At 72.0% G+C, this 448,588-nt stretch carries 389 protein-coding genes and 3 pseudogenes (2 of these 392 cut by a window edge); 166 read left to right on the top strand and 226 right to left on the bottom strand.

Annotated elements, in window-relative coordinates; genetic code table 11:
• Positions 1–1,190: the 5' portion of a beta-L-arabinofuranosidase domain-containing protein gene (locus ACFFXY_RS12290; protein ID WP_382350414.1), read on the bottom strand. 1,081 nt of this gene lie to the left of the window's left edge; only the first 1,190 of its 2,271 coding nucleotides appear in the window; it begins with the start codon at positions 1,188–1,190; its stop codon lies beyond the left edge, outside the window.
• A 121-nt stretch (positions 1,191–1,311) separates the two neighbouring features.
• Positions 1,312–1,482, bottom strand: coding sequence for a hypothetical protein (locus ACFFXY_RS12285; RefSeq protein ID WP_382350411.1), 171 nt, complete (start codon positions 1,480–1,482; stop codon positions 1,312–1,314).
• A 436-nt stretch (positions 1,483–1,918) separates the two neighbouring features.
• On the opposite strand from ACFFXY_RS12285, the gene ACFFXY_RS12280 reads away from it, so the two are divergent.
• Genes ACFFXY_RS12280 through ACFFXY_RS12270 form a run of 3 tightly spaced genes read left to right on the top strand, consistent with a single transcriptional unit; the run spans position 1,919 to position 4,973 of the window.
• Complete coding sequence (locus tag ACFFXY_RS12280; RefSeq protein ID WP_382350408.1) at positions 1,919–3,349, top strand: serine hydrolase domain-containing protein; 1,431 nt, start codon at positions 1,919–1,921, stop codon at positions 3,347–3,349.
• A complete protein-coding gene (locus ACFFXY_RS12275; protein ID WP_382350405.1) occupies positions 3,346–4,320 on the top strand; it encodes a sensor histidine kinase in 975 nt (324 codons plus the stop codon). The genes ACFFXY_RS12280 and ACFFXY_RS12275 overlap by 4 nt, the downstream gene beginning before the upstream one ends.
• Positions 4,317–4,973, top strand: coding sequence for a response regulator (locus ACFFXY_RS12270; RefSeq protein WP_382350402.1), 657 nt, complete (start codon positions 4,317–4,319; stop codon positions 4,971–4,973). The genes ACFFXY_RS12275 and ACFFXY_RS12270 overlap by 4 nt, the downstream gene beginning before the upstream one ends.
• A 76-nt stretch (positions 4,974–5,049) precedes the next feature.
• On the opposite strand, the gene ACFFXY_RS12265 is transcribed toward ACFFXY_RS12270, so the two are convergent.
• Positions 5,050–5,556, bottom strand: a complete 507-nt coding sequence (locus ACFFXY_RS12265; protein WP_382350399.1) for a glutathione peroxidase — start codon at positions 5,554–5,556, stop codon at positions 5,050–5,052.
• Positions 5,557–5,659: 103 nt separating this feature from the next.
• Positions 5,660–6,628, bottom strand: coding sequence for a glycoside hydrolase family protein (locus ACFFXY_RS12260; RefSeq protein WP_382350396.1), 969 nt, complete (start codon positions 6,626–6,628; stop codon positions 5,660–5,662).
• Between the two features lie 192 nt (positions 6,629–6,820).
• On the opposite strand from ACFFXY_RS12260, the gene ACFFXY_RS12255 reads away from it, so the two are divergent.
• The 5 genes from ACFFXY_RS12255 to ACFFXY_RS12235 are packed head-to-tail and all read left to right on the top strand — an operon-like array spanning position 6,821 to position 12,604.
• On the top strand, positions 6,821–7,897 hold the full coding sequence (locus ACFFXY_RS12255) for a LacI family DNA-binding transcriptional regulator (protein WP_382350394.1): 1,077 nt from the start codon (positions 6,821–6,823) through the stop codon (positions 7,895–7,897).
• On the top strand, positions 7,894–9,507 hold the full coding sequence (locus tag ACFFXY_RS12250; RefSeq protein WP_382350391.1) for an FAD-dependent oxidoreductase: 1,614 nt from the start codon (positions 7,894–7,896) through the stop codon (positions 9,505–9,507). Before ACFFXY_RS12255 ends, ACFFXY_RS12250 begins: the two co-directional genes overlap by 4 nt.
• Before the next feature lie 46 nt (positions 9,508–9,553).
• Positions 9,554–10,822, top strand: coding sequence for an ABC transporter substrate-binding protein (locus ACFFXY_RS12245; RefSeq protein WP_382350388.1), 1,269 nt, complete (start codon positions 9,554–9,556; stop codon positions 10,820–10,822).
• Positions 10,819–11,757, top strand: coding sequence for a carbohydrate ABC transporter permease (locus ACFFXY_RS12240; protein ID WP_382350385.1), 939 nt, complete (start codon positions 10,819–10,821; stop codon positions 11,755–11,757). Before ACFFXY_RS12245 ends, ACFFXY_RS12240 begins: the two co-directional genes overlap by 4 nt.
• Positions 11,747–12,604 (top strand): carbohydrate ABC transporter permease, encoded by an 858-nt coding sequence (locus tag ACFFXY_RS12235; protein WP_382350383.1) that lies wholly within the window; start codon positions 11,747–11,749, stop codon positions 12,602–12,604. Before ACFFXY_RS12240 ends, ACFFXY_RS12235 begins: the two co-directional genes overlap by 11 nt.
• 58 nt (positions 12,605–12,662) lie before the next feature.
• Here ACFFXY_RS12235 and ACFFXY_RS12230 read toward each other — a convergent pair whose 3' ends face one another.
• Positions 12,663–12,911 carry a hypothetical protein gene (locus tag ACFFXY_RS12230; protein ID WP_382350380.1) on the bottom strand — a complete coding sequence of 83 codons (249 nt, stop codon included), beginning with the start codon at positions 12,909–12,911 and terminating at the stop codon, positions 12,663–12,665.
• Positions 12,912–13,014: 103 nt separating this feature from the next.
• On the opposite strand from ACFFXY_RS12230, the gene ACFFXY_RS12225 reads away from it, so the two are divergent.
• Together ACFFXY_RS12225 and ACFFXY_RS12220 are read left to right on the top strand one after the other, a co-directional pair.
• The gene (locus ACFFXY_RS12225) at positions 13,015–14,568 is read left to right on the top strand and encodes a phytoene desaturase family protein (RefSeq protein ID WP_382350377.1); all 1,554 of its coding nucleotides are present in this window, start codon (positions 13,015–13,017) and stop codon (positions 14,566–14,568) included.
• A gap of 9 nt (positions 14,569–14,577) precedes the next feature.
• Complete coding sequence (locus tag ACFFXY_RS12220; protein WP_382350374.1) at positions 14,578–15,246, top strand: DNA alkylation repair protein; 669 nt, start codon at positions 14,578–14,580, stop codon at positions 15,244–15,246.
• Here ACFFXY_RS12220 and ACFFXY_RS12215 read toward each other — a convergent pair.
• The 10 genes from ACFFXY_RS12215 to ACFFXY_RS12170 all read right to left on the bottom strand — a co-directional run bounded on the left by ACFFXY_RS12215 (position 15,243) and on the right by ACFFXY_RS12170 (position 27,091).
• Positions 15,243–15,647, bottom strand: a complete 405-nt coding sequence (locus ACFFXY_RS12215) for a DUF7144 family membrane protein (RefSeq protein WP_382350371.1) — start codon at positions 15,645–15,647, stop codon at positions 15,243–15,245. The genes ACFFXY_RS12220 and ACFFXY_RS12215 overlap by 4 nt on opposite strands.
• A gap of 184 nt (positions 15,648–15,831) precedes the next feature.
• Positions 15,832–16,938, bottom strand: coding sequence for a DUF5005 domain-containing protein (locus tag ACFFXY_RS12210; RefSeq protein ID WP_382350369.1), 1,107 nt, complete (start codon positions 16,936–16,938; stop codon positions 15,832–15,834).
• Positions 16,935–18,101, bottom strand: a complete 1,167-nt coding sequence (locus tag ACFFXY_RS12205; protein ID WP_382350366.1) for a GDSL-type esterase/lipase family protein — start codon at positions 18,099–18,101, stop codon at positions 16,935–16,937. Before ACFFXY_RS12205 ends, ACFFXY_RS12210 begins: the two co-directional genes overlap by 4 nt.
• A complete protein-coding gene (locus ACFFXY_RS12200; protein ID WP_382350363.1) occupies positions 18,098–20,215 on the bottom strand; it encodes a hypothetical protein in 2,118 nt (705 codons plus the stop codon). The genes ACFFXY_RS12205 and ACFFXY_RS12200 overlap by 4 nt, the downstream gene beginning before the upstream one ends.
• A gap of 8 nt (positions 20,216–20,223) precedes the next feature.
• On the bottom strand, positions 20,224–21,036 hold the full coding sequence (locus ACFFXY_RS12195) for a carbohydrate ABC transporter permease (protein WP_382350360.1): 813 nt from the start codon (positions 21,034–21,036) through the stop codon (positions 20,224–20,226).
• Position 21,037: 1 nt separating this feature from the next.
• The gene (locus ACFFXY_RS12190) at positions 21,038–21,940 is read right to left on the bottom strand and encodes a carbohydrate ABC transporter permease (protein ID WP_382350357.1); all 903 of its coding nucleotides are present in this window, start codon (positions 21,938–21,940) and stop codon (positions 21,038–21,040) included.
• A gap of 8 nt (positions 21,941–21,948) precedes the next feature.
• Positions 21,949–23,211 (bottom strand): ABC transporter substrate-binding protein, encoded by a 1,263-nt coding sequence (locus tag ACFFXY_RS12185; RefSeq protein WP_382350354.1) that lies wholly within the window; start codon positions 23,209–23,211, stop codon positions 21,949–21,951.
• A gap of 35 nt (positions 23,212–23,246) precedes the next feature.
• The gene (locus tag ACFFXY_RS12180; protein ID WP_382350351.1) at positions 23,247–25,070 is read right to left on the bottom strand and encodes a class I mannose-6-phosphate isomerase; all 1,824 of its coding nucleotides are present in this window, start codon (positions 25,068–25,070) and stop codon (positions 23,247–23,249) included.
• A gap of 10 nt (positions 25,071–25,080) precedes the next feature.
• Complete coding sequence (locus ACFFXY_RS12175) at positions 25,081–25,962, bottom strand: ROK family protein (RefSeq protein WP_382350348.1); 882 nt, start codon at positions 25,960–25,962, stop codon at positions 25,081–25,083.
• A 115-nt stretch (positions 25,963–26,077) separates the two neighbouring features.
• Positions 26,078–27,091 (bottom strand): LacI family DNA-binding transcriptional regulator, encoded by a 1,014-nt coding sequence (locus tag ACFFXY_RS12170; protein WP_382350345.1) that lies wholly within the window; start codon positions 27,089–27,091, stop codon positions 26,078–26,080.
• A gap of 168 nt (positions 27,092–27,259) precedes the next feature.
• On the opposite strand from ACFFXY_RS12170, the gene ACFFXY_RS12165 reads away from it, so the two are divergent.
• Positions 27,260–29,005: a glycoside hydrolase family 35 protein gene (locus tag ACFFXY_RS12165; RefSeq protein WP_382350342.1), complete on the top strand. Its 1,746-nt coding sequence runs from the start codon at positions 27,260–27,262 to the stop codon at positions 29,003–29,005.
• On the opposite strand, the gene aac(3) is transcribed toward ACFFXY_RS12165, so the two are convergent.
• Entirely contained in the window at positions 29,002–29,805 is an 804-nt protein-coding gene (gene aac(3) / locus ACFFXY_RS12160; RefSeq protein WP_382350339.1) for an aminoglycoside 3-N-acetyltransferase, read from the bottom strand. The two genes, ACFFXY_RS12165 and aac(3), sit on opposite strands and share 4 nt — an antisense overlap.
• A 113-nt stretch (positions 29,806–29,918) precedes the next feature.
• Here aac(3) and ACFFXY_RS12155 point away from each other — a divergent pair, with 113 nt between their 5' ends.
• Entirely contained in the window at positions 29,919–30,755 is an 837-nt protein-coding gene (locus ACFFXY_RS12155) for a serine protease (RefSeq protein WP_382350336.1), read from the top strand.
• A gap of 47 nt (positions 30,756–30,802) precedes the next feature.
• Here the strand turns inward: ACFFXY_RS12155 and ACFFXY_RS12150 are convergent, their stop codons facing one another.
• The 8 genes from ACFFXY_RS12150 to ACFFXY_RS12115 all read right to left on the bottom strand — a co-directional run bounded on the left by ACFFXY_RS12150 (position 30,803) and on the right by ACFFXY_RS12115 (position 38,437).
• Positions 30,803–31,225, bottom strand: a complete 423-nt coding sequence (locus ACFFXY_RS12150; RefSeq protein ID WP_382350333.1) for an RNHCP domain-containing protein — start codon at positions 31,223–31,225, stop codon at positions 30,803–30,805.
• A 13-nt stretch (positions 31,226–31,238) separates the two neighbouring features.
• The gene (locus ACFFXY_RS12145) at positions 31,239–31,607 is read right to left on the bottom strand and encodes an RNHCP domain-containing protein (RefSeq protein WP_382350330.1); all 369 of its coding nucleotides are present in this window, start codon (positions 31,605–31,607) and stop codon (positions 31,239–31,241) included.
• A gap of 223 nt (positions 31,608–31,830) precedes the next feature.
• Positions 31,831–32,919: a glycoside hydrolase family 5 protein gene (locus ACFFXY_RS12140; RefSeq protein WP_382350327.1), complete on the bottom strand. Its 1,089-nt coding sequence runs from the start codon at positions 32,917–32,919 to the stop codon at positions 31,831–31,833.
• 158 nt (positions 32,920–33,077) lie between these two features.
• Positions 33,078–33,872 (bottom strand): ABC transporter ATP-binding protein, encoded by a 795-nt coding sequence (locus tag ACFFXY_RS12135; protein WP_382350324.1) that lies wholly within the window; start codon positions 33,870–33,872, stop codon positions 33,078–33,080.
• On the bottom strand, positions 33,862–34,866 hold the full coding sequence (locus ACFFXY_RS12130) for an ABC transporter ATP-binding protein (RefSeq protein ID WP_382350321.1): 1,005 nt from the start codon (positions 34,864–34,866) through the stop codon (positions 33,862–33,864). Before ACFFXY_RS12130 ends, ACFFXY_RS12135 begins: the two co-directional genes overlap by 11 nt.
• Positions 34,863–35,705 (bottom strand): ABC transporter permease, encoded by an 843-nt coding sequence (locus ACFFXY_RS12125; protein WP_382350318.1) that lies wholly within the window; start codon positions 35,703–35,705, stop codon positions 34,863–34,865. The genes ACFFXY_RS12130 and ACFFXY_RS12125 overlap by 4 nt, the downstream gene beginning before the upstream one ends.
• The gene (locus ACFFXY_RS12120; protein WP_382350315.1) at positions 35,702–36,709 is read right to left on the bottom strand and encodes an ABC transporter permease; all 1,008 of its coding nucleotides are present in this window, start codon (positions 36,707–36,709) and stop codon (positions 35,702–35,704) included. Before ACFFXY_RS12120 ends, ACFFXY_RS12125 begins: the two co-directional genes overlap by 4 nt.
• 3 nt (positions 36,710–36,712) lie before the next feature.
• Positions 36,713–38,437 carry an ABC transporter substrate-binding protein gene (locus ACFFXY_RS12115; protein ID WP_382350312.1) on the bottom strand — a complete coding sequence of 575 codons (1,725 nt, stop codon included), beginning with the start codon at positions 38,435–38,437 and terminating at the stop codon, positions 36,713–36,715.
• A 171-nt stretch (positions 38,438–38,608) separates the two neighbouring features.
• Here ACFFXY_RS12115 and ACFFXY_RS12110 point away from each other — a divergent pair, with 171 nt between their 5' ends.
• Complete coding sequence (locus ACFFXY_RS12110) at positions 38,609–39,781, top strand: ROK family transcriptional regulator (RefSeq protein ID WP_382350309.1); 1,173 nt, start codon at positions 38,609–38,611, stop codon at positions 39,779–39,781.
• On the opposite strand, the gene ACFFXY_RS12105 is transcribed toward ACFFXY_RS12110, so the two are convergent.
• From ACFFXY_RS12105 to ACFFXY_RS12085, 5 genes are all read right to left on the bottom strand, one after another.
• Positions 39,775–40,791 carry an N-acetylglucosamine kinase gene (locus ACFFXY_RS12105; RefSeq protein ID WP_382350306.1) on the bottom strand — a complete coding sequence of 339 codons (1,017 nt, stop codon included), beginning with the start codon at positions 40,789–40,791 and terminating at the stop codon, positions 39,775–39,777. The genes ACFFXY_RS12110 and ACFFXY_RS12105 overlap by 7 nt on opposite strands.
• A complete protein-coding gene (locus tag ACFFXY_RS12100; RefSeq protein WP_382350303.1) occupies positions 40,782–42,032 on the bottom strand; it encodes a family 4 glycosyl hydrolase in 1,251 nt (416 codons plus the stop codon). Before ACFFXY_RS12100 ends, ACFFXY_RS12105 begins: the two co-directional genes overlap by 10 nt.
• A gap of 150 nt (positions 42,033–42,182) precedes the next feature.
• The gene (locus ACFFXY_RS12095) at positions 42,183–42,926 is read right to left on the bottom strand and encodes an SDR family NAD(P)-dependent oxidoreductase (protein ID WP_382350300.1); all 744 of its coding nucleotides are present in this window, start codon (positions 42,924–42,926) and stop codon (positions 42,183–42,185) included.
• A gap of 57 nt (positions 42,927–42,983) precedes the next feature.
• A complete protein-coding gene (locus tag ACFFXY_RS12090) occupies positions 42,984–43,889 on the bottom strand; it encodes a hypothetical protein (protein ID WP_382350297.1) in 906 nt (301 codons plus the stop codon).
• Positions 43,886–44,887, bottom strand: a complete 1,002-nt coding sequence (locus ACFFXY_RS12085) for an SPFH domain-containing protein (RefSeq protein ID WP_382350294.1) — start codon at positions 44,885–44,887, stop codon at positions 43,886–43,888. The genes ACFFXY_RS12090 and ACFFXY_RS12085 overlap by 4 nt, the downstream gene beginning before the upstream one ends.
• Before the next feature lie 69 nt (positions 44,888–44,956).
• On the opposite strand from ACFFXY_RS12085, the gene ACFFXY_RS12080 reads away from it, so the two are divergent.
• Positions 44,957–45,637, top strand: a complete 681-nt coding sequence (locus tag ACFFXY_RS12080) for an NUDIX hydrolase (protein ID WP_382350291.1) — start codon at positions 44,957–44,959, stop codon at positions 45,635–45,637.
• Positions 45,638–45,671: 34 nt separating this feature from the next.
• Here the strand turns inward: ACFFXY_RS12080 and ACFFXY_RS12075 are convergent, their stop codons facing one another.
• On the bottom strand, positions 45,672–46,208 hold the full coding sequence (locus tag ACFFXY_RS12075; protein ID WP_382350288.1) for a hypothetical protein: 537 nt from the start codon (positions 46,206–46,208) through the stop codon (positions 45,672–45,674).
• Between the two features lie 30 nt (positions 46,209–46,238).
• The gene (locus ACFFXY_RS12070; RefSeq protein ID WP_382350286.1) at positions 46,239–47,144 is read right to left on the bottom strand and encodes a carbohydrate kinase family protein; all 906 of its coding nucleotides are present in this window, start codon (positions 47,142–47,144) and stop codon (positions 46,239–46,241) included.
• Between the two features lie 136 nt (positions 47,145–47,280).
• Here ACFFXY_RS12070 and ACFFXY_RS12065 point away from each other — a divergent pair, with 136 nt between their 5' ends.
• The 6 genes from ACFFXY_RS12065 (at position 47,281) to ACFFXY_RS12040 (ending at position 53,193) form a co-directional block, all read left to right on the top strand.
• Positions 47,281–48,321, top strand: a complete 1,041-nt coding sequence (locus tag ACFFXY_RS12065) for a LacI family DNA-binding transcriptional regulator (protein WP_382350283.1) — start codon at positions 47,281–47,283, stop codon at positions 48,319–48,321.
• 42 nt (positions 48,322–48,363) lie between these two features.
• Positions 48,364–49,716 (top strand): ABC transporter substrate-binding protein, encoded by a 1,353-nt coding sequence (locus ACFFXY_RS12060; protein WP_382350280.1) that lies wholly within the window; start codon positions 48,364–48,366, stop codon positions 49,714–49,716.
• A 5-nt stretch (positions 49,717–49,721) separates the two neighbouring features.
• Positions 49,722–50,657, top strand: a complete 936-nt coding sequence (locus tag ACFFXY_RS12055; protein ID WP_382350277.1) for a carbohydrate ABC transporter permease — start codon at positions 49,722–49,724, stop codon at positions 50,655–50,657.
• Between the two features lies 1 nt (position 50,658).
• A complete protein-coding gene (locus ACFFXY_RS12050; RefSeq protein WP_382350274.1) occupies positions 50,659–51,486 on the top strand; it encodes a carbohydrate ABC transporter permease in 828 nt (275 codons plus the stop codon).
• A complete protein-coding gene (locus ACFFXY_RS12045) occupies positions 51,486–52,487 on the top strand; it encodes a zinc-dependent alcohol dehydrogenase family protein (RefSeq protein WP_382350271.1) in 1,002 nt (333 codons plus the stop codon). The genes ACFFXY_RS12050 and ACFFXY_RS12045 overlap by 1 nt, the downstream gene beginning before the upstream one ends.
• 79 nt (positions 52,488–52,566) lie before the next feature.
• A complete protein-coding gene (locus ACFFXY_RS12040) occupies positions 52,567–53,193 on the top strand; it encodes a dihydrofolate reductase family protein (RefSeq protein WP_382350268.1) in 627 nt (208 codons plus the stop codon).
• Here the strand turns inward: ACFFXY_RS12040 and ACFFXY_RS12035 are convergent.
• Complete coding sequence (locus ACFFXY_RS12035) at positions 53,180–54,280, bottom strand: alpha/beta hydrolase (protein WP_382350265.1); 1,101 nt, start codon at positions 54,278–54,280, stop codon at positions 53,180–53,182. The genes ACFFXY_RS12040 and ACFFXY_RS12035 overlap by 14 nt on opposite strands.
• Positions 54,277–54,648 (bottom strand): DUF6069 family protein, encoded by a 372-nt coding sequence (locus ACFFXY_RS12030; RefSeq protein WP_382350263.1) that lies wholly within the window; start codon positions 54,646–54,648, stop codon positions 54,277–54,279. The genes ACFFXY_RS12035 and ACFFXY_RS12030 overlap by 4 nt, the downstream gene beginning before the upstream one ends.
• 131 nt (positions 54,649–54,779) lie before the next feature.
• Between ACFFXY_RS12030 and ACFFXY_RS12025 the strand changes: the two genes are divergently transcribed.
• From ACFFXY_RS12025 to ACFFXY_RS11980, 10 genes are all read left to right on the top strand, one after another.
• Entirely contained in the window at positions 54,780–55,892 is a 1,113-nt protein-coding gene (locus ACFFXY_RS12025; protein ID WP_382350260.1) for a sensor histidine kinase, read from the top strand.
• On the top strand, positions 55,880–56,533 hold the full coding sequence (locus ACFFXY_RS12020; RefSeq protein WP_382350257.1) for a response regulator: 654 nt from the start codon (positions 55,880–55,882) through the stop codon (positions 56,531–56,533). Before ACFFXY_RS12025 ends, ACFFXY_RS12020 begins: the two co-directional genes overlap by 13 nt.
• Before the next feature lie 226 nt (positions 56,534–56,759).
• Positions 56,760–57,176 carry a YbaB/EbfC family nucleoid-associated protein gene (locus ACFFXY_RS12015; RefSeq protein ID WP_382350254.1) on the top strand — a complete coding sequence of 139 codons (417 nt, stop codon included), beginning with the start codon at positions 56,760–56,762 and terminating at the stop codon, positions 57,174–57,176.
• A complete protein-coding gene (locus ACFFXY_RS12010; protein WP_382350251.1) occupies positions 57,176–57,505 on the top strand; it encodes a type VII secretion target in 330 nt (109 codons plus the stop codon). Before ACFFXY_RS12015 ends, ACFFXY_RS12010 begins: the two co-directional genes overlap by 1 nt.
• Entirely contained in the window at positions 57,502–58,227 is a 726-nt protein-coding gene (locus ACFFXY_RS12005) for a WXG100 family type VII secretion target (protein ID WP_382350248.1), read from the top strand. Before ACFFXY_RS12010 ends, ACFFXY_RS12005 begins: the two co-directional genes overlap by 4 nt.
• A 7-nt stretch (positions 58,228–58,234) precedes the next feature.
• Positions 58,235–59,080: a hypothetical protein gene (locus tag ACFFXY_RS12000; protein ID WP_382350245.1), complete on the top strand. Its 846-nt coding sequence runs from the start codon at positions 58,235–58,237 to the stop codon at positions 59,078–59,080.
• Between the two features lie 22 nt (positions 59,081–59,102).
• Positions 59,103–59,648 carry a hypothetical protein gene (locus ACFFXY_RS11995; RefSeq protein WP_382350242.1) on the top strand — a complete coding sequence of 182 codons (546 nt, stop codon included), beginning with the start codon at positions 59,103–59,105 and terminating at the stop codon, positions 59,646–59,648.
• A gap of 4 nt (positions 59,649–59,652) precedes the next feature.
• Positions 59,653–60,186 carry an SUKH-4 family immunity protein gene (locus ACFFXY_RS11990; RefSeq protein ID WP_382350239.1) on the top strand — a complete coding sequence of 178 codons (534 nt, stop codon included), beginning with the start codon at positions 59,653–59,655 and terminating at the stop codon, positions 60,184–60,186.
• A 146-nt stretch (positions 60,187–60,332) separates the two neighbouring features.
• Entirely contained in the window at positions 60,333–61,523 is a 1,191-nt protein-coding gene (locus ACFFXY_RS11985) for an MFS transporter (protein ID WP_382350236.1), read from the top strand.
• 80 nt (positions 61,524–61,603) lie between these two features.
• Complete coding sequence (locus ACFFXY_RS11980) at positions 61,604–62,704, top strand: PP2C family protein-serine/threonine phosphatase (protein ID WP_382350233.1); 1,101 nt, start codon at positions 61,604–61,606, stop codon at positions 62,702–62,704.
• A gap of 230 nt (positions 62,705–62,934) precedes the next feature.
• Here the strand turns inward: ACFFXY_RS11980 and ACFFXY_RS11975 are convergent, their stop codons facing one another.
• Complete coding sequence (locus ACFFXY_RS11975) at positions 62,935–64,101, bottom strand: acetyl-CoA C-acyltransferase (protein ID WP_382350230.1); 1,167 nt, start codon at positions 64,099–64,101, stop codon at positions 62,935–62,937.
• Between the two features lie 142 nt (positions 64,102–64,243).
• On the opposite strand from ACFFXY_RS11975, the gene ACFFXY_RS11970 reads away from it, so the two are divergent.
• Positions 64,244–66,148, top strand: coding sequence for an acetoacetate--CoA ligase (locus ACFFXY_RS11970; protein WP_382350227.1), 1,905 nt, complete (start codon positions 64,244–64,246; stop codon positions 66,146–66,148).
• A gap of 63 nt (positions 66,149–66,211) precedes the next feature.
• A complete protein-coding gene (locus ACFFXY_RS11965; RefSeq protein WP_382350224.1) occupies positions 66,212–69,532 on the top strand; it encodes a DUF4132 domain-containing protein in 3,321 nt (1,106 codons plus the stop codon).
• Here the strand turns inward: ACFFXY_RS11965 and ACFFXY_RS11960 are convergent.
• The 9 genes from ACFFXY_RS11960 to ACFFXY_RS11920 all read right to left on the bottom strand — a co-directional run bounded on the left by ACFFXY_RS11960 (position 69,529) and on the right by ACFFXY_RS11920 (position 81,270).
• A complete protein-coding gene (locus tag ACFFXY_RS11960) occupies positions 69,529–70,239 on the bottom strand; it encodes a carbon-nitrogen hydrolase family protein (RefSeq protein WP_382350221.1) in 711 nt (236 codons plus the stop codon). The two genes, ACFFXY_RS11965 and ACFFXY_RS11960, sit on opposite strands and share 4 nt — an antisense overlap.
• Before the next feature lie 68 nt (positions 70,240–70,307).
• On the bottom strand, positions 70,308–72,476 hold the full coding sequence (locus ACFFXY_RS11955) for an AfsR/SARP family transcriptional regulator (protein ID WP_382350218.1): 2,169 nt from the start codon (positions 72,474–72,476) through the stop codon (positions 70,308–70,310).
• A gap of 111 nt (positions 72,477–72,587) precedes the next feature.
• Complete coding sequence (locus tag ACFFXY_RS11950) at positions 72,588–74,891, bottom strand: M28 family peptidase (RefSeq protein WP_382350215.1); 2,304 nt, start codon at positions 74,889–74,891, stop codon at positions 72,588–72,590.
• A gap of 101 nt (positions 74,892–74,992) precedes the next feature.
• A complete protein-coding gene (locus tag ACFFXY_RS11945; RefSeq protein WP_382350212.1) occupies positions 74,993–75,901 on the bottom strand; it encodes a DUF6807 domain-containing protein in 909 nt (302 codons plus the stop codon).
• Positions 75,898–77,007: a Gfo/Idh/MocA family protein gene (locus ACFFXY_RS11940; protein ID WP_382350209.1), complete on the bottom strand. Its 1,110-nt coding sequence runs from the start codon at positions 77,005–77,007 to the stop codon at positions 75,898–75,900. The genes ACFFXY_RS11945 and ACFFXY_RS11940 overlap by 4 nt, the downstream gene beginning before the upstream one ends.
• Before the next feature lie 23 nt (positions 77,008–77,030).
• Positions 77,031–78,338: an ABC transporter substrate-binding protein gene (locus tag ACFFXY_RS11935; protein WP_382350206.1), complete on the bottom strand. Its 1,308-nt coding sequence runs from the start codon at positions 78,336–78,338 to the stop codon at positions 77,031–77,033.
• A gap of 23 nt (positions 78,339–78,361) precedes the next feature.
• A complete protein-coding gene (locus ACFFXY_RS11930) occupies positions 78,362–79,192 on the bottom strand; it encodes a carbohydrate ABC transporter permease (RefSeq protein ID WP_382350203.1) in 831 nt (276 codons plus the stop codon).
• On the bottom strand, positions 79,185–80,105 hold the full coding sequence (locus tag ACFFXY_RS11925) for a carbohydrate ABC transporter permease (protein ID WP_382350200.1): 921 nt from the start codon (positions 80,103–80,105) through the stop codon (positions 79,185–79,187). The genes ACFFXY_RS11930 and ACFFXY_RS11925 overlap by 8 nt, the downstream gene beginning before the upstream one ends.
• A 148-nt stretch (positions 80,106–80,253) precedes the next feature.
• Positions 80,254–81,270, bottom strand: a complete 1,017-nt coding sequence (locus ACFFXY_RS11920) for a LacI family DNA-binding transcriptional regulator (RefSeq protein ID WP_382350197.1) — start codon at positions 81,268–81,270, stop codon at positions 80,254–80,256.
• Positions 81,271–81,401: 131 nt separating this feature from the next.
• Between ACFFXY_RS11920 and ACFFXY_RS11915 the strand changes: the two genes are divergently transcribed.
• Positions 81,402–81,752: a hypothetical protein gene (locus ACFFXY_RS11915; protein ID WP_382350194.1), complete on the top strand. Its 351-nt coding sequence runs from the start codon at positions 81,402–81,404 to the stop codon at positions 81,750–81,752.
• A 36-nt stretch (positions 81,753–81,788) separates the two neighbouring features.
• On the opposite strand, the gene ACFFXY_RS11910 is transcribed toward ACFFXY_RS11915, so the two are convergent.
• Positions 81,789–82,244 (bottom strand): hypothetical protein, encoded by a 456-nt coding sequence (locus ACFFXY_RS11910; protein WP_382350191.1) that lies wholly within the window; start codon positions 82,242–82,244, stop codon positions 81,789–81,791.
• Positions 82,245–82,350: 106 nt separating this feature from the next.
• Positions 82,351–82,956 (bottom strand): hypothetical protein, encoded by a 606-nt coding sequence (locus ACFFXY_RS11905; RefSeq protein ID WP_382350188.1) that lies wholly within the window; start codon positions 82,954–82,956, stop codon positions 82,351–82,353.
• Between the two features lie 134 nt (positions 82,957–83,090).
• Between ACFFXY_RS11905 and ACFFXY_RS11900 the strand changes: the two genes are divergently transcribed.
• Complete coding sequence (locus ACFFXY_RS11900) at positions 83,091–83,738, top strand: hypothetical protein (protein ID WP_382350185.1); 648 nt, start codon at positions 83,091–83,093, stop codon at positions 83,736–83,738.
• Between the two features lies 1 nt (position 83,739).
• On the opposite strand, the gene ACFFXY_RS11895 is transcribed toward ACFFXY_RS11900, so the two are convergent.
• A complete protein-coding gene (locus ACFFXY_RS11895) occupies positions 83,740–84,621 on the bottom strand; it encodes a transketolase family protein (RefSeq protein WP_382350635.1) in 882 nt (293 codons plus the stop codon).
• Positions 84,622–84,660: 39 nt separating this feature from the next.
• Positions 84,661–85,347 carry a thiamine pyrophosphate-binding protein gene (locus ACFFXY_RS11890; RefSeq protein WP_382350182.1) on the bottom strand — a complete coding sequence of 229 codons (687 nt, stop codon included), beginning with the start codon at positions 85,345–85,347 and terminating at the stop codon, positions 84,661–84,663.
• 59 nt (positions 85,348–85,406) lie between these two features.
• Here ACFFXY_RS11890 and soxR point away from each other — a divergent pair, with 59 nt between their 5' ends.
• Positions 85,407–85,862 carry a redox-sensitive transcriptional activator SoxR gene (soxR, locus tag ACFFXY_RS11885; protein WP_382350179.1) on the top strand — a complete coding sequence of 152 codons (456 nt, stop codon included), beginning with the start codon at positions 85,407–85,409 and terminating at the stop codon, positions 85,860–85,862.
• Between the two features lie 44 nt (positions 85,863–85,906).
• On the opposite strand, the gene ACFFXY_RS11880 is transcribed toward soxR, so the two are convergent.
• Positions 85,907–86,839, bottom strand: a complete 933-nt coding sequence (locus tag ACFFXY_RS11880) for an SDR family oxidoreductase (protein WP_382350176.1) — start codon at positions 86,837–86,839, stop codon at positions 85,907–85,909.
• Positions 86,840–87,006: 167 nt separating this feature from the next.
• Here ACFFXY_RS11880 and ACFFXY_RS11875 point away from each other — a divergent pair, with 167 nt between their 5' ends.
• Positions 87,007–87,840, top strand: coding sequence for a helix-turn-helix transcriptional regulator (locus tag ACFFXY_RS11875; RefSeq protein ID WP_382350173.1), 834 nt, complete (start codon positions 87,007–87,009; stop codon positions 87,838–87,840).
• Here ACFFXY_RS11875 and ACFFXY_RS11870 read toward each other — a convergent pair whose 3' ends face one another.
• Entirely contained in the window at positions 87,841–88,653 is an 813-nt protein-coding gene (locus tag ACFFXY_RS11870; RefSeq protein ID WP_382350170.1) for an oxidoreductase, read from the bottom strand.
• 2 nt (positions 88,654–88,655) lie between these two features.
• Complete coding sequence (locus ACFFXY_RS11865) at positions 88,656–89,828, bottom strand: cytochrome P450 (protein WP_382350167.1); 1,173 nt, start codon at positions 89,826–89,828, stop codon at positions 88,656–88,658.
• A 152-nt stretch (positions 89,829–89,980) separates the two neighbouring features.
• Here ACFFXY_RS11865 and ACFFXY_RS11860 point away from each other — a divergent pair.
• A pseudogene (locus ACFFXY_RS11860) lies at positions 89,981–90,658 on the top strand (GbsR/MarR family transcriptional regulator); the annotation flags it as partial.
• A gap of 12 nt (positions 90,659–90,670) precedes the next feature.
• Here ACFFXY_RS11860 and ACFFXY_RS11855 read toward each other — a convergent pair.
• Entirely contained in the window at positions 90,671–91,204 is a 534-nt protein-coding gene (locus tag ACFFXY_RS11855) for a nucleoside/nucleotide kinase family protein (protein ID WP_382350164.1), read from the bottom strand.
• Positions 91,205–91,282: 78 nt separating this feature from the next.
• Here ACFFXY_RS11855 and ACFFXY_RS11850 point away from each other — a divergent pair, with 78 nt between their 5' ends.
• A complete protein-coding gene (locus ACFFXY_RS11850; RefSeq protein WP_382350161.1) occupies positions 91,283–91,507 on the top strand; it encodes a hypothetical protein in 225 nt (74 codons plus the stop codon).
• Positions 91,508–91,557: 50 nt separating this feature from the next.
• Here the strand turns inward: ACFFXY_RS11850 and ACFFXY_RS11845 are convergent, their stop codons facing one another.
• Complete coding sequence (locus tag ACFFXY_RS11845; RefSeq protein ID WP_382350158.1) at positions 91,558–93,648, bottom strand: MMPL family transporter; 2,091 nt, start codon at positions 93,646–93,648, stop codon at positions 91,558–91,560.
• Positions 93,649–93,798: 150 nt separating this feature from the next.
• Here ACFFXY_RS11845 and sigJ point away from each other — a divergent pair, with 150 nt between their 5' ends.
• Positions 93,799–94,659 carry an RNA polymerase sigma factor SigJ gene (gene sigJ / locus ACFFXY_RS11840; RefSeq protein WP_382350632.1) on the top strand — a complete coding sequence of 287 codons (861 nt, stop codon included), beginning with the start codon at positions 93,799–93,801 and terminating at the stop codon, positions 94,657–94,659.
• 15 nt (positions 94,660–94,674) lie between these two features.
• Here the strand turns inward: sigJ and ACFFXY_RS11835 are convergent, their stop codons facing one another.
• The 4 genes from ACFFXY_RS11835 to ACFFXY_RS11820 form a co-directional block, all read right to left on the bottom strand.
• A complete protein-coding gene (locus tag ACFFXY_RS11835) occupies positions 94,675–95,154 on the bottom strand; it encodes a hypothetical protein (protein ID WP_382350155.1) in 480 nt (159 codons plus the stop codon).
• A 73-nt stretch (positions 95,155–95,227) separates the two neighbouring features.
• Entirely contained in the window at positions 95,228–95,863 is a 636-nt protein-coding gene (locus ACFFXY_RS11830) for a DUF4333 domain-containing protein (RefSeq protein WP_382350153.1), read from the bottom strand.
• Between the two features lie 143 nt (positions 95,864–96,006).
• Positions 96,007–96,687, bottom strand: coding sequence for a response regulator (locus ACFFXY_RS11825; RefSeq protein WP_382350150.1), 681 nt, complete (start codon positions 96,685–96,687; stop codon positions 96,007–96,009).
• Complete coding sequence (locus ACFFXY_RS11820) at positions 96,684–98,261, bottom strand: ATP-binding protein (protein ID WP_382350147.1); 1,578 nt, start codon at positions 98,259–98,261, stop codon at positions 96,684–96,686. Before ACFFXY_RS11820 ends, ACFFXY_RS11825 begins: the two co-directional genes overlap by 4 nt.
• A 116-nt stretch (positions 98,262–98,377) precedes the next feature.
• Between ACFFXY_RS11820 and ACFFXY_RS11815 the strand changes: the two genes are divergently transcribed.
• Positions 98,378–99,739, top strand: a complete 1,362-nt coding sequence (locus ACFFXY_RS11815; RefSeq protein WP_382350144.1) for a cation:dicarboxylate symporter family transporter — start codon at positions 98,378–98,380, stop codon at positions 99,737–99,739.
• A 55-nt stretch (positions 99,740–99,794) separates the two neighbouring features.
• Here the strand turns inward: ACFFXY_RS11815 and ACFFXY_RS11810 are convergent, their stop codons facing one another.
• The gene (locus tag ACFFXY_RS11810; RefSeq protein WP_382350141.1) at positions 99,795–100,643 is read right to left on the bottom strand and encodes a hypothetical protein; all 849 of its coding nucleotides are present in this window, start codon (positions 100,641–100,643) and stop codon (positions 99,795–99,797) included.
• 124 nt (positions 100,644–100,767) lie between these two features.
• Complete coding sequence (locus ACFFXY_RS11805) at positions 100,768–101,739, bottom strand: NAD-dependent epimerase/dehydratase family protein (protein WP_382350138.1); 972 nt, start codon at positions 101,737–101,739, stop codon at positions 100,768–100,770.
• Positions 101,740–101,898: 159 nt separating this feature from the next.
• On the opposite strand from ACFFXY_RS11805, the gene ACFFXY_RS11800 reads away from it, so the two are divergent.
• Positions 101,899–102,501, top strand: coding sequence for a class I SAM-dependent methyltransferase (locus tag ACFFXY_RS11800; RefSeq protein ID WP_382350135.1), 603 nt, complete (start codon positions 101,899–101,901; stop codon positions 102,499–102,501).
• A 41-nt stretch (positions 102,502–102,542) separates the two neighbouring features.
• On the opposite strand, the gene ACFFXY_RS11795 is transcribed toward ACFFXY_RS11800, so the two are convergent.
• The 7 genes from ACFFXY_RS11795 to ACFFXY_RS11765 form a co-directional block, all read right to left on the bottom strand.
• Positions 102,543–104,789: a glycoside hydrolase family 43 protein gene (locus ACFFXY_RS11795; RefSeq protein ID WP_382350133.1), complete on the bottom strand. Its 2,247-nt coding sequence runs from the start codon at positions 104,787–104,789 to the stop codon at positions 102,543–102,545.
• Positions 104,790–104,814: 25 nt separating this feature from the next.
• Positions 104,815–108,441, bottom strand: coding sequence for an alpha-glucuronidase family glycosyl hydrolase (locus ACFFXY_RS11790; protein ID WP_382350130.1), 3,627 nt, complete (start codon positions 108,439–108,441; stop codon positions 104,815–104,817).
• Between the two features lie 65 nt (positions 108,442–108,506).
• Positions 108,507–109,115 (bottom strand): hypothetical protein, encoded by a 609-nt coding sequence (locus ACFFXY_RS11785; RefSeq protein ID WP_382350127.1) that lies wholly within the window; start codon positions 109,113–109,115, stop codon positions 108,507–108,509.
• Positions 109,112–109,966 (bottom strand): carbohydrate ABC transporter permease, encoded by an 855-nt coding sequence (locus tag ACFFXY_RS11780; protein ID WP_382350124.1) that lies wholly within the window; start codon positions 109,964–109,966, stop codon positions 109,112–109,114. Before ACFFXY_RS11780 ends, ACFFXY_RS11785 begins: the two co-directional genes overlap by 4 nt.
• The gene (locus tag ACFFXY_RS11775; RefSeq protein WP_382350121.1) at positions 109,963–110,877 is read right to left on the bottom strand and encodes a carbohydrate ABC transporter permease; all 915 of its coding nucleotides are present in this window, start codon (positions 110,875–110,877) and stop codon (positions 109,963–109,965) included. Before ACFFXY_RS11775 ends, ACFFXY_RS11780 begins: the two co-directional genes overlap by 4 nt.
• Positions 110,874–112,163 (bottom strand): ABC transporter substrate-binding protein, encoded by a 1,290-nt coding sequence (locus ACFFXY_RS11770; protein ID WP_382350119.1) that lies wholly within the window; start codon positions 112,161–112,163, stop codon positions 110,874–110,876. The genes ACFFXY_RS11775 and ACFFXY_RS11770 overlap by 4 nt, the downstream gene beginning before the upstream one ends.
• Before the next feature lie 141 nt (positions 112,164–112,304).
• Positions 112,305–114,137 carry a glycoside hydrolase family 2 protein gene (locus ACFFXY_RS11765; RefSeq protein ID WP_382350116.1) on the bottom strand — a complete coding sequence of 611 codons (1,833 nt, stop codon included), beginning with the start codon at positions 114,135–114,137 and terminating at the stop codon, positions 112,305–112,307.
• A gap of 102 nt (positions 114,138–114,239) precedes the next feature.
• Here ACFFXY_RS11765 and ACFFXY_RS11760 point away from each other — a divergent pair, with 102 nt between their 5' ends.
• Positions 114,240–115,238, top strand: coding sequence for a LacI family DNA-binding transcriptional regulator (locus tag ACFFXY_RS11760; RefSeq protein WP_382350113.1), 999 nt, complete (start codon positions 114,240–114,242; stop codon positions 115,236–115,238).
• Here the strand turns inward: ACFFXY_RS11760 and ACFFXY_RS11755 are convergent.
• From ACFFXY_RS11755 to ACFFXY_RS11715, 9 genes are all read right to left on the bottom strand, one after another.
• Positions 115,235–116,707: an MFS transporter gene (locus ACFFXY_RS11755; RefSeq protein ID WP_382350110.1), complete on the bottom strand. Its 1,473-nt coding sequence runs from the start codon at positions 116,705–116,707 to the stop codon at positions 115,235–115,237. The genes ACFFXY_RS11760 and ACFFXY_RS11755 overlap by 4 nt on opposite strands.
• Positions 116,708–116,832: 125 nt before the next feature.
• Positions 116,833–118,965, bottom strand: coding sequence for a putative phage tail protein (locus tag ACFFXY_RS11750; RefSeq protein WP_382350107.1), 2,133 nt, complete (start codon positions 118,963–118,965; stop codon positions 116,833–116,835).
• A gap of 47 nt (positions 118,966–119,012) precedes the next feature.
• The gene (locus tag ACFFXY_RS11745) at positions 119,013–119,930 is read right to left on the bottom strand and encodes a carbohydrate ABC transporter permease (protein ID WP_382350104.1); all 918 of its coding nucleotides are present in this window, start codon (positions 119,928–119,930) and stop codon (positions 119,013–119,015) included.
• On the bottom strand, positions 119,927–120,913 hold the full coding sequence (locus ACFFXY_RS11740; protein WP_382350101.1) for an ABC transporter permease: 987 nt from the start codon (positions 120,911–120,913) through the stop codon (positions 119,927–119,929). The genes ACFFXY_RS11745 and ACFFXY_RS11740 overlap by 4 nt, the downstream gene beginning before the upstream one ends.
• A 14-nt stretch (positions 120,914–120,927) precedes the next feature.
• Entirely contained in the window at positions 120,928–122,568 is a 1,641-nt protein-coding gene (locus tag ACFFXY_RS11735) for an extracellular solute-binding protein (RefSeq protein ID WP_382350098.1), read from the bottom strand.
• Between the two features lie 19 nt (positions 122,569–122,587).
• On the bottom strand, positions 122,588–123,796 hold the full coding sequence (locus tag ACFFXY_RS11730) for a GDSL-type esterase/lipase family protein (RefSeq protein WP_382350095.1): 1,209 nt from the start codon (positions 123,794–123,796) through the stop codon (positions 122,588–122,590).
• A complete protein-coding gene (locus ACFFXY_RS11725) occupies positions 123,793–127,221 on the bottom strand; it encodes a glycoside hydrolase family 38 N-terminal domain-containing protein (RefSeq protein WP_382350092.1) in 3,429 nt (1,142 codons plus the stop codon). Before ACFFXY_RS11725 ends, ACFFXY_RS11730 begins: the two co-directional genes overlap by 4 nt.
• Positions 127,218–128,723, bottom strand: a complete 1,506-nt coding sequence (locus tag ACFFXY_RS11720) for an FAD-dependent oxidoreductase (RefSeq protein ID WP_382350089.1) — start codon at positions 128,721–128,723, stop codon at positions 127,218–127,220. Before ACFFXY_RS11720 ends, ACFFXY_RS11725 begins: the two co-directional genes overlap by 4 nt.
• Complete coding sequence (locus tag ACFFXY_RS11715) at positions 128,716–130,383, bottom strand: FAD-dependent oxidoreductase (RefSeq protein WP_382350086.1); 1,668 nt, start codon at positions 130,381–130,383, stop codon at positions 128,716–128,718. The genes ACFFXY_RS11720 and ACFFXY_RS11715 overlap by 8 nt, the downstream gene beginning before the upstream one ends.
• A gap of 188 nt (positions 130,384–130,571) precedes the next feature.
• Here ACFFXY_RS11715 and ACFFXY_RS11710 point away from each other — a divergent pair, with 188 nt between their 5' ends.
• From ACFFXY_RS11710 to ACFFXY_RS11695, 4 genes are all read left to right on the top strand, one after another.
• A complete protein-coding gene (locus tag ACFFXY_RS11710; RefSeq protein WP_382350083.1) occupies positions 130,572–132,131 on the top strand; it encodes an FAD-dependent oxidoreductase in 1,560 nt (519 codons plus the stop codon).
• 14 nt (positions 132,132–132,145) lie between these two features.
• Positions 132,146–133,180 carry a LacI family DNA-binding transcriptional regulator gene (locus tag ACFFXY_RS11705; RefSeq protein ID WP_382350080.1) on the top strand — a complete coding sequence of 345 codons (1,035 nt, stop codon included), beginning with the start codon at positions 132,146–132,148 and terminating at the stop codon, positions 133,178–133,180.
• Positions 133,181–133,209: 29 nt separating this feature from the next.
• Entirely contained in the window at positions 133,210–133,773 is a 564-nt protein-coding gene (locus ACFFXY_RS11700) for a dihydrofolate reductase family protein (RefSeq protein WP_382350077.1), read from the top strand.
• A 70-nt stretch (positions 133,774–133,843) separates the two neighbouring features.
• Entirely contained in the window at positions 133,844–134,425 is a 582-nt protein-coding gene (locus ACFFXY_RS11695) for a dihydrofolate reductase family protein (protein ID WP_382350075.1), read from the top strand.
• Here the strand turns inward: ACFFXY_RS11695 and ACFFXY_RS11690 are convergent.
• Positions 134,411–135,661, bottom strand: coding sequence for an MFS transporter (locus tag ACFFXY_RS11690; protein ID WP_382350072.1), 1,251 nt, complete (start codon positions 135,659–135,661; stop codon positions 134,411–134,413). The genes ACFFXY_RS11695 and ACFFXY_RS11690 overlap by 15 nt on opposite strands.
• A 64-nt stretch (positions 135,662–135,725) precedes the next feature.
• On the opposite strand from ACFFXY_RS11690, the gene ACFFXY_RS11685 reads away from it, so the two are divergent.
• From ACFFXY_RS11685 to ligD (ACFFXY_RS11675), 3 genes are read left to right on the top strand one after another with little or no spacing between them, the layout of a single operon-like run.
• Positions 135,726–136,721, top strand: coding sequence for an ArsR/SmtB family transcription factor (locus ACFFXY_RS11685; protein WP_382350069.1), 996 nt, complete (start codon positions 135,726–135,728; stop codon positions 136,719–136,721).
• A gap of 26 nt (positions 136,722–136,747) precedes the next feature.
• Positions 136,748–137,686, top strand: coding sequence for a non-homologous end-joining DNA ligase (gene ligD, locus ACFFXY_RS11680; RefSeq protein ID WP_382350066.1), 939 nt, complete (start codon positions 136,748–136,750; stop codon positions 137,684–137,686).
• Positions 137,686–138,660: a non-homologous end-joining DNA ligase gene (ligD, locus tag ACFFXY_RS11675; protein ID WP_382350063.1), complete on the top strand. Its 975-nt coding sequence runs from the start codon at positions 137,686–137,688 to the stop codon at positions 138,658–138,660. Before ligD (ACFFXY_RS11680) ends, ligD (ACFFXY_RS11675) begins: the two co-directional genes overlap by 1 nt.
• A 41-nt stretch (positions 138,661–138,701) precedes the next feature.
• Here ligD (ACFFXY_RS11675) and ku read toward each other — a convergent pair whose 3' ends face one another.
• Positions 138,702–139,592: a non-homologous end joining protein Ku gene (ku, locus tag ACFFXY_RS11670; protein ID WP_382350060.1), complete on the bottom strand. Its 891-nt coding sequence runs from the start codon at positions 139,590–139,592 to the stop codon at positions 138,702–138,704.
• Between the two features lie 79 nt (positions 139,593–139,671).
• Here ku and ACFFXY_RS11665 point away from each other — a divergent pair, with 79 nt between their 5' ends.
• Positions 139,672–140,268 carry an ATP-dependent DNA ligase gene (locus tag ACFFXY_RS11665; RefSeq protein WP_382350057.1) on the top strand — a complete coding sequence of 199 codons (597 nt, stop codon included), beginning with the start codon at positions 139,672–139,674 and terminating at the stop codon, positions 140,266–140,268.
• Between the two features lie 62 nt (positions 140,269–140,330).
• On the opposite strand, the gene ACFFXY_RS11660 is transcribed toward ACFFXY_RS11665, so the two are convergent.
• Both ACFFXY_RS11660 and ACFFXY_RS11655 read right to left on the bottom strand, forming a co-directional pair.
• Entirely contained in the window at positions 140,331–141,479 is a 1,149-nt protein-coding gene (locus ACFFXY_RS11660; RefSeq protein WP_382350054.1) for a hypothetical protein, read from the bottom strand.
• Positions 141,480–141,604: 125 nt separating this feature from the next.
• Positions 141,605–142,078, bottom strand: coding sequence for a VOC family protein (locus ACFFXY_RS11655; RefSeq protein WP_382350051.1), 474 nt, complete (start codon positions 142,076–142,078; stop codon positions 141,605–141,607).
• 198 nt (positions 142,079–142,276) lie between these two features.
• Between ACFFXY_RS11655 and ACFFXY_RS11650 the strand changes: the two genes are divergently transcribed.
• The 3 genes from ACFFXY_RS11650 (at position 142,277) to ACFFXY_RS11640 (ending at position 143,966) form a co-directional block, all read left to right on the top strand.
• Positions 142,277–142,537, top strand: a complete 261-nt coding sequence (locus ACFFXY_RS11650) for a hypothetical protein (protein ID WP_359952693.1) — start codon at positions 142,277–142,279, stop codon at positions 142,535–142,537.
• 141 nt (positions 142,538–142,678) lie between these two features.
• Entirely contained in the window at positions 142,679–143,443 is a 765-nt protein-coding gene (locus tag ACFFXY_RS11645; protein WP_382350048.1) for a hypothetical protein, read from the top strand.
• Positions 143,444–143,447: 4 nt separating this feature from the next.
• Entirely contained in the window at positions 143,448–143,966 is a 519-nt protein-coding gene (locus ACFFXY_RS11640; RefSeq protein ID WP_382350045.1) for a hypothetical protein, read from the top strand.
• A gap of 211 nt (positions 143,967–144,177) precedes the next feature.
• On the opposite strand, the gene ACFFXY_RS11635 is transcribed toward ACFFXY_RS11640, so the two are convergent.
• Positions 144,178–145,644: a catalase gene (locus ACFFXY_RS11635; RefSeq protein WP_382350042.1), complete on the bottom strand. Its 1,467-nt coding sequence runs from the start codon at positions 145,642–145,644 to the stop codon at positions 144,178–144,180.
• 233 nt (positions 145,645–145,877) lie between these two features.
• Here ACFFXY_RS11635 and ACFFXY_RS11630 point away from each other — a divergent pair, with 233 nt between their 5' ends.
• The gene (locus ACFFXY_RS11630; protein WP_382350039.1) at positions 145,878–146,669 is read left to right on the top strand and encodes a MarR family winged helix-turn-helix transcriptional regulator; all 792 of its coding nucleotides are present in this window, start codon (positions 145,878–145,880) and stop codon (positions 146,667–146,669) included.
• A 79-nt stretch (positions 146,670–146,748) separates the two neighbouring features.
• On the opposite strand, the gene ACFFXY_RS11625 is transcribed toward ACFFXY_RS11630, so the two are convergent.
• The 4 genes from ACFFXY_RS11625 to ACFFXY_RS11610 form a co-directional block, all read right to left on the bottom strand.
• On the bottom strand, positions 146,749–148,755 hold the full coding sequence (locus tag ACFFXY_RS11625; RefSeq protein WP_382350036.1) for a glycosyltransferase: 2,007 nt from the start codon (positions 148,753–148,755) through the stop codon (positions 146,749–146,751).
• A 92-nt stretch (positions 148,756–148,847) separates the two neighbouring features.
• Positions 148,848–150,317, bottom strand: a complete 1,470-nt coding sequence (locus tag ACFFXY_RS11620; RefSeq protein WP_382350034.1) for a sensor histidine kinase — start codon at positions 150,315–150,317, stop codon at positions 148,848–148,850.
• 35 nt (positions 150,318–150,352) lie between these two features.
• A complete protein-coding gene (locus ACFFXY_RS11615; protein WP_382350629.1) occupies positions 150,353–151,042 on the bottom strand; it encodes a response regulator transcription factor in 690 nt (229 codons plus the stop codon).
• Between the two features lie 137 nt (positions 151,043–151,179).
• Complete coding sequence (locus ACFFXY_RS11610) at positions 151,180–151,707, bottom strand: twin-arginine translocation signal domain-containing protein (protein ID WP_382350031.1); 528 nt, start codon at positions 151,705–151,707, stop codon at positions 151,180–151,182.
• 165 nt (positions 151,708–151,872) lie between these two features.
• Between ACFFXY_RS11610 and ACFFXY_RS11605 the strand changes: the two genes are divergently transcribed.
• Positions 151,873–154,419: a helix-turn-helix domain-containing protein gene (locus ACFFXY_RS11605; RefSeq protein ID WP_382350028.1), complete on the top strand. Its 2,547-nt coding sequence runs from the start codon at positions 151,873–151,875 to the stop codon at positions 154,417–154,419.
• Positions 154,420–154,459: 40 nt separating this feature from the next.
• On the opposite strand, the gene ACFFXY_RS11600 is transcribed toward ACFFXY_RS11605, so the two are convergent.
• The 3 genes from ACFFXY_RS11600 to ACFFXY_RS11590 all read right to left on the bottom strand — a co-directional run bounded on the left by ACFFXY_RS11600 (position 154,460) and on the right by ACFFXY_RS11590 (position 162,744).
• Positions 154,460–155,413 carry a DUF389 domain-containing protein gene (locus ACFFXY_RS11600; protein WP_382350025.1) on the bottom strand — a complete coding sequence of 318 codons (954 nt, stop codon included), beginning with the start codon at positions 155,411–155,413 and terminating at the stop codon, positions 154,460–154,462.
• A 49-nt stretch (positions 155,414–155,462) separates the two neighbouring features.
• Complete coding sequence (locus ACFFXY_RS11595) at positions 155,463–155,726, bottom strand: GlsB/YeaQ/YmgE family stress response membrane protein (protein WP_382350022.1); 264 nt, start codon at positions 155,724–155,726, stop codon at positions 155,463–155,465.
• Between the two features lie 76 nt (positions 155,727–155,802).
• A complete protein-coding gene (locus tag ACFFXY_RS11590) occupies positions 155,803–162,744 on the bottom strand; it encodes a DUF5979 domain-containing protein (protein WP_382350019.1) in 6,942 nt (2,313 codons plus the stop codon).
• A gap of 178 nt (positions 162,745–162,922) precedes the next feature.
• Between ACFFXY_RS11590 and ACFFXY_RS11585 the strand changes: the two genes are divergently transcribed.
• From ACFFXY_RS11585 to ACFFXY_RS11575, 3 genes are all read left to right on the top strand, one after another.
• Positions 162,923–163,429 (top strand): MarR family winged helix-turn-helix transcriptional regulator, encoded by a 507-nt coding sequence (locus ACFFXY_RS11585; RefSeq protein ID WP_382350017.1) that lies wholly within the window; start codon positions 162,923–162,925, stop codon positions 163,427–163,429.
• Between the two features lie 77 nt (positions 163,430–163,506).
• Positions 163,507–164,550: an LLM class flavin-dependent oxidoreductase gene (locus ACFFXY_RS11580; RefSeq protein ID WP_382350014.1), complete on the top strand. Its 1,044-nt coding sequence runs from the start codon at positions 163,507–163,509 to the stop codon at positions 164,548–164,550.
• Positions 164,547–165,176 (top strand): NADPH-dependent F420 reductase, encoded by a 630-nt coding sequence (locus tag ACFFXY_RS11575; RefSeq protein WP_382350011.1) that lies wholly within the window; start codon positions 164,547–164,549, stop codon positions 165,174–165,176. Before ACFFXY_RS11580 ends, ACFFXY_RS11575 begins: the two co-directional genes overlap by 4 nt.
• Positions 165,177–165,202: 26 nt before the next feature.
• Here ACFFXY_RS11575 and ACFFXY_RS11570 read toward each other — a convergent pair whose 3' ends face one another.
• A complete protein-coding gene (locus ACFFXY_RS11570) occupies positions 165,203–165,769 on the bottom strand; it encodes a TetR/AcrR family transcriptional regulator (protein ID WP_382350008.1) in 567 nt (188 codons plus the stop codon).
• Between the two features lie 93 nt (positions 165,770–165,862).
• Here ACFFXY_RS11570 and ACFFXY_RS11565 point away from each other — a divergent pair, with 93 nt between their 5' ends.
• The gene (locus ACFFXY_RS11565) at positions 165,863–166,780 is read left to right on the top strand and encodes an NmrA/HSCARG family protein (RefSeq protein WP_382350005.1); all 918 of its coding nucleotides are present in this window, start codon (positions 165,863–165,865) and stop codon (positions 166,778–166,780) included.
• Positions 166,781–166,838: 58 nt separating this feature from the next.
• Here ACFFXY_RS11565 and ACFFXY_RS11560 read toward each other — a convergent pair whose 3' ends face one another.
• Complete coding sequence (locus tag ACFFXY_RS11560) at positions 166,839–167,750, bottom strand: peptidase inhibitor family I36 protein (RefSeq protein ID WP_382350002.1); 912 nt, start codon at positions 167,748–167,750, stop codon at positions 166,839–166,841.
• Positions 167,751–168,294: 544 nt separating this feature from the next.
• Between ACFFXY_RS11560 and ACFFXY_RS11555 the strand changes: the two genes are divergently transcribed.
• Entirely contained in the window at positions 168,295–169,221 is a 927-nt protein-coding gene (locus tag ACFFXY_RS11555; RefSeq protein WP_382349999.1) for an esterase/lipase family protein, read from the top strand.
• Complete coding sequence (locus tag ACFFXY_RS11550) at positions 169,208–171,631, top strand: tetratricopeptide repeat protein (protein WP_382349996.1); 2,424 nt, start codon at positions 169,208–169,210, stop codon at positions 171,629–171,631. Before ACFFXY_RS11555 ends, ACFFXY_RS11550 begins: the two co-directional genes overlap by 14 nt.
• Before the next feature lie 26 nt (positions 171,632–171,657).
• Here the strand turns inward: ACFFXY_RS11550 and ACFFXY_RS11545 are convergent, their stop codons facing one another.
• Positions 171,658–173,241, bottom strand: coding sequence for a Na+/H+ antiporter (locus ACFFXY_RS11545; protein ID WP_382349993.1), 1,584 nt, complete (start codon positions 173,239–173,241; stop codon positions 171,658–171,660).
• A gap of 45 nt (positions 173,242–173,286) precedes the next feature.
• Positions 173,287–174,669: a tryptophanase gene (locus tag ACFFXY_RS11540; RefSeq protein ID WP_382349990.1), complete on the bottom strand. Its 1,383-nt coding sequence runs from the start codon at positions 174,667–174,669 to the stop codon at positions 173,287–173,289.
• Positions 174,670–174,785: 116 nt separating this feature from the next.
• Here ACFFXY_RS11540 and ACFFXY_RS11535 point away from each other — a divergent pair, with 116 nt between their 5' ends.
• The 4 genes from ACFFXY_RS11535 to ACFFXY_RS11520 all read left to right on the top strand — a co-directional run bounded on the left by ACFFXY_RS11535 (position 174,786) and on the right by ACFFXY_RS11520 (position 177,490).
• Complete coding sequence (locus tag ACFFXY_RS11535; RefSeq protein ID WP_382349987.1) at positions 174,786–175,232, top strand: Lrp/AsnC family transcriptional regulator; 447 nt, start codon at positions 174,786–174,788, stop codon at positions 175,230–175,232.
• A 141-nt stretch (positions 175,233–175,373) separates the two neighbouring features.
• Complete coding sequence (locus tag ACFFXY_RS11530) at positions 175,374–175,757, top strand: group I truncated hemoglobin (protein WP_359952650.1); 384 nt, start codon at positions 175,374–175,376, stop codon at positions 175,755–175,757.
• Positions 175,758–175,761: 4 nt separating this feature from the next.
• Positions 175,762–176,868: a globin domain-containing protein gene (locus ACFFXY_RS11525; protein WP_382349984.1), complete on the top strand. Its 1,107-nt coding sequence runs from the start codon at positions 175,762–175,764 to the stop codon at positions 176,866–176,868.
• Positions 176,869–176,881: 13 nt separating this feature from the next.
• A complete protein-coding gene (locus ACFFXY_RS11520) occupies positions 176,882–177,490 on the top strand; it encodes a DivIVA domain-containing protein (protein WP_382349982.1) in 609 nt (202 codons plus the stop codon).
• Positions 177,491–177,534: 44 nt separating this feature from the next.
• Here ACFFXY_RS11520 and ACFFXY_RS11515 read toward each other — a convergent pair whose 3' ends face one another.
• A complete protein-coding gene (locus tag ACFFXY_RS11515) occupies positions 177,535–178,497 on the bottom strand; it encodes a phosphotransferase family protein (protein WP_382349979.1) in 963 nt (320 codons plus the stop codon).
• A 137-nt stretch (positions 178,498–178,634) separates the two neighbouring features.
• Between ACFFXY_RS11515 and ACFFXY_RS11510 the strand changes: the two genes are divergently transcribed.
• The 3 genes from ACFFXY_RS11510 (at position 178,635) to ACFFXY_RS11500 (ending at position 181,640) form a co-directional block, all read left to right on the top strand.
• A complete protein-coding gene (locus tag ACFFXY_RS11510; RefSeq protein WP_382349976.1) occupies positions 178,635–179,636 on the top strand; it encodes an SAM-dependent methyltransferase in 1,002 nt (333 codons plus the stop codon).
• Positions 179,637–179,723: 87 nt separating this feature from the next.
• Complete coding sequence (locus ACFFXY_RS11505) at positions 179,724–180,572, top strand: NmrA family NAD(P)-binding protein (RefSeq protein ID WP_382349973.1); 849 nt, start codon at positions 179,724–179,726, stop codon at positions 180,570–180,572.
• A 45-nt stretch (positions 180,573–180,617) separates the two neighbouring features.
• Positions 180,618–181,640, top strand: coding sequence for a CobW family GTP-binding protein (locus tag ACFFXY_RS11500; protein ID WP_382349970.1), 1,023 nt, complete (start codon positions 180,618–180,620; stop codon positions 181,638–181,640).
• Between the two features lie 9 nt (positions 181,641–181,649).
• Here the strand turns inward: ACFFXY_RS11500 and ACFFXY_RS11495 are convergent, their stop codons facing one another.
• A complete protein-coding gene (locus ACFFXY_RS11495) occupies positions 181,650–183,368 on the bottom strand; it encodes an IlvD/Edd family dehydratase (RefSeq protein WP_382349967.1) in 1,719 nt (572 codons plus the stop codon).
• A 270-nt stretch (positions 183,369–183,638) separates the two neighbouring features.
• Here ACFFXY_RS11495 and ACFFXY_RS11490 point away from each other — a divergent pair, with 270 nt between their 5' ends.
• The gene (locus ACFFXY_RS11490) at positions 183,639–184,334 is read left to right on the top strand and encodes a GTP pyrophosphokinase (protein WP_382350626.1); all 696 of its coding nucleotides are present in this window, start codon (positions 183,639–183,641) and stop codon (positions 184,332–184,334) included.
• Positions 184,335–184,339: 5 nt separating this feature from the next.
• Here the strand turns inward: ACFFXY_RS11490 and ACFFXY_RS11485 are convergent, their stop codons facing one another.
• A complete protein-coding gene (locus ACFFXY_RS11485) occupies positions 184,340–185,518 on the bottom strand; it encodes an FAD-dependent monooxygenase (RefSeq protein ID WP_382349964.1) in 1,179 nt (392 codons plus the stop codon).
• Between the two features lie 102 nt (positions 185,519–185,620).
• On the opposite strand from ACFFXY_RS11485, the gene ACFFXY_RS11480 reads away from it, so the two are divergent.
• A complete protein-coding gene (locus ACFFXY_RS11480; protein ID WP_382349961.1) occupies positions 185,621–186,211 on the top strand; it encodes a TetR/AcrR family transcriptional regulator in 591 nt (196 codons plus the stop codon).
• On the opposite strand, the gene ACFFXY_RS11475 is transcribed toward ACFFXY_RS11480, so the two are convergent.
• The 11 genes from ACFFXY_RS11475 to ACFFXY_RS11425 form a co-directional block, all read right to left on the bottom strand.
• Positions 186,208–186,765, bottom strand: coding sequence for a dihydrofolate reductase family protein (locus ACFFXY_RS11475; protein WP_382349958.1), 558 nt, complete (start codon positions 186,763–186,765; stop codon positions 186,208–186,210). The two genes, ACFFXY_RS11480 and ACFFXY_RS11475, sit on opposite strands and share 4 nt — an antisense overlap.
• Positions 186,766–186,812: 47 nt before the next feature.
• Positions 186,813–187,853: a WxL protein peptidoglycan domain-containing protein gene (locus ACFFXY_RS11470; RefSeq protein ID WP_382349955.1), complete on the bottom strand. Its 1,041-nt coding sequence runs from the start codon at positions 187,851–187,853 to the stop codon at positions 186,813–186,815.
• 49 nt (positions 187,854–187,902) lie between these two features.
• Positions 187,903–188,520: a hypothetical protein gene (locus ACFFXY_RS11465; protein ID WP_382349953.1), complete on the bottom strand. Its 618-nt coding sequence runs from the start codon at positions 188,518–188,520 to the stop codon at positions 187,903–187,905.
• A gap of 56 nt (positions 188,521–188,576) precedes the next feature.
• Positions 188,577–192,911: a family 43 glycosylhydrolase gene (locus ACFFXY_RS11460; protein WP_382349950.1), complete on the bottom strand. Its 4,335-nt coding sequence runs from the start codon at positions 192,909–192,911 to the stop codon at positions 188,577–188,579.
• 113 nt (positions 192,912–193,024) lie between these two features.
• The gene (locus ACFFXY_RS11455) at positions 193,025–195,901 is read right to left on the bottom strand and encodes an immunoglobulin-like domain-containing protein (protein WP_382349947.1); all 2,877 of its coding nucleotides are present in this window, start codon (positions 195,899–195,901) and stop codon (positions 193,025–193,027) included.
• A 103-nt stretch (positions 195,902–196,004) separates the two neighbouring features.
• Complete coding sequence (locus tag ACFFXY_RS11450; protein WP_382349944.1) at positions 196,005–197,039, bottom strand: ABC transporter permease subunit; 1,035 nt, start codon at positions 197,037–197,039, stop codon at positions 196,005–196,007.
• Positions 197,036–198,097: an ABC transporter permease gene (locus tag ACFFXY_RS11445; RefSeq protein WP_382349941.1), complete on the bottom strand. Its 1,062-nt coding sequence runs from the start codon at positions 198,095–198,097 to the stop codon at positions 197,036–197,038. The genes ACFFXY_RS11450 and ACFFXY_RS11445 overlap by 4 nt, the downstream gene beginning before the upstream one ends.
• Complete coding sequence (locus tag ACFFXY_RS11440; protein WP_382349938.1) at positions 198,094–199,659, bottom strand: sugar ABC transporter ATP-binding protein; 1,566 nt, start codon at positions 199,657–199,659, stop codon at positions 198,094–198,096. The genes ACFFXY_RS11445 and ACFFXY_RS11440 overlap by 4 nt, the downstream gene beginning before the upstream one ends.
• 97 nt (positions 199,660–199,756) lie before the next feature.
• Complete coding sequence (locus tag ACFFXY_RS11435; protein WP_382349936.1) at positions 199,757–200,743, bottom strand: ABC transporter substrate-binding protein; 987 nt, start codon at positions 200,741–200,743, stop codon at positions 199,757–199,759.
• A gap of 156 nt (positions 200,744–200,899) precedes the next feature.
• Positions 200,900–202,432 carry a sugar ABC transporter ATP-binding protein gene (locus ACFFXY_RS11430; RefSeq protein ID WP_382349933.1) on the bottom strand — a complete coding sequence of 511 codons (1,533 nt, stop codon included), beginning with the start codon at positions 202,430–202,432 and terminating at the stop codon, positions 200,900–200,902.
• Positions 202,429–203,451, bottom strand: coding sequence for a LacI family DNA-binding transcriptional regulator (locus tag ACFFXY_RS11425; protein ID WP_382349930.1), 1,023 nt, complete (start codon positions 203,449–203,451; stop codon positions 202,429–202,431). The genes ACFFXY_RS11430 and ACFFXY_RS11425 overlap by 4 nt, the downstream gene beginning before the upstream one ends.
• Positions 203,452–203,675: 224 nt before the next feature.
• Between ACFFXY_RS11425 and ACFFXY_RS11420 the strand changes: the two genes are divergently transcribed.
• Positions 203,676–204,491 carry a phosphotransferase enzyme family protein gene (locus tag ACFFXY_RS11420; protein WP_382349927.1) on the top strand — a complete coding sequence of 272 codons (816 nt, stop codon included), beginning with the start codon at positions 203,676–203,678 and terminating at the stop codon, positions 204,489–204,491.
• Here the strand turns inward: ACFFXY_RS11420 and ACFFXY_RS11415 are convergent.
• The 6 genes from ACFFXY_RS11415 to ACFFXY_RS11390 all read right to left on the bottom strand — a co-directional run bounded on the left by ACFFXY_RS11415 (position 204,481) and on the right by ACFFXY_RS11390 (position 210,791).
• On the bottom strand, positions 204,481–205,131 hold the full coding sequence (locus ACFFXY_RS11415; RefSeq protein WP_382349924.1) for a YesL family protein: 651 nt from the start codon (positions 205,129–205,131) through the stop codon (positions 204,481–204,483). The genes ACFFXY_RS11420 and ACFFXY_RS11415 overlap by 11 nt on opposite strands.
• Positions 205,128–206,042 carry a carbohydrate ABC transporter permease gene (locus tag ACFFXY_RS11410; RefSeq protein ID WP_382349922.1) on the bottom strand — a complete coding sequence of 305 codons (915 nt, stop codon included), beginning with the start codon at positions 206,040–206,042 and terminating at the stop codon, positions 205,128–205,130. The genes ACFFXY_RS11415 and ACFFXY_RS11410 overlap by 4 nt, the downstream gene beginning before the upstream one ends.
• A 5-nt stretch (positions 206,043–206,047) precedes the next feature.
• Positions 206,048–207,016 (bottom strand): ABC transporter permease, encoded by a 969-nt coding sequence (locus ACFFXY_RS11405; RefSeq protein ID WP_382349921.1) that lies wholly within the window; start codon positions 207,014–207,016, stop codon positions 206,048–206,050.
• Entirely contained in the window at positions 207,013–208,614 is a 1,602-nt protein-coding gene (locus ACFFXY_RS11400; RefSeq protein ID WP_382349918.1) for a type 2 periplasmic-binding domain-containing protein, read from the bottom strand. Before ACFFXY_RS11400 ends, ACFFXY_RS11405 begins: the two co-directional genes overlap by 4 nt.
• Positions 208,615–208,821: 207 nt before the next feature.
• Positions 208,822–209,826: a LacI family DNA-binding transcriptional regulator gene (locus ACFFXY_RS11395; RefSeq protein WP_382349915.1), complete on the bottom strand. Its 1,005-nt coding sequence runs from the start codon at positions 209,824–209,826 to the stop codon at positions 208,822–208,824.
• Positions 209,823–210,791: a LacI family DNA-binding transcriptional regulator gene (locus ACFFXY_RS11390; RefSeq protein ID WP_382349912.1), complete on the bottom strand. Its 969-nt coding sequence runs from the start codon at positions 210,789–210,791 to the stop codon at positions 209,823–209,825. Before ACFFXY_RS11390 ends, ACFFXY_RS11395 begins: the two co-directional genes overlap by 4 nt.
• A gap of 136 nt (positions 210,792–210,927) precedes the next feature.
• Between ACFFXY_RS11390 and manD the strand changes: the two genes are divergently transcribed.
• Positions 210,928–212,166, top strand: coding sequence for a D-mannonate dehydratase ManD (gene manD, locus ACFFXY_RS11385; protein WP_382349910.1), 1,239 nt, complete (start codon positions 210,928–210,930; stop codon positions 212,164–212,166).
• A 5-nt stretch (positions 212,167–212,171) separates the two neighbouring features.
• On the opposite strand, the gene ACFFXY_RS11380 is transcribed toward manD, so the two are convergent.
• From ACFFXY_RS11380 to ACFFXY_RS11370, 3 genes are all read right to left on the bottom strand, one after another.
• Positions 212,172–213,785 (bottom strand): hypothetical protein, encoded by a 1,614-nt coding sequence (locus tag ACFFXY_RS11380; RefSeq protein WP_382349907.1) that lies wholly within the window; start codon positions 213,783–213,785, stop codon positions 212,172–212,174.
• 134 nt (positions 213,786–213,919) lie between these two features.
• Positions 213,920–214,585 carry a GAP family protein gene (locus ACFFXY_RS11375; RefSeq protein WP_382349904.1) on the bottom strand — a complete coding sequence of 222 codons (666 nt, stop codon included), beginning with the start codon at positions 214,583–214,585 and terminating at the stop codon, positions 213,920–213,922.
• A 78-nt stretch (positions 214,586–214,663) separates the two neighbouring features.
• Positions 214,664–215,554 carry a LysR family transcriptional regulator gene (locus ACFFXY_RS11370; RefSeq protein WP_382349901.1) on the bottom strand — a complete coding sequence of 297 codons (891 nt, stop codon included), beginning with the start codon at positions 215,552–215,554 and terminating at the stop codon, positions 214,664–214,666.
• A gap of 100 nt (positions 215,555–215,654) precedes the next feature.
• On the opposite strand from ACFFXY_RS11370, the gene ACFFXY_RS11365 reads away from it, so the two are divergent.
• Complete coding sequence (locus ACFFXY_RS11365) at positions 215,655–216,002, top strand: DoxX family protein (protein WP_382349898.1); 348 nt, start codon at positions 215,655–215,657, stop codon at positions 216,000–216,002.
• On the opposite strand, the gene ACFFXY_RS11360 is transcribed toward ACFFXY_RS11365, so the two are convergent.
• Entirely contained in the window at positions 215,999–216,580 is a 582-nt protein-coding gene (locus ACFFXY_RS11360) for a TetR/AcrR family transcriptional regulator (protein WP_382349895.1), read from the bottom strand. The genes ACFFXY_RS11365 and ACFFXY_RS11360 overlap by 4 nt on opposite strands.
• 98 nt (positions 216,581–216,678) lie before the next feature.
• Here ACFFXY_RS11360 and ACFFXY_RS11355 point away from each other — a divergent pair, with 98 nt between their 5' ends.
• Complete coding sequence (locus tag ACFFXY_RS11355) at positions 216,679–217,656, top strand: aldo/keto reductase (RefSeq protein ID WP_382349892.1); 978 nt, start codon at positions 216,679–216,681, stop codon at positions 217,654–217,656.
• A 10-nt stretch (positions 217,657–217,666) separates the two neighbouring features.
• Here ACFFXY_RS11355 and ACFFXY_RS11350 read toward each other — a convergent pair whose 3' ends face one another.
• From ACFFXY_RS11350 to aztA, 6 genes and pseudogenes are all read right to left on the bottom strand, one after another.
• On the bottom strand, positions 217,667–218,152 hold the full coding sequence (locus ACFFXY_RS11350; RefSeq protein ID WP_382349889.1) for a MarR family winged helix-turn-helix transcriptional regulator: 486 nt from the start codon (positions 218,150–218,152) through the stop codon (positions 217,667–217,669).
• 10 nt (positions 218,153–218,162) lie between these two features.
• Positions 218,163–218,558 carry a GNAT family N-acetyltransferase gene (locus tag ACFFXY_RS11345; protein ID WP_382350624.1) on the bottom strand — a complete coding sequence of 132 codons (396 nt, stop codon included), beginning with the start codon at positions 218,556–218,558 and terminating at the stop codon, positions 218,163–218,165.
• Positions 218,535–219,503, bottom strand: a pseudogene (locus ACFFXY_RS11340) (pirin family protein); the annotation flags it as partial. The gene ACFFXY_RS11345 and the pseudogene ACFFXY_RS11340, both read right to left, overlap by 24 nt.
• A 94-nt stretch (positions 219,504–219,597) precedes the next feature.
• Complete coding sequence (locus ACFFXY_RS11335; RefSeq protein WP_382349886.1) at positions 219,598–220,479, bottom strand: pirin family protein; 882 nt, start codon at positions 220,477–220,479, stop codon at positions 219,598–219,600.
• Positions 220,480–220,531: 52 nt separating this feature from the next.
• Entirely contained in the window at positions 220,532–220,966 is a 435-nt protein-coding gene (locus ACFFXY_RS11330) for a tetratricopeptide repeat protein (protein WP_382349883.1), read from the bottom strand.
• 61 nt (positions 220,967–221,027) lie between these two features.
• The gene (gene aztA, locus ACFFXY_RS11325; RefSeq protein ID WP_382349880.1) at positions 221,028–221,675 is read right to left on the bottom strand and encodes a zinc ABC transporter ATP-binding protein AztA; all 648 of its coding nucleotides are present in this window, start codon (positions 221,673–221,675) and stop codon (positions 221,028–221,030) included.
• Between the two features lie 59 nt (positions 221,676–221,734).
• Here aztA and aztB point away from each other — a divergent pair, with 59 nt between their 5' ends.
• The 5 genes from aztB to ACFFXY_RS11300 all read left to right on the top strand — a co-directional run bounded on the left by aztB (position 221,735) and on the right by ACFFXY_RS11300 (position 226,514).
• A complete protein-coding gene (gene aztB, locus ACFFXY_RS11320; RefSeq protein ID WP_382349877.1) occupies positions 221,735–222,583 on the top strand; it encodes a zinc ABC transporter permease AztB in 849 nt (282 codons plus the stop codon).
• Positions 222,584–223,768, top strand: a complete 1,185-nt coding sequence (locus tag ACFFXY_RS11315) for a hypothetical protein (RefSeq protein WP_382349875.1) — start codon at positions 222,584–222,586, stop codon at positions 223,766–223,768.
• Positions 223,762–224,685 (top strand): zinc ABC transporter substrate-binding protein AztC, encoded by a 924-nt coding sequence (gene aztC / locus ACFFXY_RS11310; RefSeq protein WP_382349872.1) that lies wholly within the window; start codon positions 223,762–223,764, stop codon positions 224,683–224,685. The genes ACFFXY_RS11315 and aztC overlap by 7 nt, the downstream gene beginning before the upstream one ends.
• 59 nt (positions 224,686–224,744) lie before the next feature.
• Positions 224,745–225,890, top strand: a complete 1,146-nt coding sequence (gene aztD / locus ACFFXY_RS11305; protein WP_382349869.1) for a zinc metallochaperone AztD — start codon at positions 224,745–224,747, stop codon at positions 225,888–225,890.
• Positions 225,891–225,971: 81 nt separating this feature from the next.
• Positions 225,972–226,514, top strand: coding sequence for a GNAT family N-acetyltransferase (locus ACFFXY_RS11300; RefSeq protein ID WP_382349866.1), 543 nt, complete (start codon positions 225,972–225,974; stop codon positions 226,512–226,514).
• Between the two features lies 1 nt (position 226,515).
• Here ACFFXY_RS11300 and ACFFXY_RS11295 read toward each other — a convergent pair whose 3' ends face one another.
• The 8 genes from ACFFXY_RS11295 to ACFFXY_RS11260 all read right to left on the bottom strand — a co-directional run bounded on the left by ACFFXY_RS11295 (position 226,516) and on the right by ACFFXY_RS11260 (position 234,757).
• Positions 226,516–228,774 (bottom strand): alpha-L-arabinofuranosidase family protein, encoded by a 2,259-nt coding sequence (locus tag ACFFXY_RS11295; protein ID WP_382349863.1) that lies wholly within the window; start codon positions 228,772–228,774, stop codon positions 226,516–226,518.
• A gap of 128 nt (positions 228,775–228,902) precedes the next feature.
• Positions 228,903–229,355 carry an iron chaperone gene (locus tag ACFFXY_RS11290; protein ID WP_382349860.1) on the bottom strand — a complete coding sequence of 151 codons (453 nt, stop codon included), beginning with the start codon at positions 229,353–229,355 and terminating at the stop codon, positions 228,903–228,905.
• 86 nt (positions 229,356–229,441) lie between these two features.
• Positions 229,442–230,632 (bottom strand): M20 metallopeptidase family protein, encoded by a 1,191-nt coding sequence (locus ACFFXY_RS11285; RefSeq protein ID WP_382349858.1) that lies wholly within the window; start codon positions 230,630–230,632, stop codon positions 229,442–229,444.
• 59 nt (positions 230,633–230,691) lie between these two features.
• The gene (locus tag ACFFXY_RS11280; RefSeq protein WP_382349855.1) at positions 230,692–231,345 is read right to left on the bottom strand and encodes an FMN-dependent NADH-azoreductase; all 654 of its coding nucleotides are present in this window, start codon (positions 231,343–231,345) and stop codon (positions 230,692–230,694) included.
• 2 nt (positions 231,346–231,347) lie between these two features.
• Positions 231,348–231,959, bottom strand: coding sequence for a TIGR03085 family protein (locus ACFFXY_RS11275; RefSeq protein WP_382349853.1), 612 nt, complete (start codon positions 231,957–231,959; stop codon positions 231,348–231,350).
• A 46-nt stretch (positions 231,960–232,005) separates the two neighbouring features.
• Positions 232,006–232,935, bottom strand: coding sequence for a phosphotransferase family protein (locus tag ACFFXY_RS11270; RefSeq protein WP_382349851.1), 930 nt, complete (start codon positions 232,933–232,935; stop codon positions 232,006–232,008).
• A 42-nt stretch (positions 232,936–232,977) separates the two neighbouring features.
• The gene (locus ACFFXY_RS11265) at positions 232,978–233,508 is read right to left on the bottom strand and encodes an anthrone oxygenase family protein (protein ID WP_382349849.1); all 531 of its coding nucleotides are present in this window, start codon (positions 233,506–233,508) and stop codon (positions 232,978–232,980) included.
• A gap of 67 nt (positions 233,509–233,575) precedes the next feature.
• On the bottom strand, positions 233,576–234,757 hold the full coding sequence (locus tag ACFFXY_RS11260) for a DUF418 domain-containing protein (protein WP_382349846.1): 1,182 nt from the start codon (positions 234,755–234,757) through the stop codon (positions 233,576–233,578).
• A 182-nt stretch (positions 234,758–234,939) separates the two neighbouring features.
• Here ACFFXY_RS11260 and ACFFXY_RS11255 point away from each other — a divergent pair, with 182 nt between their 5' ends.
• The gene (locus tag ACFFXY_RS11255; RefSeq protein WP_382349843.1) at positions 234,940–235,854 is read left to right on the top strand and encodes an NADP-dependent oxidoreductase; all 915 of its coding nucleotides are present in this window, start codon (positions 234,940–234,942) and stop codon (positions 235,852–235,854) included.
• 15 nt (positions 235,855–235,869) lie between these two features.
• On the opposite strand, the gene ACFFXY_RS11250 is transcribed toward ACFFXY_RS11255, so the two are convergent.
• Positions 235,870–236,310, bottom strand: a complete 441-nt coding sequence (locus ACFFXY_RS11250; RefSeq protein WP_382349840.1) for a VOC family protein — start codon at positions 236,308–236,310, stop codon at positions 235,870–235,872.
• A gap of 125 nt (positions 236,311–236,435) precedes the next feature.
• A complete protein-coding gene (locus tag ACFFXY_RS11245; protein ID WP_382349837.1) occupies positions 236,436–237,149 on the bottom strand; it encodes a hypothetical protein in 714 nt (237 codons plus the stop codon).
• A 126-nt stretch (positions 237,150–237,275) separates the two neighbouring features.
• On the opposite strand from ACFFXY_RS11245, the gene ACFFXY_RS11240 reads away from it, so the two are divergent.
• Positions 237,276–240,095, top strand: a complete 2,820-nt coding sequence (locus ACFFXY_RS11240; RefSeq protein WP_382349834.1) for an AfsR/SARP family transcriptional regulator — start codon at positions 237,276–237,278, stop codon at positions 240,093–240,095.
• On the opposite strand, the gene ACFFXY_RS11235 is transcribed toward ACFFXY_RS11240, so the two are convergent.
• On the bottom strand, positions 240,069–241,211 hold the full coding sequence (locus ACFFXY_RS11235) for a sensor histidine kinase (protein ID WP_382349832.1): 1,143 nt from the start codon (positions 241,209–241,211) through the stop codon (positions 240,069–240,071). The genes ACFFXY_RS11240 and ACFFXY_RS11235 overlap by 27 nt on opposite strands.
• Positions 241,208–241,873, bottom strand: a complete 666-nt coding sequence (locus ACFFXY_RS11230; protein ID WP_382349829.1) for a response regulator transcription factor — start codon at positions 241,871–241,873, stop codon at positions 241,208–241,210. Before ACFFXY_RS11230 ends, ACFFXY_RS11235 begins: the two co-directional genes overlap by 4 nt.
• Before the next feature lie 132 nt (positions 241,874–242,005).
• Here ACFFXY_RS11230 and ACFFXY_RS11225 point away from each other — a divergent pair, with 132 nt between their 5' ends.
• From ACFFXY_RS11225 to ACFFXY_RS11210, 4 genes are read left to right on the top strand one after another with little or no spacing between them, the layout of a single operon-like run.
• Entirely contained in the window at positions 242,006–242,509 is a 504-nt protein-coding gene (locus ACFFXY_RS11225) for a hypothetical protein (RefSeq protein ID WP_382349826.1), read from the top strand.
• A complete protein-coding gene (locus tag ACFFXY_RS11220) occupies positions 242,506–243,546 on the top strand; it encodes a peptidoglycan-binding protein (RefSeq protein ID WP_382349823.1) in 1,041 nt (346 codons plus the stop codon). The genes ACFFXY_RS11225 and ACFFXY_RS11220 overlap by 4 nt, the downstream gene beginning before the upstream one ends.
• Positions 243,543–244,211, top strand: coding sequence for an ABC transporter ATP-binding protein (locus ACFFXY_RS11215; protein ID WP_382349820.1), 669 nt, complete (start codon positions 243,543–243,545; stop codon positions 244,209–244,211). Before ACFFXY_RS11220 ends, ACFFXY_RS11215 begins: the two co-directional genes overlap by 4 nt.
• Positions 244,198–245,370 (top strand): ABC transporter permease, encoded by a 1,173-nt coding sequence (locus tag ACFFXY_RS11210; RefSeq protein WP_382349817.1) that lies wholly within the window; start codon positions 244,198–244,200, stop codon positions 245,368–245,370. The genes ACFFXY_RS11215 and ACFFXY_RS11210 overlap by 14 nt, the downstream gene beginning before the upstream one ends.
• A gap of 45 nt (positions 245,371–245,415) precedes the next feature.
• Here the strand turns inward: ACFFXY_RS11210 and ACFFXY_RS11205 are convergent, their stop codons facing one another.
• The 3 genes from ACFFXY_RS11205 to ACFFXY_RS11195 all read right to left on the bottom strand — a co-directional run bounded on the left by ACFFXY_RS11205 (position 245,416) and on the right by ACFFXY_RS11195 (position 247,784).
• On the bottom strand, positions 245,416–246,240 hold the full coding sequence (locus tag ACFFXY_RS11205) for an alpha/beta fold hydrolase (RefSeq protein ID WP_382349814.1): 825 nt from the start codon (positions 246,238–246,240) through the stop codon (positions 245,416–245,418).
• Positions 246,241–246,292: 52 nt separating this feature from the next.
• The gene (locus ACFFXY_RS11200) at positions 246,293–246,652 is read right to left on the bottom strand and encodes a hypothetical protein (protein WP_382349811.1); all 360 of its coding nucleotides are present in this window, start codon (positions 246,650–246,652) and stop codon (positions 246,293–246,295) included.
• A gap of 91 nt (positions 246,653–246,743) precedes the next feature.
• On the bottom strand, positions 246,744–247,784 hold the full coding sequence (locus tag ACFFXY_RS11195) for a LacI family DNA-binding transcriptional regulator (RefSeq protein ID WP_382349808.1): 1,041 nt from the start codon (positions 247,782–247,784) through the stop codon (positions 246,744–246,746).
• A 197-nt stretch (positions 247,785–247,981) separates the two neighbouring features.
• On the opposite strand from ACFFXY_RS11195, the gene ACFFXY_RS11190 reads away from it, so the two are divergent.
• The 5 genes from ACFFXY_RS11190 to ACFFXY_RS11170 all read left to right on the top strand — a co-directional run bounded on the left by ACFFXY_RS11190 (position 247,982) and on the right by ACFFXY_RS11170 (position 256,715).
• On the top strand, positions 247,982–250,093 hold the full coding sequence (locus tag ACFFXY_RS11190) for a right-handed parallel beta-helix repeat-containing protein (protein WP_382349805.1): 2,112 nt from the start codon (positions 247,982–247,984) through the stop codon (positions 250,091–250,093).
• A gap of 119 nt (positions 250,094–250,212) precedes the next feature.
• Positions 250,213–250,479: a hypothetical protein gene (locus ACFFXY_RS11185; protein WP_382349802.1), complete on the top strand. Its 267-nt coding sequence runs from the start codon at positions 250,213–250,215 to the stop codon at positions 250,477–250,479.
• A 278-nt stretch (positions 250,480–250,757) separates the two neighbouring features.
• Positions 250,758–254,984: a glycosyl hydrolase family 28-related protein gene (locus ACFFXY_RS11180; RefSeq protein WP_382349799.1), complete on the top strand. Its 4,227-nt coding sequence runs from the start codon at positions 250,758–250,760 to the stop codon at positions 254,982–254,984.
• Positions 254,985–255,147: 163 nt separating this feature from the next.
• Positions 255,148–255,723 (top strand): hypothetical protein, encoded by a 576-nt coding sequence (locus ACFFXY_RS11175; protein WP_382349796.1) that lies wholly within the window; start codon positions 255,148–255,150, stop codon positions 255,721–255,723.
• Between the two features lie 2 nt (positions 255,724–255,725).
• Positions 255,726–256,715 (top strand): hypothetical protein, encoded by a 990-nt coding sequence (locus ACFFXY_RS11170; protein WP_382349793.1) that lies wholly within the window; start codon positions 255,726–255,728, stop codon positions 256,713–256,715.
• Positions 256,716–256,736: 21 nt separating this feature from the next.
• Here ACFFXY_RS11170 and ACFFXY_RS11165 read toward each other — a convergent pair whose 3' ends face one another.
• The 3 genes from ACFFXY_RS11165 to ACFFXY_RS11155 form a co-directional block, all read right to left on the bottom strand.
• A complete protein-coding gene (locus tag ACFFXY_RS11165) occupies positions 256,737–259,145 on the bottom strand; it encodes an ATP-binding protein (RefSeq protein WP_382349790.1) in 2,409 nt (802 codons plus the stop codon).
• Between the two features lie 152 nt (positions 259,146–259,297).
• Positions 259,298–262,330, bottom strand: a complete 3,033-nt coding sequence (locus tag ACFFXY_RS11160; protein ID WP_382349787.1) for an alpha-mannosidase — start codon at positions 262,328–262,330, stop codon at positions 259,298–259,300.
• Positions 262,323–263,540 carry a glycoside hydrolase 5 family protein gene (locus ACFFXY_RS11155; RefSeq protein ID WP_382349784.1) on the bottom strand — a complete coding sequence of 406 codons (1,218 nt, stop codon included), beginning with the start codon at positions 263,538–263,540 and terminating at the stop codon, positions 262,323–262,325. Before ACFFXY_RS11155 ends, ACFFXY_RS11160 begins: the two co-directional genes overlap by 8 nt.
• A 162-nt stretch (positions 263,541–263,702) precedes the next feature.
• Here ACFFXY_RS11155 and ACFFXY_RS11150 point away from each other — a divergent pair, with 162 nt between their 5' ends.
• From ACFFXY_RS11150 to ACFFXY_RS11130, 5 genes are all read left to right on the top strand, one after another.
• The gene (locus tag ACFFXY_RS11150) at positions 263,703–264,767 is read left to right on the top strand and encodes a LacI family DNA-binding transcriptional regulator (protein WP_382349781.1); all 1,065 of its coding nucleotides are present in this window, start codon (positions 263,703–263,705) and stop codon (positions 264,765–264,767) included.
• A gap of 100 nt (positions 264,768–264,867) precedes the next feature.
• Positions 264,868–266,172, top strand: a complete 1,305-nt coding sequence (locus ACFFXY_RS11145; RefSeq protein WP_382349778.1) for an ABC transporter substrate-binding protein — start codon at positions 264,868–264,870, stop codon at positions 266,170–266,172.
• Between the two features lie 58 nt (positions 266,173–266,230).
• On the top strand, positions 266,231–267,118 hold the full coding sequence (locus ACFFXY_RS11140; protein ID WP_382349775.1) for a carbohydrate ABC transporter permease: 888 nt from the start codon (positions 266,231–266,233) through the stop codon (positions 267,116–267,118).
• Positions 267,115–268,032: a carbohydrate ABC transporter permease gene (locus ACFFXY_RS11135; protein ID WP_382349772.1), complete on the top strand. Its 918-nt coding sequence runs from the start codon at positions 267,115–267,117 to the stop codon at positions 268,030–268,032. The genes ACFFXY_RS11140 and ACFFXY_RS11135 overlap by 4 nt, the downstream gene beginning before the upstream one ends.
• Positions 268,029–271,211 carry a glycoside hydrolase domain-containing protein gene (locus ACFFXY_RS11130; protein WP_382349769.1) on the top strand — a complete coding sequence of 1,061 codons (3,183 nt, stop codon included), beginning with the start codon at positions 268,029–268,031 and terminating at the stop codon, positions 271,209–271,211. The genes ACFFXY_RS11135 and ACFFXY_RS11130 overlap by 4 nt, the downstream gene beginning before the upstream one ends.
• Before the next feature lie 39 nt (positions 271,212–271,250).
• Here the strand turns inward: ACFFXY_RS11130 and ACFFXY_RS11125 are convergent, their stop codons facing one another.
• The 4 genes from ACFFXY_RS11125 to ACFFXY_RS11110 all read right to left on the bottom strand — a co-directional run bounded on the left by ACFFXY_RS11125 (position 271,251) and on the right by ACFFXY_RS11110 (position 274,156).
• Positions 271,251–272,183: an endo-beta-N-acetylglucosaminidase H gene (locus tag ACFFXY_RS11125; RefSeq protein ID WP_382349766.1), complete on the bottom strand. Its 933-nt coding sequence runs from the start codon at positions 272,181–272,183 to the stop codon at positions 271,251–271,253.
• A gap of 64 nt (positions 272,184–272,247) precedes the next feature.
• Positions 272,248–272,607, bottom strand: coding sequence for a hypothetical protein (locus ACFFXY_RS11120; protein WP_382349763.1), 360 nt, complete (start codon positions 272,605–272,607; stop codon positions 272,248–272,250).
• A 14-nt stretch (positions 272,608–272,621) separates the two neighbouring features.
• Positions 272,622–273,416: an ABC transporter permease gene (locus ACFFXY_RS11115; RefSeq protein ID WP_382349760.1), complete on the bottom strand. Its 795-nt coding sequence runs from the start codon at positions 273,414–273,416 to the stop codon at positions 272,622–272,624.
• Positions 273,413–274,156 carry an ABC transporter ATP-binding protein gene (locus tag ACFFXY_RS11110; protein WP_382349757.1) on the bottom strand — a complete coding sequence of 248 codons (744 nt, stop codon included), beginning with the start codon at positions 274,154–274,156 and terminating at the stop codon, positions 273,413–273,415. The genes ACFFXY_RS11115 and ACFFXY_RS11110 overlap by 4 nt, the downstream gene beginning before the upstream one ends.
• 40 nt (positions 274,157–274,196) lie before the next feature.
• On the opposite strand from ACFFXY_RS11110, the gene ACFFXY_RS11105 reads away from it, so the two are divergent.
• The 3 genes from ACFFXY_RS11105 to ACFFXY_RS11095 are packed head-to-tail and all read left to right on the top strand — an operon-like array spanning position 274,197 to position 276,323.
• Positions 274,197–274,595, top strand: coding sequence for a GntR family transcriptional regulator (locus ACFFXY_RS11105; RefSeq protein ID WP_382349754.1), 399 nt, complete (start codon positions 274,197–274,199; stop codon positions 274,593–274,595).
• Positions 274,592–275,704: a hypothetical protein gene (locus tag ACFFXY_RS11100; RefSeq protein ID WP_382349751.1), complete on the top strand. Its 1,113-nt coding sequence runs from the start codon at positions 274,592–274,594 to the stop codon at positions 275,702–275,704. The genes ACFFXY_RS11105 and ACFFXY_RS11100 overlap by 4 nt, the downstream gene beginning before the upstream one ends.
• 58 nt (positions 275,705–275,762) lie before the next feature.
• The gene (locus tag ACFFXY_RS11095) at positions 275,763–276,323 is read left to right on the top strand and encodes a DUF4291 domain-containing protein (RefSeq protein WP_382349748.1); all 561 of its coding nucleotides are present in this window, start codon (positions 275,763–275,765) and stop codon (positions 276,321–276,323) included.
• Between the two features lie 6 nt (positions 276,324–276,329).
• Here ACFFXY_RS11095 and ACFFXY_RS11090 read toward each other — a convergent pair whose 3' ends face one another.
• Positions 276,330–277,622, bottom strand: a complete 1,293-nt coding sequence (locus ACFFXY_RS11090; RefSeq protein ID WP_382349745.1) for a hemolysin family protein — start codon at positions 277,620–277,622, stop codon at positions 276,330–276,332.
• A 183-nt stretch (positions 277,623–277,805) separates the two neighbouring features.
• Between ACFFXY_RS11090 and ACFFXY_RS11085 the strand changes: the two genes are divergently transcribed.
• Positions 277,806–278,492 carry a hypothetical protein gene (locus tag ACFFXY_RS11085; RefSeq protein ID WP_382349742.1) on the top strand — a complete coding sequence of 229 codons (687 nt, stop codon included), beginning with the start codon at positions 277,806–277,808 and terminating at the stop codon, positions 278,490–278,492.
• Between the two features lie 4 nt (positions 278,493–278,496).
• Here the strand turns inward: ACFFXY_RS11085 and ACFFXY_RS11080 are convergent, their stop codons facing one another.
• A complete protein-coding gene (locus tag ACFFXY_RS11080) occupies positions 278,497–279,909 on the bottom strand; it encodes an extracellular solute-binding protein (protein ID WP_382349739.1) in 1,413 nt (470 codons plus the stop codon).
• Positions 279,906–281,792, bottom strand: coding sequence for a vWA domain-containing protein (locus ACFFXY_RS11075; protein WP_382349736.1), 1,887 nt, complete (start codon positions 281,790–281,792; stop codon positions 279,906–279,908). Before ACFFXY_RS11075 ends, ACFFXY_RS11080 begins: the two co-directional genes overlap by 4 nt.
• 346 nt (positions 281,793–282,138) lie before the next feature.
• Here ACFFXY_RS11075 and ACFFXY_RS11070 point away from each other — a divergent pair, with 346 nt between their 5' ends.
• Both ACFFXY_RS11070 and ACFFXY_RS11065 read left to right on the top strand, forming a co-directional pair.
• Positions 282,139–283,983, top strand: a complete 1,845-nt coding sequence (locus ACFFXY_RS11070) for an NUDIX hydrolase (RefSeq protein ID WP_382349733.1) — start codon at positions 282,139–282,141, stop codon at positions 283,981–283,983.
• The gene (locus ACFFXY_RS11065; protein ID WP_382349730.1) at positions 283,976–284,701 is read left to right on the top strand and encodes a hypothetical protein; all 726 of its coding nucleotides are present in this window, start codon (positions 283,976–283,978) and stop codon (positions 284,699–284,701) included. Before ACFFXY_RS11070 ends, ACFFXY_RS11065 begins: the two co-directional genes overlap by 8 nt.
• 44 nt (positions 284,702–284,745) lie before the next feature.
• Here the strand turns inward: ACFFXY_RS11065 and ACFFXY_RS11060 are convergent, their stop codons facing one another.
• From ACFFXY_RS11060 to ACFFXY_RS11020, 9 genes are all read right to left on the bottom strand, one after another.
• Positions 284,746–285,108, bottom strand: coding sequence for an iron chaperone (locus ACFFXY_RS11060; protein WP_382349727.1), 363 nt, complete (start codon positions 285,106–285,108; stop codon positions 284,746–284,748).
• A gap of 28 nt (positions 285,109–285,136) precedes the next feature.
• On the bottom strand, positions 285,137–285,460 hold the full coding sequence (locus tag ACFFXY_RS11055) for a hypothetical protein (protein WP_382349724.1): 324 nt from the start codon (positions 285,458–285,460) through the stop codon (positions 285,137–285,139).
• Positions 285,461–285,638: 178 nt separating this feature from the next.
• The gene (locus tag ACFFXY_RS11050; RefSeq protein WP_382349721.1) at positions 285,639–286,130 is read right to left on the bottom strand and encodes an aminoacyl-tRNA deacylase; all 492 of its coding nucleotides are present in this window, start codon (positions 286,128–286,130) and stop codon (positions 285,639–285,641) included.
• 37 nt (positions 286,131–286,167) lie between these two features.
• Entirely contained in the window at positions 286,168–287,823 is a 1,656-nt protein-coding gene (locus tag ACFFXY_RS11045; protein ID WP_382349718.1) for an AAA family ATPase, read from the bottom strand.
• 178 nt (positions 287,824–288,001) lie between these two features.
• On the bottom strand, positions 288,002–289,042 hold the full coding sequence (locus ACFFXY_RS11040; RefSeq protein ID WP_382349715.1) for an endo-1,4-beta-xylanase: 1,041 nt from the start codon (positions 289,040–289,042) through the stop codon (positions 288,002–288,004).
• A gap of 9 nt (positions 289,043–289,051) precedes the next feature.
• On the bottom strand, positions 289,052–290,683 hold the full coding sequence (locus ACFFXY_RS11035) for a glycoside hydrolase family 43 protein (RefSeq protein WP_382349712.1): 1,632 nt from the start codon (positions 290,681–290,683) through the stop codon (positions 289,052–289,054).
• A complete protein-coding gene (locus ACFFXY_RS11030; RefSeq protein WP_382349709.1) occupies positions 290,680–291,585 on the bottom strand; it encodes an alpha/beta hydrolase family protein in 906 nt (301 codons plus the stop codon). The genes ACFFXY_RS11035 and ACFFXY_RS11030 overlap by 4 nt, the downstream gene beginning before the upstream one ends.
• A gap of 80 nt (positions 291,586–291,665) precedes the next feature.
• Entirely contained in the window at positions 291,666–292,277 is a 612-nt protein-coding gene (locus ACFFXY_RS11025) for an RICIN domain-containing protein (protein ID WP_382349706.1), read from the bottom strand.
• A 41-nt stretch (positions 292,278–292,318) separates the two neighbouring features.
• Complete coding sequence (locus ACFFXY_RS11020; RefSeq protein ID WP_382349703.1) at positions 292,319–293,383, bottom strand: glycoside hydrolase family 62 protein; 1,065 nt, start codon at positions 293,381–293,383, stop codon at positions 292,319–292,321.
• Between the two features lie 199 nt (positions 293,384–293,582).
• On the opposite strand from ACFFXY_RS11020, the gene ACFFXY_RS11015 reads away from it, so the two are divergent.
• From ACFFXY_RS11015 to ACFFXY_RS11000, 4 genes are all read left to right on the top strand, one after another.
• Positions 293,583–294,626: a LacI family DNA-binding transcriptional regulator gene (locus ACFFXY_RS11015; RefSeq protein WP_382349700.1), complete on the top strand. Its 1,044-nt coding sequence runs from the start codon at positions 293,583–293,585 to the stop codon at positions 294,624–294,626.
• Between the two features lie 53 nt (positions 294,627–294,679).
• The gene (locus ACFFXY_RS11010; RefSeq protein ID WP_382349697.1) at positions 294,680–295,402 is read left to right on the top strand and encodes a FadR/GntR family transcriptional regulator; all 723 of its coding nucleotides are present in this window, start codon (positions 294,680–294,682) and stop codon (positions 295,400–295,402) included.
• 287 nt (positions 295,403–295,689) lie between these two features.
• Positions 295,690–297,744: a glycoside hydrolase family 36 protein gene (locus tag ACFFXY_RS11005; protein WP_382349694.1), complete on the top strand. Its 2,055-nt coding sequence runs from the start codon at positions 295,690–295,692 to the stop codon at positions 297,742–297,744.
• Between the two features lie 63 nt (positions 297,745–297,807).
• Positions 297,808–299,919, top strand: a complete 2,112-nt coding sequence (locus tag ACFFXY_RS11000) for a beta-galactosidase (RefSeq protein ID WP_382349691.1) — start codon at positions 297,808–297,810, stop codon at positions 299,917–299,919.
• Here ACFFXY_RS11000 and ACFFXY_RS10995 read toward each other — a convergent pair.
• Together ACFFXY_RS10995 and ACFFXY_RS10990 are read right to left on the bottom strand one after the other, a co-directional pair.
• Positions 299,916–300,671 (bottom strand): SDR family oxidoreductase, encoded by a 756-nt coding sequence (locus ACFFXY_RS10995; RefSeq protein ID WP_382349689.1) that lies wholly within the window; start codon positions 300,669–300,671, stop codon positions 299,916–299,918. The two genes, ACFFXY_RS11000 and ACFFXY_RS10995, sit on opposite strands and share 4 nt — an antisense overlap.
• On the bottom strand, positions 300,668–301,696 hold the full coding sequence (locus tag ACFFXY_RS10990; protein ID WP_382350621.1) for a zinc-dependent alcohol dehydrogenase: 1,029 nt from the start codon (positions 301,694–301,696) through the stop codon (positions 300,668–300,670). The genes ACFFXY_RS10995 and ACFFXY_RS10990 overlap by 4 nt, the downstream gene beginning before the upstream one ends.
• A gap of 111 nt (positions 301,697–301,807) precedes the next feature.
• On the opposite strand from ACFFXY_RS10990, the gene ACFFXY_RS10985 reads away from it, so the two are divergent.
• On the top strand, positions 301,808–302,815 hold the full coding sequence (locus tag ACFFXY_RS10985; protein WP_382349686.1) for a LacI family DNA-binding transcriptional regulator: 1,008 nt from the start codon (positions 301,808–301,810) through the stop codon (positions 302,813–302,815).
• A 126-nt stretch (positions 302,816–302,941) separates the two neighbouring features.
• The gene (locus ACFFXY_RS10980; RefSeq protein WP_382349683.1) at positions 302,942–304,243 is read left to right on the top strand and encodes an L-fuconate dehydratase; all 1,302 of its coding nucleotides are present in this window, start codon (positions 302,942–302,944) and stop codon (positions 304,241–304,243) included.
• 25 nt (positions 304,244–304,268) lie between these two features.
• Here the strand turns inward: ACFFXY_RS10980 and ACFFXY_RS10975 are convergent, their stop codons facing one another.
• The 5 genes from ACFFXY_RS10975 to ACFFXY_RS10955 all read right to left on the bottom strand — a co-directional run bounded on the left by ACFFXY_RS10975 (position 304,269) and on the right by ACFFXY_RS10955 (position 311,340).
• Positions 304,269–305,216 (bottom strand): glycoside hydrolase family 43 protein, encoded by a 948-nt coding sequence (locus tag ACFFXY_RS10975; protein WP_382349680.1) that lies wholly within the window; start codon positions 305,214–305,216, stop codon positions 304,269–304,271.
• Positions 305,206–307,629: a glycoside hydrolase family 2 protein gene (locus ACFFXY_RS10970; RefSeq protein WP_382349677.1), complete on the bottom strand. Its 2,424-nt coding sequence runs from the start codon at positions 307,627–307,629 to the stop codon at positions 305,206–305,208. Before ACFFXY_RS10970 ends, ACFFXY_RS10975 begins: the two co-directional genes overlap by 11 nt.
• Before the next feature lie 85 nt (positions 307,630–307,714).
• On the bottom strand, positions 307,715–309,373 hold the full coding sequence (locus ACFFXY_RS10965; protein WP_382349675.1) for a type 2 periplasmic-binding domain-containing protein: 1,659 nt from the start codon (positions 309,371–309,373) through the stop codon (positions 307,715–307,717).
• 54 nt (positions 309,374–309,427) lie between these two features.
• Positions 309,428–310,375 carry a carbohydrate ABC transporter permease gene (locus tag ACFFXY_RS10960; RefSeq protein ID WP_382349672.1) on the bottom strand — a complete coding sequence of 316 codons (948 nt, stop codon included), beginning with the start codon at positions 310,373–310,375 and terminating at the stop codon, positions 309,428–309,430.
• A gap of 14 nt (positions 310,376–310,389) precedes the next feature.
• Complete coding sequence (locus ACFFXY_RS10955; protein ID WP_382349670.1) at positions 310,390–311,340, bottom strand: ABC transporter permease; 951 nt, start codon at positions 311,338–311,340, stop codon at positions 310,390–310,392.
• A 415-nt stretch (positions 311,341–311,755) separates the two neighbouring features.
• Here ACFFXY_RS10955 and ACFFXY_RS10950 point away from each other — a divergent pair, with 415 nt between their 5' ends.
• A complete protein-coding gene (locus tag ACFFXY_RS10950; RefSeq protein ID WP_382349667.1) occupies positions 311,756–313,156 on the top strand; it encodes a glycoside hydrolase family 43 protein in 1,401 nt (466 codons plus the stop codon).
• A gap of 76 nt (positions 313,157–313,232) precedes the next feature.
• Here the strand turns inward: ACFFXY_RS10950 and ACFFXY_RS10945 are convergent, their stop codons facing one another.
• Positions 313,233–314,546 carry a ricin-type beta-trefoil lectin domain protein gene (locus tag ACFFXY_RS10945; protein WP_382349665.1) on the bottom strand — a complete coding sequence of 438 codons (1,314 nt, stop codon included), beginning with the start codon at positions 314,544–314,546 and terminating at the stop codon, positions 313,233–313,235.
• A gap of 234 nt (positions 314,547–314,780) precedes the next feature.
• Positions 314,781–315,545, bottom strand: a complete 765-nt coding sequence (locus ACFFXY_RS10940) for a FadR/GntR family transcriptional regulator (protein ID WP_382349662.1) — start codon at positions 315,543–315,545, stop codon at positions 314,781–314,783.
• 150 nt (positions 315,546–315,695) lie between these two features.
• Between ACFFXY_RS10940 and ACFFXY_RS10935 the strand changes: the two genes are divergently transcribed.
• From ACFFXY_RS10935 to ACFFXY_RS10915, 5 genes are all read left to right on the top strand, one after another.
• Positions 315,696–316,964: an ABC transporter substrate-binding protein gene (locus ACFFXY_RS10935; protein WP_382349660.1), complete on the top strand. Its 1,269-nt coding sequence runs from the start codon at positions 315,696–315,698 to the stop codon at positions 316,962–316,964.
• Positions 316,965–317,132: 168 nt separating this feature from the next.
• Entirely contained in the window at positions 317,133–317,963 is an 831-nt protein-coding gene (locus ACFFXY_RS10930; protein WP_382350618.1) for a carbohydrate ABC transporter permease, read from the top strand.
• Entirely contained in the window at positions 317,963–318,790 is an 828-nt protein-coding gene (locus ACFFXY_RS10925) for a carbohydrate ABC transporter permease (protein ID WP_382349657.1), read from the top strand. The genes ACFFXY_RS10930 and ACFFXY_RS10925 overlap by 1 nt, the downstream gene beginning before the upstream one ends.
• Position 318,791: 1 nt before the next feature.
• Positions 318,792–320,027 (top strand): mandelate racemase/muconate lactonizing enzyme family protein, encoded by a 1,236-nt coding sequence (locus ACFFXY_RS10920; RefSeq protein WP_382349654.1) that lies wholly within the window; start codon positions 318,792–318,794, stop codon positions 320,025–320,027.
• A gap of 31 nt (positions 320,028–320,058) precedes the next feature.
• Positions 320,059–322,470, top strand: coding sequence for an RICIN domain-containing protein (locus tag ACFFXY_RS10915; RefSeq protein WP_382349651.1), 2,412 nt, complete (start codon positions 320,059–320,061; stop codon positions 322,468–322,470).
• 65 nt (positions 322,471–322,535) lie between these two features.
• On the opposite strand, the gene ACFFXY_RS10910 is transcribed toward ACFFXY_RS10915, so the two are convergent.
• The 6 genes from ACFFXY_RS10910 to ACFFXY_RS10885 form a co-directional block, all read right to left on the bottom strand.
• Positions 322,536–323,525 (bottom strand): LacI family DNA-binding transcriptional regulator, encoded by a 990-nt coding sequence (locus ACFFXY_RS10910; protein WP_382349648.1) that lies wholly within the window; start codon positions 323,523–323,525, stop codon positions 322,536–322,538.
• A gap of 95 nt (positions 323,526–323,620) precedes the next feature.
• Positions 323,621–324,793, bottom strand: coding sequence for a fumarylacetoacetase (fahA, locus tag ACFFXY_RS10905; protein WP_382349645.1), 1,173 nt, complete (start codon positions 324,791–324,793; stop codon positions 323,621–323,623).
• Positions 324,790–325,710: a hypothetical protein gene (locus tag ACFFXY_RS10900; protein WP_382349642.1), complete on the bottom strand. Its 921-nt coding sequence runs from the start codon at positions 325,708–325,710 to the stop codon at positions 324,790–324,792. Before ACFFXY_RS10900 ends, fahA begins: the two co-directional genes overlap by 4 nt.
• On the bottom strand, positions 325,677–326,873 hold the full coding sequence (locus ACFFXY_RS10895) for a homogentisate 1,2-dioxygenase (protein WP_382349639.1): 1,197 nt from the start codon (positions 326,871–326,873) through the stop codon (positions 325,677–325,679). The genes ACFFXY_RS10900 and ACFFXY_RS10895 overlap by 34 nt, the downstream gene beginning before the upstream one ends.
• A 19-nt stretch (positions 326,874–326,892) precedes the next feature.
• Positions 326,893–328,098, bottom strand: a complete 1,206-nt coding sequence (hppD, locus tag ACFFXY_RS10890) for a 4-hydroxyphenylpyruvate dioxygenase (protein ID WP_382349636.1) — start codon at positions 328,096–328,098, stop codon at positions 326,893–326,895.
• A gap of 840 nt (positions 328,099–328,938) precedes the next feature.
• Complete coding sequence (locus ACFFXY_RS10885; protein ID WP_382349633.1) at positions 328,939–331,431, bottom strand: tetratricopeptide repeat protein; 2,493 nt, start codon at positions 331,429–331,431, stop codon at positions 328,939–328,941.
• A 147-nt stretch (positions 331,432–331,578) separates the two neighbouring features.
• Between ACFFXY_RS10885 and ACFFXY_RS10880 the strand changes: the two genes are divergently transcribed.
• Together ACFFXY_RS10880 and ACFFXY_RS10875 are read left to right on the top strand one after the other, a co-directional pair.
• Positions 331,579–332,313: a hypothetical protein gene (locus ACFFXY_RS10880; RefSeq protein ID WP_382349630.1), complete on the top strand. Its 735-nt coding sequence runs from the start codon at positions 331,579–331,581 to the stop codon at positions 332,311–332,313.
• 358 nt (positions 332,314–332,671) lie between these two features.
• Entirely contained in the window at positions 332,672–333,883 is a 1,212-nt protein-coding gene (locus ACFFXY_RS10875; RefSeq protein ID WP_382349627.1) for a cytochrome P450, read from the top strand.
• A 51-nt stretch (positions 333,884–333,934) separates the two neighbouring features.
• On the opposite strand, the gene ACFFXY_RS10870 is transcribed toward ACFFXY_RS10875, so the two are convergent.
• Complete coding sequence (locus tag ACFFXY_RS10870) at positions 333,935–334,732, bottom strand: SDR family NAD(P)-dependent oxidoreductase (RefSeq protein WP_382349624.1); 798 nt, start codon at positions 334,730–334,732, stop codon at positions 333,935–333,937.
• A 59-nt stretch (positions 334,733–334,791) separates the two neighbouring features.
• Here ACFFXY_RS10870 and ACFFXY_RS10865 point away from each other — a divergent pair, with 59 nt between their 5' ends.
• The 3 genes from ACFFXY_RS10865 (at position 334,792) to ACFFXY_RS10855 (ending at position 338,084) form a co-directional block, all read left to right on the top strand.
• Complete coding sequence (locus ACFFXY_RS10865) at positions 334,792–335,166, top strand: MerR family transcriptional regulator (RefSeq protein WP_382349621.1); 375 nt, start codon at positions 334,792–334,794, stop codon at positions 335,164–335,166.
• A gap of 161 nt (positions 335,167–335,327) precedes the next feature.
• Positions 335,328–337,157, top strand: coding sequence for a glycosyl hydrolase family 28-related protein (locus ACFFXY_RS10860; protein WP_382349618.1), 1,830 nt, complete (start codon positions 335,328–335,330; stop codon positions 337,155–337,157).
• A 153-nt stretch (positions 337,158–337,310) separates the two neighbouring features.
• Positions 337,311–338,084, top strand: a complete 774-nt coding sequence (locus ACFFXY_RS10855; protein WP_382349615.1) for an MBL fold metallo-hydrolase — start codon at positions 337,311–337,313, stop codon at positions 338,082–338,084.
• Between the two features lie 27 nt (positions 338,085–338,111).
• On the opposite strand, the gene ACFFXY_RS10850 is transcribed toward ACFFXY_RS10855, so the two are convergent.
• The 4 genes from ACFFXY_RS10850 to ACFFXY_RS10835 all read right to left on the bottom strand — a co-directional run bounded on the left by ACFFXY_RS10850 (position 338,112) and on the right by ACFFXY_RS10835 (position 341,025).
• Positions 338,112–338,933 carry a hypothetical protein gene (locus tag ACFFXY_RS10850; RefSeq protein WP_382349612.1) on the bottom strand — a complete coding sequence of 274 codons (822 nt, stop codon included), beginning with the start codon at positions 338,931–338,933 and terminating at the stop codon, positions 338,112–338,114.
• A gap of 12 nt (positions 338,934–338,945) precedes the next feature.
• On the bottom strand, positions 338,946–339,314 hold the full coding sequence (locus ACFFXY_RS10845; protein ID WP_382349609.1) for a hypothetical protein: 369 nt from the start codon (positions 339,312–339,314) through the stop codon (positions 338,946–338,948).
• A gap of 148 nt (positions 339,315–339,462) precedes the next feature.
• Positions 339,463–340,323, bottom strand: coding sequence for an ATP-grasp domain-containing protein (locus ACFFXY_RS10840; protein ID WP_382349606.1), 861 nt, complete (start codon positions 340,321–340,323; stop codon positions 339,463–339,465).
• 12 nt (positions 340,324–340,335) lie between these two features.
• On the bottom strand, positions 340,336–341,025 hold the full coding sequence (locus ACFFXY_RS10835; protein ID WP_382349603.1) for a hypothetical protein: 690 nt from the start codon (positions 341,023–341,025) through the stop codon (positions 340,336–340,338).
• A 246-nt stretch (positions 341,026–341,271) separates the two neighbouring features.
• Between ACFFXY_RS10835 and ACFFXY_RS10830 the strand changes: the two genes are divergently transcribed.
• From ACFFXY_RS10830 to ACFFXY_RS10820, 3 genes are all read left to right on the top strand, one after another.
• A complete protein-coding gene (locus ACFFXY_RS10830) occupies positions 341,272–341,982 on the top strand; it encodes a sensor domain-containing protein (protein ID WP_382349600.1) in 711 nt (236 codons plus the stop codon).
• A gap of 83 nt (positions 341,983–342,065) precedes the next feature.
• The gene (locus ACFFXY_RS10825; protein ID WP_382349598.1) at positions 342,066–343,097 is read left to right on the top strand and encodes an AF_0692 family protein; all 1,032 of its coding nucleotides are present in this window, start codon (positions 342,066–342,068) and stop codon (positions 343,095–343,097) included.
• Between the two features lie 46 nt (positions 343,098–343,143).
• Positions 343,144–343,527, top strand: a complete 384-nt coding sequence (locus ACFFXY_RS10820) for a nuclear transport factor 2 family protein (protein ID WP_382349595.1) — start codon at positions 343,144–343,146, stop codon at positions 343,525–343,527.
• A 37-nt stretch (positions 343,528–343,564) separates the two neighbouring features.
• On the opposite strand, the gene ACFFXY_RS10815 is transcribed toward ACFFXY_RS10820, so the two are convergent.
• On the bottom strand, positions 343,565–344,773 hold the full coding sequence (locus tag ACFFXY_RS10815) for a zinc-dependent alcohol dehydrogenase (protein ID WP_382349593.1): 1,209 nt from the start codon (positions 344,771–344,773) through the stop codon (positions 343,565–343,567).
• Positions 344,774–344,997: 224 nt separating this feature from the next.
• On the opposite strand from ACFFXY_RS10815, the gene ACFFXY_RS10810 reads away from it, so the two are divergent.
• Entirely contained in the window at positions 344,998–345,525 is a 528-nt protein-coding gene (locus ACFFXY_RS10810; RefSeq protein ID WP_382349590.1) for a DUF4383 domain-containing protein, read from the top strand.
• Positions 345,526–345,534: 9 nt separating this feature from the next.
• Here ACFFXY_RS10810 and ACFFXY_RS10805 read toward each other — a convergent pair whose 3' ends face one another.
• Together ACFFXY_RS10805 and ACFFXY_RS10800 are read right to left on the bottom strand one after the other, a co-directional pair.
• Positions 345,535–346,209, bottom strand: coding sequence for a DUF6766 family protein (locus tag ACFFXY_RS10805; RefSeq protein WP_382349587.1), 675 nt, complete (start codon positions 346,207–346,209; stop codon positions 345,535–345,537).
• Between the two features lie 96 nt (positions 346,210–346,305).
• A complete protein-coding gene (locus tag ACFFXY_RS10800; RefSeq protein WP_382349584.1) occupies positions 346,306–346,683 on the bottom strand; it encodes a hypothetical protein in 378 nt (125 codons plus the stop codon).
• 202 nt (positions 346,684–346,885) lie between these two features.
• Here ACFFXY_RS10800 and ACFFXY_RS10795 point away from each other — a divergent pair, with 202 nt between their 5' ends.
• From ACFFXY_RS10795 to ACFFXY_RS10765, 7 genes are all read left to right on the top strand, one after another.
• On the top strand, positions 346,886–347,224 hold the full coding sequence (locus ACFFXY_RS10795; protein WP_382349581.1) for a hypothetical protein: 339 nt from the start codon (positions 346,886–346,888) through the stop codon (positions 347,222–347,224).
• 172 nt (positions 347,225–347,396) lie between these two features.
• Positions 347,397–347,672 carry a hypothetical protein gene (locus ACFFXY_RS10790; protein ID WP_382349579.1) on the top strand — a complete coding sequence of 92 codons (276 nt, stop codon included), beginning with the start codon at positions 347,397–347,399 and terminating at the stop codon, positions 347,670–347,672.
• 553 nt (positions 347,673–348,225) lie between these two features.
• Positions 348,226–349,026, top strand: coding sequence for a SigB/SigF/SigG family RNA polymerase sigma factor (locus ACFFXY_RS10785; protein ID WP_382350616.1), 801 nt, complete (start codon positions 348,226–348,228; stop codon positions 349,024–349,026).
• Positions 349,027–349,070: 44 nt separating this feature from the next.
• Entirely contained in the window at positions 349,071–349,958 is an 888-nt protein-coding gene (locus ACFFXY_RS10780; RefSeq protein ID WP_382349577.1) for an alpha/beta fold hydrolase, read from the top strand.
• A gap of 9 nt (positions 349,959–349,967) precedes the next feature.
• Positions 349,968–350,225 carry a hypothetical protein gene (locus tag ACFFXY_RS10775; protein WP_382349574.1) on the top strand — a complete coding sequence of 86 codons (258 nt, stop codon included), beginning with the start codon at positions 349,968–349,970 and terminating at the stop codon, positions 350,223–350,225.
• A 106-nt stretch (positions 350,226–350,331) separates the two neighbouring features.
• Complete coding sequence (locus tag ACFFXY_RS10770; RefSeq protein WP_382349571.1) at positions 350,332–351,177, top strand: SDR family oxidoreductase; 846 nt, start codon at positions 350,332–350,334, stop codon at positions 351,175–351,177.
• A 224-nt stretch (positions 351,178–351,401) separates the two neighbouring features.
• Positions 351,402–352,151 (top strand): glycoside hydrolase family 12 protein, encoded by a 750-nt coding sequence (locus tag ACFFXY_RS10765; protein WP_382349568.1) that lies wholly within the window; start codon positions 351,402–351,404, stop codon positions 352,149–352,151.
• 53 nt (positions 352,152–352,204) lie between these two features.
• Here the strand turns inward: ACFFXY_RS10765 and ACFFXY_RS10760 are convergent, their stop codons facing one another.
• Both ACFFXY_RS10760 and ACFFXY_RS10755 read right to left on the bottom strand, forming a co-directional pair.
• Positions 352,205–354,406 carry an alpha-galactosidase gene (locus ACFFXY_RS10760; RefSeq protein WP_382349565.1) on the bottom strand — a complete coding sequence of 734 codons (2,202 nt, stop codon included), beginning with the start codon at positions 354,404–354,406 and terminating at the stop codon, positions 352,205–352,207.
• A 90-nt stretch (positions 354,407–354,496) separates the two neighbouring features.
• Positions 354,497–355,657 (bottom strand): ROK family protein, encoded by a 1,161-nt coding sequence (locus ACFFXY_RS10755; protein WP_382349562.1) that lies wholly within the window; start codon positions 355,655–355,657, stop codon positions 354,497–354,499.
• A 240-nt stretch (positions 355,658–355,897) separates the two neighbouring features.
• On the opposite strand from ACFFXY_RS10755, the gene ACFFXY_RS10750 reads away from it, so the two are divergent.
• The 4 genes from ACFFXY_RS10750 (at position 355,898) to ACFFXY_RS10735 (ending at position 362,085) form a co-directional block, all read left to right on the top strand.
• Entirely contained in the window at positions 355,898–357,592 is a 1,695-nt protein-coding gene (locus tag ACFFXY_RS10750; protein WP_382349559.1) for a type 2 periplasmic-binding domain-containing protein, read from the top strand.
• Positions 357,593–357,672: 80 nt separating this feature from the next.
• Positions 357,673–358,656 carry an ABC transporter permease gene (locus ACFFXY_RS10745; protein ID WP_382349557.1) on the top strand — a complete coding sequence of 328 codons (984 nt, stop codon included), beginning with the start codon at positions 357,673–357,675 and terminating at the stop codon, positions 358,654–358,656.
• Entirely contained in the window at positions 358,653–359,597 is a 945-nt protein-coding gene (locus tag ACFFXY_RS10740) for a carbohydrate ABC transporter permease (RefSeq protein ID WP_382349554.1), read from the top strand. The genes ACFFXY_RS10745 and ACFFXY_RS10740 overlap by 4 nt, the downstream gene beginning before the upstream one ends.
• Positions 359,598–359,718: 121 nt before the next feature.
• Positions 359,719–362,085, top strand: coding sequence for a xyloglucanase (locus ACFFXY_RS10735; protein ID WP_382349551.1), 2,367 nt, complete (start codon positions 359,719–359,721; stop codon positions 362,083–362,085).
• Between the two features lie 97 nt (positions 362,086–362,182).
• Here ACFFXY_RS10735 and ACFFXY_RS10730 read toward each other — a convergent pair whose 3' ends face one another.
• The 4 genes from ACFFXY_RS10730 to ACFFXY_RS10715 all read right to left on the bottom strand — a co-directional run bounded on the left by ACFFXY_RS10730 (position 362,183) and on the right by ACFFXY_RS10715 (position 367,688).
• Positions 362,183–362,887 carry a GH12 family glycosyl hydrolase domain-containing protein gene (locus ACFFXY_RS10730; RefSeq protein WP_382349549.1) on the bottom strand — a complete coding sequence of 235 codons (705 nt, stop codon included), beginning with the start codon at positions 362,885–362,887 and terminating at the stop codon, positions 362,183–362,185.
• A gap of 283 nt (positions 362,888–363,170) precedes the next feature.
• Positions 363,171–364,418 carry a glycoside hydrolase family 27 protein gene (locus tag ACFFXY_RS10725; protein WP_382349546.1) on the bottom strand — a complete coding sequence of 416 codons (1,248 nt, stop codon included), beginning with the start codon at positions 364,416–364,418 and terminating at the stop codon, positions 363,171–363,173.
• A gap of 47 nt (positions 364,419–364,465) precedes the next feature.
• Positions 364,466–366,484: a glycoside hydrolase family 31 protein gene (locus ACFFXY_RS10720; protein WP_382349543.1), complete on the bottom strand. Its 2,019-nt coding sequence runs from the start codon at positions 366,482–366,484 to the stop codon at positions 364,466–364,468.
• Between the two features lie 181 nt (positions 366,485–366,665).
• Positions 366,666–367,688 carry a LacI family DNA-binding transcriptional regulator gene (locus ACFFXY_RS10715; protein WP_382349541.1) on the bottom strand — a complete coding sequence of 341 codons (1,023 nt, stop codon included), beginning with the start codon at positions 367,686–367,688 and terminating at the stop codon, positions 366,666–366,668.
• A 335-nt stretch (positions 367,689–368,023) separates the two neighbouring features.
• Here ACFFXY_RS10715 and ACFFXY_RS10710 point away from each other — a divergent pair, with 335 nt between their 5' ends.
• From ACFFXY_RS10710 to ACFFXY_RS10700, 3 genes are all read left to right on the top strand, one after another.
• Positions 368,024–369,691, top strand: coding sequence for a type 2 periplasmic-binding domain-containing protein (locus ACFFXY_RS10710; RefSeq protein ID WP_382349538.1), 1,668 nt, complete (start codon positions 368,024–368,026; stop codon positions 369,689–369,691).
• The gene (locus tag ACFFXY_RS10705; protein ID WP_382349536.1) at positions 369,688–370,671 is read left to right on the top strand and encodes an ABC transporter permease; all 984 of its coding nucleotides are present in this window, start codon (positions 369,688–369,690) and stop codon (positions 370,669–370,671) included. Before ACFFXY_RS10710 ends, ACFFXY_RS10705 begins: the two co-directional genes overlap by 4 nt.
• 95 nt (positions 370,672–370,766) lie before the next feature.
• Positions 370,767–371,585, top strand: a complete 819-nt coding sequence (locus tag ACFFXY_RS10700) for a carbohydrate ABC transporter permease (RefSeq protein ID WP_382349534.1) — start codon at positions 370,767–370,769, stop codon at positions 371,583–371,585.
• Positions 371,586–371,644: 59 nt separating this feature from the next.
• On the opposite strand, the gene ACFFXY_RS10695 is transcribed toward ACFFXY_RS10700, so the two are convergent.
• Positions 371,645–373,306, bottom strand: a complete 1,662-nt coding sequence (locus ACFFXY_RS10695; protein ID WP_382349532.1) for an RICIN domain-containing protein — start codon at positions 373,304–373,306, stop codon at positions 371,645–371,647.
• Positions 373,307–373,582: 276 nt separating this feature from the next.
• Between ACFFXY_RS10695 and ACFFXY_RS10690 the strand changes: the two genes are divergently transcribed.
• Positions 373,583–374,587 carry a hydroxyacid dehydrogenase gene (locus tag ACFFXY_RS10690; protein ID WP_382349531.1) on the top strand — a complete coding sequence of 335 codons (1,005 nt, stop codon included), beginning with the start codon at positions 373,583–373,585 and terminating at the stop codon, positions 374,585–374,587.
• Positions 374,588–374,646: 59 nt separating this feature from the next.
• On the opposite strand, the gene ACFFXY_RS10685 is transcribed toward ACFFXY_RS10690, so the two are convergent.
• The 4 genes from ACFFXY_RS10685 to ACFFXY_RS10670 form a co-directional block, all read right to left on the bottom strand.
• Entirely contained in the window at positions 374,647–378,060 is a 3,414-nt protein-coding gene (locus ACFFXY_RS10685) for a putative Ig domain-containing protein (protein ID WP_382349529.1), read from the bottom strand.
• 298 nt (positions 378,061–378,358) lie between these two features.
• The gene (locus ACFFXY_RS10680) at positions 378,359–380,668 is read right to left on the bottom strand and encodes a glycoside hydrolase family 31 protein (RefSeq protein WP_382349527.1); all 2,310 of its coding nucleotides are present in this window, start codon (positions 380,666–380,668) and stop codon (positions 378,359–378,361) included.
• Between the two features lie 227 nt (positions 380,669–380,895).
• On the bottom strand, positions 380,896–382,953 hold the full coding sequence (locus ACFFXY_RS10675) for a cellulase family glycosylhydrolase (protein WP_382349525.1): 2,058 nt from the start codon (positions 382,951–382,953) through the stop codon (positions 380,896–380,898).
• 326 nt (positions 382,954–383,279) lie between these two features.
• Positions 383,280–384,332 carry an NAD(P)-dependent alcohol dehydrogenase gene (locus ACFFXY_RS10670; protein ID WP_382349522.1) on the bottom strand — a complete coding sequence of 351 codons (1,053 nt, stop codon included), beginning with the start codon at positions 384,330–384,332 and terminating at the stop codon, positions 383,280–383,282.
• Between the two features lie 98 nt (positions 384,333–384,430).
• On the opposite strand from ACFFXY_RS10670, the gene ACFFXY_RS10665 reads away from it, so the two are divergent.
• Positions 384,431–385,015, top strand: a complete 585-nt coding sequence (locus tag ACFFXY_RS10665; RefSeq protein ID WP_382349520.1) for a TetR/AcrR family transcriptional regulator — start codon at positions 384,431–384,433, stop codon at positions 385,013–385,015.
• A gap of 120 nt (positions 385,016–385,135) precedes the next feature.
• On the opposite strand, the gene ACFFXY_RS10660 is transcribed toward ACFFXY_RS10665, so the two are convergent.
• The 4 genes from ACFFXY_RS10660 to ACFFXY_RS10645 all read right to left on the bottom strand — a co-directional run bounded on the left by ACFFXY_RS10660 (position 385,136) and on the right by ACFFXY_RS10645 (position 388,963).
• A complete protein-coding gene (locus ACFFXY_RS10660) occupies positions 385,136–386,047 on the bottom strand; it encodes an SDR family NAD(P)-dependent oxidoreductase (protein WP_382349518.1) in 912 nt (303 codons plus the stop codon).
• A complete protein-coding gene (locus tag ACFFXY_RS10655; RefSeq protein WP_382349516.1) occupies positions 386,044–387,459 on the bottom strand; it encodes an MFS transporter in 1,416 nt (471 codons plus the stop codon). The genes ACFFXY_RS10660 and ACFFXY_RS10655 overlap by 4 nt, the downstream gene beginning before the upstream one ends.
• 93 nt (positions 387,460–387,552) lie before the next feature.
• On the bottom strand, positions 387,553–387,996 hold the full coding sequence (locus ACFFXY_RS10650) for an Rrf2 family transcriptional regulator (protein WP_382349514.1): 444 nt from the start codon (positions 387,994–387,996) through the stop codon (positions 387,553–387,555).
• A gap of 43 nt (positions 387,997–388,039) precedes the next feature.
• A complete protein-coding gene (locus ACFFXY_RS10645) occupies positions 388,040–388,963 on the bottom strand; it encodes an NmrA/HSCARG family protein (RefSeq protein WP_382349512.1) in 924 nt (307 codons plus the stop codon).
• Between the two features lie 100 nt (positions 388,964–389,063).
• Here ACFFXY_RS10645 and ACFFXY_RS10640 point away from each other — a divergent pair, with 100 nt between their 5' ends.
• Positions 389,064–389,648 (top strand): TetR/AcrR family transcriptional regulator, encoded by a 585-nt coding sequence (locus ACFFXY_RS10640; protein WP_382349509.1) that lies wholly within the window; start codon positions 389,064–389,066, stop codon positions 389,646–389,648.
• A 97-nt stretch (positions 389,649–389,745) separates the two neighbouring features.
• Here the strand turns inward: ACFFXY_RS10640 and ACFFXY_RS10635 are convergent, their stop codons facing one another.
• Positions 389,746–391,248: a cellulase family glycosylhydrolase gene (locus ACFFXY_RS10635; protein ID WP_382349506.1), complete on the bottom strand. Its 1,503-nt coding sequence runs from the start codon at positions 391,246–391,248 to the stop codon at positions 389,746–389,748.
• A gap of 156 nt (positions 391,249–391,404) precedes the next feature.
• Here ACFFXY_RS10635 and ACFFXY_RS10630 point away from each other — a divergent pair, with 156 nt between their 5' ends.
• A complete protein-coding gene (locus ACFFXY_RS10630; RefSeq protein WP_382349503.1) occupies positions 391,405–392,697 on the top strand; it encodes an ROK family transcriptional regulator in 1,293 nt (430 codons plus the stop codon).
• On the opposite strand, the gene ACFFXY_RS10625 is transcribed toward ACFFXY_RS10630, so the two are convergent.
• Positions 392,646–393,008 (bottom strand): winged helix-turn-helix transcriptional regulator, encoded by a 363-nt coding sequence (locus ACFFXY_RS10625; protein ID WP_382349500.1) that lies wholly within the window; start codon positions 393,006–393,008, stop codon positions 392,646–392,648. The two genes, ACFFXY_RS10630 and ACFFXY_RS10625, sit on opposite strands and share 52 nt — an antisense overlap.
• Positions 393,009–393,094: 86 nt before the next feature.
• Here ACFFXY_RS10625 and ACFFXY_RS10620 point away from each other — a divergent pair, with 86 nt between their 5' ends.
• Together ACFFXY_RS10620 and ACFFXY_RS10615 are read left to right on the top strand one after the other, a co-directional pair.
• Positions 393,095–393,985 (top strand): pirin family protein, encoded by an 891-nt coding sequence (locus tag ACFFXY_RS10620; RefSeq protein WP_382349497.1) that lies wholly within the window; start codon positions 393,095–393,097, stop codon positions 393,983–393,985.
• Positions 393,986–394,068: 83 nt separating this feature from the next.
• Complete coding sequence (locus ACFFXY_RS10615) at positions 394,069–395,007, top strand: NmrA family NAD(P)-binding protein (RefSeq protein ID WP_382349494.1); 939 nt, start codon at positions 394,069–394,071, stop codon at positions 395,005–395,007.
• Between the two features lie 35 nt (positions 395,008–395,042).
• On the opposite strand, the gene ACFFXY_RS10610 is transcribed toward ACFFXY_RS10615, so the two are convergent.
• Positions 395,043–395,684, bottom strand: coding sequence for a response regulator (locus ACFFXY_RS10610; protein ID WP_382349491.1), 642 nt, complete (start codon positions 395,682–395,684; stop codon positions 395,043–395,045).
• Positions 395,685–395,834: 150 nt separating this feature from the next.
• Here ACFFXY_RS10610 and ACFFXY_RS10605 point away from each other — a divergent pair, with 150 nt between their 5' ends.
• The 4 genes from ACFFXY_RS10605 to ACFFXY_RS10590 all read left to right on the top strand — a co-directional run bounded on the left by ACFFXY_RS10605 (position 395,835) and on the right by ACFFXY_RS10590 (position 401,889).
• Positions 395,835–396,275, top strand: coding sequence for a universal stress protein (locus ACFFXY_RS10605; protein ID WP_382349488.1), 441 nt, complete (start codon positions 395,835–395,837; stop codon positions 396,273–396,275).
• Between the two features lie 111 nt (positions 396,276–396,386).
• Entirely contained in the window at positions 396,387–397,637 is a 1,251-nt protein-coding gene (locus ACFFXY_RS10600) for a GAF domain-containing sensor histidine kinase (RefSeq protein ID WP_382349485.1), read from the top strand.
• Between the two features lie 158 nt (positions 397,638–397,795).
• Entirely contained in the window at positions 397,796–400,474 is a 2,679-nt protein-coding gene (locus ACFFXY_RS10595; protein ID WP_382349482.1) for a bifunctional acetate--CoA ligase family protein/GNAT family N-acetyltransferase, read from the top strand.
• A gap of 134 nt (positions 400,475–400,608) precedes the next feature.
• Complete coding sequence (locus ACFFXY_RS10590) at positions 400,609–401,889, top strand: NAD(P)/FAD-dependent oxidoreductase (RefSeq protein WP_382349480.1); 1,281 nt, start codon at positions 400,609–400,611, stop codon at positions 401,887–401,889.
• 79 nt (positions 401,890–401,968) lie between these two features.
• Here the strand turns inward: ACFFXY_RS10590 and ACFFXY_RS10585 are convergent, their stop codons facing one another.
• Both ACFFXY_RS10585 and ACFFXY_RS10580 read right to left on the bottom strand, forming a co-directional pair.
• Positions 401,969–402,502: a hypothetical protein gene (locus ACFFXY_RS10585; RefSeq protein ID WP_382349477.1), complete on the bottom strand. Its 534-nt coding sequence runs from the start codon at positions 402,500–402,502 to the stop codon at positions 401,969–401,971.
• Positions 402,503–402,720: 218 nt separating this feature from the next.
• On the bottom strand, positions 402,721–404,895 hold the full coding sequence (locus ACFFXY_RS10580) for an MMPL family transporter (protein ID WP_382349474.1): 2,175 nt from the start codon (positions 404,893–404,895) through the stop codon (positions 402,721–402,723).
• 95 nt (positions 404,896–404,990) lie between these two features.
• Between ACFFXY_RS10580 and ACFFXY_RS10575 the strand changes: the two genes are divergently transcribed.
• The 4 genes from ACFFXY_RS10575 (at position 404,991) to chrA (ending at position 408,059) form a co-directional block, all read left to right on the top strand.
• Complete coding sequence (locus tag ACFFXY_RS10575) at positions 404,991–405,629, top strand: TetR/AcrR family transcriptional regulator (protein WP_382349471.1); 639 nt, start codon at positions 404,991–404,993, stop codon at positions 405,627–405,629.
• 73 nt (positions 405,630–405,702) lie between these two features.
• The gene (locus tag ACFFXY_RS10570) at positions 405,703–406,200 is read left to right on the top strand and encodes a Chromate resistance protein ChrB (RefSeq protein ID WP_382349468.1); all 498 of its coding nucleotides are present in this window, start codon (positions 405,703–405,705) and stop codon (positions 406,198–406,200) included.
• Complete coding sequence (locus tag ACFFXY_RS10565; RefSeq protein WP_382349465.1) at positions 406,197–406,628, top strand: chromate resistance protein ChrB domain-containing protein; 432 nt, start codon at positions 406,197–406,199, stop codon at positions 406,626–406,628. Before ACFFXY_RS10570 ends, ACFFXY_RS10565 begins: the two co-directional genes overlap by 4 nt.
• A 21-nt stretch (positions 406,629–406,649) precedes the next feature.
• Positions 406,650–408,059 carry a chromate efflux transporter gene (gene chrA, locus ACFFXY_RS10560; protein ID WP_382349462.1) on the top strand — a complete coding sequence of 470 codons (1,410 nt, stop codon included), beginning with the start codon at positions 406,650–406,652 and terminating at the stop codon, positions 408,057–408,059.
• A gap of 118 nt (positions 408,060–408,177) precedes the next feature.
• Here the strand turns inward: chrA and ACFFXY_RS10555 are convergent, their stop codons facing one another.
• Entirely contained in the window at positions 408,178–408,828 is a 651-nt protein-coding gene (locus ACFFXY_RS10555; RefSeq protein ID WP_382349459.1) for a TetR/AcrR family transcriptional regulator, read from the bottom strand.
• A gap of 123 nt (positions 408,829–408,951) precedes the next feature.
• Between ACFFXY_RS10555 and ACFFXY_RS10550 the strand changes: the two genes are divergently transcribed.
• Positions 408,952–410,385, top strand: a complete 1,434-nt coding sequence (locus ACFFXY_RS10550) for a DHA2 family efflux MFS transporter permease subunit (protein ID WP_382349456.1) — start codon at positions 408,952–408,954, stop codon at positions 410,383–410,385.
• The gene (locus ACFFXY_RS10545) at positions 410,382–411,182 is read left to right on the top strand and encodes an SDR family NAD(P)-dependent oxidoreductase (protein ID WP_382349453.1); all 801 of its coding nucleotides are present in this window, start codon (positions 410,382–410,384) and stop codon (positions 411,180–411,182) included. Before ACFFXY_RS10550 ends, ACFFXY_RS10545 begins: the two co-directional genes overlap by 4 nt.
• A 67-nt stretch (positions 411,183–411,249) precedes the next feature.
• Here the strand turns inward: ACFFXY_RS10545 and ACFFXY_RS10540 are convergent, their stop codons facing one another.
• From ACFFXY_RS10540 to ACFFXY_RS10525, 4 genes are all read right to left on the bottom strand, one after another.
• Positions 411,250–412,152 carry an RNA polymerase sigma-70 factor gene (locus ACFFXY_RS10540; RefSeq protein ID WP_382349450.1) on the bottom strand — a complete coding sequence of 301 codons (903 nt, stop codon included), beginning with the start codon at positions 412,150–412,152 and terminating at the stop codon, positions 411,250–411,252.
• Positions 412,149–413,330, bottom strand: a complete 1,182-nt coding sequence (locus ACFFXY_RS10535; RefSeq protein ID WP_382349447.1) for an NAD(P)/FAD-dependent oxidoreductase — start codon at positions 413,328–413,330, stop codon at positions 412,149–412,151. Before ACFFXY_RS10535 ends, ACFFXY_RS10540 begins: the two co-directional genes overlap by 4 nt.
• 68 nt (positions 413,331–413,398) lie before the next feature.
• Entirely contained in the window at positions 413,399–414,394 is a 996-nt protein-coding gene (gene gap, locus ACFFXY_RS10530) for a type I glyceraldehyde-3-phosphate dehydrogenase (RefSeq protein WP_382349445.1), read from the bottom strand.
• 20 nt (positions 414,395–414,414) lie between these two features.
• Positions 414,415–414,993: a TetR/AcrR family transcriptional regulator gene (locus ACFFXY_RS10525; protein WP_382349442.1), complete on the bottom strand. Its 579-nt coding sequence runs from the start codon at positions 414,991–414,993 to the stop codon at positions 414,415–414,417.
• A 134-nt stretch (positions 414,994–415,127) separates the two neighbouring features.
• On the opposite strand from ACFFXY_RS10525, the pseudogene ACFFXY_RS10520 reads away from it, so the two are divergent.
• A pseudogene (locus tag ACFFXY_RS10520) lies at positions 415,128–416,054 on the top strand (MsnO8 family LLM class oxidoreductase); the annotation flags it as partial.
• A 100-nt stretch (positions 416,055–416,154) separates the two neighbouring features.
• On the opposite strand, the gene ACFFXY_RS10515 reads toward ACFFXY_RS10520, so the two are convergent.
• On the bottom strand, positions 416,155–416,691 hold the full coding sequence (locus ACFFXY_RS10515; RefSeq protein ID WP_382349440.1) for a TetR/AcrR family transcriptional regulator: 537 nt from the start codon (positions 416,689–416,691) through the stop codon (positions 416,155–416,157).
• A gap of 37 nt (positions 416,692–416,728) precedes the next feature.
• On the opposite strand from ACFFXY_RS10515, the gene ACFFXY_RS10510 reads away from it, so the two are divergent.
• The 3 genes from ACFFXY_RS10510 (at position 416,729) to ACFFXY_RS10500 (ending at position 419,210) form a co-directional block, all read left to right on the top strand.
• Entirely contained in the window at positions 416,729–417,085 is a 357-nt protein-coding gene (locus tag ACFFXY_RS10510) for a DoxX family protein (protein WP_382349437.1), read from the top strand.
• A gap of 125 nt (positions 417,086–417,210) precedes the next feature.
• Positions 417,211–418,569, top strand: a complete 1,359-nt coding sequence (gene nhaA, locus ACFFXY_RS10505; RefSeq protein ID WP_382349435.1) for a Na+/H+ antiporter NhaA — start codon at positions 417,211–417,213, stop codon at positions 418,567–418,569.
• A 104-nt stretch (positions 418,570–418,673) separates the two neighbouring features.
• Complete coding sequence (locus ACFFXY_RS10500) at positions 418,674–419,210, top strand: EF-hand domain-containing protein (RefSeq protein WP_382349433.1); 537 nt, start codon at positions 418,674–418,676, stop codon at positions 419,208–419,210.
• Positions 419,211–419,276: 66 nt separating this feature from the next.
• Here the strand turns inward: ACFFXY_RS10500 and ACFFXY_RS10495 are convergent, their stop codons facing one another.
• The 10 genes from ACFFXY_RS10495 to ACFFXY_RS10450 form a co-directional block, all read right to left on the bottom strand.
• Positions 419,277–420,071, bottom strand: coding sequence for a DUF1295 domain-containing protein (locus ACFFXY_RS10495; protein WP_382349431.1), 795 nt, complete (start codon positions 420,069–420,071; stop codon positions 419,277–419,279).
• Complete coding sequence (locus ACFFXY_RS10490; RefSeq protein WP_382349429.1) at positions 420,068–421,351, bottom strand: class I SAM-dependent methyltransferase; 1,284 nt, start codon at positions 421,349–421,351, stop codon at positions 420,068–420,070. Before ACFFXY_RS10490 ends, ACFFXY_RS10495 begins: the two co-directional genes overlap by 4 nt.
• The gene (locus tag ACFFXY_RS10485) at positions 421,348–422,580 is read right to left on the bottom strand and encodes a class I SAM-dependent methyltransferase (RefSeq protein WP_382349426.1); all 1,233 of its coding nucleotides are present in this window, start codon (positions 422,578–422,580) and stop codon (positions 421,348–421,350) included. Before ACFFXY_RS10485 ends, ACFFXY_RS10490 begins: the two co-directional genes overlap by 4 nt.
• The gene (locus ACFFXY_RS10480) at positions 422,564–423,319 is read right to left on the bottom strand and encodes a DUF1365 domain-containing protein (RefSeq protein ID WP_382349423.1); all 756 of its coding nucleotides are present in this window, start codon (positions 423,317–423,319) and stop codon (positions 422,564–422,566) included. Before ACFFXY_RS10480 ends, ACFFXY_RS10485 begins: the two co-directional genes overlap by 17 nt.
• On the bottom strand, positions 423,313–424,578 hold the full coding sequence (locus ACFFXY_RS10475; protein ID WP_382349421.1) for an NAD(P)/FAD-dependent oxidoreductase: 1,266 nt from the start codon (positions 424,576–424,578) through the stop codon (positions 423,313–423,315). The genes ACFFXY_RS10480 and ACFFXY_RS10475 overlap by 7 nt, the downstream gene beginning before the upstream one ends.
• A gap of 58 nt (positions 424,579–424,636) precedes the next feature.
• Positions 424,637–425,764, bottom strand: coding sequence for an alpha/beta hydrolase (locus ACFFXY_RS10470; RefSeq protein WP_382349418.1), 1,128 nt, complete (start codon positions 425,762–425,764; stop codon positions 424,637–424,639).
• Between the two features lie 12 nt (positions 425,765–425,776).
• Entirely contained in the window at positions 425,777–426,676 is a 900-nt protein-coding gene (locus ACFFXY_RS10465; protein ID WP_382350613.1) for an acyl-CoA desaturase, read from the bottom strand.
• A 145-nt stretch (positions 426,677–426,821) separates the two neighbouring features.
• Positions 426,822–427,607, bottom strand: coding sequence for an anti-sigma factor (locus ACFFXY_RS10460; protein ID WP_382349412.1), 786 nt, complete (start codon positions 427,605–427,607; stop codon positions 426,822–426,824).
• Positions 427,604–428,221, bottom strand: coding sequence for an ECF RNA polymerase sigma factor SigK (sigK, locus tag ACFFXY_RS10455; RefSeq protein ID WP_382349409.1), 618 nt, complete (start codon positions 428,219–428,221; stop codon positions 427,604–427,606). The genes ACFFXY_RS10460 and sigK overlap by 4 nt, the downstream gene beginning before the upstream one ends.
• A gap of 367 nt (positions 428,222–428,588) precedes the next feature.
• Complete coding sequence (locus ACFFXY_RS10450) at positions 428,589–429,236, bottom strand: fasciclin domain-containing protein (RefSeq protein ID WP_382349406.1); 648 nt, start codon at positions 429,234–429,236, stop codon at positions 428,589–428,591.
• 213 nt (positions 429,237–429,449) lie between these two features.
• On the opposite strand from ACFFXY_RS10450, the gene ACFFXY_RS10445 reads away from it, so the two are divergent.
• Positions 429,450–430,244 (top strand): TSUP family transporter, encoded by a 795-nt coding sequence (locus ACFFXY_RS10445; RefSeq protein WP_382349403.1) that lies wholly within the window; start codon positions 429,450–429,452, stop codon positions 430,242–430,244.
• Positions 430,245–430,432: 188 nt separating this feature from the next.
• Here ACFFXY_RS10445 and ACFFXY_RS10440 read toward each other — a convergent pair whose 3' ends face one another.
• Positions 430,433–431,023, bottom strand: coding sequence for a TetR/AcrR family transcriptional regulator (locus ACFFXY_RS10440; RefSeq protein ID WP_382350610.1), 591 nt, complete (start codon positions 431,021–431,023; stop codon positions 430,433–430,435).
• A gap of 108 nt (positions 431,024–431,131) precedes the next feature.
• On the opposite strand from ACFFXY_RS10440, the gene ACFFXY_RS10435 reads away from it, so the two are divergent.
• On the top strand, positions 431,132–431,347 hold the full coding sequence (locus ACFFXY_RS10435) for a hypothetical protein (protein WP_382349401.1): 216 nt from the start codon (positions 431,132–431,134) through the stop codon (positions 431,345–431,347).
• Positions 431,348–431,434: 87 nt separating this feature from the next.
• Here ACFFXY_RS10435 and ACFFXY_RS10430 read toward each other — a convergent pair whose 3' ends face one another.
• The 3 genes from ACFFXY_RS10430 to deoC form a co-directional block, all read right to left on the bottom strand.
• A complete protein-coding gene (locus tag ACFFXY_RS10430) occupies positions 431,435–432,289 on the bottom strand; it encodes an SDR family NAD(P)-dependent oxidoreductase (RefSeq protein WP_382349398.1) in 855 nt (284 codons plus the stop codon).
• A gap of 67 nt (positions 432,290–432,356) precedes the next feature.
• On the bottom strand, positions 432,357–432,797 hold the full coding sequence (locus ACFFXY_RS10425) for a MarR family winged helix-turn-helix transcriptional regulator (protein WP_382349395.1): 441 nt from the start codon (positions 432,795–432,797) through the stop codon (positions 432,357–432,359).
• A gap of 163 nt (positions 432,798–432,960) precedes the next feature.
• Positions 432,961–433,716 carry a deoxyribose-phosphate aldolase gene (gene deoC, locus ACFFXY_RS10420; protein WP_382349392.1) on the bottom strand — a complete coding sequence of 252 codons (756 nt, stop codon included), beginning with the start codon at positions 433,714–433,716 and terminating at the stop codon, positions 432,961–432,963.
• Positions 433,717–433,840: 124 nt separating this feature from the next.
• On the opposite strand from deoC, the gene ACFFXY_RS10415 reads away from it, so the two are divergent.
• Positions 433,841–434,560, top strand: coding sequence for a GntR family transcriptional regulator (locus ACFFXY_RS10415; protein WP_382349389.1), 720 nt, complete (start codon positions 433,841–433,843; stop codon positions 434,558–434,560).
• Between the two features lie 342 nt (positions 434,561–434,902).
• On the opposite strand, the gene ACFFXY_RS10410 is transcribed toward ACFFXY_RS10415, so the two are convergent.
• From ACFFXY_RS10410 to ACFFXY_RS10390, 5 genes are all read right to left on the bottom strand, one after another.
• The gene (locus tag ACFFXY_RS10410) at positions 434,903–435,682 is read right to left on the bottom strand and encodes a class I SAM-dependent methyltransferase (protein WP_382349386.1); all 780 of its coding nucleotides are present in this window, start codon (positions 435,680–435,682) and stop codon (positions 434,903–434,905) included.
• Between the two features lie 212 nt (positions 435,683–435,894).
• The gene (locus ACFFXY_RS10405; protein ID WP_382349383.1) at positions 435,895–436,515 is read right to left on the bottom strand and encodes a hypothetical protein; all 621 of its coding nucleotides are present in this window, start codon (positions 436,513–436,515) and stop codon (positions 435,895–435,897) included.
• Positions 436,516–436,965: 450 nt separating this feature from the next.
• The gene (locus ACFFXY_RS10400) at positions 436,966–437,283 is read right to left on the bottom strand and encodes a DMT family transporter (RefSeq protein WP_382349380.1); all 318 of its coding nucleotides are present in this window, start codon (positions 437,281–437,283) and stop codon (positions 436,966–436,968) included.
• On the bottom strand, positions 437,283–437,639 hold the full coding sequence (locus tag ACFFXY_RS10395) for a DMT family transporter (protein ID WP_382349378.1): 357 nt from the start codon (positions 437,637–437,639) through the stop codon (positions 437,283–437,285). The genes ACFFXY_RS10400 and ACFFXY_RS10395 overlap by 1 nt, the downstream gene beginning before the upstream one ends.
• Positions 437,636–438,166, bottom strand: coding sequence for a TetR/AcrR family transcriptional regulator (locus ACFFXY_RS10390; RefSeq protein ID WP_382349375.1), 531 nt, complete (start codon positions 438,164–438,166; stop codon positions 437,636–437,638). The genes ACFFXY_RS10395 and ACFFXY_RS10390 overlap by 4 nt, the downstream gene beginning before the upstream one ends.
• A gap of 485 nt (positions 438,167–438,651) precedes the next feature.
• Here ACFFXY_RS10390 and ACFFXY_RS10385 point away from each other — a divergent pair, with 485 nt between their 5' ends.
• Genes ACFFXY_RS10385 through ACFFXY_RS10375 form a run of 3 tightly spaced genes read left to right on the top strand, consistent with a single transcriptional unit; the run spans position 438,652 to position 440,088 of the window.
• Positions 438,652–439,020, top strand: coding sequence for an ArsR/SmtB family transcription factor (locus ACFFXY_RS10385; protein WP_382349372.1), 369 nt, complete (start codon positions 438,652–438,654; stop codon positions 439,018–439,020).
• Positions 439,017–439,499 (top strand): SRPBCC family protein, encoded by a 483-nt coding sequence (locus ACFFXY_RS10380; protein ID WP_382349369.1) that lies wholly within the window; start codon positions 439,017–439,019, stop codon positions 439,497–439,499. Before ACFFXY_RS10385 ends, ACFFXY_RS10380 begins: the two co-directional genes overlap by 4 nt.
• Positions 439,500–439,503: 4 nt before the next feature.
• Positions 439,504–440,088 carry a TIGR03086 family metal-binding protein gene (locus ACFFXY_RS10375; RefSeq protein ID WP_382349367.1) on the top strand — a complete coding sequence of 195 codons (585 nt, stop codon included), beginning with the start codon at positions 439,504–439,506 and terminating at the stop codon, positions 440,086–440,088.
• Between the two features lie 320 nt (positions 440,089–440,408).
• On the opposite strand, the gene ACFFXY_RS10370 is transcribed toward ACFFXY_RS10375, so the two are convergent.
• Both ACFFXY_RS10370 and ACFFXY_RS10365 read right to left on the bottom strand, forming a co-directional pair.
• A complete protein-coding gene (locus tag ACFFXY_RS10370; protein ID WP_382349365.1) occupies positions 440,409–440,897 on the bottom strand; it encodes a lamin tail domain-containing protein in 489 nt (162 codons plus the stop codon).
• Positions 440,898–441,680: 783 nt separating this feature from the next.
• The gene (locus ACFFXY_RS10365; protein WP_382349362.1) at positions 441,681–443,762 is read right to left on the bottom strand and encodes a catalase; all 2,082 of its coding nucleotides are present in this window, start codon (positions 443,760–443,762) and stop codon (positions 441,681–441,683) included.
• Positions 443,763–443,887: 125 nt separating this feature from the next.
• Here ACFFXY_RS10365 and ACFFXY_RS10360 point away from each other — a divergent pair, with 125 nt between their 5' ends.
• Positions 443,888–445,678 (top strand): thiamine pyrophosphate-requiring protein, encoded by a 1,791-nt coding sequence (locus ACFFXY_RS10360; RefSeq protein ID WP_382349360.1) that lies wholly within the window; start codon positions 443,888–443,890, stop codon positions 445,676–445,678.
• A 35-nt stretch (positions 445,679–445,713) separates the two neighbouring features.
• Here the strand turns inward: ACFFXY_RS10360 and ACFFXY_RS10355 are convergent, their stop codons facing one another.
• Positions 445,714–446,052 carry a cupin domain-containing protein gene (locus ACFFXY_RS10355; RefSeq protein WP_382349357.1) on the bottom strand — a complete coding sequence of 113 codons (339 nt, stop codon included), beginning with the start codon at positions 446,050–446,052 and terminating at the stop codon, positions 445,714–445,716.
• A gap of 435 nt (positions 446,053–446,487) precedes the next feature.
• Positions 446,488–446,718, bottom strand: coding sequence for a hypothetical protein (locus tag ACFFXY_RS10350; protein WP_382349355.1), 231 nt, complete (start codon positions 446,716–446,718; stop codon positions 446,488–446,490).
• Positions 446,719–446,815: 97 nt separating this feature from the next.
• On the opposite strand from ACFFXY_RS10350, the gene ACFFXY_RS10345 reads away from it, so the two are divergent.
• The 3 genes in view from ACFFXY_RS10345 to ACFFXY_RS10335 are tightly spaced (each overlapping or abutting the next) and all read left to right on the top strand, a layout consistent with a single transcriptional unit that may run on beyond the window.
• Positions 446,816–447,817, top strand: a complete 1,002-nt coding sequence (locus tag ACFFXY_RS10345; RefSeq protein ID WP_382349352.1) for an NAD(P)/FAD-dependent oxidoreductase — start codon at positions 446,816–446,818, stop codon at positions 447,815–447,817.
• Positions 447,723–448,361, top strand: coding sequence for a uracil-DNA glycosylase family protein (locus ACFFXY_RS10340; RefSeq protein WP_382349349.1), 639 nt, complete (start codon positions 447,723–447,725; stop codon positions 448,359–448,361). The genes ACFFXY_RS10345 and ACFFXY_RS10340 overlap by 95 nt, the downstream gene beginning before the upstream one ends.
• A protein-coding gene (locus ACFFXY_RS10335) for a low affinity iron permease family protein (RefSeq protein WP_382349346.1) crosses the window boundary here: on the top strand, positions 448,330–448,588 show its 5' portion. 167 nt of this gene lie beyond the right edge of the window; 259 of the gene's 426 nt are visible here — the first part of the coding sequence; the start codon lies at positions 448,330–448,332; its stop codon lies beyond the right edge, outside the window. Before ACFFXY_RS10340 ends, ACFFXY_RS10335 begins: the two co-directional genes overlap by 32 nt.

Genomic DNA, 448,588 nt, shown 5'->3' with positions numbered 1-448,588 from the left:
GCGCCGTCGTGCTCGCCGAAGACGAGTTCGCCGTACTTGGCCTGGGCTTCGATGCCGGTGCCGACGCAGCACCACATGCTGGTGTGGGGCTGGGAGTAGACGCGGTAGTGGCCTGGGCGCATGGGGGTGAAGTAGACGAGGCCGCCGTGGTCGGGGTGCTGGGAGGCGAGCTGGTGGTTGTAGGCGGCGCGCTCAGCGAAGTCGAGGTGGGCCGGTTCGAGGCGGTGCTCGGCGAGGCGGCGGGTCAGCTTGAGCATGTTGTAGGTGTTGCAGGTCTCGGGGCCCTCGCGGTCCTCGATCATGGCGGTGAAGTCGTCGGCGGCGTGGAAGTGCTCGCGGACGGAGTTGCCGCCGAGGGCGACGGAGCGGTGCTCCACGACCTGGTGCCAGAAGTGGCGGGCGGCGGCTTCGAGCGCGGTGTCCCCGGTGGCCGCGGCGGTGGCGGCGTACCCGACGGCCTTGGGGATCTGGGTGTTGGCGTGGCGGCCGGTCAGGTCGTCGCGGCCTTCCAGGAGCGGGTCGAGGATCGCGCGGTGGGAGAAGCGGCGGGCCATGTCCGCGTAGTCGGTGCGTCCGGTGAGGGCGGCGAGGTCGGCGTAGGCCTCGTTCATGCCGCCGAACTCGGTGTCGAGCATGGTCTCGAACGCGTCGTCCTCGACGGTGGCGGCGATGTCGAGCCACCAGTCCGCGAGGCGCAGGACGACGGCGAGGGCCTGCTCGTGGCCGAGGATCACGTGGGCGTCGATGAGGCCCGCGAAGGTCTTGTGCAGGTTGTACCAGGGGACCCAGTGGTCGCTGGAGCCGAGCGTGCGCACGCCCGCGCCGCCGCGGAGGCCCTCGAAGAGCGCGGCGCCGCCGGGGACGCCGCCGACGTAGCCGGTGCCGAGGTGGTCCTGGGCGCGGGCGAGCTCGGCGACCATGCGGTCCAGGCGCTCGCGCGGCTCGGCCTCGCCGGTGGCGGCGGCGAGGAGGGCCAGCGCGGAGAGGTAGTGGCCGCCGATGTGGCCGTCGAGCCCGGAGTCCTCCCAGTTGCCGTACGAGGGCGCGGCGGGTTCGAGCCCGGCTTCGCGCAGGAAGGGGGCGAGGAGGCGGTCGGGGTCCATGGCGAGGACGTAGGCGAGGTCGTTGTCCAGCGCCCGCTTGAACGGGCCGTCCAGCAGCGTGACGCGGGTGAGCGGGAAGGCGTGCATCGGACCCCTTGCTTGTGTACCGGTAAATCTGCGTTGCCAATCTACCCGAGGGGCCCGGCCGCGGCGCACAAGGAAAGGCCCCCGTCCCACCAGACGGAGGCCCAGGTTCTCGGGTCGTTCGCTATCGGGGTCGTTCGATGTGGTCGCCCGCGGTGTCCTGCGTCGCGGCCGTGGCGTGGTCGGCGACGCCCGCGGTCAGGCCGGCGACCGCCAATGCCAGGGCGGCGGCCGCGATGATCCTGCGGCGGTACGGGTGGCGCATCTTGAACGCGTGGTCGGGTCGGTGCTGCATGGGCTCTGAGTTCCCTCGTCGATGGCTGGCCCGGGGGCCGTCCGGTGGGGACGGGGCACGGGCGTCGCGTGATCGGAAATGGTGGGTCCGCGTGGGAGGCGGGGATCGGCCGGGCGGCGCTGGGCGCGCGTCCGGCTATCGCATCAGAGGTCGACAGAGGGCGCTCGCGGCGCCCATCTGGTCGATGGCGCGCCGCCGGGTGAGTCGTGCGGCGGTTCGCATGGCTCGACCATACCAGGGCCCCCATTCGGGGGGTAGGAGTTCTTGCATGGTGGGACGATTGCGGACATCCCTCGCAAAGGCTTCCAGCAGGGATGACGGGTGACCGGGCGACCCCTGACTTTCGTCAGGGGCAGATCCCGACTTTCTTCCGATGGCAGCAGGTCAGGGCCGCAATAACGTTCACCGGGTACTCGTCCAGAACGGAGCCACCCACGTGAAACCCAAGGCCCTCAAGCTCATCGGAGCCGCCCTCGCGGCCGCCGCGGTCATCGCCGCACCGGCCTCCCCGGCGCACGCCGAGACCGCCCCCGATGCCGAGGCGTACGACGCCTACCTGACCGACCTCGTGGAGACCACCGGCGTGCCGGGCCTGTCCGCGGTCGTCACGCACGGCGCGGAGACCGTCTTCGCCGCCGGGTACGGCGAGGACTCGAACGGCGACCCGGTCACCGAGCGCACGCCGATGCGCGTCGCCTCGGTCTCGAAGTCCTTCACCGCCATGGCCGTCATGATCCTCGTGGAAGAAGGCGCGGTCGAGCTCGACGGCCCGGTGGCCGAGCAGCTCCCCGAGTTCGCGATGGCCGACCCGCGGGCCGGGGAGGTGACGGTCCGCCAGCTCCTCGACCAGACCTCCGGGTTCAGCGACACCACGATCGACGTGACCGAGCTGGACGACGCGGACTCGTTGGAGGAGTACGTGTCCCGCCTCGCGGACGACTCGCTCGCCGCCGACCCGGGCACCGACTGGGCGTACTGCAACGCGAACCTCAACGTCGCGGCCCGCCTGGTCGAGGTCGCCTCCGGGCGGTCGTTCGCGGACTTCATGCGCGAGCGGGTCTTCACGCCGCTCGGCATGGAGGACAGCGCCACCCGCGACGAGGACGTCATGCCCGGCCTGGGCTACAACTCGCTGTACGGGTGGTGGATCGCCCGCGAGGAGGCACCCGGGTTCCTCGACGACTCCGGCAGCGGCGGCGTCATCGCCAGCGCCGCCGACATGGGGAAGTGGCTCGCCAGCCAGAACGGCGAGGGCGTGCAGCTCGTCAGCCCCGCGGGCCTCGAAGCGATGCACGCTCCTTCGGCGGTCGAGGACTACGGGATGGGCTGGGGCGTGGAGTCGGACGGCACGCTGTCCCACTCGGGGAACCTCATGACCTACAACTCGGTCGAGTGGATCGACCCCGCGACCGGGTACGGCATCGCGGTGATGAGCACCGGCGCCGGACTCGCGGACGTCACGTGGACCGCCATGGAGGGCCTGGCCGCGATCGCCGAGGGCGGCACGCCCGCGGAGCCCTCGCGGACCGGGCAGGTCTACGAACTGGTACTCCTCCTGGCGGCCCTCGCCGCGATCGGCCTCGGGGTCCTCGGCGTGGTCCGCTCGCGCCGCTGGGCCGAGAAGCGCGCCGGGCGCAAGCTCTGGCGGACGGCGCTGCGGATGGTGCCGGTCCTCGTCCCGGCGGTCGTGTTCGCGGCCTTCCCCGCCGCCGTCTCGTTCCTGTCGAACGGCCGCACGATCCCGTGGAACCAGATGTTCTACTTCGCGCTGCCCCTCACGCTGACGCTGATGGCGGCGGCGGTGGCGGGGGTCGCGGTCGCGGTCGCGCGGGCGGTGCGGCTCAAGTCGGTAGGCTCTGCGGCGTGATCTACGGGGCAGGGCTGGCGCTCATAGCGGCCGCGGCGATGGTGAACGGCATCGACACCGTGCAGCTTCCGGCGTGGCGGCAGGCGGCGTTCGCGGTGCTGGCCCTGCTCGCGTACCTGTACGGGCGGCGGGTCGACTTCCGCCACGGCGCGCACCTGCTGCTCGTCGCCGCGGCGCTGACGGTGCCGGTGATGGTCGCCGACCGCGGCGAGGGCGTCACGATGTTCATGGTCTTGGGCGTGTTCGTGATGCTGCCGTGGTTCGGCGGCCGGTACCGGCGCCAGCAGGTGGCGCTGCTCCAGGCCGAACAGGAGCGCATCGCGCGGCTCGAACGCGAGCAGGACCTCGTGGCCGAGCGGGCGCGGGCGAGGGAGCGGGCGCGGATCGCCGCGGACCTGCACGACTCGGTCGGCCACGACCTGGCGCTCATCGCCCTGCGGGCCGGGGCCCTGGAGCTGTCGCCGGACCTGCCCGAGCGGGGCCGGGAAGCGGCGGCCGCGCTGCGCGCCAGCGCGGTCGAGGCCACCGACCGGCTCCGGCAGTCCCTCGGGATGCTCCGCGAGGAGGCCGCGCCGGTCGCACCGGCCGACGAGCCCGTGCGGGAGCTGGTGGCGCGGGCCGCCGCGGCGGGCCTGGACGTGCGGCTCGATGAGCTGCCGCCCGGTGGCGGTGAAGTGTTCGGGCCGCTCGTGGACCGGGCCGTCTACCGGGTCGTGCAGGAGGCGCTCACCAACGCCGCCAAGCACGCCCCGGGCGCGGCGGTCGCGGTCCTGGTCGAACTGGAGGACGGAGCGGTGCTGGTGCGGGTGTCGGACACGGGGGGCGCGGCAGCGCCGCGGCTGGAGCCGGGCGGCTCGGGACTGGCGGCGCTGGCCGAGCGGGTGCGGCTGCTCGGGGGTTCGTTCAGTGCGGGCCAGCGCGGCGGCGGGTTCGCCGTGGAGGCCCGGATGCCGTTGCAGGGGGAGCGATGATCAGAGTGCTGCTGGCCGACGACGAGGCCATGATCCGGGCCGGGGTCGCCGCGATCCTGGGGAGCGACCCGGGGATCGAGGTGGTCGCGGAGGCCGGGGACGGGGCCGAGGCCGTGGAGCTGGTGCGGGCGCACCGGCCCGACGTGGCGGTCCTCGACATCCGGATGCCGCGGCTCGACGGATTGTCGGCGGCGGTCGAGATCCGCGGTCTCGCACCGGCGACCGCGGTGGTCATGCTGACGACGTTCGACGAGGACGAGTACGTGATGCGCGCGCTCGGGGAGGGCGCGAGCGGGTTCATGCTCAAGGCGGCCGACCCGCGGGAGCTGATCTTCGGCGTCAAGGCCGTCGCCGAAGGCGCCGCGTACCTCTCCCCCAGGATCGCCCAGCGCGTCATCGCGAAGATGGGCGCGGCCGGGTTCGATCGCCCCACCCCGGAGAAGGAGCGGATCGCGGGCCTGACCCCGCGGGAGCGGGAGGTGCTCGGGCTGCTCGGGGAGGGCCTGTCCAACTACGAGATCGGCAAGCGGCTCTTCATGTCCGAGGGCACCGTCAAGGGCCACATGACCGCGATCTTCACGCGCCTCGGCATCCGCAACCGGGTCCAGGCCGCGGTCCTCGCCTACGAGGCGGGCCTGGTGGCCCGCCCCTGAGACGGGAGCGGCGGCGGGGCCGGGGGCCGACCGGCGAGCGGTCGGTGCCCGGCGGTGCGGCTCGTCCGACGGGCGGCTAGCGCTGGAGTTCGGCCTCGATGGCCTTGCGGAGCGCGGGGTCGTCGGGGGTGACCGTGGGGGCGAATCGGGCGGCGACCTCGCCGTCGCGGCCGAGGAGGAACTTCTCGAAGTTCCACTGGATCTCGGGGTCGGGGTCGGTGCCGCCCTCGGTCACCGGGCGGCGGGCGATGAGCTCGGTGTAGAGCGGGTGGCGGGTCTCGCCCGCAACACTGATCTTCGCCATGAGCGGGAACGTGACCGCGTACTGCACCGAGCAGAACTCGGCGATCTCCTCGTCGGTGCCCGGCTCCTGGCCCATGAAGTCGTTCGCGGGGAAGCCCAGGACCGTGAAGCCGCGGTCGCGGTATTCCTCGTACGCGGCCTGGAGGCCCTCGTACTGCGGGGTCAGGCCGCATTTCGAGGCGGTGTTGACGATGAGGACCACCTCGCCGAGGTGGTCGGCCAGCGATGCCGCCGTGCCGTCGTTGCGGTTGAAGCCGATCGTTCCCAGGTCCTGTCCCATGGGTCCCCCTTCTCGTCGCCGTTGCTCCGGCAAACCTACCCGCCGGGCGTCCGGTGCGGGGACGCCCGGCGGGTCGGGGTCGGGGTCGGGGTCGGGGGCGAGGTCAGGTGCGGGCGATGGCGATGCCCGTGTTGCTCCTGGCACCGGCCTCGTAGAACATGTAGAGGCGGCCGCCCTCTTCGGCGAAGCTCGGCGCGGCCGCGCGGGTGGCCTGCGGCTCGGTGTACAGGACGCCGAGGTGGTCCTCGCGGTCGAAGCCCGTGCCGACGTACGCGACGCGGATGCGGCCGTCGCCGGAGTGGTAGACGACGTGGCCGCCGCCGTTGCGCCCCCAGTAGTGGGCGCCCGAGATCTGGCCCTCCTCCCCCGCTCCGGGCGAGATGAGCGGCTGCTGCTTGAACTGCCAGCCCGAGGTCAGCGAGTGCGACCAGCCGATGAAGATCTTGCGGGTCCCGGCCTGGTTCCCCATGAACAGCATGATGTTGACGCCGGACTGGGTGGGGTGCGGGAAGACCCGCGCGTAGGACGCCTCCGACACGTTCGACGGGAGCATCGAGGTGTGCAGGACCGTGCCGACGTACGTGAAGTTGCGGCCGTCGGTGGAGGTGGCGACGCGGGTGGTGCGGTTGTCGCCGTGGAAGTACAGGTGCATCTTCCCGTCGGCCCAGTGGGCGTGCGGGCTGGAGACGTGCGGGACGGAGAAGTGCCCGCCCCAGTTCCGGTCGATGATCGGGTTCGCCGAGTACTCCTTCCAGGGCCCGGCGAGGGAGTCGGCGTAGGCGAGGCAGATCCCGCCCGGGTCGTCGTGCGGCGCGTAGTACATGTACCAGTTGCCCAGGGGGTTGGCGACCTTCCCGGCGACGTGCCGGATCGAGGGGAAGATGATCTCCTTCCGGGCGGGCGCGTAGCTCAGCTTGGACCGGTCCAGCGCCGCGCCGAGGCGGGTGAAGGTCGGGAAGCCGGGGACGGCGGCCGCGGCTGGGGCGGCGCCGAGCGCGGCGGTCGTGCCGAGGGCGGCGGCCCCCAGCAGCAGGCCGCGGCGGCCGAAGGCGGGTCGCGGTTCGGAACCCATGACGGACTCTCCTGTCCGGCCCGCGCGGTCGCGCCGCAATCCGGCGGTGCAGGGGCACCACGGCGGGCCTTTGGAGGACGAGTGTCCGTTCCGGGATGAACGGCAGTCAAGATGATAATACGTATTATCATCTTGACGGTCCGAAAATCGGCGGGCAACATGATCACACGCACCTGTGGTTATACGCATTATATGCCCGTCGAGAAAGGCCCCGCCGTGACCGGACCCCGCCGCCGCGTGACGCAGCGCGACATCGCCCGCCTCTCCGGCGTCAGCCAGGCCACCGTCTCCCTGGTGCTCAACAACCGCCTCGACGGCGGCGTCAGGATCGCCGCCGACACCCGCCAGCGCGTGCTCGACGCGATCCGCGAGACCGGCTATGTCGCCGACCCGATCGCCCGCCGCCTCGCCGACCACTACAACCGGATCATCGGCGTGTTCACGTACGAGCCGGTGTTCCCTTCGGGCGCAAGGGACTTCTTCCACCCGTTCCTGCTGGGGCTGGAGGAGCAGGCCGAGCGGCTCGGCTGCGACCTGCTGCTGCTCACCAGCGCGCCCGTGGACGGGGGCCGGCGCCGCATGTTCGCCGAGGGGAGCCGCATCCGGCTCGCCGACGGGTGCGTGCTGCTGGGCCAGGAGGTCGACCGCGGGGACCTGGAACGCCTGGTGTCCGAAGGCATCCCGTTCGTGTCGGTGGGACGCCGGGACGACGCGGGCGGACCGGTGCCGTACGTGGGCGCCGACTACCCGGCCGCGACGGCCGCGCTCGTGGCGCGAGCGGCCGACCTGGGGCACGAGCGGGTCGCGTACGTGGGCCGCGGCGAAGGACCCGAGTCCTATGCGGACCGCCTGCGCGGGTTCCGCGCGGCGGCGGCGAAGGCCGGGGTCGCCTACGGCCGCATCCCCGTCGCCGCGACCGAGAAGCTCGACGCGGCCGTGGCCGAGGGCGTGACCGCGATATTCCTCGAAGAGCCCGCCGACATCCCCACCGTGACCGCGTGGGCCGCCGACCGCGGACTGGACGTCCCCGGCGACCTGTCCGTGGTGGCGCTCGGCGACCCGACCCGGCCGGTCTCGATCGACCTCGACGTCACCGGTTTCACCATCCCCCGCCGCGAGATGGGCCGCCAGGCCCTCGACGTGTTCCTCGGCCTGCTCGGCAGTACCGCCGAAGCACGCGCCGAGGCGGACGTGCAGCGGCTGCTCCCGTGCGAACTGCACGACGGCGCGACCCTCGCGCCCGCACCCATCGGAAGGAACCACTCTTGAAGCAGGCGAACGAACTCCAGGCCGACATCCTCGTCGTGGGCGGCGGGCTCGGCGGCGTCGCCGCCGCGCTGGCCGCGCTGCGCGCCGGGCGGCGCGTCGTCCTCACCGAGGAGTACGACTGGATCGGCGGGCAGCTGACGAGCCAGGCCGTGCCGCCCGACGAGTCGTCCTGGGTGGAGCAGTTCGGGGTCACCGCCTCGTACCGGCGGCTGCGCGAAGGGATCAGGGAGTACTACCGGCGGCACTACCCGCTCACGGAGGCGGCCCGCGCGAAGCCGGACCTGAACCCGGGCGGCGGGCACGTCAGCCGCCTGTGCCACGAGCCGCGCGTGGCCGTGGCGGTCCTGGAGTCGATGCTCGCGCCGTACCTGGGTTCGGGGGCGCTGCGGCTGCTCCAGCCGTACCGGCCCGTGGCGGCCGACGTGGACGGCGACCGGGTCGAGGCCGTCCAGCTCGAACACCGGGACTCCGGGGCGCGGCTGACGGTGAGCGCGCCTTACGTGCTCGACGCCACCGAGACCGGGGAGCTGCTGCCGCTCACCGGCACCGAGTACACGACGGGCTTCGAGTCCGGGAAGGACACCGGGGAGCCCAGCGCCCCCGACGAGGCGCAGCCGGACAACATGCAGGCCGTCTCGGTGTGCTTCGCCGTCGACCACGTCGCCGGCGACCACGTCATCGACAAGCCGAAGGACTACGAGTTCTGGCGCGGCTTCCGCACCGACTTCTGGGGCGGGAACCTCCTGGGGTTCCGGGCCCCGAACCCGCGCACGCTCGAACCCGCGGAGCGCACGTTCGAGCCGAACCCCGACGACGACCCGCTCGCGGTCGTCGGCGACCAGCGGCGCGGCGGCGGCGACATGAACCTGTGGACGTTCCGCCGGATCGCCGCCCGCAAGAACTTCACGCCCGGCGCGTACGAGTCCGACATCACGCTCGTGAACTGGCCGATGATCGACTACTTCCTGGCGCCGGTGATCGACAACCCCGACGCGGCAGCGCATCTGGAGCGCGCGAGGGACCTCTCCAGGTCCGTCCTGTACTGGCTCCAGACCGAGGCGCCGCGCGCCGACGGCGGCGCGGGCTGGCCGGGGCTGCGCCTGCGCGGGGACGTCACGGGCTCGGCCGACGGCCTGGCCCAGGCCCCGTACCACCGCGAGTCGCGGCGCATCAAGGCCGAGTACACCGTGGTCGAGCAGGACCTCTCGGCGGCCGTGCGCGGCGACAAGGGCGCGGTGTCCTACCACGACAGCGTGGGGATCGGCATGTACCGCATCGACCTCCACCCCTCCACCGGGGGCGACAACTACATCGACGTCGCCTCCTGCCCGTTCGAGATCCCGCTCGGCGCACTCCTGCCGGTGCGGGTCGACAACCTCCTCCCCGCCGGGAAGAACCTCGGCACGACCCACATCACCAACGGCTGCTACCGGCTGCACCCGGTCGAATGGAACATCGGCGAGGCCGCCGGGGCCCTCGCGGCCTTCAGCTTCGAGCGCGGGCTGCCGCCGCGCGCGGTCGGGAACGACCCGGCGCTGCTCGCCGAGTTCCAGGACCGGCTCACCGCGCAGGGCTTCGAGCTGCGCTGGCCCGACGTGGCCCCCTACTGACGAAACCCCTGATGACAATGCCGTCAACGGAAAGGAAGAACCCCTTATGAAGCACGGACGCCTTTTGATCGCCGCCGCGGCGGCGGCGCCGCTCGTCCTCGCCGCCTGCGGCGGCGGTGGCGACGACGGGCCGGTCACGCTGCGGATGACCACGTGGTCCGCGAGCGAGGACCACCTCGCGATGCTGAACGAGATCGCCGACGCCTACATCGCCGACCACCCGGACGTGGAGGCGATCGAGTTCGACCCGCTCCCGTTCGAGGGGTACACGAGCACGCTGACCACGCAGATCGCCGGGGACAACGCGCCGGACCTGGCGTGGATCCTGGAGAACTCCGCGCCCGACTTCGTCTCCAGCGGCGCCCTCGTGCCGCTGTCGGAGACCCTCTCGGGCACCGACGGGTACGAGTACGACGACCTCATCCCCGCGGCGACCGAGCTGTGGCGGCAGGACGACGAGCTGTACGCGTACCCGTTCAGCACCTCGCCGTTCGGGGTGTTCGTCAACAACGACCTCCTCGCCGCGGCCGGGCAGCCGACCGCCGCCGAGCTCATCGCGAGCGGCGAGTGGACTTGGGAGCGGGTCGTGGAGGCCGGCGCGGCCGTCCACGCGACGACCGGCACCGACGGGCTCGTCATCCGCGACTTCGACTACTCCGGCTGGGACAACCTGTCGACGCTGTGGACCGGCTGGGGCGCGCAGGCCTGGAGCGCCGACGGCGCCGACTGCGGCTTCGACGACCCGGAGATGACCGAGGCGCTCACGTTCATGCACGACGCCGTGTTCGAGCAGGAGGCCATGCCCGGACCGGGGACCACCGCGGACTTCTTCGCGGGCGAGGCGGCCATGACGGTCACGCAGATCTCCCGCGCCGGGCTCCTCGCGGAAGCCGAGTTCGGGTGGGACCTCGTGCCGCTCCCGGCCGGGCCCGCGGGCGAGTACTCCGTGATCGGCCAGGGCGGCCTGGGCGTCCTCACCGTCGCCCCGCACCCCGAGGAGGCCGCCGACTTCCTCGCGTACATGACGAACCCGGAGAACTCCGTGAAGCTCGCCCAGTACTTCCCGCCGCCGCGCGAGTCGCAGCTCACCGCCGAGGTCCTCGGCCAGGCCAACCCGCTGCTCACGCCCGAGCAGCTCCAGGCCGTGGTCATCGACCGGATCGACAGCGGCGTCGTCAAGCCCAGCCACACCGGTCAGGCCCAGCTCGACCAGGCCGTGCGGGCCGCGCTCGACCCGCTGTGGACCGCCGACGCGGACGTCGCGGGCGTCCTCGGCGAGCTGTGCACCGCCATCGACCCGCTGCTGGCGCAATGACGGCGGTGAAGACCGACGCGCCGCCCGGCCGGGAGCAGTCCCGGCCGGGCGGGTGGTGGACGGCGAAGCGCCGCGACCACCTCGCCGGGTTCCTGTTCACCGCCCCGCAGCTGGCCGGGACGCTCGTGTTCGTGCTGCTGCCGCTGGGCCTGATGTTCTGGTACAGCCTCCACGACTGGAACGTCCTCGCCGGGGGCTTCACGTGGACCGGCGGCGAGAACTACGAGCGCCTCGCGCAGGACCCGGCCCTGCCCGGCGTCCTCGGCGCGACCGCCGCGTTCTCGGTCGGCCTGGTCGCGCTCAACCTCAGCCTCGCGCTGGTGCTCGCGATCCTGCTCAACCAGAAGCTCGGCGGCACCGTCGTGTTCCGCACGATCTTCTTCTCCCCCGTCGCGGTCACCTTGGTGGCGTGGACGATCGTGTGGCGGTTCCTGCTCCAGGACGACGGCGGCGTCAACGGCCTGCTGTCGGTGTTCGGCGCCGAGGGCCCGAACTGGCTGCGCGGGGAGACCACCGCGATGGCCTCGGTGATCGTCGTGCAGGTGCTGAAGAACGTGGGGCTCAACATGGTCCTGTTCCTCGCCGCGCTCCAGGGCGTGCCGAAGGAGCTGTACGAGGCGTCCACGATCGACGGCGCGGGCGCGTGGACCCGGTTCCGGCGCATCACGATGCCGATGATCAGCCCCACGATCCTGCTCACCTCGATCATCACCGTGGTCGGCTCGCTCCAGGTGTTCGCCCAGATCGACGTGCTCACCAGCGGCGGGCCGGGCACCTCCACGACGGTGCTCGTCTACTACCTGTACCAGAACGCCTTCCAGTTCCACGACTTCGGCTACGGCGCGACCCTCTCGGTCCTGCTGTTCGCGATCGTCCTGGTGCTCACCGTGATCCAGTGGCAGATGCGCAGGAAGTGGGTCGTCCATGAGGACTGAACGACTGCGGACCGGGCCCTCGCGGCGCGCGAAGCTCGTGCTCTACGGGCTGCTGTGCGTGCTCGCCGTCCCGTTCGTGTTCCCCACCTGGTGGATGGTCACGTCGAGCCTCAAGTCCGCCAACGAGATCTTCGCGTTCCCGCCGACGCTCCTCCCGGCGGACCCGAGCCTGTCGGCGTACTCCCGCGTCTTCGAGTTCGCGCCGTTCGCCGCCCAGTACTGGAACAGCATGTACATCGCGGCGGTGGTCACGATCGGGACGCTCGCGGTCTCGTCCCTCGCCGGGTACGCGTTCGCGCGCATCAAGTTCCCCGGGCACAACCTGCTGTTCCTGGTCGTCCTCGTGGGCCTGCTCATCCCCAGCGAGGTCACCATCGTCCCGCTGTTCCAGATGTTCAACGGGCTGGGCCTGGTCGACACGCACTGGCCGCTGATCCTCGTGCCGGTCTTCGGCGCGCCCAGCGTCCTCGCGACGCTCATCATGCGGCAGTTCTTCATCGCGCTGCCCGCCGAGCTCGAAGAGGCCGGGCGCATGGACGGCCTCGGCCGCCTCGGCCTGTACTGGAAGATCGCGCTGCCGCTGTCGCGGCCCGCGCTCGGCGCGGTCGCGATCTTCTCGTTCCTGCACAGCTGGAACCTGTACCTGGAGCCGGTCGTGTTCCTGTCCACCCCGGAGAAGTTCACGATCCCGCAGGCGCTCACGCAGTTCACCGACGCGTACGGCGGCCCCATGTGGGACGTGCAGCTCTCGGCCGCGACGCTCTCGGCGCTGCCGGTGCTCATCGTCTTCGTCGTGGCCCAGCGCCAGTTCGTCGAGGGCCTCGCCCACACCGGCCTCAAAGGATGAGGCGGTGCCCCGGCCGGAGCCGGGGCACCGCCCCTATGTCGCCCCGCGGGAGCCCGGACTAGATCCCGTGCTCGTTGCGGAAGTCCTCGACGGCGCCCTGCGCCTGGTCCTGCGCGTCCTGAGCGGCGTCGCCCGCGCCCTGGACGGCCTCGCCCGCCTGCTGGCCCGCGTCGCCGACGTACTCCTCGTACGCCGCCCCGGCCTCGCCGGTCGCGTCGCCCGCCATCTCGCCGGCCTGCCCCTTGGCCTCTTCGACCGCGCCGGTCACCATGTCCTTCAGCTCGTTGAACTTGTCCAGCAAGCCCATAGGCCTACCCCCTTTTCGCGTCGGTACGTCCCACTATAGGGGGACGCGCGGCGGAGAGGAAGTTCCCGCAACCGCGGCAAGGGAAACCGTGTTAGGAATGGACATGCCTCAGCACCGGTCCTACGACGCCGTGATCGTCGGCGGCGGCCACAACGGCCTCGTCTCCGCGGCCTACCTCGCCCGCGCCGGAAAGCGCGTCCTCGTCCTGGAACGCCTGGGCCGCACCGGAGGCGCCGCGATCTCCGCCCCCGCGTTCACCGGGGTCGACGCGCGGCTCTCGCGCTACTCCTACCTGGTGAGCCTCCTGCCCCGCAAGATCGTGGACGACCTCGGCCTGCGGTTCCAGGTCCGCAAGCGGCACGTCTCCTCCTACACGCCCGCCGAGCGCGGCGGCCGCGACACCGGGCTCCTGGTCACCCGCGACGCCGCCCGCAACCGCGACTCCTTCAAGCACCTCACCGGCTCCGACGCCGAGTACGAGGCGTGGCAGGCGTTCTACGCCGACGCGTCCAAAGTCGCCGAGCGGGTGTTCCCGACGCTCACCGAGCCGCTCGCCTCCGAGGCCGAACTGCGCCGGCGCATCGGCGACGACCGGATCTGGCGCATGTTCTTCGAGGCCCCGCTCGGGGAGACCGTCCAGGACGCGTTCCGCGACGACCTCGTGCGCGGCGTGGTCCTCACCGACGGCCTCATCGGCACGTTCACCTCCGCGTGGGCGCAGGACCTGCGGCAGAACCGCACGTTCCTGTACCACGTCATCGGCGGCGGCACCGGCGACTGGGACGTCCCCGTGGGCGGCATGGGCGCCTTCACCGACGAACTCGCCGCCGCGGCGCGGGCGGCGGGCGCGGAGATCCTCACCGGGCACGAGGTCACTTCCATCGAGGCCGACGGCGTCCGCGCCGAGGTCGCGTTCGCGAACGCGGAGGGGCCCGGGACCGTGGAGGCGCGGGACGTGCTCGTCAACGCCTCCCCCGAGGCCCTCGCCTCGCTCCTCGGCGACCCGGCCCCCGAGCCCGCCGAAGGTGCCCAGTTGAAGGTGAACATGCTGCTCAAGCGGCTGCCGCGGCTGCGGGACGCGGACACGGACCCGCGCGAGGCGTTCGCGGGCACGTTCCACGTCGCCGAGTCCTTCGACGAGCTCGAAGCGGCGTACGTGGAGGCCGCCGCCGGGCGGCTCCCCTCGCGCCCGCCCTCGGAGATCTACTGCCACTCGCTCTCGGACCCCTCGATCCTCGGCCCCGACCTGGTGCGGCAGGGGTACCAGACGCTGACGCTGTTCGGGCTGCACGCGCCCGCGCGCCTGTTCCGCGGCGACAACCGGGCAGCGAAGGCCGCGCTCCTGGAGGCCACGGTCGCGCAGCTCGACCGGTACCTGGCCGAGCCGCTCACCGACTGCCTCGCCGAGGACGCGGACGGTCAGCCGTGCATCGAGGCGAAGACCCCCGTCGACCTGGAGCAGGACCTGCGGCTCCCGGGCGGGAACATCTTCCACCGGGACCTGTCCTGGCCCTACCGGGCCGGCGCTGAGCAGGGGAAGTGGGGCGTCGAGACCGCGCACGCGAACGTCCTGCTATGCGGGGCCGGGGCCGTGCGCGGCGGCGGGGTGAGCGGCATCCCCGGGCACAATGCGGCAATGGCCGTCCTCGCGCCATAGGATCGGAGGATGGACGCGACGATCCCCCAGCTCATGGCCGAACTGGCCGCTCTCGACGAGCCGAAGGCCCGCGCGGTCAACGCCAAGCGCGGCGACGACCACGGCGTGAACCTGACGAAGCTCCGCGCCGTCGCCAAGCGGCTCAAGACGCGGCATGACCTGGCCGTGGACCTGTGGGCCACCGGCGACACCGCCGCGCGGCTCCTCGCGCTGCTCGTCTGCCGGCCGAAGGCCTTCGGCCGCGACGAGCTCGACGCGATGCTGCGGGAGGCGAACGGCCCGAAGGTCCACGACTGGCTCGTCAACTACGTCGTGAAGAAGAGCCCGCACGCCGAGGAGCTGCGCCTCGCCTGGTTCGACGACGCGGACCCCGTCGTCGCCTCCGCGGGCTGGGCGCTCACGACCGAGCGGGTCGCGAAGCGGCCCGCGGGCCTGGATCTGCCGGGGCTGCTCGACGTGATCGAGGCGGAGATGAAGGACGCCCCGGACCGGTTGCAGTGGGCCATGAACCACTGCCTCGCGCAGATCGGCATCGACCACCCCGAGCACCGGGCCCGGGCCATCGCGATCGGCGAGCGCCTGGGGGTCCTCAAGGACTACCCGACGCCGCCGAACTGCACGTCCCCGTACGCCCCGGTCTGGATCGAGGAGCTCGTGCGGCGCAAGGAGAGCGTCTAGGACGGGGAGTTGACCTCGGCGAGGACCACGGCGAGCGCCCAGATCACGAAGACGTTGAACGCGATGATGAGCAGCGCCCAGAGCGGGTAGTACGGCAGGAAGAAGAACTGGTTCAGGGCCGAGACCGCGGCGAGGCCGATGCCGACGCCGTAGGCCCAGGAGCGGCCCGCGAGCACGAAGATGCCGGTGAGGGCGACGAGGATGCCGAGGATGAGGTGGATCCAGCCCCAGCCGGTGGTGTCGATGGCGAACGTGTAGTCGCTGACCCCGACGAAGAGGTCGTCGCGCGCGATGGCGGCGATGCCCTCGAAGACCTGGAACAGGCCCACGGTGATCATCAGCGCGCCGGCGGCCACCGCGCCCGCGGTCGCCCAGGCGAGCCTGCCTTCGTCGTCGGCCATGGCCGTCTCCTCACCCCAGCGGCCGTGCGCGCGGCAGGCCGTCCTTTTCGCTCCTGTCTACTCCCGACAGGGGCCGCCAGGGGCGGAATGCGCGAATCGGCCTCGGGAAAGGGGGGACGGGACCGCCCGGGGGTGCGCCGGGCGGCCCCGAGGGCCCGTTCTGATCCACAGGACGGGCCCTGGCTCACCGCCGCCGGCCCGGGATCTCCAGGTCGACGTCGATGTAGCGGGGGCGGTACAGGTGGGCGTCCGCGTAGAGGTCGTCGCCCTCGAAGCTGTTCACGTTGTAGGTGATGAGCAGCGTGTCGCGGTCGCCGAGCTGCGGGTGGGCCTTCGCGTTGTAGGTGAAGACGTTCCCGCCGGTCTCGGGGGTGGAGTACAGGACGGTCTTGCCGGTGTAGGGGCCCGCGAGGTCGTCGGCGCGGTACATGACGACGTCGGCGCTGAGCGGCTGCGTCGCGTCGCCGGTGACGAGCGTGAACTTGCCCTGGTAGCGGGTCACGCTGAACTCGTTGGAGACGCCTTCGAGGATGCGGGAGGAGCCGGTCGGGTCGGCGGTCCAGGCGCCGTCGGCGTAGTACTCCCAGGGCGCGGTGGCGAGGCCGCCGGAGGGGACGCGGGCGAGGTGGGCGAACTTCTGCGCCTGGTTGTCCTCGACGCCGAACACGTAGGTGTAGCCGCCGTCCTCGTAGATCGCCGAGCCCCAGTTGACGTCGGAGTCGGGGAGGTCGGTGATCGAGGTGAGGCTCATGTCGTCGGTGTCGAAGCTGGCGACGGCGTTGCCCGCGAACGCGAAGTCGAACACGCCGGTGCCGGTCTTGACGAATTCGAGGAGCATCACCTGGAGGGTGTCGCCCTCGACCGTGCCGTCGCCGAACCAGTACCAGTTCTGCATCTCGTCGCCGCCGGGGACCTTGACGAGGGACTCGGGGGCGGCCTCGGTGCCGCCGGTGACCGTAGTGAGGCTCCCGCTGTCGTCCACGATGATCGAGTTGTGGAGGAACGGCGAGTCGAGCGGCCTGCTCAGGTCGTCGTTCACCTCGCCCATGAACGTGTCGGAGTACAGCCACGCGGTCGAGCCGTCGGGCAGCGGGACGCTATAGGCGGAGTCGGCGCCGGTCCAGCGCCCGGCGGTGTCGCCGTAGGTCTCGAAGCGCTCGGTGAGCTCCTCGTTGACACTCGCGGAGATCTGGGGAGCGCAGGCTGTCGCGGCCTGCGCGGCGGTCGGGACCGCGGCGACGGCGAGTCCGGTGAGGACCGCGGCGGCGACGGTGGTCGGACGGTTGGTCATGTACTGCTCCTTTGCAGTTCGGGGTTGAACTCGGCCAGCACGCGGTCGGCGAAGCGCTCGCCGATGAGGCGCTGGACGTCGGGTCCGGGGTGGAGGTTGTCGGGGAGGGGCATGGCGGCGGCGTCCTGCCCGCTGTAGAGCGACAGGCCGTCGAGGTAGTGGAGGCGGTGGTCGTCGTCCTGGCGGCGGTCCACTATGGCGTGGAGCTCCGCGCGGATCGCCTGGAGGGACAGGTGTCCGGTGAGCACGTCGGCCGCGGTGCCCCCGGCAATCGACCACTCCTCGGTGCGGGCGGGGTCCTGGACCGTGGGCCCGGCCGCGGCCTCCACGGGCTCGCACCAGATCGGGGAGACCAGGACGATCGGGGTCGCGGGGTGGCCCTCGCGGACGGTGTCGAGGAAGCCGTCCACGGCGGGACGGAAGGCGCGCATGCGCATCACGTCGCCGTTGACGAGGTTGATGCCGATCTTCAGGGTGACGAGGTCGGCGGGGGTGTCGCGGATCGTCCTGGCGGTGAACGGGTCGAGCATCGCGTTGCCGCTGAACGCGAGGTTGGTGAGGTGGGCGCCCGCGCGGAGCGCGGCGACCGCGGGCCAGGTGCCGGTGGTGGTGTCGGCGCGGTAGCCGTGGCTGATGCTGGAGCCGTGGTGGACCCAGCGCAGGCCCGCGACCGGCCGGGCCGCGACGGGGGCGTCGGCGCGGAGCTCCAGGAGTTCGACGGCGTCGTGGTAGGGCAGCCAGAGTTCGAGGTCGCGTTCGGTCCCGGTGCCGAGACCGGTGTAGCGGACCGTGGCGTCGGGGCCGGGGACGATCTCGCCATCGGGCCGCTCGAAGGTGAACACGAAGCGGGACCCGGCGACCGCGGTCGCGGTGGCGACGACGGCGCCGTCCTCGGTGAGCTCGTAGGCGCTCGGCGGGAACGGGGTGTCGGCGTCGGCGGCGATGCGGCGGGCCTGCACGTCGAGTTCGAGGGTGTCGGCGGCGGTGCGGAGGGCGAGGCGCACGCCCGTGCTCTCCGCGCTGGTCTGGACCATGAACCGGTCGGGGATCTGGCGGCGGGCCCAGCGCGGGAGGCGGTGCGGGAGGAGGCCGCGGCCGGTCTCCTCCAGCTCCACCGCGCCGCGCACCATCGCCGGGGTGATGGTGATGCGCTGCAACGTCATACGTCGATGACCGTGCCGTCGGCGCGCACGTCCACGAGCCGGTCGCCCACGCGCAGGCCGCGCAGGACCGCGTCCGGGTCGAGGTCGGCGATGCAGGCTTTGGCCGTGTCGAGGTCGGTGGAGCCGACGGCGGGGTCCACCCCGAAGAACGACTCGATCACCAGGGCCACATACGATCCGGCCGAGGAGCAGGCCCAGTCGATGATGTACGGCAGCTGCGGCGGGGCCTTGCGGGCGCCGCCGCCCACCGTGGGCATGGCCTCCTCGGTGAAGTGGGCCTGGCCGGGCGGGCCCTGGTTCGCCGAGCGCGCGAGGCCGGGGAGCCAGTCGATCGCCGCCCGCGGTTCGCCCAGGGCCACCAGGGATCGGGCGGCGTCGGCGGGCCACGCCGGGTAGGCGCCGTTCCACTGGTGGTCGGGGCGGGGGCTGAAGCTCGCGTCGGGGTCCCACGGGGACAGCGAGCGGAGCCAGACGTCGGTGCGCAGCTCGCGCTCGAAGAACTCGACCATCTCGGCGCGGACCTCGTCGTCCAGGTCGCCCGCGATGGTGGTGCCCACGATCGAGAAGTCGTAGACGTGCCGGACCGGGACGCGGGTGCCGTCGGGCTGGCGGGCCGCGAAGTGGCCGCTGCCGGGGACGTAGAGGTCGGCGACCTCCCCCACGAGCGCGTCGGCCTCGGCGCGCAGGGCGGCCGCGCCGTCGGCGTCGCCTCGGGCCGTGAGGATCTCGGCGAGGGTGCGGAGGTTCCAGACGTTGGCGGCGTTCAGGCTCGCGACCTCGTGGGTGTAGGAGCTGACGCATTCGAGGAGGTTGTCGATCTCGCCGTAGTCGGCCAGCGGCGAGGCCCCGCGCAGGCCCTGCCAGGCGTGGGCCCAGTCGTCGAGGTGCTCGGCCACGGTGGTGCCGCCCGGGGCGGCGTCGAGGAGCGCGGTGTCGCCGGTGAAGCGGAGGTAGTCGTGGACCAGGCGGGTCATCGCGTAGTCGTTGACGGAGTACCAGCGCCCGACGGGCCCGCCGGTGAGCGAGGAGGTCCCGAAGTGGGTGTGGATGTCGGAGGCGATCCAGTGCTCGACCTGGCGGCGCATGACCGCGGGGTCCAGGAGCGCGTGGGTGATCGAGGAGAGGGAGTAGTCCCAGATGAACGTGGTGGTGGCCCAGTAGTTGGGCATGAGGGTGTCGTAGCTGCGGCCCAGGACGTTGTCCTTGAAGTCGCGGCGGAACCAGATCGTGCCGAGCGCGCCCCACCAGTAGAGGCGCCGCAGCGCGTCCGAGGTGGTCTCCAGGACCGGGAGGTGGCCGGAGAACTCGTCGTTGCCGGGGGTGAAGGCGGCGGCGAGCTGGTGGTCCCAGTACGCCTCGGCGTCGGCGACCGCGCCGGGGACGTCGGCGGCGATGCGCGCGAACGCTTCCGCCGCTTCGGCTTCGGTGCCGCCGACGGTGTGGACGTACCCGAAGCGGGCGCTCTCGCCGGGGGCGATGTCGAGGCGGACGGTGATCTCGCCGCCGCGCTCGATCCCGCCGATGCCGACCTCGTGCTCCCCCGCGGCGGGGGCGATCCCGGAGAGGCGGACCTCGGCGTCGGCATCGACCCCTTGGACGCTCCAGGCGGTGCCCGCCCCGTTGCGGAAGACCAGGCGGGAGGGCCCTGCGGCGGCGCGGTTGCGCTCCTCGGGGGCGACGGCGTCGAGCCACGCCTCCTCGGAGCGGGCCGCGCCCGCGGCGAGGGAGAGGGTGAGGGCGACCGTGCGGGGCGCGTCCCCGGTGTTGGCGGCGCGCACGTCGATCGCGACGCCGGTCTCCCCGGGGGCGCAGACGGTGACGGTGGTCAGGTCCAGGCCCGGGAGGGACACCGAGCGGCGGACCCGGTCGGGCCGCCACTCGTGCGTGACCGGCGCACCGTAGGACTCGACCAGGCGGCCGTCCACGAAGGACGCCGCGGTCCTGGTGAGGCCCTGGGACACCGGCGGGAACGTGACGGCCGAGACCGCGGTGAGGTCGTGGTCGACGCGCACGGTCCCGAGGAGGTTCGTCAGGCCGCTGGGCGCGATCATGTCGTCGTAGTGGTGGGTCACCGGGTCGGCGGCGAGGTCGTTCACCGTGGGGATGTGGCGCATGGAGGCTCCTAGTACTGCCCGAGGGCGAGGCCGCGGGCGAAGAACTTCTGCGTGAAGAGGAACAGGACCACCGTGGGCAGCGAGACGAGCAGGCCGCCCGCGAGCACCGTGGACATCTGGGCGCCGCCGTACGTGCTCTGCATGCCCGCCAGGCTGGTCACGATGGGCCGCACCGTGTCCGACTGGCTGAGGACGAGGCCCAGCAGGAAGTCGTTCCAGATGAACGTGGCCTGGAGGATGAAGATCGCCACCAGGGCGCTCGACGCCATCGGCAGGTAGACCCGGGCGAAGATCCGCCAGGTCGAGGCCCCGTCGATGACCGCGGCCTCGAACACGTTGTGGGCGATGCCGCTGAAGAAGTTGCGCATCACGAACGCCGAGAACGGGACCGAGATGGCCGTGTACACCGCGATCATGCCGGTCTGGGTGTCGAACAGGCCGGTCCGCGAGTACGCGTCGAACAGCGGCAGCAGGATCATCTGGAGGGGGAACACGGTGCCGCCGAAGATCGCGACGAACCACGCGAACCCGTGGCGCAGGCGCAGCGCGACGATCGCGAACCCGGCGGCGGCGCCGACGAGGACCGCGATCGCAGGCGAGACGACCGCGTACAGGAGGGTGCTCGCCGCGGACTCGGCGAGCCCGGACAGGCGCATGGCCTCGGCGATGTTCCCAAACAGGGAGAAGTCCGTGGGCAGCCACGACTCCTTGGTCGTGAACGTCTCCGGGGACTTCGCGGCGTTGACCAGCAGCAGGTACACCGGGAGCAGCCAGAACAGGCCGAGGACGGCGAGGACGGCGGTGCGGACGACTCGGGACATGTCAGACCCCGTTCTTGCTGGAGAGCTGCTGGCGCAGGTACAGGATGGACGCGACGAGCGTGACCACGGTGAGGAACACCGCGATCGCCGAGCCCAGGCCGTAGTCGCTGTTCACGAAGGTCTCCTTGTACATCGTCAGGGCGAGGGTCTCCGAGTCGCGGCCCGGACCGCCCTTCGTCATGCCCTGCACGATGTCGAAGGTCTTCAGCGAGGCGACGATCGACAGGCCGACGACCACCGCGGTGAGCGGGCGCAGCATCGGCCACAGGATGGACCGGAACAGCCGCATCCCGTTGGCGCCGTCCATCTTCGCCGCTTCGAGGGGCTCGCGCGGGATCGACTGGAGGCCGATCGTGAACAGGAGGGCGTTCACGCCGACGCCCTGCCACGCGGTCGCGAGGATCATCACGACCGTGTTGAGCGGGGCGTCGACGAGCCAGCGCGGCGTGTCGGCGATCCCGAAGGCGCCGAGCGCCTGGTCGAGGGCGCCGCCGCCGGACAGGATGAACGACCAGATGACGCCGACGCCGATCCCGGACAGGGCGTACGGGATGAGGAACGGCAGGCGCAGCCAGGTGCCGCCCTTGAGGTTCCAGGTCAGCAGGGCGACCCCCAGCCCGATGCCGACCGGGACGAGGAGCGTCCCGCCGACCCACAGCAGCGTGTTGAGCACGGAGCCGATGAATCCGGGGTCGTCGAACATCTCGACGTAGTTGGCGAAGCCGATCCACTCGGGGTCGCCCAGGCCGTTGTACTCGGTGAGGCTGAGGAACGTGGTCCACAGCAGCGGCAGGTACAGGAGCACCGCCACCACGAGCACGCCCGGCGCGATGAACCCGAGGGCCGACCAGCGGTACTGGTCGCGCTGCCGGAGGGCCTGCGGGCTGAGGGTCTTGTCAGTCATCTGCGGTGCTATCCCTGGTCTGCCCAGTAGTCGTCGGCCTCCGCCTGGATGGCCTCCAGGTACGGGAGCGGGTCGGACGGGTTGGCGATGAAGGCCCCGAACTGCTCCAGCGCGACGGTGAGGATCGGCGTGGGCGTGGCCTCGTAGTAGCGGTCGTAGAGTTCGTAGCCGTCGCCGGAGACGGTGGTGCCGAGTTCTTCGAGCATCGGGTCGGCGACGGTGGCCTGCGGGTTGAACGCGACGTCGCCGCGGGCGGAGCTCCACGCGGTCTGCGCCTCGGGCGACATCCACCACTCGGAGTAGGTGAGGCCGAGGGTCTTCTGCGCGGAGTTCTCGGCGACGCAGAGCGGGCCGGACTCGACGGCGACGGGGGTGTTCTCCAGGTCGCCGTTGACGGCGGGGATCACGAACATGTCGTAGTCCTCGCCGGAGACCATGCCGGCGCCGTCGAGGGAGCCGTTGAAGAAGGACCCGAAGTTGATCATGGCGAAGTCGCCCTGCTTGAGGCCGACGGCCGGGTCGACGGTGGAGCCAGCGTCGGAGAACCAGCCCGCCTCCTCCTGGTCGAGCCAGGTGTTCATGATGTCGACGATCTCGGGGTCGGTGTACTTGACTTCACCGGTGGCGAGCCCGTTGTACAGCTCGGGGTCGGTGCCGGCGACGAGCTGCTGGAACCACTGGAACGTGAAGAGCGTGCTGGTCTGGTAGTACGGGGTGATCCCCGCGTCCGAGAGCTGCGACGCGATGGCGTCGAGTTCGGCCCAGGTGGTGGGCTCTTCGAGCCCCTGCTCCTCGAAGACGTTCTTGTTGTAGTACATGACCCAGTAGGCGATGTTCATCGGGACGCAGTACTGCTCGCCGTCGAAGGTGTACGAGTCGCGCAGGTCCTCGGAGACCCAGCCCTCGTCCACGGCCTTGGTCCAGATGTCGGTGGTCTGGGCGATGAGGCCCTCGTCCACGAGCTCGGTGAGCGAGGGGCCGGTCTGCCAGGTGAACAGGCCGGGGCTCTTGTCGGTGCGGAACGACTGCTTGATGAACGCGTCGTACTGGTCGGCGTCGGAGTACCCGGTGGTGTTCAGGGTGATGTCGGCGCCGGACTCGCTGGTGGTGTTCAGCTCGTCGAAGTCGGGCTCCCATGCGGCCTTGTTGGTGTAGAAGTCGAGGGTGCCGGTGGTGGCGCCGTCGTCGTCCGCACCGCCGCCGCAGGAGGCGAGCACGAGGCTCGCCGCGGCGGCGGCCGCGATGGTGAGGGGGATCTTCCTTGATCTCATTGGGAACTCCTTTGTTCTTCTCAGGGAGGGGCGCGTCAGCCGTTGCCGACGCTCGTGCCGCGGACGGATGCCTTGACCGTGCCGAACGTCCCGCTCTGGGAGCGTGCGGTGCGGCGGATGACGTAGGGGCCCACGGCGGCCGGGACGATGAACGTCTCGGCGTAGTGGACGGTGTAGGGCGCGAACGCCCCGGTGGGCGAGGCGACTTCGACTTCGTCGCCTTCGACGAGGTTGAGGACGTTGACGGTGCCCTCGGTGTCGTGGCGGACCTCGTCGGTGAACCAGTGGCGGCGGACCTCGATGAACTCCAGTTCGTGGAGGCCGGTGCGCTCCTCGGTGACGCCGTCCCCGCTGGAGAGGGTCTCGACGCGGTTGACGAGGTGCTCGCCGGTCCACGCGCCGTCGCGCTCCCAGGCGAGGTTGCGTTCGCCGTGGTCGAGGTGGACGGGGCGGGGGATGCCGTCGAGGCCGACGCGGCCCCAGTCCCAGAGCTTGAACGTGAAGATGAACGGGGTCGCGGAGATCTCCAGGACCATCGAGTTCGCGCCGGAGGAGTGGATGGTGCCGGCGGGGATGAGGAAGTGGTCGTGCTTCTTCGCGGGGAAGGCGTTGACGTACTTCTCGGCCTCGAACGGGCGCTCGCCCGTCTCGGCGGCGCGGAGGTCGGCGAGCATGGCCTCCTTGTCGACGCCGTCCTTGGTGCCGAGGTAGACGACGGCGTCGTCTCCGGCGTCGAGCATGTAGTACGACTCGTCCTGCGTGTAGTGCATCCCGAAGGTCTGCTGGATGTAGTCGGTGAGGGGGTGGACCTGGAGGGAGAGGTTGCCGCCGCCCATGGTGTCGAGGAAGTCGAAGCGGATGGGGAACTCGGCGCCGAAGCGCGCGTAGGTCCGCTCCCCCAGGAGGGCCTTCGGCTGGGTGAAGATGAGGTCCAGGGACGGGATCTCCACGATCCTGCCGTCGGCGTCTGCGAGGAGCAGGGAGTTCTCCTCGGGCACGCAGTCGAAGCACCAGGCGTAGTTCGGCTGGGACGGGTCGAGGTCGAGCTTCTCCTTCATCCACTGGCCGCCCCAGACGCCGGGGTCGAAGAAGGGGACGACGCGGAAGGGCCGCTGGGCGGCGTTCGCGATGGCGGCGCGGAAGGCGTCGCCGGTGACCATCCCGGCGGGGCGGGGGTCGCCGTGGGCGGCGCCGACGGCGTTGGCGTCCAGGACGAAGTCGACGCGGTCGAACATGGTGCGCTTGTGGCGGTCGGCGGCGCGCCACTCGACGAAGAAGCCGCGCTTGTACTTGCGGAGGCGGTCCTCGCCGGGGTTGCCCGCGCGCCAGTTCGGGGCGCCTTCGCGCTGGCGGAGCTGGATCTCCCAGCGGGCCATGTCGGCGAGGACGAGCGCGTAGGGCGCGCCGGTGCGGCGGGCGACGAGGTCGGCGCCCCAGCCGACGAGGACGACGGGGTGGTCCGCGCCGTCGGCTTCGACGGCGAGCTTGTCGAGGCGCTCGGCGTCGTAGAACGCGTCGACGCCGGCGTGGGAGAGGACGCCGAAGACGCGGTCGTCGGTGAGGTTGTCGGCGATGCGCGCGTCGATGAGCTCGACGGGGAGCGCGGCGGCGTCCTCGACGTCGACGACGGCCCAGTCCGGGAGGGCCTCGGCGACGGCGTCCTTGATGCGCGGGAGGTCCGCGCCGGGGTAGGCGTCCACGACGAGCAGGGGGGCGCGTCCGGCGGCGCGCTCGGTCGCGAGCTCGGCGGCGGCGGTCCAGGCGGCGGGCCCGGTGAGGACGCGGGCGTCGGCCGGGAGCGGCACGGTCGGCTGCTTGTCGTAGCGTCCGACGGTCTCGGACGTTCTGGCGGTTGGCACGAGCGCTCCTTCAGGAATGGGTGGCGGCGGCGAGGACGGCGAGTCCGCGCAGGACCGAGAGGTCGGGACGGTCGGGGACGGTGAAGCGGGGGCGGTGCGAGGAGGTCCAGAGGTGCTCGCGGACGTAGGCCTCGACGGGGGCGGCGACGGCGTCCCCGGCGCGCATGACGCCGCCGGAGAGGATGACGACGTCGGGGTCGTAGGCGTGGCACAGGGACACGGCGGTGGCGCCCCAGGCGCGGATCGCGCGGTCGCGGACGGCGGCGGCCGCGGTGTCGCCGGAGGCGGCGGCCGCGAACATCTCGCGCACGTCGGTGACGGCGTCGCCGCGGGCGGCGAGGTCGCGGCGGATGGCCCAGGCCCCGGCGACGGACTCGGCGCAGCCGACGTTGCCGCAGTTGCAGAGCCCGGCGTCGAGGTCGACGGTGAGGTGGCCGCCGAGGATGCCCGCGTGGTCGTGGGCGCCGCGCAGGAGCACGCCGTCGATGATCGCGGCGGTGCCGATGCCGGTGCCGAGGGTCATGAGGACGGCGTCGCGGGCCCCGGCGGCGGAGCCCGTGGCGGTCTCGCCGACGAGCGCGGCCCGCGCGTCGTTCTCGACGACCGCGGGGAGGCCGAAGGACTCGCGGGCCCAGGCGACGAGGTCGAGGCCGTCGAGCCGCGGGTGCTTGTCGTGGGCTTTGACCATGCGGCCGCCATCGCGGTCCACCACTCCGGGGACCGCGATGCCGGCCGCCGCCGGGGAGAGCCCGTGGACGAGGTCCCGCGCGGCGGCCGCGGCCGCTTCGAGGTCCCCGTCGCCGACCGGGACGACGGCGGTGCGGACGGCGGCACCGCGGTCGACGGCGCCGAGCTTGATCTCGGAACCGCCGAAGTCGATGCAGAGCTCCATCGCCCGTGCCTCCTCGTCAGCTGGAAGTCGGGGGCCTTACGACGGCCCCGCGGTTGGTAACGTTACCAACATAGCGCGGCGATGTGCAACCCGGGCGCAAGCGACGGGTGTGGCGTCAGGGAAATTCGATCGAGACCGGCAGTTCCACCGTGCGCGGGCCGTCCTCGGCGGTGCCGTCGAGGCGGGAGAACAGCAGCGTGGCGGCCTCGCGGCCGAGCAGGCGCGCGTCGTGGTCGATCACCGTCACGGGCACGGGCATGAGCTCGGAGAGCTCGAAGTCGTCGAAGCTGACGACGGCCGGGTGCAGCGGCTCGCCGTCGCGGATGCGGCGGCCGATCTCGCGGATCGCGCCGATCGTGTTCCGGTTGTTGGCGCTGAAGACCGCCGTGGGCGCGTCGGCGAGGTCGAACATGGCCTTCGCGGCGCGGGCCGCCGCGGCCACGTCCTGCTGGTCGCGGAAGACGATCCGCGGGTCGATCGCCGCGCCGTGCTCCAGCATCGCCCGCTCGTAGCCGCGGTAGCGGCGCTCGCCGGTGAACACCGAGCTGCGGTTCCCCAGGAACCCGATGCGGGTGTGCCCGGCGTCCAGGAGCGACCGCGTGCCCCGGTAGGCCCCGCCGACGTCGTCGAGGAGGACCGTGTCGACTTCCAGGCCCGGGACGCGGCGGGAGGCGAGCACCAGCGGCACGTCCCCGAGCCGCTCGGGCCGCAGGTGCTCGGCGTCGCCGCTGGTGGGGACCAGGATGAGGCCGTCGACCTGGCGGCCGATGAAGTCCGAGACGAGCTGGCGCTCGCGCGCGTCGTCCTCGCCGGTGTTCCCCAGGAGGATGCGGCGCCCGTGCTCGGCGGCGACCTCCTCGACGCCCAGCGCGAAGTTGCCGTAGTAGGGGTTCGCGAGGTTGGTGATGGCGACGCCGACGAGGCCGCTCGGCTGGCCCGGGCGCAGGCTCCGGGCGTTCTCGTTGCGGTAGTAGCCGAGCTCCTTGACGGCCTCCATGACGCGCTCCTGCACGTCGGGCCGCACGTTCCGGCCCCCCGCGAGGGTGCGCGAGACGGTCATCGGACTCACTCCGGCGCGGCTCGCGACCTCTTTGATGGTCGGCTGCCGCGCCCCTCGAAACGTCGACATGCCCGCCCTTCCCTCGCGTAGTGCGCCAATCCTATGCGAACCGCGCCGGTGACGGCGGCCCTGTCGAAGGGGGCTACCTCACCGCGGCCGGGACCGGCCGCGGACGGGCCGCGGAGAGGCGAGTACTTTTTCCGATGGCTGTAAATACTCCGAGAGAAGGACCCGCCCATGAGCCGCTTCGCGATCGGCGAGCACGACTTCCTGCTCGACGGCGAGCCCCGCCGCGTGCTCTCGGGCGCGATCCACTACTTCCGCGTCCACCCCGACCACTGGACCGACCGCATCCGCAAGGCCCGCCTCATGGGCCTGAACACCGTCGAGACGTACGTGCCGTGGAGCCTCCACGCCGTCGAGCCCGGCTCCTGGACCGAGGAGGGCCGCCTCGACCTGCGCCGCTTCCTCGAAGCGGTCGCCGCCGAGGGCATGCACGCGATCGTGCGGCCCGGCCCCTACATCTGCGCCGAGTTCGACAACGGGGGCCTGCCCGCGTGGCTGTTCGCCGACCCCGAGGTGGGCGTGCGCCGCGGCGAGCCGAAGTTCCTCGCCGCGATCGAGGAGTACCTGCGGCGCGTGTGCGCGATCGTGGCCCCGCTCCAGATCGACGCGGGCGGGCCCGTGATCCTCATGCAGGTCGAGAACGAGTACGGCGCGTACGGCGACGACACCGCGTACCTGGAGACCCTCACGGGCATGTTCCGCGCCAACGGGATCACCGTCCCGCTGACCACCGTGGACCAGCCCGAGCCGTGGATGCTCAAGCGCGGGTCCCTGCCGGGCCTGCACATGACCGCGTCCTTCGGGTCCCGCTCGGACGAGCGCCTCGGCACCCTCCGCGAGCACCAGCCGACCGGGCCGCTCATGTCCTCGGAGTACTGGGACGGCTGGTTCGACTCCTGGGGCACCCACCACCACACCACGAAGGCCGCCGACGCGGCCGCCGACCTCGACGTGCTCCTGGGCCGCGGCGCCTCGGTGAACCTCTACATGTTCCACGGCGGCACCAACTTCGGGCTCACCTCCGGCGCCAACGACAAGGGCACCTACATGCCCATCACCACCTCGTACGACTACGACGCGCCCCTGGACGAGGCGGGCCGCCCCACCGCCAAGTACTGGGCGTTCCGCGAGGTCATCGGCCGCTACGCCGACCTGCCCGAGGAAGTCCCGACCGAGGCCGCGCCCGCGCCCACCGGCGAGGCCCCGCTCCTGGTCGGCGCCTCTGTCCTGGCCGCGTTCGCGGCGCTCGACCCGATCGAGTCCGCCGAGGTGCCCTCGTTCGCGCAGGCCCGCCACGACGCGGCGTTCCTCCTGCACGAGAAGCGGTTCGCCGCCGACGCGGGCGTCCTCGTGATCGGCGAGGTCCGCGACCGCGTCCACGTCGTGGTCGACGGCGTCACCGTCGGCGTCCTGTCCCGGGAGCTGCACCAGCGGGCGCTGGCGGTCCCGGCCGTGCGCGAGTCGCTGCAACTGCTGGTGGAGAACCAGGGCCGCGTCAACTACGGGCCGCGCCTGGGCGAGGACAAGGGCCTCGTCGGCGGCGTCAGCCTCGGCGGGAAGCCGCTGTCGGACTGGACGACCCGCGCGATCGGCGAAGCGGACCTGCTGGCGCTCGGCGGGGGCGCGGGCGAGGGCGCACCCGCGATCCCGGGCCTGCGGTACGCGCGCGCCGAGTTCGACGCGGAGGACGCCGCGGACCGGTTCCTCGACACCTCGGCCCTCGGCAAGGGCATCGCCTGGATCAACGGGTTCTGCCTGGGCCGCTACTGGTCCCGCGGCCCGCAGCGGACCCTGTACGTGCCCGGCCCGGTGCTGCGGCCCGGCCGCAACGAGGCCGTGCTCCTCGAACTCGACGGCGCCCCGGAGGCGGTGCTGCGTTTCGCCGCCGCGCCGGAGCTGGGCCCGCTGGAGTTCTAGCGGCCGTACCGCTCCTCCATCCAGGCCACGGCGAAGGGGACGATCTCCGCGGCCTCCGCCACCACGCCGTCGGCGTCGCCGACGATCCCGCGGGCGCTCGCGCCCGTGGCGAGGTAGTCCGCGACGATCGTCCCGAAGTAGTCCTCGGGCGCGGCGGAGACGACCGGGTCGCACGTGTCGAACTCCTCGACCGTGCGCCACTCGGTGCCGTGCGGGGTCGCCAGCGGGTACTCCATCCTGATGACACGCTTGCCGGGCAGGTCGGCGAGGTGCTCGGCGTGGTGCAGGAGCGTCATCGTGTCGAGCGGCGCGCCGACCATGAGGACCTTCCCGCCGACGGCGACCAGGCGCGCGAGCGGCGAGCCCTCGCCGTAGCCGTAGTCGAGCGGGTGGTCGGCGGTGAACTCCTGCGCGCGGGCCCCGAGGGCGGCGACGGCCGCGCCGGGGTTCCCGCTGCGCAGCACGCCCTTGCGGGTGCCGACCGTGGCCGCGAGGAGCCCGATGTACGGCGCGGAGCGGGCGGTCGCCGGGTCGTAGGGCGGCACGTGGTCGCGGAACTCCTCGCGCACGCGCCCGTCGCCGTCCCAGATCTCCGCCCCCGGCTCCCAGTCCTGATAGGACAGGAGCGTGCCGCCCGGACCGGCCGCGTCGAGGATCGCGTCCACCAGCGCGTCGGGGCCGCCGAGGACGGTCCCCGCTTTCTTGAAGGCCGCGTGGGCCATCACGGTGTCGCCCGCGGCGATGCCGAGCCCGCGGAGGTCGGCGGCGAGACTGGTGCGGGTGTGGACCGGTGCGCTCATCGCCCGATTCTCGCCGATGCGCGCGCCGGGTCGGGAGGGGTCCCGGGACGATCCGGATATTTTCCTGCGAGACGGGCCAATCGGTCCTTCGTATCCACCCCGAAAGGTTCACAGTGGAGTTCAAGAGGAAGCACCTGGTCCGGGCGGGCGCCGGTCTCGCCGCGGGCCTCGGCGCGGTCGCCCTGGCCTGGGGCGCCGTCGCCGCCGGGGCCGAGGAGCCGTCCGAGGACGGCTTCGAGGCGAAGGTCGTCGGCGGCGAGCCCGCCGCCGAGGGCCAGTACCCGTGGCTCGTGGCCCTCGGCCACGCCGGGGAGGGCACCCCCTTCGACCGGCAGTTCTGCGGCGGCTCGGTCATCGCCGACACCGTCGTGATCACCGCGGCCCACTGCGTCGAGGACGCCGCGGCCGAGGACCTCGCGGTCTTCTCCGGCTCGGTCGACCTGGAATCGGACGACCTCGTGGAGACCGCCGTCGCCGACGTCCACATCGCCCACGACTACGACGCCCCGGTCGAGTCGGCCAACGACTGGGCACTGCTGCTCCTGGACGAGCCGCTCGACCTGGACGCCGTCGAGGTCGGCACCGAGCCGACCGAGTTCGACGTCCTGGAGACCGCCGGCTGGGGCGAGACCGGCTCGGGCTACCCGACCGTCGCCCGCTGGGTCGAGGTCCCGTTCGTGGACGACGACGCCTGCGCCGACGCGTACGGCGACGCCTTCGACGCGCAGACGATGCTCTGCGCGGGCGACCTGGAGCACGGCGGCGTCGACTCCTGCCAGGGCGACTCCGGCGGCCCGATCATGGCCGAAGAGGACGGCGAACTGATCCTCGCCGGCATCGTCAGCTGGGGCGCGGGCTGCGCCGAACCGGGCAGCCCGGGCGTGTACGCGGAGGTCGCGGACTTCAACAGCGCCATCGACGACGTCCTTGAGGACTGGGACGTCGAGTAGTCGGCACCGGGCCCGGCCGGGGAGTCCCGGCCGGGCCCGGTGCGCCGCTAGAGGTTGATCAGGGTCCGGCTGGCCCTGTCGGTGTCGTGCAGCGGCCGCAGCGCCAGGCGCACCAGGGCCACCGCGTTGTCGTCGCCCGCGATGCGGTTGGAGCTGAGCTCGCCGCAGGTCAGGCACTGGTGGACGATCATCCACTCCCCGTCAGGGCGCGTGAAGACCGCGACGGCCTCCATGCGGCCCTTGCACTCCGAGGCGCGGTCGCCGGGGATGCGGCGGTCGACGTGGAGGCTGGCGAGGCACTGCGGGCAGTGGTTGCGGTGCGCGGTCCCGGGCGCGTGGAGCGACACGTCGAGGCGGCAGCCCACGCAGCGGAAGTCGTTCGCACGGTGGCCGCCGGCCCCGTGGAGGACGTCCTTGCGGCGCTGGCCGCGGCGGTCGTCGTGGCTGCGCGGTCGGGTGCGTCGAGGCATGTCCGGCCACCCCCTACAGACTGCCGAGCGCTTCGAGCGGGAACGGCGGCTGCGCGAGCGGCCGCACGGCCATGCGCATGAGGATGAGCTGGTTGTCGTCGGCGCACACCGGGTTCGAGGTGAGCTCGTCGCAGCGCACGCACCGGTGGATGAGCATCCAGTCGCCGGTGCGCAGGACTGCGATGGCGATGGGGCTCATCCGGCCCTCGCACTCGCTGGGGCCGCCTTCGACGTGATCGGAGACGTGCCGCGAGTGCAGGCAGGACGGGCAGTGGTTGCGCAGCGAGCCGTCGCTCGCGGACTTGGTCGCGGTCAGGCCGCACCAGGCGCAGTCGAAGGTGTGGATCTTGAGCGTGTTGCTGGGATTGCTGGGATTGGACACCCGGAGCTCCTTGCTGGAAGTACTGGAAGACAGCAAGAGCAGGCCGAGCGGCCTCGGTGGCTTAAGCGGAGCTGCGAGGCGCGCTCGGCTCGGTGCGGGTCATGTACACGTCCCTCTAGGGCCCGGGGCCCGGTCGTCGGTCCGCCGACTGCGGACCCGACCACGGTAAGAACCGCGGCCGGGTCCTGTCAACGCGATTTTCCGCGGCGCGGCGCGCGGCGGGTCAGCCCTCCCGGATGCGGTCCCGGATCCAGGCGCCCGCCTCCTTGAGGTTCCCCGAGTCCCCGGTGAAGGGGCCGCCGGGGCAGGTGCCGGGCTCGAACGCGGCGCCGGAGCGCTCGTCGTCGGAGTAGTTCCAGTTCACCCAGCTGATCCCCTTGTCCTCCATGAGGTCGAGGTAGCGCTGGGTCATCGCGAAGTCGTTCGGGCCGTCCCCGGTGTACTCCTGGGTGCCGAACTCGGTGACGAACACCGGGATCTCGTCGGCGGCGCCGGCGAGCCCGTCGAGGTAGTAGTCGTCGTGCGAGGCCGCGTAGAAGTGGAACGTGTACATGACGTTCTCGGCGTCCACCTGGTCGTCGATGACGTCCTGCGGGCCGCCGTCGCCCGACAGTCCCAGGGACGACCAGTCGGGGGTGCCCAGGAGGATCACGGCGTCGTCGTCGTACTGGCGGATCACCGGGATGATCGACTCGTGGTAGGACTTGATCTGCGACCACGCGACCCCGTTGGGCTCGTTGGCGACCTCGTAGAAGATGTTGTCCTGGTCGCCGTGCTCGCGGGCGATCTCGGCGAAGAACGTCTCGGCGCGCTCCAGGTTGTAGGCCGGGTCGCCGGGGTCGAGCATGTGCCAGTCGACGATGACGTACTGCCCGCGGGCGGTGACCTCCTCGATCAGCTCGTGCATGCGGGCGGTGAAGCCCTCGGGGTCGGTCTCGTACCCGTCCTCCTGGATGTACATGGAGAGGCGCACGATGTCGGCCTCCCAGTCGTAGGCGAGCGCGTCCAGGGACGCGTCGTTGAGGCACTGCGAGTACCACTGGAGGCCGTGGGTGCTCATGCCGCGCAGCTGGACCGGGTTCCCGGACGCGTCGCAGAGGGTGGTGCCGCACACGGACAGCCGCCCGTGCTCGGCGGCCGGACCGGCCGCGGTGTCGGTGTCGGTGTCGGTGTCGGCGACCGTGCCGGGGTCCGCGGACCCGCCGTGGTCGTCGCCGAGGGCCGCGCCGATGCCGAGCGGGGTGATGACCGCGACGGCGGCGAGGGCCGCGAGCAGGCCGAGCAGCCGTTTGCGGCGGGGTGGGAGCGCCATGGACTCCTCCTCAATAGTTAGGCAGTATTACTATCTATTGATCACCTTACGGGGGCCGCGAATTCGAGTCAATAGATTGACTTCGACCAATATTGTCGGATTCGCGGCCCCTGCCGTGAACGGCCCGGTTCGGGTGGGCTCCTTCGGGAGGGCCCGGCTCACGCCGTCCGGTGGAGCTTCGGCACGTCCGCCAGGAGCGACCGCGTGTACGGGTGCTCGGGCTCGGCCACGATCCGCTCGGCCGGACCCGACTCCACGATACGGCCGCGGTGCATCACCGCGATCCGGTCCGCCAGGTAGTACGCCTGCCCCAGGTCGTGGGTCACGAACAGCACGGTCATCCCCCGCTCGTCCCGCAGGTCGGCGAGGAGGTTGAGGACCGTGACGCGCACCGAGGCGTCCAGCATGGACGTCGCCTCGTCGGCGATGAGCAGCCGCGGGCGCAGCATGAGCGCCCGCGCCAGCATGACGCGCTGGCGCTGCCCGCCCGACAGCTCGTGCGGGCGCTTCGCGAGGGTCTCGGCCGCGTCGAGGCCCACCGAGGCGAGCGACGCCTCCATGAGGGCGCGCCCGTCCGTCCCGGAAGGCATGAGCTGCAACGCGGTCGCGAGCGTCGCCTCCACGCGCCGGTACTGGTGGAAGGCCGCGAACGGGTCCTGGAACACCGCCTGCACCTCGCGCCAGTAGTCGCGGCGCTCGGCGCCGCGCACGGCCGTCACGTCCCGGCCGTCGAAGACCACGCGGCCCGCGCTCGGGTCCATGAGCCGCAGCAGCAGCCGCCCGAGCGTGCTCTTCCCCGAACCGCTCTGGCCCACCAGGGCCGTGACCTCGCCGCGGGCGAGCGCGAGGTCCACGCCGTCCACGGCCCGCACCTCGTCCTTGCCGCGGCCGAAGACCTTCGCGAGGCCCTCGGTGCGCAGCAGTTCGTCAGGTTGACGATCTTCAGCCGACATGGGCGGCCTCCTCAGTTTCGGCGGTGCGCCAGCAGGAGTCGTCGCGCGAGCCGGTGCCGGGGGAAACGTGGACGAGCCGCGGCGGCCGCTCCACTGCGCACTTGTCCATCGCGTGCTCGCAGCGGGGCGCGAACGGGCACCCCGCGATCGGGGCCCGCAGGTCCGGCGGGGAGCCGGGGATGCCCGCGAGGCGCCGGCCCCGCGTCCCGGCCTCGGGCACCAGCACCGACGCGAGCAGCGCCTGCGAGTAGGGGTGGCGCGGGGACGCGACGAGGTCCCGCGCGGGGGCCTCCTCGACCACGCGGCCCGCGTACATGACCGCGATCCGGTCGGCCAGCTCCGACAGGAGCGCCACGTCGTGGGTGATGAACACGATGCCCTCCACGAGGCCGTCGGCGACCAGGCGGCGCAGCAGGTCCACCAGGAGCCGCTGCGAGGACACGTCGAGCGCCGACGACGGCTCGTCGGCGACCAGCAGCCGCGGGTTCCGCAGCGTCGCCAGCGCGGTGACGACGCGCTGGCGCATCCCGCCGGAGAGCTGGTGGGGGTAGGCGCGCAGCACGCGGGGCGGGAGTTCGAGGGCTTCGAGGCGGGCGGCGGTGCGCCGCAGGGACTCCGACCGCTTGATGCGCCTGTCCCCCGCGGCGAGGATGTCGTGGGCCATGGCGCCGACGCGGCGGGTCGGGTTGAGGGCGTTGAGGGCGCCCTGCGGGAGGAGGGCGACGGTGCCGCCGCGCAGGGGCCTGTGGGAGGCGGGGTCGGTGAGGTCCACGTCGTTCCCGCCGATGGCGAGGGTCCCGGAGGTGACGCGCAGGGACGGGCCGGGGTTGAGGGAGAGCACGGAGGCCATCGTGGACTTGCCGCACCCGGATTCGCCGACGACGCCGAGGATCTGGCCCGACCGCACGTCGAGGCCGACGTCGTCGAGGGCGTGGAACTCGGCGTCCCCGGCGGCGTAGTGGGCGGTCAGGCCGGTGAGGCTGGCGAGGGTCATCGGACCGCCTTTCGGTCCCGCAGGCGCGGGTTGAAGACCGTGTCGAGGCTCGACTGGACGAGCAGGAGGGAGAAGGTGATCGCGGTGATGAACACGGTGGGGGTGAGGAAGACCCACCACTGGCCGCCGCGGATGGACTCCCAGGCGATGGCCCAGTGGAGCATGACGCCGAGGGAGGCGGTGCCGGCGGGGCCGAGGCCGAGGAGGCTCAGGGCCGCTTCGGCGAGGATCGCGCCGTAGAGCTGGATGACGAAGGCCATGACGATGTAGGACATCATGTACGGCAGGAGTTCGACGGCGATGATCCGCCAGGTGCGCGAGCCGGAGAGGCGGGCGATGTCGACGTGCTCGCGCTGTCTGAGGCTGGCGATCTGGGAGCGGACGGCGCGGGCGGTCCAGGGCCAGGAGACCGCGCCGATGCAGACGCCCATGACGGTGACCGAGCGGGTGTCGAGGCTGATGGAGAGCAGCAGGAGCACGATGATCGCCGGGACGGTGATCATGATGTTGGTGAGCCCCATGAGGATCTCGTCGACGAGGCCGCCGCGGTAGCCCGCGAGGGTGCCGATGAGGACGCCGAGGACGGTTCCGGCGACCCCCGCGAGGAGGCCGATGTAGAGGGACGTGCGGATGCCGTGGACGAGCTGGATTCCCACGGACCGGCCGAGGTGGTCGGTGCCGAGGAGGAAGTCCGCGCCGGGCGGCTGGAACGAGGGGCCGAGGAGGTCCCCGGGCCCGGCGGAGGCGGCGAGGGGCCCGAGGACCCCGGCCGCGGCGATGAGGAGGAACACCGCGGCGGCGGCGTGGAAGCGCGGCGGGAGTGTCTTGAGCGCCTTCACCGTTCGCCCCTTTCAGCGGCGCGGATGCGCGGGTCGATGAGGCCGTAGAGGACGTCCACGAGGAAGTTCGCGACGAGCACGACGATGAGGACGAGGAGGGTCACGGCCTGGATGACGGGGTAGTCCTTGTTGAGGATCGCCTCGTACAGGAGCGTCCCGATGCCCGGGTAGGAGAACACGATCTCGGTGAGGAGCGCGCCGCCGACGAGGGTGCCGATGGCGAGCGCGAGGCCGGTGATCTGCGGGAGCATCCCGTTGCGGAAGATGTAGCCGATGATCTTGCGGTCGGCGAGGCCGAAGCTCTCGGCGAACCGCACGTAGTCGGCGTCCACTTCGTACACGGCCATGGAGCGCATCCCGATGGCCTGCCCTCCGATGAACACCAGCAGGAGGGACAGGAACGGCAGGAACCAGTGCGAGACCGCGTCCACGGCGAACGGGCCGGACCACTCGGGCCGGAGGCCGAAGGACCAGCCGCCGCCGGTGGGGAACAGCGGGAGCGCCACGGCGAGGCCGTAGAGCAGCAGCACCGCGAGGCAGTAGTAGGGCGCGGCGGTGAGGAACAGGCTGGAGAGGTAGACGCTCTTGTCGAAGCCGCCGCGCCGGTAGGCCGCGACGGCGCCGACGAGGTTGCCGATGAGCCAGCCGAGGAGGACGGCGGGGAGCTGGAGCGCGATGGTCCACGGCAGCGCGTCGGCGACCATGGAGGCGACGTCGGCCGGGTAGCGGCTGAAGGAGGTCCCGAAGTCCCCTTGCAGGGTCTTCCCGATGTAGGTGAGGAACTGGGTCCACAGGCTCTGGTCGAGGCCGAACTCGGCGATGTAGGTCTCGTAGACGCGCTGCTTGGTGTCGGAGGAGGCGTGGCCGCGCAGGGCCTGGCCGATGAGCGTGTCGACGGGGTTGCCGGGGAGCAGGCGCGGCAGGAAGAAGTTGAGCGCCAGCGCCGCGGCGAAGGCCGCGGCGTACCAGCCCAGCTTGGTCCCGATGTGGCGGAGGAGGGTCATGTCCTAGGACTCGGCGGGCTTGATCTGGGAGAGGATCTGGATGCCGGTCATGCCCTGCATGGGCGCGCAGTACGGGTCGTCCTTGGTGGGGAAGCCGGTCCAGTTCTTCTCGCTGAACTGGTAGAACTCCAAGGGGCGGTACATGAGCGGGATGGCGGGGGCCTCGGCGCGGATGATGTCGTCGAGCTGGGTGTAGGCGGCGGTGGCGCCCGCGGCGTCGGCGGCGGTGGCGGCCTCGTCGAGGAGGGCGGGGACGGCGTCGTGGTGGAAGCGCCCGAAGTTCCAGAAGGCCATCTCGCCGACGGGCGGGACCTCGCGGTCGTCGATGAGGTCCCTGATGCGCGACCAGGGGCTGGAGGGGGCGACGTCGGAGACGTACCACAGGACCATGTCGAACGCGCCGTTGCCGAGGTTGTCGTTGACCTCGGTGAAGTCGCTGAACTCGGTGGCGACGTCGATCCCGGCGGCGGTGGCGGTGGTGGCGACGATGTCGAGGGCGGCGTTCCAGTCGGTCCAGCCCTGCGGGGTGGCGGCCTTGAACGGGCCGAGGCGGGCGCCGTCGGGGAGGACGTAGATCCCGTCGTCGCCCTTGGCCGCGCCCACTTCTTCTTCGAGGATGCGGGCGGTCTCGGCGGGGTCGTAGGACCAGCCCGCGGCGGCGGCCTCGGCGTTGAAGTGGACGCTCTCGGCGCCTTCGGGGAGGATGACGCTGGCCTGGGCGGGGTCGCTCATCCCGGCCATGGCGGACTCGGCGATCTTGGCGTAGTCGATGGCGTGGGCGAGCGCGCGGCGCACGCGGGCGTCGGCGAGGGGGCCGGTCGTGGTGTTGATGATGAGCATCGGGATGGAGCCGGGCAGGTGGTAGGGGGCGTCTGGCTGCCAGGTCTTGACGGGCAGGCCGCGGTCCTCCCAGAGCTCGTTGACGCGGGGCAGGAAGTAGGCGGAGAGGTCGATGTCGCCGTTCTGGAACGAGAGGTTCGCGGCGTCGTTGCCTTCGTAGATGGCGTGGACGACCTTCTGCGGGACGGGCTTGCCGTGGACCTCGCCGCCCCAGTAGTCGGGGTGGAGGGCGAGGGTGACGTCCTGGTGGGAGTAGGACGCCAGGGTGTAGGGGCCGGAGCCGACGGGCTCGGTGTTGGGGTGCTCGGTGAGATCGGCGTCGGGGACCTCGGCCCACACGTGGGCCGGGAGGATGTACGTGAAGCAGAGCAGGTCCATGAGCCGGAGCCGTTGGGGGCGTTCGGCGTTGAGGGTGAACACGACGGTGCGGTCGTCGGGGGCGTCGATCGCGTCGACGTAGGTCCACACGTCGCCGTAGGCGATGCCCTCGTTGCGGTCGGCGAGGCCGAAGGTGGCGACGACGTCGGCGCTGGTGAGCGGTGTGCCGTCGTGCCAGGCGGTGCCTTCGTGGAGGGTGACGGTGCCGACGCCGTCGGCCCACTCGATGCCGGAGGCCAGGAGCGGCTCGGACTCGCCGGTGAGGAGGTTGAAGTTGAAGAGCGTCTCGTAGAGGTGGACGGCGTAGTTGCCGACGGGCCACGAGGCGGTCCAGCCGAGGGGGTTGAAGTTGGTGGGTGCGCCGTCCTGGAGCCCGGCGGTGTAGAGGGTGGTGGCGCGGGCGTCGGAGCCGCCGGTCCCGGTGCAGGCGGCCAGGGCCGCGGCCGCGCTCAGGGCGGCGGAGGTCTGGAGGACGGTGCGGCGGCTCGGGCGGCCGGGGCGGTGCGTCATGGTGGTGTCCCTTGCTCGGGGTGCGGTGAGGAGTCTGGGGGTTCGCGGAGCTTAATAGTTAGATAAGATTACTAACTTATAAGCGCCGATAGTATACTCAGCGGGCCCCGGGGTCAACATCGACGCGAAGAAAACTCCCGCGGCCCGGCCCACCAGCGAAGAAGGACGCCCATGCGAACGAACACGGACCCGCCCGTCCCCTCCGGCTCCTCCCACCTGCTGCGCACCATCAACGAGCGCGCCGCGCTCTACCACCTGCTGGAGAACGACACGCTCACCCGCGTGGAGCTGCGCAAGCTCACCGGCCTCGCCAAGCCCACCGCCTCGCAGGTGATGCTGCGGCTCGCGGAGTCCGGGCTCGCGGTCACGCAGGGGCGCACCACCGCCAAGCAGGTCGGGCCCCGGGCCGAGGTGTACTCCGTGAACGCCGACCACGCGTTCGCCGCGGCCGTGACCCTCCACGAGCCCGACGGCGTCACCGTCGCGGTCCGCGACCTCAAAGGGCGCGAACGGGCCTCCTCGACCCGCCGCTTCGACTTCTCCGCGGTCCCCCTCGACACCGCCGTGCAGCACATGCTGCGCCACACCGCCGACGACGCCGGCATCCCCATGGAGCGCATCGCCGTCGTCCACCTCGCCGTCCCCGGCGCCTACGACGCCGTCACCGACACCATCGGGTACGCCGACATCCCCGGCGCTCCGGACGTGCGGCTCGGCGCCTCACTGGAGTCCTTCATGGACTGCCCGGTGACGATCCACAACGACGTCAACGCCGCCACCGTCGCCGAGCGCCGCAACCCCGCCGTCTCCGGCGGCCTGGTCCTGCTGTGGCTCGGCCGCGAGGGCATCGGCACCGGCATCGACCTGGCCCACGGCCTCGTCGTGGGCGCCCGCGGCGCGGCGGGCGAGCTCGGGTACGTGCCGGTGTTCCCCGACCGGACCGGGCCCGACGACCCGACCTACCAGGACTGGATCGGCGCGCCCGCCGTCCTCGCCCTCGGCGCGGAGCACGGCGTCGCGGGCGCCGAGGCCGTCGCCGTCATGACCGCGGCCGTCAAGCAGGGGGCGCAGGCGTTCATGGACGCCTACGCCGCGCGCGTCGCGGGCGCGCTGCACCTGCTCACGTGCCTGTTCGACCCGCCGAGCCTGGTCCTCGGCGGCGAGATCGCCAGAGCGGGCGGCGAGACCTTCGTGGAGGCCGTGCGGCGGTCCAACGCGGCGCTGGCCGAGCGCGTCCTGCCCTCGGCGGTGTACGGCGACGCCGTCGCGATCGGGGTCCTCGACCTGGCCTACGCCGACCTGAAGGGCCGCGTGCTCGACGCGGCCCTCCCGGACGGTCAGTAGAGGACGCGCAGCGGCTTCACCGCGGCGATCTCGGCCGCGAGCCTGCGGTGGGCCGCGGAGTCGACCTCCCCGGTGACCGCGTCGAGCGCGGTCCACGCCGCGCCGAGCACGGGCGGGCGGCCGAGCCCGGTGTAGGCCGCGAGCGGGAACTCAGCCTCCAACAGCGGGACCAGATGCCGTTGCAGCGCTTCGGGAGCGGCCCCGAGGACGCCGCCGCCGCCCACGATCGTGAACGGGGCCCCGCCGAGCCCGAGCCTGCGGACCGAGACGCGGACCATCGCCGCGATCTCGGCGGCCTGGCGTTCCACGATGGACTCCGCTTGGGCGTCCCCGGCGTCGGCGGCCGCGAACAGGCGCGGCACCAGCCCGTGGACCAGGTCCCGCGAGAAGTGCCCCAGGTGCAGGCCGACCGCGGCGTCCTCCACGGTGACCGTGCCGAAGTGCTCGCGGACCTGGGCGCACAGGGCCGTGGCGGGGCCGCGGCCGTCCTCGCCGCGGGCGGCGTGGAAGAGCACGGCGTCGCCGAGGTCCTCGCCCCCGCCCCAGTCCCCGGTGGTCGGACCGAGCGCCGGGAACCGCGACCACTCGCCGGAGGCGTTGCGGCCCACGCTGTTCATGCCCGCCCCGCAGATCACGGCGACGGCGTTCCGGTCGCCGGTCCCGGCCCGCAGCAGCGCGAACACGTCGTTGTCGATCACCGTGGCCTCGGCCCAACCGCGCGAGCGCGCGTCGGCGTTGAGCCGCTCGACCTCCACCGGGAGGTCAACGCCCGCAAGGAGTGCGTCGACCCGCGCAAGCGGCGTCTCGCTCCCCCAGCGGGCCTCGGCCCGGACGGCGTCGATGAGCTTGCCCAGCAGGTCGACCGCCTCGCGGTAGCCGAGCCGGTGCGGCGAGGAGGTGCCGGTGCGCACGTAGGCGTGGACGCGGCCGTCGGCGGTCGCCGCGACCGCGTCGGTCTTGGAGTTCCCGCCGTCCACCGCGATGAAGGCGCGGGGTGCGTTCAGGCCCAAGGGAGGTGGTCCCGCCCGCTGGCGATGAGGCGGGCGGTCAGCCCCTCCGCGAGGTCGTGCTGGCCGACGAGGGGGTGCGCGAGCAGCGCCTCGTAGACGCGGCGCTCGCCGCCGTGGACCGCGGCCTGCACGCCCAGTTCCTCGTAGGCCGAGACGGCCGAGACGAGGCCGCGCTGCCGGGCCCCGAGGGGGGCCGCGTCCACGGGAGTGATCGCCGCGCCGACGCGGGCCGACACCTCGATCACGGCCTCGTCGGGCAGGTACGGCAGGAACCCGCGGTTGCGGACGTTCACGGCGTGGACGGCGCCGTCCTGGGCGAGCAGCGAGCGCATGAGGGCCACGGCGGCCTCGGAGTAGTAGGCGCCGCCGCGCCGCGAGAGCAGGTCGGGCTTGCGGTCGAGGGTGTCGTCCTCGTAGATCCTCCACAGCTCGGCCTCGATGCGGGCGACCTCCTGGCCGCGCGAGGGCGCGGTGCGCAGGTGCGCGACCTCCTGGTCGTGGGCGTAGAAGTAGCGCAGGTAGTAGGAGGGCACGCGGCCGTCGGCGAAGACCGCGGCGGGCAGGTCCACCTCCTCGGCGACGGTCTCGCGGTGCGCCGCGAGGAGGTCGGGGAGCACGTCGCGGCCGTCCACGCGGACGCCGGTCTCCCACGTCAGGTGGTTGAGGCCGACGTGGTCGAGCACGACCTCCCCGGGGGCGCGGCCCAGGAGCGCGGCGAAGCGGCGCTGGAAGCCGATCGCGACGTTGCACAGGCCGATCGCGCGGTGGCCCGCGTCCAGGAGCGCCCGGGTGACCATGCCGACCGGGTTGGTGAAGTCGACGATCCACGCGTCGGGGGCGGCGAGCTCGCGCACGCGGTCGGCGATCCGCAGGGCGACCGGGATGGTGCGCAGGGCCTTCGCGAGGCCGCCCGCGCCGGTGGTCTCCTGGCCGACGCAGCCGCATTCGAGCGGGAACGCCTCGTCGGCGATCCGCGCCCGCTGGCCGCCGACGCGCAGCTGGAGCAGCACGAGCGCGGCCCCCTCGACGCCGCGGTCGAGGTCCGCGGTCCACTCGACGCGGGCCCCGGAGCCGTGCCGGCGCATGATGCGCCGCACCAGCGGGCCGATGACCTTCAGCTTGTCCACGGCCGGATCGACCAGCACCACTTCGTCGATGCCGAGCGCGGCGGCACTGGCGCCGAAGCCTTCGGCGAGCTCGGGGGTGTAGGTGGATCCGCCACCGACCACGGCGATCTTCATCAAGGTCCTCTCGATCAGCGACGGGCCGGAGGGATGGCCGTCATAAATAGTCAGGTTAACTAACTAACTTATCGATGTCAACGCGTGAATCGACACCGGCCCGCCGGTGAGGCTGGAAGCCTCGGTGCCGAGATAACTTCCATGCACGCGTCAGAGGGCGTGCTTGAGGGCGAGCCAGCCGCCGTCGACGGGGAGGACCGCGCCGGTGATGTAGCTGGCCTCGGCGGAGGCGAGGTAGGCGACGGCGGTGGCGACCTCGTCGGCGCGGCCCACGCGCCCGACGAGGGTGGCGTCCCCGGCGAGGACGATGTCCGCTTCGGAGGTGTCGGCCCAGTGGGTGGTGCGGATCGGGCCGGGCGAGACCGAGTTGAAGCGGACGTGCGGGGCGTACTCGACGGCGAGCTGCCTGACGAGGGCGTTGAGCCCGCCTTTCGCGGCGGCGTAGGCGGTGTAGCCGGGGAGCGAGCGGTGGGCGTGGACCGAGGAGACCGCCACGACCGCCCCGCGGGCCTCGCGCAGCGGCCCGATGAAGGTCTTGACGCCGAGGTAGGCGGCCTTGAGGGTGACGTCGTGGGTCAGGTCCCAGTCCGGTTCGGACAGCTCGTGGGGCGCGCCGTTGACACTCGCGAAGGCGTTCGAGACCAGCACGTCGAGGCGGCCGTGGGCGCCGATCACCTTGTCGTGCAGCGCGGCCCAGTCGGCCGCGGAGGAGGCGTCGGCGCGGTGGAAGCGGATGGGCCCGCCGCTCTCGCGGGCGAGCCGCTCCCCCGCCTCCTCGTCCACGTCGGCGGCGTACACCGTCGCGCCCTCGGCCGCGAGCCGTGCCGCGCAGGCCGCCCCGATCCCCTTCGCCCCGCCGGTGATGACGGCGACGCTGCCTTCATATCGATTCATCGGCATACGGTAGCGCCCGGATTCGATGGGCCGTAACGGGACGCGACCGGCTGGTCGCTATCCGGGCACGACCAGGCGCAGGCGGCGGTCGGCCAGGCCGATGGTGATCTGCTGGCCCCAGGTCGCCGTGAGGTGGTCGGACTCGACGCCGTCGGCGAAGACCACGAGTCGCTCGCTCTCGCACACGAGCCGCAGCTCCTCCCCCGTGCCGAGGACGCCCGCGGTGAGGGCGGTCCCGGTGGCGGGCGAGGGCCACGCCTCCCGCACGAACCACGACAGCGACGGGGCCTCCGGGCCGGGCAGGACCTCGCGCCGGTCGCGGTCGGCCGCGACGGACGCGGTCCAGCCGGTGGCGCCCGTGCCGGTCCCGACGAGGACGCCGGAGGAGGACTGGCGCTCGCCGCGGCCGGCCGCGTCCACGAGGCGGTAGCGCGCGGACTGGTGGGCGGCGTGCCCGGCGTAGACCTCGTTGAGCCCGGCCAGCTCCTGGCCGTCGTCCAGGCGCGCGGCGACCATGGTGAGGCTCCGGTCCGCCGCGGTCCCGGCCGCGACCGCCTTGAGCGCCTTGGCGACCGACGCGGCCCGGAAGCACACCAGGACGCCGCGGTTGCGGCCCGGCTCGGGGTCCACGCCGATCACCGGCTGACCGGACAGGTACTTCGCGACGTTCGCGACGAGGCCGTCCTGGCCGACCGCGACCACGATGTCCTCGGGCGCGAACAGGAAGCGCGGCAGGTCGTCCCGGTCGACGCGGCCCCGGCGCCAGTCGGCCGGGACCGAGGCGTCCACCGCGGTGAGCGCCGCTTCGAGGGCCTCGTGGCGGGCGGTGGCCTCCTGGAGGTCGCGCCCGCGCTGGCGCAGGAAGTGGTCGGCGGCGGCGCGGGTGCCGTGGCGGGCCAGCAGCTCGTCGAGTTCGCTGCGGCGGCTGACGACGACCACGCGCGGCGCGAGCGTGGCGCTCACCGCTGGCCGTCCGCGAGGCGGGCGATGGCGCCGGTGAGCAGGTCGGGGGTGACGGTGAGCTGGCCGATCGCGGGGAGCTGCCCGGCGAGGTCGCGCATGGCGAGGGCGTGGAGGACGCCGGTGGGCAGGTCGCGGTAGATCGCCATGCGGGCGGCCTCGGCGTCGGCCTCGGCGGCGCCGACCTCGCGGACCCGGTCGGCCTGGGCGGTGGCGAGGGTGCGGGCCTTCTCCGCCTCGCCTTGGGCCGCGGCGAGTTCGGCGGCGGCGGTGAGCTCGGCCCGGCGCCTGTCGTTGGCGCCCTTCTGCTCCACGAGCTGCTGCTCGCGGCGGGCCAGCTCGATCTTGTTCTGGAGCTCGTTCTCGGCGATGGCGCGCTCCTGCTCGACGGCGAGGGCGCGGCGGGCGTACGTGGCCTTGTCCGCGTCCTGCTGCACCGCTTCGCGGGTGGGGGTCTGGAGCGAGCGCTCCATCTCCGGTTCGGGCCGGATCGCCACGACGCGGGCGCTGACGACCGCGACGCCGACGTCCCCGAGCCGCGGGTCGTCCGCGAGCGCGGCGGCCACGGCCTCGCGGACCTCGGTGATGGCGACGGTGAGCGCGTCGGCGAGGGGCACGCGGGCGAGGAGGTCGAGGGCGGGCTGCTGGGCGAGCTCGGTGAGGAGCGTGGCGACCTGGTCGAGGGGGCGGGCGCGGGCCTGGCCGCCGTAGGGGTCCACCGAGAAGTCGAGGCGGGCGGCGGCCAGCGCGGGGTCGGCGACGCGGTAGGTGACGGTGGCCTGGACGGTGACGTCGGCGAAGTCGGCGGTGCGGGCGTGGAACATCAGGGGCAGTTCGCGGTCGTCCACGGGGACTTCGGAGAGGACGGCGGTGAGGGGCCGGTACCAGAACGACTGGCCGGTGCCCTCCTTGACGTCGCGGCCGCGCTTCTGGAAGCGGACCCAGACGGTGGGGGTGCCGCGCAGGTGGCGCAGGAACAGGCGGTTGGTGACATCGGCCATGGGGTAGGCCTCCTTTTCTCGTCATCATGACGATAATCCACGTGCTAGGTTATCGTCAAGGTGGTGAGAATGACGTATCCGGTGTTCGCGGTCACGGTCGATCTGGTGGTGCTCACGGTCAGGGAGGGCGGTCTGCACGTGCTGCTGGTGCGGCGCGGGATCGAGCCGCACCTCGGCGCGTGGGCGCTGCCCGGCGGGTTCGTGCTCGAAGACGAGGACCTGCCGACCGCCGCGCGGCGGGAGCTGGCGGAGGAGACGGGCCTGGCGGGCGCGGGCGGGCATCTGGAGCAGCTCGCGAGTTACGGTGCGCCCGATCGCGATCCGCGCGGCCGGGTGGTGACCGTGGCGTACCTGGCGCTGCTGCCGGACCTGCCGGTGCCGACGGCGGGCACCGATGCGGCGGAGGCCGAGTGGCGGCCGGTCGGGAAGCTGGGCTTGGCGTTCGACCACGACCGCATCCTGGCCGACGGCGTCGAGCGGGCGCGGTCCAAACTGGAGTACACGCCCCTGGCGGCGGCGTTCTGCCCGCCGGAGTTCACGATCGCGGCGCTGCGGCAGGTCTACGAGGCGGTCTGGGGCGAGTCCCTCGACCCCCGCAACTTCCACCGCAAGGCCACCTCGACCCCCGGCTTCGTCTCCCCCACCGGCGGCTCCACCGAAGGCGGCGCGGGCCGCCCGGCCCGTCTCTACCGCCGCGGCGACGCGACCCTCCTCAACCCCCCGCTCCTGCGCCGCCGTCCCGGGGAGTGACGGTGTCCGCTTCGCAGCGGACACCGCTCGGCGGTTAGCTGATCTGGTAGGAGCCGGCGCGGTTGCTCCAGCCGATGGTGTCGAGGTTGGCGAGGTTGTCGATCCAGGTGGAGGAGGCGCCGGAGAGGGTGACCGAGTCCCAGAGCTTGATGTCGCAGGAGCGGTAGGTGTGGACGGAGCTGGCGCGGTTGCTCCACCCGGCGGCGTCGAGGTAGTCGACGCTGAACTCGACGGGCGAGTAGGCGGCGGTGCAGGTGTAGCTGCCGTCGCCGACGAAGGAGCGGGTGCCGCCCGCAGGGTCGTAGTTGGTGCGGTCGTACAGGGTAATGAGGGTGACCGACTGGATGCCGACCTCGTCGGAGGCGGCGGCGTCCGCGGCGAGGGCGGCCGACTGCGTTGCGGCACAGGTGGTCTCATCGGTGACGAGGTTGACGACGCAGTGGTCGGCGACCGGGGCGGCGGAGGCCGCGGCGGGGGCGAGGGCGACGAGGCCGGCCACGGCGAGGAGCACCGCGAGCAGGGTGCGCTTGCGGGGTGCGGTTGCGCGCTGGTGGTGTGAGTGGTTGCTCATGCGAACAGCGTACTGATTGTGGACGGTTCGTCAAGAGGTGCACGATTCGAGCAGTTCGCGGGTCGGGGGCTCGGCCCCGCGGCGGGTGCAGGTGATCGCGGAGGCGGCCACGGCGGTGTCCAGGACGGTCCCGAGTTCCGCCGATCCCATGCGGCGCAGTGCGTCCCGGTCGCCGAGGAGGCCGAGGGCGTCGAGGCGCCACAGCATCCCGGAGGTGAACGCGTCCCCCGCGCCGACCGTGTCGACGACGGTGATCGGGCGGGCCGGGCAGCGGGCTTCGGCGGCGGCGGTGACCGCGAAGGCGCCCTCGCCGCCGAGGGTCGCCACGACCATCGCCGGGCCGAGGCCGCGCCACCGCTTCACCACGTCCATAGGGGACGAATCGGGGTAGAGCCAGGCCAGGTCCTCGTCGCTGGCCTTGACGACGTCGGCGAGGGCCACGAGGCGCTCGATACGCTCGCGGGCCGCGTCGGGCGCGCCCATGAGGGAGGGGCGCACGTTCGGGTCGAAGCTCACGACGGCGTCGGCGGATGCGAGGAGGGCCTCGACGGCGGTCGCGCCCGGTTCGAGGGCGGTGGCGAGGGAGCCGGTGTGGAGGCAGGTCGTGCCCGGCGGGAGCGCGAGGGGCTGCGTCGGGGCCCAGTCGATGTCGAACTCGTAGCGGGCCGCGCCGCGCTCGTCGAGGACGGCGGTGGCGGTGCTCGTGGGCGCGTCGCTCAGGGACCGGACGGCGACGCCCGCGGCCTCCAGGTGGCCGCGGACGGCCGCGCCGCGCGGGTCGGGGCCGAGCTGGGTGAGCAGGGTCGTGGGCAGGCCCAGGCGCGCGGTGCCGAGCGCGACGTTGGCGGGCGAGCCGCCCGGGTGCTCGGCGGGCGGGGCCGCCGAGCCGGGGGCCCGCACCAGGTCCATCAGGGCTTCGCCGACGACGGTCAACACTGGCTTCCTCCTTGGGTTCTCGCGGTCCGCACCGGAGATTGACTCCGAATGTGAGTCATGCTACTTTCAGGTCTCCGGTGACAACGTTGTCGCCAACGTTGTCACCGATTCTCGCAGACGACCGCGAAGGACCGACATGGCGCGAACGGACGACCCGTCCGACCGGAGGGCACCGACGATCAAGGACGTCGCCCTGCTCGCGGAGGTGGGCATCAAGACCGTCTCGCGCGTCCTCAACGACGAGCCGGGGGTGCGCCCCGAGACCAGGGACCGCATCCTCAAGGCCGTCGAGTCGCTCGGCTACCGGCGCAACGAGATCGCCTCCAGCATCCGCCGCCGCGACCGCCGCACCGCCTCGATCGGGCTCATCGTCGAGGACCTCGCCAACCCCTTCGCCTCCAGCGTCACCCGCGCCATCCAGGACTTCGCCGCCGCGCGCTCGCACCTGGTCCTGGTCGGCTCCAGCGACGGCGACCCCGCTAGGGAGCGCACGCTCGTGCAGGAGTTCGGGTCGCGCCTGGTCGACGGCCTCATCATCGTCCCCTCCGGCGCCGACCAGTCCTACCTGGACTACGAACGGGCGCACGGCGTCCCGGTCGTGTTCGTGGACCGGCCCGGGAAGCGGTTCAAGGCCGACACGGTCGTCTCCGAGAACGCCGGGGGCACCGCCGAGGCCGTGCGGCACCTCGCCGCGCGCGGCCACGAGCGGATCGCGTTCCTCGGCGACCGGCAGTCGGTGTACACCGCCGCGCAGCGCCTCGCGGGCTTCAAGTCCGCGATGGAGGCCCTGCACGGGACGGCCGACAAGCGCTACATCCGCACCGGCCTGCGCGACTCGCGCCAGGCCCACGACGCCGCCGTGGAGGTCTTCGGGCTCGACCCGGCCCCGACCGCCCTCGTGTGCGGCAACAACCTCGCCACGATCGGCGCCGTCCACGCCCTGCAGGAGCTCGGGATACGCGACCGCGTCGCCTGCATCGCGTTCGACGACATCGAACTGGCCGACCTGCTGCGCCCCGCGCTCACCGTGATCGCGCAGGACACCGCCGCACTGGGCGCCGGCGCCGCCCGCCTGCTGTTCGACCGGCTCGACGAGCCGGGCGCCCCGTTCCGCCGGACCACCGTCCCGGTCCGCCTCGTGCCGAGGGAATCCGGGGAGATCCCCGCCTCGGCCTAACCGCATACGCCCTAACCACATCGAGGACGAGGAGGTCCCCCGATGCAACCCTCAGTACGCACCCGATACGCCGTCGCCGCCGGACTCGCGACGGTCATGGCCGCCAGCGCCTGCTCCGGCGCGGGAGGCGGCGGCGACGACGCGAAGACCATCACCATCGCGACGGTCGCCAACCCCCAGATGCAGGACATCGAGCAGCTCTCGTCGGTCTTCGAGGAGGAGACCGGGATCGACGTGCAGTTCGTGATCCTCCCCGAGAACGAGCTGCGCGACAAGGTCACGCAGGACATCGCCACCGAGTCGGGCCAGTACGACATCGTCACGATCGGCACGTACGAGACGCCGATCTGGGCCGAGAACGGCTGGCTCGCACCGCTGGACGAGTACGCGTCCGACCCCGACTACGACGTGGACGACCTGCTCGCGCCGATCCGCGAAGCCGTGACCTACGAGGACGGCCTGTACGCGGTGCCGTTCTACGGCGAGTCGTCGTTCCTGATGTACCGCAAGGACCTGTTCGAGGCCAAGGGCCTCACGATGCCCGCGAATCCGACGTGGACGGAGGTCGCCGACCTCGCCGCGCAGCTGGACGACCCGGAGAACGACGTGGCCGGGATCTGCCTGCGGGGCCTGGCCGGGTGGGGCGAGAACCTCGCGCCGCTGAACACGATCATCCACACGTTCGGGGGCCGCTGGTACGACGAGGACTGGAACGCGCAGCTCACCAGCCCGGAGACCGCCGCGGCCGTGCAGTTCTACGTGGACCTGGTGCGCGACTACGGCGAGGACGGGGCGGCGAACGCCGGGTTCTCGGAGTGCCTGACGGCCACCAGCCAGGGCAATGCGGCCATGTGGTTCGACGCGACCGTGGGCGCCTCGGTCCTGGAGGACCCGGAGTCCTCCGACGCGGCCGGGCTCATGGGGTACGCGCCCGCGCCGGTCATGGAGACCGAGCACTCGGGGTGGCTGTGGGCGTGGAACCTCGCGCTCCCGGAGACCTCGCAGAACAAGGACGCGGCCTGGGAGTTCATGTCCTGGGCGACGTCGAAGGAGTACATCGAACTGGTCGGCGAGGAGCTGGGCTGGACCCGCGTCCCGCCGGGGAGCCGGGCGTCCACGTACGAGATCCCGGAGTACCAGGAGGCGGCCGCGGCCTACGCGCAGCCCACATTGGACCAGATCGCGAACGTGAACGTCACGAAGCCCGGCCTGTACGAGCAGAACTGGGCGGGCGTCCAGTACATCACCATCCCGGAGTTCCAGGACCTCGGGACCAGGGTCGGCCAGGAGGTCTCGGCGGCGATCGCCGGGAACCAGACGGTCGAGGAGGCCCTGGAGAAGGCCCAGCAGTACGCGGAGGAGACCGCGCAAACCGGTGGCTACCAGGGCGGTTGAGGACGATGACCGCCGCCACGACGACCCCGGCCCCGGCGCGCAGGCGCCGCGGGCCGGGCCCGAAGCTCCCGCTCGGCGAGCGCTGGGGCCGCCGCGGACCGCTGCTGCCCGCGCTGCTGCTGGTCCTGGTCCTCACGCAGCTGCCGATGCTGGTGACCGTCTACTACAGCCTCCAGTCGCGGAACCTGCTGCGCCCCGGCGAGACCGCCTTCGCCGGGCTCGGCAACTACGCGGCCGTCCTCGGCGACGCGCACTTCAGGGGCGCCGTGCTCAACACGGTGGTCCTGACGGCGAGCGTAGTGCTGCTGGCGATGGCCCTGGGGACCGCGCTCGCGGTGCTCCTGGACCAGAAGTTCCTGGGCCGCAACGTGGTCCGGACGCTGCTGATCACGCCGTTCCTGGTCATGCCCGCCGCGGCGGCGCTGATCTGGAAGCACGCGATGTTCAACCCGCTGTTCGGGGTCCTCAACTGGGCCCTGTCGCCGTTCGGGGTCGAGCGGATCGACTGGGTCTCCGAGCACCCGATGTTCTCGCTGGTCCTCATGCTGACGTGGCAGTGGACGCCGTTCATGATGCTCATCGTGCTCGCCGGGCTCCAGAGCCAGGACCCGGAGATCCTGGAGGCGGCGAGAGTGGACGGGGCGAACGCGCTCCAGACGTTCCAGCGGATCACCTTCCCGCACCTGCGGCGCTTCATCGAGCTGGGGCTGCTGCTGGGGTCGATCTTCATCGTGAACACGTTCGACCCGATCTACCTCATCACGCAGGGCGGGCCGGGCCAGGCCACCACGAACCTGCCGTACTTCATCTACCAGGTGACCTTCCGCGCCTTCGAGGTCGGCGAGGCGGCCGCGGCGGGCGTCGTGGTCGTGTTCTGCACGATCCTCATCGCCACGTTCGCGCTGCGGGTCATCTCCAGCCTGTTCCGAGAGGAGCGCTGAGATGTCCGCGAAGCGATCCCGCCGCAAGGGGAGCGTCCTGGTCGGCGTGCTCGCCTGGGCCGCGGCCCTGGTGTTCTTCTTCCCGGTGCTGTGGATGTTCGTCTCGGGCTTCAAGCAGGAGGCCCAGGCGAGCACCGACCCGCCGACGTTCCTGTTCACGCCCACACTGGACCAGTTCGAGGCGATCCTCGGGCGCGACTTCACCCCGTACCTGCTCAACTCGCTCATGGCGTCGATCGGCTCGACGCTGCTGGTGCTCGCGCTGGCGACGCCCGCGGCGTACGCGTTGTCGCTGCGGCCGGTCCCCGGCTGGCGCGACTCGCTGTTCTTCTTCATCTCCACGCGGATGATGCCGCCCGCGGCGATCATCCTGCCGCTGTACATCATCGCGAACAACGCGGGCGTGCTCGACAACGTCACGATGCTCGCGCTGGTGTACACGGCGATGAACCTGCCGATCGCGGTGTGGATGATCCGCTCGTTCCTGCTGGAGCTGCCGACGGCGGTCCTGGAGGCCGCGAAGATCGACGGCGCGGGGTTCTTCACGGAGGTGCGGCGGATCATCCTCCCGATGATCGCGCCGGGCCTGGCCGCGACCGCGCTGATCTGCTTCATCTTCGCGTGGAACGAGTTCTTCTTCGCCGTGAGCCTCACCTCGACCCGGGCGGCCACCGTGCCGGTGTTCCTGACCGGGTTCATCACCAGCGAGGGCCTGTTCCTCGCCCGTCTGTCCGCCGCCGCGACCATGGCCGCGCTGCCGGTGATCCTCGCAGGGTGGATCGCGCAGAAGTGGCTCGTCCGCGGCCTGACCATGGGAGCCGTGAAGTAATGCGCGCCGTCGTCATCGAGAAGCCCGGAACGATCAACACGACCACTGTGGAGGACCCGTCGCCGGGTCCGCGGGACGTGGTGCTGGAGGTGTCGGGCGTCGGCATCTGCGGCACCGACCTCCATGTGCTGGACGGGGACCTGGAGGGCTCGGAGTACCCGATCGTCCCCGGGCACGAGTTCGCGGGGACCGTCGTCGCGACGGGTTCGGCGGTCGCCGGGCTCGCCGTGGGCGACCGGGTCGCCGTGGACCCGAACCTGTTCTGTGGAGAGTGCCACTACTGCCGGATCGGGCGCGGGAACCTCTGCGAGCGGTACAACGCCATGGGGGTCATCAGGACCGCCGGGGCGACCGCGGAGTTCTGCGCGGTCCCGGAGGGGAACTGCTACCCGGTCCCCGAGGGCGTGGCGCTGGAGCACGCGCCGCTCATCGAGCCGCTGTCGTGCGCCGTCCACGGCTTCGACCTGCTGCCGGGGCGGGTCGGGGAGCACTACCTCGTGTACGGCGCGGGCACCATGGGCCTCATGATGGCCCAGCTCGCGCGGTTCGCGGGCGCGGCGAGCGTGGAGGTCGTCGACATCAACGCCGACCGCCTCGGCGTCGCCGAGCGCCTCGCCGCCGACCGCACCGCGACCTCGGCCGACGACCTCGACCGGCCCGAGGGCTGGGAGGTCGTCATCGACTGCACCGGCGCGGTCCCCGCGATCGAGGACGGCCTCACCCGGGTCCGCAAGGGCGGGACGTTCCAGGTCTTCGGGGTCGCCCCCGAGCAGGCCGCGGCCTCGTTCTCGCCGTTCCGGGTCTACAAGGACGAGATCACCGTCGTGGGCTCGATGGCCGTGCTGCACAGCTTCGGCCGGGCCGTGGAGCTCATGGCGCGCAAGGTGATCGACCCCGAGGTGATGATCAGCCACTCGTTCGGGCTCGACGGGTACGCCGACGCGGTCGAGCAGTTCCGCCGCGGGGAGGGCCGCAAACTCCAGATCCGCCCCGGGGCCTGACCCGATGGACAACGCGGCCCCGTATTGACAGGATCGGTACGGGGCCGCACCGGTGCGGCCCGGGAGCAGAGGAGCCGCCATGTCACTCGCCCGCGTCCACAACTTCTCGGTGTCCCTCGACGGGTTCGGCACCGGGGAGGGCATCAGCCGCGACGCCTACTTCGGACACGCCGGGGAGCGCCTGCACGAGTGGATGTTCGCCACCGCCTGGGCGGTGGAGGGCGGCGGCGGCGGTGTGGACGACGCGTTCGTGCGCCGCCACGACCAGGGCTTCGGCGCCGAGATCATGGGCGCCGGGAAGTTCGGGTTCCCCGGGTGGCACGAGGACCCCGACTGGAGGGGCGCGTGGGGGCCGAACCCGCCGTTCCACTCCCCCGTGTTCGTCCTGACCCACCACGTGCGGCCCCCGATCGAGATGGAGGGCGGCACGACCTTCCACTTCACCGACGCCGCCCCCGCCGAGGCGCTCGCGACCGCGAAGGACGCCGCGGGCGGCGAGGACGTGCGGATCGGCGGCGGGGCCACCGTGATCCGCGAGTTCCTCGCCGCCGGGCTCATCGACTACATGCACGTGGCGGTCGTGCCGATCGTCCTCGGGCGCGGCGTGCGCCTGTGGGACGGGCTCGAAGCGCTGGAGCGGGACTTCACGATCGAGGCGACGTCGAGCCCGTCGGGCGTCACGCACCTGACGTTCACGCGGGCCTAGCGGTCGCGGAGACGGCCGCGGTCGCGAACTCCTCGACCGCGTCCACGACCGCCTCGAAGCGCGGGGAGTGGAACAGGTCGAAGCCGTGGTGCGCGCCGGGCAGCTCCGCGTAGGCGACCCGGCCGGTCACCGCTCGCAGGTCCGCGGCGAAGCGGCGCACGTCCGCGACGTGGACGAGCGTGTCGTGGTCGCCGTGGACCACCAGGAACGGCGGGGCGTCCGCACGGGCGCGGTCCAGCGGGGCCGAGCCGGGCTCGTTCCCGAAGTAGCGGCCCCAGTAGCCGTTCAGGCCCACGACCGCGGCCACCGTCGTGTCCACGTCCTCGAAGCCCGGCTGGAACCGCGGGTCGTTCGGGGTGAGCGCGGCCAGCGCGGACATGTGGGCGCCCGCGGAGGACCCGGAGAGGACGATGCGGTCGGGGTCGGCGCCCCACTCGCGGCCGTGCTCTCGGATCCAGGCGATGACGCGCTTGACGTCGGTGACGTGGTCCTCGTAGCCCGCGTCGGGGCGGAGCCGGTAGTTGGCGCTGACGCAGACCCAGCCGTCGGCGGCGAGGCGGTGCAGGAGCGGGCGGGACTGGGTGTTCTTGCGGCCCATCTCGTAGTGGCCGCCGTGGAAGTGGACGAGGACGGGCGCGCCGGTCGGGTGCGAGCGGTGCCGGTAGAGGTCGAGGAGGTTGCGCTTCCCGGCGGGGCCGTAGGCGAGGTCCGCGGTGCGCTCGACGGTGCGGGGGCGGATCGCGAAGGGGCCGAGCAGGCGGGCGAGGGGCGTGCGGCGCGGGGTGTAGGCCGCGCCGAGGGACTTGCGGAGCGCGTGCGGGGTGCGGAAGCCGCGCCAGGCGGTGAGGGCGACGCAGGCCCCGGCGAGGACGGCGGCCGCGAGGGCGACCGGGTTCGCGAGGTCGCCTTGGGCGAGCGCGAGGGCGGTGTCGGCGGTGAAGAACGCGATCATGACGAGCGGGAGTTCGTTGACGGCCAGGCAGATGAAGTACCAGACCGTGCCGAGGCGCTCGGGCAGGCGGGGGACGGGGACCGCGGGGAGGGCGAGGACGGCGAGTCCGATCAGGTAGCCCCAGGGGATGCTCATCGGCGCGCCATCCCGGTGATGACGACCGCGCCGACGGCGAGGTGCATGCACAGGAGGCTGACGACGGCGGCGGCGCCGGCCGCGCCGAGGGGGCCGAGGAGCGAGAGGGCGAGGAAGGCGACCGCGACGACCGTCCAGATGCGGGCGCCGCGGGCGGCGGCGCGTTCGAGGACCGCGAGGAGGCCCCACCCGGCGAACCCGGCGATGAGGGCGGCGGCGGCGACGAGGCCCGGACCGACGTGGAGGTCGGCGTCCCCTTGCGGGACGGTGAGGTCCACTCCGGCGAGGGGGGCGGCGACGGCCCAGACGATGAGGGCGGCGGCCGCGGCGGCGATGACGACGAGGAGTCGGCGGGCGTTGCTGTTCATGCCGGGAAGTCTCGCCCGGCGGGGGCCCCGGCCGCATCGGTCCGGTGGCCGCGCGGGTCCCTGCGGAGGGACGGGGCGCCTCCTACTTTCGTAGGTGACGGCCCGGCCGCGGCGGTGGCTAGCATGTGCCGGTGATCTATCGCCGTGCTCCCCGACCCGTCGAGATCGTCGCCATGACCGCGGGCGTGGGGGCGCTGACCGCGCTGTCGCTGCTGTCGCAGCCCTCGCTGGGGCCCCTGGAGTACGCGGTCGCGGTGCTCGCGTGGGCGTCGGCGGTGGTGCAGGTGTGGCGGCCGGTGGGCGGGGCGCTCGCGGCCACGGTGCTCGCGGTGCTGTCGCCGATGGCGACGACCGCGGCGACCGTGGGGGCGCTCCAGACGGCGTGGCGGACCCGGTTCCGCACGGCCGTGGCGGTGTCGCTCGCGGGGATCGGGGCGCACCTGCTCCAGTGGGTCTGGCATCCCAACGCGGCCTTGGACTTCAAGTGGTGGGCGCTGCTGGTCGCGGCGGTGTACGGGGCGCTGCTGGGGTGGGGGACGCTGGCGCGCTCGCACCGGGACCTGGTGATCTCGCTGCGGGAGCGGGCCCGGCGCGCGGAGGCCGAGCAGGGGCGGCGGGTCGCCGAGGCGCGGGCCGCGGAGCGGCGGGGCCTGGCGCGGGAGATGCACGACGTGCTCGCGAACCGCCTGTCGCTGGTCGCGACGCACGCGGGCGCGCTGGAGTTCCGGCCCGACGCGCCGCCGGAGAAGATCGCGCTCGCCGCGGGGGTGGTGCGCGACGGCGTCCACCAGGCCCTCGAAGAGCTGCGGGAGGTCATCGGGCTGCTGCGCGAGGACGAGGGCGTCTCGGGGGTGCAGCCGACGCTGGCGGACCTGGACGGGCTGCTCGCGGACGCGCGGGGGGCCGGGCAGGTCGTGGAGGCCGCCGACGGCCTCGGCGGCGCGGCGCCTCCGGACACGGTGGGGCGCACGGCCTTCCGGGTGGTCCAGGAGGGGTTGACGAACGCGCGCAAGCACGCGGCCGGGCTGCCGGTCGCGGTGTCGCTAGAGGGCGCTCCGGGCGGGGAGCTGGTGATCGCGGTCGTCAACCCGCTGCCGGAGGCGGGGACCGGTCCGGCGGTGCCCGGGAGCGGCCTGGGCCTGGTGGGGCTGACCGAGCGGGTGCGGCTGGCGGGCGGATCGCTCGACCACGAGGCGACGGGCGGGAGGTTCGCGCTGCGGGCCCGGCTACCATGGCCGACGTGATCCGCGTGCTCCTGGTCGACGACGACGCCCTGGTCCGGGCCGGGCTGTCCATGATGCTCGACGGCGTCGGCGACATCCGGGTGGTCGGCGAGGCGGGCGACGGGCGCGAGGCGCTCACCGCGTTCGAGGCCCACTCCCCCGACGTGGTCCTCATGGACCTCCAGATGCCGCACGTCGGCGGCATCGAGGCCACGAAGCGGCTGCGCGAGCGGCCGAACGCGCCGGAAGTGGTGGTGCTGACCACGTTCGACACCGACGAGAACATCCTCCACGCGCTGCGCGCGGGCGCCAGCGGATACCTCCTCAAGGACACCCCGCCGGCCCGGATCGCCGAGGCCGTCGCGAAGGTCGCGGCCGGGGAGCCGATCCTGTCGCCGCGGATCACCCGGCGGCTCATGGAGCGCACGCTGACCCAGGCGGGCACGTACGAGCGGGCCAAGGAGCAGCTGGCGGCGCTGACGCCCCGCGAGCGCGACGTGGCCGTGGGGATCGGGTACGGCGAGTCGAACGCGGAGATCGCCGGGAACCTCGACATGAGCGTCACGACGGTGAAGTCGCACGTCTCCAGCATCCTCACCAAGCTCGGCCTCGACAACCGGACGCAGATCGCGCTCCTCGCGCACGACGCCGACCTGGTCTGAGCCCCGCCCCGAATCGGTTCGTCCAAAAGGGTGAGTCGGCATCGTCTGAACGGCTGGTTTCGGGCGATCGGGCGGTACGCGAGTCCACCTGTACCGGATCTGTCCCTTGTGCCCTCCGGAGCGTGCGGAAACGGAGGAACCGGCGGCGGCCCGGCTGGCATATCGTCCAATGAGGGGCCCGCCCGTTCACTCGCCGCCGAGTGAAGCCCCTGGTCAAGGAGACGCCATGGACAACCCCCTCCTCAGCCTGGACCCCGAGGACGCGATGCGGCGCGTCGAGGACTGGAAGGCGCGGGCCGACGCCCTCGCGGCGAACGCGCTCGCCGCGAGCGAGCGGCTGCAGGCGCTCACCGCGACCGCCTCCGACGACAACGGGACCGTCACCATCACCGTGGACGCCGACGGCATCATGACGAAGATCGAACTGTCGCACCGGGTCCAGAAGCAGTCCGCGCACTTCACCGAGGACGCCGTCATGGAGGTCTACCGGGCCGCGCAGGCGAAGCTCGCCGAAGCCGCCAAGGAGGTCGTCGCCGACAGCGTCGGGCCCGGGTCCGCCACCGGGAGGGCCCTCATGGCCGGGTACGAGCGGCGCCTCGAACGCCTCGACGAGCCCGGGGAGCACCGGGAGGAGCGGCGCTGATGGGCGAACTCAAGGTGCAGGTCGACGAGCTGCACACCCACGCGGTGCACCTGCGGGGCATCCACGAGCGGTTCCAGGCCGTGCAGGACGCGAGCGCGCACCTCTCCGGCGGCGAGGACGCGTACGGCGCGCTGTGCGCGTTCTTCCCCGCGATCCTCAAGGAACGCCATGAGGCGCAGGAGGAACTGGTGCGCGAGATCGCCTTCAACGTCGCCTCCCTCGCGGGCGCGGTCTCGGATACCGCCGACGAGTACGAGGCGGCCGACGAGCAGAACGCCAGCTTCTTCAAGGCCGTCAACAGCTCGACCGCGGGGCCGGTGCAGCCGTGAACGACGCGAACCCGCTCATCGCCACCAAGGACGACATCGACCCGACGCAGCAGCGGAGCATCCTCACCGGGCTCTCGGTCGCCGAGGACGTCCACGACCTCACCGTCCAGATCCTCGGCGGCCAGTGGGTCGCCGCCGGGCTGACGCTCACCAGCGGGGCCCTGAACCTGGCGTCGTTCGCGATCGACCCGTTCGGGAGCCTCGCTTCGATGGGCGTGGAGTGGGCCATGGAGCAGGTCCAGCCGCTCAAGGAGGCGCTCGACGCGGTCACCGGCGACCCCGAGGTGATCGAGACGCACGCGATCACCTGGGACAACACGGCCAGGGAGCTCGCCTCGATCGGCGACGACCTCAAGTCCAGCGCCGAAGCGGACATCACCGGGTGGCACGACACGGCCGCCGAGGCGTACCGGGCGATGGTCGCCGAGAACATCGACGTCCTCTACGGCGCCAGCGGGACCGCCGAGGCCATGGGGGCGGCGACCCGCGGCGCGGGGGCCCTGGTCCAGACCGTGCGGGAGCTGGTGCGCGGGTTCATCGCCGACTGCATCGGGCGGCTGTGCATGTGGATCGCCGAGGAGGTCTTCACGCTCGGCCTGGCGACGCCCGTGGTCATGGCGCAGGCGACCGCCGCGATCGTCAAGTGGGTCGCCCGCGTCTTCGGGTGGCTGACGCTCCTGGTGACCAGCCTGATGAACCTCCGCGCACTCCTCGACGGGTAGGTCCGACATGCGCCGACTGCTGCTCCTCGCCTTCGTCCTCGCACTGGGACTGCACAAGCGGCCGCGCGCGCCGCACGCGAACACCCCGCACGGCGCCAACGGGAAGCGCCCCAAAGGCGGCGACGCCGACGTCGAGGCCCGGCGGCGCAAGGGCGCGGGGACCGACGCCGACCCCGCGCGGCGCAGCCGCCACGCGGCGGGCGCGACGGTGCGGGCCCGGCAGGCGAGCCTGAAGAAGGCGGCCACCGGGTCCACCGCCCGGCCCAAGGCCCCGGGCGCGCCGAAGGGCCCCGACCGGCTCCCGCCGGGCCGGACCCGCAAGGACGCCAAGGGGAAGGACATCACCCTCGACCCCAACCGCGTGAAGAAGGCCCCGAACTACACGAGCGGGTTCGCCCAGGACCTCCCCAAGCCCGTGAAGGACCCGAAGACCGGGAAGTGGACGGTCACCCTGCGCATGCACGAGGGCTGGGACCGCTCGGACTTCGAGGCGAAGGCCAACCACCTCAAGAACCTCGGCGACGAGGGAAAGCTCGTCAAGACCCCCGACACGAGCGACCTGCGCACCGACAAGACCGACACGTGGCGCGCGGGCAAGGAGCGCGAGGCGTTCGAGCAGGCCACCGACCAGGCCGACCTCGACCGGCGGCTCGCCGAACTCGACGGGCAGCAGGTCGACCACGCGCAGGACCTCCAGCTCGGCGGCGCCGACAGCCCCGACAACATGTGGGGCATCGACGCGGCCACCAACCACGGCATGGGCGGGCAGCTGCGGCAGCAGCTCGCGCAGGTCCCGAACGGCGAGCAGATCCAGATCAACGTCGTCCACGACAAGTACAGTCCGAAGCGGTGAGCGGGGAGGTCCGATGGGTCACGTGGAGTCGATGCGAGCGAAGATCGCCGGGCTGCGCGGCGACGGCGCCGTCACGGCCCTGGCGCGCCGCTGGGAGGACGACGCGGGGCGGCGCAACGCGCCGCCGCTGGCCCTCGGCGAGCCCGTCGCGCTCGCAGGCGCGTACCCGGGGGGCCTCGCCGACCTGTACCTGGCGGCGGGCCCGGCCCGGTTCGGGGAGATCCTGTTCCTGCCGGAGTCCGCGTTCGCCCCGATGGACGCGATCGACGCCTACGGGGAGCCGATCGACGACCGCAGGCGCCTGCGCATCGGCGACGTCGGCGAGGACGCCGTGCTCCTCGACCTCGACTCCGGGGCCGTGATCGTCTACTGGTTCAACTACTTCGAGCGCGGCTGGGACTCCGGCGTGCTCGTCGAGCGCGCCTCGGCCGCCGAGTTCGCCGACACCGTGGCGATGGGCCCGGGGTACGCCGGTCTCCACGGCCCGAAGGAGCGCCAGCGCACCGCCTGGTGGGACGAGGACCCGTGGTTCGCGTACCTGCGCGAGACCGGCCTCGCCGGGGAGTAGCGGCATGCGCGACCAGCGGGAGTACGTGCGGGCCTGGGGCCCGGACAACGTGGTCCGGTTCCCGCGGAGCCGGTGGATGCGCGAGTTCGCCGCGCCCGCCGCGTCCTACCCGGACACCGACCTGATCCCGGTGAACATGTCCTCGGTGTTCACCTCGTACCTGACGGGCCGGTACGCGCTCTACGACGACATGGACCTCAAGCGCGGCTCGGGCGGCACGGTGCAGGTGGTCGTCGTCGGCGCAGTCCCGGCCGACCCGGAGGCGTCCCTGTTCTGCTTCGACACGGCGACCGGGCGGATCGTCATGCTCGGCGTCAGGACCGGCACCCTCGAACTCGTCAACGCCAGCTTCAAGTCCCTCAGCGAGTTCCTGTTCCGGTTCGCGCAGTTCGTGGACGAGGACACCGGCCGCGCGGGCCGGGCCCGCCGCGCCGCGGTCCTGCGCTCCAAGCTCGCGCGCGTCGACCCCGACGCGTTCGCCGACCCCGGCTCGTGGTGGTCGGCGACGTTCACGCAGCTGGAGTACCGCGTCCGCTGAGCCGTTCCGGGCGGTGGGAAAACGGCTCGGAGACCGCCGGGCCGCTGGAGTAGGCTTCCGACGGCCCCGCCGGCGCCTCACGGCCGGGCCCGCTCCCCCATGCCCGCGGCACGGCCGTGCCGCCCCCCGTGAACGAGGTGCCACCCATGTCAGGACCGTCCACGTCGGCCTTCGGCGACCGGAGGTCGACGGCGGCGCTCGTCGCGCTCGCCGTCGCCGCGTTCTGCTACGTCACCGCCGAGACCGCGCCCGTCGGGCTCCTCGGCGAGATGGCCGGCGACCTCGACGTGTCGCTGTCGCAGATCGGGCTGCTCGTCACCGGCTACAGCGTCACCGTCGCGGTCGTCACGCTCCCCCTGGTCAAGCTGGTGGCGAAGGTCCCGCGGCGACCGCTCCTGCTCGCGCTCATGGCCGTCATGGTCCTCGCCACCGCCGCCTCGGCCGCCGCCACCCAGTACGAGCTGCTGTTCGCCGCCCGGATCGCGACGGCCCTCAGCCAGGCCGTGTTCTGGGGCGTCGTGGGCCCCGTCGCCGCCGGGATGTTCCCCGTCCACGTGCGCGGCCGCGTCCTCGCCGTGGTCTACACCGGCGGTTCCATCGGCCCGATGCTCGGCGTGCCCGCCGCGACCTGGCTCGGCCAGCGCGCCGGATGGCAGGCCGCGTTCCTCGCGCTGGCGGCCATGGGCCTCGTGGCGCTCGGCACGCTGTTCGCGGCGCTCCCGGCGCGGCCGACGCGCAACGAGCACGCCGGGCGCGGCACGGTCCCCGACGCGCGGCGGTTCGCGCTGGTCCTGCTGACGACGGTGCTGTCGGTGGCCGGGTTCTTCGCGGTGTACACGTACACCTCGGAGGTGATCACCGCGGTCGCGGGCATGTCGGCGGCGATGCTCGGGCCGCTGCTGCTGGTGCGCGGCGTCGCGGACTTCGGGGGGATCGCGGCGGGCGGGGTCCTGTCGGACCGGTCGCAGCGGCTCGCCGTGGTGCTGCCGCTGGTGCTGCTGACGGCGGTCTTCGCGGCGATGTGGCTGTTCGGGGCGAGCGCGTGGGTCACCGGCGGCGCGATCGTCCTGACGGGCCTGTCGATGGGCATGTTCAGCCCGGCGCTCCAGAACCGGGTCATGGAGTTCGCGCCGGGGAGCACGGACACGGCGTCGGCGGCGAACTCGGTGGCGTTCAACGTCGGGATCGCGCTCGGGTCCTCGCTCGGGGGCCTGACGCTGGTGCACGGCGGCGCGGGGTCGATCGCGCTGACGGGGGCGGTGTTCGCCGCGGCGGCGGTGGTCACGGGCCTGGTCACGACCGAGCCCGCGCGGGCGAGGGCGGCGGCCGCGGTCTGAGGCGCTTTCGGCGAGTGCGCTCCGCGCGCGCCCAGCCTCGGCGATGATCGAGCCAGATCACTCGCGGAACGGAGGCCGGGATGGAGCGGCTGCCGCAGATGCTCACGCTGCGCAGGACCGTCGGTCTGGCGTGGCTGCGGGCGCTGCCGCTCGTCCTGGTGATCGTCATGGTCCCGGTGGAGCTGGCGACCTCGTCGGTGCACCTGTGGACGTTGATCGCGGCGCTGCCGCCGCTCGCGGCGCTGGTCAACGGGCCGCGGACGACTGTGGTCGTCGCGGTGACCGCGTTCCTGGCGTGCGCGGCGCTGAACTGGTCGCGCATCAGCGGCGGCGTCGCGGACGGGTACTCGGAGATGGTGCCGGTGGTGCTTATTGGGGCGACGAGCGTGGTGATCGCGGTGCTGCGCGACCGGGTGATCGCGAGTCTCATCAACGTGAACGCGGTGTCGGAGGCGGCGCAGCGGGCGCTCCTGCCGGACCTGCCACGGCGGGTGGGGCGGCTCGACTGCGCGGCGCGGTACCGGGCCGCGGTGGCCGACAGCCGCCTCGGCGGGGACTTCTTCGACCTGCTGGACACGCAGTGGGGCGTGCGGGCGGTGCTGGGGGACGTGTCGGGGCACGGGCTGGGCGCGGTGGCGACGATGGCGGCGCTGCTCGGGTCGTTCCGCGAGGGGGCCTTGGACGACGTGGACCTGAACGCGCTGAGCGTGCGCATGGAGCGGCGGATGCTCATGTGCAACGAGCGGCGCGGCGGGTGGACCGAGGAGTTCGCGACGGCGCTGCTCATGGCGTTCGGGCGGGACGGGTGCACCGTGGAGGTCCGCAGCTTCGGGCACCATCCGCCGCTGCTGGTCCGCGGCGGCGAGGTGGAGGCGCTGTCGCTGACGCCCGCGCCGCCGCTGGGCCTGGTCGGCGAGATGAACGTGGCGGCCCGGTCGGTGGGCCGGGCCCTGCACCCCGGGGACCTGCTGGTGGCGTTCACCGACGGGGTGGTGGAGGCCCGCGACCGCGCGGGCGGCATGTACCCGTTCGAGCGGCGGCTGCGCGACCGGGCCGGGGCCGAGCCGTTCGCGAACGCGGCGGCGGTCGTGGAGTTCCTGTTCGCGGACTTGGAGACGCACGGGTTCCGCCTCACCGACGACACCGCGGTCCTGGTGGTCGGCGTCCGCCGCGGACCCTGACGCCCGTCGGCGCGGTGACGCCGACAGCCGCGCTGCTGCGACTCATCGGGCCGGGGGCGGCGCCGTAGCCGCGCGCCTGCCCGGAGGCCGTCGAGGAGGCGACGCAGACGGCGTGTTCGTGGAGCGGACGCTCGGTCCGCTCCCGGACTGCGGCCGCAGGCGCGGCACCGGCCTCGCGGGGGCCCTGGCAGCTCGCGCTCCGGGTCCACCGCGTGTTCGGGTCGCCCTGACTACCTGCGGCGCAGCACGACCGCGTCGCCCTGGCCGCCGCCGCCGCAGAGCCCGGCGGCGCCGATCGCGCCGCTGGGGAGCTGGCGCGAGAGGGTCTGCACGAGCCGCGCGCCGGAGGCCCCGAGCGGGTGGCCGAGGGCGATGGCCCCGCCGTCGCGGTTGACGCGCTCGGGGTCGATCCCGAGCTCGCCGACGGAGGCGAGGGCCACGGCGGCGAACGCCTCGTTGATCTCCACGGCCTCGAAGTCGGCGACGGCGACCCCGGCCTGCGCGGCGGCGGCCCCGATCGCGTGGGAGGGCTGGAGGAGCAGCGAGTTGTCGGGGCCCGCGACGGTGGCGTACGCGAGGATCTCGGACTCCCAGTCGAGGCCGAGGCGCTCGGCGTTGGCGCGGGTGGTGAGGACGAGCGCGACGGCGCCGTCGTTCATCGGGGAGGAGTTCCCGGCGGTCAGCGACCCGTCGGCGGTGAACGCGGGGCGCAGCCCGGCGAGGCCGTCGAGGGTGGTCTGCGGGCGCGGGCCCTCGTCGGCGTCCACGACGGCCTTGCCGGTGTCCACTGGGGTGATCTCGGCGCTCCGCGCGTCGGTCCCCTTGGCGGCCTTCTGCTGCGAGGAGAGCGCGAACGCGTCCTGGTCGGCGCGGGCGATGCCGAGGCGCTGGGCGTGGCGCTCGGTGGACTCGCCCATGGAGACGCCGTCGTAGGCGTCGGTGAGGCCGTCGAACGCGGCGTGGTCGAGCATCGTGACGTCGCCGTATTTGAAGCCGCGGCGCGAGCCTGGCAGCAGGTGCGGGGCGCGGGTCATGGACTCCATGCCCCCGGCGACGACGAATTCGCATGCGCCCGTGCGCAGGAGCGCGTCGGCGAGGCCGACGGCGGTCATGCCGGAGAGGCAGACCTTGTTGACCGAGAGGCTCGGCACGTGCATCGGAATGCCCGCGGCGACGGCGGCCTGGCGGGCGGGGTTCTGGCCGCACCCGGCGGGGAGCACGTGGCCGAGGACCACCTGCCCGATGCGGGCGGGGTCGACGCCGGAGCGTTCGAGGGCGGCGCGGATCGCGGCCCCGGCCAGCGCGGTGGCGGGGACGTCGGCGAGACTCCCGCCGAAGCGCCCGATCGGGGTGCGTGCGGCGGCGAGGATGACGGTGGATTCTTGGTGGATACCCATGGGCCGATCTTAGGGGCCCGGGGCGGCCGGGTCCATGGTTCGGGTCGCCGTGCGGGCGGGCGGCGGTGTGCGGCGGGCCCCCGCTGCGGCGCGGACCCGCGTCGGGGAGACACTGGCACAGTCCGAGACGAAGGAGGACGGTGTGACCGGTGAGGTGCTCTGGCGGCCCGGTGCTGACGGGACCGCGAACATCGAGGTGTTCGCCGAGTGGCTCGGCGCGCGGGCGGGGACGGACCTGACGGCGTACGGGGACCTGTGGCGGTGCTCGGTGGAGCGGCCGGGCCTGTTCTGGGGCGGGGTGTGGGAGCACTTCGGGCTCGGCGGGCCGGTCGCGGAGGACCGGGTGCTGCCCTCCCCGGGGATGCCGGGCGCGGTGTGGTTCCCCGACGAGCGGTTGAACTACGCGGAGGCGGTGCTCGCGGCCCCGGGCATGGGCGCGGGCGACGCCGCGGTCCTGGCGTACTCGGACACGCGCGGGCCGTTCGAGTGGACGCTCGCCGAGCTGCGGGAGGCGGTCGCGCGGCTGCGCGCGGGCCTGCTCGCGGCCGGGGTCGGGCGCGGGGACCGGGTCGCGGCGTGGATGCCGAACGTGCCCGAGACGTGCGCGCTCATGCTCGCGTCCGCGTCGATCGGCGCGGTGTTCTCCTCGTGCGCGCCGGAGTTCGGGGCGCGGGCGGTCGTGGACCGGCTCAAGCAGGTCGAGCCCGCGATCCTGTTCGTCACCGACGGGTACCGCTACGGCGCCAAGACGATCCGGCGGGACCAGGAGGTCGCGCAGGTCGTCGCGGAGCTGGGGACCGCCGAGGTGGTGACGTTCTCCTATCTGGACGAGGGGTTCGCGGTCGGCGAGCGGTGGGAGGACTTCGGGGCCCCGGGTGAACTGGCGTTCGAGCCGGTGCCGTTCGACCATCCGCTCTACATCCTGTACTCGTCGGGGACGACGGGCCTGCCGAAGGCGATCGTCCACGGCCACGGCGGGATCGCGCTCGAACACGCGAAGATGCACGGCCTGCACCACGACCTCGGCCCCGGCGACCGGTTCTTCTGGTACTCCACGACCGGCTGGATGATGTGGAACTACCTGGCGTCGGCGCCGCTCGTGGGCGCGTCGGTGGTCCTGTTCGACGGCGCGCCGGACCCCGAGGGCCTGTGGCGGCTCGCGGAGGAGTCCGGGGCGACCTACTTCGGGACGAGCGCGCCGTTCCTCATGGCCTGCCGCGACCGCGGCGTCGTGCCGAAGGACGTCGCGGACCTCAAGCGGCTCAAGGGGATCGGCTCGACGGGAGCGCCGCTCCCGGCGGCCGGGTTCGACTACGTGCACGAGTCGGTCTCGGCGACCGCGCAGCTCCAGTCCCTGTCGGGGGGCACGGACCTGTGCACCGGGTTCGTCGGCGGCGCACCGAACGTGCCGGTCTGGCGCGGCGAGCTGTCGTGCCGGTGCCTCGGCGCGGACGTGCAGTCGTACGCGCCCGACGGGACCCCCGGGACCGGCCGGGAGGGCGAGCTCGTGATCGCCTCGCCGATGCCGTCGATGCCCGTGGGGCTGTGGGGGGACCGCGAGAACGAGCGGTACCGGGACACCTACTTCGACCGGTACCCGGGCGTGTGGCGGCACGGCGACTGGATCACGATCACCGAGCGCGGCTCGGCGGTCATCTCGGGGCGCAGCGACGCCACCTTGAACCGCGGCGGCGTGCGCATGGGCACCGCCGAGTTCTACTCCGTGGTGGAGGCCGTCCCCGGCGTCACCGACTCGCTCGTGGTCCACCTGGACGAGGAGGACCGGCTGCTCGTGTTCGTCGAGGCGAGCGTGGAGGTGGACGCGGACCTCAAGCGCGCCATCGCGACCGCGATCCGCACCGAGCTGTCCCCGCGGCACCTGCCCGACGAGGTGATCGCCGTCGCGAAGATCCCGCGGACCGTGACCGGCAAGAAGATCGAGGTCCCCGTCAAGCGCATCCTGCAAGGCGTCCCGGTCGAGCAGGCCGTGGCCCCGGGGGCGCTCGCCGATCCCGCCGCGCTGCAAGCGTTCGTGCCGCAAAGCTGAGGTCGCCGCTGTTCGAGCGACCGGCCGGGAGGAATGTCGGCCGGTCGCTTTAGGCTGCACGGCATGACGAATCCCCCCAGCGAAGACCGGCTCGTGCTGCCCCCGAAGTGGCAGCGCCACGTGATGCCGCGCCGCGGCCGGGGCGACGCGGCGCCGGTGCGGCTCGACCCCGATGCGCCCCAGGCGATCCAGAAGCGCATCGCCGACAACTGGGCGCACATCGAGCAGGGGATCGGCGAGAACGCCAAGTACGCCGACGCGATCCGCGAGCACCTCAAGGGCCGGTTCGACCCGGTCGGCGCGGCCGCGCTCATGCACCTCATGGACGCCGACGGGAAGCAGACCGTCCCCGCGGCCGAGCGGCTCCGGCACCTCGACGCGTGGGTCGCCGCGCACGGCCTCGGCTTCGCGGCCGCGGCCGTGATGGAGTCCGCGCTGGTCTACAACGGCTCCTACGCCCAGGACGACCGGTCGGTCTTCAACGCGCGCTTGGGCACGTACCTCCGCTGGGACGAGCCGAAGGGCTGGAGGAACGCCGAGCCCGCGGCCCACCGCGTCCGGGCGCTGCTGGCCGCCGCGGACGAGGAGGGGTACCGGGTCGCCGTCGACACCGTGGCGCAGTTCCGGACCGACCCGGCGCGGCTCGTCGGCGCGGCCCTGCTCATGCCGACCGAGGCCGCGTGGGTCGAGGCCGCCGTCCCCGAGATGACCGGGTACTTCGAGCACCGCCGCGCCGACGACTGGATGGCCTGGCACATCGCCGCCGACCCCCGCGACTACCACTTGACGCGGCTCCGCGGCCTCTCGGACGCCGACGAGCGGAGCCTCGCCCCGCTCCTCGCGGGCGTCGGCAGCGCCGCACTCCCGGCCCTGACCGGGCGACTCGACGGGTGGTTCGACCGCCTCTCGAAGCCCGCCCGCGCGGCCCTGATGACCGCGATCGGCCTGCTCCCCGACGACGAGGCCGCCGCGCGGCTCATCGAACGGCTCCACCTGCCCGGCGCGCTCCCCGTGGCCATGGCGACCGCCGAGCGGTTCCCGCACCGGACCCTCCGGACCGTCGCGCGCTGCGCCGAGGACGCCGACGGCGAACGGCGGCAGCGACTCGGCGGCCTCGTCGGGTCCTCGGAGGCGATGCGGAACGCCCTGGAGGCCGCCGATCCCGAGACCCGCGACGCGGTCACCGCGCTCCTGTCCACCGGCGACCGCGTCCCGGAGGCTCCCGTCGACGCGCTGCCGCCGCTGCTGGCCTCGCCGCCGTGGAGGGCCAAGCGGCCCAAGCCGGTCGTCGTGGCGGGGCTGGCGCCGTCGCTGGAGACCGCGGTCGTGTGGGCCGACGAGGCCGAGCAGCGCCGCTGGGCCGCCCTCCGCGAGGAGGACGGCGACGGCGGCATGGACGAGCAGGAGGTGCAGCGGCTCCTGGCCCGCCTTGAGAAGAACGGGAAGCTCGACCAGCCGCTGCTGTTCCTCGCCTGGGCGCGGACCGACGCCGCCGAGACGCTCCTCGACCGCTGGGACGGCCAGGCCCGGGACGTGTACCTCGTCGAGCTCCAGCGGATGCTCGCCCGCTTCGGCGCCCGCGTGGCCGACCGGATCGTGCCGCTCGTCAAAGGCCGCGCCGCCGTGGCAGAAGCGCTCGTGCCGGTCCGCAGCCTGGAGGCCGCGCGCCTCGCCGCAGAGTGGATCTCGAAGTCGAAGACCCTGGCGCCCATCGCGAAGCAGTGGCTCTCACGCCACGCCGAGGCCGCCCCGCTCCTGCTGATCCCCGACGCGCTCGGCGCCGACAAGCCCGCGCGCAAGGCCGCCACCGCGGCCCTGCGCCACCTCGTCGCCGAGCACGGGGCCGAACCCGTCGCGGCCGCCGCGAAGACGTACGGCGAGGCCGCCGCGGACGCGATCGGCGCGCTCATCGCCACCGACCCGCTCGACCCCCTCGACGCGACGGTCCCCAAGCAGCCCGCCTGGGCCGCGACCGCGCTCCTCCCGCAACTGCTCCTCAAGGGACGCGAGGCGGCGCTGCCCGCCGAGTCCGTCGCGCACGTGCTCACCGTGCTCGCCCTCGACTCCCCCGAAATCCCGTACGCCGGGGTCGGCGTCGTCGCCGACGCCTGCGACCCCGAGTCGCTCACCGCGTTCTCGTGGGCCGTGTTCGAGCTGTGGACGGCCGCCGGGGCGCCCGCGAAGGACTCGTGGGCGTTCTCGCAGCTCGCGCACTTCGCCGACGACGGCACCGTGGCGAGGCTCGAAGCGCTCATCCGGCGCTGGCCCGGCCAGGGCCAGCACAAGCGGGCCGTCGAGGGCCTGGAACGCCTGGGGGCCATCGGGACCGAGATATCACTGCGGGCCCTCCACGCGATCTCCCGCAAGGTGGAGTTCCGGCCGCTGAAGAAGGAGGCCGGACGCCAGATCGACCTCGTCGCCGCGCGGCTGGGCCTCAGCCCCGAGCAGCTCGCCGACCGGCTCGTGCCGGACTTCGGGCTGGACGGCGACCTCGTCCTCGACTACGGGCCGCGGTGGTTCGCCGTGGGCTTCGACGAGCGGCTGGTCCCGTTCGCGGTCGACTCACAGGGCAAGCGCCTGGCGCGGCTCCCCAAGCCCGGCAAGGAGGACGACCCGGCGAAGGCCGAGCCGGCGTACCAGCGGTTCGCGCAGTTGAAGAAGGACGTGCGGAAGGTCGCCGCGGAGCAGGTGCGGCGGCTCGAACGCGCCATGGCCGCGCAGCGGACCTGGACCGTGCCGCAGTTCCTGGAGTTCTTCGCCGACCACCCGCTCCTGCGCCACCTCGCGCGGCGGCTGGTGTGGGAGGCCGTCGCCGGGGAAACGGTGCTGGCGTTCCGGATCGCCGAGGACGAGACCTTCGCGGACGTCGACGACGAGACCGCGGTGCTGCCCGGGGACGCCGCGGTGAGGATCGCGCACCCGGCGGCCCTCGACCGGCTCGCCGACTGGACCCAGGTGTTCGCCGACTACGAAGTGCTGCAACCGTTCGAGCAGCTCGGCCGCCCGGTCCTGGCGTTCACCGAGGAGGAGCTGCGCACGGGCCGCCTGGAGCGGTTCGCGGGCAGGGGCATCAGCGTCGGGCGCGTGCTCGCGCTGACGAAGACCGGCTGGTTCACCGGCCCGGCGGACAGCATGTGGGTCGAGCCGGGCGTGCACCTGGCGCTGCCCGGCGGCGGGTACGTGGTGTTGGTCCTGGAGAAGGGCTTCGACGCCTACCTGGGGACCGTGAGCGCCGACCAGCCCGACCAGGCGGTGCGCGCGGTGTACCTGTCGTCCACCGTCGACTACGGCGCGGACGCGCCGCGGGAGCACCCGACCGCGATCGACGCGGTGACGGCCTCGGAGGTGCTGCGGACCCTCGACCGGTACACGGTCCGGGGCTAGGCCAGGGTCGCGGTGACGATGCGGCCCGGCCTCTCGTCGGCCCGGGCGACGACCTCGCCGTCCGGGCCCCACACCGCCGACCCGCCGGAGGCGTCGGGGTAGTCGCTGCCCGGACCCGCGAAGCAGGCCATGGCGACCCACACGCCGTAGTCGGCGGCCAGCGCCGGGATGCGGGCGTCGCGCCGGACCGCGCCCTCCTCGTCGTGGAGGTTGCCGCCGACGTACGCGTCGATGCCGAGCGCGGCCGTGGCCTCGATGTGCGCGTCGATCGCGAAGTCGCGGCAGATGGACAGCCCCAGGCGCCAGCCGTCCACTTCCAGGACCGCGGGCGCGGACCCGGCGGTGAAGCGCTCGGTCTCGGGACCGCCGGGGAACATCTTGCGGTACAGGGGCTCCGGGCCGTCGGCGTCGAAGCGGACCATCGTGATGTGCTCCTCGCCGTCCTCGGCGAGCGGGGCTCCGACGAGGGCGATCGACCCGGTCTCGGCGCACGCCTCGGTGATCGCGCCGAGCGACGGGTCCTCAAGGGACACTGTGGGGGCGGCCATGGCGTAGGACGAGAGGGACAGCTCGGGGAAGACCACGACGCGGGCCCCGGCCGCCCGGATCGCCTCGGCGTGCGCGGCGGCGTTGCCTGCGACGTCGCCGGGGCGCAGGTCGGGCTGGGCGAGCGCGATGGTCAGGGGCGGGCGGGAGGCGGTGTCCATGCGCCCGACTCTATCCGGAATCGTGCGGCGGCTCGGCCCGCGTGCGGGTGGTCGTCGCGGCGGGGCCGCTATCCCCAGGGGTCGGCAGGCCAGGCCCGCCAGTAGCCGTCGTCGGCCGTGACCACCACGTCGTCCGTGACGTATTCGAGCGTCCCCGGCAGGCAGACCTTCCCGTCCGAGTCGAGGTCGTACCCGACGACCCCGCCGCAGTCCGCGCCCGCGGCCTTCCGGTCGAGGACCCACAGGGTGCCCCCGCGGACCCACACCTGCTCGCCGCCGTCGGCGGTCAGCAGGCGCTCGTGGGTCAGGGCGCCCCACACCGTGATGCCGTCGGGGCCGCGGGTGACGAGCGCGTCGCCCGCGAGCACCAGCGCCTCGGACTCCTCGGGAGCCTCCCAGTACAGGTCGCCGCTGCGGAGCATGACCGTCTCGGCCTTGCCGCCGATCGTCAACGCCAGCAGGCCGTTCGAAGCCCTGATGGTCGGGAGCGGGCCGCACCCGCCGTCCTGGGCGGGCGCGTCGGCGCGGCGCTCCCAGAGCTGCTCGCCCGTCGCGAGGCTGTACGCGGCGATCCGCGCCTCGCAGGTCTCGGCGTCCACCTCGACGCTGCCCCGGTGCAGGATCAGGACCCCCTCTGCGGCGGACGCCGCTTCGACGCCGCCGTAGTCGAACTCCCCCATCAGCCTGCCGGTGGCGGCGTCGTACACGGACAGCTTCTCCTCCTCGCCCTCCTCCTGCCCGTAGGTGCGCACGAGGACGTACGCCGCCGTGCGGCTGACCGACCACGGGTCGCGGTAGGGGTCCAGCGACCGGACCTGCGCCGAGCGCTCGCTCACCGCGACGCGCCACAGGTCCCACGGGGAGCGCGGATCGGTCGCGCTGAGGGCGCACTCCCCCAGCCCGCCATCGGGCAGCGGCTCGCAGCCGATGGTGATGACGGCGTCGTCCGTCGCCCCGATCGCCCACCGGTCGTGGGCCCACCACAGGTCCGCGCCCGTCGCGAGGCTGACGGCCGTGACCCGGCCCGCGGCCCAGGGCTGCTCGCTCGGATAGCTGGAGGAGAGGAGGACCGCGTCGTCGAAGACCATCACCGCCGGGACCGACTCCCTGTCCAGGGTCCGCGACCACACCTCCGCGCCGTCGGCTTCGAGGCGGAGCCCGGTCGATTCCCGGATGAGCAGGCCCGCTTCGGTCTCGATGACGGCGCTGCCGGATTCGAGCGCCGGGTACGTCCACACCGGTTCGAGCTCGGCCTCCGGGATCGGATCGTCACCGCCGAGGGTCTGGGCGAGGCCGAGGCCGTCGTGGGAGACGACGAGGCCCATGAGGAGGACCATGAAGCCGAAGGCCGCCAGGCGGATCGCGGAGCGGCTCGGCAGCGCGCGGGGGCGCGCGGCGACCGGGTCCTGTGGCCGCGGCGGCGGTTCCTCCTGCGGCGTGCGCGGGGCCGGTTCCTCCGGGACCGGGTCCTCGCGCACCGCGCGGGCGACCTGTTCCGCTTGCGGCGCTTCGAGGTCAAGGTCCGGGTCTTCGCGGAGGATCGCCACGTAGCGTTCGCGGAGGGTCCGGTCGGGCTCGATGCCGAGTTCGTCGGCGAGGCGGTCGGCGTGGTCGGTGTAGACGCGCAGGGCCGCCGCGCCGTCGCCGGAGCGGTAGAGGGCGAGCATGAGGTGGCCGGTGAGGCGCTGGCGGTAGGGGTGCTCGGCGGCGAGGGCCTGGATCTCCCCCGCGGTCTCGCGGTGGAAGCCGAGGGCGAGCGCGGCGGCGAAGCAGTCTTCGGACGCGGTGAGGCGCTCCTCCTCCATGCCGACCACGGCGGTGTCGATGAGGTCGCCGTCGAGTCCGGCGAGGGCCGGGCCGCGCCAGCGGTCGAGGGCCTGGAGGAGGAGGCCGTGGGCCTTCTCCGGGTCGTCGGTGCTCCTCGCTTGGGCCACTTCGGTTCTGAATGCGGCCCAGTCGGTGGCATCGGTGCGGAGCCGGTAGCCGTCGCCGGAGCGCTCGATGGGGTCGGCGGGGGCGAGGCCGCGCCGCACGGCCGAGACGATGTTCCTGACCTGGCGCTGCGCCGTCGCGGGCGGCCGGTCGCCCCAGAGGGCCTCGATGAGGCGCTGCATGGGGACGGTGCGGCCCTCTTCCAGGAGCAGCAGTGCGAGGGCCTTGCGCTGGTGCGCGCCGCTGATGGGCACGGTCCGGCCGTCGTGCCGCGCCTCCAGCGCGCCCAGGATCAGAAACTCCAAGGACCCGGCCTCCCGACAGGCTGTGACTCAATGGAACTGAGCCCAGGGTATCGAGAATCCGGCTGCGGCAGGTCCCGCCTCGGTCACGCTCCGAGGTCGGTTCGGCGGCGTCTACACGGCGGCCGCCGCGACGGTCACGGTGTCGGAGAGCCGGTCGCGCGAGCGCATGAGGCCCTCGGGCCGGTCGGTGTAGCCGTCGAGGTCCTCGATGCCGTGGGTCTGGTCGAAGACGGTGACGTCGCCGAGGTCGCCGTGGAGCGTGAGGGTGAAGCCCTCGGCGGGCACGTTGTAGAACCAGATCACGGCCGGGGCGCCGGGTTCGGCGGGCGCGGCGATCGGGACCTTTGCGGTGGTGCCGTCGGGGAGGGTCGCCTCGGCGCTGTCGGCGGCTCCGGAGACGGTGAGCCACATGGTGTCCGCGCCGCGCGGCGAGGCGACCTGGAGGACGGCCGTGTCGGCGGTGCGGGTCTCGTAGACGGCGGTCGGGGGCGCGACCTGGATCGGCTCGGCGGGGCCGTAGCCGTTGGCCGCGGTAGTGTCGGTGTAGGCCGCGGGCAGGCCGGAGCCGTCGAGGCCGTCTTCCGTGACGTATCCGGCGGTCCACTCGGACCGGTCGAGGTCGGTCGAGACCCAGGCGGCCGCGCCGGTGTCGGCATCGAGCACATAGGACAGGTAGGCCTGGCGGGGGTGCTCGGGGCCGAAGCGGTCCACGGCGAGCCCGGCGGCGGCGAGCGCCAGCGCGGTCAGGACGGCGGCGGCCGGGACGTGTCGAAGGCGGAGGCGGCACATCGCCAGCAGCGGCAGCGCGGGCGCGGCGAACAGGACGATGAGGACGGCGGGGACGGCGGCGAGCTCCATGCCGAACGCTTCGAGGAGGTTCGAGGTCCAGCTCAGTTGGACCGCGGCGGGGACGAGGAGGATCGCGAAGATCGCGTAGCCGGCGAGGCGGGCGCGGCGCGGGCGCGGTTCGAGGAGCATCGCGGCGAGGACGCCGACCGCCGCGAGCGCGGGGATGGCGAACACGAACGAGAGGCCGGGGACGGCGACGGCGGTGAGGGTGCCGAGGACGGCGAGCCAGGCGAGGGGCGCGAGCGCGGCGGCGGCCCCGCCGAGGCGGCGGCGCGCGGCCGCGTACCAGGCGGTGAGGGCGGCGACGGCGAACGCGAGGATAGCGAGGTAGTAGTACGTGCGGTTGAACAGGAGGCCGTGCTGGTCGGCGTAGCCGGGGCGCAGGGCTTGGAGGGCGGGCCAGAGGGCGACGGCGGCGGCGCCGGAGACGGCGACGGGGAGGATGAAGGAGAGGAACGCGATCGCGAAGCGGGGCAGGCTGAGCGCGTGCCGCAGGCGCGCGAGGGCGACGGCGGCGACGGCCGCGGCGAGGCCGAGGAGCGCGACGGGCAGGTTCCAGGCCTCACCGTAGTGGACGAAGAGGCCGAGGAAGCCGAAGAAGGTCTGGTCGTGGCCGGTCTCCAGGTCGGCGAGGTCCATGCCCGCGAGGGCGCGGGTGGTGCCGAGGAGGTTCTCGCCGTGGTGCTGGAGGCTGGCGGGGTCGAGGTGGCCGGTGTCGTCGTGGGGGGTGTGGTACCAGGAGGCGCCGCCGATGAACGCGGAGTTGAGTCCGATGTAGCCGGCCTCGTGGAAGCGGGTGAAGTCGGTGTCGTTGGGGAGCTGGCGGTACGCCTCGATCGCGGAGGAGTCGCCGTGGGGGCTGGGGGCGTTGTCGGCGAAGACCTCGATGAGGCCCGCGTTCTCGGTGGAGGTCTCGAACATGAGCGAGGGCCCGGAGACGCCGCGGGCTTCGAGGTTGAAGACGACGGTGGGCTCCTCGCCCGCGGGGTGGGTGCGGGCGTAGGCCTCCGCGCCGAAGAGGCCCATCTCCTCGCCGTCGGTGATGAGCACGACGACGTCGTTGCGGTGGGGCCCTTCGAGGCTCAGGGCGCGGGCGGACTCGACGATGGCGGCGACCCCGGAGGCGGCGTCGGCGGCGCCGGGGCCGGAGGGCACGGAGTCGTAGTGGGAGGTGAGGAGGACGGTGCCGGTGGGGTCGGTGCCGGGGAGGGTGGCCACGATGTTGTCCACGAGGCCGAAGCGCACGAGGGCGTCGCCTTCTCCGGTGTCGCGGGCGAGTTCGGTCTGGATCTCGACGTCGAAGCCGAGGGATTCGAGGTCGGCGGCGAGGAGGTCGCGGACGCGGTCGTGCTCGGGAGTGCCCATCGGGTGGGGCTCGACGGCCATGGCCTCGACGGTGGACCAGGCGCGGTCGGCGCTGAACTCGTCGGCGGGGGCGTCGGCCGCGGCGGGCGCGGGCGGCGTCTCGTCGATCGCCCAGTTGGCGATCCCGATGAGCGCCAAGGCGGTCAGGACGGCGAGGGCGGCCCAGGGCCGCGGGGGCAGGTGCAGGACGGGGCCGCGCATGTTCGGTCCTCTCAGAGTGGGCGCCCTCACTCTACTGCCGGGTAACGGGGCCCGCACGTCCCCGGCTCGGACGTGCGGGCCCCGCCGTTCAGGCGGGCGGGTCAGACCCGGAGGACGCCTCGGACGGCGTCCGCGAGGTCCCCGGCGGCGTCGGCGCCCGCGTCGGCGATGCCGACGCCGTAGCGGAAGCGCATGTCGGCCCCGGCGGCGACGGTGTACTCCTCGCTGAAGAACGGCGCCGGGTTGAGGGCGGCGAACTCCTCGCTGCGGGCGAACCACTGCGGCGGGTGCATCGGGTTCTCGGCGTGGTCGACCATGAGGACCAGGGAGGTCGCGTCGTCCTCGTCGTGGCGTCCGGCGAAGGCCATCCACTCGTGGCGGCCCCCGCGCATCTCGCTGCCGGGCCCGGAGGCGGTCGCGGTGACGAGGGTGCCGTCGGTGAACGAGCGCGGCCCGCGCCAGAACAGGCCGCCGTACCCGGCGTTCTCGCGGCCGCGGGTGGTCGGGGAGCCGATGGCGATGTCGCGGCCGGAGACGTTGGTCATCGCGGTGTCGAAGGTCAGCGCCCACGCCTCGGGCGAGAGGAGGCTCGCGGTGACGGTGCGCCGCTCGGTGAACCAACGCTCGCCGCCCTGGGTGATCCATTCGAGGTCGTGGGAGAAGGACACGCGGTCCTTGTCGGCCTCGATCGCGGCGACCTCCTTGTGCGCCTGGGTGCCGTTGTTGTCGAGCTGCACGTAGTGCCTGCCGTGGACGTATGTGGGCCCGCCCCAGAAGTTCTCGTCCTGGACCACCGGCAGGGACCAGGCGATGCCCTTGTGCCACACGTGGTCCCAGGGCCGGAACAGCGACGCGGGGCGGCCCGAGCGGGTGAACAGGGGGCTCAGGTACGGCTTCGGGGACTCCAGGAGCGGGGTGTCGGGGCGGTAGACGTAGCGCAGCAGCGCCACGTCGCCGTCGTGGACCGTGAGGGCGGTGCCGATGTCGTGGCGGGCTTCGAGGCCGCTCATGCGGTGGTCTCCTTGCGGGTCTGGGCCCACGGGACGGCGCCGCCGTCCATGCCGCGGGCGAACGGGTGGTCGCCGGTGATCTCGCCGGCCGCGACGGGCCGGCCGAGGAACGCCGAGGCGTAGGTGGCGGCGGCGAATTCGAGGGTCCGGCGCGCGTCCGCGAGGGACACGCCCGGTTCGGCGCCCGCGTCGAAGGCGTCGAGGATCGCCGCGATCTGGAGCACGTGGCCGCTCGGCGGGGCGGCGGCGTCGGCGGTCCACAGGTCCGCGAGGTGCTCGTGGCCGGGCGCGGGCGTGAACCGCCAGTGGTCGTCGCTGTAGCCGTACAGGTGCTCGACCTCGACGGTGGCGAGCTCGAAGTCGAAGCGGAGCCGGGAGGTCTCGCGGGGCGAGACCACCGAGTTGACGACGGTGGCGAGCGTGCCGTCCGCGAAGCGCGCCAGCGCCATCGAGACGTCCTCGGTGTCGGTGGGCCGCGAGAGCCGCCCGGCGGCGGCGCGGACCTCGGCCCAGGGGCCGAGCACCGACAGGAGGAGGTCGTACTGGTGGATGCCGTGGCCCATGGTCGGGCCGCCGCCCTCGGCGTCCCAGGTGCCGCGCCAGGGGACGGCGAAGTAGTCCTCGTCGCGGTACCAGAGGGTCTCGCAGACGGCGACGAGCGGTCGCCCGAGCGCGCCGGAGCGCAGGAGCCGGCGCAGGCGCACGGCGGCGGCCCCGTAGCGGTGCTGGAACACGGTGAGCACCGGGACGCCGGTCTCCGCCTCGACCGCGAGCATGTCGTCCATCTCGGACAGGCTGAGGGCCGTGGGCTTCTCGACGAGGACGGGGACGCCCGCGCGCATCGCCGCGATCGACAGCGGCGCGTGGGTCTGCGGCGGGGTGCAGACGTGGACGAGGTCGATCCGCTCGTTCGCGAGCAGCTCGTCGGCGCCGGCGTAGACGTTCGGGACCTCGTACTCGCGGGCGAAGTCCGCGGCGCGGTCGGCGTCGAGTTCGGCCACGGCGACCAGCTGGACGCGGTCGCCGAGCGCGGCGATCGACTGGGCGTGCCGGTGGGCGATCCCGCCGGTGCCGACGATCGCGGCGCGGTAGGTGGGGTCTGGCATTCGGTCTCCTGTCGCGGGTGCGGTCATCTGGTGGCGTCGATCTCGCCTTGGAGCTCGGTGATGAACGCCTTCGCGGCGTCCTCCGGCTTCGTCTCTCCGAAGTAGACTTCCTGGCCGATGCGGGTGATGAGCGGGTTGACGGAGCTGCCGCCGTTGGGGGTCACCCGGATCGGGCTGCCGGTGACCACGGCGTCGAGGTAGTCCACGGCCATCCGCTCGGACTCCTCCAGTTGCGGCGCCAGGTATTCGAGGATCTCCGTGTTGGCCGGGACGCCCCGCTCGGTGCCGAGGACGTCGGCGGCCTCGCGGCTGTTGACCAGGAAGTCCACGAGCAGCGAGGCTTCGGCGGGGTGCTCGGACCCGGCCGAGACCGCCCAGTACATCGCCGGTTTGACGAAGTTGGCGGGCGTCCCGTTCTGCGGGAGCTGGAGCAGGCGCATGTCGGCGCCCGATCCGCTGCGCAGGGCCGTGATCTGGGTGTTGTGGATGAGCCCGAACCCGGTCTTGCCGGTGGCGAGGCGCCCGCCCTCGACGCCCGCGCCGGTGTCCTCGACCATCTGCTGCGCGCTGTCGGCCGCGCCGGAGGCGATGAGGCCCGCGTAGTACTCCCACTGCTCCACGAGCAGGTCCGGGTCGAGCGACACGTCCCCGTTCTCGGCGAACAGCTCGTTGCCGTGCTGCCTGGCCCAGTAGCGGGTCGAGCCGACGTCCACGCCGCCGGTGATCGAGGTCCCGGTGATGTCGCCGCCGCCGCGCTGAGCGAGTTCGAGGGCGATCTCGGCGTAGTCGTCCCAGGTCCACACGGTGTCGTCGGGCAAATCCATGCCGTACTGCGCGAACAGGTCGGCGTTGACGGCGAACGCGAGCACGCCCGAGCCGATCGGCAGCGCGTACTGCGCGCCCTCGACCTGGCCGGTCACCAGGAGGTCCGGGTCGATCTTGGACAGGTCGAGGAACTCCTTCGCCTCGTTCAGGTCCCAGAGCGCGCCGCGGTCGGAGTAGGAGTTGAAGTACTGCTCGTCCATCTGGACGACGTCGGCGGCGTCGTTCGCCGCGAACGTCGTCGCCAGGCCGTCCCAGTACGCGCCGAACTCCTTGTACTCCCCGCGCACGGTGATCCGCGGGTACTCCCGCTGGAAGGCCGCGATGGCCTCGTTCGTCTGCTGGGCCCGCAGGTCCGAGCCCCACCAGGAGAGGCGCAGCTCCACCGGTTCGTCGGAGAGGACCATCTCCCCGCCGCCGCCGATGCCGCACCCGGCGAACAGGGGCGCGGAGGCGGCGCCGAGGATCCCGGCCCTGCCGAGGGCGCGGCGGGTCAGTCGCGGTCGCATCGGTGCGTTCCTTTCTCGTCGCATCACTTGCCTCCGGTGGTGGCGATGCCGCGCAGGAGGTAGCGCTGCCCGAACAGGAACACCAGGAACACCGGCAGGAGCGAGACGACGCTCATCGCGAACGTCGCGCCCCAGTTGGTGCCCGCCTGCTGGTCCACGAAGGCGCGCAGCGCGAGCGGCACGGTGTGCATGTCGGGGTCGATGAGGTAGATGAGCTGGGAGAAGAAGTCGTTCCACGTCCAGATGAACGTGAAGATCGCGGTCGTCGCCAGCGCGGGGACCATGAGCGGCAGCACGATCCGCAGGTAGATGCGGGGGTGCCCGGCGCCGTCGATGCGGGCGGCCTCGTCGAGTTCGCGCGGGATGCCGCGGATGAACTGGACCATGAGGAACACGAAGAACGCGTCGGTGGCGAGGAACTTGGGGACGATGAGCGGCAGGAACGTGTTGACCCAGCCGAACTCGGAGAACAGCACGTACTGGGGGACGATAATGACGTGGACCGGCAGCATGATCGTCAGGAGCATGACGGCGAACCACCAGCGGCGGCCGGTGAACTCCAGGCGCGCGAACGCGTAGGCGGCCATGGAGCAGGCGACGAGGTTGCCGATGATCGCGCCGAGGACGACGATCCCGGAGTTGACCATGAAGTAGCCGAAGGGGTGCTCGAAGGCGTTCCATCCGGCCTCGTAGTTCCCGGTCTCCAGGTCGCTGAGGACGAGGCCGGGGCTGCGGAAGATCTCGGCGTTGGGGCGCAGCGAGCTGACGACCATCCACAGGACGGGGTAGAGCATGATCCCCGCGAGGAGGATGAGCACCAGGTGCTTGGCGAGCTTGCGGAGGGTGTCAGTCATCGTAGTGCACCCAGTACTTGGAGGCCCAGAAGTTGACGGCGGTGAACGCGCCGATGATGACCAGCAGCAGCCAGGCCAGCGCGGAGGCATAGCCCATGTCGAAGTTGCCGAAGCCGCGCTGGTAGAGGTACAGCGAGAAGAACAGTGTGGAGTCGGTGGGCCCGCCGGTGCCGCCGGAGACGATGAACGCCTGGGTGAAGGACTGGAAGGCGTGGATGATCTGGAGGACCAGGTTGAAGAAGACGATCGGGGTGAGCAGCGGCAGCGTCACCGAGATGAAGCGCCGCCAGGGGCTCGCGCCGTCGACGGCGGCGGCCTCGTAGTACACGACCGGGATCTGGCGGAGCCCGGCGAGGAAGATGACCATCGGCGAGCCGAAGGTCCACACGTTCAGGGTGATGAGCGTGGACAGGGCGGTCTCTGGGTCGGAGATCCACCCGCGGCCCTCGATGCCGAACAGGCCCAGGCCCTCGTTGAAGAGGCCTTCGGTGCCGAAGACGGTGCGCCAGAGGACGGCGATGGCGACGCTGGCGCCGAGGAGCGAGGGCAGGTAGAAGACCGAGCGGTAGAACGCGAGGCCGCGGATGCCGCGGTCGAGGAGGATCGCGAGGCCCAGGGCGAGGCCGAGCTGGATCGGGACCGAGACGAGCACGTACGTGAAGGTGACGGCGAGGGAGCTGTGGAGCCGCTCGTCGGTGAGCATCCGCTCGAAGTTGGCGGTGCCGGTGAACTCGGGCGGCTGGAGCAGGTTGTACTTCGTGAAGCTCAGGTAGAGCGAGGCGACCATGGGCCCGAGGGTGACGGCGAAGAGGCCGAGGAACCACGGGAGCAGGAACCAGAACGCGGCTTTGTTCTGCGGCTTGGACTTCGGTGCGGCGCCTTTGAGGTGGCGCAGTTCGGCGGCGGCGGTCATGGGAGGGCCCCGCGGGGCGGGGGTGGCTGGACCGGCATCGACACTCCTTCGGATCGACGTTTAGTGATCGTTCACTACAGCGGTTGCGCCGAATCTAGTGAACGTTCACTGCGATGTCAATACGCGGCTTGCATCCCGGTACGGGTTTTCAGTGCTGGCGGGCGACCGCGGTGGACTCGCGCCAGATGACCTGGTTGAGCGGCAGGGCCGGCGGGTCGAGTTCGACCCCGGAGAGGGCGCGGACCAGGCGGATCATGGCGCGGCGGCCGAGCCCGGCGAGGTCGATGTGCACCGTGGTGAGCGAGGGCGGCATGTACCGGGCGACTTCGAGGTCGTCCCAGCCGGTGACGCTGAGGTCCCGCGGCACTTCGAGCCCGCGGTTCCTCGCCCCGCGGATGACGCCCGCGGCGATCCCGTCGCTGGCGGCGACGACCGCGGTGGGCAGGCGCCCGGCGGGCAGGACGCGCATGGCCTCGACGCCGGACTCGGCGCTGTAGTCGCCGTCGAAGACGCCCACGGATTCGAGGCCGAACCGCTCGACGGCGTCGAGGTAGGCGGCGCGGCGGGCGCGGGCCGAGGCGAACTCGGGGTCTCCGGCGACGTGGTAGAGGCGCTTGTGCCCAAGGGCCGCAAGCCCTTCGACAAGTTCGTAGACGGGCGCGGCCTCGGAGAGCTCGCCGAGGCCCCGCATCCGGTCGTCGAAGTCGGCGGAGACGACGACGGCCGCGTCGGCGGGCAGGTCGGCCTCCACGGACGGCAGGATCGGGGCCAGTGCCAGGATGCCCTCGACCTGCCCGGAGTACGCGAGTTCGAGCAGCCGCGCCGAGCGCTCCTCGGCCCCGCCTTCGAGGGCCACGACCTCCACGGTGTACCCGGCCTCGTGGGCGGCGACCGCCGCGCCGCTGACGAGCCGCGCCGGGTGGCTGTGCACCAGGTTCGGCATGAGCACGGCGATCCGCCCGGTGTGCTTGGTGCGCATGGACCTCGCCAGCAGGTTCGGCCGGTAGTCGAGTTCGCGGACCGCCGCGTCGATCCGCTCCAGCGTCGCGGGCTTGAGGCCCTCCCGGGAGCGCAGGTACCGTGACACGGTCTGATGCGACACCCCCGCGAGCTGCGCGACCTCCCGAATGGTCGGCCGCCTGCGGCCGGTGGAACGCTCCGTCATCCGCCCAGTATCCCTTCTCGATCGAAGGCCCATCTTGACACAGGGATGAACGTTCACTCTGCCGCCCGTCGCGAACCCGGGTCCGCCTCGGGGCGGCGTTGGCTAGAGTCGGTCGCGGAAAGGGGTGGAGTGTGGACGAATCGACCGATGGGGACATCGCCGCGGCCTTCCGGCCGGTGCTGGCGCTCACCGAGGAGTGCGAGCGACTGGGCGACGTGCTGGTCCGGCTGGAGCACGCGACCGACCCTGCGGAACTCGCGGAGCGGCGCGCGGCCGGGGAGCGGTTCGCGTTCCTCAACGAGGAGGTCTGCCGCGCCACCGCCAAGGCCCTCAAGGGGATCGGGCTGTGGCACGGGGCGGCGATGCTCGACGCGAGCCTGGCGATCCCGCCCGAGGTCTGGGAGGACCTCGTCGTGCGCTACCCGCCGCCCCAACCGGCCCCGACGATCGAGCTCAAGCCGCGCCGCTCCTGGCGGGTCTAGATTCCGGCGGCGCCCCTGGGCGGGGCGCCGCGCGCGTCAGCCGTCGGCGGAGACGTCCCCGCCCTCGCCGCACTGGTGGTGGATGCCGCTGCCGTCGGTCAGGCAGACTTCCAGCTCGACCTCCTGGCCCGCCTTGACGTTCGGGAACGGGTCCCAGACGAGGACGTCGCCCCAGGCGCCGTCGTCGTAGACGCGCACCCCCTGCGAGCTGCCGTCGAGCCAGGCCTCGACGCGCACGTCGTACCCGTCGGCCCAGGTGTCGTCGATCTCGATGTAGTCGTCGTTCATGCCGTGCCCGGGCTTGCCGGGTCCGTAGTCGACGAACGTCGCGTATCCGTTGTCGTTCAACGTGGTCACGGTGAAGCTGTCGTCGACCCGGCGCGTGTCCGGCTCGTCCCCCGCTCCTTCGGCCGCGGCGGCCGGCGCCGACAGCGCCATGGTCGCGACCGCTGCGAACCCCGCGGCCAGTGCCGCCTTCGTGTGGCGTTGCATGGACCCTCCTTCGGTCGTTCTTCGACCCACCTTGAGGGCTCGGGACGCCGCGTTGGGCAATACGCGAAAGGGCGTCGTGTCGTATGTCCGACTCCCCTAGGCTGTGCTACTCCACAGGTTGGAGGACCGCGGTGAAGACGACGGCGTCCGCAGGGAAGTGCTCCGCGGCGTAGGCCTCCATCTCGGGGGTGACCAGGAGGGCGTCGACGAGGGCCACGCCGTGGGCCTCGTCGGGGCCGCCGCCGAAGACCGTGGCCGGGAACTCGGCGGTCATCTCGTCGGCGATGGCGGTCAGCTCGGCGGCGGCGAGGTCCTCGGCGGGCTCGCCGAACTCGGGGGCGGCGGGCTGGTAGTCGGCGGGGTCGACCTCGCTGAGGAGGAGCGGGTCCTCGGTGAGCGCGAACTGCTTGCCGTCGAAGGTCCCGGTCACGACGTACGTGCCCCAGCGGACCCCTTCGGCCTCTTCGTGCTCGACGGCGTCCCACTCCCAGCCGGTCACCGGCAGGCCCTCGCACTGGGGCGGGTAGGACTCGGCGACGAACGCGCACAGACCCGCGCTGTCGCGCTGCGTGGGCTGGAGGACCGTCACGGACCCCTGGTAGACGAGCGGGTCCGAAGCGGTGTCGGCGTCACCCGCACCGGTGGTGTCGGCCGCGCCCTGGCCGCAGGCGGCGAGGGCGAAGACGGCGGCGAGCGGGGCGATCCGTTTCATATGTCCGTTCATAAGCGATATGACGCTGTGCGGGCGCGCGCGGTTCCCTTGGCGCCGATCCTTTAGGATGCGACGGCCGACAACCTCGTCCGGCCATGAGACGCAGACGAGACGCATAGGAGTGTTGAATCCCCTTGAACGACAACCCCGCAGCACAGCCCCAGTATTACCCGACCGGCCCGCAGCCGACCCCGCAGGGCGGGCTGCTCCCCACCGGGCCCGACAGGCCGACCCCCGTGGGCCTCGCGCTCGCGGGCGCGGGCCTGCTGCTCCTCGCGGTCGGGTCGCTCATCCCGCAGATCTCCCTCGGGGGCTCCGACGCCGACGACATCGGCGGGTTCGGCCTGGAGACGGCGGGCGTGAGCCTGCCCGGCCTGTCCCCCGCGCTGATCCTGGTCGTCCTCGTCGGCTGGGCCGCCGCGGGCGTCAAGCCCGGCCTCCAGTGGGCGGTCCGCCTCGGCGGCATCGGCCTCGCGGCCCTCACCGCCGCGGCGGCCCTCCACCCGGTGATCGAGCTGAACGGCGTGTTCGGCAGCGACGCCTGGGAGGACGCCGACGTGTCCGCCAGCGCGGGCGGCGGCATCTGGCTGTTCATCCTCGCCGCCGTGCTGCTGGCCGTCAGCATCTTCCTGATGCGCTGGTCCCCGAGCCCGGCCGCCCCGCAGTACCCCCAGCAGCAGCCCTACCAGCAGGTCCCGCCGCAGCAGCCGGTCCAGCCAACGCAGCAGCAGCCCCAGCAGCCGCAGCAGGGCAACGGCTGGCCGGGGATGCCGCAGCAGTAGGTCAGAGGAACGCCTTCAGGCGGGCCGCGATCCCCTGGGGGTCGAGGCCGTGGAGGCGCTCGTGGTCGGCGGCCGTGCCGTAGCGGCGCAGTTCGGTGCGGCCGACGCCCACGGAGAGGAGCCGGTGGGGCCGGTCGGCGAGGGCTTCGGAGGCGATCGCCGCCGAGGTGCCTTCGAGGTAGGGCTCCACGAGGACGACCGTGTTCCCGGTGCGGGAGGCGAGGTCGCGCAGGCCCGCGGTGTCGAAGGGGCGCGGCGTGTTCGTGTAGGCGACCGTGACGTCGAGGCCCTCGGTGGCCGCGAGCGCGTTGTCGAGCAGCGGGCCGACCGCGACCACGGTCGCCCGGGAGCCCTCGCGGAGGACGACCAGGTCGCCGTCGGCGCCCGCGTGCGCGGCCGCGTTGTGGCGCAAGGAGAGGCGCACGTAGGCGCCTTCGGTCGAGTCGACCGCGCGGTCCAGGAGCGGGGGGACCTCGCCGGCGTGCCCGGGGACGAGCACGCGCCAGTCCGGGAGGGTGTCGAACAGGGCCACGTCGCGGGGGCTGAAGTGGGTGTAGCTGCCTTCGGCCCAGTCGTAGGAGGCGCCGACGCTGACGAGGACGCCGCTGGTGCCCTGGTGTCCGAAGTCGAGCTTCACCTGCTCGAAGGCGCGTTCGACGAGGAACGGCGCGTACGTGTGGGCCATGGGGCGCAGGCCCGCGAGGGCGAGGCCCCCGGCGGCGCCCACGAGGAGCTGCTCGCGGATGCCGACGTTGAGGACGCGGCCGGGGTGCTTCGCGGCGGCCTCGGTGAAGGAGTCGTCGGAGATGTCGGCGAGGACGAGCGCGAGGAACGGGTTCACGTCGAGCAGCGCGCTCGTGTGCTCGGTCCAGGCCTCGCGCATGGTCTTGGCTTCGGTGGTCATGGCGGTGCTCCAGGTGGCTCAGGCGTGGTGGGGGGTCGTGGTGCTGGCGGCGACGGTGACGCGCGGGCCGCCGGGGTGGGGCTCGGTCAGCGACGCGTAGAGGGCCTCGTGGTCGGTCGAGTCGACAGTGGACGCGGCCCAGCCGTTGACGGCGAAGCGCGACGCGACGCCGCCGGGCCAGCCGTGGGAGGCGGAGCCGTTGTCGGCGACGATCACGTGGAGGTTCGCCAGGCCGGTGGCGCCCGCGTACGCGATGGCCTCGTGGTTGGAGCCCTCGTCCAGTTCGGCGTCGCCGACCAGGACGTACACCTGGGAGTCGTACCCCTTGGCGCGCAGTCCGAGTGCGAGGCCGACGCCGAGCGGCAGGCCGTGCCCGAGGGACCCGGCGGAGATCTCCGCGCCGGGCACGAGCGTCCGGTCCGGGTGGGAGCCGAGCCGCGAGTCCGCGTCGGCGATCGAGTCGAGCCAGGACTCCGGGAAGAAGCCCTTCGCGGCGAGGACCGCGTAGAAGGCGCTGGGGCCGTGGCCCTTCGACAGCAGGAACCGGTCGCGGGCCGGGTCGTCGGGGCGTGCCGGGTCGATGCGCAGGATCCGGTCGTACAGGACCCAGATCGGGTCGAGCGTGTAGGTCTTGACGATCGGGTAGCGGACGTCGGAGACGGAGCGTCGCGCGAGTGCCAGGGCGTCCTCGTATGTGGCGGTCATGGCGGTCATCATGTAACTTCAAGTCGACTTGAAGTAAAGCGGTTGGTGAGCGGAGACACATGACGGAGCACGATCCGCACGCGGTGCTGACGATCGGCGACTTCGCCGCGCGCGCCGGGGTGGCGACCTCGGCGGTGCGCTACTACGAGTCGCTGGGCCTGGTGGCCTCGGTCCGCACCGGCGGCAACCAGCGGCGCTATCGCCGGGCCGAGCTGCGGCGCGTCGCGTTCGTGCGGGCCGCGCAGTCCGTCGGCCTGTCGCTCGACGAGGTCAAGGACGCGCTCGACCGCCTCCCCGGCAAGCGCGTCCCCGACCGGGCCGACTGGCTGCGGCTCTCCGCGGAGTGGCGGCGGCGCCTGGAGGGCGAGATCGCGCGCCTCAAGGACCTCCAGGAGGACCTCGACGGCTGCGTGGGCTGCGGGTGCCTGTCGCTGGAGAAGTGCGCGGTCTACAACCTCGGCGACAAGCTCGCCGCCGACGGCCCCGGCCCGCAGCGCGGGTTCAAGACCGCTTGAGCGGCGTCGAAGCGGACGTTCGCGCCGGGCGGGACCCTAGGCGGTCAGCGGGCGGGCATCGCGGTCCGTGTCAGGTCCTCGGAGACGCGCCAGATTCGTCGGGCCTCTTCGGCGCTGCGCAGCGGCGGGTAGAGGCGCTGGAGCGCGGGCGGGCCGCCGAGGCGGCCGGGGCCGCTCGGGCCGTAGAGGACGCCCGGTTCGCCGGTCGCGGCGAGGAGCGCCGGGAGCTTCGCGGTCGCCACGGTGCCGAGGAGGATGCCGCGGGAGGAGAGGAAGCGGATGAGGCGCACCCCGGCGGTGTCGCGGTCGCGGCCGAGTTCGGGGCGGGCGGCGAGGAGGCTCGTGGGGGCGACCCCGGGATGGGACAGGTTGCTGCTGATCCCCCAGCCTTCGGCGCGGCTGCGGCGGTCGAGTTCGAGGCCGAAGAGGCCGAACGCGATCTTCGACTGGCTGTAGGCGCGCCCGCCGTGGTAGCCGCGTTCCCAGTTCAGGTCGTCCCAGTTGATGCGGCCGCGGCGGGCGGCGACGCTGATCTGGGAGGTCACGCGGGCGCGCCCGGCGCGCAGCAGCGGGAGCAGGCGGGCGACGAGCGCGAAGTGCCCGAGGTGGTTGGTGCCGAACTGGAGCTCGAAGCCGTCGGCGGTGGTCTGGCGCTCCGGCGGGGTCATGACCCCGGCGTTGTTGACCAGGAGGTGGATCGGGCGGCCGTCGCGCACGAGCGCGTCGGCGAGCGCTTCGACGGACGCGAGGGAGGACAGTTCGAGGTCCTGGAGCTCGACGCGGGCGCCGGGGACGCTCGCGCGGATGCGCTCGGCGGCGGCGTCCCCTTTGCGGCGGTTGCGCACGGGCATGACGACCTCGGCGCCCGCGGCGGCGAGCCGCTCGGCGATGCCGAGGCCCATGCCGTCGCTGGCGCCGGTGACGACGGCGCGCTTGCCGGTCAGGTCGGGGATCGTGATGTCGATGGTGCGTGTCATGTGCGGCTCCTCGCTGGTCAGACAACCACAATGCGCGCCGCCGCGCGGCGTATCCAGGGCCCGCCGATCCGAGGCTGCGCGGAGCGCGCCCGCGCAAGGGGGGATCGGCGGGCCGTGGTTCAGGACGGCCGGGGGCGGTATACAGGAGCGGACGCAGGGAGGACGCTTTGATCGACCGCACCGGACTGGCCGGGTTCCTCCGGTCGAGGCGCGAGGCGCTGCAACCGGAGGACGTGGGGCTGCCGCGGGGCGCGCGGCGCCGGACCGCGGGCCTGCGCCGCGAGGAGGTCGCGGCGCTGTGCCACATGTCCGTGGACTACTACTCGCGGCTCGAACGCGAGCGCGGCCCGCAGCCGTCGGAGCAGATGCTCGCCTCGATCGCGCAGGGCCTGCACCTGACGCGCATCGAACGCGACCACCTGTTCCGCCTCGCGGGGCACCGGCCGCCCGTCGCGGGGGTCGTCGGCGAGCACATCAGCCCCGGGCTGCTGCGCGTCCTCGACCGGCTCGGCGACACGCCCGCCGAGATCGTCACGGAACTGGGCGAGACGCTGCGGCAGACGCCCCTCGGCGTGGCGCTGACCGGGGACGCCACGCGGTTCACCGGGCCCGAGCGGAGCCTGGGGTTCCGGTGGTTCACCGTCCCGGCCGTGCGGGAGCGGTACGCGCCCGAGGAGCACGCGTTCCTGGGCCGCATGTATGCGTCGGGGCTGCGCGAGATCACCGCGCTGCGCGGCCCGGGATCGCGGGCCGCGCAGCTCGCCGACCTCCTGCTGGCGCGCAGCGGGGAGTTCCGGCGCCTGTGGGAGGCGCATGAGGTGGGGCTGCGGCCGAACGAAGTCAAGCATTTCGTGCATCCGGAGGTCGGCGGCATGGAGCTGCACTGCCAGCGCCTCGTGGACCCCGACTGCCTGCACTCGCTCATGGTGTACACGGCCGTGCCGGGGACCGAGAGCCATGAGCGGCTGCGGCTGCTGGCGGCGGTCGCGCCGCCGGTGTGATCAGACCTTGCGGGTGACCATCGCGTCCCATTCGCGGTCGGTCATGGACTTGTTCAGGCCGATGAGCTGCTCGGCAAGGTGGCCCACGGCGCAGCGGGTCGCGGGCTCGCCGGCTTCGACGGCCTCGCGGATCGCGGCGGCGACGACCTCGGGGTCGGAGCCGTCGTCGAGGCCGGTCTCGGCGGCCTTGGCCATGGTCTCGGCGCGGTCGGCGTAGGGGCCGTCGCCGGAGTAGTGGCGCAGCTGGGCCGAGGTGGAGTCCTCGAAGGGGGTGCGGATGATGCCGGGCTGGACGACGACCACGTCGATCCCGAAGGGCGCCACCTCCATCCGCAGCGTGTCCGAGAACCCTTCGAGGGCGTGCTTGGACGCGTAGTACCAGGCGCCGAACGGGAGGGCGATCTCCCCGCCGATCGAGGAGACGTTGACGATCCGCCCGAAGCCGTGCTCGCGCATGGAGGGCAGCACGAGCTGCACGAGGCGGGCCGGGGCGAGGACGTTCAGCTCGAACTGGTCGCGGGCGAGGCCGAGCGGGACCTCCTCGACCGAGCCGTGGAGGACGGACCCGGCGTTGTTGACGAGGACGTCGATGCGGCCTTCGGCGTCGAGGACGGTGGCGACGGCGCGTTCGAGGTCGCCGCCGATGCGCGCGTCCATGCGGATCGCGTGGCCCCCGGCGGCGACGATCGGCTCCATGTTGGGGACGCGGCGGGCGGCGCCGTAGACGGTGTGCCCGGCCGCGGCCAGGTCGAGCGCGGCGGCGAGGCCGATGCCGGAGGAGGCGCCGGTGATGAGGCAGACCCTGGGTTCCATGTTCATTCCTTCCAGTCGACGGGCAGTTCGTGGACGCCGTAGACGACCATGTCGGTGCGCAGGGGCACCTGTTCGGGCGGGACGGCGAGGCGCAGGTCCGGGAAGCGCGAGAACAGCGCCGAGAGGACCACTTCGAGTTCGACGCGGGCGAGCTGCTGGCCGAGGCACTGGTGGATGCCGTGGCCGAAGCCGACGTGCCCGTTCGCGCTGCGGCGCAGGTCGAGCCGGTCGGGGTCGGGGAACTTCGCCGGGTCGTGGTTGGCGGCGGGGATCGAGACGGTGACGGCCTCCCCGGCCTTGACGGTCTCGCCGTGCAGCTCGACGTCTTCGAGGGCGGTGCGCACGAGGACGGGGACGACGCTGAGGTAGCGCATGAGCTCCTCGACGGCGCCGGTGACGGACCCGGGCTCGCTGCGCAGGACCGCGAGCTGGTCGGGGTTGGCCAGGAGCGCGAACGCGCCCATGCCGATCATGTTGGAGGTCGTGTCGAGCCCGGCCCCCAGGAGCAGGAACGCGATCATGACGAGCTCCTGGTCGGTGAGGTCGGTGTGGACCAGGTCGGAGAGGAGGTCGTCGGTGGGGTCCTCGCGTTTGCGGGCGACGAGGCCGGCCAGGTAGGCGAAGAGGACGCCGGTGGTCGCCTGGAGCTCGTCCCTGGTGGCGCCCAGGCGGAACAGCGGGGCCGACCGCTCCTCGAACTCGGCGCGCTCGGCGTGCGGGATGCCGAGGAGCTCCCCGATCATCTGCGCGGGCACGGGGAACGCGAGGGCGGCGACGAGGTCGACGGGGCCGTCCTGCTCGGCCATGGCGTCGAGGCGCTCCTCGGTGAAGGCGCGCACGCGGTCGGAGAGCAGGCGCATGCGCCGAGTGGTGAACTTCCCGGCGAGCAGGCGCCGGTAGCGGGTGTGGTCGGGCGGGTCGAGCGAGATGAGCGCGCCGGGCGGGGCGGGGTCGGTGGAGCCGTTCAGGCCCTCGATGGGAATGTGCCGCAGGTCGGTGCGGGAGCTGAAGCGGCGGTCGGCGAGCACGTCGCGGACGACGGCGTGCCCGGTGGCGAGCCAGCCTTCGTGGCCGTCCGGGTAGCGCATGCGGCTCAGCGGCGGCAGCGCGCGAAGTGCGGGCGGCGGGTCGAACGGCCGGTCGGCGGCGCGTTCGGCTGGCAGTGACGGGATCATCGTGGGGCTCCTTCCGCGGGTGTCCTTGTCCCGGTTCGGATCGTATGCTCGGGTTTCACGATCGCACTACCATTGGTTCGGAAAGTGCCAGTTCAGGGGCGCGAGGTCGGTGCAATAACCTTGCGGCTCGATGCATCGGAAGGGGCGGCGCGGTGCCGGGAGGACGACTGGGGTTCGAGGACCGGCGGCGGATCGCCGCGGGGCTCGCGCAGGGGTTGAGCTGCGCGCAGATCGCGCGGTCGCTGGGGCGGCCGGGGTCGACGGTGAGCCGGGAGGTGGCCCGGAACGGGGGCCCGCGGCGGTACCGGGCGAACCTCGCGCAGCAGGCGTCGCAGTGGCGGGCGCGGCGGCGCGAACCGCACCCGGTGCAGCGGGAGTCGCGGGAGGGGCCGCTGGACCGGCGGGAGTTCGAGGAGCGGTTCGCGCAGGTGATGACCGAGACCGGGCTGCCGGCGATGACCGCGCGCGTGATGGCGTGCCTGTACACGGTGGACGCGGACGGGATCGGGGCGGCGGCGCTGGCCGAGCGTCTCGGCGTCAGTCCCGCTTCGGTCTCGAAGTCGGTGTCGTGGCTGGTGGACCGGGGGATGGTCGCGCGCGAGCGGGACGGGCGGCGCCAGCGCTACCGCATCCACGAGCAGTCGTCGTACTTCGCGTGGCGGCGCAGCATCGAGGGGATCGCGCGCTGGGCGGACCTGGCGGCCCAGGGCGCGGCGCTGTACGGCGAGGGCCCGGCCGCGGCGCGGCTGCGGGCCTCCGGCGAGTTCTACCGGTTCCTGGGCCGCGACATGGCGCAGGCCGCCGAGCACTGGCGGCAGGTGCTCGGAGCGCCCGACGCGGCGTTACCAGCCCGCGTGGTCGATGACCTCGGCGGCGATGTCGGTGACGGTGCGACGGTCGGTGGGCACGCGGCGGACCCACGCGGGGGCGTGCGCTTCGAGGTAGGCGGCGGCGCGGGCGCTGCGCTCGACGTGGGCGTCGTAGGCGCCGCCGATCTCGCGGCCGCGCAGGCGCTCGGCGACCGTGGCGGCCTCGGCGGTGAGGAGCACGCCGATGGGGGTGACGGGCCCGCCCATCGCGGCGGCGAGCATCTCGGACTCGGTGACGGCGACGGTGTTGCAGTAGACGAGGCGGCGGCAGCCGAGGTCGGCGTAGTTGCCCCACATGGCCGCGAGGTTCCGCGCGGTGATGGCGCTGCGGTCGGGGTCGTCCGCGGGCGCGGGGTGGATCTGGTCGAGGACGTCGCCTTCGATGTGGGCGTGGGCGACCGCGCGCTCCTGGAGCAGCGCGGAGACCTCCCACGCGACGGAGCTCTTCCCCGCGCCGGAGCGGCCGCCGATGAGGAGCAGTTCGGAAGGCTCGGAAGGCGTTGTCATGCACCGATTGTGGCAGGGCCCCCGGCGGTGGTCGCGCCGTTTTATGGTGGAGCCCTGCCCAACTGAAGGAGCCCTCCGATGGAAGTCATCATGGCGCTGATCGTCGTGGCAATCATCATCGTGGTGATCGCCGCCGTCGCGAACCGCGGCAAGCCCCGCCGCACCGGTTCGTACTCCTACTCCGACTCCTCCGGGTCCTCCTGGAGCGGCTCGTCGGACTCCGGGGGCGGCTACTCGGACTGCGGCCCCGGCGACTCGGGCGGCGGAGGCGGGGACTCCGGCGGCGGCGGGGGCTGCGACTAGGCGCGGGTCCAGGTGACGGCGGCGCCCCTCGCGGGAGGGGCGCCGCCGCCTCAGCGGGTTGCGGCGATCGGTTCGCGGTCCCGTTCGGCGGCAATGGGTCCGTGGTCGCGGAAGAGGCGGCTGGGCCACCACATCCAGCGGCCCGCGTCGAGGGTCAGGGCCGTGACGAGGACCGAGCGGACCACGAGCGTGTCGAGCAGGACCCCGAAGGCGACCGCGAAGCCCAGTTCGGCGGCGAACGTCAGGGGCAGCGACCCCATGGCCGCGAACGTCCCGGCCAGGACCAGGCCCGCGGAGGTGATGACCCCGCCGGTGGCCGACAGGCCCTCAAGTGCGGCACGCTTCGTCCCGAGGCTGGGGGCGAGTTCGCGGACGCGGGCGACCAGGAAGATGTTGTAGTCCACGCCGAGGGCCACCAGGAACACGAAGACCAGCAGCGGGAACGAGGCCTCGGCGCCCGCGAACCCGAAGACGTGCTCGAAGACGAGGGCGCTGACCCCGAGGGCCGCGCCGAAGGACAGCACGACCGTGGCGATGAGCAGCAGCGGCGCGACGAGCGCCCGCAGCAGCAGCGCCAGGATCAGGAAGACCGTGGCCAGGACGATCGGGATGATCACCAGCGAGTCCCGTTCGGCCGCATGCTGGGTGTCGAGGAGGACCGCGGTGCTCCCACCGACCAGGGCGTCGCCGCCGACCGCCCCGCGGGCGCGCTCGACGGCCGCCAGGGCCGCGTCACTCGTCGGCGGGTCCTCCAGTTCGGCGAGGATCAGGGCCTCCGAGCCGGTGACGACGGGGTCGGCGACGGCCGCGAGACCGTCCACTCCGGACAGCGCCGAGGCGACGCCGGCCGCGTCGGCGGCACTGGTGAGGACCAGCACCGGGTCCCCGGCCCCGGCCGGGAAGTGCGCGGCGAGGACCGCCTCGCCGGTGACCGACTGCGGCTCGCCCGTGAACTGGTCCCGCGCGGCGAGGCCGTCGGCCTTGAGGCCGGCGAGGCCGATCGCCATGGCGCCCAGCACGAGCGCGGTGCCGATCCACACGGCGCGGGGGCGCTCGGCGACCGCCGCGCCGACGCGGGTCCACACGCCGGGCTTCGCGGCGGCGGCCGTCCCGTACTTCGGGCGGGCGGGCCAGAAGACCCACCGGCCGCATGCCACCAGCAGCGCGGGCATGAGCGTGGTCATGGCGAGCAGGCCCACGACGATGCCGATCGCGCAGGCCGGGCCCATCCCCTGGGTCGACTTCAGCGCCGCGAACATGAGGAGCATGAGGCTGACGGCGACCGTGGCGGCGCTGGCGACCAGCGCGGGGCTGGAGCGGTGCAGGGCCTCGGCCATGGCCTCGTGCCGGTCCTCGTGGCGGCGCAGCTCCTCGCGGTAGCGGGAGATGAGCAGCAGCGCGTAGTCGGTGGCCGCGCCGAACACCAGGACGGTGAGGATGAAGCTCGTCTGGTTGTTCACGACGAGCCCGGCGTGCCTGGCGAGCAAGTAGATCACGGCCTCGGCGCCGACGAGCGCGCCGCCCGCGGTGAGCAGCGGCAGGATCGGGAGCACCGGGCTGCGGTAGGTGAGCAGCAGGATCGCGACCACGACGAGCGCGGTGATCGCGGTGAGGGCGCCGGAGCCGCTGAACGCCTTGATCGAGTCGGAGGCGTTCCCGGCCGGGCCGGTGACGTACAGGTCGAGGCCCGCGGGGCCGCCCGCGGCGGCCTCGGTCATGTCGTCGACGATCGCGCCGAGGCCGTCCCAGCCCTCCTTGCCCTTGCGGACGGGGACGACGGTCTGGATCGCCTCGCCGTCCTCGGAGACGAAGGGCCCCTGGGGTTCGCCTTCGACGCCGTCGAGGAGCGCGAACGCCGCCGCGTCCGCCTCGGCCTTCGCGAGGTCGGCGTCCGTGACGCCGCCGCCGCGCTCGTAGACGACGATCGCGGGCACGGTGTCGGCGGGCAGGAAGTCGGCGGCGCGCTCGGCGACCTCGGTCGACTCGGCGTCGGCGGGCAGCCACGCCGAGTTGTCGTTGTCCTCGACCTCGCCGAGCCGCCCGGCGAGCATCCCCGCGGGCACCAGCAGCGCGATCCACACGGCGATCACCAGCCACTTGGCGCGCCTCCCGGCCGGGAGGGTCATGAGTTTCCGTAGCATGCGGAGTCCTTTCGGGTGTCTGCCTGACCGACGACGCACCGCCCGCGAACGTGAGGGATCGGGCGCAGCTCACATTCCGGGGGCCCGCATCGTCGGAAGGAGGTGAGAGAAGGTGGACCCGTGGACGGAACCGAGGGCCTCGCGGAGGTCATGAGCGAGCGGCGGCAGCTGCTGAACCTGGCGTACCGGCTGCTCGGCTCGCTCGCCGACGCCGAGGACGCCGTGCAGGAGACGTACGCGCGCTGGTACGCGATGCCGCGCGAGCGCCAGGACGAGATCGCCTCCGTGGGCGCGTGGCTGACGACGGTGGCGAGCCGCGTCTGCCTGGACCAGTTGGGTTCGGCGCGGGCGCGGCGCGAGCGGTACGTGGGCGAGTGGATCCCCGAGCCGGTGCCCGACGCCCGCGAGTGGGCGGCGGTCCCCGCGCCCGTGGACCCGGCCGACCGGGTCACCTTGGACGAGTCGGTGTCGATGGCGTTCCTGGTGGTCCTCGACGCGATGACCCCGGCCGAGCGGGTCGCGTTCGTGCTCCACGACGTGTTCCGGTACCCGTTCGCGGAGGTCGCCCGGATCGTCGGCCGCTCCCCCGAGGCGTGCCGCCAGCTCGCGTCCTCGGCGCGGCGGCGCATCCGCGCCGAGCGCAGGCCGTCCGCGCCCGCCCGCGCGGACCTGGTGCGGGACTTCAAGACCGCGTGGGAGGCCCGCGACATGGCCGCGCTCGTGGACCTCCTCGACCCGAACGCGTCGATGACCGCCGACGGCGGCGGCCTCGTCGGCGCGGCCCTGCACCCGGTCACCGGGGCGGAGGCCATCGCGCGGTACGTGCTCGACCTGGCGCGGTGGGCCCCGGGAATGGCGATCCTGGAGCGCGCGGTCAACGGCCAGCCGGGCCTGGTGGCCCGCCGCGACGGCGTCACGGCCGCGGTGGCCGCGTTCGAGGCCGGTCCGGACCGGATCGCGCGGATCTGGGTGGTGCGCAACCCCGAGAAGCTGCGGCGCTGGCGGGAGTAGCTCCTCCCGGGAGGCTCAGCGGCGGGCCGGGAGGGGGCCGACGTGGTGGCCGTCGGCGTAGAGGCGGCGCGTGCGGGCGACGTCGATGCTGCCGCGCTTGAGGGACCCGTCGGCGTACCCGCCGCCCACGAGGATCGCGATGAGCAGCAATGGCAACAGGAGCGTGCGCACGAGCATGGCCCAGGGGCCCTTCGCGCCGATGCGGCCGCCGTCCTTGAGGCGGACCAGGCGCGTGCCGGTGAGGATCGCGCCGATCGAGCGGCCGTTGGCGTAGAAGAGGCCGTAGACGAGGGGCACGAGGACGGGGAGCGCGAAGACCAGGCCCGTGGCCAGGTTCTCGTCCACCATGGACAGCGGTGAGATCGCGATGAACCCGACGCCGATGAGCACGAGGTACACGACGAAGTCGATGAGCCAGGAGAAGCACATCCGCCAGCCGCCGGCCTCGACGTAGCGCGTGCCGTCGGCGAACGCCTTGATCTTCTCTGCTGCCATGGTGGGGAACCCTATCGATCGGTGGCGGGGCGGAGTGCGGCCCCCGCCGGGGCGCGGGGGCCGCGGGGGAAGGTCAGCCCTGGGGGACGTCGTCCACCTTGATGTCGAAGTTGAACTCCTGGCCCTCGATGCTCGTGACGGTGACGGTCACCTGGTACTCGGCGCCGTCGGCGGGGTCGATGAGCGAGCAGTACGTCTGGCGGTCGACGTAGATCATGATGTTCACCTCGCCGCAGTCGATCTCGGGCCGGTAGCCGAGCTGCGCCTCCAGGGCGTCCTCGGAGGCCTCGGCGAGGCGCGACGCCTCGATGGAGAGGCCCTGCGAGTCGTCGGCGGGCGGCGCGGAGCTCTCGGACTCGGCGGGGTCGGAGGGCTGCGACTCGGTGCCGACGGGCTCCTCGGCGACCTGCACGTCGGCGTTCCACTCGTTGCCGTCGACGCCCTTGAACGTCACGGTCGTGTCGAACGCGGTGCCGGTGTCCGGGTCGGTGAGCAGGCAGTCGACCTCGGCCCCTTCGGTGACGGTGATCGAGTCGTCGTCCCCGCAGTCGATGTCGGGCCGCGACCCGAGCTGCTCCTCCAGGGCGTCCTCGGCCGCGTCGGCGACCTCCGCGGCGGTGACGGTCGCGTCCCCGAACTGGAAGCTGCACGCGGCGAGGCCGAAGAGCAGGAAGGCGGCGGGGACGGCGGCGAGTGTTCGGCTGGGCACGGCGGGCCTTTCGTCGGCTGACGGGCGAGGATGCCCGAGGACGCGCCAATTCTGTCCCGGAGACGGGCCGGTTACGAGGCGGAAGACCGGCGGGATACCGGCGGGATCGGGTCCGGGTCTTGACGGTTCCCACCGCTCGGGACTCAGCCGGGCTTGACGAGCGTGTACCAGACCTCGGGGCGCCCGACGCTCCCGTAGTGCGGGTGGCGCTGCGCGAGGCCGTTGTCCGCCAGGTACTCCAGGTACCGGCGGGCGGTCACGCGGGCGATGCCGACCGCGGTCGCGATGGCCGCCGCCGACAGGCCCTCCGCGGCGGTGCCGAGGGCCCCGTTGATCGCGTCGAGCGTGGTCCCGCTGAGCCCCTTGGGGAGCGGGCCGGGACCGGAGGTCCGCAGCTCCCCGAGCATCCGGTCCACGTCGGTCTGGCCGCCCACCTCGCCGGGCCGGGCCACCTGCGCGCGCCACGCCGCGTAGTTCTCCAGCTTGCCCTTCAGGGTCGCGAACGCGAACGGCTTGAGCAAGTACTGCATGACGCCGGAGGAGACGGCGGCCCGGACCTCCGAGAGGTCCCGCGCGGAGGTCACGGCGATCACGTCCACCGGGGAGGCGGCCGCGCGCAGGGCGTTGCAGACCGCGAGGCCGTGCGTGTCGGGCAGGTAGAAGTCGAGGAGCACCAGGTCCACCGGGTGCTTCGCGCAGAAGCGGAGGGCGTCGCCGCCCGAGTGGACCACCCCGGCCACCGCGAACCCGGCGACGCGCTCGACGTACTGGCGGTGGGCGTCGGCGGCCACCGGGTCGTCCTCGACGACGAGTACGCGGATCATCGCACCGACGATAGCGGCACCCGGACGGTGAACACCGCGCCCTCGTCGTTGGCGACCGCGATCGCGCCGTGCAGGCGCCGCACGGCCTGCCCGACCAGCGCCAGGCCCAGGCCCCGGCCCGTGTCGCCCTTGGTCGACCAGCCGCGCCGGAAGATGTCCGCCTCGTCGGCGACGCCCGCGCCGGAGTCGGCGACGCGCACGAACAGCTCCCCCGCGTCCGTCCGGATCGTCACGGCCACGCGCGGGGTGCGCTCGGCCGCGCCCTCGACGGCCGCGTCCAGGGCGTTGTCGATGAGGTTCCCGAGGATCGTGATGAGGTCGCGGGCGTCCACCTCGCCGTCGGTCTCCTGCATCGCGGTGTCGGCGGTCAGCTCCAGGTCCACGCCGCGCTCGCTCGCCTCGCTGAGCTTCCCGAGGAGGAGCGCCGCGAGCACCGGTTCAGAGACCGCGCCCACGACCCGGTCGGTGAGCTGCTGCGCGACCTCCAGGTCCGCGGTCGCCAGCGCCACGGCCCGGTCGAGGCGGCCGAGCTCGATGAGGGAGATGACGGCGTGGAGGCGGTTGGCGGACTCGTGGGCCTGGGAGCGGAGGGACTCGGCGAAGCCGCGGACGGTGTCGAGCTCGCCGGTGAGGTTCTGGAGCTCGGTGTGGTCGCGGAGGGTCACGGCGTTGCCCATGTGGCGGTCGCCGGAGCGGACGGGCACGGTGTTGACGAGCAGGAGCCGCGTGTCGGTGAGGTGGAGCTCGTCGCTGCGCGGCTCGGGCGAGGTGAAGGTGGCGGCGAGGTCGTCGGCGAGGCCGAGGGCGGCGACGGGGGTGCCGCGGGCGCCGTCGGGGAGGCCGAGGAGGTCGCGGGCGGCGCTGTTGCACATGGCGATGCGGCCGTCGCGGCCGACGAGGACGAGTCCTTCGCGGACGGAGTGGAGGATCGCCTGGTAGTACTCGAACATGTCGCGCAGTTCGCCGGGGGCGACGCCGCGGGTCTGGCGGGAGAGGCGGGCGCTGACGAGGGAGCTGCCGGTGACGCCGACGGCGAGGACGCCCGCGGCGACGGCGGCGAGCGGGAGGAGCCGCTCGTTGAGCTCGGCGGTGATGGCGTCCACGGTGATGCCGACGGCCACGAGCGCGACGACCGCGCCGTCCTCGCCGAAGACGGGGACGACGGCGCGCACGGAGGGGCCGAGGGTGCCGGTGTAGGTCTCGGTGAAGGGGCGTCCTTCAAGGGCCGCTTCGGTGTTGCCGATGAAGTGGCGGCCGATCTGGGCGGGGTCGGGGTGGGTGAAGCGGACGCCGTCGCGGTCCATGATCGTGATGAAGTCGACGTCGGTGTCGGCGCGCACGCGCTCGGTGAACGGCTGGAGGTCGCGGCTGGGGAGCGAGGTGGCGAGGGCGTCGGTGACGGCGGGCGAGTCGGCGACGGTGGAGGCGACGGCGAGGACCTTCTCGCGGGCACCCGCGTCCACGGCTCGCTGCGCGTCGGCGTAGGCGAGGGCGGTGCCGACACCGACGAGGACGCCCACGAGGACGAGTTGCAGCGCCAGGAGCTGCCGGGCCAGGGTCCACCTTTTGCTCACGACCCATGAGAGCACACGCGGGTAACGCGACCGAAATGAACAGAATGGTGACTTGCTTCACAAGGGCCCGGATACTTCGGTTGTCAACCCCCATATCCCCCGTTGAGGAGCCGAAGATGTCTTCCCCGCCGCAGCCCCCCAAGCGCCGCGACCGCACCCATTTCCTGTACCTCGCCGTCATCGTCGCCGTGGTCCTCGGCATCGTCGTCGGCTTCGCGTTCCCCGAGTTCGCCAAGCAGCTCAAGCCGCTGGGCACCGGGTTCGTGGCCCTCATCAAGATGATGATCGTCCCGATCATCTTCTGCACGATCGTGCTCGGGATCGGCTCGGTCGCCAAGGCCGCGAAGGTCGGCAGGGTCGGGCTCATCGCCCTCGGCTACTTCCTGCTGATGTCGACGTTCGCGCTGGCGATCGGCCTGGTCGTGGGCAACCTGCTGCACCCGGGCGAGGGGATGCACCTCGACCCGACCGCGGCGGCGACGGCGCAGGAGCAGGCGTCGGAGGCGGGCAGCCACGGCACCGTGGACTTCCTGCTGGGGATCATCCCCGAGAGCATGGCGTCGGCGTTCACGTCCGGCTCCGTGCTCCAGGCGCTGCTGGTGGCGCTGCTGGCCGGGTTCGCGCTCCAGAAGATGGGGCCGGCGGGCGAGCCGCTGCTGCGCGGCATCGGGCACCTCCAGAAGCTCGTGTTCCGCATCCTCGCGATGATCATGTGGGTGGCGCCCGTGGGCGCGTTCGGCGCGATCGCGGCCGTGGTCGGCGAGACCGGCTGGGCCGCTTTGAAGGGCCTCGCGGTCATCATGCTCGGGTTCTACGCGACGTGCCTGGTGTTCGTGGTGTGCGTGCTCGGGACGGTGCTGTGGCTGGCGGCGCGGGTGAACCTGTTCCAGCTGCTGCGGTACCTGGGCCGGGAGTTCCTGCTCATCGTGTCCACCTCGTCGTCGGAGTCGGCGCTGCCGCGGCTCATCGCGAAGATGGAGCACCTCGGGGTGAGCAAGCCGGTCGTGGGCATCACCGTGCCGACCGGGTACTCGTTCAACCTGGACGGCACCGCGATCTACCTGACGATGGCGACGCTGTTCATCGCCACCGCGCAGGGCGACTCGCTGAGCATCGGCGAGCAGATCTCCCTGCTGGTCTTCATGATCATCGCCTCCAAGGGCGCGGCGGGCGTCTCGGGAGCCGGGATCGCGACCCTCGCGGGCGGGCTCCAGTCGCACCGTCCGGAGCTGGTGGACGGCGTCGGGTTCATCCTCGGCATCGACCGGTTCATGTCGGAGGCGCGGGCGCTCACCAACTTCGCGGGCAACGCCGTCGCCACGGTGCTCATCGGCACGTGGACGAAGGAGTTCGACCGGGAGCAGGCCGTCCGGGTGTTCGCGGGCCGCGACCCGTTCAACGAGGCGACGCTCGTGGACGACCACGACGCGCCCCAGATCCCGGAGCAGCCCAAGGACAAGCGGCTCGAAACCGTGTAGTCCCCGCGATCGCGAACGGGCCGCTCCCTTGCCGGATGTGCGGCCCGTTCGTCCGTCACCAGGACGAGTAGAGGCGGTGCTGCGCGGCGGTGACCGCCTCGCCGACGTCGGCGGCGAGGCCGTGGCGGCCGTCCTCGCCGAACAGGGCCGTGCGCATGAAGACGAGGTCCCGCATCCGGCCGTACCTGTCCACTGTGGCGCGGCTGAGCCCGGTCTCGGAGTAGGCCTCCCAGCGGGCGGTGTCGCCGCCGCCCTTCCCGGAGCCGATGCGCGGGAACGCGTCGTGCTTGCCGAGCAGGTCCGCGTAGTCCCAGCGCTGCTTCTCGGCCTCGACCCACGCGCGGATGAGGCACGCGGCGATCAGCTTGCCGCCCAGGCGCTCCGCGCCGCGGTGCAGGGCGAGGTCCTGGAGCGTCCCGTCGAGGGCCACGGTCACCGAGCCGATCCGGTCGACGTCGGTGCCGGTGAACTCCGGGTCGTCCGCGGGCGAGCCCGGTCCCGCGCCGACGAGCGTGCGGGACGCGGCCTCCACGATGCGCTCGGCGCGGGAGCGGAACCCGGGGTGGAGCTTCGCGATCTCGCGGATGACGAGGTGCTGCGCGGTGAGGACCTGCCGCGGCTCCATGCCCTTGCCCTTCTCGGCGGTGGCGCGCAGGACGCGCTTGACGCCGCCCCGGTAGTGCGGGTGCCGGGCTTCGACGCGCTCGATGAACTCCTCCAGCGCGTCGCCCTCGGCGGGGCCGCCGAAGTGGTGGGCGACCGCGGTCGCGTACACGCGGCGCACGGTGTCGCCGTAGGCGAGGCGCTCCCGCTCGTCCAGCTCCCGGTAGGCGATGCGGGCGTCGCGGGCGCCGGTCTGGATGTAGGCGGCGAGCGCCCCGGGTCCGGGCACGGGTCGGGGCATGGGCGTCCTTCTGGGCGGGTCGCCGGACGGCGACGGGGTGCGGGGGCTGCCGGGTGCTCGGTCCTGCCAAGGCGCGCAAGCGGGCCCATCGTATAGCGCCCCCGCCAGGCCGGGGCCCCGGCGGTCAGACCACCAGCGGCCGCGCCACGTCGAGGCGGTCGTGGTCGACGAGCCAGCGGACGGCCTCCAGGATCGCGGCGTCGCTCTGGTGCGCGGGCTCGTAGCCGAGGAGGGCGCGGGCCTTGTCGATGGAGAGGACGTGGTTGCGCGACAGGTGCTCCCAGCTCGCGTCGGCGTGCTCGGGCGTCGTGCCCGCGCGGAACTCGTCCCAGGTGACCGGCTCCAGGTCGGCGGTGCGGCCGAACCAGGAAGCGGCGGCCTCGGCGAGGCCGCGCACGTTCATCGCCGCGGGGGCGACCAGGTGGAAGTCCTCGCCGGACGCGGCCTCGGGGCGCTCGATCGCGTTCGCGAAGCCCTGGGCCACGTCGTCGGCGTGGACGTGGTGCATGTGCTCGGCGCCGATCCCGGGGATGCGCAGGGTGTGCCCGGCAGAGAGGGTGCGCCACACCTCGGGGTCGAGGTTCCCGAGCGGGCCGATCGGGTGCCAGCCGGGGCCGACGATGTGGCCGGGGTGGAGCGTGGTGGTGGCGAGGCCGCCGGACTCGGTCTCGGCCTTGAGCATCCGCGCGATGGCGTCCTTCTGCGTCCCGTACTCGCCGAACGGGGGCGTGCCCTCGCCTTCGCGGATCGGGGAGCGGTGGCTGACGCCGTAGCGCCACACGGTGCCGCAGTGGAGCAGGTGCCCGGTCTCGCCGCGCAGGCGCTCGACCAGGGCCGCGGCGGACTCGGGCGTGAAGCACACGAGGTCCACGACGGCGTCGGGCCGCAGGGCGGCGACGGTGTCGCCGAAGACGCCCTCGGCGTCCTGGCGCTCGCGGTCGGCGGTCACCTGCTCGACCTGCGCCCACTCGGGCGACTCCGCGTAGGCGGCGCGCTGCCCGCGGCTGATGTTGACGACCTCGTGGCCCGCGCGCACCAGGCGCGGGACCAGGTACGTGCCGATGTGGCCGCTGCCGCCGACGACGACGATCCTCATGGTGTCCCTCCCCTTCGGGCCCGCCCGGGCCCGGCGGCTCCGATGCTAGCCGCGCCCTGTCGCCGCGGCCACGGGGCCGGTTTGCCGGTCCGGCAACAAACGTTGCCGGAAGCGGGTCCGGTGGTGGACCGTGGCGGGAGCCGATGGAAGGGGACCGTGATGGACGCGGAAGTCTGGGACGAGCGGTACGCGAGCCGCGAGCGGTTGTTCAGCGGGAGGCCGAACCCGGTGCTCGTGGCCGAGGCCGGGGGCCTCGCGCCCGGCCAGGCGCTCGACGTCGGCTGCGGCGAGGGCGCCGACGCGGTCTGGCTCGCCGAGCGCGGCTGGCGGGTCACCGCCATCGACCTCTCCCGCGTCGCCTTGGAGCGCGCCGCCGCGGCCGGGGCCCATGTCGCCGACCGCATCGCCTGGTCCCGCGGCGACCTCGCCGCGACTCCCCCGCCGCGCGCCTCGTTCGACCTGGTCACGGCCCAGTACTTCCCGATCCTCCGCTCCAGCGGCCCCGCGGCCGTCACGGGCCTCCTCGACGCGGTCGCCCCCGGCGGGACGCTCCTCGTCGTCGGCCACGCCCGACCCGCGCCCGGTCGCGGGCCTGAAGGCTTCGACTTCGACGACTACGTCCACCCCGCCGACATCGCCCGCCGCCTCGGCGAGGGCTGGCGCATCGAGGCCGACGAGACCCGCCCCCGCGCCACCCCGCCTCCCGAGGGCGCGCACCACACGCACGACACGGTCCTCCGCGCCCGGCGGGAACCCGCCTGAGGGCCGCGCGGGGCGGGGCAGTGCCCCGCCCCGCGTGCTCCCTACTCGTAGAAGCGCACGTAGTCGAAAGTGGCCGTCAGGCCCTCCCCGGCCATCGACACCAGTCCGATCCGCGGGTCGGTCCCCGCCGGGAGGGTCCAGACGCCGCCCCAGGTGTACTCGACGCCGTCGCGGCTGGTGGCCGCCTGGAACAGGTGCTCGCCGGTGTCCGGGTCCACGGTGTGGCGCAGGCGCAGCCACATGTCGTCGGCGGCGGTGCCGACCTGCATCTCCGGCCACGGGTTCCGGTCGCGGCCGATCCACAGGAGCACCTGCCCGGACGGGCCGTTCCTGACCGGCGCCAGGTGGATCGAGCTGGACGGGCTCTGGAACGCGACGAGGCCCGCCTGCGGCCGCTGCGACTCGTCCGTCGCCGGGTCCTCCGAGATCGGCAGGCGGAGCCGGGCCTCCACCGTGTAGGTCCCTTCAGGAGCGTCGTGCAGGAGCGCGGATGCCATGGCGCCCTTGCCGCTCAGGTCCGCGTCCTGGGTCGGCCACACGTACGCGCCGTCCTGGACCTGCCCGTCGGGGGCGCCGAACCAGTCCCAGCCCGCGAGGTCCGCGTCGTCGAACTCCTCGCCGAAGATCAGCCCGCCGACCTCCGGGTCGGCGATCGGCTCGGTGACGGGCTCGTAGAGCGCGGTCGCGCCGAGGTTGTCGATCTGTGCGGCGCCGCGGACCGCGGCCGCGCCGCCGGGGGTCCAGTCGGGGACGTCCACGTCGAGTTCGGCGAGCGGCATCCCGAGCAGCGAGGCACTGAGTTCGACGTGCGCGGTCCCCGACTCGACCACGGCGGTCAGCGAGTGCCAGGCGGCGAGGTCGAGGCCCTCGTAGGCCTGGGACTCACGGCGTTCCACGACGCGGCCGTGGCGCTGCACCTCCACGGTGAGCAGGCCCGAGCCGTCGACCCAGGCGACGGCGTTGTTGCGGGAGTCCTTGTAGCCCAGGACGAGGCCGGCGCGGCCGCGGTCGTCGGCGACGCGGATATCGGCTTCCAGGCGGACGTCGCCGGTGGGCCCGTCCGCGGGGAGCAGGAACGAGGGCACGGGCGAGTTCGCGGTGTTCGAGGCGAAGCCGCCGGAGAGGTCGTCCGAGCCGGTCTTCCAGCGGCCGGGCCCGGCGGCGGTGAACCCGTCGAGGCCGTCCTCGAAGCGGCTGCCCGCGTCCCAGGCGCCGACCGGCGCGGTCTGCGGGCCGTCGCTCGACCAGGCCCCGGCGTTGACCGTGGGCCAGCCGTCGATCCAGTCGAGGCGGTCCATCAGGGTGGGGCGGCCGCCCCAGGTGAGGTCCTCCTCGAAGCGGTCGAAGCCGTTCACGAGGATCCACTCCTGGCCCGAGTGGTCCACGACGTTCGCCGAGTGGCCGGAGGCGACCCAGCGGTTCCCGTTGGGCGAGTTCACGATCGTGCCGCCGGGGTAGAGCCCGGTGAGGCTGTCGCCGTCGCGGTCGGTGAACGGGCCCAGCGGATTGTCGGAGCGGCCCACGAACACCGGGTAGCCGCCCTTCTCGCGCTCGCAGCAGCCGAGGCCGGAGTAGAAGAGGTAGTAGAAGCCGTCGCGCTTGACGACGTAGGGCGCCTCCCCTTGGCGGCTGCCCACGACCTGCACCGAGTCGCCCACGGGCGCGGTGCCTTCGGCGTTCAGCTCGACGGCGCGCACGCCCGCGTCCTTGAACGAGCCGTAGTAGAGGTACTTGGCGCCGTCGTCGTCCACGAACAGCGCCGGGTCGATCTGGTTGGCGCCGTCGTCCTCCTCGATCACCGGGTGCCCGATGTCGGTCCACGGCCCGGCCGGGGTCGGCGCGGTCGCCAGCCCGATCTGGTTCCGCGGCCCGCCGCCGCCCGCGGCCGCGTAGTAGAGGTAGTAGAGCCCGTCGATGTAGCGCACGTCGGGGGCCCAGTAGTAGGTCTTCTCGAAGTCGCGCCACTCGGGGTGGTTGTCGCGGCCGAAGACCTCGCCCACGTACTCCCAGTCCACGAGGTCCTGCGAGCGCATGATCGGCATGAAGTACTGGTCGTCCCAGGGGCCGCCGCGGTTGTCCTTGCGCAGGCTCGTCTGGGTCGCGTAGGCGTACCAGTAGCCGTCCTTGCCCTGGATGATCGACGGGTCCGAGAACGCGTCGGCCAGGTCGTCCATGATGTGGTTCTCGTAGGTTCCGGGCGCGTCGCCGGGGTCGGCCGCGACCGGCGGGCCGACGGCCAGCAGGCCGAGCACGGCCGTGAACGCGACGGCCAGTGTGGATCTTCGCATTGGGGGTGCCTCTCTATCAGCGGGTTCACTGGGGCAGGACGGCGAGCGCGGCGATGCGCCACATCTTGTTGAGCCCGCTGCCGGTGAGGGCCAGGGACGCGATGCGGCCTTCGGGGCCGCCGTCGAGGTCGAAGGAGAACCAGGTCATCGCGCGCGAGGGCAGCGTGGCCGGGCCGGAGCGGCCCAGTTCCGCGCCGTGCTCGGACACGACGGTGATCGCGGAGTCGGTGAGCGGGTCGCCGGTGAGGACCCAGACCCGTTGCGGCCCTGCGGGGATCGCGAGGTCGAGGGTCCGCTCAGTGGTGGCGACGACGAGGTCGCGGCGCAGCAGGTCGGTGTTGCGGCGGTCGCGGGCGTCGGGCCGCGCGCCGTTCCAGCCGTAGCCGCGGTCGGCGTCCCAGTCGCTCTCGGGGGTGAGGGCCGCGTAGCCGGGGACCACGGACTCGGCGTCGGGTCCGGCGTCGAGGGCGAGCGCGGCGCGGGCCGGGTCGGGGGCGGCGACGACCTCCACGAGCCTGCCGGTTTCGAGCTCGGTCCCCCCTGCACGGACGGTGAGCGGGAGCCGCTCGATGGCCGGTTCGGGTCCGGCGGTGACCGGGACGGCGACGTCCTGTTCGGTCCCGGCGGGGACGGTGGCGGTGACCGGCTCACTGGTCCAGCCGTCGGGGACGGCGACTTCCACGGTGACTTCCGCGTCGGTGTCGCCGCTGTTGGCAATGGCCGCGACGACGTCGTAGGTCCCGTCGGTCCACCACACGGGTTCGGCGGTGGCGGCGTGGACGCGCACCGGCGGGAGCGGGGCGTCCGGGTCGGGGATCACGAGCGCGGCGAGCTTCCACCAGTCGTCGATGCCGGTGAGGACCAGGTCGGCGGTGCCGCCTTCGAGTTCCAGGTCCACCCAGGCGAAGGCGCCGGAGGGGAGGTCGGGCGTCGTGGTCTCGGTGCCGCCGACGGTGATCGTGAAGGGGCGGCAGCGGGCGCCGCGGTCGCCGATGAGGAGCTGGGCGGTGTGCCGCCCGGCCGGGACGGCGATGCGGAGGGTGCAGGCGCTCGCGTGGCCCACGAGGTCGGCGGTGAGCGGTTCGAGGACGTTCCGGTCGCGCCCGTTCGGGGTGGGGCCGGCGACCCAGCCGAAGCCTTGGGCCTCGGACCATTCGGTCGCGGGCGTGAGGCGCCGGTAGCCGGGCTGCACGGGCGAGCCGTCGGTCCCGGCGTCGAGGGCGAGGTGGCAGCGCTGCCCGGCGGGGGCGGTGAGGAAGCGGAGGCCGCGGCCGCCGAGGACGGTCCCTTCGGGTGCGATCGCCACGTCGACCGGGCCTTCCCAGCCGTTCAGGGGCGGTTCGACCGGGAGGACCGCGGTGGCGGTCTCGCCCGATCCCACCTCCAGAGCGGCTGCGCCCCAGTCGCCTTCGGCGGGGACGAGGCGGGCGGTCAGCTCGCGGGCCTCGCCGCTCGCGTTGGTGACCTCGACGGCGACGCGGTTGCCCCAGCCGCCGGTGAGGACCCGCTCGCCGGGGACGGCGACCTGGGTCCAGGATCGGTCCTCGTCCAAGATGCGGCCGAGGTCGAAGAAGAACGCCACGATCGCGTCGCGCCAGGTCGTGGCGTGGCCGATCTGCGCGGCGAACGCGTCCGCGACGGCGGCGTGGCGGTCGGCGTCGACGCTTCCGGCGAGCCCGGCCCAGGCGTCGGCGAACTCGCGCACGCGCTCCACGCCGTGGAAGTGCGTGTCGTAGATGTGCTGGATGACGGTGGAGCCGGACCGCAGCCGGTGGTCGTAGGGCACCCAGTGCATGAACAGGAGCAGTTCGTCGGGGACGGTGTCGAGGTCTTCGTAGACCTCGGCCCAGGCCTCGGGGTAGAGGCCGGTGAAGCCGCTGCCGGTGGCGGCGGTCCGGTCGAAGCCGGTGCCCGCGCCGGTGCTGTGGTGCGACTGCGTGACGGTGCCGACCGGGTCGGGGTCGAAGTGCGCGCCGCCGGGGTTGCTCAAGTAGCCCATGCCGAGCGGGGCGGTGTAGTCCTCATAGGTGCGCCACGAGTCGAGCAGGACGCCCGCGACGACGGCCGTGTCGTCCGCGTCGAGGCCGAAGGTCATGCGGGTCCACTCGGCGGCGAGGTCGCCCGGGTCGGCGCCGGTGGACCAGGCGAGCCGTCCGAAGGCGTAGCTGTTCGCGGCCCCGAGGTGGTAGCCGGTCCAGTTCTCGGCGTCCCCGAAATTGGAGACGCCCGCGAGTCCGGCGCGGTCGGCGGACACGACCTCCGCGACGGTGGGACCGGTTCCGGGCCCGCCCGTGGGGAAGTCGAGGACTTCGCGCCACATCGGAGCGAGGAACACCGCGTGCCCGGCCTGGCCGGTGTACTCCTGGGTGATCTGGAGTTCGGCCATCTGGTTGGTGCGATTGAGGGTGCCGAACAGGGGGTGGACGGGTTCGCGGACTTGGAAGTCGATGGGGCCGTTCTTGGTCTGGACGATGACGTTGTCGTCGAACTCGCCGTCGAGCGGGGCGAACACGCGGTGCTGGTACTCGGCCCAGTCGCCGAAGTCCTCGTGGACGAAGGAGCGCCACACGATGAGGCCGTCGTGCGGGGCGACGGCGCGGGCGAGCATGTTCGCGCCGTCGGCGTGCGTGCGGCCGTAGTCGAGCGGGCCGGGGCGGCCCTCGGAGTTGGCCTTGACGAGGAACCCGCCGAGCGCGGGGATCGCCGCCTTGACCTCGGCGATCTTCGCGGCCCACCAGTCCTGGACGCGCGGGTCCTCGGGGTCGGCGGTGGTGATCGGGTCCGCGTCGTCCGCGGTGAGGACGATCGGACTGGCGTAGTTCAGGGACAGCCACGGGCTGATCCCCCAGGTCGCGAGCATCGCGCACAGCGGGGCGAGCTTCGCGAGCATCGGCGCTTCGATGAACGCCGCGTCGGCGTTGACGTTGTTGAGGACGGCGGCGTTGATCCCGATCGAGGCGGTCAGGCGCGCGTAGTCGGTCATGCGTTCGGAGAGTTCGGGAAGCGCGTCCCAGTCGAAGAGGGAGCGTCCGGCGTAGCCGCGCTCGACCGAGCCGTCGCGGTTGTCCCAGTGGTTCAGCATCCGCAGCCGCGTGTCGGGGGCCTCGGTGGCGGTGAGGTCGGCGGGCGCGGTGCCGTTCTGGAGCAGTCGGATCAGGTGGAACACGCCGTAGAGGACGCCCGCGGGGGCGTTCGCGGCCACGGTGACGCGCTTGACGCGGTGCCCGGCGCGCTGGACGCGGATCGCGAAGCCCTCCGCGCCGAGGGCCTCGGGGTCCTCGATCCGCAGGTGCGGGGACGCGTCGGCGGTGCCGATGACGAGTGTGCCGTAGGCTCCCGGCCCGCCGCTGGCGGGCGCGGTCCCGGTGAGGCCGGTCAGGGCGCGGCGGACCTCGTTCTCGGCGTTGGCGATCAGGGGGTCGTCGCCGAAGACGGCGACGCGTTTGAAGGCGGCGCGGTACTGGGCGAGGAGGTCGGGGTCGGCGGGCTCGCGGTAGCGGAGCCAGAGCGGGCCGTCGGCGGCATCGGTCTCCTGTGCCTGTGCGGCCCAAGGGGACACGGCGGTGGCGAACGCGAGGGCGCCCGCGGTGAGCGTGCCGGTCCGCAGCAGCCCGCGGCGCGACAGCCGACCGGGCCCGTGTGGTGACGTCATTGTCAACTCCCGTGTGAGGGTGCTTGCTGGAGGTGTCGGGGATCGGTCGGCTGTCGGGGGCGGTGCTAGGCGAGGGCGCGGCGCCGCGCCGCGATGAGGGCGACGGCGAGCATTCCGGGTGCGATGACGATGAGCGGCAGGAACATCCAGGCGACGACAGCGGCGACGCCGAGTCCGATGAGGACGTAGGCGGTGCCGACCGGGTCGGCGGTAGTGAGCGCGGCGGCCTCGCGGAAGAGGTCGCGCCAGTCGGCGGACGGCTCCCACAGGGAGGCCGCCCGCACTGCGACCACGGCGATGACCAGGGCGAAGGCCGCGCTGACGACCGCGAGCGGCGTGCCGCCGGGCACGAGGCCCTGGACGCCGAGCGCGACGTTCAGTCCGAGGAGGGCCACGGCGAGCGCGACGACGAGGCTTGCGGCCCAGCCGGTCCGGAGGGCCCGCCACGCGGACCGCAGCAGGTCGCCGAGGCCGTCGCCGTGGTCGGACGCGTGGCGGTCGAGGTGCCGGGTCCCGGCGGCGACGGCCGCCAGGGCCGTCACCAGCGGGAGCGACAGCGCGGTGACCACGAGGCCGACGACGATCATCTCGCCGAACAGCCCGAGGGCGCCGCCGCCGAAGCGCACCAGGTGGTCCGGGGCCCGGCGCGGCCGCGGTGCGGACTGCGCGCTCATCCCTTGAGCCCCTGGGTCGCGACGCCGCCCACGAGCTGGCGCTGGAAGGCGAAGAAGAACAGCAGCACCGGGAGCAGCGCCAGGATCGCCATCGCCATCTGCGCGCCGTAGTCGGAGGTCGAGGTCTGGTCCACATACAGCCGCAAGGCGAGCGGCATCGTGTACATGCCGGGCTCCTTGAGGTACAGCAGCGGCCCGAAGAAGTCGTTCCACGACCAGATGAACGCGAAGATCGCGGAGGTGACCAGCGCGGGCTTCATGAGCGGCAGGATGATCGAGAAGAAGATCCGCGGGTGCCCGGCGCCGTCGATGACGGCGGCCTCGTCGAGTTCGCGCGGCAGGCCGCGGATGAACTGGATCATCAGGAACACGAAGAACGCGTCGGTGGCGAGGAACTTGCCCAGGAGCAGCGGCCAGTACGTGTTGATCATGCCGAGGTTGTTGAACACGATGTACTGCGGGATGATCACGACGTGGAACGGCAGGAGCATCGTGGCGATCATGCACACGAAGAAGACGTTCCGGCCGCGGAACTTCACGCGCGCGAACCCGTAGGCGGCGAGCGAGCACGACAGCACGATGCCGACCACCGAGCCGACGGCGAGGACGAGCGAGTTGAGGACGAAGGTCCAGAACGAGATCCCGCCGATGCCCTCCAGGGCCTTCGCGTAGTTCTGGAGGCCGCCGCCGGTCGGCAGGAGGCTCACCTCGCCGATGATCTCGCTGCTGGGCTTGAAGGAGCTCATGAGCATCCACACCGCGGGGTAGAGGATGACCACGAGCACGGCGAGTGCGAAGGCGTGGAACAGGATCGACCCGCGGGTGCGGCGTGCGTTCTTGGTTCGGCTCATCGGTCGTCTCCCGAGTAGTGCACCCACGACTTCGAGCTGCGGAACAGCAGGAGGCTGATGAGCCCGACCACGATCACCAGGACCCAGGCCATCGCGGACGCGTACCCCATCTGGAAGTCGCGGAAGCCGCGGAAGTAGAGGTACAGCGTGTAGAACAGCGTCGACTGGGCGGGTCCGCCCGAGCCGTTGGAGATGATGAACGCGGAGTTGAAGATCTGGAACGCGTGGATCGTCTCCAGCAGCAGGTTGAAGAACAGCACCGGGGACAGCAGCGGGATGGTGATGTTCCAGAACCGGCGCACGGGTCCGGCGCCGTCCACTTCGGCGGCCTCGTACATCTCCGCGGGGACCTGCTTGAGGCCCGCGAGGAAGATGACCATGGGGGCGCCGAACTGCCACACGGTGAGCAGGATGAGCATCGGGAGCGTGCGGCCGGGGTCGCCGACCCAGCCGCCCGCCGAGGCGTCGGGGCCGCCGAAGACGGACCCGATCTGGGCCACGATGCCCTCGTCGATGAACATGGCCTTCCAGACGATCGCGATCGACACGCTGCCGCCGATGAGCGAGGGCAGGTAGTAGGCCGAGCGGTAGAAGCCCTGGCCGCGCCGGGAGTTGTGCAGGAGCATGGCGACTCCCAGCGCGGCGGCGAGCTTGATCGGGGTCCCGAAGACCACGTACAGGGCGGTGACCTTGGCGGCCTGGTGGAAGTTGGAGTCCGTCAGGAGCCGCTGGTAGTTCTCGAACCCGATGAACTGCGGTGCGGTGAAGAGGTTGTAGTCGGTGAACGAGAGGTACAGGGACGCGATCATCGGCCCGGCGGTGAGGCCGAGGAACCCGATGAGCCACGGTGAGAGGAACGCGTATCCCGCGCGGGTCGAGCGGTCGCGGGCGCGTCGGCGCACGGTCGTCATCCGAGGAGCATGTCCATTTCGGCGAACAGCTCTTCGGCGAGCTGGTCGGTGTCGATGTCGCCGTAGAGGAGCTGCTCGTGGAGCTCGCCCCACTTGGCCTCGATGGAGCCGTAGCCGGAGGGCAGGAGCGGGTAGCTCTCGGTGATCTCGTCCGCGACGGCGTCGAGGTAGCCGAAGTCGACGGAGTCGGAGGTGGACTGCTCGACGGCGGCGCGGCCCTCCTCGGTGGGGGGCGCGCCGAGGGAGGCGCCGAAGATGGCCTTGACCTCGGGCGAGTTCGCGAGGAAGTCGACCAGGACGGCGGCGGCGTCGGGCTGGTCGGAGTTGGCGGCGACGGAGAGGAGCATGCTCGGGTGGTCGGCGAGGACGTGCTGGCCGTTCGCGGTGGGGGCCTGCACCATGCCGATGTTCTCGGTGCCGATGTCGCTCATGGCCTGGGCGACGGTGGTGGAGAAGTTGAACCAGAGCGCGGCCTCGCCGCCGAGGAAGCCGCCGAGCGGGTCGAGGGCGACGGTGCGCTCGATCGGGTAGAAGTCGCCGTTGTCGCGCAGGTCGGCGACGGAGTCGAGGTAGTCGACCACGTCCTGCTCGTCGAAGGCGGGGCCGCCGTCCTCGGTGAAGACGGGCTCGCCTTCCTGCATGCGGGAGTAGATGAAGCCGGGGAAGCCGCCGGTGTAGTCGGAGGCGCCGTAGATCGCGGGGTCGTGCGAGGCGCCGGCCTGGTTGACCTGGAGGACGTAGGCTTCGAGGTCGTCCAGGGTCATGTCGTCGGTCGGGTAGGGGACGCCGACCTCGTCGAGCAGGTCCTTGTTGTACATCATGGACCAGGCGTTGTAGCCCATGGGGACGCCCACGAGCTGGTCGTTCACGGTGCCGGACTGGAGCAGGGTGTCGGCGTAGCCGCTGGTGTCGAGCAGGCCGCCCTGGTAGGCGCCGAGGTCGAGGAACAGGCCCTTGTCGGCGTACTCGCCGAGGTAGCCCGCGTCCATCATGAGGACGTCGGGGAGGGCCTGGCCGGCGGCCTCGGTGTTGCGGGCGGTCCAGTAGTCGCCCCAGGCGTTGAAGTTGCGCACGACCTCGACGTTGGGGTACTCCTCGTTGAAGAGGTCGAGGGCCTGGTTCATCCAGTCGGCCCGCTCCTCATTGCCCCACCAGGTGAAGGTGATCTCGGCTTCGGTGTCGGCGGCGAACGAGGTGGCGGCCTCGTGGGTGCCGCCATTCGAGCACGCGGTGAGCCCGAGCGCCGCTGCGGCGCCGAGGGCCGCGACCGTCTTCATTCTTGACATGGATCCTCCTCAGTGGCTGGACGGACATTGTCCTGCCGGGGTAGTTCAGCGTTGAACTAAGGCGAATCCAGTTCAACGCTGAACTATTTGGCGAACGCTATCACACGCCCCTCGCGCGGGGCAACGGCCGGTTTCGGCCGGCTACTTCCGGTCGTCCTCGCCGAGCACGAGCGCGCGCAGCCGCTCCATCGGCAGCTTCGGCTCCCGCTCGGCCGTCAGCAGGCCGTTGACCTCCTGGAGCGTGTCGGTGAGCTGCGTCCAGCACCAGCCCGCGAGCCCGGTCCGGCGGCCGCGGTGGCCGATCGAGGCGCCCTGGACGGCCCGCAGGATGTCGCCGACGCGGCGGTCGTAGTCCTCGGCGCTCGCCGCCTCGGAGTAGCCCCACGCGTCGTCGGCCTCGGGCCCGGTGGCCCACTTGACGCCCCCGAACTCGGTGAGCATGACCGGCTCGCCGCCGTCCACGGTGCCCTGCAGGCGGATGCGCCGCCCCGAGGGGCCGATGCCGCCGATGTAGGCGCGCAGGTCCGCCTCCGGGACGTCGTACCGGTCGGCGAGCACGCCGCCGTCGGACTCGTAGTCGTGGACCGTCCACAGGTCGGAGGTGCCCAGCTCCCAGCCGTCGTTCGAGACGACCGGGCGGGTCGGGTCGAGGGCCTTCGTCAGGTGGTAGAGCGCCTCGGCGAACACGCGCTGGTCCTCGCGGGAGGCGATGTGCTGCACACCCCAGGACTCGTTGAGCGGCACCCAGGTCACGATCGAGGGGTGCGAGGCGTCGCGGCGCACCGCCTCGGTCCACTCCGCGACCGTGCGGGCGACGGCCTCGTCGGAGAAGCTGTAGGTCGCGGGCATCTCGCCCCAGACCAGGAGCCCGAGCCGGTCGGCGTGGTACAGGAAGCGCGGGTCCTCGACCTTCTGGTGGACCCGCACGGAGTTGAAGCCCAGCTCCGCGATGAGCTCGGCCTCGCGCCGCAGGTCGTGCTCGGTCGCGGCGAGGTGCGTCCGGGGCCAGTAGCCCTGGCTGAGCACCGAGCGCAGCACCACCGGGCGGTCGTTGAGCAGGAACCGGCCGTCGGCCGCGCCGACCGAGCGGAGCCCGAGGTAGCTCGCCACGGCGTCCTCCCCCACGCCCACCCAGGCGTCGAGGAGCACCGGCGAGCCGGGCCGCCACAGCAGCCGCTCGTAGTTCTGGCCGTTGTCCTGCCCGGCGAGCGGGACGGTCACGGTGACCTGGGAGCCGCCCGCGCGGGCCCGCGCCTCGCCGATCACCGCGCCCTCGTGGGCGATCCGCACGGTCACGTCCTCGTCGGCGCGGCGGCTCAGGCCCACCTGCGCGGTGGCGGTGCCGCGGGCGAGGTCGGAGGTCCAGCGGATGCCCGTGACGTGCAGGGCCGCAACGGATTCGAGCCACACGGGCTGCCAGATCCCGGTGGTGCGGTGGTACCAGATGGCGTGCGGGTCCTCGTGCCAGTCCTGCTTGCCGCGGGGCTGGGCGGTGTCGTGCGGGTCGTCCTCGGCGCGCACCACCAGCGCGTGCGGTCCCGCGCCGAGGTGGTCGGTCAGGTCGAGCGCGAAGGGCGTGTGCCCGCCCTGGTGGGCGCCGACCAGGCGCCCGTCGAGCCACACGCTCGCGCGGTAGTCGACCGCGCCGAAGTGGACGATCAGGCGCCGTCCGGGCCCGTGCCCGACCGCGTCGAGGTCGGCGGCGGCGAGCTCGCGGCGGTACCAGACCACCGGGTGGAACCCGGTCTCGCCGATCCCGGACGCCGCCGACTCCGGCGGGAACGGGACCGTGATCGACCGCGGCAGGGCCCGGCCGTCGCACCACCCCTCGGCGAGCCCGCGGTCCCCGTCGTCGTGGGCGAACCCCCACTCCCCGCTCAGGTCGAGGAACGACTCCCGGAGCATCTGCGGCCGCGGCCGCGCGACCTCCTGGCGGCTGGCCCGGATGCCGTGGACCGGCGACTGGCTGTTCATATTCGCGACTCCCTCATCGGTCTAATTCAACGTTGAATGTACCAGCCGGGCCGCTATCATCGACTGAGCGTTTTCACGCCCCGTCCTCACAGAGAGAGTCCCATGGCCCAACCCCGCGTCACCCTCGCCGACATCGCCGCGCGCGTGGGCGTCAGCGCCAAGACCGTCTCGAACGTCGTCAACAACACCGGCTGGGTGGGGGCCGAGGTCCGCGAGAAGGTCCTGGTCGCGATCGAGGAGCTGGGCTACCGCCCGAACCTCGCCGCGCGCCAGCTCCGCCGCGGCTCCAGCGGGGTCCTCGCGCTCGCGCTGCCGACGCTCGCCGAGCCGTACTTCGCCGAGCTGGCCTCGGTCTTCGTGGACGTCGCCCGCGACCGGAACCTCACGGTCCTGGTGTCCCAGACCGGCGGCTCGCGCGAGCGCGAACTGGAGGCGCTCGACGGCACCGGCCTGCCCGCCATCGACGGCCTCATCCTCAGCCCCCTCGGCCTCGACGCCGCCGACGTGGAGCACCGCCGCCGGGACGTCTCGCTCGTCCTCGTCGGCGAGCACGGCGAGCGCGTCGCGGGCGAGCGGGAGCACCACGTCGGCATCGACAACGTCGCCGCCGCGGCCGCCGCCACCGCCGAGCTGATCGCCCAGGGCTGCAAGAGGATCGCCACGATCGGCGTGCAGGACGAGGGGCCCGCGGAGACCTCCCGCGACCGCTTCGACGGCTACGCGCTGGCCCTGCGCCGGGCCGGGATGGCGCTCGACGACGCCCTGACGGGGCACGTGCAGGAGTTCAACCGGGCCGAGGGGGCGCTCGCGGCGCAGCGGCTCATCGACGCGGGGTCCGCATTCGACGGTCTCCTGTGCTTCAACGACTCGCTCGCGCTGGGGGCCATGTACACGCTCGGGGTGCGCGGGCTCGCCGTCCCGGAGCGGGTGCGCGTCATGGGCTTCGACGACATCGCCGACGGCCGCTACTCGATCCCCGCGTTCTCCACTGTGGCCCCGGGCCGCGAGGCGCTCGCGAACCGCGTGCTCGACATCATCGCCTCGCCCGACAAGATCGACCCGGGGCACCACGAGGTGCCGTTCTCGCTGGTGGTCCGCTAGTCCGCGGTGCGGGCGCGGGCCGCGTAGAGGACCAGCACGACCGCCATGACGGCGAGGCCCGTGAGGCCGACCGTGCGGAACCCGGCGGTGAAGGACTCGCTGACGCGTTGCAGCAGTTCGGGGTTGAGCGCCGCGTCGCGGAAGCCGTCCACCCAGGACCCGGAGTCGGCGCCCATGCGGGAGCGGTAGACCACGGTCCCGACGCTGCCGAGCACCACCAGGCCCGTCGCGATCCCGATCTCGTTGGCGGTCTGCACGAACGACGCCGCGGAACCGGCCCGCTCCTGCGGGGCCCGCGAGATCACGTCGTTCATCAGGAACGGGAACGCCGCCCCGATCCCGGCCGTGGCGAGCACGCTCCCGGCGACCATCGCGGCGATCCCGGCCGGGCCGCTCGTGGCGGTCGTGTAGCAGGCGAACCCGGCGGTCATCACCGCGAGGCTGATCATGACGACCTTGGCGGGCGCCATGCGCTGGCCGAGCCACGGCCCGAGGTTCGAGGCGCACATCATCGCCACGGTGGAGGGCAGCAGCCACAGGGCCGCGGACAGCGGCGTGAGCCCTTGCACGTCTTGGAGGTAGAACGCCCAGAACAGCGAGGTCCCGCCCATGAGCAGGGCCGTCAGGAACAGCACCCACATGACGCGCGCGACGCCGGGGCGGCGCAGCAGTGCCAGGTCCACGAGCGGGTCGTCCAGGGCCCGCTGGCGGCGCACGAACACCCAGCCGAGGCCGAGCCCGGCGGCGGCCGCGGCCCCCGCCTCCCAGGACCATCCGCTGTTGACGAGGAGCTTCAGGGCGGCCACGACCAGCAGGATCGAGGCCAGGCACAGCGCGGCGCTGAGCAGGTCGATCCGCCCGGCGGACTCGGCCCGGTACTCGGGCAGCAGCCGCGGGGCCAAGAGCAGCGTCACGAGCATGACCGGCACGCCCAGCAGGAACACCGAGCCCCACCACCACTGCGCCATCATCAGCCCGCCGATGAGCGGCGCGGCGGCCATGCCGGTCAGGAAGCACGCCATGTACGCGCCCATCGCCCGCACGGTCTGCTTCGGGTCGGGGAACAGCCGCCCGATGAGGGCCATCGACGCGGGCATGATCGCCGCCCCCGCCACGCCCATGACGGCCCGCATCGCGATGATCATCCACGGCTCCACCGCGAACGCCGCCACCGCCGACGCGAGGGCGAACACCGCCGAGCACCACACGATGAGCCGCCGCCGCCCGATCCGGTCCCCGATCGCGCCCATCGTGATCATGGTGCCGCCCACCATGAAGCCGTAGATGTCGTTCATCCACAGCAGTTCGGCCGGCGTCGGCCGCAGGTCGGCGGCCATCTGCGGGAGCGCGACGCTGAGCACGCTGATGTCGATCGCGATGAGCATCGAGGGCAGTGCCAGCAGCACCAGGGCCAGTCGCGGGCTCAGGGTCCGGACGGCGTTCCCGGCTCGGGGTTCGGTGGCGGTCATGCGCGGGTCTCCCGGTCTCAGGGGCGCCGGTGCGGCGCCGCTACCGGTACAGACGAGGCGGGGGTCCGGGATTCAGCGGTCCGGGCGCCGTCCGCCGCCTCCGGGGGCGGCGGACGGCGCGGGGGTCATCCGGCGCGGCGGTAGCCGAACTGCACGGTGAGGTCGGCGGCGTCGGCGGTGGCGCTCTGGACGATGAGGCCGATGCGCTTCGGCGTCGCGGAGCCGTCGACCACGGCGGCGGTGGTAATGGTCTTGACGGCGGGCTCGGCGGTGGCGGCGACGGCCCCGGTGGCGGCTTCGCCGTCCACCGCGAAGCGGACGGAGCAGCCGCCCGCGGCGACGGCGAGCGCGGTCTTGACGACGGTGACGCGTTCGCCCGCGACGTAGAGGGCGCCGGGGAAGTCGTAGGCGCCGTTCGCGACCGCGCCGTCGATGCGGGCGGCGAACCAGCCGTCCACGTCGCCGGTGCCCTTGTTGCCCCAGATGCGGGTCTCGGCGGTGGGGGCGGTCCGCATGAGCAGGCCGCCGGCGTGGTTGCCGTTGAGGTCGTTGGCGGAGACGAGGACGTCGGGTGCGGCGGTGACGAGGGCGTAGTCCTGGCGGTTGGTGCCGTCGCCGACGAACCCGCCGACGGCGTTGCCGGTGACGACGACCCGGGTGGCGCCGTCGCGGATGTTGATCCCCGCGCCGTGGCGGTAGGCGGAGCCGCCGCCGGTGTAGGAGCCGGAGGCGTCGGAGCCCTGGAGGTCGAAGGTGTCGTCGTCGATCACGGTGATCGTCCACTTCCCGTTCGCCGCTTCGGTTCCGGCGGCGTCGTAGACGGTGACGCGGTCGCCGGTCTCCCAGCCGTGGGCCGCCGCGGTGGTGACGCGGAAGGCGCCGTCGCCGTTGTCGCCGACCGCGTCGAGGCCGCGGGCGAAGTCGGTGTGGGCGGTGCGGCCGTTGTTGCCGATGAGGGACCCGGAGACGGTGAGCCGCCTGGAGGCGAAGTCGATGCCGTTGCGGCCCGCGCCGCGGATGACGCAGCCGGTGAAGGTGGCGCTGCCGGTGAAGTCGGGGCCGACGCGCACGAGGTCGTCTTCGCCGTCGGTGGAGATGTAGGTGTTGGCGAACTGGGCCTGGGCGCCGCGTTCGAGGAGGACGGAGACGCCGTGGGTGTTCTCGAAGCCGCCGCCTTCGAAGTACACGAACTTCGGGAGCGCGGTGGTGCCGGTGGTGTTGCGCATCCACAGGCCGTGGTGTCCGAAGAGGATGGCGGTGGCGATGAACTTGAGGGAGCCGCCGAGGCCGTCCACGATGACGTTGTCGGTGGTGGTGTTGTCGGGTCCGGCGGCGATGCCGCACTGGACGAACTCGATGGGGTCGGCGCGGTTGTCGTCGGCGACGCCGTTGAGCAGCACGACGTGCTCGCCGGAGAAGGTGTTCCAGACGCAGTTCTGGAAGCGGATCGTGTTGCAGCCGCGGAGGGTGGTGCCGTTGTATCCGTCGCGGAAGCGCACGTTGGAGAAGGCGATCATGTAGTTGCCGTCGTCCTTCTCGGTCCCGGCGCGCTGGGTGCGCACGAGGGAGCCGCCTTCGAGGCCGGTGCCGCGGATCTGCATGTCGCGGAAGCCCCCGCCGTGCATGCCGGTGAGGAGGAAGCCGTCGGCGGTGCCGGTGTCGACGAGGATCTGGGTGCCGGTCGTGAGGCTGTCGGTGTGCCCGGCCCCGGCGAAGGTGATGGGGACGCGCAGGACGTCGATCGTGGTGCGCAGCAGCACGATGCCGGGTCCGATGGCGATGGTGCCGCCGGCGGGGAGGGCGGCGACGGCGGCTTGGAGGGCCGTGGAGTCGGCGGCGTCGTCGTCGGGTTCGGCCTCGCCGTCGCCGCGCCAGCCGAACCAGGAGAGGTCGGCGTAGGACTCGATCTGGCGGCGCCAGCGGCCGGTGGCGGTGCCCGCGACGGCGAAGACGGTGCCGCCGTCGTCGTCGGCGGTGGAGTCGGCGTCCCAGAACACGAGGCCGCCGCCGCGGCCGGGGGCGTCGGCGTGGTAGCCGAGGAGGTAGGCGGTCTCGCCGGGGGCGGTCCCGGCCTGTTCGCGGAGGTCCGCGACGCTGGCGACGGGTTCGGCGCCCGCGAGCTGGGCGAGGCGGTCGCCCTGGCCGTCGCTGGCGCGGGCGGGGGCGGCGAGGGCGGCGCCCGCGAGGCCGCCGAGGCCGAGCGCGGTGAGGCCGCGGCGGGTGAGGGTGCGGGGTTCGGGGGCGTGGTCGGTGCTCATGGTGGTCACTCCTTCGTGACGGCGGGGGTGGTGCGAGCGGTGGCGCCTCAGCCTTTGACGGCGCCGATGAGGACGCCTTTGGCGAAGTGGCGCTGGAGGAACGGGTAGACGAGGGCGATGGGGACGAGGCTGACGACGAGGATCGCCATCTGGATCGACTGGGAGGCGGGCATGGCGGTCCCGGCGAGTTCGGTGCCGTCGACGCCGAGGGAGGTGTTGTCGACGACGTAGGTGCGCAGGACCAGTTGCAGGGGCCATTTGGCGGTGTCGTTGATGTAGAGGACGGCGTTGAAGAACGCGTTCCAGAACGCGACGGCCTGGAACAGGCCGATGACGGCGAGCACGGCCTTGGAGAGCGGCAGGACGATCCGGGTGAGGATCTGGAGCTCGCCCGCGCCGTCGATGCGGGCGGCGTCAGTGAGCTCGCGGGGGATCTCCATGAAGAACGCGCGCATGATGAGCACCTGGAAGGCGTTCACCAGGACCGGCAGGATGAGCGCCCAGTACGAGTCGAGCAGGCCGATCGACCTGATCAGCAGGTACATCGGGATGATCCCGGGCGTGAAGAACAGGGTGAACAGGACGGTCATGAGCAGCGGCTTGTGGGCGAAGGACCCGGGCCGCGACAGCGCGTACGCCAGGAGCGCGGTGCACGCGAGGGAGAGCAGTGTGCCGACGAGGGTCACGCCGACCGAGACGAACAGGGCCCTGGTGACGACGCCTCCGGAGAGGACCGCGCGGTACGCGTCGAGGTTGGGCCGCTCGGGCCACAGCACGTAGCCGCCGGCCGCGGTGATCTGCTGCTGGTCGGCGAGGCTCGTGGAGACCACGGCGAGGAACGGGACGACCACGAAGGCGCAGGCGAGGATGAGCACGACGCCTTTGGCGCCGCGCATCGCGATGCCGGGCGGGGGCGTGCCGTTGACGTTGCGGCGCACGGGTCTGCGGCTGGCGACGGCGGTCATTTCTGGTACACCCCGCTCTCGCCGAGGAGGTGCGCGAACTTGTTCGCGAGGTACGCCAGGACCAGGCCGACGAGGCCCTTGACGAGGCCGACCGCGGCCGCGACGCCCCAGTCGCCGCCGATGACGCCGTTGTAGTACACGTACGTGTCGAGCACTTCGGAGGCGTCGGCGCCCACCGAGTCGCGTTGCAGGATGATCTGTTCGAAGCCCACGGTCAGCGCGTCTCCCAGTTTGAGGATGAGCAGGAGCACCACGACGCCGCGGATGCTCGGCAGGGTCACGTGCCAGAGCTGGCGCCAGCGCGAGGCGCCGTCCACGGCGCTCGCCTCGTACAGCTCGGTGTCCACTCGCGACAGCGCGGCGAGGAAGATGATGGTGCCCCAGCCGGCGTCCTTCCAGATGACCTGCGCGGTGATGAGCGGCAGGAACAGGTCGGGGTTGCCCAGGAGCGAGACGTCGCCGAGCTCGTGCGTGCGCAGGAAGGTGTTGAGGAGCCCGGCGTTGCCGAGCATCTGCTGGAAGATCGCGACGACGACCACCCAGGACATGAAGTGCGGCAGGTACAGCACCGACTGGACGAGGCGCTTGAGGCGCTCGGACAGGAGCGAGTTGAGCAGCAGCGCGAGCGCGATCGGGATGGGGAAGACGAACGCGACCTGCACGAACGAGATGAGGAGCGTGTTGGTGAGCGCGTTGAGGAACTCGGGGTCGCCGTTCCAGATGACCGAGAAGTTCGCGAACCCGACCCACGGGGAGTCGTTGATGCCGATGTACGGCTGGTAGTCCTTGAACGCGATGACGTTCCCGGCCAGGGGGAGGTAGTGGAACAGCAGGACGACCGCGATTCCGGGCAGCGCGAGGAGCAGCAGGAACCTGTCCCTGCGGAAGCGCTGCGCGCGCCGCTTCCGGCGGGGCCGGGCCGCGCCCGGCGGCGGACCCGCGTGGGGTCCGTCCGCCGGTGCGGTGGTCCGGGTGCCGGCCATGGGCGGGGCGCCCATCAGGCGCTCTCGGACGGGGACGGGGAGGCGGTGTCGACGGCGGCCTCGAACTCGGCGCGGATCGCGTCGCCGCCCGCGGCGCGCCAGGCGTCCACGGCCTCGTCCCACGCCTCGATGCCCTTGCGGCCGGAGACGATGTCGAGTTCGGCGGCCTTGATGATCTCGGCCAGCTCCCCCGCGTTGTCGACGGCGGTGTTCGAGTAGAGCCCGATGGAGGGGTCGCGGAGGACGCGCGGGACGGCGGTCTCCTGGAAGGCCCGCTGGGCGTCGACGCGGGCCTTGTCGCGGGGGCCGAGGATGGGGGCGGCGTCGGTGACGTACTCGAAGGGGACGGTGGTCTCGTTGGAGCCCAGGGCGGTCTTGACGGGCGTGTCGCCGTCCCACTCGAAGTGCTGGCCCTCGACGCCGAACTTGCGGAGCATGTACTCGGTGGAGCCGATGGGCGCGGCGAGCCAGTTGGCCACATTGAGGAGCTGCGCGATGCGGTCGTCGTCGGCCTGCTTGAAGGCCATGAGGCCGAAGCTGGCGGTCCCGGCGCGGTGGACGGCCTCGCCGTTGCCGTCGTAGGAGGGGGCCGGGATGCCCTGGACGTCCACGCCGTAGGTGTCGGCGAGGATGTCCCAGGCGGCGTAGCCGTCGGGGCCGATCGCGATGGTGCCGTTGCCGAACAGGTCGCGGAGGTTGATGTTCTCGGAGGCCGCGTCGGGGTGGAAGAGCCCGGCGGCCATCATCTCGGCGACGCGGGCGACGGCTTCGCGGCGCTCCTCGGTCTCGTACTCGTTGGTGAACTTCCCGCCCTCTTCGCGCCACACGTTGGGGACGCCGAGCATGTTGCCCACGTAGGTGATGAGGCCGCGCGGGTTGCCGAAGGCCCACCGGTTGGCGGCGGGGTCGGTGAGGGCGGTGGCGGTCTCCAGGAACTCGTCGAAGCTGCCGGGCGCGAGGTCGAGGCCCTTGGCGGCGAAGAGGTCGCCGCGGGCGAACATGACGGTGCCGACGATCGCGCGCGGGTTGGGGATGCCGTACAGGCCGCCGTTGTAGACGCTGGGGAGCCAGGAGTCCGTGGGGAAGTTCGCGAGGTACGGGTAGTCGGCGATCTTGTCGCCCGAGAGGTGCCCGGACAGGTCGGCGCAGAGGTTCGCGAGCACGTCGGAGCGGTTGGCGAGGCTCGCGGAGACCAGGAGCATGTCGGGGAGGTCGCCGCCCGCGATGATCGTGGAGAGCTTCGCGAGGTAGTCGGCGGCGGGCGTCATGGTGATGTCGAGTTCGGCGCCGACGGAGGCGTTGACGGCCTGCCAGTAGGCGTTGTCGCCGGGGCCGGGCGGGACCGGGTTGAACATGTTGGTGAGGATCGAGACCGTGCCCGCGCCGTCGGCGGGCGGCGCGTCGAACGCGTCGGCAAGGTCGCGCGGGAACGAGTAGTACCCGGCGAGGACGCCGTCCTCGGTGGCCGCGAGGTCGGGAGCGGCGATCTCGGCCGGAATGTAGGAGGGGAGCTCGACGCCGGTCTCGCTCAGGGTCTGGGCCTCGCCGGTGCCCGCGCCGTCGCCGCAGGCGGCGGTGCCGCCCGCCGCCGCGAGGAGCGCGGCGCCGCCGGTCGCCCGGAGCAGGCCTCGCCTGCCGATGTGGATGTCGCTCATGATCAGCTCCGATCAGGTGTCACAGTGAAGGGTTGGAGGGCGCGAGCAGCGCCAGGTCGACCGCGGCCGCCATGGCCTCGTACCCGGCCCACGAGGGGTGGACGCCGCCGCCGGAGTCGTATTCGGCGCGGAGCCGCTTGGGGTTCTCGGGGTCGCGGACCGCGGCCTCGAAGTCGATGAAGGGGTCGGTCCCGGCGCGGATCGCCGTGTTGACGGCGACCCGGATGTCCTCTTTCGCATCGGTGTAGCTCGCCGAGCCGAGCCAGGGGGTGACGGTGCCGAGGACGAGGCGCACGCCGTGGACGGCGAGGCGCTCGCGGATCTGGGCGTAGGCGGCGAGGAGGTCGCCGGGGGCCGCGGCCTTCCCCGAGGCGATGTCGTTGATCGCTTCGAGGAGGACCACGGCGTGGACGCCGGGGTGGGAGAGGACGTCGCGGTCGAGGCGGGCCTGCGCGGAGGGGGCCGCGCCGTCCCACAGGACCCGGTTGCCGGAGACGCCCGCGTTGAGGACCCCGGTGTTCGCGTCCGCGGTGAGGAGCCTGCGGGCGAGGTAGTCGGGCCAGCGCCGGTTGAGGTTCGAGGTGGAGCCGACGCCGTCGGTGATGGAGTCGCCGAGGCACACGACGGTGCCGCCGGGGCCGTCGAGTTCGACGGTGATCTCGTCGAGCAGGTACCACTTGGAGAGGTATTCGGTGAACGCGGCGGCGGACTCCTCGGCGGCGTGGTCGCCGTCGGCGGTGAGGTAGGAGCGCTGGGCGGCGATGCTGTGGCCGGTCACGTCGGCGACGACGTCGGGGACGTGGATGCTCACGGCGACATCGGCTTCGGCGGGGAGGTCGAGGTCGATCGGGTCGGAGAGGACGACGGCCCCGGCGGCGATGACGACCGTGTCCGCCCCGCCGAAGGTGACGGCCTTGTTGGTACCTGCGGCGACGGCCCCGCCTCCGGCGTGGAGGCCGAAGCGGACGGTGCCGACGGTGAGCGGGGCGGCGCCGCCGACGTTGGACAGGCGCAGGCGCGGGCTGGTCCCGGCGACGCTGGTGCGGACGATGAACCGGCCGGTCTGCGCGCCGAACGCGACGTCGGCGAGGGGGTAGGCGGCGGCGCCCCAGGTGCCGGCGCGGGGGCCCGCGGCGGTCTGGGCGGCGGCGGGGGCGGCGGTGAGCGCACCGCCGAGGGCGGTGCCGGTGAGCGCGGCCCCGGCGCCGAGGAGGACTCGCCGTCTCATGGCGTGGCCCCTTTCAGGAGGAGTGACACGACTTCCCAGGGCCGCAAAGCGACCGAGGGGCCGTCGAGGGGGTGGAGGGGGGTCTCGTCGGCGCGGCAGCGCACGGCGGTCCCGGCCGGGAGCGGCACGTCGGCGCCGTTCCCGGTGAGGTCCTGGAGCCGGATGAGCAGGCCGTCGCGGTCGCGCGGTTCGGCGACGGTGGCGTGGACGCCGGGCGGCAGGTCGAGGTCGAGGAGGGAGGCGGCGTCGGCGGGGAGCGGGCGCGGGCCGGTGTCGAACTTGTCGAGGCGGTTGACCTCGCCCGCGACGCCGGGGAAGCGGGTGTCGCGGCCGGAGCGTCCGGCCGCGGCGGGGTCGAATCGGGCAGCGGGCGTGAAGGAGTAGTGGAGGTCAAGGACGCCGTCCTGTTCGGGCGGGGTGTTGGTGGGCCAGTAGTTGTTCATGACCCAGGAGAGGATCGCGCCGCTGCGGGGCTCGAAGCGGTCGGGCCACTCGCCGCGCACGATGTCGCCGAGGGCGACCAGGGGCGCGTCGGCGCTGGTCCAGTGGACGGCCGGGCCGCCGGGGGCGGTCTCGACGGCGACGCCGTACTGGGTGGTGAACCACTCGTTGCAGGCGCCGGGGGCGTGGTCGGCGGCGGGGTCGACCCAGCCCTGCTGGCGGTCGTAGTGGAAGCGCGGCGCCGTCGCGGCGAAGGGGAAGGCGACGTAGACGGCCTCTTTGGCGAGTTCGCGCTCCTTCTCCAGGCGCACGCGGAGGTCCACGCGGTCGTCGCCGTCGCGCAGGAGCAGGTCCACTTCGACGTGTGGGAGGTTCGGGGCGGCGCCGACGGTGCGCAGGCGCCAGCCGTCGTAGGTGCGGCGCAGGCCGACCGGGCGCATCGCGGCGGCGGTGACGGTGAGGTCGGGCGGGTCGGCGAGGGGGCGGCGGCCCCAGATCGTGGACTGCGGCGGGTGCGGGTGGGTGTGGGGCGCACCGGAGTGCGCGTACGCGTCGGGGTGGTCGCCCCTGGTGAGCGCGTCGGGTCCGTTGAGGACGTAGAGGACGTCGCCGAGCCGCCACGGGGAGGCGCTGTCTTCGGAGGCACTGTCGAGCAGGGACCGGCCGGTGGGGCGGTGGGTGAGGGACCGGACGGCGCCGGTGCCGGGGTCGAGGACCAGGTCCCAGCGGTCGGTGGTGAGCGTGGCGGGGACGGGGTCCCAGTCGTCGGCGGCGACGGCGGCGACGGCGGCGCGGGCCTCGGCGCCGCCCTCCTCGCCGGGGGCGAGGGTGCGGGCCGCGCCCATGACGACGGCGCGGTATCCGAAGGGCGGCACGTCGGGGACGGTGAGGCGGTGCTTGACGAGGCCGTCGCAGTCGGCGAGCGCCTCGGTCGGGAGGGGTTCGCCGTCGCACAGGAACGGGGTCCCGGCGGGGGCCTCGGCCTCGATGTCGAGGTCGCGGGCCCAGCCGAGCGGGTTGTACGCGAGGAGCGCGGGGCCGTCGGTGGTGACGAGCTCGCCGAGCTGCGAGAGGGCGCGGCGGGTCTCGTCCAGGGCGTTCCGGTGTCCGGTATGGACTTGGTGGCGCTTCCAGTCGAGCTGGTCCCCCACCTGGTCGCCGTGCGGGTGCGCGTTGGCGTGGGACCACGTCCAGGTGTGCTCGCAGCCGAACAGGGCCCCTTCCCAGGCGGCGTCGAGGGCGGCGCGGTTGGGGCGGTAGGTGTCGTCGGCGCGGGCGGTGAGGGCCGCGAGGGCCTCGGCGACGGGCAGGAGCGACTGGGTGCGGCGGTGCTCGGCGGCGACGGCCGCGCCGGTGCCGACGCCGTCCTCCCAGTAGGAGCCGCCGTCGCCGCGCCACACCGGGAGCCGGTCGGCGAGCGGGCGCACCGCGTCGAGGTATCCGGCCATCGTGGACACTTCGATGCGGGGCCAGGCGTAGGCGGCGTTCCAGCGGGCCGCGAACGCGGCGTCCCCGTCGGCGAGGTCCTCGTTGTCGGCGTGGGTGCCGATGACGGGCAGGTCGTGCGGGAGGTAGTCCTCGCGCTCGTAGCGGGCGAGGTACCGGGTGAGCGCCTGCGCGCCGCCCGCGAGGGTCTGCGGGTCGCCCGCCATGAACCGGAGCTGGGAGTAGGTGTCGGAGAAGTGGGTGAGGACGCGGGAGCCGTCGATCCCCTCCCACATGACGGGGCTGGCGAGGTGCTGGAGGTCGGAGTCCGCGCCGCCGCCGCGGTGGTGGTTCTCGATGCCCGCGAACGCGTCGATGCCCAAGGCCCGCAGCATGGACGGGACGGCGGCCGAGTAGGAGGGCACGTCGGTGAGGTTCGCGTACCCGACGGGCACGCCGTGCTCGTCGCGCAGCCGCGCGGCGAGGTAGGCGGCCCGGTAGACCTCTTCGAGGCTCGCGACGCCGGACAGGAACAGGGAGTGGAAGGCGTTCACGGAGACCCGGCCGGAGCGCAGGGCGGCGAGGACGCGCGCCGAACGCTCTGGGGAGCGGGTCGCGAGGTACTGGGCGACGACGAGGGAGCCGTCCACGGAGAACGCGAAGTCCTCGTCCCGGTCGAGGGCGGCCAGCGCGCGGTCGAGGTTGCGGGAGTGGAGTTCGAGGACTTTGCCCTGGACGTCGGTGTAGCCGACGTCGAGGTGGACGTGCGGGATGAGGTGCACGGTCCATTTGCGCTTGGGTTCGAGCGTGCGGGTCCGGGCCTCGCCGCCGTCGAGGCGGACGCGGGCCTCGACGGGTTCGGTGAGTTCGGGGACGGGGAAGCGGACCCTGAAGTGGCCCGCGGTGCGGCCGGGCCGGGTCAGGTCGTGGGTCCAGGTGCGGTCGCCGATGCGCACTTCGGCTGCCCGGGGCGCCGGTGCTCCGAAGGGGACGGTGACGGTGAGGTCGATGAGCTGCTGCGGCCCTTCGGCGGCGATGAACAGCGGCGTCGATTCGAGCGTGACGCCCGGGTCCGCGGGGAACGGGTCCGCCAGGGACTGGAGGGCGAGGCGGCGCCAGGTGATCCCGGAGCCGAAGTGGTGGCCGAACTGCTCGCGGTGGCGGGTCGGGCCGCCGGGGTCGGCGACGGGGCCGGTGGCGGCCGCGGCGTCGAGCGTGGTGGTGACGCCGATGACGTGCTCCCCCGCGGCGAGGGGGCCGAGCGGGACCGCGAGGGACGCGGCTCCGGCGATGGGGCCGTGCCGGTAGACCTCCGCGCGGTCCTCGCGGACCACGGCGGGGTGGAACAGGCCGGCGCGGTCGCCGTCGATGTCGATGCGCAGGTCGGGGCAGGGCCCGTGTCCGGCGTCGAAGTCCAGGCGCAGGAGCCAGTGGCCTTGGGGCACGTCGGCGCGCAGTTCGATGCGGTGGTCGCGCCACCCGGCGGCGGCGTCGAGCGGGCCGGGCTGGAACGCGGGCAGGTCCGGTCCGCCGACGGGGAACTCGATCTCGTTCGTCATGGGCGCCAGGCCTTGTCCGGGAGGTCGAGGACCGCGCCGTGCTCGGTGAGGGCCGCGGCCAGCGCCGGGTAGTCGTAGTCCTGCACCGGGAGTCCGGTGGCGAGGGACTGGGCGGCGAGTTCGCCGCAGGCTTCGCCGAGCATCCCGAAGTTCGGTTCCATGCGCGGCGAGGAGAACCCGACGTGGCTGGCGGAGAAGCAGATCGCGACGGCGAGGTTGGCGGTGCCGCGCGCGGGGAAGAGGACTTCGGCGGGGATCTGGTAGAGGTCCACGGGCGGGTTGTGGACGGTTCCGGAGAGGGTGCCCTCGCCGACGACGGTGCCGTCCCCTTCGGGGTAGTACTGGACGACGTGCGAGTCCATCGCGTAGGCCCAGCAGGCGACGGCGGTGGCCTTGCGGTTGTTCGGCTTCAGCAGGTCGTGCTGGGTGAGGACGTGCGCGCCGACCATGCGGCGGCCCTCGCGGACGTACAGCGCGTGCGGGAAGCCGGGCCCCAGGGGGCTGTCGGCGAACTCGTCGGGCGGGAGCCCGAAGGTCCGCGCGTCGGCGCGGAAGGCATCGGGGAGGGCCGGGTCGTTGGCGAGCCAGTAGAGCATGCCCTGGTGCCAGGCGGCCTGTTCGGCGACGATGTCGTCGCGGCGCTTCCAGGACCCGTCGGGGTAGTCCCAGGAGGCCCCGGGCAGGTCGAACCCGAAGAACAGGGCCTGGTTGGTCTGGAACTTGCCGCCCGGGAGCGCGGCGGTGTGCGTGACGATCGAGGAGAGCCCGGGGACGTCGCGTTCGCGCAGGTGCTGGAGCAGGTGGCCGTAGCGGGCCGGGTCGTAGTCGTGGGGGCGCTCGAAGGGCATCCGGTCGGCTCCGCGGGTGAGGACGCCGCGGAAGTTGTAGGCCTGGGTCTTGCCGTCGGCGTCGCCTTCGGCCTCAAGGGGGACGGGCCCGACGGGGTAGCCGGTGTTGGGCGCGAAGGGGCCGCGGCGGTAGGCGCGGGCGGGCTGGAACCCGGCGAGCGGCTCGTCGTACTGGGAGGCGGCTTCGCGGCCGACGGTGTACGGGACGCCCGCGCGGGCCATGAGGTCGCCTTCGTAGGAGGCGTCGATGAAGAACCGGGCGCGGTGCCACTGGCCGCCGGCGCGGACGGCGGTGACGCGGTCGGCGATGCGCTCGACGTCGGCGGCGGTCTCGATGCGCCGGCCCGTGAGGACCTCGGCTCCCGCTTCGGCGAGGAGGCGCCGCGAGACGCGTTCGGCGGCTTTGGGTTCAAAGAGGTACTTGGGGCCGTCCTCGCCGTACTCGGCGCCGATCCCGGCGAAGAGCCGGGAGCGGGTGAGTCCGGCGAGGGCCTCGGGGACATCGGGGGTGTCGGTCTTGACGAGGCCGCCCGCGACGATGCCGCCGACGTGCCCGGTGGGTTCGAGCACCGTGCACGTGTACCCGCGCAGGGAGAGGCGGAGCGCGGCCATGATCCCGGCCGGCGTGGCGCCGTAAATGAGGACGTCAGACACCGGGCACCCGCTTCTTCGGCTTGGCCAGCAGCGGGGTCGCGTGCTTGGAGGCCTGGGAGGGGCGGGTCCGGGCCACGTCCTCGGGCCAGGCGACGGGGGCGCCGACCGTCTCGGTGAGGAGCCGCTGGAGGTCTTCGATGAGGCGCGGGGAGTCGCCGACGGCGTGCGGCTCGGTCTTCTCGGCGGCGCACAGGGCCGCGAGGGCGCCGACGGCCTCGCCGATGGACCACTCGACGGGGTGGAGCCGGTAGCAGCCGTTGGTGATGTGGGTGGTGCCGATGTTCTTGTTGGCGGGCAGGAGGTTCCGCACGCGGACGGGCAGGAGCGCGCCGAGCGGGATCTGGAAGGGGTAGGTCTCCAGGTTGACGTAGTTGACGCCCGCGGCGCTGGGGTGCAGGTCGATGTTGTAGTGGCCGATGCCGACCGAGTCGGCGAACCGCTCCGCGCCTTCGCCTTCGGGGCGGTCGACGACGGCGACGTGCTGCTCCAGGACGGTGAAGCGGGCCTTGATGCGGCGGGACTCGCGGATGTACGCGGTCTTGGCGAGGCCGTCGGGGGTGCCGGTGAGGTCGGGGCGGAGCTTGAGGCCAGGGTAGCCGGTGCCGCCGTCGGGGCGCGGGGCCTCGGTCTGCATCCAGTGCAGGTAGGACAGGGAGAGCTCCTTGCAGCGCTGGAGGGCGAGGTCGCGGGCGGCCTGGTCGACGTCCTCGCCGATGAGCGGGGCCTCCCAGTAGTCGATGTTGGGCCAGTTCACCAGGGTGATATCGGTGTCGATGAGGTCCGGGTCGAACTGGGTGCGGGCGCGGATGCGCCGGAAGTGCCACAGGTCGGGGAGCATGACGGCGTCCATGTCGCCCTCGAAGATGCGGTTGGTCCGCCCGCCCATGGTGTGGATGTCGATCTTCTCCCAGGAGAGCTGGGGTCCGGGCCAGAAGTCGTCCACGTGGGTGCGCCAGTGGTCGTAGGAGGCGGGCCGGTCGACCACGTGCTCCTCGCCGGGGCGGTATTCGAGGGGGAAGGTCCAGGTGATCGACTGCTGGTCGGTCGGGTCGGGCTCGGGGGCGGCGTAGGGCTCGCCGGTCTGGGCGTGGGACTCGGCGCCCACGACGTGCTCGACGCCCGCGAGGGCGAGGAGGTCGCCGAGCTCGGTGGCGTCCACGACGAGCGGGGCGGTGACGGTGCGGTCGCCCTGCGGGCCGCGGAGGGTCACGGCGGCGACGCGGTCGCCTTCGACGTGGACGGCGACCGGCACGTGCCCGTAGAGGACGGTGACGCGCCCGGCGGAGCGGTAGGGCGCGAGCATCTCGTCGATGGCGGCGACGCCGACGGCGGGTTCGCAGCAGAGCTTGGAGACGTTGCCGAGGCCGGGGTTGAGGGCGGGCTCGGCGCGGGCGGCGGCGGTGAGCGGGTAGTTGCGGCGGTAGTAGTCGCGGATGCGGTCGCGCAGCTCGCGGTACCCGGCGGAGGTGCGGCCGGACTCGATCCAGGGGTGCTCGTCGGAGGGCACGGCCTGGGCGGTGAGCTGCCCGCCGAGCCAGTCGGTCTCCTCGGTGAGCAGCACGCGGAGGCCGAGGCGGGCGGCGGTGCGGGCGGCGGCGACGCCGCCGAGCCCGCCGCCGACGACGAGGAGGTCGGTCGCGGTCTCGTGCACTGGAGGCATGTGGGGGTCTCCCGGTCGATAAAGCTTGCTGATATTATCAGCATCGCAGTCGATATTCGATGAGGTCGAGCCCACGTTACCGCAAGGATGCCGGGAGATGTCAAGACCGATCCGCAAGTTTTTCCCGCATGAGCGCGTGGCATGTGCGTGCCGATAGCGCTGATATGAATTCGTTGTATGCTGATGCGATGAACGATCGTATGACCTCGGCGCCCGCCCTCCCCGGCGTGCGCTACTACCTCCCCGCGATCGGCGCCCCCGAGCGGCTCGACGCCGACGTCGTCGTCTACGGCGCCACCGCAGGCGGGGCGACCGCCGCGATCGGCGCCGCCCGCACAGGACGGTCCGTGGTGCTCCTCGCCTTCGGCGACCACGTCGGCGGCATGACCGCCTCCGGGCTCGGGACCACCGACGTCGGCGACGCGGCCACGGTGGGCGGCCTCGCCCGCGAGTTCTACCGCCGGGTCGCCCGCCGTTACCGGGCCGCCGACCCGCACTGGGACGTCGAGGCGGGCCTGGCCGAGGCGATCCTCACCGAGTGGCTCGCCGACTCCGGCGTGCAGGTGCGCCGCCGCAGGCACCTCGACGGGGTCGTCATGGACGGCCGGCGGATCAGCGCGATCACCACCGACGACGGGTCCTCCTACGCCGCCAAGGCGTTCGTGGACGCCTCCTACGAGGGCGACCTCATGGCCCGCGCGGGCGTGGCGCACACTGTCGGCCGCGAATCGTCCGAAGTGTACGGAGAACCGATGGCGGGCGTGCAGCGCAGCACCAACCACCAGTTCCAGCGCCCCGTGGACCCGTACGTCGAGCCGGGCCGGCCCGAGAGCGGCCTGCTCCCGGGGATCAGCGCGGACCCCATGGGCGCCACCGGGGACGGCGACCGGCGGCTCCAGGCGTACAACTTCCGACTCCACGTGACCACCGGCCCCGACCGGATCGCGTTCCCCGAGCCCGACGGGTACGACCCCGGCCGGTACGAGCTGCTGCGCCGCTACGTCGAGGCGGGCGTGTACGAGCTGTACGGGCGCTGCACCCGCGTGCGGGGCGAGGTGCACGACATGAACAACCACGGCGCGGTCTCCTCCGACCACATCGGAGCGAACTACCGCTGGCCCGAGGCCGGGTACGCGGAGCGCGAGGCGATCTTCCAGGACCACGTGCGCTACCAGGCCGGGCTCCTGCACTTCCTCGCGAACGACCGGCGCCTGCCCGAGCGGGTCCGGGCCGACACCCGCGCGTTCGGGCTCGCCCCGCAGGAGTTCGCGGCGCAGTCGCACTGGCCGCACCAGCTGTATGTGCGCGAGGCCCGCCGCATGGTGTCCGAGCGGGTGGTCACCCAGCACGACGCCGCCGGGCGCGGCTGCGCCGACCCGGTGGCCCTGGCCTCGTACGTCATGGACTCCCACAACGCCAAGCGCGTCGTCGTGGACGGGCAGCCCGTGAACGAGGGCAATGTGCAGCATCCACTGTCGACGCCGTTCGGCGTTCCGCACCGGGCGCTCGTCCCCGCGCGCGGCGAGTGCGAGAACCTGGTGGTGGCGTCGGCGGTGTCCGCGTCGCACGTCGCGTTCGCGTCCGTCCGCATGGAGCCGGTGTTCATGATGCTCGGCGAGGCGGCCGGGACGGCGGCGGCGCTCGCCGCGGCCGACAAGACCGCGGTCCAGGACGTGGACTACGGGCGCCTGCGCGGCGATCTGCTCGCGGGCGGCGCGGTGCTGAGCACGGGGGACGGGCACGGATGAAGGAGGATGGAACGATGACCAGACGGACCTCGCGGCAGGCCGACATCGCCAAGGAGGCCGGGGTCTCGCAGTCGACGGTCTCGATGGTGCTCAACGGGACCGCCGAGAACGGCCGGATCTCGGCGGAGACCCGCAAGCGGGTCCTGAGCACCGCCAGGCGCCTCCAGTACGTCCCCGCCTCCGCGCAGCGCGCCCCGGCCGCGCGGACCCAGCCGCTGCTCCTGGGCGTCCACACGTTCGAGCCGATCTTCCCGACCAGCACCGGGGACTACTACTTCGAGTTCATGCGCGGCATCGAGGACCAGGCCGCGACCGAGGGCTGCAACCTCATGCTGTTCACCGCCGCGCGCCACGACTCCGGCGTGCGGCGCATCTACGAGGACGGCGAGAACGGGCTCCGGCAGGCCGCGGGGAGCCTCCTGCTGGGCCACCACGCCGACCGCGACGACCTCGCCCGGCTCTCCGCCGAGCACTACCCGTTCGTCTACATAGGCCACCGCGAGGTGGCCGACGGGATCGCCTACATCGGCGGGGACTACCGCACCGCGACCGGCCGCATCGTCGACGAGCTCGTCGGCGGCGGCCACCGGTCCTTCGCCTACCTCGGCGAGACCTCCCGGCACGAGCCGCAGGTGGACCGCTGGGAGGGCTTCGCGACCGCTCTGGGCCGCTTCGGGCTCCCCGTCCCCGAGCCGCACTTCACCGACCCCGAGGGCCTGACGGCGCAGTGGCTCGACGCCGCGGTCGCCTCCGGCGCCACCGCGCTCGTCGTGGAGTCGGTGAGCCTCCTGCGGGTCCTCGCCGCCATGGCCAGCATCCGCGGCCTGGAGATCCCCCGGGACCTGTCCGTGGTGGTCCTCGTGGACGTCCCGCCCGGCGAGGTCGGCGCCCGCCAGTGGGCCTCCCTGCGCGTCCCCCGGCACGAGATGGGCCGCCGCGCGGTCCACCTCCTGACGTCCCTGCTCACCGACCCCGCCGGGGAGTACGAGCGGCAGGTCCTCCTCCCGTGCTCCTATTCGCTGGAGGCCACTGTCGGTCCCCGCGCATAGGATGCGGAAAACGGACACGGAGGTACATCATGGCGAGCACACTCACCGTCGATCTGTTCGTCTCGGTCGACGGCTGGGCCGGGGGCGACGGGCTGCCCGGCTACTTCGGGTACTACGGGCCCGAGCTGGGGGCCTGGATCGACGCGGAGACCGCGAAGCCGCAGCGGGTGGTGATGGGGCGGCGCACGTACGAGGCGTTCGCCGCGCTCCCCGAGGCGGCCTGGGGCGACACCTACGAGACCACGATGGCGCTCGACAAGACCGTCTTCTCGACCACGCTCACCGAAGCGGCGTGGCCGAACACGCGCGTCGAGGCCGACCTGGCCGCGGGGATCGCGGCGATGAAGGCGGGCGAGGGGGACCCGATCCGCACGTGGGGCAGCCTGTCCCTCGCCGACCAGCTGCTCGCGGCCGGCCTCGTGGACCGGGTCCGCATCCTCACGTTCCCGCTGTTCGCCGGGGACGCCGGGCGGGACTCGACGTTCTCGGCGGCCGCCGCCGCGGACCTGGAGCTGGCCGACCACCGGGTGCTCGACGGCCGGATCGTCCTCACCGAGTACCGGCCCACCGGGAAGGACATCCCGCGGGCCTGAACCGATGAATTCCGGCGGGCGGGGCGGTCTGCACTGGTACACAGGACCGACCGACCGCAAGGAGCTCCACATGACCGCCGAGTACACCTTCGACGTCTTCACCAGCCTCGACGGCTTCGGCGCCGCCACCGGCGGCGGCTGGCGCGGGTACTGGGGCAAGCAGGGCCCCGAGTTCCTCGCCCACCGCCTCGACCAGTACTCGCAGGACCAGCGGATGGTCTTCGGGGGCAACACCTTCCGCAGCTTCCAGGGCATGCTCGCCAACGCCGACGAGGACTACGAGGTCCGCGACCCGTGGGTCACTCGGATGATCGAGACCCCCGCGACGGTCGTCTCCGACACGCTGGAGGAGCCGCTCGACTGGCACGACGCGACCCTCGTGCGCGGCGACGGCGTGGACGTCGTGCGCCGCCTCAAGGAGCGGTCGGAGGTGCCGCTGCGCTCGCACGGGTGCCTCGCGCTCAACCGGGCGCTCATGGCCGCAGGGCTAGTGGACCGCGTCCAGATCACGCTGTTCCCGGTGATCACCGGGCAGTCGGGCGCGGCCCCGATCTTCGCGGGCGCCGAGGACTTCGACCTCGAACTCGTCGAGACCGCCACCTACGACGGCCGCATCCAGGAGTTCGTCTACCGACCCTCACTCCACAAGTGACCCGGAGGGCACGGTCAGGGAGCGGCGGGCGGCGAACGTGATCGTCCACTGCACCGCCATCCCGGCCGCGCCCACCGCGATCGCCGCCCGCGGCGACGCGAACTCGCCGACGACCGCCGCCGCGGACGCCCCGAGCGCCACCGCGCCCATGAACGCGAACCGGAACGCCGCGTTCATGCGGCCCAGGAGCGCGTCGGGGGTGAGCTGCTGACGCAGGCTCATCCCCACCACGTTCGCGACCCCGACCGAGGCGCCGACGAGCGCCCAGGCCGCGCCCGCGGCCCAGGTCCACATCCCGATCCCGGTGAGCGGCAGGCACAGCGCGGGCAGCGCCGCGAACGCGCCGATCATCCACAGTGAGCGACCGGTGCCGAGCCGGGCGCGCAGCCGCCGCGCCGCGGCGGCCCCCGCGAGACTCCCCGCACCGCCGACCGCGAGCATCACGCCGAGCCCGGCCGGGGACAGGCCCGCGTCGAGCCACACCAGCGGCAGCATCGTCAGGAACAGCTGGATCGCGCAGTTGTTCGCGGCCCCCGAGAGGGCCAGCGCCCGCAGGGCCGGGTGCCGCCACACGTGCCGGGCGCCCTCGGTGAGGTCCGCGGCGCGGGGCCTCGTGCGGGCCGGGGCGGGCTCGTCGCCGATGCGGCGCACGAACAGCGCCGACCAGGCGTACCCGATCGCGTTGCCCAGCACCGCGAGCGGCGCGCCCGCGAGCGCGACGACGAACCCGGCGACGCCGCGGCCGCCGATCGTCAGGGCCGAGTCGAGGGCGACGAGCCGCCCGTTCGCGCCGGTGAGGCGGTCGCGGTCGACGATCGCGGGCAGGAGCGACTGCTGCGCGATCTCGAACACGGTCGTCCCGAGCCCGGCGAGGAACACCGCGGCGAAGAGCTGCCAGATCGTGAGCGCGTCCAGCCACCAGGCGACCGGGACGCTGAGCAGCAGCGCCGCCCGGGCGAGGTCGGCGGCGACCATCAAGCGGCGCTTGCGGACCCGGTCCACCCACGCGCCCGCGGGCAGGCCGAACAGGAGGTCCGCGGCGACCGCCAGCGCGGCGAGCGCGCCGACCTCCCCGGCGCTGGCGCCGAGGACCTCGATGGCGACGAGCGGCACGGCCACATAGGACAGGTGCGCGCCGAGCTTGGCCGCCGCGGCGGCGGTGAAGAGGTTGCGGAGGTCGGGGTTGTCGCTCAGGCGGTCGGAGCGGCGGGCGGGTGCGGGCGGTGCGGTGGTCACCCCGCGAGCCTCCGGCGGCGCGGCCGGGTCCGGCAATGGATTCGCCTGGGGCTAAATTCTCGGGGTGATCGAGTTGCGTCTGGGCGTCGCGGACCTGGCGAACCTGCGGTTCGCGCTGTCGCCGCTGTGGGAGGTGACCGCGAGCATCCGCGTGCTCAAGGCGCCCGCGGAGCACCGGCTGCACCAGCGGTGGGTGCGGGCTGCGGCGGAGCGGTTGCGGGGCATGGACCTGCGGCTGCTGTTCGACCTGGTGCCGGTGCCCACCGACGGGCTCCCGGCGTTCCTCGCGCCGCCTCCCGCGACGTCGATGCCGGACCTGGCGACGGAGCTGGCGGCGATGCGGCGGCTGGAGCCGGAGCGGTTCCGGTCGGGGCTCGACATGCTCCCGGCGACGCCCGCGGTCGAGGCGTTCGCCGCGGACCTGGACGCGGGCGCGGAGCGGCTCGCGGGGATGGTCGAGCGGTACTGGGAGGCGGCGCTCGCGCCGTGGTGGCCGCGGATCAGGACCCTGTGCGAGCGGGACCTGCTGCACCGGTCGCGGCTGCTGGCCGAGGGCGGGGCGCAGCGCCTGTTCGCGGACCTGGCCGCGCCGGTCTCGTGGGACCGGGAGGGGGTGCTGCGGATCGACTCGCCGTTCCGGGTGTCGGAGTCGCTGGACGGCCGGGGGCTGCTGCTGGTGCCGACCGTGTTCGGCGGGGACCGGATCTTCTCGCTGACGGCCGCGCCGTGGCAGCCCACCGTCCGGTACCCGCCGCGGGGCCTGGGCCTGCTGTGGCAGGCGGGCGCGCCGCAGGCGGCGGGGGCGCTGGCGGGGGTTGTCGGGCCGACGCGGGCGGGCCTGCTCGCAGCCCTGGGCGAGCCGGCGTCCACGACGGACCTGGCCGACCGGTGCGGCCTGAGCATGGGCGGGGTGTCGCAGCAGTTGGGCCTGCTCCACGCGGCGGGCCTGGTGACCCGCCACCGCGTGGGGCGGCGGGTCCTGTACGCGCGCACGGTGGCCGCCGAGGCGCTGCTGCACGCGGGCGGGGAGCGTTTACCGAGGTCCGGGCCCGGGTATTGAGCGGGCATGACACGGGGGGACCAGTCATGACCGGGTTCCGGGAGCCGATGCTCGCCACGCCCACCGAGCGCCGGTTCTCCGGGGACGACTGGGTGTTCGAGCGCAAGCTCGACGGGATGCGGGCCGTCGCGGGCCGCGACGGGGGCGCGCCGCGCCTGTGGTCGCGCACCGGGCGGCCGATCGAGGCGGGGTTCCCGGAGATCGCCGCGGCGCTCGCGGACCTGGGCGGGCCGCGGTTCACCGCGGACGGCGAGATCGTGGCGTTCGACGGCGCGCAGACGAGCTTCGCGCGGCTCCAGGCCAGGACCCACCTGACCGACCCGGACCGGATCGCCGCGACGGGCGTGCGCGTCCACTACTACCTGTTCGACCTCCTGTCGCTGGAGGGCGAGGACACCACGCGCCTGCCGCTGCGCGACCGCAAGCGGCTCCTGCGGGCGGCCTTCGCGTTCCGGGACCCGCTGCGGTACTCCGCGCACCGCAACGGCGAGGGCGAAGCGTTCTTCGCGGACGCGTGCGGTCGCGGCTGGGAGGGCGTGATCGCCAAGCGCGCGGCCTCGCGCTACCACGGCGGCCGGTCGAAGAACTGGCTCAAGCTCAAGTGCGTGCGGGGCCAGGAGTTCGTCGTCGGCGGGTTCACCGACCCGCAGGGCGCGCGCACCGGGTTCGGGGCGCTCCTCGTCGGCTACCACGACGGGCGCGGCCCGCTGCGGTACGCGGGGAAGGTGGGCACCGGGTACGACGAGCGGACCCTGCGGGGCCTGCGCGAGCGCCTGGACGCGCTCGCCGCGCCGCAGAGCCCGTTCGGGGACCCGGTCCGCGAGCGCGCGCACTGGGTCCGCCCCGAGCTGGTCGTCCAGGTCGCGTTCACGGAGTGGACGGCCGACGGGATGCTGCGCCACCCGCGGTTCCAGGGCGAGCGCGCCGACAAGGCGGCCCGGGACGTGGTCAGGGAGGCCGCCTGATGGCCCGGCCGGAGTACACCGAGGCCGGGGGCCGGCGCATCAAGGTCCCGCACCCGGACAAGGAGATGTACCCCGGCGAGGGGATCACCGCGGCCGACGTGCTCGACCACTACCGGGCGGTCGCGCCGGTGATGCTCCCCCACCTGGCGGGGCGGCCGCTGACGCTGCTGCGCCACCCGGACGGGATCGGCGCGGAGGGGTTCTTCCAGCGGCACGCGATGGACTACTTCCCCGAGTGGGTGCCCACGGTGGTGCTCCCGAAGCGCGACGGCACGCCCGCGGCGTCGGTCGTGTGCGACGACGAGGCGACCCTCGTCTACCTGGCGGCGCACAGCGCGATCGAGTTCCACATCCGGCCTTCCACGGTGGAGGCGATCGACTTCCCGGACCGGCTGGTGGTGGACATCGACCCGCCCGGCGGTGCTGGTGACGGCGCCCCGGTGGCGGCGCTGCGGGACGTGGCGCGGCGGGTCCGCGACCTGCTCGCCGACCTCGGGTTCACGCCGTTCCTCCAGACCACCGGCGGGCGCGGCTTCCACGTCGTGGCGCCGCTGGACCGCGGCGAGGACTTCCGGTTCGTCAGGGATCTCGCGGGCGACCTCACCGCGCACCTCGCGCGCGCCGACCCGGACCTGCTCACGGTCCAGCACCGCATCGACAAGCGGGAGGGCCGGATCTTCCTGGACGTCAACCGCAACGGCCGGGCGCAGACGTTCGCGGCCCCGTACACGCTGCGGGCCAGGCCCGGCGCGGGCGTGGCGGTGCCGTTGGACTGGAGCGAGCTCGGCCGCGCCGTCCCCGGCGGGCACACCATCCGCACCATCCGCAGGCGCTTGGCGCGCAAGGCGGACCCGTGGGCGGACATGGACGCGCACGCGGCCCCGGCGGGGCCCGCGCGCGAGCGGCTGGACGAGTTGATCGGCCCGCGGCGGGCCGCCAGGAGCGCGGCGCGGCGCAGGCGCCTCGCCCGCTGAGCCGCTGAGCCGCTGAGCCGTCAAGCCCTGGGGCCGCTGGGTCAGGCGCTCTTGCGGGCGGTCTTCTTCGCGGTCTTCTTGGCGGGGGCCTTGCGTGCGGCCTTCTTGGCGGTCTTCTTCGCCGCTTTCTTCGCGGTCTTCTTGGCGGCCTTGCCCGCGGTCTTCTTCGCGGGCCGCCGCTTCTGGTCGACGGACTGCTGGAGCGCGTCCATGAGGTCGATGACCTTGGCCTTCGGCCGCTCGCGCTTCGACTTCGGGGCGGTGCGGCCGTCGTGCTTCGCCTCGATGAGGTCGGCGAGGGCCTCCTGGTAGGCGTCGGTGTAGCCCTCGGGGTGGAAGTCGGCGGCCATGGCGTCGATGAGCGTCCCGGCCATCTCCAGCTCCTGCTTGCGCACGTCCCCGTCGAGGTCGGCGGTCTGCGGCTTGCGGATCTCGTCGGGCCACAGCATCGTGTGCATGACCAGGGCCTCGCCGCGCGGGCGCAGCGCCGCGAGGCTCTCGCGGCGGCGCAGGGTCACCTTGACGACCGCGATGCGGCCCTGGGCGACGAGGGCCTCGCGCAGCAGCGCGTACGGGCGAGCGCCCGTCTTGTCCGGTTCGAGGTAGTAGCTCTTGTCGTAGTAGATCGGGTCGATCTGCTCGCCGGGCACGAACTCCAGGACCTCGATGATCTTCGAGGTGCTCACCGGCAGGTCCTTCAGGTCGTCCTCGTCGAGGAGGACCACCTCGTCGTCGGGGGTCTCGAAGCCCTTGACGATCTCGTCGGGGTCCACCGGCTCGTCGTCGATCTCGCAGACCTTCAGGTACCTGATCCGGCCCTCGTCGGCCGCGTGGTACTGGTGGAGGCCCAGGTCGTGGCTCCCGGTGGCCGCGGTGACCTTGATCGGGATGCTGACCAGGCCGAACGCTATCGCCCCGCTCCAGATCGCCATGGACTCAGGATGACACCGATGCGCGAGCGGCAGGAGTGAAACCTGAGAGTTCCTTCGCTAAACGTCCTAAGCTCGGCACGTGGACCTGCCCGCACCGATGCTGCCCGTCCCCGGACCGCCGCCCGCCGAGGGCGGCTGGTCCTACGAGCGCGAGCACGGCGGCGTCCGCGTCGTCTGCGGCGCCCACGACGGGCGCTGGCGCATGCTCACCCGCTACGGCACCGACCTCGCCGACCGCTTCCCCGAACTCGGCGGCATCGCCGACCTCCGCGGCACCGCCCTCGACGGCGAACTGGTCCTCTCCCCCACCGCCGCGCGCCGCCTCTACACGGACCCGGCCGACGCGGCCCGCCTCGCCGACGCCTACCCCGCCGCGGTCGCCGTCTTCGACGTCCTCGCCCTCAACGGCGTCGACGTCCGCCACGAGCCCTACATCTACCGCCGCATCGTCCTCGACAGCCTCGGCCTCGGCGGCGACAACTGGTGCACCCGCCCCTGGACCAGCGACCCGCCCGCCACTCCCCAAGGCGCCCTCGCCAAACGCCTCGACAGCCCCTACCTCAGCGGCCGCTCCCGCCGCTGGCGCCGCCTCCACCCCGCCCGCCCAAATGCCGAACCCCGCCCAACCGGGCCACGACCCGACTTCGATGAAAGTCGTCTTCGACCAGTGTGGTGACACTCCCCGACGGCGCCTTGAACACCGCATACCCGAGCGCCTCGAACGGTCCGGCGCGCACTTCAGAGGGAGCGGGGGCGGGGGATTCGGTCGATTTCGGGGTCCTTCTTCTTCCACTTGGGGTAGCCCTTGAGGTACTGGCCGGTCTTGTACTCCAGATGGGGGACGGCCTCGATGGGGACGTCGGTGACGTTGGCGGCCCAGGTGATGAAGTCGGGCATGAGGTCGCGGACGGCGCGGACGACGGGGTCGCGGGGTTCGTACTTGCTGGGGAGGTAGCGCTCCAGGAAGACGAAGGAGCTGACGGGGCTGACGGAGAAGCCGTTGAAGCCGTGGAACCAGCACATCTCGTCGATGGCCTTGATGTGCGGCTCGTCGAGCTTGCGGTTGCCGGTGATGAGGTACATCAGGAACGCGCCGTTGCGCAGGGCCTGCTCGTCGTCGGTGGGCTTGACCATCGCGGAGGTGTCGATCTCCAGTTGCGGGAGCATCCGCATGCGCGCCTTCCACAGAGCGCGGACCGACACGAAGCTGAAGTCGAGCTTCGAGGCGTCGCCGCCGACGCAGAAGATGTCCCAGTCCTCCAGTGACCTGAAGGTGCCCTTGAAGACCTCCTCGGGCTCGCACCGGCGCGGCGGGTAGAGCCGGTCGTGGAAGAACGAGTTCCGCTCGATGTGCGGGCCCAGCAGCTCCTCGATGTCGGGGTGGTGGCCGCAGGTGGAGACCATGTCGAAGTGGAAGTCGGAGTAGTCGACGGTGTACGAGAGCGCGAAGTCCCCGCTCGGCGCGCGGAACGACATGAAGTACGTGCGGCAGTCGCCGTACACGTCGCCGGCCTCCCAGCACGCGTCGAGGACGAGCTCCTCGCCGTACCAGCTCGGCGCCGGAATGCCCAGGCGCACAAGGCGTTCCAGGCCCTTGACGGCGGCGCGGCGGCCGCCCGGGGAGTCGGCGAGGTCGGCGAGCGTCGCGAGGCTCGCGGCGGCGTAGGCGTCGGCGCGGTTGACGAAGTACTGCACGGCGACCATCTGGAGCTCGGCCACCGAGACGCCCTGCACCTCGGGGATGGTCGAGTGGAGCCACATGCTCCCGAGGAACGCGGAGATGTTGGCCTCGTTCTTGATGCGGTTCTCGGGGTCCGGGGTCTGGTCGGCCGGCAGGCCGTCGAGGACCCCCATCCACTTCTCGCGGTGCGTCTCGTCCAGCGGCATCGGGTGTCCCCTTCCGGAAGTCCAGGAGTCGAGTATGCCCTCCGACACGGAGCGTACTCAACATCCATGCTGTGCCGAAAGCCCGTTTCGCGGAGGGGACACCGGACCGCGGCCGACGCCCCGGTTCAGGCGGCGTCGAACGCGGCTTGCAGCGCAACGGGGTCGAGCTTCCCCATGCGCAGCATCGCCGCGACCACGGCCTGGGCCTTGACCTGGTTCGGGTCCTTCTGGAGCTCGAACATCAGCGTGGGCGTGACCTGCCACGACAGCCCGAACTTGTCCTTGAGCCACCCGCACGGCCCCTCCTCGCCGCCTTCGGCGAGCCGGGCCCAGAAGTAGTCGACCTCCTCGGCGGTCTCGCAGTGGACCATGAGCGAGACCGAGGTGTTGAACCCCTCCGACGCGCCGCCGTTCAGCGCGATGTACCGCCGCCCGGCCAGTTCGAAGTCGACGGTGAGCACGGTCCCGGGCTCGCCGGGCCCGCCCGTGCCGTTCTCGGTGACCTCCAGGATCTTCCCGTCCTCGAAGATCGAGGTGTAGTGCTCGGCCGCGTCCATCGCCTGGCCGTCGAACCACAGGAACGTCGTGACTTCCTTCATGATCGGCATCCTCCGAATCGATCCGCCGCGCCTCCCTTGAGGAGCGGCCGGTTCCGAAACTACCGATCAGGGCCGCGCCGGTCTTGAACGAAACGAGCGTCCCTCCGCGGCGGTTCACGCGGGCCGCGCATCGCGGCTACCGTTGTAGGCACCGACCTGGGCCGTGTCGGCCCTCGACCCGTGAAAGAGGACTGCCCCGTGGCGAGTACCGCAGAGATCAAGGCTCAGATCCAGTCCGCGATCGAGCAGGCGAACGAGGCGATCGGCCAGATCGGCGCGGCCCAGACGCAGATCGAGACCTCGATCGGCACCGGCAGCGCCGCCACCCAGGACACCTCCAGCGCCCTCCCCGGCGAGGCCCTCGGCCAGTGGCAGCAGGCCAAGGAGCAGCTCGAAGAGGCCGTCACCCTCGTCCTCGCCGCCAACCAGTCCTTCGAGCAGTACGCCAACACCATCTGACGCACGACCGCGCCGCGGCCGGAAGCCCTGTGCTTCCGGCCGCGGTTTGTCGATTTGTCGACACGTTGAGGGACTGCGCGACTCGGGTCATTTCGGTACGATTGGCAGGCAGCCGTCCCCCTCAGCTCGTTGGAGCCGCCCGTGTCGCTGCTGAGCAACCTCATCGCCGAACTCTCCGCGCTCGTCGAACGCAGCCGCGAGTCCCGCGCGAACTTGAAAGGCGCCGCCGACCAGCTCGGACGCGTCTACGAGAAGACCCGGGCCACCACCGTCGGATCTGCCAGCGAGCAGGTCACCGAAGGGCTCGGGCAGCTTCACGGCGGCATCGGGAAGATCGAGGAGGCGCAGCGCCTCCTCAGTGCCGGAGACGGCAAGTGGCAGTCCTACCTGGCAGTCCTCACCAGCGCCTCGGGCGGCGGCACGGTTCCGAGCCCCCGGGCGCGACCGCCGTTATCGGGCTCCGGGAACGGGGTGCCGATTCGCAAGCCGACCCATGACGAGATCCGGCCGCCCTTACCGCGGCGGCACCGACTCGCCCGGATCGATCGCAAGTCCCGGATCAGACCCGATAACACGGTTATCCTGCCTGGCGTCGACGTCGAAGGCGACCTCGACGCGATCCGCACGGGCAAGGCGTCTTGGAATGACAAGACGGGGCGGTACGAACTCAACGGCCGCATCTGGGGCGTACACGGCAATGGAACTGTGTTCCCCGTGTCCGGCACCGGATTCGAGCAGCTCACCCGGGAACAGTTCAAGGCACTCACGGAACTCATCTCCGCTGACCGCCCGGTCGGGGTGTGGCCGAGGAGCCATCTGAAGAACCCGCATATCTCCAAGTCCGATTGGGACCGCGCCGCCGAGGTCTACCAGTACCATCCACGCCACAACCGAGGAGCGCCGTGAGCCCATGGACTACCTGATCAACTTCGCCTCATCCGCGTCCCCCGCGCGGGTGAAAGAGGCGGTCCTCGCCCAGTGGCCGCTCGCTCCTGCCGCCGTGTTCGCCGGAACCATCAGCGAGTTCGACGAATATGAAGGACCGAAGCTTATCGTGCTGATCCAGTCGGGTCTGCGCCCGGGGTCGGATTTCGACACGGAGTTGGACGCCGGCCAGGTCCTCGCCGATCTCCTCGGCGGGTTGAGCGAACTGCACGTGACCACGTTGCTGTGCAAGGCGATCGGCACACGGGCGCTCATCACCGACGGCGGGCGTTCGGACCTGACGTGGATGCTGGTGACCGAGGACGGGTGGCACGGCCGGGTCGTCCTCCGCGACGACATGGAGGACGACGAGATGATCATCGACTATGCGCTCCAACCAGTGCCGTGCGCGCCCGAGATCCCCGTGCGGGAACCGGCGCCCTGGCAGCGCGGCTGGTACGACGACGGCGTGATCCCCACCGCCGGGTACCTCGACATCGACTGAGCCCCTTGTGAGAGCGAAAGGCCGAGGGCCCCGTGCCTGGTGGCGCGGGGCCCTCGGTCGCCGTTCCGGGTAAAGCCCTTTGAACCCGGGGCGGCTGCGGCTCTCGTCGGCGGTTCCTGTGACAGGGGGCGCCGACGCGGCAGAGCCGGGGTCGGGCGCGGTCCGCGGTCCCCGGCGGCTTCTTCTTGGGGACAGCGGTGCGCCCGGCGTCTCAGCGGAGTTTCGCGACCGCCTCGGTGAGGCGGGCGCCGAAGTCGGCGTCGGCCTTGGCGAAGTTGGCGATGGCGCGGTCGGCGATGTCGTCGCGGGTGACCTTGGCGATGAACCCGGCGAGGTTGGCGATGAGGCGGTCCCGCTCGTCGGCGGTCATGAGGCGATAGAGGTCCCCGGCCTGGACGAAGTCGTCGTCCTCGGCGTGGTGCGGGGTCTCCCACTCGCCGGTGGGGCCGGAGACGTGGACCGGGGCCCAGAGGGGCCGACCGGTCTCGGCGGGGCCGCCGAAGGAGTTCGGCTCGTAGTTCTTCGCGCCCGCGTGGCGGCCGTCGTAGCCGAGGCCGTCGCGGTTGCCGTTGCGCGCGGTGGTCGCGTGCGGGCGGTTGACCGGGAGCTGGTCGGCGTTGATGCCGACGCGGTAGCGGTGCGCGTCGCCGTAGGCGAAGAGGCGGCCCTGGAGCATCTTGTCGGGGCTGGGCCCGATGCCGGGGACGAAGTTCGCGGGGCTGAACGCGGACTGCTCGACCTCGGCGAACACGTTGTCGGGGTTGCGGTTCAGCTCCAGCTTGCCGATGGTGATCCGCGGGTAGTCGGCGTTCGGCCAGACCTTGGTGAGGTCGAACGGGTTGAAGCGGTAGGTCGCGGCCTCGGCGGCGGGCATGATCTGGACCTGCACGGTCCACGACGGGTACTCGCCGCGCTCGATGGCCTCGCGGAGGTCGCGCTGGTGGGAGTCGGGGTCCTGCCCGGCGAGGACGGCGGCGTCCTCGGCGGTGAGGTTCTCGATGCCCTGGTCGGTCTTGAAGTGGTACTTCACCCAGAACTGCTCCCCCGCGGCGTTGACCCACTGGTAGGTGTGGGACCCGAAGCCGTCCATGTGCCGGTAGGAGGCGGGGATGCCGCGGTCGCCGAAGAGCCAGGTCACCTGGTGCGTGGACTCGGGCGAGAGGCCCCAGAAGTCCCACACGTTGTCGGCCTCCTGGGAGCCGGTGTAGGGGTCGCGCTTCTGGGTGTGGATGAAGTCGGGGAACTTGATCGCGTCGCGGATGAAGAAGACGGGGGTGTTGTTGCCGACGAGGTCGTAGTTGCCCTCCTCGGTGTAGAACTTCAGCGCGAAGCCGCGGGGGTCGCGGACGGCGTCGGCGGAGCCGAGGTTGCCTGCGACCGTGGAGAAGCGGAGGAACGTCTCGGTCTGCTTGCCGGGCGCGGAGAGGAACGCGGCGCGGGTGTACGCGGTGACGTCGGCGGTCGCGGTGAAGGTGCCGTAGGCGCCGGCCCCGCGGGCGTGGACGACGCGCTCGGGGATGCGCTCGCGGTTGAAGTGGGCGAGCTTGGCGAGGAGGACCTGGTCCTGGACGAGGAGGGGACCGCCGGGTCCGGCGGCCTCGCTCTGGTTGTTGCTGCTGACGGGCGCGCCGGTCTCGGTGGTCAGCGGTCCTGCGGCGGTGTGGTTCTCGGTGCTCACGTGCGAGCCTCCTCTGCGTGCGGCTGGTCCCCGGCTCCGGCGGCGGGCGTTCCTTGCTGGATTCGATCTTAGCTTGGACTTCGTCTAAATCAAGGGCCGGAGGCACGTGACACAGGAAACGAAGGGTCCTGCAAATAATCGAAGGTACCTGTTGTCTTTTGCAGGTACCTTCGTTTATGATGTACGAAGGAGCCTTCGGAGATCCCGGAGGTCCGTACCGAAGGGAAACAGTCATGTACGACGAACATGATGAGAACGACACGGAGCGCACCGACAGAAGCACTGACGGGGCCGCTCCCGCATGGGACGACGAGGAGACCGGCCGCAACCTCGGCGGTCGCCTCGCGTACCTCTTCCTCCTGCTGCGGCGCGGCGACGCGCACCTGCGACGCGGGGACCACCCGCGGGCGGGCGCGTTCCAGGGCCAGGGACGGGTGCTCCACCTGCTCTCGCTCCAGTCGCCGATCGCGCAGAAGGAACTCGCCTACCTGCTGGGCATCCGCTCGCAGTCGCTGGGCGAGCTGCTGGGCAAGCTCGAAGAGGCCGGGCTCGTCCGGCGCGAGCCGAGCCCGGAGGACCGCCGCACCAGCATGGTCGACCTGACCGAGGCGGGGCGCACGGCCGCCGAGCAGCGCGAGGAGACGCCCAGCGCCGACCCGTTCACCGTCCTGAGCGACGAGGAGCAGGACCAGTTGGCCGGGCTCCTCGACCGCGTCATCGGGGCCATGGAGGAGCGGCTGCCGGGCGGCGCCGACGCGCACATGCGCAAGTTCAAGCAGATGGCGTTCGGCTTCGAGGGCCGCGGCGACCACGGCTTCGGACCCGGCTTCGGCCCTGGTTTCGGTCCCGGTTTCGGTCCCGGTTTCGGTCCCGGTTTCGGTCCCGACTTCGGCGAACGGGGCCGACGCGGCCACCGCGGGCACCGCGGCGAGCGCGGCCGTGACCGCGGCGAGCGGGGCGACCGTGAACGCGGCGAACGCCGCGACCGCGACCGCTCCCCGCGCGGTGAGCGACGGGGCCGGTGAGCGCCCCGCTCCCCCGCCTCCGCCCATCAGGGCACTGAGGGCTCCGCGGACGACCGCGGAGCCCTTCGGCGTTGCGCCGCTATGCGACCGCGACGGGCTCGGGGGCCGGGACGGTCGCGGGGACGTTGGCGATGTCGAGGTACACGCGCTCGTACTCGTCCAAGGTGGCGTCGAGGTCGTGGGAGGCGATGAGGTCGAGGCTCGCCTTGCCCATGGCGGTGCGGGTCGGCTCGTCGGCGAGGATCGCGCCGAGGCGCAGCGCCAGCTCGGCGGTGTCGCCGGGCGGGTAGAGCCAGCCGTTGCGCCCGGGGCGCACCAGGTGCGGGAGGGCCATCGCGTCGGCGGCGACGACCGGCTTGCCCGCGGCCATGGCCTCCATGGTCGCGATCGACTGGAGCTCGGCGGTCCCGGGCATGCAGAACACGTGCGCGCGCTGGTTCGCCCGCACCACCTCGTCGTCGGTGACGAACCCGTGGAACACGACCCGGTCGGCGATGCCGAGGTCGGCGGCCTGGCGCTCCAGGCGCGGGCGGGCGCTGCCGTCGCCGACGATCTCGACACGCACGTCCCGCGGGAGGGACGCGGCGGCCGTGAGCAGCTCGTGGACGTTCTTCTCGGATTCGAGGCGGCCCACGAACAGCACGGTCGGGACGGGGGCTGGCCCGGCGGACCCGGCGTACCGCTCGCGGTCGATGCCGCAGGAGATCGCCATGACGGGACGGTCGAGCCCGTTGCGCTCCAGCAGCTCCGCGGCGCGCGGCGTCGGCGTGGTGCACACCGTGGCCCGGTCGTAGACCCGGGCGAGGTCGCGCCAGGCGGCGGCCGCGATGAGGCGGTGGGCCCAGCGCGGGGCGGCGAAGTCCATGAGGTTCTCGGGCATGAAGTGGTTGGTGGCGACCAGGGGCGTGCCCGCGGCGGTCGCCGCGCGCACAGCGGCGCGGCCGACGAGGAAGTGCGCCTGGGTGTGGACCACGTCGGGTTCGATCTCGGCGAGCAGGGCCGGGACGGCCTTCGCGGCGCGCCAGGGCGGGCAGAACCGGAAGTCGGGGTGGAACGGGGTGCGGAGGGCGGCGATCCGGTGGATCGTCACCCCGGCGACGGTCTCGGTGAGCGACGCGGGGCCGGGGCACACGACGTGGACCTCGTGGCCGCGCGAGACCAGGCCGACGGCGAGGCGGTGCGCGAAGTTGGCGGCGCCGTTGACGTCGGGCCAGTACGTGTCGGCGGTGATCGCGATGCGCAGCGGGCCTTCGCGGCGCGCGGCCGCGGAGGCGGCGGTGCGGGCGGGGAGGGCGCGGGCGAGGACCACGAGCCCGGCGACGGCGAGGGCGGCGGGCGCGGCCATCGCGGCGAGCGTCGTCCCGGAGGTCTCGGCGAACGCGAGGCCGCCGATGAGGACCGCGACGAGCGGGTCGACGATCGTGGTGGCGCCCACGGCGGTCGCGGCGGGTCCGGCCGCGTACGCCTTGTGGAGGAGCCAGGCCCCGGCCAGCGCCGCGGCGGCGGCTTCGGCGAGGACGGCGGCGAGCATCTCGGAGGCGATGGGGGCGACGGCGGCCGCGCGGACGAGGGCGGAGGTGAATCCGAAGAGGACGGCCGCGGCGACGGCGAAGAGGAGGGCGCGGCTCGTGCCGGTCGCGAAGCGGGCGGCGAGGGCGGCGGCGGCCGCGGCGAGCAGGGTCCACTGGGCGGCGCCGATGTCGGGGGCGGGGACGACGGCGCCGGTGCCCGAGGCGGACAGGACGGTCAGGCCGACGACGCCGAGGACGCTCATCGCGAGGGCGATGGCGACGGTGCGGGTGAGGGCGACGCCGGTGAGGACGACGGTGAGCACCAGGGCGAGCATGCCGATCGGCTGCACGACGGTGATCGGGGCGAGCGTCAGGGCGATGATGTGGAGTCCGGCGCCGAGGACGACGAGGCCGTTGCCGAGGTACCACTCGGGGGTGCGCAGGATGGTGCGGAGCGCGGACAGGCGCAGGACCGGGCCGGTGGTCGACCGGTGGACGGCCCCGTGCTGGAGGTGGGCGGCGCCGGCCATGCAGCTGGCTCCGGCGGCGGCGAGAACGATGGCCAGGATCAGCATGAGGTCCTCTCAGATCGCGGCACTTGCGGGCCGGGGGTGCGCACGGGTCCGGGACCCGTGATCCGACTCTCGCGGCCGCGGATGAAAACTTCCTAAGAGGCGGTCGGCGGTTTCCCTAAGAACTGGCGCAGCCGCCCGCTGACCGGCAGGCTCACACGCAGTTCCGCGCCGCCCGAGGGGGAGGCGCCCGCTTCGGCGTCGCCGCCGTGGGTGGCGACGACCTGGGCGACGATCGCGAGGCCGAGGCCGGAGCCGGGCATGGAGCGGGCCTCGGCGGCGCGGTAGAACCGCTCGAAGACCTTGGGCCGGTCGGATTCGCCGATGCCGGGGCCTTCGTCGGCGACGAGGAGCACGGCGCGGCTTCCGCTCGCGGAGATGCGAAGGCGCACTTCGACTATCGCGCCCGCGGGGCTCCATTTCGCGGCGTTGTCGAGGAGGTTGAGGACCATGCGGGCGAGGCCGCCGGGCTGGCCGTCCATGACGGCGGTGGCGGTGGAGACGGCGAAGACGATGCCGGGCCAGCGGGCGCGGGCGCGGGTGACCGCGCCGTGGACGACCTCGGCGAGGTCGAGGGGCACGAGCGGCTCGGGGTCGGTGTTCTCCATGGCGAGTTCGACGAGTTCGGCGGTGAGCGCGGTCAGCTCCTCGGCCTGCGTGCCGAGGTCGCGGAGCAGGCGGGCGCGGTCCTCGGCGGCGATGGTGCGGCCGGAGACGGCCTGCGTCTCGGCGTAGGTGAGGAGTTCGACGTTGTTGCGGAGGCTGGTGAGGGGGGTGCGCAGTTCGTGCCCGGCGTCCTGCACGAGCTGCTGCTGGGCGGCCTTCGCGGTGTTCAGCGCGGTCATCATGCGGTTGAACGCCGTTGCGAGCCTGGCGATCTCGTCCTGGCCGTCCACGGTGATGACGGAGTGGAGGTCCTGGGTGCGGGCGACGTCCTCGACGGCGCCGGTGAGGCGGTGGAGGGGGCGCAGGCCGGTGCGGGCGACGCCCCAGCCGACGACGCCGGCCAGGAGCGCGCCGAGGAACCCGACGTAGGCGACGAGGAACAGCAGGTCCTCAAGGACCTCTTCGATGCCGGTGACCAGGCGGGCGACCTGGACGGCGCCGTCGTCGGTGCGGATGGTCGCGACGCGGTAGACGGTCATGTCCCCCGGCCCGGCGTCGGCGATCTCCAGGCCGACGCCGTCGTCGGCGAGCAGGGGCGGGGGCGGGTAGACGCCGCCGAGCCACTGGGAGCCCTCGGTGCTGGCGACGGCGAAGCCGTCCTCGTCGAGGAAGCGGACGATGATCGGCGGGGGCGGGCCGTCGACGGTGAGGAGCCGCTGCGCCTCGGCGGGCAGCTCGTCCATCTCGCGCCAGTCGCTGGCGGGCAGGTCGACGGCGTACATGTCCTGAAGCGCGTCGTCGGGGGTCTCGGCCTGCGCGGCGGTCTCGGCGTCGTTCTGGAGCTGCATGTCGAGGTTCTCGTACATGCGCTTGCGCATCATGTACCAGGCCGAGAGCGACACGACGGCGACGGCGAACATGACGCCGATCGCGGTGAGCAGCGCGACCCGGGCGTGCATGCTCAGCCGCCCCGGGCGGGGCCGCCGCCGCAGCCTCACAGGGCCGCTTCGCGCAGCACGTAGCCGACGCCGCGGACGGTGTGCAGGAGCCGCCGCCCGCCGTCGGCCTCCAGCTTCTTGCGGAGGTACCCCAGGTAGACGTCGAGGCTGTTGGAGCCGCCGCCGTAGTCGAAGCCCCAGACCTGCTCGAACAGGACGGACCGGGTGAGGACCTGGCGCGGGTGGCGCATGAACAGTTCGAGGATCGCGAACTCGGTGCGAGTGAGGCGCACCTGGCGGCCCGCGCGCTCGACCTCGCGGGTGACGGGGTTGAGGGTGAGGTCGTCGAAGCGGTGCTCCGCGGTCTCCTCGGCGAGGGCCTCGGACCTGGTGCGGCGCACCAGGGCCCGCACGCGGGCGAGGAGCTCTTGGAGGGCGAAGGGCTTGGCGAGGTAGTCGTCGGCGCCGGAGTCGAGCCCGGCGACGCGGGCGTTGACGTCGTCGCGCGCGGTGAGCATGAGGACCGGCACGAGGTTGCCTTCGGCGCGGAGCAGGCGGCACGCCTCCAGGCCGTCGAGCACGGGCATGGTCACGTCGAGGACGACGCCGTCGGGGCGGTGCTCCCGGATGGCATCGAGGGCCTCGCGCCCGTTCTTCGCGGTGCGGACCGCGTACCCCTCGAAGCGGAAGGTCCGCGACAGCGAGTCGCACACGGCGTCCTCGTCGTCGGCGATCACGAGCAGCAATTCCACCACCTCCGTCACCGATGCTCTGCCGCCGCGTCGAGCGCGGGGTGAAGCGGCGGCCAACAGAATGCGAAGGATTGTATGGCGCGCGGGCCACCCCGGGCCGCCGAGCGGCGGCGGACCCGGGGCGCGGGGCGTCAGTTGTCGCGGATGCGGTCGTAGCGCCAGGGGATGTAGTTCTGGGCGCGCAGGTTCGCGGTGGTCACCTGGACGTGCCGCATGTCGAGCTCGGGGGTCGCCAGGTCGTAGATCCAGATCTTGCCGCTGGTGGTGCTCCACTTGTGGAACAGCATGCAGTGGTTGTCGTAGGAGTTGACGATGTCGCCGGGCTTGAGCTGGCCCCAGTTGATGCGGGTGCACAGGTCCGGGAGGGTGCGGGTGCTGTGGCCGGGGGTGGCGCTGTGCCAGGCCATGGAGACGAAGCCCGAGCAGTCCTGCCGGTACGTGTGGCCGCCTTCGATGTCGGAGGCGCGGCTGGCGCCGTTGTACTGGATGTTGCGGTTGTACCAGTTCTGCGCGCGCTCGATGACGTCGGCGCGGACGATGTTGCCGAGGTACGCGGCGTTCGCGGGACTCCCGACGGCGATCGCCGGGACGGCCGCCGCGGGGACGAGGGCGGCGGCCTGGAGCAGGCGGCGCCGGGAGAGGTTCGGTCGTTCGGTCATGACGTGCTCCTCTGAGGGGGGTTGGCCGGTACGGGATCGCCCGGCCGGTCCCCCTCATCCTTCGCGGCGGGGCGCGCGGCGGCCAGGCGGAACGACGGCGGGAAACCGGCGGCCCGGGCCGTGGGAACGCGAGGGCCCGCCGACGGGGCGGCCTATCATTGCCGCATGCCCGAAGCCCATGTCAATCTCCGGCCGCTGCGCCTGCGGGCGATGATGTCGCAGGAGGAGCTGGCCCTGAAGGCGGGCGTCGGCACGCGCACGATCCGGGACATCGAGTCGGGGCGCGTGCGGCCGCAGCCGAAGACGCTGCGCCTCATCGTGGACGCCCTGGACCTGGACGAGGACGGCCTCGCGGAGCTGAACGGGGAGCCCGCGGCCCCGCAGGCGACGGCGCCGGTGACGCTCCCCTCCGGCACGGCCCAGTTCACCGGGCGCACCGCGGCCCTCGCGGCCCTCGACGCGGCCCCGCCGCTCGTGGTCCTGACCGGGGTCGGCGGCGTCGGCAAGACCATGCTCGCGCTCCACTGGGGACACCGGTCGGCGGCGCGGTTCCCCGGCGGGCGCATCTACATCGACCTGCGCGGCTTCGGACCCGAGGGGACCGTCATGGACCCCGCCGAGGCCGTCCGCCACCTGCTCGCCTCGCTCGGCGTCGAGGCCGGGCGCCTCCCGGCCGCCCCCGAGGCGCAGATCGCGATGTACCGCAGCGTCATGGGCGCCTCGCGCCGCCTCCTCGTCCTCGACAACGCGCGGGACGCCGCCCAGGTGCGCCCGCTCCTGCCCGACGCCGCGCAGGTCCACACCGTCGTCATCAGCCGCCGCAGGCTCGTCGGGCTCGCCGTCTCGCACGGGGCCGCGGTGGTCGAGGTCGAGGCGTTCGGCACCGGCGAGGCGGGCGAACTGCTGGAGCGGCGGCTCGGGGCCGCCCGGATCGCAGCCGAACCCGAATCGGCGCAGCGGATCACCGACCTGTGCGCCGGACTCCCGCTGGCGCTCGCCATCGCCGCCGCCAGGGCCGCGGCGCAGCCGTTCCTGCCGCTGGGGGCCGTCGCCGAGGAACTGGAGCGCTCGCGGCTCGACGCGCTCGCGGTGGACGAGGACTCGGTGGACCTGCGGGCCGTGTTCTCCTGGTCCTACCGTGCGCTCGAACCCGACGCGGCCCGCCTGTTCCGGCTGCTCAGCCTCGTCCCCGGGCCCGACTTCGGGCCCGACGCCGCCGCCGCGCTCCACGGCGGCCCCGAGGCCGCCCGCGCGTTCCGCGCGCTCATCGAAGGCCACCTCGTGGAACCGGATGGCGGCGGCCGGTACCGCCTCCACGACCTCATCCGCCTCTACGCCGCCGAACTCCTCGACGCCGAATCGCCGCGGCAGGACCGCGACGCGGCCCTGGACCGCCTGCTCGACTGGTACCTCCAGAGCGCGGGCGCGTGCCGCTCCGCGCTCTACGGGGCCATGGTCGGCCTCCCGCTGCCCGAGCCGCTCCACCCGTACGCCGCGCCCGCGGACCCCGCGCAGTGGCTCGCCGCGGAGTGGGAGAACCTCTGCGCCGCAGTCGAATACGCCGCCGAGCAGGGACGGGCGCCGTTCACGTGGCTCATGGCCGACGTGGTCCGCGGATACGCCTGGCTCAACATGCTCGGCGCCGACGGCGCCCGCCTCAGCCGCAGGGCCCTCGAAGCGGCCACCGCCGCCGACGACCCGCTCGGGCACGCCGCCGCCGCGATGGCGCTCGGCTGCTCCCTGCTGCGCCTCACCGAGTACGACGAGGCCATCGCCCACCTGCGCGAAGCCGCAGCCTATGCGCGCCGGGCGGACTGGCCCGCGGGCGCGGCCTCGGCCGAAGGCAACCTCGCCGTCGCCTGCTACCACCGCGGCCGGATGCCCGAAGGTCTCGCCCACGCGCAGAACGCCCTCCACGCCTACCGCGAGATCGGCGAGCAGCGCGCCGAGACCACCAACCTGCACTGGCTCGGCCTCTTCCACTCCCTCCTCGGCGAACTCGACACCGGCATCGGGTACCTCGAACAGGCCGTCAAGCTCACCAAGGGCGCGGGCAACGACGCGATGAGCGCCATCGTGCTCACCCACCTCGCCGAGATCGAGGGCTTCCGCGGACGCCTCGACATCGCGAACGCCCACCTGGAGGAGGCCGCCGCGCTCCTCGGCGGCACCGCCCGCATCGACAAGACCGGCGACCTGCCCGGTGTGCGCGCCCGGCTCCTCCTCACCGCCGGGCGGACCGGTGAGGCCCGCGAGCTGGCGGCGCAGGTCGTGGGCGAGCGGACCGAGGCGGCCGACCACCGCATCAGGGCCGCGGGCATGGTCACGCTCGCGGCGGCCTGCGACGCCGAAGGGGACGCGGCCGAGGCGGTGGAGCTGTACGACCGCGTGCTCGCCATGACCGAGCACGACGCCACCGTGTTCCACCGCGTGGAGGCGCTGGCGGGCCGGGCGTCCGCGCTGCTCCACAACGGGGACCCCGAGGCCGGGGCGGCCGCCGAGCTGGCGCACCGGACCGCGCGGGACGCGGGCTACCGGTTCCTCGAAGGGCGCGCGCTCAACGTCCTCGCCGCGGTCGACCTGGACGCGGGCCGCACCGACGCCGCCGCCGAGCGGGCCCGCGAGGCCCTGGTCATCCACCGCGAGACCGGGCACGGCCCCGGCGAGGCCGTCTCACTCCAGCTCCTGGCGGACTGCGCCCAGGCGCAGTAACCCGCAGGAGGAAGTCCGCGAGGAGGACACCGCCGAACTGTCAGCGCACCCGCGGGGCACCGGAGGTGTTGAGGCCGAGTTCGAAGCGGCTCCAGAGGAACCGCTGGACGAGGAGGGTGCCGATCCCGGCGACGACGAGCCCGGCGAGGTTGACGCCGAGCTGGATCAGGGACGCGCCGACCTCGTCCCAGTGCGCGAGGGCGATGGCGACGGCGATGTTCCCGGCCGCGGGGACGGTGGTGACGGAGATGAAGACGCCGACGAGGGCCTGGGACTTGCGGGCGGTCATCGAGAGGATGCCGGCGACCCCGGCGAGGACGGCGACGATGAAGGACCACCGGTCGGGGTGGATGATGAAGCTGGTCAGGGGCCGGTCGTCGAGCATGGTCGGCTCGATCCAGCCGAAGACGCGGCTGAGGGCGGCGCACGCGAGGGTCACGGCGACGGCGACCGCGAACCCGACGAGGAGGGTGCGGGCGGCTCGGCCGATGAGCGGCAGGTCCCGTTGCAGCGCACCGAAGCAGAACGCGGCGACGGGCCCGAAGTCGGGACCCAGGACCATCGCGCCGACGATGAGGATCGGCTGGTCGAGGAGGGCCCCGATGGCCGCGATCTGCACGGCGAGCGCCAGGAACACCAGGTAGGACCAGGTCAGGCGGGTCTCGGCGGCGGTGCGCGCGGCGAGTTCCTCCCAGATGACGGCGTCCTCGGAGTGGCCCGGGGCGTCCGCTTCGGCCTTGTCGGCGGCGTCGGAGATCGACAGGTCGATCTCCTCGACGGTGATCGCGCCGGTCTCCTTGAGGCCCAGGGCCCGCAGGTCGGCGAGGATCTCGTTGGCGCCCTCGCGGGCCACGTCGAACTCGACGCAGTCCCCGGGCGGGTCGACCGCCGCGCCGGGCAGGCGGATCACGTTGGCGACGGCGGGGCAGTCGACGGCGGTGGTGAGGACCTCGCCGGTCAGCGCGGCCGGGGTGATGACTCGGACATGCAGCACACGGGGCATTGTGCCCCATGGCGCCCACCCGGCCGCGGACCGGCGGGCCTCAGTGGGCGGTCTTGCCGCGGCCCGAGGTGATCGCCTCGGCGACGCCGATGAGCAGCACGGACGCGATGACCGCGACGATGAAGCCCAGGATGTTCAGCTCCCAGATGTCCCCGGTGCCGAGCAGGTTGGCGATGGTGCCGCCGATGACCGATCCGACGAGGCCGAGCACGAGTGTGGCGATGATGCCGAGCGACTGCTTGCCGGGTTTGATGAGGCGCGCGAGCGCACCGATGACGAGTCCGGCGACGATGAATCCGATCATGGCGACCTCCCGTGGTCTGTGGATCGTGGTCTCTCCTCTGTTCCCCCGCCGCGCGGATTTCACACCCGCGCCGGTCTCACGCCCTGCGCCTCGCGGCGAGGAGCAGGCCCGCGCCGACGACGAGGAACACCAGGGCCGCGGTCGCGGCGTAGCGGAGGTCGGTGCCGGTCACGGTGAGGACCGGGCCGTCCCAGGCGTTGACGACGACGGCGTCGTCGCAGGTCGCGGCGTCGCAGGCGGCGACGGTGAACGTGCCGCCGTCGGCGCCGTTCACGGTGAGCGCCGTGCGGTCGGCGCCGCCGTCGCCGGGCTCGGTGAGCGTGCAGTCCGCGCCGACCGGGAGGTCGGTGTAGACGGCGGTGCCGCCGCCGGTGATCGTGCGCTCAGAGCCGCCGGGGACGTTCACCGCAGCGCCGCCCAGGGTGCAGTCGAGGTCGATGGTGAAGTCGTCGCCGTCGTGGTCGGTGGCGCCCGCGCCGGCGAGGCGCTTGGCGACCGCGAGGCCGCCGAGGTCGAACCGGTTGGTCACGGTGATCTCGGCGGTGTCGCGGCGCGGGATCGTCGCCGGGCCGCCGGAGACGGTGACCTCGGCGGCGCCTCCGGTCTGCGTCTCGGTCGCGGTGCAGACCGCGCCGGTCGGCAGGCCCTCGTAGAGCGCGGGCTCGTCGGCGGTGAACTCGCGGGTCGGGCCGCCGGGGATCGTCACGTCGAGGACGCCTTCGCCGGTGTCGAAGTCGCAGTCCAGCGAGACGGTGAAGGGCCCGGCGCCGTACAGGTCGGCGCCTTCGCCGGTGACCTCCTTGACGACCCGCAGCGAGCCGGAGGAGAGCACGTTGACCGCGTGCATCTCCGCGGTCGTGCCGGAGCCGATCGTGACGGTGTCCGGCATGATCGCCGAGAACGTCGCGCCGCCCTTGCCGGTCTCGACCGCGGTGCACACCGCGCCCTCGGGGAGGTCGGTGATCGTCGCGTCGAGCGGCCGGGTGCCGCCGAGGACGACCGCGCCCTCGTAGACGGTGCGGTCGCCGGTGGCGTCGTCGAGCGTGCAGGTGACCTCGATCGTGAAGGGGCCGGGCGTGACCGGGCCGGTGCCGGAGCCGAAGACCTTCTTGAGGAGGCTCAGCGAGCCGGTGCCGAAGGTGTTCAACATGGTCGCGATGTTGACGGTGCCGTCCGCGTCCGGCGAGAGCGTGAGGTCGGCGCTGGGGCCGTCGGTGGTGACGGTGTTGCCGCCGTCGTCCACGGTGATGGAGACGTCGGCGCCCTTGCCGTCGGTCTCGGCGACGGTGCATTCCGCGCCCGCGGGCAGGCCCGTGAACTCGGCGCTGCCGCCGCCGGTCAGCTCGGCGGTCATCGGGTCGTCGGCGCTGTGCCCGGTCGCGTAGACCGGCTCGCCGAGGAACGTGCAGTCGACGCGGATGGTGAAGGGCCCGTAGGTGATCGGGTCGCCGTTCTGGTCGACGGCGGTGGAGTTCACCTGCTTGCGGACGACAAGTCCGGCGAAGTCGTAGGTGTTCACGGCGACGATGGTGAGCGGGTCGTCGGTCTCGCGGGTGACGGTGACGGTGGTGGCCTCGAAGGAGGTGGCGCCGTTCGCGTCGTCCTCGGTGACGGTGCATTCGGCGCCGTACGGGAGGTCGGTGACGGTGACCGTCTCACCGGCCCTCACGGTCTGCACGGCGTCGTCGCCGAGGGGCACCTCCCCCTCGACGCGGGTGCCGACCGCCGATCGGCACGTCAGGTTGAGCACGAACTCGTCCGGCGCGAACGCCGCGCCGTCGCCGGTGACCTCCTTGCGGATCGCGAGGTGCCCGGTGGCGAGGGCGACGCCGACGCGCTCGCCTTCGGTGAGCGGCAGGACGGTGCCCCGGTCGGTCGTGCCGCCGACGGACGCGGAGTTCCACGCGAGGGTGTCGGGACCGGCCGTGGCCGAGAACGGCGGCGCGGTCATGCGGAACTCGAACCCGATCTTGTCGAGCGGCATGAACTCGTGGCCCGCGGGGAAGACCGCCTCGTACCGCAGCGCCGTGATGCGGTCGAGCACCGCATCGGTGAACGCGGGGCCGCCGAACTGCGGAAACAGCGTCCAGTCCCCGTCCGGGCAGGCGACCACGCGGGTGCGGGTGCACGGGTCGGTGCTGTCGGCCCAGTACAGGCGCAGCACGGTGCCCGGCGGGACGGGCGTGGTCATGCGCGCGGTGCCCTCGAACAGCGGGCGCCACTGCGAGCCGCGCTGGTTCGGGTTGATCGCCCCGGTGTCGCCGGGCGTGGGGAGCTGGTCGAAGCCGGTGACCTGGCGCAGGCCGAGGTTGCCGGAGTTGGTGGCCTCGAAGCGCCACCAGTGGTCGCCGCCGGGCTTGAGGATCGGGACGCACGGCGACTTGTAGAACCCGGCCGCGTCCGGCGTGCAGTCGGCGGCGTCGGTGTTCGGGTCCGTGGAGAGGTTCCCCAGCTCGTCGTCCTCGGCCATGACGGTCTTGACCGAGCGCATGGAGGCCGCGGAGGTGACGGTGACCGAGGCGGTGGCCTTGCACTCGCCGGTGGCCGGGTCCAGGGTGCCGTCGCACTCGTCCCAGGGCCGGTCGCCGCTGACGCCGACGGTGTTGGCGACGACGGTGCCCGCGGCGACGCCGGGCCGCACCGTCAACTGGATCGTGATCGTGTAGGTCTGGCCCACTTCGAGGACCGAGCCCGGCGGGAACGTGAACCGGATCTGCTCGACGTTCCCGGTGACGTCGGGCGCGACGTCGGCGGCGTCGGTCGGCAGGGCCGGGCCGCTCGGCGGCTCGGGCGCGTCGCCCGCGAGCGCGTAAGCGAACGCGCCCTCGCCGCCCGGATGGGCGTCCTCGTCCCACCTGAGCTGGGCCCCGGTGGCGTCGGTGGGGAGCACGTCGGTGATCACGGGGTCCACGATCGCGCGGCTGCCGGTGTTGGTGACCTGGAGCGTGTACGGGACGGTCGCGGAGGGGGCCTTGACGCCGCCGTCCACTGCGCCGTCGGCGAGCTTGACGACCTTGACGGAGTTGTCGACGTGCCGGTACAGGACCGTGGCGGTCGCGGAGTCCTCGGCGCTCACCGGTTGGCCGTCCACGATGACCGCGCCCTTGGCGACGACGTCCACGGTGTTGGTGGCGATGCCCGCGGCGGTCTCGCCGGGGGCCGGGTCGTTGCCGGTGAGGTCGGACTGGACCGGGCCGCCGGTGCGCAGGTCGTCGCGGCGGACGAGCGAGACGTTGACGGCCTGGAGCGGGTTCGCCGGGTTCTCCCAGATCTTCCCGTCGGCGCGGGTGAAGGTGAACCGCAGGCCCTGCACGTCGGCGGCGGCGACGCCGGCGGGCAGCGCGAGCGAGGTCGCGGGGGCGCCGTTCGTCCAGGCGCCGCCGGTGACGGCGACGCCGGAGCCGGTGTCGGTGAACGTGCCGCCGGTGAAGGCGTCCACTTGGACGCGGTCGATCGGGGCCGTGAACCGGAACGTGCCGAAGCCGGAGAAGTCGTACTGGTTCCACAGCAGCGGCTCGTCGTCGGTGAGCGTCATGAGGTTCGTGCGGGTGGTGCCGCCGGGCCTGCCGGTGACGGTCATCGTGACCGGGCCGTTGGAGGGCTCCACGATCTGGCTGGGGCTGAAGGACTTCCCGGCGGTGACGGTGATGTCGATGCCGGTGAGGACGATCGTGGCGTCGTCGGTGGCGGTCGGCTTGTCCTCGTCGGTGCCGCCGAGGTCGGCGACCTTGGCCTGCACGTCGTTCGCGACGGGCGAGTCGGCGGTGGTGACCGCGTCCCCGGAGGACCGGTGCGCGGCGCGCAGGCGCAGGTCGAGGACGAGGTCCGCGGTGGCGCCCGCGTCTATGCGGCCGTCGTGCGAGACGGTGATCCCCACGGCGTCGGCCAGCTCGGCCTCGGTGAGCGCCAGGGCCTCGTCCACGGTGTACGCGCCGGTCGTCCCGTCGGCGAACGTGAGCGTGACGGTGGTGGCGGTGGTTCCTTCGGGGACGGTGATCGACACGATCTGCTTGAGGTCGAAGACGTCGAACGGGTCGTCGGTGGTCGGTTCGGCGATGGTGAGGTTGTCGACCTTCGCGGCGGTGCGGTTGTGCGCGGTGATGGAGACGCGCCCGGACGGGTAGCTCGCGGGGTCGGTGCCCGTGGGCGGGATGCCGAGGGGCCCGCCGGTCCAGCTCTTGGCGACGTCGACGTTCAGGGGCACGTCGATGATGAGCACGTCGTCGGCGCCGGTGTCGGTGACGACCTGGTCGCCGCCGGTGGAGCCGGTGGCGCGGGCGGTGTCGTGGACCTCGCCGGGCGATCCGGCCACGTTGTACTCGCGGGAGCCCAGGACCGGGTCGGGGTCGGCCTGCGGGTCGCGGACCTCGTCGCGGATCTGGAAGGTGAGGCGCAGGGCGCGGTCGTTGCCGCTGGAGCGCGAGACGCCGTCGCCGACCTGCGGGAGGGTTGGGTCGGTGCCGATGCGGTCGGCGCGGGTGGGGCTCTCGGTGAAGACAAGGCGGACGCTGGTGGTCGTGGCCTGCTCGTCGGCGGTGAGCGTGTAGCCGGGGAAGGTCCCGTCGCACGCGTCGGGGCAGGGGTCGCCGGCGGCGCGGACCCAGGCGGTGCCGTTCCACAGTTCGACGCGGTCGACGGCGTCGTAGGTGAGCCAGGGATCGTCGGCGGCGCTGATGGCGTCGATCGCGACGAGGTCGAAGGCGTTGAAGAAGGAGTCGCCGACGGCGGTGGTCTCGGGGTCGGCGACGTCGGAGACCACGACCTGGTCGAGGCCGGAGTAGCCGCCGGTGGACCAGTTGATCTGCGCGTCGATCCGGTCGCCGGAGCGGGCGGTGATGGTCTTGCCCGCGCCGGGCTGGGGTTCGAGGAAGGTCTTGTCGATGAGGGAGCCTTCGCCGGGGGTGACCGGGTTCAGGCCGACGGTGGCGCAGGCGTCGTCGGGGCGGGGCGCGGTGACGTCGTCGTTCGAGGCGCCGGCGGAGGCGCAGTCGGTGACGGTCTCGTCGGTCCCGGCGACGTCGCCGGAGCCGTCGCGCTTCTGGTCGCGCAGGGCCGCTTGGAAGTTCGGGGACACGGAGGTGCCGGGCTCGAAGCCGTCGGGGTCGGCGTAGTCGAATTTCAGGCCCTGGATGGAGTCCTGGAGGTCGGCGGGGATCGGGATGTTGACGACGGCCGCGCCTTGGAGGTCTTCGGCGCCGGGCAGGACGATCCATTGGGCGCCGTCCCAGTAGGAGACGGTGAGGGTCGCGCCCGAGGGGATCGCGGTCTGGGTGATCGCGGTGGCGTTGAAGCTGTTCCAGAACGGGTCCGGGTCGGGGTTCGGCGGGACGGTGGCGGGGTCCTGGACGACGATGTGGGTGGCGTCGGCGGTGGAGGTCGGGAACGGGGAGACGCGGGACGGGAGCTGGACGACGACCTTCTCTCCCGTGACGGAGTTGATCTCGGTGGGGGTGATGCGCTTGCCGACCTCGACGGCGAGGCGCTCGGCGAGGGTGGTGAGCGTGTCGGAGGCGGTCGCGGAGCCGGTGTCGTCGCCTTCGGCGACCTCGACGAGGACCTGGTTGGCGTGGGCGACCTCGTCGGCGGTCTGGTCGGGGTCGGTGTCGACGGTGAAGGGGATGGTGGCCTGGGCCCCGGTGATGATGTCGCCGGTGAAGACGACGGTGAAGCCGGTGACCGTGCCGTTCGGCGCGGGGAGCGTGTCGGGGTCGGCGGCGGTGAGGGTCTCGGTGGTGCCGTCGTCGTAGGTGTAGGTGACGGTGGCGGCGGTGGCGCCGCTGGGCCAGGCGACGCCGTCGGTGAAGCCGGTGAAGGTGAGGCCGTTCTCGAACGGGTTGGGGGTGGACGGGTCGGGTTCGGTGACGGTCATGGTGTCGGCCGCGGTCCCGGTGTTCGTGCCGGTGAGGGTGACGGTGGAGGGGTCTCCGGCGGCGACGGGGTCGGGGTCGAAGGTCTTGGTCGCGGCGGCGGCGATGTCGAGGGGGACGATCGTGTAGTCGGCGTCGGCGTCGCCGGTGGCGGTCTGGCCTTCGGCGGCGGTCTCGGCGGTGACGGTGTTGTTCACGGCGGTCTGGGCGTCGATGTCGGTGACGTTGTCGCGCTGGACGAGGTCGATCTGGACGCCCGCGGTCCCACCCGCGGGGAACGGGTCGCCGCTGGAGTTGGTGTACGTGAGGCGCACGCCGCGCACGTCGGCCGCGTCCACGCCGTCCGGCAGGACCGCTTCGGGTCCGGGGGTGCCCGCGACCCAGGCGCCGTCCACCCAGACCTCGACGAGGACCTGGTCCGCGCCGTCGGGGAGGGTGGTGTCGCCGAAGCCGGTGAAGGCGAGGTAGTCGAAGGGGTTGGGGTCGGCGGCGGGGTCGGTCGGGTCGGTGATCGTGAGGGACTCGATGTCGCCGTTGGACTTGTCGGTGGCGCCGAGGGTGAGGGTGGTGGGGGTGCCGGGCCGGGCGACGGCCTGGTCGGGGTCGAAGGACTTGGTCGCCTCGACGGCGAGTTCGAGGGGCACCGAGGGCGTGACGGTGGCGCTGTCACTGGCCGAGGGGGCGTTGGAGGCGGCGACGGCGGCGTTGTTGGTGACCGGGACGCCGTCGGCGGAGTGCGGCAGGTCGGGGTCGACCTGGACCTGGATCTGCACGGTCGCGGTCGCACCCGCGGCGAGGCCCTTGGTGCCGTCGCTGAAGGTCTGGTCGAACACGATGGTGACGGTCTGGCCGTCCACGGTGGAGGTGCCGGTGCCGCCGGTGACCTGCGGGGAGCCCTGGACGAGGAACTCGGAGGGGATGACGTCGGTGAGCGTCGCGTCGGCGCAGCTCGGCGTGAAGGAGGTGCAGCCGATGACGACGGTGTACGTGAAGGTCTCTCCGGGCTGGACGGTCTCGACCGAGGCGGTCTTGGTGAGCGTGAGCGTCCCGTCCTGCTGGGCCGAGGCCGAGGTGGCCGGGACGAGCAGCATGACCAGGCCCACCGACAACGCGAGGACCGCGGCCGCCGTCTTCCGTCCGAACGACCGCATGGACACCTCCGCTATCGACGACCGGCCACTGTGCACAGGGCACGACTCACGGGACGATATCACTCTCGGTGACCAATTGCCGTCGTAAAGTGCGTTCCGTCCCCCCGGCCGCGTTCTCGCGTCCTCGCCGCGCGGGTGCATAATTGACGTATCAGTTACCCGGAACCGGAGGTCGCCCATGTCGCAGCGCAGAGGCCGCACCGCGCTCACCCGCACCGAGCTCGACAGCTGGCGCGTGTTCGTCGAGACCACCGAGGACCTGCGCGCGACGCTGGCCGGGCGGCTCCAGTCCGAGAGCGGGATCTCGGCCGGGGACTACCGGGTGCTGCTGGAGCTGAGCGAGGCCCCCGGGCGGCGCCTGCGGTCCTCGCACCTGGCCGACGCGATCGGCTGGGAGCGCAGCCGCCTCTCGCACCACCTGGGGCGGATGGAGAAGCGGGGCCTGATCCGGCGCGAGGCCGCCGCGGGCGACAACCGCGGGGCCGAGGCCGTGCTCACCAACGAGGGGCGCGACGCGCTGCGCCGCTCCAGCGTGCCGCACTTCCACGCCATCCGGGAGCTGTTCCTCGACGCGCTCACCCCGGCGCAGCTCGCCGCGGCCCGGGACGTGGCCGAGACGCTCCGGGACCACCTCGCCGCGCTGGAGCGGCCGGGGGTGTCGCGCGCCGCACTCGGGCCCGAATAGTTGACGCGTCATGGACAGGCTTCTATGATTGACACGTCAACCAGTTTCCGGCCCCGGGCCGGGCGAAGGAGCGCACCGTGAACGCCATCGAGTTCGGCATCGACAGCTTCGGGGACCTGCCCCGCGACGAGCAGGGCGAGGTCGTGTCCTACGCGGAGGCCATCCGCGCCACCGTCGAGGAGGCCGTGGTCGCCGACCAGGCCGGCGTCGACGTCGTGGCCCTCGGCGAGCACCACCGGCCCGAGTTCGCGATCTCCTCCCCCGAGACCGTCCTCGCCGGGATCGCCGCCAAGACCGAGCGCATCCGCCTCTCCTCGGGCGTGACCGTCCTCAGCTCCGACGACCCCGTGCGGGTCTTCCAGCGGTTCGCCACCGTCGACGCGCTCTCGAACGGGCGCGCGGAGATCATCCTCGGCCGCGGCTCCTTCACCGAGTCGTTCCCGCTGTTCGGGTACGACATGGCCGACTACGACGTGCTGTTCGAGGAGAAGATCGACCTGTTCCACAAGCTGCTCGACGAGCGGCCCGTGACGTGGAAGGGCACGCAGCGCGCGACCCTGGTCGACCAGGACGTGTTCCCCAAGACCGAATCGGGCCGCCTGCCCACCTGGGTCGGCGTCGGCGGCAGCCCGCAGTCGGTCGTGCGCACCGCGAAGTACGGCTTCCGGCTCATGCTCGCCGTCATCGGCGGCCCCGCCGACCGCTTCGCGCCCTACGTCGACCTGTACCGCCGCGCCGCCGACCAGCTCGGGACCACCGCCTACCCGGTCGGCCTCCACTCCCCCGGCTTCATCGCCGACACCGACGAGGAGGCCAAGGAGCTGTTCTACCCCGGCTACAAGGTCGTGCGCGACCGCATCGGGGCGCTCCGCGGCTGGCAGCCGCTGCGCCGCGAGGAGTTCGACAGCGAGGTCGCCCGCGGGTCGCTCTACATCGGCTCGCCCGAGACGGTGGCCCGCAAGATCGCCGGGGCCGTCCAGGCGCTCGACGTCGGCCGCTTCGACCTCATCTACTCCGCGGGCGGCGCGATGTCCGCGAGCGCGCGCCTGCGCGCCGTGGAGCTGTACGGCGACAAGGTGGTCCCGATGGTGAAGGACCTCCTGGCGGACGGTTCGCGATGAGCGGCCCGCAGACCGTGGGCGTCCTCGGCGCGGGCAAAGTGGGCACCGTCCTCGCCCGCCTCGCGGTCGCCGCCGGGTACCGGGTCCGCATCGCCGGCTCGGGCGACCCCGCGAAGATCGCGCTCACCGTCGAGGTCCTCGTGCCCGGCGCGGAGGCGGTTGCCCCCGACGAGGCCGTGCGCGGGGCCGACATCGTGGTCCTCGCGCTGCCGTTGGGCAAGTTCCGCGCGATCCCGGACCCGGGCGGCGCGCTGGTCGTGGACGCCATGAACCACTGGTGGGAGGTCGACGGCCCGCGCGAGCGCGTCCTCGACCCGGGCGTCACCTCCAGCGAGGCCGTGCGCAAGCACCTCGGCGCGGACCGGTACGTCAAGGCGTTCAACCACATGGGGTACCACGACCTCCAGGCCGAGGCCCGCCCCGCGGGGGCGCCGGGCCGCAAGGCGATCGCCGTCGCGGGCGACGACGACGCCGACACCGCGGCCGCCGCGTCCTTCGTGGACGCGCTGGGCTTCGACCCGGTCGTCGCGGGGCCCCTGGCAGAGGGCGCCCGCATGGAGCCGGGCAGTCCGGTGTTCGGCGCGAACGTCGAGGCGGACGAGCTGCGGAGGCTCCTCGGGGGCTGAGGTCCTCCGGCGGTCCGGCCCGGGGCTCAGTGCTGCGGGCCCATGCCCGTGAAGGCGAGCTGGAACAGCCGCCGCGCCTGCGCGGCGGGGTCCGGGTAGTGCTCGGTGGCCATCGCGATGCCCGCGATGAGCGCGAGCAGATCGGCCAGGGTGACCTCGGGCGACACCGCGCCGTCCCGCACGGCGTCCCGCAGCAGCGGCGCGGCCGCGTCCTCCAGCGTCGCCGCGCACCCGTTGACGTGCGCGGGCTCGACTTCGACGCCGCCGGGGACCAGGACGGCCGCCAGGCCCCGGGCGGTCGCCGAGTAGTCGACCACCTCGTTGAGCCATTCCAGCAGCGCCGACCGGCTCTCGCCGGTGCCGGACAGCGCCCGCGCCCGCTCGCTCAGGTCCTCGATGCGCTGGTGGGACACGGCTTCCAGGAGCGCCCGGCGGGTCGGGAAGTGCCGCCGGACCGTCGCCGACCCCACGCCCGCGACGCGCGCGATCTGCTCCAGGGACGCGTTCGCGCCGTGCTCGGCGACCTCGTCGACGGCCACGGCGAGGATGCGCCGGTAGTTGCGCCGCGCGTCGGCGCGCTGCCCGTCGGACATCGCTCCACCTCCAGGTTTGCTAAACGGCGGGGTCCGCCATATCATAGCCGGAGAAAAACGGCGGACCCCGCCGTTTCTGATCCGAGGAGACCCATGACCACTCCCACCGCACCCGTCCTCGTCACCGGCGCGACCGGCAGGCAGGGCGGCGCGACCGCCCGGTCCCTGCTCGCCGCCGGCGTCCCCGTCCGCGCCCTCGTGCGCGACCCGGACGCCGACCGCGCCCGGGAGCTCCAGGCCCGCGGCGTCGAACTCGTCGCGGGCGACCTGCGCGACCGCGACTCGATCGTCCGCGCCGCGACGGGCGCCCGCGCCGTGTTCTCCGTGCAGATGCCCGCCGCGGGGTCCGACGGATTCGACTTCGCGGGCGAGGTCGTCCAGGGCGTCAACCTCATCGAGGGCGCGCTCGCCGCCGGGGTGCCCCAGTTCGTGCACACCTCCGTCAGCGGGGCCGGGCAGCACACCGAGGTCCCCGGCTGGGACGAGGGGCGCTGGGACTACATGGCGCCGACGCTCGGCGCCAAGGCCGCTGTCCAGGACCGGCTCCGCGAGGCCGGGTTCGCGCACTGGACGCTGCTCAAGCCCGCGTTCTTCATGGAGAACTTCCTGCCGTCCATGGCGTTCCTGTTCCCCCGCGGCCTCGACGGCGGCCTGGTGAGCGTCCTCCACCCGCACACCCGCCTGTCGCTCATCGCGGCGGACGACGTCGGCGCGGCCGCGGCGGCGGCCCTCGCCGAGCCCGGGCGCCTCGACGGCGTCGAACTGGAACTCGCGGGCGACTTCCTGTCGATGGACGAGATCGCCGAGACGCTGTCCGCCGCGCTGGGTCGGCGGTTCGCGGCGCCCGACATGGACGAGGCGGAGGCGCTGGCCGCAGGGATGCCGCCGATGGGCGCGTCGCACCAGTGGATGAACGACGTCAGCCAGCCCGCGCGGCCGGAGTTCGCGAGGGCGCTCGGCCTGCCGCTCACCGATTTCGCGACCTGGACGAAGCGGCACCTGGCGACCTGACGCGTCGAGCCGCGGAGGGCCGGGGCCCTCCGCGGCTCATCGCGCGTGTCGTGCGGGGTCAGCCGAACTGGCAGCAGGTGTTGTAGCCCCTGGCGGTCCAGAAGCTTGTCGGGTTGGGGTTGGTGAGCGTGGGGTCGCCGACGCTCGGGGCCGCCGCGGTCTGGCGGCCGTTGCGCATCTCGACGTGCGTGTGCGCGCCGCCGGAGGAGCTGATGCCGCGCCAGTCCTCGACGCCGATCTTCTGTCCTACAGAGATGGTCGCGCCGACGCCGACCGTCGGGTCCAGGTGCAGGTAGACGACGGTCTTGTCCAGGCTGGAGTTGTAGACGGCGAGGGTCGACAGGCCGCCGGAGCCGCGGGAGCCCTCGGTCATGCGGACCACCGTGCCGGAGACCGGCGCGTACACCGAGGCGCCGACGGCGTGCGCGATGTCCACGCCCTCATGGCGTCCCGAGGTGGTGGTGTAGCCGTCGAAGTACGCGGTGATGCTCGCCGAGGACGAGTGGTAGACGGCGTATTCGAGGTTGTCGGTGGCGTCGCCGCTGACGCCGACGAGGTGCCCGGCGTTCTCGTTCTTCAGGTAGGCGCGGAGGTTCGCCTCGGCTCCCGGGCTGAAGTTGTCGATCGGGCCGCTGTAGCCGCTGTTGTAGAAGACGGTGACGTACCGGCCGGTGCGGTTCCAGGCGGAGGCGGCGTTGTTCTTGACGCACTGGCCCTGGCCGGCGCCCGCGCCGATGTACACGTAGCAGCCCGAGCCGGTGCCGTAGTCGCTGATCGACCCGGCGAAGTCGCTCACCGAGCCGGACGTGTCGCTGTTGTAGTAGAGGCAGAACTCTCCGGACTCGCACACGCCGTTGCGCGCCGTCGCGGCCTGCGCGGGCGCGATCCCGGCGAGGGCCGCGGCGACGCCCATGAGCGCCGCCGCGAAGACCGCGAGCAGGGTGTGCCGCTTCGATCTGATCCAACTCATGACTGCTCCTTGCGGAAGGGGGTAGGAAGGAGGCCGCATTCAGGATGTGACAGGAATCTTCACAAGTCAAGAAGTCCATGAAGGAATTCTTCGTGTCGAAGCCGGAAACCCTAGCGCGCGGACGACGACCGACATGGCCGGCCTTCGAAGACCGCTCGAAATTGATCTGCTACTTGAGTTACAACAGGCATACAAAGTGACCCGTGCGACCTATTAGAGTCGCAATCATTGAACACTATTTACAATATCCAAGGCCATCAGACTTGAACGTTGACATGCCCTCAGCAGCACTCGCCATGCCAATCACACACAGATGATGTCCGATGCCGCCACCGTTCCGGGGCATAGTAAACTCCGGACTCTTACATTCGCATAACAACAAGGATCAGCCCAGGCGCACCTCAATTTGGGCGAAGCGTTCCGCGATCAACGGCAGGTAATTCAGTCGAACCAATTGTGAAGCGCGACACATTTCAATAAATCCAACCTCTGACTAAATTCCCCTTTGAATACCGTTCGAGCGCACTTCGCGCTGTGAGGTGACATGAGAGCTGCTGTAGTACTCATCCATGGCATATTCTCTGACGCTTCGGCGTGGGATGAATTGCGTGCACTTATGGACTCGGATGATGATTTGTCCAGTTTTACGCATCAGCCTTTTGAGTATCCTACGCCGCCGTTCAATTTCAACCCTTTTGTCCGTATTCCGGACTTCGACGACCTTGCCGAAGTGCTCACGGGATATATCGAGCGAGTCTGTCGGGATTACGACTACCTTGTCATCGTGACACACAGTCAAGGAGGACTTATTCTTCAGAGATTCCTCGCACAGATGGTACGCGCGGGCCGAGGATACGATCTCGCCAGAATCAAACGAATAGTTTTGTACGCTTGTCCGAATACCGGATCCACGTTCCTTGGACCCGTTCGAACTTTTGTGCGGAGGATTATTCGAAACCCTCAAGAGAAAAGCCTCAAGACCCTCTGTGCAGAAGTTGCGGCTGCGCATCGTGAGGTGGTTTCCCGAATTCAGGGCGCCGACTGCATCTCCGAAAGCAAGTGCCCCATCCCTATCAGGGCCTACGCCGGAGCTTCGGATCGTATCGTGAGGCCGGCCTCAGCCAAAGGAAGCTTCGCCGATATCGGCACGATCCTTGGAAACCATAAGTCGATCATTAGACCGAAATCTGCAAACGCCCAGGTGTACATGGAGTTTCGACAGCTGCTTCTAGATGCAGCCGTACTAGCTGAACATCCGGTTCTGGGCGCTCCGGATCTTGCGATTGGAGGGGCGCTCATGATGGAGAGCAATCCTAATCCAATCGCCACCTGGATGAGATCCTATCCTGGCGGAGTTAGCGATACAATCTCAATTCATAACCAAGATGCCTTGGACCGACTGACGAGTACACCGCCCATGCCTGAGCTGCTCTGGCCGAAACCGGAGGGAGAACCAGATGACTGCGAGTGAGCACTGGTTCGAGAAATTCGCCCGAGTTCGTAGCATTTGGGATCAGTATCAAGCCGGCGACCGTCACAAGCTTGACCACTTCATTGAATCTCTGCGTGAACTCGTGGACCAGACCTCGTCGCCCGAACTCCATGCGATAGTCCGGACCAACCTTGGAGCAGCGCATCTAGAGCGATGGGTTCGTGATGAGCAGGCCGAAGACATCAAGGAAGCCGTCGAAAACCTGAAATTCGCGGTGCCCACCATTCCGGACCAGGAGTACAGGGCCACTGGGTATGTGAACCTCACGCTGGCATTGCTGCACAGATACTTGCACTCCGGCGATTCCAGCGATCTCGAAGATGCCCTCGATGCTTCGCGCGAAACACGCCTGCTCGAATCTCGCCGAGCAGATAACGAGGATCCTGACATACAAAGCCATCTTAGAATGACACTCGAACGCTGGGTGGAGTTCGGGCTTGCAAAGGCATTGTCGCATACGATCACGGCCGAGCGCATGACGCAGAGTGATTGGTATATTCTACTTAGAAAGCTTGTCGTCGCACGCCGCTTCCTGGGGAACGAACATCAAATATCGATTGAATTGATGAGTCAACTCGCAAGTATTCTGCATGAACGCGGAAGACTAGGCGAAGCACGGGAGCTCTACGAGCAAGCCTATGCGAGCTATCGTATTTCGGAAGGCAGGGACCATCCGGGAACCCTAATTTCCGCATCAAACCTAGCGATACTTCGAGAGCAGCAAGGCGATCTCGAAGGCGCGAAGGACATTTACGGCTCTGTCTTGGACACTTGGCGAAGGATCGGCGAACCGAAAATGGAGGCCGCCTCCTTGGCTTCCATTGGCCTCGCCAGATGCATCGGTGAGCTAGGAAAGCCGGAGCAAGCCGCCGAGATGCTGATCGAAGCGATTCAGTCGACGAAACACCTCCATGGTGAGTTCCATCCGATCACGATCACCGCCAAAAGAGAACTAGCGTCATGGACTGGCGAGGCCGGTAATGCGGCTGCTGCATCAGAAATGCTTGGGCTGATCCTCAGGGATTGCGAGTCAGTTTTGGGATCGAATCATCCCACAATGCTCACGGTCCGCGGATTTCAGGCGTCATGGAACGCACGCTCTGGCCGGATTGAAGAAGCCCTGCATCAGTTCGAGACGCTTCTCGGAGATCAAGAGCGGCAACTCGGGTCTGATCATCCGGCATCCCTGGTCACTCGCGCGAATATCGCAGCATTCATGGTGGAAAGAAACGATCTTGCCACAGCGCTCCGCGAACTCTCCCGGCTACTTGTGGATCAGCATAGGATCCTCGGGCCGGACCATCCAGATGTGCTTTCGACGCGAATGAAGCTCGCAAAATGTCAGGCCGATCTTGGATATCTTGGCGCCTCCTTGTCGCGGTTCGATCAACTCTCGTTCGACGCAGTGCGAGTTTTGGGAGAGATTCACCCTCTCACCGCAATGATCTTCAATTACCGCAGAGACGTCCTGCATCGTTCCGGATCATTGCCTTCGTCGAGCAACTCGAATCAAGCCGCTTCCCCTAGCGGTCCGATTGCAGTGATTATTGGAATCAATGTAGCAGACAATATGCTATTCCCCGATTCAAATGAGATCCGGGGCAACGACGAGCTCGAACAGATTGCTAACCGCGCCCTGAAACGAGCCGGGTTGGGATCACGGAGAATTTCAATCGAACGAGCAGGATCTGACTTCTATATGTCGATTCCAGTTGTGAGCGATTCTCGGACCTTGTTCGGGTCAATGATTATTCAGTTCGTTCGGGAGCTTCAATCGATAAATCAGAACCGGCAGCCGATGAAGCTGAGAATAGCTGGTTCAATCGGCCCCACATCCCGAAGCACCGCAGGGATGAGCAGGGCCTTCATTGAGTGCGCTCGCCTCTTGGATAGCAGTCCTCTGCGATCATTGGAGATCGAGCAGCCTGGCCGATATATGCGCCTCATCATTTCTGACGAATTGCGAAGCCTTTCGAAGGAAATTCCAGAACTTGACTTCGCATTTTCGGAGTTTCGCCAGGTGTCGGTCGGCATTAAGGGATCTCATTTGAATGCTTGGATTGCATCGCAGTCAGCAAGTCATGCAACCCTGGAGCGACGGACGGTTTCATTGCAGGAAGCTTGTGATCTTCTTAGATTGCGATTCGAGACCTTCTCCGATTTTCTGATGAATTCCGATTCTGCGCTCGCAAACGACATGAATCTTGGCGGGCCTGAAGATGTCACGCCACAGGACCGAATCTCGCTGGCCGATCTCGTTTCCGTCCTAGGCGAGCTGACCAAAGATCACTTCACCCTCAGATCGAAGCTCCGAACTGAAGAAGTCAATGAGATCACACGATTGGCACGGAACCTCGACTTCATGCTTCCCTCATTTAACCAGGACTGAATCTTCAACGCCATCCACAATGGTGTCTATTCCTCGTCGTCGGGGGCCGCGATGAGGCGGACCTCCTCGATGTCGAGCGAGGCCTGCATGCGGCGCAGGACGGCGTCGTCGATGCGGCGCTCGTTCCGCAGCCGGATCATGGTGGTGCGCTTCTCGGCGATCACGGCCAGGCGCAGGCGGTTGTAGTCCTCGTGCAGGCGTGCGGCATCGGCGGGGTCGCCGTCCGCGCCGGTGTCGAGGGCCTGGAGGTGCTCGCGCATCTCGGCGTCGAGGCGGCGGACCGTCTCGGGGTCGGCGTCGGTCTCGTCGGCCAGGCGCGGCAGGGCCTCGATCGCGGCGGTGGTGGTCTCGGTGCGCGCCAGCGCGAGTTCGTCGTCGAAGCGGGTGTCGGCGGGGAAGCGGGCCCAGCGGATGACCGCGGGGAGGGCGAACGCGGGCATGAGCATCACGATGATGACCCCGAACGTCACGAACACGATCGTGTCGCGGTCGGGGAAGGGCGCCCCGGAGTCGAGGAAGTGCGGCACGGCCAGCGCGACGGCGAGGGAGACCGCGCCGCGGAAGCCGCAGAGCCCCGAGACGATGCGGGAGCGGTCGCTGACGCGCAGGAGCCGCTGCTGGGGGCGGCGGTCGACGGCGCGGATCAGGTAGGCGGCGATGAAGAGGAACGCGATGCGGGTGGCGGTCATGACGGCGGCGATGGCGAGGACCATCGCGAGGGCGCGGAGGAGCCCGGTCCCGTCGAGGCCGCGGACGGCGGGGTGGGCCTCGATGCCGATGAGGACGAACAGGGCGCCGTTGAGCATGAAGGTGACCAGGCCCCAGAACGCGAAGACCTGGCGTCTGGCGGGCGCGGTGCCGTAGACGGGGCTGGTCTGGCTGACGATGAGTCCGGCGGCGACGGCGGCGAGGACGCCGGAGGCGTGGACGAGTTCGGCGAGGAGGTACGCGGTGAAGGGGATGAGGACGAAGACGGTGCTGGCCGCGGTGGTGTCGGTGATGAAGCGGCGCAAGAAGACCCAGAAGGCGGCGGCGAGCACGCCCGCGATGACGCCGCCCGCGTAGGAGACGAGGAGCTCCCATCCGATGTGGAGGGCGCTGAGGTGCTGCTCCCCCACGACGACGCCGACGGCGAGGCTGAAGACGACGAGGGCGGTGCCGTCGTTGATGAGGCTCTCGGCGCGCAGGACGGTGAGGTTGCGGCGGGGCAGGAGCCGGGAGACGACGCCGACGGCGGTGGCGTCGGTGGGGGCGAGGGCCGCGCCGAGGACCCAGGCGGGGCCCCAGGGGAGGCCGAAGGCGTGGGCGGTGGCGGCGACGGCGCCCGCGGTGACGACGACGAGGAGGGTGCCGCTGAGGAGGATGCCGCGCCGGAACTTGCGGATCTCGCGCAGGGGCGTGTTCATGGCCTCCCACCACAGGAGGGCGGGGAGGAAGAGGAGGAGGACGACGGCGGAGGGGAGTTCGAGGCCGGTGAAGGCGGGGATGAATCCGAGGAGGACTCCGGCGGCGAGCAGCAGGATCGGTGCGGCGATCCCGCTGCGCTGCGCGCCGACGCGGCAGGCCACGAGGGCGGCGCCGATGACGACGATCAGTTCGAGTCCGAGCATGGTGTGGATTCTCCCAAGCCCGGACGCGGGTCGGGCCCGCTTGGCTCAGGCGAGCGGCTCGAATCGGGCCGTGAAGTGGCGCAGGGCCTTCGGTTCGGCGGTGATGCGGTAGCCGGGGAGGCGGTGGGCCCGTTCGGCGAGGCGTTCGCACACTTCGATGACGTAGTCGATGTGGCTCTGGGTGTAGGTGCGGCGGGGGACGGCGAGGCGCACGAGGTCCATGGCGGCGGGCCGTTCGGTGCCGTCGGGCCTGCGGCCGAACATGACGGTGCCGATCTCGCAGGTGCGGACGCCGCCGAGTTCGTAGAGGGCGACGGCGACGGACTGGCCGGGGTAGTGGAGCGGGTCGACGTGCGGCAGGAGCGCGCGGGCGTCGATGTAGACGGCGTGGCCGCCGATGGGGTTGAGGACGGGGATGCCGGCCTTCTGGAGGGCTTCGCCGAGGTAGGCGGTGGAGGTGATGCGGTAGCGGAGGTAGTCGTGCTGCACGGCTTCCTTGAGGCCCTGGGCGAGCGCTTCGAGGTCGCGTCCGGCGAGGCCGCCGTAGGTGGGGAAGCCCTCGGTGAGGATGAGGACGTTGCGGCACTCCTGGGCGAGGTCGGGGTCGTCGAGGGCGAGCCAGCCGCCGATGTTGCCCATGGGGTCCTTCTTGGCGCTCATGGTCATGCCGTCGGCGAGGGCGGCGATGTCGCGGACGATGTCGGCGACGTCGCGTTCGCCTTGGCCCGCTTCGCGTTCGCGGATGAACCAGGCGTTCTCGGCGAACCGGCAGGCGTCCAGGAACAGGGGCTTGCCGTGCTTGTCGCAGATCTCGCGGACGGCGCGGAGGTTGGCGAGGGACACGGGCTGGCCGCCGCCGCTGTTGTTGGTGATGGTGACGAACACGCAGGGCACGTCGGGGCCGCGGGCGGCCAGGAGCGCGTCGAGGGCGGCGAGGTCCATGTTCCCCTTGAAGGGGTGGAGCGAGGCGGGGTCCCTGCCTTCGGCGATGACGAGGTCCACGGCTTCGGCGCCGGTGGCCTCGACGTTCGCCCTGGTGGTGTCGAAGTGGGTGTTGTTGGGGACCACCTTGCCCGGTCCGCCGAGGACGGACATGAGGATGCGCTCGGCGGCGCGGCCCTGGTGGACGGGGATCACGTGCTCGAAGTCGAACAGCTCGCGCACGGCGTCGCGGAACGTGAAGTAGGAGGGGGACCCGGCATAGGACTCGTCGCCGCGCTGGATGGCGGCCCACTGGTCGCGGCTCATGGCGCCCGTGCCGGAGTCGGTGAGGAGGTCGATGAGGACGTCGTCGGCGTGGAGCTGGAACAGGTTGTACGAGGCGGCGGCAATGTGCGCGCGGCGCTCCTCGGCGGTGGTCATGCGGATCGGCTCGACCGTGTGGATGCGGAACGGTTCGATGATCGTGCGGAACTCGGGCTCGCTCATGCGGACACTATGGCACCGTGCGGGCCGGCGCTGAAGGCGAAGCGCGACACGCGCGGGGCGCGATGAGTTATGTTCGCAACCTGTTCCCTCCATTCCCCTTACGAACGGAAGACCGCATGGACCGCATGGACTGGCGCCTGGTCGAGGAGCTCCAGGCCGACGCCCGCCTCTCCTTCAACGAGCTGGCGCGGCGCGTGCACCTGTCCGCGCCGACGGTGGCCGAGCGGGTGCGCAAGCTGGAGGCGTCGGGCGTCGTCACCGGGTATCACGCCCACGTGGACCCGGCGGCGGTCGGCCTCCCGGTCCAGGCGGTGGTCGTCATGGACTGCTACGGCCCGCGCTGCCTGCTCCGCGACCCCGAGGTGCCCTCCTGGCCGCAGATCCGCCAGCTCTTCCGCATCACCGGCGACGGCTGCTCGGTGCTCGTCGCCGCCGTCCCCTCCATGGCCGAGTTCGAATCCTTCATCGACCGCCTCGCCCGCTACGGCCGCCCCAGCTCCAGTATGGTGCTCTCCCAACCGCTCCCGTGGGGGCCGGTCGCGGCGCCCGCGGAGGCGCCGTGACAGCGAACGGTGACCGTCCACTTACGATTTACTATCGCAACAAGGCAAGTGGTGAAAACATGAGTTTCACTATGGATCTTGAGAGGGATCATAGGTAGGCTCTGGCGCGTATCAGATGTCACGCTTAAGGATGATCGCCCCATGAATGCAGCCGATGAGCAGCAGATGTCCCCGTACGACCGGATCGGCGGCGCGCCCGCCGTCACCGAGGCGGTGGAGCGCTTCTACAAGCGCCTGCTGGCCGACGACGAACTGTCCGGGTTCTTCTCGGGCAGCGACATGCCGCAGCTCAAGCGCCACCAGGTGGCCCTGATCTCCCAGGTCCTCGACGGGCCCAAGTCCTACGCCGGGCGCGAGCTCGCCGAGGCGCACCGGAGCATGGACATCTCGGTCGGCCAGTACAAGGCGGTCGGGGCGCACCTGACGGCGGTCCTCGAAGAGCTCGACGTCCCGCAGGACATCATCGACACCGTCAACGAGGTCCTCGCCTCCGTCGCCCCCGACGTCATCGGGGCGGACGACTAGGCGCATGATCGACGCCGACCGGTTGAAGAAGAACTGGAGCCTGGTCGCCGCCCGCGGCGATCAGGTCCCCCTGTACTTCTACTCGACCCTGTTCCTCTCCTATCCCGAGACGCGCGACCTGTTCCCCATGAACATGGCCGCCCAGCGCGACAAGCTCGTGAACGCGCTCGGGGCCGTCGTCTCCAATGTCGACACCATCGACGCGGTCGTCCCCACCCTCCAGGCGCTCGGCCGCGACCACCGCAAGTTCGGGGCGCTGCGCGGCCACTACCCCGCCGTCGGGGAGGCCCTGCTGGCGACGCTGGAGCACTTCAGCGGCGCGCACTGGACGCCCGCCATCGCCGCCGACTGGGCGGCGGCCTACGAGCTCGTCGCCGCGACCATGGCCGACGCCGCCGACGCGGCCGCGCACTACACGCCGGCCTGGTGGGACGCCGAGGTCGTCGGCCACGAGCGCCGCGACCTGGAGACCGCGATCATCACCATCGCCCCCGGGACGCGCCTCGACTTCACCCCGGGCCAGTCGGTCTCGCTGTGCACGAGCCTGCGGCCGCGCGCCTGGCGCACGTACTCCCCCGCCAACGCGCCGCGCGGCGACGGCACCATCGAGCTCCACGTCAGGGCCGTGGACGGCGGCGAGGTCTCCTCCGCGCTCGTCTCGCTGCTCCGGACCGGCGACTCGCTGCGGGTCGGACCGGCCTTCGGGTCCGGGCTCACCCTGCGGCCGGGCTCGGGCCCGGTCGCCATGATCGCGGGCGGCACCGGCGTCGCCCCGATGAAGGCGCTCATCGAGCAGATCGCCGCGACGCCGCGGCCGGTCAGCCTGTACTGGGGCGCGCGCAGCCCCGCCGGGCTGTACTGCCTCGACCAGATGCAGGCGCTCGCGGCCCGGTTCGAGTGGCTGGAGCTGGTGCCGTGCGTCGACGAGGACCTGTTCGGCTCCGGTGCGCGCGTGGGGTCCCCGGCGGAGCTGGCCGTGGCGCACGGGCGCTGCACGGGAGCCGACGTGTACCTGTGCGGGCCGTCCGGGATGGTCGAGTCGAGCGGGAAGTACCTGGTCGGCGCGGGCGTCAGGGCGGACGCCATCCACTTCGAGCCCGCGGGCGCGTGAGAGAGGACGTTCCATGGTGTACAACTATCGGTCGCGCGATGTGAAGGTCACTGTCGGACAGGTCAACAACGCCAGGTTCTCGATGACCAGCCTGACCCGGCGCGGCTACCAGCCCGACGAGGTGCACCGGTTCCTGGAGCTCGTGGCCGACGAGCTGGCCAGCCGCGACCAGCGCGAGGCGGCCCTGCGCACCGACGCCGAGAAGCTGAAGGAGGCGCTGCGGTCCTGGCAGTCGCAGCAGAGCTCCCTGCGCTTGCAGGCGACCCTCCCGACCACGCCGACCTCGACGGCCGTCAACCTGGTCTCGCAGGCCCAGCAGCAGGCCGAGAGCTACGTCAACCAGGCACAGCACTACTCCCGGCAGATCATCGCGCAGGCGCGGTCCCAGGCGTCGGAGCTCATGCGCCAGACCCAGGAGCGCGCCAAGGACGAGGCGGACCGCGCCGTCGCCGAGTACCGCCGCGACAACGCCGGGCGGCGCAACCAGGAGGCCGAGGACCGCATCAGGCAGCTCGTGCGGGCCCGCAGTTTCCTTGAGGCCGTGGAGGTCGCTGAGGAACAGCTCCGACTCACCCGCGAAGGCCTGGAACAGGAAGTCGCGAAGCTCCAGAACGAGAGCTGAGCACAGGTGAAAAGGCGGGGGGTCCCGGAGCCGGGACCCGCCGCCTAGCCGTGGAGCCGCCAGCGCCCCGCGCCGGCGAGTTCGGCGCTGAGCCGGTCGGCGGCTTTGCGGACGCCCGCGCGGTCGCCGACGGCGAGCGTCCAGGTGAAGTGGCCGATCATGACCCTGACGACAGTGAGATGGCGGAGGGCCGCGAGGGTGGCGGGGTCGAGGGAGGCGCGGCGTTCGCGTCCGGCGAGGAGCCGGGCGGCGGGGGTGTGCGGCGTGTCGAAGAAGCAGTCCCACCAGCCGATGTCGAGGCCGGGCGGGCCGCTCTTCGCGGACTCCCAGTCGATGACGCCGGTGAGGCGGCCGGTGTCGTCCACGAGGAGGTTGGCGGGGCTGTAGTCGCCGTGGACGAGGCCGGGCGCGGCGGCGTCGAGGAAGGGGCGGTGCGCGGCCAGGAGGTCGAAGGACCGGTCGAGGAGGGCGGCGGACTCGGGGTCGATGCCGCGCGCGGCCTCCAGTTTCGGGGCGAGGAGGTCGATGAACCACTCCCCCAGGCGCCCATGCGAACCCCGGAGCCCCTCGGTGAGGGAGCCGAAGCCTTCGGTCGGGACGGCGTGGACGGCGGCCAGCGCCTCTCCGGCCCGCTCGACGGCCGCGTGGGCCTCGCGGCGGCTCCGGTCGGCGGCGTAGTCGCGCAGCGGGACGCCGGGCACCCGCTCCTGGACCATCACGGCCGTCTCGCCGTCCGGGGTCGTCTCGACGCCGGTGCGGAGGATCGCGGGGACGGGGACCGCACCGGTGGCGGCGACGCGGCGGAGCACCTCGGTTTCGAGGGCGAAGCGGTTGCGGGCGGGGTCGACGAGGCGCATGATCAGCGGTTCGTCGCGGTCGGCCGCGCATTCGTAGGTGCGGTGGCTGTTGCCGGGCAGGCGGCGGATACGGGTGAGGGGGCCGGTGCCGCATTCGTGCCAGAGGCGTTCGAGGAGGGGCCGATCGCGGGGGGTGATCGGGGCGGGCATCGGCGGGGCCTCTCGTTGCGCGATCGTGAGCTGGGGAAATCGGCTGCGCTAGGATAGCGGGCGCGGATCGGGGCCGGGATCGGCCCGGGGCAGAGGTTGAGGGAATCGGAATGGCATTGCGGAAATCGTTGGTCTCCATGGCGGCGGATTCGATCGGGAACGCCAAGGAGGAGATCTTCCGGAGTGTCGAGGACGCGGTCGAGATGCGGCGGATCGGGGCCGAGTGCGCGATCGTGGAGACGCGGTACTCGACGGCCGAGGACCTGTCCGACATCGTGAACCGGGTGCCGCTGGTGTTCCCGCGGCATGTGACGAACGTGGTCGCGGAGTTCGATCCGTCCGATTCGGGGCTCGCGGACGTGGCCGACGCGGTCGATTCGGCGATCCGGGAGCAGCACCGCTCCCCGGAGGTCTCGCTCCAGGTCTGGCAGAGCGGGAAGACGGTGTACGAGTTCAACCGGCGCGAGGCGTGGGACGAGGCGGCGCGGGTGCTCGGCGATCGCGGGTTCCAGGTGTCGCGGACGGGGGCCGAGTACGCGGTGTCGGTCTGCTACACGCCGAAGACCGCGGTGGTCGGGTTCAACCGGGTCGCCGACAGCCTGAGCTCGTGGCCGGGCGGCGAGGTGCGGCTGTCGCGCCCGCCGGAGCAGGTGTCGCGGGCCGAGTTCAAGCTCGAAGAGCTGTTCAAGGAGTACGACCTGCCGTTCGGGGACGGCGGGACCGCGCTCGACTACGGGGCGGCGCCCGGGGGCTGGACCCGGATTCTCGCCGAGCGGGGGTTCAGGACCACCGCGGTGGACCCCGGGGACCTGGACCCGACGGTGCTCAAGCGGCCCGACGTGGTCCACGAGCGGACGACCGCGGGGAACTACCTGCGCAGCAGCGACCGGCGCTTCGACCTGATCGTCAACGACATGAAGATGAGCCCGGACCGGTCGAGCCAGCTCATGATCGACAGCATCCCGCTGCTCAAGCGGCACGGCATGGGGATCGTGACGCTGAAGACCGGGAGCCGCGGCGTGCTGGCGCAGCTCGACGCGTCGTTCGCGATCCTGCGGCGCGGGTTCACGATCGAGTTCGCGAGGCAGTTGCGGCACAACCGGAACGAAGTGACGGCGGTGCTCCGGTCCCTGGACTGAGCGGCCGGTCCGCGCGCCCCGGGAGGGGCGTGTCCCGTCCGGGGCGCATACTCGGCCGTGGAGTACGGACCGATTGGAGTGCAACGGATGTCAGGGAACGAGTCTGGTTATCTGGTCGCCGGGGCGACCGGGAACGTCGGGGCCGAGGTGGTCCGGGCGCTGGCCGCCCGGGGCCTGCGGGTGAAGGCGCTGGTCCGCGATGCGGGCCGCGCGGCGCTGCCGGACGGCGTCGAGGCCGCCGTAGGGGACCTCGACCGGCCCGAGTCGCTGGAGCCGTGGCTCGGCGGGGTCGCGGGGGCGTTCCTGCTGCCGGGGTTCGCGGACATGCCCGGGGTGTACGAGCGGCTGCGCGGCGCCGGGGTCGAGCGGGTCGTGCAGTTGTCCGGGAGCTCGACGGAGGTCGGGAGCCCGGAGAACGCGGTGACGGCGATGATGATCGGGTCCGAGGCCGCCGCGCGCGAGTCGGGGCTGCGGTGGACCGTGCTGCGGCCCAGCGGGTTCATGTCGAACACGCTGCGGTGGCTGCCGCAGCTCCGCGAAGGCGACGTGGTGCGCGCGCCGTGGGGGGACGTCCCCGTGGCCTGCATCGACGCGGCCGACATCGCGGCGGTCGCGGCCGCGGCGCTCACCGGCGACGGGCACGACGGACAGGTGTACCGGCTGTCGGGGCCCAGGGCGATGGTCCCGGCCGAGCAGGTCGCGGTCCTCGGGGAGGTGCTCGGGCGGCCGCTGCGGTTCGAGGGCCTCACGCTGGAGGAGACCCGGGCGGAGCTGGAGGCGACGATGCCCGAGAAGTACGTGCGGGCGTTCTGGGAGTTCTACGCCGACGGCGTGCTCGACGAGTCGGTGGTCTTCCCCGACGTCGAGCGAGTGACCGGGCGCCCACCCCGGACGTTCGAGGAGTGGGCGCGGGCCCACTCGGAGGATTTCGCGTAGCCGACGCTCGTCCGGCGGAGCCCGGGGGCCGACTACGGTGTACGGGTGGCGAAGGACGAGGGCGGGCGGGACCGGCGCGTGCCGGTGGTGGTGCTCGCGGGCTATCTGGGCGCGGGCAAGACGACGATGCTCAACCACCTGCTGTGCCGGCCGGGGGCCCGGGTCGGGGTGGTGGTCAACGACTTCGGCGAGGTGAACGTGGACGCCGGGCTCGTGACCGGGCAGGTCGACGAGCCGGTCTCGATCGCCGGGGGCTGCCTGTGCTGCATCGAGGACCTGGGCGCGCTCGACGCGGCCCTGGAGCGGCTCACGCATCCGCGGTTCGGCCTCGACGTGGTCATCGTGGAGGCCAGCGGCATCGCCGAACCCGGGGCGCTCGCGAAGATGGTCTACTTCAGCGGCGTCAAGCGGGTGCGGCCCGGCGGGGTCGTGGACGTGGTCGACGCCGTGGAGTACTTCAACACCGTCGACCGCAACACGAACCCCCCGGCCCGGTTCGGGGCCGCGACGCTCGCGGTCGTCAACAAGTGCGACCGGCTCCCCGCGGAGGGAGCGGAGGAGGCGCTGGCCGCGATCGAGGCCCGCATCCGCACCGCGAACCCGGACGTCCACATCGTGCGGACCTCAAGGGGCCGCATCGATCCGGCGCTGGTGTACGACACGGCCTCGGCGGAAGACCCCGAGGACGAGCTGCCGCTCGCGGCGCTGGCGCGCGAGGCGCACGGGGACGGGGCCGGGCACTCGCATGCAAAATCGGTGACGGTGCGGGCGACGGGTCCGGTGGGCCCGGCGGCGCTCCTCGGACTGCTGGAGCGGCCGCCGCCGGGCGCGTACCGCATGAAGGGCGTGCTGTCGGTGGCGGCCGGTTCGCGGACCCGCGGGGTCCTGGTCAACGTCGTGGGCGGGCAGATCGACCTCGCCGCGCACGAGGCGGGCCCGGGCGGGGAGCTGGTCGCGATCGGGGCGCACCTGGACGCCGAGGCCGCGCGGGCCCGGATGGAGCGGGCGCTCGCGCCTTCGGACGACGCCGCGGGGCTGCGGCAGCTGATGCGCTACCGGCGCGGGTAGCGAACGGGCTCAGTGGGATTCGCGGTGGACCTCCGAGCCGCTCGATCCCTGGAGGAAGTCGAGGTCGGCACCGGTGTCGGCCTGGGTGACGTGGTCGATGTAGAGGCGCTCCCAGCCGCGGGCGGGCTTGGCGTACCCGTCGAGGGTGGTGGCGCTCGGCGCGCGGGCGGCGAGTTCGGCCGCGGGGACGTCGATGTCGAGGCGCCGGGCGGCGACGTCGAGGACGATGGTGTCGCCGGTCCGCACCAGGGCCAGGGGGCCTCCGGCGGCGGCCTCGGGGGTGACGTGGAGGACCACGGTGCCGTAGGCGGTGCCGCTCATGCGGCCGTCGCAGATGCGGACCATGTCGCGGACCCCTTGCTCCAGCAGCTTCTTGGGCAGCGGCAGGTTGGAGACCTCGGGCATCCCGGGGTAGCCCTTGGGGCCGCAGCCGCGCAGGACCAGCACGGTGTCGGCGTCCACATCCAGATCGGGGTCGTCGATGCGGTCGCGGAAGTCCTCGATGGAGTCGAACACGAGGGCGCGGCCCCGGTGCTGGAGCAGGTGCGGCGAGGCCGCCGAGGGCTTGACGAGGGCGCCGCCGGGGGCGAGGCTGCCGCGGAGCACGGCGATCCCGGCGGCCTTCTGGAGCGGCTCGCCGCGCGGGGCGATGACGTCCTCGTCCCAGATCCGGGCCTCGTCCAGGTAGGACACGAGGGGCGCGCCGGTGACGGTGAGCGCGTCCGGGTCGAGCAGGTCGCGGACCTCCCGCAGGACCGCGAGGAAGCCGCCGGCGCGGTGGAGGTCGTCCATGAGGTACTTCCCGGCGGGGCGCAGGTTCACCAGGAGCGGCACGTCGGCGCCGATGCGGTCGAAGTCGTCCACGGTGAGGTCGATGCCGAGCCGCCCGGCGATGGCGAGGAGGTGGACGACCGCGTTGGTGGAGCCGCCGATGGCGGCCAGCGCGACGATCGCGTTGTGGAAGCTGGCCTTGGTGAGGAACGTGGAGGGGCGGCGGTCGGCGGCGATGAGCTCGACGGCGAGGCGTCCGGTGCCGTGCGCGGTCTCCAGGAGGCGCGCGTCGGGGGCGGGGGTCCCGGCGAGGCCGGGGACGGTCATGCCGAGGGCCTCGGCGACGAGCGCCATCGTGGAGGCGGTGCCCATGGTGTTGCAGTGGCCCTTGGAGCGGATGGTCGCGGACTCGGACTTGAGGAAGTCGGGTTCGCTGAGCGTCCCGGCCCTGACCTCTTCGGACAGCCGCCAGACGTCGGTGCCGCAGCCGAGGGCCTCGCCGCGGAAGTGGCCGGTGAGCATGGGGCCGCCGGGGACGACGACGGCGGGGAGGTCGACGGAGGCGGCGGCCATGAGGAGCGCGGGGATGGTCTTGTCGCAGCCGCCGAGGAGGACGACGCCGTCCACGGGGTTGGCGCGGAGCATCTCCTCGGCGTTCATCGCGGTCATGTTGCGCCACAGCATGGCCGTGGGTTTGACGAGGGTCTCGCCGGGGGCGGTGACGGGCAGGTTGAGGGGGATGCCGCCCGCTTCGTAGACGCCGTGCTTGACGGACTGGGCAATCTCGTCGAGGTGGGCGTTGCAGGGCACCAGTTCCGAGGCGGTGTTGGCGATGGCGATCTGGGGGCGGCCCTGGAAGGCGCTGTCGGGGACGCCGCGGCGCATCCAGGCGCGGTGGATGTAGGCGTTGCGGTCGGTGCCCTCGTACCACTCGGCGCTGCGCAGCTTCGCGTCCATGTCGTACCTGCTTCCGGGAGGTTGATCGGTACACCAGGAGCATAGTCAGTGCGGCGGACGGAACGTAAGGGTCGATCGCGTCCGAATCCGGGGAGACTTGGGTTACACCGCGTGACCCAGATGACGATGTCGATGCTTTCTGCGGCCTTGACTGGCGCATACGCTCGAATCGTGGATGCAATCCGAGGCGCGTACGACCCCGACGGACACCTCGCCGCCGAGCGCGCGGGCGCGGCGCCCGACGCGCACACGGTCGCGTACGCCCGCCAGATGCGCGAGGACTTCTCCCGCTTCATGATGGCGTACCAGTTCGGCGCGGAGGAGGTGCTCACGAAGGTGGGCATCCTGCGCAAGGAGTTCCTGTACCTGCACCGGTACAACCCGATCGAGCACGTCACCTCCCGGATCAAGTCCCCCGAGAGCATCCTCGACAAGGTGGCCCGGCGCGGGCTCGCGCCCTCGCTCGACTCGATCCGCGAGCACATCACCGACATCGCGGGCGTGCGCATCACGTGCAGCTTCATCGCCGACACCTACCGGGTGCTCGACGCGCTGACCTCCCAGGACGACGTGCGGGTGCTCACCGTCAAGGACTACATCGCGGCGCCGAAGGCCAACGGGTACAAGAGCCTCCACGCGATCATCGAGATCCCGGTGTTCCTGTCGACCGGCCCGGTGCCGGTGGTCGTGGAGGTGCAGATCCGGACCATCGCGATGGACTTCTGGGCGAGCCTGGAGCACAAGATCTTCTACAAGTACGACGGCGCGGTCCCCGCGCACCTGGCCGAGGAGCTCTCCGAGGCCGCGGCGGCGGCCGAGCACCTCGACCGCCGCATGGAGCAGCTCCACGCCGAGGTGCACGGCTCGCCCGCGGCGATCGCGAACGAGCCCGCGAGCGCCGAGCTCGACGAGGCCCTGCTGCAACGCCTGTGGGAGCTGTCGCAGCGGCACGCCGAGGCGAACTGACCGTCTTACTTCGCGGCGCGGGCCGCGCGCAGCATGAGGCCGCGGAGCGCGGGCACCCTCATGGCCCGCATCGCGGCCTCGTTCATCCAGACGTGGCCCTTGGTGGGCGGCGCGAACTGGGCCATGCCGCGGCGGGCGAGGGCCTGGCGCTTGGCGGTCTCGGGGCGCAGCCCCGCCTCCCAGGACTTGAGCGCGGCCGGGACGTCCGCTTCTCGGTCGAGGGCGTCGCCGAGGCGGTCGGCGCCGCTCATCGCCAGGGCCGCACCGTAACCGGCGAAGAGGGTGACGCACCAGGCGGCGTCGCCGAGGAGTGCGACGCGGCCGCTGCTCCAGGAGTCCAGGCGGACCTGGGAGGCGCTGTCGAAGTAGGCGGGGCCGGGGCCGGGGTCGGCGCGCAGGCGGCGCAGGGCGTCGGGGACGCCGCCGCCGAGGTCGCCGAAGGCCTCCGAGAGCGCCCGCGCGGGGCCGAGCCGCAGCTGGGCGGCGGTGTCGGTGGTGCGGTAGGCGAAGAACGCGGAGGACCGGCCGGGGCCGAGGCTGATGACCGCGGCGGTGCGGCCGGGCCCGATGTAGGTGGTGCCGGTGCCCGCTTCGAGTCCGGCGGGGGACGCGTCGAGGGGGATCGCGCCGACCATGTGGCCCATGTCGACCAGGGGGTCGGGCGCGGCGGCGAAGGCGAGTCCGCGGGTGCCGGAGTGGAGGCCGTCGGCGCCGATCAGGAGGTCGGCGCGTTCGGTGCGGCCGTCGGAGAGGACCGCGGTGACGCCGTCGGGGTCCTGCTCGATCGCGGCGGCGGTGGTGCCGAAGCGGATCTCGGCGAGGTCGCGGACCGCTTCGTACAGCGCGGCTTCGAGGTCGCCGCGGAAGACGGTGAGGGCGCGGGGGCCGACCGAGGCGGCCACGATCTCCTTGGGGACGGCGAACTTCGCGGTGCCGTCGGCGCGGACGATGACCGAGGTGAACAGGCCGAGGTCGCGGTCCTTGAGCGCGGGCACGAGCCCGAGGCGCTCGGCGGCGTCGAAGCCGCCGTCGACCAGGTTGACCATGTAGCCGCCGCTGCGGCGCCCGGGGGCGCGCTCCACGATGAGCGTCCGCCAACCGGACCGGTGCAGGCGCAGCGCGGCGGCCAGTCCGGCGATGCCAGCGCCGCAGATCAACGCGCGCCGGGTTCCCGACGTTCCCATGTGCGACTCCTCACGAGTATGAGCATGTGTTCATTCTCAGTATGAACGACTGCTCATCCCCGATGCGGGCGGGTGGGCCGCAGCGCCGATAGACTGGGACGCGTGCCCAGAGGTATCGCGATCCCCCAGCTCAGGCAGCATCTGTTCAGCGCCGCGGAGACCGTGGTGCTGCGCGAGGGCCCGGCGAAGCTCTCCGGGCGGGCCGTCACGGTCGAGGCCGGGGTCGCCACCGGGATCATCTACACGCACTTCGCGGACTTCGACGGGTTCCTGGCCGCCTACGCGGTCGACCGGTCCTTCACGATCGCCGCCGCGCCCGCGTTCGCCGAGCGCCTCGGCACCGGCAAGGTCGCCGCGAACCTCGCCGACGGGCTCGCCGCCGTCCCGGGGCCCGCACTCACCGCGCTGGCCCGGCTGCTGGCGACGCGGCCGGAGCTGACGGCGCGCGTCGAGGAGGTCCTGGGCGCGGGCGGCTCCGGGATCGACGCGCTCGAACGCGCCGCCGCCGAGTACCTTGCGGCGGAACAGGTTGCGGGACGGCTCGGTGCGGCGGCCGAACCGGGGGCGCTGGCGCTGGCCGCCGTGAGCGTGCTGCACCGGCTGGTGCTGGCCGGTGCGACGGACCTCGACCGGCTCCGGAGCGCGGTCGCGGCGCTAATCGCGGGCGCGGCGGGGCGCACGGCCCCGCGTTAGCGCTTGGGCACGAACCGCATCGCCGTCGCGCCCGAGGCGAACTTCTGGGTGCCCACCAGGGTCAGGTCGACGTAGGCGGCGAGGCCCTTGAACGGCGTGGGGCCGTGGCCCGCGATGCGCGGGTGGACGATGAACTCGTACTCGTCGATGAGCCCGGCGTCCGCCAGCGCGAGCGGCAGGGTCACGCCGCCGACGTAGAGGCCGTTCTCGTACCGGTCCTTCAGGCGCCGCACGGACTCGACGAGGTCGCCCTCCACGAGTTCCGCGTTCCAGTCGGGCGCTTCGAGGGTGCTGGAGACGACGTATTTGCGCTTGGCGTCGATAGCGCGGGCGAACTCGCCCATCGACGGGTCCATCCAATCGGGCAGCTCGCCGGAGGCGGGCAGGCGCCAGGCCTCCTCCATCATCGTGTAGACGACGCGTCCGAAGAGGAGGGCGTCGGCGCGGTCGATGATCTCGGCCGAGTATTCGTGCAGCTCGTCGTCGGCGATGCCCGCGCGGTGGTCGCAGCAGCCGTCCACAGTGACGTTGATCGAGTATCGAAGGGCTCCCATGGCGCGAGCGTACCAACGGGGGCCGACATTCCCGCGGGATGCGCCGGTCACCCGGCGGCGGGCTCCTCCTCGGCTTCGCGGCGGCCCTCCTCGCGGGCCTCGGCGAGGAGGGCCGCGAGGCGGGCGCGGGAGCGGCGGCGGCCCCGGAGGGTCGAGGCGACGAGGAGGCCGATGCCCGCGAGGGCGATGAACTGGGGCCAGGGGAGGGCCCAGAACCCGGCGTCGGCGGCGACCGGGTCGACCGCGGCGCCGTCGCCTTCACCGACGACCGCGGGGGTGGCGTCGAGCGAGGCGGGGACGTAGACCAGGGGCCACACGTCGTCAACGGTGACGGTGAAGGTGCGCCGGTCCCCCGGCAGGAGCTCCTGGTCGATCTCCCCGGGACCGGGGAACGCGGCCTCGGCGCCCGCGGCGGTGAGGGCGCCGGTGACGAGGAGGCGGGCGTTGCCGGTGTTGACCACGGTGAAGGTGACCCGGGCGCTGCCGGGGGCGAAGGGGTTCCAGGACAGGCCGTAGGAGGAGGAGACGTCCTCGATGGAGGCGGCGGGCGCGAGGTCGCCGGTCACGCGGGTCATGACGCGGAAGCCGACGCGCGACTCCACCCCGACGGCGGCGCCGTCGGCGCCGACCTGCTCGGACAGGACCGAGGCGGCGATGCCCGCGGCGTGGTCGCCGGGGGTCGCGTTGTCGGGGACCGTGGTCGTGAACGGGACTACGGCGGTCTCGTCGGGGCCGACGGTCACCGTCTCCTGGACGTCGATCCAGAGTCCGGCGTCCACTGAGGGCTCGTGGGAGGGGAGCATGCTGAAGCGGCCGTTGTCCTGGAAGAAGCCGTCGGCCGTGGTGAGGGCGAAGGTGACCTCGGTGTCGGAGAGGTTGCGGACCGCCATGTGCTCGGTCGCGCTCGCGCCCGGGTCGAGTTCCTGCTCGACCCAGGCGCGGCCGTCCTCGCCGGCGGCGTCGGCCGGGCGGACCGACCAGGTGACCGTGGCCGCGTCGTCGTTCGTCTGCGCCGCAACTGGAGTGGCGGGGACAGCCAGGAGCAGGAGGGCGGAGAGGGGCAGGGCGCGGAGGATCGGGGAAGCCATGGCGGGCCTTTCACGCCGGGCGGGCACCGGAGCGCCCGCCCGGGCGGTCTCATTCGAACAGGGAGAGGGTGATGGTGGAGGTGTAGTTCCCGGGCTCGGTCCCGGCGGGGACCTGGAGGGTGAGCTCCGCGCCGGCCTCCCACGTGCCGATCGCATCGTCGCTGGTGAGCGCCATGGCGAGGAGTTCGCGGCCCTGGAGGCCGACGTTGTTCGGGGCCTCGTCGGCGTCGAGGGCGGGGGCCACGTCGGGGCCGACGGCGACGGCACCGGAGCCGTCGTCCGCGAGGGTCGGGGACCAGCCGAGGTTCTCGGCGCCGATGGGGTCCTGGCCCGCGTCGCCGGTGAAGCTCGAAGCGGTGCCCTCGACCCACCAGAACGCGCCGTCGGGGATCTCGTCGGCCGCGCGCGTGTCGGTCACGGTGACGGTGGGGAGTTCGCCGGTGAACTGGCGGACCGTGCCCGTGGAGCCGTCCTCGACCAGGGTCGCGGTCGTGCCGTCCACGCTCATGGCGAGCACGCCTTCATCGATGTCTTCGATCGCCACGTTCACGTCCACGTCGGAACCGGAGCCGACCTGGTCCTGCGCGAACGCCGCGCCCGCGACGCCCGCGAGCATCGCGCCGCCGACCGCAGCGACCGACGCCCGTTTCACTGTTCCACGATTCATCAGGGGTCCTTTCAGGGTTCGGTTCCGGGGGGCGGGGCCCGCCCCCCGGGAAGGGTTCAGCCGCAGTCCGCCGCGGCGTAGGCGGTCTCCAGGGTGAAGACGGCGCCGTTCCTGTCGGTGGCGGTCACCGTGACCGCGCCCGCTGGAATCTCGGCCGTGCGGGTCGTGTACGCGCTCGAATTGACGCCTCCGGAGCCGAGGGCCCTGAACGTCCTGTCGCCGTAAGGGGTCGAGACGTGGAGGCCCACGGTGCCGTCGCTGTCGTTCCCGACCGAGACGGTGAGCACGACCTTGCCTGCGACGCAGCGCGAACCGAGGGTCACGCTGATCTGCGGGCCGACCGGTTGCGGCGCGACGCTGGTGAGCGTCGGGACGACGGGCTGGAAGAGGCCGTCCTCGCCGATGTCGAGCACGTCGATCGTGGTCTCGCGGTGGGTGCCGTCGCCGCCGGAGAGGGCGAACCGGTGGTAGGCGATGTACCAGTCGTCCGTGCCGGGCACGTTGAGGATCGAGCTGTGGCCGGTGGCGCGGATGCCGAGCGAGGTGTCCTTCTGGAGGATCACGCCGCGGTAGGTCCACGGGCCGTCGAGGCTGGTCGCGGTCGCGTACCCGACGCGGTAGTTCTCGGAGCCGGTGTCGTCGATGGAGTACGTGAGGTGGTACAGGCCCTCGCGGTAGTTGAGGAAGACGCCCTCGCGGAAGTCGGTCAGGCCGGAGATCCGCTTGAACGTGCCGGTCTTGATCGAGACCATGTCGTCGTTCAGCTCCGCGATGACCGGGCCGCTCGTGGCGCTGCCGTTGCCCCACGCGAGGTAGTACCTGCCGGAGACCGGGTCGTGGAAGGCCGCCGGGTCGATCGCCTGGCCGGAGGTGACGGCCTCGTTGTTGAGGATCATCGCCGCGGGCTGGGCGGTGAAGGGGCCCTCGGGGCTGTCGGCGACCGCGACGCCGATGGTCTTGCGGTTCAGGGCGGTGTTGTGGCCGCTGAAGTAGAAGTAGTACTTCCCGTCCCGCTCGATGATCGTCGGCGCCCACGCGTTGCCGCTCGCCCAGGGGACGTCGCCGCTCGCGCCGTCCAGGGTGAGGATCGGCTCCTCGGAGCGGGTCCAGTCCACGAGGTCCTTCGAGGACCAGACGTAGAAGTCCTTCCCGCCCCAGCCGGAGTGGCCGTCGGTGGTGGTGTAGAGGTAGTAGGTGTCGCCGAAGACGGCGATGTTCGGGTCGGCGTAGAGGCCGGGCAGGACGGGGCTGTTCACGACCTGGGCGGAGAACGTCCAGGTGGTGGACTCGCCTGCGGCCGTGACGGTGTACTCGACGGGCGCGGAGAGGTCCACGGCCGTGCCGGAGGCGGGCGACGCGGTCGCGCCCGTAGCGGTCGTGAACGTCGGCGCGAGGGAGGTGACGTCGGTGCCCGGGACGACCGGGAGGACGACGGTGCGCGCGTCCATGTCGATGAGCGGGGCCGTGGCCAGCGCGGCGGGGTCGGTGAGCGACACGTCGGTGACCGCGCCGGTGGCCCCGGCCCGGTCGAGGACCTCGGCGGGGCTCAGGGCCCGGTCGTAGATCGCGAAGGACCTGAACCTGCCCTTGAAGCGGCCGTCCTGCTCGTACAGGGAGCGGCCGAGGTAGTTGGCCCAGGTCTCGCCGCCGGAGATGTCGCCGGGGTCGACGGTGACGCCGTCCTTCGTGGAGACGAGCACCCCGTCGAGGTAGAGGCGGGCGGTGTCGCCTTGGAGGGTGTAGGTGAGGTGGGCCCAGCGGCCGCGCGGGAGCGCGGCGCCGGAGCTCGCGGTCTGCTCCTCGGTGTAGGTGCTGGTGGTGATGGAGGTGCGGTACGAGCCGTCGCCGGTGGTGAAGAGGTACCCGCGTCCGCTGCCCGCGGCGTCGGTGTTGCCGAGGCCCCAGATGAAGTAGTTGCCGGACTGGGCGGTGTCGACCCACACGTCGGCGTCCACGGAGATGTCGGTCAGGCCCGCCATGAGGTCGTCGGGCAGGTCCACGGAGTCGTCGGTGCCGTCGAAGACGAGCGCGCCGTCGGACCAGGTCGCGCCGTTGATCTGGGCGTCGCGGCCGTTGCCGGAGGCGTCGGCGAGCACGGTGCCGGAGCCGTTCGCGAAGTCGTAGTCCACGATCTGGCCGTCCTCGTTGGAGGCGATCGGGGCGCGGCCCTCGTAGAGTCCGGCGAGTTCGGCGGCGGTCACGGGGATGACGGTGCCGTGGCGGGGGCTCGCGGGGAGGTCGTAGTCCTCGGCGACGGTCCACCCGCCCGCGGCGATGTCGTCGGTGGTCAGCGGGATGTAGCCGCGGCCGCCGTACTCGTCGACGAAGAGGTAGTGCTTCCCGCCGCCGTTGACGTCGCCGGGGTTGGCTTGGAAGATCGAGGGGCCCTCGACGGCGCTCGTGCCCGCGTCGCGGCCGATGCAGGAGTCGATCATGGACCACTGGTCGAGCGGGGCGCGCAGGGAGGTCGAGGACTCCTGGATGATGTCGGAGCACCCGGTGGTCCCGGCGCCCTCGTCCTTGGTGAAGCGGTAGTAGACGCCGTCGTCCAGGGTCACGGTGGAGTCGATGCGGGACATGCCGTCCTGCCAGATCCGCGGCTCGCTGAAGGTGGTGAAGTCGCGGGTCGTCGCGTACATCATGCGGTTGTAGGTGCTGCCGGTGTGGGCCGGGTCGTCCTCCGCGTAGAGCTTGGAGGCCCAGAACACGACGTACGCGCCGAGGCCGGTGTCGTAGTAGGCCTCGGGGGCCCAGGTGTTGCCCGCGGTCTCGGGCGAGACGAGGACGTGCCGCTGCGCCGACCAGTTCACGAGGTCGTGCGACTCCCACACTTCGAGGTATCGACTGCCCTGGCGCTGGGAGGCGTCCCAGGAGGTGCCCGAGCCGATGGAGAGGTCGGTGGCGATGAGGTAGAACGTGTCGCCTTCGGGCGAGCGGATGATGAACGGGTCGCGCAGGCCCTGCTCGCCGTATTGCGAGGAGAGCACGGGCAGGCCGCCGTTCAGCTCGTTCCAGGCGAGGGCGTTGTTGCCGTCGCTGGCGGCGAAGTGGACGTTCTCCCCCGCGACGGTGTTGCCGGTGAAGTACGCGAACGCGTAGCCCTCGTACTCGGCCTGCTCGTGGGCGGCGCGCACGGTGAGCGGGAAGTCGCGGGAGAGGCCGCCGGTGCTCGCGGTGAGGACCACGTCCTGGTCGGCGGCGGCGCGGGTGACGACGCCGGGGGCGATGTCGCCGTCGGCCTCGGTCGAGACGATCCCGTCGCGGGACGCGGTCCAGGCGATCGGGCTGCCGGTGACGGCGCCGGTCTGCGGGAGGTCGATGTTGCCGCGGACGTCGTCGGCGCCCGGGATGGCGATGGCGTCGAGGTCGGCCTGGTAGTCGGCGTCGCCGGTGGCGGGGATGGTGGCGGTGAACTCGCGCGTGGCCGTGGCCGAGCCCTTGACTGCTGTGGCGGTGAGGGTCACTTCGACTGTGCCGCTTGCTGGTCGGGTGACCTGTCCGGAGTTGGAGACGACGGCTTCGTCGCTGCTGGCCCAGGTGATCTGCGAGCCGTTGGGCGCGGCGGTGGGGAGGGCGAGGTCGGCGGTGACGTTCGCGAGGTCGCCGAGGCCGATGGCAGCGAGGTCGCGCTGCACCTTCGCCTCGTCGGTGGGATGGAGCGCCGCGACTTCGGCGGCGGTGAGGGCGGTGTCGTAGATGCGGAAGTCGCGCACGGAGCCCGCGAGGTACTTGTCGGCGGCGTAGTTCGAGCGTCCGATGTAGTTCGCGGTGGTGGCGCCGCCGCCGATCTGCGCGGGGGTGACGGTGACGCCGGTGTTCCGGGCGACCTGGACGCCGTCGAGGTACACGGTGGCGGTGTCGGTGGCGTCGTCGAGCGTGTAGGTGATCGTCTTCCACACGCCGCGTGCGAGGTTCGCGCCGCTGGTGGTGTTCTGCTCCCCCGACCAGTTGCCGGTGGTGATGGCGGTGCGGTAGGCGTTGCCGGTGGAGAACAGGTAGCCGGTGCCGGTGCTCGACGTCGCGGGGTTGCCGAGGCCGTAGATGAAGTAGGGCGTGCCCTGCTCGGCGCGGACGAGGACCTCGGTGCTGACGGTGATCGAGGTGAGCCCGGCGAGGAGGTCGTTGGGGAGCTTGACGTGGTCGTCGGCGCCGTCGAGGCGCAGGCCCTCGCCACCGGTGAGGGTCGCGCCGCCCGCGATCACGGCGTCGCGGCCGTTCCCGGAGCTGTCGGCGGCGACGGTGCCGGTGGTCTCGTCGAGCGCGTAGTGCGCGACGAGGTGGTCCTCGGCAGCGGCATGGGCCGCACTGGCGCCGGAGACGGCCATGCCGAGTGCCGTTGCGGCGGCGAGGGAGCGGAGCGTGAACCGGCCCGCGCGGGTTGAGGCGACCATGCGCTCTCCTTCAGGGGGAAGCGGCAACGGCATTGTTACCGGTACCAGTTACGAGTGGTGTCAGGTGGTCTGGGCCGGAACCCGCGGCCCGGCCTCGCGGCCGGGCCGCGGGTTCAGCCGCAGTCGGTTGCGGGATAGGCGGTGTCGAGGACGGCGCCGCCCGCTGCGGCGGTGACGGTTCCGGCGGCGACGGCGGCCTGCCGCGTCGTGAACGCGGCGGACGCGGCGGCTCCGGGCGCGATGGCGGTGAGGGTCTTGGCACCGAAGCCGGAGGAGAGCGCAATGTCGACAGTGGTACTGCCGAGGTTCGCGGCGGTGACGACCACCGTGGCCTTGCCCGCGAGGCACCGCACGGAGGCGGTGAGCTGGAGCGGGGCGGTCACGGTCACGTGGGCGGTGACCGGGGCGCGCGAGTCGTCCTGCGCGACGCCGGCGACGGTGAACGTGCCGGGCCGCGCGTACTGGGCGGCGTCGACCGCGTCCCAGTCGACCGCCACGTCCTGCACCGAGCCGTCGGCCTTCGTCAGGTGCGCGCCGGGCAGGACCGGGGCGGTGCCCGCGCGGGTGGTGACCGCGATCGGCGCGGCGTCGGCGACGGCGAGGTCCGGCGCGAAGGCGGCGAGCACCGCTTCGTACTCGGCGCGCGTCACCGGGACGACGGTGCCGTGGCGGGGCTTGCCGCCGTCGGCGTTCTCCGGGAGACGGTCGCGCAGCGTCGCGCCGACCGGCTCCCACGCGTCGCCGTCGGCGATGTCGGTGGTGGCGAAGGGGATGTAGTGGTCCGGCCCGCCGTGGTAGGAGGGCTGGTCGATGAAGAGGTACCACTCGTAGCCGTTGACGTCGCCCGCGTTGGCGGGGAAGACGCTCGGCCCCTCCCCCTGCGTGAACGCGCCGCCCGGCTCGCCGTTGGGGAGCCCGGTGGCGACCTGGTCCTTCACGAGCGTCCACTCGTCGGCGGGGCCGGTCGCGCCCGGCAGCGCGCCGGTCACGGTGGACAGGAGGTCGTCGGAGCGCTCCTGGCGGATCGTCATCGACGCCTCGTCCTTGATGAACCGGTAGTAGGTGTCGTCCACCTGCGCGATCGTGGCGTCGATGGTGCCGCGGCCGGTGCCGCGCTGGACGTCGACCCACGGCCGCGCCTCGGAGAAGGTCGTGAAGTCGTCGGTCGTCGCGTACATCATGCGGTTGTAGGTGACGGCGGTGCGGTCGGCCGGGTCGGTCGTGTCGTACAGGTTCGAGGCCCAGTACACGACGTACGTGTCGAGTTCCTCGTCCCAGTACGCCTCGGGCGCCCAGGTGTTGCCCGCGTAGTCGCCGGAGACCTTGACGTGGCGCTGCTCGGACCAGTTGACGAGGTCGTTCGACTCCCACACCTCGATGAAGAGCGAGCCGCTGCGCTGCGCGGTGTCGAAGCCGCCCGCGAGGCCGTCCACTTTGAGGTCGGTGGCGAGCATGTAGAACCGGTCGCCTTCGGCGGAGCGGATGATGAACGGGTCGCGCAGGCCCTCGGTGCCCTGGGTCGAGGTGAACAGCGGCTCGCCGTCGTTGAGGGTGTTCCAGCTCAGGGCGTCGTTGCCGCGCGAGGCCGCGAGGCTCACGCGTTCGGCGCCCGCGCCCTCGCCGGTGAAGAAGGCCCAGACGTACGCCTCCTCGTCGGCGTCCGCGGCGGGCAGCGGCTGGAGGGCCAGCGCGACGTCGCGGGTGCGGACGGCGTCGCCGATGCGGGCGGTCGCGGTGACGACCACGGGCACCGGGTCCGCGCCCGCGGCGGGGCGGTCGACCACGAGGGTCAGGGTGCCGTCGGCCGTGCCCTCGCGGAGCGCCACGGGCGCGCCGGAGGGGACGGTCCACTCGATGGCCGAGCCGTTCGCGCCGGTGGTCGGCACGGTGAGGTTGGTGCGCACGTCGTCGGCGCCCGGGATCGCGACGGCGGCGAGGTCGGCGTCCGCCTTCTCGGCGTCGGTGAGGTCTTCGGGCACGGTCACGGTGTAGGTCCGGGTGCGGGATTCGCCTGCGGCCGTGAAGGTCGCGGTCAGGGTGACGACGGCGTCGCCGGAGCCGGGGGACGGCCGAGCGACGGTCGCCGTGCCGCCTTCCACGGTGATCGCGCCGTCGCTGGAGGCCCAGGAGATCGTCGCACCGTAAGACGAAGTGGGCAGCGGGAAATCCGCGGTGGCGGTGGGCTGCAACGCGACGGAGCCGACCGCGCGGTCGAGGGCGCCGTCGCTGTAGAGCGCCTGCGCCGCTTCGGCGTCGAGGGCGGTCCCGTAGACGGCGAGGTCGTCGAAGTCCCCGGCGAAGTACGCGTCCTTGTAGGTGGAGCGGCCGAGGTAGGCGACGAGGTTCGCGCCGAAGTCGGCGACGTCGCGGCCGATCGCGTGCTCGGCGGCCTCGACGCCGTTGACGTACAGCGTGAGTTTGCCGTTGGTGCCGTCGATGACGGTGGTGTACAGCGCGGCCCCGGCCGGGGTGCGCAGCCCCGCGGTGGGCGTTGCCGTCGCGCCCGCGCCGGTCTCGGTGGTCCACGGCGCGGCGGCGTTCTCGGCGTTCGTGACCACGGACTTGACGTAGCCGCTCGGGTTGGCGGGGTTGAGGAGCCAGTAGCCGTCCGAGAAGGAGGCCCCGGAGGCGACGGGCGCGCCGATGAAGGCGGCCGCGACGTTGGCGGGGCCGGAGCGGTCGGCGATCCAAGCGGAGACGGTGAGGTCCCGGCGGCCGACGAGGTCGGCGGTGGGGATCTCGACGTACGCGGCGCCGCTTGCGGAGGAGCCGCCGGGGAGGGAGAGCACACCGTCGGCGAAGGTCGCGCCGGTCTGGCGGAGCAGGCCGTCGTTGCCGTTGCCGGACTCGTCGGCGATGGTGGCGCCGTCGGGGGGCGCGGCGTCGAAGGAGTAGTGGAGGAGCGGCGCCTCGTCGGCGGCGTGCGCCGGGGCGGCGAGGCCCAGGGTGAGCGCGGCGATGGCGCCGGCGGCGGCGAGTCGGGGGTGCATGGAGGGTGCCTCTCGTCATTGAGATGGGCTGCTGCGATGGGGCTGGGGTTGGAGGGTCGCCGCGGGCGCACCGCGAATCCGGTGCGCGGTGCGCCCGCGGTGACTATTCGCGCCGTCTGGCGAGGACGGCGCGCTGGAGGAGGACGAACACGAGGAGGATGCCCCCCGTGATGATCGTGGTCGCTTCGGGCGGGATGGAGCCGTCGCGGGTGATGAGGACGTTCATGAGGCCGAGGACGAGCGCGCCGACGACGGAGCCGAGGACGAACCCGGCGCCGCCGGTGAGGAGGGTGCCGCCGATGACGGCGGCGGCGATGGCGTCGAGCTCCCAGCCGATGCCGGTGATGTTCTGGGCGCTGCCGAGGCGGGCGGTGTAGACGACGGCGGCGAGCCCGGCGAGGGAGCCGCTGATGATGTAGACCCACATCTTGGTGGCGGCCACGGGGAGTCCCATGAGCTGCGCGGACTGCTCGGAGCCGCCGATGGCGTAGACGGTGCGGCCGGTGCGGGTGCGGTGGAGCACGAAGAACGCGGCGAGTACGACGACGGCGGCGATGACGACGCCGGGCGTGATGGCGATGTCGTTGACCTTCGGGCCGTCGTAGACCTTGATCTGGGTGCCCAGTTCGCGCACGGGCGAGTCGTCGGCGAGGCGCTCGGGGACGGTGCTGAGGATCGAGGCGAGTCCGCGGCCCAGGAACATCATCGCGAGGGTCGCGATGAACGGCTGGACGTGGAAGTACTGGATGAGGATGCCCGAGACCGCGCCGAAGCCGGTGCCGATGAGGACCATGAGGACCATGGCGAGCCAGGGGTTCCAGCCCGCGTTCATGAGCATGACGCCCGCGACGGAGCTGAAGGCGATGACCGCGCCCACGGAGAGGTCGATGCCGCCGGTGAGGATCACGAAGGTGAGGCCCACGGTCAGGATGATGAGGTGGGCGTTGTTGATGAGCAGGTTGGACAGGGTGTTGAACTGGACGATCCGCCCGTAGGCGGCCTCGCCGTAGACGATCATGCCGAGGAAGATGACGACGGCGGCCGCCGTGGGCAGGGTGTCGAGGTGGAGCGCGAGGCGCTTGGCGAGCGCGCGCACGCCGGTCGGCTCGGTCGCGGGGGCGACGGTCTGGGTGCTCATGCGGCGACGGCCTCTCGCTCGGCGGGGCGGGCGGCCGCGCGGCGCTGACGGAACGCGCGCCGCACCCGCTCCGACTGGAGGAGGCAGAGCACGACGATGACGACGGCTTTGAACGCCGGTGTGGCCGAGGAGGAGACGCCGAGGAACACGACGGTCTTGTCGAGGGTGGCGATGAGGATCGCGCCGACGACGGCCCCGGTGATGTTGAACTTGCCGCCCGCCAGGGACGTGCCGCCGATGACGACGGCGAGGATCGCGTCGAGTTCGAGCTGGTAGCCGGTGCGGGAGACGTCCACGGTCATGACGCTGGCGGTGGCGAACACGCCCGCGAACCCGGCGAGGACGCCGCCGAGGATGTAGACGGTGAACAGGAGCGCGCGGCGGTTGACGCCCGCGAGCCGGGCGGCCTTGGGGTCCATGCCGATCGCTTCGAGCATGAGGCCGAGGGCGCTGCGGCGCACCAGGAGCCCCATGGCGACGGCGAGGAGCAGGGCGAAGAGGAACACGACGGGGAGGCCGAGGACGTAGCCGTTGGCGATCCACCGGAACGTCTCGTTCGTGGCGGCCGTGTTCTGACCGCCGGTGATGACCTTGGCGAGGCCGCGTCCGGCGAGCATGATGACGAGCGTGGAGATGAAGGGCTGGAGGCCGACGACGGACACGAGCAGGCCGTTGACGGCGCCGAGGGCGGCGCTGACGGCGATGACGAGGCCGATCGCGGCGAGGCCGGAGCCGGGGGTGTCGGGGGCGCCGGAGAGGAACTCCATGGAGACGGCCCCGGCGACGACCATGACGGAGCCGACGGACAGGTCGATGCCGCCGGTGGCGACGACGAGGCACATGCCGACGGCGATCAGGACGACCGGCGCGGCGGCGCGGAGGATGTCGATGACGTTGCCGACGAGGTTGCCGGAGGACCCGATGGAGACGGCCAGGTAGCCGGGGTCCTTGACGAGGTTGACGAGGAGCAGCAGCGCGATGGCCACGATGCCCCAGAAGTACTGGCGCCGGACGAGGGCTTTGAGCGCCTCGGCCGGGCCGTGCGCGTGCGCGCTCATGTGGTGGCCTCCTCGCGGACGGCGGTGTCCGCACTCTGGTCGCCGAGGCCGTCCTCGGCGATGACGGTGACGATGGATTCGGCGGACACGCCCGGCCCGCCTTCGAGTTCGGCGATCTTGCGGTGGTCCTTGAGGACGATGATGCGGTCGCTCTGCCTGACGACCTCCTCGATCTCGGAGGAGATGAAGAGGACGGCCAGGCCGTCGTCGGCGAGGTCGGCGACGTACTCCTGGATCTCGGCCTTCGCGCCGACGTCGATGCCGCGCGTCGGCTCGTCGAGGATGAGCAGTTCGGGGTCGGTGGCGAGCCAGCGGCCGAGGAGGACCTTCTGCTGGTTGCCGCCCGAGAGCAGGCGCACGGGCCGCTCGGGGTCGGCGGGCCGGACCCCGAGGGCCGCGAGGTATTTGGCGACGATGGCGTCCTGCTCGCGGCGCGGCAGCGGGCGGGCCCAGCCGCGGCGGGCCTGGACGGCGAGGACGAGGTTCTCGCGGACGGAGAGGTCGCGGACGATCCCCTCGTCGCGGCGGTTCTCGCTGGAGAACGCGATGTGCTTTGCGAGGGCCTTCGCGGGGGTGGTGATCTCGGCCTTCTCGCCGTCGATCGCCACGTCCCCGGTGTCGGGCTTGTCGGCGCCGTACACGAGGCGGGCGAGCTCGGTGCGCCCGGAGCCGAGGAGGCCCGCGAGGCCGACGACCTCGCCGCGGTGGAGCTCGACGTCCATCGCGTCGATCGCGCCCTTGCGGCCGATGCCCTTGGCGGCGTACAGCGGGGGCCCGTCGCCGCGGACACGGCGGGACTCCTTCGCGTCGAGGGACTTCAGGGTCGCGAGGTCGCGGCCGATCATCTTGGCGATGAGCTGGGCGCGTTCGAGCTCGTGGGTGCGGTACTCGCCTTCGGAGCGGCCGTTGCGCAGGACCGTGAGGCGGTCCGAGATCGCGTAGACCTGGTCGAGGAAGTGCGACACGAAGAGGATGGCGACGCCTTGGTCGCGCAGGCTGCGGATGACGGTGAAGAGCTGCTCGACCTCGTTGGCGTCGAGGCTGGAGGTCGGCTCGTCGAGGATGAGGACCTTGCACTGGGCGACCATGGACCGGCTGATCGCGACGAGCTGCTGGAGGGCCAGCGGCAGCGCCGACAACGACTGCTTCGGGTTGAGGTGGCCGAGGCCGAGCTTCGCGAGGGTCGCGGCGGCGGCGCGGTTGGTGGCCCGCCAGTTGATGCCCGCGGGGCCGCGCACCTCGTGGCCGAGCATGACGTTCTCGCCGATGGTGAGGTTCGCGCAGAGGTTGACCTCCTGGTAGACCGTGGAGATGCCCGCGTGCTGCGCGTCGGCGGTCCCGCCGAGGCGCCGCGGCTCGCCCGCGATCCGGATCTCGCCCTCGTCGATCCTGTAGACGCCGGTGAGCGCCTTGATGAGCGTCGACTTCCCGGCCCCGTTCTCGCCCATGAGGGTGTGGACCTCGCCGGGGAAGAGCCTCAGGCCCACGTCGTCGAGCGCCTTGACGCCCGGGAACGCGATCGAGATGCCGACCATCTCGACGATCGGAAGCGATTCTGGCATCGCGTGCTCCACATCCTGTCGCCGCGGCCGCGCCGCGGGGTGGTGGGGTGCGGGGCCCCGGAGGGCCCCGCACCGGATCTGACTGCTGTCCCTGGGGCTAGAACTTGCGGTCGGGGAGCGCGGCCTCGGCGGCCTCGGGCGAGTCGAAGGTGGCGCTGGGGACGACGATGCTGGACTCGACGTCCTCGCCGTTCAGGACCTTCTCCACGACTTCGAGGGCGGTGTCGCCGAAGAGCGGGTTGTACTCGGCGACGAAGCTCAACTCGCCGGCCGCGAGGGATTCGAGGGCGTTCTTGGTGCCGTCGATGGTGGCGATCTTGACGTCGGTGCCGGGGGTGAGGCCGGCCTCCTGGACGGCCTGGACGGCGCCGAGGCCCATCTCGTCGTTCTGCGCGAAGATGAACTGCACGTCGTTGTCGTTGGACTTCAGGACGGTCTCGACGACGCTCTTGGCCTCTTCGGTGGACCAGTTCGCGGTCTGCGCGCCGACCTTGACGAGGCTCGCCTGGGCGCCCGCGACGGCGTCGAAGCCCTCGTTGCGCTCGTTGACGACCGAGACGCCCGCGGGGCCTTCGAGCACGAAGTAGTTGGCGCCGTCGGGGAACGCGGAGACGGCCCAGTCGGCGACGGCCGTGGAGACCTGGATGTTGTCGGGGGCGATGCGGGTGACGTACAGGTCGGTGTCGTCGGGCTCGATGCCGCGGTCGAGGAGGATCACCGGGATCTCCGCCTCCTGCGCGCGCTTGAGCGAGTCCTCCCAGCCGGTGGCCTCGGTGGCCGAGAGCAGGATGACGTCCACGCCTTCGTCCACGAACGACGTGAAGGCGTCGATCTGCGACTTCTGGTCCAGGTTCGTGGCGGGGGCGTACTTCAGCTCGTAGCCCGCGTCCTCGGTGAAGGTGTCCTGGATGTTCGTCTCGTTGGCCTCGCGCCACGCGCCTTCGGGGCCGACCGCGACGAAGCCGACCGTGGTCAGGCCGTCGTCGTCGCCGCCTTCGCCGCCGCCGCAGGCGGTCAGGCCGAGCGCGAGGGCGCCGGCCGTCGCGGCGCCGAGCACCTGGACGATGCGCTGCTTTGCAGACATGGTTCTCCTCCTTGAGATGCCGGACGCTGAGGGGTCCGGCGGGGCGGATCGGGGTCCGCCGCCGTTCGCGATGACGCAGGGGTTGCGCCGCGCGATTTATGTTACCGGGAACAAAATCGGGAGCACAAGAGCCGTGTCACAATCGTGATCCGGCGGCTACTCGCCGAGCTCCCCGTCGAGGTCGGCCGCGATCATCTCCACGATGGTGTCGACGGTGACGCCGGGGCCGTTGCTCAGCTCGCCGATCTTCTCGCGGTCCTTGAGCACCACGATCCGGTCGCTCAGGCGCACCACCTCTTCGAGTTGCGAGGAGATGAACACGACGGCCACGCCGTCCCCCGCGAGCTGCGCCACGCGCCGCTGGATGTCGAGCTTCGCGCCGATGTCGACGCCGCGCGTCGGCTCGTCCAGGATGAGCACGTGCGGGCGCGTCGCGAGCAGGCGCGCGAGCAGGATCTTCTGCTGCGTCCCGCCCGACAGCTCCTCCACGGGCCGGTCGATGTCGGCCGGGGACAGGTGCAGCGCTTCGAGGTAGGTCTCGATGAGCGCGCCCTGCTCGCCCCGCGACAGGGGCCGCGACCAGCCGCGCATCGCCTGGAGCGCGAGCACGATGTTCTCCCGGGCCGTGAGGCCCGCGATGATGCCCTCGCCGCGCAGGTCCTCGGTGGACAGGGCGATGCGCCGGTGCAGGGCCGCACCGGGACTGCGCAGCTGGACGCGCACGCCGTCCACCCAGATCTCGCCGCTGTCGGCCCGCTCCGCGCCGCCCATGAGCCGCGCCAGCTCGGTCCGGCCCGAGCCGTGCAGGCCCGCGAAGCCCACGACCTCGCCGCGCGACAGCTCGATGTCCGTCGGGTCAAGCGTCCCGCGCCGCCCGAGCGCCTCGGCGCGCAGCGTGGGCCTGCCGGAGGCGGAGTAGTGGTGCGCCAGGCGCTCCGAGCGCAGGGCCTTGAGCGCCTCGATGTCCTCGCCGAGCATCTTCGAGATGAGGTCGGAGCGGTCGAGCTCGGCCGCGAGGTACTCCCCCACCAGGCGTCCGCCGCGCAGCACCGTCATCCGGTCGGCGACCTCGAAGACCTGCTCGATGAAGTGCGAGACGAACAGGATCGCGACGCCGCGGTCGCGCAGGCCGCGCACGACGCGCAGCAGGGTGCGCACCTCGGAGGCGTCCAGACTCGACGTCGGCTCGTCCAGGACGAGCACCCGCGGCTCCACCACGAGCGCCCGCGCCACGGCCACGAGCTGCTTCACCGCGGGCGGCAGCGCCGACAGCGGGCTGCGCGGGTCCAGGTCGTCCAGGCCCAGGCGGGCGAGGACCTCGGCGGCGCGGGCGCGGTTCGCCTTCCAGTCGATGCCGAACGGCCCGCGCACCTCGTTGCCGATCATGACGTTCTCGGCCACGGTCAGGTGCGGGCTCAGGTGCGTCTCCTGGAACACCGTCGCGATGCCCTCGGCCCGGCTGCGCGCCACGCCGATCGGCATCCGCTCCTCGCCGCCGACGCGCACCTCCCCCGAGAGGATCGGCAGCGTCCCGGTCAGGGCGCCGATGAGGGTGGACTTCCCCGCGCCGTTCTCCCCCATGAGCGCGTGGACCTCGCCGGGGTACAGCGCCAGGTCCACGCCGTCGAGCACGCGCACCCCGGAGAACTCGACGGTGATGCCGGACATCTCCACCACGGGATCGGTCACCGCTCGGCCCCCCTCGGCGCGGCCGTCGAGGAGCGCACCAGCAGCTCGGCGGGAATCCTGGTCACGCGCGGGATCTCGCGGTCCTCGACGGCGGCGCGCAGCAGGTCCACGATCGCCACCCCCAGGGCCCGGAAGTTCTGGCGCACCGTCGTCAGCGGCGGCAGCACGTGCGCGGCCAGGGGCACGTCGTCGAAGCCCACGACGCTCAGCTCCCCCGGGACGGAGAAGCCGCGCTCGGCGAGGCCGTGGACCAGGCCCACCGCCATGTCGTCGTTGGCGACGAACACCGCCGTGTAGTCCGGGAGCTCCCGGATGCCCCTGGCGAAGTCGTACGCGAAGTCGGCGCTCCAGTCGCCCACCACGATCGGGCGCTCGCGCACGCCCCACGCCTTCGCGCGGGAGTGGAACGCCCGCTCCCGGGCCCGCGCGTCGAGCCAGTCGAGCGGCCCGGCGAGGTGGAGGATGTCCCTGTGGCCCAAGGAGACCAGGTGGTCGACGGCGAGCGTCGTGCCCTCCTGCTGGTCGAGCGAGACGGTGAGGAAGGTCGGGTCCCGGTCGGGCTTGACGACCAGGACGGGCACGCCGATCGAGATCTTGCGCAGCGCCGCGATCGAGGACGAGCGGGGCGCGATCACGCACAGCGCGTCCACGCCCTGCGTGGTGAGGTTGTCGACGGCCTCCTGCGGGGAGATCCCGTCGCCGTCGCCGAGGCTGATCGAGCTGACCGCGTACCCGGCGGCGCGGGCGGTGGACTCCAGGGCGCGGAGCGTGCTCGTGGGCCCGAACTCGACGGCGCTCTCCACGATCACGCCGATGCGCTGGCTCTTCTGCGTCGCGAGCGCGCGCGCGGCCATGTTGGGCCGGTAGTCGAGCTCCTCGATGACCTCCAGGACCCGGCGCCTGGTCGCGTCCTTGATGTGCGGGTAGTTGTTGAGGACCCGCGACACCGTCATGTGGGAGACCCCGGCGAGCCGCGCGACCTGCCGGATGTTCGGCTTGTCAGCACTCGTGTTCGCCACGTGCGTCCTTCATCGGGTCCGTCCTTCGCACCAGCCGGGGCATCGCGCGGGGTGCCGCGCGACACCCCCAGCCTATCGATTCGGCGCCGCGTCCGATGTCGTCGGAGCCGGGTGTGACGACATCAGCGGACGTCGATAGCACCGAATGTTACCGGGAACAATTCATTTGGGTCAATACCTGGCTCTTTGATAGGCTCCCGACTCGTTGCGGGAGAGGGGCACGGATGACGGATTCGCGGGCGGCGAGGGCCACGGCGGCGGCGGTGGCGGCGGCCGCCTCACTGGGGCTGGACGCCGAGGAGGGGGTCGTGCTCCACGCGTCGAACAAGTACGCGGTGCGGCTGCGGCCCTGCGACGTGCTCGCGCGGGTGGCCCCCGTCGAGGAGCAGGTGGCGGAGTTCGAGCTGGACGTGGCGGGGAGGCTCGCCGCCGCGGGCGCGCCCGTGGCCGAGCCGCTGGCTCCGGCGCGCGTCCACGAGGAGGACGGGTTCACCGTCGCGTTCTGGACCTACTACGAGCCGGCCGCGCCGGAGGTCCCGCCAGCCGAGTACGCCGCCGCGCTCGAACGGCTCCACGCCGGGATGCGCGGACTCGACGTCCCCACCCCGCACTTCACCGACCGGGTCGCCGAGGCGCTCGCGGTCGTGGCCGACCGCGACGTCAGCCCCGGGCTCCCCGAGGCCGACCGGCGGGTCCTGGTCGAGGCGCTGGAGCTGGGGCGATCGATCGCCGCGCGCGGGAGCGAGCAGGTCCTCCACGGCGAACCGCACCCCGGGAACCTGCTCGCCACGACCGCGGGCCCGCGGTTCATCGACTTCGAGACGTGCTGCCGCGGGCCCGTCGAGTTCGACCTCGCCCACGCCCCCGACGCGGTCGCCGCGCACTACCGGGGCGCCGACCCCGGGCTGCTGCGCGAGTGCCGGATCGTCATGCTCGCCATGATCACCGCGTGGCGCTGGGACCCCGCGGACCGGTTCCCCGACGGGATGCGGTTCGCCTCGGAGAAACTCGCCGAGCTCAGGACCGAGCTCACGCGCTGACGAGCGCGCGCGTCGCGAGCACGCCCGAGCGCCACAGCACCGCCGTCGCCAGCGCGGCCGGGGCCGCGAGCCCGAACACCGGGACCAGGCCGGGCACCAGGTAATAGGCGCACAGCAGGACGCCGACGCCCGCGCCCGCGAGGACCGCGGTGGCCGGGCGAGCGAGCGCCAGGACCAGGGCCCGGCGCAGCAGCGCCCCGGCGCCTTCGTCGAAGTGGGACTGCAAGGGCCACACCAGGACCGTGACGACCCCGAGCACGACGCCCGCGACGGTGAGCCCGCCCGCGAGCACCGGCCCGGCCGCGCCGAGGTCGAGGTGCTCCACGACCCGCCGGTCCACGAGGAGGAACGCCCAGCACAGCGCCAGCAGCAGGCCGAGCCGGTTGGCGGCGGCGAACTCCCGCTTCCACAGCGTCCCGAACCGGGCGCGCAGCCCGGACAGGGCCGGGGGCTCGTCGGGGCGGGCGACGGCGGACCGGGCGTCCTCGCGGAGCACCGCGTGGAGGGCGGCGGTCGCGGGGAAGGCCCCGAGGACGACGCCGCCGCGGAGGGTCCAGGCGATCCACAGCAGGTGCAGGCACAGCAGCCGCAGGCCGAGCCGGCCGAGGCGCTGGTACCACTCCAGGAACGCGGGCCTCATCCCTTCACCGCCCCGATCATGACGCCCTTCTCGAAGTAGCGCTGGAGGAACGGGTACAGCACGATCACCGGCAGGGTCGAGACGACGATGACGCCGTACTTGATCTGGTCGGCGTACTGCTGCGCGTAGGACCCGGCCCCGGCGCCGCCCGCCCCGCCCGCGCCGCCGGAGAACGCCTGGTTGGAGATGAGGATGTCGCGCAGGACGATCTGGAGCGGCTGGAGGCTGTAGTCGCGCACGAAGACCAGGCCGGTGAAGAAGTCGTTCCAGTGCTGCACCAGGTAGTAGAGGCCGATCACCGAGAGGATCGGCATGGACAGCGGCAGGGCGATCTTGGCGAAGAACTGGAAGTAGTTCGCGCCGTCGATGGAGGCGGCCTCGTGCAGCTCCTCGGGGAGCGAGTGCTCGAAGAACGAGCGGGCGATGATGAGGTTGAAGACGTTCACCGCCGAGGGCAGGACGAACACCAGCCAGTTGTCGAGCAGGTTGAGGTCGCGCAGCAGCAGGTACATCGGGATGAGCCCGCCGCTGAAGAACATCGTGAACGCGAAGAAGAACATCAGCACGCGCCGGGGCCGGAACTCCCTGCGCGAGAGGGTGAACGCCGCGGGCATGGTGACCAGCAGGTTGAGCGCGGTCCCGGCGACGGCGTACAGGAGGGTGTTGCGGTAGCCGTTCCAGATGCGGTCGTCGGCGAGGATCTGCTCGTACCCGAACCAGGAGAGGTCGCGGGGCACGATCCAGACCCGGCCGGTGGCGACCATGGTGGGGTCGCTGACGGAGGCGATGACCACGAAGTAGATCGGGTACAGGGCCAGGAGCAGCACCAGGACGCAGCACAGGGCGAGGAGGGCCTTGAAGGCGAGGTCGCCGGGGGTGTCGCGGCGGAGCGCCGCAAAGGGTCTGGTCATCGGGCTCACCACAGGCTCGTGTTGGAGACGCGTTTGGCGATCTGGTTGGCGACCACCAGGAACGCGAAGTTGATGAGGGTGTTGAACAGGCCGATCGCCGTCGCGTAGCTGAACTGGTTGGAGAGGATGCCGATCTTGTAGACGTAGGTCGCGATCACCTCGGAGACGCCGAGGTTGAGCGGGTTCTGCATCAGGAAGATCTTCTCGAAGCCGGTGTTCAGCACGTTCCCCATGTTGAGGATGAGGAGCACGATCATGGTCGGCACGAGCGCGGGGACGTCGATGTGCCGGATGATGCTGAAGCGCCCGGCGCCGTCGATCTTCGCGGCCTCGTAGAGCTGCGGGTCCACGCTCGACAGGGCGGCGAGGTAGATGATGCTGTTCCATCCGGCGTGCTGCCACACCTCGGAGAGCACGTAGACGGGGACGAACGCGCCGGCGCTGCCGAGGAAGTTCGCATCGTCGACGCCGAAGAGGCCCACGACGCGGGTGATGAGGCCCGAGGTCGGGGAGAGGAACACCTGGAGCATGCCGACGATGACCACGATCGAGATGAAGTGCGGCAGGTAGGTGGCGGTCTGGAGGAACTTCTTGCGGCGGCGTCCGAGCACCTGGTTCACCATGAGCGCCAGTCCGATCGGGGCGACGAAGCCCGCGACGAGGGTGCTCACGCTGATGACGACGGTGTTGCGCAGGAGGTTCCAGAACTGGGGGCTGTCGAAGAACTGCTGGAAGTACTTCAGGCCCACCCAGTCGCCGCCGGTGATGCCCGCGGCGAAGTCGAACTCGCGGAAGGCGAGCTGGAGGCCGTACATGGGCACGTAGGCGAAGACCGCGACGAACGCGACGGCCGGGGCGACCATGACCCACAGCTGCCAGTAGCGGCGGAAGTGCCGCTTGAGGCGGTGGGCCGGGCCCCCGGCCCGCCGGGGGGCGGCGCCCCCGGCGGGCCGGACGGTGGTCGCGGAGGTCATCCCTGGGCCGCCAGGTACTCGTCGTAGTAGCGCTGGTGGATCTCGACGGCCTCGGTGAGGCCGAGCCCGTCGAGTTCGGCGGTGTAGTCGTCCCATTCGGACTCGACGCCGCCTTCGGTGATCCAGGTGGCCCACCGCTGCATGGCCGGTCCGAGGATGTCGGTGTGCAGCAGGGAGAGGCGGCTGGAGTCCTCGGCGTTCATCTTGATGAGCTCGCCGGGCCAGATGTCGGTGGCCGGGTCGATGCCGGCGAGGGCGTCGGCGAGCGGCGCCTCGTCCTCGACGGCCTCCTGGATGTCGGTGGGGACGGTGACCTCGATGTCGTCGCGGATCCAGCCGGGGCTGTTGTCGGCGAGGGTGGTCGTCCACTTCCAGGAGGACGGGTCGAGGGTCGCGTCGGCGGGGGGCAGGACGGTGTAGACGCCGTTCCCGCCGTCCTCGATGTTGGTGCCGAAGTCGCCCCACAGGGCCTGGAGGGAGAGGTCCTGGTCGTAGAAGGCGTCGATGACCTTGAGGGCGGCGTCCTTCTTGGTGCTCTGGGCCGACATGGTGATGGTGTTGAGGCCGTAGTTGAGCGAGTAGGAGTCGTAGGTCCAGGCGAGGTCGGTGGCGGCGGCGTCGGCCGCGAGCGGGGCGAGGGTCGCGTACTGGTCGGCGAGCTGCGGGCCGAAGCGGTCGGAGGCGGTCCAGCCCCACGAGAAGCCGACCTTCGCGGTGTCGCCGTCGCCGCGGCCTACGGACTGGTACGCGGAGTAGTCCTGGGTCATGACGTCCTGGCTGACCAGGCCGTCGGCGTACAGGTCGTGCAGGAAGGACACGACCTCCTTGTAGCGGGGGTCGGTAAGGAAGTTGCCGACCGTGCCGTCCTCGACGAAGTAGCCGGAGCCGCCGCCGTTGGTGATGGGCAGGCCGAGGCTGCCGAGGAGGACGGAGGGCTGGAAGTAGCCGAAGCCCTCGTCGCCCGCCGGGGACCAGTCGATGGGGATCTCGTCGTCGGGGTCGCCGTTGCCGTTGGCGTCCTCGGTCTTGAACGCCAGGAGCACCTCGTGCAGCTCGTCCCAGGTGGTCGGCTGCTCCAGGCCGAGGTTGTCGAGCCACTGCTGGTTGACGTACTGGCGGGTGCCGGTCTCGGGCCAGAAGCGGCGGTAGGAGGGGACGGAGAAGACCTCGCCGTCGGGGCGGGTCGCCATGAGCTCGGTCTCGGGGCGGGCGTCGAACATGGCCTGCACGTTGGGGAGGGAGTCCATGTCGTCGCCGAGGTCCTCGAAGAGGCCGGTGAAGGTCACCATGTCGGCGTCGGTGATCGCGTTGGCGCCGATGACGAGGTCGGGGATGTCGCCGGCGGCGAGCATCGTGGACTTCTTCTGGTCCCAGTCGGCCGACACCTCCTCCCACTTGATGGGGATGCCCGCGGCCTTCTCGATCTCGGCGGTCCACGCCATGTCGGCCATCGGCCCGGTGAGCGCGTGCTTGACGACGAGGATGTGGAGCGCGTTGTCGTCCTCGCCTCCGCCGCCGCAGGCGCTCAGCAGCAGGGCCGCGGCGGCGAGTGAGGCGACGGCCGCGGGTCCGCTGCGGCGGTTCGGTTTCGGGAGCAAGACTCCTCCTTGAGTCGGGGCCGGGGTGTGCGTCGGCGGCGGCGTTCGGCATCGTCGGAGCGGCCACTACCTGGTGTTTTTTGCGGTCGCATGGTGCGGGGCGACCAAGATCCACATGAATATATGCATCTGGTTCAGCGTTGTCAATGACGAGACAACAGAAAATGTGAACGTGAACCATAACGATGCGGCCACGGTGAACGGGCGCTAGCGGGGGACGCCGGAGGAGGCCCGCGGGATCAGGTGCGCGCCGGTGTGGCGCACGCGCGGCGGGCCGGACTCGCCGCCGAGGCGCTCGACCAGCATCGCCACGGCCGCGTCGACCATGGCCTGGTGCTCCGGGCTCACCGTCGTGAGTGGAGGCACGGTGAACTCGGCCTCGTCGGTGTCGTCGAACCCGGTGAGGGCCACGTCGTCGGGGACGCGGACGCCGCGGATGCGCAGGGCCCGCAGGGCGCCCACGGCCACGGCGTCGTTGATGCAGACCACCGCGTCGAACTCGGCCCCGGAGGCGAGCAGGCCCGACATCGCCTCGAAGCCGGGTGCGCGCCGGTCCCAGTCCGAGCCCGCGACCATGAGCGAGGGGTCGGCCTCGACGCCGTACTCCCCCAGGGCCGCGAGGAAGCCCTCGTACCGCGGGCCGTCGGGGAGGCCGCTCTCGGAGGCGTTCCACACCAGGGCGAGCCTGCGCCGCCCGGTGTCGAGGAGGTGGCGGGTGACCGCGGCGAAGCCCTCGTGCTGGCCCATGACCACAGTGTCGAGGAGACCCGAAGGGCCGCCGCCGAACTGGACGACGGGCCGGTCGGGGGCCTTGCCCCCCAGCAGGTCCGGGTGGAAGTTCGGGAAGACGACCACGCCGTCCGCGTCAGCGGTCGTCTCGCCGCGCACCGCGCGCACCCCGGACCGGCCGTCGGGGGCGAGCCGCAGGGTCGTGGTGAGCCCCTGCGCCTCCAGCGCGAGGATGAACCGCTCGGCGTTCTCGGCGTAGTACGGCTGGTGCAGGTTCGGGACGACGATCGCGATCCGCCCGCTCCCGCCGCCCGCCAGCGCCCGGCCCGCGCGGTTGACGCGGTAGCCGACGGCCTCGACGGCCTGCCACACCCGGGCCCGGGTCGCCTCGGCGGCGTAGGGGCGGCCGAGCAGCACGTTCGAGACGGTCTTGGGCGAGACGCGGGCGACGGCCGCGACGTCCGCGAGGGTCGGGCGCCTCATCGGGCGGCCGGCGAGGTCGACTCGCGCTGCACGAGCGTGACGGGGACGGTGACCGACTCCGGCTGGCGGCCGGGGGCGGCGAGGCGGGCGGTGAGGAGATCGACGGCGTTGCGCGCGAGGGAGATCGGGTCGGGGTCGATGGTGGTGAGCGAGGGCGTGCTGAACCGGGCGTCGTCGAGGTCGCCGTAGCCGATGACGGCCACGCGGCCGGGCACGTCCACTCCGGCGGCGTGCAGCCCGGCGAGCGCTCCCAACGCGATCTCGTCGGTGCCGCAGATGAGCGCGTCCACGCCGGGGTGCTCGGTGAGCGCGCGCTGCGCGGCCTTGAATCCGGCGGCGCGGCCGATCTCGCCGGGGCCGGGGTCGACGCGGGCGAGGGGCTGGCCGGGCTCGCGTTCGGCGAGGGGGCCGGGGCCGATGAGCACGGGGCGGTGGTGGCCCATGACGCGCAGGTGGCGCAGGGCGGTGTTGACGGCCTGGTCGAGGTCGGCGCGCACGGTGTCCACGGCGGGCTCGGTGGGGAGGCGCCGGGTGAGGTCGACGCGGACGACGGGCCCGTCCTGGGCGGCGACGGCCTCGGCGGGGAGGTCGGGCGCGTCGATCGCGAGGAGCGCGTCGAAGGTGTGGCCGCGCAGTTCGAGGGCGGCGGCGAGGCTCGCGGGGTCGTCGTGGGTGGGCTCGACGGTGGCGTGCAGGCCGTGTCGGTCCAATTCCATGACGAGGCGTTCCACGAGGGCGGCGAGGAGGGGGCGGCGCAGTCCGGCGACGGCGATGCCGACGACGCCGGTGCGCCCGGTGCGCAGGGTCCGGGCCGAGGCGTTGGGCTGCCATCCGAGTTCGGCGATGGCGGCGCGCACCTGGTCGCGGGTCTCGGGGCGGATGTGCGGCTCCTCGTTCACCACGCGGGAAACCGTCTTGACCGAGACCCCCGCCCGCACGGCGACCTCGCGCATCGTCACACGCATGCGGACCACATTAGCCCGCCGCGCCGCGGCCGCGGCCGCCTCGGGCGGGGGCGCGGGTCTTGACGGGAGGGCGGTGGCAAGCGGTACCCTGCCGACGCCACCCCTGGACCGCCACCCCCGCACGGAAAGGCCGCGCATGATCATCGACCGCGCCGAAGTGATCGTCACCAGCCCCGACCGGAACTTCACCACCCTGAAGCTGACCACCGACGACGGCCTCACCGGCATCGGTGACGCGACGCTGAACGGGCGCGAGCTCGCCGTCGTCTCGTACCTGGCCGACCACGTGGTGCCGCTGCTGCTGGGCCGCGACGCGCACCGGATCGAGGACACCTGGCAGTTCCTGTACCGCTCGGCGTACTGGCGGCGCGGCCCGGTCACGATGGCCGCCATCGCGGCGGTGGACATGGCGCTGTGGGACATCAAGGGCAAGGCCGCGGGGATGCCGGTGTACCAGCTCCTCGGCGGGGCCTCGCGCAACGGCCTCCTCGCGTACGGGCACGCCTCGGGCAAGGACACCGAGGAGCTGTTCGACTCCGTTCGCTCCCACCAGGAGCAGGGGTACCGGGCGATCCGCGTCCAGACCGGCGTCCCGGGCCTGAAGTCGATCTACGGGATCGCCTCGAACGCCACGTACGAGGCGATGGACGGCGTCCGCTACGACCACGAGCCCGCGCAGCGTGGCGCACTGCCCAATGAGGAGGACTGGGACACGCGCTCCTACCTGCGGCACGTGCCGACCGTTTTCGAGGCGGTGCGCTCGGAGTTCGGGCCCGAGCTGCCGCTGCTGCACGACGCCCACCACCGGCTCACCCCGATCCAGGCCGCGCAGCTCGGCAAGAGTCTCGAACCGTACGACCTGTTCTGGCTCGAAGACGTCACGCCCGCCGAGAACCAGGAGGCCCTGCGGCTCGTCCGCCAGCACACGACCACGCCGCTGGCGATCGGCGAAATCTTCAACACGGTCTGGGACTACCAGCAGATCATCCGCGAGCAGCTCATCGACTACGTGCGCTCCGCGGTCACCCACACCGGCGGTATCTCGCACCTGAAGAAGGTCCTCGACTACGCCGCGCAGTACCAGATCAAGTCGGGCATGCACGGCCCCACCGACATCTCCCCCGTCGGCATGGCCGCGGCCCTGCACCTGGGCCTTGCGATCCACAACTTCGGCATCCAGGAGTACATGAAGCACGGCGCCAAGACCGACCAGGTCTTCCGCCAGTCCTTCACCTGGACCGACGGCTACCTCCACCCCGGCGACCTGCCCGGCCTGGGCGTCGAGCTCGATGTGGACGAGGCGGGCAAGTACCCGTACGTCCAGGCGTACCTCCCCTTCAACCGCCTCCACGACGGCACCGTCCACGACTGGTAGGCGCGCTAGGCGGCCCGGCGGCGGGCGAGGACGGCGGTGGCGGCGCCCGCGGCGAGGAGGAGGGCGCCGAGGCCGCCGAGCGGGCCCGGGGACGTGCCGGTCGCCGGGAGGCTGGAGGACTCGGTGTTGAGGCTGAGGACTGACGTGTTGTTCTCCAGGTCGGCGTCCAGGTACGGGAAGTCCTCATGGGTCAGCTCGTACGGGGCGAGCTCCTCCTCGCTCCAGAACAGGGCCGGGTCGAGGACCGCGCTGCGGCCGTCCGCCGCGGGCGTGCCGGAGGTGATCTCGACGGGGAGCTGGAGGGTCTGGCCCGTCCCGGCCTCGACGACGTCGCCGAGTTCGCAGACCACGTCCAGGTCGTCGATGCCGAAGGGGGCCACGATGTCGTCGTAGTAGGGCCGGTCGTAGATGCGGAGGTTCTGGCAGCCGTGGCGGTCGGGGGTGGCGAAGTAGCCGGTCTCGGGGTCGCCCGCGGTGACCTCGACGCCGGTGGGGAGCTGGATCGCGACCTTGTAGAGCTCGAAGACGTCGACGTCCCACGGCGGAATGCTGATGATCGCGTTCACGGCCGAGTCGTTCGTGTACGCGATCTCGTAGACGGCGTCGTCGCCCGCCGAGCCGTTCACGCTCGCATCGGCCATGTCGAGGTCGAACGGGTTGTCGACGGTGGTGACGTCGAAGTAGGGATGGTTCGGGATGCGCCGGGCGTCGCTGGGGACGAACGCCAGTTCGGTGTCGGCGTCGTAGAAGTCGATCGAGTCGATCAGGTCATCGTCGGTGATCGGCTCGATCTCGGCGGCCATGGGGAAGCGCATGGGGCCGGGCGCGTCCGCGTCGGCGACGAGTCCGGCGGGCGTGTCCGCGGACAGCTCGTAGACCTGTCCCGGTTCGGGGGCGAATCCTTCGAGGACGCAGTACACGCCCCCGGGCTCGACCTCGCCGCAGTTCGCGTACTCCGCGGCGACCGAGAGGTAGTCCCGCTGCGGGTAGTACGCGCGGGAGTAGAACCGGAAGTAGAAGTCCTCGTAGCCCTGGTCCCCGTTGTACTGGAACGCGATAGGCGGCTCGGCGGCCCCGCCGGGGCCGACCGTCGCGTCGCCCGCGTCCACGACGAGGTCGGGGGCGGTCGAGCCCGCTTCGGCGAACTCCCACGTGAACGGCATGGTCTCGGTGACGCCGTCGGCGTCGATGGCGATCTCGTAGTCGGCGACGTCGCCCGGCTGGACTTGGGGCCCGACGTCGAGGGAGAACTGGAAGTCGACCCCGAAGTCCGGGATGCTGCCGGGCTCGTCGCAGGTGAGGGTCCTGCCTGAGGCGGTGCAGCGCTCGTCCTCGGTGGCGAGGGAGAGCCCCTCGAACTCCTCGTCGATGGTGAGCACGACCCGCGTGTGCTCCAGCTCGACCGACGGCGGCGTCCCGACGAGGACGACGAGCAGGCCCTCCTGCCGCTCGGTCTCGGGGAACCCCGCCTCGAACTGGAGCCCGAACGGGGCCCTGACATACGCCTGGAACGTGTAGTCGTCCTGCGCCTGCGCCGGGACCGCGACGGCCGCGCCGAACACGGCGGCCAGCGCGATCGAGCCGATGCGAGCCGCGGCACTGCGCGATGAAGGGGCCATCGTTGCTCTCGTTTCGCTCAGGGGCGGACCACCGCGACCCGAACGCCGCAGCGGAGGTTCCTACACCCTGAGACACGTCGGATCGACATCGACGGTTGCAAAAAGGTGAATTCCATGTGAACCGGGCGGTCGGCTCAGCCGATCCAGAAGAAGAGGACGGCGAGGCTGACGGCGGCTCCTGCGAAGCAGGCTGCGGCCGTTTTGGGGTTTGGGGCGGCGGTGCCTGTGGTGTGGCCTTTGAGGATGGTGTCGAGCTGGGAGCGGAGGTCGTCGTTGAAGGCGAGGCCTGCGGCGAGGATGAGGGTTGCGGGGAGGGCGTAGACCAGGGTGTAGGCGATGAGGACGGCCACGGCGGCGGGGGCGGGGAGGCGGGCGTCGATGAGGCGTTCGACGGCCAAGACCATCGGGAACGCGTTGGGGAGGTCGCCGAGGGTGGCGAGGACGCCGAACGGGAGGGCGCTCCAGGCGTTGACCCAGGGAGGCAGGGTGTAGGCCTTGCGTTCGCGGGGCCGGAGGCGGCGCACGCCCATGGCAACGAGGGCGACCGCGAGCCCCGCGAACAGGAGGCGGCGGAGCCAGAGGGTGAGGCCGTCGAGAACCGAGTCGGCGAAGGACAGTCCGAAGTAGAACATGAGGGCGATGGCGAGGAAGGACGCGAAGGCGCCGAGCATGAACGCCCAGCCAGTCGGGGCGGGGCGGCGGGCGCCCAGCAGGATCACGATGACGATCCAGATGGTGGCGGCGTTGACCGAGTCGAGCAGGGCCAGGCCCGTCAGGCTCCACACCAGTCCGCCCGTCATGCGATCCCCCCGATCCGCGGCTCAGGCGCCGCCCGACCGCACAGTATCCGACCGGGCCCGATCGCGGCCACCGCCCGGTCAGTCGGCCAGCGCGGTCGCGGCGGCGATGAGGTCGGCGAGCGGTCCCGACATGCCGGTTCCCTTGGGCCACACCAGGGCGACCTCGCTCGGGGCGACCCCGGCGACCTCGCGGTAGGCGATGTCGGGGCGGGCGTAGTAGCGGGCGGCGCTCGCGGGGGCCAGGGCGATGCCGTCGCCGTTGGCGATGGCGGTGAGCCAGTCGTCGGGGTGCTCGGTCACCGCGCCGACGTTCACGGGTCGGCCGCCGCGGGCGTCGGCGGCGACCCAGTGGTCGCGGAAGGCGCCCGTGGCGGCGGGGGCGGCGATGAACGGCTCGTCGAGGAGGTCGTCCATGGTCAGCGACTCGCGTTGCGCCAGCGGATGGTCCGCGGCCATGGCGATGCAGCGGGGCTCGGTGAGCAGGACGACCGCGTCGAACTCGTCCTGGCGCGGGAAGGGCAGGCGCATGAACCCGGCGTCCACGTCGCCGGAGACGAGCCCGGCGACCGGGTCGCCCCAGCTCGCCTGGCGCAGTTCGACGCGCCAGTCGGGGCGGCGGGCGCGGAACGCGGCGATGATCGGCTGGGTCTTCTCGTTGGCGGCGCTGGCGAGGAAGCTGACGCGCAGCACGCGGGACGCCTCGGTTTCGGCGGCGCGCACGGCGCGGCGGGCGCCGTCCCAGGTGGCGAGGACGGCCGGGGCCGCGGCGGCGAGGGCCTCGCCGGGGCCGGTGAGGGCCATGCCGTGCTTGGAGCGGTCGAAGAGGCGGGTGCCGAGCCGGGTTTCGAGCTGGCGGATCTGCTTGGTGAGCGCGGGCTGCGAGAGGAAGAGGCGCTCGGCGGCGCGGGTGAGGTTCCCTTCCTCGGCGACGGTGGCGAAGGAGCGCAGCAGCCGCGTGTCGACATCCATAACCACAGGTTATCGATACTGGTATTGGACGTGCGGCGGGATCGGCCGGAGACTTGGGTCGCCCGGCGGAGGTGCCGCCGGGCGACAGGAGGACCGCCCGATGCTCGTCGCTTTCGTCGTCGTCACCGTGATCGCCATCGCCGCGAACGCGGTCGAGTCCGTCGCGAACTTCATGGGCGCGGCGTGGGTGAAGCGGAACTCGCGGGCGGTGGGGGTGCCGGACTCGTGGCTGCCGTTCCTGGGGGTCGTGAAGGGCGCGGCGGCGCTGGGGCTGGCGGCCGGGTTCGCGTGGCGGCCCTTGGGAATCGCGGCCGCGGTGGGCCTGGTGGTGTTCTTCGTGCTGGCGACGGCGCTGCACGTGAGGGAGCGGGTGTTCCACAACATCTCGGGGCCGCTGTCGTTCCTGGCGCTGAGCGTCGCGGTCCTGTGGCTCATGATCGCGGTCTAACCGGCGGCGGGGAAGAGGCGCGCGACGGCGGCGACGACGGCGGCGCGGCGCTCGCCCATGTACCGCTCGCGTTCGGCCGGGTCGGCCGGGAGGAAGTCGATCTTCCCGGCCCAGGCCGCGGCGATCTGGTTGAGCAGCACCAGGATGTCGATCGGGTCCCAGGACGGGTCGAGCGCGCCGTCCGCCTGCGCCTGCCGCAGCCGCTTGAGCTTGCCGGCCATGGTGGCGCGGATCGGGTCCTCGGTGTCGTCGGCGTCGAGTTCGAGTCGGCCCCACTGCATGAGCCGGTACCGCTCGGGGTGCGCCGCGTAGTAGTCGTGGAGGCGGCCCGCGTACTCGGGGAGCCCGGCCGGGTCCATGCGCGTCGCCTCGGCGACGGCGGTCAGCTCGGCGGCCGAGACGTGCCGGTAGAGGGCCTCCTTGCTCTTGAAGTACGCGTAGACGCGCTCCTTGCTGGTCCTGGCCGCTTTCGCGATCCGGTCGATGCGGGAGCCCGCGATTCCGTAGCGTGCGAACTCGGACCGCGCGGCCGCGAGGATGCGGTCGCGGGTGGCCTCGGGACTGGTCGTGGGCGGCATATGCCCAGCATACCTGCCCGAACCGTTCGGTTTGACGATCGCGGTTCTACGGAGTAGCGTTCAAACCGAACCGTTTGGTTTGACGAAGGGAATCTGTCATGCAGCACCGCGCACTGGGAACGCAAGGGCTCCGGGTCTCGGCGATCGGCTACGGGACCATGGGCCTGACCATGGCGTACGGCCCCGGCGACGAGGCCGAGGGCCGAGCGACCATCCGCAAGGCCCATGAGCTGGGCGTCGACTTCTTCGACACCGCCGAGCTGTACGGCCTGGGCACCGGCTCGAACGAGACGCTGCTCGGCGAGGCCGTCAAGGACTTCCGGGACGAGATCGTCATCGCCACGAAGTTCGGCTTCGACCTCGCCGACCTCTCCAAGGGCTTCGGCCTGAACAGCCGCCCCGAGAACATCCGCAAGGTCGCCGACAACAGCCTCCGCTTCCTCGGCACCGACCGCCTCGACGTGTTCTACCAGCACCGCGTCGACCCCGACGTGCCGATCGAGGACGTCGCCGGGACCGTCAAGGACCTCATCGAGGCCGGGAAGGTCAAGTACTTCGGGCTCTCCGAGGCCGGGCCCGAGACGATCCGCAAAGCCCATGCCGTGCAGCCGGTCTCGGTCCTCCAGACCGAGTACTCGCTGTTCGAGCGGGACGTGGAGCGGCTGTTCCCGGTCCTGGAGGAGCTCGGCATCGGCTTCGTGGCCTACTCGCCGCTGGGCCGCGGCTTCATCACCGGCAGCGCCAGGCCCGCCGCCGAGTACGACGAGTCGGACATGCGACGCAACGACCCCCGCTGGGAGCCCGGCAACTTCGAGCGGAACGTCGAGGCCGTCGAGCGGCTCGGCGAACTCGCGCGGGCGAAGGGCGTGACCGTGCCGCAGCTCGCGCTCGCGTGGACCCTGCGCCAGAAGGACTACATCGTCCCGATCCCGGGCTCGCGCAGCCGGTCCCGCGTCGAGGAGAACACCGCCGCGGCCGAGGTCCACCTGACGGACGCCGACCTCGGCGCGGTCAAGGAGATCCTCCCGACCGGCGGCTTCGGCGCCCGCTACGCCCAAGTGCCCGAATGGGTCTGAGGCGCGGCCGCTAAGGCCGGATGCGGTCGATCCGCTCGGTGAGCTTCGCGGAGAGGCGGCCGAGCTCGGCGAACTCCTCGGGGGCGAGGGCGTCGAGGACGAGGCGGCGGACGGTGGCGACGTGCTTGGGGGCGGCGGCCTCGATGGCGGCGCGGCCGTGCGCGCTGATCGCGACGTACGCGCCCCGGCCGTCCTCCTCGCACTCCTCGCGGGCGACCAGGTCGCGCCCCGCCATGCGGCGGATCTGGTGGGACAGGCGGCTCTGCTCCCAGTCGATCCCCTTCGCGAGGTCCTGGAAGCGGACGCGGCCCTCGGGGACGTCGGTGAGCGCCACCAGGACCTCGAAGTCGGCGGACGACAGCCCCGAGTGCGCCTGGAGGTCGGCGGCCAGGCGGGCCGAGAGCTTCAGGTGCAGCCGCACGAAGGCGCGCCAGGAGCGCTGCTCGTCGTCGCTCAGCCAAGGCACGGCGCCCGGGTCGGGCTCGGTGTCGTTCACGAGGTCCATTCTAGGTTCGGGTCGGCGCGTCGCCGGGCTGGCCGAGTTCGGCCTCCAGCCAGTGGAGGACCTGGGGCGAGACCCGGTCGGCGGCGTCGGCAAACTCGGGGTGCCGCTTGATGAAGCGGGCGACGTAGGGGCAGACGGGGACGATGCGCTTCCCGGCGGCGCGCGCGTCCAGGAGCGCCTGCTCGACCAGGAGGGCCGCCAGGCCCTTCCGGGCGAAGGAGGCGTCCACTTCGGTGTGGTAGAAGATCCGCTGGTCGCCGCGGTCGCGGTAGGCGGTCAGTCCGGCGCGGGCGCCGTCGATCGCGATCTCGTAGAGGCGCTCGGCGTCGACCCGGCGCACGACGGGCTCCCCGTCAGGCTCAGGACGCGCGGGCGGCGGCGGGTTGCGGCGGGGCATGATGACGGCGTTGGGCAGGGGCGGCGCGGGGAGGCGGGGCCCGGGGTAGCCCTCGACGGCGCCGAAGCGGTCGGTGGCGGCCTCCCACTCGTCGCGGGCCTCCACGATCTCGTCGTGGCTGCGGGCGATGAAGTTCCACCACATGACGATCTCCTCCTCGAACGGCGGGCCGCCGAGCAGGATCAGCCGCGCCGGCTCGTCGGCGTCGTTCACGAGGGTCAGCGTCGCGGCGCCGGGCGCGGTGTAGCCGAGTTCGGCGTGGCGGAGCGCGGTGCCGTCGAGGCGGACCTCCCCCGCGTCCACGAGGACGCCGTGCTCGAACCCGGCGTCGACGTCGAGGACGACCGTCGCGTGCGGGTCGAGGTCGATCTGCGCGCCGAGCAGCGGCGTGAAGGTGCGGACCGGGGAGGCCGATCCGGCGAGCGAGCCGAGGAAGACCCGGAGTTCGGCCCCGTCGATCCGCACGGGTTCGGGCACGTGGTGCTGGAAGTCGCGGCCCGCGTGCCGGTCGGCCTCGGGGAGCGCGACCCAGAGCTGGACGCCGTGGACGACCGCGGTCGCCGGGGTGGAGACCTCGGAGTGGGCGATCCCGCGGCCGCCCGTCATCAGGTTCATCTCGCCGGGGCGGATGAGCGCGTGCGTGCCGAGGCTGTCGCGGTGCTCGATCTCGCCGCTGAACAGCCAGCTGACGGTCTGGAGACCGGTGTGCGGGTGCGGCGCGACGTCCATGCCGCCGGCGGCCGGGACCTCCACGGGGCCGTAGTGGTCGGCGAAGCACCAGGCCCCGATGAGGGTCCGGGCCCGCTGCGGGATCGTGCGCCGCACCAGCAGCGCCCGCGGCCCGCCGAGCGGCACCTCGCGCGGCTCCAGCACCTCCACACCGGCTTCGGCTCCCCGCGGCGGGCTGCACCGCACCGCCTCCGGGGCCGTCTCCGTGTTGCTCACCTGGACCACCTGCCGTCCGAATTGATTGTCATATCATCTATCTGCGAGCATAGCCCTACGATCATGGCCGCCCGACCGGTCCGGCGCGGGCGATTCAGCGGTCGTAGGCGAGGCGCGCGGTGCGGGGCACCGGACCGAAGGCACCGGACTGGAAGTCCCGGTACGCCTGGGCGATCTCGGTGCGGCTGTTCATGACGAACGGGCCGCCGAACGCGACCGGCTCGCGCAGCGGCGTGCCGCTGTAGACCATGACGCGCGCCGGGGCGTCGCCGTCGGGGACCGCCAGGTGCAGCACCGTCTCCGCTGCGCCCGCAACGGGATCGGACCACCCGGTCTGCCCGGCCGCGACCTCGCGCCCGCCGATGAGCGCCCGCCCGGCCACGACGTGCGCGAACAGCCGGTGCTCGCCCGGGACGGCGAGCGCGTACGACGACAGCGGGTCGATCGCGGCGAGCAGGCCCTGCACCGGCTGGTGCGTCTCGGCCTTCCCGGTCACGCCCGCGACCGTCCCCGCGTGGACGTCGATCACGACGCCGGGGGCCTCGACGCGGCGCATCCCGGCGCGGGTGAGGTCCTGGTAGCGCGAGTCGGTCAGCTTCTTCGCCTTGGGGAGGTTGAGCCAGAGCTGGAGGGTGTGCGCGTGCTCGTTGCGGTAGGCGAGCTCGCGGTGGACGATGCCCTTCCCGGCGGTCATCCACTGCACCTCCCCCGGTTCGAGCGCGCCCGCGTGCCCGAGGTTGTCGCCGTGTTCGAGCACGCCGTCGACCACGAGCGTGACGGTCTCCAGTCCGCGGTGCGGGTGCCATTCGAAGCCGGGCTCGGAGAACCAGTCCTCGGCCATGACCAGGAACGGGTCGGTCAGTGCGGGGTCGGCGGGCGCGAAGGCCAGCGCCTTGTCGTCCACTTGGGCGTCGGGCCCGAGACGGCGGGCGTCCTCGACGCGGTCGAGGGTCCGCTGGTGCGCGGTGGTGGTCATGAGGCTCATTCTCCGCTGGTTCGGTGGGGCCGGGCGCCGAACGGCGCCCGGCTTACTCTGCGGCCGTGAGCCCGAAGGCGGCGGCCATGCGCTTCCAGGACGCGGCCTCGTCGTGGCGGCCCTGGCGTTCGAGGGTGCGCGCGAGCAGCAGGTGCGCGTAGTGCTCGACAGGGTCGCGGTCGATGACCTCGCGGAGCTGCTCCTCGGCCCGGCGCAGCTGCGCGGAGTGGTAGTAGGCGCGCGCGAGCAGGAGCCGGGGGCCGGTCGGGCCGGGGGCCTCGGCGACGAGCGCGGCGAGGAGGTCCGCGGCGCCGATGTAGTCGCGGGCCTCGAAGCGGGCGTTCGCGCGCTCCCAGCGCTCGAAGGGGCCCTCCTCGCGCGGGACGGGGACGCCGCCTGCCGCGACGCCGTCGAACAGGTGGGTCGCGGCGACGAAGCGGTCCGGGGCGGCCTCGCCGTTGGGAAGGAAGTCGTTGAAGTCGCTCATGGCTTCCCTTCAAGTAGTTGATACGTCATCTGTACCCGACGGAACGCCTCCGCGTCCACCCCTATTCCCGGGCCTCCGGGTCCGCGATCCTGCCGTGGGCGAGGACGATGCGGGCGTCGGCGGCCGCGGCGTCGCCGGGGTCGTGGGTGGCGTGGACGATCGTGGTGCCGCGGGCGCGCTCCTCGGCGAGGACGGCGGCGATGCGGGCCTTGGCGGCGGCGTCGAGGCCGGTGGCGGGCTCGTCGAGGAGGAGCAGGTCGGACCGTTGGGCGAGGCCCTGGGCGAGGAGGACGCGCTGGCGCTGGCCGCCCGAGAGGGTGCCGAGGCGACGGCGGGCGAGGTCGGCGACGCCGAGGCGTTCCATGCATTCGTCCACGATGGACCGGTCTTCGCGGGTGAGCCGCCGCCACGCGCCGCGGTGGGCCCAGCGGCCCATGGACACGGTCTGGCGGACCGTGATCGGCAGCGCGTCGGACGCCTCGCTGCGCTGGACCACGAACGCGACGCGGCCCGAATGCGAGCGCCACAGCGAGCCGGACGCGGGCGGGTGGACGCCCGCGAGGACGCCCAGGAGCGTCGACTTCCCCGAGCCGTTGTGGCCGGTCACCGCCGTGATGCTCTGCGGCGGAACGGCAATGGTGACGTCGTGGAGCACGGTGGCGGCGCCGTGGCGCGCGCTCACCCCGTGCAGCTCGATCGCGGCGGACATGTCCTGGATCACTCCCTCTCGGTTTGAAATCGAAAACGATTTTCATTATAGTTCTGGCCGTGGAATGGTTGACCAGCCCCTTCGAGGTCGGATTCGTGGCCCGCGCACTGTGGGGCGGCATGCTCGTCGCGGCGATCTGCGGACTCGCGGGCACCTGGGTCGTGCTGCGCGGCATGGCCTTCATGAGCGACGCGATGTCGCACGGCATGCTCCCGGGCGTCGCCGTCGCCGCGCTCCTCGGCGGGAACCTCCTGCTCGGGGCCGCGGCCAGCGCGCTCGCGATGGCACTCGGCGTCACCGCGCTCTCCCGCTCCCCCAGGCTCTCCCGCGACACCGGCATCGGGCTGCTGTTCGTCGGCATGCTCGCGGCGGGCGTCGTCATCGTCTCCCGCTCGGGGTCGTTCGCCGTGGACCTCACCGGGTTCCTGTTCGGCGACGTGCTGTCGGTCAGGGGCGCCGACCTGGCGGTGCTCGCCTGCGCGCTCGCTGCGGCGCTCCTCATCACCGTCGCGTGCCACCGCTCGTTCACGGCCCTCGCCTTCGACCCGCGCAAGGCCGCCACCCTCGGCCTGCGCCCCGGTCTGGCCCAGGGCCTCATGGTCGGGCTCCTGACGCTCGCGATCACCGCGTCGTTCCACGTCGTCGGCACCCTGCTCGTGTTCGGCCTGCTCATCGCGCCGCCCGCGGCGGTGAGTCTGTGGGCCGACCGCATCCCCGTGATCATGGCGGGCGCGGCCCTGATCGGCGCGGCGGCCACCGCGGGCGGGCTCCTCGTCTCCTGGCACCTCGGCACGGCCGCGGGCGCCACCATCGCGGGCCTCGCCGTCGCCTGCTTCTTCGCCTCGGCGCTCGCCGCGCTCGTCCGCGACCGCCTCCCGCTCCGCCCCGTCATCCTGAAAGGACACTGAATGCCGCTGCCCACGAGAGCCCGAGCCGCCGCCGCGCTCGCCGTCGCAGTCCTCGCGGGCTGCGCCGCCGATCCCGGCGACGCCGCCGAGGACCCCTCCCCCACGCCCCACGGGTACGTCGAGGGCGCCGAGGAGACCGCCGAGGCCCAATGGCGGCTCGTCGTCGCCGACGCCGGAACCGGCGAGGTGCACCTCCTCGACCCCGCGACGGAGGAGTCCGTCGTCGTCGCCACGGTGGACGACCCGCGGCAGGCGGCGAGCGACGGCCGGTACGCGTACGTCTCGGACGGGTCGGGCACCCGCGTGATCGACGGCGGCACATGGACGGTCGACCACGGCGATCACGTGCACTACTACAAGAGCGAGCCGCGGGACGTCGGCACGGTCGACGCCGCGGTGTCCGCCGCGGTCGGCGACCCGGCGGTCACGGTCTTGAACGCCGGGCACGGCGTGGTCCCGCTCGACCGCGAGTCCCTGGACGCGGGCGAGATCGCCACGACCGGGAGCGTCGAAGCCCAGGCCGCGGTCCCCTACGGCCAGCGGCTCATCGCGATCGACGGCGGCGCCGTCCGGGTCCTCGAACGCGACGGCAGCGGCGGCGACGAGCTGGCCAAGGACTGCCCGGAGCCGCAGTCCCCCACCGTGACCCGGCGCGGCGCGGTGTTCGCGTGCGAGGACGGGGTCCTGCTCGTCACCGGCGACGACGAGTTGACCGCCGAGAAGATCCCCTACCCCGCGGGCGAGAGCCTCGACGGCGGCCTCCACCACCGGCCCGGCACCTCGGTGCTCGCCGCCCGCAGCGACGGCGGCGGGGCGCTGGTGCTCGACCTCAAAGAGCGCGAGTGGACCGCGCTCGACTGGACCGCCGACGACACTGCTGCGAACGGCGCCGCCGACGCGGTCGCGGTGACCGCGACCGGCGAGGACGCGCCCGTCCTGGTGCTCACCCGCGACGGCGTGCTCCGGTCCTTCGACCCCGCCACCGGCGCCCCGCTCGCGCAGACCGCGCTGCTCACGGTCGCCGACGGCTCCACGCCCGTGATCGAGGCCGACACCGCCCGCGCCTACGTCAGCGACCCCGGTGGCGGCGCGGTCCACGAGATCGACTACCGCGACGACCTGCGCCTGGCCCGGACCTTCGACCTCGGCTTCACGCCCGGCCCCATGGCGGCGACGGGATGGTAGCCGCGCTCACGCGACGCGCACTCGTGTCGCTCCCGGTCCTCGCGGTCGCGCTCTCCAGCTGCACCGCAACGGGATCAGACCGCTCCGGCATCGTCGTGACCACGAACATCCTCGGCGACCTCGTCCGGAACGTCGTCGGGGACCAGACCGAGGTCACGGTCCTCATGGCCGCGGGCGCCGACCCGCACTCGTTCGGCGTCTCGGCGCAGCAGGCCGCGTCGCTCGAACGCGCGGAACTGCTGGTGCACAACGGCCTCGGCCTCGAAGAGGGCGTCCTCAGCCACATCGAGGCGGCCACCGCGTCAGGCGTGCCCGGCCTCGCCGTCGGCGAGCACGTCGACCCGATCGAGTACGGCGCCGACGAGTCTGCCGGGCAGCCCGACCCGCACTTCTGGACCGACCCGGTGCGCGTGGGCGAAGCCGTCGCGATCATCGCCGACCACGTGATCGAACACGTCGCAGGTCTCGACGCCGAACGGGTCCGGGCCGGCGCCGACGCGTACCGCTCGCAAGTGGACGACCTCCACGAGCGCACCGCGGAACTGTTCTCCCGCATCCCCGACGAGCACCGCAAGCTCGTCACCAACCACCACGTCTTCGGCTACCTCGCCGAGCGGTACGGCTTCGAGGTCATCGGCGCCGTCATCCCCTCCGGCTCCACACTCGCCTCCCCCAGCGGCTCCGACCTGAAGGACCTCGCCGACGCCGTCGCCGCCTCCGGCGTCCCCGTCGTGTTCGCCGACTCCTCCCAGCCCGAACGGCTCATCGCCGCGATGGCCGACGAGACCGGGCTCGACATCGCGATCGTCCCGCTGTTCACCGAGTCGCTCACCGAACCCGGGCAGGGCGCCGGGACCTACCTGGAGATGGCCGCGAGCAACGCCGAAGCCATCGCCGAGGGCCTTGCGCCCCGATGACGTACACCCCATCCACCGACGGGGCCGTCCCCGGCCCCGGCACAAAGAGAAGGAACCGCATGAGAACCCGCACCCTATGGACGCCCGCGCTCATCAGCACCGGGCTCGTCCTCGCCGCCTGCGGCGGCCCCGCCGACGAGGCCGCCGAAGCCGACCCTCTCGAAGTCGAGAACGCGCTGGTCGCGACCTACGACGGCGGCGTCTACGTCCTCGACGGCGACACGCTCGAAGTCGTCGCGGACCTGCCCCTGGAGGGCTTCAACCGGGTCAACCCCGCCGGGGACGGCCGCCACGTGCTCGTCTCCACCGCGACCGGCTTCCGCGTCCTCGACGCGACCGCCGCGGCGCTCTCGGACGACGAGTTCGCCGCCGCCGAGGCCGGGCACGTCGTCAACCACGCCGGCGTCACCGTCCTGTTCGCCGACGGCTCAGGGGAGGTCACCCTCTTCGACCCGCAGGACCTCGGCGGGGGCCTCCCCGAGACCAAGACGTTCACGACCGAGCACCCGCACCACGGCGTCGCCGTCGAGCTGGCGAACGGCGAACTGCTCGTGACCCTCGGCGACGAGGAGTCCCGCCCCGGCGCCCAGGTCCTCGACGCCGAGCGGAACGAGATCGCCCGCAGCGAGGAATGCCCAGGCGTGCACGGGGAGTCGGCCGCGATGGACGAGACGATCGTGGTCGGCTGCGAGGACGGCGTCCTGGTCTACCGCGACGGGGCCTTCACCAAGATCGACAGCCCCGACGAGTACGGCCGCATCGGCAACTCCCGCGGCCACGAGGACTCGCCGTACGTCCTCGGCGACTACAAGAGCGACCCCGAGGCCGAGCTGGAGCGGCCCACGCGCGTGTCCGTGATCGACACCGCGACCGGCGAACTGACGCTCCTCGACGTCGGCACCAGCTACACCTTCCGCTCCCTCGCCCGCGGCCCCGGCGGCGAGGGCCTGCTCCTGGGCACCGACGGCGCCCTCCACGTCATCGACATGGAGCACGCCGCCGTCACCGCGTCCTACCCGGTCCTCGACGCCTGGGAGGAGCCGCTCGAATGGCAGGAGGCCCGTCCCGCGGTCTTCGTCCGCGGCGACACCGCCTACGTGAGCGACCCCGCCGCGCAGAAGATCTACGCACTCGACGTCGCGACCGGCGAGATCACCGCCGAGACCGACCTCCAGCACGCGCCCAACGAGATGACCGGCGTCTAGCCCCCCGGCCCGCCGCAGGCTTCGCGCCTGCGGCGGGAACTCGGTTGCGCCGGACCCGCGCCGGTGCGAGACTTCCCGGTCATGGAAACCCGATCACCGGCACTGCGCAGCGAGCGGCTCACCCTGGAGCGGTACGTCCCGGCCGACGAAGAGGACTTCGTCGCCCTGTTCACGGACGTGCGCGTCGCCCGCTTCATGGGCGACGGCCCCGAACCCGAACCCGAACCCGCCGTGCGCGCCCTGTTCGCACGGGTCTTCACCAAGGTCTACGACACCGGCGCGTTCGACGTGTGGGCCGTCCGCGAGAACGGGGCCTACGTCGGCCACGCCGAGATCAAGCCCACCGAGGTCTCCGGCGGCCACGAGCTCATCTACGCCCTCGCCCACCCCGCCTGGGGCCGCGGCCTCGGCACCGAGCTCGCCAAGACGATCATCGCCCACGGCTTCGACGCCCTCGGCCTCGACGCCGTCCACGCCACCGTCGCCGCCGAGAACACCGCCTCCCTCGCCGTCCTGACCAGACTCGGCTTCACCCACGTCCGCGACGACGAGAACGACGACGGCACCATTACGCGCGTGCTCACCGTCGGCAAGACCGACGCCCACTGGTACCGGGCCGCCTGAATCAGACCGTGACGACCGCGCTGGCGAACGACCACGGCGGCAGCTCGATGTCGACGCCGTCGTCGCCCTTGGCGGTCAAGGACACCGGGGTGACCGGGGAGGCGTGGAACAGCTCGCCGTCGTCGGGCCCGGCGCCCGCGAGGAGGGTGACCGCGGCGGTCGCGGGGCCCGGGACGGCGATGTGCGCGGTCTTCGCGGTGTCCTCGGCGTTGACCAGGCGCACCACGTACTCGGTGCCGCCCGCGGCGTCGCGCGAGAGGACCCCGGCGGTGACCCGCTGCTCGGGCCGCAGGTCCTGCTCGTAGTCGTGGCGCAGCTCGCCGTCGGTCCAGACGCGGACGCGCGGGCCGTCGAGCTTCACGCGCACATGGACGGGCTCGCCCGCGTGGAGGCCGCGCCACGGGACGGGCCCGTGGTCGCCGTTGCCGATCCCGTCGTCGGAGCGGTTGACGACGGTGAACTTGTTCTGCCACATGCCGAACGACACGGTGAGTGAACTGGCGGGGGCCTCGGGGCCGAGCCGGATCTCGAAGCCGTCCTCGCCCTCGGTCTTGAGGGCGGTGAACTCCAGCTCGCACGCGGTCGGGTCGATGGGGCCCAAGTGGACGCCGTCGCCGCCGATCCCCGTGCGCGCGTCCGGGACGGGCGCGCCGTCGAGCCTGACGCCGGTGAACGCGACCGAGGCGCGCGCCGAGGCGAGCACGGCCGTGCCGATCGTCGGGAGCGCCACCGGCACGTGCTCGACGCCTTCGAGGGCCACGGAGTGGACCCGCCGGCCGCGTTCGGTCCCGAACGCCTGCTGCACGTAGTACGAGGCGCTCGGGCGCACTTCGTCGGCGGTGAAGTAGATGAGGTCCGGCGTCCACTGCGAGTGGCCCACGCGGGCCAGCAGCGGCGCGTACGACGCGAGGCGCACGACCTCGGGGCGGCGCTCCATCGCGGTCATGTACGCGGCCTCGGCCAGCGCCGACCGCACCTTGCTCGACCACGCCGCGTACTCGCCGAGGTAGACCTTGGGGCCCTCGGGGTCGTAGGCGTTCCAGCGGTCGAGGTTCTGGTGGTACCAGCGCGGGTTCTGGTAGCCGTGCTCGTCCACGACGGGGACGGCGCGCTCGCGGGCGTAGGCCCAGCCGCGCTCGTAGTCCTCGCCGTGCGGGGCGGGCCCGACGGTGCCGATCGGGGTGACCTCGGGGTGGGCCTCGCGCAGGGCGTCCTCGATGCGGGCGTACCGGTCTCGGAACTGGTCGGTGATCTCGTCCTCGTTGCCGATGCCGAGGTAGCGCAGGCCGAACGGCTCGGGGTGGCCGAGTTCGGCGCGCTTCGCGCCCCAGCGGGTGTCGGGCCCGCCGTTGGCGAACTCGACGAGGTCGAGCACGTCCTGGACGTAGGCGTCCATCTCGTCGTCGGGGATCGCGTGCTGTCCGCCGGGCGAGTTCTGGCAGCAGACTCCGGCGGCGACGATCGGGATGGCGGTGGCGCCGGTGGCCTCGCAGAGTGCGAAGTACTCCAGGTACCCGATCTGGCGGGACTGGTGGTAGTGCCAGATGTTGTACGCCTGCACGCGTTCGTGGCGGGGGCCGATGGTGTCCTTCCAGTGGTAGACGTTCGCGAGGCCGTAGCCGTGGGCGAGGCAGCCGCCGGGGAAGCGGATGAAGCTCGGGCGGAGGTCCTTGAGGGCTTGGAGGAGGTCGGGCCGGAAGATGAGCGGTTCGCCGTCCTCGCCGAGGGGGCGCAGGGAGACGGCGTCGAGGTCGACGGTCGCGTCGGCGGGGACGGCGAGGCGCAGTTCCCCGCGGCCGTCGGCGGCTGCTTCGAGGTCGGTCTCCACGTGCCGCCAGCCGCCTTGGGACACTTCGAGAACGGCGGCCGCCGCGCCCCCGGCGACCTGGACGTCGATCACGGTGTCGGCGTCGGCGCGGGCGAACAGCGACAGGCGCATCCGCTCGCCGCGGGCCGCGCCGACGCCGTCCCAGCCGCCGTTGGCGATCGCGGCCGGGCCGGTCAGGCGCGCGTAGTGGGCGTTGTTGGGGTGCAGCGGGTCGTCGGTGCGGACGGCGACCCCGCCTTCGACCGCCCAGCCGGTGAGCGGGTGGAAGCCCTCGCGCTCGGAGGCGTCGAACTCGAAGTCGCCGTTGCGGACTCGCTCGGCGTTGAGGCCGCCGTCGAGGGCGTCGTTGAGGTCCTCGATGAACAGGCCCCACAGGTCGGGGGCGGCTTCGGCGACCGCGTCGCCGACGCGGACGGTGAATCGCTGGCTCATGTCGGGGGTGCCTTCCTGGGCATGCGTCGACCGATGTTTATCGGTAAAGTCATGCCACTGTAACGGCACGGGGACCGGTGGTGTCAACCCCCTCCCACCGGTTCCCCGCCTCTGCGCCAGGTGATCGGTCAGCCCGCGGCCTGGGCGACCAGGGCCGCGATGCGCTTCTCGACGGCGGGGGTGATGTCGGTGAGGGCGAAGGCGGTCGGCCACATGTCGCCGTCGTCGAGGGCGGCCGGGTCGTTGAAGCCGAGGGTGGCGTAGCGGGCCTTGAACTTCTGGGCGCTCTGGAAGAAGCACACGACCTTGCCGTCCCGGGCGTACGCGGGCATGCCGTACCAGGTCTTCGGGGTCAGCCCGGGCGCGTTGGCGGTGACGATCTCGTGGACGCGCTCGGCGAGGACGCGGTCGGGGCCCTCCATCTCGCTGATCTTCGCGAGGACGTCGGCGGTGCCGTCGGCCTTGGTCGCGCGCTTGCCGCGCCGCTGCTCCTTCTTCAGCTCCTCGGCGTGCTCCTTCATCGCCGAGCGCTCGTCGTCGGAGAATCCCACCGAGGTCTTGGCGGTCTGCTTCGCGGTCATCTTGGGCTCCTTCTGTGTCGTTCCCTGATGACTACGATGCTAGTTTTCGCAGCTGAGCCCTGCTTCTCGATTCCTGATCGATCGCCTCAGCCGCGCCGGAGCCTGCGGAACGCGAGCTCGGCGAGGAGCGCCGCGCCGTCGGCGAGGACGGCGTCGTCGAACGCGGCACGCGGCGAGTGGTTCGAGGCGGCCTCGCGGAAGTCGTCCTTCACGGTGGCGCCCAGGAACAGGTAGGAGCCGGGCACCTGCTCCAGGACCCGCGAGAAGTCCTCGGAGCCGGTGACGGGGTCGGTCATCTCGACGTACCGCGCGTCGCCGAACAGGTCCCGCACGGTCTCGGCGACGAACGCGGCCTCGGCGGGGTCGTTGACCGTGGCCGGGTCCTCGCGCACGAACGCGGCCTCGGCGGTGAGGCCGTGCGCGGCGGCGATGCCCTCCGCGAGCCGCACCGACTCCCGCTCGACCAGGGCGAGCGCCTCCTCCGAGAACGTGCGGACGCTCGCCTCGAACACCGCGCTGTCGGGGATGATGTTGTGCCTGGTCCCGGCATGGAAGGTGCCCACGGTGAGGACGATCGGGTCGAACACCGAGAACCGGCGGGTGACGAGCGTCTGGAGCGCCGTGACGATCTCGGCCGCGACCGGGATCGGGTCGAGCGCGGTGTGCGGGCGGGAGCCGTGGCCACCCGCGCCGACGACCTTCACCGTCAGGGCCGAGATCGCGGCCATCATCGGGCCGGGCTTGGTGGTGAACACGCCGCGCGGCAGCCGGTCGGACATCACGTGGAGGCCGTACGCCGCGTCCGCGCGGCGGCCCGCGGCGTCGAGCACGCCCTCGTCGATCATGTGCCCGGCGCCGTCGCCGCTCTCCTCGCCCGGCTGGAACATGAAGACCACGTCGCCGTTCAGCTCGTCCCGATGGGCCGCAAGGAGTTTCGCGGCGCCGACGAGGCCCGCGGTGTGGAGGTCGTGGCCGCACGCGTGCATGGTGCCGACGCGGCTGGAGACGTAGTCGGCGTCGTTCTCCTCGACCACGGGCAGGGCGTCCATGTCGCCGCGCAGCAGCACGACCGGGCCCGGCCCGCCGCCGCGCAGGACCGCGGTGACCGAGGTCGCGGCCTTGCCGAGGGTGATCTCCAGCGGCAGGCCGTCGAGGGCGGCGAGCACGGCCGCCTGCGTCCCGGGCAGGTCGAGCCCGATTTCGGGGAGGCGGTGCAGTTCGCGGCGCAGTGCGACGAGCTCGCCCTCGATGGCGGCGGCCTGTTCCCGGAAATCCATGTCCACTCCTGATCACGCCCTCGACCGGCGGGTGCGCGGCCGACGCAATACTGCCACGCTCAGGCGAGCGAGCCCGCGAGCGCGGTCAGGCGTGCGGCCGCGGCGGCGCGCTCCGCCGCGAAGGCCGGGCGCTCGCCCGCGAGCGCGGCCGTGGAGGTCGAGAGGGTGCGGCCGACCATGACGACGGCGACCTCCATGCCGAACTCCTCGCCGAGGATGAGTTCGAGCGGCGGGACCACGTGGTCGCGGTGCTCGTTCGCGGTGCCGGGCCCGTGGACGGTGCCCCGGATGGTGACGACGACGGCGGTGCGGCCGCGCAGCGGCCGGGTGTCGCGGTCGGCCGCGGAGGTGAGGCCCCGGACGTGGACGTGGTCGAGCCAGGCTTTGAGCGTCGAGGGCAGCGAGTAGTTGTACATGGGCGCGCCCAGGAGCAGCACGTCGGCGCTGAGCAGTTCGGCGACGAGGGTCCGTTGCGTCTGTGCCGCTTCGCGGTAGGACTCGTCGGCCGCGGGGGCGGTGGCCGGTGCCGTCGTCGGCGCCCAGTGGAGGGCGGCGTGCGTCAGGTGCGGGACCGGGTCGGTCCGCAGGTCGCGTTCGGTGACGGTGTACGCGTCGCCGCGGCCGCGCCAGGCTTCGGCGAAGACGCCGGTGAGGTGGCGGGAGACGGAGCCGTCCGCTTGGTAGGAGGCGTCGATGCGGAGGAGTCGCGGCATCGTCAGAGGCCGTTGTCCGCGCCCAGCATCGCCTCGACGGCCACGGAGTCGCCGGAGAGTTCGACGCGTGCGACGTCGCGGCGGCCGCTGAGGTAGAGGAGCAGCTCGACGGGTTCGCCGGTGAGCACGGCGCGCTCGGGGGACCCGAATCCGCGGGTGCGGCCGTCGGGGACGCGCAATTCGAGGCCGTGCGGGCGGATCTTGCGGGCGGCCCGCCAGCCGGTGAGGCCGGAGGTCTTCCAGGCGAGCGCGTCGAGGTCGGGGCGGCCGGTCCGGGGTTCGAGGCCGTTGGCGCGGCGGACGTCCTCGTGGTGGATCAGGTACTCGGCGCCGTTCATGGCGGTGCGCAGGCCGGGGAGGCGCCAGGGCACCAGCGGGGCTCCCCCGCGGAGCCGGTCGATGAGCGCGGGCAGGCCCTTGGCCTTCTCGGCGGCCATCTTCTCCACGCTCCACCTGGAGAAGTGCTCGCGCAGGACGAGGTGCGCGGCGAGGTCGAGGGCGGTCCAGCCCTCGCACATCGTCGGCGCGTCGGGGCCGACCTCCGCCAGCAGCTCGCACAGGTCGCGGCGCTCGCGCTCGTCGACCGGCAGTCCTCGCTCACGTGCCGCGCCCATCCGCCGCCTCCCTCTCGGTCCCACGCCCAGCGTAGCCGCGGCGCGACTAGCGGCCGGGGTGGATCCAGTAGCCGTCGAGATCGGCGAGGCTCGGCGGGTCCGCAAGGAGGGGAGCGAGGCGGCGGAGCATGAGCTGGAGTTCGGGGACGCGGTCGTCGTGGGCGTAGAACGCGGCGCCGTTGAGCCCGGCGGCCGTCATGTGGAGGCGGACGCGGGCCCTGGTGTCCGCCGAGTCGTCCAGTCCGGCGGCCGCGGCGCGCGCCTGCGGGGCCATGACGGGCCAGGGTCCGGCCCAGAACAGCTGGTAGGCGAGGTCCCAGAGCGGATCGCCGTAGCGGGCGCACTCGAAGTCGATGACCCCGACGGCGTCGCCGTCGACGATGAGGTTGTCGGCGCTGAAGTCGCCGTGCAGCAGTGCGCGCCGTTCGGGGAGCGCCGCCGCGTCGGCGGCGTACAGGTCGGTGAGGGCGTCCACGAGCTTCCGGTCCTCTATGGACAGTTTGTGCCAGGCGTCGGGGCCGGGGACCGGGTCGTGCCAGGCGGACTGGCGCCCGTTCCCGGTCGCCGGGTCGAGTCCGCCGAACCCGGTGGACGCCGAGACGTCGGCGGTGTGGATGCGGCGCATGGTCTCGGCAACGGCTTCGGCGGCGGCCGCGATGCGGTCCGGGGGCAGGTCGCACAGGCGGACCCCCGGCAGGCGCGTGGTGACGCACCACCAGGAGTCCCCGACCGGGCCGGTCGCGAGGACCTCGGGGGCGCGGTCCGCGCTCCCGGCGAGGAGCGCCGCGGCGCGGGCCTCCACGTCGAACCCGTCCCGGCGCTTGCACGCGCGGACGACCACCGGCAGGTCGCCGTCCTCGGCGGCGAAGACCTGCGAGTTCTCGCCTTCGGTGAGCGGGCGCCAGTCGGCGAGCGGCCGGTGGCCTTCAGCGACGGCGGCGGCGATGTCGTCCATGGCGAACCGGGGCTTCCACATGCGCCGACCGTAGCGGGACCGGGGCCGGTCCCGCGAGTGGTTTTACCGGCGCCGGTGGATCACGAGCGTCCACGCGAGGCCGGCGAACGCCGTCAGGGTGACCAAGGCCCGCACGGTGTTCCAGGCGGTCCAGCGCGCCTCGTCGAGCAGCGCGCGGGCCGCGGTGAAGTCGGCGTCGGTCCCGAGCTCGGTGGCGGACCTGATCTGCTGGTTGAGGGGTTCGTTGACGCCCATGGTGATCACCACGGACACGAAGTAGGCCGCCAGGGCGACCGACAGCCAGACGATCACGGCGCGCTGACCCGAGCGCAGGTGCAGGACCAGCGCGAGCGCGATGAGCAGGAGCGAGCCGGTGAACTCGACGCCGAGGAACAGGGGGTTCATGATGGCCGCGTCGAGCGCCTGGAACGCCCCCACGAACGTGCGGTCGTCCACTTCGCCCAGTCCGGGCATGATCGTGCTGGACCAGTCCGTGTAGACGCCCGCGGTCAGGCCGGTCGTCAAGGTGGCGAGGAGGAGGACCGCGGTGCGCAGGGGGCGGGCGGGGCCGGGGGGGTTCGGTGCTGTCGTCATGTCTCCATCAAAGCCCGCCGGGGCGCGGTCCTCCATAGTCGCCGAGCGCGGTTGCATTCGCGATCGTCTACGCGCGCCCGACCAGGTAGCGCAGCAGCGTCTCGGCCGGGCCCTGCCTGCCTTCGGCGTCGAGGACCCGGGCCGCGAGCACGCCGACCGTCCAGACGGCCAGCGCCACGCCGACCGCTCCGGCCTTGCCGACCGCGTCGCCGACGCCGATGAGGTCGTGGTTCATGACGAGCGCGAGGGCGAGCGAGATGAACAGGTAGACGCTGAGCGAGCGGCGTCCGGCCGCGGCGAGCAGGCGGGTGCCGGGGCCCTGCCGGTCGGTCAGCCGGAGGGCGAGCAGCCCGAAGAGTGCGACGTAGCCGATGCCGCCGAAGACGCCGGTGAGTTCCTGGACGGTGTTGAGCACGCCGTACGCGAGGTCGCCGACCTCGAACGCCCCGGCTCCGGCGAGGGCGAGCGGCAGGGCCCCGGCGAGCGAGACGGCGACGCCCGCGACGGCGAGGCGGCGCAGGAGGGGCGCGTTGTCGGCGGGGCGGTCGAGGAGCCGCTTGCGGGCGGCCCAGATGCCGACGACCACGAAGACGAACATGGGGAACATGAGGGTGTTGGCGAGGGGTCCGACGACGATGCCGACGAGCCGCAGGGTCCAGTCCTCGGCGGTGGCGTAGCCGGGGTGGACGAGGGTGCCCGAGTCGGAGGCGAGGACCAGCATGAGGATCACGGAGGTGCACGCGTAGACCGGCGCGAGGATCGCCAGGGCGCGGCGGAGCCTGATCTGCGGCTTGTAGACGAGGAGTCCGATCGTCAGGCCCGCGATGCCGTAGGCGGCGAGGATCTCGGCGGTGTAGGCGAGGACGGTGTGGACGGTGCCGAACACGAGGAGCCACAGGCTGCGGCGGCGCAGGAGGCGGCGGCTCTCCCGCTCGTCCAGGCCCTTGCGGCGGTGGCCGTCGACGAGCATGACGAGGCCGTAGCCGAACAGGATGCCGAACATCGGGAAGGCCCGGTTCTCCACGACCAGTGTGGATGCGAAGCTCACGGCCTGGTCGAGGGCCGAGCCGCCGGGGCGGCGGCCGTAGCCGCCCGCTTCGCCGCCGGTGGTGTAGACGGGCGCGTAGGCCATGGCGATGAGCAGCAGCATGCATCCGCGGGCCAGGTCCGGGGCGAGGATGCGCGGGGCGGGGGCCCGGTCCGGTCGGCGGAGGAGCGCGGTGTGGGCGCCGTCGGTCGGTCGAGTCACCTCTCGATCATCGGACGCCAAGCGGCCCAGCGCCATCCGGTGGACCCGACCCGGCGTCCTCGGGTCCGCCCCCGGTCGGGGGTGGGGCGCTCCCCATTGACGGGGCCGCTTCGGGGACTTCGCGGGCGGCCGGTCGCGTCAGGTCGTTTAATGGAGCGGTCCGCCCGAGCGAGAGGACGCGTATGAGGGCTGTGTTCGTGACCGATCAGGACGCCGGGACCGCCGGTATGGCCTTCGGCGAGCGGCCCGAGCCGCATGCGTCGGAGAACGACGTGGTGGTGCGGGTGCGCGCGTCGGGGTTCACGCCCGGGGAGCTGACGTGGCCGGGGACGTGGACCGACCGGGCCGGGCGGGACCGCACGCCGAGCATCCCCGGGCACGAGCTGGCGGGGGTGGTCGACTCCCTCGGGTACGGCACGACCGGGCTGACGGTGGGGCAGCGGGTGTTCGGGCTCGCCGACTGGACCCGGGACGGGACGCTCGCGGAGCTGGTGGCCGTCGAGGCCCGGAACCTCGCGCCGCTCCCGGCCGACATCGACTTCACGACCGGCGCGAGCCTGCCGATCTCCGGCCTGACCGCGTGGCAGGGCCTGTTCGACCACGGCCGCCTCCAGGCAGGGCAGACCGTCCTCGTCCACGGCGCGGCGGGCGGCGTCGGCTCGGTGGTCTCCCAGCTCGCGCGCGAGCATGGCGCGCATGTCATCGGCACCGGCCGCGCCGCCGACCGGGAGGCGGCGCTCGACTTCGGGGCGGACGAGTTCCTCGACCTCGGCGGCGACGACCTCGGGGCGGTCGGCCTCGTGGACCTGGTGTTCGACGTGATCGGCGGCGACGTCGGCGCGCGGTCGGCGGCGCTGGTCCGGCCCGGCGGCACGCTCGTCACGATCGCCGGACCGCCGGAGGTGCGGCCCGCGGAGGCGGGCGCGGTGTTCTTCGTGGTGGAGGCCGACCGGTCCCAGCTCGCCGAGATCGCCGCCCGCGTCCGGGACGGCCGCCTGCGCACCCGCATCGGCGCGGTCCACCCGCTGGAGGACGCGGTGCGCGCGTTCAACCCGGTCTCGCGCCCGACCGGGAAGACGATCATCACGATCGGCTGAGGCCCCCGGGTCCGGTCACCCGAGTTCCTGGGCGAGGGCGACGAGGATGCCTTCGGGGCCGCGGAGGTACGCGAGCTTGTAGGAGCCCTCGAACTCCACGACCTCGCCGACGAGTTCGGCCCCGTGCGCGAGGAGGCGGGCGATCCGGTCGTCGATGTCGTCCACCGCGAACATGATGCGGCGGATGCCCAGCGTGTGCGGCGGGGCGTTCACCGGGAGGCTCCGGATCGCGTCCGGAAGCCGGTACCGGGCGAGTTCGACCCGCCCGTGGCCGCCGGGCACGCGCATCATGGCGATGTCGACCTTCTGGTCGTCCAGCCCCACGAGCCGCGCGGCCCAGACGCCCTCGACCTGCGCCCTGCCCTCCAGTTCCATGCCCAGCTCGGTGAAGAACGCGACGACCGCGTCGAGGTCCTCCACGATGATCTCGATGTTGTCCAGCTTCTTGAGCGTCACGGCGGCTCTCCTCGTCTCTCGCGCGGCCGCTGCGGCCGCGTCTGCACCTGGGACGGAGCCGCCTCCCCATTCTCGACATCCCGGAGCGCCTTCGGCGCGGGAAAGTTCGATCGGGCCGGCGGGGGTCAGCCGATCGGCGCCGGGTCCGGGGCCGCGATGCACGGGAACACGTTGTCGTCGAGCGTGTTGTCCTTGCCGCGCGCGCAGAACTCGAAGCCGCCGGTCGCCGCGGCCTCGTCCTCGACGCTGAAGGCCACCGCGCCGACCATGGTCGCGCCGGGCTCCATCTCCACCCCGAAGATGCTGCCCTCCATCCAGAGGTAGTTGGTCCAGTCGTCGCTGGCGAACGGCTCGAACTGCGCGCTGAGGATGCGGGTGTTCCAGCCGTCGTAGTAGCAGTAGGCCGGGTCGTCCACCTCGTGCCCGGTGAGGCAGGGGCTCGCGGAGGACGGGTACCGCATCTCCAGCGTGTACCCGAGGTTCGACAGCCCGGCGTGGTCGAGGCCGCGGTCGTCCAGCTCCCCGGTCGCCACGACGTAGATCACGAGGTAGTGCGTCCCCGCCTCCGCGGTGTAGTCGAGGAACTCCGTCGTCCACTCGGTGCCGACGGCCTTGATGCGCGTGCCGATCGACGCCGACTCCGCGTCGAAGTACAGCAGCTCCTCGCCGGGGAACTCGTCGAACGTGGTCGGCGTCGGCTCGGGGGACGGCTGCTCCTCGGCCGGGGACTGGTCCGACGCGTCGCCCTCACCGGCGGCGTCGGCGTCGCCCGCGTCGTTGCAGCCGGCGAGGAGCGTCAAGGCGCCCAGTGCGAGCGCGGACATGGAACGGATGGACATCCGGGTTTCCCTTCGGGTTCGGCGGGGCGGTGAGCAAGGCCCCGGGCACCAGCATTCCGGGGCCCGGCTTCAAAACGGCTTCATCGCCGAGGAGGCGGCTCGCAGGGGTGGGGCAGAATGACTGACATGCCCGAGTCCGCCGACACGACGCCGCACCCGCCCCAGGTCGAGGTGGAGTTCGGGGTCCTGGGGCCGCTGCGCGTCGCCGCGGGCGGCACGGAGCTGGAGACGACCGCCCCGCGCCTGCGGACCTTCCTGGCCGCCCTGGTCCTCAAGGCCGGGCGCGAAGTGGGCGTGGACGAGCTGGCCGACGCCATCTGGGGCGCCGACCTGCCGCGGAACCCCCGCCGCGCCGTCCAGCTGTGCGCGGTCCGGGTGCGGGCGCACCTGGAGCGGCTCGACGCCGGGCACCTCGTGGCGACCTCCACCGGCGGCTACCGGCTCGACGTCCCGGCCGACCGCACCGACGCGGGGCGCATGCGCGCTCTCGTGGCGGAAGCCGATGCGGCCGAAGGCGACAGCGCCGCGGAGCTGGCGGCGGTCACCGCGGCCCTCGACTGCTGGCGGAGCGAGCCGCTCGCCGACGTCCCCTCCGAGTCCCTGCACCGCGAGGTCGCGCCGGGCCTGACCGAGCAGCGGCTCACGCTGATCGAACGCCGTACCGGGCTCCTCCTGCACGCCGGGAACGCCGCCGACCTGGTCGACGAGCTCGTGGCGCTCACCGCCCGGTACCCGCTGCGCGAAGGGCTCCAGGCCCGGCTCATGGAGGCCCTGCACCGGTCCGGCAGGCGGGGCGAGGCCCTCGACGCCTACCACCGGTACACCCGCCGGCTGCGGGACGAGCTCGGCATCGACCCGGGCGAGGCGATCCTCGCACTGCACAAGAGCATCCTGACCAGCCGCGCCGAGACCGGGCCCGACGCCCCGGCCGTCCCGCGGCAACTGCCCTCGGACACGGTCGCGTTCACCGGGCGGGCCGCCGAACTCGAACGGCTCGACGCGCTCAAGGCCGCCGCCGACGGCTCCCCGACCCCGATCGTCGGCGTGGTCACCGGCACCGCCGGGATCGGCAAGACCGCGCTGGCCGTCCACTGGGCCCGCGGCGTGGCCGACGAGTTCCCCGACGGGCAGCTGTTCGTCAACCTCCGCGGCTACCACCGGGAGCGGGCCCTGCCGCCGCACCGGGTGCTCGCGCGGTTCATGCGGGCGCTCGGGGTGCGCGGCGAGGACGTCCCCGAGGACGCCGACGAGCTCGCCGCGGCCTACCGCTCCGTCATGGACGGACGCCGAATGCTCATCGTCCTCGACAACGCCGGCAGCAGCGACCAGGTGCGGCCCCTGCTCCCCGGCGCGGCCGGGTCCCTGGTCCTGGTCACCAGCCGCGACGTGCTCCTGGGGTTGATCGCCGCGGAGGGCGCGAGCCAGATCGGTCTCGAACTGCCCACCCTCGCCGAGGCCCGCAGCCTCCTGTCGCGCCGGATCGGCCCCGACCGGCTCGCGGCCGAGCGCCGCGCCGCCGACGACATCATCGCCGCCAGCGCGCGCCTGCCGCTGGCCCTCGCCATCGCCGCCGCCCAGGCGGTCGCCAGGCACGACACGCGCCTGTCCACACTGGCCGAGCAGCTCGGCGCGGGCCTGGACGCGTTCGGGGCGCCGTCCACCGAGACCGACGTGCGCGCGGTGTTCTCCTGGTCCTACCGGTCCCTGAGCCCGGACGCCGCCCGCCTGCTGCGGCTGCTGGGCCTGCACCCGGGCCCGGACATCACCGCGGCCGCGGCGGCCAGCCTCGGAGACCGGACTCCTCCGCTGGCTGAGCGGTTGATCGCCGAACTGGTGCGCGTCAACCTCGTCACCGAGCACGCCCCCGGACGGTACGCGCTGCACGACCTCATGCGCGAGTACTGCGCGGAGCTGCTGCGCGCCGAGGAGAGCGACGCCGACCGGGACCGCGCGGTCCACGGGGTCCTGGGGCATTACCTCCGCACCGGCTACGACGCGGCGGCCGCGGTCAACCCGCAGCGGGCCGACCTCGTCTCGGGCGAGGTGCCCGCGGTGGCCCACCCGGAGGCGATCGACGGCTACGACTCGGCGATCGCCTGGTTCACGGCCGAGACGGAAGTGCTGCTGGCCGTGGTGGACTGGGCGGCGGCGGCCGGGCTCGACCGGCAGGTGTGGCAGCTGGTGTGGGTGCTCGCCGGGTTCCTCGAACGGCAGGGCGCCTGGACGCAGTGGGTCGCCTGCCAGCAGGAGGCGCTCGCGGCCGCCGAACGGCTCGGCGACCCGAACCTGCTCGCCTACGCGCACAGCGGCATCGGGCGGGCCTACGCCCGCATGTCCCGTGCGGAGGAGGCCGAGCGCCACTACTCGGAGGCGCTGGAGCTCCACCGCGGACTCGGCGACCTGAACGGCCAGTCGCGCATCGAGACGAGCCTGGCGATGCTGCACGAGCGGCTCGGCCGGTACGCCCGGGCCCTGGAGCACGCGCTGCGGGCCGTCGAGGTGGAGCGGCGACTCGGCGACAGCACGGGCACCGCCAACGCGCGCAACATGGTCGCGTGGTGCTACACGAAGTCGGGGCAGCAGGAGCTCGCGCTCGACTGGGGCCGCCAGGCGATGGCCGGGTACCGGCGGATGGGCGAGCTGGGCGGGGAGGCGGCGGCGCTCGACACGATCGGGCAGGCCTACCACCAGTCGGGGCGGTACGCCGAGGCGATCGACAACTACCGGCGGTCGATTCGGCTGAACCGGCGGCTCGGGGACCGGTACTTCGAGGCGATGGGCCTGCTCAACCTCGGGGACTCCCAGGCCGCGTCGGGCGACCGCGCGGCGGCCCGCGACACGTGGCGGCTGGCCGGGGCCGTGCTGGACGAGCTCCAGCACCCGGACGCGGACCGGGCCCGCGAGCGGCTGGGGCGGGACCTAGGGGAAGTCGACGGTCATCCATAGGCCGCCGCCCGGGTTGGGGACCGCTTCGACGTCCGCGTCGTGGACGCGGGCCACGGACTCCACGATGGACAGACCGAGGCCGACGCCGCGCACGGACTCGACCCGGTCGCGGCCCTCGCCGCGGCGGAACGGCTGGAAGAGCGCGTCGATCTCGTAGGCGGCGACCACCGGGCCGGTGTTGGCGACGGTGAGGCGGGCGCGGCCCTCGATCGCGGTGGTGCCGATCGCGAGGGTGCCGCCGGGACGGTTGTGGCGGATGCCGTTGGCGATGAGGTTGGCGACGAGGCGTTCGAGGAGCGCGGCGTCGCCGGTGACGACCGCTTCGGCGGCGCTGATGGTCACGGCCACTTCGGCTTCGGCCGCTTCGGCGGCGAACTGGGCGGCGACGTGCGCGACGATGTCGGCGAGGTCGACCGGGGCCGGGTCGGCGGGGGCGCGGTCGCTCTCGGCGAGGGTGAGGAGGCCGTCGATGAGGCGCTCGTGGCGCTCGTTGACGGCGAGGAGGTTCGCGGCCAGGCCGCGCACGCGGTGGTCCGCGTCCGGTTCGGCGGCGGCGACCTCGATGAGGGTCCGGTTGATCGCCAGCGGGGTCTTCAGCTCGTGGGAGGCGTTGGCGACGAAGCGGCGCTGGCCCTCGAAGGCGCGGTCGAGGCGGGCGAGCATCCCGTCGAAGGTGTCGGCGAGGCGCTTGAGCTCGTCGTTCGGGCCGTGGAGGTTGATGCGCTCGTGGAGGGACCGGTCGGCGACGCGCCGGGCGGTGGCGGTGATGTCGTCGATGGGGCGCAGGACGCGTCCGGCGATGAGGGCCCCGAAGACGACCGCGAGGAGGCCGACGACGGCGAGGGCGACGACCGAGCCGAGGAGGACCCCCTGGAGGGTGGCGTCGTTGGCGTCCTGCTGGCGCTGTACGACGGTGTCGATGAGGGACAGCAGCTGCTCCTCGGACATGCCGAGCTGGGCGCGGGCCTGGACGAGGTACTCGACGGAGTCCCCGGGGGCGGGGAGGTTGGCGGCCACGCGGTCGCGCACGATCAGGTAGACGACGGCGATGAGCACGGCCCCCGCGGCGAAGAACGCGCCGCCGTACCAGAGGGTGAGCCGGGTGCGGAGCCTCACGGGGCCTCCCTGACGACGTACCCGGAGCCGGGCAGGGTCTCGATGACGGGCGGGTCGCCGAGCTTGCGGCGCAGCGTCATCATCGTCACGCGCACGACGTTCGTGGCGGGGTCGATGTGCTCGTCCCACACCTTCTCAAGGAGCCGCTCGGAGGAGACGACGGCCGCGCCGGGCCGCATGAGCTCGGCGAGGACCCCGAACTCCTTCTTCGACAGCGGCACGTACCGGCCGCCGCGGAAGACCTGGCGGCGGGCCGTGTCGAGGGTGATCCCGGCGCGTTCGAGCACGGGCGGCGCGGCCGGGGCCGCACGGCGCGCGAGGGCGCGGACCCGCGCGACCAGCTCCGCGAACGCGAACGGCTTCCCGAGGTAGTCGTCGGCGCCGAGCGCCAGGCCGTTGACGCGGTCGTCGATCCCGGAGGAGACGGTGAGCATGAGGACCCGGGTCGCGTGCGGCCCGGCGACGACCTTCCGGGTCAGCTCGTCGCCGCCGACCCGCGGCAGGTCCCGGTCGAGGATCGCGACGTCGTAGTCGTAGGCGGCGAGCCGCAGCCGCGCGGCGTCGCCGTCGTAGCAGACGTCCACGGCCATGCCCTCGGCCCGCAGGCCCTTCGCGATCGCGTCGGCGAGCATCCGCTCGTCCTCCACCACCAGTACGCGCATCCCGGCTCCTCCCCGTCACCGCCGATTGTGCCCGGCCCGGCGTAAAGGCGGCGTAAGCGCCGCCGCTGACGGAGACCACATGCGGCCCCGGCTTCACTTGCCGCGTCGGTCCACGAGAGAAGGAGACCCCAGATGAGACGAGTACTGCTCGCCGCGGTCGCGATGTCGGCCCTGGCGCTGATCGCCGCCTGTAGCGACGAACCCGAGGACGAGGTCGCCAGCGCCGGCGGCACCGCGTCCGAGGAGGCCACTGAAGAGGAGCTGAGTCAGGAGGAGGCGCTCCAGGCGTTCGCGGAATGCATGCGGGAGCAGGGGGTCGACTTCCCCGACCCCGATCCTGACGGCGGCTTCGCGGGCGGCGAGGAGCTGCGGGAGATCATGGAGGACCAGCCGGAGGCGGTCGAGGCGTGCCAGGACCACCTGGCCTCGGGCGAGCAGGGCCTCGACGACCCGGAGGTCCAGGCGTCGCTGCTGGAGTTCTCGCAGTGCATGCGCGAGAACGGGGTCGAGGACATGCCCGACCCGGGCGAGGACGGCTTCGGGCCGACGCTGCTGGAGGACGGGCAGGCGGACCCGGAGTGGGACGCCGCGATCGAGGCGTGCCAGGACGTCCTCGGAGAGGTGCGGGACCAGTGAGGCGGCGGACCGCGGTGATCGCGGGCGGCACGGTCGCGGCGGCGGGGCTGGCCGCGGCCGGGGCGATCTACTGGACCGGGGCCGAGCCGGAGGCGGCGGCCGACCAGCCGGGTGCGACGGCGACGGTGGAGCGCCAGGACATGGCGCGTTCGGAGGAGGTCGTCGGCACGCTCTCGTACGGCGAGGCGCACACGCTGAACGGCGCGAAGCCGGGCGTCGTGACGTGGCTGCCGGAGCCGGGGACCGTCGTCGGCGCGGGCGACGCGGTGTACGACGTCGACAACATCCCGGTGCTGGCTATGGCCGGGAGCCTGCCGCTGTGGCGGGACCTCGCGCCGGGGGTCGAGGGTCCCGATGTGGCGCAACTGGAGTCGAACCTCGTGGACCTCGGGTACGGCGGGTTCACCGAGGACGACGCGTACACGGAGGCGACGGCCGACGCGGTCGAGCGGTGGCAGGAGGACAGCGGGGCCGAGGAGACGGGGGTCGTGGCCGTCGGCGACGTCCTGTTCTCGCCCGAGCCGGTCCGGATCGCCGACCAGGTCGCGGCCGTGGGCGATCCGGCGAGCGGCGCGATCCTGACGCACACCTCCGGAGAGCGGCGGGTCACGGTGCAGCTGGAGATCGCCGACCAGGATCTGGTCGCGGTGGACCAGGCCGTGACGGTGACGCTGCCTGACGGTACCGCGACCGCGGGCACGGTGTCCGCGGTCGGGCAGACCGTGTCCGGGTCGCAGGAGGAGGGCGCGGAGGAGCCGGAGACGATCGAGGTGACGGTGGCTGTGGACGACCAGGCGGCCCTCGGGGACCTGGTGTCGGCGCCGGTGGAGGTCGAGCTGGTGTCCGAGACCCGGGAGGACGTGCTCACGGTGCCCGTGGAGGCGCTGCTCGCCCTGCGCGAGGGCGGGTACGGCGTCGAGGTCGTCGACGGCGCGTCCACGGCCTTGGTGCCGGTCGAGACGGGCGTGTTCGCGGACGGTCGCGTCGAGGTCGAGGGCGACCTGGAGGCGGGCATGGCCGTGGCGGTGCCGTCGTGAGCGTCGTGGAGCTGGAGGAGGTCGTGAAGACGTATCCGGGCGCGAGGGCCCTCGACGGGGTGACGGTGTCGATCGGCGACGGCGAGCTGGTCGCGATCGTCGGCCCCTCGGGGTCGGGGAAGTCGACGCTGCTGCACCTGGCGGGGACGCTCGACCGGCCCACGTCGGGGACGGTCCGGGTCGCGGGCGAGGACGTCTCGGCCCTGTCGGACCGGCGGCTGTCGCGGCTGCGGTCCGCCGAGCTGGGCTTCGTGTTCCAGCAGTTCCATCTCGCGCAAGGCGTCCCGGTGCTCGACAACGTCGCTGACGGGCTCCTGTACCGGGGCGAGGCGCGGGCGAGGCGCCGCGAGGCCGCGGCGGCGGCGCTCGACCGGGTCGGCCTCTCGCACCGGGTCGGGCACCGTCCGCACGAGCTGTCCGGCGGCGAGCGGCAGCGCGTCGCCGTCGCGCGGGCGATCGTCGGCGGGCCGCGCCTGCTGCTCGCCGACGAGCCCACGGGGAACCTCGACTCGGCCTCCGGCGCGGCGGTGATGGGGCTGCTGCGGGGGCTCCACGAGGGCGGGACCACGGTCGTGGTGATCACCCACGACCGGGACGTCGCCGCGGGGCTGCCGCGGCGGATCGAGATGCGCGACGGGCGGGTGGTGCGCGATGCGCTGGACTGACCTGCTGCGCGTCGGCGTCCACGGGCTGCGGTCCCGTCCGCTGCGGGTCGTGCTGTCGGCCATCGGGATCGCGATCGGCATCGCGGCGATGACGGCGGTCGTGGGGATCTCGGCGTCGAGTTCCGCGGAGCTGGACCGGAAACTGGACGAGCTGGGCACGAACCTGCTCACGGTCGCGCCGGGGCAGGCGCTGTTCGGCGGCGAGTCGCAGCTGCCGCTGGAGGCGGTCGCGATGATCGAGCGGATCGGCCCGGTCGAGTCGGCGGCGGCCACGGGCACGGTGTCCGACGCGAAGGTGTACCGGACCGACCTGATCCCCGCGAACGAGTCGGGCGGCATCGCGGTCAAGGCCGCCGAAGGGGACCTGCTCGACGTCGTGGGGGCCACGCTCGCCTCGGGTCAGTGGATCGACGGCGCCGCCGGCGACTTCCCGGCCGCCGTGCTCGGCGCCGACGCGGCGGCCTCCCTTGGCGTGCAAGCGGGTCCGGACGTGCAGATCTGGCTGGGCGGGCAGTGGTTCGCGGTGGTCGGCGTGCTCGAACCGGTGGACCTCGCGCCCGAGCTCGACAACGCCGCCCTCGTCGGGTGGGACGCCGCCGCGGCCTATCTGGACTTCGACCTGCACGCCACGGAGGTGTACACGCGGGCCGCCGAGACCGCGGTGGCCGACGTGCGGTCGGTGCTCGGCGCGACGGCGAACCCGGCGCACCCGGAGGAGGTCGAGGTCTCGCGGCCCTCGGACGCGCTGGTGGCGGCCGAGGCGGCGGAGGCGTCGTTCACCGGGCTGCTGCTGGGGATCGGCGCGGTCGCGCTGCTCGTCGGCGGGGTCGGCGTGGCGAACACGATGGTCGTGTCGGTCCTGGAGCGGCGCGGCGAGATCGGCCTGCGCCGGTCGCTCGGCGCGACGCGGGCTGACGTGCGCGGGCAGTTCCTCGCCGAGTCACTCCTCCTGTCGCTCCTCGGCGGCGCGGGCGGGGTGGCCCTCGGGGCCCTCATCACCGCCGCCTACGCCGCGTGGCAGGACTGGCCGCCGACGATCCCCGCCTGGGTCCTCGGCGGCGGCGTGGCGGCGACGGCCGCCATCGGCGCGGTCGCGGGCCTGTACCCGGCGGTCAAGGCCGCCCGCATGTCCCCGACCGAGGCGCTGACCTCGCCGTGAGCCGGTCCCCGGTCGCGGTGCGACGCGGCCGGGGGCCGCCCGGCCTCAGCGGGCGGCGGCCTCCTCGACCCGGTCGAGCCACTCGTCGAGGAACGCGTCGAGGAGGACCGGCTGTTCGAGCTGGAGGTTGTGGCCCGCGCGGTCGAGGACGGCGAAGGTCGCGCGCGGGTAGTGCTCAAGCAGCGCATAGACATCGGCGTACCCGGTGTTGTCGTCCTGGCGGCCGGTCACGATGAGCGCGGGCCGCTCGAACGGCGCCCCGGGCTCGGGGAAGGTGGTCAGCTCGTACCGCCGCGCCACCCGCACCAGGCCCGCGTCGTCGGCCAGCGCCAGGCCCGGCGCGACCTCCTTGCGGAAGCGGCGGTACGTCTCCGGGGACTGCACGACCGCGAGGTCGCCGTAGGCGGCGGCGTCGGCGGGGAGGAGCCCGGCCATGAGGTCGGGGTCGCTGGCGATCACGGTGTGGGGCGGGAGGGTCCGCCTGGAGCGGCGGGCCTCCGTCCCGATGGGGCACACCAGGGCGAGGCCGAGGACCTGCTCGGGGCGGGCGCCTGCGACGGCGCGGGCGAGGTAGCCGCCGTAGGACTCGCCGACGAGGAGGAACGGCGCGTCGCCGACCATGTGGTCGACGAAGCCCTGGACGGCGTCGAGCATGTCGTCCGAGCCCTGGTACTTCTCGGTGATCTCGGTCTGCCCCATGCCGGGCAGGTCGGGGTAGAGGCGCCGGTAGGAGGGCCCGCCGGGGTGCGCGGCGGCGCGGCGGGCGAAGAACGGCTCCAGGAAGCCGGTCATGAGCCGGTGGTCGGGGGTCCAGCCGTGGATCGCGAGGACGGGGGTCCCGGACCCGTGCGTGACGAAGTGCATTGGCATGCCCGCAACCTTAGGAGCCGGGGTCTCGTCCGCCCCGGCCCCTATGCCGGGTCTAGATGTTCGCGAAGGTGCTGATGTTCCCCGGGCCGTTCCACCACAGCTGCATCTGCGTTCCGGAGGTCCGGAAGGCCATCGTGTTGCAGCCCTTGTCGTTCCCGTCGGAGGTCTCGCCGAGGATGGCGGCGCCTCGCATGACACGGCCGGTGACGGAGTGCCCGTCGCGCTGGGTGTCGCAGACCTTGAACTTGTCGGGGCTGCCGTCGTAGAAGACCATGTAGCCGAGCTGGCGCCCGTCGCTGTCGCTCAGGATGATCGTCTTGTTCGCGGCCTGGGCCGGGGCCGTCACGCCGACCAGGATGGACGCCGTCAGGGCGCACACGACCATTGCGCGCTTCATGAGCTTCGTGAACACTGGTGGTCTCCAACTCTGTAGGTCCGCCCATTCTGCGGATCAGAACCGCTGATCGCAAGGCGAAACACCGGCGGGAGTGCGGCAGCATGCACTAACGACCCGGCGACTCAGGAGTGCAGGGCGGGGCGGTGGTGCCGCGCAGTATCAGGCGCACGTCGAGCGTGACGGCCGCGTCAGGGGGCGCGCCGCCCGCGAGCCGGTCGAGCAGGAGCCGCACGGCCGCGGCGGACTTGGCCTGGAGGTCCTGGGCCACGGTGGTGAGCTTCGGGGCGACGTACCGGGCGATGTCGATGTCGTCGTAGCCGACCACGGAGACGTCGCCGGGGACGGTCCGGCCCGCCGCGGCCAGGCCCTCCATGAGGCCGATCGCGAGGACGTCGGCGGTGGCGAAGACGGCCGTGGCGTCGGGGCGGTCCGCGGCGAGGCGCAGGCCCGCCTCGCGGCCGGAGGCGTGCGTGGTGTCGACGGTGAGCCGCAGGTCCTCGTCCCATGCGGCGCCGGTCTCGGCGAAGGCCAGGCGGAAGCCCTCGTAGCGGCGGCGGACCACGCCGGTGGCCGAGGACGCCGGGCCCGCGAAGGCGATGCGGCGGTGGCCGAGGCCCAGCAGGTGGCGGGCGGCCAGGCGCCCGCCCTCGCGGTCGTCGGAGCGGACGCCGAGCGTCAAAGGGTTGTCGGCGTAGGCGTCCATGGCGACCAGCGCGACGTCCCCGACCGACCGGCGCCCCAGCCGGTCGATCTCGGCGTCGAGGAACCCGAGGAGCACGGCCCCGTCGAGGTTCCACGACCGGAGCACCTCGGTGACCTCGGCCGGGCGTGCGATGCCGCGCAGCAGGAGGTGGTAGTCGTGGCGGCGCAGCTCGCGTTCGAGCATGCCGATGATCCCGGCGGTGTGCGGGCTGAGCGTGAGGCTGTCCTGGTCGGCGGCGGGCACGAGCAGGCCGATGATGCGCGAGGAGCGGGCGGCGAGGCTGCGGGCGGGCGCGCTGGGGACGTAGCCGCGGCGCTCCACGATCCGGAGGATGCGGTCGCGGGTGTCCGCGGAGACGCGGGCCCGGTTCCCGTTGATCACGTTGGAGACCGTCGCGGCGCTGACGCCGGCCTCGGCGGCGATGTCCTTCAACGTGAGGTGCACGGAGCGGTCCCTTCGGCGCGGGCGGCGGTGCGCCGACTCGCGATGTTGACAAGTCTGACATCCCTCGTTACGCTCGGCCGAAGGTTTAGCGCTTAACCATTCCTCACCTGCACATACATCATCGATACTCCATCGAATACTTCAACGTTCGTCAATAGGCGGCCGCTCGCTGGCGGCTGCCGGAAGGGACGACCACGATGCAGCGACGCATCAGACTCCTGCTCACCGCGCTCCTCGCGCTCCCGCTGCTCCTGGGGCTCGGCGCGGCCCCGGCCGCCGCGGCCGACACCGTGATCGAGGCCGAGAACGCCGCGCTCAGCGGCGGCGCCCGCGTCGAGACCGAGCATGCCGGGTACTCCGGCACCGGCTACGTCGGCGGCCTCACCGACGGCAACAAGGGCAGCGCCGCGGCGGCCTTCGCCGTGACCGCGACCCAGGCCGGCGCCCACGACGTCGAACTGCGGTACGCCAACGGCACCGGAGTCGGGATGACCCTCTCGCTCTATGTCAACGGCGCCAAGGCGACCCAGCTCGCGCTCCCCGCCACCGGCGGGTGGGCGTCCTGGGGCGCCGTCACGGCCGCCGTGAACCTGAACGCCGGGGCCAACCAGGTCGCAGTGCGCTTCGACGCGAGCGACTCCGGGAACGTCAACCTCGACCGACTCGCCGTGACCGTCGGCGACGACCCGGGCGGGCCCGGCGGCGCCACGGGCGGTGAGGGCGCCGACCTGCCGTACACCGAGTACGAGGCCGAGGACGCGGCCACGAACGCCACCGTCCTCGGGCCCGACCGGACCTACCGGACCGTGCCCGCCGAGGCCTCGGGCCGCCGGGCCGTGCAGCTCGACGCCACCGGAGAGTACGTCGAGTTCACGCTGACCGAGCCGACCGACTCCCTGGTCGTGCGCTACTCGATCCCCGACTCCGCGAACGGGGCCGGGGCCTCGGCCGGGCTCGGGCTCTACGCCGACGGCGAGAAGCTCACCGACCTGGACCTGACCAGCGCGTACTCGTGGGTGTACGGCGCCTACCCGTTCAGCAACGACCCCGGCGACGGGCTCGCGCACCGCTTCTTCGACGAGGCGCGCGTGCGCATCGACCCGCTCCCGGCCGGAACCGTGCTGCGCCTGGAGAAGGACGCGGCGTCCACCGCGTCCTCGTACGTCATCGACCTCGTCGACACCGAGCAGGTCGCCGCGCCGCTCAGCGCGCCCGCCGGGGCCGTCGACATCACCGCGCACGGGGCCGTCCCCGGCGACGGCGGCGACGACACGGCCGCGCTTCGCGCCGCGATCAGCGCCGCGGGCTCCGACGGGACCGTGTGGATCCCCCAGGGGCGCTTCCAGATCAGTGAACGCGTCCAGGTCGACGGGACGGACGTCCGCGGGGCCGGCCCGTGGCACTCCGTGCTGGAGGGCGTGAACGGCCGCGGCGGCATCGAGCCCACCGGCGGCCAGGTCCGCCTGTCGGACTTCATGTTCGACGGCGACGTGCGCTACCGGGACCCCGACGACCAGATCACCACCGACACCGCGATCGAGGGCGTCTTCGGGCCCGGGTCCACCGTGTCCAACGTGTGGATCGAGCACGCCAAGGTCGGCCTGTGGATCCACAACGGCACCGACGGGCTCACCGTCACCGGCGTGCGGGTCCGCAACACCTTCGCCGACGGCATCCACCTCAACGGCGGCACGCGGAACACCGTGGTCGAGCAGAGCCACGTCCGCGGCACCGGCGACGACGCGCTCGCCATGTGGTCCAACGGGACCGCCGTCTCGAACTCGGCGTTCCGCGACAACACGGTCCAGACCCCGAACCTCGCCAACGGCATCGCGATCTACGGCGGCGAGGGCAACAGCGCCACCGGGAACCGCGTCGCCGACACCGTCACGGCCTCGGCGGGCATCGCCGTCAGCACCCGCTTCAGCCCCGTGCCGTTCAGCGGCGAGACCCTCGTCGAGGGCAACACGCTCGTGCGAGCCGGGGGCCTGGAACCGAACTGGGACAGCCGGTTCGGCGCGCTGTGGATCTACGCCGACACCTCCGACATCACCGCGCCGGTGACCGTGCGGAACCTGGTGATCGAGGACAGCACGTACGCGGGCGTCCTCATGAGCTGGCAGCGCACGATCCAGAACACCACGTTCGAGGACGTCGTCATCGACGGCGCGGGAACCTACGGCATCGAGATCCAGGCGACCGGCTCCGCCACGTTCTCGTACACCGAGATCACCGGGGCCGCCTCCGGAGGTCTCAGCGCCTCCAGCGGCTTCAACGTCGTCAGAGGCCCCGGCAACTCCGGCTTCTGACCCCCGACCGCCGGGCGCGCACCACCCCGCGCGCCCGGCGCCCTCCTCGGGACCTTCGCGAAACGCGCGATTCCGCTAGCATCGGATCTGAACGGCCCCAGGTGAATCGAGGAGGCGCGGTGGCGTACTGCCGGATCTGCGAGCAGCATCCCGTGAAGGCGGAGGGGGTCGTGTGCGACTCCTGCGTGGGGAAGATCCACGACCGCGCCAGCGGCCGCAAGGTGGACGACGACGATCCCGCGGCGCGGGAGTTCGACGCCGAGATGGCGAAGTTCGGGCCGCTCCCCTCTCCCCAGAAGTCCAGCGGATGCGCCGTCCTCGCGCTGGCGGTGGCGGCAGTTCCCGCGGCGCTCGCGGTCCTCGGGGCGGTGCGGCTCCTCGCATGAGCCGTCCCTCCCGCGACGGGGGGCCGGGGCGGACGACGCCGGGCCGGTGATCCACTGACCGTTCCGAGCTCGGGGCAGCTCGCTGCTTGACTTAGTAACTCTTATGGAGTTAGTTTGTGTGCGACACCTTGACCGTCCCTCCCCCAACGGATCACACGGCGACCCCGCCGTCCCCCACCCGCTTTCCGACCCGGCGCCGCCCCCTGCCATCCGTGCGGCGCGGCGGTCGGCGCATCCCCGGACAGAGCTGTCCGAGAACAGAGGTCATCAGGATGGGCATGAACCCGATACCACGCCGCGCGGCGGTCGCCGTCGCGGTGCTCGCGCTGGCGGTGACGTGGCCGGTGCTTCCGGCCGCGGCCGCCCCTGCGGTCCAAGTGGACCGGTACCCGACGGGAGTCGGCGCCGACCTGTCGGCGGTCCCGCGGACCCACGGGATCGCCGTCACCACCGCCCCAACCGCCGGTGCGCAGGCGACCGGCGAGCAGGCGGGCCGCGAGTACTGGCGCACCGACACCGCCGCCGGGGCCGGGCGTCTCGCGCTCGACCTCGCCGACGAGTACGTGGACCGGCTCGACGCGACCCCCGGATACCTCGTCGTCGACCACCTCGCGGGAGAGGTCGTCGTGGCGACGAGCGGCGCCGAGGCACTCGACGCCGGGAACGCGGAGGAGGACGGCGACGGCGACGGCTGGACCACCACCGTCGTCGCCCTCCCCGCGGGAGCGCTCGGCGCCGCCGCGGACCCGGAGGTCGCGCTCGCGGCCGCTGACGGGGAGCTGACCGTCGCGTCGATCCGCGTCGTGGCCCAAGGGACCAGCGTGGACCTCGGCCCCACGGTGGCCGAGCACGGCATCGCCGTCCGCGCGGGCGACGACACCGCCGGGCTCGTCACCGGGACCGACGGGGACCGCGGCTACTGGCAGACCGGCCGGGCCCTGGGCACGAACTTCGTGTACGCCAACGTGTCGAACACGTACGCGCTCGACACCGCCGACCGGGTACTGGTCGACGCCACGGTGCAGGAGGGCGGCGGATCGCTGTTCCTGCAATACGACTCGCCGGGGGACACCATCCCCGACATGTTCAAGCCCTCCGAGCGGCGCGAGCTGGGCGACGACGGGTCCTGGGGCTCGCAGTCGTGGCTGCTGGAGGACGCGATTCTCACCAACCGCTCCAACGGGTCCGACTTCCGCGTCTCGGTCGAGGGCTCCACTGCGGACGTGCGGCTCGACGGCCTCGCCGTGACCGTGGTGCCGCGCGAGATCGACCCAGCCGTGGGCCTGCGCGAACTCGTGGAGCAGGCCGACATCGCGCACTACGCGGCCCGCGAGGGCGGGCGCGACGGCCAGTATCCGGCGGGCTCGAAGGCCGTGCTGCACGAGGCGATCGAGGCGGCGCAGGCCGTCCTGGACGACCCCGACGCGACGGAGGCCGAGATCGACGCCGCGATCGAGGCGCTGGAGGGCTCGCTGGAGGCGTTCCTCGCCGCCGAGGCCACGACCGACCTCGCCCGCGGCGCGGCCGCGACCGCGAGCTCCACCAGCGCGGGCGAGCCGGGCGCGGTCACCGACGGGACCGGCTCGGCGTGGGTGTCCGGGCGCGACGAGGACAGCGCGTGGGTCCAGGTGGACCTCGGCGCGCCGACCGTGTTCGACGAGGTCGTCGCCGACTGGACCGCCGACTACGCGCACGTCTACCGCGTCCAGGTGTCCGGCGACGGCGAGGAGTTCACCACCGTGGCGTCCTCCGGGGCGCTCGGCGGCGGGCCGATCCGCACGCGCTTCGAGGAGACCGAGGCCCGGTACGTGCGCCTCGCGCTCGACGAGCGCGCGACGCAGCGGGGCGCTTACGGGCTCAAGGCGTTCGAGGTCCGCGACATCGCGGACACGACGCTGGAGCCGCGCCTCGCGGACACGGTCTTCCCGAGCGGCGACACCGTGGTCGCGGACCTCGACGTCACCGAGTTCGGGGCCGACCCGACGGGCGCGGCGGACTCGACCGCCGCGATCCAGGAGGCCCTGGCCGTCTGCCGCGACGCGGGCGGCGGCACGGTCTGGGCCCCGGCCGGGACCTACGTCGTGAGCGACACCCTTGAGGTGTACGCGTACTGCACGCTCCGCGGCGACCACCGCGACCTCGACGCGCAGCCGCTCGGCGACCCCGACGCGCCCGAAGGGCTCGGCACGGTGCTCGAAGCGCGACTGCCGTCCGGAGAGGACGGACCGGCGCTGCTGCGCGTCGGCGGCTCCGCCGGGGTCGTGGGCCTGACCACGTACTACCCGGAGCAGGACGCCGCCGACCCGGTGCCCTACGGGTGGACCGTGGAGATCCCCGGGCTCGCGTGGAGCGGCAACGAGAACTACATGCTCGGCACGGTCGAGGACGTCACGTTCCTCAACTCCTACCGCGGCATCGGGATCTCCACGACGCGCAACGACCGCGGCGAGGGCCCCGGGGCGCAGGGCCACGAGCTCGCAAACGTGCGCAACGTGTCCGGCACCGTCCTCTTCGAGGGCGCGGCCGGGTACAACGGCGCCGACGTGGGCGTGTGGGAGGACGTGCGCTTCGACAACTCGTACTGGGCCGAGGCGGGCCCGGACTACGACGCGCCCGACCGGGCGGTCCTGGACGCCTGGACCCGCGCGCACGGCACCGGCTTCGTCCTGGCCGACCTCGAATGGGACCAGTTCACGGGGCTGCACGCCGCCGACTACGCGGTCGGCATCAAGGCGGTCAAGGGCCCGCGGGCGTCGTTCACCGGCGTGTTCGTGGACGCCGAGATCGTGGACACCGATGTCGCGGTCCTCGTGGAGGACTCCGACGCGCGGTGGGGCTCCTCGTTCGCTTCGAGCGTCCTCGAAGGCTCGGAGGCCGCGGTGCGCAACGGGTCCGACGGGTACGTGAACCTCACGGACACCGAAGTGGACGGCGCGCTCGAAGGCGAGGTGCGGGTGCTCGCGGGCCCGGACGAGGTCCCCGCGCTCACCGAGACGCGCGACGCGCCCCGGCCCGCCGCACGCCTCTTCGACGTCACGGCGGAGCCGTACGACGTGCCGCGCACGCCGAAGGAGTTCTCGGACTTCGATGCGACGCAGGCGATCCAGGCGGCACTGGACGACGCGGGCGAGGCCGGCGGCGGCATCGTGTACCTGCCCGCGGGCTGGTACACCGTGCGCGGGCACCTGAGCGTCCCCGCGGGCGTCGAGCTGCGCGGGGCCTCGGCGGTGCCGAACCGGACCTCGCTCGTGGAGTCCTCGGGCACGGTCCTCATGGCCTACGAGGGCCGCCAGGACGGCGCCGACGAGGCGTCGGTGGAGGCCGCGCTCGACGCGCCCGCGGTCGTGACCCTCGCCGGCGAGGACGCCGGGGTGCGGGGCCTGCGGGTCCTGTTCCCGGAGAACAACCCGGCCTCCGAGGACGGCGCCGTGGCGTACCCGTTCGCGGTGCGCGGCGACGCCCCGGGCGTGTACGCCGTGAACGTCGGGCTCGACAACGCGTGGAACGCGATCGACCTGACCGCCGACGCGGACGGGTTCCTCGTGCGGCGCGCGCTCGGCATCTTCCTGTCCGAGGGCGTGCGCGTCGACGGGGCCTCCGACGGGGTCGTGGACGGCGTGCTGTCCAACGGCAACGTCATGACCCGCAACGCGTACGGGATTCCCGGCTGGGTCGAGGAGGCGAACCTCTTCGCGCAGGTCATCGACGGCGTCAGCCGCGAGCGCGAGGTGCTCGTGCGCGCGGTCGGGGCCGAGGGCCTGGAGGTGCGCAACACGTTCGCGTACGGCTCGCACGACGGGATCGCGGCGAGCGACGGCGCGACGGTGACGGCGTTCAACCTGGGGACCGACAACCTCGGGCCCGGCGGATACACAGTGGACGCCGACGCGTCGAGCGCGGTCACGGTCGTCAACCTGATGCGCTACAACGGGACGACGAGCCGGGGCCCGGTGACGATCGTCAACCCGATGGCGATCAACATGGCGACCTCGGCGCTGACGGCCGCGGCAGGCGAGGGCGGCGCCGCCGCGATCGAGGGCAACGAGACCGCGCCGGGCCGGTACGAGACCGGCAGCACCATCACGGCGGTGGCCGAGGCGGCGGCGGGCTCGCGGTTCGCCGAGTGGCGCGACGGCTCCGGTGCGGTCGTCTCGACCGACGCCCGGTACACGTTCGCGCTGCAAGGGGACACTGCGCTCACCGCGGTGTTCGCGTCCGCGCCGCAGACGTGGCTCGACGCGGCGGCCGTCACGGAGTGCAAGGGCCGCAAGGCGCACCTCGTGATCCGGTTGAGCAGCGGCGGAAATGAGACGCTGCTCGTCGAGGTGTCCACCCCGTTCGGGGACCGCAGCGTCGGCGAGCTCGCTCCGGGCGAGCGGGCGCGGGTCCAGGTCCCGACGCGGGCCCGCTCGGTGCGGGACGGCGAGGTCGCGGTGACCGTGACGGACGCCGAGGGCACCGCCGGCGTCGCGACGCTGCGCTACGAGGGCGTCGACTGCCGCTGATCTGCAACGAGATCCCGGGGCCCGGCCGCACGGCCGGGCCCCGGCGTGCGTTTCCCGCCGGTGAACCGCCGCTCGACCGCCTTCTCCCGGGACCTTGCCCGGACTACGTTGGACCGGGCGCGCGGCGTCCCCTGGATTCGACGACATCGAAAGCGCGGCAACGATGACCGGCCTCGAAGCTGACCCCGACGACCTCATCGACGCGGGCGAGATCACGCTGCCGTACGCGGCCGACTTCTACGACGAGCTCGCGAACCGGCTCGGTGCGATCGGCAGCAGCGCCGGGCGCGGGCTGATCCCGACGATGAGCGACTCCCCCGCGGGCAACGCGCTCGGCGAGGCCGTCATGCGCTGCCACCGGTTCCTGTACGCGGTGACGGAGGAGACCGCCGACAGCCACCGGGCCGTCGGCGCGAGCGTTGCCGAGGCGGGCTACGCGTACCGGGAGTCCGACCGCGAGAGCGCCCGCGGCCTGGAGATGGCCGGGGAGGACCTGACGGGCGCGACCGCGCGGGCGTTCGCGGAGGTCGACGCGGGCGGGTACGAGTCCGACAGCGGCTACCGCTTCGGCAACTTCGACCGCGCCGAAGGCGGGTCGGGCTACGAGGACGCGCTCACGGGCGGCCCGCCGGTGGACCGGCAGGACTACGCGATCGAGCCCGAGCCGCTGTTCCAGCGCGGCACGCTGACCGACCGCGGCGGCGACCGCGAGCCCCTCGACGAACGCGGAGGACGCTGACCGTGCCGAAGTTCCCCACCTTCCAGAGCATGGACGACGACCGGCCTCCCACGAAGGACGAGCTCAAGGAGATGATCGCCGCGTTCGGCGAACCCCTCCAGATGCTGTACGTGCGCTCCCGCTACGACGCGTTCTTCAACGAGCGCTACCCCACCGGCAGCGTCATCCAGAACCCGGACGACACCTGGCTGTTCGACTTCGACACGCGCATGACGCGCGCCGAGGACGAGGAGCTGCGGGCCCTGTGCTGGCCGCTCGCCACGAACTTCGTCGTCGACCTGCTCGTGGGCGTGGACGATCTGGTGGACAAGGACGAAGGCGACCTCGACGCCATGGCCGCGGACCTGCTCGCCCTGGCCGCGTCCTATGAGGGCGCGATGACGGACGCGAAGCTCGCGATCGTGCAGGAGCGGTTCGAGCGCTGGCGCGGCGAGGCCGGGGCGGCGGTGCGGGAGGGCTACTCCGACCACCTCACCAGGTCGACGCAGACCCACTTCGCGATGGCCAACGCGCTCGCGAACGCGGTGCAGCTCGACGCGCTCATCATGATGAAGGTCCGTCACCACCTCGACGGGCTGGTGCGGGCCGCCGCGACCGCGATCGACAACGGCCCGGCCGGGCCCAAGCTCGATTTGGAGCCGATCATCGGGTGGCTCACCGTCATCGGCGTCATCGCGGGCGTCCCCGGCGGCCCGGCCGTGATGTCCTCGGTCGGCTGGGTGGGCGGCACGATCCAGAAGATCCTCACGGAGCTGCCGCTCGAAGACGCGGGCGAGCCGACGATGGACTCCCCGGACCCCGACGTGCTCCACGACCAGGTGCTCGCGGCCTTCGCGCAGGTCGCCGAGGTCGTCAGGGCCGACCGGGAGCGGCTGGCCGCGGACCTCGTGGCGGCGTTCGAGGAGTGCGCGGCCCTGGTCGCCAGCGGCGACCCCGCGGAGTCGAGCCGGGTGATCCCGAACCCGAACGGCGTCGACGGCATCGTCCTCTGAGGCAATGCGGCCCTTGGGGTGTCAGCGGCGGTGCGGTCCGGCCTCCGGCAGGCCGCACGCGGCGAAGCCGTCGGCCGCGAGGCCCAGGTGGGTGCGCGCGGCGTCCTCGTCGCCCGCGGCGCGGGCGGCGTCCGCGAGGCCCAGGTGGGCGCGGGCGGACTCGTAGGCGTCCTCATGGGACGCGGCCAGCGCGGCGGCCCGCTCGTGCTGGGCGAGGGCCTCGCCGGGCTCGCCGAGCGCGGTGAGGGCGCGGCCGAGGCCGTTGCGGGCGGTGCGCTCCAGGGACGGGTCCACGAGCTTCACCGAGTGGTCCACAGCGCGCTCGAAGTGGACGGCGGCCTCCCCGGCCTCGCCGAGGCGCAGGAGGTCCTCCCCCAGTTCCACCAGGGTCTCGGTGACGTCGGCCGTGTCGCTCTCGCCCCCGTAGGAGTCGAGGCAGGCGCGGTGGACGGCCGCGGCCCCGGCCGGGTCGCCGGTCTCGCGGGCCAGGACGCCGCGGAAGGACTCGATGCGGACGCGGTTGTGCTCGTCGCCCGCGTCGAGGCGGGCCTCGGCGGCGGCGAGGCACCGCTCCACGTCGTCGAAGCGGCCGAGGCGCAGCAGCGGCACGACCATGTTGGTCCTGATGAGCGCGGCGGCGGCGGTGTCGCCGACCGCTTCGGCCCGCGCCAGCGCCTCGGCGTGGACGGCCGCCGACTGCGCGAAGCGCCCGCAGCGGCGGTGGAGGATGCCGAGGTTGGCGAGGGTGAGCGCGGCGTCGGACTCCTCGCCGAGCTCGCGTTTGAGGGCGACGGAGCGTTCGAGGCACGCGACGGCCTCGGCGTTGCGGCCCGCAGCGAGGAGGCGGCGGCCGGTGTCGCCGAGCGTGAACGCCTCCTTGCGGATGTCCCCTGTGGATTCGGCGATGGCGAGTGCGACGAGGTTGACGGCGGTGTGGGGCCCGATGTCGGAGTCGTGCACGAAGAACGCGTTGAACGCGGTCGCGAGGTGCCAGGCCTGCTCGTTGAGGCCCGCGTCGGCCGCGGCGGTGACGGCCGCTTCGAGGTTGCCGCGCTCGGCCTGGAACCAGGCGAGGGCCTCCTGCTGGTCGGCGGCCGCGGGGAGGCCGAGGTCGTGGGCGGCGGCGCCCTCGGTGAAGCGGCGCTTGTTCGGGTGGAGGCGGGCGGCGGCCTGGTAGGCGAGGTGCAGGTACAGGGCGAGGAGCCGCGAGAGCGCGGCGGTGCGCTCGGCTCGGGGCTCCTCGCGGACGGCGAGGTGCGCGGCGAAGATCCGGACCAGGTCGTGGAGGCGGTAGCGCCCGGAGGAGCGGGTCTCGACCAGGTGCACGTCCACCAGGTCCTCGATGAGGCCGGAGGCGGTCCGCTCGTCGGTGCCGCACACCGCGGCCGCCGCGCGGGCGTCGGCGTCGCCGCCGGGGACCAGGCCCAGGAGGCGCAGGAGCCGCCGGTGGTCGGCGTCGAGTTCGCGGTAGGAGGCGTGGAGGGCCGCGGCGACGCCGCGGTGGCCCGTCCCGAGCTCGTCGAGCAGGAGGTCCTCGTCCGCGAGGCGCGCGAGGAGGTCGCGGGCGCGCCACTGGGGGCGGCTGCGCAGGCGGGCGGCGGCGAGGCCCATCGCGAGCGGGAGGCGGCCGCAGCGTTCGGCGATGGCGGCGGCCTCGTCGGCGGTGAACCGGCCCGCCGCGCCGGCGCCGAGCATCGCCACGGCCTCGCGCAGCGGCGGGGGCCCGAGGGGCACGGAGTGGACGTCGGCGAGGACGGACAGGTCGCGGCGGCTGGTGGCGATGACGAGGCTGCCGGGCGTGCCGGGCAGGAGGGACTCGATCTGGGCGGCGTCGGCCGCGTTGTCGAACAGCAGGAGCACCCGCTTCCCGGCGAGGGCGCTGCGGTAGGCGGCGGCGAGCTCGTCGAACTCCTCGGGGCGGGCGCGGCCGGTCGTGTCGAAGCTGCGGACGATGCGCGAGAGGACCGATTCGAGGTCGGGCCGCGGGCCGGTGCCGGTGAAGCCGTGCAGGTCCACGAAGAGCTGCCCGTCGGGGAAGCGGTCGGCGAGGTCGTGCGCGGCGCGCACCGCGAGGGAGGTCTTGCCGACGCCCGCCATGCCGTGGACGGCGACGACGGCGGCGCCGTCCTCGACGGCCCCGGTGACGGCCTCCAGCTCGGGTCCGCGCCCGGCGAACGCGGCGAGGGCGCGCGGCAGCTCCCTGGGGACGGGGGCGGGCGGGGGCTGGAGGTGCGGGTCCGCGCCGGAGTCGCCGAGCGCCCGCAGGAGCAGCCGGAGCGTCCCGGTCTGCGGCCGGGCCCGCCCCGCCTCGATGTCGCGGATCGTGCGGATGCCCACGCCCGCTTTGAAAGCGAGCTCTTCTTGGGTCAGCAGCGCCTCGGTCCTGAGCCGCCGGAGATCAATGCGGACCAGGGCTGCTCGATCGCTCATGGCGTCATCGTAAGGCAACTGATCGAACTGAACGCACGTCCGACGTGCGGTCCCTCCACCCCGCCGAATTCCCGCCGGTTTCCTGCCGGTGTCTCGCCGCATCCGGGCGCGGGACGGCCCGACCGGGCGGTTCCCGGTCGGGCCGTCTCGTCTCAGCGCGCGATGCGGAGGGTGGCCACCTCGAAGGGGCGGAGCGTCACCGGGACCAGGACGCCGTCGGCGGTCGGCTCGGTCGCGATCGGTTCCCCGGGGCGTTCGAGCAGGTCGGCCGCGACGACCCGGCCCGCCTCGAAGCCGGTGAGCGCGATCGCGGTCGCGGCCCGCGAGCCGGTGGACTCGTAGAGGCGCACCACGAGGTCGCCGGAGCGGTCGTCGGCGAGTTTCACGGCGCTGACGACGACCGCGGGGTCCTTCGAGGTCGCGAGCGCGGGCACGGCCGCGCCGGTCGCGGCGCGCAGCGGCGACTGGAGGGCCCAGCCCGCCTCGGTCGCGGACTCGACGGTGGCCCCGGCGAGCACGCCGAAGCGCATGCGGTGGCGGCCGCGGTCGGCGCGCGGGTCGGGGAAGCGCGGGGCCCGCAGGAGCGAGAAGCGCGCGTTCTGGACCACGTCGCGGCCCGCGCTCTCGCGGGCGACGTCGAAGCCGTGGCTGGACTCGTTGAGGAACGCGACGCCGAAGCCCGGTTCGCGCACCAGGAACCAGCGCTGCGCGTGCGTCTCGAACCGCGCGGCCTCCCAGGAGGTGTTGGCGTGGTTGGCGCGGCGGTGGTACCCGAACTGGGTCTCGGCGACGACCTCGTCGGTGAACACGGCGACGGGGAACGCGAGTTTGAGGAACTTCTCCTCCTCGCGCCAGTCCACGTCGCAGTCGATGACGAGCAGGCGGCCGTCGTCGGCGAGGGTGAGCCGCTGCTCGATCGAGGACTCGCCGAACTTCCGGCGCACCACGACGGCGTCGCCGTCGAGGGACACGTCGGCGGGCCCGTCGAGGTCGTCGCGCATCCCCGCGTAGAACGCGTCCACGTCCCAGGCGTCCCACATGTTCGGGAAGTCCTGGTGCAGTTGGAGGACGTTCCCGGCGCGGCCCGGGGCGACGGCGTCGCGGCCGGAGTCGAGGTCGATGAGGCTGCGGACGTGGCCGCTCCCGTCGATCTCGACGCGCGCGGCCTCGCTCTGGAGGACGAACCCGTCCCCTTCGGCCCGTGCCGAGACGGGCGCGGCGGGGCCGGCGGGGGCGACCGAGGCGGCCGGGACGCCGCGGCGCGGGAACGGCGCGGCGTTGACGGCGAGCCGCTCGCCGACGGGCGCGGCGTCGAGGCCGTCGGCCTCCCCGGCCGCGCCGAGGGCCTGGAGCGAGTCGGCGATGATGCGGCGCAACGAGGTCGCGACGCGCTCGTACCGCTCACGGGCCTCGCGGTGGACCCAGGCGATGGAGGTGCCGGGGAGGATGTCGTGGAACTGGAGGAGCAGCACCTCCTGCCAGAGGGCGTCGAGCTCCTCGTACGGGTAGTCGCGCCCGGCGCGGACGGCGGCGGACGCGGCCCACAGCTCGGCCTCGGCGAGGAGCCGCTCGCTCGTGCGGTTGCCCTGCTTCATGCGGTGCTGGGTGGTGAACGTGCCGCGGTGGAGTTCGAGGTACAGCTCCCCGCGCCACACGCCGGGGTCGGGGAGCTCGGCCTTCGCCCGCTCGAAGAAGTCGTCCGGCGTCCCGAAGGACACCTGCGGGCTCCCTTCGAGGTTCGCGAGGCGCTTGGCGCGCGCGAGCATCTCGCGGGTGGTGCCGCCGCCGCCGTCGCCCCAGCCGGTCGGGGCCAGGGAGTGGCGCGCGACGGACTTCTCCTTGAACTGGCGGGCCGCGCGGGCGACCTCCTCGCCCGAGAGCTGCGAGTTGTAGGTGTCCATGGGCGGGAAGTGGGTGAAGATCCGGCTGCCGTCGATGCCCTCCCACAGGAACGTGTGGTGGGGGAAGCGGTTGACCTGGTTCCAGGAGATCTTCTGGGTGAGGAACCACTCGTACCCGGCGCCGGAGAGGATCTGCGGGAGCGCCCCGGAGTAGCCGAAGCTGTCGGGCAGCCACGCGCCGCGGCACTCGATCCCGAACTCCTCCTTGAAGAACCGCTGGCCCTGGCTGATCTGCCGCACGAGGCTCTCGCCGGACGGCAGGACCGCGTCGGACTCGACCCACATGCCGCCCACGGGCACGAAGCGGCCCGCGGCCACGGCCTGCTTGACGCGCGCGAAGACCTCGGGGCGGTCGCGCTTCATCCACGCGTACTGCTGCGCGCTCGACATCGCGTAGACGAACTCGTCGTCCTCGTCGATGAGGGTCGCCATGGAGCTGGAGGTGCGGGCCACTTTGCGCACGGTCTCGCGCAGCGGCCACAGCCACGCGGAGTCGATGTGCGCGTGGCCGACCGCGGTGATCCGGTGCGCGCTGGGCTCGGCCGGGCTGGCGAGGACCTCGCGCAGCTCCTCGCGGCCCGCGGCGGCCGTGCCCGCGACGTCCTGGAGGTCCACGCGGTTGAGCGCGGCGTTCAGGGCCCGGAGGATCTTCGCGCGCCGCGCCGACTCCTCGGGCAGCTCGGCGGCGAGCTGGTGGAGCACCTCGACGTCGTGGACGAGCTCGAAGACCTCCTGCTCGAACACGCACACGTCCACGCGGCGCACGCGGTACAGCTCCTCGTCGCCGGAGGTGAGCACGTCACCCTCCTCGGTCGGCAGGAACGGGTGGTAGTCCAGGAGCACCGGGTTCGAGGCGGCCTCCACGAAGAACTCGATCGCCTCGCCGCCGCGCGCCGCGGGCGACACGGGGATCCACTGCGCCCGCGGGTTGAGCGAGCGCACCGGCTCGCCGCCGGGCGTGTACACGAGCCCCTCGGCCTGGAAGCCCGGCATGTTCACGTCGAAGCCGAGGTCGGCGACGATCTCGACGCGGCGGCCCGCGAAGGACGCGGGGACCTCGCCGGTGAGGCGGAGCCAGGTCGTGCCCCAGGCGCGGCCCCACCGGTCCCCGACGGCCATCGGCGCGTACTCGGCGCCCAGGCCCTCGGCGACGGGGATCGGCTCGCCGTCCACCACGTGCGCGGCGAGGTCGAGGGGGCGCGGGTCGGAGTGGATCGCCGGGCGCAGGCGCTCGGCCAGGACCCGGGTGACGCGGCCCATCGTGAGGGCTTGGTCGTCATGCATCTGCGGCACTTCCTTCTTGCACGGGCACGGCGTCGTGCGCGTGGACGGGGTTCTCTGCGAGGCGGATGCGGGGGTGCCGGCCGCGCCGCGCCTGGTCCATGTAGGACGTCCAGAACGCGCCGCCGGGGGCGAGCGCCGCGCGGCCGCCGTCGGCGGCCGGGTCCAAGTCGATCACGGGCGCGCCGGAGGCGTCGGCGGGGGCGGCCTTGCGCGCCGCCTCGACGGCCTCGCGCACGCGCACCCCTTCGGGCTTGATCCGGCCGTGCTCGTCGATGAGGCCGAGGTCGTACTCCAGCTCGGGGAAGTCCCCGAGGGCGCGGCTCACGTCGTGCGAGCACCACCAGGTGAGGCCGAACAGGTCCGGGGCCTGCGCAAGCTGCTCCACGGTGCCGTCGATGAAGTCCGGCACGGACGCATCGGGCAGCACGTTCCGCGGCGCGCCGAGCTCCTGCGCCCAGATCCCGCGGCCCGGGTCGGTCTGGAACGCGCGGGCGAGCTCGACCATGTAGCGCGCGTGCGCGCGGGTCTCGAACGCGTCGGGCCCGAACCGCTGGGCGGTGCCGTTGAAGACCCAGGAGTGGACGACGCTCAGGTCCCCTTGGCGGGCCACGTGTTCGAGCGTGAACGGCTGCGTCTCGTCGTACCAGCTCGCGTCGTAGCAGGCGTGCAGCGCCAGCAGGCCGGGCGCCCCGGCGCGGATCGCGCCGAGCATCCGGTCCAGCCAGGTCGTGATCTGACCGCTCGTGGCCGGGTGCGGGTCGGGGTGCACGGTGCCGGTGAACTGGTTGACCTCGTTGCCGACGGTGAACGCGAACGTGTTCGGGTGCGCCGCGACGGCGCGCGCGAGGGTCTCCAGGTAGCGGGCAGTCGCACTGATGGCGTCCTCGTCGACGAACATGTTGCGCCGGTGCCAGGAGACGAGCCAGGACGGCAGGAAGTCGAAGCTCGACAGGTGGCCCTGGAGGCCGTCCACGGCCACGTCGAGCCCGCGCTCGCCCGCGAGCTCGATGACCCGGTCGAGGGCGCGCAGCGCCGCCGCGCTCACCGTCGTCGGGTTGGGCTGGAACACCGGCCACAGCGGGAACACGCGCACATGGTCGGCGCCGAGCCCGCCGATCGCGTCGAAGTCGCGGGCGACCTCGTCCGCGTCGAAATCGGTCCAGTGGTGGAACCATCCGACGCGCGGCGTGTAGTTGACGCCGAACCTCATGGGAAACCTCTCTCTAGCTCACCGTCGGCTCGCCCTGCGGGGTGCGAGGGGCGGGCGGCCGCGCCATTCGGCGTCACTGTAGCGCTTTAGCGATGCGCCCCCGTACTCTCTCCCGCCAGGCGGATAATGTCAACCGTCAAGCAGTTGAGCGAAGGAGTCGAGATGGCCGACGCAGCGAACCCGGCTGAGCCGCCGCGCAAGCGCAAGCGCGTGACGATCGCCGACATCGCCGAGCGCGCCGGCGTCACCTCCGGCGCCGTCTCGCTCGCCGTCAACGGCAAGCCCGGCGTGTCCGACGCCACCCGGGCGCGCATCCTCGACGTGGCCCGCGAGCTGCGCTGGCGCCCCAGCCACGCCGCGCAGACCCTCATGGGCAAGAACTCCGAGGCCGTGGGCCTGGTGCTGGCGCGGCCCGCCGAGGTGATCGGCGAGGAGATCTTCTTCTCCAAGTTCATCGCGGGCGTGCAGTCGACGCTGAGCGGGCGCGGCTACTCGCTGCTGCTCCAGATGGCCGAGGACGCCGCCGCGGAGGCCGCCATCCACCAGGCGTGGATCCTCGACGGCCGCGTGGACGGCATCCTGGTCCTGGACCCGCGCATCGACGACCCGCGCATCGCGGCGCTCGCGGGCATGGACCACCCGACGATCGTGGTGGGCGGCCAGGTCGACCGCGACTCGATCCGGTCGGTGCACGTCGACAACGGCGGCGCGATGGGGCTCATCATGGACCACCTCCACGGCCTCGGCCACGACCGGATCGCCTACGTCACCGGCGACCAGGCGTTCCGCCACATCAGCGAGCGCATGGACGCGTTCTCGCAGTTCTGCGTCGACCACGGCGTGTGGGGCCAGTCGCTCGCCGGGAACTTCGACCCCGCGCAGGCGCGCGAGGCCACCGCGCGCCTCGCCGGAGCCCCCCGGCCGCCCACGGCGATCGTGTTCGACAGCGAGGTCATGGCCATCGCGGGCATGAGCACGCTCGCCTCGCTCGGGCTGCGCGTGCCCGCCGACGTCTCGGTCCTGTCGTGGGAGGACTCCACCACCTGCCAGGTCCTGCACCCCACCGTCACGGCGCTCAGCCGCGACGCGGTGTCGCTGGGCCGCACCGCGGCCGCGGAGATCCTCCAGCTCATCGCCGGTCAGCCGGTGCAGCAGGAGCCCGTGGTGGCCCGCGTGATCCACCGCGAGTCGACCGCCGCGCCGGATCGTGACCGGGGCCCGGCTTGACAGACCGAGCACCGCAGTGTTTGGATTCGCTAAAGCGCTGTAGTTCCGAGTCCCTGCCGGAGCGCGCGTCCCCCTTCTCGATTCAAGGAAGAAGCGAGCAATGAAGCTTTCCACACGCCTGGGCAAGGCGGCGGTCCTCGCCGCGGCCGGAGCGCTGGCCCTCTCCGGCTGCACCGGCGGCGGCGTCGAGGACGCCTCCGAAGGCGGCCCGATCGACCTCTCCGGCGACCTCAGCGGCACCGTCAAGTTCCAGACCTGGTCGCTGAAGAACGAGAAGTTCACGCCCTACTTCGAGGACCTCATCGCCGCGTTCGAGGCCGAGCACCCCGACGTCACGGTCGAATGGATCGACCAGCCCGGCGAGGGCTACTCCGACAAGATCCTCAGCCAGGCCGGGTCCGGCACCCTGCCCGACGTGCTCAACCTGCCGCCCGACATCGCGTTCCCGCTCGTCCAGGCCGGCCAGCTCCTCGACCTCGCCGAGGCCCACCCGGGCCTGGAGGAGCAGTACAACGCGGGCGGCTGGGACGCCTACAGCCGGTACACCGGCGTCGAGGGCACCTACGGCCTCCCCTGGTACCTCGGCAGCGACGTCTCCTGGTGGGACCTCGGCAAACTCGAACCGTACGGGGTGACGCAGGCCGACCTGCCCACGACCGTGGAGGGCTGGCTCGACCTCGCAGAGCGGGTCGCGGCCGAGTCGGACGGCGAGGTCATGCTCGTCTCCTCCATGCCCACAGTGGACGTGTTCCTCGCGAACGGCGTCGAGCTCATGGACGAGGACGGCGCGTTCGTCTTCAACACCCCCGAGGCCGTCGCGCTCGTGCAGGCCTACGCCGACGCCTACGCGGCGGGCGCGATGCCCGCCGAGGCCCTGACCGGCAGCTACGCGGGCAACGCGCAGATGTACCTCCAGGGCCAGGTCGCCTACACCTCCGGCGGCCCCGGCTTCGCGGGCGACCTCGCCACCCAGGCCCCGTCGCTGCTGGAGACCTCGGTCGCCACCCCGCGCGCCGGCGTGCCCCCGCTGTACGTGCAGGGCCTCAACGTGGCGTCCACGTCGGAGAACAAGCCCGCGGCGCTCGCGTTCGCCGAGTACGTCACCAACCAGGAGAACCAGGTCGCGTTCACGACGCTGGCCGCGGGCTTCGCGCCCGGCACCGCCGAAGGCGCCGACGAGGTCGCCGCGGCCGTGGCCGCCGACATGGACCCGGCCCAGGCCGCGGCCCTGAACGTCATGTTCGACGCGCTCGGCGGCGCCCAGGCGATGCCGTTCCAGTGGACCGGCGCCATGACCGACTACGCCACGCAGCAGCTCGCGCTGGCCGTCCGCGGCGACACCACCGCCCAGGAGGCGCTCGACGACATCGTGGCCTACGCCAACGACAACCGCATCGACCAGTGACCGGGTAAGGCCCGACTCCCCCAGCAGCACACCGGCACCCGGACGAAAGAGACTCCCGATGCGATCGCACAAGTGGTTCACCCCTTGGCTCCTCATAGGACCAGCCGTCGTCTGGGTGCTGGTGTTCTCCTTCTGGCCGTTCATCAACACGGTCATCCTGAGCTTCACCGACGCGCGCCCGCTGCGCCCGGTCGAACCGGTCGGCCTGGCGCAGTACGAGCGGCTGCTCACCGACGAGCAGTTCCGCTACGCGCTCATCACCTGCCTGGTGTACGTCGTGGTGTGCGTGCCGCTCCTGACGATCCTGCCGCTGCTCCTGGCGCTCCTGGTGGAGAAGCAGATCCCGGGGATCGCGTTCTTCCGCACCACGTTCTACTTCCCCGTGGTCGCCTCCGCGGTCGTCGTCGCGCTCATCTGGAGCTGGGTCTTCGACAGCCGCGGGGTCCTCAACCAGGCGCTGGAGTGGATGGGGATCGTCGACGAGCCGATCGCGTTCCTGGTCGACCGGTGGTGGCTGCTCGCGTGCGCGATCCTCCTGACCGTCTGGAAGGGACTCGGCTTCTACATGGTCGTGTACCTCGCGGCGCTCGGGAACGTCGGCAAGGAGCTCCACGAGGCCGCGATGATGGACGGCGCGGGCCCGTTCCGGCGCTTCCGCGACGTCACGATACCGGCCGTGCGCGGGGCGATGCTCCTGGTCTCCGCGCTCATCGCGGTCTCGGCGATGCGCGTGTTCACCGAGCTCGACATCCTCTCCAACGGCACCGGCGGACCCGGCGGCTACGACATGTCGATCGTGATGCTCATCCGCCAGGTCGGCTCCGGCCTCAGCGGCAACCTCGGGTACGCGGCGGCGATCAGCGTGGCGCTGTTCCTGCTGACGGTGCTCCCGCTCGCCGCCATCGCATTCATGAACCGCGAGAAGAAGACGAAGGTGCCGGCATGACCCTCACCACCGAGCGGCCCGAGACCCGCGAGGCCCGATCAGTCCGAAAAGGACAGCACTTCCGCCGCCGAGGGTCGAGCGACTTCACCCGGCCCACCCTGCCCGGCCTCGTCCTGCGCTATGCGCTCCTCATCGCCGTGTTCGCCCTCGTCATCGGCCCGTTCGTGTGGCAGCTCTCCACCTCGCTCAAGGGCCCGGCCGAGGACCTCTACGCGTTCCCGCCGAACCTGATCCCCCAGGACCCCACGGTCGGGAACTACTCCACCGTGACCGACGTCGTGCCGGTGTACCGCTACGCCTGGCACTCCCTGCTCGTCGCCACCGGCTCGGTCGCCACGAACGTCGTGCTGTCCGTGCTCGGCGGCTACGCCCTGGCCTGCATGCGGTTCCGCGGCAAGCTCATCGCCCTCGGCGTCCTGCTGTCCACGATGCTCCTGCCCGCCGAGGTCACGGTCACCAGCAACCTCCTCACGGTCAACGCCCTCGGCCTCGGCAACACCCTGTGGGGCGTGTTCCTGCCCGGCGCGATCGGCGCGATGAACGTGCTGCTCATCGCCACGGCGTGCCGCATGATCCCGAAGGACGTGCTCGACGCCGCCACCATCGACGGCGCCACCACCTGGCAGCGCATCCGGCACCTGGTGTGGCCCAACGTCCGCGGCATGGCGAGCGTCGTCGCGATCTTCACCTTCATCGGCGCCTGGGACGACTACCTGTGGCCGCTCATGGTCCTCACCGAGCCCGACAACTACACGCTCACCGTCGGCATGGCGTACCTGAACAGCAACTTCTCCCCCGACCCGCGCCTCATCGCCGCGGGCACCATGGTCGCGCTCATCCCGATCGTCGTGGTCTTCTCGGTGATGCAGCGGTACTTCTTCAAGGGCGTCCAGGAAGGCGCGGTCAAGGGGTGATCCCGCGCCCCGCCGCCCTGACCCCGGCCGAGGGTCCGGCAGACCCGCCGTCCTCGCGTCCGCGTGCGGGCGTCCTCGGCGGGCGGGTCCACGCCTACCGCTTCGACCCGGCCCTGGGCCCGCAGCGCCTCGCCGTCCCTGGCCTGGAGGCGGTGCCGATCGCCCCGGACACCGTGGTGCAGTGGGCGTTCTACGCGGACGGGCCGAGCGCGGTGCACGCGCCGCACGCCGCGCTCGCGGTCGCCGTGGACGTGCGGTTCGACGACGGCTCGCGCCTGGGCGCGGAGCCGCGCCTGCGGGACCGGTACGGTTTCGCGCCGGACCCGGACGCCCAGTTCGCGGCCGCGTGGTCGATGCCCGAGCAGTGGAACGCCGACGCGGTCCAGTTGGAGGCCTGGGCGGGACGCAGCGGCGCGGTGGAAGTCGTCCTCGGAACCGAATCCCTAGTGGACTCGAACGCCGGCGAGGTCACCGGGTTCGTGGAGGTGGTCGTCGGGACCCGCGGGCCCGACCCCGGCCCGTCGCCGTCCGATCTGGTCGACACCCGCCGCGGCACGCACTCGGGATCGCGGTTCTCGCGCGGCAACACCATCCCGATCACGGCCCGGCCCCACGGCTTCTGCTTCCTCACCCCGGCGACGGACGCCGCCGACTCCCGCTGGCCGTACCGGTGGTCGGTCCACGACGACCCGCAGGGCCGCCGCCTGGAGGCCGTGCAGTTCTCCCACCAGCCGAGCCCGTGGATCGGCGACCGCGGAGTCCTGCAGCTCATGCCGTTCCTCGGCGCGCCGGTCTCGTCCCGGTCCGGGCGCCGCCGCTGGATCGAGCCGGGGACCGAGACCGCACGGCCCCATGCGTACAGCGCGGTCCTCCGCGCACGGGACGACGGCGGCCTGCGCCTGGAGGTCACCGCGACCGACCACGGCGGCGCGTTCCGCGCGACCGCCGCCGACCCCGACGCGTTGACGGGCTTCGTGATCGACCAGCTCACCGACGCCGGTCACCTGGAGTTCTCGCCCGGGGGCTCGTTCTCCGGCTGGATTCCCGAGGGCCGGGCGGAGTGGGGCGACCCGCCGCGCACGTACTTCGCCGGGCGCGCGCTCGCACCTGCGGCGAGCGGCATGCTCGGCGACGACGGCCGCCCCCGCGTGGCGGGCTTCGTCGCCGCGGCGGGCGAACTCGAAGTGCGCGTGTCGCAGTCGTTCGTCTCCGTGGAGCAGGCGCGTCGGAACCTGGACCAGGAGCTGCCCGCGGAGCGCGCGTTCGAGGACCTCCGCGAGGGCCTGCGCGCCGAGTGGGACGCGCTGCTCGGCGCGGTCGCGATCCCGGCGCTGGAGCCGCACGAGCGCCCCTTCCGCGGGCTCGCCGACGACGAGGACCGGGCGCGCCTCGCCAGCGCCCTGTACCGCCTGCACCTCTACCCGAACCGCGCCGCCGAGAACGCCGGGACCGCCGCGAGCCCGCAATGGGTGTTCGCGAACCCGATGGTCCCCAAGGGGTCCGAAGGTCCGCCGGTCCAGGCCGGGAACCTGTTCGTGAACAACGGCTACTGGGACACCTACCGCACGGCGTGGCCCGCGTTCGCGCTCCTCGACCCGGACGCCAGCGGCGCGATGCTCGACGGGCTCCTGGAGCAGTGGCGGCAGGGCGGGTACATGGCGCGGTGGAGCGCGCCCGGGTACGTCGACTGCATGGTGGGGACCTCCAGCGACCAGATCTTCGCCGACGCCGACCGCTGGGGCGTGCCGTTCGCGCGCGAGGACGCGTTCACGAGCGCCTGGAAGAACGCCTGCGAGCCGTCCGCCGATCCCCGGCGGGGCCGCAAGGGCATCGGCCGGGCGCGGTTCACCGGGTACGTCGCGAACGAGGTCCCGGAGGGCATGAGCTGGAGCCTGGAGAACGCGGTCAGCGACGATGCCGTCGCGCGGTTCGCGTCGCGGCTGGCGGCGATCGCCGAGGACCCGGCGCGGTACCGGGCCTTCGCCCGCTACTTCGGGAACCGGTCCCGCTCCTACCGGGTCCTCTTCGATCCAGAGCACGGTTTCTTCCGCGGCCGCGGGGTGGACGGCGCGTTCGCGGACGGGCCGTTCGACCCGCGGGTGTGGGGCGGCGACAACGTCGAGACGAACGCGTGGGGCATGTCGGTGACCGCCGTCCATGATGGTCCTGGTCTTGCGGCGCTGTACGGCGGCCCCGCCGGTCTCCGCGCGCACTTGGACCGGTTGTTCGCCGAGCCGGAGACCGCCCACGAGGCGTTCGGCGGCGCGTACGGCGCCGTGATCCACGAGCAGCGCGAGGCGCGGGCGCAGCGCTCGGGGATGTGCGCGCTCTCGAACCAGCCCGCCCACCACATCCCGTGGATGCACGTCTTCGGCGATGCGCCTTGGCGCGCGGGCGAACTGGTGCACGGCCTCGCGGAGCGCCTGTTCGCCGGGGCGGTCGTCGGCCAGGGCTTCCCCGGCGACGAGGACAACGGCGAGATGAGCATGTGGTGGCTCTGGGCGGCGCTCGGCCTGTACCCGCTGGTGCTCGCCTCAGGTGAGCTGCGGATCGGCAGCCCGCTGCACGACGACGTCTCGGTCCGCCGCTCCGGCGGCGGCCTGCTGCGGGTGCGCTCGCACCGCCGGTCCCCCGGCGCCCGCTACCTGACCGGGGCCCGCCTCAACGGCGCGGCGCTGCGCCGGCCGGTGCTGGATGTGGATGCGCTGCAAGGGGATGCGGACCTCGAACTGCATTTCACCGACGACGCGGCCGAGGCGTCCGCGAGCCCGCTCTGGCGGGGCTCACCGGTTCCGGTCCCCTGGCGTCCGGACCTGACCGGTGCGACGGGGGCGGCGGTGGGCTCGGTGCCGAATCCCGCCGCGCTGTTCGATGACGGCGCTTCCGGTTCGGTCACGGAGCTGTCCTCTGGGGACTGGGCGGGATGGCGGTTCCCCGAGCCGCGCCGGGTGTCCGATGCGACGGTGACGGCGGGCGAGGACACGGCCGCGGGCTTGATCTGGGAGGCGAGCGACGACGGCCGCGCGTGGACCCCGGTCGCGACGACCCACGCCGAGGCCCTCAGCGCCGACCGCACCACGCCGTTCTCGTTCGCCGAGCCGGTGGCGACGGCGATGCTGCGGGTCCGGGCGCTCGCGCCGGTGTCGTTGCGTCAGTTGGAGCTGTTCGATCTCGATTGACGGCGGCGGGGACGCGCCCCGCCGCCGCCGGTCATTCGGTCACGAAGGGCTGTAGACGGTGTCGTACCCGGTGATCGGCTCGGTGATCCCCGAGATGTAGGCCGAGTGGTCCCCGGCGGTCAGGTTGTAGGTGACGATCGCGCCGTATCCTTCCGAGGCTGTGCGCTGCGCGAACGAGGCGGCGGTCCCCGAGGAGGTGGCGGTCAGATTGACGGCCCCGGGCGCGAGCTGCTGGGCCTCCATTCCGGGGATCTGCGGCGCGCTCCAGGACCCGTACCAGGGGTTCCACGCGTAGTCGAGCAGGTCGCCCGCGCGCACCCCGCCGTACTCGGTCGCCGCGGCCGCCGGGCCGATGTTGTAGAACGTGATGAGCTTGTCCGGTCCGAGCCGGTCCCGGAGCGCGCTCACGAGGTACACGAAGGAGCTGTCGTTCGCCGGGCCGGTCCCGTTGGCGCCGTAGTTCGACCACTCGTCGTCGAAGTCGATCCCGTCGAGTCCGTACGCGTCCACGACGTCGCCGAGCTCGTCGGCGAACGCGGCCGCGGCCTGCTGCGACGGGAAGTTCGCGATGCCCGCGCCCTGGTGGTTCCCGAGCACGGACAACAGCACCTCGGTGCCCTGGTCCTGCAACGGCCGGATCTGGTCGTCCGCGTCCTCCAGCGTCTCGGTGACGCGGTCGTTCAGGTGGAGGTACGCCTGGGACGTCGCGGTGTCGTAGTTGACGTTGGCCGCGAAGATGATCGCGACGTCGAACGCGGGCCGCGACGTCCCTTCCAGCTTGTAGTCGGCGACGTTCGCCATGTCGTTGCTGTTGACCTCCACGTAGACGACGCGCTTGGCGTCGTCTATCTGAAGGGGTTCGGCGGCCGCGGGAGCGGCGGCCTGCACGCCCGCGGCGGCGAGGCCGAGGGCGAGGACTGCCGCGGATGCGCTGCGGCGCAGGGGCTTGTGACGGTCGATCGGGGCGGTCATGAGGCGATACCTCCATACCTGGCGGGGTTGCCACTACTTTGTGACGTCGCCTCACTATAGCGCTTTAGTCCTGCGAAGTCATCGCATGGATCATGGCGATCGCGGCGTCCGGGTCGTCCACTTCCAGGAGCAGCCGGTCGTACTTCGCGCCGTCGAGTTCGACCACGATCGCCCGGTCGGGGTCGCCGACGTCCCAGAAGTCGAGCCGCCCGGCCCTGCGGAAGGAGCCGAGGTTGACCACGCCGGGCACGTTCGTGGCGACGCCCCACCGGGCCCCGGGGAAGGCCCGTGCGGCCTCGGGATCGATGCGGGCGCAGGTGATCCGGTCCCACGGGACGGTGAGCGGGCGCCAGCGCCCGAAGACACGGCGGGGGCCGGTGAGGCGGATCGTGAGGTGGGTGTCGGTGGCGGTGAGGACGGCCATCGGTTTCTCCTTCGCTAGGTGACGTCGCGGAGCATGGGGGCGGTGACGGCCGCCGCGGCGGCCGCGAGGGCGTATGCGAGCAGGACCGCGCCGCCGAGGACGGGCGGGAGCAGTGCGGCGGCCGAGCCGGTGGTCTCGGCCGCGGCGGCGGTCATGAGGCTGGAGCCGGTGAGCGCGGCGGTGGCACCGCCGGGCAGGAACGCGTAGGCGTGGTTGACGCCGGGGACGAGGGCGAGCAGGTGCTCGACCATGTACAGGTAGGCGCCGAGGACGAGGAGCGTCGCGGTCTGGTTGCGCAGCAGGGCGCCGAGGCCGACGCCGATCACGGTGTAGGCGGCCATGGCCGCGCCAAGGCCCGCGAGGAGTCCCGCCACCGTCCCGGGTGCGGCCCCGACGTCCACGCCTTTGACGGCGGCCGCCCCGTAGAGCGCCGCCGCCGCCGACAGCGCCGTGAGGAGACCGTACGCGGTCCCGGCGAGCGCGTAAGCCGCGAGTTTGGCGGCGAGCACGCGGTGGCGGCGCGGCTCGAACAGGAACGTGTATGCGATCGTCCCGTGCCGGTACTCGGCGGTCACGGCGAGCGCGCCGAACAGGGCGGGGACGAGGACGGTGAGGCCGATCATGCTGAGCACCAGGCGGACTCCCGCGTCGGTGCCGATGCCGGGCATGGGCGGGTCGAACCGCTCGGGTCCGATGAGGACGCAGGCGGCGGTGAGGAGCCCGCCGGAGGCGAGGGCCGCGAAGGGCCCCCACTTCCACAGCGGGGTGGTGAGGAGGCGGCGGAGTTCGGCGCGGATCGGGCGGGTCATGCGGGGGCTCCGGTCAGGTCGAGGAAGGCGTCTTCGAGAGGGCCGCGGCGGGTGAACGCGGCGAGCGGCCCGGTGGCGGCGATGCGGCCGCGGTGCATGACGACGACGTCGTCCACGAGCCGCTCGGCCTCGGCGAGCACGTGGCTGGCGACGAGGACGGTGCGGCCTTCGGCGGCGAGTCCCTTGAGGAGGGCGCGCAGCCAGGCGATGCCCGCGGGGTCGAGGCCGTTGGTGGGCTCGTCGAGGACGAGGACGGGCGGGTCGCCGAGGAGCGCGGTGGCGAGGTTGAGGCGCTGGCGCATGCCGGTGGAGTAGCCGCCGGCGCGGCGGCGGGCGGCGTCGGCGATGCCGGTCTGCTCCAGGACCGCGTCGACGCGGGCGTCGCCCAGTCCGAGGAACGCGGCGTGGACGCGGAGGTGGTCGCGGCCGCTGCGGGCGGGGTGGAGGCCCTTGGCTTCGAGGGCCGCGCCGACGGTGCGGGCGGGCGCGGGGAGGTCGCGGTAGGCGCGGCCGCCGATGAGCGCGGTGCCGGCGTCGGGCTTGACCAGGCCGAGGAGCATCCGGAGGGTGGTGGTCTTGCCGGAGCCGTTGGGGCCGAGGAAGCCGGTGACGCGGCCGGGTTCGACGTCAAACGCGACGTCGGCGGCGGCCGCGACGGGTCCGAAGCGCTTGGCGAGGCCCCGGAGTTCGAGGCGGTGGGGCGGGTGCATGGCGGTGTCCGTTCCACTCGGTGGTCTCATCTATCTGTTATAGCTCATGTATATCAGATATGCTTCCGGGATGCGACTGACGCTCGACGTGGACAGCGAGGTCCCGATCTACCAGCAGATCCGGGACCAGATCGTCACGGCCATCGCCGCCGGGGAGCTCGCGGCCGAGGCGCCGCTGCCCTCCACCCGGCAGCTCGGCGCGGACCTGATGATCAACTTCCACACCGTCAACAAGGCGTACGACCTGCTGCGCCGCGAGGGCTTCATCCGCGTCAACCGCAAGAGCGGCGCGGTCGTGCGCCGCGACCCGGACTCGGGGCCGCCCGATCCCGGCGTCGCCGACGCCTGGCAGGAGCGCCTGCGCACCCTCCTCGCCGAGGCCGTCGCCCACGGCATCCCCGCCGCCGAGGTCCTCGACCGCACCGGCGGCGTCCTCGACGCCTTCACCGCCGAACGGAGCACCACGTGAACACCGCCCACCTCGCCCTGCTCCTGGCGGTCGCCGCCTCCGTCACCGCCGCGTGGCGGGCCGTCCCGGCGCTCACCCGCCCCGAGTACGCGTTCGGCGTCGCGGTCCCCGCGGGCGCGGCGGACCCTGCGCTCGGGCGCATCCGCAAGGCGTACGGCCGCAACGTGGTCGCCCTCGGCATCGGCGGCGCGGCCTGCATGTGGGCGCTCGGGTTCCTCACCGGACCCGCTGCGGCCCTGGGCATCGGCGCGACCGCGCTCGTGGTCGCCGACCTCGCCGCGTACGCGCTCGCGAGCCGCGCAGTGCGCGCCGCGAAGGCCGACGGCGACTGGTACGCCGGGGCCCGCCAGGCCGTCACCGCCGATCTGAGCTTCCGCACCGACCCGGTCCGCGCCAGGTGGCGCGGCCTGGTGCCCGCCGTCGCGGTCCTGGCCGCGACGGCCGCCGTCGGCCTCCTGCGGTCCGGCTCGCTGCCCGCGACCCTCCCTGGCCTGGAGGGCTGGGCCCTCGACGGCGGACCCCGCGTCCCGGCCGGGTTCTGGAACGCCGCGAACCCGGTCCTGGCCCAGGCGGCCGTCATCGCCGCCACGGTCCTCGTCCTCGTCGCGGTCGTGCGCGCCCGCCCCGAGATCGACGCCGCCCGACCGGCCGCCACGGCCCGCCGCTACCGCGCCTACCTGACCGCGCTCGCCGACCTCATGCTCTTCACCGCCGCGTGCGCCAACCTCACGCTCACCGGGATCGCCTTGCGACTGTGGGAACTCGCGCCCGCCTCGATCACCACCACCGCGGTCGTCTTCGCTCCGCTCCTGGCGGCCGCCGCGCTCGCGGTGCGGTTCGAGCTGCGCGTGGGCACCGGCGGCCACCGCCTCCCCGCGCTCCCCGAGGAGGCGGACGAGGACACCGGCCTGGTCCAGCGCGACACCGACCGCCACTGGCACCTCGGCGGCCTCGTCTACGCCAACCGGGACGACCCCGCCGTCCTCGTCCACCAGCGCGTCGGCGGCTCCCAGTGGACGGTCAACCTCGGCCACCCCGTCGGCCTCACCGCGACCGCGGTCCTCGTCGCCGCCGCTGCGACCGCCGCGGCGGTCGGCGCCCTGTCCTGAACGCGGGCCGCGGAAACGCGGTTGCCCGCGGGCGCGTCCCGGTGGCACGCTGCGGGACATGGCCTCCCCGTACGAGATCCGCGCCGACTTCGACGCGCGCACCGTCGTCGTCTACCAGGCGTATTCGGCGGCGATCGCCGACGCGGCGCTGCGCGCGGGCCGGTTCACCGCGCCGTTCTCGTTCAACCGGATGACGTGGATCAAGCCGTCGTTCCTGTGGCTCATGCACCGCAGCAACTGGGCCCGCAAGTCCGGCCAGGAGCGCATCCTCGCGGTCCGGATCACGCGGGACGGCTGGGAGGAGGCGCTCGCGAACGCCGTCCTCACCACCGCCGATCCGGCCGCCCTCAAGGCCGCGGCCGTCCACGTCCAGTGGGACCCCGAGCGCTCGGTCCGCGGCGCGGCCCTCAACCACTACAGCATCCAGGTCGGCGTCGGCCGCCACCTGATCCGCACTCTTGTCGAGGAGTGGGTCATGGAGCTGACCGACCTCACGCCGCAGGTCCGCAAGGCCGCCACCTTGATCCACGGCGGCGGGGCCGCGAAGGCCCAGCGCCTGCTGCCCGCCGAGCGCGTCTACCCGCTCCCGGCCGACCTGGAGCGCCGCCTCCGCCCGTGACGCCCGTCAGGGGGTGTCGGCGGCGGGTTCGGGGTCGGGGCCCCGGCGGAGGCGGATCTTGGTGATGGCGTTGCGGTCGGTTTCGAGGATCTCGGCGGTGTAGCCCTGGATGGCGACGGTCTCGCCGGGCCGGTCGGGCACGTGGCCGAGGTGGTCGAGGACGAGACCGGCGATGGTGGCGTAGTCGCCGTGGCCGGTCCGGTCCAGGTCGATGTCGAGGTCCACCAGGTCGTGGAGCGGGAAGCCGCCGGGGAGGACGATCGCACCGTCCGCTTCGCGCTGCACGGTCTGGATGTCGCGGTCGAACTCGTCGTAGATCTCCCCGACGATCTCCTCCACCAGGTCCTCCATCGTGATGATGCCCTCGACCGCGCCGTACTCGTCCACCACGATCGCGAACTGCTCGTGCTCGTCGCGCATCCGGCGCAGCGCGTCGGTGACCTTGACGCTCTCGGGCAGCAGCATGCTCGGCCGGACCTGCTCGGACACCGGCGCGTCCACGCCGACGAGGTCGCGCAGGTGCACGATGCCCACGACATCGTCGATGCCGGTGGGCCCGGCGACCGGGGCGCGCGAGTGGCCGGTCGCGATGAGGATCTGCGCGGCCTCGGCCGCGGTCGCGGTGGCGGGGATGGAGGTGACGTCGCGGCGCGGGATCACGATCTCGCGCAGGACCCGCTCGGCGATCTCGAAGGCCCCGGACAGGATCGTCCGCTGGTCGGCGGTGAAGTCGGTCTGGGCGTCGATGAGGTCCCGGATCTCCTCGGTGGTGACCTCGTCGCGGGAGGCGGCGGGGTTGTTGCCGGTGAGGCGCACGACCAGGTCGGTCGAGACCCCCAGGAGCCAGACCGCGGGCCGGGCGATGGTCGCGAGGACGTCGAGGGGCCGGGACACCAAGAGCGCCCAGCGCTCGGCGCGCTGCATCGCGATCCGCTTGGGCGCCAGCTCGCCGAACACGAGCGTCACGAACGTGAGGACCAGCGTCACCAGCACGATCGCGACCGATTCCGCGCCGGAGCCGAACATCGACAGCGCGGGCACCAGCGGCTGCGCGAGCGCCACCGCCGCGGTGGCCGACGCCAGGAACCCCGCGAGCGTGATGCCGATCTGGATGGTGGCGAGGAACCGGTTCGGGTCGCGCGCGAGCTTGGCGAGCACCCGCCCACCTCGCGACTCGCGTTCCAGCCGCTGGATCTGGCTGTCGCGCAGGGTCACCAGCGCCATCTCGCTGCCCGCGAACACCGCGTTCAGTCCGATGAGCACCACGACCAGCGCGAGCTGCCCTCCATAGCCGCCCACGGCAATCAACTCCCTCGCTGTGTAGTTGCCGCGTAGCCTACCGAGTGCCGCGAGCCCGGATCGAACCCTGTGCGGGGAGTGAGCGGACCCCCTTTACCCTCGGTTGAGCGGACGCCGCCCGGGCCCCGCACTCCTGGAGGACCCAGCCGACATGACCCCGACCCCCGCAGCGGCGCGCGCGGCATGAGCGTCCACTCCTTCCACCTCGCCCGCGTGCCCCTCCGCACCGCCGTCGGCGCGCTGCTCCGGCCGCCCTCGGCCCCCGGGCTGCGCCACATGGAGGTCCTCGCCGGGATGCGCCTCGGCGCGCCCGTCGTCTCCCGCCACCGGATGCGCCTGCGCCACCTCGCGGTCTTCGCCGAATGGGCCGACGAGGACGCCCTGGACGCGTTCCTTCAGCGGCCCTTCGGACGCCACCTGGCCGCGGGCTGGCACGTGCGCCTCGAATACCTCCGCCGCTGGGGCGCGGTCCGCGAACTCGACCACCTCCCGGCCGAGACGGGCCGCACCGACCCCGCCGAGCCCGTCGTGGCCGTGACCCTCGCCCGCATGCGCCTCACCGAACTCCCCCGCTTCCTCCACTGGGGACGCCCCGTCGAGCGCCAGGTCCGCGACCACCCCGAGACCACCCTCGCCCTCGCCGCGATGCGCCCGCCCCGCTCAGTCGCGACCTTCTCCATCTGGACCAGCTCCCGCGCCATGACCGCCATGGCCTTCGGCCGCGACCCCGGCCCCACCGCCCGCCTCCACCACGACGCCATGGCCGAACGCGCCCGCCGCGACTTCCACCGCGAATTCACCACCCTCCGCTTCCGCCCCCTCGCCGAACACGGCACCTGGGAAGGCCGAACCGGCATCCTCCCCCGCTGACCGGTCACCTGCCGTCCACGGCCCGTTCGAGCCGGTCGGCGAGGCCGCTGAAGTCGGGGGCGTCGCCGTTGGCGAGCTTGTCGTGCAGCTCGTCGCGGAACGCGTAGCTGAACTGCGTGTACCGGTCGACCTCGGGCCGCTGGCCCGGACCCTCGCCGGTCAGCGCCTCGTACATCGCGGCGGCCTCCTGCCGCGGGCCGCCGGCCGACTCGCAGCCGCCGTCCGCGACGCCGCTGCCGAGCTGCGCCATCGCGTCGAAGTACGGTTCGGGCCGCGCCGCGGCGAAGCCGCCGCGCTCGAACAGGAGCTGCTGGCTCACCGGGCCCGTCAGGAACTCGATCAGCGCCCGGGAGACCGTCTTGCGCTCGGAATAGGCGCTCACCGCGAGGCTCCCGCCGCCGAGCACGCCGCCGGGCATCGGCACCACGCCGACCTCGAACGGCACGTCCGCGGCGACCGCCGCGAACGCCTCGCACGACTCCAGGGTGCGGATCGCCTGCGGCCAGTGCCGCAGGAACGGCGTCAGCCCCGCCTGGAACGCCGCGAGCGACTCGTCCTCGTTGTGCTGCACCGCGGCCGGGAGCACCGTGGACTTGCCGGGGGCCACCGGCTCCCACAGGTCGCTCCACAGTCGTTCGAGGAGCCCGAGTGCGTCGGACCGCGGACCGAAGTCGATCATCCCCGTCCCGGCCGCGACCTCCACCTGGTTGGCCAGCAGGAACTCCCAGACGTTGACGGTGAACCCCTCGTAGGACGCGAGCTGCATCGCGATGCCGCCGGCGAACCCGTTGTCCTCCTGGAGGATCACGGCGATCGTGTCCCGCAGGTCCTGCCAGGTCCGGATCGACGCGGCCTCCATCTCGGTCAGGGCGCCGCTGCGGTAGTCGGAGTCCGACTTCGAATCGGTCCGCTTGCGGTAGTAGAGCATCCCCACGTTCGTGTTGAACGGCAGCGCGTACAGCTCCCCCTCGAAGCGCCCGGCCTCCAAGGGCCGCTCCAGGAACCCGCCCGTGTCCGCGCCGTCGAGCGGTTCGAGGCGGCCCGCCACGGCGAACTCGGCCACCCAGGGGACGTCGAGGTCCACCACGTCCACGTCCGGGTCCTCGGCCTGGAGCGCCGCGTGGATCGCGGTGTACTGGAGGTCGGCGATCGGCGGCAGCTCCACCATCTCCGCGGGATGGCCCGGATGCCAGGCGTTCCACTGGTCGACCAGGAGCCGGCGCTGGCCGTTCGCGGTCTCGTCGCGGGAGGCGAGCAGCCGCAGCGGCCTGCCGCCGAGGTCCTCCCATTCGTCCTCCCGCTCGCGGCCGCCGAGCCAGTACGCGCCGCCGACGGCGGCCACGGCCGCCGCGCCGCCGAGCAGTTCGAGGACCGTCCTGCGGGACAGGCGCGGGCGGGACCTCCACCGGCTGGTCATCGGCCGCTCCACAACTGGTTGAACAGGCTGTCGAAGGTCGTCCGGATCTGCTCCTCCTCGGCTTCGAGGCAGGTGACGCGCGGGTCCTCGTCGAGTCCGGCGAAGGCCGCCGACCGGCAGGAGGCCTCGCCGACCGCGATGAGGTACAGGTTCGCCTGGTGCTCGGCGAGGCCGGCCCGCACGTCGTCCACGGTGGTCCCTGAGTGGTCCGGATCGGCGCCGTCGGTGATGACCACCATCGCGGCCGAGCCGTCGCCGCCCGCCGCGTCGAGTTCGGCGATGCCGTCGAGCAGGGTCTGGTGGAGGTCCACGCCGTTGCTCGACGGCGTGTCCCGCAATCGTTCGGCCACGTCGTCGGGCGGGTCGGCGGTCATGGCGAACACCGGTTCGTGGGAGCCGGAGCCCGAGACGGGGAACGTCCACAGCGCCGCCTGGTCCTCGGGGTTGACGCCGAGGTAGTCGAGCGCGGCGACCACGCCGTCGGTCGCGAGCTCGAAGCGGGTGCGGCCGCCGCCGACCTCCTCGTTCATCGACCCCGAGTGGTCCACCGCGAGCAGCACGGTCGTCGGCAGGCGGCTGCGGCCGTAGTCGGTCTGGAGCGCCTCGAACTCGTCGGCGCTCAGCGGGTCGGCCTCGACGTCGAAGCCCGTCTCGAAGCGGTAGTCCCCCGCCAGCGCGTCCCGCTCGTAGTCCTCGCTGCGCATCCCCAGGGCCTCCGGGTACGCCTCGCTGCGCTCCCCGGCGAGCCAGGACCGCAGGTCGTCGGCCACTTTCGACCGCCGTTCGGCCCAGGGGTCGCCGGTCCAGTCGAGTCTGACGGCGCGGTAGTCGAGGGCGCCCAGGCCGGTGCCGTACACCGGCACGAGGCCCGACCGCATGTCGTCGGCGCTCGGGCAGCCGTCGCCGAGGGCCCGGCCGGTGTTGTAGTGCGCCAGCGCCATCTCGGTGGTGAGGACCGCGGCGGTCGGGTTCGCGCCCTGGGTGCGGGCGATCTCGCACAGCAGGTCGGTGTCGCTGGGGGACAGGGCGATCCCGGTCGAGGCCGCGGCGTTCGCGAGGCGGCTCTCGGCGAGGGCGGCCTGGCCTTGGGCGGCGAGGGCGCGGTAGAAGAGGAGTCCGGTGGTGGAGACCGCGGGGTCCGATCTGAGCACCGGGGTGGCGTGCTCGTCGCCGAGTTCGACGATGAGGTCGTTCAGTTCGCGGTCGGTGACCGGGTTCCCGTCGTTGAACCGCTGCGTGTCGAGGACCGGCTCCGGGACGGCGAGGACGAGCGGCGTCCGGCCGATGGGCTCGGCGTCCTTCGGCTCGAAGACCTCGTATCTGACGCCGGAGGCGTTGTCGCTCAGCTTCGCGTCGGCGAGTTCGACCTGGGTCTGGGACTCCGCGATCCAGAGGTGGGGCCGCGGCCCGACGTCCCGCAGCGCCTCGAACGGCCGGTCCTCCTCGCCTTCGGGCGGCGGCTGCCAGCCCTGGGCCATCGCCTTCTCCACCTCGGGCCAGGGCGCGCTGTAGGCGGTCACGTTGGCCGCGCGGCACTCGCCTTCCCCGTACTCGCGGTTGAACTCGGTGACGGCCTGCTGGAACCAGGCGGCCCCGTCGGCGGGGACGAGCACGGTCAGCTCCACCGGGTCGCCGCAGGAGTAGAGCCGGTCGTAGATCTGCAACGCCATGGGGCGCAGCAGGAATCCGAGGATGAACGAGCACACGACCGCGAACACCACGACGGCGGCCCCGGTGAACCGCACGCTGCCCCGCCCGGCGCCGACCCGCAGCAGGCTCCACAGGAGCTGCACGATGATGATCCCGATCCCCACGGCCACCAGCACCGTGCTCCACGGCTGCGGCACCGCGCCGATGAGCAGCTGGATCAGCGCTCCCAGCAACCCCCCGATGGTCACCGCCGCCCCGCCCAGGTACACCGCCGGCGGCGGCGGACCCTGCCTGGGCGGCACGGGCGTCTCGTCCTCGGGGGGTTCGGTCCGATGGGCTTCGTCTGCGGCCACTGTTGGCTCCGTTGCCATGTCGCGGTGGAGTGTCGTCGGGGATCGGTTCCGGCGGAAGGGTACTGAACAGTATGCCGCACCACCCCACCCCGAAGGTCCCGCCGATTCCGAGCCGACCGCTGGGCCCCGGTCCGGGCCCGCCGGGTTGATATGCTGGGGTGCCATCGCGCGATGGGCAATTGCCACCATTTCCTGGAGCACCCCTCTGATGAGATCCAAGTGGCGCATGGCTCGCAGCATCATCAGTGCGCATTCGATCCCCATTCTCGCCGTTTCCCTGATCGCACTCCTGCAGATCGCGGCCGTGTTCTCCGATCTCGCCAAGTCGTTCACGTCGAGTTATACGGGCGGATTCCTTCAGGGGATCTTGGCGGCCCTGACACTGGGCAGCATCACCGGCGGCGCATTGCGGATCGCACGGCGAAATCGCCATACCAGGAGGTTCTTCGAGGATCGCGCCAAGGACATCATGGAGGGCCTGCCTCTGGAATCGCCGGAGCTCCGGCAGCAGTTCCAAGGACTGCCCTTGCTGGCGCATCTGAAGAAGTACGGATGGTCGACCCAAGTGGAGTTCCCCGCCGCCGAATGCGGCATCTTCGTCCTGGGATACCAGTACTTCGGCCACGAGGCCGCGATCGACGGGTTCGACGCCGTGGCGCTGACGCACCTGGCCGACCGGGCCTCCGAGGACGCCGGGTACCGCCACGTGATCCTGGTGCACGCCCTGTCGACCTTCATCCCGAACGACCAGTTGGCCGCGATCGCCGCGGAGATCGAGGACCGGAGCGTGCTGCGCTTCCGGGTCACCTCCCGCTACTCCGAGGCGGACGCCCGCCTGGAGAGCCGCCTCCAGCAGGCCGAGAACGACCATCTCGTCAAGGTCAGCACCACCTCCCAGATCTCGGACTTCTCACGGGTGATCCTGGACCGCACCAGCCGCGCGCTGCGGTCGCTGGAGATCGCCCACCTGTCCCCGCTCGTCCTGTCCGATTCGGCCCTCATCCTCCAGTCGGTCGAGGGCACGGTCCCGTCGAGCGTCATTCCCAAGGGACAGCAGATCGCCGACCAGGACCTCGACGTCTTCCGCCGCACGGTGCGCACCATTGTCGGCATCAAGCGGACCTGGAAACGGATGTCGGGCTCCGATATCGCGCTGTCGACCATTGCGCTCTCCGAATCGCACCCCGGAGTGAAAGTGCGGCTCCTGCGGAACTCGGGTTATCTCCAGTTGTTCCCGGGGCGGTTGAACTATGCCGACAATCTGTACCGCTTCGGGTACGAGATCACCGAGACCTCATTGATCGCGATCATCGACCGGCACCTGTCGGTCTGGATCGACGGGCATTCGACCCGCTACTCCGCCAAGGCCGCGGCCGATGCGCTGTGCGGGCGCGCGGTCGTCGAACTCGCCCGCTGGATGCTCGCGAGGCCGGAAATCCAGCCCAAGATGTCGGCATGGCGACACCAGATGTTCGGCCTCTTCCCAGAGGATGAATCCCGCCAGCTCATACAATCGGTCTTCGACCATTTCGCGGAGGGGCTAGAAGCCATGAATGCAGTGTCGACTCGCGTCACGCCGAGCCAATATGCAACATTCGTGCGCCCGGCAGCGCAGAACGACTCCGAACGGAATGTCACCCTGCCCGCAGGGGACCAGACGGCCCACGTGTCCGCGGGCGTCATCGTGCGCAACGAGGACCGGATCCTCATCGTCAGGAAGGTCAAGCCCCCGAACCGGGGCAGGTGGAGCGTTCCCGGGGGCCACTGCGAATGGGGCGAGTCCGCGCGGATGGCCGCCTCGCGCGAACTGCACGAGGAGGTGGGCATCGAGGTCGACGACCTGGACCTCATCTACTCGGGAGAGATCGACGAGGGCCAGCCGTGTCGGCACGGACTGCGGCTCCACATCTGGTTCCTCTACGCCCTGGACCTGTCCCGGATGCCGACGATCCAGTTGGAGACGTCCGAACTGCAGGAGTACCGCTGGGTCAGCGAGAGCTCCTTGAAGCGGCTGCGCCAGCGGACGCCTGCGTTCAATCTCCTGCTGGACCAAGTGAAAGTGTATGGATAGCCAGACCGTCTGCATCCGCCTGCCGGGGCGGGGCTCGACCACGCACGTCCGCAACGACGACTCGTTCATCTCCCACGCCTACCGCGACTTCGGGATCGACCACGACCTGTTCTCGCGGATTCTCAACTGCGTCAAGCGGCTGAGCGGGACCAGACGGTTCGTGATCGTCCCCAGCGGCGCCGGGGTGTTCCTGCTTGCCGACCTGGCCCGGCGCCTGGGCCTGGACGCCTCCAGTGTCGACGAGGTCAGCAGGCACGTGATCAACGCGCAGTCGCAGTTGGTGCACCGGTGGTTCCTGGCCAACGGCGTGCCGAACGCCCTCCTGGTCGACCACCCGGCCGACCTCGCGAGCGTCCCGGCCGACTGCAATGTGGCGGTCGTCAGGCCCGCGGGCGACTACCGCAGCACCGATGCGCTGTGGGGCGCGGCGGCGTACTTCTCCGGCGCGCAGATCGCCTGCATCTTCAAACACCGCTCGGGCGCCTCGAAACTCGAAGTGTCCTCGCCCTCGCCCCTCATCGACCTCCCGACGCTGCTCAAGGACATCGACCACTTAATCTCCGCAGGCGACAAGCTGGTCTTCGACGCCCAATGTCTCGACTTCCTCGTCCGCGCCGGAGCGGCGACCTGGATCCTGCGCTTCGACCACCCCGAGGACATCGCCCGAATCTGCCTCAGCCTCCCACCGCTGGGCCTGGCGAAGCGACTGGTCCTCTGAGCGCTCGGCGGCGGTTATGCTGCACCGCAGGCGGATCGGCGGTGCTATTCGCCTGCGGCGTCGATTTCGCGTACGTGGACGCGGACGAGGTCCTCGATCAGGGTGTCGGGGAGGGGGTTGTCCAGGGTGAACTGGATGGCGTGCTGGGTGGTCTTGTACGGTTCGAGGCGGTCGCGCAGCGCTTCGATCGCGTAGGACGAGGGGTAGAAGCTCATGTGCTTCTTCGAAGCCGTGAAGTAGACCAGCGCCCGGCCCTTGAACTTGAGCGTCGGCATCCCGTAGCTCATGGTCGCCTCGGTGTCCGGCACGAGCCGCGAGACGAGGGCGCGGATCCGTTCGAGTTCCGCCCGGCGCTCCGGGTCGAGCGCGTCGAGGTACTCCTCGACGCTCGTCGCTTTCTCGGCCATGGCCGGAGTCTAGCGCCGCTCCTGGCTACTAGTCGGCGATGAAGGGGAGCGGGCCGTCGGAGAGGCTGATGAGGGTCACGAGGACCATGACGAGGAGGCAGCCCAGGCCGCCGAAGAAGCCGCCCGCCGCGGTGCTGCGGTTGGTGGCGAGGCCGGTGCGGGCACGGTTGAGGCCGACGGCGCCAAAGACGGCGGCGATCACGCCGACCGGCCACGTCAGGAGGTAGAGCATCGGCACCCACACGAGCGCGAACGCGGCCAGCGCGAGGACCAGCGACGCGGTCCCGAAGCCGTTCTCGGGAGGCCGGTCGCCTTGTGGTGGGAGGTGCGAATCGGTGAAGGGGTCGTACATGGCGGCGTCCTGAACTGTGAAGGTCGGGTGTTTCCGTCACCGTACTGCCGCGGCGGGCTCCATGCGGGACACGCGATCTGCACTGCCAGCTGGGTCGAAGGGCGCTTGACCTGCGCTTCCGGTTGGCATGTCGAGTGGTCGGCACCGGATTTCCGCCGGTGTTCCGCCGGTCCCGGAGCTATTGCGGGGTCAGGTCGACCACTTCGGCGTTGTAGGCGCGGATGAGGTCGTCCGCGTCGACGCGGGCGGCGAAGTCCGGGGAGCCCGAGCCAATGACGATCTGGCGCCCGCGCAGGCGCTCGTCGGCCAGGACCGGGAACACCTCGGCCGCGCCGAGCGGGGTGATCGTGCCGCGCCGGTAGCCGGTCGCGGCGAACGCCTCCTCGGCGGTCGGCAGCTTCATCTTGTTGACCCCGAGCACGGCGCGCAGCTTCGGCCAGGAGAACCGGTCCTCGTACGGGACCAGCACGAGCACGAACCCGTCCCGGCTGCGCAGCACGATCGTCTTCACCCCCATGACGCCCTGGGCCGCAGGAGCACCGGTCACGGGATCGCGCGGGACGAACTCCACGACCAGATCCCGCCCGGCCGCATCCTTCGCGGCCCGCTCAGGAGCCTCGGCGCCCCCGCCGACCACGCCGCCGTCCTCCACAGACTCCCCTGATCCCATGACCGCAAGGCTAACGCCTGCGCTCCGCGCAGGGAGGTCAGCGGTTGAAGTGGGTGAAGGCTTTGGCGATGTCGGCGGGGTCGATGGTGGTCATCTCCGTGGAGCTGGGGGTGCCGTGGTCGCCGTGGAGGTGGAGGAGGCGGAGGTCGCGTTCGGTGGTGGCGCGGTGGGAGAGTTCGCGGGCGAAGCGGCCGTTGCCCAGCTCGTCGATGCCGGCGGCGACGGCGGCCGTGAAGCCCTCCCGCAGCGCGGCCTCGGCGTCCCCGGTGAGGGTCTCGCCCGCGGTGTCGAAGATGGCGAAGGCGATCTCGGTGAGTTCGCGCGCCGAGTAGGACGGGAACGCGACGACGGTGGAGAAGCGCGAGCGCAGGCCCGGATTGGCGTCGAGGAGTTCGTCGATCTGGTCGGTGTACCCGGCGAGGACGATGACGAGGCGGTCGCGCAGGTTCTCGGCGGCCGTCAGGATCTCCTGGAGCGCCTCGTCGCCGAACGCGTCCGCCTGGTCGGCGTAGCCGCGGTTGGCGAGCGAGTACGCCTCATCGACGAACAGGACGCCACCGGTGGCCTCCTTGATCTTCGCGCGGGTCTTCATCGCGGTGTGGCCGAGGTAGCCGCCGACGAGGTCGCCGCGCTGGACCTCGACGACCCGCCCGTGTTCGAGCAGGCCCAGTCCGGCGAGGATCTCCCCCATGACGCGGGCGACGGTGGTCTTGCCGGTGCCGGGCGGGCCGGTGAACACGAAGTGCTGCGGGCGCGCGGCGCTCGGCAGGCCACGCTCCTTCTTCAGCATCGCCATCCGGTACTGCGCCTTCAACGCCTGGACCTGCTGCTTGACCGATTCGAGGCCGATCATCGCGTCGAGCGTCCCGGCGGCGCGCGAGAGCAGCTCGGCGCGGTCGGGTGCGCCCGAGGGCGGGCGCCGCTCGAAGTCGAGGTCCACGGTCTTCTCGGGGCGGAGGGCGCGCACGCGCTCGGCGAAGGCCTCGACGTCGGGGGCGAGCCGGAAGGCGCGCTGGAACGACTGCGCCGCTTCGCGCTCCTCCCCGAGCGACTCCATCGCCACGCCCCTGACGAAGGCCAGGTGGGCGCTGAAGGCGGGCAGGGAGATCGCGGTCGGCAGGCCGTCGAGGACTTCCAGCGCCTCATAAGGGGTGCCGAGGTGGACAAGGCTCGCGGCGGTGTAGAGCGCCGACTCGTCGCGGAGCGCGGGGTCGGTGATGCCGTGCGCGGCCTTGAGGACGTGCTCCCACTCGCCCTGCTCGTAGTGCAGCCGCGTCTGGAGGAACCGGGTCTGGTCGGTGGTCTCGCGGTCGGCGGCGAGCACGAGCTGGTCGCCGGCCGCGGCGAAGTCGTCGGCGTCGAGCAGGGCGGCGACGTGCGCCAGCCATGCGTCGTAGGCGCCGCTGAGCTTGTAGGCGACGAACTTCCCGATCGCGAACGACGTCTCGATGCGCAGCCCGGTGGAGTCGCGGAACCGGCCCAAGTGCGCCTGGTGCCGGACCATCGCGCGCAGGGCCTCGTCTCGGCGCTCGCCGGTGGCGTAGAGGCCGAGCCAGGCGTCGGCGATGCCCGGGTCGTAGTCCAGGACGAACTCGAAGCAGTCCGAGGCCCGCACGAGGTCCCCCTGCCGCAGGAGGCCGACGCCGCGGACCCAGGTCTCCAGTACCGATGCGGCCGTGCCGGAAGGGGGCATGTGGGCTCCATGGGGGTGGGGTCTCGACGGTCCTCCAGAGTAGTCAGGAGCGGCCACGGCGACCTGCGGTTCCGCGTTCGGAGCGGGCGGCGGGAGACCGGCGGGACACCGGCAGGGACGGCCGCCGGGCGGGCCCGAGTGCGTTCGGGGCCGCCCGGCGGTGATCAGGGGGGAGGGTTCAGCAGGTGCTGCCTCCTTCGTTGAGGGCGTTGAGGACCGAGGTGTAGGCCTGCTTCTTCTGGTAGTTGCCGTCGAAGAGGAGGGGGGTGTCGTTGCGCCAGGAGTACTTGTCGGTGACGCCCCAGACGGTGATGCCGGTGCAGCGGGCGACGGCGAGGCAGGAGCGGGTGACGGTGTCGAAGGTGGCGGCCTGGCCGGAGCCGGAGCCGCCGACGTCGAGTTCGGTGATCTCGACGTCGACGCCGAGGTCGGCGAAGCGCTGGAGGTTCGCCTGGTAGCTCGACAGGTTGTCGCCCGCGCTGAGGTGGGACTGGAAGCCGACGCAGTCGATGGGGACGCCGCGGCTCTTGAAGTCGCGCACCATGTTGTAGATCGCGGTGCTCTTGGAGTTGATGCCGTCGGTGCCGTAGTCGTTGTAGCAGAGCCTCGCGGTCGGGTCGGCGGCGTCGGCGGCGCGGAAGGCCTCCTCGATCCAGCCGTTGCCGAGCTGGATCTGGAGGTTCGACTGGCGGCGCGAGCCGTCCCACTCGAACGCCTCGTTGACGACGTCCCAGGCGAAGACCTTGCCCTCGTAGTGGTTCGCGACGCCGGTGATGTGGTTGACCATGGCATTGCGGAGGTTGTTCCCGGTGAGGCCCTGCACCCAGCCGGGCTGCTGCGCATGCCACACGAGCGTGTGGCCGCGGACCTTCATGCCGCGGGCCTGCGCCCACGAGACGATCTGGTCGCCGCCGGAGAAGGTGAACTGGCCCGGGTTGGGCTCGGTGGCGTCCCACTTCATGGCGTTCTCGGCGACGACGCTGTTGAACTCGGTGCCGAGCGTGTTGGCGTAGGCGGCCTCGCCGAGGTGCTGGGTGGCGACGGCGGCCCCGAAGTAGCGGCCGGTCTGGGCCGCGGACGCGCCCAGGGTGGTCGCGGCCTGCGCGGGACTGGTGAAGACGAGCGCGCTCACGGCGGCGATGCCCGCCGCGGCCACGGCGGCCGTCGCCAGTGCCAGGCGGCGTCGGACGCGGTGTGTTCTCGGATGCGGGTCGGTCATGGCGACTCCTCAGGTGTCGACGGTGAATCGGTTGACGGTGACGGCGCCCCCGAGGGCCCGTGTGGCGTAGTTGAAGACGGCGAACCGGTAGCCCATGAAGAAGGTCCAGTTGCTGTTGAGGGTGAATGCGGGCCCGAGCGGGACGAACGCGGAGCCGTTCTCGCTGTAGGAGAACTGCGCCTGGCGGCCCGAGCCGGGCCGGATGTCGGCGGTGACGCGGAGCCAGACGCGGCTGGAGCACAGGTCCGCGCTCGCGCGCTCGGTGCCGGTGCCGGTGGTGTTCCAGTTGCCGTCCATGGTCAGGCCGTCGGTCATGACGACGCGGGTGGCGGCGCCGTCGCGGCGCAGCCCGATCCACGCCGAGGCGTCGCGGAGCATCGCGAGCCCGGCCCGGTCGCCGTCGGCCATCCCGGACGGGTCGAGTTCGACCGTGGCGGTGGACGACGGCCCCTGGATGCGGTGCGTGAGCGTGTTGCGCGCGTTGTAGAGGTCGTTCGTGACGGTGGCGGTCTGGAGGCGCAGCCCCGACCCGGTGGACCACTTCGTGTCGTCGGGGTTGTGGTTCCACTCCCATTTGGCGGCCAGCGCCGAGGAGGTGAACGTGTCGGTCCCGGTCAGCGGCGGCACCGGGGCCGGGGTCAGGTTCGGGAACGGGTAGCTGCTCCCCCAGGCGCCGTTCACGGTGGTGACCTGCGGCCAGCCGTCGGAGGTCCAGGTGATCGGCGCGAGCGCGGGCATGCGCCCGCCGGGGTAGGCGTCGACGAAGGCCATGTAGTGCCAGGCGCCGCCGGGGGTCGAGACGAGGCCGCCCTGGTGAGGGACGCCGCCGCCGCTGATCGGGCCGCGCATGTCGAGCAGGACTTGTCGCAGTTCGTAAGGGCCCCAGGGGGACGAGGATTTGAGGATGTACTGGCCGTTGGCGGGGCGGGTGAGGAAGATGTAGTAGTTCCCGTTGATCTTGTAGAACCGGGAGCCCTCCAGGGTGCCGATGTTCGACGGGGTGGTGAAGACCTGCTGATTGCGCACCTCGGACTTGCCGTCGGCCGAGAGCTGGGCGACGGAGATCTGGCCGTTGCCGTAGGCGACGTACATGGTGCCGTCGGCGTCGACGAGCATCCCGGCGTCGTAGTAGGCGCGGGAGAGCTCGGCGTGGCGGGTCCAGGGCCCGGCGGGGTTCGTCGCGGTGTACATGTAGGACCGCGCGAAGTCGATCTGCCCGAGCCAGTAGTAGCGGGACTCGCTGGGGCGGTAGGCGATCGTGGAGGCCCAGATGCCGCGCACGTAGCCGCGTCCGCCGCTGAGGTCGTACTTCGAGCCGAAGTCGAGCCGGGGCACCGAGTGGCCGATGAACTCCCAGTTGACGAGGTCCCTGGAGTGGAGCACGGGCGCGCCGGGCGAGTAGTGCATGGTGGACGCGGTCATGTAGAAGTCGGCGCCGACGCGGATGACCTCGACGTCGGCGAAGTCCTGCCACACCACCGGGTTCGCGTAGGACGTCTGCTGGGCCTCCGCACCGGCGAAGGGGATGAACGCGGTTGCCGCGGCGGCCCCGGCGAGGACGCCCGCGCCGCCCGCGAGCAGCCGCCTGCGGCTGCCGGGGTGGTCGAGCCAGCGCGCGGGCCCCGTCTCCCGGCCGGTCACAGCGCCGCCTCCCAGACGATGCCGCCGCCGGTGGCGTCGGAGGCGAGGCGGTCGCGGGCGGCGGTGTCGCCGTAGAGGCCCCAGCGCATCCAGTCGAGGCTGGTCGCGACGGTCTGGGGGTAGGTGGGGCCGTTCCAGACGAACTCGTCGTGGCCCTGGCCGGTGTGGGTCATGAAGGCCTTCGGGGTCGGGAGTTCGGCGTAGGCGTTGCGGGCGAGGTCGTAGTCGCAGATGGGGTCCTGGTCGCCGTGGACGAACAGGACCTTCGCGTTCACGGCCCCGGTCGGGTTGCCCATGTCGACGCAGGCGTAGGGGATCGCGGTGGTGATGCGCGGGTCGGGCCAGGCGGTGAGGAGGCCGTGGGTGGTCATGCCGCCCAGGGAGTGCCCGGCGGCGCCGACGCCGCGGGAGGTGTCCATGCGGCCCTCGAAGGGGTCGCAGGAGCCGGCCGCGCCGAGGGCGAGTGTCTGCGTGAGCACTTCGGTGACGTCCTTGGACTGGTTGCCGTTGTAGACGTCGCCGATATTCCCTTCAGCCCCGGTGGTCGTGGTGGGGAAGACGGGGGCGGCGACGATGAAGCCCGCGGCGGCGAGCGGACGGATGAGGACGCCGTAGCTCTCGGGGTTCCCGCCGAGGCCGTGGCTCCACTCCACGACCGGGAAGCGCCCGTCGGCGAGGGGCGCGCCGGAGGCGGGCTCGGCGCCGGGAGTGCCGGTGGCCGCGGGGTAGAAGATCCGGGTGACGAGGGTACGTCCGGCGCGGCTCCAGGTGAACTGGCGGACGCCGAGCGGGTAGGTCCTGGTCGGCGCGGTCTGCGCCCGCGCGGGCGAGGCGGGTCCGGCGAGGACGGTCGCCGCTCCGGCCGCGGCGAGGCCGAGGGCGGTGCGTCGGGTCATCGACATGGGGTGTCCTTTCGGGAGGCGGGGCCGGGAGGGACGGCGCGGACCGGCGGGTGCGCCGTCCGTTCCCGGCCCCGGGTCGGTCAGGCGGGGGCGATGTCGGCGAGGACTTCGTCTGCGCCGCAGGTCGATCCGACGGGGATCAGGGAGAACTGCTGGTTGTTGGCGCCGGTCGGGGCCCACTGGCGGATCGGGTCGCCCGCGGCGGTCGACCAGTTGTAGACGTCGAGGGCCTTGCCGGAGTGGCGGTTGACGAAGCTGTAGAAGCCCGCCGAGTTCTTGGTGACCTGCCACTGCTGGTTGTTGCCGTTGAGGTTGGTGTACTGGGCGATCGTGCCGCCGTCGGCGGTGCTGAAGTTCCAGACGTCGAGGACCTGGCCCGAGTGGCGGACCTGGATGCGGTAGTAGCCGCCGCCGGAGTCGATGAACCGGAACTGCTGGTTGGTGCCCTGGACGTTGGTGTACTGGGTCAGGATCGCGCCGGTCGCCGTCGAGGCTCCTTGGATGTCGAAGGCGAGACCGGAGTGCCGGGAGACGATCGAGTACCAGTCGCTGGTGTTCGGCGGCTGCGCGTCGGCGCGGTCGGCGGCGAGGCCGACGAGGCTGGCGGTGGCGAGCACGACCGCCGCCGCGAGTGCGGCGAAGGCGCGGGACCAGCGGGTGAGGATCGAGAAGTCGGGTGCGGCCGGGTGCATCTGCATCTCCTTGGGAGGGAAGGGGGACGAGGGGTCCGGGGTCAGCATGTGGAGCCCCCGGTGAGGGTCAGGAGGCCGAGCCGGTACGGCAGCTGCGAGTACTCGCCGCCGGAGTTCGGGTTGCGGCCCTGGTAGAGCATGCGGAGGTTGCTCGTGTCGAGGTTCATGGTCTGGTCGACGCCGGACCTGATGAGCTCGCCGTGGCTGATGTCGGCGGACCAGCGGCCTCCGGGGAAGGAGACGTTCGCGGGCCCGGCGAACGGTGCGTTCTGCGTGGTCTTCTGCGGCTGCCACTGCCCGGTGAGCCCGTTCGCGGTGTACGAGCGGTAGTACCGCACGCCGTCCGAACCGATCGACTCCCAGATGAGCAGGTAGGTGTTGGTGTTGTCGAGCTTGTAGACCGCGCCGCCCTCGAAGAGGTTGTACTTCGAGTCCTGGAGGACGATCTGGGTGTTGCGGAAGTTGTTCGGGAACTCCCCTACGGTGGTCTCGGAGCGGTAGACGTGCCCGTTGTCGTCGCCCGCGAACAGGTAGCACATGGTGCTGTCGCAGATGTTGTAGAAGTCGAGCCAGAAGCCGTTGCTGTTCTGCTGGACGATCGGCGGCGTGCTGCTGATGAAGTTGCGCGGCGCCGACCAGCTGTTGGGGTTGGTCGGGTCGGTGCTCGTCGAGTAGGACGGCGGCCCGGTCTGGTAGACGAGGTACCAGAGGTTCTGGGGCGCGAAGTAGAACAGCTGCGGGGCCGCGGCGTAGCGGTTGCCGATGTTCGCGTTGCGGTCCAGGAAGGTCAGCGGGGCGCTGGCGGCCTGGGACCAGTCCGAGAACCGCGTGAACGCGAGGCTCCAGTTCCCGGAGGTGTTCGCGGTGGTCATGTAGACCAGCCACTCGTTGTTGTAGCGCACCACCGTCGGGTCCTTGACCGAGACGATGGGGTGCGAGGAATCGGGTTTGGGCGAGATGAGCTGGCCGCTGGACTCCCAGGAGTAGTTCGCGGGCAGCGCCTGCGCGCCGACGTCGCCGCCGGTGGTCTGGGCGCTCGCGGTCAGCGAGCTGGAGGCGAGCGCCGCGGCCGACGCGAGGACGGCGAGCGCTCCCAGTATTCGCATCCGAAGCGTTCGTTGCATGGAGGGCCTTTCCGTGTGGGAACCGTGCCGGTGGTTACCGATCACAGGCCGAAGCCGGTTCCGAAACTTTCGAGTGGGGTTCCGAAACTTAGATGAATCGAACTATAGAGAGTTATCGATATCATGTCAACGGGGCCGCCGAAGGCGTCGCGCCTGGGGCGCGTGGCGCTAGACTGCCGCGATGAGCCCCTCCCCCGCAGGCGCCGGCGCCGCAGTGCCGGACGGCCCCTTGACGATCGCGCAGCTCGCGGCACTGGCGGGCGTCTCCACCGCGACCGTCTCGAAGGTCGTCAACGGCCGCTCGGACGTCGCGGCCTCCACGCGCGAGCAGATCGAGGAGCTCATCAGGAGCCGCGGGTACCGCAGGCAGCGGCGGCCCGCGAAGTCCGCGGCGCTCATCGACGTGCTCTTCCACGAGCTGCGGGGCCTGTACGCGATCGAGATCCTCAACGGCGTCCAGGAGGTGGCCCGCGAGCACCGGCTCGGCGTGGTGGTCTCGGAACTGGGAGGGCGCCACGTCCCCGGCCGCGACTGGGTCGAGGAGGTCCTGGCGCGCCGCCCCGTCGGCGTCGTGTCCGTCTACTCGGGACTGGACCCGGACCAGACCGACCGGCTCTACAGCCGGGACATCCCGCTGGTGCAGCTCGACCCGACCGGCGACCCCGACCACGGCGCGCCCTCGGTCGGGTCGGGGAACTGGAACGGCGGCCTCAGCGCGACCCGCCACCTCATCGGGCTCGGGCACCGCCGCATCGGCGTGGTCGCCGGGCCCGGCGACATGGAGGCCGCGCGGGCTAGGCTCGACGGCCACCGCGCCGCCCTCGACCTCGCGGGCATCCGTCCCGATCCGGCCCTGGAGCGCCACGGGGACTTCAACATCGCGACCGGACGCGACCTCGCGCTGGAGCTGCTGCGGCTCGACGACCCGCCGACGGCGGTCGTCGCCGGGAACGACGGGACGGCGCTGGGGGTCTACCACGCCGCCGCGGCCCTGGGGGTGCGCGTCCCCGAGGACCTGAGCGTGGTCGGCTTCGACGACCTGCCGAAGGCGAAGTGGATGATCCCGCCGCTGACCACGGTCCGCCAGCCGCTCAAGGACATGGGGGCCGCCGCGGCCCGCATGGTCGTGGGCCTGGCCGCGGGCGAGGCGCTCCCGCAGCAGCGGGTGGAGCTCGCCACCGAGCTGGTGGTCCGCGAGAGCACCGCGCCGCCGCGGGAGCGCTGACGCGCCGGGACGCGGGATCGCGGACCGCCCGCGCCTCGGACATACTTGCTCCCATGTCCCGCACTGACGACGTCGTCAACGGCGTCAAGCACATGATCCTCACCGGCGAGCTGCACCCCGGGGAGCGGCTGCCGGTCGAGAAGGAGCTGGCCGAGACGCTCGGCGTCTCGCGCGGCTCGCTGCGCGAGGGCGTCCGGGCCCTGTCGATCCTCGGCGTGCTCGACACCCGGCAGGGGGACGGCACGTACGTCACCGGGCTCGACGTGCCTCGGCTGCTGGCGCCCATGGGCTTCATGGTCGAGCTGCAGGGCGACGAGGGGCAGGCTCGGCACGTGCACGCGATCCGGCGGCTGCTGGAGGCCGAGGCGGCCCGGCTCGCCGCGTACAGCATCCCCGACGAGGCCCTCGCGGAGGCCCGGGGACTGCTGGACGAGGCCGCGCGGCTGCTCGACACCGCGCCGGACGACCACGAGCGGATCATCGAGATCGACATCGCGTTCCACCGGATCATCGCCTCCCACACCGGGAACCCGGTGCTCGCCGGGATGATCGAGGCCCTCGCCGGGCGCACGGTGCGCGAACGGCTGTGGCGGAGCCTCCGCGAGGCCGGGGCCGACCGGCGCACGCACGAGGAGCACCTCGCGATCTGGCGGGCCCTGCGCGCCCACGACCCGGAGGCGGCCCGGGTCCGCATGGCGAACCATCTGCTGGGGGTCGAGGAGTCGCTCTCAGACCTCGACGGCGAGTCGCGGACGGCGGCCGATCCGGCGGAGTGACCGCGCGCGCAGCACTCGATTCATTCGATCTTTCCGGCGTCACGCCGCAATGTTCCTGACGGAGCGCGACAACTGAACGGCATTATGCAGGCATTTCAAGCTTGACGAAGCTATGATCTGCGGACGACGATCCGAAACATCTGATTATTCGGGGCGCGACGGCTTGTCCCGCGGCGCCGACGTGGCTATCGTTTGTTTGTCCGTGCCCCCGAATGCAGCCCTTCGCGGTGCCGCCGCGCCCCACGGCGGTTCCGGTCGCCCTCCACCGCGTGCGAGAGGAACCACCGATGACCCTGACCGACGACGATGCCGAGCGCAGCGAGTTCGAGTGGGCCCGGCCCGGCCTGCACCTGCGGTTCGCGCACGGCGACGGGCCGGTGCGGCTCGTCCGCCTCGCGACCGGGCCCGAGGGGCCGTCCGCGGCGGCGCCCTGCCCGATCGTGGAGCTGCACGCCGGGGGCCGCGCCCGCGAGAACAACACGCAGATCTACGTCAGGTCGGCGATCGGGGTGCGGCTGCGGTACGCGGGCCACGAGTCCGTCGGCGACGATCTGCGCATCCACCAGGTCGAGGAGGCCACCGGGATCGAGGTCGTCTCGGTCCTCCGCGCGGCGGGCCCGGGACTCCAGATCACGCAGACCGTGCGCAACGGCGGCGACCGCGACCTCGTGCTCACCATGGTGACCTCCGCGGTCTTCTCGGTCGCGGGGACCGGGTACGACGTGCTGTGGGGCCGCGCCGAGTGGCTCGGCGAGGGCCGCTGGGAGCAGCGCCCCCTCGCGGAGCTCCTGCCGGACTTGAGCTTCGGCCGGTACGGGTTCGTCGGCCGCGGGCACTTCCCGGTGACGAGCCACGGGTCCTGGTCGAGCGGCGAGGTCCTGCCCACGGGCGTGCTCGCGTCCGAGGCGGGCCCGTCGGTGGCGTGGCAGGTCGAGACGAGCGCGGGCTGGCACTGGGAGCTGTCGCGCGACGCGGGCACCGTGACCGTAGGGGTCCTCGGCCCGACCGACCTGGAGCACCAGTTCGCCGAGCGCCTGGCGCCGGGCCGGGAGTTCACGAGCGTCCCGGCGGGCGTGGTCGTCGCCGACGGCGGCCGGGACGCGACGTTCGCGGCGCTCACCGAGTACCGGCGGGCGATCCGGGTCCCGCGGGCCGCGCACGAGTCCTACCCGGTCGTCTACAACGACTACATGAACACGCTCATGGGCGACCCGTCCACGGAGAAGCTGCTGCCGCTCATCGCGTCGGCGGCGGCCGCGGGCGCGGAGTACTTCTGCATCGACGCGGGCTGGTTCGGATCGCCGGAGGAGGGCTGGTGGGACCGCCCGGGCGAGTGGCGCGAGGGCCCCGGCCGGTTCACCGGCGGCCTGCGCTCGGTCATGGACGCGATCCGCGGGGCCGGGATGCGCCCGGGCCTGTGGCTCGAACCCGAAGCGGTGGGCCGGAAGTCGCCGGTGGCCGAGAAGCTCCCCGACGAGGCGTTCTTCTGCCGGTTCGGCGAGCGCGTCCTGGAGGGCAACCACTACCAGCTGGACCTGCGGCACCCGGCCGCCCGCGCGCACCTGGACGAGGCCGTGGACCGGCTCGTGGAGGAGTTCGGCGTCGCGTTCTTCAAGCTCGACTACAACAGCAACGTCGGCGCGGGGACCGATGTGGACGCCGAGGCGCCCGGGGCCGGGCTGCTGGGGCACACGCGGGGCCTGCGCGACTGGCTGCTGGCGGTGCAGGAGCGGCACCCGGACCTGCTCCTGGAGAGCTGCTCGTCGGGCGGCATGCGCATGGACTACCACCTGCTGTCGGCCGTCCACCTGCAGTCCACGAGCGACCAGCAGGACTACCGGAGGTACCCGGTCGTGGCGGCGACCGCGCCCGCGAGCGTCCTGCCGGAGCAGGCGGGCAACTGGGCGTACCCGGACACGTCGATGACCCCGGAGGAGACCGCGTTCGCGATGGCCTCGGGCGTCATGGGCCGCATGTACCTCTCGGGGTTCCTGCACGACCTCGGCGAGGAGCAGTCGGCCCTCGTCCACGAGGCCGTCGCGCTGCACCGCGAGCGGCGCGGCGACATCGCCGCCTCGGTCCCGGTCTGGCCGCTCGGGCTGCCCGGGTGGGACGACGACGTGGTCGCGCTGCTGCTCGACGCCGAGCCCGGGGGCCTCCTCGCGGTCTGGTCGCGGGGCGACGCCGCCGAACTCGCGCTGCCGGACCTGGCGGGCCGGGCCGTGCGGCAGGTGTACCCGGCCGACCTTCCCGCGTGGACCGTCCGCGACCGGGACGGCGTCCCGGTGATCGACGTCCCGCCGGGCCTGCGCGCCCGGATCTTCGAGGTCGCACCCCGGTAGCCCGGTCGCACCCCGCTTGACCTGCCGCTCACGGCACCCAACACCCATACTTGAAGGAACCGCATGTCCGCTTGGCCCGAGCCGATCCTCTTCGGCGCCGCTTACTACTACGAGTACCAGCCCGACGTCGTCGGCGGCTTCGACACCGACGCCGCGAAGCACCGCTTGGAGGAGGACCTCGACCTCATGGCAGAGGCCGGATTCTCCGTGATCCGCGTCGGCGAGTCCGTGTGGAGCACTTGGGAGCCCGAGAACGGCGTCTTCGACCTCGACTGGCTCCGACCGGTCCTCGACGGGGCTCTGGAGCACGGCATCGGCGTCGTCCTCGGCACGCCGACGTACGCGGTGCCGCCGTGGCTGGCGCGCCTGTACCCCGAGATCGCGGCCGAGGACCGGACCGGGCGGCGCGTCGGATGGGGCGCGCGACAGGAGGTCGACTACACGCACCCGGCGTTCCGGTTCCACGCCGAGCGGGTCATCCGGAAGATCCTCAACCGGTACGCCGACCACCCGGCCGTCATCGGGTTCCAAGTGGACAACGAGCCCGGAGTGCAGCTGTACCACAACGAAGGCGTGTTCCAGCGGTTCACCGACCACCTGCGCCGCACCTACGGCGACGTGGAGACGCTCAACCGGGAGTGGGGCCTGGTGTACTGGTCGCACCGGCTGTCGACGTGGGCGGACCTGTGGCGGCCCGACGGGAACGCGCAGCCGCAGTACGAGCAGGCGTGGCGCCGGTTCCAGGCCGAGCAGACCACCGATTTCATCGGCTGGCAGGCCGACATCGCGCGCGAGTACGCGCACGAGGACCAGTTCGTGACGACCTGCATCTGCTACGGCCGCCCCGGGATCGACGAGCGGGCCGTGGCCGGCACGCTCTCGATCACCGCCGGGAACCCGTACTACCGCATGCAGGACGCGCTCGCGCTGCCCGCCGAGCCCGAAGGCGCCCCGCACTGGACGCTCGACGGCACGGCCGCGCTGTACCGCTCGGCGGACGTCATGTACGGGTCCAGGCAGGAGCCGTTCCTGGTGACCGAGACGAACGCGCAGGCCATCGGGGAGCCCTCGCACAACCTGCCCGCGTACGACGGTCAGTGGCGCCAAGCCGCCTGGGCGCTGGTGTCGCGCGGGGCGCGCATGGTCGAGTACTGGCACTGGCACACCCTCCACTTCGGAGCGGAGACGTACTGGGGCGGGGTGCTCCCCCACAGCCGGCAGCCGGGGCGGGCCTACCGCGAGCTCGCGCGCCTGGGCGCGGAACTGCGCAAGGCCGGGCCGGTGCTCGACGGGCTGGTGCCGCACGCGGACGTGGCGGTCCTGTACTCCAAGGAGAGCGAGTGGGCGCTCGGGGCGCAGCCCGCCCTCGCGAACGCCGACGGCACCCCGGACCGGGACTCGTTCCACTCCATCGCGTCCCCGTTCTACAAGGGCGCCTTCGACGCCGGGCTCCAGACCCGCATCGTCCACACCGAGCAGCTCGGCGAGCCGGAGGCCGCGGCCGCCGAGTTCCCGGTGCTCGTGGCCGCCGGGATCTACGCGGCGGACGACGCGCTGCTGGACTGGCTGGAGCGGTACGCGGCCTCGGGCGGGCACCTGGTCCTCGGCCCGCGCACCGGGTACGGCGACGAGGAGGCGCGGGCGCGGCTGGAGGTCAAGCCCGCGAGGCTTCACGAGGCCGCCGGGGTCTGGTACGACGAGTTCGCGAACCTTCACGGCGGGCTCGCGGTGCGGTCCGCGGAGGGCTCGCCGCTGGAGCTCGACGGGGCCGCGGCCACGAAGTGGGCCGACGGCCTGGTGCTCGAAGGGGCGCAGGCGCTCGCGGAGTACGTGCACCCGCACTACGGCCGCTTCCCCGCGGTGACCACGAACGCGCACGGGCAGGGGCGCGTGACCTATGTGGGCACCGTGCCGGACGACGCGCTCGCCGAGTCGCTGTTCCGCTGGCTCGCCCCCGCCGACCCCTGGCGCCCCGACCACCCGAGCCTCACCACGACCAGCGGCGTCACGGGCACGGGCCACACGGTCCGCTTCGTGCACAACTGGTCCTGGAACGAGGCCGAGTTCACCCTCCCCACGGCGGCCACTGACGTCCTCGACGACACCGACCACGCCGCCGGGGGCCCGATCCGCCTCGGCCCCTGGGACGTGAAGATCCTCCGCGAAGCCCGCTAGCGGCCGAGCCAGCCGCCGTCGACGGGGAGGACCGCGCCCGAGACGTAGTCGGAGGCGGCGCTGGCGAGGAAGACCGTGGCGCCCGCGAGGTCGCCGGGGCGGCCCCAGCGGCCCGCGGGGATGCGGTCGAGGATGGCCTTGGAGCGGTCCGGGTCGTCTTGCAGCGCTTGGGTGTTGTCGGTGGCGATGTAGCCGGGGGCGATGGCGTTGACGGTGACGCCGCGGCCGGTCCACTCGTTCGCGAGCGCGCGGGTGAGGCCCGCGATGCCGGACTTGGCCGCGGCGTAGCCGGGGACGTTGATGCCGCCCTGGAAGCTCAGGAGCGAGGCGGTGAAGACGATCTTGCCGCGGCCGCGTTCGAGCATGGACCGGCCGACGGCGCGCGAGAGCGCGAACTGGCTGGTGAGGTTCACCTGGAGGACTTCGTCCCAGTAGGCGTCGGGGTGCTCGGCGGCGGGGGCGCGGCGGATGGTCCCGGCGTTGTTGACGAGGACGTCGGGGCCCAGGCCCGCGAGGGTGTCGGCGAGTTCGGCGACGGCCTCGGGGTCGTTGAGGTCGGCGGGCAGGGCCCGGAAGGTGCGGCCGAGTGCGGTGACGCGCCGCTCGATCGCGGAGCCTTCGGGTTCGATGGTGGCGCTGACGCCGACGACGTCGGCCCCGGCCTCGGCGAGGGCCTCGGCCATGGCGAACCCGATGCCGCGCTTGGCGCCGGTGACGACGGCGAGGCGGCCGGTCAGGTCGAAGGGGTTCATGCGGTCTCCTGCCCTGCTTGGACGTCGATGAGGATCTTCATGGCGGCCCCGGCGGTGAGGGCGTCGAACGCGGACTGGACGTCGCCGAGGGGCACGGTCGCGGTGATGAGGGCGTCGGCGGGAATGTCTCCGGCGTCGAGGAGTTCGACGGCGGTCTCGAAGTCCTCGCGCTGGTAGACGCGGGCGCCGAGGAGACGCAGTTCGCGCCAGAAGACGCGCTGGAGGTTCACCGGGCGCGGCTCGGGGTGGATGGCGACGACGACGAGGGTGCCGCGGACCTTCGCGTAGTCGACCGCGCCGAGGACGGCCGCGGCCGCACCGGAGACCTCGAAGACCACGTCGGCGCCGGCGCCGCCGGTCCACTCCTCGACGTGGGCCACGGTGTCGCCCTGGGGGTCGAGGACGGTGAAGCCGAGGGCCGCGATGCGTTCGCGGCGCCCCGGGTCGAGTTCGATGACGACGACTTCGCCGCCGAAGGAGCGGGCGACGGCGGCGATGAGCACGCCGATGGGGCCGCCGCCGATGACGACGGCCTTCTGGCCGGGGGCGAGTTCGGCGCGGCGCACGTCGTGGACGGCGACGGCGGTGGGCTCCACGAGGGCGGCGTGCTTGAGGGACAACGTGTCCGGGAGCGGGACGAGGAGTCCGGCGTCGACGTTCCAGCGGCCCTGGAGGGCGCCGGGCGAGTCGATGCCGACGAAGTCGAGGTTCTGGCAGATGTGCCGGTTGCCCGCGAGGCAGGCGGGGCAGGTGCCGTCCCAGGCGAGGGGCATGACGGTGACGGGGTCGCCGACCGCGTGGCCGGTGACGCCCTCGCCGAGGGCCGCGACGGTGCCGCTCATCTCGTGGCCGATGATCGCGGGGACGTCGACGCGGGCGTCCATGTGGCCGCTGAGGATGTGCAGGTCGGTGCCGCAGATCCCGTTGTAGGCCACGGCGATCTGGACCTGGCCGGGTCCGGGCGGGGACGGTTCGACGGCCTCCACCGTCATGGTCCGGTTTCCTGCGTAGTGCGCGGCGAGCACGGGGGCCTCCTCGGGGGTTCGGTGCGGTTCGATCGTTGGTGAGGATCGCACAGATTCTCCGTTTGCGCAATCGTTTGCTCATCGTCCGGACCCATAGGCGATACTTGACCGATGGCGAAACTCAGCGATGTGGCCGCCCGCGCGGGCGTCTCGGTGTCGGCGGTGTCCAGGGTGCTCTCGGGCGACCCCGCGGCGCGGGTCAGCGAGGCGACGCGCGAACGGGTGCGCCTCGCCGCCGCGGAGGTCGGCTACCACCCGAACTTCGCCGGGCGGGCGCTGAAGCTCGCGCGCACCGACGTCATCGCGCTCATCGTGCCTGACGTGACGAACGCGCTGTTCGCGGAGTTGACGCGCGGCGTCGAGGACGAGGCGGTCGCGCGCGGCTGCGTGATGCTGCTGGCGCGCAGCGAGGACATGCAGCCGGGCGGGAGGATGTTCGACCGGCTCGTGGGCGAGGGCCGGGTCGACGGGATCGTGCTCCAGCCGCGCGACGGAACGGACCCCGAGGAGCTGGCCCGTTCGGTGGGCGAGCGCGCCCCGCTCGTCACCATCCACCAGCGCATCCCCGGCGCCAGCTCGGTGGTCGTGCCGGACGCGCTCGCCGCACGTCGCGCCACCGAGCATCTGATCGGCTTGGGGCACAACAGGATCGGCTTCGCGGGCGGGCTTGCCGCGTCCCCTGCAGCGCAGCGGCGAGCCGAGGGGTACCTGGCCGCGCTGCTGGAGGCGGGCCTGCCGGGCGAGCCGGGGCTGGTCACCCGGCGCGGGTTCCACGAGACCGACGGCCGGGCCTCGGCCGCGGAGCTGCTGGCGCTCCCCCAGCCTCCCACGGCGATCGTGGCGGCCAACGTCAACGCGGCGGTCGGCGTCCTCGCCCAGGCGCGGGCGCAGGGCGTGGACGTGCCGGGCGACCTCTCGGTGGTCGCGGTCCACGACGCCTGGACCGCCGAGCACACCTGGCCGCCCCTCACCTGCGTGCGCATGCCGCTGTACGAGCTGGGGCGGGCCGCGGTCGCGGCGCTCGCCGACGTGGTCGACGGCGGCCCCGTCGCGCACCGGAGCGTGGACGAGCCCGGACCGGTCCTGGTGGTGCGCGCCTCCACCGCCGCGCGCCGCTGAGCGGACGGGAGCCTTGCAGGCGGGGCCGGAGCCCGCTATCGTCGATTGAGCAATCGTTTGCGCATCCGCGGCTCCCCCTCACGAGCGACCGCCCGGACGCCGCCCCGCCGATCCACAGGAGACCCCGTGCCCGTCATCGAGTCCGTCGAAGCACACGACATCCGATTCCCCACCTCCTCGACCCTCGACGGCTCCGACGCGATGAACAAGGACGGCGACTACTCCGCCGCCTACATCGTCGTGCGGACCGACGACCCCGGCCTGTCCGGCTACGGCTTCACGTTCACGATCGGGCGCGGGAACGACCTCGTCACCGCCGCCGCGCTCCAGTGGGCCGTCAGGCTCATCGGCCGCGACGTGCGCACCGTGGCCGGGGACCCGGGCGCGCTCTACCGCGAGTTCCAGTCGGACTCGCAGATGCGCTGGCTCGGACCGGAGAAGGGCGTCGTCCACATCGCGCTCGCCGCGGTCATGAACGCCGTCTGGGACCTCGCCGCGCGCGAGGCGGGCAAGCCCCTGTGGCGCCTGCTCACCGACATGACCCCCGAGCAGCTCGTGGACGCCGCCGACTTGCGGTACCTCTCCGACGCGCTCACCCGCGACGAGGCCCTGGCGATCCTGCGCGACCAGGAGCCGACCCGCGCCGCCCGCGTCGCCGAGCTGGAGGCCCGCGGCGGCTACCCGTGCTACACCACCAGCGCCGGCTGGCTCGGCTACAGCGACGACAAGCTCCGCAGGCTCCTCCAGGAGGCCGTGGACTCCGGGTACCGGCACGTCAAGCTCAAAGTCGGCGCGAACCTGGAAGAGGACCGGCGGCGCCTGCGCATCGCCCGCGAGGTCGTCGGCTGGGACGCCAAGCTCATGATCGACGCCAACCAGGTCTGGGACGTGCCCGAGGCCGTCGAGTGGGTGAACGCGCTCGCCGAGTTCAAGCCGCACTGGATCGAGGAGCCCACCAGCCCCGACGACGTGCTGGGCCACGCGGCCGTGCGCCGCGCCGTGGCCCCGATCGGCGTCGCCACCGGCGAGCACGGCATGAACCGGGTGCTGTTCAAGCAGCTCCTCCAGGCCGAGGCGATCGACTACCTCCAGCTCGACTCCGCGCGGCTCGCCTCGGTGAACGAGATCATCGCCGTGTACCTGCTGGCCGCGAAGTTCGGCGTGCCGGTCTGCCCGCACGCGGGCGGCGTGGGCCTGTGCGAGCTGGTGCAGCACCTGTCTGTGTTCGACTACGTCGCCGTCTCGGCGTCCCTTGAGGACCGCGTCACCGAGTACGTGGACCACCTGCACGAGCACTTCACCGACCCGTGCATCGTGGAGCACGGCAACTACGTGCTGCCGTCGCGGCCCGGGTACTCGGCGCAGATGCACGACGCGTCGGTCGCCGAGTTCGCGTACCCCGACGGGGAGTACTGGGCCCGCCGCTGACCCGGCGGGCCCAAGATCGCGCGGCTCAGGCCCAGGCGGCCTTGAGCCGCGCGTGCTCCTCGGCGGTGACCGGGAGGACCACGCCGTGGCAGGGGTCCGGCGGGAGCCGGAAGTCCGTGCACGGCTGCCACTCGCCGCCCGCGAGGTCCGTCGTCTCGAACGGGACGTAACGGCGCTCGGGCGTGAACTCGTCGATCCACAGGTACCACTTGTCCTCGGTGTTCGACCGGTACACCAGGGGCCCTTCGCCGCGGATGATCGGCCCCAGGCCGATGCCCTCGGCGAGCGGGGTCCACTCGGCGGCCGTCAGGGACGCGGCGGTCTCGGAGAAGATCGTCTTCCCGTGCGGCACACCGGAGGTGCGGCTGCGCTCGTCCTTGAGGAACCGGTAGTGCAGGCCCTCGTGCGCGATGACGGTGGCGTCGATCGTGTGCCAGCCGCGGTCGATCCACACGCGGGGCTCGGAGAACTCCCGGAAGTCGCGGGTGGTCGCGCACATGATCCGGTTGTAGCTCTCGCCCTCGCGTGCGGCGGTGCCGTAGAGCGTCGAGGACCAGTGGACGAGGTAGGCGTCCTGCTCGGGGTCCCAGACCGACTCGGGCGCCCAGGTGTTCCCGGCCTCGGGCGGGGCGACCTCCACGAGCCGGGGCTCGCCCCAGTCCACGAGGTCGGCGGACTCCCACACCACGATCGAGCGGCTCCCATGGCGCTGCATCACGTCCCAGTCGGTGCGCTGGAAGACCCGGAGGTCGGTGGCGACCATGAAGAACCGGTCGCCTTCCGGGGACCGCACGATGTGCGGGTCGCGGACGCCGCCCTCGCCGAGCGCCGAGCGCAGGACCGGCGCGCCGCCGTTCAAGTCGTCGAAGTGCAGCGGGTCGTTCCCCTCGCTCAGCGCGAAGTGGATCTGCTCGCCGTCGAAGTCCTCGCGTTTGAAGTGGGCGTACAGGTAGCCCGAGTACTCAGTGGACACGGATCTCCTCGATGCCGATGGGACGCTCCGGGAACGATACCCGCACGGCCAGGGCCGTGCGCGGCTCGAAATCGACGCGCACGGAGCGTTCGCGGCCTGCCTCGGCGCGGTGCACGACCGCGAAGGCCCGGCCGTCCTCGGCCGCCTCCAGGGTCCACGGACGGTCCGGGACGTCGGCGAAGTCGATCTCCACCCGGTCGATCCGGTACGGGAACTCCAGGCTCGCGGCGATCCACTCCCCCGGCGCGTCCCCGGCCGCGCGCCACGACGCGCCGCCCGGCTCGGTCGCGCTGCCGCCCAGGTGGCCCGGCGCGGTGCTGCTGGTCTTGACGGGCCGGTACGCCGCCACCGACATGAAGCGGGGCACCGACGGCGGCTCGAACAGCGACGGCGCGGGAGGCGGCCAGCGCCGCTCCCGGTCGGCGTTCGCCACAATGGGCCCCGTCGCGGTGAGGACGATCTCGGCGGGCGGGAGCCCTTCGACCTCGGCGCGGATGCGCTGCGGCCCAGGGAGGTACGAGCGCATCTCGATCGCCCCGGCGCCGTCCCAGACGGAGTGGTCCTCCGGGGAGAGCGTGAAGCGCGGCCCGGAGGGGAACACGCCGCCGCCTTCGACGGTGAGCTCGATGACGCGGTCGTCGGCGACGCGGACGCCGTGCGCGTTGACGAGTTCGACTTCGATGCGCGCGTCGCCGGTGCCGTCGGTGGGGATGGTCTCGGTGTCGGCGCGCAGCTGGATCGCGGCGGCCGTGCCGGGCTGTGGGAACGCGGGCGGGGCGATGCCGCGCAGCAGCTCCCGGTACCAGTAGTAGGCGCGCTTGGGCCGCCGGAAGTAGTCGGCGAGGCCCTGGAGGCCCGCGCCGGGCGCCACGGTCTTGTAGTGGAACCCGCACCAGAAGATCTTCCCCACGCGCCACGGGTAGTCGACCTCGACGCCGTGCTCCCACTTCACCTCGTACTCGCCGGGGCCGTTGCCCATGACGCCGTGGTACTCGGTGACGAGGCTGGGAAAGCCGGGGTCGTGGTAGAGCTCCGCGCCGTCGCCGTTGTACCCGGCGATGTCGCCGAGCACGTCGAAACCCTTGCGCTGGGCGCCGCCCACGGCGGCGGGCCGGGTCGGGTCCAGTTCCTTGGAGAGGGCCACGAGTTCGACGGTGAGGGCCTTGGCCTTGTCGATGACGCGGTCGGCGGTGAAGAACGCCTCGTTGCCGATGCTCCAGGTGACGATGCTCGGGTGGTTGCGCTGGGTGCGGATCATCTCGCGCAGGGCCCGGCGCAGGCTCTCCTCGAACTCGGGCTCGTCCGCTTCGCGGACGGGGTAGGCGCTGGCGAACCAGTAGCCTTCGACGTCCTCGCCGCCGATGCCCCAGAAGTGGAGCTCGGACCAGAACAGGACGCCCTGCCGGTCGCATTCCTCTGCGAAGTAAGGATGGTGGGGGTAGTGGGAGCCGCGGATGATGTTCATCCCCAGCTCCTTGATCATGGCGACGTCGCGGCGGATCGAGGCGCGGGTGCCCGCGTCGCCCCAGCCGCCGCGGTTCTGGTGGACGTTGGCGCCGTGGAGGTCGAGGTGCTCGCCGTTGAGGAAGAAGCCGCGGTCGGCGGTGAACTCGAACCAGCGCACGCCGAAGGCCGTGGACTGGGTGTCGCGGGCCTGCCCGTCCACGGAGACCGTCGCGGTGAGGTCGTACAGGTGCGGGTGGTCGGGGTGCCACAGGAGCGGATTCGTCAGGGCCCCTTCGAGTTCGACCACGGCGCGGGAGCGGGCCGGGATCGTGCGGCGGACGGCGGGCAGGGTCGTGGCGGCGCGCGCCGGGTCGGCGATCACGGCGGCGACGCTGACGTCGACCGGGTGCGGCTCGTCGTTGACGACTTCGATCGCGGCGGTCACGGTGGCGCGTTCGCGGCTGGCTTCGGGGGTGGTGACGCCGATGCCGTGCCAGTCGATGCGGACCCGGTCGGCGACGAGGAGGCTGACGTCGCGGTAGACGCCGCCAGCGAAGCTGTAGTCGCCGCCGCGGGGGGCGAGGCGGGGGTTCCAGATGTTGTCGACGCGCACGAACACGTCGTTCGGGCCCGCCGTGACCGCGTCGGAGAGGTCGACGGTGAACGGCGTGTAGCCGCCTTCGTGGCGGCCGACGGAGCGGCCGTTGACGAAGACCTCGCAGACCTGGAAGACGCCGAGGAACTCCAGGGCGATCCACGAGCCGAGCCAGGACTCCTCGACGTCGAGGGTGCGGCGGTAGCAGCCGTGCCCGACGTAGATGCGGTACGCGCGGTAGTCGGGCTGCTCGAAGGAGTGCGGGAGGCCCACGTCGTACCACTGCGGGTCCGGCGGCGCGGTCTCGGCGCCGGGGTGCTCCCCGAAGTCGAACTTCCAGCCGTCGTTGACGTATCGCTGCTCGCGGATCATGGTCGCCTTTCGGTGATGTTGGTGGGGGTGGCGGGCCGCCGCTTCGTCTTGACCCTGCGGCGGCCCGCCGCGGAACGCCGCGGCCCTACCGCTGGGCGTCCCACGCCTCCTGGTAGATCTCGACGTACCGGTCGGCGCCGAGGTCGGTGAGGTTCTGCTGGAACTCGGCCCAGTCGTCGTCGCTGGAGATGTCGCGGACGCCGGTGACGAACTCGGCGCTGGCCTGGACCACGAAGTTCTCGATGTTCGTCTGGATCGGCGCGAGCTCCGTCGCGGTCTCGCCCGTGACGCCGACCTCCCAGTAGGGGAACAGGTCGTCGGACTCGTGGCCCTCGTAGAGCGTGGTGGCCTCGAAGAGGCGGCGCTCGTAGCCTTCGGGCGTGTAGACGTCGGTCGCGGTGACCTGGCTGTTGCGGAACTCCGCGTCGCTGAAGAACTGCGCGATCGGGCCCCAGGAGTTCGTGAACGCCTCGCCGCCGGGCTGCGGGAGGACCTCGAAGTTCGGCTCCAGCGTCTCGTCGAGCGCCACGTCGCCTTCCTCGGGGCGCACCCAGTTGGTGCCCTCGACGCCGAACTCGGCCTGGAGGTGGCCCTCGTAGGAGACCATGAAGTCGAGGATCTGCATGAGCTTCTGCTGCTTGGCCTCGCTGGAGCGGTTCGTGATCACGAACGTCGCGCCCGGTGCGGCGCCGGCGCCGCCCGCGCTCCAGAACGCGTCGTCGCCGGCCGGTCCGGTCAGCGGGGCGACCGCGTCGTACTGCGTGTAGCGCCCGTCCTCCAAGTCGCTGTTGACGAACCAGGGGTGCATGACGGCGACCGATCCGAGGATCACGCCGTCGGCGCTGTTGCCCTTCGCGGTGAGCGCCTCGCCGTTCTGCGTGAAGGCGCCCTCGTCGATGAGGCCGTCCGCGTACAGGGAGGTCACGTAGGAGATCGCCTCGCGCCATTCGGGGCGGGTCGCCTGGAGGGTGACCTTCCCGTCCGAGGTGCCGAGCGTCGCCGGGGTGGTGCCCTCGGCGTTCGCGTACATCTCGGGGGTGTAGACGTACGGGTTCATCAGGTAGGCGAGGAGCGAGGCGCCGCCCGCCGCGGACAGCGGGATCTCGTCGGCCTGGCCGTTGCCGTTGGGGTCCTGGGTCTTGAAGGCCTCAAGCACCGTCCGCAGCTCGTCGGGGGTGGTGGGCTGCTCCAGGCCGAGCGTGTCGAGCCATTCGGTGTTCATCCACAGCTTCGAGGGGTAGGAGCAGTGGTAGCAGTCGTTCCAGGCGGGCATGCCCCAGATCTTCCCGTCGGGGGAGGTCGCCAGCTCCTTGAAGCCGGGCTCCTTCTCGAACGCGGCGGTGAGGTTCGGGGTGTCCTCGCCGATGAGGTCGTCGAGGGGCACGATCACGCCCTGGCTGCCGAGTTTCACCAGCTCCTCGCTGCTGAACTGGTCGACCCACGGGATGAGCATGTACGCGTCGGGGTAGTCGCCGCTGGCGAGGGAGATCTGCCGCTTCTCGGCGGCCGAGTTCCCGTCCCAGGTGGTGGTCTCGAACTGGAGGTCCACGTCGAACTGCTCTTCGATCACCTTCGTGAACGCGTTGTCCTCAAGGTCCTGCCCCTCCCCCGCGTTCTGGGGGGCGAAGATGGTGATCACGTCGTCCGGAGTGGTCTCCGGCTTCGAGGAGCACGCGGCGAAGGCACTGGCGGCCACGGCGAGTGCCGCTCCCGCCGCTGCCGCTCGGGCGAATCTGGTGGTCATCGTTGACTGCCTTTCGAAAATGAGGAGTTGACGGGTGAGGAGGTGCGGCGCGGGTCAGCCCTTGACGGAGCCGAGCATCACGCCCTTCGTGAAGTGCCGGGCCACGAACGGGTAGACGAGCAGGACCGGCACGGTGGAGACCACGATGAGCGAGAACTTCATCAGGTCGGCCATCTGCTGGGCCGCGAGCTGGTCGGCGAGGTTCGATCCGCCGCTGTTGTTGACGATCAGGAGTTCGCGCAGCACCAGTTGCAGCGGGTAGAGGTCCTCGCTGCGCAGGTAGATGAGGGCGCTGAAGTACGAGTTCCACTGGCCGATGCCGTACATGAGCGCGATGACCGCGAGCAGCGGCTTCGACAGCGGCAGCACGACCGACCACAGGAACCGCAGGTCCGAGGCGCCGTCGAGCTGGGCCGCCTCGTACAGCTCCCCCGGGATCGAGGAGCGGAAGAACGTCATCGCGATGAGCACCTGCCAGGCGGCGATCGCGGTCGGGAGGATGATCGCCCAGCGGGTGTCGAGCAGGCCGAGGGCCCGCACGACCATGTAGGTGGGGATGAGCCCGCCGCTGAACAGCATCGTGAACAGGACGCCGCCGATGAGGACCTTGCGGCCCACGAGTTCGGCGCGCGAGAGCGGGTAGGCGATCATCACCGTGAGGGAGACGCTGACGACCGTGCCCACCACGGCGTAGAACACCGAGTTGCCGAACCCGGTGAGGATGGCCTTGTTGCTCAGCACCGCTTCGTACCCGACGAGGGAGAAGTCGACCGGCCACAGGAACACCCGCCCGCCGGCCACGGCCGCCGGGCTGGAGAAGGAGCTCGCGAGGATGTTGGCGAGCGGGACGAGGACCACCAGCAGGAACGTGCCCAAGAGGATGTAGACGCCGACCATGAAGACGCGGTCGACGCGGGTGTCCTGGACCTGGGTGGACTTGCGGCGCTTGGGTTTCCGGGGTTCGGCCTCGGGCTCGGCGCGGCGTTCGGTCGTGAGGGTCATTGCAGGCGCTCCCTTCACCACAGCCCGTTGCCGGTCACGCGCTTGGAGACGGTGTTGACGGCCAGCAGGAGGATGAGGTTGATGACGGAGTTGAACAGCCCGATCGCGGTCGCGAGGCTGAAGTCGGCGCTGAGGAGGCCGATCTTGTACGTGTAGGTCGCGATGATCTCGGACTGCGAGAGGTTGAGCGGGTTCTGGAGGAGGAACGCCTTCTCGAAGCCGATCGCCATGATCGAGCCGACGCTGAGGATCATCACCACGACGACCGTGGGCGCGATGCCCGGCAGGTCGACGTGCCAGATCTTGCGCAGGCGGCTGGCCCCGTCGAGGCGCGCGGCCTCGTAGAGGCTCGGGTCGATGCCCGCCAGCGCGGCCATGTAGATGATCGCGGAGTACCCGGCGGTCTGCCAGACGTCGCTCCACACGTAAACCGAGCGGAACGCGTCGGGGTCGGCGAGCAGATTGTGGGAGACGCCGAAGAAGCCGAGCACGTCGGCCATGAAGCCGATCCGGGGCGAGAAGATCAGGATGAGCATCGAGACGACGATGACCGTCGAGATGAAGTGCGGGGCGTAGGTGACCATCTGGACGGTGCGCTTGAAGAAGCGCGCCCGCACCTCGTTGAGGGCCAGGGCGAGGATGATCGGGACGGGGAACCCGGCGAGGAACCCGTAGAGGCTCAGCATGAGCGTGTTGCGGATGAGGTCCCAGGCGACGGGGTTGGCGAAGAACCGCTCGAAGTGCGCGAAGCCCGCCCAGGGGCTGCCCCAGATCCCGTCGACCACGTTGTAGTCCTTGAACGCGATCACGTTGTTCGCCATGGGGATGTACTGGAAGATGACGAAGTACGCGACGGGCAGGATCAGCAGCACGTAGAGCTGCCAGTGCCGCTTGAGGTTGCGCCTGCGGGTGCGCCGTCGGCGCTCGCGGGCGGTGGCGCTGCGCGCCTGGACCGCCGCGGTCACCGCGCCGCCGCCTTCGTCGTCGGCGCCGCACGGCGGCGCCTCCCGGTCATTGCACTCACGCCCGCTCCTTTGCGATCCGGTTTCCGTGAATGTTCACGGTAACTGGAGCACTCAGGGGCGTCAATACATGGACCTCGAAAAGATCAGATCTTTACTCTAGTGACACGCACGATCCGGCACAAGAGCTGGATCTGCGACGGATTCGTCCCATCACTCCTCGTATATCGAGCGTAAAGGTCCGATCTTTCAATCCCATATCGCGATACGCGATTACATCGACCTATTTACATATAAGACGCTCATCGCTACCCTGAACCCAGGCTCGCTAACGTTCGTCGAAATCCTCGAACGTTTCGGCGACGCCCGCTTCCCCCACCGACCAGGGCGCGCCGACGCGCCCGGAGAGGCTCCCCCCATGACCACCGCAACCACGCCGAGACGGCGGCGGCTCCCGGCCCTGGCGATCGCCTTCGCGCTCGCGGCCGCCGCGCTGAGCCCGGCCGCCGAACCGTCGCCCTCCCCGGTACAGGCCGACAACCCGATCGTCCAGACCATCTACACCGCCGACCCCGCGCCGCTGGTCCACAACGGCCGCGTCTACCTCTACACCGGGCACGACGAGGACGGCTCGACCTGGTTCACCATGAAGGAGTGGCGGGTCTGGTCCTCCGACGACATGGTCAACTGGACCGACCACGGCTCCCCGCTGAGCATCGACACGTTCAGCTGGGCCCGGCAGGACGCCTGGGCCGGGCAGGCGGTCGAGCGCAACGGCAAGTTCTACTGGTACGTGCCGGTCGTCAACGACGCCACCGGCAGGATGGCGATCGGCGTGGCCGTCGCCGACAGCCCCACCGGCCCCTTCCGCGACACGATCGGGCGGCCGCTGGTGGAGAACGGCGAGATCGACCCGACGGTCTTCATCGACACCGACGGGCAGGCGTACCTGTACTGGGGCAACCCGAACCTGTGGTACGTGAGGCTCAACGCCGACATGACCTCGTACTCCGGGGGCGTCACCGCCATCCCGCTCACCACCGCGGGCTTCGGGGCGCGGCCCGGCGGGACCTCGCGGCCCACGCTCTACGAGGAGGGGCCGTGGGTCTACAAGCGCGGCTCGCTGTACTACAACGTGTTCGCGGCCCAGTGCTGCTCGGAGTTCATCGCCTACTCCACGGCTCCGAGCCCGACCGGGCCGTGGACCTACCGGGGGACGGTCATGCCGACGCAGGGGTCGAGCTTCACCAACCACGCCGGGGTCATCGACTTCAAGGGGAGCTCGTACTTCTTCTACCACAACGGGGCCCTGCCGGGCGGCGGCGGCTTCACCCGCTCGGTGGCCGTGGAGAAGTTCACGTACAACGCGGACGGCACGATCCCGCTCATCAACATGACCTCGACCGGGGCGCCGCAGGCGGGGACCCTCAATCCCTATGTGCGCCAGGAGGCCGAGACGATCGCGTGGGCGAGCGGCGTGGAGACCGAGCGGGCCTCCGAGGGCGGCATGAACGTCGGGTGGATCGAGAACGGCGACTGGATCAAGGTCAAAGGCGCCGCGTTCGGCTCGGGCGCGGGCTCGTTCACCGCGCGCGTCGCCTCGGCGACCTCGGGGGGCCGGATCGAGCTGCGGCTCGGCGGCGCGAACGGGACGCTCGTGGGCACCTGCACCGTCGGAGGGACCGGCGGCTGGCAGACCTGGACGAACGTCTCGTGCCCCGTCAGCGGCGCGAGCGGGACGCAGGACCTGTACCTGAAGTTCACCGGCGGCAGCGGCTACCTGTTCAATGCGGACTGGTGGCGTTTCACCGCCGCTTAGCGGCGGAGGACGGGCCTCCCGCGCGCGGGAGGCCCGTCCCGTCATGCCCGGCGCCGAGGACGCGCCGGGCCGTCGGTCAGGCGAAGGACCACTTCTGGCTCGCCGATCCGTTGCAGGCCGCCAGGACCACGCCGGTGCCGTTCGCGGTGCCGCCGTTCACGGTCGCCAGGCACAGCCCCGACGCGACACCGGTGACGGTGCCGTCGGCGTTCACGTTCCACTGCTGGTTCGCGCCGCCGTGGCAGTCCCAGATGATCGCCCGCGTGCCGGGGGCGGTGGCGGCGCCCTCGGCGTCGAGGCACTTGCCGCCGTATACGGTCAGCTGCTTCGAGGAGGTGCGGGTCCACTGCTGGTTCGCGCCGTTGTGGCAGTCCCACAGCTGGGTGGTCGCGCCGTTGGCGGTGGACTGGGCCGAGACGTCGAGGCAGCGGTTCGCGCCGCTGTTGCGGACCTGGTCGGTGTCGGCCGGCGGCGTGGACCCGAACTGGCTGATGAACGTCCAGACCTCGTTCTTGACCCAGCTGCGGGCCCCGCTCTCGCAGCCGGTGCAGCCGTCCACCGGGCCCTGCTGGTGCCCGCCGTCGAACGCGGCCCACTGGACCGGTTCGCCCGCGCGGCACGAGTAGGACGTGGTGATGTGCCTGCCGCTGCCCGCGGCCGGCTCCTGCGGGCTGAGCGAGGCGCAGCCGTTGTTGGCGACGAAGCGGTCCCGCATCGCGCGGGCGTTCGGCATGCTGTCGGTGACGCCCTGGATGCCGAAGTACGCCACCGAGCCGGTGCCGCCGCTGCATCCGCTGACGGGGCCGGGCACGGCGATCGCGATGACCGCGCGGAACACGTCCGGGCGGGCGCACGCCAGCGCGTAGCTGATCGCGCCGCCGTAGCTGAAGCCGAGGGAGAACCGCTGCGACTGGTCGACGCAGAGGTCGTTCTCGATCCGCTGGATCATGTCGTCGAAGAACGTGACGTCGCGGCCGTTGGGGTTGGCCCAGGCGTTGTCGAGGCCCTGGGGGGCCACGAAGATCGCCGAGCCCCCGGCGAGCTGGTCGAGGCCGTAGTGGGCGTAGACGGCGCCGTCGGAGCCGCCGGAGGCGACGTCGTTGGCGGTGCCGCCCCACCAGTGGTTGCCGAAGATGAGCTTGTAGGGCCTGGTGTTGTCGTAGCCGCTGGGGACCTTCAGGATGAAGGACCGGTTCTGGCCGCTGCTCTGGATGGTGTGGGTGCCGCTGTTGAGCGTCGGGGCCTTGCCGCAGCCGGAGCTGGCGGCGGCGGTGAGGTCCGGGGCCGCGGCGGCGTCGGGGGCGTCGGCGGCCTGGGCCGTCGCGACTCCCGTGAGCGCCAGGACGGCCGCGGCCGCGAGGCACGCGAGCGCGGATCTGAGTCTGGACATCGGTTGAGACTCCTTGTGGTCGATCGGCATCGCGTGAGAGGTCCGTGCGGAGGCGCGGCCGGGGCCGTCTGGAATCGCTCCCAGTCGGCGCGGGATCGGGCCGCGTGATGCCTTGAATATCGACATAAGTCTATATAGATTGGATGTATGAGGTCAAGACCTGTTGCGTTCCAGATGATATCGGCTGAATGTCCCGGAGATCCGGGTCGATTCATCAGATCTCTGTGCCTCGGATCAGCGCGCGAGGCGGTCGGGGTCGCCCTCGTCGCCGCGCCGGACCAGCCAGGCGTCGGAGATGTGGGCGTACATCGCGTCGGCGGCCCCCTCGGCGTCGCGGGCCGCGATCCGCTCGAAGATGCTGCGGTGCCCGCGGTTGGAGGCCTCGCACAGGGACCGGTCCGTCCGTCCCATGTAGCTGGAGGTGTTGATGACCTGGCTCTCCAGGGAGCGGACGACGGCGCGGGCGATGCGGTTGCCCGAGGCGCGCATGACGGTGTCGTGGAAGGCCCGGTCGTGCTCGTGGTAGGACTCCGGGTCGTCCACCAGGAGGTCCATCTCGTCCACGAGCTCCCGCATGCGGTCGAGGGCGTCGCGGTCGGCGGTCCGCGCGGCCACGTTCGCCATGTCGGACTCCAGGAGGCGGCGGGTGACGACGAGGTCGTCGAGGACCCCGAGGGTCCCGTCCTCCTCGATGGTCGCGGCGAGCACCATCTCGTCGAGCATGTTCCAGGAGGTCGGCGGCAGCACCTGCGTGCCCGAGCCCTGCCGGATCTGCACGAGGCCCTTCTCCTGGAGGACCTTCACGGCCTCGCGGACCACGGTGCGGCTCACCGAGAACGCGTCGCACAGGGCGTGCTCGGCGGGGAGGGCCGCGCCGGAGCGGTAGTCGCCGCGGACGATGCGCTGCACCAGCTCCGCGGTGACGGCCTTCGCGAGGCTGACGGGCCGCCGCGACCAGGCCGGGGGCGAGGGCTCGTCGGGCCGCTGCGTTGTCGTCATGGGTCCTCCGAGCGCCGCCGCCGCGCCGGTCGGGCGCGGTCCGGGCATCAGTATACGTCACTCCATTGACGTAAGACGTCATACAAGTTACGTTTACAGGCGACCCTGCGGGCCGGACCCCCCGGCCACCCCCACGGAGAGTGATCTGCGATGAAGCGACGAGCACTGTGGACGACCGCCCTGGTCGCGCCGCTGGCACTGTACGGATGCGGCAGCGCCGCCGACCCCGACGCCTCGGGAGGAGGCGGCGACGGGACACTCGTGGTCTGGGACTGGAAGTCCGGCGACGAGACCGCGAAGTCCTACATCGAGGCCGCCGAGGCCGACTTCGCGACGACCCACCCCGACGTCGAGGTCGAGTTCGTGGCCCAGCCCTTCGACCAGTACTACAACCTGCTGGGCACGGCGATCCAGGCCGGCGAGGGCCCCGACGTCATGCTGTTCAACGGCGGCGGCCAGCTCCGCGACCGCACCGACGCGCTCCTGCCCCTCGACGAGTACGTCGCCGAGGACACCGAGCGCCTCGCCGGATGGGAGGCGTTCTCCGACGGCGGGCACGTCTACGCCGCGCCGGTGACCCTGCAAGGCCACCCGCTCTACTACAACAAGGCCCTCTACGAGGAGGCCGGGCTCGACCCCGAGGCCCCCGCCGCCACCTGGGAGGAGTTCCTCGCCGACTGCGCGCAGATCGAGGACGCCACCGGCGCGACCTGCTTCGCCATGGGCAACAAGGAGGGCTACGGCATCCAGTTCTTCCTCTCGGGCCTGGGCCCGGGCGTCCTGACCCCCGAGGAGTACGACGCCTGGACCGCCGGGGACCGCGACTGGACCTCCCCGGGCGTCAAGCGCGTCTTCGAGCTGTGGGTCGAGGCCGAGACGGCCGGGCTCAACAACGACGGCGTCAACTCCACGGCCATGTTCAACGACGAGTTCGCGCTCTTCGACTCCGGCGAGGCCGCCCACGTCGTCGGCCTCATGTCCGATGTGGGCCACTGGAAGGAGTTCGGGGAGTTCATCGGCGCGGAGAACGTCGGCGTCATGCCGGCCCCGCTGGCGACGTCGGGGGCCGCGCCGGTCCTGCCCTACGACGGCGGCATCGGGTACGGCGTCGCCGAGTGGACCGCCGACCCCGCGCTCGCCGCCGACCTCGTCAGGTCCCTCACCTCCACCGCCGCGCTGGAGGCGTTCTACGCCGACGCGGGCGCGATCGCCTCCGACACCACCATCGACGCCTCCGGGTCCGGCCCGGCCGCCGCCGCGATCGTCGGCCAGATCCCCACCGGGAAGCCCGCACTGCACGTGGCGCTGTCCGCCGAGACCCTGGAGCTCATGGGCCGCCTCTCGCAGCAGCTCCTGAGCGGGTCGGTCACCGTGGACGACGCGCTCGCGCAGCTCGCCGAGAGCGACGGGGCGGCATAGGCCGTGACCGCGAAAGACCTGCCGACCGGACACCCGCCGCCCCCGACCGGACCCGCCGTGGTCGGGACGGCCGGGGCGACTGCACACGCGGCCGTCCGGACGGCGACGGGGCGCCGGCGCGGGAAGAACGAGCGATTCCCCCGCGCCGACCGCCTCGCCCCGTACGTCCTGGTCGCGCCCGCGGTCCTCATCATCGCCGGACTCCGCCTGTACCCCTTGGCACTGGGCGTGAACTTCTCGTTCACCGGCGACGGCGACCGCAACGGCCAGAACGTGGGGCTCGACAACTACGCGGCCCTCTTCGACGACCCGCTGTTCACCGCGTCCCTGCGCAACGTCGGCCTGCTCGTGCTGCTGCTGCCCGTGGCCGTGGCCGTCCCCGGGCTCCTCGCCACCTTCATCTACCTGAAGGTGCCCGGCCACCGGGTCTACCGGAGCGTCTACTTCTTCCCCGCGGTCCTGTCGCCGGTCATCATCGGCGCGATCTTCAACCTCCTGCTCGCCTTCGACGGCCCGGCGAACTCGCTCCTCGGCGCGGTCGGGCTCGGGCCCGTCGACTGGCTCGGCGACCCGGACGTCGCCATGTACGCCGTCGTCGGCGTCCACATCTGGGCGACCTTCGGCATGGGCCTGGTCGTGTTCCTCGCCGGGTTCGCCACCCTGGACTCCTCGCTCATCGACGCGGCGCGCGTCGACGGGGCCTCGCTGCCGAAGGTGATCCGCCACGTCGTCGTCCCGGGCCTGTCGCGCACCATCCAGTTCGTCGTCGTCACCACCATGATCGGGATGCTCACCTCGATGTTCGGCCTGCTCTACGTCATGACCGGCGGCGGCCCGGAGGGCTCGACCTACCTGCCGGAGTACTACATCTGGTTCCAGCAGGGCCAGATGAGCCGCCCCGCGCTCGCCTCCGCGGCCTCGACCGTCCTGTTCGGCGTGATGCTCGTCGTCGGGATGCTCCAGCTCGCGATCCTCCGCAGGTCCGGGAGGGAGGACTGATGACCCCGCTGCGCGCAGGGCGCTGGCTCGCCGCGATCCCCATGGCCGCCTTGGCGATCGCCACCGTCTACCCGCTGGTGTTCACCGCGAACGTCGCCATGAAGACCAGGCACGAGTACGTGCTCGACCGCTTCGCCCCCGCCGAGGGCCTGCGCTGGGACGCGTTCGCCACCGCCTGGTCCAGCGCCGACATGGGCCGCTACCTGGTCAACTCGCTCGTCGTCGTCACCGGCGCCGTGGCGCTCCTGCTCCTGGTCGGCTCCATGGCCGGGTTCGCGCTGAGCCAGTTGAAGTTCCGCGGCTCCCGGGTGCTGTTCCTGGGTTGCCTCGCGGCGCTGTTCATCCCGTTCCAGGTCATCATGGTGCCGCTCGCGCGGACCCTCGGCCAGGCCGGGCTCGTGGACACCTACCCGGGGCTGATCCTCGCGTACACCGCGCAGTTCCTGCCGTTCACGGTGTTCCTCATGACCAGCTACTACAGCGGCATCCCCGCCGAGATCATCGACGCGGCCCGCATCGACGGGAACTCCGTGTACGGCGTGTACGGGCGGATCATGCTCCCGCTGGGGCGGCCCGCGCTCCTGTCGGTGGGCATCCTCGACGCCCTGTTCTGCTGGAACGACGTGCTCATCGCGCTGCTCCTGATGCCCTCGGCCGAGCACCGGACCCTCATGGTCGGCGTGACCGCCCTGCGCGGCCAGTACTCGGCGGACATCCCCACGTTCGCGGGCGGCGTGCTCATCGCCGCCGTGCCCGTGCTCGTGCTCTACCTGTTCTTCCAGCGCCAGATCGCCTCCGGCGTCACCGCCGGCTCCACGAAGGGATGACATGCGGATCACCGGTTACCGCACGCTGACGACGATCCAGGAGTGGGCGCGCCCGGTCGGGGACGCCAACGGCGTCTTCGCGGACGGCGTCACCACGCTCCCGGTGGTCCTCGTGGACACCGACGAGGGCGTCACCGGCGTGGGCCTGGGCTCGCACGCGGGGATCGAGGGCGTCTTCGCGGCGATCGAGGGCGAGGACCCGCGGGGCGTCAGCGCGCTGTACGACCGGATGCTGCGCCGCGCCTTCAAGGCCGGGCACGCCGGGGCCGTGTTCGGGACGATCGGCGCGCTCGACACGGCCCTGTGGGACATCAAGGCGCGGGCCGCAGGCGAGCCGCTGTGGCGGCTCCTCGGCGGGCGCGACCGGACCGTCCCCGCGTACGCGTCGGGCCTGGACATCGGCCTCGGCGACGAGGAGCTGGCGGCGGCCTACGGCCTCTACGCCGAGCGGGGCCTGCGGTCCGCGAAGCTCAAGGGCGGCTTGGACGTCGAGGACGACCGGCGGCGGCTCGCGCTCGTGCGGGACGTGCTCGCCGACGCCGGGGGCGCCCGCCCGCGCCTCATGCTCGACGCGAACGAGACGTGGTCGCGCAAGGAGGCCGTGCGCCACGTCCGCGAGCTCGAACGGACCCTCGACCTCGCGTGGGTCGAGGAGCCCGTGCGGCGCTGGGACGCCGAGGGCCTGGCCGTGGTCCAGCGGGGCGTGCGCGCGGCCGTGGCGAGCGGCGAGAACCTCACCGGCCTGGAGCAGTTCCGGCCGCTCCTGGCGGCCGGGGCCCTCGACGTCGTCCAGACCGCGGCCGTCGGCGGCGTCACCCACTTCCTGCGGACCGCGGCCCTCGCCCACGCGCACGACCTCCCCGTCAGCCCCATCGGGAACATCCCCGTCGGGCTGCTGCACGCCGCGACCGCCGTGCCCAACCACCTCGTCTCCGAGCTCCAGGACCTGCGCCCGCCCGTCGGCATCGCCGCCGACCTCGACATCGAGGACGGCGCGTTCGTCCTCGGCGACTCCCCCGGCCTCGGCCTGACGGTCTTCACCGAGGCCATCGAGGCGCTCGACCGCACCCCGGCCCCGGCCGACCCAGCCGGGCCGGGCGTGCGGCCCGAGCGCGCCGGCCTGCGCCTGCTCGCCGCCGAGCGGACCACCGACTCCGACCGATCCCCCACCCGTCCCAGGCGCGCCGAACCCGAGGCAGCGACCGCCGACCGACGGGTGCCCGCCATCGAGCACTGACACCGCCTCGCACACAAGGAAAGGGAATGCAATGCGGCATTCACCCCCCGGGCGCCTCCGCGCCCCCGCCCTCGCGGCGGCCCTCCTCCTCGCGGTCGCCGGCGCCCTCGCAGGGCCCGGCGCGTCCCCGGCGCACGCGCAGACCGCGCACGACATCTACGTGTCCCCCACCGGGAACGACGGCAACACCGGGACCTCCGGCCAGCCGCTCAAGACCCTCACCAAAGCCCAGGAGAAGGCCCGGCAGGCCGCCGCCGCGGGCGACGGCGACGTCACCGTCACCCTCCTCGACGGCACCTACCGGCTCTCGGCCCCGCTGCGGTTCACCGCGGACGACTCGGGCCGCAACGGCCACACCGTGACCTGGCAGGCCGCCGACGGCGCGCACCCGGTCGTCACCGGCGCCCAGGCCGTCACCGGCTGGGTCCTCGACGACGCCGCCGCCGGGATCTACCGGGCCGACGTCGGCACCGGCTTCGACGCCCGCCAGCTCTACGTGGACGGCGTCCCCGCCCAGCGGGCCCGCACCTCCATCGCCGCGTCCGACATGACGCTCAACGCCTCCGGGTTCACCCTCAACAACGGCAACTTCGACTACCTCGCGTCGCTGCCGAACCAGCAGCGCATCGAACTCCAGGCCCTGCTCTCGTTCACCAACCGGTTCGCGCCCGTCCAGAGCGTCAGCGGGCGCACGGTGACCATGCAGCAGCCGTCCTGGAACAACAACACGTACGGATACGACGCGATCCAGAACCCGTTCCGCACCCCGCAGTTCTTCCTGCTCAACTCCAAGCGCTTCCTCGACCAGGCCGGGGAGTGGTACCTCGACACCGGCGCGGGGCGGCTCTACTACAAGCCCCTCGCGGGCCAGAGCATGTCCACGGCCAAAGTGGAGCTGCCGCGCCTGGAGACGCTCGTCGAGGTCGGCGGCACCTACAGCGCGCCGGTGAAGGCCCTGGAGTTCTCCGGGCTCACGTTCACCGGCACCTCCTGGCTCGACCCCGGCTCCAGCAACGGGTACGCGAACCAGCAGACCGGCACGTTCATCACCGGCGTCCAGGCCGAGCGGCCCTCCGACGCGTTCACCTCCTGCCGGTCCGGGTGCCGCGGCTTCGAGGCCGCCCGCAACGGCTGGGCCCAGGTCCCAGCCGCCGTGCAGGTCTCCGCCGCCGACGGGATCACCTTCGCGGACAACACCTTCACCAACCTCGGCTCCGTGGGGCTCGGCATCGGCAACGACGCCAACGCGCACAGCACCGGCGTCGGCCTCGGCGCCAAGAACATCCTCGTCACCGGCAACACGTTCACCGCCAGCGCGGGCGGCGGCATCGTCGTCGGCGGGGTCCGCCCCGACGCGCACCACCCGTCGGACCCGCGGATGCTCAACAGCGACATCACGATCAGCGACAACAGCGTGTACGCGACCGCGCTCGAATACCTCGACCACGCCGCGATCCTGGGGACCTACGCCACCAGGCTCACGATCGACCACAACTACGTCTCGGACATGCCCTACAGCGGCATCAACATCGGGTTCGGCTGGGGCGCCAACGACCCGGGCGGCAGCCCCGAGTACCAGGCCCGCGGCCTGTACGACTTCCAGCCGGTCTACCAGACGCCCACGGCCTCGCAGTACGTGAACGTCACCGGCAACCACGTGCGCAACGTCGTGCAGAAGCTGTTCGACGCCGGGTGCGTCTACTCGCTGTCGGCGCACCCGAACAGCACGATCAGCGGGAACTACTGCGAGAACAGCGGGCAGCTCGGCATGTACTTCGACGAGGGCTCGCGGTACTTCGCGCTGACGGGCAACGTCTTCCGCAACACCTACGGCCAGTGGGTGCACGCCAACAACCAGAACAGCAACCTCACCGGGAACATGACCGTGACCGGGAACTACACCACCAACTCCGCGATCACGGGCCTGGTGGACGGCCAGCGCGGCAACACCGTGCGCAACAACACGACGTACAGCGCGGGCTCGGTCCCGGCGACGGCGGCGCAGATCATCGCCGACGCGGGCCCGCGGGAGGACGGCGGCGGCAGCACGACCGGCGGCCTCCGCTCGGTCAGCGCGGGCCGGTGCCTGGACGTGCCGAACCAGTCGACGGCGACCGGGACGCAGCTCCAGGTCTGGGACTGCTGGGCCGGCGCGAACCAGCAGTGGACCTTCACGGCCGCGGGCGAGTTCACCGTGTACGCCGATGGGAGCCGGCGGTGCCTGGACGCGTCGAACGGCGGCACGGCCAACGGCACCGCGGCGATCATCTGGACCTGCCACGGCGGGTCGAACCAGCGGTGGAACCGCCACGCGGACGGCACGATCACCAACGCGGGGTCGGGCCTGTGCCTGGACGTGTCGGGGGCGGCGACCGCCAACGGCACCAGAGTGGTCCTGTGGACGTGCAACGGCGGCCAGAACCAGCGGTGGACGACCGCCTGACCCGTTCCGCACGCCTGCGGCCCCGCGCTTCGCGCGGGGCCGCAGGTCCGTGCTCAGGTCGGGCCCTAAGCCGAGGCCCGCCAGAGCAGCTTGGAGGGGACGGTGCGGTGGATCGGGTCGAGCCGGGCGAAGTCGGCCTTGGCGAGGATCTCCACGATGTCGAGCGCGTGGGAGGCCACGCCGTGCCGGTCGACCGCGATCGAGGTGAGCGGCGGGTCGACCGCCTCCCCCAGCGCGAGTCCGTCGATCCCGACGATGCGGACCCGGCCGGGGACGTCGATGCCCAGCGCGTGCGCGCTCTGGACCGCGCCGAGCGCCATGAGGTCGTTGAACATCAGGACCGCGTCGGTCTCCGGGCAGCGCTCGATCAGCTCGGCGAAGGCGCGGCCCCCGCCGGAGATCGACTCGTCCCCCACGGCGACCCCGGTGAGGTCGCCGCCCGCGATCCGCTCGAACCAGCCCCGCCGCGGCGAGGGCCCGTACGGATTTCCATCCAGTGTGGAGTACGAGGAGTCGACCATCCCGAAGCGCCGGGCGCCGCGCTCGCGCAGCGCGCCGATCGCCTCCTCAAGGCCCGCTTCGAGGTCGATCTCCACGGAGTGGACGCCCGGGAGCGAGCTGCGGGCTTCGAGACGCACCACGGGCAGGCCGCGGCAGGCCTCGCGCACCGATGCGTCGTCGCCGAAGAAGTGCCCGACCATGACGTCGACCTGCTCGGTGATGAGGCCGAGCGCCGCGTCCGAGCGCTGTTCCGCGGAGGCGATGACGACCTGCCAGCCGCGTTCGGCGGCCGCGGCGATGATGTCGGCGGCGGTGTCGGTGTAGTACGGGTTGCGGAACGAGGCCACGGTGAGCCCGAGCGCGTGGGTCTTCTGGCGCGTCACGAGGTTCCGCGCGAACCGGCTCGGCCGGTACCCCAGCCGCCCGGCGGCCTCCAGCACCCGCTGCCGGGTCGCCGCGCTGATGTCGTCCATGCCGTTCATCGCGCGCGTCACGGTCTGCCGCGACACGCCCGCTTCGGCGGCGACGTCGAGGATCGTCACCCGTTTGGCCACAGCTCCGCCCTTCACCGTTCGTGAACCTTCACGCTACCGACCGCCACCGCGCGCGGCGACACCGGGCACCGGGCGGGCCGATGCCCGGCGCGGCGCTAGCGGGGCGGGAGGATCGTGGCGGTGACTTCTCCGAAGCCGATGCGGGCGCCGTCGGGGCCCGGGGCGGTCGCGGTGATCGTGACCTCGTCGCCGTCGAGGAGGAAGGTGCGCTCTTCGCCCTTGACGGTCACCGGTTCGGTGCCGCCCCAGGTGAGTTCGATGAACGCGCCGCGCTGGTGCTTGGCGGGGCCGGAAATCGTGCCGGAGGCGAAGAGGTCGCCGGTGCGGGTGGAGGCGCCGTTGACGGTCATGTGGGCGAGCATCTGCGCCGGGGACCAGTACATCTCGCGGTAGGGCGGGCGCGAGACCTGCTCGCCGTTCCACTCGACCGCGAGGTCCACGTCGAGGCCCCAGTCCTCGCCGCCGCGCAGGTACGGCAGCGGCGCGGGGACCTGGCCGGGGAGCGGCACGCGCGCGTGCTCAAGGGCCGCGAGGGGGACGACCCACGGGGACACCGAGGTCGCGAAGCTCTTGCCGAGGAACGGGCCGAGCGGCACGTACTCCCACGCCTGGAGGTCGCGGGCGGACCAGTCGTTGACGAGGACGGCGCCGAAGACGTGCTCGGCGAAGTCGTCCACGTCGATCCGCTCCCCCAGCGCCGTCCCGGCGCCGACGACGAACCCGAGTTCGGCCTCGATGTCGAGCCTGCGGCTCGGCCCGTAGGTCGGCGCGGCCTCGTCGGGGGCTTTGCGCTGGCCGCAGGGGCGCACGACGCCGGTGCCGGAGACGACCACGGTGCCGGATCGGCCGTGGTAGCCGACGGGCAGGTGCTTCCAGTTGGGCGCCAGCGGTTCCTGGCCGGGCCGGAACAGGCGGCCGAGGTTCGCGGCGTGGTGCTCGGAGGCGTAGAAGTCCACATAGTCGCCGACCTCGAACGGCAGGTGCATCCGGACTTCGCGCAGCGGGTGGAGGGCGTGCTTCGGGACGGTGCCCTCGACGGCGGCGCGGAGGCGCACGCGGGCCTCGGCCCAGCGCCGGGGCCCCTGGGCCATGAACGGGTTGAGCGTCGGGGCCGCGAACACCGGGTCGTCGAGCAGGAGCGAGAGGTCGGCGACGGTGTCGCCGACGCGCACCCCGACCCGCCGCGAACCGCCCTCGGCGGAGAACACACCGTAGGGCAGGTTGTCGGGCCCGAACGGCGAGCCGTCCGGGATGTGGATGCGGCTCATGCGGTTCCCTCAAGGTGGCGGTTGTAGGCGGAGCTGTCGTGGGCGGTGTGGTCGGGGGTGCCGACGAGGCCGAGGCCGATGAGCTCGTCGAGCGGTTCGGTGATGCTGCACGTGCCGAACGACGTGAACGCCGCTCGCGCCTCCCGCATCCGCGCCCCGGTCAGGTCGGCGGTGAGGTCCGCGACGGCCTCGTCGTCGCGTTCGGCGAGCAGCGCGCGGGCGTCGGTCTCGGTGCCGCCGTGCAGGAGAGCGTCGGTGGCGAGGAGCAGGTTCAGGAAGCCGTGCTGCTCGAAGCCGTGGGCGGCGTCGGTGTTGCGCACCGCGTGGTGGAGCCCCGCGGTGGCCTTGAACGGCAGCCCGGCCGCGACCGCCGCGGCGATCCCCTCGGCGAGTTCGGCCTCGCCGGGGTGCAGCCCGGCGCGGACGCCGCCGGTGCGGAACTTCGCCTTGTGCCCGTGCGGGATCGCGGCGAGGACCGGCAGGCGCCGATCGTCGCGCGGCACCTCCACGAACACCTCCGGGCCGGGGGCGTCTTCGAGGGCCGCGGCGAGGTCCGCGAAGAACGCCTCCGGCGTCGCGCCCTCGGGCACGGCGACCTCGACGGCGCGGACCTCGACCGGCAGCAGCGCCGCGTTCCCAAGGGCCGCAGGGATGCCCGCGGGACCGTCCGGGAACGTCACCGCGAGGGGCAGGACCGGCTCCCCCGCGGGCAGCAGCGGCGCGAGCCGGGGCAGCGCCGCCGCCGGAAGCACCAGGGGCCCGACGGCCCCGGCGTACCACACGCGCCGCCGCGCGCCGTACGCGCGGACCGCGAGGGCCAGCGGGGCGTTCCCGGGCGGGAAGACCGCGGCGTCGTCGAAGAGGCCCGCCGCCAGCGCGGGGATCACGGGCGCGGCCCCCGGCCCGCCCAGGTCCACGCGTAGCCCGGGTCCTCGCTGGCCGCGGCCCCTTCGCCGAGTTCGAGGGGCCGGAATGTGTCGACCATGACGGCGAGCTCGTCGAAGAACTCCGCGCCGAGCGACCGCTCCATCGCGCCGGGCTGCGGGCCGTGGCTGTGCCCGCCGGGGTGGAGGCTGATCGAGCCCTGCCCGATCCCTGAGCCCTTGCGGGCCTCGTAGTCGCCGCCGCAGTAGAACATCACCTCGTCGGAGTCCACGTTGGAGTGGTAGTACGGGACGGGGACGGCGAGCGGGTGGTAGTCCACCTTGCGCGGCACGAAGTTGCAGATGACGAAGTTCTGGCCCTCGAAGACCTGGTGGGCGGGCGGGGGCTGGTGGACGCGGCCGGTGATCGGCTCGAAGTCCTCGATGTTGAAGGTGTACGGGTAGAGGCACCCGTCCCAGCCGACCGCGTCGAAGGGGTGGGTGGCGTACACGTACCGGGTGCCGGTGATGCCGCGCGAGCCGCGGTGCTTGACGAGCACCTCGACGTCCTCGCCTGCGAGGATGAGCGGCTCGTCGGGGCCGTGGAGGTCGCGTTCGCAGAACGGGGCGTGCTCCAGCAGCTGCCCGTACCGCGACAGGTACCGCTTGGCGGGGGTGATGTGCGAGTTCGCTTCGATCGCGTACAGCCGCAGCGGCTCCGGGCCCTCCGGGACCCACCGGTGGGTGGTGGCGCGCGGGATGACGACGTAGTCGCCCCGGCGCGCGGGCAGGGCCCCGAACACGGTCTCGACGGTCGCCGAGCCGGACTCGACGTACACGCACTCGTCCCCGACCGCGTTGCGGTACAGGGGCGACGCCGCACCGGCGACCGCATAGGAGATCCGCACGTCCGCGTTGCCGAGCACGAGCCGGCGTCCGGTGACCGCGTCGGCGGCCTTCCAGTCCGGGTCGGTGAGTTCGTGCAGCTTGAAGTGCCGGGGCTTGAGCGGGCGGTGCTCCTCGGTGGCCTGCCCGGGGACGTCCCAGGGCGCGGCGTCCACGATCGCCGAGGGGATGCCGGAGTGGTAGAGCAGCGAGGAGTCCGAGGAGAACCCCTCTTCCCCCATGAGCTCCTCGCGGTAGAGGCCGCCCGCGGGGGTGCGGTGCTGGGTGTGCCGCTTCGGCGGCACGCTGCCCACGCTGCGGTAGTACGCCATGGTGTTCGCCTCCGGGGGGCTAGAAGTTGCCGCGCTTGGCCTGCTCGCGCTCGATGGCCTCGAACAGCGCCTTGAAGTTGCCGATGCCGAACCCGAGCGAGCCGTGCCGCTCGATGAACTCGAAGAAGACCGTGGGGCGGTCGCCGAGCGGCTTGGTGAAGATCTGGAGCAGGTAGCCGTCCTCGTCGCGGTCGACGAGGATGCCGCGGGACTGGAGCTCCTCGATCGGCACGCGGACCTCGCCGATGCGGGCGCGCAGCGCCGGGTCCTCGTAGTAGGAGTCGGGCGTCGCCAGGAACTGGACGCCCTTGGCGCGCAGGAGGTCCACGGTGCGGATGATGTCGTTGGTGGCGAGCGCGAGGTGCTGGACGCCGGGGCTCTCGTAGAACTCCAGGTACTCGTCGATCTGCGACTTCTTCTTGCCGAGCGCGGGCTCGTTGAGGGGGAACTTGACGCGCCGGTTGCCGCTGGCGACGACCTTGCTCATCAGCGCCGAGTACTCGGTGGCGATGTCCTCGCCCACGAACTCGGCCATGTTGGTGAAGCCCATGATCCGGTTGTAGAAGTCGACCCACTGGTTCATCGCGCCGAGCTCGACGTTGCCGACGACGTGGTCCAGGGCCTGGAAGATCCGCTTCGGCTCCCCTTCGGGCCGCGTGTACCCGGAGGTGCGGGCGACGTAGCCGGGCAGGTAGGGGCCGTCGTACTTCGAGCGGTCCACGAGGGTGTGGCGGGTCTCGCCGTAGGTGGCGATCGCGGCGGTGCGCACGGTGCCGTGCTCGTCCGAGACGTCATGGGGCGCTTCGAGGACGACCGCGCCCTGGGCCGTCGCGTGCGCGATGCAGGCGTCCACGTCGGGCACTTCGAGCGCCACGTCCACGACGCCGTCGCCGTGGCGGCGGTGGTGGTCGAGCAGGGCGCTCGCGGGGTCCACGCCGCCCTTGAGCACGAAGCGCACCGCGCCCGAGCGCAGCACGTACGCCTGGTGGTCGCGGTTGCCGGTCTCGGGCCCGGAGTAGGCGACGAGTTCCATCCCGAAGACGGCCTGGTAGAACAGCGCGGCCTGGGTCGCGTTGCCGACCGACCACACGACGGCGTCCCAGCCGGTGACCGGGAACGGGTCGGCCGCGGCGTCGTACTCGACCAGGCCGACGAGCTGGCGGAGCTGGTCGAGGTCGAGATCGGCCAGGCGTTCCTGGCTGGTCAGCGTCTGGTCGATGCTCATGGGGGCCTCCTGCGCGTCGCATCGGGGTTTCGATTCGACGCACAGCACACCCCATCGGGGAACCGTTGACAATAGTGACGGTTTCGATTGGCGCTTGTGCCCATCTCATGCCAGCGTTTCGGGCGATCCGCTGTACAAGTTGTCCAGCGGCGAAGGTTCGCGCCGCCGGAGCGCGGGCGCACGTCGCCACCCCGCCGCCTTCTCGCCCCCGTTCCGCCTCGACCCGGGGGCCGGGTCCACGAAGGATGGAGGTCACGCCGACCGGACCCCCCTGGTCGGCCTTCCCTCGAAGGAGGAGCACATGACCGAACGACCGCTGCTCTCGCGGCGGCGCCTGCTCCAGGCCGCCGTCGTCGCGCCCGCCGCCGCCATCCCCGTGATCGCCGTCGGCAGCCCCGCGAACGCGGCGTACCGGGGCATCGTCACCCGCGACGAGGTGATGACCCGGGCCCGCAACTGGTTCACCCGCAACATCCAGTACAACGCCGCCAGCCGGGCCAGCGACATCGAAGGCACCCACACGTACCGGCAGGACTGCTCGGGCTTCGTCTCCATGGCCTGGCACACCTCCACGCCGGGCCACAGCACCAGGAGCATCCCCGACATCGCGGCCAAGATCGAGTGGAGCGAGCTCAAGCCCGGCGACGTCGTCAACTCCTACGACAACCACTGCATGATCTACCACATGCGCGGCGACAGCGGGAAGATCTGGATCTACGACCTGGCGACGCCCGCGTCCGACATGCGGCACATCCAGGTGTCCACCGCCTCGCTCAAGTCCCAGAACTACATCCCGCGGCGGTACCGGAACGGGGGCACGGCCGTGCCCCCGGCGCCCCGCTATACGGAGTCGGCGAACCCGGCGAGCGCGCCGCGCAGTTCGTCCGCCAGCGGCAGGCCGCCGCGCTCGGCCAGCCGCAGGGCCTGGAGCCAGTGGTGCCGCGCGGCCGCGCGACGCTGCGCGCGCCACGCGACGTGGCCCAGTCCCGCAAGGCAGTGCGCCTCCCCGACCCGGTCGGCGGTCTCGCGGTAGACCGCCAGCGCGGGCGCGAACTCGGCCGCGGCCGTGGTGAGGTCGCCGCGGGCCAGGGCGGTGTCGGCGAGTCCGCGCCGGGCGTCCGCCTCCCCGGAGACGTCGCCGATGCGGCGGGAGCTCGCGAGCGCGCGCCGGTGCAGCCGTTCGGCGCGGTCGACGTCGCCGCCGCGCAGGGCCGCGCCGGCCAGTCCCCGCAGGGCCCCGGCCGCGCCGCGGCGGTTGCCGACCTGCTGGCACAGGTACAGCGACTGCCGGTACCGCGTGGCCGCCGCGTCGAGTTCGCCGCGCTGGGCGGCGACGTCGCCGAGGGCCCGCAGTCCGTAGGCCTCGCCGACGCGGTTGCCGATGCCCGCGCAGATGGAGGCGACCTGCCCGGCGTGGGCGGCGGCCGTGTCGAGGTCGCCCACCGACATGGCGATCTCGGCGAGGCCCCAGAGCGCTTCGGCCTCGCCGACCGGGTTGCCGAGCCGCCGGTGGATCGCCAGCGCGGCGTCGTACCGTTCGCGCGCGAGCGGATAGTCGTCGTTGGACGCGGTCTGGGCGAGGCCCCGGAGCGCGTCGGCTTCGCCGAGGCGGTCGCCGAGGTCGCGGCGCAGGCGCAGGACCAGGTCGAACCCTTCGGCGGCGGTCTGGAAGCGGCCGGTCAGGCGGTCGATCTCCGCGAGCCCGGAGCGGGCGTCGGCCTCCCATGCGCGCTCGCCGGTGCGGTGGGCGATCCGCAGGAGCTGGCGGTTGCAGATCCGCGCCGCGTCGTAGTGCCCGAGCAGGCGCAGCGCGCGGTTGAGCGGCGCGGCGAGGGCGGCGGCGTCCGCGTCGTGGCCGGTGACGTGCATGCACGCGAGGAGCGTCGCGCGGTCGGCGCCGATCCAGTCGGTGTTCGCGTCGCCGGAGGATTCGAGGCGGAGCCGGTAGTGGCGCAGCAGGTTCGCGACCGCGGCGTGCTGCACGCTGGCGGGGTCCTCGCGGTGGCCGCGGTCCAGGGCGAAGGCGCGCACCGAGTCGTGGAACTCGTAGGCGTCGGCGGCGCGGCGCAGCAGCAGGCTCTCGTCGTACAGCCGGGCCAGCGCCGGCGCGGTCTCGGCGGCCGTGGCGTCCGCGAGCGCGGCGGCGGCGTCGGCGGTGAGCCGCCGCCCCGGGTGGATGGCCAGGAGGCGGAACAGGCGCTGGGCGGGTTCGGGGAGGCCGTTGTAGGACAGCGCGAGCGCGGGTCCGCTGTGCTCGTGGGCGGGGATGCGCCGCAGGCGTTCGACGTGGTCGGCGATCTGCCAGTCGGGCTTGCCCTCCAGTTGGCGTCCGGCCGCGGCCAGTTCCAGCGGCAGGCGCCTGCACAGTTCGACGAGGGCCGCGGCGTCGTCGGGGGCGGCGTCGAGGCGGCCGGACCGGTCGTGGCGGCGCAGCAGGTCGAGTGCTTCGGCGACGGTGACGGTGCCGAGCGGGATGCGCACGGCCGCTTCGAGGTCGGTGAGGCGGCGGCGGCTGGTGACGAGGACCGCGCAGTCGGCGCCGCGCGGCAGGAGCGGTTCGAGCTGCGCGGCGTCGGCGGCGTTGTCGAGGACGAGGAGCGCCCGCGAGGCGGCGAGTTCGCGGTGCAGGAGCGCGATGCGCGCGGCGGGGCTGAGGGCGTCGATGCGGCGGCCGGGCGTGCCGAGGTGGGCCAGGAAGCCGCGGACGACGGCGTCGGGGGCGGCGGGCGGTTCGGCCGGGTCGAAGCCGCGCAGGTCGGCGAAGAGGCGCACGTCCCCGACGAGTCCGGCGTCGGCGAGGTCGCGGGCGGCCCGGAAGGCGAGTTCGGACTTGCCGATCCCGGCCATGCCCTCGATGACGACGACCGCGGCCGCGCCGGTGCGGCGGGCGGCGGCGACGTGCGCGGCGATGCGGTCGCGCTCGGCCCGGCGCCCGGTGAAGGCCGCGGTCGGGTCGGGGACGGCCGCGCGGGTGGTGACGATGACGGAGCGGTTGGCGCGTTCGAGGACCCGGTGGCAGGCCTGCGCGAGCGCGCCGAGCCCGGCGGTGTCGAGGCCGAGGGCGCGGGCGATGTCGAGGACCGTGTCGGAGTTCATGCGGACCCGGCCGTTCTGGAAGTGGCCGTGGATGGTCGCGAGCGACGGCGCGCCTTCGGGGATGGCGTGCTCGCCGTGGAAGGCGCGGATGCCGGTGTGGATGCGGCGGAACGACGTGTTGCCGGAGGCCGCCCGCAGTCGTCGCAGGAACGCCGCCAGGTCGTCGAGCGTCTGGATCGCGCGGGCGTCCGCGTCCCACTGCGCCGCGGGAGCCTCGTCGGCGGTTGACCGTCGCACGACTGGATGATAGCGCCCGGCGGCAAGCGCGAGCGTCGCTCCCCTTCGGACGGCCGCGTCCGTTCCGTTTCGTTCGGAATCCGCGCCAGCGGCGCTCGTCCCGCGAGGATCGGGGGCGACGGATCACCCTCGCGAAAGGAAAGACCGATGAGCAATCGGGTACGGACCCCGCTCCTGCGGTCGCTGCTGGCGGCCGCCGCGGGCACCTTGGCCCTGGTCCTGTTCGGCGCGTCCCCGGCGGCCGCGCACTACGTGTACGAGGAGGCTTTCACCTACCGCAGCAACGATCTCTGCGTCTACGACCGGTCCGAGGTCTCGCACGGCGACGGCAACGGGTACGCGCGCGTCGACATCGACGTCTCGACCGTCCTCGCCACGCCCTCGGGCTCCTACCCGTGCGCCTGGGGGCTCGAACGCCCCGCCGGGTACATCAGCGCCAAGATCGAGACGTACGTGTGGCTCGGCACGTACTGGTACCTGTGCGCCCAGACCGACTGGGTGTACAACGACACCACCTCGACCGACCTGGCGATTCAGGCCCGGATGATCGGCGCGCCGATCTGCGGGCAGAGCTACTACGCCACGAACGGCGTCGGCTACGCGTGGAACAACGCCTGGTTCGGCGGGGCGGTCTGGTCGGGCGCGCACTACCTGCCCGACTACTCCTTCAGCGCGGCGCAGGCCCCCGCCGAGCTCCCCGAGGCCGGTGACGTCGTCGGCGTCGTGGACGGCTCGGGCCAGCCGGTCGTGGACGCGGACGGCGAGCCGGTGACCGTGGTCGTCGCCGCCCCGCCCGCCGCGGGACCGGGCGCGGCGACGGCCGCGCAGGACGGCGCCGGGATCGCGGCGCACCTGGCCGCCGAGACCCTCCCCACCAGGTGACACCCGGTGAGCGGTGGGCCGCGGAGCCGCGGTCCACCGCTCACCGTTCGGATCGGATCTGCCGACGTCCTGCCCTCGTTCCGCCTCGACTCCAGCGGCACTCCCTGGTGGACTTGGGGACACGAAGAAGCGGCGGCGAACCGCCGCGTGAGCACTCTGGAGGGAACATGCGCAGTCTCGCGAAGGCGCTCGCGGCCCGCGTGGTCGGCGGCAAGACCGGCACGCGTAGCTGGTACTCGCTCTACTACATGGAATAGCAGTGGGAACCGATGGCCACGGCGCCGACACGGCGCACGCACCCACCGCGACCGCACCTCGGCGACCGGGAGTGCCACCGCCGGGACCGGCGCCGCGGCCGTTGGGCCTGCCGCCCGACGACTTCGACCGCGACCCGATCGCGAGTCTCAACCGCCTCCGCCGCGAGTACGGCGACGTGTTCGCCTTCGCCGCGGGCAAGGTCCTCGTCGCCCGGCCCGTCTGGGCGCACTGGGCGCTGGCCCGCACCAACCGCGAGACCGTCGTGGACGCCCCGCCGCTGCCGCCCCGGCTCCAGCGCAGGCCGCTCATCCGCGGCCGCGTCGAGCGGTGGATGGCCGCCCGGCGCACGGCCCAGTGGCACCGCCTCGGCCGCGACATCGCCGAGCGCACGGCCCCGTTCATCCGCGAGCGCCTCGGCGACTTCCTGGACGCCGCGGGCGACCGTCCCGCTCGCCTGCCCGACTGCGAGCGGGCCGCGCTCCTCGCCGCCGACCGAGTGTTCGTGCACGACATGGACGACAGGCTCCGCGCCCGGCTCTTCCCGGCCGCGCGGCTCATGCTCGACGAGGGCGCCGCCACCGTCATGCTGCCGCCCTGGATGTCGCTGCGGACCCGGCGTCGCCTGCACGCCAACGACCTCTGGATCGAGGCGCTCACCGCCCACGTGGCGCGGCGGCGCGCTGAACGGCGCGAGGACGACCCCGCCGCGGACATGCTCGACCTGCTCGCCGACGCCAGGGACGAGGACGGCCCGGTCTTCGACGACCTGGAGATCGCCCAGACCCTCTCGATCAACCTCGGCAACCTCTACGCCGTCGGCGGGAGCGGCCTCGGCTGGCTCCTCGCCGCGCACGCCGCCCACGACACGTCCCGGCCCGCCGGGACCGACCGCGCCGCGTGGACCTCGGCCGTGGTCAAGGAGACCCTGCGGTACTACCCGGCGGTGTCGCTCACCAGCCGGAGCCTCGTCGAGGACGCCGACTTCGGCGACGTGACCGTCCCGGCCGGGACCTCGCTGTTCGTCAGCCCGCTCATGCTCCACACCGACGCCCGATGGTGGCGCGAGGACCCGGCCCGGTTCGATCCGGCGCGCTGGCTCGCCGACGACGTCCACGACCAGCACGCCTACCTCCCCTACGGCTCGGGCCCGCGCGTGTGCACCGGCGTCCACATAGCCAACGCCGTGCTGGAGAACGCCGCCGACCTCCTCGCCGACCGCACCGTCTCCACCCGCCCCGGCCCCCCGCGCCGCGAATGGAGCGCCGTCACCCGCCCCCGCCACTTCCGAGCCACCGTCTCCGCCGACGCATAGGGCGGGCGCTGCCTCCCCGGCGCGGCGGGCTCGCCGCCGCGCCGGGGCCGGTCAGTGGCCGAGGCCCTTGCCGAAGCCGCCGTCCACGGGGAGCTCGACGCCGGTGACGAAGGTGGCGTCCACGGCCAGGAAGAGGGCGGCCGCGGCGATCTCCTCGACGGTGCCGCCGCGGCCCATCGGGGTGGACGCGTTGCCCTGCTCGATGAACTCGGCCCGCTGCGCCTCGGTCAGCTCGGCCACGCCCATGGTGGGGGTGAGGATGAACCCGGGGGCGACCGCGTTGACGCGGATGCCGCGCGGCAGGAGCTCGGCGGCGAGGACCTTCGCAAAGGCGGCGACGGCCTCCTTCGCGCCGGAGTAGGCGCTCAGGCCGGGGAAGATCTCGTCGTTCGAGACCGTGGTGAAGACGATCGAGCCGCCCTCGGCGATCAGCGGGGCCAGGTGCTGGACGGTGAAGAACGAGCCCTTGGCGTTGACGTCGAAGATCCGGTCCCAGGACTCCTCGGTGACCGCTTCGAGCGTCTGGAACTCGGCGACGCCCTGGTTGACGAACAGGTAGTCGATGCCGCCGAGGGTGTCCGAGGCGTGCTCGGCGAGCGCGGCGAGGTCGTTCATGTCGGTGGCGTCGGAGCGCACGGGACGGGCCAGCGGGGTGTTCAGGGAGGCTTGGGCCTCGGCGAGGCGCTGCTCGTTGCGCCCGGTGTAGAGCACTTCCGCGCCGCGGTCGGTGAGGGCCCGGACGATGGCCAGGCCCATGCCGATGGTGCCGCCGGTGACGACGGCCCGCTTGCCCCGCAAGGTGTTCGGGTCGGTGATGGTCGAAGTGGGGTTGCTGTGGTTCGTGGTCATGTCGGCTACGCTAAACCTTGACGTTGACGTCAAAGTCAAACTTCTATGCGGGGAGTCACATGTTCATCGGGGAGCTGTCGCGCCAGACGGGCATGAGCACCAGGGGACTGCGCTACTACGAGCAGCAGGGGCTCTTGCAGCCCCGGCGACGGCCCAGCGGCTACCGCGAGTTCGAGGACTCCGATGTGGACCGAGTGCGCCGCATCCGGGTGCTGCTCGCGGCGGGCCTGAACACCGATCTGATCCGCGAGGTGCTGCCCTGCATGGCCGACGACGGCGCCATCCTGGCCCCGACCTGCGAGGAGATGGCCCAGGACCTCGTCCGCGAGCGGGAGCGCATGAGCCGCTCCATCGAGGAGCTCAAGTCCGCCCACGCCATGCTGGAGGCGATCATCCACGCCGGCGAACCCCTAACCGCCCAAACCGACTGCTGACCGGCCCCGCCGCCCTGCGCCTGGGCTTCTGAAAGTTTCGGCCGACATGGGTTGACTTAATAACACTCATGGATTTAATTTGTTGAATACATCGCGGACTAGCTCAGCTCGCCCGCGCCGTCGCTCAACAACGCTCACTCTCACGACAACGGAGTCCGTGCATGACCGAAAGCAAGCGCATACCCACTCGCACGATCAGCAGAAGGACCCTCTTCGGCGGCACCGCCGGGGTCGCCGCGCTCGCCGCGCTCGGCGCCACCGCAACACCGGCCGCCGCGCAGGCCAACGCCGGTGCGGCCATGCCGTTCAAGACCCTCGGCGCCGAGACCGGCGCGCTCGGCGGCGGCGCGAGCGTCACCCGGTTCACCGTCGGCACCGCCGTCCCGACCGCCGCCAGCCTCGAACTGGAGGCCAGCGGGTACGCCTACGTGCGCCTCGCCGCCACCGGCCAGTCGGTGACCCTCCGCAACACGACCGGCGTCCGGGCCAACGCGCTCGTCGTCCGCGCCGCGCTCCCCGACGCCCCGGGCGGCGGCGGCGTCACCGCCACCCTCGCGCTGTACGTCGACGGCGTCTTCCGCCAGCACGTGACCCTGTCCTCGGCGCAGACCTACCTGTACCGCGGCTCGACCGCGAACCCGAAAGACCCCACGGGTGGGCAGGCGCACCGCTTCTACAACGACTTCCCGTTCTTCGTCACCGGCGCGGCCATCGCACCCGGCTCGACCGTCATGCTCCGCAAGGACGCCGCGAACACCGCGGCCTGGTACGCGATCGACTGCGTCGACTTCGAGAACGTCGGCCCCGCGCGCACCCGCCCCGCGAACTCGGTCTCCGTCCTCGACTACGGCGCCGACCCGAACTTCGGCGCCGACTCCACCGCCGCGATCCAGAACGCGGTCGACGCGGCCCGCGGGACGGGCCGGCCGGTGTGGATCCCCGAGGGCAAGTACCTCACGCACGCCACCACCGGCACCCAGCTCGACTTCACCGGCGTCACCGTCACGGGCGCGGGCATGTGGCGCACGATCCTGTACCGGCGAGTCCCGTTGCCGTCCAACAGCACGTACCGGTCGCGGTACATCGTCGGCTCCGGCACGAGCATCAGCCACCTCCAGATCGACTCCAACGCCCTCTACCGCGGCAACAACCGCGCCGGAGGCGCCGACTACTCGCTGGAGGCCTGGGGCGCGGGCGGGTGGGCCATCGACTCGGTGTGGACCCGCCACTGCGACGCCAACTGGCTGTCGGGATCGAACGGGACCGTGCGCAACTGCCGGTCCTCCGACTCCTACGGCGACGGCTTCAACGTCAACAACTCCAACGCGCCCAACCCCGACAAGCTCGGCCGCGACATCCTCGTCCAGAACAACTACCAGCGCGGCGCCGGGGACGACGGATTCGCCGTCTACTCCGACGCCGGGACCGCGGGCGCCAGCGCCCAGATCGAGCGCGTCCGGGTTCTCAACAACACCTCCGTCGCCCCGTACTGGGCCAACGGCCTGCGCATCGCCGGGGGCCGGGACATCGAGTTTCGGAACAACCTGGTCGACTCGGTGTCCTCGAACTCGGCGATCGACATCGGCGTCTACGGCGACACCGGGTTCCCGCTGGAGTCCGCGACCGTCACCGGCAACGTCTTCATCGGAGGCGGTGGGTGGAACTCGACCCGCCACGGCGTGCGCATCACCTCGCCGAATGCGAACTCGCTGTTCCCGAACGCCTACACCAGGGTCACGTTCTCGAACAACACCGTCCGCGGCTCCCTGCGCGCGGGAATCTTCGTGGACCTGACCCGCAACGACGTCACCGCCTCCGGCAACACCGTCGACGGCCCCGCAAACCAGGGCGTCTACATCCGCACCAGCGTCACCGGCACCGGCGACTTCAACGACAACACCGTCCGGAACCTCCGCGCCGGACAGGCCGCCTTCCAGAACGACTCCCCAACCACCTTCCCCGTGACCGGCTCGGGCAACTCCTGGCAATAAGGACGCATCACCTCCACCTGCGGTGACGGCACCGGTCGCAAAGCAACAGGCGACCGGTGCCACCACCAGACCGCACTGTCGCGTCGCATCGCGGGGCGGGTCGCGGCGTCGGTTCGCTAGGGTGGAGCGCAGGTCCACGACGATGGGGGCACCATGGCGAAACGTCCGCACCAGGTCGAGCACGTCGCGCCGGGAGTCGCACGGCTGGGCGACGAGTCGGTCAACTTCTACCTGGTCGAGGCCCCCGAGGGCCTGGTCCTGGTCGACGCCGGGCTCCCCGGGCACCGCGGGCAGGCCGAGGCGCACCTCGCCCGCGACGGCCGCACGTTCGCAGACGTCAAGGCCGTCCTGCTCACCCACGGGCACCCCGACCACACCGGACTCGCCGCCACTGCCCAGGACGCGGGCGCCGACATCTGGATCCACGAGGCCGACGCGCCGATCCTCGCCGACGGCCCGCGCAGCGCGATGCGCCACGCCAAGCCCGAGCGCCCCATGATCTCCTACGTCCTGCGCCGCCCCTCGGCCTTCGCCGGCCCACTCCACATGGCCCGCCTCGGCGGGTTCACCGCGGGCCCGGTCACCGGCGTGCGCACCTTCGACGCCGAGCAGCGACTCGACGCCGTCCCCGGCCGGCCCCAAGTCGTCCCGCTCCCGGGCCACACGCCCGGCGCCGTCGCCTACCACTTCCCCGACCTGGGCGTCCTGTTCACCGGCGACGCGCTCGTCACCCGCGACGGCCTGACCGGACACAAGGGACCGTGCCTGGTCGCCCGCGGCTTCACCCACGACACCGCAGCCGCCCTCGCCTCCCTCGACCGCCTCGACACCCTCCCCGCCGCCACCGTCCTCCCCGGCCACGGCCCCGCCTTCCCCGACGGCCCGACCGCAGCCACCGACCAGGCCCGCAAGTACGGCCTCCACTGAGGACTCCAGCGCGTTCGGTGCAGCAGCTCAGTCCGAGAATGCCACCTCCGGCGCGAGAAACTTGTCAAGGTTTACCCCGGAGAGATAGGCCAAGGCGTCGTCGAGCCCCCGCTCCATCGTGTGGGCCTCCGTTTCGAGCGCGGTGTTGATGCCTTCGAGGCGTTGCACGGTGGTCTTCAGCACGTCGAGCACCTCACCTCGGACGGTATCCGCGGACGCGGCGTCGATGAGTCCGCCGATCCCGGCCAGGACACCGGTGAAGGCACCGACGAACGGGCCGACCACTGTCCCCACACCGAAGCCGGTGCCGATGGCCGAGCCGATCTGCGTCAGCGCGCTGGTGGTCTGGGCCCGGGTGCGGGATTCGACGTCGGCGATGGCCGCGATGGTGTCCTCCAGCAGCGTCAGGTGCTGCTCCCGGGCCTTGTCGAGCAAAATCTCCATCACCGTCATCACCCCGGCGAGCGATTGGAACGCCGACAACGTCCACTCAAGTGACTGGGCCAGATCCGGAAGGTACTCCCACTTGAACTGGTAGGAACCGCTGCCGGCGGGACCGTCCCAGTCGTCTAGTTTGCCGCGCATGACTTCTGCGGGGTTCTGGGAGTTGGCGAGCCGGTACTGCTCAAGTCCCGGGAGGATCACGCGGATGATGTGGTCGCGCACCGGCGCGGACCCGCCTGAGATCGAGCCGAGCCCGATCATGCAGCTGCTGTAGAAGCCGATGCTCCCGAGCAGAGACGCGACCTCCTCATCGAGCACACCGTATGGCGCGCGGGCCATCAGCTCCCTGTCCAGCCGCCCGAAGGCGTCACGCGCGTTCTGGTCGAATGCCAGGTCCCCGGGCATGCGGCACCTCCTCTAGCGGTTCTCGGTCAAGTCGATGGACTGGAAGTCCGCGGCGGTCTGCGTGTCGTACTCCTCGTAGTCCTCGGCAATCCGGAGCAGGGCCTCTGAGGCGTCCTGAACACGTTCCTCGGAGGTGCTCAGCGCCTGGGCGAGAACCTCGGTGAACTCACGCCAGCGACTCTCGACCCCACGAAACGGACCGAAAGAGGCGACCTCGGAGCCGAGCACCTCGACACTTCCCTCGGCAAACGCAGCGGCCGCCTCCGATTCAACGCTGAACAGCTCCAACCGCGCCCGCTCAAGATCATCGACAACGGACTGCATATCGACAGCGGCCACGTCCCTGATCGCGTCGGGATCGGCAACATAGCGATCGGTCATCAGATCGGCCTCCTCTCCAAGTGGGGTCGCTCCGCAAGCATCCCCACTCACGACCTGATCAACACGAGACGGTTGGAATCCGTTGGAACACAGGCCCCCGACCAGCTCGCGAACTCGCGGGCTCCGGCGGGTAGTTCCATGCCCAGCATCAGGCGGCGTTGAGCGCCTTGATGAGTGGGCCGATGTCGGTGCCCGAAGGGAAGTCGCTCACTTGGCCGTCGCCGACTTCAATGACGCGCCAGACGCCGTCGGAGCGGCGTGCGAGATCGGTGGTGATGAACCGACACCCGAGCGCCGCCACCGCGCGGTCGAGGCCGGTGAGATCTGGGTCGACGCGCACCTGCGGCGTGTCGGGATGAGCGGTGACCTGCACCGGTTCACCGTCGAGCCACCACACCCGGGCCTGACGGCTCGCTCCCGCCGCGTCGGTGAAGTCCTCGAACGCGCGCAGGACCACTCCGCCGTACAGGTCGGCGCCTTGCAGCTCGCGGAACCGGGTGACCACGCGCCAGAGTTGCTCGCCGTCGCCCAGATCCGGGATATAGCAGGCCGTATCCCAAGCGTCCTTGCGGGACTTGACGAAGTCCTTGACAATCGCAGCCCCGGCACCAAGCCCGGCCGCGGCCCGAGGCAGCCACTCTCCGATCACGTCGAGGTCAGTGGTGTGGACGCTGGCCGGGGTGTGCTCTTCGAAGGCTGGGTACCAGCCGGGAAGCTCGTGCGCCTGCGCGTAGGAGCGTGCGGTGGTGGCGAGAACGCAGCCGCGATCGGCAAGCGCCGCTTCAAGGTCGGCGTACTGGGCAGCGGTCACCATCCAGCCGCGATACCAGGCCGGACCGAGGTCCTGGGGGACGCGCCGCACCGCCTCGCCAGCGTCGCCCCGCACGAGGGCATCGTGGTCGATGACGGCGACAGCCGCGGCATGCTCGCTATCTCTAACAAAGTGGGGATCAGGTCGCCGAGAGCGAACGGACGCGAGCGGATCGGAACACAGCACCAACGCAGTCATAAGGCCTCCTGGCTATTCGGCTCGTTCGCACCAGATCTGCCAGGTGCGGCGGGAGTTGGGGAGGGTGGGGTCGTTGAGGAGGCGCAGGACGTAGCCGGCGTGGAGTCGCGCCCATGGGTTGTCGGAGTCCGCTGCGGTGGCGAGGGCGGTGCGGAGGTCGTCGCCGTCGACGGCGCGGGCGATGCGGACGTATTCGCGGTCCTTGCAGCGGTAGGCGCGCGCGACCGCGTCGGTGACGAGTCGGACGAGCCGGGCGCGCACGGCGCCGCGGTGGGCGTCTCTGGCGAGGTCGCGGATGAGGTCCTGCTTGGTGCCCCACTTCTTGGCGTGGAGCGTCCACTCGCGGGGGAACCGGGCCTCCCACTCCAGGAACTGGAGCGCGTAGGGCAGGCCGGGCCAGTCGGTCAGCGGGCCGTGCGGGCGGTTCCACAAGGCGTCGGGGAAGGCATGGCGCTGGGCCGCGGAGTTGGCGGCCAGGAGTCGGCGGGTCTCCGGTTCCTGGTACCACCCGGAGAGGCGGCCGAGATCCCTTGCCTGGAACCAGCCCTCGTTGAAGCGGGCCAGCGCCTCGTTGACGCCTTCACGCGCGGCGGCGAGGCGGGCGAGCGCGATCGCCCGCTCGCCCGGATCGGCGCTGGTGAGCCCGAGGGTGTACCCGATCCTGCGGGCCCATTCCGCCTCGCCGTCGCTGTTCGTCGTCACGCGCCTGACGGTACGGGGGTTCGTGCGGCGTCGGCGTCTTCGGTCTCCGGTTCGAGGCCACGTCAGGCCGAGTGTACTAGGTCGATCAGTGTTGAACTAGGGCACTTCGGGGCTTTTCGTATTGTATTCCGTAGTCGTTTTGCGGGAGTCTGGGGTGATGAAGCTCGATACAACGTACGCAGCATCTCACCGATCTCGGCGCCCCGGACCCGCCGAAGTCCCGGCCGCGACCGCGGAGCGGCCCGCATGAAACAGGTCTACGTCAAGGTCTTCAAGCAAGTCGCGGCCGACACCGTGTACCTGTTCGGCGCGTTCCCGATCACGCTGGCAGCCTTCGTCGTCGCGGTGGCAGGTCTCGCTGCGGGGATCGGCACCGCGGTCGTGTGGGTCGGCGTGCCGATCCTCGCGGCGACCCTGTTCGCGCTGCGCGGTCTCAGCGGTGCCGCCCGGGGCCGACTCGCGGCGCTGCACGGCCGCCCGGTCGCCGCGCCCCGGTACAAGCGGGCGTCGGGCCGCGCCACTGCGTTGCGCCGCTTCCTGACGCCGCTGACGGACGGCCGGTCGTGGAAGGACCTGCTGTGGGGCGCGGTGCAGTTCCCGGTGGCGCTCTTCGGGTTCGTCGTGGCCGTGACCTGGTGGGCGGTGACCCTCGCCGTCACCTTCTACCCGCTCTACGGCTGGATCATCCGCCGCCACACCGAGACCGACGGCATGGAGTACGCCACCACCTGGCTCGGATGGGGCGACGCGTACTCGGACGCCACGATGCTCGCGGGCATCGGCAGCTTCGTGTTCTCGATGCTCCAGCCGGTCGTCCTGCGCGGCCTCGCCAAGATGCAGTCCGGGATCGACGCGGGCCTGCTCACCTCCCCCGCCGACTTCGAGCCCCGATATGCGGCGCCCGCGGGCGGCGTCGACGCCGCGATGGCACGCACGCGCGAACGCCTCTCCGCGTGAGTCCGCGACACGCGATTCGCCGCGGCCCGCGGCAGACCATCGACCCGCCCGCGGGACGCACACCCATGATGAACGGAGACCCCATGCAGGACAACGCTTCGCGCGGCCGGATCAAGGCCGCCTGGACACTGGTCATCCTGGCGCCGGTGTGCGCCGAGCTGACGTTCACCGCGGTCGCGGTGCCGCAGACCTGGATCGCGCTGCCGCTGCTGCTGCCGATGTACGGCGCGGGCGTGCTGCTCGTGCGGGAAGCGGTGGTGCGCGCCGGCGGCGGCTGGCCGAGCCTCCTGCTGCTCGGCCTGGCGTACGAGCTCGCCGAGGACGGCCTGGGGCTCCAGGCGCTGACCAGCCCGAGCATGTACGACGCCGCCGAATGGAGCCTGCGGGTCCTCGGGTTCAACGTCACCTACTGGCTGGCGCAGGTCGGCATCCACGTGGTGTTCAGCGTCCTGATCCCGGTGCTGCTCATGGACATGCTGTTCCCACGGCACCGGTCGCGCCCGTATCTGCGCACCGGCGGGCTCGTCGCCACGGCGGCCTTCGCGCTGCTGGGCGTCGCCGGGCTCCGGTACGGGATCGCGGCCACGCAGGACCCCGGCTACCAGGCGCCGACGGTCGCCCTCATCGCGTTCGTCGCCGTGATCGCGGCCCTGGCGGTGCTCGCGCTGCGAGTGCTTCCCAGACGGTCCAGATCGGCCGCTCCGGTGGCGCCGGTGGTATCGCTGGCACCGCGCCCGGTCGGGGTGGGCGCCTTCGGTGCCGCCGCCACGATCGTGTTCCTGGGGCTGCTCATGCCCGCGGGGCTGCGTCCCGGCGGGCCGGTGTTCGGGGACGCGGTGCCGCTGGCGCTGCCGGTCGCCGGGTCGCTCGCGACCGGAGCGGTGACGATCTGGCTGCTCCGGCGGTGGACGGCCGATCCAGCGTGGAGCGACGCCCATCGGCTGTGGCTGGTCGGCGGCGCGATGGCGGCGCACACGGCTTTCATGGTCCCCGGGCACGGCCTCTCGGGCCTGGTCACCGCAGCGGTCACCATCGCCGCCGAAGTCTTCGCGCTGCTCTGGCTGGCCCGCGCCGGGGGCCGCGGGGAGCGGCCCGCCGGGAAACTCCGCTACTAGCACCGGGCGGCGGTCTCCCAAGGGCTGCATGGGACGATGGGCGGCGATGACTGAACCCGCAGAAGACTCACTCGCCGCCGCCGAGACCGCACTGCAACGCGCCCAGTTGACGGGCGATGTCGTTGCGCTGGAAGCACTGCTCCACCCTGACGTCGTCTACGTCGCCCCCGACGGCGCCGAATTCGACAAGTCGCAGGACCTCGAATCGCACGCATCCGGGCAACTGCGACTGACGAGCCTGGAGCCGCTCCAGAGCACCGCCCGCCAGTTCGGAACCACGGGAGCCACCCGGACACGGGTCAAGATCGCCGGTCTCGCGGCCGACCAGCCGTTCGAGGCGCAGATGGTCTACACGCGCACCTGGCGGTTCCACGACGGCAGATGGCAGGTCGTCCAAGCACACGGCGCGAGCCTCCCGCACGAGCCGTGAACCTCGCCCCGGATCGGACGCCCGCAACAGCCGCGCTCTAGGCGACGTCGAGCACGGTCTTGAGCCAGCCGTCCTCGCGGCGGTCGAACATCTCGTAGGCCTCGATCGCGGTCGCGGGCGGCTCATGCTGGGTGATGAACGCGGTCGGGTCGATGGCCCCCGTCGCGACCAGGCGCAGCAGGGCCGGGATGTACCGCCGGTGGTTGCAGTTGCCCATCTTGAGGGTCAGGTTCCGGTTCATCGCGTCGCCGATCGGGAAGCGGTCGAACCCGGCCGGGTACACCCCGATGACGCCGATGCTCCCGGCCTTGGCGACCGACTCGACCGCCCACCGCAGCGCGAGGCTCGGCGCGTCCCCGGGCACCCACTGGTCGCCGTCGGGGGCCGCGTCGGGTGCGGCCTCGTCGCGTTCGCGGTCGAACTGCGCCGCTTCGCCTTCGGGCAGGACCGCGGGCCCCGCGGCGGGGCGCTGCGCGTCCACGCCGACCGCCTCGATCACCCGGTCGACGCCGATCCCGCCGGTCAGGTCCTTGACGGCCGCGACCGGGTCCTCCCGGTTGAAGTCGATGACCTCGGCGTGCTGCTCCCGCGCCTTCTCCAGCCGCGAGTCGATCCCGTCCACGACGAGCACGCGCCCGGCCCCCTGGCGCTTCGCCGAGGCGACGGCGAACTGGCCGACCACGCCGGCGCCGAGCACCAGGACCGTGTCGCCCCGGCCCACCTCCGCGAGCTTCGCGCCGAACCACGCGGTCGGGAAGATGTCCGAGAGCAGGATCGCGTCGTCGTCGCCGACCTCGTCGGGGATCGACACCAGGCCCGTCGACGCGTACGGGACGCGCGCGTACTCGGCCTGGAGCCCGTCCACCGGACCGGTCGACTTCGGCCCGCCGAAGAAGCACGTGCCCGCGGCGGGCCCGTTCGGGTTCGCGTTGTCGCACTGGGCGTAGTACCCGGCCCGGCAGTACGAGCAGGTCCCGCACCCCACGGTCGAGGGCACCACCACCCGGTCCCCGGGCCGGAAGCCGCGCACGCCCGCGCCCACCTCCTCCACGACCCCGACCGCCTCATGGCCGAGGACCGTGCCGGGGACCATGTCCGGCATCGTCCCGCGCACCATGTGCAAGTCGGTCCCGCAGATCGCGCTGCGCGTGATCCGCACGACCGCGTCCGAGGGTTCCTTGACCTCCGGATCGGGCACCTCGTCCAAGCGGATGTCCCCGATCCCGTGCCACACCACGGCCTTCATCGCCTTCCCCTCCGTGAACCCTGCGGGGCCGCGATCCCGCGACCCTCACCAGGGAGGCCTACCCGCTGCCGGGCCGCCTATGCGCGGACCGTCGCACCGACGCGGCGACCCCGAGCGCGCCGAAGGACCCCCCCCCTGCGACCGCGATGCGCGGGCTCGGCGACGCATTCGGGGCCCGATTCGGGGTACGCCTTCGGGACGCATTCGAGGACAGGAGGAGCGTCATGAACACGCGACCGATGTCGGCCACCGGGCACCACTGGTGGGAGGCCGAGCGACGGCGCACGACCGCGGTGCAGCAGGGTTTGGCCGCCGTGTCCTGGGTCTTCCTGCTGATCGGCGTCATGGGCTTCGTGCCGCTGTTCACGACCGGGTTCTCCGGGATCGCCTTCGCCGGGCCGGACACGACCGCCGAGCTGTTCGGGGTCTTCACCGTCTCGGTGCTCACCAACCTGATCCACCTGGGCTTCGGCGTCCTCGGGCTCCTCATGTCCTGGATCGCGCGGCTCTCGCGCCGCACGCTCCTGGGCGGCGGCGTCTTCTTCGGCCTGCTGGGCCTGTACGGGGTCGTGGTCTCGATGGCCGGGGGCGGGGGCTTCCTGCCCTCGACGTGGGCGATCAGCCTGCTCCACCTCGTGCTCGGCATCGTGATGATCGTGCTCGGCGTCGTCCTGCACCGCCGCCTGCCGCGGGAGAGCGAGGCCCGCGGCGAAGGGGACTTCGGCGAGACCGGCCGCGGGGCGGCCCGCTGAGAGCGGCCTTCAGCCGGAGTCCTGGGTGGTGTCGTGGGGGTCGCCGACGGGCTTGGACTGCGGGGAGCCGCGCTGGCGCAGGTAGATGCTGGCGACGACGATCGTGCCGATGGCCAGGAACTCCGACTGCCAGTTCTGGAGCGTCCGGTTCCAGAAATCGGCGCTGCCGACGTACCCGGCCCAGCTCAGCGGGTCCTGGAGCTGCGCGAGCCGGTCGGCGTTGTAGGCCGCGCGCCCGGCGACCGACTGCGCCAGCCACGACAACGCGAACAGCACGCCCATCACCGCCCCGAGCGACTTGGCGAACACGGCGGTCCGCCAGCCTCCGGCCCTCGCCCACCGCGGCGAGTCCTCGGTGGCGTACCGGCCGATCTTCTGCTCCTTGTCGGACTCGGTCCCGGTCTTGCCGACGAGTTTGGACTCGGGCGAGCCGCGCTGGACGAGCCACACGGTCGCGAAGACGTAGAGGAAGAACTGGAGGTACTCCGACTGCCAGTTCTCGGCGACGTCCACTGCGAAGTCGCTCGACGTCACGTACTGCACCAAGGAGGCGGGCGCGCCGCCCTCGACCAGCTGCCGGTCGTTGTAGTCGGCCTGCCCGGCGAACACCTGCCCGACCAGGGCGGCGAGGAACAGCAGCCCAAATACGATGCTCAACCCGTTGTCGCGCAATGCCTTCCGCATAGCCGCCCCCTCACAGCCGCAGCAGCCCGACGGCGATCACGTACCCAAGCCCGACCGCGGTGAACGCCAGGTACACCGTGAACATCACGCGTCGCATCAGCCCTCCACCTCGCACTCGTAGGGCCGCTCCCCCTGCGGTGCGCACCCGGCGGCGACCACCTTCCATCCGCCGGCCAGCTCCGCGAGGAACAGCGTGTCGCCGCCGGTCCGCACCAGGGCCCGGTCGCCCCACACGTCAGCCGTCCCGACCGCCTCGGTGGGGAGACCCAGTGCGAGGACCGCCGCCCCGCACGCCTCGCCGTCTTCGGCGGCCAGCCGCTCCGCGGCCTCCGGCGACAGCAGCCCGCACGCCGCCGCGCCGTCGCCTTCGGCGAGCGCCGTCACGAACGCGTCCGCGGCCGCCTCAGCGTCCTCGCCGCGCTGCCCCGTCCCGCACCCCGAGGCCGCCCAGCAGACCGCCAGCCCACAGGCCACCCTGATCCCGATCCGCCACACGGCTGCATAGTTCCCAGAAACGACCAGGCCAAACAGCCGACCGACCGGGTCAGCGCACATCGGCGCGGCCACCTCGAATGCGATTTGCGGCGTTCCAACCGATTCCAATGGACCATGGCCGAGCGGTGCGCCCGGATCCAGAATCGAGCGACGGGACCCTCTTCGATCCAAGGAGCACCGCATGGAACGGACCAAGACCTTCGCCGTGACGCTCGTCAGCGTCATGGCCGCACTGCTGCTGGCGCTGTCGGCGTCCGGCGCGCAGGCCGGACCGGCCGAACCCGAGGCGGCGCATGCCCAGACGAGCCTGGAAGCCGTCGCCGACGTCGCGCCGACCGACGCCTGGGACTGCATCGGCTACCTCGAAGACGTCGGCTACGGCCTCGACAGCACGCGCATCTTCTTCTGCCGGCTCGGCTCCACGGGCGGCACCAACATCTACGCGTGCCAGATCGGCCTGATGGACTCGGGAGTCCTCCAGAGGCACGCGGTCACCGCCTGCAACCTGGCGACCTGGTAGTCCGGACGACGAGACAGCAGCGGTCATGTGCCGCGCGTCCGGGCCGAGCCCCTGGGGCTCGGCCCGGACGCGTTCGGATTCGTTCGGAAACCGCGCAAGGCGTGTCCGGTCAAAGAGGATCAAGGGTCAGTTGCCGCAGGAACCGATGTCGGCATTGAGGAAGGGAAGACGGATGAGCAATCGACTGCGCACCGGACTGACGGCCGCGGGCGCGCTGGCCTTCGTCCTGATCGCCGCGGCCCCGGCGGCCGCGAGCACCGGACACCAGAAGTCGGCCGCCGAGCCCGACGGGTTCACGCCGCCGTACGCCAGCGTGCGGATCACCGACGCCGACAACCGCGACTTCAGCGTCCGGATCACGAGCGACGACGACAGCGTCCGCATCACCAAGCTGCCGGGCCTGAATAACCGCGACTTCAGCATCGCCCCCGCCAACCGGGACTTCTAGCCCCGGCCGACGCGTTGGCAGGCCCCGGGCGGAACACCAGGGTCACGCGACCGGGCGGAGCCGCTCCATGCGAAACCACCTGAGACCGCGCCGAGACGGGACGCATTCATGGGGCGTCCGGCACTGCGCCGGACGCCCCATCGCCTGCGCGAATCAGCGCGGAACCGGGCCCCTTGCCCGCCCGCGGCCCCAAATCTGGCCCGTCCCCGCTCTGGTCGCGTCAAGGCCCTGATTCGGCACTCCGGACGGGTTTATTCGAGCCGGTGTTGGTCAGCGAGGTGACAGCCGGTGCGGGGCGACTTAGGCTGGGGGCATCGATGGAGTCGCTCGGTCGCTGTGCGGGTCGCCCTTGGAGGGCGTGATCCAGAGCAGACAACGCACACCGCGCGCTCCATGCCAGTGCCGGGCACGGCGGTCCTCAAACCGCCTTCGGCTCGCGGCCGTGGAGGCGCGGGAACGTACCGGTCCAGCCCGGGCGCACGCTCACCTGGTCGATCCGAGGCCGGCCACGGGGTCGGTCTGCGAACCGGAGGACCGTAAGGCGGTGGCCGACATGGCACCACAGCGATCGAGTGACCATCGGACCCGTCGTGACGACGACTACGGGCCGCTGCAACCCCTGTTCACGCAGATGGCTGCGCTGGCAGAGGATGATCCGGAGCGGGCCGAGCTGCGGGAGCGGCTCATCACCGGGCATCTGCCGCTGGCCGAGCATATCGCGTTCCGCTACGCCAGCAAGGGCATCGCGACCGAGGACCTGATCCAGGTCGGCTCGGTCGGGCTGATCCACGCCGTCGACCGGTTCGATCCGTCGATGGGCACGGACTTCCTCTCGTTCGCAGTGCCCACGATCATGGGCGAGGTGCGTCGGCATTTCCGCGACACGGCCTGGCCGATGCGCGTCCCGCGGCGCCTTCAGGAGCTGCGTCTGGCGATCAACGCCGCCAGCGCGGATCTGGCGCAGGAGCTGGGCCGCCCGGTGACCGACGGCGATCTCGCCGAACGGCTGGGCCTGACCGAGGCCGAAGTGGCCGAGGGGATGGAGGCGAGGCAGGCGTTCCGTTCGGTCTCGCTGGACGAGCCGGTCCGCGGCGACCCGGCGTCGGGCACGCTTGCGGACGCTGTGGGGGTCGAGGATCTCGCATTGCGGCTGGTGGACGACCACGAGGCGCTGGTGCCGCTGCTCCAGGACCTGCCCGAGCGCGAGCAGCGGATTCTGGCGCTGCGGTTCTACGACGAGAAGACCCAGGTCGAGATCGGCGAGGAGGTCGGCCTGTCGCAGATGCACGTCTCGCGACTGCTCCGCACCACCCTCGACGAGCTGCGCGAACGCATGCTGACCGCGCCGGAATGACCGGCGTACGGTTCGCGCCGACCGCGGACGGGTATCCGGCGCGTATGACGAGCTGGGACGTTTCGGGCGAGGCGTGGGACATAGAGACCGAGCCGGGCATCGCACTCCACGGTCGCTCGATCGGGACGGGCCCGGCGGTCGTCCTCCTGCACGGGCATCCGCGCACCCACGCCACCTGGCACCGCGTCGCCCCGGCGCTCGCCGCCGCCGGGTACGCCGTGGTCTACCCGGATCTGCGAGGATACGGCCGCTCCTCCAAACCCGAGCCGGACGCGGAGCACCGCCGGTACTGCGATCGGGCGATGGCCGCCGACACCGCCGGGCTCATGTCGGCGCTCGGGCACGAACGGTTCGCGGTCGTCGGCCACGACCGAGGCGCCTACGTGGCGTTCCGCACTGCCATGGACTTCCCCGACCGTGTTGCGGCCCTGGCCGTCTGCGACGGCGTCCCCATCATCGAGGCGCTCGAACGCGCGGACGCCCGCTTCGCCGCGAAGTGGTGGCACTGGTTCTTCTACGGCGCCTCTCCGCACGCCGAGCGCGTCATCACCGCCGACCCCCTCGCCTGGTACCGCCTCGATCGGGAATCGATGGGCCGCGACAACTATGAGGACGCGGCCGCCGCCGTCACCGACCCCCGCACCGTCCGGGCCATGCTGGAGGACTACCGGGCCGGACTCACCCGCGACCGCGAGCACGACGCCGCCGACCGGGCCGGCGGCCGCCGCGTCAGAGCCCCGGTGCTGGCCATGTGGTCCCGCTTCGACGACATGGAAGACCTCTACGGCGACCCGGCCGCGGTCTGGGAGCCCTGGTGCGAGCGGCCGGTCCGCACCGCCGTCATCGATTCCGGCCACCACATGTCCGAAGAGGCCCCCGACCAGGTCGCGGCCGCGCTTCGCGGGTTCTTGGCGGAGACCGCGCCCGCATGAACGGACCGGGTGCGGGTACCCGGCGGGTCCACGCATCACGTCGAGGAAGAGGAGTCCACGGTCCTGCCCGGCATGACCACCGGTCTCGACGAGGCCCGCCGCGCCGAGCTCGGTGCGGCCTTCGCCGCCAGCCGTGCGAAGCACCTGGGCGACCGGCCCGGCCACGCGAGCCGCGAGGAGCTCGAACTCCAGGCCCGCAACATGAACGTCAGCGGCGCCTCCGGCATGGACAAGGCGCAGCTCAAAGACGCCGTCAAACCCGATTAGCCACCCGCGGCGCCGCGGGGGCGCGCGGTTACCGGGCTCCGCCGCGGGTATCCGTCAGAGTCAGGGCCCCGAGAGGCCGACACCACGCGCGAAGGGGGACGGCGCGATGAGCAAGCCCGCGCAGCAGCAGGAACCGCCCGGACGGACCGACCAGATGCGGCCGCGGCCGCGGGACGCCATGGACGGCTACGAGGGCCGCGGCCTGCTCAAGGGCCGCAAGGCGCTCGTCACCGGCGGCGACTCCGGGATCGGGCGGGCCGTCGCCGTCGCGTTCGCGAAAGAGGGCGCCGACGTCGCCATCGCCTACCTGGAGGAGCACGACGACGCCACCCGCACCGCGCAGCTCGTCGAGGCCGAGGGCCGCACCTGCGCGCTCCTGCCCGGCGACCTCGCCTCGTCCGAGCAGTGCCAGCGGGTCGTCGAGGGCACCGTCGAGGCCCTCTCCGGGCTCGACCTGCTCGTCAACAACATCGCCACCCAGACCCCGGTCGACCGGCCCGAGGAGATCACCGACGCGCAGTGGACGCACACGTTCGACGTGAACATGCACTCCTACTTCCGCGTCACCGCCGCGGCCCTCGCGCACCTCGGCGACGGCGACGCGATCGTCAACACCGCCTCGGTGAACGGCTTGCGCGGCAACAAGACCCTCATCGACTACTCCGCGACCAAGGGCGCGATCATCGCCTGGACCTACTCCATGGCCCAGGCGCTCGCCGACCGCAAGATCCGCGTCAACTGCGTCGCGCCCGGCCCGGTGTGGACGCCCCTGATCCCCTCGACCCTCTCTGAGGAGCACGTGGAGGGCTTCGGCGAGCACACGCCGATGGGCCGCGCCGCCGACCCCGACGAGATCGCGCCGTCGTACGTGTTCTTCGCGTCGAACCGGCTCTCCTCGTTCTACACCGGCGAAGTCCTCGCCCCGCTCGGCGGCGAGACCATGCCCGGCTGACGCGTCCGGGACCCGATCCGAGACACGCCTCCCGTTGCGCCTTCCACGGCCGCGGGAGGCATTCATCAGCTGATTTTTTGTTTCTTCATGCGATCAAACATTGACAACCATGGCATCGATGCTCAAGAATATCTTGGTATATATCCAGGTTGATCCCTTGCTTTTCGAGATCGACTCGCGCGGGACGACAGGCTTCGCTGGATGAGCAGAGAAGGAATGGTCAGATGAATGCAGTCCGCAGATCGGCGGCGCTCCGTCGGATGGCGCTGGTGGTCCTCGTGGTCGCCGGGCTTCTGGGCCTCGCGGCGCCGGCGCAGGCGCAGGTGTACTCGACGTGCGACCGGTGGGGCAGCTACACGCAGGGCACGTGGACCGTCTACAACAACATCTGGGGCGAGAACGCCGGCGGGCAGTGCCTGACGGTGAACAGCATCAAGTCCTGGTACGTCGACGCGAACCACTCCGGCGGGGGGATCAAGTCCTACCCGAACACCTCGGTGCGGCCGCAGACCCCGCTGTCGCAGTTGAACTCCGCGGGCTTCTGGTACGACACCTCGTCGGCGCCCGTCGCCGGCGGCGACTGGTGGAACTGGACGAGCGACCTGTGGTCGACGGGCAACCAGGACGAGATCATGGTGTTCACCGACTGGTCCGGGGGGACGGCCGGGGGCTGGGGGACGCAGATCGCGTCGAACGTGTGGATCGGCGGCGTCCTCTACTCGTCGGTCTGGCAGGCCGACCCCGGATGGAACGTCCTCCAGCTCATCCCCGCGCAGAAGACCACCACCGGCACGGTCGACGCCGCGGCGGTCTGGCGGTGGGCCGCGGGCAGCGGTCTGCTGCGCAACACGACCTTCGACACGATGCAGTTCGGCCTTGAGATCACCGCGACCAGCGGCGTGTCCAAGCGGTACTCGCTGAACGCCTACAGCGCCTGGTGGAGCAACACCTCCGGCGGCGGGTCGACGATTTGAGCGGGCATCGGCGCCGCGCCCGGTCCGCGGAGTCCGCGGGCCGGGCGCGGCGGTCAGCGCACGAGTTCCAGGATCAGGGCCTCCCCGGGGGCGAGGAGCGGGAGCTGGACGCCGAGGTCGGCGATCACCGATCCGGGGAGTCGCAGGCCGCCTCGGGTCAGCCACGGCGGGGGGATCTCGTCGAGTCCGCGCGGCACCGGGAGCTCGGGGACCGGGGCGACCTGGTAGCGGCGCTCCGGGTCGAGGCCGGGGATGCGGAGCGCGGTGGCGAGGGCGCGGGGGCCGGTGGCGTGCCGGGCGACGCGCACGACCGCGCGGGCGCGGTCGTCGCTGACGACGGCGGTGGCGGTCGTCCCCTCGTCGCCGGTGTCGAGATGGGAGAGGACGCCGGTGTGGAGCAGGCCGCGGAGTCGGCGGTAGCATGCGACGCCGTCCCGCAGGCGGTCGAGCTCCTCGGGCGTGCACGTCGTGATGTCCCATTCGATGCCGGCGGAGCCGAAGACCGCGGTCGCGATCCTGAAGTCGAGGTCGGAGGCGCGGCGCGTGGTGTGGGCGGTGGGCGGGCCGATGTGCGACCCGATGAGTTCGAGGGGCAGCAGCAACTCGGTCCAGCGCTGGATCGCGAGCCGCTCCACCGGGTCGTTGGTGTCGGAGGCCCAGACGCGGTCGGTGCGGGCGAGGATGCCGAGGTCGACGCGAGCGCCGCCGGAGGCGCAGGACTCGATCTCAAGCCGTGGGTGCCGGTCCCGGAGCCGGTCCAGGAGCCGGTAGAGGGCCTCGGTGTGCCGGTGGACGTTGGCCCGTCCGTCGTGGACGGCCTCGATGAGGTCGCGGTTCTGGTCCCACTTGATGTAGTCGAGCCCGTATTCGCCGACGAGCGCGGAGATCGCGTCGAGGAGGTGGCCGAACGCCTCGGGGCGGGTCAGGTCGAGCGCGTACTGGCCGCGCCACGCCCGGGTCGACGGGGGTTGGAGCAGCCATTCGGGGTGTTCGCGCGCGAGATTCGAGTCGGGGTTGACCATCTCGGGCTCCAGCCACAGGCCGAACTGCATGCCGAGGGAGCGCACGGTGCGCACGATCGGGTGCAGGCCCTCGGGCCACACCTCGGGGTCGACGGTCCAGTCCCCGAGGCCGGCGGTGTCGTCGCGTCGGCCGAGGAACCAGCCGTCGTCGAGCACGAACCGCTCGACACCGATGTCGGCGGCCGTGCGCGCCAGCGTCTCCAGCCGTGCGAGGTCGTGCTTGAAGTAGACGGCCTCCCAGGTGTTCAGCACGACGGGGCGGGGCTCGCGCGGATGCGAGGGGCGGGCCCGCAGCGAGCGGTGGAACCGGTCGCCGAGGCCGTCGAGGCCGCGGTCGCTCCAGACGAAGACCGCTTCGGGGGTGCGGAAGGACGCGCCCGGGGCGAGCTCGATCTCCCCGGGACGCAGCAGGGGGCCGGCGCCGAGGAGGGTGCGCGACTCGGGGAGGGCGTCGTGGCGATACACGGCGTCGCCGCTCCAGGCGAGGTGGACCGCCCAGAGTTCGCCTGCGGCGCTGTCGAAGCCGGGGGTGCCGAGGACGAGCGTGAACGGGGAGTCGTGGCCGGTGCGCCCGCGCCGGGTCTCGCGGACGCGGCTGCCCTGCGCGAGGGCGCCGCGCTGGGGGACGCGCTCGCGGGTCCAGCGGCCGGTGAAGTCGAGGACCTCGGCGGCGCGGTCGCCGACGGGCATCACGGCTTCGAGCGCCGCGAGCGAGAGGGGCTCCTCGCCGGTGTTGGCGAGTTCGTGGGCGACGCGCAGGACTCCGGTGTCGTCCAGGTGCAGTCGGCTGTCGAGGCGGAGGCCGGGCGCCTCGGCGCTGACGTGGAGGGTCCGGGTGTCGGCGTCGGTCTCGAATCCCGCGTCGGCGACGGTCCACTCCGGGTACTGGGCCCGGCCCGCGCGGTGCGCGGCGAGACCGGGACGGCCCTCCCAGCCGTCGGGTTCGCCGGGCACCAGGGTGAGGGGCCAGGGCGCGTCGAGCGCGCTCGGCGAGACCGGCCGCTCGCGCGCGCGGCGCAGCTCTTCCAGGTCACGGTGGCCGAGGTCGCCGAGGTCCCGGCCCCAGTGCAGGACTTCGGGCAGCCCGCGCTCGGGCAGGTGCACGATGACGCAGACCCCGGCGGCCCAGAGCATCCGGATCTTGCCGTCGCCGGGGGACGCGGACGGGTCCGGCGTCGGTGCGACGCCCCGGGGACGGGGGCCTTCGGCGACGGCGGTGCGCGGGTCGTTCATTCGGTCTCCTGGTGGCCGGGATCGGGGCCGTCCAAGTATCGGCAAACGACACACGTTTGTCAATATAAGAAACTAACTCTGCGGCTCGGATCAGAACCGGAGGAAGTCCCGGATGGCGAGCACGGCCCCGGCGCGGGCCCACTCGGCGAAGTCGAACGGCTGGACGTCGAGCGGGGTCGGGACCCCGAGGTGGCGCCGGTACAGCGCGACGGCGGCGTCGAGTTCGTCCCGGGCCAGCTCGGCCACGGCGATCCCGTCCCCGGTGACGACGATCTTCTCGGGGTCCATGGTGTTCGCCAGGGTCGCGACCAGCACGCCGAGGGCGTGTCCCGCGTCGCGGAACGCCTGCATGGCGGCCGGATCGCCGCCGCGGGCGAGGTCGAGCACGCTCGCGTAGTCCAGGCCCGGCGTCCGCAGCGCGGCCACGATCGCCGAGTTCGCGAGGTAGGAGGCCGCGCAGCCGCGGTGGCCGCGCTCGCACCGCGGACCGGTGGGATCGACCGGAAGGTGCTCCAGGCTGCCCGCCTTGCCGTTGACGCCGGTCACCACCTTGCCGTCCACGACGATGCCGACGCCGATCCCCGCGCCGACGGTGACGAGCACCATCGACTCGTAGCCCGCGCCGACGCCGAACCAGTGCTCGGCGGCGGTCAGCGCGCGCACGTCGTTCTCGGCGGTGGCGGGCACCCCGAGCCGCTCCGCCACCAGCTCCGCCAGCGGGACCTCGCTCCATCCCAGGAAGGGCGAGTGCGCGACGGTCTGGCGCCTGCCCGTCGACACCACGTCGCCCGCGAGCCCGATCCCCGCGCCGATGACGCCGGGCTGCTCGGCGCCGAGGCGCTCGTGCACGGCGCCGATCTGCTCCACGGCGTCCTCGACCCGGCGCGAGGCCAGCGGCTCGTCGTACTCGACCAGGGCCCGCGCGGTGAGGTCGGTGACGACGGCGAAGAGCCGGTCGCTGGTCAGCTTGACGCCCAGGAACTTCCGGCCCTCGGGCCGGATGCTCAGCAGCTCGCTGGGCCTGCCGGTCGCCCCCCGCAGCTCCAATGCGCCGTCGGTGACCAGGCCCTGCTCAAGGAGCACCCGCGTGACCCGGGTGAGGCTGGCCCGGGACATGCCGAGCTCCCTGGCGATCTCGGCCCGCGACTTCGGGCCGTGGATCAGCAGCTCGCGCAGCGCGCTGCGCTCCAGGCCGCTGAGCGGGGCCCCGGCCTGCGGGACCTCCTTCGCCACTGCCGGCGTCTGCTTCATCGGGGCCTCCTCGGTTTGTTCAGTGTCAACGGTATCCGGGCCGCATCTCGGCGCTCGATCGGATCGAACATCACGTTTGTCAGCATTCGCCGGGCCGTCACGGACTCAAGTTGGTTTCTTGTGTTGACAAAGTCAGTGGATTCTGCGTACCGTACATCGCACCAGGTCAGGCATCCACATACCTCGATAGACCTGTGCTGCACGACTCCCAAATCCCTTCACGACGACGAGGTCACCCATATGACTACTCCCTCAGAACCGGCGCCCTTCAAGCGCCGCTCCCTGTTCAAGGCCGCCGGGCTCGGGGCCGCGGGGGCCGCGGGCCTCCCCATCATCGCCGCCTGCTCCGACATCGAGTCGGGCGGCGGCAGCACGCAGGCCACCGAGGGCTTCGACTTCCTCCCCGAACACGTGGACTGGCCGCTGCCGGTCCAGCCCGACCTGGTCGGCGAGCCGCCGAACCACCCCTCCGGCTTCACGTCCTACCCCGAGCCGGTCCAGGCCGTCACCGACGTGCCCGCCGGCAGCGGCGCCTACGAGCTGACCGTGCCGTGCTGGGGCCCGGCCCCCGCCAAGGACGACCCGTACTTCGCCGCGGTCTACGAGGCCTGGGGCGGGACCAAACTCGAACTGCGCCAAGGCGACGGCATGACCTTCGCCGACACGGCGGTGCAATGGGTCAAGGCCGACGAGTACGGCGACGGCATCCAGCTGTTCAACTACATGACCGGCTCCTTCGGCAGCTTCCAGGAGACGGTGGTCAACTCGTTCTACGACCTCACCGAGATCCTCAAGGGCGACATCTCCGGGCGCTGGCCGCTGCTGGCGGCGGTCCCGACGCCCGCGTGGGGGCTGGCGGTCTGGTCGAAGGACCCCGACGACCCCGACACCGCGGGCATCTACGGCATCCCCATGAGCTACTCGGGGGGCCAGGGCAACGGCGTCCTCGCCCGCACCGACCTCATGGAGGCCGCCGGGATCGCGATGCCGACCACGGTCGAGGAGCTGCTCGAAGCCGCCCGCGCCTGGTCGGACGACGCGAACGGCAAGTGGGCGTTCGCCCAGCTCGACTGGTTCATCGGCCAGTGGTTCGGCCTCGGCGGCACCGACGGCTGGAACTGGGACGCCGACGAGAAGAAGATGGTCAACAACATCGAGCGGCCCGAGTTCACCGAGATGATGGAGTTCCGCCGCACCCTCTGGGACGAGAAGCTCATCCACCCCGACGTGCCGACCGGGACCCTCGACGCGGCCGCCCTCCAGGAGGCCGGGCAGATCCTGTTCACCCAGGACAACCTGGTCCGCTGGAACGACTACAACATCAAGGTCAAGAAGGGCGAGGTCGAGGGCGCGGTCGCCCCGCTCCCGCCCCTGGCCGCGAAGGGCCGCACGCCCACGGTCGCGATGGCTGCCGGCATCGGCGGCTGGACCTTCCTCAACAAGAGCCTCTCCAAGGAGCAGGTCGAGGAGATCCTCGACATCGTGAACTGGTGCGCGGCCCCCTACGGCACCACCGAGTACCAGCTGCTCCAGTACGGCGTCGAAGGCGAGCACTTCACGATCGGCGACGACGGCACCCCCGTGTTCACCACGCTGGGCAGCGAGGTCGTCCAGGGCCCGGTGCACTACAAGGCGCTGGGCAGCCAGGTGGAGACGTTCCTGACCGGCGACCCCGACATGGTCGCCGCGCGCTTCGAGTATGACGCCTCGATCCAGGACTACGCCATGGAGAACGCGTTCGAGGGCGTGCGGGTCGAGGCCCCGGCCGAGGCGAAGGCCGCCGGGCAGACCCTCTGGGACCAGCAGCAGGACATCGCGTTCGGCCGCGCCGAGCTCTCGTCGATCCCCGACATGGTCGAGACGTACCTGAACAACGGCGGGGAGACGGCCCGCCAGTACTACACCGACGCGTACAAGGCCGTTCACGGCGAGTAGCGCCCGGCCGGGCGGGCCCGCGGGCCCGCCCGGCGGACCCGCCGCTCCATACAGGATCTACGACGACTGGAACCCAAGCGATGGCAACACTTCAGAGCACCGCGCCTCCGGACACCGGAAGGCCCGCGAGCCGCCCGATCGTCAGGCGCAGACGCACGGTGGCCCAGCGCTTCCGGCACGACTGGCCGCTGCTGCTGCTGGCCCTCCCCGTGGTCGCGCACCTCGGGGTGTTCCACTACTGGCCCACGGCCTGGAACATCATCGCGTTCATGGACTACAGCCCCTACCGGCCGTTCTGGGAGAACCCGTTCGTGGGCCTGGCGTGGTTCGGGAGGCTGTTCGACGACCCGTACTTCACGCCCGCGCTGCTCAACACCCTGAAGTTCTCGGCGCTGAACCTGCTGTGCATGTTCCCGCTGTCGATCGTGCTCGCACTGGTCATGAACAGCATCGTCTCCATCAGGGCCCGCAGCACCTTCCAGTCCATCGTGTACCTCCCCCACTTCTTCTCGTGGGTCCTGGTCGTCACCGTGTTCGTGCAGGTCCTCGGCGCCGACGGCCTCATCTCGAACTGGATCATGGACGGCGGCGGGGACCGGCTCAACTTCACCTCCAACCCCGAGACGTTCACCCTGCTGGTGTGGATGCAGTGGGCGTGGAAGGACGCGGGCTGGGGGATGATCATCTTCCTCGCGGCCCTCTCCTCGATCAACCCGAGCCTGTACGAGGCCGCGGCCTCCGACGGCGCGAACCGGTGGCGGCGCATGTGGCACATCACCCTGCCGGGCATCCGGCCGGTCATCATCCTGCTGCTCATCCTCCAGATCGGCGGCATCCTCTCCGTCGGCTTCGAGCAGTACCAGCTCCAGCGCCAGGCCGTGGGCTACCAGGCCACGGAAGTGCTCGACACCTACGTGTACTACCAGTCGATCGTCGGCAGCCAGGGCGAGTCGTTCGGCACGGCGGCGGGCCTGTTCAAGGGCGTCATCGGGCTGCTCCTGATCCTCGCGTCCAACAGCATCGCGCACCGCCTCGGAGAGCAAGGGATCTACCAGAAGTCATGACCGCCACCGACATCCGACTCAAGCCCCGGCGCAGAAGCGCCCGGCCCGTCTGGGACGAGGAGCCCTCGCTCCTCGGGAAGGCCGTCAAGGCCCTGTTCCTGATCTGCTACGGCGCGGCCATCGTCCTGCCCCTGTGGGCGGTCGTCGCCACCAGCCTCGCCAGCGAGGAAGCGCTCACCCGCGCCGGGGGGAATCTCCTGATCCTCCCCACGGACGTGAGCTTCCAGGCGTACCGCGAGATCTTCTCGGGCGGCGCGCTCACCGACTCGCTGGTCCTGACCACCGTCCTCACCGCCGGCGGCACCGCCATCAGCATGATCCTGACGATCTGCGGCGCCTACGCGCTCTCGCGCACCGGCTCGCTGCTGCACCGCCCGATCCTGTGGCTCATCCTGCTGACGTTCCTGTTCGGACCGGGCATGTACCCGAGCTTCCTGGTGGTGCAGCAGCTCGGGCTGTTCAACTCCTACTGGTCGCTCATCCTGCCGGGGGCCGTGGGCACGTTCAACATCATCATCCTGCGGGCGTTCTTCATGAACTCGATCCCCGGCGAGCTCCTCCAGGCCGCCAAGATCGACGGCGCCGGGGAGTTCCGGACCCTGTTCACCATCGTGCTGCCGATGTCGAAGGCGATCCTCGCCGTCATCGCGCTGTTCTACGCGGTCGGCTACTGGAACATGTACTTCCAGGCGGTCCTGTACACGCCGGGCCTGGAGACCCAGCCGATCCAGGTGGTGCTCCAGCGGATGCTCATGTCCACCCAGGGCCTCCCCGAGGGCGCGCAGGCCGCGGCCCAGTACCAGGACCAGGGCGAGGCCGCGCCCACGGCGGCGCTGAAGATGGCCGTCGTCGTCTGCACGATCATCCCGATCGTCATCATGTACCCGTTCATCCAGAAGCACTTCACGAAGGCCGTCATCACCGGCGCCGTGAAGGGTTGAGCCGCGGTCTGTGAGGGGCCGCCGGTAAAGGGCGTCCGGGCCGAGATCCGGGCCCGGACGCCCGTCCTCCTCTCCCTCGCGCACCTCCACTCCCACCACCTCCAACGAAGGAGCAACCCCTATGCGACGACGCACGTTCACCGCCGCCCTCGGCGCGGCCGCCCTCGCGGCGGGCGCCCCGGCCTCCGCGGCCTTCGCCGCGTCCGGACCGCGCTGCGAGGACGTCTACACCTGGAAGAACGCCACCGTCAACGGCGGCGGCTTCGTTCCGGGCATCGTCTTCAACGAGACCGAGCCGGGCCTCGTCTACGCCCGCACCGACATCGGCGGCGCCTACCGGTGGCAGGAGGACACCCGCACCTGGACGCCGCTGCTCGACTGGGTGGGCCGCGACAAGTGGGGCTGGTCGGGCGTCGTCTCCATCGCGTCCGACCCGGTCGAGCCCGACCGCGTCTACGCCGCCGTCGGCACGTACACCATCGACTGGGACCCGAACAACGGCGCGGTCCTCTACTCCGACGACCGCGGCGAGACCTGGGGCGCCGCCGAACTGCCGTTCAAGCAGGGCGGCAACATGCCCGGCCGCGGCATGGGCGAGCGCCTCGCCGTGAACCCGGCAGACAACGCCCAGGTGTACCTGGGGACGCCGAGTGGGAACGGCCTGTGGCGCTCCGTCGACTTCGGCCGGACCTGGGCGAAGGTCGAGTCCTTCCCGAGCGCGGGGAACTTCGTCGTCGATCCCGCCAACGCCTACCAGGCCGACAACCAGGGCGTGATCTGGATCGACTTCGACCAGATCGGCGGGAAGATCTACGTGGGCGTGGCCGACCCCGACGACCCGCTGTACGTCTCCGAGGACGGCGGGGCGACCTGGCAGGCCGTCCCCGGCGCCGCCGAGGTGCTGGGCGAGGTCGACGGGAACCGCACGATCCCCAAGCAGTCCGCCGTGGACGACGCCAACGGCTACCTGTACGTCATCACGAGCTGGGACCCCGGGCCCTACAACGGCGGACCGGCCTCGGGACGGGGCGGCCGGATCATGCGCCTGGCGACCCAGACCGGCGAGTGGACCGACGTCACGCCCGCCTACAACCCCCGCGGGGTGATCCCCGGCTTCGGCGGGATCACCGTCGACCGCCAGAACCCCGGCACCCTCATGGCGTCCACGTGCAACAACTGGTGGCCCGACGAGATCCTCTTCCGCTCCACCGACTCCGGTGCGACCTGGTCGGTGAGCTGGGACTACGCCGAGGGCCAGGAGCGGCACGACCGGTTCGACATGGACGCGTCCGCCAGCCCGTGGCTGGCGTGGAACGGCGAGGACCAGGGGCCCGCCTACGCGGTCAAGCATGGGTGGATGATCGAGGCGTTCGCGATCGACCCGCACGACTCCGACCGGATCATGTGGGGCACCGGCGCCACCGTCTGGGGCACCGAGGAACTCACGAAGTGGGACGCACAGGGCGAGCTCATCGGCGAGGACGAGGCGGGCGGGCGCGTCGCGCTGCCGGTCGAGAAGTTCACCGTCGGCGTACGGGCCCAAGGCATCGAGGAGACCGCGGTCCTCGACCTCGCCGCGCTCGGCGGGACGCTCGTGTCCGCCGTCGGCGACGTCGGCGGGTTCGTCCACACCGACCTCGGCCGGGCCGAGCCGATGATCGACACGAACTGGTCCACAGGCACGAGCGTCGACTTCGCGCAGTCGGACCCCGACATCGTCGTCGGCACCGGCAACGTGCACGGCGACGAGCAGGGCCACGTCGGCGTCTCCACCGACCGGGGGCGGACCTGGCGGAACGCCGCGCGCCTCGACGGGGTGCCCGGCGACGGCCACGGCGGGACCGTCGCGGTGAGCGCCGACGGCTCCCGGATCTACTGGTCCCCCAGCGACACCGAGGTGACCCCGGTGTACAGCACCGACCTCGGCGAGACCTGGACGCCGGTCGAGGGGCTGCCCGCGGGGGCGAAGATCCGGTCCGACCGCGTCCGGGCCTCGCACCTGTACGCCTTCTCGGGGGGCGTCTTCTACCGGAGCACCGACGGGGGCGCGACCTTCGCCGACACGGGTGCGACCGGCCTGCCGACCGCCGCGGTCGAGGACTTCCGGGCCGTCCCGGGCCACAAGGGCCACGTCTGGCTCGCGGGCCGCGGCGACGAGACCGAGGGCGTCGGCGGCGGCATGTGGCGCTCCAAGGACGGCGGGGCGACCTGGAAGCGCGTCGCGGTGTTCGCGACCGCCGAGTCCGTGGGCTTCGGCAAGGCGGCGAGGCGGTCCGGGTATCCGGCGATCTACACCTCGGCGGTCATCGACGGCAAGGCCGCGATCTACCGGTCGACCGACGGCGGCGCGCGCTGGTTCCGCATCAACGACGACGACCATCAGTGGGCCTGGTCCGGTTCCGCGATCACCGGCGACCCGCAGGTCTACGGACGCGTCTACCTGACCACCAACGGCCGGGGCATCGTCTACGGCGACATCGCCGACTGACCGGGTCCCGGTCCCGGTCCGGGTGCGGCGATGCCGCGTCCGGACCGGGACGGCCGACCGCCGGGCCCGTATGCGGGCCCGGCGGTCGCGGCTCGCGCTACGTCCAGAGGGAGTAGCTGTTGAGGTTGAAGTTGTGGCCTCCGGCGGCCGAGGTGATCTCGAACCCGAAGGCGATCTCGCCGATGGTGACTTGCGGCATGCGGCCGTTGGCGACCAGCCACTGGGCGTGCGCGGTGATGTCCACCCAGGAGTTGGTGGTGTGGTTGCGCGCCAGGAAGCTGTAGACCGCGTTCGACCCGTTGCTTCCCTGGTAGAAGGCCCAGTTCTGGCCGCCGAGGTTGACGTCGGCGACGTAGGAGCCGATCGGGCCGACCGCGCCGTGGTACTGCGTCCAGATCATGATCTCGTAGTCGTGGCCGTTGCCCCACACGTCGTAGGTGGTGCAGTAGGCGAGGTTCGAGCCGGTGGGCACGGTGACGTTCGTGTTGGCCGAGACGCTGCCCATGTTCCACACGTCGCGTCCGAGCTGGTAGGCCACGTGCGGGTAGGACTTGACGCCGCCGGTGTTCGGGTGGTCGGCCCACACCCCCCAGTTCGAGTACGAGTTCGCCCAGATGGACTGGTAGCCGGCGCCGGAGCCCCAGACGTGGTTGTTGACCGTGTACGCGCCGTCGGTCCACTTCCCCCAATCGTCATCGGTGGACCAGACGGCGGCTTGCGCGGGTGACTGGAGGGCGCCGACGGCGCCCGCGGCGGCTACGGGTGCGGCCAGTGCCGCGGTGAGGAGGGACCTGCGTCGCATGGAGGACTCGCCTTTCTCAGGTGACCGTTTGACATCCATACATCCTTGAATGTCGATGTGTTGATTAAATCATGCAACAAAGTCGATGTCCATGGCCGCGCGACCGATGATCTCCAGATGATCCGTTCAAGCTGCCTTGTATGAAGACCTGCGCCGAATCCACAGCGCTTCGCGTGCCGCTCACTTGATTCCGATCGTTGACAAACTTGGCGACCACTGCGTCCGGCAATCGGCAGAGAGAAAGCCGCCCCGCGTGCTGCGGGGCGGCTTTCGCGTTGCGGTCCTAGTGGAGGCGCAGCAGCGCCGCACCGTGCGGCCGGAGCCGCACCTTGAGGTGGTCGCCGGCGGCGAGGTCCGCGCGGTTCCAGCAGTCGCGGACCCGCTCGGGGCCGGCGAGGCCCAGGGCCGACCACGGCAGTTCCAGTTCGACGTCCGCCTCGCCGCGGTTGAAGAGGGCGGCGAACGCGCCGTCCTCGGAGGCCCACGCCAGGAGGTCGCCCTCGCGCCAGACCTCGCGGGCCCCGACCGGGTGGCGGAGGGAGGCGAGGACCTCGGGATCGGTGAGCAGCTCGATCGTCTCCGGGCTGGAACTCGGCAGGTCGGCGCCGACCATGAGCGGGGAGCGGGCGATGCACCACAGCGTGAGCATCGTCCGCTGCTCGTCCAGGGTCAGCAGGCTTTCGCGCGGCTCGCCGACCTCCGCGCGAAGACCCATGCGGCCCAAGGGGAGCATGTCCGCGTCCGGCCAGTGGCCCGGGCCCGCGTGGGGCGCCCAGTCGCGGAGCAGGTCGAACTGGCCGTCCACATCGCGCCAACGGTCCCACAGGTCGCCCGAGATCCGCCACAGATGGGAGTGGGCCTTGAGGTGCTCGGCGTGGTCGATGGGGAGCCCCACGCCCGGCGAGAGGCTGAGCACCATGTCGCGGCCCGAGCGGTCGATCGCGCGCCGCAGCGCCTCGATCTCGTCGGCCCAGTACGGGCCGATCATGTCGTCGGCTTTCACATAGTCCACACCCCAGTCCGCGAACTGGCGGGCGAGCGCGTCGTAGTACGCCTGGCCGCCGGGGTGGGAGTGGTCGATGCCCCAGTTGTCGTCGTTCCAGGCGCACGGGCGGTCTTCGTCGGCGATCTGCGACGCCGTGTAGGGGGTCCCCTTGATCGGCGCGTCGGCGGCGACGGCCTGGCGCGGGACGCCCCGGAGGATGTGGACGCCGAACTTCAGGCCCAGGGAGTGGATGTGGTCGGCGAGCGGCTTGAACCCGGCCCCGCCCGCGGCCGAGGGGAACCGGTTCGGCGCGGGCTGCGGGAGACCGTGCTCGTCGAGGACGAGCTCGGCGCCGGGGTTGTAGCCCCCGGCGCGCGCTTTCGGCTCGTACCACTGGATGTCGACCACGACGTACTCCCAGCCGTGCTCGGCCATGTGCTCGGCGATGAACTCGGCGTTCGCGCGCGTCTCGGCCTCGGTGACCGAGCTGCCGAACACGTCCCACGAATTCCAGCCCATCGGCGGGACGGCGGCGAGTGGACTCACTGGTGCTCCTTGGGTTCGGGCCGCCTGCGCGGCCGCGGGGTCGGCGGTCATACCGTGCCGACGAGGTCGGCGAGCGCGCCGTCTCGGACGAACACGGGGATGCGTTCGAGCGGGGCGTCGGCCGTGATCCATCGGCCGCCTTCGTGCGCGGCGCCGGTGTGGAGGTCGGTCCAGGTCGCACCCTGCGGGAGGTAGACGCGCCGCTCGGTCGCGCCGGGCTCGACCACGGGCGCCACGAGCAGGTCGGGGCCGTACAGGTACTGGTCGGCGAGGTCCCAGCAGGTCGCGTCGGCGGGGAACTCGTGGAAGACGCCGCGCATGACCGGCTGGCCCGACTCGTGGGCCTCGGCCATGAGGCGGCGGGTGTAGGGGCGCAGGGCCTCGCGGAAGTGCACGTAGCGCGAGAGGATCGCGTAGACGTCCTCGCCGTAGCTCCACAGCTCGTTGGGCGCGCCGGAGGCGCAGCGGCCCGAGCCGTCGGCCGCGGTGACCGGCTCGCTCGGCTGGCGGTCGCCGTGCATGCGCATGACCGGGCAGAACGCGCCGAACTGGAACCAGCGCACCAGGAGCTCCCGGAAGCCCGGGTCGCCGACGTCGCCGCCGCCGAATCCGCCGATGTCGGTGGTGAACCACGGGATCCCGGCCACGCCCATGTGGACGCCGGAGGTGATCTGGCGGCGGAAGTCGGTCCAGCCGGAGTGGATGTCGCCCGACCACACCAGCGCCCCGAACCGCTGGGACCCGGCCCACGCGCAGCGGACCAGGTTGACGACCTCCTCCTGCCCGGCCTCGCGCTGGCCCTCGTAGAACATGCGGGAGAACGCCTGCGGGTAGAGGTTGCCGACCTGGGAGGCGGGCCCGGCGTGGAACCGGTAGACGTCCCAGTCGTAGACGCCGAACTCCGGCTCGGCCTCGTCGAGCCAGAAGATCTTGACGCCCAGGTCGTGGTAGTTGCGCTTGACGATCTCCCAGGCGCGTTCGCGGGCGCGGGGGTTCGTCGGGTCGAGGAACATGCTCGGACCGAGGAACCCCATCTGGACGGCGTTCCCGCGCTCGGTGCGGACGAGCAGGCCGTCCTTCTTGAACTCGGCGAAGTTCTCTGACTCCAGCGAGACCTGCGGCCACACCGAGACCATGAGCTCGACGCCGAGGTCCTTGAGTTCGGCGACCATGGCGGCCGGGTCGGGCCAGAACTCCTCCTCGAAGCGGAAGTCGCCCATCTTGGGCCAGTGGAAGAAGTCGGCGACGATGACGTCGAGCGGCAGGCCGCGGCGCTTGTGCTCGCGGGCGACCTCCAGGAGCTGCTCCTGGTTCCAGTACCGGAGCTTGCACTGCCAGTACCCGAGCCCGTACTCGGGCATCATCGGGGCGTGGCCGGTCGCGTCCGCGTAGGCGGCGGTGATCTGCGCGGGGGTGTCGCCCGCGGTGATCCAGTAGTCGAGCTGCCCGCACGCCTCGGCGGTCCACTCGGTGCGGTTGGCGCCGAAGGTGGCGGTGCCGATCGCGGGGTTGTGCCACAGGAACCCGTACCCGGCGCTGGAGAGGACGAACGGGACGCTCGCCTGCGAGTTGCGCTGCGCCAGTTCGAAGGTGGAGCCCTTGAGGTCGAGGATCGCCTCCTGGTACAGGCCCATGCCGTACAGCTTCTCCCCCGGGGCGGGCGCGAACGAGGCGCGGAGGCGGTGCGCGCCGCCTGGGAGCGGGCGGTACTCGCGGGCGGTCCGCCGGTGCGCGCCGCCGCCGACCTCTTTGAGGAGGGTGCGCCCCTGCGCGTCGCGGAACTCCAGCGCGCAGTGGAAGGTGTCGTACCCGGCCTGCCAGTTGAACCCGCCCCAAGTGCGGAGCACGGCGGTGATGCCGCCGTTGACGATGGTGGCCGTCGCGCCGTCCACGGTGATCTCGACCGGGGCGGGCTCGGGTTCGAGCAGGGCGAAGTCGGTGTCGGCGACCGTGCCGTCGACGGTGCCGCGCACGCGCAGGGAGTTCGGCCCCCACGCCTGGACCGTCAGCGTCTCGCCGTCGCCGCGCCAGATCACCGCGTCGCCGGTGGTCTCGAATGCGTCCATGTTCAGCAGTTCCTCTTCTCGACAGGGGCCGCCGGAGCGAGCGGCGAACTCGCGGTCGCGCCCGGCCGGGGAAGCGGCCGCGGATGAGGATCGCACACATCGGGACGATGCGCAATCGTTTGATCATCGATTTTCGGAGCAGCCTCGCGGCGCTCCGAGCGCCGCGCGGCGCCCCGTCGGCTCAGGCGCGCGGGGGCGCCGTGGACTCTCGCACCACGAGCTGGGGTTTGACCACTGAGGACCGCAGGTCCTCCTTGCCTTGGAGCCGCTGGGACAGCAGGTCGAACGCGCGGGCGCCGAGGTCCTCGAAATCCTGCTCGACCGTCGTCAGGGACGGGCGCCAGAGCGAAACGAGGGGCTGGCCGTCGAATCCGGCGACGGAGACGTCGCCGGGGACGTCGAGGCCGCGGTCGGCCAGGGCCCGCATCACTCCCAGGGCGATCTCGTCGTTCCCGCAGAAGACCGCGGTCACGTCGTCGCGGCCGGCGATCCGCTCGCCCCAGCGGTAGCCCGACAGGGCGTCCCACTCGGAGTCCATCACGGCGGGGACCTCCGCACCGGCGTCCTGGAGCGCGGCACGCCAGCCCTCGGTGCGGCCCGACGTCTTCCCGCCGGTGGGCCCGGCGATGTGGTGCACGGTGCGATGCCCTTGCCGGAGCAGGTATTCGGTGACCTGGCGGCCCCCCGCGGCCTCGTCGATCAGCGCGGCCAGGGAGCCGTCCGCACGCTCCGATTCGCCTCCGGCGGCGACGACGGGGAGGGACGCGGGCAGGGCCCGCGACGCCTTGATGCCGGCCTGCCGGAACTCCAGTACGATCACGCCGCCGATCGGCTGCGACAGGGCCAGGTCGACCGCGCGCATCACCGACTCGTCCTCGTCCGATGCCACGATGGTTATCGAGACCGACATCCCCGCCCGCTGGGCGGCGGTCTCGACGCCGCCGAGCGTGTTCGCATAGCCGTAGGCCGACGTCGTGCCCTCCGCGATGATGGAGATCAGGGTCGGCTGGCTGAGCCGCAGCGACCGGGCGGCGCTGTTCGGGCGGTAGCCGAGCTGCTTCACCGCCGCGTGGACCCGCTGGGCCAGGTCCGGGGCGACGTTCTTGGTTCCGTTCAGCACTCGGGAGACGGTTGGCACGGAGACCCCCGCCGACTTCGCGACATCGGCGAGGACGGGGGCGCGGTACGACTTCGGGGAGTCCATGGCATCGAGGATACGAGACGCCCGGGACCGGCGACACCCAGGATGCCGTACTGAGATAATCGTTTTCTCACATGCTAGGCCGCATCAAGATCATTTTTCGGCAAGCGCTCGCAACAATGAGTGCCGATTGTAGTGCGGATATGCGAACGCGCCCTCGCGAGCAGCGTCGGTCCCCGCCTTGGTCGAGGACGCGATTATTGACCGGCGTCGATCGTGTTGATAACCTTCTCTCGATGGCGGCCCCTCGGAGGCCGACCAATTCCGGCACCTTGCGGCCTCTCCCGCCGTTCAGCGCAGTGCCGTCCAACTCAGGGCCATCACTAGGAGGACCCCTCATGGTCGAATTCTCACGCCGCAAGTTCCTCGGGGCGGTCGGCGCCGCCGGAGCGGCGGCCGCGGCGGGCGCCACCGGCGCCTGTTCCGGCGACAGCGCGGGCGGCGCCACGGGCGGCGACTACGACATGCCGACCTACCAGCCCGCGCCCGAACTCGACGTGCAGCCGTACTACGCGACCGACACCCCCGGAATGCTCGACGTCTACACCGAGTACCCGAAGACCTACTTCAAGTCCGTCAGCCGCGAGCCGGGCTCGGGCGGCAAGGTCACCTGCTTCCAGCTCACCTGGGGCGACCCCTCCAAGCCCCTCGACGAGAACCCGTACTGGCAGGAGCTCAACGAGCGCATCGGCGCCAGCTACGAGCCGCAGTTCGTGCCTCAGCCGGTGTTCTACGAGAAGTTCGCGACGATGCTCGCCTCCGGCGAGGTCCCGGACCTGGTGTTCATGGACGACCAGAAGGCCGTCAGCCTCCAGGGCATCCGCGACGGGGCCTTCGCGGACCTGTCGGAGGTCTTCTCGGGCGACAAGATCCTCAAGTGGCCCAACCTGGCCGCGCGCAAGGAGGAGATCTGGAGGGCCGGCCTCAAGGACGGCCGGATCTTCCAGGTCCCGTCCGTCGGCGCGGCGCTGACGAACATCCCCACGATGCGCACCGACCTGGTCGACCAGACCTCGATCGGCCGCGCCCCCAAGGACGCCGACGAGCTGTTCACCATGCTCAAGGAGGTCTCCGCGCTCGGCACGGGCCCCGGCGGCCAGAAGGTCTACGGCCTCAACAGGTACGACCCCTTCCCCGGGACCGCGGCGATGTTCCACCGCCTGTTCAAGGTCGGCCCCGAGTGGCAGCTCAACGGCGACGGCGACCTGGTCCACCTGATCGAGACCGAGAACTACAGGCTCATGCTCGAATGGCTCGCCCGCGCCTGGGCCGAGGGCATCTTCGACCCGATCTCCATGACCCCCACCGCGACCGACATCGTCTCCGGCGCCGCGATCCGCTACGACGCGGTCTGGGGCGCCACCAGCGCGACCGGGCTCTCCCAGTGGGAGGCCGACCTGCCGGGCGCGAAGTACGACTTCTTCGACATGCCCGGCTTCGACGGGTCGGCCCAGCTCGCCGTGCGGAACATCCCCTACGGCAAGTCCACCTGCGTGTCCGCCAAGGTCGCCGAGGACGAGGACCGGCTCACCGAGGTCCTCAACGTGCTCGACTACTTCTGCGCGCCGTTCGGCTCCGAGGAGAGCCTGTTCGTCAACTCGGGGCAGGAGGGCCGCCACTTCGACTTCGACGAGAACGGCATCCCGATCCCCAACCCGGAGTACGCGACCGAGCTGGGCGTCCAGTACGTCGGCGTCCCGGGCGACAGCGGCGGGTACCAGGTGCACCCGAACGCGCTCCCGTGGGTCGACTCCTTCGTCACCGCCATGGAGTCGCTCGCGCAGAACTCGATCGACCGGCCCCTGACCGGCCTTGAGAGCGCCTCGCAGACCTTCATCACGAAGGGCGCCCAGCTCAAGCAGTCGTGGACCGACTTCGAGAACGGGGTCATCACGGGCCGCGAGAGCATCGGCGACCTGGAGTCCTTCGTCTCCAACTACATGTCGCAGGGCGGCACCCAGGTCCGCGATGAATACGCCCAGGCGCTCAAGGACGCGTCCGAGTGAGCGTGAACATCGCCGCACGCCCCGAGACCCGCGCCAAGCGGGCCTCGGGGCCTTCCCCTGCCCCCCAGCGCGATCGCCGAGGCACACTGCGCCAGCGGATCTGGCGCGAGCGGTGGACCTACACGTTCATCGTCCCCGGCGCGCTGTTCTTCCTGGTGTTCGCGTACGCGCCGATGGCCGGCAACGTGGTCGCGTTCCAGCAGTACTCGCCGTTCCGCGGGTTCGCGGGCTCGCCGTTCATCGGCTTCGCGAACTTCACCGTCCTGTTCCAGGACCCGGCCATCCTCCAGGCGCTGGAGAACACCCTCGTCATCGCGGTGCTCCAGCTCGTCTTCGCCTTCCCCGCGCCGATCGCGCTCGCGCTGCTGCTGAACTCGCTGATCTCCGACCGTCTCAAGCGCATGGTCCAGACCGTCGTCTACCTGCCGTACTTCCTGTCGTGGGTCATCGTCATCTCCGTGTGGCAGCAGGTCCTCGGCGGCGGCGGGCTCATCGCGGGGCTCCTCGACGGCTGGGGCGCCTCCGGGTTCGACGCGATGACGAACGCCGACACCTTCAAGCTCCTCGTCGTCGCCCAGAACATCTGGAAGGACTCCGGCTGGGGCACGATCATCTTCTTCGCGGCGATCGCTGGGATTCCGAACGAGCGGTACGAGGCCGCGGCGATCGACGGCGCGACGCCCTGGCAGCGGACCTGGCACATCACGCTCCCGGCGCTCGTCCCGGTCGCGACCCTGCTCTTGATCCTCAACATCGGGTCGATCCTCACGGTCGGCTTCGAGCAACTGCTCCTTCAGCAGCCGATGGTGGGCGCCGAAGCCTCCGAGGTCTTGGACACGTTCGTCTACTTCAGAGGCGTGCTCGGCGGCCAGTGGGGCATCGCGACCGCCGCGGGCCTGCTCAAGGGCGTCATCGGCACCATCCTCGTACTGTCCGCGAACCGGGTCGCCAAGCGCCTCGGCGGAGAGGGGATCTTCTAATGGCAACGACTGCTGCACTTCCCGTTCGGCGCAGGCAAGGCGCCGCGCCTTGGATGAAACCGCCCTCGCCGTGGGTTCGCGGAGTGAAGGCCCTGGTGATCACCTTGATCGTGATCACGATGATCTACCCGCTCGTCTACGTCATCGCGATGAGCTTCGCCGCCCCGTCCCAAGCCCGGGCGGGCGTGCTCTTCCCCACCGAGTTCTCCCTCGACGCCTACAGGGCGATCTTCAACGGCGGCACCGTCACCCAGGGCCTCCAGAACTCGCTGTTCATCACCGTCGTGGGCACCGTGCTCTCCCTCGCCGCCACCTCGATGCTCGCGTGGGGCCTGGCGCGAACGCGGCAGGTCCCGGGCGCGAAGTTCGTCCTCGTGATGATCCTCGCGACGATGTTCTTCAGCGCCGGGATCATCCCCAACTTCATGCTCATCAAATACCTGGGCCTCCTGGACTCCACCTGGTCGCTCATCATCCCCGGCCTCATCTCGGCCTTCAACATGATCGTCATCAGGAACTTCTTCCAGGGCCTCCCCGAGGAACTCATCGAAGCCGCAAGGATCGACGGCGCGGGCGAATGGCGGATCTTCCTCCAGATCGTCCTGCCGCTGTCCAAGCCGGTGCTCGCGGTGATGGGCCTGTTCTACGCCGTCGGCTACTGGAACACCTACTTCAACGCCCTGCTCTACATCAACGACTCCGAGAAGTGGCCGATCCAGGTCGTCCTCCAGCAGTACGTCCTCGCGGGAGTGCAGATCCCCGGCGCGATCGTCTCACCGGACCAGCCCCCGCCGCCGGGCGTCACGCTCCAGATGGCGGTGATCGTCCTGGCGACCGTCCCCATCCTGGTGGTCTACCCGTTCCTCCAGCGGTACTTCACCTCCGGCGTCCTCACCGGAGCCATCAAGGGCTGAACGGCGAGACACCGAGGGGCCGAGCGGGTTCGCGCTCGGCCCCTTCGCATCTCACCGCGTCAGACCCGGATCAGCCGCCAGCGCTGCGGGACGGAGCCCTTGTTCGGCCACTGGATCACGATGTCGCCGTCGGCTTCCTTGTTGCCGTTGTCGAGCAGCATGCCGGAGCGTTCGCAGGTGAGGGTGACCGCGCCGCCGCCCACGTCGGCGAGCTTCCACCGCTGGCTGGTGCTGCCGTTGTCGGTCCACTGCTTGACCTGCGTGCCCTCGGCGGTGGAGGCGCCGTTGTCGAGCGCCTTGCCCGACTGCTCGCAGACGAGCTTGTGGTGGCCGCCGCCGACGTCGGTGATCTTCCAGCGCTGCTGGGTGCCGGTGCTCTCGGCCCACTGGATCACGGGCTTCCCGTCGACCGTGGAACGGCCGTTCTCCAGGAACTTCCCGGAGCGCTCGCACATCAGGAGGTAGGTGCTGCCGGAGACGACCGCGGGGGTGGAGCGCAGGTGCGCGAGGGTGCCCCAGCCGAGGGCGTCGAAGCCGCCGGAGTTCCCGCCGTAGTCGCCGCCGCCGCCTTCGGGGCGTGCGAGGGCGGCCATGCGCGCCGTGTACGGCATTCGGAGGCCGCGGCGGACGCTGTAGTGGTTGTAGACGAGTTCCCAGACCGGCCGGATCTGGCCGCGCCCGCCCGCGGAGACGGCGGTGTGCTCGATGCCGTCGCAGTTGCGGTAGGTCGCGAACGGCACGTCGTAGCCGAGGTTGTAGCGGGCGACGTACTCGGCGGCCTTCGCGAAGGCGCTGTCGCGGGCCGAGTACAGGTCGATGCCCTGGTTCCAGGCCATCTCCATGAAGGCGCCCATGAGGCCGATGCCCATGATGGAGTGCGCCTGGTCGCGGCCGGACTCCTGCCATTGGGCGAGGTCGCCGTGGACGAACGGGATCGCGTTGTCGACGGCCCCGGCGCCGACGCCGTTCCAGAAGTAGTCCACCGCTTCGTCGATCTGGGACTGGTCGTCGCGCAGGATGCCGATCGCGAGGATCGAGACCATGTTGCAGAGGTCCCAGTTGGCCCAGTAGTGGGTGTCGCAGGTGCCGTTGTGCCGCACCAGGAAGTCGCTGTTGAGCGGGTAGAAGACGTCGTTCATCATGGCCTGGAAGCGGGCCAGGTCGAAGCCCGGGTAGCCGCGGAGGCTCTCGCCTGCGACGGCGAACTGGTACCCGTAGATGCCCGAGGCGAGGCGCGATTCCGAAGGGCCGGTGTGGATCGACTCCAGGGTCTGCGACCACGCGTTGCAGATGTCGCGCGCGGTGTCGCCGTTGGCGGCGGTGCCCGCGATCTTCCAGCGCAGCGCGTTCTGGTAGGCCGCGTGGACGTCGTTGTACAGCACCCAGTAGTTCTCGGGCGTGTCGGTGCTGCCGCGCACGACTTGGGCGAGCGGCTTGGGCTCCCAGGTGCTCTGCGAGTGGCCGTTGGCGACCAGTTTGTCCCAGCCCTGCTTCCAGGGCGCGGCGCCGGCATCGACCTTGGCTTTCATGCGGTCGAAGTCGGCTTGGACGTGGAGGGTGCCCGGATGTGCGAACGCGAGGGCGTCGGCGTGGTCGGGCTGCTGGGCTTGCGCGACGGCGAGGCCGCCGGTTCCGGTGGCGGCCAGGGCGCTCGCGGCTGCGGCGCCCCTGAGGAGGTGCCGTCGCCTGAATCGGGCGCCGCCGGTGTGATCGTCGCTCATGGTGCTCCTTCGACTGTCGTTGGCGAGGGGCGGACAGCGGGATCGCGAACCGGATCGGATAACGCTATCCCGCTCAGTTCAAGATAAGGTTATCATCCATGTATGTCAATATCCATGGATACAAATTCCGCATCGAGCTACGACGAAACGGCTCACAGATCCGTTGTCGATGCGGGAATCCGAGATCCTGAGGGCTGGACTCCTGTCTCGACAAGGACCCCTGGAACCAGTAGTTTAGAAATCGTTATCCCGCTCCAGACCGACCAAGGACACCGCATGACCGACCGCATCCCGGGGCTGTTCGCGATGGACCCCGTCTACCTCCCGAAGCTGTTCCCCGAGCCGTACATGACCCGCCTCCGCACCGTCCTCGACATCAACCCCGCCTTCGTCGCCCGCGACTTCGCCGACGACCGGACGGCGGCCGCGCTCGCGCGCGCCGAGGTGGTCGTCACCGGGTGGGGCGCTCCGCGGCTCGATCCCCCGGCGCTCGCCGCCGCGGGCAAGCTGCGCGCCGTGCTCCACGCCGCCGGCAGCGTCCAGTGGGTCGACCGCGCCGCCTACGAGCGCGGGATCGCCGTCGTCTCGGCGCAGTCGGCCAACGCCGTGCCGGTCGCCGAGTACACGCTCGGGATGATCCTCTTGGCGGGCAAGGACCTCTTCGGCCTGCGCGAGCGGTTCCGCACCGAACGCGGCTTCGTGATCGGCGAGGACCACGGCGCGACCGGCAACTTCGGGCGCACGGTGGGCCTCATCGGGGCCTCGCGGATCGGACGCCTCGTCATCGAGCTGCTGCGCCCCTTCGACTTCGCGGTGCTGCTGGCCGATCCGCACGTGGACGCCGAGGAGGCGGCCCGGCTCGGCGTGCGCCTGGTCGGCGTCGACACGCTCGTGTCCGAATCGGACATCGTCTCGGTCCACGCCCCCGACCTGCCCGAGACGCGGCGGCTCCTCGACGCCGAGCGGCTGGCGGCGATGAAGGACGGCGCGGTGCTCGTCAACACCGCGCGCGGCGCCCTGGTCGACACCGACGCGCTCGTCGCCGAGCTGGCGACCGGGCGGATCTCGGCGATCGTCGACGTCACCGATCCCGAGCCGCTGCCGGCCGCCTCGCCGCTGTTCGACCTGCCGAACCTGTTCCTCACCCCGCATGTGGCGGGGTCGCAGGGGAACGAGCTGGCCCGCATGGGGCGGCTCATCGTCGAGGAGGCCGAGCGGCTGGCCGCGGGCGAGCCGCTGCGGCATGCCGCCGACCCCGGCCTCCTCTCGATCCAGGCCTGAGACCGCACCGCCCCGCCGCGCGAGCGCGCGGCGGGGCGGGCGGCCGAGACGGTCTTTGGTTATGCGAGGTCGCCGAAGAACTGGACTTCGGCGAGGTTGCCGCTCCAGGCTCCCGCGTTGTAGATGCGGAAGTACCGGTAGTGGTCGTCGCCGGTGGCGGGGCGCTGGAGCCAGGTGTTCGCGGCGCCGCCGGTGAGCGCCGCCGTCAGGTCGGTCCAGGTGGTCCCGTCGTCAGAGCCCTGCACGATCGTGCCGTTGGCCCGCGTCGGGTGCGAGGCCCGCGGCAGGAAGTACACCTCCTCCAGATGCGCTTCGGCTCCCGCGCCGAAGTCGACGGTGTAGTACGAAGCGGTGCCGGTGTTGAGGTCGCCCGCGGTGTTCGCGTCGCCGTCGAAGAGCAGGTATCCGACCTGGTCCGCGGGCAGCCCGTTCCCGGGCCACTGCCTGGCGGAGGCGGTCACGGTGGCGAGCTCCGCCACATCGATCCGCTGGTCGCGGTTGCCGCCCACGAACAGCGCGGAGCCGTCGGTGGTGCCGTAGAAGCTCGGGCCTGGTTCGCCGTCTTCGATGTAGTCGGCGGCGAACGTGACCGGTCCGGGCTCGACGCCGTCGAGGACGACCGGGGCGGTCCAGTTGACGCCGTCCTCCGAGGCGGCCTCCGCGGTCACCCCCATGACGTTCACCGACAGGGAGTCGACCGGCTTCCTCGTGGTGACGGTGGCGGTCACGGTGTCGCCCACGGCGACCTTGCCCGCCACCGCGTCGTCGGAGGCGATGGAGGCCGACGCGATCTGGTTGCCGATCTCGTGGCGCTCGCCCCAGATGTGGAACTCGGTCATCTCGAACCCGCCGACGATGCGCCCGTAGAGGACGTCGGGCAGCGGTTCGAGCATCTGGATCTTGAAGAACCGGAACTGGTCGTCCTGGAACTCCGGGTCCACTTCGAGGGTGTTGAAGTCCTGGGTGAACTCCGTGACCCCCGGCGTGATCCGGGTCCACTCCGCACCGTCGTTCGAGGCGTACACCGTCGAGTTGGCGAGCCGGTCGGCGAAGATGTTGCTCTGGAAGCCGAACTCGGTCGCCGACACGCGGAAGTCCGCGCCGAAGTCGAAGGTGTGCGAGAGGTTCACCGACTGGCCCCAGTAGGTGCCGGTCTGGTTGTCGCCGTCGACCAGGGCCGTGGCGCGGTCCGCCGCGTTCGAGAATTCAAGGAGCCCCGGATAGTCGAGGCTGCCGTCCGACTCGGACTCCGGCGAGATCAGCCGCAGCCCGTCGACGGCCGCGAGGAGCCCGGCCAGCGCGGCGAGGTACTCCACGTCGGTGCCGTGCTTGCGCGCGTCCTCGGCGGTCTCGCGGGCGGCGGTGAATGCCGCTGCGGTCGCGGACTCGTAGCCGTCGTCGAGGTCGATGCCTTCCTCGACGGACTTCAGGGCCTTGCGGCGGTTCTTGGCGATGTCGAACGTCACGGAGCGGGCTGTGGAGCTGGTGCCGTCGTCGGCGGCGACGGTCACGGTCCACGTGCCCGACTCCTCAGGGGCCCAGGTGAACGCGCCCGTGTCGGGGTCGAGTTCGGCGCCCTCGGGGAGCCCGGTCGCGCTGTACGCCGTCCCTTCGGCGGCGGTCGCCGCGAAGTCCGCGGTGACCTCCGCGCCGGTCCAGCCGGTGATGCGGTCGGCCGCGTCCTCGGGGAAGACCGGCCCGTCGAGTTCGGCCGCGGCGTTGATGTTGATGTGGTCGATGTCGACCGTGCCGCCCTCGGCCGCGATGAACAGGATGTTGTCCATGGGCCCGTCGGTCGTGACGTAGCGCCATTCGCCGCCGGTATCCGGGATGGTCACCGGGTAGACGCGGTGGATGGACTGGCCGTTCCTCTGGGTGCGCAGGTTGAGCACGGCGTCGTCCTCGGTGCGGACGAGGAGGCCCAGCTGCTGCTGGTTGGTGGCGCCGCTGAGGTAGGCGATCTCCGAGCCGTCGGCCAGGCTCACGTAGCCGTCGCCGGCCTCGACGTCACCGGAGAGGTGCGTGTAGCGCTGCTCGACTTCGAGGAGGGTCGGGTCGCCCGGCGGGGTCGCCGTCTCCCCGGCAGCCTCGGCGGGCGCGAACAGCCACGAGTCGCCACCGCCGTCGTGGCCCTCCCAGCCGATCCTGGGGCGCTTGGCGTAGGCCTCGGCGAAGTAGGGCGCGATCTCCTCGACGTCGAGGCCGCGCTCGAACTTGTAGTGGTAGTAGAACTCCCAGAACGAGGCGGTCGCGTACCGGCCGCGGTAGCCGTCGGCGATGTGGTCGTAGGTGTCGCGGATCGTGCCGTCGGGCGAGATCGCGTATCCCACGGGGGTCCACTCGGTGTCGTAGCCGAGCATGTACTGCCAGAAGTAGTCGGCGGCCTTGAGGAGGCGGTCGTCGAGGAACTCGTAGGGGCCCACCGCGTCATCGGCGGTCGAGACGGTGCCGTCGACCGGGTCGATCTCGGTGCCCTGGGACATGAGCATCCGCGACAGGGCTGCGAAGTTCGTGAGGTTGCCGCCGCCGTGCGCCTGGTCGCGGCCCATCTCGACGAGCTGGACGTGCGGGTCGTCGATGGGTTCGCCGGTCTTGTCGTTCGTGTCGATCCAGCGGGCCAGCCGGGAGAGGGAGCCGTTGAAGCCCTCGTCCTGGGCGGACTCGTTGACGGTGAACCACTCGACCTTCTCCTCGTACAGGTCGGTGTCGTCCATGAAGATCGCCCCGGCCATGGAGCCCAGCAGCGGGTAGTTGTGCTGGTTCATGAAGTGGTCCGGCGAGGACATGAAGGTCGCGATGGACGGCTCGATGAGGTTGGCGGTCAGCGCCTGCGTGTCGGCCTCGGTCCACGGGAACGCCTCGTCCTCGCCGCAGCTGGTGTAGCGCAGCAGCTCGGCGGCGGAGGCCATGCGGAAGAGCGGCACGCCGGTGTAGATGTGGGAGTCCGTGTGGTACTCGTACTGCGCGGGGTCCATCTGCGCCCAGTTGCGGAGGATGTGCCGCGCGTTCTCGCGGTGGACCTCCTTCCCGGTGAGCACGTACATGACCGCCTGGGCGTAGGCCTTCTCGCCGTCGGCGACGAACATGCCCTTCGTGCCCGCGTTGAAGGCGGTCGAGCGGGGCTTGGTCGGGTCGGACCCGGCGTTGGACGGGTTGACGTTCTCCCCTGCGGAAGCGGAGTTCCGCAGGTCCTCGAACCCGGAGGCCCACGGCTCGGCGCCGGCCGCGAGCTGGGCGCGCACGTTCTCGATGATCGGCTCGGTGAGCCCGATGCCGGGGTGGGTGAAGCCCGCTTCGCTGGTGGTGGACTCGATCTGCACCTCGCAGGTGCCGAGGTCCTGTGCGGCGGCGGGTTCGGCTGCGGCGGAGGAGAACTGGAGCAGGCCCAGCGACAGCGCGAGGGCCGCCGTCAGGGCGAGGGCCCGCCTGGGGACGTTGGAGGGGTCGCGAAGCGCGACCTGGAGTCGACGCATTGTCGTCACCTTCTTCATTGAGGGCTGGTGTTCGCGGATGACGTTCCCGACCGGGGTTCGCGCGGCGCTCCGCCCGGATGAGAAACCGTTATCCATCGCGGGATAACGATATCTACATATCCACCGATACGCAAGTGCGGGCGCGACACTGCGCGCCCGCACGTACCGGTTCCGAGGGCCGCGCTGTCATGGGCGGCAAGTGTTCTCAGTGCTCAGAGTCGAAATCGACGGCTCCAGGCAGCTCCGGACGACCTCGGCGAAGTCGTGATCCGGTATGGGAAATCGATCTCTCGACGTGTCAGAGGGCCAGGCGCAGTTCGGCGCCGGTGTACTCTCCTTCCGCCTGCGCGGGCGCGTCGTCTCGCCAGCCCGCGCCCGGTGTCGCGAGCCGGACCCGGACGCGGCGCCGCTCCGGCATCCCGGGGTAGGCCCCGTCGGGTGCGGCGATCGTCAGGGTGCGTTCGGTGTCGTTCCAGCGCATGCCGATCCATGCGCGGGCGCCGTCCTCGTAGCCCCAGCCGTCGGCCTCGTCCTCGTAGAGCGCGAACTCGCCGTCGGCGCCAGGGAAGACCACGACGTCGAGGTCGCCGGGGCCCCCGTCCGGCACGGCCGTCGGCACGATCGCGCCCGCGCGGGCGAAGACCGGGATGGTCGCCAGCGGGGCGGGGGCGTCGATCCACTGCCCGCCCGCGACGCGGTCGCCGCTCCAGCAGTCGGTCCACTCCCCCGCCGGGAGGTACACCGGCCGTGACGCGGGCCGGCCCTCCAGGGGCGTCGAGCCCGGGCCGTGGCGCTGGGGCTCGGTGACCGGGCAGACCATGAGCGAGGGTCCGAAGAGGAACTGGTCCGCGATGCCGAGCGCCGTGGCGTCGTCGGTGAAGTCGAAGGCGAGGGGGCGGATCATGCTCGCACCGTCGAAATAGACCTGGCCCGCGGTCGAGTACAGGTACGGGACCAGCGCCTTGCGGAGCCGCAGGAACGATTCGAGCGCGTCGTAGACCTCCTCGCCCGGCTCGCCGAACCGCCAGATCTCCCGCGGGGTGTCGGTGCCGTGGGCCCGCATCACCGGCAGGAACGCCGCGTACTGGAACCAGCGCAGGAACAGCTCGCGGTAGCCCAGGTCGGCCGCGCCGCCGTCGAAGTCCCCGGCCCAGAACCACTGCTCGCCGCGTTTGACGAAGAAGCCGCCGATGTCGCAGTTCCAGTACGGCTGCCCGGCGGCCGCGAAGTTGAGCCCCTCGGGGATCTGGCCGCGCAGCGCCTCCCAGGTGGCGCTGATGTCGCCCGACCAGGGAACGGTGCCGTACCGCTGCTGCCCGGCCCAGGCCGAGCGGGTCAGGTTGAACACCCGCTTGCCGCTCCCGCTGGCGCGCTGATGGTCCCAGAATCCCTGGGAGTGCGCGAGCGGGTAGCCGTTCACACGCAGCGGCCCGACCTGCCGTTCGGCGACTTCGACGTTGCGGCGCCAGCGCTCGGCACGGGAGGGCTCGACCTCGCCGTGCCAGTCGTCGTCGAAGGGCTCGGAGCTGTCGGCCCACCAGGCGTCCATGCCGGTCTCCCACAGCCGCCCCGCCTGCTTCCAGAACATGGCCCGGGCTTCGGGGTCGAAGGCGTCGTAGGTGCCGCCGTTGGGCAGCAGCTTCCCGGCGGCGGCGAACTCGCGCTGGTCGTCCCCGTCGCCGCTGAGGTGCGGCCAGACCGAGATCATCAGGCGCGTGCCCATCTCGTGGAGCTCGTCGCACATGGCCTTGGGGTCGGGGAAGCGCTCGGCGTCGAAGGACTTCTGGCCCCACAGCCCCTCGTCCCAGTACTGCCAGTCGAGGACGATGCCTTCGAGCGGCAGGCCGAGCCCGGCGTAGCGGCGGGCCGCGTCGAGCAGTTCCTCCTGGTCCGCATAGCGCTCCTTCGACTGGAGGTAGCCGAACGCCCACCGCGGCGGGATCGGGGCCGCGCCGGTGAGGCGGCGGTAGCCGCGCACCGCGCCCGCCGGGCCGCCGCCCGCGATCACGAAGTACTCCAACCGCTCCACCGCGTCCGCGGCCAGGAACGAGCCCGACTCGTCGTCGTGGAAGTCCATCGCCGAGTAGCCGTTCCACAGCAGGCCCCAGCCGCGCGAGGACACCAGGAACGGCAGCCCGATCTTGAGATTGTGCTGGTAGATCTCCTGGCCGCGGCCCCGGTAGTCGAGGAGCCCGTCTTCGTGCTGGCCGAGTCCGTAGAGCGCTTCGCCGCTGGAGAAGCGCAGGCCCAGCCGCGCCCGGAACCCTTCGTCGGCACGGGGTTCGAGGCTCCTGCCGTCCTCTTGGAACAGCGTTTGGCCCTCGTGGTCGAGCCAGGTGAAGCTGCCGGTGGACAGGTCGATCCGGACCGTGAGCGCATCATCGGATGCGAGGAGCGCGCCCTCGGACTCCCACAGCCGCACCGGGACCGCTTCGCGAACGCGAGACGGGTCGAGCATCGGCCCCTCGTCGAACCCGGGTTCGCCGAGTGCGGCGGGGAGCGCGGCAACCCGCGCGATCCCCGGCGCCTCCCAGGCCAGACGCACTGCCAGGCCGTCGGCCTCCAGCACCGCGCCGTCGGCGCGACGCTCCCACGTTATCGCAGTCAAGACTCGATTCCTTCCGCTCAAGGCCGGTGACAGGCACCGCCGTTTCGTGAACATTCACGGTAGTGAGCTTCGGGACCCGAGTCAAGAAATCGTTATCCTATAGTTTCCGAACAGTCGGTACTGACGCCGACGAGTGCGTCGGGCACGCGAACACCGTCCAACTGGCCGCCGGGCCGGAGCTGCTGCTCCGGCCCGGCGGCTTCTGTGTTGCGCGGGAACGGGTGTGGTTACGAGGCCGTTCCCGTCACCGTGGTGCCGTTCTTGACGACGGTGTAGTCGACCGAGTCGCCGCCCCAGAAGTGGTACGTGATCGTGACGGGCTCGCCGTCCCTGATCGCGTTCACGAACGAGCTCGGCACCGTGATAGTGCCGCCGCTGTAGTTCGGCAGCCAGCTCACGTTCGACTCCTGGAACGGCGTCCAGGAAGCGGGGCCCGCGTTGGAGCCGTCCGCGTAGTGGGCCTCCATCTGCTCGATGTGGTCGCCCTTGAACTGGGTCGGGATGACGAGCGAGTCCGTCCCGGTCGCGTTCGAGAGGACGGGCTGGTCGAAGGAGAGGATGTTGATGCGCCACGGGACGCCCGCGGAGAAGCGGGCCTCGACGGTCGCGTTCGTGCCGTAGGCGCGGTCCCCGGCGAGGCGGGTGAGCGCCGCGGCCTTGATGGTGAGCGTGTCGCCCGAGAGCGTGTAGTCGGTGCCCTCGGCGAGCGGCGTGTCCCGGTGCCACAGGCCCTCGAAGTCGAGGCCGTTGCGGTGCAGCGTCTGCGTCGCGTCGCCGATGGCCCCGGCCTTCTCCAGGTAGATCCGGTCGAAGGACGTGGAGCCCGAGCGGGTGGTCCAGCTGGAGGCGATGCGCTCGGCGAGGTACGCGTCGCGCCATTCGAGGGTGCCCCGGTTGAGGAACTGGCCGGCGTCCCAGATCATCGTCGTGAACTGCTGCTCGCGGGCCTGGAACTGCATGTCCTCGAAGAACTTGATCATCTCGCCGTACTCGACCACTTCGGGGCCTGTGTAGCCGTAGTTGAGGATCGCCCACTCCCCCACGATGACCGGGATGCCGTTCGCCGTGAAGGCGTCGTGCGTCCGCTGGAAGGCGCCCTCCAGGTCCGCCTGGGACACCTCCTCGTAGGTCGGGTAGCCCGCGACGTTCACCGAGAACGGCCAGAACCCGTAGTAGTGGATCGTCGCGCCGACCATGTCGTCGTCCAGGCCCTGGATCATGTCCCTGACCGGGTCGAGGCGCTCCTGCGCGGCGTTGGTGTTCAGCGTCGGCAGGATCAGCAGCCGGTCGGCGTTGCCCCCGCCGGTGCCGCGGACGACGTCGTAGAAGGCCTGGTTGAGCTCCTCGTTGTACGGGTCGCCCGCGTCGTTCTCGGCGCCGGCGAACTGCGGCTCGTTGTTGCTCTCGAAGGACAGCCCCTCGGGGTAGTCCTCGAACCGCTCGGCGATCTGCGTCCACATCGCCTCGAACTTCGCCATCACGTTGTCGTGGTCGTTCGGCAGCTCGTCGAGCCACATCCACGAGTCGTGGTGGAGGTTGAGCATGACCTGGAGGTCGTTCTCCAGGGCCCAGTCCACGACCTGCGCGACGCGCTCCATGCGCTCAGGGGCGATCGTGTAGTCCGGTGCGGGACCGGTGAACTCGTCCCACGTGACCGGCAGGCGGATCGAGTTGTAGCCCTCGGCCTTGTAGGTCTGGAGCAGCTCCTCGGTGATCAACGGGTTGCCCCAGGCGGTCTCCCCGCCCAGCGCGTCGAGCGTGTTCCCGATGTTCACGCCCGGCTCCATCGCCGCGACCTGCTCGGTGGCGCTGTCCCACTCGGCGGGGCCGCCCGTGGGCGTCTCGGTGGGCTCACCGGTGGTGCCGTCGCAGAGGCGGCCGTTGAGGCGGAAGGCGGTCGGGTCGGTGTTCTCGCCGGACCAGGAGCCGGTGAAGCCGAACGAGGCGGAGGCGCCGGTGGCGATCGTCGCGTTGTAGCCGTAGCTCTCGGCCTCGGCGGTCTCGCCCGAGGCGGTGTGCTTCGCGTTCCACATGCTCGTGACGCGCTGGCCGTCGGGCCAGTCCCAGGCGAGGCTCCAGCCGTCGACCGGTTCGCCGAGGTTGGTGACCTCCACGTCGGCGATGAAGCCGCCCGGCCACTCGCCGGTGACCTCGTAGGCGACCTCGCAGCCTTGGGCCGCTTGGGCGCTGACGGCGCCCATGAGGCCCGCCGTCAGCGCGGCGACCGCGGCGGTGGCGATCACGCCGAGGCGCAGCCGCCTTCTGTGGACAATCGTTGGTCTCATGCAGGACTCCTTGCCGGGAGGGGGATGCAGGAACGCGGCCGGGGCCAGAGGCATCGATGTATCGAGATGCCTGGTCCGCTGGAGTACGGTACGCAGACGCGGACGACTTTGTCAACTCATGAAACCAAGAGGGCGCTTTCGAGGGGTCGCCGACCGGCGCGTTATCGATGGCGAGGGCTCGTCCGGGATCGCGCAAACCGCGGCGCGATCCGCATGCGACAGTTGGTTTCTTATCTTGACAAAGAAGGTCGGTGCTGCGCTACCGCCGGAGCGCGGATTCCCTGCCCTGGTCGACGCCGAAGGCCGCCGTCGAGCCCTCGCCCGCCTCACGCCAGGTCGGACATGTCGAGGACGAAGCGGTAGCGCACGTCGCCGTCCTCCAGTCGGGCCAGCGCTTCGTTGACGCGCTTTGACGGGAGGAGCTCGATGTCGGCGGCGATGCCGTGCGCGGCGCAGAACGCCAGCATCGCGGAGGTCCCCTTCATCCCTCCGGTGCCGGAGGAGGTGAGTCTCTTGCGGCCCATCGTGAGTTCGAGGAGGCGCGGGCCGGTCAGCAGCGGGTTCCCCAGGACGGAGAGGGTCCCGTCCAGGTCGAGCAGGCGCAGCAGCGGGGAGAGGTCGTGGTCGGCGGAGATCGTGTCGAGGATGAGGTCGAACCGACCTCGGGCGCGCCGCATCTGGTCGTCGTCGGTGGTGAGGAGGAGTTCCTCGGCGCCGAGGGCGCGGGCGTCGTCGGCCTTGTCGGCGGTGCGGCTGAGGACGGTGACCTCGGCCCCCAGGGCCGCGGCGAGTTTCACGCCCAGGTGGCCGAGGCCGCCGAGGCCCGCGATGGCGACGCGGCTGCCGGGCCCAACGCCCGCCGCCTGGAGCGGCTCCCACATGGTGACGCCCGCGCACATGAGCGGCGCGGCCGCGGCCGGGTCGAGCGCCTCGGGCAGGTGGTGGGCGAACCGTTCGCGGAGGACGTACTCGCGGCTGTAGCCGCCTTTCGTGACGGTCCCGTCGACGCGGTCCTTCCCGCCGTAGGTGCTGACGGGCCCGAGGTGGCAATAGTTCTCCTGCCCGATCAGGCACATGGCGCACTCGCCGCACGAGTCGACGAGCGTGCCGACGGCCACGGGGTCCCCCACCGCGAAGCGGGTGACGGCCGGGCCCGTGGCGGTGACGGTTCCGGTGAACTCGTGGCCGGGGACGAGCCCGCCGCCGTCGGTGATGTGCGGGGTGGCGCCGTGGATCGCGTGGAGGTCGCTGTGGCAGACGCCGCAGTAGGCGATCTGGACCGCGATGTCGTCGGTGCGGAGACCGCGGCGGTCGATCACGGTCTGCCGCAGCTCGGCGCTGCCGTCCGACTGCTGCCATGCGGGGGTGCTGGTACTCATCGATGCCTCCAAAAAAGAACAACTGGTCTGTCTTTATCGAAGCTAGCCCGCGTGCGCGCGAAAGTCAAACCGACTGGTCTTTCTGGTACCGTGTGCGCATGTCAGCGCCCCCGATGCCCACCACCGCGCGCGGGATCGCCACGCGCCGCCGGATCCTCGACGCCGCCGCCGCCGAGTTCGCGCGGGTCGGGATCGCCGGAGCCCGGATGGACCGCATCATCGCCGCGGCCGAGGCCAACAAGGCCCAGCTGTACGCCTACTTCGGGAGCAAGGAGGGCCTGTTCGAGGCCGTCCTCGCCGACCGGGTGGACGCCAGCGCCGACAGCGTGCCCTTCGACGCCGACGACCTGCCCGGGTGGGCGGTGCGACTGTACGACCAGAACCTGCGGCATCCGGAGCTCGTGCGGCTCATCGCCTGGACGAGGCTCGAACGGCGCCCCACCGGGCGGTGGTTCGAAGGCGCGCAGCACGAGTCGAAGCTCGCGGCCGTCGCGGCCGCCCAGGCGGCGGGCCGGCTGCGGGCGGGGGACCCCGTCGACCTGCTCGTCCTCGTCATCGGCATGGCCTCGGCCTGGTCGCCGTCGAGCAGCGTCTACACCGCCACGGCTGAAGAGCCCGAGGACGACCACGACCGCCGCCGCGCACTGCTCGGCGAAGCCGTCGCCCGAGTCGTGGCGCTCTGATCCCCCACGGTTTCCGGTGCGGCACGCGCCCGACGGCGAACCCGTCGCCTACCTCCTCGCCTGCCCAGACTCCCGAACGCATCCGCGACCTGCTCCCCGCGACCGCCCAGCCGCTCGCCCTCAACACCGTCGAGGCGGCCTGATATTCCGACCGTTCGCCTGCCGCAGTGGCGCCTTGGTGGGCTGTCCCGACAGCGTCGTCCGCATCCGGTCCCGGAGCAGCGCGCGGGTCAGGGCGTCCAGGCGCGATGCGGCTCCGGGGTCGAAGGTGGGGTGGCGCAGGTCGATCCTCTGGTCGATGACGAAGGCGCTCAGCGGGTCGCGGGGCGGCCGGTCGACCACCGCAAGGATCGGGGCGATCGCCGCCTCGACCGGCTGCGCGCCCTGCTTCATCGCGTCCACCTGCATTTCGGTGGCGGCGTCGAACTCGCCGGCGAACCCGGTGGTCGTCCCGCCGGGGAAGTGCAGCACGTAGCGGGTGCGGCGCCCCTCGCGCCGCGCGGCGTACGAGACGCCGAGGAGGTCGTTCAGCCTGCCGCCCTGCGACATCGCCGTCCAGCCGTCGTAGCCGCGCTCCAGTTCGAGGTCGTCCCAGCGGACGCCGGGCGGGCCGACCCCCGGGCCCGCCACGTTCACCACGACAGGGGCCTTGGCCCGGTCCATCAAGTCGGCGAGCCCGTATCCGAGCAGGTAGCGGCTCAGATAGTAGAGCGCGAAATGGTGCTCGAACCCCTCTGCGGTGACCGCCCGGCGCGAGCGGAAGTACCTCGCGCACAGCACCAGTGCGTCGAGCGAGTCGCACACGTCCCCGATCGCCGCGATCACCCGCCGGTTCTCGCTGACCAGGCTGAGGTCCGCCGCGATGAACTCGGCGCGCCCTCCCGCCCCGGTCCTGGCGGCGGCGTCGAGGAGCCGCCGCCCCTTCGCGGGATCGGGGGCGACGGCGATGACCCGTGCGCCGCGTTCGAGGCAGGCGCGCGCCAGCGCTTCACCGATGCCCGAGGTGCCCCCGGTGATCACGACCGTCTTCATCGCGAGCCTCCTTCGGGCCGCATCCGGGACGCGAGGGCCAGCGCGAGGGCCGAGACCGCCGCCATGGCCAGGAACGCGTTCGAGTAGGCGGCGCCGTCCCCGCCGGAGTGCAACGGGTTGACCGCTCCGCTCCCGCCCTGTAGGGCCGCGGCCACCAGCACGCCGAACACGGCCGGGCCGGCGCCCGCGCCGAGGAACTGCGCACCTTGGAGGACACCGAGGCCCACCCCGATCTCGTCGGCGCGCAGCGAGCCCGCGGCGGCGCTGATGAGCGGTGTCATCACGAAGATGAAGCCGATGCTCAGCGCGAGGACCCCGGCGGCGGCCGGGACCGCCGAACCGCCGTCCGCGAACGTGGAGAGGAACAGGGCGGACAGGGCCATGACCGCGAGTCCGGCCAGCAGGAGGGGCCTTGCGCCGTGGCGGTCCGTGAGGCGGCCGACCAGCGGGGAGAGTGCGGCGACGGCGGCCCCCGCCGGGATCATGACGAGGGCGCCCTCGCCGGGGGTGAGGCCGTTGACGTCGACGATCAGGACCGGGACGAACACCAGGGCGCCGAGGTTCACGGCCATGGCCAGGAACGCGGTGGCGACCGAGCCGCGGAAGACCCGGTTGGCGAACAGCGCGGGCGGCACGAACGGGTTCGCGACGCCGACGGTGCGCCATGCGAAGAGCGCGAAGGCGACGGCGGCCGCCGCGAGGCTCCCCCAGGACCGGGGCGCGTCGAATCCGGCGGTCTGGCCCTGGGTGATCGCGAACAGCGCCAGTCCGGCGCCGAGCCCGAGGAGGGCGCCGCCGAGGAGATCGAACCGTCCACCGCGCGCGGGGACCCCTCCGGGCAGCACCCGCACCGCCGCGGGCAGCAGCGCCAGGGACGCGGCGAGCATGAGCCAGAACAGCGCCGGCCAGCCGAGGAGCTGGCCGATCCCGCCGCCGACGGCCGGCCCGGCGGCCGTGCCGATCCCCGCGGCGGCGGATACCGCGCCGATGCCCGTGCCGCGCTTGTCGACCGGCATCAGCCGGGTGACGGCGACGATCGCGAGCACGGGGACGGCGGCGGCCCCGGCACCGGTGATCGCCCGTCCGGCCACGAGCAGGGGCAGGTTCGGGGCGAGTGCGCACAGCAGGCTCCCGGCGGCGTAGACCAGGAGCGCGAAGGCGAACAGTCGGCGCAGGCTCACGCGGTCGGAGATGCGCCCGTAGAAGGGGATGCCGATCGCGAACATGAGCAGGAACCCGGTGACGACCCAGGCGAGTTCGGCCTCGGAGGCGCCGAACTGCGCGCCGATCGCGGGGAGCATGAGGTTGACCATGTCGCTTGCGATGACGGTGACGAGCATCGCGGGCATGAGGACCGCCAGCAGGGCGGCCCCGGATCGGGTTCGTTCGGTCGCGGCCGGCGCGGTTGCCATGTCGTCGCTTCCTCCTCGGATCTCTTACCGCAACCATGGTGGTTGCAGTTTGGTGGAAAAGAACGGCGGAGGGCATCCTCCGCCGCAGGTGGTTCAGCGTTGCAGGCCGAGCTCACGCTCCCGGGCCATCACCTGCCGGACCAGGTCGGCGATCGTGGTGCGGCCGAGTCGCTCCTCCATGGCCTGCTCGGCCTCCCGGAACTCGGTCTCCAGCAGGGCCTGGATGTTGCGCCCGACCTCGCACTCGCGGCTCGGCGGATGCGCGTGGCCGACCAGGACCGGCCCGGCCTCGACCGCCGCGTACGCGTCGTACAGCGAGATGTCGCGGGGGGACCGCTCCAGATTCCAGCCGCCGCCGCGCCCTTCGGTCGATCCGACGAGCCCGGCTTCACGCAGGCTCCCCAGCACCCGCCGCACGAGCACCGGGTTGCTCTCCAGGCTGTCGGCGATCTCGGCCGACGTCAGGGTGCGCTCGCTCCAGCGCGCCAGCATCGTGAGCGCGTGGATGGCGACCGCGCTCCTGCTGCTCATGCCCATGTGCCACTCCTGGATCGTCCCGCCGAATCTCAAACCGAAACTATCACAGTTGCAGTAAACGACGGCCGACCCCTGCCGACAGCGCGTCGAACTGCGCCTTGCCTTCCGCGCGCAGCCAGGCGTCGAGGTCCATCAGGCCCGGGTGCAGCTCCCGCAGCCCGGCGATGTCGGCGCGCCAGCCGCCGCGGTGGTTCGCGAACTCGTAGCCCGCCAGGGAGTCCGGGTCCAGGCCGGTGAGCGCCTCGCGCGGGAGGGCCCGGTAGGCGACGGCGACCCCGGTGGCGCGGCTGATCGCGGCGACGACCTGCGGGAGCGTCATCTCGTCCCCCGCGATCTCCAGCGCCCGGCCGAGATACCGGTCCGGGTCGGCGAACGCCAGGGCCGCGAAGGCGCCGATGTCGGAGGCCGCGATGAGCTGGACGGGGACCTCCGGCTTGATGACATCGGTCAGGACGCCGCCCCGCACTCCCATGGTCGCGTCGGAGTGGTTCTCCATGAAGCGGACCGGGCGCAGCACCGTGGCGGGCAGGCCCAGTGCGCGGATGCGGTTCTCGATCCGCCACTTGCTCTCCCAGCGGCGGATGCCGGTCGAGCGCTCGGCCCCGGCGACAGAGGTGTAGACGAGGTGCCGGACCCCGGCGTCGTGCGCCGCCTCGGCCACGTTCACGCCCATGCGAATCTCGTCCTCCACGGTGAAATCGGGCGGGGTGCCCGGGTAGCCCGCCGTGGGCTGCACGCTGAACACCCCGTGCACGCCCTCGACGGCCGCGTCGAGGGAGGCCCGGTGTCCCATGTCGCCGTGCACGACCTCGGCTCCGGCCGCTGCCAGCGCCTGGGCCTTGGCGCCGGCCGGGTCCCGCACGAGGGCCCGCACCCGCCATCCGGTCGCCAGGAGCCGCCGCGCGGCGGCACCTCCTTGCGTGCCGGTCGCTCCGGTCACCAGCACGGTGGGGTTCGCAGTCGTCATGGCCGCCTCCTGAATGGGCTCGGCATCAACTGGGGAATCTCCCCGTTTATGGAATGCTAATATATGGGGAGACTCCCCAGTTCGTCAAGAGAGGGTGCCCATGACCGCGCCTCCGCCGCAGCCCGCACTCCGGGCCGACGCGCGCCGCAACGTCGAACGACTGGTCAGCGCCGCCCGCGACGTCTTCACCGAGCGCGGCGTCGACGTGCCGATGGACGACATCGCCCGCGCCGCCGGAGTCGGCAACGCGACCCTCTACCGCCGCTTCCCCACGCGCGAAGCGCTCCTCCAGGCCGTCCACCACGACGAGATCGAAGCGCTCCACGCGCGCTCGCAGGAACTCCTCGCCGCACAGCCCCCGGACGAGGCGCTGGCGACCTGGCTGCGGGAGCTCGCCAGGCGCGGAAGCACCTCGCGCAGTCTCGCGGCGGCGCTCATGACCGCCCTGCGCGACGAGGGCGCCGACGTCTCCTGGTGCCGCGACACCATGCACGCCGCCGCGGCGTCCCTCCTCGACCTGGCCCAGCGGGACGGCACGATCCGCCCCGACGTCACCGTCTCCCAAGTGCTCAAGCTCGTCAACGCCATCGCCTACGCCACCGAAGGCGAACCCGACGGCGAACACCAGGCCGACCACCTCCTGACCGTCCTCATCGACGGCCTGCGGCCCCCGAAGGGCCGCTGACTGCGGACGCCGCAGCCTCCTGTCGAATCCGCTGCGACACAGCGGAATTCGACAGGAGGCTGCCAGTCCGTGAACGCGACCTCGGCGTCTCGTCAGGTCACAGGTAGGGGCTCTGGGTGAGCAGGTGGCTCCGATAGCCTTCGCCGACACCGGGCTCGGGAGTGCCGGACCAGTCCTTGATGAGGACCGCGCCGCCGGTGCAGCCCCACGGGTTCCAGGTCCACGCCAGGTAGCCCATGCCGTTCGCGTCGGCCCAGTCCACCAGTCCCTGCATGTAGTCGAACCCGCAGTCGTCCTGGCCGAACTCGCCGAGCACGACCGGCACCTCCTGCATCAGCGGGGCGATCTCCTCGTTCCAGCAGGACTCGGTCACGCACCGGTTGAAGCTGTACGAGTGCCAGGACGCGGCGATGTTGCCCAGCGGGTCGTTCGGCATGTAGGCGAGCCATTCCCGCATGTCGTTCGTCCATTCGAGCCCGCCGACCATGAGCATGTTCGTGGCGCCGGTGTCGCGGACCGCGTCGACGAGGTCTTGCATGCCGGCCACCTCGTAGTCGATGCCGGCGCAGGTGCCGCCGTCGCGCAGGCACTGCCAGCCCAGGGTCTTGTCCCAGTCGCTGGCCATGTCCGGGTACGGTTCGTTGAACAGGTCGAAGACGACGGCGTCGTCGCCCTTGAAGGTGTCGGCGACGCCGGCCCAGAACTGCGGGGCGTACTGCGCGTCGGGCATCGGCTTCTGGCAGGTGGCGTGCACATCGGTGCAGTGCCAGTCCGGTCCCGTGGTGTAGGCGCCCCAGGTCCAGTGCAGGTCGAGGATGACGTTGAGGCCGTTGGCGACCAGGAGATCGACATAGTCCTCGACGCCCTCCTGGTAGGCGGGGCCGCTGGGCGAGCCGTTGAGTCCGAGCCAGCACTCCTCGTTGAGCGGGAGGCGCACCGCGTGGATGTTCCAGGCCTTCATGGCGTCCACGGACGCCTGGTCGACCGGGCCGGAGTCGAACAGGCCCTTGCCCTGCACGCACGCGAACTCGGCTGAGGACCGGTCCACGCCCAGCAGCCGGTACGGTTCGCCGTCCTCGGTGACGATCTGGTTGCCGACGACGCTGAGCTGCGGAGCCGGACCGTCCGGCGGGGTGGTGGTCGGGTCCTCGCCGGGGGTGGTGGTCGGACCCCCGGTGGGCGTCGTCGAGCCGGTGCAGGGTGTGCCGTTGAGCGCGAAGGACGCCGGTACCGGGTTGGCGTCGCCCCGTGCGCCGACGAATCCGATCGAGGTGGAGGCGTCGGTGGCAAGTGACCCGTTCCAGTCCATGCTGGCGGCGGAGACGCCGGCGCCGGATTGGGTCCAGACGGCGCTCCAGCCCTGGGTGACCCGCTGGTCGGCGTTCGGGAAGTCGAAGGTCAGCGTCCAGTCGGACGTCGGGTCGCCGAGGTTGGTGACGTCCAGGTCGGCGCTGAACCCGCCCGGCCACTCGCTCCGCACGGTGTAGGTGACCGCGCAGCCGGAGGTGGCCGCCGCTGCGGGAAGGGTCGCCGTTGCCAGGCCGCCCAATATGAGTGCGCCGACGGCTCCGGCGACCAACAGTGTCTGATGATGTCGCATTGCAGCTCCTTGATGCTGGTGAGGGGGGTATGGGAGCGCTTCCGCTCTCACCTTAGTTCGGCACCCGAAGAAAGTCAAGGATGTGTATATCTCTATGCTTGGTGAACGTCGTGCGTTCGGTCCGGCGAAACGGCAGGTGCAGCGAGGGAGGCACGCGTGGCGCTCGGCCCGACGTGGACGAACAGATCGAGGACCCGGGGCCTGGTCCTGGACGCCATCCGCGCGGCCCGCACGATCAGCCGGGTGGAGCTCGCGTCGGCGACGGGTCTCGCGGGCGCCACGGTCTCCGAGCTCGTGCGGGAGCTCATCGACGACGGATTGGTCGTCGAGGCCGGCCCAGGCGCACCGACGGGCGGCAAGCCGCGCACGCTGATGCGGCTCGACCCCCGGGCCCGCTACAGCGTCGGAGTCCTGATGGAGCGCAACGCCTGCGTCATCGTCATCGTCGACTTGGCCGGTCGTCCGGTAGCCCGGACCTCGTTCCATGGTGTGGCGTCGATGCCGCCGGACCAGGCGCTGCCGGTGATCGCCTCGCAGGTGGACGCCCTGCTGGCCACGGCCGCCGTCGACCGCGAACGGGTGCTGGGGGTCGGGCTGGTCAGCTACGGCCCGCAGGACCGGCGCGCGGGGGTGCTGCTGAGCCCGCAGCCCTCCGAGCAATGGCTCGAATACCCGGTCGCGGAGCGCCTGGGGCAGGCCCTCGGCCTGTCCGTGCTGCTCGACAACGACGCCGCGGCCGCCGCGATCGGCGAGTACTGGATGGGCGCGGTCGACCGACGAAGCACCTACGGCTGCATCTACATGGCCAGCGGGATCGGCGGCGGGGTCGTGGTCGCCGGCGAGGTGTACCGCGGCAGTTCCTCCAACAGCGTCGAGCTCGGCCATATGTCGATCGACGTCGACGGCGACCAGTGCCCGTGCGGCAACGTCGGCTGCCTGGAGAACTACGCCGGCCCCTCAGCCCTGGTCCGGCAGGCCGCGGCCACGCCCGGGCTCGCCGAGCGGCTGGCGCCCGACCCCGACACCGCCGACTTCCTCACCGAGTTCGCGCGGATCGCGGCCGCCGCCGACGCCGGCGATCCGGACGCCTCTCGCCTCATCGAGCGCTCGGCCCGCTACCTCGGCGCCGCCGCCGTCACCATGACCATCCTCTTCGACGTGGACGCGATCATCCTGGCCGGTCCGAGCTTCGCGATGGCGGGCCCTGCGTACCAGACCGTCATCCAGGAGGAAGTGGACCGCCGCACCGCCAACTGGCGGACGCACCCGGTGCGGGTGATGCCCTCCGTCAACGGCCCCGACGCGGCGGCGATCGGCGCAGCGGCCCTCGTGCTGCAAAGCGAGCTGACCCATGGCCGGGCCCAGGCGAAGGACCGGCGGGACGAGAGAGCTTCGCGTCACGCGTCGTCCGGCGGGAGGTGGCGTTCGCTCCAGTGCCCCAACGGCTGAAGCAGGGAGATCAGCTCTTCGGCGTCGGGCGTGAGGGTGTACTTGATCTGGACCGGCGTGGTGGGAATGACCGTGCGTTCGATGAGCCCGCGGGCCTGGAGCTGCTTGAGCCGCAACGTCAACTGTGGATCTGAAATGCCCGGGGCCAAGGCGCGGTACTCCTTGAACCGGCGGGCGCCCCGGGCCCCGGCGAGCAGGATCGGCCCGGTCCAGCGAACCCCGATGATCTCGATGGCACGCAAGATCCGGAGGCAGTTCTCCTCGTCGACAGGCGCGCCCGGCGGTCGCTTCGCTTCTCCAGAACTGGTCACTTCTCAAAAGTAAGTCACTTTGGTGACGTTTGCCAAGGCGGATCGGCGGGGGGAGGCTTTCCCTGACCGAAGAGAGGGAGTTCGCCATGACCGCACAGACCGCGCCGATGGCCCGGCGGGTGGACCGGGTGTCCGACAAGGTGGACCTCGGCCCGACCGCCATGTCCGCCCGCAGTTCGCTGATCATCCCACCGGGCGACGACTCCCGGACCGATCCGTTCCTGCTCATGGGAGAGGAACTAGTCAACCAGCCGGGCTTCGACTGGCATCCGCACCGCGGGATGGAGACCGTGACCCTCATCCTGGACGGCGCACTGGAGCACGGCGACAGCATGGGCAACGCCGGTGTGCTCGGGCCGGGAGACGTGCAGTGGATGACCGCAGGGCGGGGCGTCATCCACCGCGAGGTCGCCGCCCGCTCGGAGCACGCCCATGTGATCCAGATGTGGCTCAACCTTCCGTCGCACAAGAAGTCGGTGCCCACCGGCTATCAGGACCTGCGGGCCGGCAAGCACGCCGTGCACACCGAGCCGGGCGTGCTGGTCCAGGTGATCTCGGGAGCGACCGGGGCGGTGCGCGGGCCCGCAGTCAACCACTGGCCGATCCTGGGCATGGTGATCACGCTCGACCCGAAGGCCGAGTACCGCCAGGTGCTCGACGGGAGCGAACGCACCTTCGCGTACGTGATCGCGGGCCGGCTGACGGTCGGCGGCCGGGCCTTGGGCGCCGGGCAGATCGCCTGGTCCGATCCCGTGTCCCGGCAGGGCGACCCGACCACGTTGGCCTTCGTCGCCGCCGACGCCGACGAACAGGCCACGGTGCTGCTGTTCTCCGGCCGCCCCATCGGCGAGTCCGTCGTCGCCCACGGCCCGTTCGTGATGAACACCCGCGCCGAGATCGCGCAGGCGTACCGCGACTTCCATTCCGGCGGGTTCGGCAGCATCCCGGGACACACGATCCTGCCCGCCGGAGCCTGATCGACCGAGGCCGCGCCCGCGTCCCGCGAGGACGCTCCGGGCGATCGGCCATCCGAAAGCAATTCGAACTAGGAGTGACGGCAATGACAACAGTTCTGGTGGCGGGCGCGACCGGCAGCCTCGGCAGCCTGATCGTGAAGCACCTGCTGGATCGGGGCGCCGACGTGCGCGCGCTGGTCCGGAAGTCCTCGGTGGACAAGCTGACGGCGCACCCGAATCTGACGGCGCACGTCGGCGACCTGGCGGACGGCGCGGACGCGCTGGCGCGGCACCTCGACGGCGTGGGGGTCGTCGTGTCCGCGGTCCAGGGCGGACCCGAGGTGATCATCGACGGGCAGCGGGAGCTGCTGCGGGCCGCGGAGCGGGCCGGCGTGCACCGGATGATCCCGTCGGACTTCTCGATCAACCTGTACGGCTACGACTACGGCGTCAACATCCTGTCCGACCTCCGCCGCGTGTTCGCGGAGTCGTTCGCCGCGTCGACGGTCGCGCGCACGTCGGTGGCGATCGGCGCGTTCCCCGAATACTTCCTCGGAGAGGTCCACGAGGTGCTCGACCCGGCGGCCGGCACCTTCTCGGTGTGGGGCGACGGCACACGCCCGATCGACATCACCACCATCCCCGACACCGCCGCGTTCACGGCCGCGATCGCGCTCGACCCGAGGACCGCGGGCCGCGACGTGCACGTGGTCGGCCAGCAGCTGTCCATGATGGAATTGCGCAACGAGGTCGAGGCGGCGTCCGGGCGGCGGTGGGAACTGGTGCGCAAGGGCACACTGCGGGACCTTCGCGCAGAAGTGGTGCGCCGACAGTTCACCGCGTCCAGCCCGCTCCAATACGCGGCCCTCCAGGCCCAGGTGGCGATGTTCGACGGGACGGCCTCCCTGCGGGACGTCCGCAACGCGGACTACCCGGACGTGGTACCGACCTCGCTGGCGCAATACCTGGCGGGCCCGGGCGCGGCGCACTTCACGGCGCCCGAAACGGCGCGGCGCCCGGACGAGTGGCCGACAGCGGTCTGACCCGCCTTAAGTCCCTTCCCTTGGGGCCGAAGGGATCAGGTGAACAGGCGCGAGGCGAGGACGGCGGCCTGGGTGCGGCGCTCCAGGCCGAGTTTCGCGAGGACGCGGGTGACGTAGTTCTTGACCGTCTTCTCCGCCAGGTGCATCCGCTCGGCGATCTGGCGGTTGGTGAGCCCTTCGCCGATGAGCGCGAGGATGCGCTGCTCCTGCTCGGAGAGCACTTCGAGCTCGGGGGCCCGCGGCGGGCCCGAGCGCAGGCGCTCCAGGACCGCGCCGGTCACGCGCGCGTCCAGCAGCGACCCGCCCGCGGCGAGTTTCCGCACGCCGTCGACGAGGTCGTTGCCGCGCACCTGCTTGAGCAGGAACCCGGCCGCGCCCGCCTCGATCGCCGCGAACAGCGTCGCATCGTCCTCATAGGAGGTGAGGATGACGACCGCGACGCCCGGATCGGCCGCCTTGATCGCGCGGCACACCTCGACCCCGCTGCCGTCGGGCAGCTGCGCATCCAGGACGGCCACGTGCGGCCGGGCCGCGGGGAGGCGCCGCATCGCCTCGGCCACGTCGGAGGCCTCGCCCACGACCTCGATGTCGCCGTCGCGCTCCAGCAGCTCGCACAGGCCCCGCCTGACCACCTCGTGGTCGTCCAGCAGGAACACCCTGATCGTCTCGGTATCCATCCATCGAGTATGGACGAGCCCGCACGCCGCGGCACAGCGCGGAAGTCCGCTGTGCAAGGGACCTTGGGCCCGTGCGCAACAGGACGTTCGGCGCTGCCGCGGCATCGGCCGGGCGCAGAGACTGGACGCAGAGTGAGAGGAGTGGTCGCGATGAACCACAGCAGCATCGACGACACCGTCGTGGTCGGCGTCGACGGATCGGAGCCGGCCCGCAGGGCCCTGGAGTGGGCGATGGAGTACGCCGAGCGCATCGGCGCGCCGGTCCTGGCGGTCCAGGCCTGGCAGGTCCCGTTCACCTCCGGGGCCGAGGGGATGGTGCTGTCGGCGGCCGAGTACGCCGCCGCCGCGCGCCAGGACCTGGAGAAGGCCGTGGACGAGGTCGCGCGCGAGCGCCCCGGCGTGTACATCACGATGCTCGCCGTGGAGGGCAACTCGGGGAGGACCCTGGTCGAGCGGTCCGAGCACGCCGCGCTGCTGGTGGTCGGCAACCGCGGGCACGGCGCCCTGGTGGGCGCGATCATCGGCTCGGTGGGCAAGTACTGCGTGACGCACGCCCGCTGCCCGGTCGTAGTAGTGCGCGGCGGCGAATGAACCGGACGGGGCGGGCGTTCCCCGCCGCCCCGTCCCCTCCGCCCGGCCGCCGTGCGTCGGCGGCGCACTCGGCCTAGCGCCCTCCTGAAGGGACTCGCTACGATCGGGGCCATGGCCGCATCGACGCCGCCCCGGCCGCACCGCCACGAGCCGCCGGGACCTCGGACCCCGATCGATCAGCTGCTGAGCGAACTCGCCTCGCGGGTCGACGAGATCGTGATCGACCGCGAGCGCCTGCGCGCCCTCCTCGACGCGGTGATCAGCATCGGCTCCGACCTGGAACTGGCCGCGATCCTCGACAGGATCGTCGCCGCCGCATGCAAACTCGTCGGCGCCCGCTACGGCGCCATGGGCGTCCTCGACGGCGCCGGGGGCCTGGCGGACTTCCGCACCCAGGGCCTGACCCGCGAGGAGATCGAAGCGCTCGGCGACCCGCCCACCGGTCGGGGCATCCTCGGCCACATCATCGACCACCCCGAGCCGCTGCGCCTGATCGACCTCTCCGCCCACCCCGCCTCGGTCGGCTTCCCGCCCGGGCACCCGCCGATGCGCACGTTCCTCGGCGTCCCGGTCACCGTGGGCGACAAGGCATGGGGGAACCTCTACCTCACCGACAAGCACGGCGGCGAGCTGTTCACCGAGGACGACGAGGCGATCATCCAGGCGCTCGCGGCCGCCGCCGGGGTCGCGATCGACAACGCCCGCCTCTACACCGAGCTGGCCGCCTCCCAGGCCGAACGCGAGCGCCTGGTCGTCTTCCGCGACCGGGACCGCATCGGCCGGGACCTCCACGACCTGGTCATCCAGCGGCTCTTCGCGACCGGCCTCCAGCTCCAGTCCATCGTCCACCTCGTCGACGAGTCCGAGGCCGCGACGCGCATCAACACTGCCGTGGACGAGATCGACGGTGCCATCGCCGACCTGCGCGCGGCGATCTTCAGCCTCCACACCGACGCCGACCAGGCGTTCTCGGCGACCGTCAAGGGCCTGTGCGGGGTGGTGCGCCACCACCTCGGATTCGCACCCCGCGTGGAGTTCCAAGGGCCCGTGGACGACGCGGTCCCCGAACTGGTGCGCATCGAGGTCCTGGCGATGCTTCGCGAAGCGCTCTCGAACACCGCACGCCACGCCAAGGCCACGCGCGTCACCGTCGTCACGGCCGTCGACCGGGCGACCCTGGTGATGACCGTGACCGACGACGGGTGCGGCATCCCGCCGCAGGCGCCGCGCCGGGGGCTGGCGAACCTCGCCTCCCGCGCCGCCTCACTCGGCGGAGCGTTCACCATCGCCGGGGCCGAACCAACCGGGACCGAGCTGCGCTGGACCATCCCGCTCGGCGGCGAGCCCTCCCGCGAGCACTAGGGCCCCGGCCCGGGCCGCGCACCGGTCCGCCCCGTTGGAGTCCCTTCGGGACCAACGTCCCCGACGTTCCGGGCGTTGGGCTCTGACGTGCGCCCCTGCGCGGCCGGAGGATCGGTTCAGGGCGGGCCGGACCGCCCGCCGAACCGCAAGGAGCCGACATGGCACTCCGCACGCCTCCCGCGGTCGACGCGCTCGACGCCGACGGCCGCATCGTCCGCATCCGCCCGATCGCGCCCGGCGACCTCGCCGCGCTCATCGCCATGCACCAGCGGTGCACCACCGCCGACCTGCGGTACCGGTTCTTCGGGTCCGGCCGCGGCGTCCTCGGCATCGAGGCCCGCCGCCTGGCCGGGCTGGGCGGCACCGGCCGGGGCGTGGCGCTCGCGGTCGAGGACGGCGGCGAGATCGTCGCCGCGGCCTCCTTCGAGCGCTTCCGCGAGGACCCCGGGCGCGCCGAGTTCGGCGTCCTGGTCACCGAGGAGCACCAGCACCGGGGACTGGGGACGCTCCTGCTCGAACACCTCGCGCTCGCCGCCGGGGCCGCGGGCGTCAAGGAGCTGTCCGGGCAGGTGCTCGGCGACAACTACAAGATGCTGCGCCTGGCCCGGCGCCTGGTGCCCGGGACGCCGATGCCCTACGCCGACGGCGTGGTCGACGTGGTCCTGACCGCGGACCTCGACGGGGCGTTCGCCGACGAGGTCGCCGCGCGCGAGCGGTCCGCCGAGCGCCTGTCGCTGCGGCCCCTGCTCGACCCGGTCTCGGTGGCCGTCGTCGGGGCCAGCCGCACCGGCCGCGGGGTCGGCGCGCGAATCCTTCGCTCCATCGTGGACGGTGACTTCACCGGTCCGGTCTACCCCGTCCACCCCGACGCGGACACCCTCGCCGGGCTCCCCGCGTCCGCGTCCTTCGCCGAACTGCCGCAACCGGTCGACCTCGTGATCGTCGCCGTCCCCGCGCCCGCGGTCGCGGGTGTCCTGCACGAGGCGGGCGAGGCCGAGGCGCTCGCGGCCGTCGTGGTCACCGCCGGGTTCGCCGAGACCGGCGACGCCGCGGCACAGGACGCGCTGGTGCGCATCGCGCGCGACCACGACATGCGCCTGGTCGGGCCCAACTGCCTGGGCGTCGTCAACACCGCCCGTTCGGTGCGCCTCCAGGCGAGCTTCGCCGCCGAGCCGCCCGCGGCCGGGGGCCTGGCGCTTGCCTCCCAGTCGGGCGCGGTCGGCATCGCCGCCCTCGCCCACGCCTCGCGCACCGGACTGGGCGTCCACTCGTTCGTGTCCCTGGGCAACAAGGCCGACGTGTCCGGCAACGACCTGCTCGCGTACTGGTACGACGACCCCGCCACCAAGGCCGTCGCGCTGTACCTGGAGTCGTTCGGGAACCCCCGCAAGTTCGCGCGCATCGCCCGTGCGGTGGCCCGCCGCAAGCCGGTCCTGGCCGTCAAGGGCGGCCGCTCCGAGCCCGGTCGCCGGGCCGGGCGCTCGCACACCGCCGCCGCGGCCACGTCGGACACCGCAGTCGACGCGCTCTTCGCGCAGGCCGGGGTGATCCGCTGCGACACCCTCGAACAGCTCCTGGACACCGCCCGCGTCCTGGTCGACCAGCCGCTGCCGCGAGGACGCCGGCTCGGCGTGATCGGCAACGCCGGCGGCGCCCGGCTCCTCGCCGCCGACGCCGCGGCCGACGCCGGGCTCGCCGTCCCCGAGGCCGCGGCCCGCTCCCGGCTCGCCGCGGCGGTCCCGGACGCCGCCGCCGCGGCCAACCCGGTCGACCTGGGCGCCGCAGCCGACCCGGGGGCCTTCGCGGAGGCGATCGCGGCCCTCGGCGAATCGGGCGAGGTCGACGCCCTAGTGGTGGTGTTCGCCGCGACCGGCGTCAGCGACGCCGAAGGGAACCTCGCCGCGATCGGCGACGCCCTTGACACGCTGCCCGCATTGCCCGCCGCCGCGGTCGTCATGGGCATGGCCGAGCCGCCCACCGCGCTCGGCGCCCGAGCCGTCCCGGTGTTCGCGTTCCCCGAACCCGCCGTGACGGCCCTGGGCCGGGCCGCCGACTACGCCGCCTGGCGCTCCCGGCCGCTCGGCTCGCGCCCCGACCTGCCCGGCATCGACCGCGCCGGGGCCCGCGCCGTCGTCGACCGGCTCCTGGAGCACGGCGACGGCTGGCAGAGCGCCTCCGACGCCGCCGCGATCCTCGCCTGCTACGACATCCAGGTCACGCAGGCGCTGGGGGTCGCCTCGAAGGGCGAGGCGGTCGCCGCCGCCCGCGCCTTCGGCTACCCGGTCGCGGTCAAGGCCGACGACCCGCGGTTCGTCCACAAGACCGGCACCGGGACCGTCCACCTCGGTCTCGGCGACGCCCACCAGGTCCGGGCCGCCTACGCCGAGGTCGCGGCGCGCATCGAGGGCGACGAGAACGCGTCCGTCACGGTCCAGCCGATGCTCGACGCCGACGTCGAGCTCGCCGCCGGGATCGTCCACGATGCGCAGTTCGGGTCCCTCGTCATGGTCGGCCTCGGCGGCACGGCCACCGACATCGCCGACGACAAGCAGTTCCGGCTCCTGCCGGTCACCGACGCCGACGCCGCCGCGATGTGGCGTTCCCTGCGGTCGAGGCCGCTGCTGGAGGGCTACCGCGGCTCGCGCCCGGTGGACACCGACGCCCTGGCCGACCTGCTGGTGCGCCTCGGGCGCCTCGCCGAGGACCTCCCCGAGATCGCCGAGCTCGACCTCAACCCGGTCATGCCCGTGCGCTACGGCGTCCAGGCCGTCGACGTCAAACTGCGGCTCGCCCGCACCGGCGACGAGCCCGACCCGATCGCCCGCCGCCTGCGCTGACCGCCGCGCCGGGCGGTCGGCACCGGCCGCCCGGCGCGGGTCCTAGGTCCCGGCAGGTCCGGCGGTTGGTCACTCCCCCATCGGCTCCGGGCGCGCTGGGATGGAAGTACCAAGCGACCACCTCGGGAGGGACCATGCACACCACACCTCGCGTCGTCATCGTCGGCGGCGGGTTCGCCGGCCTGGAGACGGCCTTCACGCTCCGCTCCCATCTGGGGAAGCGGGTCGACCTGCTGCTCATCGCCGACCAGCACGACTTCGTGTTCAAACCCAACTCGATCTACCTGCCGTTCGGCGGCGACGAGGACAAGCTCCACGTCCCGATCACCGAGCCCGCGACGCGCCGCGACATCACGCTGATCCGCGGCTCGCTCGCCCGCGTCGACGCCGAAGGCCACCGCATCGAGCTCGACGACGGCACCCTGGAGCACTACGACTACCTGGTCCTGGCGACCGGCGCCGCCATGCGCCCCGAGGAGATCCCCGGGCTCGCCTCGCACGCCCGCACCATCTGGACCCCCGACCAGATGCACGAGCTCGGCGCCGACCTGGAGCGGCTGCGGGAGCGGACCGCGGGCGGTTCGGTCGCGCACGTGCTGTTCCTCGTGCCGCCGGGCAACAAGTGCGCCGGACCGCTCTACGAGATCGTGTTCATGCTGGAGACCTGGCTGCGCCGCCGGCACCTGCGCGACCTGGTCTGCCTGACGTTCACCACGTTCGAGTCGAGCTTCATCCAGGCGTTCGGGCCCGGCGTCCACAAGGTCGTGTCCGAGGAGTTCGCCGACCGGGGCGTCAACGGCTACACCCGCCAAGCGGTCACCCGCGTCGAGGACGGCCGGGTCGAGTACGGCAACGGCACCGCCCGCACCTACGATCTCCTCGTGGCGTTCCCGCCGTACGTCGCCGCCGTCGACTACCCGGGCCTGCCGACCGACGACCGCGGGTTCCTGCTCACCGAGCCCGAGACCCGCCGCGTCAAGGGCACCGCGAACGTCTACGCTCCCGGCGACGCCGGGGACTTCCCCGTCAAGCAGGCGTTCCTGGCGTTCCTCCAGGCCGACGCCGTCGCCGACGACATCGCCGCCCGCATCGACCCCGGAGCCGTCCCGCACCCGCGCCGGTTCGCGCCGATGAGCATGTGCGTCATGGAGATGCTCGACAAGGCCACCTTCGCCCAGGTCCCGCTCCGGACCACGGGCGACCCCGACGCCCCGGTCCAGGTGGACCCCGACGCCGGGGACGACTACCTCGTCGGCGTCTCCCCGCTGTGGCGCCTGGGCAAGAAGGCCCTCGGCTACTACCTGCCCCACCAGTTCGGCGCGGGCAGGCCCTTCCACGGCGGACTCCCCTGGCACACCATGGAACTGGGCCTCAAAGGCATGGCCAAGACCCTCGCGGCGCCGGTCCGGGAGTGACCGCGCGGGAGGGGGCCGGCCCCGACGACGCCGCAGGAGCGGGCCGCGACCTGAGGTCGCGGCCCGCTCCTGCGGCGTGCTACTTGAGCCAGGGGTTCCTGGCGACGAACCCGATTGCGGCCCAGGTCTTCCCGAGACCGAGGGTGTCACCGGCGTGCACCATGGCGAGGCCGACGAGGAGACCGGCGTAGACGAGGTGGTCGTCCATGAACGGGTTGTTCTCCGGCCACAGCGCGGCCGACCACATCAGCACCAGCAGGAGCACGCCCGCGACGGCGGCGATGCGCATCCCGATGCCCAGGACCAGCGCGAGGCCGATGCCGAGCAGGCCCGCCATGAACAGCCAGTCGGCGAAGGCGGAACCGGCCATGCCCTGGTAGAAGTCCGCGAGCGGGCCCTTGGTGCCGAACGACAGGAACCCCTCGGTCGGGCTGCCGCCGTTGAGCCAGGAGCCGTCCTGCTCGGTGGCGAACCCGAGGCCGAACGTCTTGTCCAGGAAGGCCCACAGGAACACCCAGCCCAGCGCGATGCGCAGGACGGCCCACACGTAGTCGACGCCGTGGCGCTCGGCCGCGGGGGCGACGGTGGATTCGGTTGCGGGAGAGACGGTCATGACAGCTCCTTACGAGTTCCGCACCGGCTGCTCTCTCCGGTGACACCTTTATGGAACCGCAGATCAGCGCCGGTTCCGAGGGGCCGGAAGACGCCGCTTTCAGGGACGAAGGTCCCCTGGTGCGGAGGCGGCCGCCCGGAGCGACCGGCCAGACGGCCCGACGGTCACTCCCCCATGAGGCCGGCCGGCGCCTTCGACATCTCCCGCGGGCCCACGGCCTAGTCGCGCAGGCCGATGCGTTCGTGGAGCCGACGGAGCGGCGCGGGCGCCCACCAGTTGGCGCGGCCGGTCAGGCGCATGGCCGAGGGCAGGAGGATGCCGCGGATCACCGTGGCGTCCACCAGGACCGCAAGGGCCATGCCGAGGCCGAGCATCTGGAGGAACACGACGTCGCCGGTCGCGTAGACCGCGAACGTGAACGCCAGGACGAGCGCGGCGGCGGTCACGAGCGGGGCCGAGCGTTGGAGGCCCGCCGCGATCGACCCGGTCGCGTCGCCGGTTCGGTCGTACTCCTCCTTGATGCGCGCGAGCATGAACACCTCGTAGTCCATCGACAGGCCGTAGGCGACGCAGAACATGAGGATCGGGATCGACGGCTCGAAGGAGCCCTGCGGGGTGAACCCGATGAGACCGGACAGGTTGCCCTCCTGGAAGACCCACACCAGGGCGCCGAACATCACCGCCAGCGAGAGTCCGTTGAGGACGGTGGCTTTGAGGGGCGCGACGACGCTGCCGGTCATGAGGAACAGGACCGCGAACGTGATGACCACGATGAGCGCCAGCAGGAGCGGGAGGCGGTCGAGCAGGGCGTCGCGGAAGTCGGCGAGGTCGGCCGGGTAGCCCGAGACGCTGGTCGCGAACGGGGCCGCGACGGCGCGGACCTCGCCGACCATCGCGTACGGGTCGTCGCGCATCGCCGCGCCGGTGGGGACGGCCGACAGCCAGGTGTCATCGGCGGACCAGGCGAAGCGCTCCGTGTCGGCGGGTGCGACAAGGCGACCCTCGACGAAGCGCCCCGCCGCGGAGTCGACTTGCGCGATGCCGTCCACTTCAGAGAGATCGGCGGCGTAGGCGGCGAGGGCGGCCTCGTCGGCGTCCTCGGCGAGGACCTGGAGCGCATCGGTCTCCTCTGCGGTGAACCCGGCGGTGACCTGGTCGGTGACGACCCGGCTCGGCGCGTCCTCGGGCAGCGTCCGTTCGTCGGGGACGCCGAACCGCACGCCCAGCAGCGGCGAGGCGAGCGTCAGCACGAGCACCAGCGCGCCGGTGCCCCACAGGACCGGGCGGCGGGTCACGGCGGCCGCGAGCCGGAACCAGCGCCCCCGCTCGACCGGCCGGAGCGGGGCGCGGCGCTCGACCCTGTGGCCCCAGACCGCCAGGGCCGCAGGGAGGACCACGACCGCGCCGAGGGCGGCCGCGAGCGGGACGACGATCCCGGCGTATGCGAAGGACCGCAGGAACGGGAAGGGCATGAGCAGCAGCGCCGACAGGCTCGCCGCCACGGTGACCGCGCTGAAGACCACGGTGCGCCCGGCGCGGGCGACCGTGCGGGCCAGGGCCTCGGCGCGCTCGTGCACGGCGGCCTCCTCGCGGTAGCGGCTGACGATGAACAGGCAGTAGTCCACCGCCAGGCCCATGCTCATCACCAGGATCAGGTTCGCGGCGAACGTCGAGACCTCCACCTGCGCGGCGATGAACCGTATGGCCGCCAACGAGACCGCCAGCGCGAACAGGCCCACGCCGACGGTGAGGAACGCGGCGGCCGGGCGGCGGTAGATGACGACGAGCAGCACCAGCAGGCCGGGGATGACGATGGCCTCGGCGAGCAGGAAGTCCTCCCGGGCGATGGCGGCGGCCTCGCGGAAGAGCTCGTCGGAGCCGCCGATGGCGACTTCGAGGGGCCCTTCGGTGCGCTCGAACTCGGCTTCGAGGCGGGGCAGGACGTCCTCGCGGACGTGCGTGACCTCGCCGGGGAGGTAGGCGGTGACGAGCGCCTGCGTGCCGTCCTCGCTGCGCAGTGTCGGGGAGGCGGCGTCCCAGTACGAGTCGACGCGCGCGACCTCCGCGTCGGCGGCGAGCTCGGCGGCCAGGGCCGCCCCGGCGGCGGCGGTGGTCTCGGAGTCGACGTCGCCGTCGGCGGCGGTGACCAGCAGCAGGAAGTTCGCCGACCCGACCGCGAAGTCCTCGTGGAGGCGGTCTCCGGTCGTGATCGACTCGGACCCGGGGACTTCGTAGCGGGAGAGCACGAGCGCGTTCATGGCCCCTGCGGCGGCGATCCCGGCCGCGGCGAGCACCAGGAGGGCGGTGGCGAGGACGGTCCTGCGGCGCTGGAACGTGAAGCGCCCCAGGCGGTGCATGGCGGCCTGGCCGCGCGGTGGAGCGTGGGGGGTCATGGGGTCTCCTGACCGGCGTAGACTTGAAATACGAGTGAGCGCTCGTAAATAAAAATACGAGTGATCACTCGTAATATCAAGTTTGAGAGGTGCCTATGACCGACGACACAGCGAAGCCGAACGCCCGGCCCGCCCGCAAGCGCCAGGCCCGCGGCCAGCAGCGCGAGGCGCAGCTGCTCGACGCCGCCGCCGACGTCTTCGCCGCCCAGGGTTACGCGAAGGCGAGCACCAACGCCATCGCCGCCGCCGCGGGAGCGTCGCCGGGCACCCTCTACCAGTTCTTCAAGAACAAGCAGGAGATCGCCGAAGCCCTCATGGCCCGGTACGTCGAGCGCCTCTACGCCGCCCACGGCGAGGCCTTCGCGGTCGGCGACGCGAAGCTGCCCTTGCCCGAGCTGTTGGACCGGGTCCTGGACCCCATCGTCGCCTTCGACCGCGCGAACCCGGGATTCCATGTCCTGCTGGCAGATCCAGGAGTCACCCCCGAACTGGCGAACGCCAAGCGTCCGGCCCAGGAACTGATGTTCCGGAGCCTCGACGCCATATTCGCCGAAAGGTCCCCCGGCCTTCCGCCTGAAAAGCGGACGCTCACGGTGGCGGTGGCGATCCACATGTTCCGGGGCCTGCTCCCCATGATCATGGCCGCGACCGAGAACGAACTCCCCCGGGTCGTCGCCGAGACCAAGCAGGCCCTCCACGCCTACCTCGCGCCCGTGCTGGACGCGAGTTCCTGACGAGGATTCGAGCGGGCTCGCGGAGGACCGGTCGCTCTTGCTTGCAACCGCGGTTTCATGTAACCATGGTTGCATGAGCGAGTCGCGACCTTCCGAGCCCGGCGAGTGGGTGCTGTTGTCGTACCGGATGCCGCGGGAGCCGTCGAGTCCGCGGATCGCGTTGTGGCGCAAGCTGAAGCGGCTCGGGGTCGCGCAGATCTCGGACGGGCTGGCGGCGCTGCCCGCGGATGCGCGGACGCGGGAGCACTTGGAGTGGATCGCCGACGAGGCCCTGGAGGCGGGCGGGACGGCGGCGATCTGGATCGCCCGGCCCGCCGCGCTCGCACAGGAGCGGGAGTTGGCGACCTCGATGGCCGAGGCCAGGGCCGCCGAGTACCGGGGCGTTCTGGACGCGGCCGCAGCCGCCGCCGGGCTGCCGGAGGCCGAGCGGACCTCCGTGGTGCGGCGGCTGCGGTCCGAACTGCAACGGATCAACCGGCGCGACTACTTCCCGCCGCCCGAGCGCGAAGAGGCGAGGCGCGCGGTCGCCGACCTGCAAGGCACCGGCGCCGCCGAGGCGGTGGGGTCGTGAAGTGGGCGACCCGGGCGGGCGTCCACATCGACCGGGCCGCGTGCATCTGGCTCATCCGCCGCGCCGTCGACCCGGACGCCGAGTTCGTGTTCGTCGCCGACCCCGCCGACGTGCCGGCCGAGGCGACGCCGTTCGACATGCGCGGCGTCGATCTCGGCCACCAGGGCGGCGACTGCTCCTTCGAGACGATCCTGCGCCGCTACGACCTCACCGACCCGGTCCTGTGGCGCCTCGCCCAGACGGTCCACGAGGCCGACCTCGACGATGAGCGGTTCGACGTCCCCGAAGCCCACGGCATCGACATCGCCCTGCGCGCCCTCTCGATGGTCGGCGACGACGAGCAGACGATCGCCCGCACCCGGCCGCTGTTCGACGGCCTCTACGAGTACTACCGCCGCGCCACCCTCCTCGGTCGCGAACCCGCCTGAGACACAAAGGAACCCCTGCCCATGAGCACCGAAGCCGACCGCACCGGCCCCGCCGCCGTACCGGACCCGCCCCTCATCCAAGGTGACGTCGTCCCTTTCCGGACCGCACTGAAGGCGTGGTTCCTGATCTCCCTCCAGACGTTCGGCGGCCCGGCCGGGCAGATCGCCGTCATGCAGCGCACTCTGGTCGACGAGCGCCGCTGGATCGGCCAGCAGCGGTTCCTCCACGCCCTCAACTACTGCATGCTCCTGCCCGGCCCCGAAGCCCAGCAGCTCGCGATCTACGTCGGTTGGCTCCTCAATGGAGTGCGCGGCGGGCTCGCCGCCGGGATCCTGTTCGTCATCCCCGGCATGGTCGCCCTCCTGGTCCTGTCGATCGTCTATGTCGCCTTCGGCGACACCACGATCGTCACCGCCCTGTTCGCCGGACTCGCCCCTGCCGTGGTCGCGATCGTCGCCCAAGCGGTCCACCGGGTCGGCAAACGCGCCCTGTCCCACCCGCTCCTTCTCGCGCTGGCGGCGGCCGCCTTCGTCGCGTTGGCGCTGTTCGGAATCCCGTTCCCGATCGTCATCGCCGCCGCGGCGGCGGCAGGATGGGCCATCGGCCGCTGGAAGCCGAACGCACTCAAAGCGGGCGGCCACGACTCGGCGAAGGACGGCCCCGCGCCCCTGATCGCCGACGACGCCCTCCACCACGAGACCCCGAGCGGGGCCCGCGCGGCCCGCATCATCGTCTTCGGCCTGATCCTATGGGCCGCACCGGTCCTCGCCGTCGCACTGTCGACCGGGACCGGGTCGGTGTTCACCGCGCAGGGCCTGTTCTTCTCCGGCACCGCCGTGGTCACCTTCGGCGGCGCCTACGCCGTCCTCGCCTACGTCGCCCAGCGCGCCGTCGAGCACTACGCGTGGCTGTCGGCCGGGGACATGGTCAAGGGCCTCGCCCTGGCCGAGACCACGCCCGGGCCTCTCATCATGGTCGTCCAGTTCGTGGCCTTCCTCGGCGCCTACCACCATCCCGGCGACTTGAACCCTTGGGCCGCAGGCGTTCTCGGCGCACTGCTGACCACCTGGGTGACGTTCGTGCCCTGCTTCCTGTTCATCTTCCTCGGCGCCCCCTACATCGAACGCCTCCGCAACAACCAGAAGCTCTCGGCGGCCCTCACCGGCATCACCGCTTCGGTCGTCGGCGTGATCGCCAACCTCGCCCTCTACTTCGCGGTCAACACCCTCTTCACCGAAAGCCGGGACATCGACGCCGGGCCGCTGCACTTCGCCGTCCCCGAACTCGCCTCCGCCCAGCCTGTCGCCCTCGCCGTCACGGCCGTCGCGCTGGTCCTCGTGTTCGCCCTGAAGTGGCCGGTCCTGCGCGTCCTCGGCGTCTGCGCCGCCCTCGGCCTCACCGCCGGGCTCGCCGGCCTGCCCGTCGCCTGACCCGGGCGGGCGGCGCCTGGTCTCTTGACTGGGCGCCTCGTCCACAGTGGCGTGGGAGTCCCGGTCCGAGGCGAGCGCCCGTACCAGCAGTGCCTCCAGCCACCCGGCTGGAACGTCATCAGTCCCGGGGGCCGAAGGCGTGCAGGAAGGTGCCGATCGCGGCCGTCGCGACCTGCCGCATCTCGGCGGCCGACAGGCGGCGCGTGCCCCATTCGGCGCGGGCTTCGAGCGGGCCGGTGAGGAGGGCGCTCAGCTGCTCCACGGCCGCGTCCGGGTCGGTGATCCGCAGCCGTCCGGCGAGTGCGAGCCGCGCGAGCCGGTCGGCGAGGGCCTGCTGGACACGCGCGGAGGCACGGACCTGCACGATCTCCAGCAGGTCCGGCAGGTGGGAGAGTTCGGCGTACAGCAGCCGCCGCAGTGCCCAGGACTGCTCGTCGCAGTAGCACTGGATCAGGCGGAAGCCGACGTCTTCGAGGAGTTCGCGCGGATCGCCGCCGGAGTCGACGAGGCGTTCGACGGCGGCGAGGTTCTTGGCGGTGGCCTCCTCGGCGCTGGCCGCGATCGCCTCGCGCAGCAGGGTCTCCTTGTCGCCGAAGTGGTTGTAGACCGTGGCCTTGGCGACTCCGGCTTCGGTGGCGACTTCGTCGACGCCCGCCTGCGCGTACCCGTGACGGGCGAACACCGCGAACGCGGCGGCGAGGATCGCCTGCCGCTTGTCCATGCGGCCCCGCGGGGCCGCCCGTCCCGTCTGCTTCGTCGCGGCGCTCATCGCCCCAGCGTAGACGACCTCCCCAAAATTGGACCCATGGGTCTACTTTTCCGTTCGCCTGAGTATGCAATACTCGCCAGATCAGTAATTTAGACTCGTCAGTCTGGTTTGATTGGAGTCCCCGTGTCCTCAACTGGGAACGACCGCCTCGACGCGGCGCTGCTGCGGCTGGTCGGGGTGATCCTGCTCGGCGGCGTGCTCGGACTGCTCAGCAGCACCATGGTCGCCGTCGGCCTCGACCTGCTCGCCGCGGAGTTCGACGCCTCCCTCGCCACGATCGGCTGGGCCTCGACCGGGTTCCTGCTCGCCGTCACCGTCGCCATCCCCTTCACCACCTGGGCCGTGGACCGGTTCGGCGGCAAGCGGATGTGGCTGGTCGGCCTCGCGCTGTTCGCCGCCGCCTCGCTCGCGGCGGCCTTCGCCTGGGACGCAGGCAGTCTCATCGCGTTCCGGGTCCTCCAGGGCTTCGGCGCGGGCATCCTCGACCCGCTCGTGCTGATCCTCCTGGCCCGCGCCGCCGGTCCGGCCCGAGCCGGACGGGTCATGGGGCTCATGGGCGTGGTCCTGTCCCTGGGGCCGGTCGTCGGCCCGATCTTCGGCGGCGCCGTCCTCGACCGCCTCGACTGGCACTGGATGTTCTACCTGAGCGTCCTCATCGCCGCCGTCGTGTTCGCCCTGTCGCTGCGGGCGCTGCCCGCCGATCCGCCGCGGGAGGTCGGTCAGGAGCGGCCGCGGCTCGACGTCATCGGGCTGGCGCTCATCGGCCCCGGCGTCGCCGCGCTCATCCTCGCGGCCTCGCAGGCCGCCGAGCACTCGGCGTTCGCCGTCTGGCAGACGCTGCTGCCGCTCGCGGCAGGCGCGGTGCTGCTCGCGGTGTACGCGATCCGGGCGCTGCGGCCCGGCAGTGCGCCACTGATCGACCTGCGGATGTTCGCGAACCCGGGCTTCAGCGCGAGCGTCGCCATCATGGGGCTCACCGGGGTCGTGATGTACGCGAGCCTGATCGTCCTGCCGCTGTACTACCAGCAGGCGCACGGCTCCAGCGTCCTCGCGGCCGGACTCCTCATCGCCCCCTTCGGGCTCGGCGGCACCGTCTCGATGCCGCTGGCCGGGTGGATCTCCGACCGGATCGGCAGCCGCGTCCTCGCCCGCGCCGGAGCGACCGTCCTACTGGCGTGCGCGATCGGACTGACCCGCCTCGACGCCGACACGCCGCTGGAGTGGCCGGTGGCCGCGACGCTCGCCATGGGCCTCGCGAGCGGGTTCGTCAGCGCCCCCACGATGGGATCGCTGTACCGGGCACTGCCCGCTTCGCAAGTGGCCCAGGGCAGTTCGGTGCTGTACACGCTCAACCAGCTTGGCGGCTCGATCGGCGTCGCCGTCGTGGCGCTCATCCTGACGACCGCGGCCGAGGGCCGCGGGTTCCCGAACGTGTACTGGTTCCTGGCCGCGGTCCTCGCGGCCGTCCTGGCCGCCACCTGGGCCCTGCCGGGCGGCGCGCCGCCGCCGGAGGCGGAATCCCGCACGGAGGCCGAGGCCGGGGCGGTGCGGTCATGAGGACGATCGTCATCACGGGCGGCACCGACGGCCTCGGCGCGGGACTCGCCCGGCACTACCTCGCGCAAGGCGACGCGGTGGTGGCGATCGGGCGCAGCGAGGACAAGGGAGCGTCGCTGGCGCGGCTCGGGGCGCACTTCATCGGCGCCGACCTGAGCCTGGTCGCCGAGAACCGGCGAGTGATCGACCTGCTCGCGTCCCGCTTCGGGGCGATCGACGCGCTCATTATGTGCGCCAGGTACTTCCGCTCGCGCCGCCACGAGACGCCCGAGGGCTTCGAGGCCTGCTTCGCGCTGGAGTACCTCAGCCGGTTCCAGCTGAGCCACGGACTGCTCGACCGCTTGGAGGCCGCGCCCGCACCGGTCGTGCTGAACGTCTCGGGACCCGGCGCGCCCAAGCCCGAGATCCGCTGGGACGACCCGGGTTTTCACCGCGGCTACTCGGGAATGGAGGCCCAGTTCCACGCCGGGAGGGCCAACGACCTCCTCGGGCTCTCCTTCGCCGCCGAGCATCCGGACGCCCGGACCAGGTACGTCCTGGTCAACCCCGGCAGCATCGCCTCCAGCTTCGCCGGGGAGTTCGACCCCGCCACGGCGGCCCTCGTCGAGCGCATGAAACGGACCGCCACGCCGGTCGACCGGATCGTCCCGCACCTCGCCGCCCTAGTAGACGCGCCGCCAGCCGATCCGGTGAGCGCCTTCGCCATCAATCGGCGCATCGACCACCGCACGAGTGCAGCCGACGACCACGCGGCGACCCGCCTCCACCGGCTCACCACCGAACTGCTGCGTCACTGAGCCCGCCCCTGCCGCCGGGGGTCGGCGCGGCTGGCTGTCGACGCGCGAGTCGGCCATTGGCCCATCGTCATCGGCTGATGCGGTGGGCGGTGGTCATGGCGAGGAGTTTGTCGGGGTTGCGGATCGCGTAGAAGTCGGTGATCCTCCCGGCGGCGACCACGAGCAGGAAGACGCCTTCGAGGCGGTCCTCGACGTAGGCGGCGATCGCGGGGGCGCCGTTGCAGTTGACCGTCTCGATCCGCAGACCCGGCATCGTCCGTCGCCTGTGGAAGATGTCGAGGACGGCGGCGGCGACCTTCGCCGCGCCGACCACCGGGCTGCGGGACGCGATCGTCTTGCCGCCGCCGTCGGCAGTCCACACCGCGTCCGGGGCGAGCAGTGCGAGCAGCCCGTCCAGGTCGCCGGTGGCGCTGGCGGCCATGAACTGCTCGGTGATCCGCTCGGTCTCGGCCCCGACGGGCGCGAAGCGCTTGCGGCGGGCCCGCACGTGGCCGCGGGCGCGATGCGCCGTCTGGCGCACCGCCGCGACGGACTTCCCGACGGCCGCGGCGATCTCCTGGTGCTCGAAACCGAAGACCTCCCGCAGGACGAACACCGCGCGCTCGTCGGGGGTGAGGGTTTCGAGGACCACGAGCATCGCCATCGACACCGATTCGGCCAGGACGGCGTCCGCCGAGGCGTCCCGCTCGTCCAGCAGCAGCGGCTCGGGCAGCCACGGCCCCACGTAGTCCTCGCGGCGGCGGCTGCTCGCCCGCAGTGCGTTGAGCGCCTGCCTGGTCACCAGCTTCGCCAGGTACGACCTGGTGTCCCGCACCTCCGCCAGGTCCACTCGGGACCATCGCAGGTAGCCGTCCTGGAGGACGTCGTCGGCCTCGGTCGCCGATCCGAGGATCTCGTAGGCGATGGTGAACAGCAGCGGCCGCAGCGCCGTGAAACGCTCGGCGTGCTCGTGCGAGGCTTCGGCGCTCATGCCGCACTCCGATCCGCCGCCGGGTCCACCGCGCGCGGACCGCCCTTGATCCAGACCATCGTGCCGGGCTTGCGCGCTTCGAGGCGGATGCGTTTGGCGACCACGAACCGGCAGGTCGCCTCCTTGATGATCGCCCCCAGACGGCCGCCGATGAACAGGCCGGTCATGGAGTCGTCCTTGCGGCCGATCTGCCGGATGCCGTCACGCCGGCCCAGGCTCACGCACGCGCCGGTGAACCCGAGGTCGATCACGTCCGGCTCGGTCCCGGCGAGGCGGCTGAGCACCGTGTCGGCGGCCCGCGCCCCGAGCGGCCCGGCCGCGTACCCGCTCATCCGCAGCGGCCGCCCCGAGGGTGCGGCGCAGTCGCCCGCCGCGACGATGCGGTCGTCGTCGACGCTGGTCAGCGTCTCGTCGGTGAGCAGCCGCCCGAGATCATCGGTGGACAGCCCGCTCGCCGCGGCCAGGCCGGGCACGGCGAACCCGGCCGTCCAGACCGTCACAGCGCTCGCCCGCTCGACGCCGCTGGCGAGCCGGACCGCGTCGGCCCGCACTTCGGCGACGCTGTCGCCCTCGATCACGGTGGCCCCGTTCCTGTCGAGCCACTTGGCGACATACCGCCGCCCGGGCCCGCTCAGGTACGGGGCGAGGACGCGGCCGCACACGAGCGCGACCTCGCGACCCTGCGCGGCGAGTTCGGCCGCGATCTCGATGCCGGTGAGCCCGCCGCCGACCACGGTGACCGGCGCGTCCATCGCCAGCGCTTCGAGGTCGGCGCGCAGGCGCCGCGCGGGTTCGAGTTCGGCGATGCCGTAAGCGAACTCGGCGGCGCCGGGCACCGCGGCGGGCACCGCCCCGGTGCTGCCGACCGCGTAGACGAGGTAGTCGTAGGCCAGCGCGCCGCCGGAGGACAGGTGGACGGTCCGCGCGGCGGGGTCGATGCGGTCGGCGCTGTCGACGAGGAGTTCGACCCCCTCGCCGAGCAGCGTCCCGTACTCGATCTCGGCGTCGCCGGTGCCCGCCGCGAGCTGGTGCAGCCGGATGCGCTCGACGAATTGCGGGCGCGGGTTGACCAGGGTGACTTGGACGTCGCCGCGCTGCCGCAGGCGGTTGGCCGCGAGCGTTCCGGCGTATCCGCCGCCGAGGACGACGACCTTCGGGGAGTTCAGGCGTTCGATCATGCCCCCAAGACACCGGCCGGCCCGAAGGCGTGACACCAGATGACACGCGTCACCGCGAGCGGTGCCGGTCAGGTGGCGATGCGCTGGGACAGTTCGACGAGGCGGTTGGAGAACCCCCATTCGTTGTCGTACCAGGCGAAGATCTTGACCTGGTCGCCGACCGCCTGTGTCAGCGGCGCGTCGAAAATGGCCGAGTAGGGGTTGCCGACGATGTCGGACGACACCAGGGGCGCCTGGGAGTACGCCAGGTACGGCGACAGGGCCGGGCTCGCCGCCGCTTCGCGGAAGGCCGCGTTGACCTCCTCGACGCTCGCCGGGCGCGTGAGGCGGGCGGTGAGGTCGGTGATCGAGCCGACCGGCACCGGGACGCGCAGCGCCAGACCCGTGAGCTTCCCGTCCAGTTCGGGGATGATCCGGCCGATGGTGCGGGCCGCGCCCGAAGAGGTGGGGATCGTGGACACGGCCGCGGAGCGGGCGCGGCGCAGGTCGGAATGCGGGGCATCGAGGAGGCGCTGGTCGCTGGTGTAGGCGTGGACGGTGGTCATGAGGCCGGACTCGATGCCGAAGGCCTCGTGGAGGACCTTCGCCATGGGGGCGAGGCAGTTGGTGGTGCAGGAGCCGTTGGAGAACACGTCCCCGGTGAAGTCGACCGCCTCGTCGTTGACGCCGAGCACGACCGCGGGGACGCCGGAGTCGGCGGGCGCGGAGATGAGGACCTTGCGGGCCCCGGCGTCGAGGTGGCGCCGCGCCCCGGCCTCGGTGGCGAAGTGGCCCGTGGATTCGAGGACGACGTCGACGTCCGCCTCGCCCCAGGGGATGTTCGCGGGGTCGCGCTCGGCGGTGACGCGGATGCGGTTGCCGCCGACCAGGATCGCGTCCGCGTCGGCCTTGACGCCGTCGAGGTGCCCGGTCTGGGAGTCCCATTCCAGGAGCGAGGCGAGGGTGGCGGCGTCGGCGATGTCGTTGACGGCGACGACTTGGACGTCGGCGCCGCTTCGCAGGGCGGCGCGCAGGTAGGAGCGGCCGATGCGGCCGAATCCGTTGATGCCGATCCGAACGGTCATGATGGGTTCCTTCTTCCTGGTCAGCGGTCGGCGCGGACGGAGGCGTGCGCGGCGTCGAGCAGCGCCACCGCTCCGCGGATTGCCGCGTCCATCGGTCCTTGGTCGCCGCCGGCGCGGGCGAGCACGTACCCGCCCTGGATGACCGCGGCGAGCGTGCGGGCGAGTTCGGCCGGATCGGTGCTCCGGGGCAGCTCCCCCGCTTCGATCGCGGCGGTGATGGTCTCCTCCCAGCGGCCCAGCATCGCCTCGAAAGCGCCGGAGACGATCGACAGGAGGTCCGGATCGGACACCACCTGCGGGTCCTGCGTCATCCGGCCGACCCGGCATCCCTGCGTCCCGGGGCGCGGCGCGGACAGGTACCGCTTCATCCGCTCCAAGGGCGACCCTTCGCCTTGGAGCAGCGAGGACTCGCCCATCACTTCGCCGACGACGGCCGACAGCGCTTCGACGGCCAGTTCGTGCTTGCCGCTGAAGTGGTGGTACATGCTGCCTTGGCCGACCCCCGCGCGCGCCATCACGTCACGCGGGCTGGTCGCGGCGTACCCCCGCTCCCACAACAGGTCGGCCATCGCCCCGGTCAACTGGTCTCGCGAACTCATGACACCAGTGTAACAACTAGTATGTACAGAAGTGGGCGCGGTACGGGAGCCGTCCCGATCGGGGCGCCGGTGAGGCCGGGCACGCTCGGCGCAGATCGCGAAACAATCGCGCCCGCGCCGACGTTGCGCGGTGTATGAGGACTCCGCACCCCCTCCGGCTCTCACTGCTCGACCGCGCCGTGATCGTCGAGGGCGAAACCCCCTCTGAAACCCTGCGCGACGTCGTCGCCAATGCCAAGCAGGCCGAGGAACTGGGCTTTCACCGCTACTGGGTGGCCGAGCACCACAGCGTGCCCGGCATCGCCGGTTCGGCGCCCACCGTCCTGGCGGCGGCCGTCGCCGCAGCGACCTCGCGGATCCGGGTCGGCACCGGCGGCGTCATGCTGCCCAACCACCGCCCGCTGGTGGTCGCCGAGCAGTTCGGCGTCCTCGCCTCGCTCTTCGAAGACCGCATCGACATGGGCCTCGGACGCACCCTCGGCTTCGTCCCGGCCGTACGAGCCGCGCTCGGCCACGACCTGGACGAGGCCGACCACTTCGACGAGCTCCTGACCGAACTCCTCGGCTACTTCACCGGCGAGCAGGACGCCCACCCGGGCGTGCACGCCCGGCCCGGTGAAGGGCTGCGCCCCGACCCCTTCGTCCTCGCGGTGGGCTCGGGCGGGGAGTACGCCGCCAGGCACGGTGTAGGCCTGGTCATCGCACCGTCCAAAGGACTCCAGGCGACCCGCGCCAAGATCGACGCCTACCGGCGCGACTTCCGGCCCTCCGCATGGCGGTCCGAGCCGTACGTCGTCGTGGCGCAGAGCGTCGCCGTCGCCGAGACCCGGGAGGCGGCCGAGGACCTGCTCCTTCCCGAGTACTGGTCGACCGCGCTGTCCCGCACCAAAGGCGAGTTCCCGCCGCTGCGACCCGCAGTCCAGATCAGAGCCGCCGAGAAGACCGGCCGCGAGTCCAAGCACCTCGAACAGGCGCTGGCGGGCGCGATCTACGGCACCGCGGACGAGGTGGCCCCGCTCCTCGCCGACCTGGTCGAGTCCACCGGAGCGGACGAACTCCTCATCGGCACCTCGTCCCACGACCGCAAGGCCCTCTTCGACTCCCATCGCCGCCTCTCCGAGCTCGCCGGCCTCCCGCACCCCTTACAGACGGGCGATCGGCCTAGCCCGGGGCGATCTCGGCGAGGAGGGCGAAGACGGCGCGGATCTGTTCCGGGGTGGGGCGCGGGTGGACCGCGCCGATGCCCGCGACCACCAAGTGGGGCAGGAGCGCGGCTGACCGGGAGCGGTCGCTCTCGCCGATGTGCCTGGCCCACAGCCGTTCGAGGAGTCGCAGGCGCGCGGTGTCAAGGCGCTCCTGGGCGGCGCGCGCGGCCGGGTCGGTGGCGCTCCAGGCGCGGACTGCGCGTTCGCGGTCGGTGTCGAGGACGTCGGCCACCCGGTCGGCGAGGAGCGAGAAGGCGGCCTCGGGCAGCCCGTCCGCGGCGGCTGAGGCGAGGTCGGCGAGCGCGTCGGACTGCTCGTGCTCGTGCCGCTCCAGCAGTGCCGCCCGGTAGTCGTCCGCGCCCGCGAAGTGGTGGTGGAAGGAGCCTTTGGTGAGGCCGAGCCGGGCGGCGATCCGGTCGATGCGGAGTCCGTCCGCGCCCTGCTCGGCGAGCACGGCGAGCCCTTCGTCGATCCAGCGGTCGCGAGTCGTCATACCGGCACCGTACCATACGGTATGGTACGGTGATTTCATGAACGCCTTCCCCGACCCCCTCTGGCCGGTCCTCGTGCTGGCCGCCGTCTCCTTCGGCGACGCCCTGCTGTGCATCAAGCCGGTCCCCTTCGTGGCCAAGTGCTTCGAGGACGTCGGCTTCCCCCGCCGCTGGTGGTGGGCCGCCGCCCCGATCAAGCTGGCCGCGGCCGCGGGCCTCCTCGCCGGGATCTGGGTGCCGTACCTCGGCGCGCTGACCTCGTCCGCGGTGGTCCTCTACTTCCTCGTCGCCATCGCCATGCACGTGCGGGCGCGCGACTTCGGCCGGAACCTCTTCCTCAACGCCACCGGGATGCTCGCGCTGAGCGTGTTCACGCTCCTGTACTCCTTCGCCTGATCGCCGACCACCTCGCGGGGATGTCGACATAGGTGATGTCAGTTCGTGTCGTGTAGGGTTGGCCGCGGTGTGCCGGGAAGGCTGGTCGGCGAGTCCTGTCAGCGACCCCGAAACGGAGCCGCACCGTGCCCACCGCCTCGAAGGAACCCTGGAAGTCCCCCCTCTGGCGCGACCGCCCCGCGTTCCTGTACTCGCGCAAGCCCCTCGCCCGCTACGTCGGACGCCCGGCCGCGGAGTTCCTCAAGATCGAGCCCGCCGCCGGGGTCGTCCTCGTCATCTGCGCCGCTCTCGCGCTGATCTGGGCGAACTCGCCGTGGGCCGCCTCCTTCGAAGCGCTCTGGGGCCTGGACATCACGATCCGCATCGGCGACTTCGAGCTCCACCACACACTGCGCGAGTGGATCAACGACGCCCTCATGGCGGTCTTCTTCTTCGTCGTGGGCATGGAGATCAAGTCCGAGATCGTCTCCGGCGAGCTGCGGCGGGTCCGCAACGCCGTCGCGCCCGTGGCCGGGGCGATCGGCGGCATGGCCGTCCCCGCGCTCCTGTACGCCGCCTTCAACACCGGCGGCGACGGCGCGCACGGCTGGGGCGTCCCCATGGCGACCGACATCGCGTTCGCCGTCGGCGTCCTCGCCCTGTTCGGCTCCCGCATCCCCTCGGCCGCGAAGGTGTTCCTGCTGACCCTCGCGATCGTCGACGATCTCGGCGCCATCGCCGTCATCGCCGTCTTCTACACCGACGACCTCTCCGGGCCCTGGCTGGCCGCCGCCGGGGCCATCCTCGCCCTCGCGATCGGGCTGCGCCTGCTCAACGTCTGGTCTGCCCCGGTCTACCTGGTCGTCGGCATCGCACTGTGGCTGGCCGTCCTCGAATCGGGCGTCCACGCCACCATCGCCGGGGTCGCCATGGGCCTGGTCATCGCCGCCAAGCCGCTCCTGGACCCCCAAGTGGCCCATGCCAAAGCGCAGGAGCTCGCCAAGGAGGGCCTCACCCTCGAAGAGACCGAGCAGCTCATCCGCCTCACCCGCGACGCCCAACCGCCGACCCACCGCCTCCAGCACCGGCACCACCCGTTCTCCTCCTTCATCGTGCTGCCGCTGTTCGCCCTCGCCAACGCCGGAGTAGTCCTCTCCGGAGACCTCCTCGCCGCGGCCGCCGCATCGACCGTCACCATCGGCATCGTCCTCGGCCTGGTCGTCGGCAAGACTCTGGGCATCACCGCCGCGGTCTGGATCGCGGTGCGGACCGGCGCCGGGCGCCTGCCCGAGGGCACGCGATGGCCGCTGCTCACCGGCATCGCCGCCGTCGCCGGGATCGGGTTCACCGTCGCCCTGTTCATCACCGAACTCGCCTTCCACGACACCCCGGTCCTCGCCGACGAGGCCAAGATCGGGGTCCTGGTCGGCTCCCTCGCCGCGGCCCTCGCCGGATCCGCCCTCATCGCCCGCGCCACCCGCGGGCCCGGTCCCGCACCGGGCTGACGCCGCGACACGCGGGGGCTTCCGGCTCGTGCTCCCGCGCATACGCCGCGGCGGACTGCAGACTGTTCCGTGGCAAGGACCAGCACCGCCCAGGAGGAGACTTCATGAGCCAGAACGACTACCGCACGAAGATGCGCACCCGGTTCGCGACCTTCGACGTCGACGGCGACGGCGAGGTCACCGCCGACGACTTCGCGGCGATGGCCCGCCGCGTCATCGAGGAGTTCGAGGTCCAGGAGGGCTCGCCTGCGGCGTCGGCGATCCTCGAAGGGGCCCGCAGGTTCTTCGTCGGACTCGCCGAGGCCGTCGACGCCGACGGCTCGGGCTCGATCAGCGAGAGCGAGTTCGTCGAGGGCGCCGAGCAGCGGCTGCTGGACAACCCCGAGGGGTTCGACGCGATCGCGCGCCCCTGGGTCCAGAGCGTCATCGCAATCGCCGACGTCGACGGCGACGGCCACGTCTCGGTCGAGGAATGGGCCCGGGCGCTCCAGGCCATGGCCCCGAACGAGCAGGTGGCCGAGCAGGACCTCCAGTCGATCGACCGCGACCGCGACGGCCGGATCACGCTCGAAGAGGCCACGGCGGCCGTGACCGAGTACTACACCAGCGAGCGCTCGCTCGACCTGTTCACGCACGCCTAGCGGGAGCGCCGGGCACTGCCCGACACCGCCGCGAAAGCCCCGGCTTCCTGAGGAAGCCGGGGCTTTTCAGTCGCGCGGGGGGCGGGGCAGGAAGCCGCTGGTGCGGCGCGTGTACGCGGCGTACGCGGGGCGGGTGGCGGCGAGGTGCGATTCCATGAGGGGCTTGCCGGTCTTGGCGGCGAGGAAGTAGGTCATGAGCGCCGCCGAGAGCACCGTGGCGGCGCCGGGCCAGGTGCCGCACGCGGTCAGGTACAGGCCCCACCAGACGCACGCGTCGCCGAAGTAGTTGGGGTGGCGGGTGTAGCGCCACAGCCCCGTGTCGAGCACGAGGCCCCGGTTGGCCCGGTCGCGGCGGAACGCGCGCAGCTGGGCGTCGCCGACGGACTCGAAGGCGAGACCGACGGCCCACAGCGCCAGGCCGGTGAAGAAGAGCGCACCCGGCGGTGACGGATCGTACTGCGCGAGTTGGACAGGCAGGGAGACGAACCAGGCGATCGCGGCCTGGAGCAGGTAGACCTTGCGGAACGCGTACCAGTTGCGCGATCCTCTCGCCGTGCCGAGCATCGCCGCGTAGCGCCGGTCCTCGGGGTGGCCCCAGTTGCGCACCAGGAGGTGGACGGCGAGCCGCAGTCCCCAGGCGACGGTCATCGCCATGACGAGCCAGCGCCGCAAAGGATCGCCGTGACCGGCGGACATCGCGAACGTGACGAGGGCGATCGCGGTGAACGCGAGCCCCCAGGCGACGTCGACGACGCGGTGGCGGTCGCGGGCGGCGCCGAAGACGAAGGCGGCGAGGAGGACCGCCAGCGAGGCGACGGCCGCGGCCGAGAGGTTGTCCGCGAGCGCGCCCCAGTCGGTCATGAGGGCGCCCCGTCGAGGAGGGCGCGGCGCGTGGGGGGCATGGCGGCGTCGCCGAAGCCGTCGGGGACGACCGCGAGGATCTGGTCGACGCCCATGCGGCGGTCCTCGAACGCCAGCGCCGCGCCGACCATGTAGAGGCGCCAGACGCGGGCGGTCGGCAGGCCGACGAGGTCCACGGCGGCGTCCCAGCGGTCTTCGAGCGTGTCGTGCCAGGCGCGGATGGTGCGGGTGTAGTGCTCGCGCATCGCCTCGACGTCGCGAACCTCGAATCCGGCGTCCTCGATGAGGGCGACGGTCTCGCCGAGGGGGCGCATGTGCATGTCGGGCGCGATGTACGTCTCGATGAACGGGCCGCCGCCGGGGGCGGTGGTCCCCCGGGACATCTGCTGGACGAGGAGCCTCCCGCCGGGGCCGAGGCGTTCGCGCAGGCGGGAGACGAAGGGCGCGTAGCCGTCGCGACCGACGTGCTCGCCCATCTCCACGGTCGAGACCGCGTCGAAACCGGTGGCGGTGACGTCGCGGTAGTCGCTCAGGCGGAAGTCGACCCGGTCGGCGAGGCCGCGTTCGGCGGCGCGGGCGGTCGCGAAGCGGTGCTGCTCGGCCGAGAGGGTCACGGCCGTGACGCGCGCTCCGTAGTGCTCGGCGGCGTGCATGGCCAGTGCGCCCCAGCCGCATCCAACGTCGAGCAGGCGCGAGCCCGCTGCGAGGCCGAGCTTGCGGCAGATGAGGTCGAGCTTGTCGCGCTGGGCGTCCGCAAGCGTGTAGGAGGGCGCCTCGGAGGTCCAGTACCCGCACGAGTAGACCATCGCGGGGTCGAGGATGAGTTCGTAGAACTCGTTGGAGAGGTCGTAGTGGAAGCTGACGACCTCCTTGTCGCGGCCCTTGGAGTGCAGGCGCCCGGAGACGGCGTGTTCGAGCCCGGCGGCGTCGGGTCTGCGGCCGATGAGCTTGTGGCGCAAGGCGAACGGCAGGGCGGACACGGCGGCGCCGAGGCCGGTGGAGGCGCGGGTCGCGGCGGCGGCGCGGTGGACGCGGCGCAGGCCGTCGGCGAGGTCGCCGTCCACGTCGATCTCACCGAGGATGTACGCCTGGGCGAGCCCGAGCTCGCCGGGACGCCACAGGAGCCTGCGGAGCGCGTCGGGGCTGTTGAGGCGCAGGAGCGGGCCGCCGTCGTTCGGTCCGGCCTCGCTGCCGTCCCAGGCGCGCAGCCGGATCGGAGGGACGGTGCCGGTGGCTTTGGCGGCCAGGTCGTACAGCTCTCGGGCGAGTGTCATCGTCATGCCTCCAGGATGAGTTGGCGGACGTCGAGGTAGCCGGTGGCGAATCCGGCTTCGGAGTAGGCGAGGTAGAACTCCCAAGTGCGCCTGAAGGTCTCGTCGAAGCCGAGTCCGGCGAGCCGGTCGGCGCGCGAAATGAAGCGCTCGCGCCACAGCCGCAGGGTCCGCGCGTAGTCGGCGCCGAAGTCGAGGCGGTCGCCGATGCGCAGTCCGGCCGCGGCGGCGTGCCGCTCGATGACGGGCAGGGACGGGATGATGCCGCCGGGGAAGATGTACTTGTGGATCCAGGTGTAGCCGCGCCGGGTGGCCGTCATGCGGTCGTGGCGCATGGTGATGGCCTGGAGGCCGACCTTCCCGCCGGGTTCGAGGGCGCACCGCAGGGTCGCGAAGTACTCGGGCCAGTAGCGTTCGCCGACCGCCTCGATCATCTCGACGCTGACGACGGCGTCGTAGCGGCGGCCCGGGGCCAGGTCGCGGTAGTCGAGGAGTTCGGCGTCGATCCGGTCGGCGACGCCGCGCCGGGCCGCGAGCGCTTGCGCGCGTTCGAGCTGGTTGGCCGAGAGCGTGATGGTGTGGACGGTGGCGCCGCGCTCGGCGGCGCGGACGGCGAGCTCGCCCCAGCCGGTGCCGATCTCCAGGACCCGGGTGCCGGGGCCGACGCCGGTGCGGTCGAGGAGGCGGTCGATCTTGCGGCGCTGGCCTTCGGCGAGGTCGTCCCAGGTGGCGTCGGCGCCGCCGAACAGGGCCGAGGAGTAGGTCATGGTCTCGTCGAGGAAGAGCGCGAACAGGTCGTTCGAGAGGTCGTAGTGGTCGGCGATGTTGCGCCGGGCGTTGTCGCGGGTGTTGTCCTGGCGGGACGGGGCCGCGGCGGCGAAGGGCCGCCGCAGGGTCTGGAGGCCGCGGGGCACGAGGTGGTCGACGTTCGCGGCCAGGGCGGTCAGCAGGCGCGGGAGGTCGTCGGAGTCCCAGTCGCCGGCCTGGTAGGACTCGCCGAAGCCGATGAGGCCGCCGGTGCCGACGCGGTGGAAGAACGCCTGGGGCCGGTGGAGGAGCAGGACGGGCAGGCCGGGGTCGCCGACGGCTCCGGTCCGGGTCTCCACGCGCAGCGGGACGCGGGCGGCGATGCGGCGCACCAGTTCCGAGGCGAATCGGGCGCGGACGGGCGCGTGCGGGACGGCGGCGACGTCGGGCCAGCGGGCCGGGTCGGTGCGGGTGTCAGCGGACGCGGTCATGGTGTGCCTCTCGGTCGTGTCGGGGCTCGCGGGCGAAGACGGGCAGGCCCTTGAGCCACAGCCCGATGCCGTGACGGCGGATGTCGGCGGTGACGGCCAGGGTGCTGAACGGGTGCCGTGCGGTCGCGGCCAGGAGCGCGCGGGTCCCGGCGGGCCTGCGGCGTCCGGCGACGGCGGCGATGAGGATCGGCTCGGCGTCGAGGTCCAGGGCCACCGAGAGGTGGAGGCGGTCGGCGGGTTCGGGCAGGGCCATGCGGTAGGTGCCGTCCACAGGAAGGAACGGGGAGACGTAGAACTCCTTGGGGACCTCGGCCCTGCCGTCGTCGCCGGGGGTGAGGAGGTAGCGGTGGCGTTCGCCGTAGGTGTTGTGGACTTCGGCGACGATGCAGCGCAGGCCGTCGTCGGGGTGGCGGCACCAGTAGACGGTGAGGGGGTTGAAGACGTGTCCGAAGGCGCGGGCGTGGGCGAGCATCGTGATGCGGCACCCGGCGGTGTCGACGCCTTCGGCCGCGGCGAAGGCGGTGACGCTCGCGCGCAGACTCTGGCCGGGCGCGGTGATGTGGTCGGCGGTGCGGAAGCCCGCGAAGGGGCGCAGCCACCAGGGCGGGCGGGGCGGGTCGTCGACGTCGAGGAGCCAGTAGAAGGTGCGGTGCCGCAGGTGGTGCGCGATGGGGCGCAGGCGGGTGTGGCGCACCGTCGCGTCGTAGAGCGAGGCGCCTCGGGCCCAGCCGGTCACCATGTCGCCCCCAGGCTCGCCGCCGCCGCGACGCCCGCGCGGCAGCCGTCTTCGTGGAAGCCCCAGCCGTGGTAGGCGCCCGCGTAGGCGGTGCGGCCGGTGTTGAGCTCGCCGAGGCGTTGCTGCGCGGCGAGCGCGGCGGGGGTGTAGATCGGGTGCTCGTAGGTCATGGCGGCGATGACGCGGTCGGGGTCGATGCGGGCGGCGTCGCCGAGGGTGGCGACGACGTCGGCGTCGGTGTCGAGTCCTTGGAGGCGGCGCAGGTCGTAGGAGACCTCAACGGCGCCGGGGCCGGGCCGGCAGGAGGGCAGGAGGTAGTTCCAAGAGCCGCGGGCGCGTTCGCGGCGCGGCAGCGGGGACGGGTCGGTGTGGAGGACGGTCCGGTTGCGGGAGTAGGTGATCGCGCCGAGGATTTCGGTCTCGGCGCCGGTGGGGTCGGCGAGGAGGCGCAGCGCCTGGTCGGGGTGGGTCGCGATGACGACGGCGTCGTGCTCGGCGGTCTCGCCGGAGGCGAGGGTGACGGTCGCTCCGTCGCTGTGGCGGCGCACGGCGGCCACCGGTGCGCCGGTGCGGACGGCGTTGAGCCGCTTGGCGATCAGCTCGACGTACGTGCGCGATCCGCCTTGGACGGTGCGCCAGGTCGGGGAGCCGGTCACCGACAGGAGCCCGTGGTTGTCGAGGAACGCGAACAGGTATCGGGCCGGGTAGTCGGCGACGAGGTGGGGGCCGCAGGACCAGACCGCCGAGACGAGCGGGACGACGAAGTGGTTGGTGAAGTGGGCGCCGAAACGCCCGGCGGCGAGGAACTCCCCCAGGGTCGGCTCGGTCTCGCCGGGGTCGGCGAGCAGGCGGCGGGCGCGGGCGTGGAAGCGCGGCACTTGGGCGAGCAGGGACCAGAAGCGCGGGTCGGCGGCGTTCGCGGCCCGCGCGAACAGGCCCGAGGCTCCGCGGGCGCCGCAGTATTCGAGGCCGCACTCCAGGCACTGCACCGACATGCTCATCTCGGTGGGCCGGGTGGTCACGCCGAGCTCGTCGAAGAGGCGGCACAGCAGCGGGTAGGTGCGGCGGTTGTGGACGATGAACCCGGAGTCGACGGCCACCGACCGGTCTCCGAGCCGCACGTCGTGGGTGTGGGCGTGCCCGCCGAGCCTGTCGTCGGCCTCGTAGACGGTGACGTCGGCGGTCCGCTGGAGCAGATGCGCGGCGGTGAGTCCGGCGACGCCGGAGCCGACGACGGCGACGGTGCGGGATCGAGTGCTCAAGGCGCTCCCTTTCCTCTCGGTGCACTCCTGATTCGGAGCCGGGTCGGGTCCGGATGGGTCACGGCGGCGGCGCGTGCGGCGCGGGCCGGGCCTGGCCGCCCGGCCGCACGGGCAGGACCGCCGCGGTGAACGCCTCGACGGCGTCGAGGACCGCGGCGAAGCGCACCGAGTCGCACAGGTCGAAGGCGTGCTGCCCGCCGGGCAGCGCGGCGAACACGACCGGCTGTTGCGAGACCCCGCGCAGGGCCTCGGCGAAGCGGCGCGCGTCGGCGACGGGGACGATCGTGTCGCGGTCGCCGTGGACGATGAGGCACGGCGGGGCCGCGGGCCCGGCCAGACCCGCGGGCGAGGTCCGCGGGCCCTGGCCGTAGTAGGTCCCGTAGTAGCCGCCGAAGCCGATGACGCCGCTGACCCGGAGGTCGACTGCCTCGACGTCTGGAAGACGGGAGCAGTCGGCGGTGAACGCGGCCGAGGCGGCCAGGTGCGCGCCCGCGGAGGAACCCGCCAGGACGATCCGGTCGGGGTCGGCGCCCCAGTCGAGCCCGTGCGTCCTGATCCAGGCGACGACGCGGTGCGCGTCGGCGAGGTGGTCGGCGAATCCGGCGGCCGGGCGCAGCCGGTACTCGGCGCTGACGCACACCCAGCCGGCCTGCGCGAGGCGGTAGAGCAGCGGCAGCGACTGGGAGTCCTTGCGGCCCGCGGAGTAGCTGCCGCCGTGGAAGTGGACCAGGACCGGGCCGCCGGTCGCGCCGGGGAGACGGTAGAGGTCGAGCCGGTGGCGGTCCGCGGGGCCGTACGCGAGGTCGGCGAGGTGCTCGACCCGGGAGCGCCGCCGCAGCAGCGGACCAAACACGATGCGGCCGTATGGGACCCGACGCGGCATGCGGACCGGTTCCATGGCCCGCTCCAGGACCCGCCGGGCCTTCGCGCCGCGCCGGACCAGCTCCGCCAGACCCAGCGCCACCGCGGCTGCGGAGGCGGCACCCACAGGAGTGAGGCCGCCGAGCATCCACGTCAGCGCCGTGGCGGACCCGATCCAGGCGAGCCACAGGAACGGCGCCTCGTTCACGACCACGCTCAGGTAGAACACGATCGTGCCCGCGGGCCCGGGCCGGGCCGAGGCCGTCAGCGCCGCAAGCGTCGGGATCGCGGCCGCCGCGAGCGCGGCGAGCAGTCCGTAGGGCATGGGGCTCCTCGGCTAGTCGACGGCCAGTTTGGCGAAGCGTTCAGGGTTGGGCCACTTGACGTTCGAGACCCATCCGGCCCGCTCCATGAGCCAGATGAGGCGCGCGGAGGTATCGATCTGGCCGCGCTTGACGCCGTGCCGCGCGCACGAAGGGTCGGCGTGATGCGAGTTGTGCCAGGACTCCCCGCCCGACAGGAGCGCGAGCGGCCAGAAGTTCGCGGCCCGGTCCCGGCTCTTGAACGGGCGCTCGCCGATCATGTGGCACACCGAGTTCGTCGACCAGGTCGCGTGGTGCAGCGCCGAGACGCGGACCAGTCCCGCCCAGAAGAACGCCGTCAGCGCGCCCGCCCACGACATCGTGATCAGGCCGCCGAGGAGGGCCGGGAGGGCGAACGTCAGGACCGTCCAAAGCCAGAACAGCCGGTCGATGCGGACCAGGTCGGGGTCCTTGAGCAGGTCAGGGGCGAAACGCTCCGCATTGGTGGTGTTGCGCGGCTGGAACATCCAGCCCATGTGCGCGTGCCAGAAGCCCCTGGCGAGGGCCCATGCGGAGGTCCCGAACAGCCACGGCGAGTGCGGGTCGCCCTCCCGGTCTGCGAACGCGTGGTGTCGGCGGTGGTCGGCGACCCACGAGATCACCGGGCCCTGCACCGCCATCGACCCCAGGATCGCCAGAGCGATCTTGACCGGCCGGTGCGGCTTGTAGGAGCCGTGCGTGAACAACCGGTGGTACCCGACGGTGATGCCGTGGCAGGTCAGGACATAGAACCCGACGGCCAGGGCGATGTCGGTCCACGACAGCAGCCCGGTCGCCCATGCGAAGGGCGCCGCCGCGACCAGCGCCGCCATCGGGACCAGCAGGAACAGGTACACCAGGGATTGGCGCCCGACGTCGCGAGGCTCGCCGTGCAGGGGCCGATGGCCCCGTCGCGTCGCTCCCTGCCTCTCTTGTGTTGTCACCACAATGCCGGCACCTCAATCCCCGAATCGATTTGACTGATCACCCTTGATTCGTCGCGGAATGCGCCGCGGATGGCACGGCGGCCGCATCGAAATGTCAGGCGTCGAGGGGGACGTCGGCGACCACGGGCAGGGTCGGCGTCGCCGAGCCTCCTGCGGGTTCTCTGGTCACGGCGATGATCTCGATGCCGCTCATGCCGTCGATGAGCATGGTCGACGAGGAGTCGCCGGGGTCCATCACGCCCGCTGAGACCGGTGTCGTGCCCTCCACGGCCCACACTTGGTAGGCGTGGTCGGCGCCGGCATCGGGAAGGCCCGAGACCACGACCACCGCTTGGTCGAGTCCGGCCGAGGAGATGACGGTGACGCTGCCGGCGCCTTCGGCGTCGGTGAAGGCGACCTCGGCGTCGGGGGCCGCGAGGACGGCCGATACGCGATCGGCTTCAGTGGGGGCGGTTCGCGGCAGCAGCGACCAGGTGGCGAACACTCCGCCGAACGCGGCGGCCGCGGCGAGCCCGACCGCGCCCAGCCCCAGCCGCAGGCGCCTGCGGCCGATGGCCGGCGGCCGCGGCCTGCGCCGCTGCGCGAGGCGGGAGGCCCTGCTGCGGGCGGATCGCGCTCCGGAGCCTTCGGGTTCGGGGGCGCGCGTTGCGGGGGCCTCCTGGCGTGTGTGGTGCGCACGAGCGAGAACCGCTGCGCGCAGGCGCATCGGCGGGTCGACGCGCGTCGTATCGGACAGGCGGGAGACGGCTTCGCGCAGTTCGTCGGCCTCCTGCGTGCACGAGGCGCACGAGTCGAGGTGGCCTTCGATGCGGTCGCGCTCGTCGGGGTCCACGGCGTCGAGGGCCCAGGCGCCGATCAAGGCGTGGTCGTCGGTGCTCATCGGGCCGCCTCCAGGCAGTCGCGCAACTTGATCAGACCGTCCCGAATCCGGGACTTCACGGTGGGGACCGGCGAGTCAAGCAAGGTCGCGACCTGGCCGTAGGTGTGACCGCCGAAGTAGGCGAGAGTGACGGCCTGCCTCTGGAGCTCGGTCAGCGTCTTGAGGCAGCGGCGGACCTGGCGGTGCTCCAGGCGGCCTTCGGCGGCCTCGGCCACCTGGTCGTACTCGATCTCCGCCGACGTGGAGGCGACGCGCCGCTCCCGGTCCACGGATGCCTGCGCCGACCGGACCCGGTCGACGGCTTTGCGGTGGGCGATCGTGGTGATCCACGCGTTGGCCGAGCCGCGGCGCTCATCGAAGCGGGTCGCGGTGCGCCACACCTCGACCATGGCCTCCTGGGCGACCTCTTCGGCCTGCGCGGGATCGCGGACGATGCGCAGGCACAGCCCGTACACGCGCGGCGCGGTGCGGTCGTACAGCATCGCGAACGCGTCCTCGTCCCCCAGAGCGGTGCGGTGCAGGAGTGACTCGGAAGTGTCAGGGTCGATGCCCGACACCGCCGACAAGTGCGCGCGGTCCTCCCTGCGATGGGTGTGGGCACCCTGTTCGAACATCAACGCGCTCCCGTGGTCGATCGGTCAAGTCCCCACCGATTCGGAGCCGGGGCGACCGCGGATGGGTGCGGTGCCGAAATCGCCTCCGATGGGGTGGTGCCCGCCGATGCGACCCATCCGTGCAGGCGGCGGCGAATGAAGGGCACCGGGATTCAGCGACAGGGGTGGGATCATGAGCGCACGCGAAGGCGACCTGCTTCGACCGCACCGGCCCCCGAACGCGAAGAAGCGCCGACCGGGACGAATCCCGGCCGACGCTCTCCCGCCGCTGCTCGCGTCCTGACCCGCCGGCCCGGACACAGACGACGGCACTGTCCCGGCCCGCCGCGGCAGGCCGGGAACGAAGACGCGTCTCGCGCGGTGCGGGCTATTCGGCCGGCGGCATGAGGACGGTGTCGATGATGTAGACGGTGGCGTTGGCGGTCTGCACGTTGCCGCAGACCACGGCGGCCTCACCGTTCACGGTGAAGTCCTCGCCCGAACCCTCGACCGTCAGGTTCGCGCCCTGAAGGGTCGCGTGCTCACCGGCGAGGTCCTCGGGCGCGAGCCGACCGGCCACCACGTGGTAGGTCAAGATCGACGTGAGCGTCTCAGTGTCGGCCAGCACGGCCTGGAGGTCGGCCTCGGGGATCTTCGCGAACGCGTCGTTCGTGGGCGCGAACACGGTGATGTCCTCAGCGGTGTTGAGCGTGTCCCCCAGCCCCGCCTCGGTCACCGCGGTGACCAGCGTGGACAGCACCGGGTTGTTGGACGCGGCCGTCGCGACCGGGTCATCAGCCATACCGGAGAACGAGCCCTCCCCGTCCGCCGGAACCGCCGAACACGCGGCGCCGAACTCACCCGCCGGGGTCATCGCCTCCGTGGTCTCCTCGGCCATGGACTCCTGGGTGGAGGAGGTGTCCTCAGAGGCGTCGTCGCTGCCGGAGTCGTCCGAGCACGCGGACAGTGCGATAGCGCATCCCGCCGCCAGCGCGAGCGCTCCGGCGCGGGTCAGGAGTCGATTGCTCATCTTCATTGCCTCTCTCATCGGAAATCGAGGCCAGACGCCCTAGGCGCCCTGCCATGCCCAAGATTCGGCACCGGGACGGTCGCGGATGGGTCCGCATCCAAAATTTTCTTCGGCCCCGCATCCGCTGGCGTCAACGACCCGACCAATGGGACGTCGTCGGCGCCGCGGTCATCATGTACACGCCCTGCGGGTGAGGAGGCGCACGCATATTCCTACCGGATGAGTAGGGTTGACGGTGTGCTCGACTGGGACCTGCTGCTCGGCTTCGCGGCCGGGCTCGCGATCTCGATCGTGACCGCCCCGGCCGGGGTCTCGGGCGCGGTATTCCTGCTCCCGGTCCAACTCAGCGTCCTACACGTGCCCAACCCGGCAGTCACCCCGACCAACCTGCTGTACAACGTGATCGCCGGACCGGGCGCACTCGCCAGGTACGCCCGCGCCGGGTCGCTCCGCTCACCGCTGGCGGGTCTGCTGATCGCCGGGACACTGCCCGGCGTCGTCATCGGCGCAGCCGTCCGCGTCCACCTCGTCGCCGACGCGGACCTGTTCCGCCTCTGCGCGGCCGCGGTCTTGGGGCCGCTTGGGGTGTGGCTGCTGCTACCCCGCCGCGAACGGGCGCGGGCCCGGACCGGGCTGCGGCGCAACACGATCCTGGCACTGGCGTTCGCCGCCGGCTGCGTGGGTGGGGTGTACGGCATCGGCGGCGGCTCGCTGCTGAGTCCGGTCCTGGTCGGCGTCGGCCTGTCGGTCGCGGCCGTGGCCCCGGCTGCGCTGCTGTCGACGTTCGCCACCTCGATCGCCGGATGCCTCGCCTACGTCGCCTTGAGCTTGACCGCTCCCGGAGACATCGCCCCCGACTGGACGCTCGGGATCGCCTGCGGCCTGGGCGGACTCGTCGGCGGCTACGCAGGCGCCGCCCTCCAGCCCCGCCTGCCCGAACGACTCCTGCGACGCCTCCTCGGCACCCTCGCGATCGCACTCGCCGCCCTCTACACAGCCCAGAGCCTCACCTGAAGTACGGCTCGGAGTGAGCTCGCCGCCATCAACCTAGGCCTGGATGTCCGACTGGGCACTGAAGGTCGGTCCAGGGCCGAGCGGATGGAATGCCGGGACGGTGTGGTCGGACCTGTTGCCGGTCGCCGCGGCGGCGTTCGCTACTCCTGATAGCTGGCCCCGGGCAGTTCCGCCCCCGTCGATGCGGGTTACGGCACAAAGAGTTGGCGCAGGCGGACCGTCACCGTTCGCCGGGCCGCTTCCGGGGTGTGCGTGCCGACGACGACCATCCAGCCCAGGCCGCTGGCGAGGGCGATGAGCTCCTTCGCTGTGTCCTCAGCCGCGCCTGCAGGGAGCAGGCTCGCGAGGAAGGCGGCAAGGCTGCCGTAGCTGTCTCGGAGCCGCTCGGTGAGTTCGGGCCGGTTGAGCGCGTACACCTCGAAGGCGTTCGCAATGCGCATGTGCCGTCGGGCGGCGTCGTCGGCGGGCACGAGCTCGGTCAGCACCGCAGCGAGGATCGCCTCGGGTCCGGCCTCGGCGTCAGCAGCGAGCCGGCGCCGCACGTTCTCAGCACCCAGATCATTGACCGCGGCGAACGCCGCCGAGAGCAGTGCGTCCTTGGTCGGAAAGTAGTACTGGACCCGGCCCGGCGAGATGCCGGCCGCCTTCGCGACGTTGCGGATGGTGACCTGGTCGGTCCCCTGTCCGTCGACGATGTCGAAGACCGCTTCGATGATGTCGCGCTGGCGCTGGTCGTGGGCGGCGCCCGGTCCGCGAGCGGTGGAAGGACGCTCGGTCATCACGCTCCACTCCTCAATACGGTCGTACCGAGTTGATCCTAGCGCGTGCGGCAGGCTATCCTCGAATCATCAGATCAATACGAGTGTATTGAAAAGAGGAGATGTGTCATGTCGGCGATCATCACGGGCCTGGGCCTCGTACTGGCTGTCCAGGGAGCAGGCGGGCTGCTGAACAACCTGTTCAGCGATTCACGGAGCTGGTTCCTGCTCAACTACATCGACATGCCTGACTGGATGCGGATCGCCGCCCACTCGCTCATGCTCGTGATCGGATTGGTGCTCACCGTCCGCTCCAAGGGCTGGCGCTGGATCTTCGAGGACTGACCGCCTGAACCGGTTTCATAGAGGCGCCCTCGACCGCCTCTATGGCGACGCCATGACCCGCGTATCCCGGACACCACCGCCGCGCTGCTAACGGCTCTGAATCGTCTGGTGGTAGGTCCTCCCGCTGCTCATCCGCAGGAGCCTGGTGATGCGACGCCGGGACAGCGCGGTGGCGATCAGATCGCCCAGGCGTGGCGAGACCGCCTCCCCGAGCAGCAGCATGTTCGCCCTTCGCGGCAGTACGACGCGTGGTGTCCTTCGCCTGGCCGCGGCGACCACGGCTCGCGCAACTGTGTCTGCCGACAGTGGAGTCATGTGCCGAAACGGCGGGGGCATCTCGGCTTCGTCGGCCTCCCGCAGCAGGTCGGTCGCGGTGAGCGCGGGGTAGATCACCGAGACGCCGATGCCGCTTCCGGCGACCTCCTGGCGCAGGCTGTCGGAGAACGCCGAGACCGAGTGCATCACGATCGCATACGAGCCGAACCGGGCGAACGCCTTGCGGCCCATCACCGACGACATGTTGACGATCACGCCCGCCCCCTGCCTGCGAAAGATGGGGAGCACGCGCTGCGTGACATCGATCGTGCCGAACAGGCTCGCCCGCAGCGTCTGGTGGACGTTGTCGGCGAACGCCTCCGACTCGACCGCACCGACCTTGCCGATGCCCGCGTTGTTCACCAGCACGTCGATGCGTCCGAACCGCGCGACCGCGGCGTCGACCAGGGCTGCCACTGCATCCGGGTCGGTCACGTCGGTCGGCACCGACAGCGCCGCGGCACCGAGTTCCTGAACCTCGTTCTCCACCTGAGCAAGATGGTCGATCGAGCGGGCCGCGAGGACCAGTTGCGCGCCCTCGCGGGCGAATGCCAGTGCGACGGCCCTGCCGATGCCGCGCGAAGCGCCCGTCACCAGCACGACCTTGTTCGCGAAGTGGGTGTTCATTGCCGCCTCCTACTTGATGTATATACAACAAACTGTGATGTCGATGCCGACGTGCGGACCCAGTGGCCTACGCGCCCGGGGGATACCCCAGGTCGCCCGCCATCGCACGGACCGCGCCCGCGCCAGTCGCGCCAAGCAGCTCGGCGGCCTGCCGCTGGGCGCGCCGCCAGTGGGGCATCACGGACTCGATCTTGGCCCGGCCCGCACGGCTGAGCGCCACTTCCCGGACGCCCTTCGCATCGGAGGACACCGCCTCGATCCAGCCGTGACCAAGCATCAGATTCACGTTCCGACTGACCGTGGACCGCTCCAACTGGAGCACCTCTCCGAGCCTCGACGGCGAGCACGGCCCGACCTTGCCCAAAGCGGCAAGCAGGTTGACCTGCGCGATGGTCACCTCGTGGCCGCCGAGCGCACTGTCGTACAGCCCGGTGACGGCCCGCCCGATCAGCCGGATGCGCACCGCCAGGCAGTCGTTCAAGATCTCGTCGATCGAGGAATCGCTCATGACTCCAGTGTTGCATATACATCAAGTCTCGTCCACCAGCCCCGGTCGATGCGTGGCCCGCCGGATCGCCGGATCGCCGGTCGCAGCGATCGCACTTGCCACTCGTGCTCGATTCCAAGAGCCTTGACCGCCCTGGCGGGAACGTTGGCGAGAATCGGGGCGGTCAGTATTCCTGCCCTGCACCAGGGGAAGTACGGGGCGTGGCGCCTTGGAGGCGGCCGGCGAGGTCGTCGAGGATGGCCGCGGTGGCGGTCGCGCCGAAGCGGGTCGCACCCAGGTGGTGCAGGTACAGCAGGGCATCGAGGGTGCGCACGCCGCCCGCGGCCTTGACCTGGACGTGCGGTGCGACGGTGCGGCGCATCAGGGCGATGTCGTGCGCGGTCGCCCCACCGGGGGCGAACCCGGTGCTGGTCTTGACAAACGCGGCCCCCGCAGACTCGGCCGCCCGGTAGCCGGCGGTCTTCTGCTCGTCGTCGAGGTAGGCGTTCTCGAAGATCACTTTCACGGCACGGCCCTGCGCGGCCTCGACGACTGCGGCGATCTCGTCGTGGACATAGGCGGTCTCCCCGGTCCGCAGCCGGCCGATGTTGACGACCATGTCCACTTCCTGCGCCCCGGCCCCGACCAGCTCGGTCGTCTCGGAGACCTTCGCGGCGACCGTCGAGGAGCCGTGGGGGAACCCGACGACCGTGCCCAACAGGACCTCGCTCCCAGCCAGGGCCACAGCGGCCGCCGCGACGTCGGCCGGGCGCACGCACACCGACGCCGTCCGATAGGCCAGCGCGGCCTCCAATCCCGCGGTGACTTCGGCCCCGGTCAGTTCAGGCCGCAGCAGTGAATGGTCGATCATCTTCGCCACCGCCTCAAGCACGGGCAGTGGCCCGGTCCAAGGCTCGGCGGGGATCGTGTCGTTCGACATGGCGGTTCCCTCCCTCTCGATCAAATCTGTCTAGACAGCCTATACAATTGGGAGGGCGGTGTCGACCGGCCTCGGGCCGAGCATGATTGACCTTCCACACATCCAGATCCGGAGGAGAGACGCCATGGCCGCCTCGCAGCCGCTCTACGAGCGCATCGAACGGCAACTGCGCCGCCGCCTGGCCCAGGCCGTAGTCGGCGCGCCGTTCCCCTCCGAACCGCAGCTGGCGACGGAGTTCGGCGTCTCCCGGATGACCGTCCGGGCCGCACTGGCAGGGCTGGAGCGCGACGGACTGATCGAACGCATCCCCGGCAAAGGCAGCTTCGTCCGCCGCAGTGCCGCCGCCCGGCCCGTCGGGACCCTGCTCAGTTTTCATGACCAGGCCCGTGCCGAAGGCCGTACTCCGCGCTCACGCGTTCTCGACGCGGGCTTGCGACCCGCAACCTCCGCGGAGGCCGAAGCATTGGGCCTGCCCCCGAACGGGGCCGTGGTGACCATCAGCCGCATCCGCATGTTCGACGAGATACCAGTGGCGATCGAACACGCGGCCTTCCCCGAAGCACTCACCCCGCTGCTGACAGCGGACCTGGAGACCGGGTCACTCCACAACACGCTGCGGCACTTGGGGTACGAGCCGACACGAGGGTCCTCAGTCCTCACCGCCCGGGTCGCGGGCGACGACGCACCAGCCCTCGGCATCGACCCCCAGACACCACTCTTGACCGAAACCCGGATTATCACCGACCAGCACGATGTTCCGCTCGAACACACCACGAGCTCCTACGTGGCCGGGCGCTACGCACTACGCGTCGACTTCACCATCGCCCAACCTCAGCCCAACTGAGCACCACACAGGACCAGCCAGCTCCGCCTTCACCGAAAACCCTTACGGGACAACCCTTGCCCGGGAACATCAGCCACGCCCCGACTATTCGACTCCACGACGCGACCGAGCAACCGATCGGGCATGAAGACCTCCCCGCCACCGGCGGTCGAACTTCCGACCTGGGACCCGGTCGGCACAGCTCGTAAGCACACCATCGACGCCGAAAGCCTCGATGCAGCCGACCGGACGATCCTGCTTGATTGGTGCGAGGTTGCGACATCGCGGTCTCGGCGGTGTTGATGGGCAGGTCAGGGAATCGTCCGGTACCCGGTCAGCTCAGTGAAGGGCGCGGGCGATGGTTCAGAGCCGCCGGACGCGCAGCACCGCGGTCCGCATCGGCAGGGTGAACTCGCCGTCGGCGGTTTCCGCTCGGGTCGCCAAGAATGCGCGGATGCGGCCCAGCGTGGCTTCTCGTTCTGAGTCCGGCATGACCAGCATTCCCGCCCTGGTGCCGAGCGTCGCGACGAGCGATTCGGCAGTACGGCGCTGCCCGTGCGGGAAATCCGCCTGTTCCGGTGAGCCGAACCGCGCGGCCGCCCCTGCCTTCGGCAGGTGCATGTCGGCCGTCTCGGGACGCCAAGTGGCGGGCGTGTCACGCGGGCCGATGGCGGCGCTACCGCTGACTCGCACCAGCCCGGCGACCCATCCGACCCGGTCGTCAACGACGTTCCACAGGCCGGCCAAGATCCCGCCCGGTGCCAGGACTCTGGCGATCTCGGGACCGGCGAGGGCCATGTCGAACCAATGCATGGCGTTGCCGGCCAGCACGACATCGACCGAGGCATCCGGCAGCGGAATCGCCTCGGCGCTGCCCGACCGGGCATCGACCGTCGGCAGTGACCGGCGCAGCTCGGCCAGCATCGCCGGATCGGGTTCGACGGCAACCGCATCGACGCCCAGCGCGATCAGCGTGGCGGTCAGCTTGCCGGTCCCGGCGCCGAGATCGAGCACGCGCGGCCCGGGCGCGGGCTCAAGCGCCCAGCGCACTGCGGCCTGTGCGTAGTCCGGACGATGCTCGGCATACGCGTTCGCCGCTGCACCGAACGACGAAGCGTGGCGCAGTCGTTCGTCCTGGTCCATGCGGTCACCCTACCGGGACACCGATCATCGGTGGTGTCCCAACGGTTGAGGACCGTCGAGTGGGGTGTCGCGACCGCCGCCGAAGACTGCCGGATCGAGCCGTTCTCGGGGCTGCGGCCCAAGGCATTCGCCCGTCTTCACAATCTCACCCGCACCGCCTGACCGCAAGCAACCACGCAATCAAAAACGAAGTGGTCGTTGGACCGGGGCGCTTAGGATTCGTCGATCCACAAGGGGAGGGTGAGCCGCTCAAAACGGCGCTTGTCGTCGAGGATGAGATCCCGCAGCTGCTCGGGTGTGACGTTCAGCCGGTCGAGGGCCTTCTCGACGCCTTCAGGCGTCGTCTCGTCGCCGATCACCGTGTGCAGGACCCGCAGTTGGACCGACTCTAGGAGTGCGATCTGCTTCCTCATAGCGGCGATGGTCTTCTCCAGCTCGAAGTGGAGCCAGTTGTGGAGCCGATCCTCCTCGACCTCCTTGCCCCGCAGCCTCGCCATGTGACTCTCGATGTAGATCCGGGCCACCTCGTCGACGGCGGCCGTCGCGTCTCCACCGTCGTAATCGAAGGGGCCGCGGAGTGCCTCGTCGTTGAGCATGTCGTAGACCTCAAGCTCACCGGCGATGTCGATGCCGTCGATCAAGTCGACGTACACGGCCGGATGGACCGTGTCCTCAAGGCCGTCGCCGATCACGGCGACTTTGTGCCGCTGAGGATCGTAGTAGACCAGCGTCGAGGAGTACAGGCCGTTGAGGCCGGGCATGCTCTCGGCGTCCGGGTAAGCGGCCTTGACCGCGGCAATCGCCTCATCGACAGAGGCGTACTCATCGCTCATGTCGCCGACGTTAAGCGCCCTCAATGAGCCGGTCAACCCTCATCCTCGTCGAATCCGGCGCTTGATCCGGTCGCGGCCACGAAGACCTACTGCGCATCGCCGACCATCACGCCTAGCAGGCCGCCCGAGTCTGCGATGTTCTGGAGCACGAAAAGCAACGCAAGGCCGTGACCGCACCAATCAACGACTACTTCATGGAGACCATGCCCGCAGCCGTACCCGACCTCCACTCCCCCGTCAATGTTGCTGGCGAACTCGACGAAGGGACTGCCGAGCAGGTGCTCGATGCACTCGCCGACGCCATCTCCAAGCTCGCTGACGCCCGAGCCCGAGTCCCGCTCGCGAAGCTACATGGCGGTGCTCCTCACGGCACTGCTCAGCGCCATCCCCGTAAGACGGCACTGGACGGGAGCGCTGGACTAGCGGATCAGGACCGAACCGCATGGTCGTCTAATGTGCACCCAGTTCGACCAGGAGCACCCCGGCGCCCACGAGCGCGATGCCGAGCCCCATGAGCTTCGTAAGGGGTTCCTTGAACAGGATCCGGCTCGCTATCGCGGTCAGTGCCACTCCGGCGGCCACCCAGATCCCGTACGCCACACCGATGCCCAGACCCGCTTCGAGTGCGAGCGTCAGGCCGGTGAACGCGAGGCCGTATCCGACCACCACCACGGCGTACCACCGCTTGCGGCCGTCGGCCGCCGCCTTCAGCGACAGGCTCGCCGCGACTTCGGAGAGGATCGCCGCCACGAGGAACGCCCAGGCCATCACGCGGCCCCTTCCATCCGGCGGGCCGCGGCCCGCTCCGAGCCGAGCTCGATCGTCACGACTCCGGCGATGATGAGGGCGATGCCGGCGCCCATGGTCGCGGTGAGCGGCTCCCCGTAGAGGATCGCGCCGAACACCGCGGTGAGGACCACGCCCATCGCACCCCACACCCCGTACGCGACGCCGAGCGGCATGCCCGCCTTCAAGACCGCGCCGAGGAACGCGAACGCCGAGACGAAGCCGACGACCACGACGACGTACAGCAGCGGCCGCTCGATCGCGGCCTTGAGCGAGAGCGAGGCGGTGACCTCGCTGACGATCGCGCCGATCAGCAGCAACCAGGGTCGCGCGCTCATCGGGCACCCTCCAGCAGGGACCGGGCGAGATCGCGAAGCGCCTCGCGCTCTTGCACATCGGGAGGCAGGTTGTCCATCGCGTCGGCGAACCAGAGTCCGTCGGCGATGAGCCGCACCGCCGTGAGCCGGGCCCGCTCGGGAGCCGGAACGTCGTCGGGGACCGTGAGCCAGGGCCGCATCCGCTCGCTCCAGCGCGCGGTGAGCCGTTCGCACAGGCGCGGGTCGGCGAACATCACGAGGTCGCTCAGGTCGGCCTCGCCCTTGAGCGCCCACTCCAGGTACGCCCCGATCCTCTCGGCGGGCGCGGCCGTCTCGACGGGGCCGTCGAGCCGCGCGGCGATCTCGCGCTCCCAGTCGTCGACCACGCGGTCGACCAGGGCGATCATCAGCGCCTCCTTGGTCGGGAAGTGGTACATCAGGCCCGGTTTGGTCAGCCCGGCGTGCTTCGCGGCCGACTCCAGGGACAGGGACTCGCCCGCCCGGAGCATCGCTATCGCGCCGTCGAGTATCTGCGGTCTCGCACTCATGCGCATTACTTTACCTTCCGGAAGGTAGGTAAACGCAAGCGCGTGTGACGCCCGACATCCCGGTACCGGACCAAAGGCCCGGCCCTCGCCGCACGACGGTGCATGCGGTGCTTCGCGGAGCTCGAACTCGACGCGCCCACCGCCGAGCGACACCGCCGGTGACTCCGCGTCTACCACCTGCTAGAGCGTGCCGCGCCCGCCCTGGTACGCACCGCATGCACGTTGCGGGATCGGTGGCCGCCGGCGCGCCACTCGGAAGGAGCATCACCGTACTCGCCACCTTCGCGTCTGAGCAGTTCATCTGTCTGTCAGCGCTCCTGGTGCTCATCATCGCGGTCTCAGTGCGGACCATCCATCGGGATCACCGCCAGTGCGAGCCCGAGGGCCCGGGCCCTCCAGCGAGCTGGCGCTTCTTCAACCAACAGGTTGACAATGATCGACCCCAGGCCTACAGTTCTATTCAACCAATTAGTTGAGGACAATCCGTGGGTGACAGTGCGCAGCAGCTCGACCGGGCCTTCGCGGCGCTCGCCGATCCGACCCGCCGCGACATCGTCTCCCGGCTGTCGGTCTCGGACGCGACCGTGGGCGAGCTCGCCGAGCCGTACGACGTGAGCTTCCAGGCGATCTCCAAGCATGTGAAAGTGCTCGAAGAAGCCGGTCTGGTGACCCGCAGCAAGGATGCCCAGCGCCGGCCCGTCCACCTGAACAGGGAGGCATTCGACCCGATGACGGAGTGGATCGAGCGCTATCGCCGCGAAGCAGAGGAACGCTACAGCCGCCTCGACGCCCTCCTGGCCCGCACGGCCCGGGACGACGGAGACCGGCGACCAGCCGAGGAGCAGGAATCATGACCGAGCACGAAACCGAGATCAAGGCGGACGCCAAAGTCCCCACGATCGAGATCACCCGCGAGTTCGACGCGACGCCGGAACGCGTCTTCCGGGCCCACGTCGACCCCGACCTCTACGCCCAGTGGACCGGGCCCCGCGGGTCGAACACGAAGATCACCCGCTGGGATGCCCGCACGGGCGGTGAGTGGGCGTTCGGCAGCGAAAGCGGAGGCGAGCCGTACGCCTTCTTCGGCAGCTTCCACGAGGTCCGTCCGAACGAGCGGATCGTCTGGACTTTCACCTATGAGGGCGAGCCTGACGGCGTCTTCCTTGAGACGATGACCTTCGAGCCGATCGAAGGCGGTCGCACGCGGTTGCGGGTGCTGAGCGTGACGCAGGACTTCGAGACCCGCGACGGCATGCTCGCGAGCGGCATGGACGTCGGTGTCAACGAGGGCTTCGAGAAACTCGATGAGCTCCTGGCGCAGGAAGCGGTGTAGATCGATGGCGCAGAACGGAACCGACGCGCCCGACGGCCCCGCCGGGCGGCACGCCTACGACGCCGCCCGTTTGACCGCACTCGTGGAAGGCGCGAGAGCCGCAGACTGGTCACGACCCAGCCCGGTCCCCGAGTGGACGGCCCTGGACATTGTGAAGCACCTGGTCGAATGGCCGCGTGACTTCCTCAGAGGGGCGGGGATCGACTTGGAGCCCTTGGACATCGACGCCGACCCGGCCGCCGCCTGGAAGCGCCACGTCGCCGACATCCAAACGATCCTCGACGACCCCTCCGGACGGGTGCTCAGCAACCCGAATACCGGCGACAAGCCCGTTGATGAGGCAATCGACCAGTTCTACACGTCGGACATCTGGGCGCACTCCTGGGACCTCGCCAAAGCGCTCGGCCGCGAACCCGAACTGGGTGAGGAGCGCTGCCGTGCCGCATTGGAAGGGATGAAGCCGATCGAGCAGCTGCTCCGCGACAGCGGCCAGTTCGGCCCGGCCGTGCCCGTCGCCGATGACGCCTCCCCACAGGACAAGTTCGTGGCGTTCATCGGCCGCGACCCGGCGTGGCGGCCCGAGAACTGAACGGCACCGGAACACGCCGAGCGCTGAGCTCGCCAAGGAGGCGCTGACGGCGTCGGCCGGTCTGACGCTCATGGCTGGATTCCGCGCGGTCGAATTCCGGTGCTGTGGACCGCGATGGTGACCATGAGCAACCTCATCCTCGCCTCGAAAGGGCAGCGTTGGGACCCCGCCGAGGTCGTCCGCATCCTGCTCACCGAGGAAGCGGCCGGCCGCGACGGGCCCCGCGCTGTAGATCCCGGCCCGTCCGGCAGGAGATACGCGCGGAGCCCGACGGGTCCACGGGCTACCTGATCATGCAGTGCGCCTGTGAACTCTGGCACTCAGTGGAAGGTGACGTAGCCGTTGCCGTCGGCGTCATCGCGCGAGGGTTTGTAGGAGTGGGAGTCCGCGCCCCCGCCCGACGGCTTGTAGAGATAGATGGAGTCGCCGGTGTTGTTCCAGATGAAGTTGCAGTTGTCCCGGTAGACGACGTTGTTCCCGTCTGAATCGTTGCCGTTGCCGCCGCGGAGCCGGACGTAGTCGCCGGGCTGGAGGTAGTGGTCGGCGGTGAACTTGAATTTGTTGCCGGCAGCGTCCTTCACCAGGTAGCCCCGGAGGTTGACCGTCGCGGTCTTGGAGTAGTTCTTGATGGTCAGGTACTCCTGGGAGGTGTTCCCTCCCACGCAGCGGTTGTCGTCGCGGCCGGGCGCGTCGTACTGGATCCCTTGGATCTTGAGCGCCGACGAGTACTCCGTGGCGGAGGCCGGGGTCGCGGTGGCAACGAGGGTGGCGACGGCCAGGCCGACGACCATAAGCGTCTTCTTCAGCATCAGAATGTCCTCATTGTTCTGAAATCAGGGGTGGGCTTGAATTGCATCTGCCTATCGACTGAATTCGATTGAGCGACAGACGCAGCGCCTTCTCCATAAGCCGAGGGCCGCGATGAACTGGACGATCAGGGTCCGCACCCGGCACTGTAGACAGCAGCCTGCTCGGCATCTCCGATCTTCATCGGCACAATCTGCCCTTACGAGACTCCTCACCATCAACGGCAGACATGATCCGCTGACGCTAGCAACCCAATTCTCAAGATCACAACACCAAGATGGACACAATCCCACGACCAAACAGACGGCACACAACTCGACCAATCAGGCACAACACCGAAGCAAACCAGAGCAAAGAGAGACGAGCCCCAAGAAAATCACCACTCCCCGCACACTCAGGCCGAATGCTGCATTCCCGTCGACGCTGCGCCTGGAAGCGTTCCATAGTCGCCCCGTGCAGAAGCCGCAGCGCTCCTGGCCCCAGTGCAGTTGCGAGACCTCACCTTCAAGGCATTGAGCGCGTACATGGCCAGTGTCCTGTTCACCGTCGAACTGGCAGGAGAAAGGCGAGGGGCGGCTCAGCAGCGTGAGCCGTCCCTCGCCGTCAAGGCCGCCGACCCGGTGAACCCCCGGATTCGGGGCGGCGGCTGGTGGACTGCCTCGGCTCGTGCCCGACCGGCGGTCCTGTCCCCTGGTCCCCGTCGAGGGCGCCTACTCGACTTCGGCGCCATGGTCCGACGGCTGAGGAAGCCCTCCCCGGATTCGGGTCGATCATGCATCGGCTGGTCAGGCCGCGATGTCGTCGGTGCGGCGGTCCCAGGCGCGGTGTGCGGCGATCGCGTCGGCGAAGGCGTCGAGGAACGCGTCAGGGACGTCGCCGCCGTCAGCGGCAGCAGTGACCACACCGGATTCGGCGGGGTCGACCCGCGCGGCCTCCAGCAGTTCGGTCCCCGCACCGAACGCGGCGATCGCCTTGCCGTGCTTGAACGCCTCGGCGACGAAGTGAAGGGCGCGCCCGTCCCCGCGCAGTGCCGCGACGGCGTCAGCCCCGCCGGGGACGGCGACCGCGTCGTACAGGACCGAGGCCATCGTGGGCAGGGCGCGGTCGACCTCGACGTCCTCACCGCTCTCGGACCGGACGGTGCCGTCGACCAGGCCGATGACCTCGGGGACCGCACCGCGGCGGTGCAGGTCGGCGACGAGGCGGGTCATGCCCGTCCCGTCGACGCCGTCGGCCGCGAGGACGGCGACCTTGCGGGTCGCGACCGACCGCACCGGGTCCGACAACTGCGACAGCGCCGGGGACATGCGCCGTTCCATCTGCGCGCCTTCGACGGGTGCGGGTACGCCCACGCCTTCGGCGACCCGTTGCGCGAGCTCCAGGTCCACGAACCTGAGCTGGTCGACGACGCGGGCGCGGATGTCCTTGTCGGTGACCTTGCCGAGCTCGAAGCGGTACGCGGCCACGATGTGGTCGGCCTCGACCGGCGTCATCGAGTGCCAGAACAGGGCCGCCTGGCTGTAGAAGTCCTTGAAGGACTCCGAGCGCTCGCGGATCTTGGCGCCCTCGACCTTCTCGGTGTAGTGCCGGTAGGAGCCCGCGGCCCCGGGCGCGGGGCTGTCTCCGGAGATCGTGTTCTTGTTGTACGAGGTCGCCGAGGTGTGGATGCGGTGCTGGCCGTAGCCGTCGCGCTGGTCGTTGTGGACCTCGGCGACGGGGCGGTTCACCGGCAGGTGCGCGAAGTTCGGGCCGCCGAGGCGGATGAGCTGGGTGTCCAGGTAGGAGAAGTTGCGGGCCTGGAGCAGCGGGTCGTTCGTGAAGTCGATGCCGGGCACCACGTTCGCGGTGTGGAACGCGACCTGCTCGGTCTCGGCGAAGAAGTTGTCCGGGTTGCGGTTGAGCGTCAGCTTCCCGACCGGGCGGACCGGGACCTGCTCCTCGGGGATGAGCTTGGTGGCGTCGAGCAGGTCGAAGTCGAACGCGAACTCGTCCTCCTCGGGCACGAGCTGGACGCCGAGCTCCCATTCGGGAAAGGCCCCGGCCTCGATCGCGTCCCACAGGTCGCGGCGGTTGAAATCTGGGTCGGCGCCGGAGACCTGCTGCGCCTCCTCCCACACCAGCGAGTGGGTGCCGAGCGCGGGCGTCCAGTGGAACTTTACGAACGTGCCGTGCCCGGCCGCATCGACCAGCCGGAACGTGTGGACGCCGAAGCCCTGCATCATCCGGTACGAGCGCGGCAGGGCCCGGTCGGACATGAGCCACATGATCGCGTGCAGCGTCTCGGGCTGGAGCGACACGAAGTCCCACAGCGTGTCGTGCGCCGAGGCGGCCTGCGGGATCTCGTTGCGCGGCTCGGGCTTGACCGCGTGCACGAAGTCGGGGAACTTGGCCCCGTCCTGGATGAAGAACACCGGGAAGTTGTTGCCGACCAGGTCGTAGTTGCCCGCGCTCGTGTAGAACTTCGTCGCGAAGCCGCGCACGTCCCGCGGTGTGTCCGCCGAGCCGCGCGATCCGGCGACGGTCGAGAAGCGCACGAACACCGGCGTCTCCTCGGCCGGGTCGGTCAGGAACGACGCGGCCGTGAACTCCGCCAGCCAGTCGTCGTAAGGCCGGAAGACCCCGTACGCGCCCGCGCCGCGCGCGTGGACCACCCGCTCGGGAATCCGCTCGTGGTCGAAGTGGGTGATCTTCTCCCTGACGTGGAAGTCCTCCATCAGAGTCGGCCCGCGCCTGCCCGCCTTCAGCGAGTCGTCGGTGTGGTCGACCCGGACCCCCTGCTGGGTGGTCAGCGCCTCGTCGTCGCCGTCGGCGACCCGGTCGCGGTCGAGCTGAGCGTCCTTGCGGTCGCGTGCGGCCTCATCGGTCATGGCGGTCCCCCTTCGTCGTTGCTCACGCGCCTTCCTACCCGCGGTGACCGCCGTTAAACGGTGCGGCGGTTACCGGCGGCGGGACCGGGTAGCCGTCGGACCAGGACGATCGAGGGGAGGCCGCCATGGCGGCGACCGTAGGCGACCAGCTGCTGGCCCGGCTGCGCGAATGGGGCGTGGAGCAGGTCTTCGGGTATCCGGGCGACGGCATCAACGGGATCATCGCCGCGTTCGGCGAGGCCGAGGACCGGCCGCGCTTCATCCAGACCCGCCACGAGGAGGCCGCGGCGTTCGCGGCCGTGGGCTATGCGAAGTTCTCCGGTCGGCCCGGGGTGTGCGTCGCGACGTCGGGTCCGGGCGCGATCCACCTGCTCAACGGCCTCTACGACGCGAAGCTCGACCACGTGCCCGTGGTCGCGATCGTCGGCCAGACCGCCCGCAGCGCCATGGGCGGGTCCTACCAGCAAGGAGTGGACCTGCGGTCCCTGTTCAAGGACGTCGCCTCCGCCTACCTCGCCGAGGTGAACGTCCCCGAACAGCTGCCGTTCACCCTCGACCTGGCGTTCCGCGCCGCCGAGACGCGCCAGGCCCCGACCGCGCTCATCATCCCCGCCGACGTCCAGGAGGCGGAGTACACGCCGCCCGCGCACGCCATCAAGCAGGTGCCCTCCTCGCCGCCCTCGCACCCCGCGGTGCGGACGCTGCCCGCCGAAGCCGAACTCGACCGCGCCGCCGAGATCCTCAACGCCGGGGAGAGGATCGCGATCCTGGCAGGCCAGGGCGCCCGCGGCGCCGACGCCGCACTGCGGCAGATCGCCGACGCGACCGACGCCGGAGTCGCCAAAGCGCTCTTGGGCAAAGACGTCCTGCCCGACGACCTGCCGTACGTGACCGGTTCGATCGGCCTGCTCGGCACCCGCCCCAGCTACGAGCTGATGCGCGGCTGCGACACGCTCCTCATCGTCGGCTCCAACATGCCCTACAGCCAGTTCATGCCCGAGTTCGGGCAGGCCCGCGCCGTCCAGATCGACCTCGACGGTTCGATGATCGGCCTGCGCTACCCGGTCGAGGCCGCGCTCGTCGGCGACGCCGAGGCCACGCTCGCCGCGCTCCTGCCCCGGCTCGAACCTCGCGGGCGCCCCGACTGGCGCGAGACCGTCGAAGGCAACGTCGCCTCGTGGTGGGAGACCCTGGAGCGGCAGTCGCTCGTCGAGGCGAAGCCGGTCAACCCGATGCGCGTGGTCCGCGAGCTCTCCGAGCGGATTCCGGACGACGCGATCGTCGCAGCGGACTCGGGCTCCTCGACGACCTGGTACGCGCGCCAGTTGCGGGTCCGCGGCACGATGCGCTGCTCGCTGTCCGGGACGCTCGCGACGATGGGCTGCGCCGTGCCCTACGCGATCGGCGCGAAGTTCGCGCACCCCGACCGGCCCGTGGTGGCGCTCGTCGGGGACGGCGCGATGCAGATGAACGGCCTCGCCGAGCTCCTCACCGCCGCGCACTACCTCGACCGGTGGGAGGACCCGCGCTTCGTCGTGTGCGTCTTCAACAACGGCGATCTGAACATGGTCACCTGGGAGCTGCGCGCGATGGGCGGCGCACCCAAGTTCGAGCCTTCCCAGAACCTGCCGTCCGTCTCGTACGCGGACGTCGCGAACCATCTGGGATTCCAGGGGATCACGGTCACCGACCCCGAGCGGCTCGGCGAGGTCTGGGACCTCGCGTTCGCCGCACAGGGCCCGGTCCTGATCGACGTCCACTGCGACCCCGACGTGCCGCCCATCCCGCCGCACGTCAGCCGCGACCAGCTCAAGTCCACGACCGAGGCGCTCCTCAAGGGCGACCCCGACGCCTGGGACGTCCTCGTCCGCGGCGTGAAGACCAAGGCGCAGGAGCTGCTGCCGCACCGCCGCTGACGGACACGGGTTCCGCACTGCACCGCTTCGGAAGTTCAGGTGGAGCGGCGTGCCACGGTAAGGAGAACGACGGCGTCTTCGAGCACCTCAAGGTCGTATTCGGGGGTGTCGGGGACCGCCAAGAGCTCCATGGGGCCGCCGGCCTGGGCTTCGCCGTCGGCGGCGAGCCGGACCCGGCCCCGGATCACCAGGAACGTGGTCTCGGCCGGGTTCGGGTTCTCATCGAGCGCTGCGCCGCGCCGCAAAGCGACGAGGGTCTGGCCGAGGACGCGGCCGTTCCCGCCGTGAACGGTTCGCCCCGCCCGTCCTGACGGGGCCGCTGCGGCTTCACGCGCGAGCGCTTCGACCAAGGCACTGTCGGCACTGATCTGCATGGTTCGACCCTCCAACCCGCGCCGTTCGGTAGGGCGGCGTCGCACCCCATGACGCGAGCCAAGGAAGTACCCCTTGCCCGGGTCGACCATGCGTTCGCGGGTCGGTCGGATCACTGCCCGGTCGAAGAACCCAGTGGCGAACAGGGATCGCCCCCGCAGGGCGATCGCGAGGCGATCGGCGGGTCAACGGTCGCGCCGGGCGCCGTCGGGCGCCGTCGGGCCAGATGACCGTGACCGGCACGCGCAGACGGTCGGCCGCGGCCACCGCGTCGGCGGTGCCGCCGCGGATCGCGGCGGGCTCGCCGTCCCGCACGGCCAGCAGCGCCTCCACGCGGTGGAGCATCCGGGCAGCCGCAGCACGGCGTGGGGCGCGCGGCATCGCGTGAACGGTGCCCGCAGCCCCGGTTCGGGGCTGCGGGCACCGCGATGCCTCGGTCAGGCGTTGAGCCGTCTGGCGAGGAGTACCTTGCCTTCTTCGGCGCCCTTGCGGCTGGCGGCCTGCGCGCGCTGGAAGAACCCCACAAGTTCGCCGTCCCCGGCGCGCTCGGCGTCGGCGATGTACGTCTCCAGCCGGAGGGCGTTGCTCAGGCACGCCTCCGTGAACCAGATGATGTTGTAGTCCTTGTCCGCCGTCCCCGTCACGTGACCGGTCTCGTCGCTGCCCATCAGTCCCCCTTTGGTCGTTCGAGTGCGTTCTTCCGGATCGGGTACCCGGCGATCGGGGGGCGACACGTGTGCAGCGTGCAATGGCGGCATCGCAGGAATGGCCCGAGTTTGCCCAGGTACCCGGCCCGGATGGACGATCATCACGGCGCGATGGCGTCGTCCTGGATGGCCTCGGCGGCGGGCCCGGCGCACCCGGTGCTCACCGAGGACGTGGAGGCCGGCGTCGCCGTCGTCGGAGGCGAGATCACCGGACTGTCCACTGGGGCTGCCGTTCCCGGTCACCGGGGCCGTCAGGGTCGAGGGCCAGGCCCAGTTCCATCCGCGCCGGTTCCTGCTGGCCGTCGCCGCAGACCTCACCGCCCGCGGCGTCCGCGTCTTCGAGCGCTCGCGCGTGGTCGACGTCGCCGCCGAGGACGGGGGGCACCGGGTCACGGTCGAAGGCGGTGCGGCGGTCCGGTGCCGTGAGGCCGTCATCGCCACGCACTATCCGGTCGTGAACCGGGTGCGGCTCCTCTCCCGGCTCACGCCGCGGCGCGAACTGGTCGTGGCCGCGCCGATCCCCGCGGCCGCCGACCCCGGCGGCATGTACCTCACCCCGGCCGAGGGCACCCGGTCGGTGCGCACCGCCCCGCTGGAGAACGGGAAGCGACTCCTCATCGTCACCGGGGAGGCGTTCACGCCCGGTGAAGCGGGCACTGCCGAACGGTTCGGGCGGCTCGCGGCCTGGGCCGCAGAGCGCTTCGGCTCCGAGGACATCGCCTACCGCTGGGCCGCGCAGGACAACGCCACCCCCGACCGCGTCCCCTACATCGGGGCGATGCCCGGCGGGGGGTCTCTACGTCGCCTGCGGATTCGGCGGCTGGGGCATGAGCAACGGCATGGCCGCCGCGCGCCTGATCACCGGACTCGCCACCGGCGCGCCGCCCGCCTGGACCGACCTGTTCGACCCCTCGCGCCTCCACCCGGTGAAGGAGGCCGGACCGATCGCCGCCAACCAGAAGACCGTGGTGGCGCACCTCGTCGGCGACCGCCTCGGGCCCGCCCCCGCACACTCGCCCGACCAGCTCGCCCCCGGCCAGGGCGCGGTGATCCGCATTGACGGGCACCTGCGCGCGGTCTACCGCGACGCCACCCAGACCGTGTTCGGCGAGCGCCCTGCCGACACCCGCCTCTTCATGGTCGGCGAGCAGCCCGGCGATGCCGAGGACCGCGAAGGCGAACCCTTCGTCGGACCGGCAGGACGCTTCTTGAACCGGGCCCTCGAAACCGCCGGGATCGACCGCGACCGGGTGTACGTCACCAACGCCGTCAAGCACTTCAAGTTCACCCCGACCGACCGGGGCAACCGCCGCCTCCACAAGAAGCCGACCCGCGGCGAAGCCCTCGCCTGCCGCCCCTGGCTCCTGGCCGAACTGCGCGCCGTCCGCCCTGCCCTCGTCGTCGCCCTCGGCGCCACCGCCGCCCAGGCCCTCAAGGCCCCCGCACGGCCGCAAGGCTGCTGCGCAGAGCGGTTACCGGCCCCCGCATCGGGTAGCCCAGAGTGCGAGCGACAGCCGCGACCCAGGAACGCGGGAACTACTGCGTCACCGGGCTGGAGCGAGAGGTGTTGCCATGGCCGAGAAGCACGAGAACCGCACGGATGATGCGACGATGCCCAAGGACATCACCGACCACGTGGGGCCGTTCGACAGATTCGCGACCAAGGCGTCCGAGTTCGCCGCCCGTGCGCCGTTCTTCCTGCTGTGCATCCTGCTGGTGCTGATCTGGGCGCCCTCGATCATCTGGCTGCCGATGGAGACCTGGCAGCTGATCATCAACACCACGACCACGATCATCACGTTCCTCATGGTCGCCCTGCTCCAGAACACCG

This window comes from Glycomyces mayteni, from assembly GCF_042428885.1.
Classification (GTDB): domain Bacteria; phylum Actinomycetota; class Actinomycetes; order Mycobacteriales; family Micromonosporaceae; genus Glycomyces; species Glycomyces mayteni.
The sequence above is the reverse complement of the archived record's forward strand: the minus strand, read 5'-3'. Positions and strand labels throughout refer to the sequence as shown.

Excerpts from the sequence above, each read along its gene's own strand:
- ACFFXY_RS12285 (WP_382350411.1), bottom strand. The coding sequence starts at position 1,482 with ATGCAGCACCGACCCGACCACGCGTTCAAGATGCGCCACCCGTACCGC.
- ACFFXY_RS12270 (WP_382350402.1), top strand. The coding sequence starts at position 4,317 with ATGATCAGAGTGCTGCTGGCCGACGACGAGGCCATGATCCGGGCCGGG.
- ACFFXY_RS12265 (WP_382350399.1), bottom strand. The coding sequence starts at position 5,556 with ATGGGACAGGACCTGGGAACGATCGGCTTCAACCGCAACGACGGCACG.
- ACFFXY_RS12260 (WP_382350396.1), bottom strand. The coding sequence starts at position 6,628 with ATGGGTTCCGAACCGCGACCCGCCTTCGGCCGCCGCGGCCTGCTGCTG.
- ACFFXY_RS12255 (WP_382350394.1), top strand. The coding sequence starts at position 6,821 with ATGCCCGTCGAGAAAGGCCCCGCCGTGACCGGACCCCGCCGCCGCGTG.
- ACFFXY_RS12245 (WP_382350388.1), top strand. The coding sequence starts at position 9,554 with ATGAAGCACGGACGCCTTTTGATCGCCGCCGCGGCGGCGGCGCCGCTC.
- ACFFXY_RS12240 (WP_382350385.1), top strand. The coding sequence starts at position 10,819 with ATGACGGCGGTGAAGACCGACGCGCCGCCCGGCCGGGAGCAGTCCCGG.
- ACFFXY_RS12235 (WP_382350383.1), top strand. The coding sequence starts at position 11,747 with ATGAGGACTGAACGACTGCGGACCGGGCCCTCGCGGCGCGCGAAGCTC.
- ACFFXY_RS12230 (WP_382350380.1), bottom strand. The coding sequence starts at position 12,911 with ATGGGCTTGCTGGACAAGTTCAACGAGCTGAAGGACATGGTGACCGGC.
- ACFFXY_RS12225 (WP_382350377.1), top strand. The coding sequence starts at position 13,015 with ATGCCTCAGCACCGGTCCTACGACGCCGTGATCGTCGGCGGCGGCCAC.
- ACFFXY_RS12220 (WP_382350374.1), top strand. The coding sequence starts at position 14,578 with ATGGACGCGACGATCCCCCAGCTCATGGCCGAACTGGCCGCTCTCGAC.
- ACFFXY_RS12215 (WP_382350371.1), bottom strand. The coding sequence starts at position 15,647 with ATGGCCGACGACGAAGGCAGGCTCGCCTGGGCGACCGCGGGCGCGGTG.
- ACFFXY_RS12210 (WP_382350369.1), bottom strand. The coding sequence starts at position 16,938 with ATGACCAACCGTCCGACCACCGTCGCCGCCGCGGTCCTCACCGGACTC.
- ACFFXY_RS12205 (WP_382350366.1), bottom strand. The coding sequence starts at position 18,101 with ATGACGTTGCAGCGCATCACCATCACCCCGGCGATGGTGCGCGGCGCG.
- ACFFXY_RS12200 (WP_382350363.1), bottom strand. The coding sequence starts at position 20,215 with ATGCGCCACATCCCCACGGTGAACGACCTCGCCGCCGACCCGGTGACC.
- ACFFXY_RS12195 (WP_382350360.1), bottom strand. The coding sequence starts at position 21,036 with ATGTCCCGAGTCGTCCGCACCGCCGTCCTCGCCGTCCTCGGCCTGTTC.
- ACFFXY_RS12190 (WP_382350357.1), bottom strand. The coding sequence starts at position 21,940 with ATGACTGACAAGACCCTCAGCCCGCAGGCCCTCCGGCAGCGCGACCAG.
- ACFFXY_RS12185 (WP_382350354.1), bottom strand. The coding sequence starts at position 23,211 with ATGAGATCAAGGAAGATCCCCCTCACCATCGCGGCCGCCGCCGCGGCG.
- ACFFXY_RS12175 (WP_382350348.1), bottom strand. The coding sequence starts at position 25,962 with ATGGAGCTCTGCATCGACTTCGGCGGTTCCGAGATCAAGCTCGGCGCC.
- ACFFXY_RS12170 (WP_382350345.1), bottom strand. The coding sequence starts at position 27,091 with ATGTCGACGTTTCGAGGGGCGCGGCAGCCGACCATCAAAGAGGTCGCG.
- ACFFXY_RS12165 (WP_382350342.1), top strand. The coding sequence starts at position 27,260 with ATGAGCCGCTTCGCGATCGGCGAGCACGACTTCCTGCTCGACGGCGAG.
- ACFFXY_RS12150 (WP_382350333.1), bottom strand. The coding sequence starts at position 31,225 with ATGCCTCGACGCACCCGACCGCGCAGCCACGACGACCGCCGCGGCCAG.
- ACFFXY_RS12140 (WP_382350327.1), bottom strand. The coding sequence starts at position 32,919 with ATGGCGCTCCCACCCCGCCGCAAACGGCTGCTCGGCCTGCTCGCGGCC.
- ACFFXY_RS12135 (WP_382350324.1), bottom strand. The coding sequence starts at position 33,872 with ATGTCGGCTGAAGATCGTCAACCTGACGAACTGCTGCGCACCGAGGGC.
- ACFFXY_RS12130 (WP_382350321.1), bottom strand. The coding sequence starts at position 34,866 with ATGACCCTCGCCAGCCTCACCGGCCTGACCGCCCACTACGCCGCCGGG.
- ACFFXY_RS12120 (WP_382350315.1), bottom strand. The coding sequence starts at position 36,709 with ATGACCCTCCTCCGCCACATCGGGACCAAGCTGGGCTGGTACGCCGCG.
- ACFFXY_RS12115 (WP_382350312.1), bottom strand. The coding sequence starts at position 38,437 with ATGACGCACCGCCCCGGCCGCCCGAGCCGCCGCACCGTCCTCCAGACC.
- ACFFXY_RS12110 (WP_382350309.1), top strand. The coding sequence starts at position 38,609 with ATGCGAACGAACACGGACCCGCCCGTCCCCTCCGGCTCCTCCCACCTG.
- ACFFXY_RS12100 (WP_382350303.1), bottom strand. The coding sequence starts at position 42,032 with ATGAAGATCGCCGTGGTCGGTGGCGGATCCACCTACACCCCCGAGCTC.
- ACFFXY_RS12095 (WP_382350300.1), bottom strand. The coding sequence starts at position 42,926 with ATGAATCGATATGAAGGCAGCGTCGCCGTCATCACCGGCGGGGCGAAG.
- ACFFXY_RS12085 (WP_382350294.1), bottom strand. The coding sequence starts at position 44,887 with ATGGCCGATGTCACCAACCGCCTGTTCCTGCGCCACCTGCGCGGCACC.
- ACFFXY_RS12080 (WP_382350291.1), top strand. The coding sequence starts at position 44,957 with ATGACGTATCCGGTGTTCGCGGTCACGGTCGATCTGGTGGTGCTCACG.
- ACFFXY_RS12075 (WP_382350288.1), bottom strand. The coding sequence starts at position 46,208 with ATGAGCAACCACTCACACCACCAGCGCGCAACCGCACCCCGCAAGCGC.
- ACFFXY_RS12065 (WP_382350283.1), top strand. The coding sequence starts at position 47,281 with ATGGCGCGAACGGACGACCCGTCCGACCGGAGGGCACCGACGATCAAG.
- ACFFXY_RS12060 (WP_382350280.1), top strand. The coding sequence starts at position 48,364 with ATGCAACCCTCAGTACGCACCCGATACGCCGTCGCCGCCGGACTCGCG.
- ACFFXY_RS12055 (WP_382350277.1), top strand. The coding sequence starts at position 49,722 with ATGACCGCCGCCACGACGACCCCGGCCCCGGCGCGCAGGCGCCGCGGG.
- ACFFXY_RS12050 (WP_382350274.1), top strand. The coding sequence starts at position 50,659 with ATGTCCGCGAAGCGATCCCGCCGCAAGGGGAGCGTCCTGGTCGGCGTG.
- ACFFXY_RS12045 (WP_382350271.1), top strand. The coding sequence starts at position 51,486 with ATGCGCGCCGTCGTCATCGAGAAGCCCGGAACGATCAACACGACCACT.
- ACFFXY_RS12040 (WP_382350268.1), top strand. The coding sequence starts at position 52,567 with ATGTCACTCGCCCGCGTCCACAACTTCTCGGTGTCCCTCGACGGGTTC.
- ACFFXY_RS12035 (WP_382350265.1), bottom strand. The coding sequence starts at position 54,280 with ATGAGCATCCCCTGGGGCTACCTGATCGGACTCGCCGTCCTCGCCCTC.
- ACFFXY_RS12030 (WP_382350263.1), bottom strand. The coding sequence starts at position 54,648 with ATGAACAGCAACGCCCGCCGACTCCTCGTCGTCATCGCCGCCGCGGCC.
- ACFFXY_RS12020 (WP_382350257.1), top strand. The coding sequence starts at position 55,880 with ATGGCCGACGTGATCCGCGTGCTCCTGGTCGACGACGACGCCCTGGTC.
- ACFFXY_RS12015 (WP_382350254.1), top strand. The coding sequence starts at position 56,760 with ATGGACAACCCCCTCCTCAGCCTGGACCCCGAGGACGCGATGCGGCGC.
- ACFFXY_RS12010 (WP_382350251.1), top strand. The coding sequence starts at position 57,176 with ATGGGCGAACTCAAGGTGCAGGTCGACGAGCTGCACACCCACGCGGTG.
- ACFFXY_RS12000 (WP_382350245.1), top strand. The coding sequence starts at position 58,235 with ATGCGCCGACTGCTGCTCCTCGCCTTCGTCCTCGCACTGGGACTGCAC.
- ACFFXY_RS11990 (WP_382350239.1), top strand. The coding sequence starts at position 59,653 with ATGCGCGACCAGCGGGAGTACGTGCGGGCCTGGGGCCCGGACAACGTG.
- ACFFXY_RS11985 (WP_382350236.1), top strand. The coding sequence starts at position 60,333 with ATGTCAGGACCGTCCACGTCGGCCTTCGGCGACCGGAGGTCGACGGCG.
- ACFFXY_RS11980 (WP_382350233.1), top strand. The coding sequence starts at position 61,604 with ATGGAGCGGCTGCCGCAGATGCTCACGCTGCGCAGGACCGTCGGTCTG.
- ACFFXY_RS11975 (WP_382350230.1), bottom strand. The coding sequence starts at position 64,101 with ATGGGTATCCACCAAGAATCCACCGTCATCCTCGCCGCCGCACGCACC.
- ACFFXY_RS11965 (WP_382350224.1), top strand. The coding sequence starts at position 66,212 with ATGACGAATCCCCCCAGCGAAGACCGGCTCGTGCTGCCCCCGAAGTGG.
- ACFFXY_RS11960 (WP_382350221.1), bottom strand. The coding sequence starts at position 70,239 with ATGGACACCGCCTCCCGCCCGCCCCTGACCATCGCGCTCGCCCAGCCC.
- ACFFXY_RS11950 (WP_382350215.1), bottom strand. The coding sequence starts at position 74,891 with ATGCGCGGCCCCGTCCTGCACCTGCCCCCGCGGCCCTGGGCCGCCCTC.
- ACFFXY_RS11945 (WP_382350212.1), bottom strand. The coding sequence starts at position 75,901 with ATGAGCGGCCTCGAAGCCCGCCACGACATCGGCACCGCCCTCACGGTC.
- ACFFXY_RS11940 (WP_382350209.1), bottom strand. The coding sequence starts at position 77,007 with ATGCCAGACCCCACCTACCGCGCCGCGATCGTCGGCACCGGCGGGATC.
- ACFFXY_RS11935 (WP_382350206.1), bottom strand. The coding sequence starts at position 78,338 with ATGCGACCGCGACTGACCCGCCGCGCCCTCGGCAGGGCCGGGATCCTC.
- ACFFXY_RS11930 (WP_382350203.1), bottom strand. The coding sequence starts at position 79,192 with ATGACTGACACCCTCCGCAAGCTCGCCAAGCACCTGGTGCTCATCCTC.
- ACFFXY_RS11925 (WP_382350200.1), bottom strand. The coding sequence starts at position 80,105 with ATGACCGCCGCCGCCGAACTGCGCCACCTCAAAGGCGCCGCACCGAAG.
- ACFFXY_RS11920 (WP_382350197.1), bottom strand. The coding sequence starts at position 81,270 with ATGACGGAGCGTTCCACCGGCCGCAGGCGGCCGACCATTCGGGAGGTC.
- ACFFXY_RS11910 (WP_382350191.1), bottom strand. The coding sequence starts at position 82,244 with ATGCAACGCCACACGAAGGCGGCACTGGCCGCGGGGTTCGCAGCGGTC.
- ACFFXY_RS11905 (WP_382350188.1), bottom strand. The coding sequence starts at position 82,956 with ATGAAACGGATCGCCCCGCTCGCCGCCGTCTTCGCCCTCGCCGCCTGC.
- ACFFXY_RS11895 (WP_382350635.1), bottom strand. The coding sequence starts at position 84,621 with ATGCGCGAGGCCTGGACCGAGCACACGAGCGCGCTGCTCGACGTGAAC.
- ACFFXY_RS11890 (WP_382350182.1), bottom strand. The coding sequence starts at position 85,347 with ATGACCGCCACATACGAGGACGCCCTGGCACTCGCGCGACGCTCCGTC.
- soxR (WP_382350179.1), top strand. The coding sequence starts at position 85,407 with ATGACGGAGCACGATCCGCACGCGGTGCTGACGATCGGCGACTTCGCC.
- ACFFXY_RS11880 (WP_382350176.1), bottom strand. The coding sequence starts at position 86,839 with ATGACACGCACCATCGACATCACGATCCCCGACCTGACCGGCAAGCGC.
- ACFFXY_RS11870 (WP_382350170.1), bottom strand. The coding sequence starts at position 88,653 with ATGGAACCCAGGGTCTGCCTCATCACCGGCGCCTCCTCCGGCATCGGC.
- ACFFXY_RS11865 (WP_382350167.1), bottom strand. The coding sequence starts at position 89,828 with ATGATCCCGTCACTGCCAGCCGAACGCGCCGCCGACCGGCCGTTCGAC.
- ACFFXY_RS11855 (WP_382350164.1), bottom strand. The coding sequence starts at position 91,204 with ATGACAACGCCTTCCGAGCCTTCCGAACTGCTCCTCATCGGCGGCCGC.
- ACFFXY_RS11850 (WP_382350161.1), top strand. The coding sequence starts at position 91,283 with ATGGAAGTCATCATGGCGCTGATCGTCGTGGCAATCATCATCGTGGTG.
- ACFFXY_RS11845 (WP_382350158.1), bottom strand. The coding sequence starts at position 93,648 with ATGCTACGGAAACTCATGACCCTCCCGGCCGGGAGGCGCGCCAAGTGG.
- sigJ (WP_382350632.1), top strand. The coding sequence starts at position 93,799 with ATGAGCGAGCGGCGGCAGCTGCTGAACCTGGCGTACCGGCTGCTCGGC.
- ACFFXY_RS11835 (WP_382350155.1), bottom strand. The coding sequence starts at position 95,154 with ATGGCAGCAGAGAAGATCAAGGCGTTCGCCGACGGCACGCGCTACGTC.
- ACFFXY_RS11825 (WP_382350150.1), bottom strand. The coding sequence starts at position 96,687 with ATGATCCGCGTACTCGTCGTCGAGGACGACCCGGTGGCCGCCGACGCC.
- ACFFXY_RS11815 (WP_382350144.1), top strand. The coding sequence starts at position 98,378 with ATGTCTTCCCCGCCGCAGCCCCCCAAGCGCCGCGACCGCACCCATTTC.
- ACFFXY_RS11810 (WP_382350141.1), bottom strand. The coding sequence starts at position 100,643 with ATGCCCCGACCCGTGCCCGGACCCGGGGCGCTCGCCGCCTACATCCAG.
- ACFFXY_RS11805 (WP_382350138.1), bottom strand. The coding sequence starts at position 101,739 with ATGAGGATCGTCGTCGTCGGCGGCAGCGGCCACATCGGCACGTACCTG.
- ACFFXY_RS11800 (WP_382350135.1), top strand. The coding sequence starts at position 101,899 with ATGGACGCGGAAGTCTGGGACGAGCGGTACGCGAGCCGCGAGCGGTTG.
- ACFFXY_RS11795 (WP_382350133.1), bottom strand. The coding sequence starts at position 104,789 with ATGCGAAGATCCACACTGGCCGTCGCGTTCACGGCCGTGCTCGGCCTG.
- ACFFXY_RS11790 (WP_382350130.1), bottom strand. The coding sequence starts at position 108,441 with ATGACGTCACCACACGGGCCCGGTCGGCTGTCGCGCCGCGGGCTGCTG.
- ACFFXY_RS11785 (WP_382350127.1), bottom strand. The coding sequence starts at position 109,115 with ATGAGCGCGCAGTCCGCACCGCGGCCGCGCCGGGCCCCGGACCACCTG.
- ACFFXY_RS11780 (WP_382350124.1), bottom strand. The coding sequence starts at position 109,966 with ATGAGCCGAACCAAGAACGCACGCCGCACCCGCGGGTCGATCCTGTTC.
- ACFFXY_RS11775 (WP_382350121.1), bottom strand. The coding sequence starts at position 110,877 with ATGACGACCGTGCGCCGACGCGCCCGCGACCGCTCGACCCGCGCGGGA.
- ACFFXY_RS11770 (WP_382350119.1), bottom strand. The coding sequence starts at position 112,163 with ATGTCAAGAATGAAGACGGTCGCGGCCCTCGGCGCCGCAGCGGCGCTC.
- ACFFXY_RS11765 (WP_382350116.1), bottom strand. The coding sequence starts at position 114,137 with ATGAACAGCCAGTCGCCGGTCCACGGCATCCGGGCCAGCCGCCAGGAG.
- ACFFXY_RS11760 (WP_382350113.1), top strand. The coding sequence starts at position 114,240 with ATGGCCCAACCCCGCGTCACCCTCGCCGACATCGCCGCGCGCGTGGGC.
- ACFFXY_RS11755 (WP_382350110.1), bottom strand. The coding sequence starts at position 116,707 with ATGACCGCCACCGAACCCCGAGCCGGGAACGCCGTCCGGACCCTGAGC.
- ACFFXY_RS11750 (WP_382350107.1), bottom strand. The coding sequence starts at position 118,965 with ATGAGCACCGACCACGCCCCCGAACCCCGCACCCTCACCCGCCGCGGC.
- ACFFXY_RS11745 (WP_382350104.1), bottom strand. The coding sequence starts at position 119,930 with ATGACCGCCGTCGCCAGCCGCAGACCCGTGCGCCGCAACGTCAACGGC.
- ACFFXY_RS11740 (WP_382350101.1), bottom strand. The coding sequence starts at position 120,913 with ATGGCCGGCACCCGGACCACCGCACCGGCGGACGGACCCCACGCGGGT.
- ACFFXY_RS11735 (WP_382350098.1), bottom strand. The coding sequence starts at position 122,568 with ATGAGCGACATCCACATCGGCAGGCGAGGCCTGCTCCGGGCGACCGGC.
- ACFFXY_RS11730 (WP_382350095.1), bottom strand. The coding sequence starts at position 123,796 with ATGAGACGGCGAGTCCTCCTCGGCGCCGGGGCCGCGCTCACCGGCACC.
- ACFFXY_RS11725 (WP_382350092.1), bottom strand. The coding sequence starts at position 127,221 with ATGACGAACGAGATCGAGTTCCCCGTCGGCGGACCGGACCTGCCCGCG.
- ACFFXY_RS11715 (WP_382350086.1), bottom strand. The coding sequence starts at position 130,383 with ATGCCTCCAGTGCACGAGACCGCGACCGACCTCCTCGTCGTCGGCGGC.
- ACFFXY_RS11710 (WP_382350083.1), top strand. The coding sequence starts at position 130,572 with ATGAACGATCGTATGACCTCGGCGCCCGCCCTCCCCGGCGTGCGCTAC.
- ACFFXY_RS11705 (WP_382350080.1), top strand. The coding sequence starts at position 132,146 with ATGACCAGACGGACCTCGCGGCAGGCCGACATCGCCAAGGAGGCCGGG.
- ACFFXY_RS11700 (WP_382350077.1), top strand. The coding sequence starts at position 133,210 with ATGGCGAGCACACTCACCGTCGATCTGTTCGTCTCGGTCGACGGCTGG.
- ACFFXY_RS11695 (WP_382350075.1), top strand. The coding sequence starts at position 133,844 with ATGACCGCCGAGTACACCTTCGACGTCTTCACCAGCCTCGACGGCTTC.
- ligD (WP_382350066.1), top strand. The coding sequence starts at position 136,748 with ATGACCGGGTTCCGGGAGCCGATGCTCGCCACGCCCACCGAGCGCCGG.
- ligD (WP_382350063.1), top strand. The coding sequence starts at position 137,686 with ATGGCCCGGCCGGAGTACACCGAGGCCGGGGGCCGGCGCATCAAGGTC.
- ku (WP_382350060.1), bottom strand. The coding sequence starts at position 139,592 with ATGGCGATCTGGAGCGGGGCGATAGCGTTCGGCCTGGTCAGCATCCCG.
- ACFFXY_RS11660 (WP_382350054.1), bottom strand. The coding sequence starts at position 141,479 with ATGCCGCTGGACGAGACGCACCGCGAGAAGTGGATGGGGGTCCTCGAC.
- ACFFXY_RS11655 (WP_382350051.1), bottom strand. The coding sequence starts at position 142,078 with ATGAAGGAAGTCACGACGTTCCTGTGGTTCGACGGCCAGGCGATGGAC.
- ACFFXY_RS11640 (WP_382350045.1), top strand. The coding sequence starts at position 143,448 with ATGGACTACCTGATCAACTTCGCCTCATCCGCGTCCCCCGCGCGGGTG.
- ACFFXY_RS11630 (WP_382350039.1), top strand. The coding sequence starts at position 145,878 with ATGTACGACGAACATGATGAGAACGACACGGAGCGCACCGACAGAAGC.
- ACFFXY_RS11625 (WP_382350036.1), bottom strand. The coding sequence starts at position 148,755 with ATGCTGATCCTGGCCATCGTTCTCGCCGCCGCCGGAGCCAGCTGCATG.
- ACFFXY_RS11620 (WP_382350034.1), bottom strand. The coding sequence starts at position 150,317 with ATGCACGCCCGGGTCGCGCTGCTCACCGCGATCGGCGTCATGTTCGCC.
- ACFFXY_RS11610 (WP_382350031.1), bottom strand. The coding sequence starts at position 151,707 with ATGACCGAACGACCGAACCTCTCCCGGCGCCGCCTGCTCCAGGCCGCC.
- ACFFXY_RS11605 (WP_382350028.1), top strand. The coding sequence starts at position 151,873 with ATGCCCGAAGCCCATGTCAATCTCCGGCCGCTGCGCCTGCGGGCGATG.
- ACFFXY_RS11595 (WP_382350022.1), bottom strand. The coding sequence starts at position 155,726 with ATGATCGGATTCATCGTCGCCGGACTCGTCATCGGTGCGCTCGCGCGC.
- ACFFXY_RS11590 (WP_382350019.1), bottom strand. The coding sequence starts at position 162,744 with ATGCGGTCGTTCGGACGGAAGACGGCGGCCGCGGTCCTCGCGTTGTCG.
- ACFFXY_RS11585 (WP_382350017.1), top strand. The coding sequence starts at position 162,923 with ATGTCGCAGCGCAGAGGCCGCACCGCGCTCACCCGCACCGAGCTCGAC.
- ACFFXY_RS11575 (WP_382350011.1), top strand. The coding sequence starts at position 164,547 with ATGAGCGGCCCGCAGACCGTGGGCGTCCTCGGCGCGGGCAAAGTGGGC.
- ACFFXY_RS11570 (WP_382350008.1), bottom strand. The coding sequence starts at position 165,769 with ATGTCCGACGGGCAGCGCGCCGACGCGCGGCGCAACTACCGGCGCATC.
- ACFFXY_RS11565 (WP_382350005.1), top strand. The coding sequence starts at position 165,863 with ATGACCACTCCCACCGCACCCGTCCTCGTCACCGGCGCGACCGGCAGG.
- ACFFXY_RS11560 (WP_382350002.1), bottom strand. The coding sequence starts at position 167,750 with ATGAGTTGGATCAGATCGAAGCGGCACACCCTGCTCGCGGTCTTCGCG.
- ACFFXY_RS11555 (WP_382349999.1), top strand. The coding sequence starts at position 168,295 with ATGAGAGCTGCTGTAGTACTCATCCATGGCATATTCTCTGACGCTTCG.
- ACFFXY_RS11550 (WP_382349996.1), top strand. The coding sequence starts at position 169,208 with ATGACTGCGAGTGAGCACTGGTTCGAGAAATTCGCCCGAGTTCGTAGC.
- ACFFXY_RS11545 (WP_382349993.1), bottom strand. The coding sequence starts at position 173,241 with ATGCTCGGACTCGAACTGATCGTCGTCATCGGCGCCGCCCTCGTGGCC.
- ACFFXY_RS11540 (WP_382349990.1), bottom strand. The coding sequence starts at position 174,669 with ATGAGCGAGCCCGAGTTCCGCACGATCATCGAACCGTTCCGCATCCAC.
- ACFFXY_RS11535 (WP_382349987.1), top strand. The coding sequence starts at position 174,786 with ATGGACCGCATGGACTGGCGCCTGGTCGAGGAGCTCCAGGCCGACGCC.
- ACFFXY_RS11530 (WP_359952650.1), top strand. The coding sequence starts at position 175,374 with ATGAATGCAGCCGATGAGCAGCAGATGTCCCCGTACGACCGGATCGGC.
- ACFFXY_RS11525 (WP_382349984.1), top strand. The coding sequence starts at position 175,762 with ATGATCGACGCCGACCGGTTGAAGAAGAACTGGAGCCTGGTCGCCGCC.
- ACFFXY_RS11520 (WP_382349982.1), top strand. The coding sequence starts at position 176,882 with ATGGTGTACAACTATCGGTCGCGCGATGTGAAGGTCACTGTCGGACAG.
- ACFFXY_RS11515 (WP_382349979.1), bottom strand. The coding sequence starts at position 178,497 with ATGCCCGCCCCGATCACCCCCCGCGATCGGCCCCTCCTCGAACGCCTC.
- ACFFXY_RS11510 (WP_382349976.1), top strand. The coding sequence starts at position 178,635 with ATGGCGGCGGATTCGATCGGGAACGCCAAGGAGGAGATCTTCCGGAGT.
- ACFFXY_RS11505 (WP_382349973.1), top strand. The coding sequence starts at position 179,724 with ATGTCAGGGAACGAGTCTGGTTATCTGGTCGCCGGGGCGACCGGGAAC.
- ACFFXY_RS11495 (WP_382349967.1), bottom strand. The coding sequence starts at position 183,368 with ATGGACGCGAAGCTGCGCAGCGCCGAGTGGTACGAGGGCACCGACCGC.
- ACFFXY_RS11490 (WP_382350626.1), top strand. The coding sequence starts at position 183,639 with ATGCGCGAGGACTTCTCCCGCTTCATGATGGCGTACCAGTTCGGCGCG.
- ACFFXY_RS11485 (WP_382349964.1), bottom strand. The coding sequence starts at position 185,518 with ATGGGAACGTCGGGAACCCGGCGCGCGTTGATCTGCGGCGCTGGCATC.
- ACFFXY_RS11475 (WP_382349958.1), bottom strand. The coding sequence starts at position 186,765 with ATGGGAGCCCTTCGATACTCGATCAACGTCACTGTGGACGGCTGCTGC.
- ACFFXY_RS11470 (WP_382349955.1), bottom strand. The coding sequence starts at position 187,853 with ATGGCTTCCCCGATCCTCCGCGCCCTGCCCCTCTCCGCCCTCCTGCTC.
- ACFFXY_RS11465 (WP_382349953.1), bottom strand. The coding sequence starts at position 188,520 with ATGAATCGTGGAACAGTGAAACGGGCGTCGGTCGCTGCGGTCGGCGGC.
- ACFFXY_RS11460 (WP_382349950.1), bottom strand. The coding sequence starts at position 192,911 with ATGGTCGCCTCAACCCGCGCGGGCCGGTTCACGCTCCGCTCCCTCGCC.
- ACFFXY_RS11455 (WP_382349947.1), bottom strand. The coding sequence starts at position 195,901 with ATGCACCCCCGACTCGCCGCCGCCGGCGCCATCGCCGCGCTCACCCTG.
- ACFFXY_RS11450 (WP_382349944.1), bottom strand. The coding sequence starts at position 197,039 with ATGAGCACCCAGACCGTCGCCCCCGCGACCGAGCCGACCGGCGTGCGC.
- ACFFXY_RS11445 (WP_382349941.1), bottom strand. The coding sequence starts at position 198,097 with ATGAGCGCGCACGCGCACGGCCCGGCCGAGGCGCTCAAAGCCCTCGTC.
- ACFFXY_RS11440 (WP_382349938.1), bottom strand. The coding sequence starts at position 199,659 with ATGCCAGAATCGCTTCCGATCGTCGAGATGGTCGGCATCTCGATCGCG.
- ACFFXY_RS11435 (WP_382349936.1), bottom strand. The coding sequence starts at position 200,743 with ATGTCTGCAAAGCAGCGCATCGTCCAGGTGCTCGGCGCCGCGACGGCC.
- ACFFXY_RS11420 (WP_382349927.1), top strand. The coding sequence starts at position 203,676 with ATGACGGATTCGCGGGCGGCGAGGGCCACGGCGGCGGCGGTGGCGGCG.
- ACFFXY_RS11415 (WP_382349924.1), bottom strand. The coding sequence starts at position 205,131 with ATGAGGCCCGCGTTCCTGGAGTGGTACCAGCGCCTCGGCCGGCTCGGC.
- ACFFXY_RS11410 (WP_382349922.1), bottom strand. The coding sequence starts at position 206,042 with ATGACCAGACCCTTTGCGGCGCTCCGCCGCGACACCCCCGGCGACCTC.
- ACFFXY_RS11405 (WP_382349921.1), bottom strand. The coding sequence starts at position 207,016 with ATGACCTCCGCGACCACCGTCCGGCCCGCCGGGGGCGCCGCCCCCCGG.
- ACFFXY_RS11395 (WP_382349915.1), bottom strand. The coding sequence starts at position 209,826 with ATGAGGCGCCCGACCCTCGCGGACGTCGCGGCCGTCGCCCGCGTCTCG.
- ACFFXY_RS11390 (WP_382349912.1), bottom strand. The coding sequence starts at position 210,791 with ATGCGTGTGACGATGCGCGAGGTCGCCGTGCGGGCGGGGGTCTCGGTC.
- manD (WP_382349910.1), top strand. The coding sequence starts at position 210,928 with ATGATCATCGACCGCGCCGAAGTGATCGTCACCAGCCCCGACCGGAAC.
- ACFFXY_RS11380 (WP_382349907.1), bottom strand. The coding sequence starts at position 213,785 with ATGGCCCCTTCATCGCGCAGTGCCGCGGCTCGCATCGGCTCGATCGCG.
- ACFFXY_RS11375 (WP_382349904.1), bottom strand. The coding sequence starts at position 214,585 with ATGACGGGCGGACTGGTGTGGAGCCTGACGGGCCTGGCCCTGCTCGAC.
- ACFFXY_RS11370 (WP_382349901.1), bottom strand. The coding sequence starts at position 215,554 with ATGGATGTCGACACGCGGCTGCTGCGCTCCTTCGCCACCGTCGCCGAG.
- ACFFXY_RS11365 (WP_382349898.1), top strand. The coding sequence starts at position 215,655 with ATGCTCGTCGCTTTCGTCGTCGTCACCGTGATCGCCATCGCCGCGAAC.
- ACFFXY_RS11360 (WP_382349895.1), bottom strand. The coding sequence starts at position 216,580 with ATGCCGCCCACGACCAGTCCCGAGGCCACCCGCGACCGCATCCTCGCG.
- ACFFXY_RS11355 (WP_382349892.1), top strand. The coding sequence starts at position 216,679 with ATGCAGCACCGCGCACTGGGAACGCAAGGGCTCCGGGTCTCGGCGATC.
- ACFFXY_RS11345 (WP_382350624.1), bottom strand. The coding sequence starts at position 218,558 with ATGCCCCGCCGCAACCCGCCGCCGCCCGCGCGTCCTGAGCCTGACGGG.
- ACFFXY_RS11335 (WP_382349886.1), bottom strand. The coding sequence starts at position 220,479 with ATGACCACCACCGCGCACCAGCGGACCCTCGACCGCGTCGAGGACGCC.
- ACFFXY_RS11330 (WP_382349883.1), bottom strand. The coding sequence starts at position 220,966 with ATGAGCGACTTCAACGACTTCCTTCCCAACGGCGAGGCCGCCCCGGAC.
- aztA (WP_382349880.1), bottom strand. The coding sequence starts at position 221,675 with ATGTCCGCCGCGATCGAGCTGCACGGGGTGAGCGCGCGCCACGGCGCC.
- ACFFXY_RS11315 (WP_382349875.1), top strand. The coding sequence starts at position 222,584 with ATGCCGCTGCCCACGAGAGCCCGAGCCGCCGCCGCGCTCGCCGTCGCA.
- aztC (WP_382349872.1), top strand. The coding sequence starts at position 223,762 with ATGGTAGCCGCGCTCACGCGACGCGCACTCGTGTCGCTCCCGGTCCTC.
- aztD (WP_382349869.1), top strand. The coding sequence starts at position 224,745 with ATGAGAACCCGCACCCTATGGACGCCCGCGCTCATCAGCACCGGGCTC.
- ACFFXY_RS11300 (WP_382349866.1), top strand. The coding sequence starts at position 225,972 with ATGGAAACCCGATCACCGGCACTGCGCAGCGAGCGGCTCACCCTGGAG.
- ACFFXY_RS11295 (WP_382349863.1), bottom strand. The coding sequence starts at position 228,774 with ATGAGCCAGCGATTCACCGTCCGCGTCGGCGACGCGGTCGCCGAAGCC.
- ACFFXY_RS11290 (WP_382349860.1), bottom strand. The coding sequence starts at position 229,355 with ATGACCGCGAAGCAGACCGCCAAGACCTCGGTGGGATTCTCCGACGAC.
- ACFFXY_RS11285 (WP_382349858.1), bottom strand. The coding sequence starts at position 230,632 with ATGGATTTCCGGGAACAGGCCGCCGCCATCGAGGGCGAGCTCGTCGCA.
- ACFFXY_RS11280 (WP_382349855.1), bottom strand. The coding sequence starts at position 231,345 with ATGCCGCGACTCCTCCGCATCGACGCCTCCTACCAAGCGGACGGCTCC.
- ACFFXY_RS11275 (WP_382349853.1), bottom strand. The coding sequence starts at position 231,959 with ATGGGCGCGGCACGTGAGCGAGGACTGCCGGTCGACGAGCGCGAGCGC.
- ACFFXY_RS11270 (WP_382349851.1), bottom strand. The coding sequence starts at position 232,935 with ATGTGGAAGCCCCGGTTCGCCATGGACGACATCGCCGCCGCCGTCGCT.
- ACFFXY_RS11265 (WP_382349849.1), bottom strand. The coding sequence starts at position 233,508 with ATGACGACAGCACCGAACCCCCCCGGCCCCGCCCGCCCCCTGCGCACC.
- ACFFXY_RS11255 (WP_382349843.1), top strand. The coding sequence starts at position 234,940 with ATGAGGGCTGTGTTCGTGACCGATCAGGACGCCGGGACCGCCGGTATG.
- ACFFXY_RS11245 (WP_382349837.1), bottom strand. The coding sequence starts at position 237,149 with ATGTCCATCCGTTCCATGTCCGCGCTCGCACTGGGCGCCTTGACGCTC.
- ACFFXY_RS11240 (WP_382349834.1), top strand. The coding sequence starts at position 237,276 with ATGCCCGAGTCCGCCGACACGACGCCGCACCCGCCCCAGGTCGAGGTG.
- ACFFXY_RS11230 (WP_382349829.1), bottom strand. The coding sequence starts at position 241,873 with ATGCGCGTACTGGTGGTGGAGGACGAGCGGATGCTCGCCGACGCGATC.
- ACFFXY_RS11225 (WP_382349826.1), top strand. The coding sequence starts at position 242,006 with ATGAGACGAGTACTGCTCGCCGCGGTCGCGATGTCGGCCCTGGCGCTG.
- ACFFXY_RS11210 (WP_382349817.1), top strand. The coding sequence starts at position 244,198 with ATGCGCTGGACTGACCTGCTGCGCGTCGGCGTCCACGGGCTGCGGTCC.
- ACFFXY_RS11205 (WP_382349814.1), bottom strand. The coding sequence starts at position 246,240 with ATGCCAATGCACTTCGTCACGCACGGGTCCGGGACCCCCGTCCTCGCG.
- ACFFXY_RS11190 (WP_382349805.1), top strand. The coding sequence starts at position 247,982 with ATGCAGCGACGCATCAGACTCCTGCTCACCGCGCTCCTCGCGCTCCCG.
- ACFFXY_RS11180 (WP_382349799.1), top strand. The coding sequence starts at position 250,758 with ATGAACCCGATACCACGCCGCGCGGCGGTCGCCGTCGCGGTGCTCGCG.
- ACFFXY_RS11175 (WP_382349796.1), top strand. The coding sequence starts at position 255,148 with ATGACCGGCCTCGAAGCTGACCCCGACGACCTCATCGACGCGGGCGAG.
- ACFFXY_RS11165 (WP_382349790.1), bottom strand. The coding sequence starts at position 259,145 with ATGAGCGATCGAGCAGCCCTGGTCCGCATTGATCTCCGGCGGCTCAGG.
- ACFFXY_RS11160 (WP_382349787.1), bottom strand. The coding sequence starts at position 262,330 with ATGCATGACGACCAAGCCCTCACGATGGGCCGCGTCACCCGGGTCCTG.
- ACFFXY_RS11155 (WP_382349784.1), bottom strand. The coding sequence starts at position 263,540 with ATGAGGTTCGGCGTCAACTACACGCCGCGCGTCGGATGGTTCCACCAC.
- ACFFXY_RS11150 (WP_382349781.1), top strand. The coding sequence starts at position 263,703 with ATGGCCGACGCAGCGAACCCGGCTGAGCCGCCGCGCAAGCGCAAGCGC.
- ACFFXY_RS11145 (WP_382349778.1), top strand. The coding sequence starts at position 264,868 with ATGAAGCTTTCCACACGCCTGGGCAAGGCGGCGGTCCTCGCCGCGGCC.
- ACFFXY_RS11140 (WP_382349775.1), top strand. The coding sequence starts at position 266,231 with ATGCGATCGCACAAGTGGTTCACCCCTTGGCTCCTCATAGGACCAGCC.
- ACFFXY_RS11135 (WP_382349772.1), top strand. The coding sequence starts at position 267,115 with ATGACCCTCACCACCGAGCGGCCCGAGACCCGCGAGGCCCGATCAGTC.
- ACFFXY_RS11125 (WP_382349766.1), bottom strand. The coding sequence starts at position 272,183 with ATGACCGCCCCGATCGACCGTCACAAGCCCCTGCGCCGCAGCGCATCC.
- ACFFXY_RS11120 (WP_382349763.1), bottom strand. The coding sequence starts at position 272,607 with ATGGCCGTCCTCACCGCCACCGACACCCACCTCACGATCCGCCTCACC.
- ACFFXY_RS11115 (WP_382349760.1), bottom strand. The coding sequence starts at position 273,416 with ATGACCCGCCCGATCCGCGCCGAACTCCGCCGCCTCCTCACCACCCCG.
- ACFFXY_RS11110 (WP_382349757.1), bottom strand. The coding sequence starts at position 274,156 with ATGAGACCACCGAGTGGAACGGACACCGCCATGCACCCGCCCCACCGC.
- ACFFXY_RS11105 (WP_382349754.1), top strand. The coding sequence starts at position 274,197 with ATGCGACTGACGCTCGACGTGGACAGCGAGGTCCCGATCTACCAGCAG.
- ACFFXY_RS11095 (WP_382349748.1), top strand. The coding sequence starts at position 275,763 with ATGGCCTCCCCGTACGAGATCCGCGCCGACTTCGACGCGCGCACCGTC.
- ACFFXY_RS11085 (WP_382349742.1), top strand. The coding sequence starts at position 277,806 with ATGAGCGTCCACTCCTTCCACCTCGCCCGCGTGCCCCTCCGCACCGCC.
- ACFFXY_RS11080 (WP_382349739.1), bottom strand. The coding sequence starts at position 279,909 with ATGACCAGCCGGTGGAGGTCCCGCCCGCGCCTGTCCCGCAGGACGGTC.
- ACFFXY_RS11070 (WP_382349733.1), top strand. The coding sequence starts at position 282,139 with ATGGCTCGCAGCATCATCAGTGCGCATTCGATCCCCATTCTCGCCGTT.
- ACFFXY_RS11065 (WP_382349730.1), top strand. The coding sequence starts at position 283,976 with ATGGATAGCCAGACCGTCTGCATCCGCCTGCCGGGGCGGGGCTCGACC.
- ACFFXY_RS11060 (WP_382349727.1), bottom strand. The coding sequence starts at position 285,108 with ATGGCCGAGAAAGCGACGAGCGTCGAGGAGTACCTCGACGCGCTCGAC.
- ACFFXY_RS11055 (WP_382349724.1), bottom strand. The coding sequence starts at position 285,460 with ATGTACGACCCCTTCACCGATTCGCACCTCCCACCACAAGGCGACCGG.
- ACFFXY_RS11050 (WP_382349721.1), bottom strand. The coding sequence starts at position 286,130 with ATGGGATCAGGGGAGTCTGTGGAGGACGGCGGCGTGGTCGGCGGGGGC.
- ACFFXY_RS11045 (WP_382349718.1), bottom strand. The coding sequence starts at position 287,823 with ATGCCCCCTTCCGGCACGGCCGCATCGGTACTGGAGACCTGGGTCCGC.
- ACFFXY_RS11040 (WP_382349715.1), bottom strand. The coding sequence starts at position 289,042 with ATGACCGACCCGCATCCGAGAACACACCGCGTCCGACGCCGCCTGGCA.
- ACFFXY_RS11030 (WP_382349709.1), bottom strand. The coding sequence starts at position 291,585 with ATGTCGATGACCCGACGCACCGCCCTCGGCCTCGCCGCGGCCGGAGCG.
- ACFFXY_RS11025 (WP_382349706.1), bottom strand. The coding sequence starts at position 292,277 with ATGCACCCGGCCGCACCCGACTTCTCGATCCTCACCCGCTGGTCCCGC.
- ACFFXY_RS11020 (WP_382349703.1), bottom strand. The coding sequence starts at position 293,383 with ATGCGAATACTGGGAGCGCTCGCCGTCCTCGCGTCGGCCGCGGCGCTC.
- ACFFXY_RS11015 (WP_382349700.1), top strand. The coding sequence starts at position 293,583 with ATGAGCCCCTCCCCCGCAGGCGCCGGCGCCGCAGTGCCGGACGGCCCC.
- ACFFXY_RS11010 (WP_382349697.1), top strand. The coding sequence starts at position 294,680 with ATGTCCCGCACTGACGACGTCGTCAACGGCGTCAAGCACATGATCCTC.
- ACFFXY_RS11005 (WP_382349694.1), top strand. The coding sequence starts at position 295,690 with ATGACCCTGACCGACGACGATGCCGAGCGCAGCGAGTTCGAGTGGGCC.
- ACFFXY_RS11000 (WP_382349691.1), top strand. The coding sequence starts at position 297,808 with ATGTCCGCTTGGCCCGAGCCGATCCTCTTCGGCGCCGCTTACTACTAC.
- ACFFXY_RS10995 (WP_382349689.1), bottom strand. The coding sequence starts at position 300,671 with ATGAACCCCTTCGACCTGACCGGCCGCCTCGCCGTCGTCACCGGCGCC.
- ACFFXY_RS10985 (WP_382349686.1), top strand. The coding sequence starts at position 301,808 with ATGGCGAAACTCAGCGATGTGGCCGCCCGCGCGGGCGTCTCGGTGTCG.
- ACFFXY_RS10970 (WP_382349677.1), bottom strand. The coding sequence starts at position 307,629 with ATGATCCGCGAGCAGCGATACGTCAACGACGGCTGGAAGTTCGACTTC.
- ACFFXY_RS10965 (WP_382349675.1), bottom strand. The coding sequence starts at position 309,373 with ATGACCACCAGATTCGCCCGAGCGGCAGCGGCGGGAGCGGCACTCGCC.
- ACFFXY_RS10960 (WP_382349672.1), bottom strand. The coding sequence starts at position 310,375 with ATGACCCTCACGACCGAACGCCGCGCCGAGCCCGAGGCCGAACCCCGG.
- ACFFXY_RS10950 (WP_382349667.1), top strand. The coding sequence starts at position 311,756 with ATGACCACCGCAACCACGCCGAGACGGCGGCGGCTCCCGGCCCTGGCG.
- ACFFXY_RS10945 (WP_382349665.1), bottom strand. The coding sequence starts at position 314,546 with ATGTCCAGACTCAGATCCGCGCTCGCGTGCCTCGCGGCCGCGGCCGTC.
- ACFFXY_RS10940 (WP_382349662.1), bottom strand. The coding sequence starts at position 315,545 with ATGACGACAACGCAGCGGCCCGACGAGCCCTCGCCCCCGGCCTGGTCG.
- ACFFXY_RS10935 (WP_382349660.1), top strand. The coding sequence starts at position 315,696 with ATGAAGCGACGAGCACTGTGGACGACCGCCCTGGTCGCGCCGCTGGCA.
- ACFFXY_RS10925 (WP_382349657.1), top strand. The coding sequence starts at position 317,963 with ATGACCCCGCTGCGCGCAGGGCGCTGGCTCGCCGCGATCCCCATGGCC.
- ACFFXY_RS10920 (WP_382349654.1), top strand. The coding sequence starts at position 318,792 with ATGCGGATCACCGGTTACCGCACGCTGACGACGATCCAGGAGTGGGCG.
- ACFFXY_RS10915 (WP_382349651.1), top strand. The coding sequence starts at position 320,059 with ATGCGGCATTCACCCCCCGGGCGCCTCCGCGCCCCCGCCCTCGCGGCG.
- fahA (WP_382349645.1), bottom strand. The coding sequence starts at position 324,793 with ATGAGCCGCATCCACATCCCGGACGGCTCGCCGTTCGGGCCCGACAAC.
- ACFFXY_RS10895 (WP_382349639.1), bottom strand. The coding sequence starts at position 326,873 with ATGGCGTACTACCGCAGCGTGGGCAGCGTGCCGCCGAAGCGGCACACC.
- hppD (WP_382349636.1), bottom strand. The coding sequence starts at position 328,098 with ATGAGCATCGACCAGACGCTGACCAGCCAGGAACGCCTGGCCGATCTC.
- ACFFXY_RS10880 (WP_382349630.1), top strand. The coding sequence starts at position 331,579 with ATGAGCAATCGGGTACGGACCCCGCTCCTGCGGTCGCTGCTGGCGGCC.
- ACFFXY_RS10870 (WP_382349624.1), bottom strand. The coding sequence starts at position 334,732 with ATGACCACGAACCACAGCAACCCCACTTCGACCATCACCGACCCGAAC.
- ACFFXY_RS10865 (WP_382349621.1), top strand. The coding sequence starts at position 334,792 with ATGTTCATCGGGGAGCTGTCGCGCCAGACGGGCATGAGCACCAGGGGA.
- ACFFXY_RS10860 (WP_382349618.1), top strand. The coding sequence starts at position 335,328 with ATGACCGAAAGCAAGCGCATACCCACTCGCACGATCAGCAGAAGGACC.
- ACFFXY_RS10855 (WP_382349615.1), top strand. The coding sequence starts at position 337,311 with ATGGCGAAACGTCCGCACCAGGTCGAGCACGTCGCGCCGGGAGTCGCA.
- ACFFXY_RS10850 (WP_382349612.1), bottom strand. The coding sequence starts at position 338,933 with ATGCCCGGGGACCTGGCATTCGACCAGAACGCGCGTGACGCCTTCGGG.
- ACFFXY_RS10845 (WP_382349609.1), bottom strand. The coding sequence starts at position 339,314 with ATGACCGATCGCTATGTTGCCGATCCCGACGCGATCAGGGACGTGGCC.
- ACFFXY_RS10840 (WP_382349606.1), bottom strand. The coding sequence starts at position 340,323 with ATGACTGCGTTGGTGCTGTGTTCCGATCCGCTCGCGTCCGTTCGCTCT.
- ACFFXY_RS10830 (WP_382349600.1), top strand. The coding sequence starts at position 341,272 with ATGAAACAGGTCTACGTCAAGGTCTTCAAGCAAGTCGCGGCCGACACC.
- ACFFXY_RS10825 (WP_382349598.1), top strand. The coding sequence starts at position 342,066 with ATGCAGGACAACGCTTCGCGCGGCCGGATCAAGGCCGCCTGGACACTG.
- ACFFXY_RS10820 (WP_382349595.1), top strand. The coding sequence starts at position 343,144 with ATGACTGAACCCGCAGAAGACTCACTCGCCGCCGCCGAGACCGCACTG.
- ACFFXY_RS10815 (WP_382349593.1), bottom strand. The coding sequence starts at position 344,773 with ATGAAGGCCGTGGTGTGGCACGGGATCGGGGACATCCGCTTGGACGAG.
- ACFFXY_RS10810 (WP_382349590.1), top strand. The coding sequence starts at position 344,998 with ATGAACACGCGACCGATGTCGGCCACCGGGCACCACTGGTGGGAGGCC.
- ACFFXY_RS10805 (WP_382349587.1), bottom strand. The coding sequence starts at position 346,209 with ATGCGGAAGGCATTGCGCGACAACGGGTTGAGCATCGTATTTGGGCTG.
- ACFFXY_RS10795 (WP_382349581.1), top strand. The coding sequence starts at position 346,886 with ATGGAACGGACCAAGACCTTCGCCGTGACGCTCGTCAGCGTCATGGCC.
- ACFFXY_RS10790 (WP_382349579.1), top strand. The coding sequence starts at position 347,397 with ATGAGCAATCGACTGCGCACCGGACTGACGGCCGCGGGCGCGCTGGCC.
- ACFFXY_RS10785 (WP_382350616.1), top strand. The coding sequence starts at position 348,226 with ATGGCACCACAGCGATCGAGTGACCATCGGACCCGTCGTGACGACGAC.
- ACFFXY_RS10780 (WP_382349577.1), top strand. The coding sequence starts at position 349,071 with ATGACGAGCTGGGACGTTTCGGGCGAGGCGTGGGACATAGAGACCGAG.
- ACFFXY_RS10770 (WP_382349571.1), top strand. The coding sequence starts at position 350,332 with ATGAGCAAGCCCGCGCAGCAGCAGGAACCGCCCGGACGGACCGACCAG.
- ACFFXY_RS10765 (WP_382349568.1), top strand. The coding sequence starts at position 351,402 with ATGAATGCAGTCCGCAGATCGGCGGCGCTCCGTCGGATGGCGCTGGTG.
- ACFFXY_RS10760 (WP_382349565.1), bottom strand. The coding sequence starts at position 354,406 with ATGAACGACCCGCGCACCGCCGTCGCCGAAGGCCCCCGTCCCCGGGGC.
- ACFFXY_RS10755 (WP_382349562.1), bottom strand. The coding sequence starts at position 355,657 with ATGAAGCAGACGCCGGCAGTGGCGAAGGAGGTCCCGCAGGCCGGGGCC.
- ACFFXY_RS10750 (WP_382349559.1), top strand. The coding sequence starts at position 355,898 with ATGACTACTCCCTCAGAACCGGCGCCCTTCAAGCGCCGCTCCCTGTTC.
- ACFFXY_RS10745 (WP_382349557.1), top strand. The coding sequence starts at position 357,673 with ATGGCAACACTTCAGAGCACCGCGCCTCCGGACACCGGAAGGCCCGCG.
- ACFFXY_RS10740 (WP_382349554.1), top strand. The coding sequence starts at position 358,653 with ATGACCGCCACCGACATCCGACTCAAGCCCCGGCGCAGAAGCGCCCGG.
- ACFFXY_RS10735 (WP_382349551.1), top strand. The coding sequence starts at position 359,719 with ATGCGACGACGCACGTTCACCGCCGCCCTCGGCGCGGCCGCCCTCGCG.
- ACFFXY_RS10730 (WP_382349549.1), bottom strand. The coding sequence starts at position 362,887 with ATGCGACGCAGGTCCCTCCTCACCGCGGCACTGGCCGCACCCGTAGCC.
- ACFFXY_RS10720 (WP_382349543.1), bottom strand. The coding sequence starts at position 366,484 with ATGGACGCATTCGAGACCACCGGCGACGCGGTGATCTGGCGCGGCGAC.
- ACFFXY_RS10715 (WP_382349541.1), bottom strand. The coding sequence starts at position 367,688 with ATGGACTCCCCGAAGTCGTACCGCGCCCCCGTCCTCGCCGATGTCGCG.
- ACFFXY_RS10710 (WP_382349538.1), top strand. The coding sequence starts at position 368,024 with ATGGTCGAATTCTCACGCCGCAAGTTCCTCGGGGCGGTCGGCGCCGCC.
- ACFFXY_RS10695 (WP_382349532.1), bottom strand. The coding sequence starts at position 373,306 with ATGAGCGACGATCACACCGGCGGCGCCCGATTCAGGCGACGGCACCTC.
- ACFFXY_RS10690 (WP_382349531.1), top strand. The coding sequence starts at position 373,583 with ATGACCGACCGCATCCCGGGGCTGTTCGCGATGGACCCCGTCTACCTC.
- ACFFXY_RS10685 (WP_382349529.1), bottom strand. The coding sequence starts at position 378,060 with ATGCGTCGACTCCAGGTCGCGCTTCGCGACCCCTCCAACGTCCCCAGG.
- ACFFXY_RS10675 (WP_382349525.1), bottom strand. The coding sequence starts at position 382,953 with ATGAGACCAACGATTGTCCACAGAAGGCGGCTGCGCCTCGGCGTGATC.
- ACFFXY_RS10670 (WP_382349522.1), bottom strand. The coding sequence starts at position 384,332 with ATGAGTACCAGCACCCCCGCATGGCAGCAGTCGGACGGCAGCGCCGAG.
- ACFFXY_RS10665 (WP_382349520.1), top strand. The coding sequence starts at position 384,431 with ATGTCAGCGCCCCCGATGCCCACCACCGCGCGCGGGATCGCCACGCGC.
- ACFFXY_RS10660 (WP_382349518.1), bottom strand. The coding sequence starts at position 386,047 with ATGAAGACGGTCGTGATCACCGGGGGCACCTCGGGCATCGGTGAAGCG.
- ACFFXY_RS10655 (WP_382349516.1), bottom strand. The coding sequence starts at position 387,459 with ATGGCAACCGCGCCGGCCGCGACCGAACGAACCCGATCCGGGGCCGCC.
- ACFFXY_RS10650 (WP_382349514.1), bottom strand. The coding sequence starts at position 387,996 with ATGGGCATGAGCAGCAGGAGCGCGGTCGCCATCCACGCGCTCACGATG.
- ACFFXY_RS10645 (WP_382349512.1), bottom strand. The coding sequence starts at position 388,963 with ATGACGACTGCGAACCCCACCGTGCTGGTGACCGGAGCGACCGGCACG.
- ACFFXY_RS10640 (WP_382349509.1), top strand. The coding sequence starts at position 389,064 with ATGACCGCGCCTCCGCCGCAGCCCGCACTCCGGGCCGACGCGCGCCGC.
- ACFFXY_RS10635 (WP_382349506.1), bottom strand. The coding sequence starts at position 391,248 with ATGCGACATCATCAGACACTGTTGGTCGCCGGAGCCGTCGGCGCACTC.
- ACFFXY_RS10620 (WP_382349497.1), top strand. The coding sequence starts at position 393,095 with ATGACCGCACAGACCGCGCCGATGGCCCGGCGGGTGGACCGGGTGTCC.
- ACFFXY_RS10615 (WP_382349494.1), top strand. The coding sequence starts at position 394,069 with ATGACAACAGTTCTGGTGGCGGGCGCGACCGGCAGCCTCGGCAGCCTG.
- ACFFXY_RS10610 (WP_382349491.1), bottom strand. The coding sequence starts at position 395,684 with ATGGATACCGAGACGATCAGGGTGTTCCTGCTGGACGACCACGAGGTG.
- ACFFXY_RS10605 (WP_382349488.1), top strand. The coding sequence starts at position 395,835 with ATGAACCACAGCAGCATCGACGACACCGTCGTGGTCGGCGTCGACGGA.
- ACFFXY_RS10600 (WP_382349485.1), top strand. The coding sequence starts at position 396,387 with ATGGCCGCATCGACGCCGCCCCGGCCGCACCGCCACGAGCCGCCGGGA.
- ACFFXY_RS10595 (WP_382349482.1), top strand. The coding sequence starts at position 397,796 with ATGGCACTCCGCACGCCTCCCGCGGTCGACGCGCTCGACGCCGACGGC.
- ACFFXY_RS10590 (WP_382349480.1), top strand. The coding sequence starts at position 400,609 with ATGCACACCACACCTCGCGTCGTCATCGTCGGCGGCGGGTTCGCCGGC.
- ACFFXY_RS10585 (WP_382349477.1), bottom strand. The coding sequence starts at position 402,502 with ATGACCGTCTCTCCCGCAACCGAATCCACCGTCGCCCCCGCGGCCGAG.
- ACFFXY_RS10580 (WP_382349474.1), bottom strand. The coding sequence starts at position 404,895 with ATGACCCCCCACGCTCCACCGCGCGGCCAGGCCGCCATGCACCGCCTG.
- ACFFXY_RS10575 (WP_382349471.1), top strand. The coding sequence starts at position 404,991 with ATGACCGACGACACAGCGAAGCCGAACGCCCGGCCCGCCCGCAAGCGC.
- ACFFXY_RS10570 (WP_382349468.1), top strand. The coding sequence starts at position 405,703 with ATGAGCGAGTCGCGACCTTCCGAGCCCGGCGAGTGGGTGCTGTTGTCG.
- chrA (WP_382349462.1), top strand. The coding sequence starts at position 406,650 with ATGAGCACCGAAGCCGACCGCACCGGCCCCGCCGCCGTACCGGACCCG.
- ACFFXY_RS10555 (WP_382349459.1), bottom strand. The coding sequence starts at position 408,828 with ATGAGCGCCGCGACGAAGCAGACGGGACGGGCGGCCCCGCGGGGCCGC.
- ACFFXY_RS10545 (WP_382349453.1), top strand. The coding sequence starts at position 410,382 with ATGAGGACGATCGTCATCACGGGCGGCACCGACGGCCTCGGCGCGGGA.
- ACFFXY_RS10540 (WP_382349450.1), bottom strand. The coding sequence starts at position 412,152 with ATGAGCGCCGAAGCCTCGCACGAGCACGCCGAGCGTTTCACGGCGCTG.
- ACFFXY_RS10535 (WP_382349447.1), bottom strand. The coding sequence starts at position 413,330 with ATGATCGAACGCCTGAACTCCCCGAAGGTCGTCGTCCTCGGCGGCGGA.
- gap (WP_382349445.1), bottom strand. The coding sequence starts at position 414,394 with ATGACCGTTCGGATCGGCATCAACGGATTCGGCCGCATCGGCCGCTCC.
- ACFFXY_RS10525 (WP_382349442.1), bottom strand. The coding sequence starts at position 414,993 with ATGAGTTCGCGAGACCAGTTGACCGGGGCGATGGCCGACCTGTTGTGG.
- ACFFXY_RS10515 (WP_382349440.1), bottom strand. The coding sequence starts at position 416,691 with ATGACGACTCGCGACCGCTGGATCGACGAAGGGCTCGCCGTGCTCGCC.
- ACFFXY_RS10510 (WP_382349437.1), top strand. The coding sequence starts at position 416,729 with ATGAACGCCTTCCCCGACCCCCTCTGGCCGGTCCTCGTGCTGGCCGCC.
- ACFFXY_RS10500 (WP_382349433.1), top strand. The coding sequence starts at position 418,674 with ATGAGCCAGAACGACTACCGCACGAAGATGCGCACCCGGTTCGCGACC.
- ACFFXY_RS10495 (WP_382349431.1), bottom strand. The coding sequence starts at position 420,071 with ATGACCGACTGGGGCGCGCTCGCGGACAACCTCTCGGCCGCGGCCGTC.
- ACFFXY_RS10490 (WP_382349429.1), bottom strand. The coding sequence starts at position 421,351 with ATGACGATGACACTCGCCCGAGAGCTGTACGACCTGGCCGCCAAAGCC.
- ACFFXY_RS10485 (WP_382349426.1), bottom strand. The coding sequence starts at position 422,580 with ATGACCGCGTCCGCTGACACCCGCACCGACCCGGCCCGCTGGCCCGAC.
- ACFFXY_RS10480 (WP_382349423.1), bottom strand. The coding sequence starts at position 423,319 with ATGGTGACCGGCTGGGCCCGAGGCGCCTCGCTCTACGACGCGACGGTG.
- ACFFXY_RS10470 (WP_382349418.1), bottom strand. The coding sequence starts at position 425,764 with ATGCCCTACGGACTGCTCGCCGCGCTCGCGGCGGCCGCGATCCCGACG.
- ACFFXY_RS10460 (WP_382349412.1), bottom strand. The coding sequence starts at position 427,607 with ATGAGCACCGACGACCACGCCTTGATCGGCGCCTGGGCCCTCGACGCC.
- sigK (WP_382349409.1), bottom strand. The coding sequence starts at position 428,221 with ATGTTCGAACAGGGTGCCCACACCCATCGCAGGGAGGACCGCGCGCAC.
- ACFFXY_RS10450 (WP_382349406.1), bottom strand. The coding sequence starts at position 429,236 with ATGAAGATGAGCAATCGACTCCTGACCCGCGCCGGAGCGCTCGCGCTG.
- ACFFXY_RS10445 (WP_382349403.1), top strand. The coding sequence starts at position 429,450 with ATGAGTAGGGTTGACGGTGTGCTCGACTGGGACCTGCTGCTCGGCTTC.
- ACFFXY_RS10440 (WP_382350610.1), bottom strand. The coding sequence starts at position 431,023 with ATGACCGAGCGTCCTTCCACCGCTCGCGGACCGGGCGCCGCCCACGAC.
- ACFFXY_RS10435 (WP_382349401.1), top strand. The coding sequence starts at position 431,132 with ATGTCGGCGATCATCACGGGCCTGGGCCTCGTACTGGCTGTCCAGGGA.
- ACFFXY_RS10430 (WP_382349398.1), bottom strand. The coding sequence starts at position 432,289 with ATGAACACCCACTTCGCGAACAAGGTCGTGCTGGTGACGGGCGCTTCG.
- ACFFXY_RS10425 (WP_382349395.1), bottom strand. The coding sequence starts at position 432,797 with ATGAGCGATTCCTCGATCGACGAGATCTTGAACGACTGCCTGGCGGTG.
- deoC (WP_382349392.1), bottom strand. The coding sequence starts at position 433,716 with ATGTCGAACGACACGATCCCCGCCGAGCCTTGGACCGGGCCACTGCCC.
- ACFFXY_RS10415 (WP_382349389.1), top strand. The coding sequence starts at position 433,841 with ATGGCCGCCTCGCAGCCGCTCTACGAGCGCATCGAACGGCAACTGCGC.
- ACFFXY_RS10410 (WP_382349386.1), bottom strand. The coding sequence starts at position 435,682 with ATGGACCAGGACGAACGACTGCGCCACGCTTCGTCGTTCGGTGCAGCG.
- ACFFXY_RS10405 (WP_382349383.1), bottom strand. The coding sequence starts at position 436,515 with ATGAGCGATGAGTACGCCTCTGTCGATGAGGCGATTGCCGCGGTCAAG.
- ACFFXY_RS10400 (WP_382349380.1), bottom strand. The coding sequence starts at position 437,283 with ATGGCCTGGGCGTTCCTCGTGGCGGCGATCCTCTCCGAAGTCGCGGCG.
- ACFFXY_RS10395 (WP_382349378.1), bottom strand. The coding sequence starts at position 437,639 with ATGAGCGCGCGACCCTGGTTGCTGCTGATCGGCGCGATCGTCAGCGAG.
- ACFFXY_RS10390 (WP_382349375.1), bottom strand. The coding sequence starts at position 438,166 with ATGAGTGCGAGACCGCAGATACTCGACGGCGCGATAGCGATGCTCCGG.
- ACFFXY_RS10380 (WP_382349369.1), top strand. The coding sequence starts at position 439,017 with ATGACCGAGCACGAAACCGAGATCAAGGCGGACGCCAAAGTCCCCACG.
- ACFFXY_RS10375 (WP_382349367.1), top strand. The coding sequence starts at position 439,504 with ATGGCGCAGAACGGAACCGACGCGCCCGACGGCCCCGCCGGGCGGCAC.
- ACFFXY_RS10370 (WP_382349365.1), bottom strand. The coding sequence starts at position 440,897 with ATGCTGAAGAAGACGCTTATGGTCGTCGGCCTGGCCGTCGCCACCCTC.
- ACFFXY_RS10365 (WP_382349362.1), bottom strand. The coding sequence starts at position 443,762 with ATGACCGATGAGGCCGCACGCGACCGCAAGGACGCTCAGCTCGACCGC.
- ACFFXY_RS10360 (WP_382349360.1), top strand. The coding sequence starts at position 443,888 with ATGGCGGCGACCGTAGGCGACCAGCTGCTGGCCCGGCTGCGCGAATGG.
- ACFFXY_RS10355 (WP_382349357.1), bottom strand. The coding sequence starts at position 446,052 with ATGCAGATCAGTGCCGACAGTGCCTTGGTCGAAGCGCTCGCGCGTGAA.
- ACFFXY_RS10350 (WP_382349355.1), bottom strand. The coding sequence starts at position 446,718 with ATGGGCAGCGACGAGACCGGTCACGTGACGGGGACGGCGGACAAGGAC.
- ACFFXY_RS10345 (WP_382349352.1), top strand. The coding sequence starts at position 446,816 with ATGGCCCGAGTTTGCCCAGGTACCCGGCCCGGATGGACGATCATCACG.